The organism is Planctomicrobium stercoris (genome assembly GCF_051465655.1).
Classification (GTDB): domain Bacteria; phylum Planctomycetota; class Planctomycetia; order Planctomycetales; family Planctomycetaceae; genus Planctomicrobium.
In genome coordinates, this window is sequence record NZ_CP195791.1 from 3,690,980 (window position 1) to 4,152,352 (window position 461,373).

Sequence of the window (461,373 nt, forward strand, 5' to 3'; positions counted from 1 at the left end):
CGAGAGTGGCGATCAGCGTCGTACGCCAGTCGCGGATAAAGAGGAGAATCGTCCCGGAGACCAGAAATGCAGCCAGAATCAGGTGGAACTGCACTTCATCCATCGACTCTTTGATGAAGTGGGCCTGATCCTGAATGATTTCGATTTTGATGTCTTCAGGAACTGTTTTGCGGATCTTTTCCAGCCGCTTTTTCACCGCGTCGGAAATCGCAACTGAGTTCGTTCCGGATTGTTTGAGGATGAACAGACTCGCTGCGTTGTCGTGATCCAGCGTGCTCATTCCACGAGGGACTTCGATGGAATCTTCAGCACGGCCGACGTCCCGGATGCGGATCGGATAGCCGTCACGATTGGTAATGATCAGGTCGTTGAACTGCTCGGTCTCGCGGATTCGCCCCAGTGTTCGCAGCACGAGTTCACGTGATCCCTGATCGACAATCCCTCCGGGGAGCTCAATATTCTGCGAGACCAGTGCCTGCCGCACATCCTCCACGGACAGGTTGTAAGAGTTGAGCAGGTCGAGATTGAGGATGACGTTGACCGCTCGACTGCGGCCGCCGGTGAGGAAGATCGACCCCACTCCCGGGACGGTCTGCAGCACTTCCTGAATTTTGCGTTTGGTAATCTCGGTCACTTCGCGTTCATCGCGCCGACCTGCCACCGCGAGAGTCATGATGGGAGAGGCATCGAGGTCAAACTTGTTGACGATCGGCGGCTCAATCCCTTCGGGAAGTTGCTTCTGGATCGAAGAGACTTTGTCCCGGATCTCCTGAACCGCGACGTCGATGTCCTTTTCAAGCACGAACTGGACAACGATCGTCGCCACCCCTTCGCGGCTGGTCGACTGAATCTGGTCCAGTCCGGAAACGGTGTTGATTGCTTCTTCGAGGACCTTCGTGACGGTCGTTTCCATCTCTTCGGCGCTGGCCCCGGGGACCGTGGCGGTAATGGATGCGACCGGAAATTCGACCTTCGGAAACAGGTCCACTCCAAGTTCTGTATACGCCACCATTCCCAGCACTGCGGGAATCGCCACCAGCACCCAGGTGAAGACAGGCCGTCGAATACAGATTTCCGAGATGTTCACCGAAATTGTCCAGTGCGTGTAGAAAAGCGATTCAGTTGCAAGAGAAGAGGAGAGGGGCCGTCTGTGATCAACCAGCCGGCACGACGGCTATTTGGCTTCGTGTGTGGAGCTCTCACCCTGCGATGTCGGATCCGGCGGTGATTCCGCAGGTTGCTCTGATTCGGGGTGAAGCTGCTTGCGGACCTGGATCTTGGTTCCATTGGCAAGACTGAACTGGCCGCTGGTCACGACGAGAGCTCCTGGATCGAGAGTCGGCTTGGCGACTTCGACCCATTCACTGGTCTGGACCCCGGGAGTGAACTGAACTTCGCGGGCAATACTCTGGTCCACAACGAACAACTTGACCACTCCGGCATACCGCACCATGGCAGCCAGCGGAATGGTGCGAGCTTCGGGGTCGTTTCCAACTTCAATGACCGCTTTGGCAAATCCCCCCGGCTTCAAACCGGGCCTGTCGTTCGCAACCTGAACTTCCACCTGAAAGGTACGGGTCTGAGTCTCAACAGCCGGGTTGATCATCGTCACGATCCCTTCGTAAGGAGTCGTCGAGGATGACGTGAAGACCTGCACGTTCTGGCCATTCTGAATTTCTGCTGAATACCGTTCCGGGACGGCGAGTTTGAGTTTCAACGTGCCATCGATCACCAGCCGACAGATTTCATCACCGACTCGCACGAATGTCCCTTCCGCGATCGACCGTCGAGTCATCACATACGGCTTTTCGTGCACATGCGGGGGGGCGGCGCGCTGCGGCACAGGAGCACGCACACGAGTCTCCGCGAGTTGCTGCTGGGCGATGGCGAGGGCAGCCTGCCGAGCCTTGATCGTGGCCAGGCCGGACTTAGCCATCAGCAACTGATTTTCATATTCCGCGCCCGCCATCCGGAACTCACTGACGGCATTATCAACTCCTTCCTGGGTCGTCGCCTGCCGTTCAGCGAGACTTTGAACTCGTTCCATTTTCAACCGGGCCAGTTCCCGCTTCTCACTGGCGAGCAGCACTGTCGGCACTTTGATGAGTTCGAATTGCTCATCGGTCACTTCGTTGAGTCCCAGCCGAGCCATCTCCACGCGGAGGTTGCTTTCCGCCTGCTCAACCGCGAGTCGAAGATCGGTGGGGTCGACTTCCACCAGCAGTTCACCGGGAGCGATCCGGTCCGACACATCGTGCTCGATCTTCAGCACCCGGCCTTCCACTTTGGAACTGACCACGATCTCTTCAAAGCCGAAAAGCGTTCCGACCGCTTCGATCGTTCGCTTGATGGGGCGGATCGAAATCGGCTCTGCAGTGACGACGATTCCCTGAGGGACCTCGCTGGAAGAAAGGTTTTCCGGCGGCAGCGGCTCACGATGATCTTTGCCGAGCCAGCCTGCAGCGTACGCCCAGATCAGCACTCCTCCAACGGCCAGGCCGATGAGAGTCATCAGTTTCTGAAACAGGCTCGTCTTTCGCGGTTCCCCGGCGGGAGGGCCGGCGGGGTGGTGACCGGGCGCAACGGGCTCAGCCGGAATGGCTGCGGGCTGATGCATTTTGAACGGTGGAGTCTGAACGGGATGTGTGGACATGCAAGCCTGGAAAAGTCGGATTTCGGAGTTGGTTGTCAGACCCGTTCAGTAACGATTGGTGGCGCCGCTGATTTGGCGATTTTGTCGAAGAGTTCCAGAAAGACGGCCTGCTCGCTGGCGCTGAGAGGAAGGAGCAGCGAACGATAAAGTTCCAGCTTCGCCTCTTCAGCGGCCTTCCAGATGGCAGTCCCCGTGGCTGTCAGTTCGACCCGGATGACCCGGCGATCTGATGACGTCCGGTTTCGCACCACGAGCGACTTCTGCTCCATGCCGTCGACGAGAGTCGTCACCGAGTTCACAGCCAGCGACAGGTGCTCTGCAACGGCCCGCATGATCTGCGGCCCTTCGCCTCCCAGAAACTCGACGACTCGAAGTTCCTGCTGGTTCAACGAGACATGTGGCCCGTTCGCGGCAGAACAATGCACAGCCTGAAATTCCTTCAGGATTTTCTGGACATGTTCTCCCAGCTCGGCGGCTCGGCGATCCAATTGCGCTGTGGACTTCATTTACTTCGACCTTCGAATATTTCTTTTATAGAAGTGTCGAGCCACGCGGGTCAAGATTGAACTTTGCCGAAAACCGCGGAATTAGCCCAGAACCGGATTCCACGATGATCGGCGGTGAGAGGTACGACCAGTCTCGTAAGACTGGCGTGATGAGGGGCGAGTGCTGCGAAGTGAAGAGCAGAAGCGCGATGGCTCAACATGAAATCGTGTTGAGTCATCATTGAGGTGCAGCGGGAGCGACACCGTCAAGGTCCCACCGGAATGACTCACGGTGAGCCCCTGGCCGGTCGCATACAAGCTGCCGACGTCACAAGGATCACGAGTCGTCGGTCAGGCAAATTCGTGACTGTCCAGCACCCGGACGATCCGAGCCCCTGCGAGGTAGCAATGCAGCGAGTGCCGGCGGTGCCAGCGGACTTCAAGAAGGAGCCGAATGGTGCCGGTCCGCGGATTATCGAACTCTGCGATCAGCTGGCAGTTCGGAATCGGGGTGTCGCAACGGAATCCGATACCGCGTTCGGAGATATCCCGTGTCACCGCGATGATCGGGGAATCTCCCCCTTTGGAATATCGCTCACCGCTTTGAAACAGCACGGACAGATAGAAGGGGATTGCCATTCCTTCCCGCCCGGAGCCCCGCCGTTCGGAAAACTCCAGTTTCCGGGGATCCCGGCCGGTCAAGCGACGGCAGGCCCTCCCATATCCATCGCAGATCGCCCTGACCGCATCCGCGATTCGCAAAAACGTGAATTCTGATGTCCCATACGGTTCCGCAGCACATTCCATCATATTGACTCCCTCAAACGACTCTGCCGGGGAAACGCTACGTTGCCGGGGGGTTCTGTCAGCCCGCAAGCAATCCGTGTCGCACGAAATCTTTCGTTCCGCGCAGGAGATGAGGATGCGCAGCCTGAGGGCATCAAATCACGCTGATTTCCGGCAACAATTCATGTTGCCCATGCCGATTTCGCAACAAACGCCACAAGTTTTCAGGCCATACAACCGATGTTTTCGTTACAGATCGGACTTTCACCGACGGACTGCGCATGCAGAAATTTCGCATTTCAGCGCTGGGGGCGCTTCTGGTGGGGATGGCAGGGTGCCAATGCTGCGCACTGACCGAACACTACCAGGACACCATCGACCATATCGCGGATCGCAGTCCGCACATGGACAATCTCTATTGTCCGGGGCTCGATTTGACGCGAATCGGCTATCCCGACTGGTGCCAGTATCGCTTCAATCGCTGGCTGTATGGCGACTGCTGTTGCCGTGACACCCGTCAGCAACCGCCGTATATCCACAACCCGATGTACGACCTCTCCGCAGGGCGTCGGCCCATGGAACCAATTCCGGAAGGGCCGATGATTGCCCCTCGCCTGGATGACGGTCCTGACAGCAACGACGACGGCAGTATGCCGACGCAACTGCGAGGCGTGCCCGACCCGAATCAGCTGGAGAAGGGGGATCAGCTCACTCCGCCACCGGTCGGTGTGCCGCCACAGCCGATCTTCCCGGTTCCGGAATAACGCTGGCAGCTTCACGCGTTCTGGCGGCCGTGCCTGTCGCTCCGGGTGCAGAAATCGCGTGGCTCAACAGCTTCGCACACCATCGGATTTGGCTTGCGTCCCCCTGCCGCTAAAATGGGGGTATGAGCGACGGAGCGAACGATATTCCGGAAAGTGTTCCCGGACCGGCGGCTGAACCTGGTGTGGTCATCCCTCACGAGAAAGTGCGGACATTTCCGCGCGCTCCCGGGGTGTACCTGATGAAGGACAAGCTCGGGCGGGTGATTTATGTCGGCAAGGCGGTCAATCTCCGCAGTCGGGCAGGGAGCTATTTCCTGAGCGCGGCAGCGGTTGATCGTCGGACAGCGGATCTGGTCCCAGAGATCGCAGATCTGGACTACATTCAGACCGATTCTGAAGTGGACGCCGTCCTGCTGGAAGCTCGGTTGATCAAAGATATTCAGCCTCGCTTCAATCAGGAACTCAAAGACGACAAGACCTTCCCGTACCTGCAGATCAGCATGCGGGAAGACTTTCCCCGTGTTGAATTCACCCGCAAGCCGGCGACCAAAGGGGTCAAGCTCTACGGCCCGTTTACTTCCGCCAAGAAGCTGCGGGGCATGATCGGCGTGCTGCAGAAGATCTTCAAGTTTCGCACCTGCAGTCTGAACATTGTGGAAGAGGAAGAGAAGTGGCGCTGGTTCCGCCCCTGCCTGCTCGCCAGCATTCATCAATGCACCGCCCCCTGCAACCTGCGCATCAGCAAGGAAGAGTACCGCGAGGACATCCGGCGGCTGCGGATGTTTCTGGACGGGAAGAAGGAACGGCTGCTGCGGGAACTCGCCAAGGAGATGCAGGAGGCGGCCAAGGAGCGGAAGTTCGAAAAGGCCGCCCGATTACGCGACGAGATCAAGGCTCTGGAGACCTTGAACCTGCGGGGAAACCTGAACGACCACGTCCAGCCGGAAGTGTTCTACATCGATCCTCGCAAGGGCCTCATCGGGCTGAAAAAGATCTTCCATCTGGAGAAAGTGCCACGTGTGATCGAAGGGATGGATATCGCTCACCTGCAGGGGGGAGAGACCGTCGCCAGCATGGTCCAGTTTATCGACGGCCTGCCGTTCAAACATGGATACAAGCGGTTCAAGATCCGCACAGTCGAGGGCGTGGACGACTTCGCTTCCATGCGGGAAGTTGTCAGCCGGCGTCTGCGCCGACTCCAGCAGGAAGGGACCGCCTTTCCCGACGTTCTGCTCATCGACGGCGGCAAAGGACAGCTGAATGCGGCACTGGCAGCCATGAAAGCCATCGACGTTCCGGCGCCGTTTACCATCTCGCTCGCGAAGCGGGAAGAGGAGGTGTACGTGCCCGGTGAAGATCACCCCCGCCAACTGGGAAGACATTCGTACGCGCTTCGACTGCTGCAGTACGTGCGGGATGAAGCTCATCGCTTCGCGCAGTCCTATCATCACACGCTGCGGCGGAAATCGACATTCGGGGAATGAGAACTGGCGATTGGCCGACTTGTCGGAATCTCACTGAGCCGCGAAGATGTTCAGGCGTTCCCGGCCCCCGCCCCCGCCCGGTCGGATGGATCTGTCCGACGCCACATTCAAACTTCACAAAGCGGTCTCCATGTCTGTTCCCGGCACCCCTCCCGATCCGGCTCGCCTGTCCGAGAGGTTCATTGAACTCTGCAACGTGATCGCCAAGCTCCGGTCCCCCCAAGGATGCCCCTGGGATCGGGAGCAGACGATGAAGTCGATCAAGCCCTACACTCTCGAAGAGACCTACGAACTCCTCGAAGCCATCGACGCCGACGACAACGCGGGGATTCAGGAAGAACTCGGTGACGTGTTGCTTCAAGTGGTTCTCGATGCACAGATCGCGGCGGACGAAGACCGCTTCACCCTCATTGAGGTGATCGAGGGGATTACCCAGAAGATGATCGCCCGGCATCCGCACGTCTTCGGCGATGCACAGGCATCCACAGCTGCGGAAGTGCGTGCCCACTGGGAACGAATCAAGAATGCCGAAAAGAAACGGGAGTCGGCACTGGACGGCATCCCGCTCGAGCTTCCCGCACTCGCCCGCGCTGCGCGGATCACCAAAAAGGCGGCTGCGGTCGGCTACGATTTTCCGCACCGGGCCATGCTCTTCGACAAACTCCGGGAAGAGATTGGGGAGCTCAAAGCCGAACTCGATCCGAATTCGGAGATGCCGGAAATCTCCGCCAGCGTCTTCATGGACCCGGTCCCCGACGAGCCCGTGACCGACGAGGCCCAGCGGGACCGGATTGAAGGGGAACTGGGCGACGTCCTGTTTGTGATCGCCAATATCGCCCGGCGATGGGGAATCAATCCTGAAGAGGCGCTGCGTCGTTCCAACGCGAAGTTCAGCGGACGGTTTCAGTTCATCGAGCGCGGCCTGGCCGCTCGCGGACTTTCGATCAAAGAGGCTTCGCTGCAGGAGATGGAAGCGCTGTATCAGGAACGCAAACGGGAAGAGCAGGCCGAGAAGAAATCGACCTGATCTTCCCGCAGAATCGGTCACACTTCCTTCGGAATCCGCATGGCGTAGAACGAGCGCCACACAAAGACCAGGGCGACCACCAGCATGACTGCCCCCACGTACGGGGTGTAATCGCTGCCTGTGCCGGCGTGTGCGGCTTCCTTGACGGCGATGGCGATTTCAACCGCCAGCATCCCGAACAGTGTCGAGAATTTGATGATCGGATTGAGCGCCACCGAAGTGGTGTCTTTGAACGGATCACCGACCGTGTCGCCAATCACAGTCGCTGCATGAAGAGGAGTGTTTTTCTCTTTCAGGTCGACTTCAACGAGCTTCTTCGCGTTGTCCCAGGAGCCCCCGGCGTTGGCCATGAAGATCGCCTGGAACAGTCCGAAGACGGCAATGGAAATCAGATAGGCCACGAAGAAGTTCGGGTCAAAGAACGCAAAGGCCAGCGTAATGGTCATCAGGGCAATGAAGATGTTCCACATCCCGGACTGAGCGTACTCCGTGCAGATCCGCACGACCTCCTTGGAGTCCTCGATGTTGGCCTCCTTCTTGTTCAGGTCGAAGTTCTTTTTGATATACGCCACTGCCCGGTAGGCTCCCGTGGTGACTGCCTGAATGCTGGCGCCGCTGAACCAGAAAATCACAGCGCCGCCGCAGATGAATCCCAGCAGAACAGGGGCATCTGTCAGTGCCAGCTGCAACATGCCCGCCTTCTGCAGCAGCAGTATGATCGAGAAAATCATCGTCGTGGCCCCGACGACCGCCGTGGCAATGAGCACTGGTTTCGCCGTGGCCTTGAAGGTGTTTCCGGCGGAGTCATTGGCTTCCAGATAGTGCTTCCCACCTTCGAAATCCGGAACGAATCCGAAGTCCCGTTCGATCTCCTGGCTGATCCCCGGAAGATGTTCTGTCTGAGCCAGTTCAAACACAGACTGCGCGTTGTCGGTCACCGGGCCATAGCTGTCGACTGCAATATTGACCGGCCCCATGCAGAGGAATCCGAACGCCACCAGTCCGAATGCGAAGATTGAAGCATCGGTGCCCATCACCTGATCGAGCCCCATCTGGCTCACGAAATAAGCCATCGTCATCAGTCCGGCGATCAACATGCCGTTCCAGAACGCGCTCAGATTTCCCGCCACCAGCCCCGACAGAATGGTCAGCGAAGCCCCCCCTTCGCGGGACGCGGTCACAATTTCCTGAACATGTTTGGAATGCGAACTGGTGAAGATCTTGGTGAATTCCGGAATCAGGACGGCTCCCAGCGTCCCGCAGCTGATGATGGCAGCCAGTTGCCACCACAGATTCGGCAGTGCTTTATCCACTCCATCGGCAGTGACAGTGAGGTCGCCAATCAGCAGCCAGCTCATCAGAAATGTGGTGGAGATGCACAGAGCAGAGGCGATCCAGATCAGCCGGGTCAGCGGTTCCTCGAAGTTGAACTCTTTGAGGCTGCGGTACTTCTTTTCGGAGATCGACTGGTTGACGAAGTACGAGACCCCGGACATGAAGTCCATGAGGAACCGGCTTGCAAAGATCCAGACGATCAGCTTGGCCTGAATGTCTGTATTAGGGACCGCCAGCGTGATGAACGTGATCAGCGCCACGCCGGTCACCCCGTAGGTTTCAAAGCCATCTGCCGTCGGCCCGACGGAGTCTCCGGCGTTATCGCCGGTGCAGTCCGCGATCACCCCAGGATTTCGGGGATCATCCTCTTTCACGTTGAACACGATTTTCATCAGGTCCGACCCGATGTCGGCAATCTTCGTGAAGATCCCCCCCGCGATGCGCAGGGCCGATGCTCCCAGAGACTCACCAATCGCGAATCCCAGAAAGCAGATTCCAACGATCTGCCGGGGAACGAAGAGAAGAATGATCACCATCATGATCAGTTCGAGAGAAATCAGAAACAGGCCGATCGACATCCCGGCCCGTAACGGAATATTAACGACGTCCCACGGACTGCCGGTCAGCGAGGCGAAGGCCGTCCTGGCGTTGGCATAGGTATTTACCCGGATTCCATACCAGGCCACCCAGTAAGAGCCCCCCATGCCGACCACCGAGAAGAGCAGCACCAATAGGGTGGTCGTCAGCGATTCCCCTTGGAGCACCAGGAAGTAGTAGGCCATGGCAGCTGCGATCAGCGCAAAGAGCAGGAGCAGAAAGCGTCCCTGCTGAATCAGATAGGTCTTGCACGTCTGGTAAATGATCTCGGCGACATTCAGCATCGATTGATGGGCAGGCAACGCGGCAATCTGAGACCGCAGCGAAAGACTGATCCCCAGGGTACCCGCAATCACAAAAGACCCGATAAACAGCAGCCACCATCCGGAGATGGTCATGAAGAAGAGGTGAAACTTTCCCTCGTGCAGATCCGGGATTTTCAGGTTCGCTTCACTGGCGAGGGCTGGAGAAGAGAGACAGAAGAAAACCGCCAGCAACATCATCATCCACTGCGTGACCTTCATTGGATCATTCTCCGTCAGAGATCTCTGCACTGAAAAATGGAGGCCGGCATTCGAACCGCCGGTCGCCGATGAATGGAAATTGAATATAAACGCTTGGTGATATGATGAAAAGTAGGGGAATTTGAGATTCCCGGCAGTGAGGAATCCCGGCGAAGAATCTGGCCGGGACGCTGAGAGAAGCAGCGTCAGGCGTACCGGGATTTCCGGGGAATACCGCAGCTTGAAAAGACGGCTGAGCGAATAAGTCGCGTTGGAAGTGGAGCCACCGAAGACTCCGCAAGACGATCGATCGCTATCAGCCACAACAGATCGCGCATCGCAGCAGAGCGACCTGAGAAGCTCTCCTCACGGAGTGAATCACTCTCGTGCAGTGAACAAAGAGAACATCACAGGCAGCATGATTTCGCGCCTGTGATGTTCGCGTTTAAACGACGAAATGAAGGCCACGTGCGCTCAGACGGTCGCCCTCTTGTCGATGATGTCATGGATGACATTGCCAAAGACATCGGTGAGCCGGAAGTCGCGGCCTGCGTAACGGTAGGTCAGCTTCTCGTGGTCGAAGCCCAGAAGGTGCAGGATGGTCGCGTGGAAGTCGTGCACGCTGGTCGGTTTGTCGATCGCTTTGAAGCCAAAATCGTCCGTCGCCCCGTAGGTCGTTCCCCCCTTCACTCCGCCCCCAGCCATCCAGACGGTGAAGCCGTAGTGATTGTGGTCGCGCCCCAGTTGCGACTTTCCTTCACCGTTCAGTTCGACGGTGGGTGTCCGCCCGAATTCTCCCCCCCAGAGGACCAGGGTGTCTTCGAGCATGCCACGCTGTTTCAGATCTGACAGTAAAGCAGCAATGGGCTGGTCAATCTCGGCAGCCAGCGTCCGGTGATGAGAATTCAGATTTGCATGATCGTCCCACGGTTGCCCCGCGCCATGCCAGAGCTGGACATACCGAACTCCACGTTCCAGCAGCCGACGTGCAATCAACGTCTGTCGACCATGAACTCCCTGGCCGTACATCTCCAACATGTGCTGAGGTTCCTGCTGAAGATCAAACGCGTCCGCAGCCTCCATCTGCATCCGGAAGGCGAGTTCAAACGACTGAATACGGGACTCAAGCCGGGAATCGTTACGGGTGTGTCGATGTTCGGCATTCAGGGATTCGAGCAGGTCCAGCTGGCGACGCTGAATTTCACGCGAGGCGTGCGGACTGCGAATGTTCTCGATCAGCTTTTCGATCTGGGTATGTTGCGGATCGACATACGTCCCCTGAAACGCCCCTGGAAGGAACCCAGACTGCCAGTTTGAAGTCCCTTTGACTGGGAGGCCGCTGGGACACATCGCGATGAAGCCCGGAAGATTCTGGTTTTCCGACCCGAGTCCATACAACGTCCACGCACCGACGCTGGGCCGGGAGAGAACGGAATCCCCGCAGTTCATCAGCATCAACGACGGTTCGTGATTGGGAACCTGCGCGTACATCGAGCGAATCACCGCAATATCATCGATATGAGCGGCAGTCTTTTCGAACAGCTCACTCACTTCGATGCCGCTTTCACCGTACTTCTTGAACGAGAAAGCGCTGGGGAAGGCGGCACCGGTTTTTCGCTCCGTCGCCAGGCTGACCGGGGGAGCCTGCCCTTCATATTTCTTCAGCAGCGGCTTTGGATCGAATGTGTCCAGATGCGACGGACCACCATTCAGAAAGAAGTGCACAACGCGCTTGGCTGTCCCGGGGAAATGGGGCTGTTGAACGGTCTCTCGAGTGGCTCCCTGTACGAGCTTCCCGGGGGTGGCCAACAGGCTGGCGAGTCCCAGACTCCCCAGTCCCATTCCCGATCGCTGCAGCATCGCGCGACGGGAGAATGCGGAGAAGTCTGAAAAAGAATTCAACATGAGTACCCTCTCAACTCTGTCCAGCTGCCGTTAATCGACAAACAGGAATTCGTTCGACAGCAAAAGGACCTGAGCCAGCTGCTCCCACGGCTTCAGGAGTCCCGTCGACGGTCCGATGAAATCACGCTTGGAGTTCCAGTTCTTTCCGGCAGACACGTCATTCGCAGCACCGGCCGTGACCAGTTTCTCGTGGATCGAAACCGTCCAGAGATATTGATCGTTGTTCAGCTGACCGTTGACATCCACAACAAAGTCCAGCGTTTCCCCCGCCTGGACCTGGACCGACTCGATGGTGGTCGACTGCGAGGAATTGTGCAGCAACGACTGGTTCAATAATCCACTTCGGCTGGAAATGATCCAGCAGCGGATTCCGTTTCCGTTCGCCACCTCATGCTTGATGATCGACTCCACGGCGACCACTCCATCCTGCGGGGCAGTCCAGCGGCGAATGACCGCATGCTGGTGATCGTTCCCAGGGTGACCTCCTTCAGCGGTCAGCTGCGCCCATCCCAGAGCAGCGTCCGGGAACTGTGCTCCTCCCTGCCAGGCATGTCCGTTGAAGTAGGGCAGGGGAGTAAAGGTTTCAACGCCTGTTCCCGAACTGTTCACGGCTCCATAGCCGTACTGCCACGCCAGCTGTTCCGGGGACATGGTCGGCTGCTCTTCGAGCTCGCTGGTCGCAAGAAAACGCAATGCAGCCTCTCGCTGGGAAGCGGTCGGCCCACGCTGCAGAACCGTCTCAAAGAGTGCCGTCACTTTTTCGGTCTGATCATCGCCATTTATGGATTCGATGAGGCCTGCCAGGTGCTTGGCACGGGCCGCGACGAATGGGTGGTTGAGTGCAAACAGCGCCTGCTGAGGAACCGTCGTTTCAGACCGCTCCGGGAGATGCAGGTCGGGATTCGCAAAGTCGAAAACCCGGAACACGTCCGGCAGGTGCTCACGATCAATGAATCCATAGACGGTCCGCCGTTGAGGCCCATCCGGGGATGCAAATAGCGTGCTTCCACGTCCCCCTGCGGTAAGGTCCAGTTCGCCCGAGACCGCCAGCATCGAATCACGAACCTCTTCGAACGTGAGCCGATGGGAATTCATCTTCCAGAGCAACCGGTTTTCCGGATCGACATTCTCTGCCCGGTGCAGCACTGCAATGTCTGCCGGACCGGTCGACTGCTGCTGATAGGTCGACGAAAGCAGGATCAGCCGGTGAATCGACTTTGTACTCCAGCCGTTTTTGATCAGCTGCGTAGCGAGCCAGTCGAGCAACTCCAGATGTTCCGGACGGGGAGCCCGTGTGCCGAAGTCGCTGGGCGTGGGGACAAGTCCGGTGCCGAAATGATGCTGCCAGATGCGATTGACCCAGACGCGGGCGGTGAGCGGGTTATCAGGGTCGACAATCCCTTCCGCCAGTTCGCGTCTGCCGCTACCACCCTGAAACGGCTGGCGCTGCGAGCCTCCAATGATGAGCGGAAGCTGTCTGGGAACTTCATCCCCTTTCACAGCGGGATTCCCGCGACGGAAGATGCGCGGCTCCTCGATCAGTTTTCGATCGACCATCCGCAGTGCGAAAGGTGGCGCGTTCGGTCCATCGAGCAGATAGCTTTCGATCTCTCGCTGAAACTTCCAGATCTCTTCGAGTTCAGAACGGGTTGCGAAATACGGACCGATGGACGTGAGGTGTTCATTGGGAACCTCACACGGCGAATCGTCTCCGTAGAGCACCAATCGAAGTTGTTCGCGAGACTCGTCCTGGAACCGTTCTGGCGGGGGAGTGCCGGCTTCCTTCGCAGCCGCGAGTTCCGCCTCCCACTCCTGTCGAATTGTGCTCAGCAGGCTTCCATAGCGTTCTGCGACTTCCTGCATGGATGTCGGTGGCACTTCAAACAGCCCCAGCACCAGCGGGTTCACACGACTCTGCTCTGACGTACGCAAAGATTCTGTCACCTGAACCGCTTTGGCTGCGAAATCCTCAGCAGGCAGAGACTCGAACTGATGCCACGGCACAAAGACGGGATTCTGATTCAGCTGCGTCCTTCTCAGGTAGGCGTTCAGACTATGAACGTAGACGGGGAAGAGATCTTCTACAGCGATGATCTGTGAAAAGGGAATGTTCGGATAATCACCCAACTTCAGCTGCGCAGCGAGATAATCGGAGATTCGACTTCTCATGCGGTCCGCGACCTTTTTGCGGTACTTCGGAAGCGCTTCGTCGAACAGCTGCTGTCGTTTCTTCAACTCCGCGAGGAATTCGGGTGTGGCCGTTTCTTCCAGCGAACAGGCAGGCACAATCTGCTCCACGCTGTTACCGAGCACACCGTACATCGAATAGTAGTCCGCAGTTGGAATCGGATCGTACTTGTGATCGTGGCAACGGGCGCAGCCGATCGTCAGCCCCATCGTTGTCCGGCCAATGACGTCGATCCGGTCGTCGATGATGTCGTGGTCATTTCCCAGGAAACGACGCCCCAAAGTGAGAAATCCCATCGCGACCTGAGAGGCGGGATCGTCAGCTGCAATCTGGTCAGCAGCGATCTGCAACTTCAGGAACTGGTCATACGGAAGGTCGTCATTGAATGCCTTGATGACCCAGTCACGGTACACGCTGGAGTGCACAAACCGGTTGATTTCCCAGCCGAACATGTAGCCTTTGGTGTCGGAATACCGGGCGAGATCAAGCCACTTTCTTCCCCAGTGCTCTCCGTAACGGGGAGATTCGAGGAGTTGCTCGACCAGCTTTTGATAGGCCTGGGGATCAGAATCGTTAACGAACGCGTCGACCGCTTCCTTTGTCGGGGGAAGTCCGGTCAGGTCATAGGTCAGTCGGCGGATCAGCGTGGCGCGATCGGCCTGCGGAGACATGCTCAGCGACGCTTCCTGCAGCTTCGCCAGTATGAAGTTGTCCACCGGCGTCCGAACACGGTCGGCACGGCCAGATTCAGGAGGAGTAAACTGTCCAACGGGCTGAAACGCCCAGTGAGTCTTCAGGTGCTCTTCATGCGTAGAATGGGATCGGACTTCCTTCGGCCAGGGAGCTCCAAGCTGGACCCACTTCTCGAGAATCGCCACCTGCTCCGCACTGAGAGGTTTCTCGGGTGGCATCTCGTAATCACCGGTCCGCCGCACAGCAGAAATCAGCAGACTCTGGTCAGGCTCACCGGGAACAATCGCTGGACCGGTGTCTCCTCCGCTCAGAATGGACTGACGTGAGTCGAGACGAAGGCCGGCCCACTGCTTCTTTTCCCCGTGACATTCGCCGCAGGCACTGATCAACAGAGGACGGACAGAGGTTTCGAAGAACTCAAGCTGCTCACTCGAAAACTCCGGGGACGCCCCCTCGGACCCCGGGGTCAAATTCTCTGCGTGAAGAGATGTCAGTCGACAGTAAGTGACAATCCCGAACACCACTCGGAAAACGAGTCTACTGCCCTTGAACTTCTGGTTGATGCCGATCATTGGCTCCTCGGCGGGTGTCAGCATGCAATCCGGGTTGCCGTATCGCAGCTGCTAGTGTTTCAGGTCGGACGGGAATTCAGGGGGAGGGAGTCGACTGGGGAGTTTTTCGATTCGCTGCTTCGAGCATGAAATCCAGTGCAGCTCGCGTGTCTTCGTAGTTTGATTCATGCCCTCCTTCTTCACGATGAATGAGAAGTACAGGTCGTTCGAGTTGCTGAAGCACCGAAGCCAGTCGAATCACACTGCCGGGGGGAACAGCGGAATCTCTCCCGCCTGTCGTCAGCCCCACCGGCATGGTGAATCGTTCCGGCCAGTACTCGGCACTTCTCATTTTATATTGTTCGGGGATCTCAGACTTCTTTCCACCGAAAGATTCAGAAATCGCCTCCTGAAAGTTCTGATATTCCAGGTGATTCGCAGTTCCGTTGAGTGCCACCACTCCGCTGATGAGTTCCGGATGCAACGCGGTGAAAGTAAGAGCGGAACTTCCCCCCATCGACCCGCCGCAGATGAACACCCGCTTGATCTGATACTTCTCCTTCAGTTCCTGAATGATCTGGAGCACATCTGCTTCAGCGAGCGGTCCCATCCAGGACGTCTTTGCTCGATAATCAGGAGAGACAAACAGCATTCCGTGCTCCCGAGCAAAGTCCCTGACCCCACGACACTCATCCCGCTCTTGAGTTGCAAACTGCCACCGGTCACTGCCATGGCCATGAAGAGCGATTAACAGATCTCGCTGACGATCGGGAAAATCATCCGCAAAATCGAACAACACGTAGCTTTGGCGGCTCTGATCGATCCCCGAAACAAAACCGATATCCGCCGCATCACCGGCAGAAGCGAACTGCAGCCAGTTCGACAGAACGAACCACAAGACCGAAGTTGCAAATGAAACAACCAGTCGCATTGTCACTCCAGTCTGAAGTTCGAAGTATTAGCACCAAACTTGATCGTCACAGTTAATCCAGACGTCGATGATTCTTGAAACTTTTTAGGAATCTTCGAATCGGAAGGCACTGTCGGGGGAGCACCCGGATTTCCTGGCGGCACCACCGCCTTTGGGATGACCCGCACGGTGTAATCGCCGACAGGAAGCCTCGCGACATCATAATGACCGGACTCATCTGTGTGTGCTTGCACACCATCTCCGGTGCTTGCGCTGAAAAAGCTCAGCGTCACATCTTTCAGCGGGTCATTCCCAAGGAAAACCACACCTTCTAACGACCCGGTTTGACGGGACTCGCGATATTGGCTTCCGCACCCGACGAGAAGCAACATTCCAAACAACGAGGGAACCAGAAAACTCGAAACCATTTTTCGACAGAACATGACATGAACCCGCTTTCCTGTGACGTTGTTATATTCGAGACAACTATCAGCTGTGAGATGTCGCCATTCGCAAATATGACATTAACCAGAGATCATGTGATTCCCATTAACAATTATTGACGAGAATCACATCAGATCAAAGGAACGACTTTCGCGACTAGATTGCAACCTGGTAAAGATTAAAATTCAGAGAGAACCAATCCGTCATTCCTTGCACCAAGTCGTCGCAGGTTTTCCATGTCAATGTTTTCGCTGATGAAACGGACTGATCCATCTCCCAGCAGGCCGTGAATTCCCCCGACGTGAAAAGAATTGATAATCGTGCTGGGGTATGCTCCGTGCCCGGTCCCGTCAGCAACGGTTTGAGAGTTAATTCGGTAGTTGATATTCGTGATTCCAACGCCCCACACATTGCTTGCAGTTTCGACGTTTACCCCGTTCGCAGGGACGGGTCCGCCAAACTGGGCGCCGGTGTAGCCACCATAATATCCACTCCGTATATCGAATTTGTTCACTGTTCCGGACTGTTCGGACACCACGAGGGTGTTCGATGCCCCATCCGTCAGATCGCGAAGTCGAACATTCTCGTTATATAAAAACGTCCCATTGTTTGTCATAAATCCTTTATAACTAGGATTCTCGAATCCCACGATCTGAGACCCCGGGTACACGAGCGCACCTGACGATGTTGTTCCGTCGGCGGCCCCTGAAATCCCAACATACATGGGAACCTGAATTCCTTTCGGATAGGCTGTGGATTCGTTTATCCATCCGCCGCCAGCGGGAAACGACCCGTGCGGGATATGAGGTAAGGGGCTCGAAGGGCAAGAGTACACAGGAATCACCAAGCCCGTTAAATAGTCGAGATTTGTGCCAGCATCGCCAATGTAAGAGGCCGCCAGCGAAAGATTTAATTTGTTGTAAACGGACGACTGCTCCAACTGTGGAAAGATTCTCAGCCGCCAGTTGAAACCTGGTGCCGGACCACCGTTCGGTGGAATTGCAAGACCTCGCCCGTTCGACCCCAGAGGAAAACTGTTTGTCACATCAATGTAGTTATGAATCGCGAGTCCAATCTGTTTCAGATTGTTCTTACACTGCGATCGACGAGCCGCTTCACGTGCCTGCTGAACGGCAGGCAACAGCAATGCGATCAGCACCGCGATGATCGCGATCACCACTAGCAATTCAATTAACGTAAAACCACGAGAAATGTTTTTTCGATCGAGACTCATCTGCATCGGCTCCAATGAAGAAGAAACGAGAAATTGAACGTGAAGCAGTCATCTATTTCGTGAAATCAAAGCCAAAATTAAAAGTCAGTTGTGAATCTGTGTGGAGTTTCGCGTTGACGGAACAATCAGAAGCCAAAGCGATACCTGTCCAACACATCAATCACCAAAGGCAAAGCTCTCTAAGAAAGAACACCTACAGGGCGGGTGCTCTCGCTGCACCAGCCACCAGAAGACCCATTAACCTAAAACTTCATGCAGTAACTGGTTTGTAAAGAACCAGTTTCTCTCAGGTCATTTGGACGTTAATTCTATATTGTATTCCATATTTCTATCAACCGTGACAGCTATTTTCAACTGCGTCTTCGCATTATATCGCGAGTGAAGGTATTGCTCCGTCCCTGGCTTACCATCCGGGCCAACCAACGTTTTTGAGATTCGATAGCTATTTACGGAGATCGACTTCTCACCGGGTGAGAGCCGAACGCGATATTTTCCGTCAACAATGTCAGCTGCATATGTTCCGCCGATTCCATCTGTCGGAACGAAATCCATCATTCCGTTGGGCAATGGAGAACCATCCAGCGTCACAAGCCCGGTGACAGTCACCAGCTCAGGACCGCCTTGCTCTCCGGCACAACCTTGCAGAGAACACACACTTAACATCAATGAAAACGAAACCAGAACTGCTGAAACTCGAGACAACATGAACTTTAAACCTGCAGTGAACAAAACAGTGAGAATTAATAGCTGCCGTCGCTTTTGACAGCAGCACGTCGCCTACCGTGTGCCCGCAGACCGATTGTTTCTTATTGCTAATCTTCAGCCCGCCGCATCGCGAAATGCGGCGGACCGAAACATAAAACCTGCTTAGAACTCGCCCACAACTTCCCCACCCGCGCGGGTCCCCAGGGCATTAAACGTCCCGGTGTTCGTGTTGTTCGAAATAAACCGAACGGATCCATCCGCCAGTGTCACATGAGCGCCGCCTGTGTGCAGGCTGCGGGCGGAAAGGTTCATATGCTCTTGCTGATTTGCTGCGACAGGTGTCTGCGGTGTACGCGAGCAGGCGTTGTAGCCCAGGATGTCTGCATTCGGAGGATTGGGCGGATAAAGTGTTGAGAAGAGGGCAGTCATATGGACGCCGTTCCACATCAACCCTCGGAGGTCAATGTTCGTGGGACAGGCTGCGACAGCCTCACCGCCATTGACGGTCAGAATTTCGCCCATCAGGATGGTGTTGGAAGCGCCGTCGGTCACATCGCGCAATGCCGTCTTCGAGCGACAATGAAAGATTCCACCCGGAACTGCACCTGTCGAGTCGGTGTTGGTGTACTGGGCCCCCCAGTCGCGTGCTCCTGTGCAGCCAAGGTAGTTGGCATGAATGCCGTTCCCACCTGGATCAAGAAATCCCGCTGAAGGATCGGACGGGCAGAACATCGTTGGAATTTTCGCATCGCACAAGCCTGGAACGTACCAGGGGTAAACGGTCGACCCGCCAGACTGGGTCAGGGAGGCAAATTTCTGGTACAGGGCAGACTGGTCGATGAACGGAAGAATCATGGCCATGAAGGTCACTCGGTTCGTCGTTCCAGCCTCTCCTTCGTAAGGGGGGCCGTATCCGTTGATCACATTGAACATGCCGGGAGGGAAGACGTTATGAGTCTCGTGGTAGTTGTGCATCGCCAACCCGAGTTGCTTCAGGTTGTTTTTGCATTGCGATCGCCTTGCCGCTTCCCGTGCCTGCTGCACCGCCGGCAACAGCAGTGCGATCAGGACTGCAATAATCGCAATCACGACTAAAAGCTCAATGAGAGTAAAGCCACGCAGTTTTGGTTGCTTGCCGTAACAAGTCATGCCAAGTCTCCTGGAATTTAGAAAACAGACAGATCAAAGCCGTTGCAGAAATCGTCTTCAACGAAACATCCGTAACAAAATGCGCTCGACCGACCAGCAACTGCTGGGGCCCGAGCGCCTCAACTCAAAATTGCAACAGCCCGCGAATCAGCCCGCGATCTTTGACGTTCCCGCAAGTCAATCAATCTTCTCTTTCAGCAACTCGGTCGCTTCAGCCAGCGTGCCGGTTCGAAACGTCTCCAGCAGGAGCCGGTGCTCATCATAAAGATCCATGACGTTTGCGCAGCGGCGACGCTGTGTGCGACGGAAGTGGGAGCGAATGCGCCCCACCAGGAGTTCCCAGATCATCAGCAGGTCAGGCTCTTTGGCGCAGACGAGCAGATGATGATGAAAGGCAATGTCCATTTCGGCGATGGCATGGAAGTCTTCTGCTTCACAGGCCTGCCGCATCTGTTCCAGAATTTTTTCCCAGTGCTCAAAATCAGCAGGGGTCAGATCTTCGAAGATCTGTTCAAGAGCATGCACCTCAAGAGTCCGTCGAACCGTGAGCAGCACTCCTCGAGTCTCCTTCGGCGCGACAGGGGCGACCACCGCGCCGCAATTCGGGCGGGTCAACAACAGACCCTGAGTCGAAAGCCGCTGCACTGCCTCCCGGGCGGGACCTCTTCCGACTTGATAGCGCTTGGAAATTTCCGCTTCGGTCAGCCGGGCTCCTTCGGGAATTCGCCCCGAGAGAATCTCCAGCCTGAGTCGCCCGACGACATCGAGAGACTGATCGAAGGAACCGACCTTCAGTGCATTTGTCTTCATGTCAATCCGGTTCAAGTTCGAGTAAGCCCGGCGGGCCTACTTTGACTCATCGTCTGCAATCCCACCCAATTTTGTAATACAGAGTGAATGCATTGTCAACAATTGATCCCAGAAGCACGCACGAATGTCAATAATCGACATACGATTGTTGACAATCCATCCCAGATCACGTTCAATACAATTCCGAATCTGACATGCAAAGTGATCTACACATCCTCCAACTCTCGGAACTGCATCGATGGAACGAAAGATTGTTCGCCCCGCTCAGCTTGATCTCGACTCCCCTGGCCGACGCGATTACTGGCTGGCTCTGGAGCACGACAGCATCTGGGGAGACCACCTGATCCCTTTAACGGTGTGGGTCGGACCCGAAGCAAAGAAGGGGGAAGGGCTGGTCTCGTTCGGCTCGAATCACGGGAACGAATACGAAGGCCCCTGTGCTCTGAAAGGGCTCATGCGGGAAATTCGCGACGAAGATGTCAGAGGTCGTATCATTTTCATTCCTGTATTGAATCCGTCTGCATTCCGGGCTGGGACTCGAGAGAGCAACCGGCTGGATGATGGGGTCAATCTGAACCGGGCATTTGTCGATGGGGCGGGCACCACACCGGCGCTCAGCGGGATTACCCATCGTATTGCCGCGTTTGTCCGCGAATACATCTGGCCCCGCGTCCACATCGTCATCGACCTGCATTCCGGGGGGAACGTCGCCCGCTTCTCCTACTGTGCCAGTTTCCACCCAGTCGAAGATCCTGTCCTTTCGAAGAAGATTGAAGAGACAGCACGCTGGTTCGGCACTCCAAGTCTGATGGTGTACCAGAACGTCACGCCGGGGCTGCTCCCCAGTGAAGCCGAGCGTCTGGGCAAGATCACAGTGGGAACAGAACTCGGCTGGGGAGCCGCTGTGGACCCGGTGGGAGTCCGCTATGCCCGACAGGGCGTGCTGGCGGCACTCATTCGGAACAATCTCCTGAAAGGGGAAATTCAGCCCATTGATCATCACGCGGCCGGCACCCAGCGGAAGCTGGAAATGGTTGATCGCGAATGCTTCACGGTCGCCCCTTTCGATGGTCACTACGAGCCGATCCTGCAGTGCGGAACTCTGGTGAAGAAAGGGGATGTTGTCGGGCTGCTGCACGACTTCGACCATATCGACATGCCGCCATGGGAGGCCAAAGCAGGTGTGGATGGCGCTGTGCTGGCACAGGCCTGGGTGGCTCCCGTTCCCCGAGGCCAGCATATCGTCGTCGTGGGTCGTGTCATCGAAGACTAGAGCAGAATTGCGTCTTGAGAGCCCTGTGTTGTGGATTTTCAACTGTTGAAAATCCACCCCCTTCAGACAAAGCATTGCACGGTCAAACCTGGGACTTCGACGCCCGAGTTCACCGTCCTCTGCACCTGAATGATTCCGACCTGATCCTTATTCGAGTCCGATTTCCATGAAAATCACGCAAGTTGTCTGTCAGATCCTGCGCATCAAGAACGTCGAAAGCAAAACGGCGAGCAGCCAGGATTCCGTTCTGATCCGCATCCGCACCGACAATGGTCTTGAAGGTGTTGGTGAGGCGGATTCATCCCCGGAGATGGTCAAAGCGGTCATTGATGCGCCGTTCAGCCACAACATCGCTTCTGGACTGCGATCGCTCCTGATTGGGGAGAACCCGCTGGAGATTGATCGCATCTGGGAAAAGATGTATCGCCGCACCATGTATTGCGGACGTCGTTCAACGACGATTACCGCCATGGCAGCCATCGACATGGCGCTGTGGGATCTCAAAGGAAAGCATTTCGGAGAGCCCATTCACCGGCTGCTCGGCGGGAAGAAGCATGACCGGATTCAAGCTTACGCCTCCATTCTTTTCGGTAAGAATGGAATCGAGACGGCCCGTATCGGCGAACGCTGGCGGGAATACGGCTACAGCGCCGTCAAGTTCGGCTGGGAACCGATGGGCCAGAGTGAAGCGGTCGACATTGATCTGGTCAAGGGAGCCCGTAAAGGAGTGGGTGAAGACGGGACACTGCTGATTGACGCGGGTTGCGTCTGGGATGCCAGAACCGCCCTCGAGCGGGCGAAAGCGTTTCAGAAGCAGCGGATCGGCTGGCTGGAAGAGCCGCTGCATCCGGATGATTATGAAGGCTATCGCTGGCTCCGCGACCGCTCGCCGGTTCCCATTGCTTCCGGAGAGGAAGAATGCGGGCGCCAGTCGTTCCGCCCGTTGATTGATGGACGTTGCCTGGATGTCTATCAGGTCGACCTGTCGCGAAACGGCTTCAGCGAAGCAAACTATATCCGACAGAGAGTCGAAGAGATCGGCGCCCGGCTGTGCAATCACTGTTACACCAGCCCGGTGACCGTGGCAGCGAGCATCCATTGGCTGAGCACCTGCCGCGATGCCTTCATCTTCGAAGACTGTGTTGAAGACTCCCCGCTTCGTCATGAACTGACTCATGAGAAGATTCAAGCGGTGGACGGCTGGATTTCACCTCCCGATCGTCCGGGGCTCGGAGTGACCATCAACGAAGACTTCGTTAAGTCGACGCTGATTTCCGAATCGGTTTAACCGTCGCGTTGAAGAACATGAGCTGGTTTCATAACACTTTGTGATCGCGATTCGGGAGGGCGAAGCTCCTGCTGAGCCGCATGAAAGACCACGCGTTCACTGGCTTGAGGCTCGGCAGGAGCCTCGTCCTCCCAGTGATGAAACCGCCTCATAGGGGTGAGATGCGGAGGAATTCTGTTCCATCACGTTTCGCTGCACGCTTCAAGTGTGCAGCGAAAACGTCCGTTGTTGTGATCTTCAACGGACAGTGAGACGAACTGCAACTCGATGGGTGTCGCCAGCATTTTCGGGCTCCGTTGAGAGAAGGAGTTTCATTTGACTCAATCAGTGGAACCGGTCGATTCCGTTCTGCAGACGCCGACCTCTGTAACGGCAGAGCGTCGTCCCGCGGCAAATTACACTCTCTGGCAGTGGGTGGTCCTGGGGCTGATCTGCAGCCTGTCGATGATCACTTATCTGGATCGAGTCTGCTTTGGTGTCGCTGCGCCGTCTCTGGCGTCGGAGTTGAATCTTCGGAGCGTTGCGGAACTGAAGTGGGCCTTCACCGCGTTTGCAATTGCGTATGCGGTCTTTGAAATTCCGACGGGATGGCTGGGAGACCGCTGGGGTCCGCGATCCATGCTGATCCGGATCGTGATCTGGTGGTCGATCTGCACCGCATTGACGGGGCTGATCGGCCTGAAGATCGGAAGCTGGACCCTTGGAGGGCTGGGGACGCTGGTCTTGCTTCGCTTCTTATTCGGAGCAGGGGAGGCTGGAGCCTTTCCGAACATCTCCCGGGCCATCTACAACTGGTTCCCTTCGCACAAATGGGAGTTTGCCCAGGGACTGGTCTGGATGTCAGGGCGACTGATGGGGGGAATCACCCCGTTGATCTGGGCTCTGCTCGTGACCGGGACCACCTGGTCGCCGCCAGTCGTGAACTGGCGTGGAGCGTTTCTGCTGTTCGGGGTGCTCGGCGTCGTCTGGTGCGTCCTGTTTCGACTCTTCTTCACCGATCACCCCAGATCCGCGAATGGCGAGCCTGTTCATCCTGTCTCAGGCCAGAGTGCCGGCTCACACGCACACGGAGCCGTCCCCTGGAAGTGGCTGCTGACGAATCGTGAACTGCTTGCGCTCTGCGCAGCGTACTCGTTCGTGAACTACGGCTGGGCATTCAACATCACCTATCTGCCAGCGTACCTGAAAGAACGTTTTCCCGACCCGTCGTCGTCGACACTGATCGCGATCTACACGGGAGCCCCCCTGTGGGTGGGAGCAGCTGGTTGCGTGATGGGCGGGTATTGCGTTTCTTGGATTGACGCCCGTCTGGGGAATCGACGTCAGTCCCGCTGTGTCGTCGGGATGCTCGCGATGCTGGCGTGCGCAGGCTGGTGGGGACTGGCGAGTCAGGCAGACAATCTGCACCTCTTCTGCATCAGCGTGGCGATGGCAGCCTTCTGCGTCGACCTGACGTTAGGCGCCGCATGGGCCACCTGCCAGGACATCGGGAGAACCCATACCGCGGTTGCAGCCGCATTCATGAACACCGTGGGGACACTGGGAGCCGCCTTCGCAGGCTGGGTGACAGGTTCACTCGTCGAGAGAGCGATCCACCAGCTTGCTGCCCTCAGTAACGTTTCTTCTTCCTCGATGTCAGAAGAACTTCGACATCAGGGGACCCTGAACGGATTCCACTTTGTGTTTCTGACGTACGCTGCCGTTTATGTGCTGGCTGCGGTCTGCTGGTTCGTGGTGATGAGAAACACCTCTGAGAACGCCGACCCAGCTTCCCGTTGAGGCCGAGGCGGATCGCCCGGCCGTTCAGCCACTCCACGAATGAACCAGGCCCTCGATGTAGGGTCACTGCGATGAGTTGGCCGTCAGTCAGAAGCGGCGGCTTCCGAATTCACGCGACGCGGGCGATAGTCGCGACCGATGTTCCTGTCGGAGAGCTGTTTCCGCATTTCCCAAGCGAAGCATCTTCCCAAAGATGCTTACTTCACGCTAACCTGAATCTGTGTACAACCGCCAATCACAGCCAGGTCATGCACAAGTGCAGTTTTGCGAGACTTCCAACGGACTCGTTCCGCAGGTAGTGACAGGGAATTTCATGGGGTGAGAAACTGAGTCGCCTGCGCGCGGCAGTCCGAACTGGTCGAGAGCAGCCGGCCCCTGACGCCTTCACTCATAGGAAATGTCTTAATCATGAATCCGGGTCTGCCGCTCGCCGACGTCAACTTGGACCCCTCATTATCCGCTCCGTTCCCGGAGACGTGCAATCGCCTCCCGCTGGCTCCGATTGAGACTTTTCTGCTTCGCAATGACAGTCCTGCCCACCCGATGGTGTTCCGGGTGTTGCTGCAGTTCGACGGTCCGGTCAACAGGGATCTGTTGACCAGCACCTTCGACATGGCCATTGCACGCCAGCCTTTGCTTCGAAGTATTGTTCGGAGTGAAGGGGATTCGAAGGTCTGGACGCTGGCCGACAGCATTCCCACGCTGCAGTGGCGGACCGGAAATCAGAGTCCCGAGGAGATTGTTCAGACTCCCATTCAGCCGATTCGACTCGCCGAAGTCGCGGGAGTTCGCTGCGAAGTCTGCCCGTTTGCAGACGGAATCATCATTCTGCTCGATATCCACCATGCCTGCTGCGACGGTCAGGGAGCCCGGCAGTTTTTGTCGGAATGGCTGGCGAACTATCACACGCTGCACACTTCCGACCGTCCGAAGCTGACGCCGCTGGAGTTTGGGCAACTTGCCACCCGCGCCGGTTATCGACTTCCGACTCCCCCGATCGGAACCTGGGAAGGGCTGAGAAATCTCTTTCTCACCGTGCGGGGCAGAACGATTCGCCTGAAGGAAGTTCATCCCCAGTCGACCGCCCCTGATCATCTTTGCGAGCAATCGCTCTCCCCGGATCAGACCGCCAGGCTGCGGGAATGTCTGAAGCGAAACAGATTCAGCATCAATGACATTGGACTCTGTGCCTCGTTTCTGGCGTTTACGGAATGCCTTCCTCAGGCGTCCCGACGGGGATTCATCACGTTGATGCATCCGGTCGATCTTCGCTGGCCATCGGATCTTCGTACACCCGCCTGTAACAGAGTCGGCGTTTCGTTCCTGCGTCGAAAGCGGAGCGCATGTCGAAATCCACAGAAGCTCCTGCAAGGTCTGCGTGATGAAATGAAGTACATCAAGCAGCGTTACGTGGGGGCCGAGTTTCTCAGGGGACTCGCTGCGACCGAGAAGACTCCCGGATTGACGGACCGGATTCAGGGCTGGGGCTGGTTCGTCCCGACGCTGCAGTTCACATGCCTGGGGGACACCACCCGCGCGATGCACCATCGCTTCAACCAGGATCCGGACGGAGTCATCAACCTGGCAGGAATGAGACTGGACCGGATTTCCGGATTCATGCAACTGGGGTCGTTTCTCCCGCTGAGCATTGCAGCCTGTGAAACCAACGAGCGGCTGACATTGACCGCCCGGGCAAGTTCTCAGCATTTCGATCTGACTGAGGCACAGCAGTTCCTTTCTGTCTTTGTCGAGAAGATGATCCAGTCAGGGACGGACGAGTGACTCCCTCCCTGCAGACCGCTGTTCGACGCGAAATTGAGTCCGGCTCGGTCCTGATCTGGCTGCTGCAGGATGAAACGGACCGTTCTCTCGATTTGAGCGTACTCTCTGCAGCGGAGCAGCAGCGGGCCGCCCAATATCGGATCCCGGAGAAACGGCGGCAGTTCCAGTTTACGCGTGTCGCTGGACGATCGTTGTTCGGGTCCCTGCTGGGAACTTCGCCGGAAAGCGTTAACTGGTCGATTTCCGGGCCCCCGAAAGTCGACGCTGCCGAGCAGTTGTTTCCCATTGCGACGAGCATTTCACACTCGGGGCCGGTCACCGCAATCGCAGTGGCGAAGGCCGGAACGGGGATCGGGGTGGACATCGAGATGGAACCGGAGGCGATCAACCTCGCAGCACTTTCGACTGTGGCACTCTCGGAACGGGAAAAATGGGCGTTTGAAAAATGTCCAGAATCGCTACGGAAACAACTCCTTCTTCTGATCTGGACGATGAAAGAAGCCACCTTAAAATCGTTGCAGCGAGACGAAATTCCGGGCATGAAATCAATCGAAATCGACTTGAGAGGTCGCGAATGGAATCCGCCGTCAGACTTTTCTGAATTGAATTTCATCAGGTACTCTTCAAAGGTTTTGGACGACGTACAATCAGTCTGGGCGAAATCCTTGACTTTCCAGTTTCCGGGAGGGCCGAGCATATCAGGGGCGATTGCCTGCAGAGAAAGAGGAGCCGAGAAGATTCAATGTGCGGCAAAAAACGCCAGACAGAACTGGAAAATGGAGCCTGCTCCGGAAATTGCCGCCTTGGCAGGGAATTCGCATCAGCACATTGCTGCTTTTACCTGTCGGAATTTGGATTATTTGGCCGGCGAAACAAACTCGACTCCCCACACGTCTGAGAGACAGGATACCTTGAATTCTGATTCAGTTGGACATTCGTCGGGTTCTGGACCGGGGAGTCCCCGAGAGAATTGACTTCATCCACAAAAATCCGCTCGAATCTCTAACTTTCCGAGTTTCGAGTGAATTGATTAGACGAAAATGACATCAACCTCGAAATCGAGGCGATGTCGTGCCCCTCGATCAGGGGCAGATGGGAGATGGCTGTGAATCGTTCAGGAATTTTTATACTGGTCACCGTTCTGGCAGTTGTGGCCAGCGTCGTGATTGTCGTTGGTAAGCAGATCCCCGCAGATGAGTTGCAACTGCTGCTGACGAAAGGAGTCGTCCCGGCGACACTGATCGGCCCGGGGAAAAAAGCCCACCGTGCTCCTCGTGCAGCCTCCCCCGCGACCGGCGAGGCGAGTAAAGACGCCGAACCGGTCGTCCGCACCGATGAAGAGCTGGCCGCTGTGCTGGCCGCATTGCCGATCCTTCAGGAAATCCCCTGGCAGCCGTCAGACATTGCGTCCCTGTTTTCTCGTCAGGATTCACGCCCATGTCGCTTATTGCCACCTGACGTGCCCGTCGATCCTGCTCTGACTACCGGACTGCCCCAGGAGGGAGAGCAGATCAGCCAGCGTTCAACAGCCTTTCTGGTGGGCCTGAGCATGGACGCTAAAGCCCGGGCCAAGATGCCAAGTGTCTCGAAGGCCACAATCGAGAATTACCTTGCACAGCACCTACTCGCCATTCAGCCTGAGATCTGTCAGACCCGGAATGGAGACTTTCTCTTTACGGGAAACGTCAGTGCAGCCTTCTTTTCCAAACTGCGATACTCCTCAACAGAAGAGCCTGAACCGATGATTCGGGATGCCGTTCAGAGCTTTCGTGTTCTGGGAGTTCTGCCGCCGACCGCTTCGGGTGACCAGAAGATTCCGATGCCCAGAACGCTCGTCATGGCATTCAAATATACGCGCGATGCCCAGGACGCGGCGACACAACTCAACGGTCCGCGCGATGAGTATGAACTGATTTTCGTGCATCTTCTCCCGCAGGTGCAGGACGAGCGGCTCCTGACTCCTTCTCTGGCAGTCTTCACCACAACCAACGGTTGCAAGGAATTTCAGGAGTTGAACATCGCCAGTAACAGCCTGGGGCGCAATGAGCCGACCGTCATGGCATCAATCCGGTTTCAGAATTACAAGCTGATGGGGGTTTATCCCGCCGATCCGATTGTCACCGGTCTGTCGAACAAGATTCGTGGCAGTCTGAGTGTGGAGCAGCTTCGGAATCGTCTGGAGGGGCGCGCGGGTGAGCGTGCAACGTCGCTGGAAAGTGTCTTGGATCAACTTCATCTTCGGCCTGAAGTTGCGAATCTCTCCGCAAAGCCATAATTGCAGGCAGGCCGGTCCGGGCGTCCGCTACTGTTGCTTGGTCTCTTCGTTCGACTGCATGGAAATGGGTTCCAGTGCATCGGGCATGTCCATGGCTGTCAGGCGATTGACGATTCGCTGAAACAGTGATGAGTCGCAGGTCACATGCAGCATGGTGACAATCAGTCCTGCTGCGAGCATGGATACCGCCAGAGCGCCTTCTGTCAGCGCGGTGGCGACCTCAAGGATGAGACTTCCCAGCGTAATTAAAATGCGGAACATGCCACGGACTCCATTCGATTTTCAACATTGCACCGAAGACCAGCGTGTCTGCTCGTCGGGCAATTCTGAGCGCTGCCCTCGAACTGCTGGTCACAGTTGAGGTGATCTCTTTCCATGATCACCCCCCGTTTTCTGCAATGCCATCAGAAAATCGCAGATGACGACGAAGTTCATGGCAAATGTCGAACTCGTCTTGAACGTCCACAGTCCTCAGTTCCCATTGCATCGGTGCGGCTGCTGCCTGTTGTCGAAGTGCAATGCTCTGATCGCAGGAGGATCGCCCCGCAGAGCTGCGACGACAGCTTTCAGAAAAATTCAAAATTGCCGAACCTTCCGGAAATTGATCTTGTCCAGAAAGTCGGTTTTGCAAGAATACCAGTGTCGTTCCGAGCCCTACGCAGTTCGGAGTTACCCGAAGCCCGTGAGGCAGCCGGATGTTGGCTAAGCCGGCAGAAACGGGATGTCTGGAATTGAAAGGAGGTGGTCCTGATGCAATCTGAGAGTTGTAGCCAAACACGAGGTGGTACTGTCTAAGACAGTCGGCGGGCTGTCGTCGACAGCCACCGGGAGAGTGGTGCCGAATCTGGCTTCGGCGTTAAGTAATTCTCACTCTCCAGCTGCGATTTCTATTGCAGCACCCTCGGGATCACAGATCCTCGAGTGATATGGGGCTCGGCTTTCGAAAGAAAGCCGAGCCTTTTTTGTTGCTGGTCTCCACAGAGGTCCACATCAAGCGTAATTCGACGTTGATCCAGCGGGGTTCAAGTGTGACGAAACTCCCCCGACGGGATCTGAGTCGCCGGATCCTCATTGGTCCGTTCATCAACAGGCTGATGCCGAGCACGAGTCCCTCGCGCACCGCATCTTGCGATCCCCGTTTCGTTACTTCCCGCTGGGAGTTCTCCACGTGCGGCCTTCATCTTTCAGAAGGTCGGCAGCGGCTTTCGGTCCCCATGTCCCGGCGGGATAGAGAATCGGCTGATGGTCCGGTTCAGCCCAGCGTTTCAAAACGGGATCCAGAAATGCCCATGCTGCCTCCAGCTCATCGACGCGAGTAAACAGCGTCGAGTCCCCGCGGATGACGTCCAGCAGAAGGCGTTCATACGCTTCTGGCAGAGAAGCTTCGAATGCCTTGTGAAAGTCGAAGTCCATATCGACCGGTTGCAGTTGGTACTGCATGCCGGGGTGTTTGGCAGAGAAATGCAGTGCAATCGATTCGCGTGGCTGAATGCGGAAGATCAACGAGTTCGGACGGCTTTCCACCATCTCGCAGATGTTCCCTTCGCACTCCACTGTGTGAAACAGATTCATGGGAGGGAGTTTGAACTGGATTGCGATTTCACTCACACGCGCCGGCATCCGCTTGCCTGTGCGAAGATAGAACGGGACTCCCGCCCACCGCCAGTTGTCAATCCGCGCTTCGATGGCCACAAACGTTTCCGTGCGTGAATCGGGAGCAATGCGGTCTTCATCCACGTACGCTTTGACTTTTTCGCCGTTGATGGAAGAAGCTGCGTACTGTCCTGCAATGGCCCAGGAGTCGACCCCCTTGTCGCTGCCCGGATGAAGTGTGTTCAGGACTTTGAGCTTCTCATCCCGGAGACGCTCTGCATCGAAGAGAGCGGGAGGCTCCATCGCCACCAGACACAGCAACTGGAGAACATGGTTCTGCAGCACGTCCCGTAGTGCTCCCGACTCGTCGTAATATCCGCCTCGTCCTCCTTCGATCCCTTGCGATTCTGCCACGGTGATCTGCACGTGATCGACATGATTGCGATTGAAGAGGGGTTCGAAGATCGCATTCCCGAAACGGAACAGCAGGATGTTCTGAACCGTCTCCTTCCCGAGATAATGATCAATGCGATAAATCTGCTCTTCCTGCAGAAACGTGGAGAGGTCGGCAGCCAGTTGACGGGCCGAGTCCAGATCATGTCCGAACGGCTTTTCCACAACGACCCGCAGTTTGGACGCGTCGGGGGGAATCATCCCTGCAGCTGCCAGCCCTTTGACGGAGGGCAGGAACAGTTCGGGGGTGAGGGCGAGATAGACGATGCGTTCGCCGGGCAGCCCGAGTTCGGCTTCCAGTTCTTCGACCTTACCTTTGAGTGCCTCGAAGTCACTCCCCTGCATCAGGTCTGCCTGGATGTACCGAAGTCGATTGGAGAACGATTCCCAACCCTGTTCAATTTCGTTGGCAGGGACAAATTCCAGAAGTGTGGTTTTCAGTTCTTCCCTGAACTCTTCGTGGCTCTTGCCGCGACGAGCGACTCCAATGATCGGAGTTTTCTCGGGCAGATACCCGTTTCGAGAAAGGGAGAAGAGAGCTGGGATCAGTTTCCGGCTCGTCAGGTCTCCAGAAGCTCCAAAGATGATCAATGTTGGATTCTGCATGGCGACGCTGCGGCCTGGGGCAACCGATGCTTGCATGAGTCTCGTCCTGGCAATTCTGCCTGATGGTTCGCATTCGAAGAAAGTGGTGGACTTCAAGTCGCGTCAAGTCTCTCAACTCTCGACACTCGACGCGACTTCCGAGTATCTTGTCCATTCACAGGCCACTTGTCAGCCCTGCGGCAGGGAAGACTCGGACAGTTTCGTCAACTTGCGTCAATCACATGAAATCTCACCTTCGCGTCATTCATTGGAATCTGCTTCCATTTGCAGTATTTCTCACCGGACTGACGTTGTCAGGGTGCGGGCAGAAAACGTACGAGGAACGGTTACAGCAAAGCCGGCTGTTCTACGAATACCTGCAGACGGTGGATGAAGGGCTGGCGTCACCCGCGTGGAATCGACCAGAAATCGGGATGTCAATGCGGCTGCCGAAGCCATTTCGTGCCCCGATGCCGGGTCCGTCCACGTTCAAAGACAAGGATGGCGACCTGACGACCGGTCCCGATCCGCGTGAAAAGACTTCGTTAGGGGTTCCGTTGCCGGGGCTGGTTGAAGCGTGGGAAACCACGCTCGATTCCGATGATGGTCAACCGAACGCATGGATCTATCTCGTCTCCAATCAATCCCGTTTTCGGGATGCCGATCAGGGGGGCGAGCCTCCGGCCGAATTTCTGACGGATCTGGAAAACGAACTGATGCGGGTCTTTCAGGTGACCATTCCTGAAGGGGAGACCAGCAAGGTCGGTGACAATGTCCGCTTCCGTCAGTGGAACCCGGCACAGAACTCGGCATATGCACTCTACACCAAGCCCAAAGACTATACCGTCATTCGGTTCGTCCCGGACCCGGAATTTAACGCCGCCGACCTGATGGCCACCGTCTACGAACGAAAGATCGGGAAGCTGCAGGTGGCTCTGGTCGTCCTGACACGCAAGTCGACGAGTGCGGCCTTCCGGCAGCGGGTTGAACTGGCTCTGGGAACATTGGATATCGAGGAAGTGATTTCCAAGCAGAAGCGTCCGGGCGGCGGGGCCGGTGGAGCATCGTCCCCCTCTTCGAGTGGATTCTAGACCGGTTTGATCTATCATGTGCAGGCGATTCACGATTTCCACCGCAGGATGGTCCACGTGATCGCCGGCAAAACGTGGTCGTTCTTTCGCGAAACTGCTCTGATCGACTCCCGGTAGGTCCGCCGGACCGCACCTGGGCCGGTGTTCGCCGAATGCAGTACCGGTGCAGTCCCATTTTTTTCTTCTTTTGATACAGCAAGTGATCCGGAAACATGGAAGCAGGTATTGTCGGTCTCCCGAACGTCGGTAAAAGCACTCTTTTCAACGCCCTGACCTCGTCAAAAGCAGCCCAGAGTGCGAATTACCCCTTCTGCACAATCGATCCCAATGAAGGGGTCGTCAGCGTTCCTGACCCGCGACTGGACGTCATCGCCAAATTCTTCAATCCGCAGAAGATCATCCCGGCTGCATTGAAACTTGTTGACATCGCCGGGATTGTCAAAGGGGCCAGCGTGGGAGAAGGGCTGGGGAACAAGTTTCTCAGCCACATCCGTGAAGTGGATGCCATCATGCAGGTGGTCCGCTGCTTTGAAGATCCCGATGTGACTCACGTCTCCGGCAAGGTCAACCCCCTGACCGACATCGAAATCATTGAGACAGAGCTGATGCTGGCGGACATGCAGACGCTCGAAAACATGAAGAGCAAAGCCGAACGCGCAGCCCGGACAGGGGACAAGGAGGCGAAAGAGCGGGTCGCTGTCATCCAGAAATGCCTCGCTGAGCTCGATCAGGCTCGCCCATTGCGCAAGCTCGAATGGGAACCTGGCGAGAAGAAGATCCTTGAGAGCTTCGGCATGATGACTTCCAAGCCGATCCTCTATATCGCCAACGTTGACGAATCCGATCTGGAAGGGAATGGGCCACTCGTGCAGCAGGTGCGTGAATACGCAAAGAGCAGCGGGGCCGATGTGGTTCCGATCTGTGCCAAGCTCGAAGCAGAGATCGCGGAACTGGACGAGCCGGATCGCAAGGAGATGCTGGAATCGGTCGGCCTGCAGGAAGCATCACTGGGAGCGCTCGCCCGCGCGATCTACCACACTCTGGGACTGCAAAGTTACTTCACAGCAGGTCCGAAAGAAGTTCGGGCCTGGACGATTCCGATCGGGGCCACCGGACCGCAGGCGGCCGGCGTGATTCACTCCGATTTCGAACGGGGATTCATCCGGGCCGAAGTCTATTCAGTTGCCGATCTGGAAACGTTCCATACCGAAGCTGCCATCCGTCAGGCCGGCAAGCTGCGAGTCGAAGGGAAGGCCTACGTCGTGAAGGACGGGGATATCTGCCACTTCCTGTTCAACGTCTGAGCCGGAAAGCACCTTGTCGAATGGCATCACTTCACTGTGAGCCATTCGACTCCGGCAGGTCGAGCGATCAACGGGCTCGGTCCATTGTGGAATGAACCTTCAGTTCAACCCGAAGGTCGGAATGGAATCCCCTCGCACCCGGCTGCGATTGCAGGCGTCAATCAGCATCTGGCAGCGGAGATGCACATGCGGTTGTGCGAGCAAGGCGGTCAGATCCGGCAGAGTGAGATGCAGCGAGGCGGCCGACAGATCGCACAACGGCCCCAGAGGAAGTTCACACTCCAGCAGGAACGACATTTCGCGAATGGTCAATTCCTGGCAACGGTCCGTCAGCAGCGTCATGATCTTCCGGCGTAGACCGGCGTGATCAAGTTTGGTCAACGCTGAGTACCGGTCGGGCAAGTTTTCCACTTCAGCAAAAGTTGTCGCCGTACCGAGTGTCGTATCCGGTCGATATCGTGCGCGGGAGATCCCTTTCAACAGGACCGGACCCGGCTGGGAATTCGATTGAGGGTAAGTTTGCAGTTCCGCAATGCAGCCGATCGAAGTTTCAGTTGCCGATAGTTGTCGGCCGGAACTTTCCGGGATCACCAGCACACGACGTGGCGCAGCCTGGTGACGGTCCGTCATCAATGTCTCAGGCAGATTCCTGACCGGGAACGGAATGATCCCGTGCGGGAGAAGCACCTGATTGGACAACAGGAGGACGGGGAGCTGCTGGCATCGGGATCTCAGGGGGGTTGGTTCACAGGGGTTGATCAACATTTCAATCACACTCATTGGATATGAAGCTGCGGAATCAAAGACTCATTCAATATGACATTCTCAGGATAGCTCTGGTGTTCACCGAGCAGGGGACGAAAGCACTCATCGAACTCCATCCGGAATCTCGCCAGATCGACACCGTAATGACGGTCTTCAAAATGACTGAGATAGCGGATCGCCGAATCGTGCATCTTTCTCGCGCCTGCCAGGTTTCCTCCTTCGAAGTGAAACAGGGCCACCGAGGCATGGATGAGGCCCTGAAAGAAATCGCGGTCAACTCCCATCACCTCCGCCCAGATCTCTTCAAGGACATCATGGCAGGCAAAAAACTCCCTGGCGTTGAAGTGATCGATCGCCTGCTGAAACGAAACGCGTTGTGTGTCATCCAGCATTGGAACTTCCTGCTCTGGCCCGGTTTCTAATCGGACGTGGAGACCGATGTCTAAGGCAATTTCCTTGCATTTTGCGTGTTTTTTCCCCTATTACTGCACCTGCTCGAGACTCGCGTTTTCAGAAATCAACAGATGCCCGATATGCCCCCCAGTTTTGATGACCAAAAGCAACGTGCCCGAAAAATCATTGCCCGACTCGACAAGGCCTATCCGGATGTCGAATGCGCCCTGGACCATCGTAACCCGTTTGAATTGATTGCTGCCACGATCCTTTCGGCGCAGTGTACCGATCAGCGGGTGAACCTCGTGACGCCGGAATTGTTCGAGCGGTTTCCGACCCCCGCATCACTTGCGCAGGCAGACCTCGAAGAAGTCGAAAAGATCATCCAGTCCACCGGCTTCTTCCGCGCCAAAGCCAAAAGTCTTGTCGGAATGGCGCAGGGGGTTGTGAACGATTTTGGAGGAGAGATTCCCAGGTCGGTCGACGAGCTGACGCAGCTGCCTGGGGTGGGGCGAAAGACTGCCAACGTCGTGCTGGGGGTCGCTTACGGAATTGCCACCGGCGTTGTGGTGGACACGCATGTCCGCCGCATCTCGAACCTGCTGGGGCTGACCGTCAGCCAGAATCCGGAGATCATCGAACGGGACCTGATGCGGATTCTGCCTAAGAAATCGTGGATCAACTTTTCTCATCAGTTGATTCACCACGGTCGAAAGATCTGCATCGCCCGACGTCCGAAGTGTCTGGAATGTCCGCTGCTGCAACTTTGCCCACGTGTCGGCCTGCCGCCATTGAAATTGAAATGAAGCGAGCTGAGGATTAAACACTCCAAACGTATCCAGCGAACACCTTCGTCTCGTACTCCATCACGACATGGCCATTTACGTTGTGGGCATCGAAAATGCGATTCAACTCGTCTATGACCTGCTGATGTCGAGGATCTCCCGCTGCGGGGACGAAGGAAGAAGAGAGGGCCCGCCCCATCAGCCCGTCCCGGTCAAACAACTGCTGTGACGGGAAAACCGCCTGCTGCATCGTCCCCGGCTTGAAGAAGCCGCCCAGCCGCTGGATCACCTGCTCTGTATGCTGACCCACCTGCCGGAAGTCCGTCAGATCACTCTGCAGAAAACGTTCATAGGCTTCGAGGAATGGACTTCCGGTGGGCTTGCGATCGTTCCAGACAATCAGCACCAGCCCGGGCGGTTTGAGAATCCGGATGAACTCATCCCGCGTCCTTGAGAGATCAAACCAGTGAAATGCCTGCGCACAGGTCACAACGTCAATAGACTGATCCGGCAGAGTCGTTGCTTCGGCATTACCGTTGACGCTGCGGAAGCGTGGTGATGATCCCAGCGAGCGTTCCGCTGCGAGTCTCATCTTTTCATTCGGTTCGACAGCAAGCACTCGATTGCCGTGGGCCAACAGCAGCTCCGAGAAGATTCCTGTTCCCGAGCCGACGTCGGCCACCACGTCACTTGAGACCAGTCCCAGCTTTTCGCGTGCAAACTCAAGGACCTCAGCCGGGTAGCTCGGACGAAACTTCGCGTAGTCGCCGACACGATTTGAAAATCGTTCGCGGGATCGAAACTCTTCCGGCATGGGACTCTCCTTATTTCGTCACGGCGATCGATCTCCGGAACAGGCTGAGGCTGTAGATGAAGAATCCCAGTCCGATGGCAGCCACGGTGAGGAACTGAGGCCACACCGCCTGCAGCCCACCGCCTCGATAAATGATCACCTGAGAGAAACTCACGAAGTGTCGCGAAGGAAGCAGGAATGTCAGGTACTGCAGCCAGATGGGCTGACTTTCCACCGGTGTCGATCCCCCCGACAGCAGCTGCAGGACGATGACGATGAGAATAATCAGCAGCGAGAACTGAGCCATGGAGCGGGAGATCGTCCCGAGAAAAATTCCCAGCGCGGTCGCGAAGAACAGATACAGCAGGACACCCGCCAGCCAGAGAGGGACAGAGCCCGCAAACGGGACCTGCAGGGCCCATTTCACCACGATGAACATTGAAGCGACGGTCGCGACGAGAATCACCAGTCCGTTCGCCAGAACCTTCGCCATGGCAATCTCAAACGCATTCAGCGGCATCACGAGCAGATGCTCCAGCGTGCCATGTTCGCGTTCCCGCAAAACGGCCGCCCCTGTCAGCACCACCGTCAGCAGGGTGATCTGATTGATGATCGCCACGACGCTGGTTCGCCAGGAAGAAACGCCGTTCGGATTGAACAATTTGCGGATGACAAGATTGACCGGTGCAGGCGGAGCCTGATCGGTGCGCGACAGATAATTCGACACTCGCTCGGTGATAATATTCTTGATATACCCGGACCCGACCGCCGCCTGCTGCATGGCTGTCGCATCGATATTCAGCTGCACGCTGGCAGTCCTGCCTGCTTTCAGGTCGAGTTCGAAGCGAGGCGGAATGACTACGACGAACATGTACTTTCCGCGGTCCATCAAATCTTCCACGACATCCGCCGAGATCAGGACCGGCTGCTGAAATCGCGGAGGATAGAATGAGTTCATCAACTCCTTGGAGAGGGTGGACCCGTCTTCATCGACAAACGCCAGCGAAGCGTTGTTGACTTCGCTCGAGATCCCGGTCGCCTGAATGTAAATCGCCCCTGTGAACGCGTAGATCACAAAGAGCAGCATCACCAGGTCGCTGCACAGGCTGCGAAGTTCTTTCAGCCCGAGCCAGAGAATATTCAGCAGAGAAGTCCTGTTCATCGTTCCTGCTTTCTGAGTCCAATCATGCTGACCAGCCAGAGAATGGGAATGCAGCATGCCAGAAAAATCAGGTCAGGCATCATGAGTGCAGCACTCAGCCCCTTGGTATAGGCTCCCACACTGGAATGCATGTAATAGGTCGTGGGCCAGATGGCCCCGATCAGTCGGGCTCTTCCTTCAAGCGTGGAGACCGGTTGCAGAAGTCCGGAGAACTGGACTGACGGCATGATGGTAATGATGGCCGTGATGAAGACTGCGGCCACCTGGCTACTGGTGAATGTCGAGATCAGCATGCCAATCCCGGTCGTCACGGTCACATACAGCAGGGTGCACAGCGTGAGCATCAGGAAACTTCCCTTGATGGGAACGCCGAAGACGATCAGTGCCATCGCCGCAAGAATGAAGAAGTTCAGCATCCCGATGACGATATACGGAATCTGCTTGCCCAGCAGGTATTCAATCCGCCGCGTCGGCGTGACATAGAAGTTGATCATCGAGCCCAGTTCCTTCTCGCGGACGATGCTGACTGCCATCAGAATGGCTGGAATCAGAATGAGCAGTAACGCGGGAACGCTTGGGACGATGGAATAGATGCTGAGAAAAGACGGGTTGTACATGTACCGATCTTCAACCTGCACGGTCCCCACGGGCGATTCATACTGCAGCCCGTTGGCGGGATCCTGCAGAATGGTGTACTGCACCCCCTGCACATACTGAGCGATGTTCTCACCGCGGAACGTATCGGCACCATCGACCTGCGCCAGCACTTCGGCCGGAATTCCTTTCCGGAAGTTTCGCCCGAAGTTTGGAGGGATCTCCATCAACAGGGAGATGGAATCCGACTGCATTCGGTGCAGCCCCTGTTCCTGCGAAGTGACGTTGGGCATCCTCGTGAAGTACCGGGTCGTGCCGGCGAACTGTTCCAGATATGTCCGGCTTTCAGGGCTTTGGTCAAGATCCATCGTCGCATAGCGAATATGCTCGATGTCGGTTGTGATTCCAAATCCGAAGGCCAGCATCAGCAATGCCGAACCGACAAATGCAAACAGCAGACGGACCGGATCGCGAACAATCTGCACTGCCTCGTTCCGTGTATAGGCCAGTGTTCTTCCAACCGCGAGTTGAACGGGCGAGAGGGCAGCGTGTTCAGCGGGTTCAGATGCGACGATTGCGGCCTGTTCCTCAGCGGTCTCAACGTCCCCCCGGACGTCCTCCTCGATGGCGTCCTGCATGTAGCCGATGAATGCGTCTTCCAGACTGGATGCTCCCCGGGCATCAATCAGCTTCTGCGGTTCATCGCAGGCGAGGACGCGGCCTGCATGCATCAGCGAAATCCGGTCACAGCGCATCCCCTCGTTCATGAAGTGCGTCGTGACGAAGATGGTGACTCCCTGGTTGCGGGACATGTCGACCAGCAGTTCCCAGAAGCTGTCACGAGCCACCGGATCGACCCCCGATGTCGGTTCGTCGAGAATCAGCATTTCCGGTTCATGCAGCACAGCGACCGCAAGGGACAACCGCTGTCGGAGCCCCATCGGAAGATCACCCGCGGGGGCATCCAGATGCGATCTCAGACCGAACTTATCGACAAGTTCTTCAATGCGTGCCTTGGCTTTGTCTGGAGGAAGGTGATACAGGCGTGCATCCAGCACCAGATTCTCGCGGACGGTCAATTCCCCGTAGAGAGAGAAAGCCTGCGTCATGTAGCCCAGATTGCGACGGACTTCCAGACTTCCGGCCTCGACCGATTTTCCAAAGAGCGTGGCTGTCCCTTCCGTGGGAGGAAGCAGCCCGGTCAGCATCTTCATCGTGGTCGACTTGCCGCAGCCGTTGGAACCGAGGAACCCGAAGATCTCTCCCCGTTCAATCGACAGCGTGACATGATCAACGGCGACAAAGTCACCGAAACGCCGCGTGAGGCCATGGGCATCGATTGCGATTTCTGACTGGCCCGTCGCACGGGGAGGGATGATCAGTTCTTGATGCCCCATCCTTTTTTCTTCAGGGAGCAGTGCGATGAAGCACTTTTCCAGGTCGGAAGTGTTCGTCCGCTCCATGAGTTCTTTCGGAGTGCCGGTCGCCAGCACCTTTCCGGCATCCATTGCGACAATCCAGTCCCATTGCTGAGCCTCATCCATATATGCGGTTGAGATGAGAACGCTCATCCCCGGACGCTGGGCCCGGATGTCGTCGATGAGGGTCCAGAACTGCTGGCGTGAAAGCGGATCGACACCGGTTGTCGGTTCATCGAGAATCAGCAGGTCGGGATCATGGACCAGTGCGCCGCACAGTCCGACCTTCTGTTTCATCCCTCCGGAAAGCTTCCCGGCGGGCCGGTTCGCGAACGGCGCAAGACCGGTCGCTTCCAGAAGGGCCTTGATGCGAACAGGGCGTTCACTCGCAGACAGACCGAACAGCTGTGCCATGAAATCGACGTTGTCGTAGACGCTCAATTCCAGGTACAGGTTCTTCCCCAGCCCCTGCGGCATGTACGCGATGCGCGGACACGCATCGCGCCGGTGGATCACGCTGGCGATATCGCCGTCCAGAACGGTGACGTTTCCCTGCTGCAGCACTTTGGAACCGGCGATGATGGCCATCAACGTCGACTTGCCGACGCCGTCCGGTCCGACGATGCCGACCATCAGTCCGCGCGGAAAGTCGATCGACAGCTGATCCAGCGCGACGGTGCTGCCGTATCGATGAGTCACTTCTTTGACGGAAACAACAGGCTTGTCGTTCGACATCGTCATCTTTACTGCAAGCGAGAAACTCAGCGAATGAACGGACCGTGCGCGACGCGGGAGCAAGTCACTTCATGGTTCATGATGAAACACCCGTACGATGACAGGGCATCCGGATACCCCGGAATGCCAGGCCTCGTCAATTCGACTTGGGTTCTGCCGATGGAGTTTCTTCAGTCACAGGGGGAGCGGCTTCACTCGCTTCGCCTGCGCTGCTGCCGTCAGCGGGGGCTGGTTCGGCTCCTTTCGGAGGAGGGGTGACGAGGTTCTGCAGGAACGGCGGCCACTGGGCGTTCTCGTCGTATTTCACATAACCCACCCCGCGAACCCCGGTTTTCACACGTTCGATGTACGAGGCAACCAGTTCTTCCGGGACCTGAATCTTGACGCGGAACATCAGCTTGTCGCGTTCGTTTTTCGTTTCGACCTGCTTGGGCGTGAACTGCGCTTCGGGCGACACGAACGTGACGGAGCCTGCTGCCGCCCGCCCTGGAGCATGGTCCACCGTCACACGCGCATCGGACCCGATTTTCAACAGCGAAGCCACTCCCGCCGGCAGGAAGATTTCCATATAGACATCTTCGAGATTGACCAGCGTCAGCGCCTTGCCACCGGCACCGAGAACTTCACCCTCTTCCGCCAGCCGGTAGAGAACTCGCCCGCGTACCGGAGATTTCAATGTGGCGTCGTCGATGCGGGTCTGGATTTTATGCACCTGGGCCTGCGAGACCTCCACTTCCTGCTGCGCGGTTCGCAACTTGGCTTCATCTTCAGCCAGCGCTGCCTTCTGCACTTCCAGATTGGCTTCCCTGCGGTCGTACTCCTGCTGCGTCCCGGCATTGGATTCGAGCAGTTTCTTGTACCGATCGAATTCAACCTTCGCGAGATTCATTTCGCTTTTCGCACGGACGACCGTGGAGGTACTGGCGGCGACCCGCTCCTGATCGGAAGCGACCGTCGCTTTCGCTTCGGCAAGCTCTGCTTCGAGCGTGGAGGTGTCCATCTCCACGAGCACCTGACCCCGGCTGACGATGCTTCCCTCTTTCACGAGGATTTTCTTCACTCGCAGAGGTTCGCGTGCAGCAATATCGACGAGTTTCGCCTCGATTCGACCGTTGCCTGAAGCGATCCCCGGGGGCAGGGTGGACTGCCGGGATTGCCAGACCTGATATCCAGCGACGGAAATCACAATCGCCACCACAAGGACGGCAAAGTCTTTTTTGGCCATCGAACGCTGTTCCCGCATGAAGAAGATGATGGTGAATGAAGTGGTCTTGAGTCTGTCAAATTGCTGCTTCAAGAGCAATCACGCTGCGAGGCCCCATGAAGGGTGAACGGTCAAAAGCGACGTACAACGCATGTGAACCGAACATTCAAAAGGCCTTTCCCCTGTCTGGAAGCGACCTCGCATTGGCCTTCGTGGGAAAACTCAAGTTGAAATTTGTCTGGTGACCACGCTGATCTTAATCATTTGCCATGAATTTCGACTCGCTGCCTGGAGCAGTCACTGTGATGATTGTTTCTTCTCCAACCATCTGGAGTGACTTTCCCGGATGAGTCGAATGGCCTCTTCTCCGGTTTGCACGCATTGGGGGATTTTAACGTCCTGTGCGGAGGCCAGCGGTGGGTCGGTCGACAGCAAGGCGTCCTCCGCCCAGTGCAGTAATCCTTTCCACATCGGGCCGACAAGAATGAGCGGCGTCTCGCGAACATGCTGCACCTGCAGCAGCTGCCAGATCATCGTCATTTCCAGAAGCGTGCCGATTCCTCCCGGCGCGACGACATAGGCGTCTGACATGAGAACAAACTGGTGCAGGCGAGTGAAAAACGTGCGATGTTGAAACGCCTGAAGTACGAACGGATTCAGATGTTGTTCAAATGGCAGGTCGACACGGATTCCGACAGAGCGATCGTCATCGCCGTTGGCTGCGGCAGCCCCTTCGTTGGCAGCCTGCATCAATCCGGGCCCGCCCCCTGTGATGATGTCGCACCCCATTTCCGCAAGCGCGGTTGCGATCCGTTTTACCTCTTCATAGGCGGAGGTCCCTGGTTTGGCTCGCGCCGAACCGAAAATGGTGACCCGATACTGGTCCTGCTTCGACGGCTTCAATCGGCTCAGGTTATTGACGACATCCCACAGGCTGAACATCGTACTGACAAGAATCTCCTTGACCGCTTCTTCGTCGGCAAGGCTGACTTGCTGGTTTGCCCTGGGAGAATTTGCATCGGGCATACTCATGTTGATCCGTTCGCTAGATCTGATTCATTCTGACTGGATGTTCGGGCTGTTTTCTTACTCAGCTTCAAGGACCGACAGGACTTCACGGAACATCGTGAGATCCTCCCGCGTGTGAATGATGAGAATTCGTCCCGGTGAGGTGCTGCTGGAAATCTCAGCATCCGGTGTTGATGACGCGTTTCGATCGGGGGCCAGCATCAGTCCGAGACACTCAAGCCCCTGACACGCTGACGCCCGAATTCCCGCTGCGTGCTCTCCCACTCCCGCGGTGAAAACTAAGGCGTCCACTCCCCCCATCGTCACCGCCAGCGAACCGATCGCCTGCCGGATCCGGTACGTATAGATCTCGATCGCAAGCTGGGCCTGTTCATTTCCCTGATCGGCCGCAGCCTGAACCTGCCGGAGGTCTCCGGAGATCTGCGAAACCCCGAGGACGCCCGACTGACGATTCAACGCTGTTTCAATTTCACCCGCCAGCATGCCGTGCCTGAGCTGCATTTCCAGAATGATGCTGGGATCGATCGTTCCGCAGCGGGTTCCCATCATCAGTCCTTCCAGTGGCGTCATCCCCATGGTGGTTGCCACGCTCCGGCCGTTTTGAATTGCAGCAGCGGAACACCCATTGCCGAGATGACAGATCACCAGTCGCAACTGCTCCAGCGGGCGTCCGAGCAGCTCGGCAGCGCGATGCGAGCAGTACGCGAAACTCAGCCCATGAAATCCATACCTCCGAACACCCAGTTCGCGCGTCCAGTGGTTTGGGACGGGATAGGTATAAGCGTATCGCGGGAGAGTCGCGTGAAACGACGTGTCGAACACGGCCACGTGAGGGATGTCCGGAAGTTCGCTTTCAGCGGCACGCAGGGCCTCCAGACTCGGTGGATTGTGCAGCGGCGCAATGACTGAAAGTTCCGCAATTCTCGAGCGGACCTCTTCCGTGATGCGAACTGACGAAGTGAACGCTCCGCCATGCACGATCCGGTGACCGACCCCCTGCATTGGAATCGTCGAGTCGCTCCCCCCGATGCCAATGGCCCGGAGATCGGCGAGGAACCGGCGGACGGCATCGCCATGATTTCGACAGGGGATGTCTCCCTCAGTGATCTGATGGGTTCCGGAACTGAACTCGTAGCGGGTCGCTGTCCCTGTCCAGTCAACAAGACCTTTCGCGATCGCCGGAGCGTCCGCCGACTGCATCAGCGTCGCCTTCAGGCTGCTCGATCCGGAATTGAGAAGGAGGATGCTCACGTTGTTATTCGTCACTGTAGAATGGCCACGAATCGATGGGGCGGAACATTTCTATCAATACTTCTCCGGGACAAAGCGACGCCCCACGAGTGAGGCCTGGTCATCATACTTGCCTCGCTTCGATCTCTTCGGAAGGGAGATCTTGGGACGGGGAGCTTCCTCATAGGGAATCTGACTGAGGAGATGCGAAATGCAGTTTAAACGGGCCCTGCGTTTGTCATCCGATCGCACGAGGTGCCATGGGGCTTCTTCAGTGTCCGTGGCATCCAGCATCAGGTCACGGGCTTCGGAATACTCGTACCATTTTTCATAGGACTCCAGATCCATCGGGCTGAGCTTCCAGCGACGCATTGGATCCTTCAGCCGAGCTTCAAATCGCTCCTCCTGCTCTTCCTGACTCACTTCCAGCCAATATTTCACAAGGATGATCCCGGATTGAACGGCGAAGCTTTCAAATTTGGGACAATTGGACAGAAAAGACTGATACTCCTCTTTCGTGCAGAAGCCCATCACATATTCCACACCGGCGCGGTTGTACCAGCTGCGATCGAACACCACGACTTCCCCTGCAGCTGGAAAGTGCTGCAGATACCGCTGCGCGTAAATCTGTGTTTTCTCGCGTTCGGACGGTGCTGACAGGGCAACTTTCCGGAAGACCCGCGGGTTGACCCGTTCCATGATCGCCTTAATCGTCCCTCCTTTCCCTGCAGCATCTCTCCCTTCAAAAACGATCACGACCCGCAGACCTTTGTGAATCACCCAGTCCTGCAGTCGGCAGAGTTCCGTCTGCAGTTTCTCCAGCTGCGTCTCGTATTCTTTTCGCTTCATAGTGACCTGTTTTCGGGAAGTGAATTCGACTCGGCCAGTCCTGAACGAAACCGGTTCACGCTGCGGAGGCTGCGAGTTTGACCGGTTTGAACGGAAAGATGTCGAGATTTCCTGCACGGCATCGCACTGCGGTTGACTGGGAGATCGGTTCCCACATCTGCTGAAAAGCACCGATGGGTTCTGAAACCAGCACGCGAGTCGAATGCCCGAGAACCTGCTTTAAGTACGGATTGATGGTGAAAATGTCATCCATATCGCGACTGTGATACAGGCTCGGAGCGTCCCCATCACTGGCATACCGAACACCGTAGAGAGTCTGTCCATTACTGACGGCGACGGTCATCCACAGGCTTTCGGGAATGCCGTGTGCTTGTGCCGTCTCTTCGATGAAACCCGCCATCCTCGCCAATGCCCCCAACGGATCGGACTCCAGACCGAACGTCACCGCGAGATAAAACATGATCTCCGAGTCCGTCGTTCCCAGAATGTTTGAGAACAATTCGGGAGCGATTCCCAGCAACAGGTCGCGTCGAATTTTTTCAATCTCAAAGATTTCTCCGTTGTGAACGAACAGCCAGTTGCGATATCGGAACGGATGGCAATTTGTCTCCTGCACGGTCGCCTGGGATGTCGCCCGCACATGAGCCAGGAACAGCGGTGTTTCAATCTGGGAGGCCAGGTCACGGAGGTTGAAATCATTCCACGCTGGGCGAATGCTGCGATAGAGTCCCGCCCGCCCCTGATAGCCGTACCAGCCGATCCCGAAGCCATCCCCGTTGGTCGGTGTTTCCCGGGAGTGTGACGCCATGCTTTGGTCGATCAGCGAATGCTGCGGTTTAAAGAGCAGTTCTTCCATCAGAATCGGCGAACCGGAATAAGCCATCCAGCGACACATGGCAGAACTCCTTGACAGGTTGAATGATCGTCAATCGGCAATTCCTGAGAAAACAGTGGGTCGTGGACAGTGGGCAGTTTGAAGCCGGCGACAAAGTCGCAGCTGGTCCAGAACCTCATCGCTGCTTAGACATTGTCCCCTTCCGTGGATGTTCCGGGAGAGGCGAAGTGATCTTGAGCTCCCCATTTCCATCCGCTGATCGAAGGAAGGTCATCCCCGTGCTTCTCGATGTACTGCCGGTGTTCCACCAGCTTGTCCTGAATCGCCTGCTTGAAGTAGGCCGCCCGGGCTCCCAGTTGCGGCAGACGATCGATGACATCACCCACCAGATGAAACCGGTCGAGGTCGTTGAGCACCACCATGTCGAAAGGAGTGGTGGTCGTCCCGACTTCTTTGTATCCGCGCACGTGGAAGTTGTCGTGATTCGTGCGGCGGTAAGTCAGGCGGTGAATCAGCGACGGGTATCCGTGAAAGGCGAAAATGACAGGCTTGTTCTTGGTAAAGAGTGCATCGAAGTCGTGGTCGGAGAGTCCGTGGGGATGCTCGCGCTCCGGCTGCAGCTTCATCAGGTTGACGACGTTCACCACCCGCACCTTCAGTTCCGGAAGATGGCGTCGCAGCAGGTCGACTGCGGCCAGCGTCTCCAGAGTCGGAACGTCACCGCAGCAGGCCATCACGACATCGGGTTCGCTTCCCTGGTCGTTGCTGGCCCAGTCCCAGATTCCCAGTCCACGGGTGCAGTGCTTGACCGCCTGATCCATGGTGAGCCATTGCGGCGCATTCTGCTTCCCCGCCACCACGACGTTGACATAATTCCGGCTCCGCAGGCAGTGATCCGTCACCGACAGCAGGCAGTTGGCGTCCGGCGGCAGATAGACTCGCACCACTTCTGCCCGCTTGTTAATGACATGGTCGAGAAAGCCGGGGTCCTGATGCGAGAACCCATTGTGATCCTGACGCCAGACATGGCTGGAGAGCAGATAATTCAGCGATGCGATGTCCCGTCGCCAGGAAATGTGGTTGCAGACCTTCAGCCACTTGGCGTGCTGATTGAACATCGAATCGATGATATGAATGAACGCTTCATAGCATGAGAAGAAACCGTGACGCCCCGTCAGCAGGTAGCCCTCGAGCCACCCCTGGCACTGGTGCTCGCTGAGCACTTCCATGACGCGACCATCCGGCGAGAGATGATCATCCTCCGGGTAGATCTCCGCCATATAGCAGCGGTTGGTGACCTCGAGCACATCCTGCCAGCGGTTCGAATTGTTCTCGTCCGGGCTGAAGAGTCGAAAGTTCTTTCCGGGAAGGTTCAGCTTCATCACATCACGAAGATACCGTCCCATCTGCCGGGTCGATTCCGCCATCGTTCCGCCGGGATTCGGAACGTCGACCGCATAATCACGGAAGTCCGGAAGCCGAAGGTCACGGAGCAGCAGTCCTCCGTTGGCATGGGGATTCGCACTCATACGGCTTTCCCCAGCCGGAGCGAGTGAGGCCAGTTCCGGTCTGAAGACTCCTCCTTCATCGAAGAGTTCTTCCGGGCGATAACTCTTCATCCAGCCTTCAAGAATGCGGATGTGTTCCTTTTTGTCCATGTCCCCCATGGGAACCTGATGGCTGCGCCAGTAGTCTTCGCATTTCTTACCGTCGATCTCTGCCGGGCAGGTCCATCCTTTCGGAGTGCGGAAGACAATCATCGGCCACGCGGGCCGCTTTAAGTTCCCGTTCTCCCGGGCATCCTTCCAGATCGATTTGATCGAGGCGGTCGCGTCATCAAGAGCGGCAGCGAGTTGCTGATGGACCTTAGCAGGATCGTGACCTTCAACAAAGATCGGACGATAGCCCATCCCCTCGAAGTATTTCTGCAGCTCCTCATGAGGAATCCGTGCCAGATAGCAGGGATTGGCGATCTTGTAGCCATTCAGATGAAGAATCGGGAGAACAGCACCGTCCCGTTGCGGATTGAGGAACTTGTTCCCATGCCAGCCTGTGGCCAGCGGACCCGTCTCCGCCTCACCATCTCCCACGATGCAGGAGACAATCAGGTCAGGGTTGTCGAAGGCCGCCCCGTAAGCGTGACTCAAGGCATATCCCAGTTCGCCCCCTTCGTGAATGCTGCCGGGCGTTTCCGGGGCAACATGGCTGGGGATTCCGCCCGGAAAGCTGAACTGTTTGAACAATCGCTTCATGCCATCAGCATCGGGACTGATGTTCGGATAAACCTCGCTGTAGGTCCCTTCGAGGTAGGCATGAGCCACCAGGGACGGACCGCCATGCCCGGGACCGATGATGTAGATCATGTTCAAGCCGTCCCGCTTGATGATCCGGTTCAGATGCACATACAGCATGTTCAGACCGGGGGAAGTCCCCCAGTGTCCCAGCAGCCGTGGCTTGATGTGCTCCCGCTGGAGTGGCGTCCTCAACAGCGGGTTGTCCATTAAATAAATCTGCCCGACCGACAGATAATTCGACGCCCTCCAGTAAGCGTCCATCTTCGCCAGTTCATCAGCGTTTAATGGCTGCGAACTGGTAGAAGAATTGACATGACGTTGCGATTCCTCTGAACGAAGCAGCGTGGACGACATCGTATCATTCCTGAAGGAAAGAGGATGGTGCAGCACGGTTCCCGGTCGGGAGCTGGTCGAAATCGACAACGTCGGCAGCAGTGCGCCCGCTGGATGATAACATTAAAGAATCACTTTTGCTCCTCCCTGGGAGATGCCGACGGATCATTCAATCGCACCATCAGCCATTGCTGGGTCTGGCCGTTCGCAAAGTGAACCAGCGTCTGGACCGTATCGGTCGTCAGGTTTGCAATTCCGGTTTCCATGATGGGGCGGGATTGATCATCAACATGCCAGGCAACCCGCTGGCTGCTTTTGTCCGCCATTCCTTCAATCGCCTGCGTGGTGTCGTTCGCAGAGTTATAGAGCGTTCCACCGACAATTCCTTCCTTGCTGATCGCCAGCTGCAGAAACAGACTCGGATCGGGGCCGGTGGCCTGTCCGGCGGGGGTTAACGCAAACACGCCGAGTGGAAGCCAGTCCTCTTTCGAAACGTCGACCTGAGGAGCACTCTGGGCAATGTCCTGAGCCTGTTGTGCATACTCTTCTTCCGAAGCGACTGCGTTATCGCCATAGTAAACGGTGCCGTTGTCGTAATAAACGTTGTCACCGTAATTGTAATAAACCGGTTCTCCCCAACCGTACGCAACCCAGCCTGTCAGCGCTCCCCAGGTGGCCCAGCGATAAGGACGATTGATTCTCCAAGCAGCCCAGTTGGGATAGTCGCTCCAGAAATCCAGACGGGGATGGTTGTCACGAACCTGATCCCGAACTTCGTCGCGCCGCTGATTGCGGTCTGCACGCCCCTGTTCACGGTCGCCGATCCAGTCGGCTCGGTTGCCGGCCCCAAGACGATCACCCAGACCATCAGAAGGACGAAGACCGTCTCGATCCCCTGGTCCCACGCCGTCCCCAACTTTTCCGGGTCGCCCGTCGTTGCCGGGGAGAGTCGATGGACGTGTGTTTGTATTCCGGAGAAATTCTCCAGCAGCCCCGCCGGTGGCAGTTCCCTGGCCGGCACCCGGTTTGATGTTCAGAAAGTTGTTCAGGTCGCCCGCTGACGGGCGTGAAGCTGTTCCGGTTCCGGCGCCTGGGCGTGCCCCGGCAGCAGTGGTCGGAACGCGTGAGGGGGATGCCCCGGGCCGCACGTTGCCCGCCTGACCGACGTTCGGACGGGGCGTTGTCGGACGCGGAGCCGATGGTCTCGAAGCGGGTGAATTCATGGAGGGAGATCGGGACATCCCGCCCCCGAAGTTGGAAGGTCCCCGAGAAACTCCACGGCTGGCTCCGCCGACTGGACCTCCCCCGCGACCGCCACGTGCTTCGCATTCATGGGACGGAATGACGCACAATGCAAAAGAGAGGATCAATGCACTTTGAAGACGCTTCATGGTTGCCCCGCGAAAAGATGATTTCGAAAAATGTCAGTTCAGAAAGGGAGTCGACGATTACTCAGCACTTGGTTGCCGGACAACGATCGTCTCGTCGACATTTGGAAGAAGTTCACCGCCGGTCACCCGATTGACAGACTGCCAGCTCATGGTGTTCTGATCGATCTGTTTCATGATGTTGACCGCGGAACTCTTCCTTCCATCCGCTTCAGTTCCAGTCGCGTGGATGTACCAGGTGTCATTCTTGCGAGTCCATGTCCCCTCACCGAAACCGCCTGAGGAGTCGAAGACCCAGGAACGAATCTTCTGAGTCGTCGGATCCCAGCCCACGATCTGGAATCCCGCCATGTCGGTGCGTCCAAGGACCGAAACCTTGAACCAGCGAATGATGAAGTTCTGGTTCTTCGTCCACTGGCAGGTTGTTTCAATGCTGCTGACGTCGTCCTGATCGATCCAGCTGCCGATCATCCATTCGAGGTCTTTCAGATGGTCGTAGTTGGACGGTTCGACCAGGATTTCTTCTTCGGTGACCCGATCGAGAAGCCATTGCCCGTCATGTTTGATGAAGACGGCGGTGTACTCCGACTCTTCCGATTTCTGATCGGCTCCGGTCACTTTCGCCGTTCCCGCTTCAATGGCCACGTTGGGGGAAATGAACTCAATGGACTCCGTCTGCGCCTCCAGCTTTCCGCCGGGAACCTCTGCGAACCTCTTCACGAACAGGGCTTCGATTGCCTCTCGTCCAGCGACTTGCACTCCACTGTCGGGAATGACGTAAACGGCCGAAGGTAACCACAGCGCAGCGAGCGCCTTTCCATCACCGGCGTTATAGGCAGCCACATACGCGTCGACAGCCTGTCGAATGGCAGCTTCGTCGGCCCCTCGGTCGACGGGATCAGCACCCAACGCGGACTGGCAGATGCAGGCAATCGTGGTGATCACAATGAAGAGGTGTCTCAACGGGTGCTCCTTCTGGTTCTGATCGGATTTTGAACTGAATCCTAGCCCCAAATTCACGAACAGGACGTCGACACGACGACAAAAAATGGGCCGCGAATTTTTTCGAAGAGACCGTTTTTGACACCCTTGCTGGTCGGCCGGACAACTCCCAGAGTTCCATAGCGGACGGGACGGCTTCGACCAAACTCAAGCGAACGCCATACCAGATTCCGTTTCAGACAGAATGGCGGACTGGGAGGTGTGAGACAGCTTCGCGCGCCGACGACACGATTCAATCACGATTCTCGGGGATGCTCCTCCGGCCCCAACTCTCCGAAGCCGCGAACGGGAAAATCCAGTTCGAATGCGGAGTGAGACTCCTGCGAGACCTCCGGGAGAAGTCGGTACTCCACAAACCGCCTGCAGGATCCCGTTCGACTGCCCTCGTACACAAACGCACATGGGGTGACAGCCTCGCACAGTCTGGTCACGAAATCGGAGAAGTGAGCGCCCCGGCCATTCAGTCAGCAGCGATTCACCCTGCATTTCGGGGCTCGATGTCCCGGTGACGCGGATGCACCACGCCCGGAACCTCTTTCTGCTCTCAGTGCAGGCAGATGCAGATCAGTCCAGACGAGCGTGCTGAGATGCACGCCTGCCTCATCCCGAGCAATAAAACACATTTATTTTTTTGAAATCAAGACTTTTGCGCTTTCAATCGCTTTAAAACTGTTTTAAACTGGCTTTAATGATCACTTCCAGAACAAGCACGCAGGCGAGCAGGCTGGCGGAAACCATCCGCATCCGGATTCAGTCAGAACATCTGGATGACGGCACTTTTTTCATGACCGAGGCCGACCTTGCCGCGGAGTACGGCGTTTCACGCGCGGTCGCACGTGAGGCGGTCGGTCAGTTGCAGGCCTTGGGAATTCTCGAAGGGCGGAAACGCAAGGGGCTGATTGTTCGGCACCCGGATCCGCTCCTGCTGTTTTCGAACAGTCTTCCCTCGCTGGTCCGGGCTGAGCGGGACTGGAAAGAGCTGGAATTACTTCGGTACGTCATTGAAGTGGGCGCGATCGACCTGGCGGTCCGATCCGCGACAGAAGAGCAGATCGAACAGTTGTCAGAAATCATGGACCGCCTGGAAGCGGCATTGCGGATCGATCCCTGCTCGGAGGATTCGGTTCGACTGGATATGGAATTTCATCTGCTGGTCTTGCAGATGACAGGCTCCCGGCTGGTGGCTGGGATGCAGGAAGTGCTTGTAAAATTTTTCCAGATTGCGCCGGTGGATACGGACGTTGGTCCTCAACCTGGCGAGAGAATTATCTGGGAACATCGCGAATTGTTGAATGCGATTCGTTGCCGGGATGTCGAGCGGGCTCGCTCGATGATTCGAATGCAGTTTCTGTTTGGAGTCCCTCCTGCGGGGGCGAAGTAGAAGAGTCCGATAATTCGTCTGTCCGGTCGTGGCCTCGCGATCGAACTCTGTCTGCCATTTTATATTGGTTCAACTCATTTCTAAGGTGAGCTGCGAACCCACGCGCTCACGAATCAAGGTTTGTCTGGTTCTGCAGATTCAGTCCGTGTCGTGTTCTCACATCTCTCTTGTCGATTCATGGGAAAGGGATTGGAATGTCGTCATCAAGTCATCGTTCGAAGAGATTGCAGGGTTTCACTCTCATTGAGTTACTGGTCGTCATTGCGATCATTGCTGTCCTGATCGCGCTGCTGTTGCCGGCGGTCCAGCAGGCACGTGAAGCGGCACGACGAAGTCAGTGCAAGAACAACCTGAAGCAGCTGGGCCTCGCAATTCACAATTACCACGAAGTGTTCGGGACATTCCCGATCAATATGTATGGGGGATACGTCACGACGACCCCAGGGTACCCCGGGGACGCGGCACTCAACGGTTACACCCAGACCTCGAAATCATGGGGATTCCTTTCCCGGCTCCTGCCACAGCTGGATCAGACCCCTCTTTTCAATCGATTGCAGCCGGGCGAAGTTGCTGTTGACGCAAACGGGCTGCTGGCCACTGGAGTCTCGGTCTTCTCCTGTCCCAGTAATTCCGTCGGACTGACGAACACTGAATACACAGCATACGTGACCAACCAGCCTGTCGGCGTGACTTCCTACAAGGGAGTCATGGGGAGCGATTGGGACTGGGGAGCCTACATCAATAATGTCGTCACCGAGGGGCGGGATTCGTTCACCGACAATAACGGCCTTTTCCCGGTCGTCTCCTGTCATAAACTCCGTCGATTGAGGGATATTACGGACGGCACCAGCAATACCACCGTGATCGGTGAGGCAGTTTATGTCCCAGGATTCGTCCAGGCCGCCTCCAGCGAGCCCGGGGCCGCATGGATGCTCACTGGACCGACCGTCGCAACAGCTGCAATCCCGCTGAACACAGCGAAGGCGAGCTCAACAGCTGCGGGAGTTTCCTGGGATTCGCGTTACGGTTTCAGCAGTCCACACACAGGAGGGGCTCACTTCCTGCTCGGAGATGGAGCGGTCCGGTTCCTCTCCGACAACATCAATATGACCACTTATCGATCCCTGGCCTCCATGAATGGTGGAGAGCTCATCGGAGAATTTTAGCCCCTTCCTCGGGGGAGTGCGGTGGCGATTGAGGGGGGTTTTCACTCGAACGCTATGTCTTTCGCCGCCGGAACACACACATTCGTGAGGGTCGCTCTTGAACCCGAGTCCAGCCGGCGGGTGACACCCGCCTGAGGATCGCGGTCTGTCATCACCGTCGGGCTTAAGGTGCGCATTATCATCAGGGGAGTCGTCAGGTACTGCAGGCTCCCTTCTCTCGGAAAGAATGTTCAGGCAAATTGTCTGAGCCGTCGCTCAGGTCAGGAACGATCACACAGGTCAGTGCTGTCATCAGGCGGGTGGATTATGAAAAATTTCGTGTGCATCCTTTCGGTATATTCCGCGTCTCTGTCACTGCTGCTACTCGCTGGCTGCGGCAAGTTTGATGAACACCATCGGACGGAGCTGGCTGGACATGTCACCTTCGACGGGAAGCCTCTCCCGTTTGGGTACATCAACCTGTACCCGACCGGTGGAGTGGACATTCCAATGAGCAGCGGAAAGATCCGCGACGGCGCGTTCAAACTCGCTGAAAACGGGGGAGTCGCCTACGGAGACTATCGCGTTGAAATCCGAGGATGGGCAGCGGAACCGGTCGAAGAGAACCGGTTTCAGGCGAAACCGCCCGGACCAGCCAATGCGCAGCTGATCCCGGAGATCTACAACACGAAAACAGAATTAAAACTCAAAGTCGATGCCAGTACCGGAGCCCAGCAGGACTTCCATCTGAAATAGCATCGCAAAGGATTTGACGGGTCTTTCGTCACCGTTCCAGCCTCAGTTGCTGGAGTTTCCGATCTGTTGTCACTGCAGCGACGCCGACTGTGGGGACACTGCGCGCCCATGGCATTCCTTGCGACACGCGACGTCAGATCAACATTGTCAAAATACTCACCAGAGATGAAAAAGGACTGTGCGATGAGCAATCGAATCAAGCTGTGGATCATGACGTGCGGCTTCCTGCTGGTGTCAGCGAGTCTTGCACGTGCCGATGAGCTGAGGGTTGACCTCGCTTCGGCGAAAGCCGGTCAACAGTGGCGTTGGCCTTCACCGGACCTGGTCAACATTGCTGACGGAGAGCTGATCCTCGATGGCCGACATGAGATCAGCCCGGCCTTCTACACTCCGGTCACGATGGGCGATGGGACAATCACCGCAAAGTTTCAGGTGGAAGATCAGCCGCAAGGTGTCCTCGCCTGCGGGTTCATCCTCGGAGCGACTGACTCCCGTAATTTTCACTTTGTCCATTTCGATCGAGGCCAGGCGATCCTTTCTCGCTGGACTCCCGAGCACGAATGGATCGAAGTCCATCGCGTCGGTGGTCTTGAGAAGCCAGCAGGAAAATGGCACGCCGCCAGAATCGAGACACGCGGCAAAACGGTTGCTGTCTCACTGAACGGCAAGCCGCTTTTCGAAGTTGAAGCTAAGAGTCTGGAACGCGGCCGCATCGGCTTTTACGGAAGCGAGGGTCTGGTGCGAGTGAAGGACATCTCGATCAGCGGTGACATTCAGAAGGCAACTGGCGATTTCACGATTCAGCCGCGTCCTTATGTCATCGTCTGCAGCGATGCAGGAGCAGGGGCCTATGAGGCGTTCCCGGATGTTTGTCGATTGAACGATGGTCGATTGATGGTCGCTTTTTATGCAGGCTACAGTCACATCGCCTTTCCCAACAGCGAGCTGCCATTGGGGGGCCGACTGAGCTTCTGCACCTCGAGCGACGAAGGGGCGACGTGGTCCCCGGCAAAGACCCTCTACGACGGTCCGGAAGATGACCGGGATCCGTCGATTGTCCAACTCCCCAACGGCAGGATCCTTTGTTCGTTCTTCACCTACATCGAAAATGACCGGACGACCGGCACGTACATTGTCTACTCGGACGACCTTGGAGAGACCTGGTCGGAGCCTGTCCTGATCAGCAAAGTGGACTTCGTCAGCTCGCCCGTGCGTGTGCTCTCAAATGGCAGACTCATCATGCCGCTCTATCTCTACGGGCCGCAACCGGACGGGGGAGAGAAACACACCGGGGGCGTCACCATCAGTGACGACAACGGCACGACATGGAGCAAGGTGATTGAAATGGACAACGGCGGAGTTCGACTGGATGCAGAAACCGATCTGATCGAGCTGAAGGATGGGACTCTTTACGCCGCCTTGCGGGAAGCGATGTGCTATAGCATCTCAAAGGACCAGGGCGAGACATGGAGCGTCGCCAAGCCGATCGGGTTCGCAGGCCACTCGCCCTACCTGCATCGGACCTCCACAGGAGAGATCGTCCTGGCCTACCGTGAAGTGGGAAATCCTTCGGCCCCGCACACGACGAACCTGCGTGTCAGCCGCGATGAGTGCAAAACCTGGGGCGAAAGTGTGCTCGTCGACAACGTGACCGGCGGCTACCCGTCCATGGTCAATCTGAAAGATGGCACCACCCTGATCGTTTATTACGAAGAAGGCCCCGGCTCCAACATTCGCGCCAAACGATTCCGAGTGACCAAAGACGGCGTCGAGATGCTCGGAGTCCCGGCAGCCGAAGCGAAGTAGTTCATCCGCTCCCAGCAGGAAACTACCGAAGTCAACGAACTCTACTTCAGGACGCCCTCATGAAAGCACAAAACGATCTCGAGGATTATCGTCGGGACGGCGTGATCCATTATCGCAGCTTACTCTCCCCCGACGAATTGAGTGAAGTCCGGGAAGCGATCCGTCGTTATCAGATCGATGTGGTCCCGAACCTCTCTGCTGCCGACTTCACCCTGGAACCAGACCGGATGACGGTGCGGAATCTCTGGCGGATGGAGAAGAACGATCCGTTCTTTCTGGAATTCGCTGCTCGGGAAAAGATTCTGAACATCGTCTCGCCGCTGGTGAACGGGGAACCGGTTCTGGTGGGGGTGGAGACATTCAACAAGCCCGCGCAGGTCGGTTCGGCTGTGCCGCCGCATCAGGATAACGCGTACTTCTGCCAGTCCCCTCCGGACGTTCTGACCGTGTGGATCGCGATCGACCCTGCCACAGCGGAGAACGGTGCGGTCGAATACCTGCTCGGCTCGCACCACGAAGTCTTTCCGCACACACCTTCAGGCGTCAAAGGAAATTCCATCGGACTGGCTGACCCGTCCGTGAATGAGCGGTTCGAGTCGTTCCTGGGGACGGTCGAACCGGGGGATGCCCTGATTCATCACAGCCAGACGGTTCACTTCAGTCAGCCGAATCGATCAGACCAATCCCGGCTTTGTTTGATCCTCGTCTACCGCGGAAGTCACACCCGGACGGATCCGCAACTTCAGGACCGTTACCACCGGGCATTGGCACAGACTCCGCAGAACGCGTAGCGGCGCGCCTCCCTTGAAAAGGCTTTTTCGATGAGTTCGGGTTGCAAAGTTTTCGCAAACGTGACGTGGAGAAGTTCCTACCTTCTGGCAATGCTCTTGATGAGTTCGGGATGCAGTGGAGCTCAGGGATTGGCAGGCGGACCTGTGGCTCGACTGGACGAGACCACGCGGGAAGCATTGATCCAGGAGCTTCGGGCAGGTCTGACGTCGCAGACAGGCTGGAAGCGCATCCACGTGGCAGAGTCTTTGATCCGGCAGGGCGATTCGACAGTAGTGCGGCAGGCGTTCGTCCACCAGATTGATTCGACCGAACCAAAGCTTCGCATTGGAATCTGGCGGGTCCTGGCTCAGTCGTCGCAAAATGAAGTTGAACGAAAGGCAATGACGGGCCGCATCCGTGATGCCTTCATGGATCGAAACGGCCCCGACCGGGTCCACGCTGCGGAGAGTCTCGGAAAGCTCGGCTACGTTCCGACACCAAAGGAACGCGCCGCGTTTGAAGAAGTCATTTCAGGAGACGATCCGGATCTGTCGGCTTATGCGATTTGGGTCCTCGCGCGATCCGGTGATGCTGCCGACCGAAAGCGGCTCGTCTCATTGCTCGATTCCGACCAGTCCGGTGTCCGTCTCATCGCCGCCTTTGCCATGTCGCTCAGCGATTCGCAATGGTCGCAGGAAGATCTTGACCAATTGTTTCGAGCGACAAAAGAGGAACCGGCCGATTCCTTCGCCCGTCCGTTTCTCCTGGAGGCTTCCTGGAAATTGGCGACGTCGACTGAAGATGAGTCTGTCTATCGAGAGCAGGTCCGTGAACTTGCTCGAAGCGGCCAACCGGAATTTCGGTACCACGCGATCAGCACCCTGGCCGAGCTGGGGACGATTGAAGACATCCCGCTGCTGAAGCAGATTCGCCACGAAGAGAACGCGAATCTCACACTCGCTGCTGCGGACGCCCTGTTACGGATTGATCGCCGCATGACGCGTCGGTTTTGACTTCTCTGCTGGATCGCCATTGGAGGACGAAGCTGATTCTCCCTGCAGGCAGAGAGATCTATTCAGAACTTTCTTGGATTGAGGTGTCGAGTGAAACTGGTTCAGAAAAGCACAATCTTTCGAGGCGTCGCAGGGACTCCTCAGGCGAATTGCTGCTTCCCTTCAATCGTCGCACTTTCAAACGGTGAGTTGCTCGCGAACTGGCGTTGCGGGTCGCAAAAGGACTCGGCCGATGGCCAGATCCTGCTGTCCAGATCCTCCGACAAAGGAAAGACGTGGGAGCCGGCCACCGTCCTGGGGCTGGGAGAATTTGAAAGCCACCCGGCAGAGCCGCACTACGCACCATTGACGGTTCTGGCCCCGGATCATCTGCTGGCGGCTGCCATGTGGGTCGACCGTTCCGAACCCGGGTTACCGTTCTTCCACCCGGACACGGAAGGACTCTTACCGGTCAAAACGCTGTTCTGCGAGTCGCTGGATGGAGGCAGGTCGTGGTCGAATCATCGACTGATGGATGATGCCCCTTACCAGAGCCCCATGCCGGTCACGGGCCCCGTGCTGAAGATCAACGGGGGTCAACTGGCCTGCCAGTTCGAAGTGAACAAGAACTATCGCGACGAAGGTGAGTGGCGGCATTGTGCTGCCTGGAAAATTTCATCGGACGGCGGAGAGACGTGGCCAGACAATCTGGAAATCGCCAACGATCCCACCGGAAAACTGATGTACTGGGATGCCCACAGCGCGGTTCGTCAAGACGGAACCTGTCTGGCGGCATTCTGGACCTATGACCGACAGCAGGAAGTCGATGCTCCAATTCACCTGAGCATCTCGTTCGACTGGGGCCGCACCTGGAGTCGGCCACGGAATACACGTATCGCAGGACAGGTCGGATACCCGGTCTTTCTGGAGGATGGCCGGCTTCTCTTTGTCTATCTCGATCGTTTTCAGACCCGAAGTATTCGCGCAGCCCTAAGTGACGATCTCGGGGAAACGTTCCATAGCCACGTCGTGATCTACGAGCACCCCAATCCCGGCGCACGGGAAGAGCATCTCACGAATTCGCCCGAGTATCTCCAGCAGATGAACCTGTGGACATTTGGACGCATCGAAGCGGCTCTGATGCAGGACGGGCAGGTCGCCGTCACGTACTACGCCGGAACCTCTCAAAGTACGAGCATCTACTGCGCGATTCTGTCCCCCGGCGCCTAATGTCGATCACCTCGCGCTTCGAGCCAGCCCCAAGACATCCCCAACACAATCCGCTTCACTCGACCGATTCTGATGGTCGATCTCTTTCGAGAAGCCCGGCTGGCTTTCCTACCGGATCTCAGGCGGAAACGCCCCCATGCTGCCGGTCGTCACAGAGCACTTGGGCCGAAGTCGACTTCGCATTCGCCTCTCAGCAACCGGAGTGACCGAAGCTCGGGGCTGGTGAAAATCTGTCGCCTGACGAGTTGACGGCTGTTTTACAATCCGAACCGCTTGTACGGATTTCCCGGACGCGCGACGCGTCGGAATCTCAATCCTCCTCGTCCGGTCGGAAAACTGGCTGCGTGCGATTGAATTGAACTTCGTCCGCAGCGACAATGACAATCTTCGCATTTTTCGCCGACTCAACCGATCTTCGGGGCCGTTTGTTCGATCGCCTGCCTGCGCAGCGTGGTTTTCGACAAATGGAACACGGTTCTCCGTGGGGCGAAATACCGTATATTCCAACGAAACTGGTCCAACAGCAGCATGGCTACCGAAACCGCATTCCAGTCCGGAATTCGTCCCGATCGCTCGAAAACCTACGGCATCGACCAGGTTTTGACCGCCTGCCCGACGACTGGTGACCTACTCGATATCAAATACGACTGGAACCGGGTTCCGGTCCCCTCTTCGCTGCGGGAATTCGAATCCCGCTGGATGAACCGCCGAAATCCGCTGGATTACAGTGGAGTCTGGCGTTTTCGCGAGTTATTACCGTTCGCTCCCCCTGACCAGATTGTCACCATCGGCGAGGGACAGACTGTTCTGCAGGATTGCCCGCAGGTGGCAAAATATGTGGGGGTCAAACCGGGTGGACTGTTCCTGCAGTACGAAGGAATGAACCCGTCCGGCAGCTTCAAAGACAACGGCATGACCGCCGCATCGACCCACGCCCGAATGGTGGGAGCGAAGCTGGCCGCCTGTGCGTCGACGGGAAATACCAGTGCGTCCCTGGCCATTTATGCGGGCGTCACCGGCCTGTTCAAAGTGATTGTCTTCGTCGGCAGCGGCAAGATTGCCTACGGCAAGCTGTCTCAGGCTCTTGATTACGGGGCCGTCACGCTGCAGATTCAGGGAGACTTCGATGACGCCCTGCAACAGGTGCGGGCTGTTTGCGACTCAGCTGGCATCTACCTGTGTAACAGCGTGAATCCTTTCCGTCTGGAAGGTCAGAAAACGATCATGTATCGGGTTCTGGAAGGGCTCAACTGGGAGGTTCCTGACTGGATCGTGGTTCCGGGTGGAAACCTGGGGAACTCGAGCGCTTTCGGCAAGGCATTCATGGAGTTGAAGGAGCTGGGGCTGATCGATCGGGTTCCGCGCCTGGCAGTCATCAATGCTGCCGGGGCGAACACGCTTTACCAGCTGTATGAGAAGGATGGGCTTCGCTGGAACAATGGGAATCCGGATGAAGGGTTGATTGATTCCTTTTATCAGGAGATGGATCAGGAGAACCGACGGGCGAAGACGCTGGCCAGTGCGATTGAGATCAACCGGCCGGTCAATCTCCAGAAGTGTTTGCGAGCGTTGGACTTTTGCGACGGAGTCGTCCGGGAAGTTTCTGACCCGGAGATCCTCGACGCCAAGGCTCAGGTCGGCGCGAACGGGTTTGGTTGTGAGCCCGCAAGTGGCGCGAGCGTCGCGGGAGCGAAGCTTCTCCGGGAGCAGGGGATCATTGCACCGAGTGATCGTGTTGTCTGCATCCTGACAGGGCACCAGTTGAAGGACCCGTCGGCGACCGTGGATTATCACGCTAAGGAGTCTCGGCAAGATGCGCCAGCCCACTTCCAGAATTCTCCCATCGGAGTGGAAAACAACTTCGAAAGAATTATGGATGTAATTCAACAGATACGTTAAAGTCTGGTTCATGTCCTGAGGGATTGCGACGACGCGAGTGCGTTTTCAGCTGCAGATCATTCAGATTTCGACCTCGAATGAACTGAGCGGACTTCGCACCTGGGAACATGTGCCGGTGCGAAGGCCCATGTGAGGCAGGGACGACCGTTGGACGGAGGTGTGCAATGTTCAGCCCATTCGAAGAGCTCGAATACATCGCGGATTATCTCCCCGAAGAGGGGGAAGCAGTTCTGATCAGTCGCGAGGCGGGAGAACTCGTCTGCAAGCCGTACTCCAACGACGACCTGCGTGACGGCGTGGATGATGCGGAGCTCTACGGGTTCCTGGTTCAGGCCAACGAGCGCGTTCATTCGGCCAGCACTTTCCCCATCTGGGTGACTGTCCTTGTGTTGTTCTGGATGGCGGTTGCATTGCACGGCGTTCTGGGAGTCGCCTGGGATCGATGGTACATCGTTCCGGGACTCGCCATTCCAATGGTCATGGGGACCGCCTCATGGATTCAACACCGGCAGCGCCGCGTTTTTCAACAGGAAATTGCTCCTCAGTTGTCCCGTGAGCTTTCTCGACGAGGAATCCGGCCGTATGCACTGGTGGCCGGGGTCCGACAGCACGGCGAGCTGCGAAGCATCTTTGAAGAACTGGTCAGCTGGATTCCAGCTCGGGTCCCGTCCCGGCCCCATCGCGAGCGACTCTGACATTCAAATCGAGAACTCGCCCGCAAAAACAGCGGAATTTTCTTCAGCCACGCCAGAGCTGCGTCTACATCCCTCATCCGGGATGACCGAATCCCGGACGGGCACCGACAGGGATATCGCCATCCGGGGAAAATTCAGTATGCTTTGATGAATCGGCCGATGGCGCGGAAGATTCGCTTGATTGTATCGTGACTCCCGCAGCCACTCCGCCTGATGTCATGGATTGAAATCGAGCAGAAGAAACAGGAAAGAACTGGCGGCGATGGGGATTGATGATCGCGGGTACATGTCAAACGATTCCACATCACAGTGGTCGCCCGGCCGGCGTCGCAGCGACAGCTGGAGCATGGTCACGACCCTGATTGTGATCAACGTCGTCGTTTTCATCGCCCAGACCATCACGTGGAGAACGCAGCTTCTCGAATCCTGGCTGGCATTGAACCTCCACGATGTCCTGCATGGGCAAATCTGGCGGCTGACAACTTACGATTTTCTGCATGAAACCAGCAGCGGGCTGCCATTGCACCTTCTCTTCAACATGTGGCTGCTCTATCTGGCTGGCCGCAGAGTGGAAGACAAGTATGGGTCGGAGGAATTTCTGGCATTCTATCTGGTAGCTGGGGTGCTTTCCGGAATTGGGTTCCTCGCCTGGGGACTGTTGACGCAGACCGGCGGAGTGGCCATCGGTGCCTCAGGTGCGGCAGTCGCGGTGATGATTGTCTATGCCTTCAACTGGCCGAGCGAACGCTGGTACATCTGGGGAATCCTGCCGGTCCCCGTCATCATGCTGGCAGCCATCAGTGCGATTTTCGATGTGATGCCCATGCTCCAGCAACTGCGCGGAAACGCGGGGCCAGGCGACCGGGTCGCTCACGCCGCTCACGTTGGGGGAATGCTGTTCGGTCTGCTCTACGTCAAATTCGGCTGGCGGATCACCTCTCTCTTTTCGAACCTGAATTCCTCAACGCTCCACAAGAGTGTGAAACGACGCCCCAAACTTCGCGTGCATGTCCCGAACTCCGAAGAGATCGACGAAGACGAATCGATCCCCGAAGCGATCGAATCTCGACTGGACCGTCTGCTTGAGAAAATCTCCGTTTCCGGAGAAGCGAGCCTGACGGACGAGGAACGACGTTTCCTGACCGACGCCAGCCGGCGGTATCGAAATCGCAAGTGATGCATTTTTATGCCGGCGTCGCCTGAATCACTCTGGCTCACCGTTTGCGGGAACGCAGACGTGAATTGACGACGTTGTTTTGAAACCGCTCAACTCGAATTCCGTGAAAACTGGCGGGTGACAGCGCGGGGTGGCGGATGAGAGCGCTGTTCCCGAATGGTTTCCCCAAAGGGAGGCTCATCATGACGGCACCGCAAATTCCTGCCCCCGGACGTGATCTGGCCAACGTCCCCCCGTTTCTGAAACCCGAGACGCAGGAGATGCAGCCGCTCACGCGTCGGCTTCTGGGCAGCCTGATGATTGCCATCGGAGCGGTCGTCCTCATCAACGTCGTTTTCCGCACGACGATGATCTTCGATCTTCAGTATTCCGATCGCCGCCTCGTCTCCAATCTGCTGGCAGTCCTCTCTTCCATCTGCTTTGTGGTCTGCGGGGTCACAATCTTCTACCGAGGGGTCATCTGGTCGACAATCCTACTCATTTGCGGTCTCATTCTGGTGGGTTTCGCCAAAGCGATTGTTTAGGGACCTGCGCATGCCGAAGCATTTCAAAGCTCAGTTGATCACAGGCCTGGCGGTTTGCTGGCTGCTGGCAATCAGCTCGTTGCAATCCTTCAGTCAGGACGAAACGCAGAAAGATCTGCAGCAGGCTTCCGAGCACGGCACAATCGTCATCACGAAAGCGGAAACAGGGGAGTATCGGCCACGCTTTCAACCAAAGATCCCGGAAGCTGTCAGCACCATCATCGAGCAGACAAATGCTTTTAGAAAAGCGGAGAAGCTCGGTCCACTGGAACGAAACGATCTCCTGCAGAAGACGGCTCAGGACTTCGCCGACTACATGGCCAAGACCGGCAAGTACGGGCACAACGCAGATGACCACACTCCCAGCGAGCGGGTCGCTGCGCATGGATACGAGATCTGCTACGTGGGCGAAAACATCGCCATGCAGTTCAAGGGGAATGGATTTGCAACAGGTCCTCTGGCGAAGGCCCTGTTTCAAGGCTGGAAGAACTCCCCGCCGCACCGGGCGAACATGCTGCAGAATTCAGTTACCGAAACCGGAGTGGCGATTTCTCAAAGCCCGGAGACCGGGGCCTATTTTGCAGTTCAGCTCGTCGGCCGACCGATGTCCCAGGCGATCGATTTTCAGGTCAGCAACCCCACTCAGGCTGACGTCCTCTATCGGTTGAACGATGAAGAATTCACTATCCCCGCCCGGTACACCCGTCGGCACATTCTCTGTTCCCCCACCACCGTTCACCTCATTCAGGACGGAAAGCCGGTGACCTCTCTCCCGGCGGAACGAGGGGTGAGATTGACGATCAAGTCGACACTCGAGGGATTGACCTTCGAAAAGTCATCTCACCCGCCCGACGATTTCTCGTTCAACTGAGATTCGAAACGGCGTCATTGTCTCTCGACTTCAGAATTCCAGCTGAAAGGGGATGGTCACGGTCGTCTCAAGGATCGGAGACTCATACACAATCGTGAACGGCTCGCCGCTTTGCAGATCTTTCAGCGGAAAGTGATAGCGCACAGTGTGGTCGGACGTCGCTTCGTTTTGGATGTTGAGCGAGTCGAATGGAACTCGCTCACCGGCAGCAGACTGCAGCCACGCCTTCTGATGCAGATGCCCGTGTTGGTGCGATTCCCAGTGCAGGTTGCGGGGAAAGCGGACGAGGAACGTCGCGCCCACGCCTTCGGAGGATTTGGAGCACGAGAGCAGTTGAATCTCGGTCCCCCCGGCCACCAGCGGAATGGCTGATTTCACATCAAGCGGAAACGAGAGTTGCACCGAGCCTGCCAGGCAGCGGAGACGAACCGATCCCCGCAGCCCGTCAGGAGGACCGGCCTCGGGCCCCGGTTGAATGTAGTTGACTGCGAACTCAACGGATTGACCCAGAAAATTCACATTCCGTCTGGCTTCCGGGCTGAAGGGTTTCCAGACTTCCGTTCCTGACTGCAGTTGCAGTTCCGCATCCCGCACCTGGAGATCCAGTGGCTGTACGTTCGGTTCGACATCCAGACGCAAGTTCACTCGCGTTCTTCCCGACTCCCCCTTCTGCGCGTGACGAAGTGGAGAAGCACTTCCGCTGATGCGAACGCATTGCACCGCCTGAACTGCATTGCCCGTCAGGTTCGTCTCATTGACGATTTCGATCGACCGGTCATCACTCCAGTTCCATCCGACTCCGAAGTGTCGGCAGAGACCGTCAAGGGCGGTCCAGTACAGCTGATCGTTGACCGTATACGGAGCGTTCACATTCTTCGGCAGAATGTCGGCTGCAACCTGAATGCGAGTTCCGCTCTGCTTCTCAAAAGACTTGATCGCCGAAGTCAGGTCGTTTGCCTCCAGTGTGATCCTTCCCCCCTGGAGCAAGTCGTTGGCGAGATCCAGCTGCAGCTGGTGCTGGATTCGCTGCAATGTGAATCGGGTTCCACGCGAAGAAGCGTCGACGGCATTTCTGAGCATCGGAAGGGCGCTCGGACCCGCCTTCCGAAGCTGCGATTCCGCATTGACCCTCACCTCTCTTTGGTCCGATTCCAGATCGTGAATCAGCTTGCTGAAGTTCGGAGTTTCCGCACTGAGTTTCTGAGTCACGAAGATGATCAGCCCCGCCGCGCAGACGTATTCCAGGCTGCGCCGAGCCTGATGACCGAAGGGTCTAGAGACGATCGAGCTGAGAATTCGGGAGATCATGCTTTCACTATAACCGGAAAATCCGGCTCAGGCAGCTCACCCATCATGTTCGTTCGTTGTGCAATCATCCGAACTGCGCTGCGATTTGAGATAGAGTTGCCAAGCTTTGTCGATCCCCTCTGTGCAGATCACGACCTGAAACGGGTCGCCGTCGAGGAAGTATGTCTCAATCATTCGTCCATCGTGTTGCGACACTTGTGATCTGTGTGGCTGCTTCGATTGTCATTCCGGCAGGATTGCTGGGAGCCCCGACGGTCGAACTGAACGTCGCCGGCCAGACGCATCAGGGGCTGAACGTTGCTCACAACGATCAGATCTGCTGGCTGGCGTCGAAAGATGGCAGCTACGAACGGGTCGACCTCTCCAAGGTCACTTCGTTTCGCAAGGCAGGGGGAGAGTTTCGCAGCTCGACTCCAGCGGCACTTGCCGGTGAGCTCAGAAAAACGCTCGGACGAAAGTTCGAGGTCCTCACACGTGGAAACTATGTCATCTGTGCCCCTCCCGGTCAGGCGGGAATGTACGCGGACCTGCTCACACGGGTGGAGAAATCATTCAACGGATATTTCACCCGCCGGGGTTGGCCGCTTGCTAGTTCGGGGTTTCCGCTGGTCATCGTCGTTCATCCGAACAAACTGGAGTTCGACAGGGTGTGTCTGCAGGAGGGACTCAAACCCAGTCCCATCCTGAAGGGCTTTTACCATCCGCAGTCGAACCGGGTCATGCTTTATGATCAATCAGCATCCGTCACCGAGGCCAATCGAAACGGAGGCACAGCCAAGCCGGCGCAGCTCGATGATGCGTCACAAAATGTCGCCGTGCATGAAGCAATCCATCAGCTCGCCTTCAATTCCGGACTGCATCAGCGGATTGGTGAAAATCCCTGTTGGCTTGTGGAAGGTCTCGCCACCATGCTGGAGGCCGGAGCACTCGACTCCACTGTTCGCAGCGACACTGCCGGACGCGTGAATCCGGAGCGGATGAAAGCGTTTCAGGAGTACCGTGCGACCCGCCGGAAGGGAACAATTGCCGACTTCATTTCGAACGGCGATCAACTTTACAACGAGTCTCCGATCGACTTCTACAGCGAGGCCTGGGCCCTGACTTTCTATCTCGCCGAAGCGCGCCGTGCGGACTACGTCCGCTACCTGAAGAAGATTGCGGAACGGGATCCTCTCGATAATACCTATTCGCCGGAAGAACGGCTGGCAGACTTCCAGTCCGTGTTTGGGAAAGATGTACGCTGGATGGAAACGCAGTTCCTGCGGTTCATCGATAAACTGGAATAGTGCAGCCCGCTCAGGGTTGAGTCCGCGGGCTGGAGAGTTCAGAATCACCATTTCGTTGATTCTCCACACTTCAGTCTGAACTTCTCCATGATCACGCTGGCCATCGAAACTTCCGGAAGAGCAGGGTCCATCGCGCTGCGCAGGCACGGCGAACTTTGCGGTGAAGTGGAGCTGACAGCCAGCGGTCGACGCCATGCACGGACCGTCGTCCCGGAAATCGGGACGCTGCTTCAGAGTCATGGGCTTCGTCCGCAGGAAGTGGAACTGCTGGCAGTCAGTATTGGCCCGGGAAGTTTTACCGGTTTGCGTGTAGGGGTCGTCTGTGCGAAGACTTTCGCGTATGCAGTCGGCTGTCCGATCGTCGGCGTCGATTCATTTCTGGCCGTGGCAGCTGTGCAGCCGGATGTCGACCATGTCTGGGTCATTGAAGATGCCCTCCGGGGTGACGTCTGCGCGGGCGAATATCGCTGCGTGAATGGCAGATGGAACAACGTCACCCGGCCCCAGCTGGTGGCGTTTGATGCCTGGAAAGCCCAGTTGCCCGCCGGCGTGCTGCTTTGTGGTCCGGGTCTGGATCAATTCGGAACGGAGCTCGCCGCGTTTCCGCTGAGTCCCCCCGAACTGCGAACGCCTCGCGCCAGTGCGGTCGCGGTCCTCGGAGAACAGGCGGCTGCGGAGGGGAAACTGGATGACCCCTGGACTCTCGAACCGTTCTACATGCGACGGAGTGCCGCTGAGGAAAAAGCGGACGCCGCCAGCGCAACCGCTTGAGAACCGGTACAGAGCGGATTCCGAAGTCTTCTTTGGAACAGCATGGCCTCATCCTGCGCCGTCTCTGTGGACAGAGATGGAGTGACTCTCAACGCGTCAGACGTCACTGGAAAAAATCTCTGACAGGTTTTCCACATTCTTCCGTACTTCCCTGAGTGAGTTCTCTGTTCGCTGAGTCCGTTCAGGATGAACAATTCCGACATGGATGTCGGTCTCGGCGGCGGAGTGGCGCTTCAGTCGCCACACCGATTTATCCCCCCGTTCATCCGGAACTTGACCATGGTTCGTGAAGCCCGCTTTGCCTGGGATGAGAATCGTCCTCTCCCCATCGAACTGACCCGTCGACATTGGGACTGCGATGACCCCGACGAATCGGAACCGCGCGAACGTCGGCATCGGCTCAGACGGGAGCCGCGTCGCAGCAGGCGCACTCCCCAGCCGAAAGAGCGGCCGGAGTAGGCCCGTTCACGTATTCGAAACCGCGTTCACAACTTCGCGCGCGCTCACTCAGCCAACATTAACACTCCACTGAAAGCAGTCATGGCGCAGGCAGAAATCAAAAAGCAAATCTCCATCTTCCTTCCCATCACAGACTGGCGGGCACTGCGACTGGAAGCTGCCCGGCAGGAGGTCCCGATCACAGAGCTTTGTCGACGCTGGATCATTCCGGAAATCGGCAAGCTGACACAATCCTCTTCGCCAGGCGACAGACGAAATTAAGCCGTGCTCTGCGACGGGGCCTGTTCTTATCTCAGGCCAGTGCCTCACGGGTTCGTGCCAGAACAGGGCTCTCCCGGTCTCCGGCTCCCCGCAGATTGAAGACAGAGAGCGCGAGAAACTGATTTCGCCAGTGTTCACTGACGTGAGGGAAGTCTTCGAGGACGGCCGCGCTAAACTTGTAGTCGTGTGCGTCCCGCCCCTTGAGGAAGATCATTCTCCGGGCCGCGGTCATGAAGTCTTCCGGGCGTCCTCCAGCGGCAAGATACGCGGCGGTCTCGTTCATCGCCTGCATTTTGTCGGTCGAGACGGACGTGAAGATTTCTTCAAGAGAAGGACCGGCCCCTGTCGGGTTCTGCAGCTGCGGCAACGTGTCGATCGTTTCGGACTTCAACGCTCCTCGACCCGCTGCAGCATCGCGGAACATCGTATTGAAGGAGCAGGCCTGCAAGAGGAGTTGACGCCGAAGATCAGCCTCTCCGACGTTCCTCCAGAGATAGTTCATGGCGTTGGCGGTCGTCAGTCCATGCAGTCCGACGATGCCCGGTTGCCGCATGAGAAGCTCTCCGGAACCGACAAAGACAGCATCCCAGACAGACTGCGGTGAAACTCCGTGTTGGATCATCTCCGCTGCGGAAACACCGGCAGCCTGCGGATCTTCTGAACGGAACTGGGCGATCAGATCGCGAGTCGCATTCTGATCCAGCGAGCCGTTTTCCCAGTTCTCTGGCCAGGCCTGCTTCAGCAATTCTGCGTTCTGTTTCCACGGGCGATCTGCCGGGAGATCCTGCTCGGCGGGGTTCTTGCTACCTTCAGAATTCAGGAGTGCGAAGGCCAGCGAACGCAGGACCGGTTCCGCATGCTGCCATCCGATCACTTCGAGCGTCCGCCAGCTGTTGGCGAGATAGATCACCTTATGGCCAATTGAGCGGAAGTCTCTCGCCGCGAACTGAGCGAACAGGTTGAAGATCTCGGTTGCTCCCGCGGATCGACACAATCCGGCGACAGCGGTATCAGCCTGTTCGACATCCCAGCGTTCCATGGCGTCGATGAAAAGCTTCTTCGCTTCTGAAGCGTGCGGCACTTGAGCAGCATTGACCGGCAACATCTTCCAGCCGGTCTTCTGCAATTCTTCTGCCTGAGCCCCTTTGAAGTAGTCCAGAGCCCAGAAGATTGGAAGCCAGCGGTCTTCATCCGGCCCACTCAGGCTCGCCAGATGGCAGCTGTTCACGCAAAGCACGCAATGAAACTTGAACCCCACTGAGGGTCGCGGCTGCACATTTCGAATCCCTGCAAGCAGCAGAGCAGCGAGCACCTGCTGATAGGATGTCCCCGCGTGAATGCGGGAAGCGACCTGTTCCAGCAACTGCGAACGATCCGTCTCCTCAATGAGCCTGACCAGCGGCTCGATCTCCGGATCAAACTTGACCATCCCGGATGGCAACGCGGCTTCGGCAGCGGTCAATCGGGGCAGACGATTCAGGAACCCGAACTGTCCACTCATTGCGAGGAGGCTGCCGGTCGTGGAACGGGCCAGGAACGAACGTCTGTTGCTTTCAGTTGACATCGAATTCCCCTGTGGCCCGAATCTGGATGATGCTTCAAATCACACCTGATGATAGCAGAAAACCGACAAGAGGACGCACTTAGGCATGATCTCTTCAGCGTGCGTGCATTGCGAGGAGGAATCGCTGGGTGCAGCTCCAAGGCGAGTCGCAGCAACTACCGGCCAACGTGACTTTGCATCTTCTTGGTCAGGACCTGTTGCACGGAAAAGAAGTCTTCCCAGGGATCGGCCTTCAGTGACCTCAACCGCTGACGCAGATTGGCGACCGTGTATCCATTGGGTTGAAGCGAAGGTGTCAGCTCGTCCCATCTCAACGGCGTGGCCACTGGCGCGCCTGTTCTGGCTCGTGTTGAATAGGAGGCGATGGCGGTCGAGCCGCGGCCGTTTCTCAGGTAGTCGATAAAGATCCGGTTCTTTCGTCCGGCCTTGCTCATCACGTCGGTGTAGGACTTGGGGTCATCTTTCGCCATGGCAGACGCGATTCCATGAGCGAAGGACTTCACGTCGTCCCAGCTGGACCGCCGGGCCAGAGGCACCACCACATGCAGTCCCTTGCCGCCGGATGTGCGGAGAAAAGAGGTCAGGCCAAGATCTTCCAGCCTGCTCCGAATCTCGGCAGTGCCGTTCAGAATCTGCTTCCAGCTGGTCCCTTCTCCCGGATCGAGATCGAAGACAATTCGATCTGGACTCTCGAGCTTGTCAACACGCGAGCCCCAGGGATGGATCTCCAGCACTCCGTTCTGAATTAACGAAACGACTCCGGAGATCTCCTTTACGACCGGGTAATCGTCCGTCTTGTTCTTTTCTTTGATGGGAACAGTGGAAACCCCTTCCGGCAGGCGACCGCTGAAATGCTTCTGGTAGAAACATTCCCCGCCGAGCCCTTCAGGGCAACGGACCAGCGACAACGGTCGATCGACGACATGGGGAAGAATCCACTCCGCAATGTCGACATAGAACTGCGCGAGCTCCCCTTTTGTGATTGCAGGTTCGGGGAAGACGACCCGGTCCGGACTGGAAATCGCCACCCCCGCTACTTCAATCGAGCCGGATTTCGCTTTGGAGCTCGTCCGATTCCCGGATGCACGTCGTGCTTTTTTCTCGGTCGCCACAGCAACCTCCTTGCTCGACACCGGTTTCTCCTTTCGGATAGACGTCGGCTCTTTATCCTGCCGCAGGCCCTGAAAGGAGGCGTGACGCAGTTGATCGTCGTCGGTCCATTCAGAGAACTCGACCTCTGCCACGAGGACCGGTTCGACCCAGGCTGCGAGGTTACGAAGCGCAGGAGGACGTTTTGAAAACGGACATTCCTCCTGTTGGTGTGACCTCAGCTGTCGAGTCATTTCCTTCAGTGACGCTTCCGAGAATCCTGTTCCGACCCGGCCGCAGTAGCGCAGTTTTTGATCCTCGTAATACCCGAGCAGCAGAGCACCAAAGCCGGTGCGGCTTCCGCTCGGACGGGTGTAGCCTCCAATCACGAACTCCTGCCGGTGATGACATTTCGTCTTCACCCATGTTCGGGTCCGGCCGGATTCATACGGGGAATCGATCCGCTTTGAGATAATCCCTTCCATCTGATGGTGACACGACAAGTCCGCGAACTCCTTTCCTTTCCCCAGAACATGCTCGCTGTAGCGGACCATGCCGTCGTTGTCGGGGGAATGACGCGCGAGAAGATCCTGAAGCAGTTCCTTCCGTTCAACGAGTGACTTCTGCCGCAGGTCTTCCCCATCAAAGAAGGGCATATCGAAGACGTAGTAGGTGAAGTCCTGGTCCCCTTTGGCTTTGATCGCATTCTGCAGAAGCTGGAAATCCGGGATCCCGTCATTCCGGAGCATGACGATCTCTCCATCGAGAATCGTGCCGGAGAGGCCGAGTTCCTCAACCCCCTTTCGAACGTGCGGGAACTTCGAAGTCCAGTCGTTTCCGTTCCGGGTGATGAGGCGAACGTCATCCGTCTCCGCAAACGCCAGCAGCCTGTAGCCGTCGAACTTCATTTCGTGCAGCCACGTCTCACCACTGGGCGCTGTCGTCACGAGTGTTGCGAGCTGTGGAGGGAGGCTTTCCGGAAGTTTCGTCGTCGTGGATTTCGAACGACTGCGCGTGGCGGATTTCTTCTGGGAACCCGTGGACTCCTCGTTGGCGATCGCTTCGAGGCTGCGTGAGGTCAGGACACTTTGCGGCTTCTTCTCGAGAATATCGAGGTCCGCCTGGTCACGGGCCTGTTCATCACGTTCTTTGATCAGCAGCCAGTTCTTACCGTCCTCGCCCGCTTTTCCTCCCATTCGAACCAGCGTCCAGCCCCCTTTCAGCTTCTTGCCGTGGACGATGAACTTCAGTTTCCCTGCGTGATAGTCGCGTTCGGGGTCTCCCAGCGGCTCCCACCATCCCTGATCCCAGACCATGACGGTCCCGCCCCCATACTCTCCTTTGGGAATCGTCCCTTCAAAATCTCCGTAGGCGACGGGATGATCTTCAACATGCACTGCCAACTGCTTGCGGTGCGGATCCAGGGAGGGCCCTTTGGGCACAGCCCAGCTCTTGAGCGTCCCGTTGAGTTCAAGCCGAAAGTCATAATGCAGGTGACTGGCAGCATGCTTCTGAATCACATACAGCAGCTTCCCCCGTCGGGCCTTTCCGCGACCGCCAGAGGGCTCTTTGGTTTTGCGAAAGTTTCGCTTCTTCTGGTAGGCTGTCAGATTCATGATCGATGAGTACTCAATCACAGGGACAGAGACACTTGCTTAGCTGACCTTTTTCTTTTTGGTCGCTCGACGCTTGGGAGAAGTCTTCTTTTTCGGCTTCGGTTTCGTCTTCTCGACGCTCTGCTTCAGCACATCCATGAAGTTGATGGTCTTGGGATGGCTTTCCGGTTCGTCAGGCTCGTCAGTGTCTTCAACGACCTTGGTCTTTCCGGATTTGATCCGCTTGTCGATCAGCCCCATGAGAGCTTCGCGATATTCATCGTGATACGCTTCCGGTTCCCAGCTGGCGGTCATTCCCTGAATCAGCTGTTCCGCAAGTTCGATCTCCTTCGCGGTCACCTTGTATTTCTTCAGATCGCTCCCGGGAAATTCAAATTCGCTCGCGGGGACAACCTCCTGCGGGAATCGCATCAGATTGAGCACCAGGGCATCGCCGTCCGGCATGACGGCGGAAAGATATTGCCGGGTCCGGATGACGACTTTTGCGATTCCGACCATGCTGGACTTCCGCATCGCTTCCCGGAGTAAGAGATAGCCTTTCTCGGCTCCTTTCCCGGGGACAATGTAGTAGGGGCGGTCGAAGTAAACGCTTTCAATCTCTGTCGGATTGACGAACGCTTCAATCTCAATGATTTTTGTCATCTCGACGGCAGCAGACTCGAGATCCTTCTCAGTCAGAAGCACGTAGCTTCCTTTGTCGTACTCAAACCCTTTGACAATCGATCCCCAGGGAACTTCCTTCCCGGTTTCCTCGTTGACCCGTTCATAACGGACGCGGGCCGAATTTCTGCTGTCGATCAACTTGAAGCTGAGATCGACCCGCCGCTCGGCAGAGAAGACCGAGATCGGAATGTTCACGAGACCAAAAGAAATTTGGCCCTTCCAGATAGGACGTCCCATGGGAAGATCTTTCGTTCGAATCAGGAACTCCGTTCGAGAGATCTCTTCCGTGAAGAGCGGGAAGCGTGCGAGGACAGCAACGACACAACTTCTTCCCCGCGGTTCCCTCGCATTCTGGTCGCTGCAGGGTTCGTGCCAGCATCCAGAGATTTTTTGAATGAGACAACTTACACGCGACCGCTGTTTGAGATCGTCCGCCCAATTCAGCCGGAAGCGGATGTCGCGTCCGTCCCCAGCCTTGGAAAAAAGACTGTTCACAGGAGGCTTCGACCTGCGAGGGTCGCAGCCGGACGTCCCTTTTCATCAGGTTCAAGCCGCAGCGAGATTGCAGAAGAAGAGATTCCTGCACGCTGGGAAATCAATCGGGATCTGAAACGACCACTTCGATCTCGATCCAGCAGCAAGACCCCTGTTAAGTTTTGCGACCCTTCAAGGATGGGGTCAATCCGAATTCAGTGCGGCGCTCTCATCGTTCGCTGCATTACTGGCCACCTCATCTTGTTCCAACTGGGTGATGACCTGGCGGAATTGCAGTCGAATCAATGCCCGCGCATGCTCAACGTCCCGAGCGCGGATGGCGTTGCACAGTTCGCGGTGCTCCCAGACGATTCGTTCTGCAAGTTCAGGAGTAAACTCCTTCTTCAGAGCCAGCGGGATCGAGACAGCCTGAAAGAAACGGACCAGGACTTCCTGCATCCCCATGACCAGCTTGGCTCCGGTCATCTGCAGGATCTGCAAATGAAACTGGAGGTCCAGGGCGTAGGCGGCTTCCTGATCGACTTCCCGCAGGAGTGCCGTTTCCAGCCGATCCATTGTCGCTGTCAGTTCTTCGATCTGCTTGGCAGTGCCGAATTTCACTGCCAGCTCAATCGCTCCGACCTCGATCACGTACCGCAGGACCTCGAGCTCTCTTCCATCCTCTTCCGATCCCAGAAGAGACGGCATGCTGTGTGAAAGCAGGCGGATCAAATCAGGGTGCCGGACGATCAGCCCTTTCCTTTTTCGCCCCTCGAGGATCCCCAGAGCCTGCAGGCGGCTGACCGCTTCACGGGTGACCGTATGCGAAGCGTCGTATTCTTCCGCCAGCTGGGCTTCCGTCATAAAGAAGGAGCCATCAGAGAGTTGCTCGGACTGGATGCGGTGTCGAATGCGTTCCGCGAGTTCCCATGCCTGGGGGCTTGTGGCTGTTTTGCTCATAAAGGGTATTTTAGACGAAACTCAAAAAAACCGGAAGGCCACTATTGACAGGTTCTCGCAGAAAACAAGAATAAATACCAGTTATTCGGCAGTCGCACGGTTCCACGTTGCGCAGCCGGGTCTCGTCCCGCAACCCAACAAGACTTTGGTTTTCCACGCCTTTGCCGGATCGAAATCCGGGGCGGTTTCTATGCCTTATCGGCCAGGAGTCCTTTTATGGTGGCTTTGCGTACTTCTCGGGGCAGTCAAAAAGTCGGCTTCACGCTGATCGAACTACTGGTCGTCATTGCAATCATCGCAGTCCTGATTGCACTTCTCCTGCCCGCAGTGCAGCAGGCACGCGAGGCGGCCCGCCGGTCCCAATGCAAAAACAATCTGAAACAGCTCGGCCTGGGACTGCACAACTACCACGATACGCACAGCTCGTTTCCCATCGGTTCGCGTTTTGGCTACGAGTCGGTGAACAATGCAATCATGAGAACCGGGACCAACTGGCGGACCTCCCTGCTTCCCTTTATTGATCAGGCGACGCTGTTCAACAAACTGTCATTCGAAGCGAACTCATGGTTTCAGGACCCGTTTACGAACAATACGGCACTCGACGGCGTGCTTCTCAGCATCTACCAGTGTCCTTCGAATCCCCTTCAGCCGAAAGGGTTTGTTGAAAAGGGGACAACAGACACGCCGGGAGCGCGTCGGACACAGAAGCACGATTACGTCGGACTGGCTGGAGCCGGCCCCGATCCAGCGGGTCGCGACGCTGCAACATCACCAACGGGGTGCAAGTCCTTCGGCCGCGGAATGATGTGCAACAACGGAGCCCTGCCGATGAACGAGAACAGAAACTTCCGTAACATGACAGACGGAGCTTCCAATGTGATCGTGATCGCCGAACAGTCCGGTCAGGTGGCGCCGACTGCCGGCGCTGCCCCGGTCCCCATCCGGGCGAACTATCTGGGAGGATGGACCGGCGCTTCCACGAATCTGACCATCTCGTCCCTGCCGACCAACAGCACTCACTACTGCATGGGTCTGACGACCGCCCAGGTCGCTCCGAACACGAAGACAGCCACTCCCAATTACAGTGACATCAGCTACATGGCCAACACGATTATCAACTCCTCTCATCCTGGAATCGTGAACGTCGTGCTGGGAGATGGAAGCGTCCGCACAATGAGTGACTCCATCAATAATGATCTGTGGCTGCGTCTGTGTTCAATCGATGACAATCAGGTCGTCGGTGAATTCTGAAAACGGCCCTCGCGCTCGTCAGTCCGTCGATTCCAATGAATTGCAGGACTGCTGAGAATTGACCACTGGCTTCTCCGTCCTCTCGGGATCGGGAGGAAGGAGAGGCAGTCATGATGTTTCCGGGTGATCGTCCCGACACGTGGCTCGACCAAGGCGCTGGTCGTGTCGAAACCCCTGCAAAGAGAGATCAAATGCGTTTCAACTGGAATCGCTGTCTATCGGTCGCCCTGATCCTGGGTCTCTTCTCTGCAGGCTGCGGTTTTCAGTCCGCCCGCCCTCAGAGCAGTATTTCGGGGCAGGTCACCAAATCCAGCAAACCGGTTACCGGTGCGGTCATCGTTTTCTTTGGCGAAAACGGCGAGAGCTTCGGGGCCACACTCGAGCCGTCTGGAAGTTATGAGGTCGCGCAGTGCCCTCCCGGCAAATATCAGGTCGCAATTCAACCGGTCATCCCATCCCCGGAAGAACTGGAAAAGGGAGCCAAAGTTCCAGAGGCCGACTTTCACGCCCGATACCGCACGCCCCAGACCAGCGGCTTGACTGCAACCATTAACCCTGGAAGCAACGTCGCCAGCTTCGAACTTTAGCCCCTGCCTCAATGGCGTATGGCAGCAATTCGAGGGGATTCCCTGCTCGATAGCGGTGCTGATCGCCGCCGAAACGCCTCATGGTTTCCCACCAAAGCTTCAATGAACTGTTCAACGCCCGTTGTGGAATCGAATCGAATGCAAAAGACCGGCAGCCTGCCCACGATCGCTCTCTGTATCGCGATGATCTCATCCGCAGCGCGGGCGGAAGAACCCCTGAACATCGGTGATCGAAGAGAGTTGTTAATCGACACACACTTGATTGCAGCGAAGAAAGGGATCACTTTCCGGCAGCACGACCCCAAAGCCGGCGATGTCGTTCTGACGTGCGACGCCCCCTGGGAAGGAAACACTTCCGCATACTTCACCCTGATCGAAGATGAGGACCGATTCCGGGTCTACTATCGTGGCTCCGGCGTCAACGAAACAACCAAGCAGGGAATCCATACGGAATTCACCTGCTATGCCGAGTCACAGGATGGGATTCACTGGACAAAGCCGAACCTGGGCCTCTTCGAGTTTCAGGGATCGAAGGACAACAACATTGTCTGGTCCGCCGACATCGACGGTTTTGCAAGTCACTGCTTCGCCCCATTCAAAGATGACAATCCGGATTGCCATCCCGATGCGAAATTCAAAGCGTTCGCGGGGGAGTTCAAGAAGGGCCTGCGGGCATTTCAGTCTCCCGATGGCATTCATTGGAAGCAGCTTCATCCGGAGAATGTCATCACCGATGGTTTCTTTGACTCACAGAACACCGGGTTCTGGGATCCGGTGAGAGGTTGTTACGCCAGCTATTTCCGACATTTCCGCAATGGAGAGCTGCGGGACATTAAAACGGCCACCAGCGCTGACTTCATTCATTGGTCGAATGCGGAGTTCCTCCGATATGACGATCAACGAAAGGAGCACCTGTATACGAACGCCATCCGCCCCTATGTTCGTGCTCCCCACATCTACATCGGATTCCCGACACGCTATCAGGAAAAAACGCAGCAGGTCGAACCGATCCTCATGACCAGCCGTGACGGCCTGAATTTTCACCGGTGGAGCGAGCCCCTTATCCCGATCTCCGCTCCAATGGACCGGGACGGAAATCGCAGTAATTACATGGCCAACGGCCTGCTGCAGCTTCCCGGACAGGACCGTGAACTTTCGGTGTACGCGACCGAGGCGTACTACACCGGTCTCGGCAGCCGCCTGCGCCGGTTCGTGTTCCGGACAGACGGCTTTGTCTCTGCCAGTGCGGATCAGATGGGTGAGATCGTGACAAAGCCGTTGCGATTCTCCGGAACGACGCTGTCTCTCAACTATTGTGTCAAGCCGGGGGGAAGCGTACGGGTGGAACTCCTGGATGCCGAATCAAATCCACTTCAGGGCTTCTCACTTGAGGAATCGAAATCGATGACCGGTGATGAGATTGACGCTGTCGTTTCGTGGAACGATGGCAGCGATCTTTCAAAGCTCAAAGACCAACCAATTCGGGTTCGCCTTCACATGGACCGCGCCGATGTCTTTGCGATTCAGTTTCAGAACTGACATCGCTGATCGACAGACTTTGGCAGTCTCAAAAACATTTTCAGGAGAGAGCTGTTCCGGCAACGCTGTCTGGGCCTGTCTCTGCCAGTGACTGTTTGCCCGCTCACCGCCTGAGCGGGCGATCGGAATTCGCATTAGACCAGTTTGGTCTATCATGTGCAGGCGATCCAGGATTTTCACCTCATGAAAGTCCATATTATCGCCTGCGGAACGTAATAGATTATTGGCAAAACCACTCTAGGGTTGTGCCTGGCATGCAACGTCTTCGTACCGGTGCAACGAATGTGTATGACCCTTTCTTCCGGCGGGTCGACCGGGCAAGGAATCGATGATGACGGAAACTGAACTGCTGGAGCGATCTCTTCATTCGTTTATCCCGCAACGCACGTTTGACTTTCATGCTCATTTGTATGAACCGCAGTCGGATACGCCGGCACTTCCGCCGCTTGCCCTGCCGGGGCAGACTGCTGTCGGGTTCGATGCCTATCTCAGCAGCCTGAAGAACTGGATGGGACGTTCTGTCCCCCAAGCAGGACTGTTTTTCGCGCTGCCGACGAAGACACTCTGCCTTCCGTCCGCCAACCGGCTGATTCTTCAGGAACTGAAACAGCACCCGATGTCGCGCGGGCTTCTGCTCATCAAACCGCAGGATGATCCTGCAAAAGTCTCGACACAGGTCGCGAGCGAAGGCTGGGCCGGGTTCAAGGTTTATCATCATTACGCATCGCGCCCCGATACGTTCAACGCGGAGATTGGTGAATTCATCCCCGAATGGGCCTGGGAGACCTCACATGCTCGCGGACTGGCGATCATGCTTCATCTGGTCCGCGAACGTGCGGTCGCTGACCCCCGGAATCTGGAATACATCCGGTCACATTGCAGCCGCTATCCCAACACGCGCCTGATCCTGGCTCATGCGGCCCGCGGATTCTGCGGGTATCACACGGTTGAAGGAATCGATTCGCTCAGAGGACTCGACAATGTGTACTTTGATACCTCTGCGATCTGCGAAGCAGCGTCCTTCGAAGCAGTACTGAGAGTCTTCGGGCCGACAAGATTGCTGTTTGGAACGGACTTCCCCGTCAGCGAAATCGTCGGTCGGTGCATCAGTGTGGGGGACGGATTCCACTGGTTGAGTTCACAGCAGACCGGCGATCCCAGGACGTCTTTCGCCAGACCGGTGCGGGTCGGAGTCGAATCGCTGCTTGCTCTCCGCCAGGCCTGCCAGACATTGCGGCTCAAGGATCGCGACGTTGAGCGGATCTTCAGCCTCAATGCGATGCAGCTCTTGAGCATCGAGGAACAGCCTACCGGCCCTTCTGCGCAGGAAACGTATCGGCAGGCGAAAGCTTTGATTCCCGGGGGGACGCAGTTACTCAGCAAGCGGCCCGAGATGTACGCGCCGGACCGCTGGCCCTCGTATTATCGCGAGGCGCGAGGTTGTGAAGTGATCGATCTGGAGGAGCGTCGATTCACCGACTTCACCACGGTCGGTATCGGCAGCTGTCTCCTCGGATATGCTGACTCAGATGTGACTGATGCTGTCGTGCGTCGGGTGCAACTGGGATCGATGTGTACTCTCAACAGCCCGGAAGAAGTGGAGCTCGCTCAGACCTTGGTCGACCTGCACCCCTGGGCCGAACAGGTTCGCTACTGCCGCACCGGCGGGGAGGCAATGTCAATCGCCGTGCGGATCGCCCGTGCTTCGACCGGGCGGGACTGCCTGGCGTTCTGCGGATATCACGGCTGGTCTGACTGGTATCTCTCCGCAAATCTGCCGGGTCGAGGGGATGGCCGCAACGAGGATCGACTGGGTGGACACCTGCTGGCCGGCCTGAATGCTGCCGGGGTGCCGGCCGGTCTGCATACGACAGCATTGCCGTTCAGCTATCAACGGATTGATGAACTTCATCGTCATGTGAAAAACATGGAAGGCCGAATTGCTGCGGTCGTCATGGAACCGACCCGTTCGGTTCCACCTGCCCCCGGCTTTCTGGAGGATGTCCGGCAAATCTGCGATGACTGCGGAGCCGCGTTGATCTTCGATGAAATCACAACGGGATGGCGCCTGTCTCTGGGGGGCGTCCACCTGAAATTCGGAGTCCGCCCTGACATTGCAGTCTTCGCCAAGGCGCTGGGAAATGGTCACCCCATGGGAGCCGTCGTCGGGACCGCAAAGTTCATGCAGGCGGCCCAGGAATCGTTCATCTCCAGTACCTACTGGACAGAAGGTGTCGGCCCCACCGCAGCATTGGCCACGATTCAGAAAATGAAGTCCGTCGACGTCCCCGCACATGTCGAACGGATCGGCAGCGTCTTCCTGAAGAGGTGGAACGAACTGGGCCAGCAGACGGGAATCGCCACTGCGGCCACCGGGCATTCTGCGTTACTCAGCCTGACGTTTTCACACCCTGATGCTGCCGCAGTCGGGACTCTTTTCACCGCACGCATGCTGGATCACGGTTTTCTGACCGGGTCGGGCTTTTATCCCACCCTGACGCATACCGATTTGCATTTGGACGCGTATTTTTCTGCCGCTTCTCAGGTCTTCCAGGAGTTGGCTGATGCGATTGCAAAGAATGACGTCCGTGAACGACTGGGAAGTCCAGTCAGACATGGTGGCTTCCAACGGTTGACGTAATTCACCTCCAGATCACAGTGACAGGGGCCAGCAGATGTTCCTGTCGATGACACCACCTGCTTCGACGTTTCGATTTTGCGTCTGTACTCTGGACTCCCGGCCCTGGAGTCTCGACACTACAGGGCATGCAGCCACATTCGACATTCCGCCCCAGCTATTCCCGCGTCTGGTTGATGTTCTTCCGGAACTCGCTCGTGCGAGCCATGATGTTTCGTGGTCACTTCCTGATTGAAGTGCTGACGCAGACCTTCTGGATCGCTGCGCAGCTGATTCTGTTCGAGATCATCTATGGTCGCGTGAAGAGCATTCAGGACTGGTCGCACTATGAATATTTTGCCTTCATGGCAACCGGCATGCTGATCAACGGGCTGGTGGAAGCCTTCTTCATGCCCAATTGTGCGAACTTCAGCGAATTGATCCGCACCGGAAATCTGGACTTCGCGTTGCTGAAGCCCATCGACACCCAGTTCCTGATTTCGTTCCAGTCAGTCGATTTCGCGATGATCAATCAAATCGTCATCTCACTGGGGATTTTGCTTTACTCTTTGTGGAAACTGGGGGTGGCAATCACCCTCGGTAACGCCTTGATGTATCTGCTGCTGGTGGGAGTGGGAGTCGCGTTCTTCTACGCCCTGATGATCGCACTGGCCAGTACCAGCATCTGGATGGGACGCAATCAGAGTCTCTATGAGTTCTGGTTTTACCTTACGGTCTTTGCCCGGTATCCGCAGGATTTTTATCGGCAGTCTTCCGGCGGCGAGATTGTGTGGTTCGCGTTCTCGTTTCTGATTCCCATTCTGCTGGTCGTGACCGTTCCTGCCCGGGTGCTGCTGGAGAAGGCCCTGCAACCGAACGCTGCCGTGCTGTTCATTGCACCGGCCCTGACGGCTGTGTTCCTGCTGCTGTCTCGCTGGATCTTCACATGGTCGCTGTCTCATTACCGCAGCGCGAGCAGTTGAAGAGTCTCCCCGAAACCAGGGAGAGATCCAGTCGTCTCGATTCACCGTCCATCGGCTTTTCAAATGATGTCTCCGAGTTCAGCTGGTGATTTCAGCACTCGCCTGAAAGATCGAGCCAGAGAACTTGGGTTTTCGCTGGTCGGAATCACTCCTGCAGCCCGGCCGGAAACGCTGGAGCAGTTCCAGAGTTGGCTGAGGCAGGGGATGCACGCGACGATGGAATACATGCCGCGGCGCGAGAAGGCCTACGAGCACCCGCAGGGGGTGCAGGTCGGGGTGAAGTCCGTCATCATAGCTGCCATCAACTACGGGCCCGGTGTTTCCTCGGAGCAGGGGACTGCACCCACCGGAAAGGTCGCGGCGTACGCACAGGGGACGGCTGACTATCACGACGTTCTCAGGCAGAAACTTCAACAGCTTGCGGATGAATTGCACGCTCTCTGCCCTGAAGCCCGGACACGCATTGCCGTGGATACTGCGCCGATCCTCGAACGGGATTTTGCACGCAGGGCCGGACTGGGTTGGTTCGGAAAGAATACCATGCTGATCAACAAATGGAGCGGCAGCTACTTCTTCCTGGGAGCGATCCTCACAGACATCGAGCTCACACCGGATGCCCCACATCAGACAGACCATTGCGGGACCTGCACGCGTTGTCTTGAAGCGTGTCCGACTCAGGCATTTCCGGAGCCGTATGTGCTGGACGCGGGGCGATGTATCTCGTATCTGACGATCGAACTGCGCGACCGCCCTATTCCGCTGAACCTGAGATCGGGGATGAATGACTGGATCTTCGGGTGCGACGTCTGCCAGCAGGTGTGCCCCTGGAACCGCAAGTCGACACCTCCGATGCTCCCGGAATTTCAAACGCATCCCGACAGCGTCCCCAGTCTGGAGCAACTTCTGAACCTCTCTGATGAGGAGTTTCAAGAACGATTTGGCGATCGGCCATTCGCTCGCCCAGGCAGGATTGGCATGGCCCGTAACGCCGCCATTGTGCTGGGAAACATCGGCGGTGAAGCGGATCTTCCGATTCTCATTCGCGCCATGAGTGCCGATTCGCCTCTGATTCGAGGGGCAGCCGCATGGGGGGTGGGGAAGATCGGCGGCCTGCAGGCGCGGCATGAACTGGCACGATCGCTGCATCACGAAGCCCATGAGGACGTGCGTCGCGAGATTGAAGCCGCAATCAAGGCCCTGGACGCGGCAGATTCCAAAGAGTGAATACACCTTGCATACGGAACTGATGTGAAATGCAACAACCAGTGATTGTTGCGAATTCACACAAGTTTGATAGAGACCGCGTCAGTCATATTAATTCTCTGCATGTCGCAGTCCCAGTTCCCCAGGGAATTAGACACACCCTAAAAACTGATTAAGTCTGATGTTGTGCCCAGCAGCCTGAAATTTTCTTCCACCCGGTCGATTGGAATATCGATTTTCTGCAAATTTGCCCGCCCACATTTCGCCCCTCGAATCACTACTTGGTGATACGTCCGAATCCAGTCGAATTTCTTCCAGATAAACCACGTTTCGATGTCCGGCCCTCTATCCATCGACGAATTGACCGCGGTCTTGGATGACTCCTCAATCCAGGCGGATTTTCTGCGCCTGCTGGCTGGGAATTACCGTCACGTGTACGCCTCCGCTCTGGCGATCGTCGGCAATCGTGATGATGCCAATGATGTTTTCCAGGAAGTGTGTGTCGTTCTCTGGCAGAAGTACGACGAGTTCGACCAGATCGTGAACTTCCGCAAATGGGCCTGTGCCATCGCCTACAACGTGGCAAAGGCCCACGTCCGCAAACAGCGTCGGCATCGGGGCTCGGGGATGAGCGATCAGGCTCTCGCCAGAATCGTCCAGTTCAGATCGGCAGGGAATGAGCTCTTCGAACTCCGCCGGGAAGTCCTCAGAGGCTGTCTGCAGAAGCTTTCCAATAAGGATCGCGATTTTCTGGCGGACTGTTACCAGACATCGACGTCTCTTGTGGAGATTGCCCGGACCAAAAAACAGACTGTTTCCGCAGTGTATTCCAAGTTGAAACGCCTTCGTCGCGCGTTGACCGAGTGCGTGCAAAGGCAATTCGGGACGGGGGAGGATTGATGGCTGCCGAAGGGTCCACGGTTGACGAAGTGCGACAGCTCACCGACCAGCTGTATGACGGCGAGATTGACCCCGCCGGCGTCGCTCGCATTGAGGAATTGATCATGCAGGACCAGCAATGCCTGCAGACGTATGTCGAACGACTCGACTTCCACAGCGAGCTCCTCGAACAGGCCGACCAGAAAACAAATGAAATGGGAGCGCTGCAGATCATCCAGCAGTGTTCTGTCAGCAGAGATCGACAGGAGCGTCGCCAGCGCTGGAAGATCAACGCTGTCCTGGTGGCCTGCTCACTTCTGGGCCTGGCAGCGCTGGGGGGAGCCTATTACAGCGCGATTCTCGTCCCTGCCGCGGTGGGAACCGTGGCCAGTCTGTCGACAGACCTTGAGCTCAAGGACAGTTCCCTTGAGTTGGGGCAGATTGTCCGACGCGGCCAGACCATCTCGGTCAATCGAGGCATCGTCAGCCTGCAACTGGCCCACGTCACGGTCGACCTGATTGGCCCAGCTTCGCTGCGACTCGACGGAAAGAGTCGGGTTTCTCTGGCGAAAGGAACGCTCCTTTCCAAAGTGCAGCCGGAAGGAGTCGGGTTCACGGTGAAGACTCCCGACAGCGAAATTGTCGACCTGGGAACGGAGTTTCTTGTTCAACACGATACCGGGAACGGAACCCATTTGAGCGTTCGCCGAGGGGCCGCTCAGGGGAAACTCCTCGATTGGCGGGGCCTTCCCACAAAGGTCATGGAATTGACCGCTTCCAGGGCAGCCCAGTTTCAGAAGGAGAAGGAAGCTGTCAAAGAAGTGCGATATGCACCGGAACGATTTACTCCAGTCGACGAATCGCGAGGAGGCATCCGTCAATTGTCGGGAGCACTGCGAACGGTCACTCAGGCACCAGTCTCACTGCGAAGCAACAGGACGACCACTCCGAATCATCTGCTGGTCATGCCCGAAAAACGGGTGAAACTGACTTCCGATCTGACCGTCGAAGGACTTTCAGGTCCAGTGACCATTCCGGCAGGCTCAACCGTCGCCAGCTATCTGATTCACTATGACCCGACTGCCGTCGTCAGCTTCGCTCCCCGCGGCGCGGTGACGTTCTTTCAGGACATTGCCGCCATTGTGGTCTCGTCAACCGGATTAACAGCGACGGATTCCCTGTTCGGACTTCCTCGGACGAAGTACGAGGTCGCTGAGTTTCGGGAACTGGAGCTGGAAGAAGACGAGATTCAAGTCTCCGACGACCGGAAAACGGTCTCGTTCTACTTCGGTGTGTCGCCTCCGGAATTTCTGGATGAAGTCCGGATCCTTGTCGTTGAGTCTTCCCCCTGACGTGTCCTTTCGCATCAGTTTCGAAATGCATCCATTCTTCTCTAAGGAACTCACATGAAAAAGAAACCTGGTCGCCTTGCATCGGGCTTCACGTTAATCGAACTCCTGGTGGTGATCGCCATCATCGCGGTATTGATCGCACTCCTGCTGCCGGCTGTGCAGCAAGCCCGGGAAGCAGCCCGTCGCAGCCAGTGCAAAAACAATCAGAAGCAGTTAGGACTGGCACTGCACAACTATCACGATGTGCACCGCGTCTTTCCCTTCGGCATGATGAACAGCTTCAACGCGTATTCGACTGAAGACTCGGTCTTCCGGGGAACGGGACGCATCAGCTGGTTCCCGATGGTGCTGCCGTTCATTGATCAGGCTCCCTTGTACAACACCTGGGTGACCTATGGACAGAACGGAACCGCCCCGAATTCCTGGTGGGATTCCAATCAGGGAGCGAATTCTGTCGTCAGCACGATGCTTTGTCCTTCTGATCCGGGCACAGGAAAGCGAACTTACAATGGATTTGCAGGAAACTACCAACTTTGCGGCGGTTCTGCTGCCTGGGGAAATCAGCCGGGCACGTTCAACGAAGCAATTCTGGACGCAAATGGTGTCAAGCCACGCGGAATGTTCTATCCCCGTTCAAGCGTCTCCATGAGCCATGTGACCGATGGAACTTCCAACTCACTCATGGCCGGTGAAATTCTGGTGGCACCAGATTCGGGAACTGCGGGCACCGGATGTGAAAGCTGGCCTGACCCGGACATGCGAGGGCTTTACTGGAATGCAATTCACATGGGATCCCTGTTCGTCGCTCTCAGAACTCCAAACACGAAGTCTCCCGACATCATCGGATGGAAAGCGTATTCAACAACGACTTCGCCCGCCACCTGCGCAATGAGCGGGACAGCCATGTTCGCCCGGAGCATGCATACCGGGGGAGTGAACGCGACCATGGGAGATGGATCTGTCCGATTTATCTCAGACAACATCAATACCGGGACCTACCAGGCGATCGGCACGATTTCTGGCGGCGAAATCCCAGGAGAGTTCTAGCCCCTGTCTCAGGGGAGTGTGGCGGCGATTCTGGGTAATTCATTACTCGAAAGCTGTGTTTATCGCCGCCGGAACGCCACACTTTCGTGAGATTCGCACTAGAAACCATCCGGGCACTCGAGTTCGAAAGCAGAGGCTCGACAGGCAATGTCGGGCCTCGCGAATTCTTCCTGCAGCCCTGATCGGGGGTTCAAGATGTCGCAGGTTTCGACACTCCGAATGGCCCGAATTCGGCATTCGACCGGGCCTTACCGTAGAGCGGGATTGAAAATGTGAATTCAATCTTCGTTCAGCAATATCACGGAAACTTGTTCAGATTACGCGATCGTGGAGTGCTATAATGACGCACCTGAAATATTCACTCACTTTGGGTTTGGTCCTGAGTCTGGCCGCCTGCTCTCAATCTTCCGGCCCCAAGCTGTACCAGGTTGAAGGGACGATTTTGCTGGACGGAGAAAAACTCCCGACGGGAGTCATAACGTTTGACCCTGCCGACGGCATTGCAGGCTCGTACGGAGCGGAAATCAAGGACGGAAAATACTCGCTTCATTCGGCACCGGGTCCCAAGTTGGTGAGCATCATGTCGTCCCGCGTCTCCAACAAGCTGGGACCGAACGGAAAGCCTGCGTTGGATCAGTTTCTCCCGCCGAAGTACAACACACTTACAGAGTTGAAAGCTGAGATTCAGCCCGACCAGAAGAACCGCACCGACTTCGATCTCAAGTTGAAGTAAAGGAAACCAGCTTCACAGACGTAGTCATCAGGACCAACTGTCTCGATGTTTCTCCCACGCTCGGCCCGACGGCCACCTGTGATGTTTCGCCACGGAATGACCACCCCGCATGAACAAGCTGCTCACAGCTCTGCTGCTACCTTCCCTGTGCCTACTCTCAGCACTGTACGGAGTGAGTTCCTGCAGTCTGGCGATCGCTGACGATCAGGCAGACTTCGCTCAGGGCGTTGCAAAGATTTTCGAACAGAGATGCCTGCGGTGTCACTCGACCGATCATGCAAAGGGCGGATTCTCGTTCTCCTCAAAAGAAGAATTTTTCAAAGGAGGAGAAAGCGGCGCTGCTGTCGTTGCCCGTCGTCCGGAAGAGAGCTCACTCCTCGAACAGATCACCGGAGAGAATCCCGCGATGCCTGCGGAAGGGGCTCCGCTGACGGCCGCCGAAGTGGAACAGATTCGCAGCTGGATCGTCTCGGGAGCGGAGTGGCCCGAAGGTTTCGTCATTCAGGCGAAGATCCCCGGCGGTCTGGACTGGTGGTCATTTCAACCCGTGAAACGTCCGAGCGTTCCAGCGGTCAAACACGAAGAGTGGCCTCGCAATGACCTGGATCGATTCATTCTCGCGAAGCTGGAAGAACACGACCTGTCTCCCTCTCCGGAAGCGGACCGAAGGACGCTGATCCGCAGGCTTTCCTTCGACTTGCTGGGACTCCCTCCCACCTACGAAGAGATTGAGGCATTTGTCGCGGATCAAGACCCGCAGGCGTACGAACGGCTGGTCGACCGCATGCTCGAATCTCCGCGATACGGCGAGCGCTGGGCGCGGCACTGGCTCGATATTGCCCACTATGCGGACACGCATGGATTCGAGCGGGACATGCTCCGGGAGAATGCCTGGCGGTATCGAGACTATGTCATCGAGGCCCTCAACACCGACCGGCCGTATGATGAATTCATCCGCGAACAGATCGCCGGCGACGTGCTGCGTCCGGACGATTCACGGTCAGTGACAGCGACCGGTTTTCTCGCAGCGGGCCCTTGGGATTTTGTCGGTCAGGTCGAAACAGTCTCGCCCACGCTGAAACGGGCGGCGCGGGCGGATGATCTCGACGACATGGTCACACAGGTGATGACGACCACAATCGGTCTCACAGTGAACTGCGCCCGCTGCCACGATCACAAACTCGACCCGATCACCCAGAAGGAATACTACCAGCTCTGGAGCGTCTTCGCGGGAGTGCGTCGGGGTGATCGTGACAACGACCCGGCAGAAGCGCGCCGCGTGGAAGAGCGTCGAAAGGAGATTCTGGCCGAACAGTCCCTCATCCGTGCCCGGCAGGCGGAGCTGCGAGGACGACCGATCAAACTGGCCGATATTGTCGGCGGCGGAGACGGTCACGGTTCCGGCAAAGCTGGCTCGGGCATTGACCCGCTGAATGGTCAGTCGATCGAAGTTGCTCGCGGGTTTCTTCCGGATGTCGTGCTCAACCAGTTTGCAGCTTCTCCCCTGAAGTTCGTCGATGGCGTCGTCATTCCGGATGAGTCGGAATCCGGCACACAGATCTCATCGACTGGTCTGATGATTCGTGATGTGCCGAAGACGTCGGGGCAGGTGTGGGACGCGATCCGTTTTGGCCCGCTCAATTCCCAGTTCTCAACCAAGCTTGGCGAGATCGACTTCGCATCCAGCGAGCATACCCTGCTTTCACTGCACGCCAATGCAGCGATCACTTTCGATCTCGATGAACTTCGTCAGGCCGGCGCTCCGGCTGAGATGAAGCTGACAACGTCAGTCGGTTATTTCGGTCAGACCACGCAGGCTGGAGCTTCGCTTGGAATTTATCTCGACGGTCTCCCCAAAGTGCAGCGTGCAGGGCTGGGACGTGATGACGGTCTGGTTCAAGTCGAGATCGACATCCCGGCGTCGGCCCGTTTCCTCACGCTGATGTCAACGGACAATGGGAATGGAATCAGCCATGACCAGATCGGTTTTGGCGATGCCTGGCTGCTCCCTATGCACCCGGCCGAACTGAGTCCGGCACAGCTTGCGGAGCTGAATGCCCTCGACATGCGACTCCCCCAGACGGAAATGGAACTCAATTCGCTTCCGGCGGCAACCAAGGTCTATGGGGTCGTCAGCGACGCGGAAACGCCCGCTGTGCATCTGCTTCATCGAGGCGATCCCGAACAATCCCGGGAAGAGGTCGAGCCCAAGGGACTCGCCTGCCTGACCGGAATCTCCGACCAGCTGGAACTGAGCGGTCCAGGTGAAGGTGCCCGGCGGCTGGCGCTGGCAAACTGGATTGTCGATCCCGCGAACCCGCTCACGCGCCGGGTTCTGGTGAATCGATTGTGGCATCATCACTTCGGTGCAGGACTGGTTGAAACTCCGAGCGACTTCGGTTTTGGAGGAGGGCGGCCCAGTCATCCGGAACTTCTGGACTGGCTGGCGGACGAGTTCCTCACTCGGAACTGGTCGATCAAGAACATGCACCGGCTCCTCTGCACGAGTGCCACGTACCGGCAGCAGTCGAGTGTGCGTCGTCCTCACGAAGAAGGAGTCGACAGTGCCAATCGACTGCTGTGGCGCATGAACTCACGCAGACTCGATGCGGAGTCCCTGTGGGACGCCACGCTGATGGTCACCGGGAAACTGAATCTGCAGATGTCCGGTCCTGGCTTCCGTGATTTCCAGTACACCGAAGCCTACGCACCGATCTACGACTATGTCGTCGCAGATTCTCCGGACCAGTGGAGACGGGCGGTGTACCGGTTTATCGTCCGCACCACGCCGCAGCAGTTCATGACCACACTGGACTGCCCCAATCCCGCCAATCTCACGCCGGTTCGAAACGTCACAACCACTGCACTGCAGTCATTGGCCATGCTGAACAACGGTTTCATGCTGAAGCAGTCACGGTATTTTTCAGAGCGTGTGAAGCAGCTTGCGGGTGAATCGCCGCAGCAGCGAGTCCAGTTCGCCTTTGAACTCGCCTTCGGAAGAAACCCGAAAGAGCGTGAAGAGCAGGCTGCCATCGAATTGCTGAAAACGAATGATCTTCCACAACTGTGCCGCATGCTGTTGAACGCGAACGAGTTTGTCTCGATCGATTGATGAGAGCCCCGTGATGACAAATTCCCCCCCCAACCAAAATCCATCTTGCGCCGGCCGTGCTGCTCCGCTGTCCCGTCGAGACTTTCTCTGGCAGCTGGGAGGCGGGCTCGGGGGAGTGGCGCTGACGTCGCTGCTGGCCGATGACCATCTCCTCGCAGATCAGAAAGATGCGGCAACGAGCAAGCTGCCGCACTTCGCTCCCCGTGCAAAGGCTGTCATTCAGATCTTCTGTCCCGGCGGGCTCAGCCATCTTGATACATGGGACTACAAGCCGGTTCTCGAAGAACGGGCGGGGAAGCCGTTTGATCCCGATGGCAAGATCACCTTCTTCGCCTCAAAGCCGGGGAACTGTCAGCCTTCGTACTGGAAGTTTCGCCAGCATGGTGAATGCGGTCGCTGGATGAGCGACTTACTCCCGCACCTGGCTGAACAGGTGGATGACCTGGCATTCATCCACTCGATGCAGAGTAAGACCGCGCTGCATGGTCCAGCCATGTTCATGATGAACAGCGGGTTCATCTTTCCGGGCTTTCCGTGCATGGGTTCATGGGTGACCTATGGCCTGGGAAGTGAACGGGACAACCTTCCCGCCTTCGTCGTGCTCCCGGATCCACGCGGACTCCCTCCCGGGGGCGTCGTGAACTGGGGGGCTGGTTTCCTGCCTGCCATGTATCAAGGAACTATTCTCGAGGCAGCTTCAGATCGACCTGCGATCGCGGACCTTTTCCCGGCCGACACCCAATCATGGCCGCTCGATCGAGAACAGGCTGGGCTGGACTTCCTCAAGGAATTGAACGCGGAACACGCGTCCAATCGGGCAGGGGACTCGCAGCTGGACGCCCGCATCGCTGCTTACGAACTCGCGGCACGCCTGCAGCTGAGTGTTCCGGAAGTCAGCGATTTGAGCGGTGAAACGCCCGAGACACACAATCGCTTCCAGATCGATCACCCGGACATCGGGCCGTTTGGAAGACAATGCCTCCTTGCACGGCGACTGGTTGAACGTGGTGTGCGCTTTGTGCAGATCTACTGCGGGGCAGAGAACACGGGAGCCAAGAAGATCCGCCCCAACTGGGACAGCCATGAAGATCTCGTTCGCGATCACGGCTACTGGGGGCCGATTCTCGATCGGGGCGCGAGCGCATTGATTCAGGATCTGAAGCAGACAGGGCTGCTCGATTCAACGCTCGTCATCTGTACCTCTGAATTCGGAAGACAGCCTGCAGCTCAGGGACAGGGGCGTGATCACAATCAGGGGGCCTTCACCGCCTGGATGGCTGGAGGCGGAATCCGCGGAGGGACCGCCTACGGAACCAGCGATGAACTCGGATTCAAGGCTCAAGAGAACCCAACCTACTGCTATGACATGCACGCGACTGCTCTGCATCTCCTGGGCCTCAACCACGAGAAGCTGACCTACTACCAGAATGGAATCCAGCGTCGCCTGACCGACGTCCACGGAAAAGTCATTCAGCAGATCCTGTCGTAGACCGTGTTTTGAAAATTCAACGGAATCCAGATTCGGGAGGGCGACGCTCCTGCGGAGCCGCAAGAAAGTTCACGCGATCACACGTCCGCGGCTCGGCAGGAGCCTCGCCCTCCCACTGTTCAATCACGTTCTGAGATCAAGCCGGGTCCCCGCGGAGCAAACCCGGGATCAGCACGGCATGGCCGATTCGACGGGAGCCCGCCATAATTGGAGGTGAACTCACGAATTGAAGTGACGCTGCAGCGGCTTCAATCGATCCTTCACCCCAACATTGAAATTGCCCATGTCACTGTTTCAAGGCAAATCCACTCCGGAAGAAATCCGGCAGCGTTTCGATCAGGATGTGTCGCGGTTTTCGAATCTCGAAACGGGACAGTCAGCGGCAATCGACGCTCCATTGGCACTGGAACTGGTGACGCAGGCAGCGCTCGCGGTCAATCCTGCTCCCCGATCGGTTCTGGACCTGGGATGCGGAGCCGGGAATTTCACGCTCCGACTTCTGACCGCCTGCGACAGCGTCGAAGAAGTTGTACTCCTCGACTTGAGCGGACCGATGCTCGATCGAGCGGCCGAGAGAATTCAGGAGGGGCGGAAGATCAAAGTCACCAAGCTTCAAGGTGATCTGAGAACCCTGCCGTTCGACAGCCGTCAGTATGACGTGATCCTCGCAGGGGCGGTGCTTCATCATTTAAGAACCGATACCCAGTGGGAAGAGACGTTCCGCCGGATTGCAACGTCGACAGCACCGGGCGGTTCGTTCTGGATCTTCGACCTGATTTCCCACGGCAATCCCGCTGTTCAGGCTCTCATGTGGAAGAGATACGGCGAGTACCTGACCTCACTCAACGGACCTGAGTACCGTGACAAGGTGTTTGCGTACGCGACGTATGAAGATTCTCCGCGCCCGCTGCCATACCAGCTCAGCCTGCTTGCCCGGTCCGGGTTCGAAGACGTGGAGCTTTTACACGCCCACGCCTGTTTCGCAGCCTTTGGTGGAATCAAGTCCGCGGGCAGTCACTAAGCAGTGAAAAGAAACTCTGGTGGCCTCAAGAGGAAGCCACCAGAGTCGTCCTGGTGTCAAGATTCCGGACGTTCACGCTGGATTCAGCTCACATTGACCCGACGCAGGATCTGCAGTGAACGGGGTGCCAGCGTCCAGGTTTTCGAAGCACCGGTATCGGCATCAATTGGCAGATAGGTCTCAGCCAGTGCGACTTCGGCCTTCTGTTCTCCATAGTTCGCCAGAACCATGTAGAACTCCTGATTCGCAAACGCTGAGGCAACCACATCGCCTGGAAGTGATGCGGAGAACAGATTCGATTCGCGAATATCCAGCCACGCCCACGAACCATCTTCCGTGATCTGCTGGTATCTCTTCAGCCATTTGGCGTGCGTTTCCTGGCTGCGGGGATTGGGGGGCACCTCGTCCCAGCTGCCGTAGACGTGCGGACCATTCGGATGAGCCTGATGATACTCCCAGGCAGCCCGGCAGCGTTTCATCCACAGGTCATTGGGCGAAAGATAATTGAAGCCCGGCACCATGGCCCGTTCCCCGGTGAATGGACGTCCTCCGGGAAGGATGGGGAACTGCAGGTACGGGATGGAGAGCAGGAACGGTTCGTCGTCGCTGGCGATCTTGGCGAACATGGTATCGATGCACGGCACCACGTACGGAGGATGATCCTTGACCAGGTCCCGGAGCTTATTGGCATCGTTGACGTTTTCTCCGACCCAGAGATAGTCGTAAACCTTTAATCCGGCTGTTTCGGGCTGGTTTGCGAAGTCGGCATGCAGTTTCAGAATGCCGCCGCGCCGTTTGACTTCATCATACATCAGCGCGAGCAGGTCCGTCGCAGCCCCGTCGAAGTTCGCGGTTTCCTGAAACGCTTCAATGGCATCGGCTGCCTGCGGAGCATTCGGACCGCGCATGGCATTCGGGACATATCCCCAGTCGTTGTAAATCCCGTCGACCCCATATTCATCGAGAATGAACTGCATCTTCGGCAGCAGGTAGGCCCGCCAGTCGGGGCTCGCTGGTGAGCATCGTCCCAGTTCAAACCATCCCACATAGCAGCCATCGCCCGGTCTCATCCATTCCGGCTTGAGATTCGGATCGTGCATGTCGAAATAGCCACTGGAGCAGTACGCCAGAATCTTCATTCCGCGTTTGTGCACCATGGAGACGAAGCGGTGGAACCCTTCGGGATTGAGGGCTGTAAACTTATCACCACCGTGCAGTCGTCGGGCATCACTCCATTCATCGAATACCTGAATGAGCTGAATCCCCTGCGCCTTCAGGCGGTCGAGTTCCTGCTCGTCATATTCATCCGGGTTCCACGGCTTGACGCACGGGTATTCGCCCAGGTTGTAACAGCACTGTCCGGAGAGATAGTTCGTGACCAGATGCTTCCGCATGCAATTGCGAATGCTGTCATTCCCGATCTTGATGTTCTGAAGCCGCTTTCGCTGCTGTTCGGCAGAGTAATTGGAAGCAACTCCCGGAGGGGGTCCTGCGGTTGGGCAGCTGGTGCTGACACCCTCACTGGCAGCCATTGCTTTGGTCGTTGTTGCGACTCCCGCAACTGCGGCGGTTGAGCAGGCTCCGAGCTTCAGAAATTCACGGCGTTGCATTCTTTTATCTCCTTCAGATCAAATTCAGCGGAAGTACTGAGTCGAGTGGGGATTTCAGGCGGGCAGGTAGCAGAGGATTCTTACTTCGAAGTCACTTCAAAATTCAGGCCCGGATTCTCACCCCGCTTGATCTCCGCGGAGAGCGTGCTGGCGACGTTGTATTTCTCAGCGACCAGATTCTTCGGAACGAAAATCTGAGGGACCCCTTTCTCCATCTTCGGTTTGTCGTTGGGGTCATAAGCACAGATCTCGACCCGCCGGGTGCCCGCTTCCGCCTGCGTCGAATAGCGTCCCTCTTCGATCGTGGCTGAATCGAGAGAACCATTCGCGACATCTCGAAAGATGATGATGCCACTTTTGAGTGGCACTCCATCCAGCGAGACTGTCCCCTGCACCGGATACCGGGCGGGTCCTTTACTCCCGGAACATCCTGCTGAGAGCCCGACGAGTAAGAGGCCCAGCGACAAACTCAGAAATCGAAGGCGAGACTGCAACTTCATTCGACAAGCAGTGTCACCGTGAAAAATCTGCGACATGACAGAAGTCCTGGAGGAGGTTACGAGGAGGACAATCGGGACGCATTCATCACGTCCAGAGCGGCTCCGTACGAAATGCCGAAGTGACGAAGCATCCGGGCCACTCCGCCGCTGGGGCGGGGTGACGATCGACACTGAAAGAAACCGCGCAGCCTGGACACGCGGCCATAACAACGCTTTTAAAACTCGCCGTTGGGCTGTGCATCATCCCGCGTCGCCAGTTTTGCGAGCAGGGCGAGAGAAATGGACTGGCTGAGATTCCGGACCGAGCCGTCACCCATCGCCACGTTGACAATCCCCGTGTGGGCCGAGGAGAGAGGCAGATTGACACCCAGCTCACAGACTCCGGTCGATCCACATCCAGCTCCACCCGCCGGCCAGTCAGTCTTGCGGGTCAGCGGGTAACGGATGGTGGTGATCGACGACTGATGGCAGGAATAGCCGACGGGATCAACATATTCGGGCGGAACCTTGTCCAGGACGAGTCCCATCTGCCAACCATAGACGTTGCTGGAACGCCAGTCTTTGATGGTCCCGTCGCTGGTGTAGATCCCTTCCCCCTGTTCACTGATGACGATGGTGTTCGTCAGGCCATCCGTCAGGTCCCGGAACTTGAGCTTGCCGTTGGGAACCAACGTCCCGCTTCCACCGATGATCCCTTTGTCAGTGAGTGTGGTGAACCGCGTTTCGGTGTGAGATGGAATCAGACCATCGACCGCACCGGCAATTCCGACATAGGTCGAGGCTCTTCGGGGAATATTGCCAGCGTAGGGATTGTCAAAGTGCGATGCGAACGGACTTAACGTGGACGATGGACAGTGATAGACAGGGACGTTTGTCTGGGAATATAGCAGCATGTTTGCCGGGCTGATCCACCCCGATCCCCAGTCGAATGCCAGCTTCGAATACAGCGTCCCCTGCTCAAGATAAGGGAGAATGAAGACCATCCAGGAGCTTCCCCAGCTGCTGGTGCCCGCCGTTTGAATTACGCCAAAAGGCTGCATGTCAGTGGCGCCTCCAGGAGGGATGCGGTTGTAAGTGTCCTGAAAATTGTGGATCGCCAGTCCCATCTGCTTCAGGTTGTTCACGCACTGGGAACGGCGGGCTGCCTCTCGAGCCTGCTGGACAGCAGGGAGCAGCAGGGCGATCAGGACCGCGATGATCGCAATCACCACAAGCAGTTCAATGAGCGTGAATGCGCTGCGTCGACAGTCACGGGGCCGATTTTTCGAACAGGAAGTGGACTTGTGCATGGGACCTCCTCGACAGACATTGATTAGAAAATGACACGACTTTCATTCATTCAAAAAACTTGCGATCCACGTCGCAAAGAAATCATTTCACTGGAAAGAAACTGATGGACCTCAACTGCTGCCGCGTGCCTGGCGTTACGCGCACGTCACTTCACAAGCAGACAGCTCATCGGTGCTGATCAGCTGCTTCTCACACAATTCGCGGATATAAGGGGTCAGGGATTCCGGGCCGTTGGCGGTGATCACAAATCCTTCTTCCAGCCGATTCGATCCTGCAGGGTGTCCGAACAGACTGATGTCGGAATTGACGCACATCCCCTCGGTGAACTGGTAGGTAGCATTGATGTCAGGATAAGGGGATTCCGCTTCAGCCAGTCCGATGCCGTGCATCGGGGGATAGATGTCGTACTGCGAAAGTCCATACTCTGCGAAAACGTTCCGGACCGCCTTCACCATTTCTCCGGAAATCGCACCGTCGGTCAAATAACCCAACTGCACGTTCGCCGCTTTGAAGAGGGCTTCGAGCAGATACTTTGCCTCATCCGATGCGCAACCTGCGACAAACGGATATTCAACCGTCGCAATGTAGCCCTGATATTGAACTGCCATGGCTGCCATCACCATGTCGCCATCGCGAATGATCCGGTTGGTCGGGCGTCCGATGATCGTTCCTGAACGTGATCCAGCTCCGTAGACCATGAAGACAATCGTTTCCGCTCCAGCGGCCCGGGCCGGACCTTCACCGGCAGCAGCCGCCATCAGCTCTGTATTGCCGGGCACGGAAGCAGCAATCAGCTTTTCGTATCCCAGGCAGGCGAGGCGTCCAGCTTCCCGCAGACATGCAATTTCCGCGGGCGACTTCACCATTCGCAGTTGATGGAGAATCTTGTCGCTGGGAATGATCTCGGCCCCGCCGGCAGCAGCCTGAATGCGTTCGTAGATCGGGTGAGGGATATCCCAGGAACCAACCAGGCCCAGTCGCTTCCCACCTTTGAGCGTTTCCCCAAGGATCTCTTTAAACGAGGAGAACGTGGCGAGCGGGTAATCAATCTCTTCGGGAACGGAGACGCAGGCAAAGTCCTTGACGTTTCGAAGATCCTGCCAGATGCACATCTCGCGGGCATATTTTTCGCCTTCGGGTGCCCCCACGACAATCGGAGAACCGTGTCGCGGGATGACGCAGGCCCCCCGCTCGAAGATGGGCCAGAAGTTGCAAACGTATCGCAGCTGTTCACGACGGTATTCATCACCGTAGACCAGCAGGGTGTCCAGGTTCTCCACTTCCATGGCAGCCTGGATTTTTTCAATGCGCGCAGCAAACTCTTCCGAAGAGATACGGATCATCTGAGACTGTTCCTGAACGGTGCAGGGGATGAAAAGCGAAGTACGTCGACTCAACTCATGCGACGAGTGCTGTTTCGCATGATCAACTCGGGCTCGAGGAACATCCTCAACTCGGGAGGTTCCTGAGATTCAATACTGTCAATCAGGGCGTTGACCGCCAGATCGACCAGACGTTCACACGGTTGCCGGATGGTGGTCAGGGAGATCCGGGGAGTCCGTGAGACTTCCAGGTCGTCGATTCCGATGACCGCAAGGTCTCGCCCCACCTGAATCTGTTTATTGTCAGCTGCTTCGATGACACCGATGGCGGCCAGATCGTTCACACACAGGACGCCATCAACGCCCGGAGCCCGTTTGACCAATGTTTCGAAGCCGTATTTCCCCTGGTCGATACTCAGGCCCGCGTCGATCACAGGAATGCTTGTTGACTTGATTCCATGAGCGGCCAGTGTTTCCAAAAAACCCCGTTCGATTCGCTGAAACGCACTGAACTTTCGCATCTGTCGCCCTGCTGTCAGCAGCGCGATCTGCTTGCAGCGAACGTCGATCAGGTGTTTAGCTGCGAGTTCGCCGGCGGCGTACAGATTGTTTCCGACGACCGCTCCCTCATAGGAATCGGGCGCTGTGTCGACCACAAGGGAGGGGACCTGATGCTGCTCGAGGAGAGCAAAGCTCTTCTGTGTTTTCTCGCACGGGCAGATGAGAACTCCCTGAACACGGGAGCGGATCATGTTTTCGACGGCATTGACTTCGCGATTCGCGTTCCAGTTGCCATCCGCGAAGATGACCTGATAGCCCCGGTTCTGCGCGATGGTTTCGGCGATCCGCACCATCGTGGCGTAGAACGGATTCGTAATATCGTTGACCAGAAAGCCGATGGCGTTTGACTTTCCCATTCTCAGATTCTGGGCACTGAGATTAGGGACATAACGCAGCTGCTGGCCGATCTCCAGAATTCTCTCGCGTGTTTCTTTGCTGATGCGGGAGTTGGGTTGAAACGCGAGCGACACCGTAGTTTCCGAGACCCCCGCGACGCGGGCAATGTCACGAATGGTGGCATGACGAGCTCCGGGATTGCCGGTGGTTTCATCAAAGGCCTGGGGAGTCGCCACAGAAATGCTTTCGGTTGGTCAAAAGCGTCGGGAGGACATTCTGGAGGCGTGCGGTTTATCGTCACACCTGCTCAAAAAAGTCTAGCAACCCGAAAGTCATTGTCAATGAGACTTCATGAATTTACAAAACTCCAGAAGTCTGCCGCTAAACCCCCAGTGTTTCAGGCCCTTTTACCTGAAGAAGATTGAGGGCGGTCTCCACTCGCACCGTGGTTTCGGCATTGTTTCGCTGGAAGATTGCTTTTGGAATTGACAATGCTTGAGGATAATTTAAACTCGTTTTCAGTTTGACGCCAAACCTCGGGCCGCGCCGCCTCGACCCGGCCAGTCACTCACCCTCCTCGAACTGGAAAGTTGCCTCGCATGGCAGGCTCCCGTCCCTTTCCCTCCCCCAGCGGTGGCGCCCACACCTGGTATTTCGCGGACGGCTATCTTCCCGAAAAAGTGGCTTCCGGACCAATGGAGGCACACGAAGCTCTGATGATTCTCAACACTCAGGAGCACCCCGCGGATGTCCTGCTTGATTTCTATTTCGAGCACCGGGAGCCCGTGCTCGGCGTGCCGCTGACCGTCCCTGCACAGCGTGTCCGCGCTCTTCGTCTGGATCACCCTGATGAAATCGGTGGGCTTGCGATTCCTCCGCTGACGCAATACTCGATTCGAGTTCGTGCCAACACTCCCGTCGTGGCGTTGTTCGGCCGGCTCGACACAACACAACCCGCAATGGCCTACTACAGTCCCGCCGGCTACTTCGAGAGCCCATGATTCGTTTTGACATTCATCCGCGGTCACCGGACCATGGATGTCGATGATGGCCACGACCCTTCCAGACGAAAACCGTGACAACATCCACACTCGGGCGTGTCGCGAATCCGGATGTCCAAATTCCACAGGAGGAAGAGGGTATGAAGCGTGTACTCGTGCTGGCAGGGCACGGCGATGACTCCGTGATTGCACTGGGAGCCACACTTGCAAGCGTGGTCGAGCAGGGGGGCCATGTTGCAGTGGTCTGCTTCGGAAATGGAGACGAAGCATTCGGCCGAATGGAAGATCGCCCCGGCATCATCGAGCAGTTTCACGAACAGGCGATCGCTGCCCATCAGCAACTGGGGATCACGGATTTTCAGTGCCTGGGACTGACGGACTTCGAGATTCGCGAAGACCGAAACATCTACCGCGAATGCATCCGCGCCATCCGCCGTGTTCAGCCGGATGTCATCCTGACGCACGACTGGCTGGAGTACTTTCAGCATCGTGCGATGGCCCGGATGGCGACCGACGCATGGTGGCAGGCAGGCTGGAAGTGCAGCGCCGATTTGGGAGAGCCATGGGCTGCCCGTCGACTTTATCGCTTCGAAGTGCTGCATTCGATGCCGGAACCGACGCATCTTGTCGATGTCTCTTCGACGTTTGAAAAGAAGATTGCCGCGATTCGTGAGTTCAAAGCGGCGCAGGAGTTTTTGACGGAGCTTGTCGATCAGCTGGAAGCCCGCGCCAGGTTCCATGGCAGCAAAATCGGCGTGAAATACGCGGAAGCTCTCACGCGGTCCTACTTCATTCCTGAAGCGACCCGCAGCGTAAATGACCTGTAAACAACAGACATCGGCCTGACTCGAACCACCCACTTTCGGAAAAGTCCCATGAAACCGTTTTACTTCTGCTTTTCCGTGGATGACATCGGGATGGAAGAATGGTCGACGCCGGCTCACGTGGAGCGAATCCTCGAGGTCTGCGATGAACTGGGGATGAAGTCGACTCTCTTTACTGTCCCCCGGCCGTTCGGAAAGCCGTTCCCGATCCGCGAATATAAAAGCGTGCTGGAAGCTGCTGATCAGGGGGGACATGAAATCGGCCAGCATGGGCTGGAACACGACCGGTTCGAAATGGGAATTCCCCCTCGAATGATTCTGGATCTGCCGCACGAAGGGCCCGCACGGGAATACCTTGCAAATCATCCTGACGAAGTGGCTGCCTCGCTGGCGGTCGAGCGGATTCGTGAGCGGCTCAAAGCTGGCAGAGAACTCCTTCAACAGGACCTCGGAGTGAGCGTGGAAGGGTCTCGGTCTCCCTGTGCATCCACCTGCGACAACCTCTACACCGCGCTGAAGGCAGAAGGGTATCGCTACGACAGTTCGACGATTCTGCAACCCGCTGCCTGGGCGATGATCGTCCGAGCCCCCAATCCCCAGCGAGCCGAGATCACGCAGATTCATCATGATTCCATTCGCGACGAAGACGGCTTCTGCGTTTACCCGATCGCGGCCGAATACACCTGGTTCCCGCAGCATGATCAGTTCGACGATTATCTTTCCCTGGCGAAGGGAGATTTCGACTCCTGCCTGAAACATGACATCCCGTTTGTGCCGGTTGCCCATGTCTCTCCCATTCAGTCGGGACAGGATTCTGAACTGGGATTCGAACTTTACCGTGAGCTGGTCGGCTACGCTCGACAGGCTGCGGCCGCCAGCGGGAGAGAGCTGGTCTTTACGACACTTTCCGGATTACACGCCGCTCGCGACGCCGAGCTTGTGGGTTGATCAACTCCAGCGTTTTCACACAGAAATCATTCATTCCATCAAGGCAGAGGTCAGCATGTCCACTCAAGTCACCTCCTTCGACTCCGCACAGCAAGGCCAGTTCGGGGATATCCTCAACGATCAACGGGAAGCACCGCGCGGGCCCAAAGTCGGCCTGATCGCCTGTGGTTACTTCGAATACTGGAGAATGTATCCGGAACTGCGAGACAAGGTGGCGGGCGACCTTGCCGGGATCCATCTGCGACTCTCGGAAGAGATGGATATCGTTTACCCGGGGATGATCGACACACTCGACGCTGCGGAACGGGCTGGCCGCGAGCTGGCTGCCGCCGGGGTGGATGTCGTCGTCATTGTGGAAGGGACGTACCTTCCGGACTTCATGATCCTCAACGCTTTGGAATACGTTCCAAACGCCAAACTGGTGCTGTTCAACACGCAGACCGGGACGCACGTGAATCCGGCCGACCCGTATCCTGCCACGCTTCGGAACAGTGCCCTGATCGGAATTGCCCAGCTGACCGGAACGCTGCATAAGAGTGGTCGCCAGTATCACGTGGTGGTGGGGGATGTTCATGACGGCGAGGCCTATCGTGAAGTGGGCCAGCATGTCCGCGCCCTGGGAGTTGCAAAGCACCTTCGACAGTTCAACATCGGCATGGTCGGCCACGTCTTCCGCGGGATGTTCGACCTCGAATTCGATCGGGGGACGGTGCGAGGCAAACTCGGACCAGAGGTCATCACCATTCAGGCCGAACACCTTGTTGACATCTGGGAAACCATCAGCGACGACGAGATTCAGGCCGCGACGCGACTGCTGACCGATCGCTTCCCATTGAAGACCATCTCCTCCAACGACGTGGCCAGGTCCATGCGGCTGGGGTTGGCCATGCGTGGACTGATGGAGAAATATCGACTCGATGCTCTCTGCTTCCTCGGGCAGCACTATCTGGAGAAGATTACACACGCACCGGCCCGGCTGGGGGCATCGTTCCTGACGGAGCAGGATGGAACGATGGTCGGCTGCGAGGGTGACATCGGCGGCCTGATCATGATGCAGATGATGCATGAACTGACCGGGCTCACTCCGGTGCAGATGGAATGGGGTCAGTTCGACCTCGACAAGAATGCCCTGTTCCTGATCGGGCACGGCATCGCGACTCCCGAAGTCGCCAACCTTCAGCGGGGCGTGCATCTCACACGCGCTCCCGAGGAATGGGGATTCGAAGGCTACGGGGCGAACTGGGAAATGATCCTCAAGCCCGGGACCGTCACGATGGGTCACTTCCTGTCGACTCCGACCGGCTGGCGGATGCTGCTCTCGAGAGGAGAGTCGCTCGATCATCCGTGCCTCCCCTGCGACGAAATTCATGCCATGGTGCAGGTGAAATCGCCGGTGAAAGACTATCTGAAGACGATGCTGCAGGCGGGGATCTCCCATCACGTGATCGTGGTTCACGGGGACGTTCTGGCAGAGCTGGCCCTGATTGCGGATGCAATGGGTGTTGAGAAGCTGATCGTCGAATAGCAGTCGCGTCTGAATCAGGAGTTGGGGGCCACTGCTGCACTCAAAGTACCTCGCACTCTCCGAGTGCGAGCCCCCGAACGATCTCGACCATCAAACTTGTCACAAGTCCCTGTTCTTCCTCCCTTCCTCCTCGTGAGGTCCTTGCGAAATGACCGCAACATTCACCGTCCTGGACATGGGGGTCGTCGCGATTTACATCGCGCTGGCCGCTGCGATTGGGGCGTACTTCTCGCGGCGAGCCGGGCAGTCGCAGGAGAGCTTCTTCACGGCGGAGCAATCGCTTCCGTGGTACATCATTGCCTTAACGACCTCAACGGCCGTGATGGGCGGGCTGCCGATCGCACTGTCGGTGTACTACACGCACGGGGTCGCCTATCGGTGGATCGTGGACACGCAGTTCATGGTGTTCATCCCGTTCGTGTCGGTCTTTCTCTCGCCTCTGTGGCGGCGATTGAATTTGAAGTCGACCCCTGAGTTCTTCAAATGTCGATACGGAGATGGAGACCGGTCCAGTCGGTTGTTCCGAACCTCCTACGGCCTGTTCATGGCCTTCGGATGGGGAACTCTGCTGATGGGGTACGTGATCGGGTACACCGTGCAGTCACTCGTCCCTGTCTTTGGCGCGCCTGCCTGGGCTATCGTGATCGGCCTGATTCTGGTCACGCTGCTGGGATCGACCATCAGTGGCTTTTACGGTGTCGCATATGTCGGTGTGCTGCAATTCGCCTTCTACGCGATCGCGTTTGCAGCGAGTGTTCCCATCCTGATTTCTGCCGCCGGGGGATGGGATCAGATGTTTGCCACACTTCAGCAGAACAACCCGGAGTTTCTGAACCCGTTGCCGGGGGGAAAGGCAATCAGCTGGACAACATGGTCCGTGCTCCTGATTCAAAGTCTGTTTCTGGGAGTTCATCCCAACTATGGAGAGGGCTTTGTCGCGCAGCGGTTCCTGGCGGCGCGGAATGCTGCACACGCGAAAGTGGGCCTGATTGTCAGCTGCGTTCTCAGCTCTGTCTGCTTCCTGTTGCCGACCGGGTTACTGGCTGTGGCGATCACGTCCCTATACCCCGGCCTGAGCGGCACTGAAGCACAGGGAATCTACAGCCGTCTGCTGGCTCATCTTCCCCCGGGAGTCTTCGGGCTTCTGATTGTCGGTGAGGCAGCCATTATCATCGGGACGATTGACAGCCTGGCGAACTGGGGAGCATCGGTAATGACCAATGATGTCTATCGGTTGCAGCTTGCTCCGCACGCTTCTGATAGAAATCTGGTCTTCATGGGGAAGCTGTTCGGACTTCTCATGCTGACAGCGGGGAGCCTGATTGGTCTCCTGCTCGTGAATGAGTTCTTCAGCTGGTTCATGTTCATCAACACAGCCACAATGACGTTCCTGCTTCCGCTGGGGTTTTTCCGCTTCTTCTGGTGGAGAATGAATATCTGGGGAGAGATTGTTGCCATCGTGATCGGCATCCCGTTCTGCGTCGTCGTCTGGTTCTTTCTAGGAGGAGAACACTGGGAGTTCTGGAAGGTGTTCGTCACTCTCTTCGGGACCGGATCGGTGGTGATCACCGCAGCCGCCTTGCTGACCCCACCGACAAAGAGCGAAGTGCTCGACACCTTTTACCGGACGGCTCAGCCCCCGGGGTTCTGGGGACCATTCCGCAAAAAGCTCGAAGCGGAATCCAACGGAAGCGTCCAGATTCCAGGGATCGGTTGGAGTGATCTCCGCGAGTTCTTTGTGACAATGGCTGCATTCGGCAGTCTGTTTCTCTCCATCAACTGCTTCCTGGGTGGAAGATGGGAATGGGCGACCTTCAGCATCTGCGGATTTGTCCTCTTTGGAAGTATCGTCGTGTGGAATTCAGTGCGGGCATTATCTGGATCCGAAACGGACACGGGACTTGCGAATGCTCAGGCAGGTCTCAACTTCAGCGACGCGTCGGAAACGATCTGAAAATGTCAAAGCCAGTGAACTTCGTCTGTCGATCCGCAAACGGAATTCCGTGGACGGCGTCAGCACGCTCCCTGATCACTCCTCTTGTGATCGTGCTGCTGTACCAGCAGGCACTCACTGCTGGCGAGCCAGTCACAGGGGAAAAGCTCTGGTCCCAGCAGTGTGCCCGGTGTCACGGTCTACGAGGGGAAGGGACATCGGAATATTCCAGTCCGCTGCACGGGGACAAGTCGATTGTCGAGCTGACCAAAGTCATCTCGACCACGATGCCCGAAGACACCGAACAAAAATGTTCGGCCGAAGATGCCGGCAGGATCGCTGAATACATTCATTCAGAGTTCTATACGCAGGCGGCCCGTGAGCGGACACAGGCCGCCAAGATTGAGTTCTCGCGGCTGACGGCCACACAGATTCAAAACAGCATCAGCGATCTGCTGGGAAGTTTCTACGAAGAACTGCCCTGGCCGAACGAACGCGGTCTCACCGGCAAATACTTCAATCTGCGGACGTCCGCAGAAGACACACTGGTCGAAACTCGGATCGATCCCGGAGTGAATTTTCACTTCGGAGGAGAAAAGCCACCGGGATTTCCTGCCGGCCCCGGCCATGAAAGCCACCCGCCTGACGTCATCCATGATGAGCGAGAGTTTTCAATCCGCTGGGACGGCAGCCTGCTGGTCCCGGCAACAGGAACATACGAACTGATTGTGGAGTCCGAAAACGGATTCCGCATGTATTTCAACCAGAATCAGTTCCCCGTGATCGATGCCTGGGCCCATCCGAGTTCGGAGCGGATCTTCCGTTTTTCGACGAAGCTGCTGGGAGGGCGTGCTTATCCGCTCAGCCTGCTGTTCTTTCGATATCAGGAGCCGACCTCCTCAATCTCGCTGCGTTGGAAGCGACCCGGCCATGCTGAGGAAGTGATCCCGGCACGCTATCTCGCCCCGATCCAGAAGTATCCCGGCGGCTTTGTTCTCAATACTCCCTTTCCGCCGGATGATCGCAATAGCGGAGTCGATCGCGGAAACGGCATTTCGAAAGCGTGGCAGGAAGCGGTTTCGCTGGCGGCTCTGGAGACAGCCCGAGAGGTTGTCCGTGACATGACTCGTCTTGCAGGAATTCGGCATGAGCACTCCAACGACTTGAAGCGGGAACGGTCCGACCAGTTCTGTCGATCCTTCGTCAAGCGGGCTTTTCGCCGTCCCCTCACACCGGATGAAGAAGTTCTGCTGCTCGATCGACCGCGTCAAGGAGTCTCGTTCGATCAGGGAATGAGACGTGTCGTTCTGATGGCTCTCATGTCGCCGGGATTTCTCTATCGCGAGAGTACTCGCGCTCCATTCGACGATTTTGCGACAGCATCCTGGATGTCATTCGGACTCTGGGATTCCATTCCCGATGTCGCATTGCTCAATGCTGCAGAGCGAAATGAATTGCAGACTCGGGAACAGATTGAGGCCCAGGTGGAACGCATGCTTCCGAACGTTCGCACCCAGACGAAGTTGAGGGAATTCTTCCTGCAGTGGCTGCAGACGGACCGGACCAGCGACCTTGTCAAAAATCACGAGACGTTTCCCGGATTCGACAGCTCACTGAGTTCAGACCTGAGGAATTCACTGGAGTTTCAGATCGAAGATTTCATCAGCAACCCTGATGCGAAGTTCACCGACCTCCTGCAGGGGGACGAGTACAACATCAACGGACGGCTGGCGAAGTTCTATGGGCTCGAATTGCCGGAGGATGCAGGCTTTCAGAAAGTGACGATCCGGGACCAGGGACGTGCGGGAATCCTCACGCATCCGTTTCTGATGGCCAGTTTCGCGGACAGTTCGGAATCTTCCCCGATTCATCGCGGCGTTTTCGTGGCGCGCCGGCTCCTCGGTCGGCAGCTTAATCCGCCCCCAGACGCGGTCTCCCCCCTCGCACCCGACCTGCATGCCGGACTGAGCACCCGTGAACGCGTGCTTCTGCAAACCAGCCCGGCCAACTGCCAGAGTTGTCATGCCATGATCAACGGCCTGGGCTTCTCGCTCGAGAACTTCGACGCCACCGGGCGATTCCGAATTCTCGACCGTGAACGTTCCATCGATTCCAGCGGGGCCTACATTGACCGCGCAGGTGCGGAAACCCATTTCTCTGGTTCGCAGGATCTTGGGGAGTTTCTGAAATCGTCCCCGGAAGTTCACGAGGCGTTTGTCGAACAACTCTTTCTCTTCACGGTCCGCCAGCCCATCACAGCGTTTGGAAGTGAAATGCTGGATCACCTGGTCAGCACATTCAAAGAAAACGAGTTCCGGATTCGTCCCCTGATCCGCGAGATCATTGTCGTCTCTGCATTGAAGATGCAGGAAATCAATCCCCCGCAACCTGTTTCAACGTCTCCCCTCCCGCCTGCGACACCGTAGCGCGATTGCGTTCATCAAGCCCCGCTGAACTCCCGCCTGGAAACTTCGATCATGTCACGATTCGCATCACGACGAGAATTTCTCAAACGGTTCGGGTTCAGCGCAGCCATGTTGCCCTTCATCAGCAACCTGCCAAGCCTGGGGTTTGAGAACTCGACAGGCAGAAAAAAGCGGCTCGTGATTATCTTCTCACCCAACGGTGTGGTGAAGAAAAACTTCTGGCCGGATGAAGCCGGAAACCTGCAACACTTCAAGGAGATTCTGACTCCACTCGACGCTTATCGGGATCGCACACTGGTCCTGAACGGGATCAGCGACAAAGTCGGAGGCGACGGCGACAACCACATGCGGGGAATCGGATGCCTGCTCACCGGGATTGAGCTTTTTCCCGGCAACTTTCAGGGTGGAGGAGCCACCCCAGCCAGCTGGTCGAGAGGAATCTCGATCGATCAGGAGATCAAGAATTTCCTGCAGTCGCAGCCGAAGACTCAAACTCGTTTCGGATCGCTGGAATACGGTGTGGTCGTGCCGGAAACTGCCGTTGTCTGGAACCGCATGGTGTATGCCGGCCCGAATCAGCCGATCGCACCGATCGACAGTCCCTACCAGATGTTTCAGAAGCTGTATGGAAATGTGCAGGATCAGGAGAGTCTGAGCGGCGTGCTGGACCTTCACGTCGAAGACCTGAAGCGGATGGAAGCGTTGATCAGCCGGGAGGACCGTCAACTGCTGCAGCAGCACGCCGAGTTCGTGCGACAGATGGAACGTGAACTTCAGGCGTCAGGACCGCTGCCGGCCGGACATCTGATTCCGGAACTGGAGCCCGGGTGGGTGATTCACAATGACAATCTCCCTCAGCTGACGCAGATGCAGATCGACCTGATGGTCAGCAGCTTCGCGGCCGATTTTGCACGAGTCTCGACTTTGCAGTTCACTCAGTCAGTGGGGCAGGCCCGCATGTCGTGGCTGGGAATTCATGAGGGGCACCACCATCTGTCTCACGAACCGAATTCCAACGAAGCGGCTCAGGAACAGCTCACCAAAATCTGCCGATGGTATTGCGAGCAGGTGGCCTACCTCGTCAAGAAACTGGCGGAGACCCCTGAACCCGGCGGAGAAGGTTCATTACTGGACCATACAACCGTTGTGTGGACCAACGAACTGGCCGAGGGAAACACCCACGCCATGGACGACATCCCTTTCGTGCTGATCGGGAACGGGCTCGATTTCCAGATGGGGCGATCGCTGCAGTATGGCGGTGTTCCTCACAACCGGTTGCTGCTGTCGCTGGCCCATGGGATGGGACATGAAATTGAATCGTTTGGAAAGCCGGAGTTCTGCCAGGACGGTCCGCTGACCGATCTGAGCTGAATTTCGCGACAGTGAGCAACTGGAACGAAGTTCACGAAAGTGTGGCGTTCCGGGGGCGATGAACACAGCTTTCGAACGCAAACTGACCCGAATTCGCCGCCACACTCCCCTGAAAGAGGGTTCGGACATCTCCGTGTGGACAGATTTCGCGGAGAGCTACAATAATTGCCAGGCTCCGTTGCTGTGATGAAACAGTGGACTGTTCATCAGCGAGCGGGAGCAGGCGATTTCAGGTGCAGGAGGTTCCATGTTCGAATCCGAAGTTCACGTCAACAAGTTTCTGCTGAACTACGCACAGGGATTAATGGCAGACATCCCGGAAGAGCGAATGGCTGAACAGCCCTCAGCAGGGATCAATCACCCCGCCTGGATTCTGGGTCACCTGATTTACACCGCCGACTCCGCGAACGCATTGTTAGGGGGGAAGAAAACTCTTCCGACAGACTGGGTGAGACGTTACGGTCCAGGTTCAGAACTCTCCACGCGTCGGGAAGACTATCCCTCGAAAGAGGAATTGCTCGAGAAGTTGAAGTCCCTGTTCGAAACAGCCCATGCGCAGTCCGCCAGTGTCGATCCAGCTGCGATGCAGGCCCCGAATCCTCGGCAACAGATGTTGCCGTTTCTGCCGACAGTCGGAGATCTGGTCGCCTTCATCCTGGCGGGGCATATGGGAATTCATCTCGGACAACTGTCATCCTGGCGCCGCCAGATCGGGATCGGACGACTCTTTTAATCCGAGAGAAGCAGCGACACTGCATCAGTCGAGACAGAACCGGTAATAGATCTCACTCGCCTGGTGAAGCTGTGCGATCTCGATCCATTCATCGACGGTATGTGCCTGAGCGATCGAACCGGGGCCCAGTACGATTGCAGGGACGCCGCGCATGGAATACTGCGCGGCGTTCGTTCCGTACCATGCGCCATGCTGTCTGCGAAGGCCGGCAACATCTGCGACGTGCTCCATCAGACGGGACGCCCACTCAGAGTTGTCCTCATCAGACAGCGTCGCTCCGTCGACCCACGAGGGGGACATTTCGAAGTCCGTGTCTGTCCGGGCCGACAACCACGCAGTCAGCTTCGGAATCACCTGCTCGGGGTCTTCGCCGGGAATGACCCGGCGGTCGATTTCGATCACGCATTCATCGGGCACAATGTTGACGCTGGTCCCTCCCGAGATACAGCCGACGCTCAGCGACGGTGATCCGCACAGCGGGTGAGGGGGCATTGCAGACAGTTCATTCGCGTACACCTGCAGCAGCTGAACGATTTCCGCCATCTTGTAGATTGCATTGACCCCGTCATGCGGACGCGAGCTGTGACAGGCCCGACCGGTCGTTTTGAGTTTCCAGCGGACAGCCCCTTTGTGAGCCACGACCGCATTGAGTTCCGTCGGTTCGGCAACCAGACAGAAGTCCGGTGGGGTGGGCATCAGGGCCAGACTCTCGGCCGGCTTTTTCCAGCTTTGTGCCAGATGCCGCGCTCCGGTGGTGGCGAACTCCTCGTCACAGGTGCAGGCCAAAAGTACATTCGTTGCATTGAGAGGACGTTCGATGACCAGTCTGGCGAACGCAGCCAGCATCGATGCCATCCCTCCTTTCACATCACAACTGCCACGGCCGTAAAGCCGGCCGTTGCGGATGGTCGGAGTAAACGGCTCGACTGTCATCCCTTCCACGGGAACGGTGTCCTGATGCGCATCCAGCATGATGGTGCGTGTGGCCCCCGGGGAGTCGAACCGGGCGATGATGTTGTGACGCCCGGGAAAAACTTCCTGACGCTCGAACGGAACATCCAGCCGTTCAAAGAAATCGACCAGCCAGTCGCTGATCCGTCCTTCAAAATAGATCGGTCCCGAAACTGGCTGTCCCATCGGATTCACGCTGGGAATGGCGATCAGTTCCTGCAGAATTTTAAGTGGGTCCGTCAACTCCGCTGTCGGTCGAGCCAGTGTGGCAACGGCAACGTCTTGACTCTTGAGCGGCAATGACATGGATCTCTCGATGTTGAGCGACTGACGGGAAACGAGTCGGAATTCAGTCTGTCTGCCTGCGTGAAGCACGCTGGGAAAGGATTGGAATCAGGAGAAGATCTCGTGATGAACTTCGCCATGAACGTCGGTCAGACGGAAGTCCCGCCCAGCATGTTTGTACGTCAGACGTTTATGATCGAGCCCCAGCAGATGCAGCATCGTGGCATGCAAGTCGTGAACATGCATCTTGTTGTCCTGCGCGTAGTAGCCGTAATCATCGGTCGTGCCGTATCGCAGCCCCCCTTTGACGCCGGCTCCAGCCATCCACATGGTGAACCCTTCGGGATTGTGATCGCGTCCATCCGACCCCTGTGCCACGGGAGTCCGTCCGAATTCTCCTCCCCAGAGCACCAGGGTATCTTCGAGCAGTCCGCGCTGTTTCAGGTCCTGCAGTAAAGCGGAAATTGGCTGATCGACTTCGGCTGCGTTTTTGGTGTGACCGGCCTTGAGATCGCCGTGCTGATCCCACTGGACCTTGGTGTCGCTGTGGGTGACCTGAATGAAACGGACACCTCGTTCCGCGAATCGGCGGGCGAGCAAGCACTGTCGACCAAAGTCCTCCGTCACTTTGTTACCGAGTCCATACATCTCGAGAGTGACGGGCGTTTCCTCGCTGAAGTCCTGCGCCAAGGGCATTTCCGTCTGCATGCGGTAAGCGAGCTCGAACGATTGAATTCGCGCTTCGAGACTGGCTTCGGGCCCCGAGGTCGACAGATGCTCCTGGTTCATTTCGTTCAGCAGGTCCAGCTGCATCCGCTGGACACGATTCGACCATTTCGGGTTGTCGATGTATTTCACGCGGGCGCTCGTCGAGGGGAGGCTGGCAACCCCCAGCGGCACACCCTGATACTTCGCGGGAAGAAATGCCGATCCCCAGTTCTTGACCCCGCCATGGGCGAGCGTCGGGCAGATCGTGATGAAGCCCGGCAGATTATCGTTCTCGGTCCCGAGTCCGTAATTGATCCAGGCCCCCATGCTGGGACGGATGAAATTGTCGCTGCCTGTGTGAATCTTCAACAACGCTCCGCCGTGAGACGGGTTTGTCCCATGCAGCGAATGCAGAAAGCAGATGTCATCGACATGTCTCGCCACATGGGGAAAGAGGTCGCTGATGTACATCCCGTTTTCGCCGTACTGCTGAAATCCCCAGGGAGAACCCAGCAGATCGCCAGTGGGTGCGAACTGCACGCGGGGCTTCGCGAACGGGTACGGCTTTCCGTGGTTCTCCTGCAGGAGCGGCTTGTAGTCGAAGGTGTCGACCTGCGACGGGCCCCCCTTCATGAACAGGAAGATCACCCGTTTGGCGCGAGGAGCGAAATGAAACGGAGTCGATTGCGTTTTCGTGCTGGCGACCGCGTCACGTTCCTGCAACATCGCCGACAGGGCCAGATAGCCAAAGCCGACAGCGGAATTCTTCAGCATGCAGCGACGATTGATTCCCGTAGTTGATGTTGTCTCTTGCATGTGGTGACCTCTCAATTCTGTCCGGGCTGACCCGCCCCCATCCTTCGCACGATGACTGCTTCGATCAAGTTCAGTTCAGATAGAAGAACTCGTTGGAAGCCAGCACGCTTTGACATGCAGCCGACCACGCAGCTCGGTCAGGGGAGATGTCCTTACTGGTCTCGGAGAGCAACGCCTCCAGTCGATTCACGTAATTCAGCAGTCGATTGACCTCATGACTTTCAGGCAGACGTCCCAGCGCCAGCTCGTACAATCGGGTCGCGCGTGCCTGTTCATCCAGCGGGATTTCATCCAGCAGCCGTCCGGCCAATGCATCCGCAGACCCCAGAAACATCTGACTGTTCATCACATACAAAGCCTGGGGCGCGACGGTCGAAGTCTCGCGACTTCCGGTGGTGACGTCCGCGGACGTGTAGTCGAACAGCGAAAAGCCGTCGTACAGATTGTTGCGGATCACCGGCAGGTAAACCGATCGCCGGTTCGTGTCATATCCAGTATCGTCCTTGGACGTGTGGTCGAAGACGAGTTGCCATTTCGGAACATTGATCACCTGTTCGCTCGGCGTGTCGTCCAGAGCACCGCTCACAAACAGCAACGAGTCCCGAACCGCTTCCGCGTCCAGACGTTCCACATTGGCACGCCAGTGGAATTTGTTCTCCGGATCGATCTTCGCATTCTCAGCCTGTGAATCGCTGCTCATCTGATAGGTGCGGGAGAGCATCATCAACTTGTGCAGCGACTTCATCGACCAACCGTTGTCCATGAAGCTGACCGCCAGCAGATCAAGAAGTTCGGGATGGCTCGGAGTAGCCCCGAGCTTTCCAAAGTTGTCTGTCGTTTCGACCAGTCCTTCGCCGAAATGCCACCGCCAGACACGATTCACGGCCACGCGGGCGGTGAGCGGGTTTTCACGGCTGGTCAGCCACCGGGCCAGCTGCAGACGACCACTTTCCTGCGGCCCGATAACAAACGGTTCGCTGGACCTCAGGACTTCGGGAGTTCCGCGCTGCACCGTCTTTCCAAGAGTGAGATGACTGCCGCGAACATGGATGCGAAGGTCCGCGGGAGTCCCCTCCGCCATGGCCATGGCGGTGGGCAGTTCCTTGGTCTCCCGATCCTTGATGGCTTTCCGCAGCTCGGCAAGCTGTGATTTCACCTCCTCGGAGAACTTGGACTCCACGTCAGCTGGCGGCTGGGTTCCTTCTGGAGCGTTCGTGGACTTCAAGTATTCCGCGGAGGCTGCCTGAAGTGCCTTCTTCAACTCTTCCTGATGAGCAGCTCGTTCTTTGTCGAGCGTTTCTTTCTTCTCAATTTCTTCCGGAGTGGCCAGGACGAACTCGTTGTACTTCGCGATTGTCGCGAACGACTGCATCGACTTGGAACTCTTGAGAATCCCAGCGAGCGCGTAATAGTCGGCGGTGGAAATCGGATCGAACTTGTGATCGTGGCAGCGGGCACAGGCGAGAGTCAGGCCGAGAAACGCCTGTCCGAACACATCGATCTGTTCATCGATGATGTCCATCTCCATCTTGGCTTCATCTTTTTCCGCCAGCACTTTCGGCCCTAAAGTCCAGAAACCGGAGGCGATGATCGGCTCATACCTGTTCGCGTATCCCTCGGAGTTCAGCAGATCACCCGCCACCTGCTCGGTCAGGAAGCGATCGAACGGCTTGTCGTTGTTGAAGGCGTCGATCACGTAATTCCGGAAGCGCCAGGCATCCAGGTGAGCAAGATTTTCATCCTGTCCGTTACTGTCGGCATAGCGCACGACATCCAGCCAGTGTCGTCCCCATCGCTCGCCGTAATGCCTGGAGGCGAGCAGCCGGTCAATCACTTTCTCGAATGCCTCCGGGGACTCATCCGCCAGGAAGCCTTCAATCTCCTCGGGGGTCGGCGGAAGACCGATCAGATCAAACGTCGCCCTGCGGATCAGCGTTCGCTTGTCAGCTGCGGGATTGGGTGTGAGTCCTTGACTCTTCAGCTTGGCGAAGACCAGGGCATCAATGGGATTGGCCTCTGCAGGCGTGTTGGCATCAACCGGGATCTCCGGTTTCTGAATCGGTTGAAACGCCCAGAACTTCCTGGCTTCTTCTAGGTCAATTGCCCCACGACGCGGCGTGACAGCGGTGCTTCCGCTGTCCGGATGGGGGGCTCCGCGCTGAATCCATTCAGTGAGCAGCTGAATCTCAGCATCCGAGAGTTTACCGTCGGGCGGCATCTGCAGGTTCTCATCCTGATAGCCGATGGCTGCGATGAGCAGACTTTCTTCGAGATTGCCGGGCACAACCGCAGGCCCGGATGTTCCCCCTTCAATCATGCCGGCATACTGGTCGAGTCTGAGTCCAGACTCCTGTTCATCAGCTCCGTGACACCCCGCACATTTGTCGATCACCAGCGGGCGAATACTGGTTTCGAAGAACTTGAGATCGTCAGCACTCGGTTCTGACGCAAACGCAGATGAAGCGGGAATTCCGGCCAGCGACAATCCGAGGACACAAGGCAGGAGAATCAAGCGGAAGGATGGTGTGCTTCTGATCTTGAGACGTTCCATTTCGGTCTCTCGTTCCTGGGCGTGCTGCGGAGGATCAGGCGGAAGGATGTCGCGGAGGGAATCTGTCCAATTGTGAAAAATCGGCTCCCGGGATTCGTGACTTCACGAAACCGGGTGTTCAGGTGATTAAAAAATGGATTACGTTTCCTCTTATCTGTAGTCTATCCCTCTTTTCGCCGAAAAGCACTCTTCTTTGAGGTAATAATTTGCAATAGGAGTACAGAGAAAATGCAACGTCCCCGCCCCCTCGCTGCAAAGGAACGGTCTCCGGTGCGGAGAGGGGGCATTCACTGTATCTTGCAGGCAGCGATCACCCTCTCACACTGACACCAGATGCAAGACCCCGGGAGCAGCCCGATGAGCACAGGCCAGCCGCATCCTCCGATCTACAAAGACCTTTCGTATCCTCAATTACGCAGCTACTGCGAAATGGCCCGGTTGGGAAGCATGTCCGCAGCGGCCCGTTCCCTGCAGGTGTCACATCCGACGATCTGGAAGCAGATCCGGTCCCTCGAACAGCTTTTGAAGACCACGCTGGTCGATTCCGACGGTCGAAGAAGCGAGTTGACTGAAGCCGGGCGGATCCTGGCCGAACTCGCGACCCCCGTCATCACGGAGTTCGAATCACTGCAGGACCGGTTTCATGAAGAGTGCGGCACAGCCCCCCGGACTCTTTCCGTCGCAGCGCCACCTCGAAGCTACACGGACGATCTGCTCCCGGTGATTGAAGAATTCCGGGCGATGCATCCCGATGTCCACCTGATCATGCGAGAGGTCTTCAGAGGCCAGGGGAATGACATGCTGGAATCGGGAGAAGTGGATCTTGTCATCGGGGACAGAACGGTCTTCCCGGAGCCCGCGGAGCTCACGATCGAACTGCTGTATGAAATTGAACCGATGGTGATCATGCCGGTCGGCCATCCGCTTTCGAAGCGCCGGAAGATTGAAGCTGAAGACCTGGCGAAATACCCCGTTCTGAACCGTGCTGAATCGTATGCGGACGAGGAAGGTCGAGCACTCCTGCAGCGGGCAGGTGTCTTCGACCATCCTCAACGCGGATTCGACCTTGTGCTGGCGGCATCGATCCGCGCCTGCGTGAAAGCGGGACACGGGATCGGACTGGTTGGTCGCGTCCGCCCGGAGATCTCCGAGGACCCGGAAATCTGCGAGCGTTCCTTGAAGCACTTTCTCCGTCCACTGCAATGCTTCGGCCACAGCCTGCGCCGCATCAGGGAGAATCCGACCCAGCGTGCCTTCACGGACCTGTTAAAAAGCCGCCTGCACCACGCATCGCCCCTCCAGTGAACTGAGGAACCTATTTGGCATGCGGCTCGGGAACTGCGATCTCCTTCGCGTCCCGGGGATGAATGACGAAGGCAATCAACCGGGTACGAGTGTGGGGATCGGGATTTCTGGAGACCCGATGCAGGCAGCCGGTCGGTTCGTAGAAGGTCTCCCCCGCCTTGTAGACCTTAACCGGAAGGTCGTCGACTCCCAGTTCATAGGTCCCCTCAAGAACATAGACCAGACCCGGTCCCGGATGCCGATGGGGAAGTCCCGCCTTTCCCGGTTCGATCGTCACCTCGACCACAGTCACGCTCGAATCATGCCCATCCATCTTCTCACTGATCTCATGAGAGTTGATCACGCGGACAGCCTCACCATCTTCGTGATGATGTGCAAAGGTCAGACTCACAATGCCCAGACATCCACACACGGCCAACGTCAAACATGCACGCTTCATCGCTTTCTCCTGCTGAGGTCATTGGATCGCAGAATACTCTGTTTACTCTGAAAGCAAGGACGATTGGGCAGTGTCCCTTGTGACACCGATTTTAAAACGGCCTCAAAGATCGAAAGGGAATCCGCGGGGGGCTGTTCGCGGTTTCACCGTGTGATTTCCGCAACCCGCGTGTTGATTTCAGTGACGAGTGACGCGGGAAGCGGCCCCCTGCGTGCAACCTCCAGATTCTCAGCCAGATGACCGGGGTCACAGGTCCCCACGATCGTGGTATGGCAATGCGGATGGGAAAGCGTGTGACGAAGGATCAACTCGGCGCGTGACATCCCAGGCGGCAGAAAGTCGTCGAGACTGGCCCGGCTCCAGACGTCGTTGAGTGCGGGGCGTTTGATCTCCGCATCAGGCCCCCCGTGGGCGATTCCCCCGCGGACGATGATGCCCGCTCCGGTCGCCGCTCCCCGCGTCATCCACCCGACATGTTCAGGAGCCAGACAGGAATAAGGAATCTGGAACGTGTCGAAGACACCCAGATCGATCAACGCGGGAAGTTCAGGCAGCGAGCTGGAAACCCCGAGAAACCGGATCATTCCTTCGTCGCGAAACTGCGTCAGCAGATCGATCAGTCCGGCACGCTGAAGAGTTTCGGCATCGCCACCGTGAAACTGATAAACGTCAATGTGGTCGGTCCGGAGCCGTTTCAGGCTCGTTTCGAGATTCTTCCGGACCACGTCTGTGCTCCAGACGTGAGCAATTTCAAGACGATCGGCATGCTGCGTGTAGGCGCAGCCGCACTTGGTGGCCAACACATACTCATTGCGACGTGACCCTATGAATCGTCCGATCCGCTCTTCACTCACACCGTAGTCGGGGGCGGTGTCGATGAAGTTGATGCCGGCATCGAGCACGGCATTCAGAATTCGATCAGCATCTTCATCGCCCACAGTCCGGACGCCCCAGGTGTTTGGCCCCCGCAGCCCCATGCTCCCGTAACCCAGCTGCGTCACTTCCAAACCTGTTCGTCCCAGAGTTCTCCTGGGCAGCATGATGATTCTCCGGTGAAACAGAATGAAAGTGAGAACGAGAGATCGACTCGACCAGAACCCTCAGCCGCTTTGGGGCAGATCCATGAGGCGCGCGAATCGCTCCAGCACGCGTCGCTTCAGTGCACTGTATTCTACCTGATCAAAGTGACCCGACAACACGACCCGCAATGCTTCATCCCGTGCCATCTCCAGCAGTTTCTCTTCCTGAAGGTGTTTGTAGAAGCGGAGTGGCAATGCGCCGTGCTGCCGTGTTCCGAGGACATCCCCCGGCCCGCGCAACTCGAAATCCTGCTCGGCAACTTCAAACCCGTCATTCGATCGTTCAAGGACCGCGAGTCGCGAAAGTGCGTCCGGCGAGCTCGATTCGGAAAACAGGAAGCAGTAGCCACGGTACTTTCCACGCGCGACGCGGCCGCGCAGCTGGTGCAGCTGCGACAGACCGAACCGTTCGGCGTTGAGAATGACCATCAGCGTGGCATTAGGAACGTCGACCCCGACTTCAATCACCGTCGTGGCGACTAGAACATCGAGTTCCCGCTCGCGAAACGCTTCCATCGTCTCATCACGCTCTTCCCGCTTCATCCGGCCGTGTACCATGCCGATGCGGAATCCTGAAAGCTCCTGAGTGCTCAGCTCCTGAAAGACCTGCTCAGCAGCCCCAGGTCCTGCGGCATTTTCTTCCCCCGAGTCGACGAGCGGACAGACCACGTAGAGTTGCCTTCCGGACTTCAATTGCTCGATCAGAAACTGAAACGCTTTTCGGCGGGCGGCCGGCCCCAGAATCTTGCTGGTGATCACCGGTTGCCTTCCGGGTGGACGGTCCTTCACCAATGTGAGATCAAGATCGCCGAACTGAGTCAGGCAGAGTGTGCGGGGAATGGGAGTTGCCGTCATCACCAGCACGTGGGGAGGGGAGGCCGCATCCAGATTGGAGAAGTGCGCCCGCTGCGCGACACCGAACTTGTGCTGTTCGTCGATGACAACCACGCCGAGCTTCTGAAACTTGACGTCGGACTGAATGAGTGCCTGCGTTCCAACCACCAGCTGAATCGATCCGTCCGCGATCCCGGTAATCGCGTCACGCCGTTCTTTCGCCGAGAGATTCCCGGTCAACAGTGAACGTTGGACGCGGCTGTGCTCCAGGGCCGTTTCAATCGTCTGCCAGTGCTGGCTGGCGAGCAGTTCCGTCGGTGCCATGACCGCTGCCTGCCAGCCGTGGGCGACTGCCGTCAGCATGGCATCCAGCGCCACAACCGTTTTCCCCGCGCCCACATCCGCCTGCAGCAGCCGGTGCATGGCATATCCGGATTTCAGATCGGCAGCGATCTCGCGAACCGCCTGGTTTTGACCGGTCGTATACTCGAATGGAAAGAGACGACGGATACGGGCATCGATCTTGGCGGTTCGCTCCAGCACGGGGGCCTGACATCGTGCACGCCATGCCCGTCGCCTGAGTGCCACTCCCAGCTGAAACTCGAACAGGTCATCGAAGATCAATCGCTTCCGCGAGATTTGAAACTCTTCGGCGGTTGCCGGCTGATGGACCTTTCGGACCGCCTCCGCCAGCGGCATCAGCTTCAGGGATTGAAGTGAGGATGCCGGCATTGGATCTGCAATCAGACCTTCCGCAGCCTCCAGACCATTGGCAATGATCTTTCGCAGGTCTCCCACGAGCAGTCCATCGGTCAGGCGGTACCGGGTAAAGATCAGCTGCGCGGGTTCGGGAGTTTCATCTGCTTCCAGCCATTGCACGGTGGGATGGGAAAACTCCCAGCGCCCTTCGCGAAACTTCGGCTTTCCCGAAAAAAGGACCTGCTGGCCCCGCTGTAACCTGCGGATCATCCAGGGCTGATTGAACCAGACACCCCGGACAAAATCGGTCCCGCAGTCAAGCAGAACCTTTGTCATAGTTCGATTGTTGGGCAGCTCGCGGGCATCGAGGTCGTAGACCGTGCCGCGAACGGTGTTCAGATTTCCGGTTTCAATGTCGTGCGGAAGCCGGATGTGGCTGAAATCCAGAATGTCCCGGGGAAGATTCCACAGCAGATCCTCCAGCGTGAAGATTCCGAGTCGTTGCAATTGCAGTGCGCGCTCCGGGCCAACACCGCGGAGGAACTGAACATCACTTTCGAGGGAAACAGGAGACATTCCCCGAGTGTATTCAGTCAGGCTCTTCGGACGTAGTGACTGAGTGCCGGGAAAATCGCGAGGGAATCAGAACATCGGGCTTAAGGAGATGGTGACGCCGGGAACGCCGTCAGTTCACTTCCGGTCTCGGCATCCCAGATTCGCACCGTGCCATCTTCGCCACCACCGACCAGAACCGTGCCAGTCTCGGAAGCGACGACTGTGTGTACGAAATCCGGCAGGCCAGCAACGGAACGCACCTGTCCCCCGTCCTCGTTGACGATGCGCACGAGGGGATCACCCGACGAAGTGACGATCTGCGGAGTTGCTCCCAAAAACTGCAGGGCGGTCACTTCTTTTTGCCAGCCTTCAATCTTCTTCTTTCGTTCTCCAATGAGCAGATCCCAGATCAGAACTGCTCCATCGGCTCCAGCGGTGGCCAGTACCCGGCCATCACAGCGGTAGGCAACCCCCAGCACATGGTGCGTATGCCCTTCGTAGAGTCCCGTCTGCTTTCCGGTCGCGATGTCCGTGGTCTTCGCCAGCTTGTCCGCTCCCCCGGAAGCCAGACTGTTCCCATCGGGCGAAAACTTTACGCAAAGGATGCTGTCGGTATGACGTTCTTCCCAGTGCTGTACGACCTCTCCGTTCTCGACGTTCCAGATGGTCACATCACCGGACCGGGAAGGGACCCCTCCGCCGCTTGCGAGCAGCTTTCCATCGGGACTGAAGTCCAGAGCATTGATCCGGTCGGCCAGAGGAGACTCGGCGGTTTCCCCTCCCAGAACCCTCTCGAGTGACCATTGCGACGTCAGATTGAATTCGATGCCCGAACCGTCATGTGCCATACCCCAAAAAATGCCAGCGGAAGGCGAAATCATCTGCAATGGAATTGCCGTTCCCGGAAACTGCGCGATCGACATTCCGGAAGCAACTCCCCAGATGCGGGCTTCTCCGTTTTCGAGGAGACCGGCGATCAACTGGCCATCTGCAGAGAACGTGACGGCAATAATCTTGGTTCCCGCCGCATCGACGTTCGCCTTCTCGGCTGCCAGATCTGCGTTTGCTTTCTCCAGAGCTTTTTCGGAAGCTGCCACCTGTTCTTTCTCGGAGGTCAGCGTGGCTGCGAATGCAGTTGAGGCGGCCGTTGTCCGTTCGAGGTCGGCCTGTGCATCTTTGAGATGGTTCCGCAATTTCTGAAACGCGGACTGAGATGCGGTCGCATTGGCAGTGGCTTCTTTGAGCTTCTTTTCCAGCTCCGATTTCTGAGTCTCGAGGGCTGCATCCGGAGTCGAAGCGGCTGCGATCTGTGCGGTCAGAGCATCCAGAGACTTCTGAGCTTCATCCTGAGCAGCCTTTGCTTCTGCTGCCGCTTTCTCTTTCTCGGGTAATTCCTGATTGACGGTCTCGATCGTCTCGTTGGCTTTCTTCTGAACTTCTTCGAGCGACTTCTGCTGCCCCTCGATGCGGGTGATCTCGCCTTTATGGAAGGCAAGTTCCATCTGATGCGACGCCACGCTGCGATTGAGAGCTGCCAGATCCTGAACGTGTTTCAGGCTGTCCTTGAGCTCGATGATCTGCTTGCCGGTCTCCAGGTTCCAGATCCGGATGACACCGCCGTCACTCCCCGTCGCCAGCAATTTTCCATCTGTCGAAGCGGCCATCGATGACATGGCGGGAACACTCAACTCGTGCAGTTGCCGGGAATCGGAAAGCTGCCAGACACGCACATGCCCATCCACCGTCGCTGCGATCAGTCGATCCGGTGAACCGACGGTGAGCAGACTGGCGATGCTCCCATGCCCCGACAGAAATTCTTGCGGAGGAGCAGCTGTAACACCTGCTGCAGGTATGGCCCACACACGGATCGTTTCATCGGTTCCAGATGTGACGATCGACAGACAGTCCGAAGTGAATGTGAGATGGCTCGTCCCTTCGGGAACGGTGATCGTCGCGACTTCTGCGCCGTCCTTCACATTCCGGATCGACAGAACGGAATTCTCGAGCGTCAGTGCAATCCTCTGATTGTCGGGAGAGATGCGAAGTTGCGGACTGGCAGCTGGCTTCAAATCTGTGACTTGCGTGATCAAGTGACCATCGACTCGATTGAGTAAATGCAGTTCCCCGGAAGCGTTCAGGCAGGCGATCATCTGGCCATCAGTGCTCATTCGCGATGCAATCGTCTCCGGAACCGGAGCAGGGAGCAACTGTGAAATCGGGCTCTCGGTCTTCTTCCAAAGTTTGATTTCCCGATAGCTGCCGGAAGCCAGACGATTGCCGTCGGGGCTGAACGCCAGCGATTGAACAAGTCCGTGATGAGCGGCTGCTGGGCCGCTGGTGATGGAATCATCTTTCAGGGTGAACGCGACCTTGCGAGTGGCCAGGTCAATGATTTCCAGTTGATTGGCCCGTCCCGCTGCCCCCCAGCGGCCATCCTTTGTGACGGCCGCGCAGTACACAGGATGAACCGCTGTGGGAACCGGTTTCCATTTCACACGCTCGACTTGCTTGACCGAGGTTTTTGCACCTGCATCGATCCAGGCAGCCAGCACACTCAGTTCCGCAGCCGAAAGCGGGACAGCCCCCGTCTTATTGTCCTTCGGGGGCATGATCACGTCCCCGATCTGCCGGGCTGCCTGATAGATCAAGCTCTCTCCCGAGTTCCCAGCGACAACGCCCGGGCCGGTGTCCCCCCCTTTGAGTACGGACTCAGGAGTTTCGAGACTCAGCCCCCCTTCGGTCGTCGTCTTGTTGTGACAGGCCAGACAGTTTGACTTCAGAAAAGGAACGACATCCCGATAGAAATCGACATCCTCAGCGAAAGCTGCCGTGTGCAGCAGCCAGAATGCGATCACTAACTTCAGGCTCAGCTGAGAGCTACGCAAGCAGACGGGCAGGGGAGTCCACCGAAAATCGAAGTTCACTTGGATTCCTCAGCCTTCGGTTCGACGCGGATACGAATGGGAGTCGTGACCATGATGTCGACGATGTCCTTCGGGGCAGCAGCCTGCCTGGCCGCCTGCAGGCGGTTGTCTGCTTCCGTCCTGGTTTGCTCGGCCAGCTTGAGTGCCTTGGCTGCCTCATCCGCAGTCACCTGAGCAGCAGCCTTCTGTTCATCGGGAGCAGCCTGAGCAACATCATTTGCATTTCGAGAAGCAGAGCTGGCCGCCTCAAGAGCCTGCGAGGCCACTTGCACAGACGCTTCCGCCAGCTTCACGCGGTCGAGCCGATGCTGATGTTTTGCGACAGCTCCGCCGTAGAGGCCAATCGTGTAGTCGCCCGGAGGGGTCTTCAATTCCGCGAAATCCAGGACGAGATCGTGGGCCTCGGCCTGCAGCGGAATACTGATGTCTTTCACCTTCTCAAAGCCGGCTCCGAATGCACTCAGGCTGAAGGCGCCGGAGAATTCTTCCCGCCAGGTGAGCTTCAGAGGAATGGTGAGCTTTTCTCCCGCAGCGACGGTCCAGACCTTGTCCTCCGCCGGTGTGATCGTCAGCGGAGCGAGTTCTGCCTGTCCGATAGAGACGGGAATGTCCGCCAGCAAGCGTTGTACAGGAATCTCACCCCAGGCATCGCCAACAGGCCAGGACATGGAAGCCATCTTCCCCAAACGAGTCTCCTGCACACCGTTGATCTCCGCCTGCCCGACGAAGCGGGCGATTCCGTGACAGGGAGCCGCGTCCTCTTTCGCTGATATCAAAAGTGTCCCGGCGTTTTTTCCAGCGGGAATCGTCAATCCGGCGGCGCTGATTCCCGCGGGAAGATCTTCCAGCGAAACGCGAATCTCTCCTGCAAAATCATCTTTGCGGATTACAGCGACATCGAACGCGATCGTTGCTCCGGGACGGAGCGCGATCGGCTTGGAGAGAGCGCTGCGATCGCCGTTTCGAAGCGTCGTATGCATTGCCCAGGCGACAATCGAAAAGTCGGGACGCGCATGCCGAATCATCAACTGATAGGCACTCTGCGGGTCGCTTCGCGTTCCGCCATACAGATCGCGTAACTGCAGTCGGTACGTTCCGTCTTCGGGAATGACGAGTTTACCGAGCACGTCGGTCGACCCCGTCTGGTAGGGGGGGCCGTCATAGGAGTAGCCGTTGCTGGAGGTCCCAATCGCGTGAGGAATGTCACTGAACTCGGCGACGTCCGCAAGCACTTCACGATCGCCATCCTTGATCACCCGCTGCACCAGGACGAACGGATTCGTTGCCAGCCCGAGTCGTTCCGAGACCACTTCGATCCACCATGTCTCGGATTTCTTCGCTGTGAATTCAAAGGTATCGACATCGGCAGCGGGAAAGAACGTGCCGCCGACGACACACGGGAGCGTGATCTTCTGTGCCTGAGACTGCTTGTTGTTGGGCTCGGTGTCCGGGGTCGGCAGCAGCGCTGCCAGATCCTCGATCGGACGGGAGAAGGAGTTCACTGCCAGCGTCGCGGGATGATTCGCGATTGGGTCTGTCGGTCCCAGAGTTGTCAGTGCCAGCCGGTAGAAATGTGACGCTCCGCCCCGGAACGTGAGGTCATGGATTTTAACGACGAATGTTCCATCCGCCGGCGCGACGAAGTCGATCAGGCCAGTCAGGCGATTCACCTGCAGGTCCCGTCCCTGAGCATCAGCGACGATCACCACCGGAACCAGCTTCGAATCAATTGTCCGGGCCGCACATTCGATGATCGTCCGGGTTCCCTTCGTACTGGTGAAAGTGTAATAGTCGACCGCCTTGGCGGACGTGGTCGCGTTACAAACGCTGTTGGCGGGGAGCGCCAGCGCCGTTTCCAACGTCGTGTTGGGAGTTGACGTGACCACTTCCGGCACATGACCAATCGTGAAGGCGCGAGCTGTCGACACTCCCAAATCCGACTTCACACGGGCATCGCAGATTCCTGCGGGAGCGTCTGCAGCGATGGTGACGACAAACCTGTTCGGAACCAGCGCACCCTCAGCGGTCTTCGCTGGGACAGCACTGATGCCGGGCGATGAGAACAACAGCTCGGCATCGGTGTCATCGATATTCTCCCCCGTCACCCCGACTTCAACGGTCGTTCCGGCTTGCCCTCCCATCGGCATGATGGTCAGTAATCGAGGGGCAGGCAGGCCGACCGACTGAGCCAGGCCTGAAGAGGTCCATCCCAGAAATCCGAACGTGAGCAATCCGAAAACAGAAAGCGACCGCAGAACAGCAGGCAGGGGGCACATACAATGTCCTCGCGACTCAATGATTGAAGATGAATTCTTTGGTGTCGATCAGTGCCCAGAGCAGGTCTTCATAGGCCTGCCGCCTGGAAACTCCGACATCGAGTTCTTTGCCGTCAGCATCGAACCGCGGCTTTGCCAGATACGACTCCGCGATCTGCAGTTCTTCCTCGCGCGGTTCGCGATTGAACGCCGCCAGATACAGCTCACGGATCTTCTCCGAATCGGACTGCATCCCCTCTGCGAGCCGTTGTGCACGGCCGCCGTTGGCCGTCAACTTCTGACGAACCTCATCACTGTTCAGCAGGTGCAGACTCTGTTGCAGACTGGAACTCTGAACGCGTTCACATTCGCAAACGCTGGCGCTGTCAGGTCGCCCGAAGACCTTCAGGAAGTAAGACGACTTGTTGTAGCTGTTGTCGGGAAGTGAAATGGCGAGCGTTCCACGGGGCATGTCCGCGAAGTCGGTATGAGTCCCCGCCACCTGATCGATCGCATCCAGCAGCACCTCGGCCGGCAGACGACGCGGATAGAACCGCGAAAAGTTCTGCCGGTCGACGCCATTGAATTCATTTTCGCTCGCCGCGAACTGATAGGTCTTCGACTGCGTAATCACGCGGATGACTGCTTTGAGATCGAACCCGCTGTCCACAAAGTGTTTCGCGAGCGCTTTCAGCAGTTCCGGATTCGACGATGGATTGGAATCTCGGATGTCGTCCTCGGGCTCGATCAATCCCCGCTTCATGAAATGTTTCCAGTAGCGGTTCACCAGTGCCTGAGAGAAGAAGGGGTTATCCGGGCTCCCCATCCAGTCGGCGAGGAACAGCCGAGGATCATCATCAGGCGCGATCTCCAGTTCTCCTCCTCCCAGGATTGTGGGCTTCACCGGCTTGCGGGTTTTCTTATTCTCTGCCTGGGCGATGCCGCGCTTGTGAAAAATCAGATCCTCTCCCTGGACCGCGGTTGGACTGCGACCGATCTGGGTGAAGAAGGCAGCAAAGCCGTAATAATCCTGCTGGCTCCAGCGTTCGAAGGGATGATGGTGGCACTGGGCACACTGCATCCGCACACCCAGAAACAGCTGGGCGATGTCTTCCAGCTGCTTCTCCGGTTCCTTGACCCGTTTGTACCAGGCCACAGGGGGATTCGTAGAGATCTGACCGGTTGCTCCCAGCAGTTCACGCACCGTCTGGTCGTAAGGACGATTGGCCAGCAACCCATCCCGCAGCCATGAATAGAACGCAAAGTTGGCGATCTGGTCGCTGTTGGCTTCCCGCTTGTTCTTGAGCAGTGCAGACCATTTATTGGCAAAATAGTCAGCGTAGCTGGGACTGTTCAGAAGTGATTCAATGAGTTTGTCACGTTTCTCGGGATCGGGGTCGGCCAGAAACGTGCGTGTCTCGTCGATCGTCGGAAGATGTCCTGCAATATCCAGCGAGACGCGCCGTAAGAAGGTCGAGTCGTCGCAGACCGGTGAAGGGGGGATGCCGATCTCTTTGAGATTCGCAAAGATCAGTTCATCGACGAAGTTCTTCGGTTCCGGGAGATTGTCGACGGGTGCCCCCAGAGGAACATATGCATTGAAAACAGAGACCAGCCCTTGATAGCGAACCATCACCGCAATATTGCCGGGCAGTTCCAAGCTCTTGACGAGGCCAGTCTCGTTCGCTTCCGCCATGCTTTTGTCGTTGGGCTCGTAGACAGCAACGTCGGTCACGTCGCGAACAGAGCCATCTGAGAAATGAGCCCGGACAGTCAGTTGCTGTTCCCCCTTTGGCTGCATTGCCAGACGCGGGGGTTGAACTTCGAGCGAGACCAGATGGGGATCGGAAGCTTCCCCCATTTGCATCCCCTGTTCCATCCAGTCGACAATCCGCTGGTAACTGGGGGAACCGACTTCCAGTCTTTGACCGCCTCCATGGGGGACAGAGTTGGTCGCCTTCAGGAGCAGCAGGCTCTGTTCAGGAGACGCGGGCGAGATCCGCCTGCCGCGACCTTCCTTCACAATGTGTTCGTAATCTTCACCGGGTTCGAAGCCGTACAGCGAGAGCCTAAAACCGTTCTGGCCCATCCCTGCTTTGGCGTGACAACCTCCGCCGTTACACCCGGCCTTCGTGAGAATCGGTTCAATGTCGTTGAGAAACGTCAGCGATGTGACCGGTTCAGATGCCCCGCAATTCGAAACGGGCAGTCCCAGCAGAAAGAGCGCGATCATACCTGCGTTCAGCAGGAAGATCCCCTTCTCCATCGTGGCTGGCAGTGGTTGCTTACGAACTGGGTCACGATGGAAAAGGGAATTCAAAATGAATCCGGCGGACGACTTCATGTGGTCGCCTCCCCGCTCAGTTCGGGGATGGCCTTTCCGTCATCGACAATCGGAGTCGGACGGCCATTCAGGTCCTTAATCGCAACATGATCATACTCAATTCCGAGGTGGCGATAAATCGTGGCAAGGAAATCACCCGGTCCCAAGCCCCGCTCGGTCACATCTTCGCCCCGGCGGTCGGTGGCGCCGATCACCTGCCCGGTTCGCATCCCACCCCCGAACCAGATGTTACTGAACGCGCGAGCCCAGTGATCACGGCCCGGCTGCAGCGTTCCGGTCGGAGCACTGGCGTCTCCAGCTCCGGTGCTCCGATCGTAATTGATTTTGGGGGTTCGACCGAATTCCCCGGTCACCACAACAAGCACCCGTTTGTCGAGACCCCGCTGATAGATGTCTTCGATCAATGCCGTGACAGCCTGATCATAAGCGTGCGACCGGAATCGCAAGCCGTCGAAGACATGATGATTGACCGCGTGGTCGTCCCAGTTCTGGACACGTCCACAAAGAGGGCCGCTCAACTGGCTGGTCAGAACATCAACCCCCGCTTCAACCAGACGTCGAGCCAACAGCAGCTGCTGGCCCCAGGTGTTGCGGCCATAGCGATCGCGGGTCTCAGGATCTTCCTTCGTCAGGTCGAACGCTTCACGGGTCTGGGGATTGGTCAGCAGCGTCATGGCCTGCGATTCGAATTCATCAATCGCACCCAGTTCGCGTTCCTTGTCGAATGCTCGTTCCATCAGGTCGAGGCTCTGACGTAAGGCCACGCGATTTCCCAATCGGGTCGCTTCGGCAGCGGACGAGAGCCCGATATTGGGAACGTTGAAGTTAGGCAGGTTGGGATCTCCCGTCACAGAAAAAGGGAGATACGCGTTCCCCACGTAGGCCGGTCCGTTATATTCCAGTGGAGGATTAACACCGACGTATCGGGGCAGCGGGTTTGTGCGCGGTCCTTGCTGAGCCCGCAGATAGGTCGCAATCGACATCCAGTCCGGAAATTTGGGCTTGTCCTTATCCCGGGTATCCGGATCTCCAGAAAGCATCCGCATGCTTCCAGCGGGATGACCGGGGGAATGATGATGCATCGAACGCACGATCGTGAACTTGTCAGCGATCTTCGCATGCAGCGGGAGCAGTTCGGTCAGCTGCAGCCCGGGCACCGCCGTATCGATCGTTTCAAACGGGCCACGATACTCCGAACCGATCTCCGGCTTGGGATCATAAGTGTCCAGGTGAGACAATCCGCCCGGCAGCCAGACCATGATGACGGCGGTCTTCTGCTGAGGAGATTTGGCAGCATTCTCTGCTCGCAGCCTCGCGAGCCCCGGCCAGGTGAGGGTCGAAAACCCCGCCAGCCCCAATTGCATGAAAGAGCGTCGGTCAACGGGACCAAAGCACGGTGAAGGGGGAAACGCCGGCATGATCATGAGCCTCCTGAATACGGTGGGAGAGGAAGGCAGCGTCGTCAGTTCTGTGGGTCAGGCAAAGGCAGGCAATCGGGGAGTCTGGTGGGGAATCGAATTCAGGTTATCAAGAATTCAGCCGAATTCTATCACAATCTGGAGGTTGTCGTTTTCATTTTCGGAATTCAATTCCCGGAATCCATCAGAGATTTCTACATCAAGATCCGATGAATCACCAGCGGACTCGGTCGAGAATTGAAGGGATTTTCAAATTTTTCGAGAGATTTAAGGAATCAAATTCCTTAAACATTGTACCCCCCGAATTCGCGACGCGCGACCTCGATCGATTCAACGAACGTGGCCCACTTCCAACAGAAACGCCGCACAGTCGACATGAAAGATGGCGGATCAGAAAAGCTCTCATCGGACAGGTCGCAGCGACTCAAGGCGTGAGCGACTCTGCGCATCTTCCGGGTTCAGACGGATTGCTTCAGAGTACGCCATGATGGCCTCGGGAATGCGATTCAGACTTTCCAGCGCAGCGCCCAGGTGGAGATAGGCCGCCGCATTCTTCGGGTCAATGCTCACTCCCTTCTGCAAATGGGTGACTGCCTGCTCAGGCTTTCCCTGCGCATTCAATGCCATCCCGAGATTGATCCGGGAAAGGGCATCCTGCGGAGCGACTTTGACAGCCTCTTCAAACAACTTCGTCGCAGCCTCCAGATCCCCTTCATTCCCGTAGAGAAAGCCCAGGCGATTGAATACGTCTGGATCGGTTCGATTAATCTGCAGCGCCCGGTTCAATGCCTCCTTGGCCTTCATGAGCTCCCCTTGCTGCTGATAGACCCGACCGAGATTTTTCCATGCAAGAAAATTCTGCGGGTCGAATGAGACGAGGTGCTCGTAGGTTTCAATCGCCTTTTCACGGCGGCCTTGATGATCGTAAGTGGCCCCCAGCTTCAACCACGAAAAAATAGACTTGGGTAACGTCTCAATGGCTTTCAGAAATCGTTGCTCCGCAGCATCGAACTCCTTGGCCTCCAGGAAATGCTCGCCCACTTTGTAGTTGTAAGTTGTTACATTCGGTTCGATGTCCAGAGCATGTTGCCAGAGTGTGGCCCCATTTTTCCACGTGAAGACCTGCTGGATCGCCAACATGAAGAACAGCACCGCAGCGAGAGTGACTGCGATCGCATTCATCGTCCTTGCTGACCGAAAACGCGCGGTCCAGTCACTGAAACCCCAGACAATCATGATGCCCAGGCCGATTTGAGGAAGGTACGTATAGCGATCGGCATAGGCCTGCCCGCCGACCTGCAGGAGGCCGATGACCGGCAGCAACGAAATCACATACCAGCACCAGCCTGTCACCAGATAAGGCAGCTGGCGCCGAAAACAGAACACCGCCAGAGTAACCAGAAGCAATATGGTCGTTGAGACCCCGACGGCAATCGCGTCCCAGTTATTGACCGGATGTTCGTAAAGGATGTGCAGACGCACCGGCCAGAAGGTCTTTTCGATGTACCAGCTGTAGGCGCGAATTGCGTTCGCCAGCCGGGAAATGGGACTGATGCTGGAGTGGAGAAACGCTGCGCCGACGTGCTTCTGGGCGAATACCGTGACCAGCCCGGTTGCCAGCGAAAGGGCAAGCCAGGGAGCTTTTTCGAGAATCAATCGCTTCCACTTCGAGAAGACAAGCGGAGACTGGTCTTCACTGGTCGACTTCCAGCGTTGTAATGGCCAGTAATCCAGGCACAGCATCAGCACAGGAACGGTCACCGCCATGGACTTCGACAGCAGTGAAAGGCAGAACGCAAGCGTGGTGAACGCGTACCAGACCTTTGAATGAATCTGGGTGTACTGCCGATAGCAGAGAAACGCAATCAACGTCCAAAACAGAAACAGGACATCCCGGCGTTCGGAAATCCAGGCAACAGACTCCACGTGCAGCGGGTGGACGCCAAAGAGCAGGGCAACTGCGAAGCTGCGCCACGGGCGGTCCGTCAGCAAGAAGAGCAGCCAGAACACCATGACGGTATTGACTGCATGTAGAAGCAGATTGACAACGTGCATCGGGCCCGGAGTCATCCCCCACAGGGAGACGTCCACCTTCCAGGACATGAACGTGAGCGGCGTCCAGTTCCCTTCCGGAGCACGCGACCAGCTGGTCCAGATCCCACGTGGAGAAAGCCCTTCCTGAACATGCGGGTCGTCCACCACGAAGACGAAGTCATCGAAGTCAACGAAATCAAACCAGGCTGTCGGAAGATAAAGCACTCCCGTGACTGCAAACAGAAACAGCGAGATCCAGACCCCGCGATCTGACTGGAGCGACGTCATGCGAACTGGTGAGTGAGGGTGAACCTGTTGCGTCATACCAAGTGAAAAGTCAGGGACTCGATCCTACCAGCTTGCAAACGACGCCACTGAACGCTTCATCAACGAGGACCGAAACTTGAGAAGTCCCGTGTCGCTGTACTGACGTGGCCGACAGCATTCTGAACATCGGGTACAAAAAAACTCGCTTCTTCCGGAGAACCGAAAGAAGCGAGTTCGATACATGCAATCAGACTGAGTCCGGAATCACGGCGAATTCCCGATTCAAGTCGGCTTAGAATTCAGGCATAACCTGGCCGTCACGAATCCCGATCAGACATCCGAAGGTGTTGTTCGTGGATGAAATGGCTGTCTGAGAAGGAGTGAAGCTGATGTTTTCACTGATGAAGCGAACGGCACCGTCACCGAGCAGGAAGTGAGCCCCGCCAGTGTGGAAGCTGCTGTATGCGGTGGCATTGTTAGCATCGGTGCTGTTGATTTTGACGATCGCCCCGCCCAGGGTGTCGTTACCAGCGTTTGTTGTAATGAGGGCCAGTCCGGACAACGGAGTGGTCGTGCTTCCGACTTTCCAGGCGCGCTCACCAACCAGAACCGTGTTGCTGGTGCCGTCGGTGATGTCACGGAATCCAGTGGAAGTGTTCGTGCTGAACGCTCCGACATAACCCGTTGTTGCAGCGTTCACAGCCTGGAAACTTGCAGTTCCACCAACGGTCCCAACAGCTCCAGTTGTCCCATTGATCGTCCCTGCATTATTCGAAGCGACGTAGCTGCTGGTTGCTGGAGTTGCTGACGCAGCAGCAGCCGGAGTTGTGGCAGCAGCAGTTGTGCGGCTGGTGTTCAGTCCCGGAGCAGTATCAGAGGGGCAGAGGAAAGCCGGAAGCGGAGTCAGCAGCGCAGTCCTGCGGCTGCTGGTATTTGCGTCCGCCAGATCCTGGATCGGGGTCTGGTTACCAACGACCAAAGTGTTGAAAATGGTTGCGCCGTCAGTCTGCGGGAGGATCAACGCACCCCATGACCAAAGAGGATTGGTCGTTGCAATGGCGGTACCGTTGGTGATCAACCCCGGTGGCAGCATGTTGTAAACTTCATGGTAGTTGTGCATGGCCAACCCGATTTGCTTCAGGTTGTTCTTGCACTGCGAGCGGCGGGCAGCTTCGCGGGCCTGCTGAACGGCCGGGAGGAGCAATGCGATGAGGACTGCGATAATCGCAATCACCACCAGCAGTTCGATCAATGTAAACCCTTTACGCTGTGCCTTCATAAAAAATCTCCAATAGCCGTGAGTATGAACAGGCAGCGGACGTCACGTTCCGCTATGCCTCTCGCAAGAATCCCTAAACGCAGCTGACGCGGGAGGGTCAACACGAAAAATCGGAAGAATTTGAAACTCGCAATTTCAATCAAAATCTTCGCGAATCTGGGGTTCGGTTCAATCCTTTTCTGAATCAGCGAGATTCTGCGCGTTGCAAACCCTGTTGTCAAGGAAGTCTGGGGCAATTTCGCCTGCGCAACGAACAGCGATATCCCGTGATACGTCGCGGAAATTTGACACGATTCCAGCTGAAGCCGGCCTAATCTCGACCACCAAAGTATTGGACTTACGTCAATTTCACAGGAACAACTGCATCGTGACGCAATTCTGCAACACCGACATAAGCTGATTCCAAGACAGGAGTTGCAGTCAATATCTAACAACACGAAACGTGTCGATTATTCGCAAGTATTGTGCATTTGACACGCGAAGAATCGGTACCCGGATTCAACGATGTGAACACATCCCGAGGAATGTGGAAAAGGAGAACTGCGTCGACGCGGGTTGCGATCTCCAAATCTTCACGTCCGAGGGTCAGTCTGCAGATCGACTTTGACGCTCAATGACGTCGGTCGCGACTGGAATTCGAGATCATCGCAGGTTGTTACATCAGTGGAGACCGTCCAGCAATACGGCGCACGACGGCCCACTGACCTGCATGCATCAGCCAGTGTGACCCCTGCAACGAGAAGATCTCCGCGACAGTCGGGGCGTAGCTGACACCCGAAGGGAGCTCCAGATCTGCGGGATTCACCTGATCAAGCGCAGCGAGTGTCGCAGCCCGCTGTGCCTGAAAGGTCTGCATCAACTCCGCCTTTGAAAGGAACGCCGAAGGATCATCCGAAGCCGCATTGGCGCGGTCGTACTTCTCGACAAACCCTGCTGGCAGCGGGGGCATGGATCCAGGAAAGATCTGTTCGAGCATATGGTGTTCGCTCGAAATCAGATGTCCGAGTTGCCAGTTCACATGGTTGCATCCGGGGGCAGGCCGCAACATCATTTCAGCGTCGGTCAGGTCGTCCACGTACATTTTGCAGATCATTTCTCCGCAGTTGATTCCGATACGGAGAGCTTGAATGGCGTCCATGATTTCTTTCGATCCGGTACAGGCGACTTGAAGATGCTTGCGCAAATGAAAGCCGACGATTGTCGGGGACGACGTCCTGAAAGTCCAGCAGCTCGCACCTGTTCAATCCCCCGGAGGATGCCGCGTTGAGTCTCGTCGTCAAACTGGGAGGCAGTCTGTTTGACCTCCCTGAGTTGAAACATCGACTTCAGGAGCTGGCGGACTCGATCCCGGAGCCGATCTGGATCGTTCCCGGTGGAGGGAAGTTCGCGGACGAAATCCGTCGACTGGACGAGATTCACCGCTGGCCTCCGCAAATTTCGCATCGGCTCGCCCTGCGGTCCATGTCACTTGCCGCCCACATGCTGGCCTCGCTGTGTCCGGACTTCGAGCTGGTGGCAGACCTCAATTCACGTTTCGATTTTTCAGAAGTAAAACTGAGATCGCGTCCGCGGATCATCGATGTCGCAGGGCTCACCGGACTGGAACAGTTGCCGGCGACATGGGACCTGACGAGTGACTCCGTGGCTGCGTGGGTCGCGGGACAATTTCCAGTCGGAAAACTTCTGCTCGCCAAATCCCGGGATCTGCCATCGCCCTTTATGACCTTTGGCGACGCCGCTACGCACGAGCTGGTGGATCGTTACTTTCCGACGGCAGCAGCTGGGTTGAGTGAGGTGAGCTGGATCAACTTGCGGGCCCCTCATCTGGCGATAAAAAGATGGCCCGGTTGAGATCGAGTGCAGGGCCGCCTGAGCCGGTCGGAGCGGAATTGAGGGCTAAAACGGCGGGGGAACGCACAGAAAGAATTTGACAGGCCCGGCGATCGACGTAGCGTTTCCTCAACACCGCAATCTGCGGGACATCAGATGGGGAAGCGGCCATGTCTCTGGCAGCCAATTATCCCGGACGCTACTACGTCCGTTTCTACACGAATTATTTCGCGAACTTCTGGGAGAACATCACTCCCATGCAGTATGGCTGCCTGCTGATCTTTATTGCGATCTGCGGCTACCTACTGATGAAGAGTTCACGCTGAGAAGTCTTCATCCTGCCCGTCGTAATGATTCTCCAGGTACTCCGCCATCAGGACGTCATTGACCGCCTGCTGCTGCCGGGAGAGACGGTAGAAGGAAACGCCAAACAGCGTCGCCAGCGTTGCGGGCATCGAGAGCATAAACAGGATGCTGTACATGTACGCCTTCGGACGGGCAGCGACTGCCGGGTCTTCATTGTTCTCCAGTGCCGCTTTGCACATCGGGCAGGCTTGAACCGACGGTGCAGCAACCAGGCCGCTCAGCAGCACGATCCCCAGGCAGGCAGCTTGGAAGTTTCGACGCACCATCGGAAGTTCCCTCGAAGTTCGGAACAGGTCCACTCTTTGCCAGTTCAGTGATGTCATCATCGCTGGAAATCAATTCGCAGGCAAGAGACGAACGTCACATCCGGTACAGCATCCAGTAAATCATGACGCCCGTCACCGAAACGTAAAGCCAGATGGGAAATGTGATCCACGCCCAGCGTTTGTGAATCTTGCGTTCGTTCACCAGCTGTGCGGCATCCGCGGGGGAAATCCCGTGCGGATAGGCCTTCAGCCCATTGCGGATGGTCACGATCGCCAAGACCGGAACTGCCGTGGCCAGAATGACATGGCTGATGAGAATTGTATAGTAGATCGGTTTCATCACGCCGGTTCCGTGATACGGCTTCCCGCGCACGCCGGCATAGTGATGCAGGGCGTAGTGATAGGAAAGATAACAGGCCAGAAAGGCGATGGAGACAAAAAACGCCATGAGCATGAGTCGTTTATGGATTCGGATCTGCCCGAACTTCACGGCTGCATAGCCCTGAAGGAGCAGGACTGTGGCCATGGTGTTGAGAAGTGCGTTCGTCGCGGGGAGCCGCTGAGCCCAGGCGGGGAGCTTCGCCATCGGATCTCCCGCAGCCTGCCGGGCCAGTTCTTTTTGAGCCTCTTTCTTTTTCGCTTCCAGGGCAGCCATCATGTCCAGCGTGGCGGGTTGATATTTCAAGGGAGTCTTGATGTCCCCTTTGATCACCCGGCGGAGCGTGACCAGTTCGGAATCGACTCCGCTGTCATAGCGGCCGAGAATCCTGCCGGTGGCGTCGACGTGGATCAGGTGGTTGCTGTGGGCGAACTCCATTCCGGGGAGTCTTTCCGTGCCGACATTCTCCCAGGCGGGGACTTTGAATCCGGTGCGGATGAGCTGCATCACCTCTTCGGGCTTTCCGGTAGCGAAGCGCCAGCGGGGGACCTTGGCTCCCCAGATGCTGGCGAACTCCTTCATGATGGCGGGGGTATCGTGCTCAGGATCGACGGTGATGGTGACGAACCGGACCGGAACATCCCGAAGTTCCTGATTCAGCTCCATGATTTTCCGACTGGTCGCGGGGCACTGGTACGTGCAACGCGTGAAGACGAAATTTGCGATCCATGGTTCGCCCAGGAGAGTTTCCCGCGTAAAGGTCTCGCCATCCTGATCGATCAGCTGAAACTCTCCCACCTGCTCTGCGTCCCAGGGGACCGGAGCTTCTTTGGGACTCAGCTGTACGAACGGCGGGGGATTCTCACCCGGCTCCAAGACGATGGCGGCAGGAGCATCTTCGTCCTGGGCTTGCAGATTGAGATTGCCGCACAGACACGCACAGAGCATGACTGCGAATCGAGCAAGGAGATTCACATGACTCATTCTGCAGGCTCGATCAACATCGAGCACCTGTGAATAACTTCGCTTCATCTGCTCCGCGCTCTCTGCGAACTCCGCGTTTCAAGAAATCTTACTCGACAGATTTCCTTATCGACGAATCAGTTGATTGCCTGATCTCGTCGGGTGACCCAGATGTCGATCAACAGGCAGCCGACGGCGAATGCTGCCGTCACCACCAGACACAGCCAGAACGGAGGAAGGTGACTGACAGCAGCCGGGTTGGAACTCATGACGCGACGCAGACCTGCCACGCCGTAGGTTAGCGGGTTGAGTGCCATCAGCCATGACAGCCAGACGCTCTTGTCGCCGGGGAAGAACGCCCCGGAGATCAGCCACATCGGCAACAGTACGACGCTCATCACTCCGTGGTACCCCTGCGTGGAATCGATCTTCCATGCAAAGAAATAGCCCAGGGCACACAGGCCCAGCGAGATCAATGCAAGGAACAGCACTGCTCCAAGCATTGCTGGAATCGAAAGGTTCAGCTGCATTGCGGGAGCCAGTCCGACGAAGTGCAGCATCGGTGCAATCAGCACGAACAAAAACGCCTGCAGAAGGGCGAGGAACGTTCCGCCGAGGACTTTGCCGAGCACGATCGATGAGCGTGGAACGGGGGCGACAAGGACTCCCTGCAGGAACCCTTCATTGCGATCCTGAATCACAGAGATCGAGGAGAAGATCGAAGTGAAGAGCACAATCAGGACAGCGACGCCCGGCAGGAAGTACTCCTGAAACGACGTCACCGACTCTCCTTCGCCAGCCCCCATCTGGAACGAACCGGCCAGACCCGCGCCGAAGAGGATCCAGAAAATGATCGGCTGCCCAACGGCACTCATCACGCGGGAACGCTGGCGTAAGAATCGAACCACTTCCCGGACAGCAAGCGTATAAGACGCCCACAGCCAGGCCTGTGACGATTGCGGTGGAACAGTTGCGGCCGGACTAGTCATGTGAACCTCGCTTCTTTTTCTTCTTCCCGGTCGGTTCCGCTTCAACTGACTGCAGTCCGCGTCCCGTCAACTTGATGAATACGTCTTCCAGAGTCGGCTTGCCCAGCGTTAATGACCGGAATTCTCCAGGCATGGTTGTGGCGATGTCGCTGAGGAGTTCGTGTCCCCGCTCCCGTTCGATCCGGAGCGAATCCCCGACCCGGCTCACCTGCACGCTGTAGCGTGATTCCAGCTTGCTTCGAAGCTCATCCGGATGATCGGTCTGCAGGGTCAGACTGTCACCTCCGACCTGTGATCGCAGTTCACCCGGCTTGCCGAATGCGATGAGCTTGCCGAGATCGAGAATCGCCAGCTGGGTGCAGCGATCCGCTTCTTCCATCAGATGCGTGGTGACCAGAATCGTTACGCCGTCCGTGTCCCTCAGCGACTGCAGGATCTTCCACAATTCATGACGGGCCCCGGGATCGAGACCGGTACTCGGTTCATCCAGCAGGAGAATTCGTGGACCATGCAGCAGGCACTTGGCAATTTCCACGCGTCGTTTGAGTCCGCCGGACAGCTTTTCAGCGAAGTCGTGGGCACGATCTGCAACGCCGAGTTGTTCCAGCACGGTCTCACAGCGGGACTTGAGCACCTTTCCGGACAGGCCGTACAGATGACCTTGATGAATCAGGTTTTCTTTGACCGTCAACTTGACGTCGAGGCTTGGCGATTGAAACGTGACGCCAATCTGCCGTCGCACTCCATCGGGATCGGACGCGACGTCGTGACCGCCGATTACCGCTGAACCGTTTTGAACCGGCAGCAAGGTCGACAGAATCCGGAACAGCGTCGTCTTGCCGCTTCCGTTCGGACCGAGCAAGCCGAAGATTTCGCCCGATGCGACTTCAAAACTGACCCCTGCAAGTGCCAGTCGTTCGCCGTAGCGATACTCCAGCTGTTCGAGAACGACGGCGGCCATGGCAACTCTGTTTCAGGTGGGAAAAGGAAATAGCAGGTGATCGGGGGGGAACCTTGTCCCCGCATTTCGACAGGCGACGATTCCTGGCGACAGTGGACTATAGACCATCGCATGGCTTCATCGCCAACGAGATGAGTGGCACTTTGCGGGACGGGAGAAAGAGGCCTGAGAATTCAGACGATTGCCAAGAGCGAATCTCACGAAAGTGTGGCGCTCCGGCGGCGATCCACACAGCTTTCGAACGACAAATTTCCCTGGATCGCCGCCACATTCCCCTGAGACAGCGGCTAATGAGCGGCGTCGCCGGGGGCCATCTGCTCAGACTCTCCTTGCGGAGGGGGCGGATTGAGTCCCTCTTCAACAGCCTGAGCGGCACGCGCCTGCGGAGCTTCGTTCGTGTAGTAGTGCATCGCTACGTCCGGCGCCAGGGCCACCATCAGCCCCACAGCGAGAATAGCGGTCGGGGCCAGAATGATGAACTTCCAGCGTCCCTCGAACTTCAGGTGCATAAAATACGTCAGCACGAACAGGGCTTTCGCCATGGCAACCGCCAGCACCAGCGCCACCAGCAGAAGCGGCGTGATTTCCACAATATCGAGCGCCACGGAGATTGCGGTGCAGATACACAAGGCGATGAAAATCGCGAAGTAATTCACGCGGGGATGCGCATCCAGATGATCCTGTCCCGCCAGATGTACCATGATTCAGACTCGCAATTCAGAAAGCTGTGTTCAGGTGTCTGGGGTGTGAAAAGCGGCTGGCCGTGACCAGAAACTTTTCGCAACCCACCTTAAGCCCGTGACGTCAAATATTCCCCGGAACGATGTACAGCAAAGGAAACAGGAAGATCCACACGAGATCCACAAAGTGCCAGTAGAGACCGCTGTTTTCGACCCAGTTGCTCCACTTGTCGCTGAGCTGACTTCCCTGTGCCAGCACCATCAGGAACAGGATCATCCCCACGAGAACGTGGATGGCATGAAAGCCGGTCATCAGGAAGTAGGTGGACGCGAATAGGTTGCCGTACACAATCGGGTGGTGCAGATTGACCGAGCCCAGCAGGCCGGCATACTTGAGCTTCTGCGACTTGATTGACTTGGCTTCGACAGTCTGCCAGTGCCCATCGGCTCCTTGAATTGCAGCCTGTCCCGGCTCGAGTTTGGGGAAATGCAGATCTCCTTCGACATCAGCTGCCTGACGGCTGACTTCACGGCCCGCCTTGTCATGCTCTTCATGACCGGCGGTGTGCGTCCCTTCGGCATGCTCGTGAACGGAATGGATGATCTTCGGATTGACGAAGACCCCGGTGACCTCCTGTCCGGCAACATCGAACGTCCCGAAATGCCGCAGGTCGAAAATCGTCTTTTCCGCTGAGGCCAGTGTCACCTTGTTGGCGGATACAGCGTCGCGATATTTGGAGAATTCTGTATTCAGATCGGCCCAGGCCTGCAACTTCTCCTTGCGGGCCCCTTCAGCGGTATCAATCTCCGAAAGAAGTGTCGCTTGTTTGATATGCAGCGGCTCTTTGCCGGGGACGAGTGAGTTCAGTTCACGATCCATCCGCTTCTTCCAGTCATCCTTGAGGATGCGAACGGCCTGCAGATCGGTCTCCGGGATCAGACCGGGGAGAATACGGTGGTCGATCTTTCCATAGTACTCGATCCCCTTGATTCCAAGGAACAGGCACGAGCACAGGAACGTACAGGCGATAAAATTCCAGGCACGTTTGTATTTGCCTTGCGCCATGGCTTCATGAGCCAGCACGACGAAATAGCTGGAGGTCAGCAGGACGAAGGTGTTTGTCCCGCCCGCCCAGATCTTGATATGCGTCACGTTTGTATCGGTCGGCCACCCGGGCGAACCGAAGTACAGCACGATGTAACTGCCGATGAAGGCTGTGAAAAACATGATTTCCGTGCCGAGGAACAACCACATTCCCAGCTTGGCATTGGAAATTGGGAGTCCCATTCGCAGCGCCGGAGCGTGGGAAGCATGTCCGTGAGATGGAGCACTGTGCGACATGGATCAGGAAACCTCTCAAGCGGCCGAGGCCGGGAATGGACTGAACAGTTTCGCCTGGAATCTGGGTTTGCTGCTTTTCTGGGTTTCAGATTGATTGAGTCAGACTGCCTTCAACCCCTCAACCTTCAACCCCTCCCTCACTGCAATAATCGCAGATGGTCGACACTCAATGCTGCCAGGACGCCAGGCAGATATGCCAGCGACACCCAGACGACATGGCGTGCCCGGATGCGTGACTCCTGCCATTGAAACCGGAATGCCGACCAGACATAGGCGGCGCCCAGAAGGGTTGCAACCACTCCGTACAGATCACCAGCCAGACCCAGCTGCACCGGCAGAAGGCTGACGGGAATCAGAACCAGTGCGTAACCAGTGCTGATCGCACCAATGATCCCGGGACGACCGTTGCCCGGAACCATCTTCAGTCCCGCCTGTTCGTACTGGTCTTTGTAAATCCAGGCAATCGCCAGGAAGTGCGGAAACTGCCAGATGAAGAGAATGGCAAACAGGCTGAAGGCGGCAAGATCAAGCTGTCCACCGGCAGCGGTCCAACCCAGCACCGGAGGAAGTGCCCCGGGGATAGCGCCGATGACTGTGCACAGCGAGGTGTGTCGCTTCAGCGGCGTATAACAGGCGGCGTAAAGGATGATCGTCGACAGCGTCAACCATGCCGTCAGAGCGTTCACGAAGAACATCAGGTACGCGAACGAGGTGACTCCGCAGGCCAGGGCGAAATAGAGGACCTCGCGGGAATTCAGTCGGGCCGATGGCAATGGACGATTCTGCGTCCGGGGCATCAACCGGTCTGTCTTCCGCTCGAGATACTGATTCAATGCACTCGACGCGACGACCGCCAGCAGGATGCCGATGCTCGCATGCACGAGTGGGAGCGTCCGCCATTGACCTTCGCTGGCGAGCAGATATCCGACCGCCGACGCCAATAGCACCATCAACGCGATCCGGGGTTTGCCCAGCTGCGAGTAGGCTGCCAGTCGACTGGACTGCAGTTTAATCTCGGGATAGTCGATCGCGACCGGTTTGGAAGTTTGGGGTCTCGTCGAGACGGGGGGGGCGAGTGAGTTCATTGAGCTCCCCCGCTTTGTGCCAGTTTCCCTGTCCGTCGAATCTCAATTGCGGGGTCCGTCGTGCGCGGGGAAACCCCGGCGACGCGAAAGACCTTCACCGCATAAACCACCGCCGTCATCAGCGTGATCACTCCCCAGACCATGTGTGCAGTCCGAAACAAAATCTGTTGCTGAGAATCCGCCACAGCCACGTATCCGAGTCGAGCGAATCCAAATTTGAAAAACCAGGTCGACAATCCTAACAAAACCTGGCCCAGGGACACGACCAGCAGCACCATCGCCCCCCGGCGGATCCACACACTGTCCGAATATCGAGAGAATATCGCATTCACGAAGATGAATATCAGGGCCAGGATCCCCAGCCCCAGATGCTCATGCAGACCTGTTCCCTGATGCCGGATCAGACTCCCCAGAATATACTGTAACGCCAGCAGCACCAAGGTAGTTGCGGCCATTCCCTTGAGCGTTCCCAAGGGCCTGTGCGAGGGGTGTTCGGCGGCTGTGCGCCAGCCGGTGCCGGTCACGACTGCCAGCGTTCCCATCAGTGAGAAGACAATGGCTGCGAAGATCCCGTGCAGCATCGCCAGACCGCGGTCGTTCAGCTGAACACGGAATCCGCCGAGCAGTCCCTGGCAGATGACTCCGAGCAGAATGGAGATTGCCAGTCCCTTCACCCAGCGCCGAGACTCGGTGTTCAGCGTGACGATGACCAGGGCAATCGACCAGATTCCGATCAGCATCCCAGCGAGCCGGTGGCCGTGCTCGAGAAACTTGTTCCAGTCGACGGCAAAGTCCTTCAGCCAGGGATAGGTAACCATCAGGTAACCGTCCGAGGTGGGCCAGTCGGCAAATGCCATCCCCGCATGTTTGGTGGTCACCAGCGCCCCGAACGTGAGGGTGATGAGCGCCACGCAGAGCTCGCTGATGGCAAGCCGATGAAGCCAGATTGGGGATTTGTCATTTGTCATTTGTCGATGGTCATTTGTCATTTCGGCAAACGACTTCATTTTTTCGATTGTGTTGTGGCTAACGATTTACCGAGGATACGAACGAGTTCGTCGGATTCCTGGGTGACCTCTGTCATCCGAGACTTCGGAATCAGCCTGGCCTTTTCGATCAGTCGCAGCCAGTAACGCGATTCACGCAACTCTTTGATGGCGATCCGTAATTTGTGGATAAAGTCCCTTCGACTCTCAGCCGACCGTCCTTCTTCATAATTTGGACCAGCAGCGGTTCCGCATCGGATCAGCTGGCCGGCGATGTGCCTTCCCAGTCGCGTATCCGGCAATGCATCAACGACCTTTCCAATTCTCACCGCGAGTTCCATCAATCGATCGGAAAGTTCATCCGGAGTCATTTGCGGCCCAGTGGTGGATGAGGTCACTCAACTCCCTATCGATCTTTCGGCAATGGCCAGATGACTAATGACCATTGACAAATGACAAATACCAACCCTCTCCCTAATGACTCTGCGGATCCGCTTTCTTCCCTTTCCCGACCGGTGGTTCCCACTGGGGCCAGTAGTCGCTGTCGTGATTCGGATCGGAGTACTCGTACGGTCCCCGGTAGCAGATCGGAGGAATGTCGAAGTTGCCGTGTCCTGGAGGAGACGGGGCTGACCATTCCAGTCCGTTGGCATGCCATGGATTGCGGCTGGCGAGTTCTCCGTAGAACCAGCTGAGGACGAAATTGCCGATCAGGATGAACTGGGCAAAGCCCATGATGCAGGCGCAGATCGTCATGAACTGATTCATCGGCAGGAGATGCTCCAGGTACGGATGCAGGTACGGGTCGGCGTAGCGACGCGGCATCCCGGCGATCCCCAGCAGGTGCATCGGAAAGAATGTTCCGTTGAAGCCAATGAACGTCAGGATGAAGTGGGCCTTCCCCCAGCTTTCATTCATCATGCGGCCGAACATCTTCGGATACCAGAACACGATCGCTGCAAAGACCCCGAACAACGTCGCACCGAACAACACGTAGTGGAAGTGGGCGACGATGAAGTAAGTGTCGTGGATGTAGATGTCGACGGGGACGGCTGCCATGAAGATGCCGGAGAGTCCGCCGACGATGAACAGCGACACGAAGGCGATGCAGTTCAGGAAGACCACGTTCCAGACCGGACGCCCTCCCCAGATCGTTCCCAGCCAGTTGAACACTTTCACCGCTGAAGGGAGTGCGATCATCACGGTGGAGACCATGAAGGTCATCCCCAGCGCGGGATTCATCCCCGAGGTGAACATGTGATGGCCCCAGACGATGAAGCCCAGCCCGGCAATGGCTGCCAGCGAGTAAACCATCGGCTTGTAACCGAAAATCGGCTTGCGGCACATGCACGCCAGCATGTCCGACACCATGCCCATCGCAGGAAGGAGCATGATGTACACGGCGGGATGCGAGTAGAACCAGAACAGATGCTGCCAGAGCAGCGGCTGTCCACCACCGACCGTCGGATCGGCATTGTTCACCACCAGACCTGCCGGGATAAAGAAGCAGGTTCCGAAGGTTCGGTCAGCCACGAGCATGAAGCCAGCAGCGGTCAGCACGGGCAGGGCGAATGCCTGCAGGATGGCGGTGATGAACATCGACCAGATGGTCAGCGGCATGCGGAACAGGGTCATCCCCGGGGCACGCATGTTGATGATCGTCGTCATGTAGTTGACAGATCCCATCATGGAGGAGACCCCCACGAAGGTCACTGCCATCAGCCACCAGAACTGAGCTGCTTCCGAGCCGGGAGCAGCCTGATGCAAGGCCGAAAGGACAGGGTAGGAGGTCCAGCCTTCCGCGGCTCCCGCGTTCATCCCGCCCCGAACGCCGGTCATCTCTCCCCCCAGCCCCAGGGCCAGTGCGAAGAAGAAAATCGACGGCCACATGAACCAGTAGCTGAGGGCGTTGAGCAGGGGAAACGCCATGTCGTCCGCGCCGATCATCAGCGGGATCAGGAAGTTTCCGAATGCTCCGGCCAGCACGGGAATAATCACCAGGAAGATCATCACGGTGGCATGCATCGTGAAGAGCATGGTGTAGAACTCAGGGGTGATCTGTCCCCCCATGGCGATGTTCTTGGCGATCAGCTGTCCGAAGATGGGCATCTGTTCCCATGGAAATGCGAGCTGCCAGCGAACACCGAGCGCGAGGGCTCCCCCGACCATCAGCATCACCAGAGTGGTCAGCAGGAACTGAATCCCGATCACTTTGTGATCTGTGGAAAACTTATAGACCTGCTTGAGCAGCGCCAGCCGATCTTCCCCATGGGCGGGATGATGGCCGTGGGCACCGGCTTCATGTGTGACTGCGATCGAACTCACGGTAAAACCTTTATGGCATAAATACGAAATTCAGTTTCCGAAATCCGAATCATCCTCGCGATTCGAGTCAGGAATCTTCGCTGCCTTTATTCCTCATCCTCGGCCGACTTCGCCTGAACGCCATCGTAATTCTGCTGTCGATGAAGTTCGCGCAGGTACTCCAGGAAGCCGGCATCGGAGTCGGCCACGAACCGGGCCTTCATCTTGTAATGTCCCCAGCCGCACAGCTCCGCGCACAGCAGCGGATAACTTCGCTCCTGATCTGCTTCGAACCAGATCGGAATGGATAACCCCGGCACGGCATCCTGCTTGACTCGCAGGTCCGGCAGGAAGAAGGAATGCTGTACGTCCTGAGTTTTCAGATTGATCATTACCGGCGCGGACGCCGGCAGGTGCAGATCGTTCACGGCATAAAGATCGGTCGGCTGCGGGTCCTGCATCAGCGGGAGGAGATTTCCATCCGCATCGAACCCGGGGTATCGGATCCGCCATTCGAACTGCCGGGCGGTCACTTCCGCCAGAGCGACACTGTCGCGGGGCGTCCGCTTCTGATGCAGCCGGGCGAGGACCGCTTCCATTTCTTTCCTGGGGAAGGCATCTTTCACCCGGTATTCCGCCCAGACATTCAGCTGATACAGGGCAATGAACAGCAGCACCAGAGCCGGAACCGTACTCCAGATCACTTCCAGTTCGTGGCTCCCGTGCGAGAACCAGGCCTTCTGAGTGACATCGGGATCGGTACGGCGAGCCCCGGTGAAGAGCACATACGCCAGCCCGATCTGTGTTCCCACGAACGTGATCGTGGTGATCACAAGGATCATGTAGAACAGGTCGTCAATCCGGCGCCCCAGGGGGCTGGCTGCCTCGCCCGGAAACCACCAGCCCATCGCGGGAGCAATTGCGCAGACGAAGATCGCCAGGATCGGCCAGAACGCAAAAAACAGACACCAGAACCACTTCACGTCAATCACCTTGAAGGAGGAGTTAGGAAATAGGAGTTAGTAGTTAGCAAGATGCTGCTACGTCCTGTTTCCTGGATCTAAATCCTAATTCCTGATTCCTATCCCCTAATTTGTCGCCACTTCTTCGGCTGCAGCGGGCTGCTCTTCGGCCTTCTTCATTCCCGCCCCAGCTTCTTCAGTTTCGAATGGGACGCTGTAAATGAAGTTCACAATGTCCCAGATATCCTGATCTTTCAACTTGGCTCCGAACGCGGGCATTGGGGTCCCTTTGATCCCGGCATGCACGCGGTCATACAGGTCGATGGGACGTCGACCGCCGCGATAGATCCCGGTGTGCAGGTTTCGCGGAGCGATCGGCTGACCCCAGGCGTCATACAGACCCGGCTCGGCGTTTTCCTTGCCTGTTTCCAGATCCTTCGTGATGGAGTAGGTCTGCGGGCCGTCGCCATATCCCGCATCGCCGTGGCAGGCGACGCAGTTCAGATCCTTGGACAGGTACAGCTCGCGGCCATGAGCAATCGAACGGGCATCATACGCCACGCGGTTTTCCTGCGGGGTGATGATGGCCGACGGCTCCTGAGCTGCGATCCACCGGGAGGTCATCAGCTCGACCATGCTGGCCAGCTCGGCGGGAATTTCTTCCGGATCGTTCACTCCGTCAATGAATTCCTGACGGATGCTTGCAGTGGTTTCAAAGCCTTCTTCGCCCGCCTTCTTCTTCTCCAGTCCCGCTTTGACCCGTTCAGCGACCGACTCTTTCGAGTAGTCCTCAGCGAGGAAGCGGACCAGCTGGTATTCGGTCTCGCCCCGCATGGAAAGCCAGAGAATGTATTCGACAATCGACTCACTCTCATCGGGAGTCAACAGTTTGAAGGAGGGCATGTAGGTCCCCGGGATGCCGTCGGCTATCGTCCGTGCCAGGTCGGCGCGGCTGGCTCGTTCTGAAGCCAGTGTCGAAGTGAATTTGAAGATCCCCTTGCGGTAGTCGCGCGGCAGCGGATTCAGGTATTCGGCGGTGGGGCCGTTGCCGTCGCCGCTGACACCGTGACAATGCTGGCAATGCACGGCATACAGGTGACGCCCCCGCACCAGCACCTGACCCGGGCCGACGATGACCTGTGTCCCCGGTTCCGGCTGGGTCTTCATTTCGCTTTGCAGCGTGGCGGTATGAGTCTTTTCATCCCAGCTGTAGATCCAGGCGCTGGGCTGACCTTTGAGCGGGCCGCTGTTCCAGAGGATTTCGGTTCCCGGGGTGATTTCCTGATGCGGTTCAGAGAGTTCCAGCACCAGCTGTCGAGGATTGGAACTGGTGACAGTTCCGGTCGAAAGATTCGACTTCACGGGCAGCCGGTCCCAGACGACCATTTCCGTCGGCGTGCCGAAGTGCGTTTTCAGGACGGTGCTGACGTAATCCTGGGCATATGGTTCGAGCGTGTAGTACTCCGCGCGATGGGAGAACTCCAGCTTTCCGCAGCCGGAAAGGAACGTCAGCAATGCAAGAATTGGAAAGAAGGTTCTCACCTGAAAACCTCGACCTCGTAAGTGACAGCACCCAGAGGATGCATGGATGGCAAATGGATAGAACACAAGTCTCTTCATTGTTTCGCATCAGATGCGGGCTCGGCGGTCGCATCCCCTTTGACAGGAGTGTCCTCGGCTGCTTCCCGGGACACCTCTGCCCGCCCGGATTTATTCATCCTGATCTGCAAGGCACTGGCGGGGAGAACCACGGTCTGCTTCTGATCAGGAGCAGGGGTGCAACCGATCATTCCCAGCAGACAGGCTGCTGTGAGGCAGGAAATTCGAAATGTCGTCGGCTGCAGGTTCATGCCAGTCTCTTCACATCTCACGACTTGACGTTTGCGATCTCGGACTATTGCGCACTGAGCGCGGAGGCGTTGACTTCGAAGTTCTTCTCGACAACACCATCCGCCGGGACGTCGACGATCAGTTTTCCTTCGATCTTTCCGGCTTTCTCGTGCCAGATGACGAATTCCATCGGCCCGGCCGGGACGCCGGTGATCTCGAAGGTTCCATCATCTTTGGTGATCGCAGCCCAGGGATGATTTAGAGCAAGCTGATACGCCTGCATCCAACCGTGGAAGTCACAGGCCATCGGGATGGGGCCACGTTCAGGCCGCTGATAGGACGTCTCCACTCCGACCGTATCCCCGCCGGGGATTGTGGAATTGAAACTCATGGCCACGCCGGTCAGCTTCACATTGTGAGCAACCGGGTCGGTGTTGATCATTTTGAGCGGCTGTCCCACTCGAATCAGCGAAACATGGGGAACAAACTTGCAGCCTTTCTGGTCGATCAGAACAGGCTCGGTTGGAGCGTCGGGGATGTCGACATTCGGAACCTTGTTCAGATAGACGAAGACGTTCGCGAGTCCGCCGTCCGCGCCCACGATGACCGATTCATTTGGAACGGGCGCGATAGAACAGACGGAGTCTTTGACCTGCTGCCCCTGCGCCACCAGGGGCGGGAAGTCCGGGGCGGTTCCGGTGACCTTGATCCGCCCTTTGAATGTGCCAAATTTGTCGATCTTCGCTGAGGTCGATCCCGCGGACGCCGTCGTTGCTTCTTCCGCTGTCGCTTCCGTCAGCAGAGTCACGCTTACATGGCTGAGCGCGCCTCCCCCCAGGGCTTCGCGGCGGGGTGAATCGCTGCATCCCGACACGACCAGCAGAGTGCAACCGGCCAGGCAGGCGAGCGATATTCGAAGTGTCATTGGAGTCTTCAAGATGCACCTCCCTGAGCGACAGGGGCGGGATCGGGTTGGGTGGATGTCGTCGAGTTGGGAGCCGCTCCCGCCTCAGCTGGAGGCTCGGTCTCCGGCGTCCCCTCTGCGGGAGCCCCTTCAGCAGGTGTCTCCGGCGGATTGTAAGTGGTTGGCCCCACAGTTTCGATCAGGTGGGTGTAATTGAACAACGCATCGACAGTGGCTGCTTCCTGACGGGAATTTTCTCCGTCAAACAGTTCCGCCATCGCCGACTTTCCTCCAGGCGGAAAGTTCTGCGGCATCGAAGTATACGGCAGAATCCACTTCGGATTGTGAATCCAGATCTTGGCGTAATCGGGACGGAGTCTGCGTTCCACCCGCTGCAGGTTAGGCCCCCGTTTCACCTGTGACGGATCGGTTTCCGTCACGATGTTCCCGCCGACAGAATGGCACTTGCGGCAAAGGGGACCATTGAGCACCAGCCAGGATGCGTCCAGATAGTTCTTCGGCTCGGAATGCGGGAACTCCTTCAGGTACTCAGCCTGGGCTTCCCGCTGGTATTCCGGCTGGCGTTCGGGAATGAGCTGATACGGGTAAGCAGCCCCGTCGACCGCTGCGAAGTAATTCGCCAAGGCCTGGGCTTCTTCATCGCTCATGTTGAACTTAGGCATCCGCAGCACAGTCGTGAACCGCAGCTGCTCGGGGTTCTTCAGGAACTGATACAACCAGGGAGTCTGGACCTTGTCCCCTTCCTTGTAGAGAGGAGGAGGAGCGGCCTGCCAGGCTTCGTTGATGTCTTTGACTCCGCGTTCTTTGCCGGGCAGACGTGGAATGAGCCACTTGGCGAGATCTCCCCCTCGGCCATGTCCCTGAGACTGGATCTGCGACGCCACGACGGGAATCGGTTGTCCCGGCATCAGGGTCTTGTCGTCACCGATGTTCACTGCGTCCCAGAGAACAAAGGAATACAGCTGATCTTCCGGGTCGTCTTCCGGATCCGGGAACTGCTGCGGGTATCCGGTCGCCCGCATGATCGGTTCTCCCGAGGCGAGCTTGTGTCCGGTCAGACCGTTCTCGGGCGGCTTCATTTTCTTGAAGAGATCGAAGAGTCGCTGTTCCCCTTCTGCGAGTGGCGGCGCGACCAGATCATCCGGCTCGATTCCGAATTCCCAGACCGGGATCTCCAGCATATGGCAGCCGGCACAGTTGTATTTCTCAATCAGCCGTTCCCCTTCGATCTTCGCTCCCGCTGCCCCATCGGGCATGTACATGTACTGCGGAGAGGGTGGATCGGCGACGAGTCCCAGCACGAATGTCGAGACTGCTTCAATGTCTTCCGAATTGAAGGGGAACTTCGGCATGCGCAGCCGTTCGTCCCAGCCTTTGGTTTCGGTCTTCATGTAGTCGTAGCTGCGAGGCTCCCGCAGCTTCTGCCAGAGGAATCCGGCGCGGCCGTGACTGATGACGCTTTCGTAGAGATAGGCTTCATCCAGCTCCTGTTCGGAAACGCCCTTATTTCCGGCCTCAGCATTTTTCACGGCTCGTTCCAGGCGAGCGGCTGTGCTGCCGCCGTCCGGTTCACCGTGATGATGAAGGAATTCGTGAATGTGCTCGAACGCCAGTTTAGAGGTGTCTTTGCGGCCCCAGTCCTGCAGAGCTGTTCCGATGGGGCGGGCGGATTCGAAGTCCGGAATGTCGTGACATCCGTAGCAGCCGTAACGCGACACCGTGCGACGACCGATGTACAGCATCTTGCGTCGTTCCCACTCTTCCGGCGTGACCTGTTCGTCCAGGCTTGTCGGGACGAGTTCGATTTCATCTCCCTTGATGAAGTCGGCCGGGGATTTCCCATCAGCGTACATGTCCGGCGAGACCGGGTAACGGCGGTCGTTGAAGACATTCTCCATGCGGGTCTTCGTCAGGTTCTTCGACAGGTACAGCCGCACCAGATCGTCCAGCGGGGTGCTGACTTGCATCTGGAACGTCATCTTCTGGCCGTTGCGAACGACAGCGAGCTGGACAACATCACCGGTCTTCGACTGATTCAAAATCTCCTGGAACTGCTCCGGAGAACTGATCGCCTGACCGTTGACGGCGGTAATCTGATCGCCAGGTTCGATCGGGTTGGTGATCCAGTTCTCGCCGGACTTGCTCTCGGCACGGTCGGTCGGGCTGCCCGGCATCGTGTCGGAAACCAGCACCCCTCCGAAGTCGGCTTTGCGAATCCCCAGCTTCAGGGCCTTCGCTTCGGTGTAATTCGGATCGAGAGTGACACCCAGGTAGGGCTTCGATTCCGCCAGTGCCGGGAATTCCGTCGCCCGGGGCCCCTGCAGCAGGTAGGCCGCGATATCGGCGGCGGGGTCGATGGTAACGTCCCCTTCCTGATACGGATCGAGGAACAGATCCGGCATCTTGGTCCGCCGATGATACAGGGTCGGTTCTTTCACCCAGGAGTACAGCCAGTTGAATCCCGCCTCACCGGGCAGCAGTTTCTCGGCGATTCGAGAAAGGTCAGGACCGAAGTCGGCGTGAATGTCTTTGAACTCTTCGCCGGACTTGCTGTGACAGGCCAGACAGCCACGCTTGCTGAAGAGGTCCAGACCACGTTCTGCATTGGGCTCGTAGCCTTCCGTGGGAGCGGTCAGCTCAATCGGCTCGGACTTCGCGATCAGGAATTTTGAAATGGCAGCCAGTTCGATCGGCTGCAGCAGCTTGGCCATGTCGTCGTGCTGGTTGCTCAGACCGAAGAACTGCGGCATGCGTGTGCTGGGACGGAAGCGTTTCGGCTCGGCGGTCCAGTAGGCGATGAACTCAGGTGTCACCTTCTCTTTGATGTGACGCAGCGACGGTCCGACTTTTCGCATCAGCCCGGCGATCTGATTGGGATCTTCCGCGTACTTGGCGAACTCCTCCGGAGTCTGCGGTTCGAGACGCATGTCTGGACCGATCGGGCTGGTCCCGTCGTACCCATTGATTTCATGGCAGCCGAAGCATCCGTAATCCCGGATCAGGCTGTAACCTTTAAAGAGCTTGGGAGCCGACTCTCCGAACTTGTCGTTGACGCCCAGTTCGACCACTTTGGGATGGCATTTCAGACAGCTCGATTCGATGAACTGCTTCGGGAACATCGGGTATTCCCAGAAGTGATTCTTGTGCCAGTGGTGTTCTTCTTCCCACTTTGCAGCGACCGCCGGGTTGTTGGCAGTGTGCTCAGCGGACTGAAACGCCGTCCCTGAGCCATCGCCGTCGTGGCAGATCGTGCAGCCGAAGTTGTTGACCGGATGCGGGCTCGTCGCGGTGAGGTACAGGTCCGGGTTGGGATGCGAGCAGAACGGCTCGGCGTATTCACCGGCCGGGTAGTTCGCCACATTTCCCGCACCGAAGTCGGAGATGTTCACATGGCAGGTCCGGCAGCGGTCGACCCGGGAGACCCGCGTCATTCCGAGCGTCTGCTTCAGATCGGCAGCCCAGTCGTATTGAATCTTCAGGTGCGGGTTGAAGCCGTTGATGATCGGCAGTTCTTTGAACTTCCGTTTCCAGGCAGCAAAGGCGCTCTGCGGGCGCAGCAGTTCTTTCTGTTCTTCCAGCGCGTTCCTGTCGGCTTGCGCCCTAGCAAGCTCGGCATTGGCGTTGTCCATGTCCGCGCGAAGAGCTGTCAGCTCGCTTTTCACCGCGTTGAACTCAGTGACTTTCTGCTCGGATTCGAGAGCCTTTTCTTTGGCTTCCTCTTCTTTGGATTTGTAGGTCTCGTGGAAGATCGCCAGCTTCTCCGGAGCCACCTGATCGCGGACAGCGATGTCGTAATCCGCACGGGCCTTATCGCGGTAGGCATTGGCTGCTTTAGAATCGCGGGCGAAGATCTGCTTCTGGCCTTCGAGTTCGCTCAGGCGGCGTTCGAGTTCCGCAATCTCCGCTTTCCGGGCGTCGATCAGGGCCTGAGCTTCCAAGACCTTCTTCTCAGCTGCAGCGACCTGAGCCTGCTGGTCGCCGTCATCCAGTTTCGCGAGCGCCTTGTCGATCTTCTGGACGCGCAGATTCTCAGCCTCGGCCTGGTACACCCGCCACGACCGGGACTCGTCCTTGTACATCATCAGCAGAGTGGTCCCCAGCAGCACAATCGCACTGAATGCGAAGATCTTGTGCACACGGGGAAGGCTGCGCCAATACTCGTCTGTTGCTGGCATGAATACGGAGGAGTTAGGAGTTAGGAATTAGGGTTCAGGAGGGGGAACCAGGGTTCAGGGCGACATTTCATTCTTGATTTGCCTAAATCCTAATTCCTATCTCCTACTTCCTAGATATTAAAAAACCATTCCGGGATCGCGACGATGTACTTCAACGTGAAGAGCCAGCGGAGCACCATTTTCAGCGGCAGCGCCGCCATGAACAGCACCAGATTCGCCAGCACCATGTAACGAATGAAACCCATCCGGATGAAAAACGATCTGAAGACCGTCACTGCCATCAGCGGCGGAAGGACAAACAAGTAAACCGCCACCGCGAGCAGCCCCAGCCATTCCCGCTTGAGAATGACGAAGACCTGCGTTGCCAGACTGTCGCCATTGATGGGTCGGGGCAGCGGCATCTTCATCTGATCCAGCCAGAACCAGTCGGACAGGTTCACATTGTTCAGCACTTCCAGCTTGTGAACGTCCCAGTATTCATACAGTCCGAACATGTTCCAGTTCGGACCACGGATGAACGTTCCCAGCACGATCATCGCCACCCAGAGAGGCAGAAAACCGAACAGAAAGGTGATGACAGCAAACTTCCGCTGGTTGAACGTGTAGTAGCCGTTTCCGAAGCGGTTGAAGTCGATGTAGGGAATCGCCATCAGGCCGACGAGAATCACGCTGGGGAGCACCACCCCGGCCATCCAGGGGTCGAAGTAGACCAGCATTTCCTGAAGACCCAGGAAGTACCAGGGAGCCTTGGAAGGGTTGGGGGTCTTCACCGCGCTGGCAGGTTCTTCGAGCGGAGCAGGCAGGGCCACTCCCCAGAGGATGAGAAACGCCGAGACCAGCACCATGCAGATCATCTCGGAGTACACCAGATCGGGCCAGACGAGAACCTGCTCGCTCTGCCCTTTTTCGGTAACCGGGAGACCCTCTGCGATTCTCCTGTCGTTCTCATTGGCTTTGTAGAAATACAGCCATGTGAAGAATCCCACAAGATACAGCATCCCCACGATGGGGACGTTGTCCGGCTTACCGACAATCTGCCGGAAGTCGAAGTCGGTCATGCTGAGGGCCAGAAAGATGACGCTCAGGTTGAACAGGATCCAGGCGACGGTCGGCTGCACCCACCATCGTCGCAGCCAGATCATCGCAAAGAACACCGCCATGGAAAGCACGAAGTAGCTCACGGGATTGGCGATGATGCCGTCGACAAAGTTCTTGAAGACCACCGGAAGCCGGATCAAGAATGTGTCCGGATCGCTGCGGAAGGTAAGATGCGTTGCGGCCAGCAGAAGCAGTAACGCTGCGTAGACCGACCAGATCACCGCACGGGGAACATGTTCCATTCCCGCGAAACGATGAAAATGCCCATCCCGTTTGTAGCTGCGAACCGTCCAGCCGACGTTCAGAAAGAACATCAGCAGGTAGAGCCAGCCAAGCCCCTGGATCACTCCGATGGTCAGGTCGGGATGAGGATTCATAATACCTGTCTGATGCGATGGATATCTTGTCGACGATTGGAAATCGGCCCAAATGAAAATCTGGGTTGAAGGTTGATGCGTTTAAGGTTGAATTTCAAAAGTGTCATTTTCAACCTTCGACCTTAAACCTTCGACCGACTTACGAAACCTGGATTCAAGGACACTACCCGCAACTTCCTACAACGGCTGACTGATGCCGCCGTCTTTGCGGACCCGCCAGAAGTGAATGGCGATCAGCAACGAAACCACGATGGGAATGGCGACGCAGTGCAGAATGTAAAACCGGTTCAGAGTTTCTTCACCCACGGTGCGGGCTCCCAGCAGCAGGAAACGGGCATCGCTGGCGTTGGTGATCAGGTCGTACCCCCCGACGTTCAGGAGCTGGAATCCGGGACCTTCATGCCCCAGCACCGGTGTGGCGCGGGCCATGTTTGAACCCACGGTGATTGCCCAGATCGCCAGCTGGTCCCACGGAAGGAGATAGCCGGTGAACGAAAGCAGCAGGGTCAGCACCAGAAGCAAGACCCCAATCACCCAGTTGAATTCCCGTGGAGGCTTGTAGCTTCCAGTCAGGAAGACGCGGTACATGTGCAGCCACACGGTGATCACCATCGCGTGAGCCCCCCAGCGGTGGATTTCACGCATGATGCCCAGCGTATTCACGTCGCGGAGAGCCCGGATGTCCGTAAACGCCCACTCGAGAGTCGGGCGGTAGTAGAACATCAGAAGCACGCCGGTGAGTGTTTCGGCCAGAAACAGGAAGAAGGTGATTCCCCCCATGCACCAGGTATAGGAAAGGGCGATCCCCCCTTTTTGTGCCGAAACCGGGTGAAGATGCAGGAAGAAGTTCGTGAGCACGACCACAGCACGGTTGCGGCGGTCATAGGGGGCAGGATGTCGAAAGACGCTCCGCCAGAGCTGGGACTTGCGAATATATTCCGAAACCGACATCGCGCTGCCTTGCCCGGTGTTGTGAAACTGAAGAATGAGAAACAGAAGCAGTTGAATCAGACGCGGTCAGGAGTTCTGGTAGTAGGACTTGGTATCGCTCCACTGGCCCAGTTCTTCCTGAAACTTCAGGCTCTTGTCCACTTCCAGCATGCCGTCTTCGGACCGCCGCAGTCCCACTCGTTCCAGGGGACGGGGAGCAGGCCCTTCAAAGTTGATTCCGGTGATGTAAAACCCTGAACCGTGACAGGGACATTTGAACTTCTGTTCCCCTTCCAGCCAGTTGGGGGTACATCCCAGATGAGTGCAGATCGAGAGCAGGCCGTAGATCAGGTCCCGACCGTCGTATTGAGTGGAGTGAACAATCCACACCCCGCGGCTCGCCTTGTATTTCTCAGAGACCGTTCCCGGAGGGAAGTCGGAAGGTGGTCCCACTTTGAACTTCGAGGGAAGTTCGAGAACCATATTCGGCATCATGAAGCGGGCAATGCCCAGTCCCCAGGCGCCGGCCACGGCTGACATAGCAACCCAGGCAATCACAAAGGGGGACAGTGCGATCGCCGACAACGTCTGCAAGGCAGAGCGGCGACTGACCGGTTCCGGCTTCGCAGGGAGTTTTGGCTTGGCTGCGACTGGCGACTTCGCTGCGGCGGCTGGTTTGCCTTCATTGGCAGCTTTGACAGCAGCCACCATCTCTTTAAGGGCAGGGCGATCCCCTGCAGGTGCTGCGGGGACGGCAGATGCGGCGGGAGCCGGTTCACTTGAAGAGGTCGCAGCTGGTGCGGCCGCTGCGGCTTTGCCCGCGCGGGCTGCAGCCAGAATATCAGCGGTGCTTTTCGGTTTATCCCCTGCGGGTGCGGCAGGCGCCTTGGCGGCTCGTGCAGCAGCGAGAATGTCGGCAGTGCTTTTCGGTTTCTCAGCAGCAGGAGGAGTGCTGCCCGCTTTCGCAGCACGTGCGGCGGCCAGAATGTCGGCGGTTGACTTGGGGGCTGCCGGCTTTGGAGGTGAAACCTCTGCAGCAGGCGGAGTTTCTGTAGGGGGCGCGGCTTCGGATGCGGGGGGAGATGCCCCCTCGGCAGCAGCGGCTGCGGCATCCGCTTTCTTCTTGCGTGCCAGTGCCAGGATTTCTTCGGTCGTGAGTTTCTTTGGTTCCGCCATGATCCAGCAGCACTTTACGAACGAACGGAACCCCCGAAATGACGTCTTGGGGGCGGTATTGACCGTAGGATCATGGCGACTGCCCGATGGTGAGGCAAGTTCCACGCGCAAGTAACATTTGATTTCTCAGTTTCTGGAAGCCGGGGACCAGTTTGCGTTCAGAAATTCTCTCGCCTGCGACTCACAGACTCGCATCAACACCACCCTCATTTCGAGAATTGAGCAACTGTGTGCTCCCTCAAATTTTCGAAAATCCTCGGAATGCCTGTAACCTTTTGAGACCATTGTGGAGAACTATGTGGACGTGCATCTGCTCGCCTTGAAATGACCAACCGCAGCAACGGGATACCATTGTCTGAAATCGACCGTCATCAGGAACTCGCCCGCCTCTGGACCAGGCATCTGCCGGTCGTGGAGACGTTTGTGGCTTCCCTGTGCCTGCGACCCGGCGAGGTGGAAGAACTGCTGCAGGAAACGGTGACACAACTCTTCCAGCAGATTGACCGGTTCGATTTCTCCCGGCCGTTTCTCCCGTGGGCCATGGGGGTCGCACGGTATGTCGTGCTGCAGTACAAACGCGACTGCGCCCGGGATCGACACCTCTTCAGTCAGGAAGCTGTGGAGAACTTGAGTCGGGCTTTCGAGGCTGCCACCGGCCCGCAGGATGCGTTGCGGCAACATCTCACCGACTGCTTCCAGAAACTGTCCCGTCAGTCGCAGCGTCTTTGCCAGTTGCGGTACGAACAGAATCTGGGACGGGCGGAGATTGCAAAGACTCAGGGGGCATCGCTGGCGGCTGTCAAAATGGGACTGCATCGCCTGCGTCAGCAATTACGGACATGTGTCGAAAGGCGACTGCAGGCGGAGGGCCGTTCATGACCCAACCCCGCCCTGACCTTTCCGACTGGATGGATGGCGACCGGACCAATGAGTCCGCCCGGGAACTGGACGCCTGGCTGGCATCCGATCCTGCCAATGCGACCGAATTCGTCCGGGAGATGTTGCTTCACAGCGAACTCGAACGCGGACACTGGAGAAAATCAGGAGCGTCTCCTGCAGCTGGGCTCCGACGCCACCGATCGGTCTTGCGAAATCTGCTGGCGACCTGTGCCTGCATTGGAGTGCTGGGAACACTGATCTGGCTGTTCGCTGCTCGTGGAACCGATCCCGCGAATCCCCCGACGGTTCTGGCACGGCAAACGCATTCGAGCGGTCAAGCAGTGCCGGCATCCACTGTCGTCGGACGACTTTCGCGATCCATCAACGCTCAGTGGAAAGAATCGACGGTACGCTGGTCGGTCGGGGATTCGCTGCGGTCCGGGGAATTGCTTCAACTCGAGGCAGGGCGACTGGAACTTGAGTTCACCTCGGGGGGAAGGGTGACTCTCGTGGGCCCCGCGGTCCTCCAGATTGACTCTCCATTTTCTGTGACACTCCTGTCCGGAGTAGCGACAACCCGGGTGGAGAAACTGAACAGTGGTCTCTTTCGGGTGCTGACTCCCCATGCCGAGATCGTCGACCTGGGAACCGAGTTCGGAGTCCGGGTCGATCCCGAAAGCGAAGTCGCAGAGGTGATTGTCTTTGAAGGAGCAGTCGACCTTCTCCCCGTCAATATCCCGCAGTCGGAGACATCCCTGTTCGGGATTCTGAACGTCGGAGAAGCGGTCCGGATTTTTAAATCGGGGGGCATGGAACGTCTCGTGTCGGTCGACACCTCGGCATTTCCCTCGGGGGACAGGATCTTCTCGATCCCTCCTCGCCGAGCCCCGGTGATTACCGCAGTGAGTGACGATCGTCGCAGCCAGAACAGCCCGAAGTACTACCAGATTTTTCATTCCGGCCTGAGCGAAGATTCGAAAGCCTATGTCGATCGGGACCATGAATGGAACGGACAGACCGAAGAGGGAATTCCCTACTTCCTGCGAGGCGCCGATTACATTGCGACATTCAATGACGATAAAGGGAACAGTCCCGAAATCACCGTCGAGCTGTCGCGACCAGCGACCTTATACATCTTTCTGGATGTGCGACTGGAAGTTCCCGCATGGATTTCCGAACAGTTTGAAGACACCGGCTATCGCATCGGACTGGACGAGGGGCCGCTGCACGGACCCGGTTCGGCAACCGCGATTGGGCCGGGCGTGAGCATCGATAACGCCCACACAGTCTGGAAGCGGGTCATCCCCCAGCCGGGCCCCGTCCGACTGGGGTCGCTGGACATCCCCGGGCCTCGACGGGCAACGATGTATGGAATCGCTGCTCAGCCGCTGAATGAACACCCTTGAACCGATCACGAAGAAACGTGGACCTCACCCCTGACATGGTGATTATTCACCAGCAAGGAACTCAGATGAACATGAATCGTCGAGATTTTCTAGGAACCTCCGCTGCTGTATTCGCCGCGATGAACGCTGGTTCTTCAGTGTGGGCGAAACCCACGCAAGCAGAAACCTCCGGCCTGCAGCTGGGGCTGGTTTCGTACAACTGGGGAAAGGACTGGGACCTGCCGACGCTGATTGAAAACTGTGCTGCCACCGGTTTCAAAGGAGCCGAGCTGCGAACGGAACATCGCCATGGGGTCGAAGTCACTCTCAACCAAGCGCAGCGTGCGGAAGTTCGCAAACGCTTCGCGGACTCACCGGTGACGTTCGTCGGATCGGGGAGCACGTGCGAATACCATTCACCCGATCCTGAAGTCTTGAAGAAGAACATCGAGTCGACGAAGGAGTTTATTCTCCTCTCACACGACTGCGGTGGTACGGGAGTGAAGGTTCGTCCCAACGATCTCCCGAAGGATGTTCCCGAGGAGAAGACGATTGAGCAGATTGGTCTGGCACTGCGGGAGGTGGCGAAGTTCGCAGCGGAACACGGCCAGGAAATCCGCCTTGAAGTTCACGGACGCAAGACGGATGAGCCGAAAGTTGTCCATCAGATCATGCAGATCGCGGATCACCCGCAGGCACGGCTGTGTTGGAACTGCAACCCGACCGACCTGAAAGGGGAGGGTCTGGATGCCAACTTCCGACTTTGCGCCGACAAGATTGCGACCGTACACATTCACGACCTGCGGTCCAATTCCTATCCCTGGCCGGAGCTGTTCGAGCTGTTGACGGCACATCACTTCAACGGCTGGTTGCTGCTGGAGGAAGGAAAGGTTCCCGAGGATCCGGTCGCTGCGATGCACGAGAACAAAAAGCGCTTCCAGGAACTGGTCGCTCAGGCGAAATAGCCCCTGTCTCAGGGGAGTGTGGCGGCGATTCGGCGGGATTTTTCGCTCGAAAGCAGTGTTTATCGCCGCCGGAACGCCACACTGTCGAAAGATTCGCTCTCGTTGCGATTCACTCTACCTGTTAAACGGAACAGGCATTTCAGCCTGTTCGAAACTGCGAGTGTTCACCCGACTTTCCGACTGCCCATGACCGCGGATTGATCCCGCGGTCGTGGGCAGCTCCATGTCTGTGCATCATCGTCTCCGACTCTGGACTCTCAACTTCCCCTGGCTCCAGGCGATTCACAGCAGACGAACCACAAAACATACACCTTGACGTACAGAATTAAATCTGTACATTCTGGTGTAGTTTTAGTCGCGTTCGTTCGACGGACGTGACGTTCCGCGCTCGAACCCCCAGGAATCGCAGCATGCTCTCTGACAAAACGATTGCCATCGTCAAGCAGATCACCCCCGTCGTCGCAGCCAACGCGGAAGCGGTCACCCGGCGGTTCTATCAGCTGATGTTCGAGGGAAACCCGGAAGTCAAAGCCTATTTCAACCAGGCTCACCAGCACTCCGGGGGGCAGCAACGGGCACTCGCCGGGGCGATCTGTGCGTATTTTTCCAATATCGACAACCTGACTGCGCTGGGCCCCGCCGTCAATCTCATCGCACACAAGCACTGTTCCCTGGGGATTCAGCCGGAGCATTATCCAATCGTCGGCAAGCATCTGCTGGCTGCCATTCGTGATGTCATGGGAGCAGCGGCGACGGACGAAATCATTGACGCTGTCGCCGAGGCCTATGGCTTTCTGGCTGACGTGTGCATTCAACGTGAACGCGAAATCTATCAGCAACAGCGTGAAGTGCAGGGAGGCTGGAACGGATACCGCTCGTTTGTGGTCGACCGCAAAGTCCCGGAAAGCGACATCGTCACTTCGTTCTATCTTCGTCCGGCGGACAACGGCCCGCTGCCGTCGTACGAGCCCGGTCAGTACATCACGATCCGCGCGGATCAGAAGCGGATCCAGACCTCACCGCGAAACTACAGCCTTTCCGATTCTCCGCAGCAGGGACACTATCGGATCAGCGTGAAGCGCGAACCCGCTCTGGCTGCGGATGCTCCGGAGGGACTGATCTCGAACTATCTGCATGATGTCGTGCAGGTTGGTGATGAAATTGAGGTCGGCCCGCCATGTGGCGATTTTACACTGACTCCTGAAGCAGCGGGGGATCGTCCCGTTGTACTTCTCGCGGGAGGAATCGGCGTCACCCCGCTGCTGTCCATGGCGAAGTCACTGGTCCGGCATGGGGCTCGAACGCCGATCCATTTCATTCACGCCGCCCGCAACAGCAGTGTGCAGGCACTCGCTGGGGAAATTCAAAGCTTGAGCCGACACGACAACGTGGTGACGCACGTAATCTTCGACGCCCCCCACGCGGACGACCTGGCGCAGCAGCGGTGCCACAGTGTCGGCACCGTGAATACGGAGTTTCTGCAGAAGCATACCCCTTACCAGGAGGCTGACTTCTACTTCTGCGGTCCAAAGCCGTTCATGCGTGCGGTGTACTCCGGACTCAAGGAACTGGGAGTCGGCGATGACCGCATCCGGTTCGAGTTCTTTGGTCCTCGGCAGGAGATTATTGAGACCGTCCCTGCCGCGTGATGAAGACGGTCCCCGTCAGCGTGCGCTCAGTTCATGGACCATGTTCACCAGTGCCTTGACGTTGTCCGGATTCATATCCGGATGAACGCCATGACCGAGATTGAAGATGTGTCCAGGACGACCGCACGCTCCCTTGAGAACCTGTTGAGTCCGGGCTTTCAGTGTCGGCAGGTCACAGTAGAGTGAGACCGGGTCCAGATTTCCCTGCACGGCGCGGTCGAAGCCGATTGCCAACCGGGCAGCGGCCAGGTCGACCCGCCAGTCCACACCGATCACCTGTCCCCCCGCGGCCACCTGCAGCGGGATCAATGCCGGGTTTCCCGTCAAAAAGTTGATGACGGGAGCTTCCGAGTTGACCGACTCGATGAGTCGACGCGTGTAAGGCTGGACGTATTTCTCGTAGTCGACCGGATTCAGACAGCCGACCCAGCTGTCGAAGATCTGAACCGCCTGACACCCCGCAGCGATCTGGGCATTCAGATAGTCGGAGAGGCTGTCGACGAGCCTGTTCATCAGGACGTCCCACGCGGCGGGATCGCCGAACATCATGGATTTCGTCCGGACGTAATTCTTGGAACCTCCCCCTTCAATGGCATAGGACGCGAGCGTGAATGGGGCTCCGCAGAAGCCAAGCAGGGGAATATTCGCCGGGAGTTCCTTGCGGATGAGTCGGACTGCGTCGAAGACGTATTCCAGCTCATTCACGTCCTCGATCGCCCGGACCCGGTCCACTTCCGCCGGTGACATCAGCGGGTTATGAATGACCGGGCCTTCCCCCTTCTGGTACTCCAGGTCGAAGCCCATCGGCTCGAGGATCGGAAGCAGGTCCGCAAACAGAATCGCAGCGTCGACTCCCAGCACGTTCCGCGCTGTCACGGTCACTTCCGCAGCCAACTCCGGTCGCTTGCAGAGTTCAATGAAGGAGACCTTGCTGCGAACGGCCATGTATTCGGGCAGATAGCGGCCCGCCTGCCGCATGATCCACACCGGAGTGCAGTCGGTCGGCTCGCAGAAGGCAGCCTTCATGAAGCGTGATTCGCGGAGTTCAGGAGTCAGAGACATGCAGCTGCTTTCGGATCGGCGCGGGGAAATCCGCACTATATCGATCGGGCGGACGGGTGTCAGCCGGAAGAGTGCCGGACTCTTTCGGGATTTCTCCGGATGGGGGAGTCTCCGCAAGGTTGAGATTTCCTGCTTCAACCATCACTCTGGGGAGTGTCACAGCGTGCTTCTCGAAATTTCAACAGATTCCTTGCCGTGAAACCCAATCCGACAGCTCCCCGGCAACGTCCTACGCTCGAGCAATTGCGGCGATGGGACGGCGATCATGTCTGGCACCCCTTCACCCCGATGCAGGCGTATCGGGACGAACACGCTCCGATTATCGAGTCCGGCAGCGGCTTTGAGTTGATCGATGTGGAAGGCCGACGGTATCTCGACGGTATTTCGTCGCTGTGGTGCAACGTTCATGGTCATTGCGTTCCGGAGATCGACGAAGCGATCCGCGACCAGCTCGGCAAAATCAGCCATACCACGCTGCTCGGAATGTCATCGCCGCCGGCAATCGAACTGGCGGTTCGTCTCGTTGAGCGGGCGCCCCTGGGGCTGAACCATGTCTTCTACTCCGACAGCGGCTCGACGGCCGTTGAAGTGGCCCTGAAGATGGCCTTTCAGTTCCATCACCAGAAAGACAAACCATCCCAGCAACGCAACCTGTTCGCCACCGTGGGAGGAGCCTATCACGGCGACACCATCGGCTCGGTGAGCGTTGGAAATATCGAACTGTTTCACCGCGTTTACGGGGCGCTCCTGTTTCAGTCGCTCGCCGTTCCTTCTCCCGTCACGCTGTCCCGGCCTGCGGGGCAATCGGCAGAGGACTATCTTCAGTTCTGTTTTGCGGAAGTGGAACGGATTGTCTCCACATTTGCGGATCAACTGGCTGCGTTCATCATTGAACCTCTCGTGCAGGGAGCCGCCGGAATCCTCGTTCACCCGCCGGGGTATCTGAAGCATGTTCGCGAAGTAACTCGTCGTTACGGCGTGCCACTCATTGCGGATGAAGTGGCAGTGGGGTTCGGCCGGACCGGAACGCTCTTTGCCTGCGAGCAGGAACAGGTCTCTCCAGACTTCCTCTGTCTGGCCAAGGGGCTGACCGGAGGGTATCTGCCGCTGGCAGCAACGTTGACCACGGACGAAATCTCTCAGGCATTTCTGGGCGATCCCGCTGCCGGAAGAACGTTCTTCCACGGCCATACGTTTACGGGAAATGCCCTGGCATGTGCTGCAGGGCTGGCCTCACTCGACTTGATCGAGCAGAACGACGTTCTGGAAAACGTGGCTCGAAACGAAAAGCTGCTGGCCAGCCGTCTCGCAACATTGAAAGATCATCCCCATGTCGCGGAGATTCGCCAGAAGGGGATCATGGTCGGAATCGAACTGGTTCAGAACCGCGATCCGCTCACCTCGTTCCCGAGCCGACGCCGGACAGGACATCTGGTCACGCTGGAGGCCCGTAAAAGGGGAGTCATCCTGCGTCCGCTGGGGGATATTGTCGTGCTGATGCCCGCTCCAGCGATGTCTGCGGAGATGGTCAACCGCCTTTGCGATGTCGCGTTCGAATCGATCGACGCTGCCCTCCGCCAGGCCTGATTTCCGGTGGTGCCGGGAGCAGTTACTTGGTCGCCTGCGAAGCTTGAGGATCAGGCTGCATGACCCAGGCGGGCTCACCGACGAAAAGGAACTCGCGGTGATTCGGGTCGAATCGATCTCCCGGGCGGGCGTATTTCTGAACGATCACTTTCCGCCAGATATGCGGGCTGCCGTCATCGCCCGCACGGGTTTCATAGGCGTTGGTGAAGCCGGCGAGAATGACTTTGAAGAAATCAGTTTCCGGATCGACTCCGCGCCAGGTGGCTGCACCATAGATCCACGGCTGCTCTTCGGCATCGGATGGTGTCGGCGCGGGAACGTCCTGAATGACCTGCACAGAATTTCGGTGAGGAGCCCGTTCCGTCCGCCGCAGTTGAACCATCGCAGCAGGCAGAATTTCATCCTGCAGGATCTGGGCAGGGACTTCGGAACTGGGGTCGTCGTATGTGATCAGTGTGAATTCGGGGATGAACTGCGGTGGTCCGGGCAGCGAGTCCAGAGCATTGACAGGAGCAATCGATTCCCCTTCCCGGTGATCCACCGGCCGAACAATGGATCTCCAGGCGAGGTACCAGACCTGTTCCTGCTTCAACTCGCCGGTCTTGGGATCCGGGAGATCGACGAAGACCATCCGCATCGGCTTGAACTGGACTTCCATCATCCAGATGTCGTTCTGCCGGGTCAGCTCGACCAGCTGAACCTGTGCCGTGACGGTTTTGTCGAAACCACGCGTCACTTGTGCCTGTGCGGAACCGGACAGACCCATTGCTGCGGCAGCCGCCATCATGCAGGCAGCCGGACGGAGTAAACGCGAAGTGATGAAGGAAATCACGCCTTGTTCCTTGTGGTGTCAACGGTTCCGATGCCGACTCGCTTCGAATTCCAGCGGCCCCTCAGAACACTCTCACTCTACCAGCGGTTCTCAACGAGGGTCAATCCGCCAGTTGCGCAGCTTCTCCCCTCCGAAAGAAAGTCCTTTCCGGGCATCCATGCTTTCGTATTCTGCTTCCTGTGACGATCAGTGAACTCGACTCTTCCGGGCCATTCTTCGACTTCCTGAAAGGAGTTTGACGATTAAAGCGATTAAATGCCCCCGCTGAGCCGGGACTCCCGGCCGGGTCAACCTGTCGCAGCCAATCGTTGAAAGCGGACCCGGATGGTGCGAAGCGGGTGTAGTATTCGCTTCCAGGTCGATGAAGATGGTACAACATCCTGTTGCCGACCAGCTTGACCTCGCTCGTCCCCACCCGATTGAGGAGACCTGATGAACTCCGAAAAGCCCGCCTCGGGATCGACATATGCCCTGATGCCGGACCCGGCAACTTCACCGCCTGTCGCCGCCGTGGCTGCCTCACCACCCACCGCTGGTGACCGTTCCGCTCGTCGAAAACCGCAGCCCCCCGCCAGACTGGTCTCGCTGGACGCGTTTCGGGGGTTCATCATGCTGGTTCTCGCGGCCCACGGCTTCGGGATCGCACAACTCGCCAGAACCCCGGAAGATAGTCCGCTGTGGAAGATTCTCCATCGTCCCACCGTGGAATGGATCGCGTTTCACTTCAATCATCCCCCCTGGCAGTCGAGCTTTGTTCCGGGCATTCACGACGCCACATTGGGGAATCCGTGGCTGCATGTCGGAGTTTCGTTCTGGGATCTGATTCAGCCGGCGTTCATGTTCATCGTGGGAGCGGCCGTCCCACTCTCTGTGGCGAGACGAGTTCAGGCGGGTGAGAAACCATGGCGTCGCGGGTTACATGCGCTGCTGAGATCCATCACGCTGATCCTGATGGGAGTCTTTCTCTACTCACTCGGAAAAGATTCGACGAACTGGATCTTTCCGAACGTGCTGGCCCAGATTGGTCTGGGCTATTTCTTCGTCTATCTGCTCGCTGGCCGTCGCCTCTGGATTCAAGTTACAGCGTTCGTGGCGATACTGGTTGGAACGTGGTCTCTGGTGCATCTGACTCCCCCTCCAGCGAATTATCAGCCGGAGAACGTCAACGCCAGTCGCGAGCGCGGGGATGTCTTCGCGCCGCCGTACCGTCAATGGTCGAAGAACGGCAACGTCTTCAGCACGTTCGATCGCTGGTTCCTCAACCAGTTCCCGCGACCGACCGATCAGGGACCGTTTGAATTTAATGCCGGGGGGTATCAGACCCTGAACTTCATCCCCAGCATCGCGACCATGATTCTCGGGCTGTTCTGCGGACAGATTCTGATGACGACCATCCGTCCGGGAGAGAAGTTTCTGTCACTTCTGGTCCTGGCTGTCGTGCTGTGGGGACTGGGAGTCTTCGCCGGGGCCACCTGCTGTCCGGTGGTCAAACGGATCTGGACTCCCGCCTGGGTTCTCTTCAGCGGTGGCTATGTGGTCGGGCTGCTCGCACTGTTCTATCTGCTCTTCGACCTGTGGCCGCTTCAGTCGCTGGCGTTCCCGTTCATCGTGGTCGGAGCGAATTCACTGCTGGTGTACTTCTTCGGTGAACTGCTGACCGACTGGTTCGCCGAGAACGTTCATCGACACTTCGGCAGGCTCATCGAAATGACGCTGGGGAGAATGGCCGACTGGTTCGGGTGGCTGCGAAACATCCATCCCGCTCCTGAAAGTTCAGGAGCGGTCATGATGGAAGCGTTCGCCCCGGTCATCAATGCCGTTGGAGCGGTGACCGTCATCTGGCTGATGTGCTACTGGTTGTACCATCAGCGTATCTTCCTGAGGATCTGAAGATTGCCTCTGGAATCGTCAGTCGCTTTGCGATCATCCTCCGGTCGACTGGAACAGTTTCACGAGTTCCGGCCACTGCTTTTCGAAGAAGACCAGAGCACTCAGTCCCAGATAAAACACGGAGCAGGCGAGCACGCCCAGAATCTGGTACCAGCGCGGCCGGATTTCTTTGGGAAGGAACGTGAGATTGATCCACAGCAACTGCAATGCGGTGATCCCCAGTGCGAGGTTGTTGAGATTCGCAATCACGACCACCATCAGTTTGGGGGTCCCGTAGACGCTGAACAGATAGGCGCACACCAGCGACCACAACACGTATCCCGCAAGAATACTGTAGTAGATCCATTTCACCTGGTCCGTCTTGAAGTTTTCGCGGACGTGTCGGCTGCCGGTCCAGATGGCATCTGTCCAGCGGCGGCTGAAATCGTCAACGATTGACATCTGACTGGGGAGCATGACTGCCAGCCCGGCCCAGAGTGCTGCCAGCCAGAGAATTTTGGTAGTGACCGCGGACAGACCTGGAGCCAGTCGCATGCCGTCGGCAGTGACAATCGCCTGTGCCCAGGAGATTCCGCTTTCCTGAAGTGTGGAGAACGGTGCGAAGTGAATCGACATCAGCGCGGGTAAGGCCATGCCCATGAAACATCCGGGCGCCCAGATGAAGACCTGATCTGTCAGGATATAACGCCACCAGCCGCTCCACTTTCGCAGGTTGTCCGAAGTCAACGGAAAGATCGAGCCGGTATGACTGAGGGTAACGCTCTTGCCTCCCACAGCACTGGCGATGGCTCCCACCTGCTTCCCCATCCCCCAGCCTTTGTCCCGCACAAAGTTGCTGTATGTGGAATTCGCGAGTCCCCCTCCGCCGGCGTACCCTGCGAAAGCACCCAGGACCGCAATATTCGCCAGTTCCACAGCCGGCCACTCCCCAAACTCCCGATAATGGAAGAGGGCATTCACAAGCGTCTCTTTTCCGGTCTCGCTGGTCACCGGAAGGTTCCCGAATTTGACGAACCCGCTGAAGATGTTCCACCAGTCCGTTGCCGGAACGAACAGCACCCCGACAGTCAAACAGAACCCGAGAACGAACAGGACCTTCGCGGTCATGATCGCCTGCAGCATGTTGTAGATTTTTCCTCCGACGAGGACCGGTAGGACCACCCCGATCAGACACGCATAGGCCAGTCCGGTCACGAGGAAACGATCGGCCTCCGTCGGCGGACGGTCCAGCCACAACGACGCAATGATCGCTGCGCCATGAGTCGAGAGACCCGGGATCAGCATGTTGATGTTCAGCAGGAAGACGAACCCCATCCAGAAGCCCGGCCCCGGAAATTTCCGCATAAATCCGGTCAAAACAGGTTCCCCGCAGTACATCGCGTACCGCCCGCATTCCATGTTGTAGAAGACCTGAAGGACGATGGCGACAGTGGCCACCCACATCAGACCGCCGCCGTATCTCGCCGTGATTTCCGGACCGAACAGCCATTCACCGCCGCCGATCTGGATCCCCATCATGACGATCCCAGGACCAATGAAGCTTGCCCAGTTCTTCCACTGCAATGGCTGCGGCTCGGGCAGGTCTGCGGTGTTCCAGGGGGGAATTCTGTTAGCCATCAACTTCATCCCATCGAGCGATTGAAAGGGAAATGAATTTCAGCAGTGGGTGCGAATCTGAATTGCAGACTTCGAAGTCAGAACTGCGGTTGAACGGATGACTGCGTGCAGGGGACTTCCCCCGCGCAGCATGGAGTTCGTCTGGTGAATCCAAGCTGCGCGAGCAGTCAGTAGACCAAACTGGACTAGTAAAAGACCAGCGCACGTCCGGGAGTTCCGTGACAGTCACGAATCTTGAGCGCGGCAAACAGGAAGTATCCATTCTCCGGAACCTTCTCCAGGTTGTGAAGAAACTCCACGCCCACCATTTCGTTGCTCCCGAGGGCCCAGTAAGTCATCAGGGCGCTGGCTGGATCGACGCCCCCCAGATCCGGAGCGTCACTTGCGACGCAGCGAATTCCCCGCTTCTTCAGGGCGAAGATGGTTTCCGCATCTGGAGCAGGCCAGCCTTCACTCTTGCCGTTCAAGGGGTCCGCCCACAGCGTGGTCGACCCGGGTTTGTAGTGTTCGTCAACGAACCCCGTCTGGAAGACGACAATGTCTCCTGCCTTCAGTGGACCGTGCTCTTTCTCGTAGTCATCAATCTGCTGTGGAGTGATTTTCGGAGAAGCGGGCCAACTTCCGGATTTCGTTGTCCCGATCAGTTTGCGAACATCGATGATGCGAATGGGTCCGCAGGTCCAGTCGAGCGGAACCTGTTCGGCGGTCATCGAACTCGTGCCGCGAGGGCCGAACTTCTGTTCGTACTTTTCAAGCCATCCGCGGACCTCCGGAGAGTAATCCGGATGCTGATCTGCGGTCGGCAAAGCGTATGACGGGGGGACTAGATGAGTCCCGGTCATGGAATCCATCAGATGGGTGTGGTGCCACATGTCCAGGTAGTCGTTGTACAGGAAGTCGATCTTCAGGTAGACCTGACGATGCGTTCCGACCCCGACTCCCGGTGAAACGACCGGCATGTCCAGCCCCATGGTCGGGGTGATGTCGACCGCCCGTTTCGCTTTCGCGGATTCAATGAGCTTCCTGGGGACCTCTCCGCCGACGATCGAAAACGCACGGCTTTCGCTGTACGGACCGCCGCGGTGCTTGGGGGCCAGTATACAGTAGAACGCTCCGGTCTCCGGGATCTTGTCGAGAGCACAGGCGCCTTCGGTCCAGATCATGCCATACTTCAGACCGGCATAGTGAGTCGGTTCCGCAAGATCGGGCACCGGTCCCATGCTGGGGCTGTCGGTTCCCAGCGTGAGAACTCCCTTCTTGCCGAGATAATCCATGCAGTCCGGATCCGGGTCAGGGAATCCGGGAACTTTGCGGTCGAGCACGTCTGCGAGAAACCGGTTCCCTTCCGGCAGTGGACGGTAGTACTTGTCGGAATATCCGCTTCGAAACAGGACGACATCGCCAAACTGCACAGGCCGATGACTTTGTTCGAATCGCTTGACGTCTTCGGGAGTCACCAGCGGACTCACGCCGTTGGGAGCCTTATTCAACAGGGACCGCACATCGACAACACAGGCCTCACCGCCGAACTGCCAGGGCTCGATCACATCGGTGTAGGCCAGCCCAAATGGGCCGGATTTTTCACGGTTCAGTTCCGGCCGTGCGGCGGAATGGGGAGGGACATCCAGCTGAGTCCCGGTGTTGCCGTCGATCAACAGCACATCGATGTTGTAAGGCGACTCCTGTCCGATCGTTCGCTGATGCGAAATCTGAAAGCGTGGAAACGGAGCGGTCGGCCAGGTGCAGGGCAGCTCAGGACCGATGAGCAGTGAGTGGTCCACAAACCGCGCCTGCTCTTCGGAAGCCGGTGGGGACTCAGCGAAAAGGGAAGGCGGGTTCCATTGAGATGTCACGACCAGTGACAGCGCGAGCAAGCCGCCATTCCAAAACCTGAATTCTCTCATGCTCTCCTCCTCCTTCGAGTGCGTTGCTGGCTGAAGATGCCTGATGATCAATGAGGGTCGACTGGGATTTTTGGAAATGATGTCATGAGGGTGATCAAGAAGTCTTCGAACGTTCCGCGAAGGAGACCGTTCGAAGACTTTGACCGAATTGATCTCGACTCAGTTGCGAGACTGCATGCTCACTTTGCGTCGGGAGTAACGCCGTTCACCACATTCGGAAGCGGCTTGCCCGCCAGCGCCAGTGCAGCGATCTGGGCAGCCCCTTCTCTCAGCTTCCGCACAGCCGGAACGCTCACGGAGGCGATGTGCGACGCCACTACAACGTTGTCGAATTTCAACAGCGGATGATCCCCGGGGATCGGTTCCGGCTGAAACACGTCCAGCGCAGCACCGCCGACCTGACCACTCTGCAGGGCCTCGACCAGCGCATCCGTCTGAATCAAATCTCCCCGGGCGAGATTAATCACCCTGACCCCGGGCTTCGCCTGAGCCAGCGATTCACGATTCAACAGGCCCCGTGTGTGGGCATTAGAAGGACAATGCAGCGTAATGACGTCGGAGCTTCCCAGCAGTTCCGGCAAGGATGCGGGCACGCAGCCGCTCTGGACGATGTCCTCTGGCTTCACCACCGGATCAAAGACCAGGACTTTGGCTTTGAACGGAAGCAGCCGGCTGGCCACTTCCCGGCCGATTCGCCCGAAACCGACGACACCGACCGTCAGGTCCCGCAGGGCTGCCATCCCGCTGACTGGAGTCGCAATTCCCCATTTTCCTGAACGCATATGAGTCGTGTTGCTCACGACCTGTCGCGTCAATGAAAGGATGAACGCCAGTGTGTGGTCGGCAACCTCGTCAATGCAGTAATCCGGGATGTTGCAGACAGGAATTCGCCGTTCCCGGGCGGCATCCAGATCGACGTTGTCGACTCCAATTCCGTACCGGACAATGACTTTCGCCTTTTGCATGCTGGCGATGACTTCGGCATTCACCGGGGCAAACTGGGTAATGACGGCATCTGCATCAGCGACAAGCTGAGACAGTTCAGCCGCGGGCCGTTTCTCTTTCAAAGCCACGATTTCGTGTCCCTGAGGGCGGAGAATGGCCTCCTCCATGGCAAGGTCTGGAAACGAGTAGTCAGTGACGGCAACCTTCATGGTCGAGACGCTTTCGAGTGAAGTGGGAGGTGTGATTTCTTCCCCCGGGAACCAGAGGAGATTTTTGATCGGACGAAATTTTTGCGTTGACTGCAGTCTAATTGTCTGATAATCTACCAATCTACAATAGAGCTGACAGATCTGCAACTCTTCATTTGATCAATCAGCCCAACTTTGAAACTCAGAGATAACAAGTGAGATTCGAGACGATTTCGTGTTGCCGATTCCGGCAGCCAACCCCTCTGAAATCAAATCACCAGGAAGTTCGGTCGATGCGGCAAGAGACGAAAGTCAGCTGCGGGATCCGGTAGACCAAATCAGTTCCCATGCATTCAGCCACGCGTTCATTCCGCCATCCGGCTTGTCTGAACGTGAAACGTGGACCGCAGAGGATGCATGCACCAGAGACGAACGCTCGCGAATCACCCCGAAGGAACATGACATGATCGGCAGTCAAGTTGAAATGTCGCGGACAGCTCCTGCGACCCGAAACGGGAATGGACAGGCAATCTCCCGCGACGTGCTTTTAGGTCTGTACCGCACAATGCAGACGATTCGCCAGACAGAAGAAGAGCTGGCCCGCTGCCACCAGCGCGGACTTATTCACGGAGCCTGCCATACGTATGTCGGCCAGGAAGCGATTGCGTCGGGCGTGTGCGCCCACATGAATGCGAACGATGCGGTTTTCAGCACGCATCGGGGACACGGACACGCATTGGCCAAAGGGATGCCCCCCCGTGAACTGATCGCCGAACTGTTTGGCAGGGTCACCGGATGTTCGCGCGGCCGCGGCGGAAGCATGCACCTGTTCTCCCCGGAAATCGGCATGATGGGAACCAGCGGGATCGTCGGCCCATGCATTCTGCAGGCGTGTGGCGGCGGCTACAGCATGAAGCTCAATAAATCCGGAAATGTCTCGGCCGCTTTCTTCGGCGACGGCGCTGCCAACAACGGCGCCTTCCACGAGGGGCTGAACATGGCGAGCATCTGGAAACTTCCAGTGCTCTTCATCTGTGAAAACAACCAGTACGCAACAGAAGTTCCGTTCTCCTATTCCGCCGGAAGTCCCAATGTCGCAGACCGGAGTTCGGCATACGGAATTCCGGGATACGAAGTGGACGGTAACGATGCTGTTGCTGTGTACGAAGTGGCTCACGAAGCCATCTCACGGGCCCGTCGCGGACTCGGACCAACTCTGATCGAGTGTCGCACCTACCGGACCCGACCACATGCGGAAGGGATTGGCGACTTCACCTATCGCACCCGTGCCGAAGTGGACGAGTGGAAGCAGCGGTGCCCCATCCTCGCACTCCGCAAGCGAATGCAGCTGGAATTCGATATTCCTTCAGCGCAGCTGGACGAGATCGATGCCGAAATTGCGGAACTTGTCCGGGAAGCGAGGACCTTCGCCGAGCAGAGTCCGCCACCGGACGGTGCCGATGCTGCGACTCATATCTACAGCCAGCCTCCGCGTCAGGTGCCTGCCTCCTCCGCGGATCAGTCAGAAAAGAAAATGTCGTTCGCTCAGGCGACGCTCGATGCACTCAGCCTGGCGATGGAAGAAGATTCCCGCATCTTCGTCATGGGAGAAGGGATCGGAAAACGGGGCGGAAACTTCCAGACCACGACAGGTTTGTTTGACCGCTTTGGAGCCGAGCGCCTCTGTGATACTCCGATCTGCGAACGAGGGTTCGTTGGACTCGCGGGCGGTGCGGCTATGACCGGCACCAAGCCGGTGATCGATTTCATGTTTGCCGACTTCATCCTCGATTCCGTCGGTGAGATCGTCAATCAGATCGCCAAGATGCAGTACATGTCCAGCGGGCGATTGAAGATGCCTGTTGTCATGCGGGGCTGCATCGGCATCGGCCACTCCGCTGCGACACATCATTCCGGCAGCTATTACGGCATGTATTCACAGGTGCCTGGCCTGAAGGTTGTGGTTCCGTCCAACGCAAAGGATGCCAAGGGACTCTTCATGCACGCCCTGCGGGGAGACGACCCCGTCATGTTCCTGGAACACCGGGAACTGCTGCAGACGAAGTGCTTGGTTCCGGAAGGTCCCTACGAACTCGAATTCGGCAAGGCGGCCATTGTGCGACCGGGTGACCACATCACCGTCGTCGCACTGGCCAGAATGGTCCACTTGACGCAGTCGATCTGCGACGAACTCCAGAACGAAGGAATCTCCGTGGAGCTCATCGATCCGCGGACCGTTCTGCCGCTGGATGTGGAAACCATTCTTACATCCGTTCAGAAAACAGGACGACTGCTGATTGTGGATGAACCTCCCGCCAGCTGTGGTTTTTCAGCCGAAATCGCGGCGAGCATCGGCGACGCCGGGTTCAATTACCTGGATGCTCCGATTCGTCGTCTGACTGGCGTCTTCACTCCGACTCCCTATAGCCCGACTCTGGAAGCGGCCGTCGTCCCCAATGCGGCGGACATTGCCCAGGCCATTCGATCAATGATGAAGGAATAGCGTTCATGGCGTTTGAGATCGTCATCCCTCGGCTCGGCTGGTCGATGGAAGAAGGGACGTTTGCAGGCTGGTTGAAAAAGCCTGGTGAACTCGTCCGGGCAGGAGAACCGCTGTTCGAACTGGAGGGCGAAAAAGCCCTGCAGGAAGTGGAAGCGGTCGACACCGGAATCCTTCACCTGCACGCAGGAGCCCCGCAGGATGGGACGCTTCTTCCCGTTGGTGCCGTGCTCGGCTATCTCCTGGCAGAAGGTGAAGCCCCTCCGGGTCAGGCCCCGCAACAGCCCACCCCGGCAGCGTCACAAGACAAGGATGCGGCGTCCACGCGGAAATTCCCGGCTGCAGCGGGACCCGCTGTCCGCCGCATGGCTCGTGAAAAGGGGATCGCCCTCAACGAACTGAACGGCACCGGCCCCGGGGGCAGGGTGCTCGCTGAGGACGTGGAACGGGCGGCCCAGCCCGGCAAGCCGGCAGCGGTTCCACACTCAACTCCTCGTGTCGCTGTCGCGCAGCGGGCAACCGTCGCCAGCCCGCGGGCTCGTCGAGTCGCGGACGAACTGGGGATCGACTGGACCACTTTGAGCGGTTCCGGTGCAGGGGGAAGAGTTCGCGAAGCGGATGTTCGCAATGCAGCCTCAAACCCAGTTGCTGCTAAAGGTCCAGCGGCCTCGCGGGGAGTGACAGCATCTGCGCCGGCAACTCTCACGAAACGTCGCAAGGTCATCGCGGAAAGAATGACTGCCAGCCGGGATCAGACGGTCCCGGTCACCCTGAACAGCCGCGCCGACGCCACGAATCTGGTCAGTCTGCGAGAACAGTTCAAATCGGTCTCCGGTCTGACCTCGATCCCGAGCTATCAGGACATCATCACCAAGCTGGTGGCAGAACTGCTGGTGAAGCATCCGCTTCTGGTGACCCGCTGGGAAAGTGATGCTGTCATTGTTCCGACTGAGGAACAGCTGCATATCGGAATGGCGGTCGATACTCCCGAGGGGCTGATTGTGCCTGTGCTGGAGAATCCGCGCGGACAGACACTCGCGGAGCTCTCACAGCAGTCGAAGAAGATCATCGAGCGTGCGCGTGCAGGGCAGCTACCCGGAAACGCCCTGCAGGGGGCGGTCTTTACGATCTCCAATCTGGGAGCGTTCGGGATCGAGTCGTTTACACCGATCATCAACTACCCCGAAGCCGCCATTCTCGGGCTGGGCGCGATCCGTCGTGAACCGGTGGTCCTCGCGGATGGACAGATCGTCGCCAGACATCAGATTTCGCTGAGCCTGACGTTCGATCATCGACGCATGGACGGTGCTCCCGCAGCCCGCTTCCTCCAGGAGCTGGTCAGCGCAATCGCCAACCCGTCCGCCTGGCTGTTGACAAGTTAGCCCCGTCTCAAAGGAGTGTCAGAGCACGAAGCGGGAGCGAGTACATTCCTGGAATGATGCAGCTCAATGCACTTGCTCACGCGGCGTGCTCTGAAAAACAAACTGGAGTACCCGTTTTATTCTCAGCGAAACGGCAAGGGCTCTCAGGCAACCGTCGCACGACGACAGAATACAAACAGATGAAATCCGATCTTTTCAAATCTTGTTTTCAAACTGTCCAGTTCGAATCCTTGTAAGTTGACAAGGTCGCATTTATCAGGAGAACGCCGTCGGCGCCGGTCAAATTCGTCCGAGGACACGCGTATCGACCATCGCCGGAACGGCAAACATTTCTGCAGCGGGCCACGCTGGGCTCGGATCGAAATTGTTCGATTCCAAGATTGACAAAAAGTTGATGCATTGGTATGTTGACATGAGTCTGATTGTCTGACAATCAGATTCACCGTTTTCGCAAAATTCGCTATTCAGCGGCCTGTCGAAATCGATCCTCACTCAGGTTTTCTATCACGCTTATTTTTCAAGGAAAGCAATCATGAAATCGTCACGGAACCGTTCCGGAGGGTTTACGCTTATTGAACTGCTGGTGGTGATCGCCATCATCGCTGTGCTGATCGCACTGCTGCTGCCCGCTGTCCAGCAGGCCCGCGAAGCCGCCCGCCGCTCGACCTGCAAAAACAAGCTGAAGCAGCTTGGTCTGGCCCTCCATAACTACCACGACACTCACAACACCTTCCCGTCCGGTGCTGTGACCAATCAGCCTACGATGTGCCAGGTGACCGCCCCAATTACGAATGGAGCCCCTTGGACAGTCATGGTCTTGCCATTCATCGATCAGTCTCCCCGCTACAACTCGTTCAACACGACTACTGGGACATTTTTCGGGTACACATCCGTTCAGCCGGCAACTAACACGACTGCTCAATTGTTGCGAAATACCGTGTTTGAATGCCCCAGCGACCCCAACGCGAATGAAGAAAACGCGCTTTCCAATTATGTGGGGATCTCTGGCGGGGGAGTGTATGGGACAACTCCAAATGTCTGTCAGACGCATGCGACACGTCTTCAGTCAAGCAACGGAATTTTTTACAACGATTCAAAGATCGGAATGCGTGACATTACTGACGGAACGTCGAACACCTACATGCTGGGAGAGACCATCTATATGGCTCTGAAGGCAATTAACACTTCTTATTACGGTTCCTGGGCCAGTGGAATTTACCAGGGCGCACTGAATGACCAGAACATCGTCACGATGGCTGTCTGCACCAATCCAATTAACAGCGGAACCGCAGATCCGGGAAAAGGGCAAGCAGCTTACGAATTTTCCAGCTTTACAATGGGAAGCCGACATGTAGGCGGAGCCCATTTCTGCATGGCGGATGGCTCTGTCCATTTCCAGAATCAAAACATGGATATCGGCGTCTTTCGTCAGCTCGGACAGCGGTCTGACGGCTTCCCGACGGGTGGATTCGGAAACTGAAGTGGCATTGGATTGTTGAGCCTCTGGGCCGTACACAGTGTGTGCGGCTCAGTCCTTTTTGAAATCGAGATGATTCTGAAAACACCGCACGACCGCCTGTTTGTGCTGTAGCAGCTTCAGACAGATGAAGTGAGTGCGATCCATTGAATTTGCTTGGAATGCTGTTGTCGCCAGAACATTAGCGTCAGCCACATCGATGCAAGTTCTCATACCGGGATGAGAAGTTTCAGCGCACGAATTGTCGGCGTTTCTTTGTTGTCGATTCATGAAACGCGGTAGACGACCCGCCAAAAGTCTTGCAGTTACCGAAACGCCAGTCTTTCTTGAAAATCGCACCCCGATATGTGTGCGACCTTGCTTGAGGTGAATCCAATGAAACAGACATACATCGCAGTCGTCGTGGCAGGAGCGTTGGCATTTGCCGGATGCGGAGGAGGTGATCAGGCGGGGGCACGGCGATACGAAGTCGAAGGAACCGTCACCTACGATGGCAAGGCTGTGCCTTATGGAGATATTTCCTTTGAACCGGATACCGCCAAGGGAAGCTCGGGACCTGCTGGTGTGGGCGTGATCCAGAATGGAGTCTATAAACTCGACAAGTCCTCAGGCCCGGTTGCAGGTCCCCTTAAGGTCAGGATCATCGGATTCGATGGCATTGCCCCGCAGGGGCCAAGCACGATGCCTCACGGACAGCCCCTCTTTGAGACACGATGGGAGCAAGTCGAGCAGCCTGAGAACAAGGCGGTGCACAACTTCGACCTCACCTCCACCCAGTCAAAAAAATAGTCGCTACTTGCGGCAAACCCGTCTCGAGGGTCGAGGATTTTTGATACCGCCCCCGTCCCATCCGCTTAAAAACAAAACTGCGGAGAGCGAAGACGCGCTTCAGTCCTCGAACGAGGCAGGATTCCCAATACATCTCTCGACTTGCGGCAATCGTCGCGGAACATCTAGAATCAGCACGGTTTAAGGTGTCCCCGGAGTCGTTCTCCCTGGGGCGGATGGACGCGGTGTTGGTTCACGGACGAGATGTCAGAACCGCAGAAAAAACGTATTGCCCTCCTCGGAGCGACCGGTTCGATCGGAACCAGTTGTCAGGATGTCGTGCGCGCCCGTCGCGAAGAACTCGAATTCTTCGCACTCACTGCCCACTCTCGCTGGCAGGAACTCGCCCGGGCCTGCTGTGAGTTTCAACCGCGCTATGCTGTCCTGACCGGAGTGACTCCCCAGGACATCCCGGCCAATGCGTTTTCGGGTTCCGTACAAGTGTTGTTTGGAGAAGATCAGGTTTCACGCGTGGCGGCAGCTGCGGAAGTGGATGTCGTCGTCTCCGCAATTGTCGGGGCAGCTGGACTGCGGGGAACCTGGGCGGGGGTCGAAGCCGGGAAGACCATCGCCCTGGCGAACAAGGAAACCATGGTCGTCGCCGGTCCGCTGGTCACGCGGCTGGCTGCACAATCCGGATCAAAGCTGATCCCCGTCGACAGCGAACACTCAGCGATCTTTCAGGCCCTGCAGTGCGGACGCGAGAATGAAGTCAGCCGGCTGATCCTCACGGCCAGCGGCGGACCGTTTCGCACATGGCCGGCAGAAAAGCTGGCGGAAGTCACGATCGACAATGCCCTGGACCATCCCACCTGGGACATGGGCCCCAAGATCACCATCGATTCCGCAACGATGATGAACAAGGCGCTGGAAGTGGTGGAAGCACGCTGGCTGTTCGGATTTTCGGCCGAACAGATCGACGTGGTTGTCCACCCGCAATCGATCATTCATTCGATGGTGGAATTCATCGACGGTTCGGTACTGGCCCAGCTGTCCCCCCCGGACATGCGCCTGCCGGTGCAGTATGCGTTAACATGGCCGGATCGAAAGCCCGGAATCTCTCCTCGACTGAACATCAAGCAAATGCTCACGCTGGAGTTTGCTCCTCCCGACCGGGAGCGATTTCCGGCTTTGGAACTCGGTTTTGAAGTGGCTCGCCAGGGAGGAACCTCGGGCTCCGTGCTCAATGCCGCCAATGAAGTGGCGGTGGCGCGGTTCCTGCGTGGCGAATTGACATTTTTGGAAATCCCGCGACTCTGTCGCTCGATCCTGGACGCACACGAGTTCGATGCGGATCCGACATTCAGTGATGTCATCCGTCTCGATGAGTGGGCCCGCGAGGAGGCTCTCCGTTGGAAATCATGGACTGGACAATCGCCCTCATTAATACCGCCGCGCTGCTGAACATTCTGATCGTCGCGATCGGTCTGGGGCTGGTGATCTTCTTTCACGAGTTGGGACATTTCCTTGTCGCCAAGTGGTGCAACGTCTACGTCGAACGCTTCAGTATCGGGTTCGGCCAGCCGATCATCGCCCGCAAGTACGGAGAGACGGAGTACGTTCTCGGATGGCTCCCCTTCGGCGGCTATGTGAAGATGCTGGGGCAGGACGACATGGATCCGGCCCAGATGACGGATGAAAACGTCGCGGAAAACCCCCGGGCCTATACGGCAAAAACCGTCCCGCAGCGGATGGCGATCATCTCCGCCGGCGTGATCATGAATATCATCACGGGAACGCTGTTCTTCGTGCTGGTCTTCAGCTCGGGGATTATGAAAGTGGACCGCGTGGCAGGTTATGTGCAGGTGGGCATGCCCGCCTGGGAACATGGCATGCGCGCTGGTGACGCCATTACCGCCATCAACGGCGGAGCGGTGAATGACTTTGACGACGTCACCCGTCGCACCGCGCTTTCCCGGGGTCCCATCACCGTCAGCGGCCATCACGATAACGGCGAGAAGTTTGACCTCACGATGCGACCGGAAGTCTTCGGCATCCGGAAAATCATCGGCGTCGGACCTTCCCGCAGCCTGACCGTCATCGGCCAGAACGAAGGCTCGCTGGTCGGGCCGACGATGCCCGGATCGGCTGCTTCCGAAGCCAGCTTCCAGTACGGCGACACGATTGTCGCTGTCGATGGAGAAAAGGTCGAAGACGCGCAGCAGCTCTATTCCATCCTCAATGACCGCGCTTCCGAAACAGTGAAATTCGAAGTTGTCCGCAAAGAGAAAGATGGAAAATCAGCTGAGACGATTGTCGAACTGGCTCCCCAGCCGTTCATCGCCACCGGCATGAAGATGGGGATGGGAAAGATTGAAGCAGTGCAGGAGAATTCCGTCGCTGCCAAGGCGGGACTGCTCCCCGGAGACCGCATCGCCAAGGTGAACGACCTCGACGTTGAACGGGATATGGATCCTTTCCGACTGACAGAAGTCTTCTCCGCCAATGCCGGGAAGGAAGTCACCGTCACGGTCCGGCGTGAAGGGCCCGGTTCCCCGGAGACGCTCACGTTCCAGATCATTCCTGACGACCGGGACCCGTGGTCAGAACCCCCTGTGGCCAAGGACAGTCCGATCTCCGTTCCATCCATCGGAGTGGCGTACCATCTGGTTCCGACGGTCTTTGAAGTCCGCGAAGGAAGCCCCGCTGCCGAAGCGGGCATCAAGCCTCGCGACACTGTGGTTCGGCTCGAACTGACGAAGCTGACCGGGACAGCCAAGGATGCTCTGGACGATTACCCGAACAGTTTTGTGATCGGGGATAAAAACTGGGCACATGCGTTCTGGATGATGCAGGAACTCGGACGCAAGGGACCGGTCAAGCTGACGTTCAAACCGGCAGCGGCGGACAAAGAGCAGACCGTCGAGGTCACCCCCGCACCGGTGCCCGACTGGTATCTGCCCACGACCCGTGGACTGATCCTCTCGGTCCTGCAGACAAAGCGCCAGGCAAAGAACTTTCCTGACGCCGTCGGGATGGGAGTTCGATACACGATCAACTCCATGGAGGACATTTACCTGACGCTGCGAGGCCTGTTCACCCGCGACATCTCCCCCAAGGGGCTGAGTGGTCCGATCGGCATTGCGAAGCTGGCCTACAGCTTTGCCAGCGTGGGGCTGGTGCACTTCCTGCTCTTCCTGGGAATCATCAGCATCAATCTGGCAGTGATCAACTTCCTGCCGATTCCGGTGCTCGACGGCGGACACATGGTGTTCCTGCTCTGGGAAGGAATCTTCCGGAAAAAGCCGAGCGAGAAAGTGGTGGCGACAGCCACATACTTCGGACTGGCCTTCGTGCTGGGACTGTTTGTCTTCGTGATCTATCTGGATCTGTTCGTCTCGAAGACATAGCCCCCGTCACAGGGGATCGCAGCGGCGATTCAGGGAATTTTTTGTGGCGTTGAGCGCGGTTGTGAGACCGCGTTCAACGCCGCTTGCATTTCCATCGTTCGCCACAGCTGAGGCTACACGCGAATGCTGATTCCGCCATCGACGAGGATCGTCTGGCCCTGAATCATGTCACTCAACGGGCTGGCGAGAAACGCCACGACGTCCGCAACGCGTTCGGGAGTCAGCTCACGGTTCTTGACCAGCATCAGTTCCTGTGAGCTTTGAAGCATGCCGCTGCTGTTGGGCATTGTTCGGACTGCTTCTGTCGCGACCATGCCGGCCAGAACACAGTTGAAGTTGATTCCAGTCGGCCCCAGTTCAAAAGCCAGATGCCGGGTCAGGCTTTCCAGTGCAGCCTTGGACGCTCCAATCGCGCCATAGTTGGGAAACGCCCGAATCGATCCGTGACTGGAGATGGCGACAATCTTTCCTCCCCCTGCCGCCTGCATGCGAGGCGCGGCGGCCTGGGCCAGCCATAACAGTGGCGCAGCGTTGTTACGAAGGACGCCGTCAAAGTTCGCCGGACTCACCTCCATCAGCGGTTTGAAACCGCCGGCAGCAGCGTTACTGACAATAATATCCAGCCGACCAAATCGTTCATGAACGAAGTCGACTGCAGCCTGAATTTCTTCGGCGTCCGAAACGTCCGCGCGGAGGGCGACTCCCTGCACGCCATGGGACTGAACGAGCCGGACCGTTTCCGCCGCTCCATCGCGTGAAGACAGAAAATTCACCGCGACATTTGCTCCACACGCAGCCAGCGTTTTCGCGCACGCCCTGCCAATCCCGCGCGATGCTCCCGTGACCAGTGCTGTTTTTCCTCGAAGATCAATCATGTCGTTCGTTCATCGCCTGATGAGGGCTGAGTGTTCACCCGGCAGGACGCTCCCCCGGAACACGTCTCCACGACAGGCGACTGAGTCCGCTGTTCCCAGGCGTCGATTTTCTGTCGGACGTATTTCTGAGATTCAAACAGACGCTCCTCACAGCGTCCCAGCAGTCCCGCTTTTCCAGCACCTGCTGAACCGGCCTGAACCAGTGGATAGACCGAGATGTCTTCCGTCACGATCGTCCGGGTCAGCGCTCCGGTGAATTTGCCCCAGGCATAACTGACCATGCGCGGCAGGAAGCTGAGATTTGAATCTCCCAGACCGTACTGCCAGACCAGAGAAAAGGAAGACGCTGCCCCGGCCGGAAACACCATCTGCACGAAGCTGGTGGTGTCGGTATGCGAGATCAGCAGATTCGGGAAAATGTGGTGATGGTGGTAAATGCCTGTCGGAGTCTGCCCCAGAAACCTCAGCACTCCGACTTCCGCACGGTCGAGCACCCAGTCGATCAGCCGGGGAGGGTGAAACGGGGAAGTGAAGCATGTGCCGGTGTCATAGAACAGATGCGTGCTGTTCGCTTCGGCAGGATCTTCATGAAACGTGTTCGGATGCACGAACGGAATATGGTAACTCTCCAGCGAGTTCTCGACAGGGATCTTCCAGTTGGCGGGATAGTCGAATCGCCGGTGCATCGCCAGATGGTGCGATCGCGTGGAGAACCATTGCTCGAGTGTCTCGAACCGTTCTCCGATCCACTCCCGCAGCGTGGGACCTTCGGAACTCAAACGCACGAACACCAAATCTCCGCATTTCTCCAGAGGAAACTTGTCGAGACAGTAGTGTGCGTGGTCAAACTTCGGAAAGTTGGAGGCCCCGGGGAGCTTGCGGGTCCGGCCGTCAGCACCGTATTCCCAGCCGTGGTAAGGACACTTCAGTGTCGGGCTGCAGCCTGACGGCTTGGTGGCAAGAAGCGATTGGCGATGCGCGCACACGTTACGCAGTGCGACCAGTTCGCCATCGAAGTTCCGAACGACAACAGGGATCCCGAGCAATTCGACCGCAACGAATTCGCCGTGCCGCTGCAGCTGGCTTCCCGTCGCCACCAGATGCCAGGAGTCTGCGAAGACGGCCTGACGTTCACGCTGCCACGACGACTCCGAGACGAAGTCGACCGGCTGCAGCGGAGGGATCTGGGATACGGGGGTGAGGTACATATGTTCGCAGAATCGAAATCGGAATCGTCAACTGTGGGAAAGTTCCGTCGTCACCGTATGACGCGGAACCAGCCCCGGGGAGTCTCAAGCAAGTTCTAGGGTCACGATAACCATCCGATGTGATAGCCTTCAACATCCAGTAGCAGCTCTTCATTCAGTCCGATCAGCTGGAAGGCGAGCTCCACCCCCTCTGCGGATTCCTGAATCAGTTGAATCGCGACCAGACAGGGTTCTCCCGGGTCAGGCAATCTGCCAAAGCGGATACGGTCGAATTTGACAGGAAGACTCGCGCGGCCGAATCGTTTGCCCGCGAACAAGGCTGCCGCGTACAGACAGGCGTCCATCGCTGCACAGTGCACGGACCATCCGAAGGTCGGCCGGTGACCGCCTCCCAGCTGAACGGTGGAAGAGGCAGAGATCTGCCCGAACGCCTGATTTCCGTCGATGGCAATGGACTGCAGGCACTGCATGTCCGGGCCGTGATAGATCGGAGCGGTCGGCTCGAGATATTGAATGGGAGCCCACTGCACATGGGACAGGTCCGGGCGGATCGCGGTGGACTTCGGTGACGAATTGCCGGGGACCAGCATTCCCTGAAAGTAGGTCCGGTCTTTGGCGACGATCCGACCGTCGCGTCGACGCACGTCCGCGATGAGTGCACACTGGACTTCGCCGCCCGCAGCCTCAGCGCGGACATGAATCGTCATGGGCGAAGGGGTTGACCACTTGATCGCCTGCAGCGCTTCGATGTCGCGGGCTTCCAGGACCAACGGTTGATTCGTCACTGTTCTAGCAGCTTCCGCCATCATCTCCAGTGCGACGACGAATGGGAGTGTCGGCTTTCCCTGCACGAGATGCTGATTGAGGAAACGTTCCTTCTCCGGGTTCAGTTCAATGGCGAACTGACCATCTCGGGGGGTCGGGAGATCTCCTTCCGGATCCAGCAGCGGATAGCTTGTCGGCGGGACAGCATCATGTTCAGCAGGCAGCACATTCCGGTCGATCGGGAAGAACTTCCGGTAGTAAGCCCGATCCGTGATGAGCACTTCCGGTTCATCGCCACCCGCTTCCAGTTCATTGAGGAAGTGGGCGATCCCTTCCCGGGCCGGCATGAATTCCAGATTGATCATCTCCAAAGCCAGCTTCGTTTCCGGCTTGGTTGCCATACCGATGTCGCCCCAGGCATGCCAGTGGAAAGTGACGCTGGCAACTTCCGGCCGCTCACGTCGATAACGCCCGACAAGTTTGGCCAGGGAATCGTTGGCAAACGAGTAGTCGGTGTGGCCGTTCGCTCCGAACCGTCCGCTGATCGACCCGAAGGCGACGAAGGAATCCAGCGGATCCTGACGGGTTGCGTCCATCAGGTTGATGCAGCCGTCGATCTTCGCGCGCAGACACTGGTCCACTTTGTCCGGGCGTTTGCGGTCAAAGCGGGCGTCCTGCCCGATGCCTGCACCGTGAATCACTCCGACGATCGGGCCGTCCTGCTCTCGAATCCGCTGCAGCGTGCTTTGAAGCCGATCGAGGTCCGACACGTCACAGCAATGGTAACTGGCGGTGATGCCTTCCGACTGACACAGACGTAGCGTGGCATCAATTTCGAGTCCCTTTTCGACATTTCTCCACGCTTCCATGCCGTTTTCGTTGCGTTCGGCAGCCGCTGCCATGACAGCTCGGCGGACCTGCAATCGATCTTTCTCCGCAGCGATTCTGAGCTCTGCGGTCACCGCAGGTGCTGGAGCGGTTCCCAGCAGATGCAGCTTGAGTCCATGACGTTTGGCGAGTTCGCGAACGACCACAGAGGTGATCCCGCGTGCCCCGCCCGTCACGACCCAGGTTCCTCCGGGCCGAACTTTGGAATTCCCGTTCCTCAGCTCATCAGGCCGTGTTTCAAGCGGTTGGAAGACAGGCTGCACGGCGTAACGTTCATTCCCGTGAAGCGCGACTTCCATGTCGTAACTGGGAATGGCGAGTTCGCGCCAGATTCCCTCGACAGCGACAGCAGCGGGAGTGACCGGAGCAACGTCGATCACTTTCATCGGTGTCGCACGGAACCCACGCATCCACGCTTCAATCAGCATCGCTTTGATCAATCCGCCCAGTCCCCCCTCGGGACTGATGCAGGTTTTTCCGCTGAAGCCGAAATCCCCTCCCAGATTCAGAACCGCGACGACACTGGCGCCGTCCATCTTGCCTGCATCGATCATCCGCTGCATCCACAGCTGACAGACCCGATAAGGGACTTCAACCGCGGAGAACCGCCGCGACTTCCAGGCCTGGGAATCAATCCCGCGCAATGCGTCTGCATCGTGCGAGGTCGTGATGAAGAGATGCGGAGTCAGCTCCCGAATCCACAGATCGCCCAGCCAGGCATTCAATGACTCGATCGAATCCACCTTCGGGACGATGTGACAGGCTCTCCCGTGAGATTCGAAGCGGTGGCGGATCGCCTGAGAGATTTCGTTGTCACCGACGATCAGGGCAGGGCCGGAGAACTGGGGAGTGGTCGGCATGCCGGGCCGCTGGGGTGCCCGGGAGATTCGCATTCCAAACCGCATCGACTGCTCTGACTTGAGCGGCAGGTGATGCTCTGAGTTGCCGGTGTGACGGCCCGGTGTGGGCAATGGTTCTGGAGCACACTTTGCAACGGTGGGAGATGCTTCACAGCGTTGACGAGCAAAGATGGAATGTGCGTGAAGGACAGACGGGAACGAGACCCCGGCACCGGCGGCCAGCCCTTGCAGTTCAAGCGTGACAGGTTCAGGCAGGTCGATCGTTGCGGTCGACGATTCCTGCAGGTCGATCAGCAGTCGCAATGTGCCCCGGATTTCCCGTGCTGACGCCTTCCCCCGTTCGATCCCCCGGGTCCAGCTGTCGCCGTTCGACTCAGCGGCTTCGACCGTGAAGAGCTGCTTCGCTTCAGGAGAAATTTCGTCTGACAGCTCCAGCCCAATGACTTCCTCAGAAACAGCGGAGAACACTCCATTGTTCAGCGGGGACTCTGTCTGAATTCCTGCCGAACCGTTGGAGCCTGAGTGGAGGGAATCGGGATCATTTTTTTTTAAGGGGAAGGAGAAGTCCGACGGCGGCGTCTGGGTCGGAGCCTCTTCCGGGACAGCCATGCGGAACGCTGCTGTGCCGTTCACAGGTAACGTTTCCGCCAGGAAATTGAGAATCGAACGCAGCGTGGAGAAGCTGGTAAGCGATCGACCTTCGGCCGCCACGACGGGCAGTTCGAACTGCTGCTGCACCTCACCCAGTAATTGAGCCTGCTTGATGCTGTCGATCCCCAGTTCACCTTCCATGTCGGCATCCAGATCGACGACTTCAGGCGAGTATCCCGTTTGATCTACAACAAGATCGATCAGGAAGCGTTCGATGGAGGCAAGATCCAGTCCTGCTTCAGGCTGCTTGCTGGTCGATGTGGCAACAACCGTTGGTGACGGGGTCGCTTCGGGAGGAGCTGCAGGTGCGGCAGAGGTTTTCCCGCTGGTTCCGTACTGCACGCCGATAGCAGCAATGTCTCCCAACGTTCGCAGGTCCGACATCGTCACGCCGGAGGGAGCGACCGAGAGTTCGAAGCACTCCGCCAGCTCGCCCACCACCTGGGCCTTTTTGATACTGTCCACCCCCAGATCGGCTTCGAGGTCAGCATCAAAATCGATGACGTCCGGTGAATATCCGGTCAGGTCCACGACAACCGTCAGCAGGAACTTCTTCACGTCGTCAAGTGAGGGACCTTGCCGATCCGCGACAGGCTGCGATTTGACAACCGGCGCCGGGGAATTCGGGAGATGACCGTTCGACAGTTCAACTGCGGAGGAGGACGAGTCGTGATGATGACCGTTCAGGGAGGGACTGGCGGTCGTGGTCTCTTTCTCTTTCCGTCGGGACTTGCGGAGGTCCACGATTTCAACATCGTCCTGAGCGGCAGCCGCGATGACAGGGGGTGCAGAAGCAACTGGCGAACGGACGGCCGACGTCGACACTGTCACCCCCTGTTCAGACCATGCACGGTGATGTGTTGAAGTCATTTCGAGGGCGGCCTGAACGAGCAGCAACCGTTCCTCGTGACTTCGCCCCGGCACATCGAGACTCAGACAGATCGCCCTGCTGCCGGCGATTTCTGTGTTCAGCCGACTGAGGATCTGGTTGGGGCCCACTTCCAGAAACAGGTTGAAGCCGTCAGCGATGAGCCGTTCGATCGCCGGAACATACAAGACCGGCAGCGTGAGGTGACTGATGAGCATCTGACGCAGGTCATCCGGCTCCGACAGATAGCGGACGCTGGTTGTCGACAGGAATCCCGAAGTCGGCGGGAGGAACCGTTCGTGCGAAAACGTTCTTCGCAGGACATCTTCCGCGCTGCGCAGCCGGTCGGTGTGATACGCGACAGGTACAGGCACAGCCAGCGACGCCAGATTGACGGACGAGAGGGCTTTGCGGACCGCATCCACCTGCGAACAGGCTGTGGCGATAACAGTCTGTTGAGGAGCGTTGAAGTGCGTGATGGTGGCCGGCAGGTCCGCGCTGCGAATTGCGGACTCCACGGTGTTGGGGGTTCCACGAACCGAGATCAACTGACCCGGTTCTCGCACGGTCATGGCCACCGCATCGGCGCGTGACTTCACCATCCGCAATGCCTGAGCTGGTGTCAGACACCCACCCGCGACCAGCGCGGAATATTCACCGAAGCTGTGCCCGAGCACCAGATCCGGTCGCAGTCCCAGTCCTTTCAACTCTTCGGTGAGGGCCAGGCTGATTCCCAGCACCCAGAGCTGATTCCACCAGATGTCCGTCAGCGGGGGTTGTGTCCCTGCCTGTAATCGGGGAGTGAGCGGCTCCAGCCCCGAGCTGACCAGTTCATGATCCAGGTCTTTGAGTTTCCCTGCTGCGCTGGGACTGGCTGCGATAGCCGCCGGTGAGCCTGCGTACTGCGAGCCCTGTCCGGGATAAACCCAGGCGACTCGGTTTGCATTCGGCCGCGCCTGCCAGAGAATCGCACGTTCAGTCTCAAAGACCCCCGCCGTGCGACCTTTGCTCCAGTTCTTTCGAATGGCGGAGAGACGTTCTTTCAACTGAGCGGGCGATTCGGCCAGGACCGCGAGGCGCGATGCGCAATCCGGGTGAAACGCTTCCAACGGGGTTAAGAATGTTGCCTGTGCACTCTCTTCTGCAACCTGGATGGCGCTCAGCAGCGATTCCTGAGAAGGAGCCTGAAACCGGAAAAGTTTGAGTGCGGTCGAGCCGGCAGGGGCCGCATTGAAAGTCGCCGGTTCAGTCGGTCGTGTCACGTTGAAGGTTCCTGATTGATCGCCCATATGAACGGCTGTGGTCTGCAGTGAAGTCAAAGGGAAACTGGTCGTTTCCATTCGAGGAGAACTCTTCCGTTCCGCACTCCACCGTGGGCGGCATTTCATCCGATAAACGATTCCATCCTCAGTCTGGCTGAGGATGGTTTTTGATGTCTCAGCTGCAGCCTCTCCAACGGGAGCCGATTCCCATTGGACAGTCGCCTTCAGCAATTGTGCCAGAGAATGGGCGCCTGTCAGGTAGCCAATTTGTCGCACGAGGTCACGGTCCCGGTCCCAGGCCTCGGGAGTGACACCGCTGTTGTCTTCGCGGGTATTGTGATTCCGGTGTGAACTGCGGAATCCGAACGTCGAAGTCGTGTTGGATGGAAAGTTCTCAACGTCGTCGATGATCCCCAAAATCGGATGACCGGCAGCCTCCGCTGTGCTGAGCCGTTCCAGCAGCATGACGACGGCACCTTCCCCGGGGAGGATTTGTCGGCAGTCTTCGGGAATGTCATTGATGCGGCCTGAACGCAGCAGCTTTCCGGTCAGGTCGAGCTGTTCAAACTTGCTGAGATCCATCGCCCGTTCTGCCGCTCCGCAAACGGCGACATCCCAGGTCCCGAGCCGCAGCTGGTCGACTGCATGGTGGACAGCTGCAAGTCCGGAGGCATCGTCGACATCAATCGCGCACGCCCCACCCATCAGGTCGAACGTTTTCGCGATGCGTGAAGCGAGCGTGCTGGCAGTGAAGCTTCCTGTTTCATCGAGCAATGCCGGACGCGATTCCAAGACCAGCTTCCGATACTCCGCGAGAATGGCCTCGATCCGCTCCGGTGGAACTCCGTGTCTTTCAAATTGTTCCCGCAGCTTCCGGCTGATTTCTGGAAGTCGCAGTCCAAGCTGCAGCTGGCTTCCGAAATCACCGCTGAAGATCGTTCCGATGACCACACCGGTCTTCTGCCGATCGAACTTCCACGCACCCCGATCCATCTCCTGGACCGCCTGTGTGACCGCATCCAGCAGCATCATCTGCAGTGGATTGGCCTGTTTCACCTGCTTGGGTGGAATGCGGTACGGCTGACCATCGAAGTTGTAATCACGGATGAATCCCCCCTGCGCAGTCGGGGTCCGGAATGAACCTCGTTCCGCTCCGGGCTGAACGCCGATCCCGCTGCGCCAGCGGTTAACGGGAGGAGCCCCGATCATCGACCGGCCGCTGTTCAACAATGTCTTGAACTGTTGCAGATGGTGCGAACCGGGGAGCACAACGCCGCGTCCGACAATCGCAATCGGTTCGCGGGAATGAGTCTGATTGCGAACGACGGATGCCTTAACCGACATCCCATTCGCAGCGGGATCCGGAGCGTGCTGCACAAACAGATGTGCGTTCAATCCGCCGATTCCAAAGGCACTCACTGCGGACCGTCGGACCGGACCGCGCGGATTCCAGGGCCGTCGTTGACTCACGACTTCAATCGTTCCCGCCGACCATTCAAAGCGTTCATTGGGAGTTCGATAGTTCAGTGAAGCGGGAATCTCGCCACGCTTCATCGAGAGCAGAATCTTGATCAACCCAGCGACACCGGCCGTCTCCAGCGTGTGCCCGAGATTGGATTTCAGACTGCCAATCAAAAGCGGAGCGCCAGATTCCCGCGACGAAGACGCACGTCGCAGGGCATCAACCGCCTGTAGTTCAGTCGCGTCCCCGAGCTGAGTGCTGGTGGCATGAGCTTCGAGGTAGTCGATCGTCAGTGGCTGATTTTCCGGATAGGCCCGACGAATGGCGAGCTGCTGTCCTTCGGCACGCGGGGCCCACAGCGATTTCCCTCGACCATCGGACGCAGTCCCCAGACCAGCAATCACCCCCAGAATCGGCAGCTGCAGCTTCAAAGCGGTTCTCTGCGGAACGATCACGACCGCAGCGTAACCTTCGGAGCTGATCAGACCGCTGGCGGAATGATCAAACGGACTCGATCCACGATCGCTGCAAGCCTGAGACTGCGAAAAGAGAATGAGGTTATCGACCCCATTGGTTGTCGCGCCACCGACGATCGCGGCATCGATCCGCCCCAGACGGATGGCTGTGATCGCCTGCTGCATGGCAAACAACGACGAAGCGCACGCGGCATCACAGACGATCCGCGGGCCGGACAGCCCGAGGACATGCGCGGGCAGAGCCGCGGCAGTATACGCCTGATAGTTCGGAACGTGGTCGGGAGTTCTTTGAGGACGTGATTTCCGGATCTCTTCCGCGACCCTTCGCAGAATAGAGTCGCGTGCAGACTGGGGAACTGCCTGAAACTCGGGAACGTCGTTAAGAAAGTCGAGTCCTTCTTCGATCTGAGTGGCGAGGTTGAGACCTCCCCCATTCAGGGTCGCTCCGGAATGACCGACGAAGACACCAGCCCGGCTCCAGGCTGGGTCGTGTGCCTGAAAACCGGCGTTCCTCCAGGCTCTGACCGCCACTTCACAAAAGCGGAGGTGCACGGGGTCGATGAGTTTTGCCGTTTCAGCCGGGATCCCGGCCGCCTGTAAATCGACCGGCCGATCTGGGACGGTTCCTCCCAGCGTGGTGTACGTTTTTCCTGGCTGTCCCCGGCGGGCATCGAAATACAGGTCGCAGTCGATCCTGTGCGGCGGCAGCTCCGAGACGCCGCTGCGTCCGGAGAACAGGAGCTCTTCAAATTCATTCAGATGCGCAGCACCGGGAAGGCAACAATCCATTCCCACAACTGCGATCGGCTCGAGGACCAGACCGTCAGCGTCCATGGAGGCTCAACTTCCGTTCACTGACCTGAGCCCCCGCCTGCTCGATCATGATTTGCAGAACGCGCTCCATCTCTTCATCCGCAGGCAGCCTCGCTGCTGCTGTCTCCAGTAAAATTTTGCCTTGCGTGCCGGCATCTTTCCAGCTGAGTTTCTTTTGGAGAAGCTGATTCCAGGTCTGAGTGGACGTATAGATCGTGAAGTCCACCTGGGAATCGTGCCGCATGTCGCATCCCAGACGCCCTCCACGAGTGAGGGACAGTTGCCAGATTCCACCATCTGGCCCGGTCAGCTGCAGTCCGATCTCCATGATCGATTCAATATCATGGGGGTGAACTGAGTTCCATTCGTCTCGACGTGGACTCAACGCCTGCAGGCGGTCCCAGACGGACGTGGGGCGAGGCGACACATCCGGGTCATGAACAGCGGCACGCCGCATCTGCTGCCGCGAAACTTCCTGCAGCATCTCCCGATTGACGTCCGGACAATTCGACTCGTTGCAGATGTTTGCAGCCCGAAGAAGCTGAGTCTGGTCGAATCGGGGATCGTCGCGGAAATAAGGGGTGAATGTTCCCAGAAATTGTTCGACGAGGTTGGCCAGCTCTCCGAAGTCGGAGTCGGAAACCTGACGTTTCAACGAAGAGTAACCGGCATTTGCCAGAACGTCGTGAAACGCTGTGAGCAGATCCAGCAGCGATGTTCCGGTCGGGTGTGTCAGATGATAGGTCTGGCCATGCAGCACTCGCCTGCGCAAGATCTGCACGATCATCCTCGAAACCCAGTTCACGGGGACGATGTTCTTTCGTTCCGCGCCACTGAGCCCCAGTTGCTGAAGAAGAACTTTGGGATCGGGGAGTCCCACCCGCTGGGAGAGCAGTTGGTACACACTGAACGCGAGATAGATGGTGCGGTCCCCCAGCGACAGCGAGCCCGGGGTCGGGTCGATCACAATCGAAGGACGATAGATTGTCAGCGAGCTGAAACCCTGCATCTTTTTCAGGAGTTCTTCCGCCTGACATTTGCTGTCTTCGTAATCATTTGAAAACCGCTGTCCGAGCCATCCTTCCGATTCGAGCACGGTCCCGGTTCTCTGCCCGCAGGCAAATGCCGACGAGATGTGATGGAACTCGCGAACCTTGTTCTCAAGGCAAAACTCCGCCAGCCGTCTCGTGCCGTCGACGTTCGTGGTAAACGGTTCATTCTGGGGATGAGATGCAGCCGGCTTGAATGAGAGATAGGCAGCCGAATGCAGGACGCGAGTGCAATTTCGCCCGAACCAGTCACGTGCAGCCTGACTGAGTCCGAGACCAGGACTGGTCAATTCTCCTTCGAGAATCACGGGACGGGGGAAGGTCCGTCGCAATCCCTTTTCGAGTGAACTGAGCTGCAGTTCGATGCGGTCCTTCGCTGAACGCTCCCGCCCTGGCCGCACGACGACCGCCACCGGGAGGCCGGCGCGCATCAGGTCGACCAGCAGGATCCGACCGAGCAAACCGGTCCCACCTGTGAGGAGCGTATATCGTTCGGGCCCCATACTTCCGGCATACCCCTGGGATTGACTCGAATTCTGGAAACATTTTGCCCGGTCTACAGGTCACCGTGAACACGTCCAGTCCTTGAAAACGGAACCCTCACGGTCACCTCGGGTGAAGTCTAGATTGTCGATATACCATTTGCACGAACAAGTTCCGATGAACTTCCGAAAAACTCTGGAAGAAGTCTTCTCCCGGTGCGGGAAGACATTCGAGAAATTGAGAAATACCTACTTGCGTACTGTACTCAGGCGCTTTATGTTCGCGGCCGAGAACTCCACATGCGGATGACAGTAAGTTCAATCAGAAATGACTGATTCGAACAGTCAGGCGGGCAGCCGCTGTCAGTCCTTCCGGGCCTGGATCGGCCTGGGCAACTCACCACGAGAGCGGGTTGGCGACCGGTGCCGAGAATCCGGCCCTGCCTCATTTCAACTTCGTACAGAGACGTTGTTGAGTGCATTGGAGTCTCAAAATGTTCGGAAGCGATAAGGTCAATCTGCGCAGATGGGCCCGGCAGGTTTACGAATCCGGGGTGTTTCGCTGGTATGGAACTGGACTGAACGGTCCTGGTCGAGAGATTGTCACACAGGGCCGGGAACGATTCGTGCGGCTTGAGATTCACCCTTGGAATCTTCCCACCGCGGCGCAATGCAGCGCTTTGCAGCAGTGATTCAAAAAAAATGCAACACCCGAAGTTGCTGCGATTTTGTGCAGCTCTTTGCCAGTGCCGAAGGCATTCAGATTGACCTTGAGGGTTCCAAGAAACCGGTTTTCGTTTCAGATACAAAAATCGGCACATTCGGGCAAGTTGATCCCATTGATGTTCGATGCAACAAATATGGCAGGAAAATTACTCCCGACACTAAATCGGCAAATTGATTCAAGTTTGGATAAGTGAATTGAAATGCTGACCAATCATGAGCATGATGGGAAATGGGCGCAATCTGCAGGAGGTGGAGCAAATGGGATGGAACGAAAAATGCGTGCTCTTGCCCCTAAATCGCCTCGATTTTTTGGGTCTTCACGGCATCCGCGAGAGCTTTTTTGCGGATCGCCAGTAAACAGCGACCGGACTTGAATCTGAAACAGAAGCGAGCTCGAGAGCAGCCCTTGGAGATTGAGGGATTCATGAAGACACAACTGTCGAGTCATCAACGGGTGCATCGAGAGGCACGTTTGGAAGCCGCACACCATCAGCCTGCGTTTTCTGATGCCTCTGCAGTACACCTCGATGCGAGGACGTCGACCGGCACAACCTATGTGCCCTATCATGAGCAGGCATCGACAGTCTCCGGAACTCGCATTGCAACCCGGATTCTCCAGATCGCCAAAACCGCGATTCCACTACTGGTTCTTGATTACTGCGGATTGAGCCTGGGAATCCTGATTGCTTCGATGAGCGTGACAGCGCTCTTTTCTCAGGTTCCTGCCTCACTGGCGATGACGCCGCAGCTCTTTTCGAACGGGCTTGTTTTCATTTTGATTTACGCCTTGCTTGGACTGTATCCGGGCGCAGGTGTGAACCCCATCGTTGAGCTGAAAAGCATGATCCTGGGGACGTTGACGGCAGGGCTGATCCTCGCTGTTTTCAGTCTGGCTTTCGACCACGAATCGGTTCCGCATCTGGCCTTTGTCGGCGCTTTGACTGGATTTGCACTTGTCTTCGCGCCTTTGTTCCGCTGCAGCGCGCGAGCGTTACTTGCGAATTGCCCATGGTGGGGGCAACCGGTGCTGCTGATCGGGAACCGGGAGTCGACAGAAAAACTGCTGAAAGTGTTGAACCAGAAGTCGACGCTGGGGCTTCGCCCCGTGGGAATCGTGCCGGACCAGTATCAGATTCACTCGCGAGACTTTGACAACAGTCACGTGCTGGGAACTCTGGCTGATATCCCGGCACTGGCGAATGAACATCGGGTCTTCTGGGCTCTGATTTCACCCAGTGATCGGCGTACGGACTCCTTTACGCAGTCGGTCAACTACTGCCACTCGATTCCCAATGTGGTCGTCATCCCTGGCCTAGAAGAGTTTCCGAGCCTGTGGAATCGAACTCAGGATTTCGGTGGCGTACTCGGAATTTCCTACCGTGCGCGGCTCCTCGACCCGTGGTCTCAAATTTTCAAACGGGCCTTTGACCTGATCGCAGTGATTCTGGGTGTCTTGCTTCTGTCTCCTTTTTTACTGCCTCTGTTAGCCTTCACCTGGGCCTGCATGAAGGTCTACTCGCCTGGTCCGATTTTTTATGGTCAGGAACGAGTCGGAAAAAATGGAGCCATTTTCAAGGCGTGGAAGTTCAGAACCATGGTTCTGAATGCGGATGCTGCTTTGACCGACTATCTGCAGAAACATCCTGAAAAGCGGCTGGAATGGGATGTGAATCAGAAGCTGCGACAGGACCCACGTGTGATTCCCGGCATCGGAACACTGCTTCGCAAGTCGAGTCTGGATGAACTGCCGCAACTCTGGAACGTCCTGTGCGGCGAAATGAGCCTTGTTGGGCCTCGACCGTTCATGACCGAGCAGACTCAGATTTATGGCGATCGCCTGGCGTTGTATGGGAAAGTCCGGCCTGGAATCACCGGCTTGTGGCAGATTTCCGGACGCAATCACACAACTTTTGAAGAGCGAGGGAAATTCGACGCCTACTATGTGAGGAACTGGTCGTTCTGGCTGGATCTCTTCATCCTCGGTCGAACTGTGAAAACAGTCCTCTTCCGCGAAGGCGCGTTCTAACTGCAGGCTGTCACTTCCGGCCGAGTTTGTTTGCGTCTTGATACCGGGACCAAATTAATGAGGAGAAAGCGGGACGCAGGTGATCGTTGCTCCTGCAGGGATCAAGTGGGCTTGTGAAGTGTTTTTTTCAGCTCTCCCGACTTGGATCGACCAGATCGGAGTTCTGGCCCCCGTTGCCTTTATCGTCCGGAGACTATGGCGAATCGCACACGACTACGCAGCAAACGTCTCGTCATCTCCGATGCGAGACTTTCTGGCTACGTGTGAACTGTCACTGCACACGTGCTCAAGTCGTCCCGAATGGCCAAACAGGCAGATGCACAGCAATTTATTTTGCCGAGGCAAACAATCCTTCAGCATGTGCCGCGAAATTCGATCGTTCCAATAGTAATTCTTGCAACGAATGCAAGGTCCAATTAAGCTTTGGATTTGGACAGAATCAATCATTATTGATTTGTCAAGGAATCTGGAACGGCCATCCCGACCTGAGGTTCATTAGTACTCACTGATTTTACAATATGAACGACCCAGTCACAAAAGCGGAACCGTTTCAGTTTGGGAAGAACGCAGCGACATCGGCGTCCCAGGCCACAGTGGACATTCTTGAAGTCCTCAAGCGTCGCGCTGCCCTGATCCTGTGCTGTGGGGCGCTGGGACTTCTCCTGGGGGTCACTTACTGGTCGAATGCCCAGGTCTGGTACGAGTCCAATGCGAAGATGCTGGTGACGCTCAAGGACGTTCGTTCCACAGACGCACAGGGGACGACCTCCTGGAGCGAAGATCGGCTACAGGCGTCGACGCTCGCCAACCATATGGAAATCGTTCAAAGCCAGAACATCATCCAGAAAGCTCTCGAACGAGTCCATTGGCAGGAAATGCCGTTCTTCCAGGAAATGATGGAAGAAGATTCGGAAGCTGACCCTGTCAAATATGTCAGGGAACACCTCACGATGACCAAGGGAGGGACTGGAACCGCCCGCGACGCTCGCAGCTTGAACATCAAGTTCCGACATGTCGATCCAGTGGCCGGCCTGGAAATTCTGCAAGCCATCGTCATGGAATATGAAGCCTTCCTGGACGATCAGGTGAACCGGACGATGTCTGCAGCCAATGATCTGATCCGCGATGCGCAGAACAAAGTGGAAGCAGAATTAAAAAGCGTTGAAGATGCTTACGTCGCGGCCCGCCGCGCCGCGCCCATTCTGTTTTCCGGTGAAGGCTCGAGCAACGTGTATCTCGACAAGTTCCGTCGGTTGCAGGATGAGCTGGTCTCCGTGGAAATCGAACGTTCCTCGGTGGCGACGCGACTGAGGAAGGTTGAGGAAAGTCTCCAGCAGATTGAAGCCAATCAGGGCGACACGCTGGAAATGCTCGCCTTGATCGACAGTGCCAGCCTGGAACGTCTCGGCTCCTTTGCCGGACTTCAAAGCGGCCAGACGGCTGGATTCGTGAAGGATATGCCAACCCGAACTGCCGCGGTGACAGCCAAACTCAACACGCTGACGACGCTGAAAGCAAAGCTTAACGAGCTCCTCTCGAACTTCGGTCCTGCACATCCGCAGGTGGAAATTCTGAGGCAGGAAATCGCTTTGGTTGAAGATGTGGTCCGAAATGCCGAAAAGCAGACGGAATTCACGAGCATGTTCGACGAATTAACGCCACAAAAGCTGCTGAAGGCATACACGGGATTTCTGCGACATGACCTTGCAGCTTCGGATGAACGCCGAGCAGAGTTGCTCTCGCTTGCAAGCTCCGCGGAGATGCAGTCCAAACAACTCATCGAATTCGAACTGCGCGACAGAATGATGCGTGCAGAGATCGACCGCAAACAGGCTCTGTTTGACGGAATTGTGGACCAGCTGCGGAGTCTGGACACCGCCACGGGGTTAAGCGGATATATTCACGAAGTGCTGGATGCCCCGAAAGAGGGCGAAGTGGTCTGGCCGAAGCTTGCAATCTGTGGAGCAGGTGGGGTTTTTCTTGGCCTGATGATTGGAGTTTCTCTGGCGGTCATGACGGATCAGCTGGACAACCGCTTCCGCAGCCCGGCTGAAATTGATTCCATGCTATCGTTGCCGGTGATCGGACAGGTCGGTCGAATCCGGATCGTTCGAAACAAAGAGTCTTCTGGTCGCATGATCGTGGATGCTCAGGCCCCTGAAGCAGAAGCGTTCCGTCTCCTCAGAACGTACCTGCTTCGCGAGGTCAAATCCGGGAACCTGCGCACTGCCATGGTCACCAGCTGTCAGGCCAAAGACGGGAAGTCGACCATTATGGCCAATCTGGGGGCTTCGTTCTCCGAACTTGGGATTCGCACGCTCATCATCGATGGTGACATGCGGGCGCCGACTCAGAATCGCTTCTTCAACCTGCAGATCAACAAGGGACTTTCGGAAGTTCTCCGCGGTGAAGTTCAGCTTGATGAAGCAGTCCAGTGGACCGGACTGGAAGGACTTTCGCTGCTCTCAGCCGGTGGGCCGGTCCGCAACCCCGCGGAATTGCTGCAGTCCGAAAGCTTCGACAAGGTGATTGAACTGGTGAAGGAGCAATACGACCTGATTCTGGTCGACAGCGGTCCGGTCCTCCTGGTTTCCGATCCGGCCATTGTCTCGCAGAAATGTGACATCGCTCTTCTGGTCGTTCGTGCAGCGACGGATACGAAGCGCAAGGTCGCAGAGGCCGTACGTCGCCTCCGGGCAGCCTCAACAAATCTGCGAGGTTGCATCGTCAATACGTTCGGAAGCAGCAAAGAGTTCACACGGGAATCCGGGGATTCGTCCGGCGGCTACTACTACGGCTACGGATATGGTTACGGCTATGGGAACCGTGCCTATGGAAACCGGATGCGGGAACTCTCAAATGGAACTCCGAAGTCCGATTCGAACAATGCTCAGGAGAATGGGCATCACGTTTAAGTCAGCGTGAGCAAGCACGGATCAAAATGGAGCTGCACACTGACGTGTGCAGCTCCATTTTTTGGCCAGACTATTTTTGCGGAAAGAGCTCAATTAAAGAGTCGGCGAAGATCTGCAATCCACGGGGATCCGGATGGTTGATGCAGTTCATCATCAGGCTGTTGTAAGGGATCCCCTGACGCCAGAGCCGACCATATCGCTTCGCAGCATCAGCCAGCGCGACGTCATGCTTTTTGCTGAATTCCCGTAACCCGTGCACGTACGGGCGTGGGTCCTCATCGATGTCACGTTCGCGATCCAGCCCCATCCAGTCGGGGCGAACATAATGAGGAGCGAGGATGATCCACTCGGCTCCAATCCCCTGAAAGTCCCCAAGAAGCCGGCTGTAGCGATCTTCTACTTGAGCGGGATTCAGTCCAGCGTCGTTGACGAACTCGCTGATGATCAGGTCCGGCTTCACGGCGAGTACGGTCTCTTTGTAGTTGTGTGGTTCACCCGGAGGAACTCCCAGGTAGGTGGAAGTGCTCCGACCTCCCCAGGCCTCCGTGACCAGTTCAATCTTCGCATCAGGGTACAACTGCTGAAGTCGTGCAACAAACTGAGCCTGCCAACCTTCCTGATCGCGGTTCGCCAGATAAGCACCTTCGGTGACGCTGTCCCCCCAGGCCAGAATCTTGACAGGCCCCCCAGACTGCAACTTCTGCATCGTCTTCGGGATCAACCGCTCTGCGACCGAGGGAGAGCTCCTTTCCGGTTCCGGGTATTTGGCCTCCAGAATCGGGAACAGCATGTTTTCATTCAGTTTGTCAGTGGTGCGGGTGAACCAGATGTTCGCCAGTCGTTCTTCACCGGGAAGCGTGTCCGGTGGCGTCGCATTGGTCGGTCTGGCAACTCCCTGGCGATAGATGATCTCTTTCTGGGGAGTGAGAATAATCGAGTCCAGACGCTGCAGGGTGTGGCGATAGCTGATGTAGACAGGAGTCTGCTCGGGAATTCGCCCCTCAGGCAGACGTCCGATTCCGCCCCAGCGAGGCTCAAAATCGTAGTCCTTCCCTTTCATGAAAGCCTCTCCGCTCTCCTCGGGGACCAGTCGCACGACCACGCTATCCGGGTCCAGCAGGTCCGGAGCGGTGAGAGCTTCAGCCAGGATTCCATTGAGTCTGGCCCCCCGGGCATACTGGGGGCCGGCCGGATTATAAAGCGGAAGTGCATCGTGCTTCTCCGCGACCACAGATTGCAGGGTAGGGAACTCGACATCGATCGTTTTTGTCTGCGCAGGACGATCGGTGGCAGCGGGCAGGGTCACTGCAATCTGACGCTCCCCCACGATCTTGAGTTCGGGCGGCTCAGCTGCGTTTCCGCGTGCTGCAACGGACAGCAATACACTGGTCAGTAAAGCAAACTGGAGTGGTCTCAGCATGAATGAGGCATCCTTCAGGGATTGAGGCAGGTTCACCGGATGATGGTATCACCCTCCATTCGTTCCGAGTAGGAGAGCACCCCGCAAGACCTGACAGCTCACCACGACTGTCCGGCTCAAGAAGCCAAGGATTCAGCGCGAGTTCGAGCAACGGTGAATCGCCTGCCGTCGACGCAAGATCACGACGGAGATCAGCGGCGGGAAGTCCCATGCAGTCAGGAGCGATCCTGCCTGAATGCGATTTATGAGCTGGCCAGTCACCATGCTGCAGGCCTTGGTGCGAAGCAGACTGGACCGGAGGGAGAACGCCTCCAACTGCATCGGAATCTATTCAAAATCGTCCGAGAGATCGTCTTTCTCGTCGGCAGCATCGGTCTCGGGCGCTTCCGCCGGAAGGGCTGCCTCTGTGGACTTGGATCGACGTCGCTCGGCCGGAACGAGTCTGTCGAGAATCCCGTTCACAAACTGCGAAGACTGCCTGGCTCCGAATTTCTTGGCCAGTTCCACCGCTTCGTCAATCACCACGCCAACCGGAGTGCTGGTATGAAGCAGCTCAAACGCACCCAGTCGCAGAACGGCACGGTCGGTCCCGGCCATGCGGCTCAGCTTCCAGTTCTCGGCGACCTGCTGAATTCTCTCATCCAGAGCAGGACGATGCTCCATGCACCCTGCAAACAGCCCCCAGGCGAATTCCTGAATATTCGGTTCGTTCAGTCGCTCACAGATCATTTCGCGGACCATCCGACCGGTGACATCCGGATTCAGATCCACCTGAAACAACATCTGCACTGCGATCTGACGTGCCTTACTCCGTTTCGACATACGTGGGTCTCATTGGCGAGCTGGAAAGACCTGCGGGAATTTCGGGACTCGCCCCTTCTATGGAATATCACCTGGGGCAGGTGTGAATCAGGAACGGGGTGTCAGGGAAAAGTCGGTTACCGGGATGGCTGGCATCACATGACGGTCAGGGTGCACCAGTCGGGGGGCTGCATCCGGAACGGACGCCTGTCCGGTGTCAACGTCCCCATGGGGTGAGGTCGTTTTGCAGTGTTCCGAGGGAAGGCAAGAACTCTTCAGGGTCTCAATTGCTCGAGGACGCTGACAGTTTCGATTGCCGCCAAAGCTGCTTCCGCCCCCTTGTTTCCCACTGCGCCGCCAGCTCTGGCCATGGCCTGCTCCATGTTACGGCAGGTGAGGACTCCAAACAAGACGGGGACTCCGCTCTTTCTGGAACTGACCGCCAGTCCCTGGGCAACGGCGTGGTTGATGTAGTCGTGATGGTCCGTATCTCCCTGGACGACCGCCCCCAGAGCAATGACAGCCACAAACTTGCCGGAATTGGCCATGGCGTCCGCGACAACGGGAATTTCGAACGAACCAGGAACCCACGCAATGGTGATGGACTCGGAATCCAGACCGTGACGCTCCAGCGTTCCGACCGCTCCCTCCAGCAGCCGCCGGGTCACTTCCTCATGGTACCGCGAAACCACAATTCCATACCGGTGATGGGGTTGCGTATCAAGCTTGCCGATGATCTGGGTGGCCATGGATGCTGCCAAGCAAAAGGGACTGCCGAAAAATCAGTCAAACAGTGTACGGGCCACGAATCGAGTTGTCAGTTTTCTCTGAGCTGAATTTCGAATTCGGTCGAAAGTTTGCCGACGACGCCCGATGCGAACGCACGCCGCATCATTTTCAACGTCCTCACATTGACAGAACCGACAGCCTCCTGCCATGCTCTCAGTCCGACTTCCAAGCCACGACTTCGCCACAAGAACAGATATTAACGGCAGTTATGAAAGCTCTCGCAGTTCATCCCGGAGTTCGGAACAGCGTCCATCTCGCCGATATCGCTGAGCCGCAACTTTCATCCGTCCCCAATGGTCGCGGAGTCCTGGTGCAGACGCTGCAAGTCGGTCTGGACGCCACGGATGCGGAAATCAACGAAGCTCTCTACGGTCGCGCTCCAGAGGGGGATCAGCATCTCGTTCTCGGACACGAGGTGTTCGGAAAAGTTCTCGAAGTTGGACCGGCGGTCACTCATCTGAAGCCGGGCGATTATTGCACCTGCACTGTCCGGCGTCCCGGTCCCACGCTGTACGATCTGATCGGCCGCAACGATATCACAAGTCATGAGACGTACTACGAGCGCGGTATCAACCTTCTGCACGGGTACATGACGCAGCGTTTCGTGGACGATGCGGAATACATGGTCAAGGTGCCAGTGGGCCTCAAGCACCTGGGAGTTCTCTCCGAACCTGCAAGCGTCTGTGCGAAGGCAATCGAACAGGCGTACCTCGCGCAGCAGCGGTTGCAGGTGTGGGAACCGAAGCTGGCCTTTGTGATGGGGGCAGGGCAGATTGGTCTATTGACCACCATGATGCTGCGACTGAAAGGGATTCAGGTTTACACACTGGCCCGTACACCCGAGCCGGGACTGAAAGAAGAGATTCTTCAGGGATACGGGGCAAGCTACGTCAGTACGAAGACAACCCCGATTGGCGATCTCGTCAAACAGGTCGGCCGACCGGACCTGATTATCGAAGCGACCGGATCATCGCACGTCGCCTTTTCCGCCATGGAGCATCTCAATCTCAATGGTGCGCTCGTCTGGACCAGCGTCACCGGGGGAAAGAAAACTCTGAGCGACTTCCCGTCAGACCGGGTCAATCTGGAATGGGTGCTGGGCAACAAGCTACTGCTCGGTTCCGTGAACGGGAACCGTCACCATTTCGCACAGGGTCTGTCAGATCTGGCACTGGGTGAAGTGATGTTCCCCGGAGTGACATCCCGCATCCTGACCACACCGATCGACGGCTACGACGACCCGCAGGGACTGATGCGAGAACTGACCGAAAACAACGACGCCCTCAAAGTGTTCGTGAATGTTTCGGAAGGGTGAGCGGAGTCCGACCCCAGGTCATGCAAACAGCCACGGGAGTCGGGCGGTCGACTGAAACAGCTCGCGGCTGATGTGGGGAGAGACTGCAACACGCGGAAGGTCGAAGTGATCGGAGTGGCCGGTCGAACCGAATCCGCCAGAGAAGCTGAACGCCCAGCGATAACCCGCCTCGCTGAGAATCTGTTTGGTTTCCGCCGTAAATGACGTCGGTTGTCCAACCGGATAGCTGAAGGCGGTGATCGGATGACCGATCTCCGCTTCGATCCGTTGCTTTGACCCCAGGATTTCTGCTCGCTGAGTCTGAGCATCCGTGTTCGCCAGAACAGGGTGATTGACGGTGTGGCCCCCCAGGTCCATCCCGCTTCGGTCCATTTCGCGAATCATGTCCCAGTTCATCCAGAGTTCCCGCGCCAGCGATGCCGGACAGCGACCGCTCCCCGTCGCCTCAGCCAGTTGGTTCATGAACTCCGCGGTCTGAGTGTCCGAGAGGTTTTTATAGAATCGCAGGATCGCCTTAATGGTACCTTCCTTCTCCTCTGCCGAACCGAGCGGGTATTCGATCGCTGGCGTGAGTGAAGGGAGTTTGGATTTCGAGCTGGACCGCACCATCCAGGCAATTTCGTCCCACCATGCCACGAGTGCGCGATCGATAAAGCCGCTGGTGATGAAGAAGGTGGCAGGGACGCGGTGTTGCGTCAGAACCGGGAGCGCGAAATCGAAGTTGTCCCGATACCCGTCGTCGAAGGTGATCATCACAGAACGCCCCGGGCGTCGCAGGGCCTGTTCCAGATCGTCCACCCTGACGACATCGTAATTCTGCTTGAGGAAACGGACCTGCCGGTCGAAGTCCTCCTGATCAGCACTGTACAGCGCCCGGTCGAACTGAGCCTGCGCGGGGTCGCCAATCCGGTGGTAATTGAAAACGACGAGCCCATTCCAGCGACCGACGGTCCGGGACAGCAACGAGCCCAGCCCCGTCCGCTCCAAAGTTCGCGCCAGAAGTTCCCGTTTACTCATGATGATCTGTTGCTGCTGATATTTTGAAGGCCGGCCTTCGGGACAGAGTCGTCATTACAAAAATGGAGTTGATCGATGCCCGGGGAGGGACGGACTCGTCTTTCCGGAGTGATCTGTTCGTCCTAGAATTCGGCCATGACGATTATTCCGATCATTCCGAGGGGGCTACCGGCTGAAAAGCCGGATTCCCGAACGATTCTGCATCTCTCCCGTCCGACGTGGAGCCATTGGTCGTTGATCGCTGCCGGGCTCCTCCTGCTGGTCAGTGCTCCTGCTTCTGCTGACGTTCCGGTCGCGGAGCGGCGCCTGCAACTATTGCAGCAGCGATACCAGAAACTGCAGGAGCAGTTCGCCAAAGACATGAACGCCCTGGCGCAGGACTGCGAGTCGCAAAGTTACTTCAAAGATGCCGAAGAGATTCGCAAGCGGGCGCTGCCACCCGAGTCGGGGGCGTATGACGTCGATCTCCTCCCGACCGAACCGTTGCCCTCCATCCCGTTGAACCTGCCGGATGAAGAACGTCAATGGCGGCTGAAGTTGCGGAAGCTCGAAACGGATTATTCCACCAATCTGTACCTCGTGGCTCGGGATGCCCTGAACAAAGGATTCCCCAGCCTGGCCTTTCAGCTGATCCGTGAGGTGGCGTTTCACAATCCTGACAACCGCAATGCACGCGGCATGCTGGGCTACGTTCAGGATCAGGGGAAGTGGACCACCTCGTTCCGGAAGCTGATGGCATCGAAAAAGATGGTCGACCATCCCCGCTTCGGATGGATTGAGGAGAAACTCGTCTCGCGCTACGAGAACGGAGAACGACTGCTCGACACGCAATGGATGAGCGCTGAAAAAGAAGCGGCCATCCGCAGCGATTTCAAGTACGCCTGGGAAGTCGGGTCCGAGCATTTTCTGGTCAGAACCAATCACAGCCTGGAGAAAGGTGTCGAGATCTCCCGGGCTCTGGAGAGCTTCCACGATTTCTTCCTGCGGGAATACACCGCGTTCTTCAACTCCCCCCAGCAGATGCAGCGTCTGCTGGACCGTGGATCCAGTACGCAATGGAACCCGAAAGAGCGGTATCACGTTAATTACTACCGTAACAAAGACGAGTTTGTGGCGGCGTTGAAAGCCCGGCAGCCGCAGATCGAAAAGGCTAACGGTCTGTATATGCCGCATGACCGCATCGCGTACTTCTATTTCGATGAACAGCCTGACGACACCGACGAACAACGGGCCGACAAACGTGAGACGATGTATCACGAGGTGACGCATCAACTGCTGGGCGAAAGCCGTCAGCGGACGGTCGATGTCGGCGAGCGGGCGAACTTTTGGGTGATTGAAGGCTTCCCCTGTTACCTGGAGTCGTATCGGGAGAGCTCGCATGAGCCGCATGTCGGCAACCCAAGACATATCCGCATTTACTGGGCGCGGCGGCGGGCGCTGGAAGAGAACATTTACTGGCCCATGCGTCAGTTCACCCGACTGGGAAAGGCCGACTTCCCGCTGGAACCGGACGCCTACAATCAGGCTGCCGGGATGGCCCATTTCTTCCTGAATTATGAAGACGGGATGTACCGGGACGGGTTCATCCAATACCTCTCAAACGTGTACGATCCCGTGGATCGCCTGCGGAACTCCACCACCAGTCTGGAGCAGATCCTGGGCGTGAAGTATGAAATCCTGGATGAGCAGTACCGGGACTACTTGAAGTCGCTTCCATCGGACCCGCCGTCCGGGTTGCAGGTCATCGAAGTCCGGGAATAGAGATCACTGCTTCCCAGACATGATCGCAGCCGGCTGAATCCACGACCGATCTCTGAACTCATCACTCCACCAGAACCCGGCAAAGAAAACCGTATGACCAGTCACGCTTCAAAAATCCTGCCGACTGTGCTGGCTCTTTTTCTCACGACCACTTTGCAAGCGGAATCTCCCATGACCAGGCGCATCGAGCATCATGATGATTACTTCGGAACGAAGGTTCCCGATCCTTACCGGTGGTTGGAAGCGGACGTCCGGGAAAACCCTGAAGTCGCCCAATGGGTGGCCGAGGAAAACAAGCTGACCGCTGCCTTCCTCGAGAAAATTCCCCAGCGGGCGAAGATTCAAAAGCGTTTGACCGAGCTGTGGAACTTCGAAAAACTCGGAACACCCTTCAAGGCGGGAGGACGGTATTACTTCTTCAAGAATGATGGCCTACAGAATCAGTACGTCCTGTACACGCAGAAGACGTTGAAAGATCCTCCCGAGGTGTTGATCGATCCCAACACATGGTCCGAAGACGGGACGGTCGCGCTCGCGGGACAAGTCTTCAGCGACGATGGCCGCTATGTGGCGTACGCAGTGCAGGATGGCGGTTCCGACTGGAAGATCTGGAAGGTGATGGAGATCGCCAGCCGCCGCGTGCTGGAGGACGAACTTCGCTGGATCAAATTCAACTCTCCCGCGTGGACACCTGACGGAGCCGGGTTCTTCTACGCCCGCTTCCCTGAGCCGCAGACGGGAGCCGAATTCCAGAATCTGAACGTCAATCAGGCGATCTATTATCACCGCATCGGCGATCCTCAGGAGCGGGATACACTCGTCTTTCATCGACCGGATCACGCGGAATGGGGCTACAGCTGTACGGTCACCGAAGACGGCAACTACCTGATCATCACCGTGCATGTCGGAACCGATGACAAATACCGCGTCTTCTATCGTGACCTGCGTGATCCGTTCTCAATGCCGGTGGCGCTGATCGATCACTTTGACAATGAGTACAGCTTCATCGGCAACGACGGGCCAGTCTTCTACTTCCAGACGGACCTCGACGCCCCACGTCGACGGGTGATTCAGATCGACGTACGAAACGTTCCGCCAGCCATTGAAATCGCGGAAGAGAAGGACCGGAAGAAGCGGGAGATCCCTTATCAGGAACTCATTCCTCAGGGGGATGACACCATGACCGGTGTCTCGTTCATCGGCAACCTGTTCTTCGTCGAGACATTGAAAGACGCGAAGACTCAGGTCGCACTCTACGAGAAAGACGGAACATTCCTGCGAAACATCGAGTTCCCGGGGATCGGCTCCGCCAGCGGATTTGCGGGCAGACAGAACGACATCGAGACCTTCTATTCCTTCTCGAGCTTCGACACTCCCCCCAGCAGCTTCCGGTATGACATCTTTACCGGAAAGAGTGAGCTTCTGCAGCAGGCCAAGGTTGACTTCAATCCAGACGACTACGAAGTCAAACAGGTTTTCTGCAGCAGCAAGGACGGTACGAAAGTCCCGCTATTCGTCGCTCACAGGAAAGGGATCAAGCTCGACGGCAACAATCCCACGCTGCTTTACGGGTATGGCGGCTTCAGCATTCCGCTAACACCTTCATTCTCCATCAGTCGTCTGGCGTGGATGGAGATGGGAGGGGTCTTTGTAATGGCAAACCTGCGAGGTGGTGGAGAGTACGGTGAAGACTGGCATCGCGCGGGAACTAAGCTGAACAAGCAGAACGTGTTCGACGATTTCATCGCGGCCGCCGAGTGGTTGATTGAGAACAAATACACGCAGCCGAAGAAGTTGGCGATTCAGGGAGGAAGCAACGGCGGCTTGCTGGTGGGGGCCTGCGAGACTCAGCGACCCGACCTGTTTGGAGCCTGCCTTCCGTCTGTCGGCGTGATGGACATGCTGCGGTTTCAGAAGTTCACCGCAGGTCGATACTGGGTGGATGATTATGGATCATCGGATCACCCGGAAGAGTTTGCCGCACTCCTGGCGTACTCGCCGTACCACAACATTAAACCGGGAACCTGCTACCCCGCGACAATGGTGATGACGGCCGATACGGATGACCGCGTGGTTCCCGGACACAGCTTCAAGTTCGCTGCCGCCCTGCAGCACGCGCAGTCCTGCGACAACCCGGTCCTGATTCGCATCGAGACGCGTGCCGGGCATGGTGCCGGAACTCCGACCACCAAGCTCATCGAGGAGATCACCGATCAGTGGTCGTTCCTCGTGAAGGTCCTCGACATGAAGGTCGGGGAGTGAAGCTGACCGAGGATCTGTTCAGGATGCCTGCACATGCAAGCAGGCATTCTGAATTTCAGGGCTGCGTCACGCCGGCGGGATCGGACTTCAGCCCGACGCCGTTGACGGAGATCACTTGATAAGTAGACGCTTCGCCAGCGGAAGATGACTCATCCAGAAACTCCATTTTCGGCCACGGTCGAATCGGGGTGTCGTGATACGAATTGGTCTGAAAAAGGGGACGGCCGTATTTCCCGACGGGCGTCTCCGGGACCTGTCCGATCACTTCACCGTTCCGCAGCACCAGAAACTGCCGGCATCCGCTCTCCATGTCCGCGTCCGCGTTCCAGGTGATCAACCTGGATTGCAGTGAGTCGCTGTGCGATGTGACCTGCACATCAAACGGGGCGGGCGGCGGAGTGTCGTCGGAGACTTCTCCAGTCTGCACATATTCCATCCAGGCCTTGGCAAACGCAGCATTGGGAAGCCATGTGGCAGAATCAGTATCGCCCTGAAAGTCCTTGGCAGAGACGGCGATGGTTTCGTTCTTCCTTGCCAGCCAGGCGGCCTGCCAGTCGACCGGATTGAGCTTCTGGCTGCCGCTGTCAACATCCGGCAATCGCATTTCCATACAGGCATCGAAGAATCGAATGGCGACTTCGCGGGAGTTACCGCATTCGTGATTCGTCCTCGGATCGGGGGCGAATCCAACAGGGGCGCCCTGTTCACGGTATGAACGGAACATCGTGCTCAGACCGAACCACGATTTGCGAAATGTGACGTGTTCCTTTTCATGCTGCCCGGGATTGCACATCAACGGAACTTCGTACACCTGGGGAGACATTCTGGGCATGCGGATCCGCGCCGTCTCCCAGAAGGCGAACGCTGTCCCTGATCGACACCAGACCGCGATGACGCGTTCAGGATGAATGGTCTGCATCAGGCTGACCCAGGACCCGCCTCCGGAATGTCCCCACAGGCACCAAGGAACAGTGCTGATTTCGGGATGACCGGACTCTTTCGCAAAGTCATCCAGGGCCGTCAGGAAGCGGACGCGCGATCCACTGCGAGGGTCGGCCCAGATCCAGCAGTCCTGCTCGGGGGCCAGACGATAAGACGGTCCCAGGAGAGCACAGTTCCACTTTCGTGCCAGCGCCTGCCATTGCAGATCATCCGCAAAGTCCAATCCGGATGCCGATGCCTCTGCGCCGCATCCATGCTGATGGACGATGATGCCGCGTAATGTTTTGGCATCGCCAGGAATCCAGATGCGATACGTGACTTCCACCGGCAATTGCAACTCTTCCTCAGAGCCCTCGTAGGTGATCGACAAGGCCTGATCTTCACCAGCTCCGGCAGTGACTCCTGAAAGTGCGATGCTGAGTGTCAACAGGATTCGCCGCAGTTGGATTCGAGGTATCATGCCGCCCATATTTGTCCAGATTCAGTTGATGCTGCAAGCAACCGGCTCAACGAGACCAGTTTGGTCTATCATGTGCAGGCGATTCAGGATTTTCACCGCATGAAAGCCCATATTATCGCCTGCGGAACGTGATAGATCTTTTGCAAAACCGCTCTAGTACTACAGTTTGATTTCTTGAAAAACTCAATGAATTGTCCGCCAGAGCTCGAAGCGTGAGCGAGTGCATTCTTGACACAAATGCGACTCAATGCACTTGCTTACGCGGCGTGCTCTGAAAAAATCAAACTGTAGAACTAGAACGAATGTCACGACAGTGTGGCGTTCCGGCGGCGATAAAGACAGCTTTCGAGCGAGAAATTCCCCCGAATCGCCGCCACACTCCCCTGAGACAGGGGCTATTTTTTGACGTCCCAGTAGTGCAACTGCCCGGTGCTGTCTCCGATGATCATCGTTTGTCCGTCAGCAGCAACGGCCACCTGCGTCGGCAAGGACTTGGGAACATCCATCTGTCTGAGATTTCCGCCGTCCGCACTCCACAACCGTGCCTGTCGGTCACGGCCGCAGCTGACGAGGTTGCCGTCGGCCAGGAAGGCCACCGACAAGACTCCGTTAGGCAGTTTGCCGAAGACTCCCGCGGGACGCGGCGGATTGTGTGCGTTGGGCTTGGAAGCTGCGGGCCAGCCGTCAACGGGATCCCACCAGACGATCAGTCCATCTTCGCCGCCGGATGCCAGCATCCTGCCGTCCGACCGCCATGCTAAGGAATTCACGCTTCCTTTGTGTTCGGAAAGTGAAAGCAGAATCCCGCCGCTTTTCGCATCCCAGAGATGAATCCCCCCGACGCGGTCACCTGTGGCAAGTTTGGTCCCATCGGGACTGAACGCGATCGACGTAATCCAGTCGGTATGCTTGTCGAGCTTGTACAACAGGCTCTTATCAGTGGTCGAATAGACTTTGACGGCTTTGTTCGATCCGCCCAGAGCCAGCTGTTGCTGATCGGGGCTCAGATCGGATGCCAGAATTTCGTCAATTTCATCTCCAAGGTCGACCAGCCGCTTCCCACTTTGCACATCGTAGAGAACGGCCACGCCGTTTTGCACAGGGCGTCCTCCGGCTGCCATCAGCACTCGGCCGTCGGCGCTGAACCGCAACACGTGCGGTTCACCTTCGGGGAATGAAAGAGCCCCCATCGGTTTACGGGTTTCCAGATTCACCAGCCGGATCTGCTCCTGACCGGACACTGCCAGAAGAGGTGCCCAGGGGCTGGCTGCCATCGTGAGGACCGGCATGGGGCGGGCTGTTTTGGGGACCGGAAATCGCGGTAATTTTCCAGGCATCGGCGGGGGACCGTCCGGTTTTCCGGCGGAACCCGGGGCAGGGGTGAATGTCAGGTCCCGGGCCTTGGACATCGATGCACTTCCGGCCTTCTCCAGCAGCCCGTTCTGAATCCACAACCGGATGATTTCGATTTTATCATCGGGAAGGGGAGGGCTGTTCGGAGGCATGCGGGCCTCCGGGTCTGTCTGGGTGATCGCTTCGAACAGCAGGCTGTTGCTGGCCCGCCCGGCAACGACGATCTTTCCGGCACTGCCTCCATTGATGAGGGAACCAAACTCGGAAAGATTGATCCCGGCTTCCTGCTTCCCTTCACCATGACACTTGAAGCAGTATTGCCGCAGGATTGGCCGAACGTCAGCTTCATAGTTGACGGCTTTGGCGTCCTCGGCATAGGCCAGGCCAGCCAAAAATATCAGCGCGCTTACAATACAGAATTGACGCAACATAGGAAATCACCGTCAGTGATTGAATGCAAATTCGGTCGAGTTCAACAGGCTCCAGAAGATGTCGACGTAAACGTCAGGACTCTCACCGGCAGAGACGACAACTTCCATCATCTGCTGCATTTCTTCTGGCGAGGGTTTACGCGACAACGCACGCAGATAAAGCACGTCAATGATCTCTGCAGGCGATTTCTTCTCTTCAAGCAGCCGGGGAATGACACGCCCCTTCACGATCTGTGCCTGGACGGTTTCATTCCCGATCAGATGCAGAGCCTGAGACAAAGTCGGTTCCGGTTTGGCCTCACAGGTGCAGATACTGGAGCGGGCGGAACGTCCGAACGTCTCGAAGAACGGATCTCCGACATGAGGTCCCGTGGTATCGCCTGTCGTGCGGGGATAGTACTGAATGGCTCTCGTTCCGGCCGGAAAGGCAGCGAAAGGACGGTCGCCATCAGTCGCCCTCACAATCGAATCGAGCAGCACATCGGCCCGCAGGCGACGCAGACGCTGACGTGAAAACTGGCGGGTATCTCCAGCATTGGTTTGATTCGGTGTCACTTCCAGCTGGTAGACTCGGGAATTGCAGATGTCCCGAACCAGTTGACGGAGATCGAATCCGGAATCCACCAGATGTTTCGAGAGGCTGTCGAGCAGTGGACCGTTTGTGGGCGGATTACTGATCCGCATGTCATCGAGCGGCTCGACGAGTCCCCGTCCCATGTAATGGGCCCAGATACGGTTGGCCATATTCCTGGAGAACAGCTCGTTCTCCGGAGAGGTCAGCCACTCTGCAAGGGCCACGCGTGGATCCCCATCACCTGCAACGGGGGCTTCACCTCCCAGCACAGTCGGGGGAACCGGACGGTCATCCAGCAGGTGTTTGGCGGGCGGGGCTGTCGGATCCTGATAGATGTAATATTCTCGAGCTTCTGCCCCGGGCTTTCGCTTCATGCCGCTGAAGATACTCACGAACCCGTAATAGTCGTTCATCGTCCAGCGATCGAACGGATGGTTATGGCATTCCGCACATTGAATCTGCACTCCGGTGAAGAGCTGCGAGAAGTCCGCTGCAAAACTCTTCGGATCGAACTTCACCTTGTGCGGAAGCATGGTGTAAAGATTTGTCGGACCGTTGTTGACGTTACTGCCTGTCGCCACGATCTGATCCGCCACGAACTCGTTCAGGGGCCGGTTTCGACCAAACTGGTCACGAATCCACTGGTAGTAGATATCGGCCGCTTTCACGCTGGTCCCGACTGGCGCATATTCCCCCCCGATGATGCGGACTGATTCGGCCCAGAGCCCGGCCCAGAGATCAGCAAATTCAGGTGACTCCAGCAGTTCATCGATGAGAACTTTCCGCTTCTCAGGGGAAGCATCATCCATGAACTTCTGATACTGCTCCTGCGTGGGGGGCAGGCCCGTCAAGTCCAGATACAGGCGACGCACAAAGACTTCATCGCTTGCCAGGTTCGATGGCAGAAGCTGCAGCTTCTGCAGACGGTCGTAGACAATCTCGTCGATATAGTTATTGGCTGGGGGATTCGACCACTGGTAAGTGGAGTTCTCCGGAAGAACGATGACTTCCGTACCGATTGTAAATCGACTGTAGCGGGCAAAGACGTTGGTGTCGCCGGACTGCAACGGCGATACCTTGCCGTCCTGGTCGATTGCCGCAATCGAAGGATTATTCGACTGGAAGAGTGCCAGGGCAGTGACGTCACGGGTTTTGCCGTCAGAGAAGCGGGCGGTGACCTTGGTCTGCACCGGCTTGTCAGCCCCGTTGAAGACGAGCCGCTCGGGGGTCAACTTGATTTCCACCGGCTCCGCGACATCTCCTTTATCGTTCGGAGCCCCCGCTTTGATCCAGGCCAGCAACGTCCGGTAGTAAGAACTGTTCGTGTCGAAGCGACGGCCGCCAGTGTGAGGGACTTTTCCAATCGCCTTCAGCAGCAACAGGCTCTGGTCCGGGGCGGCCACGTTCACCCGACGACCGACCATCTCTTCGGTGATTCGAAAATAATCGCCCGCGGGGTCGTATCCGAACAGGGAAAGCATGAAGCCGTCCTTGCCACGTGCAGAACCGTGACACGATCCCGCATTGCAGCCGGCGCGAAACAGGATCGGCATAATATCCTGTCGGAAGCTGGGCACGTCCGCAGCATAACCGACCGCGGTGAACAGACAGGACGACAGCAGGAGTGCCAGAATCCAAGGTTTGCCGTTTGGTGCGCACTTCATCGTGAAACTCCTCCCGCGTCACTCGTTAAGGCTGGGTCGACTCTCAGGATCCCTTTGCCGATCAGCAGACGGGTCGTCTGGTCACCATCATGAATCTGAATGTCACAGCCCAGTTCTTTATATTGTCCCAGCAGGGCTTCATCCGTCGCAGCGACCGTGAAGACCAGTTGCGAATCTCCTGACTTGATGCGTGGAGGTGAACCGACCATGGTCACCCCTTTGGGTAATCCGGTCAGCTTGACTTCCGCCTCACCGGGAAAGTCTCTCTTGTGTTCCAGGTCCCAGACGATGTCCGTCTGCTGTCCTCGTCGAACTGAAGCGGGCTGGCTTTTGAGATCGAAATACTGCTCGGCGACCTGCAGGTCAAACACTTGAGAAGATGTCCGGATGTGGCCGATCCCCAGGTAGGACGACTCTGTGATCAGGCCCGGGCTTCCCTCGGTAGGAGCCATTGTCGCGATGACGGCCATGGGTGTGATTCCGACTTTTGCTGTCGGGGCGCAGCTCAGATTCAGTGTTGCTTCGGTTTGACCTGGAGGTACGGTGACTGCCGTTCCAGTCCGGACACCATCAGGCAAGGAGCCGAACTGGAGATCCACCGGGTTATTGCAGTTCGGTTGCCGCTTCACTCGAACCTGAATGGACAATTCCCCGTTCTTCGGCAGGGCAATCGCGGGGGGAATGACCTCGATTTCATAAGGAGCAGGATCCGTGACCGCGAGGACATAACTGTTCACAGACGTGACATGATAGGCGGCCCCACCGGGGTGATTGATAAACACGCATGACTGGTGCGATCCTGTTTCCCATTGGTTGGTCTTTCCGACGGGGCGAACATTGATTTCAACATTGGCTGCCTGCGGTTCGGTTCCCGGCTCAGCGATGAACTGCAAGGGAGCACTCTTTGCCGTCGCGGGAACACGAGAGGAAATCATCTTCACTCCCGGCGGAAGACCGACTGCTTCAAATTCAATGTCCCCTGTGTATTGGTTCCCCTGAATCGGCGCGAGCATGAAATTGAGCGTCCAGCGATTCCCCGGCTGGATCACGAGGTGCGTATCGCGCGGGCATTGAACTCCGTGGTGAGCCGTGGAATACAGATAAGTATGAACGCCGTCACGAACGGGCTCCACTTCGATGCGATAAATCGACAACGGGCTCCCCAGGCTTCTCGCATCGCTGATCTGGAGAATGTAGTCACCATCTTTTTTGGGACTCCACAGCTTCGAAGGGTCCAGATAATCCTTGAGTCGGACTCCTCTCTGAAGCCAAAAAAGATCGCGTTCTTCAAGTGTTCCATCATCCGCATCGAGTTCGACAGCGTCGGCATCAACCGGTCGCAGACTGATCTGTGGATCCAGAGGAGATCCGATGGAGCGAGCGTACACTCGAATCCGATAAGTCTCCCCCTGCTTGACCTGCAGGCGGAACTTGTCGTTTTCGCCGGGCTTTTCGATGATCCCATTGAGTGCGGCCGGAAGCTGTGGAACACGGGTTTCTTTTCCGGAACGATCTTCCAGGACATTGGGAAAGTTCGAGACTCGCAACTCAAGTGGAGTCACGAGCCCATCGATGAATTCAAATTTCCCCTCCTTGGCAGGGAGATTGACCACGGCTTCATACGGCCCTCGGGCGTCCCCCAGAAAGGTTGTCTTCAACGGCTGCCCTGCAGGACCTCCGGCCGGATAGGCTGCCTGTGGTCTCCGTTTCGCACTGATGTGTGCCAGATAATAGACGCGTTGGTGATAGTCCGGCTTGTAGACGCTCTGCCGGATCTCGATGAAATAATCGCCGTCGCGCGGCAGTACGGTCGAGACCACAGGATCCTGCAGGTATTGCGGACTATCGTCATTCTCAGCTACGACCTTCCCGGCGTCATCGAGAATGCGCACCTTGAGATCGAACTCGGACTGCGCGAAGGTCTTATCTCCAAGCCGCACGCACACCACTTCCACTGCGAGCGGGTCGCCTGCTTTGCCCGTCACCCGGTAAATGTCGATATCCTTCTGATTATCAGCATGCGGAACGAAGATACGGCCGTAGGCAGTCGACTCCATCTGCACCGGCGTGGCTGTCTCCAGCGTGTCGTTCCTGGGCTCCTTGTCATTTTCACCATCGACTTCGTTCACGATGGGAAGCGGGGTGACCCAGAACACGCTGATCGTCGACAACTGAGTCCCGGTTCTCAAACGGAAGGGGTGTTCCCCTACCGGGCAATCGGGAGCAATCACAAATTTGCAGCGGACCCGTTCTTCCACACGTCCGCCATGGCCCAGATTTCGGCTGGACGGAGGATTTTCCAGCTGCTCGACCTCGATCGCCTTGATGCCCGGCCGGTAGAAAATCACCTCTCTGGGATCGGAGAGATAGACCCCTTCGAGCGTGACTTCAACGGTGCTTCCCTGCTGGCCACAGCGAGGCGTGACAAATTCCACATTCTGTGGAAGGATCGCCAGGGCGACCGAATTCCATGCGATTGCGAACGAGATCCCGAGAACCGCACTAAACACAGTTCCACATCGATTCCGGATCAAACGAACTGAGGACCGAGAAAGAGACATCGATTTCCTTGATGTTTTCAAGTCGCGGATGACTGAAATTTTGCGGCGCAGTTCGGCGCGACCTATGTCACGATTTCCTTGATCACCCGGCCGGAATTGATGATTTCAATCGGCCGTGTCCCGAAGGCGAGCAGTTCTTCGTTCGAATCAATCCCGAGCTGGTGATAGACCGTGCTGAGGACGTCTTCAATCGTGGCAGCGTCGCGAGCCGGCTCGGAACAGGTGGCGTCGGAAGCGCCGTACATCTGCCCGCGGGTGATTCCCCCTCCGGCCAGCAGAGTCGAATAGACCCGCGCCCAGTGGTCCCGGCCACCAGCGGCATTCACGAGTGGAGTCCGCCCGAATTCTGAAACCACCATGACCAGTGTTGAATCGAGCAGGCCTCGCTGGTCCAGGTCCGTGATCAACCCGGCCAATGCATGGTCGAGGGCTGGCGTTTGACCCAGTGTTGTCTTCTGCAACTCTGCATGACAGTCCCAGTCACCGTAGGTCACGGTGACGAGTCGGACTCCGGCCTCCACAAGGCGACGGGCGAGAATCAAACGCTGGCCAATCCCGGCGATGGCTGGCGTCCCGACCTTGAGGTTCTTGGTTCCGTACAGGTCCAGCATCTCCTGCGACTCACCAGTCAGACTGAACGCCTGCTGGGCTGACGTGGACGTCAGCAGCGAATACGCGCTCCGGTAAAACTCATCCATCGTATTGAGGACATCCGGGTCCGCTTCCATCTTGCGGATATGACCTTGAACAACGTCACGCAGCGCACGACGGCGCTCGAAGCTCTCCGTCGAAACGCCTTCGGGGATCGAGAAATCCCGGACCTTGAAAGGGGCGTACCCGCCCGGGTCCGAGTAGACCTGAAACGCGCCATACTTGCTGCTGAGGAAGCCCGTCCCTCCTGACCCCGAAGGAGTCACGGGAACGGTGACATACGGGGGAATTCCGTTGCGGGACCCCAGTTGATGTGAAACGACAGCTCCCATCTGAGGATAGTCAATCACCGTGGTAGGAGAGTATCCGGTGAAGAGATGGTAAGTGGCCTGGTTGTGATCGGGGATTTTTCCGACGGTTGAGCGAACGATGGTGAACTTGTCGGCAACCTTCGCGATCATCGGCATCCGATCGCTGACGACTTCCCCTGTCGACGTCTTCGCAACACCGAACGGTCCACGGTAATCGACGGGGGCCTCAGGCTTGGGATCGAAGCTTTCCTGCTGAGCGAAACCTCCGGGCAGAAAGATCTGAATAACGCTTTGAGCTTTGGGCTGAATTTTCCCTCGCGATTCTGCGTTTGCCTGACCTTTCAGAAGGTCTCCCAGAGACAGCCCCAAAGCTCCACAGCTCCCGACCTGGATCGCCTGGCGACGGTTCAGCAATCGTCGAAACCCGTCACAACCGGAACTCTTTCGCTGAGACATTATGCAATCTCCACAGCAGGGATCTGCCACGAAACTCGACCAACCGGAAATTCCGATCGCACATATGCACTGAACGCGTTCTTAGTCTGACATTGGCGCAGATCGATTACAATGTTCCTTTGATGTAATAATATGAAACCTTAGTTCAGCCAAAAGAGAACCTGGATATTCATCATTTAACATGATGAAGGCGTCGTGCCGAACCACCCAATAGCCGTCGAGTTTGAAATTGGCTGCAGCGCAAGGTGCAGGGCGGTTGAGAGGGGAAGTCCGCGACGCGCTGTTTTCGAGGCGCGCGACTTCTCGCCACTCGTACGAATCGCCGCCTTGGAGGAAAGAATCTACTGCGAATTGTTATTTCGAGCGTTCGGATTGCCAGGCCTCGACAATCCGCTGATGTCCTTGCGCCAGAATACCCAGATCAGAACCAACCGCGAGCCAGCTGTAGCCGAAGTCGAGATGACGTCGCAGATCTTCAGGGCCCTTCAACAGAATCCCGCACGGCTTGTCCGCAGCCTTCGCAGCGGCAGCCACATGCTTCAAACAGCCTTCATAGTCCAGCGAAGTGACTCCAGGCCAGGCCCGCAGACTGGTTTGAAGATCGGCCGGTCCGATAAAGAGGACGCTCACGCCATCGACGGCAGCAATCGAGGCGGCATTCATGACCGCCTGGGGTGTTTCAATCTGCGCGATGAAAATTGGATCCGATGGGGCCTGCTCTCCCATCGGAGGGGACTGACGGCCATAACCGAATGCCCGCACATAACGGGCCACTCCCCGCTTCCCCCGGGGCGGATAGAGCATCGCTTCCACGCACTGTTTCGCAGCCTCGGCCGATTCCACATGGGGCACCATGATCCCATCGGCTCCCCAGTCAAGCAGCCGCGCGATCAACTCCGGATGAGGGGCTCCGACACGGACGATCGCCTTGACGGACCCGCCATGCATCGCACGAAACTGGTGCAGAACGTCGCTTTCGCTCCCGCTTCCATGTTCAAGATCGATCAGCAGCCAGTCAAAGCCACTCCGTGCAGAGAGCTCGGCGACTGTCGGGGATCCGGCCGATAACCATGTTCCGAGTTGAGCATCAAGAGAGTTTGATGGAGTCATCGTTTCCGCTTCAAATGTGAACCCCAGTCACAGCGAAGTGTGACAGGGGATGAGGTCAAAATCGTTCAGGCACTGTGTTGATCGCCGCTGGCAGGGTGCACTTCCGCCAGATTCATAGCGGGACTGGCCAATTGGGCCGACTGCGCCCAAGGCAATGCAACATTCCCGCCGATCAGGAAGATGCAGGCAAGCACTCCGAGTCCACAGAACAACGAGGCGACGCCAAATGCCATCGAGTAACTGTCGGTTGACCGGACCAGCCAGCCGGTCAGGGCCGGTGCGAGGGCGCCGCCGACGTTGCCCACCGAGTTCTGAAGACCAGTCCAGCGCCCCGCTGCTGCGGGCCCCGCTAACGTCTGTGTGAGTGCCCAGCCATTCGAGGAGTACAAACCCAGTCCCCCACAGGCGATGGTCAGACTGGTGATGCAAAGGGGGGCACTGTCGGTCAACATCGCCAGCGACATGAATGTTCCGCAGAGCAGCAGCCCGCAAATCAGAAATGATCTGCGGACAAGAAGAACATTCGAACCACGCTGAATGGACCAGTCTGCCAGCCAGCCTCCACAGATGGCGGTCCCGGCCATTGTCCAGAACGGCAGCGAACCGAATACGGCCATCGCCCACTTGCTCAGTCCTCGTGTTTCTTCCAGGTATGCCGGAAGCCAGAAAAGCAGAAATGCCCACACATAGCCCATGCTGAAGTAGGCAAGTGAAGTTCCCCACACATTGCGGCATAGCAGGAGGTCCATGAACCCAACCTGTTGCTGAGGATCGGCCGACTGCCGATGTTCCTGCTTCGCGGGGGTGCTGAAACCAAACCACAGCCAGGCCGGCAGCCACAGCAGACTTCCCAGTCCGACCGTCAGGAACAGACTTCGCCAGCCCCACTGGGCAACGACCAGTCCTCCCAGAAGCAGGCTGATCGCTGGTCCAAGTTTCGAAGCGGCTGCGACCAGCGCGTTCGCGAGTCCGAGCCGTTGAACCGGAAAGTTTGCGGCCAGGAGCTTCGACGTCGCAGGAAATGCGACGCTTTCCCCCGCTCCCAGGAGGAGTCGCAGAATGAGCATGACGGAGAACGATCCCGCGAACCCCATCGCCATCGTGGCCAGGGACCAGATCAGAAATCCAATCGCATAGACCCACTTCACGTCATAGCGATCTACCAGCCAGCCCGCAGCCAGCTGCGCTGTCGCATAGGTCCAGAAGAACGCCGAGAAAAGCAGCCCCATCTGGGCAGGATCCAGGCCAAATTCTCTCGACAGGTCCGTTTTGACCACCGAGAGACTCCCGCGGTCCACATAGCTGATGCCGACTGCAAGAATGAGCAGGAGCAGCAGGATTGCGGGAGAATTTTGACGCATAGCAACCTGGGAAACTGAAGCGAATCAAACTGGTCTGCAACCGTCCTGAAGTTCGAGCGAGAACTGTCGACCCGTGTCTGTGTCAAAGAGCATATGTTGAATGACGCTCACCGGGTACAGAATCGATAATAAATCTCGCTGGCAAGATAAAGCTGTTCGGTTTCGATCCACTCATCCACCGTATGGGCCTGGGCGATGGATCCTGGGCCGCAGACGATCGCCGGAACTCCGGGAGCGGAAAATCGGGAAGCATTCGTTCCGTACCATGCTCCCTGCTTTTGCCTTGGACCTGCAACGGCCTCAATGTGCTGCAGGAGTCGGTCGGCCCACGGACCGTTGTTCTTGTCGGAAAGCGTCGCGCCATCCAGCCACGACGGGGACATTTCGAATTCAATGTCGAGCCGTTCCTGCAGGTAAGCGGTGACGTGGGGAATGACCTGAGAAGGATCTTCACCGGGAATGACCCTGCGTTCGATTTCGATCAGGCATTCATCAGGAACAATGTTGATGCTCGTTCCCCCCATGATGCGGCCGACGCTGAAGGTCGGGCCGCCGCAGAGTGGATGCCGCTGGCTCGCTGTCGAAATTTCATCCGCGTAGTCTTCCAGACACTTGAGAACCCGCCCCATTTTGTAGATGGCGTTAACGCCCTCTTCGGGACGCGAACTGTGACAGGCGGTCCCGGTCACTTTCAACTTCCAGCGAACCACCCCGCGATGGGCGACAATCACATTCAGATCAGTCGGCTCTGCGACAAGACAAATATCAGGTCGACGGGACGTGAGCGAACCGGCAACTTCCGGCTGCCTCCATTGATTCGCCAGATGGCGCACTCCCGATGCGGCAAATTCTTCGTCACACGTGCAGACCATCAGGATATTGGCCGCTCCTTTCGGACGTTCCTGCACGATTCGGGCGAACGCTGCCAGCATGGCCGCCAGTCCTCCCTTCACATCGCAGGCTCCCCGGCCATAGACACGTCCATCCTGACGCACTGCCCGGAAGGGGTCGATGGTCATCCCTTCGGTCGGCACCGTGTCCTGATGAGCATCCATCAGAATCGTGTGCTTCGCCCCGGGAGAATCGAACCGGGCAACGACATTGCAACGCCCCGGAAGAACCTCCTGGCATTCGTACGGGACATTCAACGCTTCAAAATAGCGTGCCAGCCATTGAGTCATCTCCCCTTCGAAGTACGTCGGCCCGGATACCCCCTGCCCCATGGGGTTCACGCTGGGAACTTCAATCAGTTCGCACAGGATTTCGATGGGGTCGACGGGGAAGCTGCCCACCCTTTTCACAGGGGCTTTCAGATGTCCTTCAAGCTGCGTCGTCATGCTTTTTCCGAATTGAAAATGATTGGAACCGCGAAATCTCCAGGAGTTCCCGTCTGCCCGCGACTCTGGAGAGGTGTGGTTAAAAATGTTTTCTCAGTCGATCTCCGCCTGCCGCTGCACCCACTCAAGCTCGCATGAGACCAGGTTCGATCTGCTGCATGGACGTTAAAAAACGATCGATCTCCGCTGCCGAATTGTGCCAGTGAATTGCCGCTCGTACCCGGCCATCATGGGCGTGCACATAGACTCCCTGCTCGGCCAGCTTCTGCTTGAGCCAGGAAGCATCCGGAGAACTGACCGACACGATCCCCGCCCGGTGGTGCAGTGATTCGGGAGTGAGAACATCGAGGCCAAGTTCGCTGAGCGTTTGCCAGACCCGGCTTACCAGCGGCTCCATTTTGTCCCGTCGCTGGGAAACCTGCTCCGGCGTATGAAAATCCAAAGCTGCCGACAATGCGTAGACAGATGCGAAATTCGGCATGCCTGCCTGGAACCGTTGAGCATCCTCACGCGGGTGGAATCGCTCCAGCCGATCCGGGGCAAACTGGTTCTTCGCAGACAGCCATCCCACCGGGCCCATCAGCGCGCTTTGAAGCACACGATCACCGACAGAGAGCAGAGCGGCGCCATGAATGGAATTCATCCATTTAAACGCGCTCGCCACGGTGAAATCGGCCTGATCTCCGTAAACGGGAACGCGGGCGGCCGCCTGGGTCGCATCGACACAAAGCAACGACCGCGTCTTCGACACTGCTTTCCAGATCGGACGCGGATCGAGGTATTGACCCGTCGCATAACTGACCTGGCTGAGCGTGACCAGCCGCGTCCTGGGAGTAATCTGATCCAGAATATCTTCCATGCGAACCAGACCGTCACGCGGAGCGACAACACGGGTTCGAACGCCGCGCCGCTGCAGCGCGACCCAAGGGAACAGGTTGGACGGAAATTCAACGGAGGTAAAAACAACCTCATCGCCCGGTTTCCAGTCGATCGCATTGGAGATCGAATTCAGTGCTTCGGTCGTACTGCCGACAAGGGCCATCTGGTCTGGTCGAACAGCAAAAAGTCGAGCCCCCTTCTGCCGCGCCGCTTCGTATTCTTTCCACAGTGCCACACGACCCGGTTCCCCCTGAGACTTGTCCCGAAGATAACGCGAGACCGCCTGGGCCGAAGCAGACAGCAATCGCCCCTCGGCCGCAGTATTTAAATAAACTTGATCGCGATCCTCTGCAGGAAGCAGCAAGTCCGATGGTTCATCCTCAGGCACAACAGCCTCTCAGTATCACGAGTCACTCCAAAGCTGAAATGGAAGAACGACGAACAGAATCAGATGTGCGAGGATCCGAATCCTCACACTTTGATCGAAGCTGGCACCGAAGCTAAATTCAGTCTGACAGCGGGGGTGATTGCTCACAAGATTCTTCTGATGTAATAATATGAAACCTGATTGCAGACAAAAGAGAATCTCAGTCCTCCAGTCCCCCTGGGAGTTGATCATGGCCCGGAAGTCCCAACCAGCATTGCTCTACAAGGATATTTCGTACTCCCAGCTGCGGAGTTATTGCGAAACAGCCCGACTGGGAAACATGGCTGCGGCAGCCAGATCGTTGAACATTTCGAATTCAACCGTCTGGAAACAGATCCGTTCGCTTGAGCTGCTGTTCGACCAGAAACTTGTGGAATCCGACGGTCGCCGCAGCGAATTGACCGAGCAAGGGCTGCTTCTGGCAGCCATTGCCTCGCCGATGGTCAAGGAGTTCGAATCGCTGCAGGATCGCTTTCTGCAGATGTGCGGCGCGGCCCCGAAGACGTTAACCGTCGCGGTACTGCCTCGCAGTTTCATCGACGGCCTGATGCCCGTGCTTGACGAGTTCCAGAAGAAGTATCCCGAGATTCAATTGAAGATTAAGGAGGTCCTGAGCCTGCAGGGGAACGACCTTCTGGAATCCGGCGAAGTCGATCTGGTCATCGGAAACCGCGGGGTCTGCCCACGAACCGAAGACCTCGTGGTGGAGCCCGTTTACGAGATTGAACCGATGGTGATCATGCCCCTGGGACACCCGCTGTTCAAGCAGCGGCGGATCATGCCTAAGGATCTGGCCAAATATCCCGTTCTGAACCGTCGTGGAAGTTATATCTATTCTGACGATGAAGCAGGGGCGATCCTTGAAGCGGCCGGTGTTTTTGAGAATCCCGAACGAAGACTGGACCTGTCGCTGGCCTCGTCGGTTCATCGCTGTGTCAAGCTGGGGTACGGGATCGGCCTGGGGGGACGGGTTGGCAACAATCCGCTGCCCGATCCGGATCTCTGTCAACGATCTCTCAAGCACTGTCTGCCGTCGGTGATGTGCTACAGCTTCAGTCTGCGACGCGTCACAGAGAACCCCACGCAGCGAGCGTTTATCGACCTGCTCAAGGAGACGCTGAAGTAGCGGTCGACCGCGGAAAATACTGGTTCCGCCTTCAATTGCCATGAGGCTCAGACGGCGCAGCGCGCATCGCCCTGGTCGCGTTTTCTTCACCCCATCGCGACTGAATTTCGGCTCGAAACCGACCTTGATTTCCAAATCGCATGTTTCTCTTTTGTCTGCACTCAGGTTTCAAATTTACTACGTCAAACGAATCTTGCATTCACTATATGTCGGAGTCACAATGAACACCGCCTCGTCCAGATTTTCTATCAATATTTGACGCCGCATTCGCGGAAAGTCGTTCTGATCTCCTCGTTTTGATTCTTTCAAGCTTTCAGGAGTCGTTCTATGGCTATGAGGTGCAGTCTCGATCTTGTGCCCGGTCGCTTCCCTCTCTCTCTCTCTTTCAAAATAGCTCCTCAGCCGAAGAAACGTTCCTTACCGCCCGCACGTTCAACGGGCTTCACGCTGATCGAACTCCTGGTGGTGATCGCAATCATTGCTGTGCTGATCGCCCTGCTTCTTCCGGCCGTACAGCAGGCCCGCGAAGCTGCCCGTCGCTCGGAATGCAAGAACAAGCTCAAGCAACTGGGACTGGCTCTGCACAATTACCATGAGGTCCACTCCAGATTTCCTTACGGGACCATCACCCCGGCGCCGGCCAACAATCACAATATCAATGAATTGATTCTGCCGTTTGTCGAGCAGCAGGCACTTTACAACCAGCTCAACTTCTCCTACTCGAATTCAAACACGACTGCTGCCGGGAACAACCGGGCATTGCTTCAGAATCGGCAAATGCCTTTTCAGAAATGCCCGAGTAATCCGCAAGCCGGGATCCTCGGCTCATACGATCCATTCACGCTTCAGCACGGCGCATCGTACATCGTCTGTGCGGGTCCCAAGGCGTACATGGAAGTCAATACAGACTGCACCATTGCAGCAAACCCGAGTTATTGCACTGGATCCGGCGTCACGACTAAGTCAGGGATGTTCGGTATGGGAAATCTGGATAGCGGTTACAGCTGCAAAGTCCGTGACGTTACCGATGGATTGAGCAATACATTAATGATCGGAGAAGTTCTCCCCCAGCAAAACTGGTACTACGGAATGTGGGGCGTCAATGCTCTCGCTTTTGTCACCAGCAATAAAATCAACAGCCCGCGGCGCTACATGCTGAATGCAATCGATACACCCTGGTACACAGGCTGTGGCACTGCATACGAGTGTCTTGCAAAGAATATTGGCATGTCCAGCGAGCATACCGGGGGATCGCACGCTCTCCGCGGTGACGGAAGTGTCGTGTTTGTGAGCGAGAACATCGACTTCGCCACGTTCAACTACCTTGGAAACAAGTCTGATGGGCAGGTCGTGGGAGCCTACTGACAGCGAACGGCGGATACGGAGAGCCTCTGACACTCATTTGGGAAGGCTCTTTTGAACCTGGACGCCGGGATCACCAAACTCCCAAGCATTTTTCGTTTTCTTCCTGACTCCTCAAAGTCGACAAACTCGAGACTCAACATGAACTCCAGCCATGCGATTTTCAGACGCCGCGCGGGCTTTACGCTGATTGAACTCCTGGTCGTGATCGCGATCATTGCTGTGCTGGTAGCTTTGTTGCTCCCTGCCGTGCAACAGGCTCGCGAGGCGGCCAGGCGTTCAGATTGCAAGAACAAGCTCAAGCAGCTGGGCCTGGCCCTGCACAATTACCACGAGGCTCATGCCACCTTTCCGTTCGGGAGCATGATCTCGGACAGTCCCGTCACAAACTACCACAACATCAACGAACTGCTCCTCCCGTTTGTCGATCAGGCGGGGCTATACAACAAGCTGAGCTTCTCGGTGACAAACAGCGTGTCGCCCAACCGCAGCGAACTTGAGCGAATTCAGATGGCATTCCAGAAATGCCCCAGCAATCCCGACTCAGGAAAGATTGGCGTCTATAATCAGATGCCATCACACGGGGCTTCTTACGTTGTGTGCGCCGGCCCGGCGGTTTACTCGAACACGGATTCGGATTGCGAACTCGCGGGCACCTCATTCGCCATCTACTGCAACCCGGCAGCCACTTCGGCGAAGGTCAACAAATTCTCCGGGATGTTCGGACTTGGAAACTGGGCTTCCGCATACTGCTGCAAAGTCGCCGATGTGTTAGACGGGACCAGCAATACACTGATGGTGTGCGAAGTGACGCCTCAGCAGAACTACTACTACGGACTCTGGGATGTCAATGCTTATGGCGTTGCAACGGGGAACAAAATCAACAGCCCTCGACGCGATGTTACGGCTGCCGGCGGTGTTCCGTACTGCGTGAATGCGACCACCTGCCTGCAGCGGAATCTGGGAATGTCCAGTTCTCACACTGGTGGTGCCCATGCTGTGCGGGCTGACGGCAGTGTTGTTTTTCTGAATGAGAACATTGATTTTCTGACGTTCAATCTGCTCGGAAACAAGGCCGACCGACAACCCATTGGGGAATACTGAGATCGTGATGAAACATCAAATTTGCTCCCTGCTGTTTTTCGCCTGCATCGTGGGATGCGGGGGAGGCTCCGTGACGTCGCTGCCGGATATGGTTCCGGTGACGGGGACGGTCTCGTACAAAGGCCAGCCGCTCACTCACGGTGAAGTCTTTTTCACTCCTGTCGATGCCATGAAAGGACATGCCTCTTTTGGCAAGATCAAGGACGGTAAATTCACCATGACGACCACATCCTCCTCGCCGGGGGCGAAGGCCGGGAAGTATCAGGTTGCCATTGTCAGCCGTGAAATCGCTCCCCAGACCGAGGCAGATGTCTCTGCCGCTCCAGTCCCGAATGCGGAAGTTGTCCTCCCGAAGAGCCTCATCCCCGAGAAGTACAGCAAGCCTCAAACCTCTGGGTTTGAGGTCGACGTCGCTCCGGGAATGGCACCGCTCAGCTATGAGCTGAAAGACTGAATCAGACACGACCGCGGCCCGGAGTTTCAAACATTCCGGGCCGCTTTGTGCTGAATCCGCTTCAAACGTGCTTACGGTCCTCATTCCGAAGGCGCTTCAGGAGAATCCTCTCAACGCGCTCTCCTTAGAACGGTCTGTTTCCGTACGCGGCACGGGGAGGGTCTTCGGTTTCCCGAAACTCGACTCGCAGCCGATCGAGCTCCTTTCGCAGCTCCTCGACAGTCTGGGCGGAGTCGGGATCCGTGTAGAAATTTTTCAATTCCAACGGGTCCTGCTGACGGTCGAGCAATTCCCATTCTTCTTCCTGCCCCGGGAGATAGTACCGGACCAGTTTGTAGCGGTCGGTGACCACTCCGTAATGGGGGCGCACATAATGCGGGACAGGGTATTCGTAGTAGTGATAGTAGAAGCTCTTTCGCCAGTCGGCAGGCGTCTGACCACTCAGAATCGGAACAAGGCTTCGCCCCTGCATGTCGTCCGGCACCGGGACCTGAGCAGCTTCCAGTAACGTTTCCGCGACATCGATCAACGAGACCATCTGACTGTTGACGCTGCCGGGCTGAACCACCTTTGGCCAGCGGACCAGCATCGGCGTCCGCAACGATTCTTCAAAGATCCAGCGCTTGTCGAACCAGCCATGTTCGCCGAGATAGAAACCCTGGTCAGATGCACAGATCACGATGGTGTTGTCGGACAGATTCTCCTGATCAAGCAGATCCAGCAGGCGGCCGACGCTTTCATCCACCCCTTTCACACACCCCAGGTAGTCGTGCATGTACCGGTTGTAGCGCCAGCGGACGAGATCACGTCCTGACAGATTCGCCTCACGGTAGGCGGCATTTCTGGGTTCATAGTATTTGTTCCATTCCGCCCGCTGCTCGTCTGTCATCCCCGGGACTGGAGCGAGCTTGACGTCGAGATCCAGAATCGTCCGTTCCAGACCCATGTCGTGGTTGCGAACCGCCTCAGCGCGACCGGACAGGTCATCGAAGAGTGTCTCGGGTTCCGGATAGACACCGTCGTTATCCCAGCCCAGATGACGCAGCGCCGGTGACCATTCCCGGTGAGGAGCCTTGTGCTGGCACATCAGCAGAAACGGCTTCGACTTGTCTCGGTTCTTCAGCCAGTCGATGGACATGTCTGTAATGATGTCGGTCACATATCCGGGCTGCTTCTCTTTGTTCCCCATCTTGATCATGTCAGGGTTGTAGTAAATCCCCTGCCCTGGGAGGATGTGCCAGTGATCGAAGCCGGTTGGATCGGATCCCAGGTGCCATTTGCCGATCAATGCTGTCGAGTAACCGGCTTGCTGTAACAGTTTGGGAAACGTCTGCTGCGATCCGTCAAACCGGGAATTGACGTTGTTATAAAATCCATTGAGATGGGAATACTTCCCGGTCAGCACAATGGCCCGACTCGGTCCGCAGATCGAGTTGGGCACCAGACAGCGGTCGAATCGCATCCCTTCCTTCGCGATTCGGTCCATGTGCGGGGTATCGAGCAGTTTTCTCTGGTCCCCATAAGCACTGATGGCCTGCCAGGCGAGATCGTCTGAAAAGATGAAGACGATATTCGGTCTTTGGCGTTCATCAGCCACGACAGTTTCCGGGACTGAAGACCACACAAGCTGCAGTGCAGCGACGAGTGCCAGAGTTGATCTTTTCACGACGATTTCCTGTTGACGTCTTGATTCTACTTGATGAGCTTCAGTGTGACCCGCCGGACGTCCATGACGGACTTTCCGGGAATATGGAGTGCTTTCAGGACGAGAGGTCCTTGTCCAGCATCCAGATCAATTTCCCCAAGTGTCAGGGTACGGAATTCTTTCATTTGTGATTCCCCGGCGGGACGGGGAAGCGTGTCCTGATTGGAATACAGAGGCGGGTCCCAGCCCGGTTCCACTTTTCCTGTCAGACGGCGTTTACCGTGCGAGAGTTCGATGGTCGCCCCGGCATCCTGCAATGGACAGGTGTAATCAACACTGGCAGCGTACCGTCCCGGCGTCCGCACATCGATCAGCCACACCATTTCATCATCGAGCCGGGTCCAGTTGACGAAGTACGAACAGTTTGGCGCCGGACTGCTCCGCTGAATCTCTCCCCGGGGCTCCCCGTCACGCGCCGGAAGGATCGTCACTGGGAACTCGGGATACCCGACGGCAATGGGACGCGGGTCCGGAATGTTCTTCTTTCCTCTCGGAGCTGCAATCGCCGATCGAGACGCAGCCAGAACATCCGCCGTCCAGTCAGCGACCGCGTTCTTCAGGCGGGCCGTAATATCCGGCTCCTGCTCGTTCAATGGTGTTGTCTGCCCGGGATCGTTCCGCATGTCGAAGAGTTGGCCCTCACGGTCGAGACGGTGAGTTTGTGATCGAACACTCACTCCTCCACCCCATGTCGAAAAGAGAAGTCGGTCGGGCGACGACGTGTGCGGATTCTTGAGAAGAGAGGAGAGATCGACTCCGTCCAGCGGCTTCTCACAGACAAGCGGAATGCCTGCCAGGGAGGTCAATGTCGGCAGCAGGTCGATCGCGCCGGCGATGGGGGATACCGCTTCACCCGCAGGCAAATGACCGGGCCAGCGGAGGTAACAGACGGCTCGAACTCCCCCTTCGTCGATGCTCCCTTTTCGTCCCTTCATGCCCCCGTTCCATCGCCAGCTGTTGGGACCATTGTCCGAAAAGTAGACCACGATCGTGTTGTCCGTCAGTTGCCACTTCTCCAGTTCCGCAAGCACGCGGCCCACGTTGGCATCCTGATTCTCCAGCATCGCGAGGACGCAACGCGTGACATCGACATCCTCTTCCTCCGGCAACGTGGCTCGTTGGGTGATCGGCTTGTGGCGAAACCGCTGCCAGTCTTCCTCAGGGACGGCCCATGGCGAATGAGGAGTCGTGAAGGGGATATAGCATAAGAAAGGGCGTGATCTGTTCGATTCAATGAAGCGGACCGCCTCATCCGTGCAGACGTCAACAATATAACCCTCGGGGCGAACGAACTCTCCGTGATCATTCTCCAGCGGGGCATCGAAGTACTCACCCCAGTGGCCGGCGGTATGTCCGAAATAGCGGTCGAAGCCACGGGCGCGGGGATGGTATGGCCACTGGCTGCCGTTGTGCCATTTGCCGAACGCTCCAGTCGCATAGCCGGCCGCGTGGAAGACGTCAGCGATTGTCCGTTCGTCCAGGTTCATTCGCTCCCGGCCTGTGGAGACACCTGTAACTCCGGTCCGTGGGTGATACCGGCCGGTCAGAAACTCGGCACGTGTCGGTGAACAGAGAGAAGAGACAAAGAACTGTTCCAGCGAGACTCCCTGCTGAGCGATCGAACTGATGTGAGGTAAGTCGACGTCCCGGTTGCCGGAAAGTGGATAATCTCCCCACCCCGCATCATCCGCGAGAAAGACAACAACATTCGGATGAGTGGTCGCTGCAGTCGGTTCGTCCCCGAAAACGACGCCCGAAAGGTGAACAGTCACGATCACAGAGGCTGCGCGAAGAATCACGGAGGCGATATCAAAGAGTTGCATCCGGTTGCTGTGTCGCTGCAGCATGGCTTGACTGCGTCCCCTCAACTTCGATCTGCGTGTGTTGTCTGAACGGGCCCGTCGATCACAGTTCAGCCCCCCGTCGAGAACAATCAAAGTGACATTGTTCTATCCTGGATTCGTCGACGCCTGGATCACTTCATAAAGAGTGGCCCCCTGATACGGTCCGTCCGAACTCGTCTTCTGTCGAGTGGCGTCCCAGGCATCGAAGAGGATGGGGTAAACGAACGTGAACCCGTGTTCCTTCTCGGCCGGCCGAATCGTCTTGGTGATGACATCCGCCTGCTGATCGACGCTCAACTGCATGAAATTGTTCATCTGCCCGGGATAGTCGATGTAGAGATAATACTGGTTGATGTGCGGATCGTTCTTCAGCTTCTCCAGGGTGCTCAGCCGGATTTCCCACGTCTGGCTGTTGATGAGGAAATCCGCGAACGAAAAGTATCCATAGCCTTCCCGGTACCCCCCAGCCATATTGACTCCGATCTGCTCGTAGCCAATGTCCTTGAGCCGCTGGAGGAGTTTCCTGGCTGCGTCCTCGCCATGCTTGTTGAGATAGTCCAGCCAGTTGTCAAGATTGACAATCCGGATCGGGCGATCCAGGGGCAGGTCAAAATTGTTCTGGGCCGCCTCCCAGAAATACGCTTCGCGTCCCCAGGTGATCCATGTCAGATTCAGCTTCGGAATGATCACGCAATCAGGCGCGCCGGCTTCAGTCGCTGCGTTGAGAAACTGTCCCACCGTCATTGGGGGAGACCCTTCGCGAACCGGCACAGGCGCATCATAATTCTGCTTGCCGGTGATGAAGCGTTCAAGGACGGTCGGCTTCAGTCCCGCGATCAACTCGAGGATGTCTTGAGCCGTGTATTGATCGGGGTACATCCACTGTGCGAAACCGTTTTGGTCATTCAGCGGCTTCGCCAGGGGAATGATGCGAATGTTCACACCCTCGGGAACTGCTGACTGTGTCTTTGTTCCTGCTGACTGACCAATCAGGTCAATTGCTGCCTGGGCGAACCGGCGCCCCATCTCCGCGTAGCCCTCGGGCGGACAATGAACTTCATTGTTCGGTCCGTTCAGATCGTCGGTATCGATCCAGCTTGCCAGTGGATGCTCTTCTGCGACATCCACCTGAATCTGGCGGATCGTATCCCAGTTCGGTGTTCCGAGTCGGGCGTCACTGAGTCGGCCGATGACCCAGTGGATGTCTTCGCGTCCGAGGTCTTCGGTCAGTTGCTGGTACAGAGTCTTGAGGTTGTCTCGGTAAGTGCGGGTCGTGTCATCTTCCTGATGATCACGCTCCCCCTGCATCCAGACGAAAGTGACTGAGTCAACTTTTTTTCCTTCGATGGCCTGCTTCGTCTTTTCGAGGAGCTCTGAATAGATCTTGCCGCGCGGGACCCAGCGGGCAATCGGACGGCCCCCGTAGGCAACCTTCACCATGATCAGTTCGTCATCTGGAAACGCTTTGCGGAGTTCCGGCATGAAGGACACGTCCGGGTCCATATTCGCCATGTTGGACTGACCAGAGAGCAGAAACAGGCGTGTTTTGTCTGCCGGTGCGGCCGGAACTGCGGTGGCGACTTTTGTCGGCATCGTTGCCGGGGCGGCTGCCGCTGGTGTCGTTGCGGACGTAGCGTCCTCGTAGTCCTTGCCGACCCGACTCTTTTCCACGGAGTCGACCCACTCCTTCAGTTCCGCTTTCATCGACTGGACAACATCGGGATGCTGAGCGGAGAGGTCCTGCGATTCACCCGGATCGGTGCTCAGGTCGAACAGCTCGAATCGCTTATTTTCGAAGTCAGTCGCTGCATCCGTCTGACCTCGACCTTGCTCAGCAGCGATTAATTTAAACCGTTCGCCTGACCAGGCCAGGGCGTCGCGAAAGTGGAATCCAATCGAGCGTCCGCGTTCCTGTTGTTTGCCTGTCAGGAGCGGCAGAATGTTGATGCCGTCGTAGGGACGGTCCGGCAACTTGATCCCCAGCAGACTGGCGATCGTCGGCAGGTAATCCAGCGTTGAACAGGGGGCTGTGATCACGGTGTCAGGCTGAATCTTCCCCGGCCATTCCACAAGGCCCGGTACCCTCACTCCTCCTTCATAGAGAGAAGCCTTTCGCTCGCGAAACGGACCGGTCGACCCCTGCAGTCGCGCGTCCGGATTTCTGTCTCGACCGACCGGTGGACCCGGCCCGTTGTCACTGGCGAATGTCACCAGCGTGTTGTCGGCAATCCCCAGTTCACGCAGTGTTTCTCGCAGACGCCCCATTTGAGCGTCAACCGCGGTCACGACGCTGTAGTAGTGCTGCAGATTCTCCGGCAGATGCGAGTAGTACTCCGCCATGTACTTCGGGTGTCCCACAACGGGAGTGTGCGGAGGGTTGAACCAGACCACCGCAAGGAACGGCTGATCGCCAGACGCATTCTTGCGAATGAACGAGAGCGCACGGTCCATCACGATCTCAGCGGGGCAGCCTTCCAGCGGCTCTTCCAACGGCTTGCCGTTATGGATATATCCCGCCCGGAGATCAATCGGTTGGGGATCCGACCGCCCACCAACGGCATTCCCGATGGGGCCCGGGTGGATATAAGGATGATGAGTCGCAACAGCGGAGGGGCTCGAGAACCACTCGTCAAAGCCGGACATGCCGGGGGTCATCAGGACCGACTTTTCACCCCGGTAATCCGGAGTCAGCATTCCGAGGTGCCACTTGCCGAAATGTCCTGTGGCATACCCTTGGGCTTTCACCAGTTCAGCAATGGTCACTTCCTCGGACCGGAGATGGGTGATCGCCCCTCGCTCGTTCCCCATGCCGCATCGGACAGCGTTTCGGCCCGTCAGAAACGCGGCCCGCGAAGGAATGCACAACGGAGCGCCAACGTAGAATCGGTCCAGCCGTGCGCCTGCCTTGGCCATGGCATCCAAGTTCGGCGTCTTGATTTCCGGGTGACCATGAAAACCCAGATCTCCCCAGCCAAGATCGTCCGCCATGCAGAGGATGATATTGGGACGCTGCACAGCGGGCTCAGCAGCCTCAGCCTGAGCCAGGACCGCGACAACACTGGCGACTCCCAGCAACGTCCGAGTCAGATGCTGCACTGACTTATTGGTTCTGAAAACAGAAGTCATCATGTCCGTTTCAATCTGGTTCTGACACAGCACGACGCCACGATTGTGCCACGTCGTCTGATTGAGATTTGCGAGGAGAACTTCGTGAGGAAGACGATGCGTTCGCCAATTCAGCGCGACGCACTCCGAACCTGTTCAGCGAGATCGAAATCGTGCACGTTCGATCCCTTCTTGACCTCTCGCTCAAATGTCCCCTTCAAACGCGTGCGCTGGCCTTTGGAAGCTGCCGAACGCTTGCCGGACTTCGGCTCTGGTTCGCTGTCATCGTCCGGAGAAGTTGTAATGCTCACCTCATGCCTCCCGATCATCGCACCGTCACGCGTCCGGCTGAATCGCAGCACATAGGTTCCATCTTTGTCCGTGTAAGCGGATCCATAGGTTCCGGGAGGATCGATCGGTTGAAAGACGACATACGCGGACGGAACCGGCTCGCCATCGAGCGTCACTTTCCCGGAGACCGCTCCGAGTTTCGGTCCGTCCTCAGCACAGCCGCACAATGTCAACGCCAGCATCGTTCCCAGTGCCAGCAGTGTGGCTGGAGATGAAACCGTTGACGACAATCTGATCACTCCACGCATCTCAAATCTTCTCCTCGATCACTCTCCGGACACACATTGCTCCGGAAACCTCAATTTCACCGGGTCCTGACAGGGAAGCCGGGAGGATGTGCCCCCGGCTTCCCGTGCCTGTTCTTTCACCCGAAACTCAGAACTCGCCGTTCACCAGACCGTCATTGCGACGTCCCAGCTTCTGAAACAGCGCCAGCGTGGTGGGGTTCGCCTGATTCAACCCTGTGTCTGAATACTCAATGTTTTCGCTGATGAACCGGACAGATCCATCGCCCAGAAGGAAGTGTGCCCCACCCGTGTGCATGCTGCTGAAAGCGCGACTGGTGCGTGGGGTGACGTTATCCGGCTGCATCAACGGGTCGTTGATCTTCGTGTTCATGATGCCCAGGTTCTGGCGAGCTCCCACGACCTGATTGGTGGTGTAATTCATGTGACCCACCCAGTTACCCGCCCAGCCCAGACCGTCTCGCTCTCCAACAAAAACGGTATTGGTCAGGCCGTCGGTAACGTCATGGAACCGCACTTTGCTGTTTCCCCAGAAGACTCCCCAGGGATCTTCCCTGTTGGTGGACCACCCGTTGGGAGTCGTCCATCTCGTTCCGGTCACCCCGATGTAATTCGAGGTCGCCAGATGCACTGGCTGGTTGTTGAAGAAGGGAGAATACGTGCTGCTCCAGTCCCGGTTGACGTTCAGGTCAGGAGCAGTGTCTGACGGGCAGCGATAGAACGACAGTGAGGTTTTCGGAAGCCGTTGCAGCTCAGGGTTCGCTGAGTCCCGCAGCAGCTGGTCCAGGTCAACTTCATTCACTCGCATGGAATTGAACAGGGCCGTCTGCTCGAGCTGGGGAAGAATGAATGCTCCCCAGCCGTAACCTGCCAACCCGCCCACGTTGAGGTTTCCTGCTTTGTGCACGACTCCGGGGGGAAGAGTGTTGAAGATGTCGTGGTAGTTGTGAAGCGCCAGACCAATCTGCTTGAGGTGGTTCTTGCACTGAGACCGGCGTGCGGCCTCGCGGGCCTGCTGCACAGCTGGCAGCAGCAACGCGATGAGCACAGCGATAATCGCAATGACCACCAGTAATTCAATAAGCGTGAACGCGGGACGAGGCCGCTGGGTGAGACGCTTCACGAGAAACTCCTTCAGATTGAATCAAAACGTTGGGGTGGGGCGTTCAGGACGCCGCCATGGAGGCAGGTGATTTCAATTTTGTTGACACCGGTGGCGGGGCTTAGGGACTTCTCGCCGATGGGCACCAGCGGAAGGCGTTCTCCCCGAAACTCAAATGGGCAGCGACGAGCGGTCGACAAAGTCAACCCCGGCCAGCCTGAGGGACTTCGAACCTCGGGCAACCAATTCACTACCAATCGGGTCGTGGATTTATCGATCCTTCGCATGCGATTGTAAAGTGAGATTTCGCATTTTTATCCTGAAAATGCGGATTATTCCGGATAACAGGCAATCCGAGATTCCGTAAATAGCTACAAATATGGCAGTTACAGAATGCACCACTTCCAGAAAGATGTTTGCCATTTGTCACGACGATGCCGGAACATTTGCACTTTATGTCGTTGGCGATGTACTTTGGCTGAAGACGATCAACCAAAATCGATGAAATCCGGTTTCGTAATGGGATCATCGAGACAACCGCGAACAAGGATTTCGCAGCCATGTTGACCATTCTGATTCCGCTGTCCCGTTCATTCGGTCCCCGACGTCGACTGAGAATCTGCCTCACTCGCCTGATGCTGTTAACGGTGGGGGGGATCGCCTCCCTGGGGACGTCGGCGAAGGGGGAAGACACCGCACCCAGGCCAAATATCGTCTACTTTCTGGCGGATGACCTCGGCGCTGCCGACGTTGGCTGGCGTGGATCCGAGATCAAGACGCCCCACCTCGACCGACTGGCGAAGAACGGGGCACAGCTGGAACAGTTTTATGCTCAACCCCTCTGCACCCCGACGCGGGCTGCGCTCCTGACCGGCCGTTATCCGTTTCGTTACGGCCTGCAGATGGGTGTCATCTCCCCCTGGGCGGACTACGGTCTTCCGCTGGAAGAAAGACTTCTCCCCCAGGCGCTGAAGTCAGTCGGGTACGAGACGGCGATTGTCGGCAAGTGGCATCTGGGAATTGTCAACCGCGACTACCTTCCCACCCGTCGGGGCTTCGACCATCAATACGGCCTCTATAACGGAGCGGTCAACTACTTCACCCATGTGATGAATGGCGGGTTCGACTGGCACAAGAACGATCAGGTCAATCACGATGAAGGGTATTCCACCCACCTGATCGCGAAAGAAGCAGTGCGAATCGTGCAGGAAAGAGATCGGGAGAAGCCTCTGTTTCTGTACGTTCCGTTCAACGCTGTCCATGGACCGCTGGATGTCCCGAAGAATTACTCCGAGCCTTATTCGCATTTCCGTAAGCAACGACAAACCTACGCCGGAATGCTGGCAGCCATGGATGAAGCGGTCGGACAGATCGTTGCTGCCGTTGAGGCCCAGGGAGAACTGGAGAACACACTGTTCCTCTTCTCCAGCGACAACGGCGGCGTCAACCCCGGAGAGGTCTCTGACAACGGACCGCTGCGTGCCGGGAAAGCCACGGTGTACGAAGGGGGCGTAAGAGTCTGCGCCTTCGCGTTCTGGCAAGGAAAAATTCAACCGGGCACTGTCGTCAACGAACCCTTGCACGTCGTGGACTGGTATCCAACGCTGCTGAAGCTGGCGGGCGCTTCACTTGAGCAACCTCTTCCGCTCGATGGAAAAGATGTCTGGCCGACGATCACGCAGGGAGCCCCCTCTCCCCATGAAGAGATCATTCTCAACATCGGTCCCAATGGCGGTGCAATTCGTGTCGGTGACTGGAAACTGGTCAAAAGCAGCGGAAACAAACCTCGTGATGGAGAAGCCCGGCAGCCCGGTTTTGAACTCTTCAATCTCCGGGAAGACTCAGGAGAGAAGAATGATCTGGCAGAGAACCAGCCTTCAAAGTTGGAAGAGTTACAGTCAAGATACCAGGAACTCGAGAAACAAGCGGTCCCTGCAAAGCGGAGCGGCCCCAAGCCGGACAACTTTCAGCCCCCCCGCGTCTGGGGTGAATGAAGAGCAGCCCACAGGTAGATGGACAGACTGTCCACCGAGTCAACGACAATCCGCCTTCACTGTAATCCAGGTGCAAGTTCAACATGCAGACATCTCCGAAACGTCACACGTCGCTTCGCTGGTTCGGCCTCTTTTTGCTGTCGGGAACGTTTCTTCTCGGCTCGAGCCCTGCTTCAGCGTCTGATGAACTGCAGGTTGGCGTGGCACAGGTGGAGATCACGCCGCAGGCAGAGTTTCCCATTGCCGGGTACTATTACGTTCGTCTCTCCAAGGGAACACTGGACCCGCTCTGGGCCAAGGCCGTTTACTTTCGCAACGGCGATACACAGGCAGCGTGGGTGAGTTGTGATCTGACGGGAGTCTCCTCAGACCTGTCGACACTCGCGCGCGAGCGTGCCAGTCGAGCCACCGGGATCCCAGTTGAAAACATGGTGATCTCGGCCACTCATTCGCATACCGCACCTGACTACACTCGTTCGCTGTATCGATCGTTGGATGCTGACCGTCCGATGAAAACAGAAATGGATCAGGTCGGGGCAGCGTATATCGAAAAGCTGATTGGCGGGATCAGTGAAGCGATCGTGCAGGCCAAGTCGGCAGCTCAACCTGCTCAGCTGCTGAGCGGTTCCACACAGCAGGAAACGCAGGTTTCCTACTGCCGCCGCACCGTGATGCAGGACGGCAGCGTGGTGACATGGATTGGACTGAACGATCCGCGCTCAATACGCTCTGCCGCTGCAATCGATCCAGAGCTGGGGATGATCAAAATTCAGCGTGCCAGCGACGAGGTCTGCACCGGTCTGATCTCCAACTTTGCATTACATACGGATACCACCGGCGGAGAAAAGTGGAGTGCCGATTACCCCTATGCCATTGAACAACAGATTCAGAAAGCGCTTGGCAGCGATGTCGTTTCCCTCTTCGGAAACGGCTGCTGCGGGGACGTCAACCACGCCGATCCCACTGGGAAAGTGAGGCGAAGGGCGCCTGAGATTGGCGAGTCGCTGGGAGAGACGATCACCACTGCGATCCCAACGCTGACCGCGGTCCCCAACCCTCAGCTGCAGGTCCGATCTGCGATTGTTCCACTGCTTCTCGAAGAAGTGACATCTGCCGACATGCAACATAGCCTCGATCTCTTGAAGACCGTGGCGGCGGGACGTGAGATCCCCTTTCTCGAGCATGTTGTGGCCTATAAGCGGCTCATGCTGTCCCACCTCACAGACCGAGATGCAACTCCCAATATCGATGAATATCTCTCGCCAGGTCTTTCGCGACTTCGGAAATCGCCCGAGGGGATCCTTCCTGTGAAGGTGACGGTTTTCACATTCGGTCCTGATCTGGCCATGGTCTTTCTCCCGGGCGAAATATTTACCGAGCTGGGTCAGTCCATCAAAAAAGCATCACCGTATCGCAACACACTGGTGATCGAATTGGCGGACTGTGTCGAAACGTTTTACATCCCGAATCGACACGCCTACGCCGGAGGCGGTTACGAAGTGGCCAACTCACTGGTACAGCCCGGTTCCGGAGAACGCCTTGTGGAAGCGGCTGTCACCTTACTTCGAGCTGCTGCGACGGAAGAAACACGTAACGCAGCTGCAGCCGGAAACTGACCAGAGAGATTCCACCACGCGCATCGTGAAGATTGTCCAAATTGATGGGAGATCACTGCGCGGTACCAGAATTCCGATTCGCAGCTTCGGTTCCGGGCCACCCGCCCCCGAGAATGAAACTCGCCGTAGTCAGTGCAAATTCAGGTGGAGGCTGGGGAGGAGTCAGCCATTGCGTCCCGATTCATTCGGATTTCAACGGCGAACTGAGAGCAGACTTCATGACGAAGCCACAACGGTTCGTCATCGGCCACGCAGCCTGATCTGTACATCGAATCTCAACACCCATCCCTGCGATGGCATCCCCATTCTCATTTCATACGGGTGGGGCTCATGGCTTGCAGGGGTGACAGATCTGAGCAATCCTTTCGGAAATGTTCATTTCGACAGGTTGCCTCGAGTTTGCGCCATGATCGACGGTGACGTCCCCGGCAAATTCTGAGTTCCACCTGAAGCCAGCTTTGGTGATTTCGGAAGGGCGCTCCCATTCGCCCGAACGTTTCAGGTCAACAAGAAGAGCCCTTAAATTTTCAGTATCTGAACCACGTTGTTCGCGATCACTTGTGCCGTGGCGGTTTCGGTTCACCAGGTCGAAAGTCCGGGACCGTCGACGGGAGCGTTCGTTTTGCCGATCATCGGCGTAGCAGCACGAGTGATCGTAGAAGCGAGAATTCCAGAAGGGCGACAGGGTTTCCCAGCGATCACGATGTGGAGCGAATCTCACGAATGCGTGGAGTTCCAGCGGCGATAAACACAGACTTTGCGAGAAGACTCCCACCGATTCGCTTCCACGCCCCCGGAGACAGCAGCTAAGGGGAGCGTCTGGAACTCAGATGTCACTGGAGCAGTGCCTGCAGTTCTGCAGCCCCCGCAATATCACGGGTCCATAGAGACGACCATGAAATATGACGTCGGTCGATCAGCCATGGATATTGCCTCACGTCTCTGGGCATCGCGGAACAAGAAAACCCAGTAAACGACGGAGGTTGCCACTTGAGTTGCCACTCGCCAAATCTGGCGAGTTTTTTCATTTTGGCATTTCGACATAACTCAATGGCCGAGGCGGGGATCGAACCCGCACGCCCCATCAGGGGCACAGGATTTTAAGTCCTGTGCGTCTGCCTATTCCGCCACTCGGCCTCATCGCGTAGAACACGCGTTTCCTGAGTATTTCTGGTTGCTTTTCTCAGGTGTTTGACACCCGAGCTGACACCCAGTTACCTAAAAATGTCACACAAGCACACCCGGAATGTCGCATCCGGGGTGTCAATTTCACCAACTGAAACCTGAACCTCAGTGTGATGGAGGTGGCCCAGTCTACAAAACCTTCCAATGCCGAGAAACCCTACCCTGAGTTCCCTCTTTCCCGGCCCCGAGGAACCGCTGGACGATAACGAATCTTGGCAGGCGGCACTGCTTCGGCAGCACCAACGAGGGTCCATCGGGGTTCAATGCTCTCAAGCAATTTAACAAGGAACGGCTTTACCTCCGCTGTCGCAATTCCCCAGTCGGGATGAGCAAAAGAAAAGGTCAGAAAAAGCTGGTCATCAACACAATCCAATCGAATCGAGGAATACTTGAGGTGACCGGAAGCCTTTTGTCCTGTTGAATTATGCTCTTGAATTTCGCTTCGAACGTGGCGAGGAGAATCTCTCAAGGAACGGTCCCTATCATCAGAGTGGTGTTCGTCCCTGTCTCCAGGGAGCATGGCGACGATTCGGGGAGATCTGTCGTTCGAAAGCTCTGTTTATCGCCGCTGGAACACCACACTGTCGTGAGATTCGCTCCAGAATCGCGGGACAAACGTTCCTGTGGACTTGGGCAGATCTTTGCTGAGGGCATGCCCGGTCCACATTTTTCCGATGACTTGTCTAGACCAGTTTGGTCTATCATGTGCAGGCGATTCAGGATTTTCACCGCATGAAAGTCCATATGATCGCCTGCGGAACGTAATAGATTATTGGCAAAACCGCTCTAGCCCCTGCCTCAGGGGAGTGTGGCGGCGATTCGGGGGGATTTTTCGCTCGAAAGCTGTGTTTATCGCCGCCGGAACGCCACAATGTCGTGAGATTCGCTTTAGAATTTCCCTGACGATGCCAGTCGCCCGAGAGTCCAGTCGCGAAACTCAATTTCGAATGAGGACATATGATAACTCTGAACCGGATCCTGACGACGTGTTTGACACTCCTGGCTGTGGGAACTTCAGCACGACTTGCGTCCGCCGATGACTGGCCACAGTGGATGGGACCGCAGCGGGATAACATCTGGCGTGAAACCGGACTGCTGGAGAAATTCCCGGACGGGGGACCGAAGGTTCTCTGGCGGACTCCGCTCGCGGGTGGGTACGCAGGCCCTGCGGTCTCGAATGGACGTCTCTTCATCACGGATTACGTGACAGGAGAGAATGTCAAAGTCGACAACTTTGACCGGGCAACGAATCAGGGGACCGAACGGGTCCTCTGTCTGGATGAGAAGACAGGCAAGGTTCTCTGGAAACACGAGTCTCCGGTCACTTATGGAATTTCGTATCCGTCGGGGCCTCGCTGCACACCGACGGTTGATGGCGAGCGGGTCTACACGCTGGGGGCCGAAGGAAGTCTGATCTGCTTCAACGTCGCCGACGGCAAAGTGATCTGGTCCAAGGAGCTCAAGGAAGAATACAAAACCAAGTCCGCTCTGTGGGGCTACGCCAGCCATCCGCTCATCGACGGTGACAAGTTGATCTGCGTCGTCGGAACGGATCTCGGGCATGCAGCGGCATTCGACAAGATGACCGGGAAAGAGCTGTGGCGGACCGGTCCCGCACCCGAGCAGGGATACACTCCCCCGTCAATCCAGCAGGTGGCCGGGGAACGCCAATTGATCTTCATGAAGCCGGACGCGCTCTATGCCGTCGATCCGGAGTCGGGCAAACTGCTCTGGGAGACCCCTTACAGTGCGGATAACGGTTCGATCATCATGACCCCGGTCCGCGTGGACGACCATCTGTATGTCGGGGGATTTCAGGAGAAGAATCTGCTGGTCAAGCTGGCAAAAGTTCAGCCTGGCGTGGAAGTGATCTGGAAGGACAAACCCAAGCACGGCATTTCGCCGGTGAATGTGCAGCCCTTCGTTGCGGACGGTCTAATCTACGGGTTTCATGAGAAAGGTGAGCTGCGGGCAGTGCAGATTCCCAGCGGTGAAATCCTGTGGAAGTCGAATGGGCCTTTCAAGGGTCGGGCACAGGGATCAGCCACAGCATTCCTCGTTCGACAGGGAGACCGTTTCTGGATGTTCACAGAAACAGGAGACCTCGTCATTGCGAAGCTCACACCAGAAGGGTACGAGGAACTGGATCGCACTCACCTGATCAAGCCGACCAACTTTGCGTTTGGACGTGAAGTCGTCTGGTGTCCGCCGGCATTTGCCAACCGCTGCATCTACGTCCGCAACGACGAAGAGATCATTGCCGTTTCGCTGGCGGGGGATCAGGGGGACTGACAGCCCTCAGTTCGAAGCCAGTGGCTGTTCCGGGGGCGTCTCTGTGTGATGGAAGATTCCTTTGCGGGGATCGACGAATAACCAGAAGACGGCCCCCGTGAGGTACAGCAGGGCGAAGAGGACGAGCACCAGGTTCCAGTTGGCTGTCCGTTCGAAGATTTCGCCGACGATGATCGGACAGACGGCCACTGCGAGATTTCCGGTCATATTGACAGCTCCCAGCACCTGTGGAACGCGGGTGCCGCTGATGTCAATGACAGCTGCAAACATGGCTGGCCCTGCGAACGTCGCAAACAGGACGCCTGTCGCAATGAGCGCCATGGCGATCGTTGCGCTTTCCACTCCCCAGCTGGCGAGAATCAAGATCCCTGAGGCTCCCAGCGAGAAGCTTCCGACGCCGCTGCGACTCAGCCAAAGATTGCCGGTCTTCTTCCAGATCCAGTCTGTCACGATCCCGCCAAGAAAACCGCCGGCGAGCGCGCCTGCGAAGACGATTCCCTGCATGTAGCCGGAATGTTCGATGGAGACGCCTCGGGTCTTCTGGAGGAACGTGGGGAACCAGCTGGCGAAAAAAATATAAGCAGCGGAGCGGCACATCTGCTGACCATAGATCATCCAGATGCCGAAGTGCCGGAACATCGCTCCCCAGTCCGTGGGGCCAGCATCGTCCGCTTCCGTTTCGGTCTGCTCGGGAGGCCGGCCGCTGGCGATCAAGCGACATTCTTCGATGTTCGTCTTGGAAGAGAGTTCGGGGCGATCACGGAACTGGATCAGGAACAGAATCGCCCACACAATCCCCGGCACTGAGAGCAAAGCAAATGTCCATCGCCAGCCCAGTTCGCCAATGAAAGCGCCGGTGAGCACAGCTGCACCAATCGCCCCCACCTGCATTCCCACAGCCAGCATACCGCAGCCGAACGACCGCTGGGACATCGGCATCCAGTGGTTCACCGACGCAGTCGATGCGGGAAAAATTCCTGCCTGGGCAATTCCCATCACCAGCTGTGCAATGATCAAGAGCCAGAGTCCGGGTGAAATCGCAGTGGCGAACATTGCAACGGACCACGAGAACGCAAACAGCGAAAGCGCGATGCGGACTCCGTACTTGTGCGAGAACGATCCGGCCGGAACCTGGAGCAAGGCATACGACCAGAAAAACGCCGCCATCATCCATCCGGAAGTCCGGATACTCAGCCCGAGGTCACTGCGAATCTGACTTTCGGCCACGCTGATGGAATTCCGGCACAGATAGGCCAGAGCTGCCGCCAGCGTGAGCCACGCCACGACGCGGTAACGGATTTTCGTGGGCGCATTGGGGGATGACGATGCCGTAACCAGGTTGTCCTGTGAAGTGTGCGTCATCCGGGGCAATCAAGTTTCTGCGAAAAGGTCGGAGGAGGCGTTGACCGAGATGTGATCATTCGAGAGTCGAACGTCGGATCCGGGAACCTCGTAAAGTCTCGAAAGCGTGCTGTGCAGGAACATCGCGAAGGGGGTGAGAGCATGTCCCCGTTCGTGATGTGAGAGGGGCGACGGAGAGGCGCCCCTCTCTGCAGGCAAGTCTATTCAACATCCATGTTCAGCCTGATGTTCAACTCAGGAATCTGTGGATGGTTGGTCTTAATAGAAATTTTCCCTTCTCGACCGGGTCCCCAGATCCCTTTGGGACTGCCGGGGGGAATCGTCACGAACATCGTATAACGTTCGCGAGAGAGTTCCTTGCCGGTCTTTTCCGGCTGAAGGCGAAGAGTCACGAATCCCGGGTCATTGACGACTTCCGTGAATTTGAATTCCTCTTCTCCCGGGGGAACCATGACTGTGAATTTGAACTCTTTCCCTTTTTCCGCGGAGACTTTCCCCAGGTCCATCATCGGACCTCCCGCGAACCAGTGCGGTCCGATGATGGTGATCGCTCCGATTCGTGTGGCGGTGACAGGCAATTCGAATTTGGGATAGTCCGGCAGATCGGTGTAGATCGTGACGGTCTCGTCCACTTTCCCGGGCTCGCTGATGCCGGCAAGTTCACCGTTCAACATGAAACCGCTCAGGCTGTTGTAGTTGGGCCCTCGCAACTCCTCTTCAGTCATCGGTGCAAATTCCACTTTCACCCGATCAGAGGACGTTTCGATTTTGGTGATCTCAAACTTCTCGAACACTGGTGACTTAATCGCGCCGCGAAACGTCGTAGGCTCGGAGGTGGTCAGATTGTTGAGTTTCCAGCCTTCGGAAGGCTGCACGTCAATCTCGTGAAACATCTCCCCTTCGACCCCGATTGTCAGTTCAGGATGTTCCGGGTCGTTGGTCCAGATGGTGGCATTCTGAGCGAAGGGACCGTCGCTCTTGGGTTCCCAAGCGAGGTGAATCGAAGCTTCCCCTCCCGGCGGGACTTCCTGATCCTTCAGACCAGTGACAGTGCATTTGCACTGCGTCGGTCCGCGCGCGATTTTTAACGGAGCTGTTCCGGTGTTCTTGACGATGAAATCGTGCTTGCCGACTTTGCCCAACCCCATGCGTCCGAACTGGTATTTGGTTTCCACGAGTTCCGCGTGAGGCTGTTCTCCCCCCTTGCTGATCTTGAACGGGTTCTTGGTGTAATGGTCCTTATCCGGGTTTTCCGGTTCCTGTTCCGGGTCTTCAGCGGCCTCGGTGGGGGCAGTGACCTGGGGAGGAGCGTTCTCCGGAGACATGACTCGAAAGAGCCAGGCCAGTCCGGCAAGGCAAAGAAAAAACGTTGTCAGAATAGCCAGCAGCTGCAACGGTTTCACGGCGGAATCTCTCTCTTGGACTACAACAGAAGACCTGCATCGAGACTGCCCATCATAAATGGAATCCGGGTGACCAGCCAGTCAGCAGGAAAGCGCCGCCCGGGGGATTTCGAATGTTTCAGCAGCCGCGGCTCACGGTTTTCATCGGGCTTGCAAGTGAATTTCGCCAGAACCCTCGAACCAAAACACTTCATCGGTGTCGTCTGCAGTTTCGGGAACCGCAAGATCGTCCTGACTGAATCCCGCCCGAAGACGAATTGCCCCGGATCGACAGCCGAAATCATGCGGACTCACTGGACAGAACGTCGTGAAAAATCGACACTCTCCCCTTCGAATTTTCCGCACAGAGAATTGAGAACCCCATGCATTTCCAGACCCGTTGCGTTCATACCGGAGTCAACAAGGACACCGCGTACAACAGCTGCATCACTCCAATCTATCCGTCATCCACATTCTACTGGGACGACCTGAACACACACCGCGGATACGACTACACCCGTAGCGGCAATCCGACACGTGCAGCACTCGAAGAAAATCTGGCGTCGCTGGAAGGGGGAATCTCCTGCCGGGCCACCTGTACCGGCATGTCGGCCATTACCACCGCGCTGCACCTCTTCAAACCGGGCGACCACATCATCGCCGGTCACGACATCTACGGCGGAACCTACCGGCTGTTCGCGAACGTCTTCACCGAGCAGGGCTACAAATTCAGCTTCGTCGACATGGGGAATGTCGAGAATGTGAAGAACGCGATCACCCCGGAAACCAAGGGAATCTGGATCGAGACCCCCAGCAACCCGCTCCTGAACATCGTCGACATGGCGACGATTGCAGAAATCGCCAAAAAGGCGAACTGCATTTCCATTGCCGACAATACCTTTCTTTCGCCGTACCTGCAGCGTCCCTTTGATCACGGTGTGGACGTCGTCGTGCATTCCACGACCAAATATCTGAACGGGCATTCCGACGTTGTCGGGGGATGCGTCATCACCCGCCATCAGGCCCATGCCGATCGGATCGCTTATATTGTCAACGCACTCGGACTGGGCTGCAGCCCGTTCGATGCGTGGCTGGTTCTGCGTGGCGTGAAAACTCTGGGCCCGCGGATGGAAGCTCATCAGCGTGGAGCCATGGCACTGGCCCGCATGCTGGACGAGCACCCGCAAGTCGAACATGTCTACTTCCCCGGTCTGGAATCGCATCCGCAACACGCCCTGGCCAAGAAGCAGCAGGCCGGATTCGGCGCGATGCTCAGCTTCGACCTCAAAGGGGGCCGACCCGAAGTCGAGAAGATGCTGGCCAAGCTGAAGATGTTCCAGCTCGCAGAATCGCTGGGTGGCGTGGAATCACTGGTCGAATATCCTGACACGATGAGCCATGCTTCGATGACTCAGGAAGCCCGCCGTGCTGCTGGTATTTCCGAGAAGACCATCCGGGTTTCCGTGGGGATCGAGCATCCCGACGACCTGATCGCCGACATGAAGCAGGCGATCGGCTAAATTCGGTGGCTGGGCGAAGTGCCCACGCACCCCAGCTGAGATGTTTGAACTTGATCCCGCCGCGTCGCTGCACACGGCGGGATCAATCTTTTCAGTCATCTCACTCTTCAAGGCTCCCACCGAACTGCCGGACCGCCTCGTACATGATGGTATTTGCGGTGCTTGCCAGATTCAGGCTGCGGACGGCGCCTCGCATCGGGAGCTTGATGCAGGTGTCGATGTTTTCAGTACGCAGCGACTCCGGGAGGCCTTTCGACTCGGCGCCAAAGACCAGTACGTCTCCGGGATGAAACTCCGCATCCCAGACCAGCTTTTGGGCGAACTTCGTTAAAAACCAGAACCGCCGCGTCGGAACGGCGGTCTCCGCCAGACGCGTCAGCAACTGCTCCCAGTCGTCCACCACTTCGCAGTCGACCAGATGCCAATAGTCCATGCCGGCCCGTTTCAGATGCCGGTCCTCCATCTGGAATCCCAGCGGACGGATCAGCCACAGCTTGGCCCCCACCGCCACACAGCTGCGGCCGATGTTTCCTGTATTCTGCGGAATCTCCGGCTGATAGAGAACGACGTTCAGCAAGGGGCTTGAGTTCAGCTGCATGGGAGGGGTGAAAAGTTCGAGCCAGTCAGAAAATCAAAACGGCCAGAGCATACCGCCAGGCAAAGCGGGTTTCCTCCCCACTGCATCGATTCGGTGAAGCCTGTAGACCCCGATGGTCCCGATCATTCGTCCCGCAGGACGTCCACGGGAACCGGCAACGGCGGCGGAAGCTCCAATTCCTCCCCGTCGAGTGACCGGAACAGAGTCGGACTCCCTTCCTGGCCCGGTTTGACTTTCGTCGGTTCCACCGAAGAGGGAGGAACCTGCGGCAACGTAAACACAGCGCTGACAGGCGCCATCGGCCGCCAGCGAGTTCTTTCACCCCCGAGCGGCGGACAGGCAGGATCCCAGAATGTGGGAGCCCAGAACCAGTTCGGTTTCGTGATTCCGATCAGATCGACATCAGGGTGGAACAGGAAATCGCGGCAGTGGTCGTCAGACATCTCACGCACGACGCTCGCGGACGGATCCGGAATTGCGGTGCAGCCGACCGTGCCCAGCCCGAGGATGAGCTGCGCGGTCATCAGCCGGCTTCCAAGTAGAGTTCGCTGATGCGTCAAGTTGACCGGTTCTCGCATCCTTGCTCCCCCTCGCACATCGTCACTTGCCGTTCACAGGTCCACATCCGGCGGTGGCTGAATACGCCGAATGCGCTCCCTCGAACCGGCCGGTTTTGCCGGACCGAACCCCGATCAGTGGCATGTCCAGGCCCCTGCAACTCCCATCGGCATCCCCGGCAGGCGAAATGAACCACAACTTTTTTCCAGTCAAAACTCAATTTATTGAGCACTGCAGAATGGCATTCGAAAATTTTGATCACTCGACAAGAGCAAATATTACGGTTTTATTACAGAAGCACTTTCGCTAGAAACGGAGGACGCCGATTGAGGAAGAAGCCACCAGCCCGAGCCATTGAACGACGTTCCGGACCGGCTGTGCTGATGTCGAATTCCCATCGCGTCATCGATGACCGGGAAAAAGACTGACCTCTGTGAAGATATGGCAGCGAAATGATCGCTCATCCACCTCAGTCCGAGAATGATCACCCCACAGCAGCGGCTGCGGTCATTCTCGAAGCCTTCGCGCTTGAATCCGGGCGACCTGCGGACCGTGGCAAGTTTCGGCGGGCTCTCGAGGAGGCGGTCGAGATCTGGCCCGGTGACGAATCCACCCAGTGGTGGAAATGGATCATCGAGGCCAGCGTGACCCTGGAGCTGAAAAGCAAAGTCATCGACTGCACGTTTCCTCAACTCGTCGAAATCGTGCGGGACGGCGGTCGAGTCATCCTGCACAACAACGAGGAGTATGAGGGCTGGTATGCGGTGATGTCCGCCCCGCGTCAACGTTTTCGACTCCTGACTCCTCTGGGAGATCCGTCTGATACCCAGTTGAGCAAATCGGAACTGCGCAGGAAGCTCGAAAAGTTTGAGGAGGATCAGGTTCTGCGTGTGGTGGTGATTGAACCCCAGCCGGAATTTTACTCGACCGAAGACGCTCATGCGGGTGAACAGCCGCCGTTTTCACGTCTGCTCAGTCTGCTGCATGCGGAACGTGGTGACATCTGGGTGGTGTTCGTATTCGCGATGGTCACAGGTCTGCTGGCGATGGCGACTCCGCTCGCCGTGGAATCACTGGTCAACACCGTGGCGTTCGGTCGCTTCATGCAGCCGGTTGTCGTTCTCTCGCTGATCCTCTTTGCCTTTCTGGCTTTCATGGCCGCGCTGCGAGCGTTGCAGACGTATGTGGTCGAAATCATCCAGCGGCGGATTTTCGCGAGAGTTGCCGCGGACCTTGCCTATCGCCTTCCCCGTGTCCGCATCGATGCCTATGAAGGGCATAATGGACGTGAACTGGTCAACCGGTTTTTTGATGTGGTGACGGTCCAGAAGGTCACGGCACAAATGCTTCTGGACGCCCTCTCACTCGTGCTGATCACGCTGATCGGGATGTGTGTTCTGGCCTTTTACCATCCCTGGCTCCTGGGGTTTGACGTCATCCTGCTGTGCCTGATTGCGATTGCAATCTTCGTGCTGGGACGCGGAGCGGTCACGACGAGCATCAAGGAATCAAAGAAGAAATATAACATCGCGGCTTTTCTGGAAGATCTGGCAGCCTGTCCGCTGGCATTCAAATGCTCCGGAGCCACGGAGTTCGCCATGGAGCGGGCCGACCGCCTGACCTTCGAATATCTGGAAGCCCGACGGAAGCACTTCAACATCCTGATGAGGCAGATCATTTTCGCCCTGTTTCTGCAGGCGGTCTCAAGCACGGTCCTGTTGGGAATGGGGGGATGGCTGGTGATTTCCGGTCAGTTGACGCTGGGACAACTCGTCGCGGCAGAGTTGATTGTCAGTATCGTGGTGGCGTCCTTTGCAAAGATGGGAAAACACCTCGAAGGGTTCTATGACCTGCTGGCCTCAGTCGACAAGCTGGGGGTGCTGTTCGATCTTCCAACTGAGAAAAGCGATGGTCTGGGAGTCATCCGGCATGACGGTCCGGTGCATGTCACCGTCCACGATGTCAGCTACGGCCCTCTCAAGCCCATTTCCCTCGACATTCGCCCGGGAGAGAGGATTGCGATCTGCGGAGCGACAGGACACGGCAAGAGCCTGCTGCTGGACCTTCTGTACGGCCTGCGACTCCCCGCATCCGGTTACGTGGCGATCAACGACATTGATGTCCGGAACCTGCGACCGGACCTCCTGCGACGGGTCGCCGCCATGGCCGCCGACGTCGAAATCTTTCAGGGGACCGTGTCGGAGAACGTACATCTGGAACGTCCCGAAGTCTCCAGCAGCCACATCCGCGAGGCACTCGACAAGGTCGGACTGCTGGACGTGATTCTCGCCTACCCGGACGGGCTGGAGACGGAACTTTCGGCTGACGGTTATCCGCTCACCCTGCCACAGGCCCGCAAACTCGTTCTGGCAAGAGCGATTGCCAACGATCCGAAGCTGCTGCTCATCGATGGCACACTCGACACCTTCCCCGACGCGGAAGGAGAGTGCCTGATGGAAATGCTCTGCGATCGGTCACAGCCGTGGACTCTCCTTTGCGTTTCCGGTCGCGAGTCTCTGCAGCGGATGGCAGACCGCATCGTCAAGATCGGCACCGGAGAAATCTATGTGAATCGGTCAGCGGGAAATCTGGTCGGTCCGTTCCAGAAGAAGCTCATTGAGCCTCCCAGAGGAAGCAAGCATGGCGATCACCCATAGAGAAAAACAGACCATCAGGCTGGGAGCCGAAGTCCGACGACACTCCATGCTCTCACCCACCGCATACAGTGAAACGGCAATGCCCTCATTGCGGCTGGCCCGGTCATCACGTGCCGCCTGGGTCATTGCACAAGTCCTGTTCGTGGGCTTTCTTCTCACGCTGATGATTGTGGCAATCGCTCCCTGGCAGCAGTCGGTCACGGGCAGCGGGAACGTCATTGCATTTGCACCATTCGAACGGCAGCAGGTTCTGGAGGCTCCGACCAAAGGTCGGATCTCCCGATGGGGTGAGGGAATCTTCGAGAATGCCAGAGTCAAAAAGGGCCAGCTCATCGCTGAGCTTCAGGACCTCGACACAGGCTACATCGAGCGGCTGCGGGATCAATTACGAAATACTGAGCAATCCGTAGAGGCTTCCAAGCAGCAGCTCGATGCCTACCAGAACGCCATGGCAGCGGCCCAGACGGTTGTCACAACCTATGAAGCGCAGATCGAGTCGTACACCAAAGTCCAGCACGAGACGGTCGCGGCCGCGGACGATTATGTCGAGATGGCGCATCGCAAAGTGGACGCCGAACATCAGCAGCTGGAAGAGTACCTCGCTGCGATTTCGCAGCTTCAACTGGATTACCAGCGTCATAAGACGTTGTATGAGGAAGGGAATATAGCGGGGCTGAAATTCCAGGAGGTCGAACGGAAGCTTCGGGAAGCGGAGGCCAAGGTCGCACGCGGAAAAGCGTATGTGGCTGCGGCGAAGGAAGAACTCTCTGCCAAGAAGAGAGAGCGGGAAGCGAAGCTGCAGAAGGCTCAGGTGGATATCGAAGAGTCCTATGCCAAACTTCGCAAAGCCCATAGCGACGTCAGCAAGGCTCAGTCGGAAGTGGCAAAGGCCTGGTCGGATTTCCAGAAAGCGGAGAAAGAGCTTCTGGAAATGCAGATCAAGATTGCGCGCCAGCAGACACAGACGGTCACCGCCCCGTTTGACGGCATTATTGTGAGTATCACCCCAAACCAGGGGACGCAGGTCATCAAAGAAGGAGATGCGATCTGCACGATTGTTCCTGATACCAAGGATCGCGCCGTCCAGATCTGGCTGTACGGGAATGATGCCCCGCTGGTGCAGACGGGACGCCATGTTCGACTGCAGTTTGAAGGTTGGCCGGCCATTCAGTTTTCAGGATGGCCCTCCGTCGCGGTCGGTACGTTTGGTGGAACGGTTGTGTCTGTCGATGCCATCGATGACGGCAAAGGGAAGTTTCGAGCGTTGATCCGTCCCGACCCGGAGAGTCCCGCATGGCCCAACGACAGATTTCTCCGACAGGGGGTCCGCGCGAATGCATGGGTGCTGCTGGACACCGTTCCGCTGTGGTTCGAAGTCTGGCGGAATCTCAATGCGTTTCCCCCCGTCGTTGACGTGAACGAGGGACAAGACAACGACGGCAAGAAGGCCAAGCCACCGAAGCTTCCTAAATAGCCACATCCTTGTCAGCCTTCCGTTCCCTTCAGCCAAAAGGGATTCGAAGTTCTGTTCTGTAGAGAAAATGGAAAGATAGCGACACTTTATCGAAAATCAGCTTTCACTGTATCGATGAAATCGATTAGCGATGGCTTCGATTACACAAAGCTTACGACAAGCGACTGCCGATGCCAATAACGGGCAGTCACTCCGGAATGGGATTCCGGAGCTAAAGGGAATTGCCAGGAGAAGGATGCCAGGAAAGCAATGCATGTGGAGGTCGTTCGCACTCCTCGGATTCGCGATGGTCATGGAAGGATGCACCAGCATTCCCTTCCAGCCGAAGCTTCGCGCTTCGGCAGCAGCCACCGGGGCTCCCGCTGACCCGCCGGTCTCAGGCGAAGAAAATGCAGGCGAAAAAATTGTCGTCACTGCGCAGAAGTCTTCCATTCAACTGGGAAGCAGCAGCGGGGAACAGTCATCCGATCCGCAGCTCTCCGACTTTTCACTTCAGGATCCAGCCGCGATCGATGCGGACGATACCTTTGGGATCACGCTGACCAGTTTCCTGCAACCGCCGGAAGAAGCGAATCCGATTGCCGGTGAAATCATGGACGCTGAAGCAATCCCGTTTCCACCGACAGGAATTCCGGTTCCCGATGGCGACGTTCCGCTCCCACTCACCGAAAGCCCGGAACAGCAATCGGTCAAGCAACCGAAAGCCTTCAGCGATCCAGAACATCCCGAATCCGGCGACTTCATACATCTGGATGATGTGATCGGATCGGTCTACACCAGCTATCCGCTTCTGGCTTCCGCATTGCAGGAACGTCAGATCGCTGCAGGTCAGCAACTCTCAGCAGCAGGGGCGTATGACCTGAAACTGAAGGCTGCCTCAGAAGCGGGAGAGCTTGGCTTCTATCAGACGTATCGACAGAGTGTCGGTTTCGCGCAGCCCATGTACAACGGCGGTGAAGTGTTTGCGGGATACCGCATCGGCCGTGGCGATTTTCAGCCGTGGTACACAGAACGTCAGACCAACGACGGAGGCGAGTTCAAGGCGGGTGTCGCATTCCCGCTGGTTCGAAACCGGAACATCGATCCACGTCGTGCGGAACTCTGGCGATCCACCTACGAACGGCAGATTGTTGAACCGGAAATTCAGGCCCTGCTGATTGATTATGTGCTGGAAGCCAGTTACGCCTACTGGGGCTGGGTCGCGGCCGGACAGTATTATCTCGTGGATGCTCGAATCCTCAAAATTGCCGAAGACCGCACCAACCGCATCAAACGGCAAGTCGAGGTCGGACTGATTGACCCTCCGCAGCTGACAGACAACTACCGACTGATCGCGGTGAGAAAAGCAGCTGTCGCGGAATCCGCGAAGAAGTTTCGAGAGAATGGCGTCAAGCTTTCATTGTTCTACCGCGATGCGAACGGACAGCCTGTGATTCCCTCGCCGGACGTTCTCCCAAACTTCCCGGACCCGAGGCTGATCGAAATCGGCATGATGCACGCCGACATTCAGGTCGCACTGGCTCAGCGTCCTGAACTGAAAACCTATGACGTGCTGCGACGCCAGCTGGATGTCGACCTGGCAGAGGCGAACAACGAGTTTCGCCCGTCCCTGGACTTGATGGTGTCCGGGTCACAGGATGTTGGTGCACCGACCAGCTACAAACGTGACAAGTCGCCGTTTGAACTGGAGACCGGGATCTTCGCTGATGTGTCTGTTCAAAGACGCAAGGCCCGTGGAAAAATGCTGGCTGTCGAAGCGAAGCTTGCTCAGGTCAACGCCAAGCAGCGGATGACCGAAGACAAGATTGTCGCGGACGTACAGTCGGCGTATGCCTCACTGGTCGCGACATATGAAGCGGTCAAACAGACGATCATCGCAGTGCAGCTGGCTGAGGAACTTGCGGAACGCGAACGACGGAACTTTGAGAACGGCCTGTCCGACCTTTTGACCGTGACTTTGCGTGAACAGTTCGCCGCGGAGTCCGCACTCCGACAGGTGGAAGCGTTGCGGCAACACTACAACGCCATGGCGAAATATCGAGCAGCACTGGCCCAGGATCAGGTTCCTCCTGAGATGCTGCCGATCGACTGAAAGCGACTCCGTTCTAGGCTGTCGCTGGCGTTTACGGACGTCTGCCCGCCTGAATCCACGACTCGATCGTCTCAATGGCGGTTGGGAGCTCAGCAACAGAGTCGATTGCCAGATGGGCCCCCCCTTCCAGAAAGTGAGCCCTGATCTTCTCCGAACGTCCGACGCGTTCCTCGGCAGGAAGTCTGTCGAAATCCTGTAGCGAGAGTGCCATCTCATTTCCCGTCGCGACAACGGCAATTGTCCAGCATCCGGCATTCAGACCCGCATCGATCCCCAACAAGGTATCGTCGACAGCGACGACCGAGGCCATGGGAAAGACGTTCAACCGTTGAGATGCCAGAAACAGCATCCAGGGGGCCGGTCGTCCTTGAGGGACTTCATCCGAACAGACGACTGCTTCAGGTGAGTAACCGGCCTTTGCAGCAGCCGGCACAACGACCTCCATCAACGATCGCGTATAACCGGTCGTCGACCCCACTTTGATTCCGCGCTCGCGCATCCACTGCTGCGATTCGACAGCACCAGGAATCACTTGCGAGTGAGCCTGCAGCACTTCTCGCTGAAGCGGGAGAAAGCGTTCGTAAAGATCGTCGATATCGGATTCGGTGGACTCGCGACCTTTGGCCTTCTTCCACATCGCTGCCACTTCGGGAATGGCGAGCACGGTGGCGATATGTTCCCGTTTGGCTAACCCCATCGGTCCGCGTGCCTGAGCTTCCGTGACGTCGATCCCTTCCCGCACGAAGATCTCTCGAAAGACCTGTGCCGGAGCACAACTCCCGAAATCGACGGTCGTCCCGGCCCAGTCGAGGATGACAGCCTGGACCTTCCCGGCACGAAGACGCTGTTGTTGAAAGTCAGTCACTCGGAATTCCCTGGTATCTGATTGATAGAAGCAGTTGATTTTTTTCGCGGGTGTCGCTGGGAGATTTCAGAAATCTGAAACCCCCAGTCGACACAACGGCGATGGCCCGTCCGTTCTCATGTGAGGGCCTGCAGAATTTTGACGAGCTGTGCGTGAGTTAAGTGGCGGGGGTTATTGCGAAGGCGTTCCAGATTGACCTTGTCGGCAATGGAGCGGAAAGCGATTTCTCCCTGAATTCCCAGTCTGCTCAGCCGGGTTTCACATCCGATCGATTCCATCAGCTGCCGGATGGACCGGTCCCCTTCGTCGGGCGTTTTGCAACCAATCAGCATGAGGATCTTATGGATGGATTCCTGCACGTGAGCCACTCCGCGCGGGTCGTTACAGTCGTCTTCCCGCACTTCGACGTTGTGCATCAGCATGGCCCCTAAGGTGAGTGAGACTGCGTGACCATGTGGAATTCCGTAGTCACTCGTGAGCGTGTAGGAGATGGCATGGGAGGCAGTGGTGCGGGTCTGGTTGATCGCTCGTCCCGCCAGGTGTGCCGCTCTGAGCATGGCTGCCCGTGATGTCCGGTCGGGCCGCTGGACCACATTGACCAGATGTTCAAACGCGAGCTGAACAGCTTCGCTGGCATCACGCACAGAAGTCTGTGTCGAGCCGACACTCCAGATCGATTCAATCGCCTGACAGAACGCATCCAATCCTGTCTGGGCAGTGATCGCGGAGGGCAGATTGTGAGTCAATTCCGCATCCAGAACGCAGTAGTTGGGGAGGAGCTTCGGATGATCGACCGAATGCTTTTCGCCCTCGACATACACGACTGCGAACTGGGTCGCTTCGCTGCCGGTCCCGGCTGTGGTGGGAATCGCGATCAATGGAATTTCGGGATTTTCGAAACGAGACTGCTTGAGGATCAATGAGAGCGGTTCGCAGCATTCGTTCGAAAATGAAGAGATCAGTTTCGCAACGTCAATTGCTGAGCCCCCGCCGATCGCCAGGACCGCACTCGCTCCCGAACTTCGATAGCGTGCGATTCCCTGAAGAACGTCGGGGTATTTCGGATTCGGCTCGAATTCATCAAAGACCGTGACGCGGCGCTTCGCGAGCAGGGGAACAAGTTTCTCCCGAGCCCCCGAATGCTGATAAGCACCGCGGTCGACGACCAGAAACAGCGATTCAATTCTCAGATCGTTGAGCAGATGATGCAGTTCATTGAAGCTGTCGAGGCAACGGTCGTCCGTCATCGCATCCCGAATGTGCCCGACGCCAAAACTTGCTGGGGCAGACTGCGGGTGTTTCGCCGGAGCATCCGGGGACGATGTTCGATCTCTCCTCATCACGGGGAGATCAACAGATTTCGAAGTGGGTTTCACAGACAACCTTTGTTCTTCACCGGTCAGGGCAGAAATGGCACAGATCCTGGAAAGCCGGACTACCGGGCGGGCTTCAACCCGACAGCCTGCCCATCGAGAAGCCAGTCTTTGTCGATCGAGCCCTTCAAATGCGTCAAAGCCGTGGCAGCGACATCGACGAGATAAACCTGATTCTGAAACCGTCCAACTTCAGCAGCGTCGCCGCTGACGATCAGAAACACCTGACGGATCTCGGGTTTATCATGTCCCCCGCCATGCTCCGTCCCCAGACCGCCGTGGTCCGTACAGACAATCACCAGCCAGTCCTCATCTGAATAACCCGGTCTGGAGCGAAGTCCTTCGAGGACCGTTCCAATATGCCTGTCGACATTCTCAATCGCACGAACATATTCTGGAATGTCTGGACTGAACCCCACGCCGTGGCCTGTGGCATCCACCTGATGAAAATAGACGAACATCGCATCCGGATCGTCCTCGCGAAGGATGCGGGCCGCTTTCTCCGCGACGGTGTGATCCCGTTCATCTTCCAGCCGTAATCTTCGGGCGGTTGCATCCTCGGAAGGCCTGGCATCACCTCCGTTCGGGAGCGGCTCCACGTGATTCACATCCGCCTCAGCCACGACCATGTCACGAATGGGGGCCCAGGAGACGAGAGAAACCGTGTACGCATCAGGCCGAAACTTCTTCAGATGTTTGAAGAAATGCGGGAAGAGTTCGAAGTTCCTGCCTTTGAATTCGTTGTCCTGAACTCCGTGCTTGTCAGCCCAGACTCCCGTCAGAATGCTTGACCAGCTGGGTCCGCTGAGCGTGTTATTCTTCTGATAACGTTCCCCCAGAATCTGGGCCGTCTCCGTGAACGCCCCAGACTGGATCAAGCCGTCAATGTTCGGCGTGTCTCCCTTTTTGAGCGCATCCGGGCGGGTCCCGTCGATTCCGATCACCAGCACGCGTGACTCTCGAGGGGCCGAGGCGGGCTGAGCTCGCACGTCGGAAATGGCGTGACACATCAGGCTGACTGCGAACAGTGCTGCAAAACAACGTTTCAAGTTGTGGGGGTTCTGACTCATCTTTAACTCCATAACCGTGCTGAGCACGCGATTCGAATCGGCGATCTCAGGTTCACCTTGAATGTCCTTAGTGAACTGAGGACCGAAGTGCGCCGAAGACCGACAAAAGACATCCATTTCTTTCTGTTGCAATTCCTGTCTTAGCCCCTGTCTCAGGGGAGTGTGGCGGCGATTCCGGGAGATTTGTCGTTCGAAAGCTGTGTTGATCGCCGCCGGAACGCCACACGTTCGTGAGATTCGCTCTAGAGCGGTTTTGCAAATAATCTATTACGTTCCGCAGGCGATCATATGGACTTTGATGCGGTGAAAATCCTGGATCGCCTGCACATGATAGACCAAACTGGTCTAGTTCAGATCGAACTGAAAATTGTTTGGGGTGCGCTGCTTCACGACGACCGCGCTTAAGCCGCTGGTTTCCGGGGATCCATATTTTTCCGGAATGCGCGAGACTGGTTTCGCGGGGTTCAGATCCTCGCTGCCTGCTGCACTCGGCTTGTTACCTGGAGACGGAGTGACAGGTTTAAAGGCAGTGATGGAAATCCGATGCTCCCCCAGGACGGCTCCTGGGGTTCCTCTGATTGAAAGCGAGAATTTTCCCTCGGCGTCCGTCAGACCGCTGGCGATCGGTCCCGACTCAGGAACGAAAGAAATGTTCGCATCGGAGAGCGGCTTGCCCTGGTAGGTGACGACGCCCGAGACCTTGGCCATGGCGGGAGCCCCTGATCCTCCACACCCGAGGAACGTCATGATCAGGCTGACTGCTGCGCAGCATCTCCATCGAAGCGGCATCGTTGCCATCGTGTTGGTTGCTCCCGGGGTGAAGGAATGGATCCGAGCAATCTGCCGGCGTGACTTAGAATTCACCGATCACCTTGCCGTCGTCTCGGCCCCCCAGGGCCTGATAGACCTTGGCGTGGTCAATGTTTTCGCCGAGAAATCGAACAGAGCCGTCGGCCAGCAGGAAGTGGGCACCTCCGACATGATGCGAACGGAACCCGTAAAAGAAGTGCCAGCTATCGACGGCCGTGGCACAGTGCTGGTACGAGGTGTTATACCGTCGATTTGGTCCGAGATGGACGCACGTCGTGAAGTCGTTCATCGGCAGGACTGTCTGCCCTTCTGCATTGTTCACCGACGTTGCGTGACTCCAGCAAGAACGTTCATTGTAGTTGGGGTCGTCCTGTGAAACGCATCTCGGAATAATCTCCCCGACGTGAATCGTGTTTGACGTTCCGTCCGTCACGTCTGCGATCCGGATTGTCATAGCATTTCGACAGAACATTCCAGAGAGTTGTGATTTATCGGACGTGTTGCCGTAGACGGCGGTCTTCAGAGCAATGTTGTTGTAGGGAGTGCAGTTCGCCACACCGGACTCAACCCACTGCGAACCCATTGATCCCGCGTAACTTCCGGTCGCCCACGGCCCGCGCGGGGATGTACTGGGATCGCTCGGGCAGGTCACGACCGGTAAAGAGATCGAACGAAACTGCTTTCCGTTGGAGAGCGTCTGATATCCAGCCTCGGTGCCGTTGCTCAGATTCAACTGATTGAACAGCGGGGCCTGATCCAGATACGGAAGAATTCGCGTTTGCCAGCTGATCCGCGGGAGCTGGTCGCGCCCAGTTGTTGCCGGCCCCGTCGCAGCAATCGGGAACATCCCGTAGGTCTCGTGATAGTTGTGGAGAGCCAAACCGTACTGCTTCAGATTGTTCTTGCACTGGCTGCGACGTGCCGCTTCCCTCGCCTGCTGCACAGCCGGAAGCAGGAGAGCGACCAGCACGGCGATGATGGCAATGACCACCAGCAATTCAATGAGCGTAAACGCCTGATGCCGGGCCGATGCAGAGTGCCTGGTAACCATTGTCAAATCTCCACGAGAAGGCGAAGAGGGGTCGAAGACGGCATAGATGAGATGTGATCCGCGAGATTGCGAGAGAGCGGTGACTGACAGTCACATTTTGTGAAAATATATTATTCAGGAGGAATTGTGAAGTGCGGGATTGATAATTCTGCGAGAATTGCAACAAATATTTCCATCAAATAGCACCAACTTGTATAAACCTAACTGTCAGTGTGCCATTAGTCACTGAAATGTGACTTCCACTCACATTCAACTTTCCAAATATGACGAGCTCCTCTACGGTCAGACAATCGCGAACCAGTCTCGATTCCCCTCTCCCGGACGCCGCTTCATGATTGACAGTTCTGCCCAACTGACCGGTGATTCCGATCTGGATGCCCGGAGCCTTCGCCGCGCCCAGTGGCGGATCCTGCTCGCGACCATGTTCTGCTATCTCTTCTATTACACCGGCAGGCAATCGTTCGGCTTTGCCATCCCGGGGATTGAGAAGGAACTGGGACTCAGCAAGTCGCAGCTGGGATGGATCAGCACGACGATGCTCTGGTCTTACGCGATTGGACAGTCACTCAACGGGAATCTGGGGGATCAATATGGCGGCCGCATCATGGTCAGCCTCGGGGCGTGGCTGTCGTGCGGACTGAACTGGATGATGAGCTTTGGGACAGGGGTTGTCTCGTTGGCGGTCCCCTGGGGACTCAACGGGCTGGTCCAGTCGATGGGGTGGGCGCCGGGCAGCAGAGTGCTGGCCAACTGGTGGGGACCAGCCGAACGCGGCCGAGTGTACGGGGCTTACGTATTCGCAGCAGGATCGGCCTCCATGATCACGTACCTGACTTCGAATCTGATTCTCGCTTTTCAACTGGATTGGCGCTGGATTTTTCGCATTCCGGTCCTCTCCCTCCTTGCAGGAGGAACGGTGTATTACCTGCTGGTGAGGAATCAGCCGGAGGACCTGGGATTTGAACCGGTGAATCATCCTGAGAGGGTGGATCCGGAAGCGGGGTCCACAGAGTCTCTCAAAATCCAGCCTGAAGAAACTGCCGGACAACGCTACCTGGCGGTTCTGGGAAACTGGAGATTTCTTGTCGCGAGTATTGCGATCGGCTTTCAGAGCATGGCCCGGTACGGACTGCTGATCTGGGTGCCGGTGCACTTTCTGGGTGAAAGCTGGAAGTCGAACCCATATGGCAGCTGGATCAGCGTTGCTCTCCCCGTGGGAATGGCATTAGGGGCACTGGCCAGCGGCTGGATCTCGGACCGGCTTTTTCACTCCAACCGTTCGATCCCGATCTTCCTGTTTATGATGCTCGCAGCGACTTCCGCATTGGCAATGTATCTGCTGCCGCAGCAGTTGGTGACAAGCATTGGTCTGCTGTTCTTATGCGGTTTCTTCGCGTATGGTCCGCAGTCCGCGTTCTGGGCGCTCTGCCCGGACCTGCTGGGAACGCGCCGTGCCGGAACCGGGACCGGGGTGATGAATACATTTGCGTATGCATTTGCCGGGCTGGGAGAACCGTTGATCGGCTGGTTGATCGAGTCGAACGGCAATCGGACGGAACTGGTGTTTGCGACGGTGGCAGCGGCATCGCTGGCGAGCGCCCTGTGCGCCGTCTTCATTCGTCGATAATTCCACTGGAAGAGAATACGATCGTGGTACATCGAGACGAATCTGCTCGTTCCTTTTGAACTGACAAAATATACTGACCATCATGAACCTCGTGGAACTTGCACAACGGATCAAAGAACTCCGTCTGGATCGCCGGATGACGCTCGAACAGGTCGCTGCCAAGACCAGTCAGACGCGAAGCTGGCTCTCCAAGGTTGAGAACTTTCGCGTCACCCCCTCGCTGGCGGCTCTGGGAGAAATTGCAGCTGCGCTGGGGGTTCCGGTCTCTCAGCTGGTGGAAGGTCTGGATGCCAAGCCGGAACTCGTCATCGTGCGGAAAAACGACCGTCTGCTCGTCGACCGTGACGGGGATCGCTCCAACATCAGCTATGAATCACTGGCACACAGACGGGCCAACCGGGCCATGGATCCGTTTCTTCTGACGATCCGCGCCTGGGACACCAGTCGTGAGCCGCTGCCCCACGAGGGGGAAGAGTTTCTAATGGTGATCTGCGGTCAGATCGACCTGAAGTTTGGAGACGATCTGATCCAGCTGGAACACGGTGACTGCCTGTACTTCGACGGCAATACTCCGCATTGTCTGCTCAATCCCTATCCCGCCCCGGCACAGGTTCTGTGTGTGTTCTATTCGCGTCCTCGCGTTGGCGAATAGAGTGCTCGAGGTCTCTGTCAGGGGGTGAATGATTCGCGAACAAATTCCCGGATGACCTGCCACAGCGTCACCGGAGCAACACGAATCGCTGCCTGACCCGTCGAGCGTAACGGGAGAGAGACGTCGCTGGCCGGGAGCTGCACGACGACACGGTACATCGGTTCCTTGGGCTCCCGTTTTCCTGAAGCGGAAACCGGGCTTATGGGAATGACGTTGCTGCTCACGAACTCGGCCGGAATCTCCTCCACCGGAGCGGGCGACACTTCAACGACTTTCGCCGTCAGCCCCTCGTCCGGAAGACCCGGGAGCCACAGCCGCGCGGTCTGTCCGGGACGCACCCGCTGGACGCGTCTCTGACTGAGATAAATCACGGCCTGCTTTTCCGCGTCATCAGTGATGGAACAAAGCAGTGTCCCTTGCGGCAAGTAGCAGTCGCGATTTCGCGGGTCGAGCGGGGAGCCTGTCCAGTTCGTCACGACCTCGGACTCGAGGGGAGGGGCCTGAACGAACGGCGGGTCATGAACGACACCGCCCCGCGAAGAGAGAATCACCAGCTCCTGCTTCTGCCTGGCCAGAACGGACAGCTTTTTTTCCAGACCTGCGATGGATTCCACAAGAGCAGGACGTTCATCTGCACTGGCGAGCAACCCTCTACGGGCGTCGAGACTCTTCAGGCGGCTCCGCTGCGAGGCCAGTTCCAGTTCAATCTTCTGCAGTTCCAGTTCGACAGCGGGATTGCGAAGTTCCGCGATTCGATCCCCCGACCGCACGGACTGTCCCGATTCGACCGCCCAAACCAGATCTCCCGCCACCGAAACAAAAACGTCGCGGGACTGTCGGGATTCTATCCGGAAGGGAGCATCGAGCCGTCTGGGGATCGGGATCAACAGAACTCCCATCAACATGGCAGCCAGGCATCCCAGCACCGCGAGCGGGCGTCCAAAACGACTGTGCTGTGGCGATCGCATTGAAGCTGGGGGACGCAAAAGATTCACTGCCGTTTTCGTGAACAGGGTTGCCACGGTGATCGCTGCGAAGCCGCCGCCCAGCAGCCCGAGTCCGCGATCATCGAGGAACCGGAAGATAGCAACCAGAATCGCACTCATGAGGACGAGACGATACCCCGTGCTCAGCAGACCGTAAATCCACAGGATGCATTGATCCCGAAATGTCTCCTCCCGCAAGGCGAACGCGTGCTCGCCCCAGATCCACGACCGCAGCGTCGAGGTGATGCGGGTGGCCGATTCCGCTGCCAGATTCGGCATTCCCAGCAGGTCACTCAAGATGAAATAACCGTCGTATCTCATCAGAGGATTTCCGTTGAAGAGCAGCGTGTTGGCTGAACAGACTGTCATGACCGTCAACAGTACGGCGCGGGTCGGCTCGTCCCGGGACACCATCCACAACAATGTTGCAATCGATGCAAGAACCAGCTCCGCAATCATCCCCGCAGCTGAGATCGCAATCCGGGCACGGCGGGACGTTAACAGCCAGGCATCGGAGACGTCGCAGTACAGACAGGGGGTGAAGATCAGCAGCAACACTCCCATAGACTCGCAGCGAGCTCCGAAATGCCGGGCTGTGAGTGCATGGGCCAGTTCGTGGACCAGCTTCGTCACGATCAGAACCGCTCCCGTTGTCAGCAGAACCTGCGACGTCTTCCACGCCTGAAGTTGCGGAAATGAGGCGATGATATCGTCAAAGCGGACAATCGCACTGGCGAGAGCGGTCAGGATTAACAGGGCGAATGTCCAGAGCGTGCTTCTCCAGAACAGCCACTCGCACCACGGGGCCAGCACGTCAAGAAACCGGGTTGGATTCACGCCCGGCAGGCGAATGGCGAGAGGATTGCTGACCATCCCTCCCAGCCGATGTCCTAGTTCGGAGTGATCCGCGTTTCGGTCTGATCCGAGTCTTCCCTTCAGAAGATTGGCCTTGGCCAGCTGCGAAAGAAACTGTGACAGCTGATTCAGCGAAAGGTGCCGCGGCGCGAACTTCCTGCAGAAGCGGGAAACGATCTCCTGGGTAGAACAGGTCCCGTCGAGCCAGGAGAGAATCGCATGCTCCTGCTCATTGAAGTAGTAGAACTTTCGTGAGACGGGATCCTTCACGACCCAGCATGTCTGGTCACCCTGCCGGATCGGCCGGATCACCAGATCGTTGCGGACAGTGAAGACCTGCAGACTGAACATAAACGCCAATCAGGATTCCGGAAAGGAGGCACCTTCAACGACTGAATGAAGTTTTACGGTGCCGGAATGTCGATGGTCAGAGAACCGTGCATCCCCGGCCGAAACTTCTGCTGGGCATTGTCGATCTCGACCCAGATGCGGACTTCATGATTGACGGGATCAATCTCGGGACTGATGAACGTGACGGTTCCCTCGCATTCGACCGGCTGTGCCCCTTCGATCTGAACCGTCACCAGTACCTTCGCACCAGGTGAAATCTTCAAGGCGTAACGGGCGGAGAGAAATCCTTCCACACGCAGCCGATCGAGTCGGACGATGCGGAAACAGGGTTCACCCGGCTCGATCCACTCACCCATGTGCCGCTCGACCCGGACGACGATTCCTTCAATGGGCGAGCGAATCTCACGGCGTTCGAGGGCCTCGGCCGCGGTCTCGAGTTGATTCTCTTTCAGTTTCACCTGCAGGGCAGCCACTTCCTGTTTGGCGGTGGCATCGTCCACCTGAAGTCGGGCCTGCTCGACCGAGAGCACCTGTGTTCGCGTCGAAACGTCTTCTGCTTCCGCGAGCAGGACTTCAATTTCCTGCTCGAACCGCATCTGCCGGGCATTCAGATCGGCATGCTCATAGGTCAGTCGACGTCCATCAATCTCGGATGCGGAGATACTTCCCTTGAATTCCTTCTGGGCCGCCAGCCCCCGATCCAGCTCATTCTTCGCCAGATCCATCTGCTTCTGGGCGGCATCCACTTTGAGCGGATTTTCCGCTTTCTTATGCGCGATGCGTGATGTCAGCTCCTGTTCGACTCCCTTCTGCTCTTCGAGTTCCACCGTCTTGGCAGCCAGCTCCAGCTGAGCGCGGTTCTCCAGTTCCCGGCGGGCGATGGCAAGTTCGACCTCTGCACGGTTGCTAAGCAGTTTTTGGAGTTGATTGTCGATCCGGGCGATCAACTGTCCAGAGGTGACGGAATCCCCTTCCCGCCCCAGAATCTCGACGAGTGCCCCTGCTTCACGGGCGGGAACTTCGACTTCGTCAATCAGACGGATCAGGGCGTTCTCAACGACGACCTTCTCCCCGGCACCGACAAAGGACATTGAGCCCATCAGCACCGTGCATCCGGCCAGGGACCAAAATCCGCACCATCTCTGCCGACGTGGTGAATCGGAATAGGACATGAACGTTTCCTGCCTCTCAAAACCAGAATGTGCGTCTGAAGAACTCGATCATTTCCCGGAGATAGACGTAACCAATGCTGCGCTTTCCACAATCGATCCGGGCCATCACACCGGCTCCGACCCGAAACTGCGAGCCGTCCGCCGCTGCAGCGGGGACTCGCGCCAGAACGACCGGTTTTCCGTCGCGGTCCAGTTGGGCCGAATTGGAAATGCTCACGATCTGTGATTCATATTGATGATCGGCGTTGGTGCGGAAGAGATAGGAGACCGGGCACGGGGCTTTCTCCTGTGCTTGCAGCACGTAGCCGACCACGTCGTCCGGGATGCTGAGTTCGATCATCCAGTCTCCATCCACATCCAGCACGTCACAGAGATACTGTCCGTGTCCCACTGGCCGGTCCGCCAACGCCTGATTCAAATCCCACCGGTCGATCTGACCCGCCAGAGGGGACTTTACGACCAGGAGATTCAGTTGCTCATGCACAAGTGCCAGCTGGCCGGTGAGCCCTTTGAGCTGTGCTTCCAGATCCGATTCTTCTGCGGAAAGGTCAGCGTCGTTGCCTGGTCGAGTTCCCGTATCACGATTGCGGATACGGGCCGCTTTGAGACTGTCGAGTCGGCTGCGAAGCGTGGCGGCCTCCCCGCTGATCCGTCGTTCTTCAATCGAAAGTTCCGGTGATCGCAGCACCATCAGGGTTTCGCCGGGCTCGACATGTGCCCCGTGTTTCACTGAGATCTGATCGACGATCCCCTGCATCGGTGCGAAGACCGCAGCTCGCCGCACCGGCCTGAGAACGCCGTCGACCGGGATTTCGAGATTCTTCTGAACCGTGAACAGCAGGATGGCTGCAAGTGCCATGGCAGCGGACGCGCCCGCGAGCCACCTCCCCCTGCCGGCAAAGGCCAACCGCAAGCGGGACCATAGGGAACTGCGTGACGCGGATAACACACGCCGCGCAGAGTCGACAACGTGAGGCTCGGCAAGTGTCAGCAACTGTTGCTGATGGTCGTCTGGCCAGTCTGCTGAAAAATGTTCCAGCAGCAGGAATCCCAGCGGAGCTGTCTGCGCCGAATCGCTAGACCGAATGGGGATCCACTTCAGACAGCGTACGTTGGTCTCTTCAACGTAAGCATCAATTCCTTTTCGCAGTGATGATGAGAGCGGAGAAGCGACCCCGCCGATCGTCACTTCGAGTCGCTCACCCTGCTGACCGACCTGAGCGGTCACTTCTTCAATGAGCCGCACAGCCGTACTATTTCTGGCAATCTCCGAGTTCGCTGACGTGCCGAGCAATCGGGAAGTGGCCGAAGTACTCCACAGCAATGAAACGCGGTCGACCCCGAGAGTCGATTGAATGACCCGGCAGATTTCACTTTCAGGATGCGATCGAGTCTCCGCCTCTGCCAGTTGCGAGATCATGGCGACCACACGCTGGCGGTCTGTCAATTGTGTTCGCAATTCCCGGCCGGAGCTTCGGATCAGGAAGTTGCCCCCCAGTACCGCACATGTCCCGAGCAGTTCCTGCAGCGAGCGCTGTGAAAGACCAGACTCAGCCTGAACGCTGACGGCGATTCGAAGAATTTCATCTTCAGTGAAGCAATGATCGATGGCGACGCGGATGGTGCCATCGGCGTGATCATCACGATGAAAATGACTTTCGCCCGGCTGAAACAAGGTAAAATCCGGCGACGCTGAAGACGCGAGTGGAGGAGTGTTTGCGCCCGCCAGTCGCTGCATCCCGTCCGCGGTGAACAACAGCAGCTGGACGTCATCGAGGGGCAACCGGCGACTGAGCCCCTCAGCGAGCCGCGAGAAGAAGTCGGTGCGGCTGGTCAGTCCGTAGGAAAGCTGCTCAATGCTGGCGACAAATGCTTCGATTTCTTCCCAGGCCATGGCAGGCTGGGAAGCAGGTTGGGCCGAAAATTTGTCGCCGAAGGTCATCGATTGCTTTTATCAGACAGTTGACCGGTTCAGTCGTGTGAACGTTGTGGTCGCGGAACCACAACGGTTCAGCGAGGAATTATGACATGTTGAGGTTGGAGGGGAAACGGCTGGTCGGTCGGTTTTGCGTTTGCGATGGAGAACGCTCAGGAAATCATGAACGGCTACAAGTCCGGGATGGGATTCAGCACCGGGTCGAGTCCGAGTGACTGCAGAAGCTTGACCCGCTGAGCTTGTTGTTCACAGAGCTGGGCACGCCGGGCAGCAGCAAACTTTTCGATTCTCCGCTGTGCTGCGAACAGGTGCTTCTCGATTGAACTGGCCGAGCGACATCGCTGGCGGATGCGGTCGACCTGCTGCGGCTCCCAGGCTTCCGACAGGTTCGCATCTTCCAGTGAAAGGAACTGGCGGAAACTTCCGGGATCACCCTGACGACCGCAGCGGCCCATCAGCTGTCGGTCAATGCGACGGGCGGAATGCAGTTCACTTCCGATCACATGCAGTCCGCCGCGTGCTGCAGAGTCTCCCTGCAGGCGAATGTCTGTCCCGCGCCCCGCCATGTTGGTGGCAACGGTGATTCGTCCGGGCTCTCCCGCCTGAGCGATGATCGGACTTTCCAGTTCGGGGTTGAGTGCGTTCAGGACCTGATGCGGCAGGCCCCGTTCGGAGAGACGCCCGGAGAGTTCATGCGACGCCTGTACGGTCGGAGTCCCGATCAGGGCTGGTCTGCCAGCGCGGTGCATCTGGTCGACTTCATCCACCAGCAGGCCAAGTTTTTCTGACTTGGTGAAACAAGCAATGTTCGGCAAGTGAACCCGGCGGGACGGCTGATTCAGCGGGATCTGGATCACCTTCAGGCCGAAGACGTTTTGAAACTCCCGTCGGACTTCCGTCCCCGTCCCTGTCATGCCGCTGATATGCCGGAAGCGGAGGACGTATTCCTGAATGGTCAACAGAGCACGTGCATCCTGCGCCGGAGTGACCGTCACTCCTTCGCGAGCCTCAATCGCCTGATGAATTCCGTTCGACCACTGTCGTCCTTCTGAAATCCGGCCGGTCGATTCGTCGACAATCACGACTTCTCCATCACGAAGAACATAATCGACCTCGCGGCGAAAACGTCGACAGGCATGCAGCGAGAGCTCCAGCCAGTGGAACAGTTCTCCCAGAGTGAGGGACGCGAGTTCTGACGGGAGAGGGAGTGCGCCGATTCTCGCCCGCCCGACCGGGGTCGTGATCGTCCCCCGGCCGGGAACGTCGACATAATCGATTCCTTCGGTCAGCTGTCCGCCGATCCCGGCTGCCCATGCCAGACAACTCACCACCGCTGGGTCGTACTCACGGGCGTCACCCGAGACGATGCATGGCGTTGCTGCTTCATCGATGAGAATGCTGTCAGCTTCATCAATCAGAAGACGATCCGCCAGCGGTTGAATCGCAGCTCTTGGGTGACCGGTGCTGTCCGCCACCGCCAGCCGATCGCGCAGGTGATCGAAGACAAACTCCTTGATCGTTCCGTAGACGACCTGCGCGCGATAGGCAGCCTGTCGTTCTTCGAATCCCGCTCCGGCATGCAGGCAGCCGACTGTTCCGTGAAAGTCCGCGATCACCGGAGCTGCGAACTCAGCATCGCGATGGGCAAGGTAATCATTGGCTGTGGCGACGAAGACCCGCTGGCCGGATGCGGCGGCCAGGGCAATGGTCAGCAGGGACGAAGCAGTCTTCCCTTCGCCGGTTGCCATTTCAGCGATCACCCGTGACAGCATCATCCGGCCCGCCTGCAACTGGCCCGGATGCAGAGTCAAACCATGATGACGTCGAATGGACTCGACAATCCGGTCAAACTCAGCAGGGGTGTCGTTCATGCTGACGGTGACGCCCCACATCGGTTATCGACATGTCCGCTGGAACTGATAGCACGACGGGCAGTCCCCGGGGGTCTGCACCATGGATCGGGGAGGAGTGGCAAACAGGTAGTACGGCAGCGTGATGGTGTTCTTCACGAACGCAGCGGACGAAAACAGTGGCTGCAGACAGCCATGGCCAACGCCACAACGTTCGAGATTAATCTCTTCATAGTAAAGCGGCTGATAGGCAAATGGCACCGGGTACCTGTTGATGGGCTGTTCGAACCAGCCATCCTCGCCGCCCAGCAGAATCGGAGGCGTTCCAGCTTCATGTACAGCGGCGATATCGACCGGCTGTACTCCGGGATCCTTCGGCAGGGAGAGATCAATACTGTTCATGGAGCGATTGAGAATGTCGTACCGCTTCTGAAACAGCGGATCGGGGTGAATGATGGTGTTGTCCGAAGTCACTTCCTCGATCGGGGAGGGCGGGACTGCCCGGGCTGGTGTCGGTTCCGGGAGAGGCTCAGCCGCGAGAAGGAGCCCGTCGAATGTGGGCTCGGAGGTTCCATTCACCAGGAGCTCCTCCGGATCAGCGGGAATGTCATCCGGGAACGGGGGAGCGGGTGTCTCCTCCAGCTTCGTGGCAGCGTCTTCCACCTGAACAGATGTTTCCCCAGCGGGAACGGGCTCGTCCCCAGTCTGCACCGGGAGAGCAACTTTGGCTGATTCTTCGTCGAGAGTGCGAGGCTCTTCCGTCCCGGCAGCTGCATCATCAATCGGAGGAAGGCGAATCGAAGTCGACGAGAGCGATTCCGCTTCGATCACAGATGCGGAGGCCTGCCACACCCCGGAATCGACCTCCAGCGAGTTCCAGAACGCGACGTCTGCAGAGTTTGTGGCTGATTTGGGCTTCTGCAGCGTGTCGGTGAAGTCGAGTGGATCTTCCTGTTTCTGAACCGGCCAGGGGGCTGACGACTTCTTCAGTTCGACCGAATTTTGAAAACTGAGCTGTTGGATGGGGGGAGATGGCCTGGGTGCGGCAACAGACTTGGGAACATACCAGGTCCGGTCCGCCTCCCATTGGAATTCAGAATCGGTGGCGGGGGGGACGGGAGAACCGGCGAGCACGGTCCAGTGGAGCCCGCCGAGGATGACCGTCGTCACCCCGATCACGATTCCGGGATATGCAAATTTGCCAACCATGACAGCCCCGCAAGACGTACCGCTCGGTCTTTCAGACATTATCGGTCCAGACACGCAGCATCATCGAACCCGCAAGGACGAAATACGAAGAACTTTTCATTACAGCCGGTAGAGTCGAAGCAACCGGCAAAGTTTCGCCGGATAGTACGCACGTTCTTTGTGGAACAACGCAAATTTTCCGCAACGTGCTTCCTTGGAGGCCGATTATGGCAAACAATGGAAGCGATCAGTTAGAATTTGCGGTCAACTGGGCAAGAGTGGCAGAGTTTTCTGGTCCGGGTGAGAATGTTCACTCGAATCAATGCGATACGTTCGCTTTATTGGATTTGCAGAGGAAACCTGGCTTTTCAGGTTGAAGCCCGAACCCCAACCCTGAACAGGGTATCAGGATTCATTCTTTATGGATCTCTTTCACAAGATCTGGGCACTTCTCAGAAACTGGTTTTCTGGATCTGGCCAATCCCGACCGCTTTCCAGCCGGCACCGACATCAAGCGCAAATCGGGGTCCGCCGCCTGGAAGAGCGGATCGTCCTCGACGCCAGTTTCGCCATGACCGGCGGCGAACTCGTCCTGAACCAGTTTGATGGATCGAGCACTTCCGTCAACGTCAGCGAAGCGAAGTACGACGTCGATGCCGGGTCAGCGGGGGCTGAAGACGTTTACGCGTTCAAATTGAACGGGGGCAAATGGCTTGGAAGCGACATTGCCGGAGTCTCCACGAACGCTGGGGACACCCTTTACATCCTCAAAAGCGCCCTGAACGACCAGTTACAGATTGTCGACAGCGCGAACAACAACCTGCAGGTGGTCCTGCAGGCCCTGGGTGTCGGGGCAAGCGGGGCAGTCAACGCTGACCTCTCTGTCGAAGCCAGCGCAATCAACCTCAACGGCAATCTGACCACCAATGGCAAAGATGTGGAGCTGAACGGGGCTGTCACGCTCTCCAGCACTCAGAATATCGTCGTAACCACGACTAATGCGGATCCCACTTTGGATGCTGGGGACGTCACATTCGGGGGAACGGTCAATGGCGCGATCAACCGATCCTTGACGGTCAACGCCGGTTCTGCCGGAACAGGCGCCGCGGGAAACGTCACTTTTCAGGACGCCATTGGCGGCACGACCAATCTTCTGGGACTGAACGTCACCGGAAACGATGTCCAGCTGGACTCCAGTGTCACCGTGCGGGGAGGCGGAGTGACCATCGACAGCGCTGGGTCCACCCACGTCGTCGGGGCGATCACCACGACGAACGGCGCCGTCTCGATCACCAGTGCTAAAAGCATCAAGATCGAGGGAACCGTCAACACGGGGAATCAGTCGATTCTCCTGAAAGCCAATGAAGACGTCACGATCGCACTCCTGACGACAACGAATACCACTGCCAATGCGGTGTCGATCACAAGTCAGACCGGCGCGATCATCGACGGCAACGGGGACGATCTGAACATTGTCACGTCCAATGCCAATGCGGTGACGACGCTGCGTGCTGCAACAGGCATCGGCGCGGGAAATGCGCTGGAAGTGAATCTCTCCAAGCTGGACGCCGTCAACTCCACCAGCGGCGATATTCAGTTGACGGAAACCAACGCGATCACCGTTCTGAACCTCAAGCAGGCGGCGGCCGGAAATATCAGCCTGATCGCAAGCGGCACCGTCACGGTGAATGACGGAAATTCGATCGTCATCCAGACGGGTGGCACCGGGCAGATCACCATCGACGCTCAGGGGGCGTCTTCGGACCTGACTCTGCAGAGCGGTGTGGCATCGAATGGGGGGGCCATCTCTCTGTCCGCTGGCCGGGACGTTGTGCAGAACGCTTTTGGCAATATCACCAGCTCCGGAGGAGATGTCACGGTCACTTCAGGCCGCGCCCTCAACATGGCGAACGGTCTCACGATCGATTCGGGAACCGGGAAGATCGAGATTCTGGCGACCGGAAACGCAACGCTTGGCCTTCTCAAAAGCCTCAAGGGGAATGGGGAAGCGATCAAAGTGGTCAGCGTGACCGGGGGGATCCTCGACGCCAATGACACCGCCTTGAACATCGAAGCCAACGGCAAAGATGCGTTAACAACACTCAGTGCGGCAACCGGAATCGGCGCTTCCAACCGGCTGGAAGTCAGCACCATCCGGCTGCACATCACGAACTCGACGAGTGGAAACGTCCTGATTACCGAAACCGATTCCGTTCGGATCGAAGCTTTGAAGCAGCTGGCGGGGTCCGGCAACCTGTCGCTGATTGCGACCAACGGCACCATCACCGTCGATAACGGACTTGCCCCTCCTGATTCCACAGCGGTCTCCGCTCAGGGATCCGGCTCGGTTCTTCTCGACGCGCAGGGGACTGGTTCGCAGCTGGTTGTGAACAGCGGGATTTCTGCAGTGAACGGGGCAGTCACGCTGACTGCAGACGACAAGGTCACGCTCGGCGAACGTGGTGACATCACGACGAGCGCCGCAGGCATTTCTGCGCATGTTACGGTCACCTCGACGAATAGCTCCGTGGAGATGCACGACAACGCCGAGATCAATGCTGGTGGAAACATCACCGTGAATGCCGCGGGAGACATCGACCTGGGGCTGCTGAAGAGTTCAGGTCGCTCGATCAATGTGGAATCGACAACCGGGGACATCAACATCGATAACGGCTTGGCCCTGTCCATCGAAACGACCGGGACTGGGACAGTGTCGCTGCGAGCCCAGGGAACTGGTGGGCAGATTCTCGTCGAAGGGGGAATTCAAACTGCCACAGGCACGATCACGATCGCGGCCGACGACAATATCAAGTTCGGCAAAGACGGCGATCTGACAACCAGCAGCACCGGCACAGCGGCGCATGTCTCGGTGACATCATCCCATGGAGCTGTGGGGATGCACGATGAGGCAGCGATCAATGCCGGTGGGAATATCACCGTGAAAGCGGCCGGGAATGTCGAAGTCGGTCTGCTGAAGAGTTCAGGACGTTCCATCAACGTGGAATCGACTGGCGGCAATATCTATCTGGATAACGGGGCAGCCCTCGGAATCGAAACCTCGAGCAGCGGGACAGTCACACTGCTCGCGCAGGGGAGCGGCGGGCAGATCCTTGTCGATGCCGGAATTCAGGCAGGCGTGGGAGCAGTCACCCTGACAGCCGATGACGATATCAAGTTTGGCGAGAAGGGAGATGTGACAACCACCAGTACAGGCACGACGGCCCACGTCCAGGTGACGTCAGTGAACGGCGAGATCGTGATGCACGATGGGACCGAAATCAACGCCGGCGGGGCCATCACCCTGAAGGCTGACGGTGACATTGAAGTAGGGCTGCTCAAGAGTTCCGGCCGCAACATCAATGTCGAATCGACGGCAGGCAAAATTCGCGTCGACAACGGGACCGCCACTGGCATCGAGACCGCTGGCAACGGCACGATCACGCTCAGTGCCCTCGACCCGACCGGAATCATTTTCGTGAACAGCGGAATCAAGTCGAGCAGCGGTGCCATCACGCTGACGACCGTCGACGACATTCACTTCGGCGCGGACGGAGATATTACCAGCACGTCCGGGGCAGTGTCCGTCACATCAAACGCCGGCGTTGTGAACATGAACAGCGCCACGGAGATCAATGCCGGCAGCGGTACGATCGCGGTGAAAGCGGCCGGCGATGTCACGCTGGGGAAGCTCTCCTCCTCCAATCCCACCGCAAGTGCGATCTCGGTGACGAGCGAATACGGATCTCTGGTGGACGGGAATGGCGACGCTCTGAACATTGTTTCCACAAACGCAAGTGGCGTGACGACCCTGCGGGCCGTGCACGGAATCGGAAACGGAAACGCACTGGAAGTCGATCTGACGAAACTCGATGCCGTCAACTCGAGTTCCGGGAATATCGAGCTGATCGAGTCCAATGCAATCACCCTGCTGAATCTGAAACAATCGGCCGCCGGCAATATCAGTCTCGTGGGGAACGGGACGATCACCGTGAACAACGGGAATACCGTTGTTGTCCAGACAGGGAATGGCAGTGTCACGATCACGGCCCAGGGAGGCACGTCCAATCTGGTTGTCCAAAGCGGAATTGAAACGACCAATGGAAAGATCGACCTCGAAGCAGGGCAGAATGTCAGTTTCGGTGCTGACGGAGACGTGACAACCCAAGGAGGAGAGATTGAGGTCTACGCCGAAGGGGCCGTGACCATGGCCAACGGCACTGTAGTCCACTCCGTCAATCAAACGGTTCAGATTCAGGCCCAAGGAGATGTGACGCTCGGATTACTCAAAAGCGGAAAGGCGACTGCGGAAGCGGTCTGGGTCTACAGTCATCAGGGCGCCATCCTCGATGCCAACGGAGCGGATCTCAATATCGACGCCAATGGAGCCAACGCCGGGACACTTCTCCGGGCCGCCAACGGGATTGGCGCGGCGAACATGCTGGAAGTGAATTCCAGCTATCTCGACGTCCTCAATTCGACCACTGGAAACGTTCGGATCGCTGAGAGCGACGATGTCACCATCGTTCAGGTCAAACAGACAGCAGGCTCCGGAAACATCGAGTTGACTGCCCTGAACGGTTCCATCACAGCAGGGAAAGCGACTGCGGCCGTTGAAGCGCAGACCAGCACGATCTCGATTCTGGCCTCACAAAACGTCACGCTGGGGGAAGTCAAAACCGGCAACAACACTGCCGGTGCCGTCACCATCACCAGTCAGTCCGGCAGTATTGTGGGGCTTGCGGGGGCATCGCCGAACATCTCTGCAACGGAAGCTTCCGCCGTGACGACACTCAGTGCAGCCACCGGGATTGGCAGTTCCGGTCAATCGGTCCGCACGGACGTCTCGCGACTGATCGCGACGAACTCCACCAGCGGGGAGATCTCGATTGCTGAATCGAATGACGTGACGATCCTCATCCTGCGTCAAACCGGAGTAACCGCCACCGGGAACATTGCTCTGACCGCTGCCGGGACGATCATCATCGCAAATACGAGCCCTAATGCCGTTCAGACTCAAGGGAGTGGAACGGTTCAACTGACAGCGACGGGCAGCACTTCAGATCTTATCGTTCAAGGAAAGATCATCGCCGTCGATGGGAACGTCACCCTCGAGGCTGAGGACAACCTTGAGTTCACCTCAACCGGACAGGCCTCGACCGCGGGCGATGTCCACCTCACCGCCGGGAAGGAAATCAAAGGGGCAGCCGGTGGAGTGCATGTTGTCGCTGATGATCTTGTCGCTCAGGCGTCGACAGGCATTACACTGCTCAACACGACTGTGGGGACGATCTCCGCGGTCAACTCGACCAGCGGGGACATCCAGATCAAGGAAACGGACAACGTCACTGTCAAAGCGATGAAGCAGACGACCGGGTCCGGCAACATCACTCTGACCACCGTCAACGGGTCCATTACTGTGGATGCCGGGAGCCCGGCAGCGGTGGCTGTCCAAAGCCACGGAACTGGCACCATCTTTCTGGAGGCCAATCAATCGGCTCTCTCCACCAGCAATCTCCATGTGCTGAGCGGTGTCGCTTCCGAGGCAGGTTCGATTTCGCTCCATGCGGACAACAACGTTACCTTTGGCAATGGAGCTGCCATCGCCAGCCAAAGCGGCGCTGTGATCGCCACCGCCCTGAACGGCGCGCTGGACATGCAGGGAACCAGCTCCATCAAAGCCGGCACAGGCTCGATTGCCCTGCGGGCGGCCGGGAACGTCACCCTGGGGCATCTGGCCACATCGAACGACACCTCGAGTGCAGTCCGGGTCACCAGCCAGAACGGCTCGATTCTGGATGACGGTAACAACGCACTCTTAAACATCCTCGCCGATTCGGCGAATGCCGTCACCACGCTCAGCGCTGCCACCGGAATTGGTGCTCTGAATGACCCGCTGCGGGTCGACCTCGCCAATCTTGTCGCCACGAATTCAGGAACGTCTGGTGACATCTGGATCGAAGAGGCCAATGACCTCACGGTTCAGACTCTGCGTCAGACCAGCACCGCCGGAAACGGAAGCATCAATCTGAAGACTCTCGACGGATCGCTCACCGTCAACAACGGCAGCAATACCGTCGTTGCCGTCCAGACGTACGGGACAGGAACGGTCAACCTGGAGGCTCAAGGGACCGGTTCGGATCTCAGCGTGCAGAGCAAAATCTCAACGGTGAATGGCGCTGTGACGCTGATCGCAAGCGGAGATGCTCTGTTCGGACCGCATGGCGATTTGACCAGCACCACTGGCGACCTCTCTGTCACCGCGACGAACGGTGAGATTCAGATGGCTAACGGGACTGTCTTCAACGCCGGGACCGGGACGGTCACTGTATCGGCCGCAGATCAGGTGACACTCGGTGAAGTGCGAACGACCAATGCCACCGCCAACGCGGTTTCCATCACCAGCCAGAACGGCGCGATCGTCGACGGCAATGACGCCGCGGTCAACATCGTTGCAGCCAGTTCCAGTGCCGTCACAAAACTCCGGGCTGCGACCGGCATCGGTTCGACAGACACACTCGAAGTTGATCTGAGCCAGCTCGATGCAGCGAACTCCACCAGCGGTGATATTCGTCTGCAGGAAGTCAATGCGATCACCATTCTGAATCTTCAGCAGACCAACGCGGCCGGCAACGGATCGATCGAGCTGACTTCCCTGGCTGGAACGATCACCGTCGATTCTCCGACTGACGCCACTGCAGTGCAGACGCATGGAACGGGGAGTATCAAACTCCAGTCGACCGGCGCACTCTCCGATCTTTTCGTCCAGGACCGGATCAAGACCGAGAACGGGACGATCACACTTCAGGCGGGGCGGCATCTCACGCTCGACGCCAATGGCAGTGTGACCACGGCTCAGAACGCAATTTTCCAGGCTGCAGGGGCCATCAGCGCCGCGGGCTCGCAGCTGGTCACCGCCGCCGGGCTGACCGCGACAGCCGGTTCCGGAATCCTTCTCAATACCGCAGTCGATACGATCTCTGCGACGAACGGATCTTCCGGGAACATTCAGATTACCGAAGCCGATGGGATTCTCGTAACGGCCCTGAAGCAGTCCGGCGGGAGCGGGAACATTTCGCTCGTGACCCAGAACGGTTCAATCACCGTCGACAACGGGCAGGTTCCACCCGCGGGGACCACTGCTGTCGAAGCAAAGTTCAACGGCAATGTCTTACTTCAGGCTCAGGGAACCAATTCCAAAGTCACTCTGAACAGCGGAGTGGCCACCTCGAACGGAACGATCACCCTCCTTGCCGACGGCGATGTCATTCTGGGGGATCAGGGGGACCTCACGACGGCAGGTTCCACCGGCGCCATCTCGGTTACATCCACCACGGGTGACATCGAGATGAGCAATGGAACGGAGGTTCGGTCCGGTTCCGAAATCACTCTGAATGCAACTCAAGGCGACGTCACTCTCGGGTATCTGCGCAGCTCGCGGGGCAACGGATCTGCAGTGACGATCACTGCGGGCGGCGCCATCCTCGATGGCAACGGCTCCGCACTCAACATCGAAGCGACCACATCTAACTCCCTGACAACTCTTTCTGCCGGTTCAGGAATCGGCGCCGCCAGTCCGTCAGATCCTTCGGACACCGCGCTCGAAATCAACGTCAATCGCCTCTCCGTCACAAACGGCCAGACCGGGGACATTCGACTCAAAGAGACTGACAGCGTCTCTGTCGTGAAGCTTGTCCAGGAAACTTCCACGGGCCAGATCGAACTCCTCGCAAACGGAACGATCACCGTCGAAAACACAACTCCCGGCGTTGCTTCAGTACAGTCCCGTGGCACCGGAAGGATCACGCTCGGAGCTTCGGGATCGACGACCGATCTCAATGTCCAAGGCGCGGTTTCCTCCGAAGGGGGACAGATCGATCTGTCAGCTGCACGAAACGTGACGTTCGGAGCGGACGGAGATGTGGCCAGCCTGGGAGGTAACGTCAATGTCACCGCCACAGCAGGCACTCTGCAGATGGCCGACGGGACCAAAATCAACGCTGGGGCGGGTCAAATCACACTCCAGGCGCAGGGAACCGTCACGCTGGGAGAACTGGTTTCTACACGAAGTGATGCCGTCAATCCCATCGCAGCAGTCACCGTTACCAGCACTGCGGGGTCAATTCAGGATGCCAATGGGGACGCTCTGAATATCAACGCAGGTGGTCAAAATGCAATCACCACTCTGCGATCTGCAACCGGCATCGCGACAACCGCTGGGAACCCCCTCGAGATTCAGTCCACCATTCTGGACGTCATCAACTCCACCAGCGGAAACGTTCAACTTCTGGAAACCGACGACGTCCTCGTCGTGAATCTTTGGCAACTGGCCGGAAATGGAAACGTCTCGCTGACAACTGTCGATGGCGATATTACCGTCGACAACGGAAACACAGTCGTTGTTCAAACAACCGGAGTGGGAACAGTCACCCTGAACGCTCAGGGGACCGGATCCGATCTGCTAATCCGCAGCCAGGTGCAATCCGCGTCCGGGGGGATCTCGCTGCAGGCAGCAGACAGCGTGACTCTGGACAAGTATGGAGACGTCACCAGTCAGGCTGGGAACATCGGCATCACCGCACTGGCTGGCAGCGTCAAAGTGCTGGATGGACGCACCGTCCGGACTGAAAGCAGTGGTCACATCACCGTTGAGGCAGTTGATGGCGTTCAACTCAACGGGCTGCTCGAAACGACCGGAAACGGAAACATCTCCGTCACCACATCCGCCGGAGGCATCACCGTCGACAACGGAAACGCCGTCGCGATCAAGTCGGCCGGCGTCGGAACGGTCACTCTCAATGCTCAGGGGACGGGGTCCGATCTTCTGGTCCGCAGCCAGGTGCAATCCGCGTTACGCGGGATCTCGCTGCAGGCAGCGGACAACGTGACTCTGGACAAGTATGGAGATGTGACCAGTCAGGCTGGGAACATCGACATCACTGCACAAGCGGGCAGCGTCAAAGTGCTCGACGGCCGCACCGTCCAAACCGGAAGCAACGGAAAGATTACCGTTCAGGCGGTGGACGGCGTTCAACTGAACGGACTCCTCGAAACAACCGGGAACGGAAACATTTCCGTCACTACCACCGCAGGGGGTATCACGGTCGACAATGGAAACGCTGCCGCGATTAAATCGGCCGGCGTCGGGTCAGTCACCCTGAATGCTCAGGGAACAGGATCCGATCTGCTGGTCCGCAGCCAGGTGCAGTCTGCGTCCCGGGAGATCTCGCTGCAGGCAGCGGACAACGTGACTCTGGACAAGTATGGAGATGTGACCAGTCAGGCTGGGAACATCGACATCACTGCACAAGCGGGCAGCGTGAAAGTGCTGGACGGCCGCACCATCAAATCTGGAAGCAGTGGAAAAATCACCGTTCAGGCGGTGGACGGCGTTCAACTCAACGGGCTGCTCGAAACGACCGGAAACGGAAACATCTCCGTCACCACATCCGCCGGAGGCATCACCGTCGACAACGGGAACGCTATCGCGATCAGTGCGGCCGGCGTGGGGACAGTCACCCTCAATGCACAGGGAACAGGGTCCGATGTTCTGGTGCGAAGTCAAGTACAGTCTGCGTTCCGGGGGATCTCGCTGCAGGCAGCAGACAGCGTCATTCTGGACAAGTATGGAGATGTCACCAGTCAGGCTGGGAACATCGACATCACCGCACAGGCGGGCAGCGTGAAAGTGCTGGACGGCCGCACCATCAAATCTGGAAGCAGTGGAAAAATCACCGTTCAGGCGGTGGACGGCGTTCAACTCAACGGACTGCTCGAAACGACCGGAAACGGGAACATCTCCGTCACTACCACCGCAGGGGACATCACCGTCGACAACGGGAACGCTGTCGCGATCAGTGCGGCCGGCGTGGGGACAGTCACCCTCAATGCACAGGGAACAGGGTCCGATCTTCTGGTGCGAAGTCAAGTACAGTCTGCGTTCCGGGAGATCTCGCTTCAGGCGGCAGACAGCGTCACTCTGGACAAGTATGGAGATGTGACCAGTCAGGCTGGGAACATCGACATCACCGCACAGGCGGGCAGCGTGAAAGTGCTGGACGGCCGCACCATCAAATCTGGAAGCAGTGGAAAAATCACCGTTCAGGCGGTGGACGGCGTTCAACTCAACGGACTGCTCGAAACGACCGGAAACGGAAACATCTCCGTCACCACCACGGCCGGGGATATCACCGTCGACAACGGCAATTCCACCGCGATTCACGCCGGCGGGGTCGGTACTGTCGTTCTGACTGCTCAAGGAACCGGCGCAGATCTGAACATCCGCAGCGAGGTTCGTTCAACGCTGAACCGGATCGAATTGACGGCTGATCAGAACGTGCTGGTGAACGGACATGGAGACTTACTTTCGCAGTCCGGGAACATTTCAATCATCGCCAAGGATGGAACCCTCCACATTCACGATGGGGGCATTGTGGAGACAGGCGGGGCCGGAGAGATCACTCTCGATGCGAAGACCGGAATCGAATTGAAGGGCCTGCTGCAGACGACAGGCGACGGAAATATCGCGGTTGCCACAACGTCAGGGGATCTTCTCGTCGATCATGGAAATGCAATCGCGGTCAAGGCAGCAGGCGTCGGGACCGTCACCCTGGATGCCCAGGGAGCCACCTCCAATCTCTCCATTCAGAGTCAGATTCAATCTGACGAAGGAGACATCACACTCGATGCAGGCAATGACGTCACCTTCGGTGCTGATGGCGATGTGACAACCACCTCAGGAAATGTCACCATCAATGCGGATCAGGGATCCCTGTTGATGGCCGACGGGGCCGAAATACTTTCCGATTCGGGCACCATCCAACTGAAAGCTCAAGGGGATATTACGCTGGGACTGCTGAGCACGAACAGCCAGAGCAATACTCCTGCCGACGCTGCGGTCATGGTGACCAGCCAAAACGGCGCCATTATCGACGGAAATGGCCCGTCGATGAACATCCAGTCGCCCCACGTCGATTCACTGGTTGTTCTCAAAGCTGCCACCGGCATTGGTGAAGGCGATGCTCTGGAGATGAACCTCGCCAATCTGGCAGCAGAAATTACCGGTACCGGTGGGATTCAGATTTCCGTTTCGGATGACATCACCCTCACCGACGTCAAGACCGCCAACGGCAGTATCGGAGTGATCGCTGGGGGCAACATCACCGCCACCAGCGTCGTCTCACAGACCGATGCGGATGCCAACGACATCACCCTCACCAGCCAGACGGGGAACATCGCGGTTCAGAGCGTCAATGCGGGAACGTTGAACGGAGATGTGATCCTGAACGCTGCCGGCACGATCAGCTCGATCGGGGGCGGTCCGCATCTGATTGCAGATGACCTGAGTGCCACCGCCGGCTCGGGGATCAACCTGGGGACGACGATCAACACCCTCACCGCACATGTGAACGGAACAGGCCCCATCCAGATCACCGAGACCAACGCCATCACCCTCACCGACGTCAAGACCGCCAATGGCAGGATCGGGGTGATCGCTGGGGGGAACATCACCGCGACGAGCGTCGTCTCCCAGACCGATGCGGATGCCAACGACATCACCCTCACCAGCCAGACCGGCAACATCGCGGTTCAGAGCGTCAACGCAGGAACTGTGAATGGCGATGTGATCCTCAAGGCTGCCGGGACGATCAGCTCGATCGGGGGCGGGCCTCATCTGATTGCAGATGATCTCAACGCCACTTCCGGTTCGGGGATCAACCTGGGGACGACGATCAACACCCTCACCGCACATGTGAACGGAACAGGCCCCATCCAGATCACCGAGACCAACGCCATCACCCTCACCGACGTCAAGACCGCCAATGGCAGGATCGGGGTGATCGCTGGGGGGAACATCACCGCGACGAGCGTCGTCTCCCAGACCGATGCGGATGCCAACGACATCACCCTCACCAGCCAGACCGGCAACATCGCGGTTCAGAGCGTCAACGCAGGAACTGTGAATGGCGATGTGATCCTCAAGGCTGCCGGGACGATCAGCTCGATCGGGGGCGGTCCTCATCTGATTGCAGATGATCTCAACGCCACTTCCGGTTCGGGGATCAACCTGGGGACGACGATCAACACCCTCACCGCACATGTGAACGGAACAGGCCCCATCCAGATCACCGAGACCAACGCCATCACCCTCACCGACGTCAAGACCGCCAATGGCAGGATCGGGGTGATCGCTGGGGGGAACATCACCGCGACGAGCGTCGTCTCCCAGACCGATGCGGATGCCAACGACATCACCCTCACCAGCCAGACCGGCAACATCGCGGTTCAGAGCGTCAATGCAGGAACTGTGAATGGCGATGTGATCCTCAAGGCTGCCGGGACGATCAGCTCGATCGGGGGCGGTCCTCATCTGATTGCAGATGATCTCAACGCCACTTCCGGTTCGGGGATCAACCTGGGGACGACGATCAACACCCTCACCGCACAGGTCACCGGGGCTGGGGCGATCCAGATCACCGAGACCAATGCGGTCACGCTGACTGACGTCAAGACCGCGAACGGCAGCATCGGGGTGATCGCTGGGGGGAACATTACCGCCACCAGCGTGGTCTCCCAGACCGATGCCGACGCCAACGACATCACCCTCACCAGCCAGACCGGCAACATCGCGGTTCAGAGCGTCAATGCTGGAACGGTGAATGGAGACGTGATCCTGAACGCTGCCGGGACGATCAGCTCGATCGGGGTCGGACCTCATCTGATTGCGGATGACCTCAACGCCACTTCCGGCTCAGGGATCAACTTGGGAACGACGATCAACACCCTCACCGCGCAGATCACCGGGGCTGGGGCGATCCAGATCACCGAGACCAATGCCATCACGCTGACCGACGTCAAGACCGCCAATGGCAGCATCGGGGTGATCGCTGGGGGGAACATTACCGCCACCAGCGTGGTCTCCCAGACCGATGCCGACGCCAACGACATCACCCTCACCAGCCAGACCGGCAACATCGCGGTTCAGAGCGTCAATGCTGGAACGGTGAATGGAGACGTGATCCTGAACGCTGCCGGGACGATCAGCTCGATCGGGGTCGGACCTCATCTGATTGCGGATGACCTCAACGCCACTTCCGGCTCAGGGATCAACTTGGGAACGACGATCAACACCCTCACCGCGCAGATCACCGGGGCTGGGGCGATCCAGATCACCGAGACCAATGCCATCACGCTGACTGACGTCAAGACCGCCAATGGCAGCATCGGGGTGATCGCTGGGGGGAACATCACCGCCACCAGCGTCGTCTCCCAGACCGATGCCGATGTCAACGACATCACCCTCACCAGCCAGACGGGGAACATCGCAGTTCAGAGCGTCAACGCAGGAACCACCAATGGAGACGTGATCCTGAACGCTGCCGGCACGATCAGCTCGATCGGGGGCGGGCCTCATCTGATTGCAGATGATCTCAACGCCACTTCCGGCTCGGGGATCAACCTGGGGACGACGATCAACACCCTCACCGCACAGGTGAACGGAACAGGCCCCATCCAGATCACCGAGACCAACGCGGTGACCCTCACCGACGTCAAGACCGCCAACGGCAGTATCGGGGTGATCGCTGGCGGGAACATCACCGCGACGAGCGTCGTCTCCCAGACCGATGCGGATGCCAACGACATCACCCTCACCAGCCAGACGGGGAACATCGCAGTTCAGAGCGTCAACGCAGGAACCACCAATGGAGACGTGATCCTGAACGCTGCCGGCACGATCAGCTCGATCGGGGGCGGGCCTCATCTGATTGCAGATGATCTCAACGCCACTTCCGGCTCGGGGATCAACCTGGGGACGACGATCAACACCCTCACCGCACAGGTGAACGGAACAGGCCCCATCCAGATCACCGAGACCAACGCGGTGACCCTCACCGACGTCAAGACCGCCAACGGCAGTATCGGGGTGATCGCTGGCGGGAACATCACCGCGACGAGCGTCGTCTCCCAGACCGATGCGGATGCCAACGACATCACCCTCACCAGCCAGACGGGGAACATCGCAGTTCAGAGCGTCAACGCAGGAACCACCAATGGAGACGTGATCCTGAACGCTGCCGGCACGATCAGCTCGATCGGGGGCGGGCCTCATCTGATTGCAGATGATCTCAACGCCACTTCCGGCTCGGGGATCAACCTGGGGACGACGATCAACACCCTCACCGCACAGGTGAACGGAACAGGCCCCATCCAGATCACCGAGACCAACGCGGTGACCCTCACCGACGTCAAGACCGCCAACGGCAGTATCGGGGTGATCGCTGGCGGGAACATCACCGCGACGAGCGTCGTCTCCCAGACCGATGCCGATGTCAACGACATCACCCTCACCAGCCAGACGGGGAACATCGCAGTTCAGAGCGTCAACGCAGGAACCACCAATGGAGACGTGATCCTGAACGCTGCCGGCACGATCAGCTCGATCGGGGGCGGGCCTCATCTGATTGCAGATGATCTCAACGCCACTTCCGGCTCGGGGATCAACCTGGGGACGACGATCAACACCCTCACCGCACAGGTGAACGGAACAGGCCCCATCCAGATCACCGAGACCAACGCGGTGACCCTCACCGACGTCAAGACCGCCAATGGCAGCATCGGGGTGATCGCTGGGGGGAACATCACCGCCACCAGCGTCGTCTCCCAGACCGATGCCGATGTCAACGACATCACCCTCACCAGCCAGACGGGGAACATCGCAGTTCAGAGCGTCAACGCAGGAACCACCAATGGAGACGTGATCCTGAACGCTGCCGGCACGATCAGCTCGATCGGGGGCGGGCCTCATCTGATTGCAGATGATCTCAACGCCACTTCCGGCTCGGGGATCAACCTGGGGACGACGATCAACACCCTCACCGCACAGGTGAACGGAACAGGCCCCATCCAGATCACCGAGACCAACGCGGTGACCCTCACCGACGTCAAGACCGCCAATGGCAGCATCGGGGTGATCGCTGGGGGGAACATCACCGCGACGAGCGTCGTCTCCCAGACCGATGCGGATGCCAACGACATCACCCTCACCAGCCAGACGGGGAACATCGCAGTTCAGACGGTCAATGCGGGGGCCCTTCACGGAGACGTCATTCTCATTTCCCAGACGGGAGCAATCACGCGCGTCGGCCCGACAACGCAGGTGAATATCACTGCCGACGACCTGCTGACGATCTCCGCTTCGGGAGTCAATTTGTATACGTCGGTCAACGATCTGTCGGCCTTCGTCAGTGGGAAAGGAGACATCCTGATCGAGGAGTCGGACGATATTCGACTGGCTTCCTCAGACGCGGCCACTGATGATGAACGGATCGAAACGACCGACGGGCGAATTCAGATTCGAGCTGTCGGCAACATCACGATCGTCGATACCAATCCGGCCAATGACGGCCCTGATCGTCGCGGAGATGAAGAGATTATCGCCGGCGGTGCAGCGAGCAGTTCTTCGACCAGTGCTGGCCGGATTCTGCTTCAGGCTGGCAACATCAACGGGGGTAGCCCTGCGGATCTCATCTTCCAGCCGCATGCCCAGATCTCAGCTGTCGGGGCAGCCGGTGACCGCGGGGCCATTGTGCTGATTGCAACCGGCAATTTTGAATTCGACAGTGCCACGTCGCAGATCACCACCTACAACGGCACGGACGGAGGAACAGTCCGGACCCCAATTCCCACGATCGATAACCTCACCGGAGGAAACCCGGATCTGGTCGCAGCCGGAAACGATTATCGCGGATCTTTTCAGGTCAAACTCGGATCGGGGACAGCGGGTGAGAACGGACTCGAAATTCATATCGACTGGGGCGATCTGGGAAGCAAGCGATATGAAGGCTCAGACTACAACAACCAGACCGCTGCAAACGGAAGTCTGGAAGGGCTCGACGGGGAATCCCAGCTCAATCTGAGCCATATTTACACGATTTCCGATGTGCAGACTGCCAACGGGAATGGCCGTGTCAACTCCACGGATCCGCTGCAGGTGCGATTCACGGTATCCCACGACCCGTCGATTGTGATCCTCGCGAATACGCTTAACGGAGCAGCGACCGGGAAGCTCGATGGAGAACTCAGCCTGCTGACCAGCAGCAATCACCTGCAGGGCCCCAACGACGACGTCCCCATCGATCCCGCTTCGCTGCTGGGGGCGACACTGGCGAACATCCAGTCAGGTGGAACGGTAGATCCCGTGCAGTTCACGGATACCGTGGACGCGATTAACACCATGCAGTCGGCAGAGATGCTGGACTCCGGTATTCAGTCGTTCCGGGTGCCTCCGATCATCCCTCCCCGCGAATTGTTCGTGATTCGGGACGAAGTCTTTCCGACAGATGCCCCGCCCGCTCCGGCGACTGCTCCGATCTCGTTTGTTTCTCCTGCTCAGCAGGTGGTCCACTCGATTCCGGTTTCGTCGACGAACCTTTACTTCCGGGATGAGTATTTCCAGATCAAAGCCATCTCGCCGGACCCGAATGCCACCGCACCACTGGCTCCGCCCGAGCGGCTGCCGGACGACATTCTCTCCGGAGACCGGTTGAATCAGCTGTTCCGCCAGCTGCCGGATGGGCAGTACGGAATCGACTACGTGCTCGGAGAGGGAAATGAACGCTCGATTCTGAAGTTCGACATCCGTCAGGGTCAGCCGGTCGTGCCCGGAGGCGAGATCCTGGACGGTGGTCAGTTGAAGCTTGAGGACATCACCGAACAACTTAAGAACGCTGCGGAAGCAACAACCAGCGAACCTGCAACAACAGACGCCAGCCCAGCCGCAGACGTGAATCTCTCTTCGGTCCCGACAACTTCCTCAGAGTTGGAAGTTGCTCAGCAGAAGAACGGAGGAGAACTTGCCGTTCAGGGCGACGTCGAGGCTGCAAGCCGCAGTCTCGAAGAACAGAGTGAGGAACTTGAAGAGCCGGTGCCACTCAGTGCTGCAGCTGTCCCCGGGTTCCTGGGCATCACCGGGTTCCTGCGTCGAATTCGCCGCCAACAGCAGGAGCCTTCCAGTTTCTCAGCGACAGGACGTTTGATGCGGCGTTTGAAGCGTGGTGCGGACGAATAAGAACGCAGTCAAATCAATTGAGGAATCAGGGCGGCGGCCAAAAGAGAAATTTCGATCAGTGTGTGGAGCGGGTGAGGGGCATGGCATCTGAGAAAGACGAGAAATCGCCAAACGAGTCGTCGGACGACTTCAGCGGAACGGTCTTCATTCCTCATGAAGAAGAGTCCGATGCTGACGCTGCGCCGCTGTCCTCCTCAGTGGACAACAGCCGCACCTACGTGAACGAGAGTGAACTCATTGACGAGGAGAATGAAGAAGACGGTTCAAACACGGCCGATTCTCAGGTCATCGGACAGGCGTCTGCGGAGATCGACGACCACGACAACAGCGGGACGGTCTTCATTCCCAATGAAAACGCGGCGGAGTCTGCGCCGCCGTCCTCCTCCGTGGATAACAGCCGCACCTACGTGAACGAGAGTGAACTCATTGACGAGGAGGATGGAGAAGACGGCTCAAACACGGCCGATTCTCAGGTCATCGAACAGGCTTCTGCGGAGATCGACAACCACGACAATGGCGGGACTGTCGTTCTGGAAAGCCAGATCTTCGATGATCCAGACAACATCAGAACCGCTGATTCTCAGCTGATTGAAGTCGGTCCAGCGAAGGCGCCTTCCGAGGATGTCAATGATCGCACGTTCGTTATGGACAGCGAGATCATCGACGATCCGTTGAATTTGCGGACGGTGCAGTCCGACACTTTTGGAGATCCGTCTTCCGGCCGATCCCCCAGTGATGAGAATGACCGCACCTACGTGGTCGACAGTCATCCCGACGTGCGTCCCGGGTCGCAGACAGTCGATTCACGCACGATCAACATGGACGTCCTGGATGAACAGGAACGGAAGATCTGGGAACAGGTTTCTGCAAAGAGTCAGGAACAGTCCCGGACGAGGATGTCTGACGTCGACGATTCCGTCCAGGTCGGCGGGCCCGCCATGGAAAGCAACCTGCTGCTTCTCAGCAGGCGTCTGCATGAGCGTTCGGATAAGTTCGAAGAGTCCGGTCTGCATCCCGACTACGAAATTCTGCGAGTCCTCGGACGGGGCGGAATGGGAGTGGTCTATGAGGCGCGACAGGCGTCTCTGGATCGAACTGTTGCCATCAAGGTCATTCAGACGATTGCCCCATCGGATCGAGAGCGGTATCGATCGACTGGTCGGTTTGGAGCAGCTCAGAAGCTCAAACGGGAACAATTTCTCTCTGAAGCGGTCGTCACCGGCGATCTGGATCACCCGAACATCGTTCCCATTTACGACGTCGCGAAGACGCATGAAGGGGACCTGTTCTATTCGATGAAGCGAGTCGAAGGGACCCCCTGGGATAAGGTCATCGATTCGAAGTCACTGGACGACAACCTCGACATCCTGTTGAAAGTCATGGACGCCGTGGCGTTCGCACACTCCCGCGGAGTCGTTCACCGGGACATCAAGCCTGAAAACGTCATGCTGGGCGAGTTCGGCGCGGTGATGTTGATGGACTGGGGACTGGCGGTTCCGACTGCCGAGTTTCGCAAGCTGGGGACCGTGCGGCAGGTCACCAGCCTGGGTGGATCTCCTGCATACATGGCGCCGGAACTGGCAATCGGTCCCATTTCCCGGATCGGCCGGGCCAGCGACATCTATCTTCTGGGAGCCGTGCTGTACCAGATGATCTCGGGACACCCGCCTCATTCAGGCAAGGGGGTCAGCCAGTGCCTGCGGGCTGCTGTTGAGAACATCATCGATCCGGTTCCTGCGGAGAAGCAGGGAGAGCTGTACAACATCGCCATGAAGTCGATGGCGAAGCAGCCGTCGGATCGGTATCAGTCCGTTCAGGAGATGCAGGCGGCCATCCGCAGCTACCGTTCGCATACCGAAAGTATCAATCTCTCGAAGCGGGCTGCCGAGGATGTCGAGCGCGCGCGGGAAACGGACGAATACGGGGATTACGCCCGTGCCGTCTTCGGATACGAACAGGCGCTTGAGCTCTGGGAAGAAAACTCGACTGCCCGGCAGGGAGCCATTCAGGCCCGGCTGGCGTATGCGGAATCGGCCTGCCGCAAAGAAGATTTTGATCTGGGACTCTCGCTGCTGAACGAGAACGAGTCCGAGTTCCAGCCGATGCTGGCCCAGTTGAAGCACGGACAGACGGAACGCAGTCTCCGTCGTTCACGTCTGGCTGCCTTTCGACGGGTGGCGGCGGGATTACTGCTGATCATCTTCATCGGTGGGGGCGGGATGTCCTGGACCATTTTCCAGACCAACCAGCAACTCACTGAAGCCGTCGGCACGATCGATAAAGCGAACCAGACAATCAAGGCGGCAAAGGCAACCGTCCAGACGTTGGAAAGCAATGTCGCTGTCAAGCAGCAGGAGCTCCACGCTGCACAGGAGAAAGTCGTTCTGGCTCAGAAAGAAGCTGGAGCGAAGATCAAACAGGCCCAGGAAACCGCGGATCTGAAGATCGCCGAGGCGGCCTCTCAAGTCGAAATGGTGAACAGCACCCTCAAGCTGGCGCAGACGAAGTTGAACGATACCGTCGCCAAGGTCGAAGTGGCTCAGGCAGCCGCCATCAAAGCCGCTGCCGACGCTGCACGGGCAGAAGCGGACGCGGCTTATGTGAACTACGCATCCGCCATCAGTCAAGCTCGAAGTTATCTCGATCAGAACCAGCACGGACAGGCATATCAGATCCTGAATTCCATTCGGGAAGCCCGTGCGCCAGACCAGCCGCTGGCCTGGGAATGGCAGCGACTCTGGTACGAAGCCAATCGCGCCCGTCGACACTCCTCCACGGCAGAAGTCCCGGTTGATGGAAGACACATTCGATTCAGTTCATCCGGGCAACTGGCACTGGCCACTTACGACGATGGGGCTCTCGAACTCGTTTCGATTCAGCCTCAGGGGGATCACGTCTCCCGCCGCCTGGCTCTCCCCGTCGCCACGGTGGCAGCAGCGTTCTCGCCAGACGAACGGCAGATCGCCGCAGCCGGGGCCGATGGAGCCATCCGTCTGGTCGACCGGCAGTCCGGACAGATTCGGGGAACATTGCAGCGAAAGGACCTTTACGGCGCATCCGGCCCTGCGATTCATGTCGTTCAGTTTCTCACCGGCAACCTTCTGCTGTCAGGTTCACAGGACTCCACGATCCGAATGTGGGATGTGACCTCCGGCCAGGAAGTGGGAGTCTGCTGGAATCTGGCTTCTATTCTCGATCTGGATGCCGTCGAACTTCCGCGCGGGCAAGGGTGGCTTGTCGCGGCGGCAGTTTCGGATCTTCGTAACGGTCGGGTCGTTGTCTGGCGGATTGCCCCGGAAGCAGGCCAGGAACAATTCACGCGGGTGGCAGATCTGCTCGCCCATGGGGCACCGGTCCTTTCGGTGGCGTTCCATCCGGATGGGCAGACGGTCGCTTCCGCCGACCAGTCCGGACGCATCCTCGTCTGGAACTGGCAACAGATCGGGCAGCTCGATTATCACGACCGGATTTCCAGCGCGGTCGCAAAGCTGCGAACGGGGCAGTCCACTCAACCTGTTGCCACAGACCCGAAAGTCCGGGAACTCAGCGACCCTGCACTCAGCCACGATCTTCGTCGCGATACGGCTTCTGGACAGAGTCATCTGGGCCATCGGGATGCGGTTCAGAAAATCCGATTCAGCCCCGATGGACGCTGGCTCGTCTCCGCATCGAATGATCTAACGCTGAAGGTCTGGAATGTGGAAACGGGACGGCTGGCACAGACGCTTCGCGGACAGGGGGGACCCGTTCGCAGTGTCGACTTCTCTCCCGCACGTCCGCGAACTCTGATGTCCGCCGGCAGCGGCGGTCTGCTCTCCTGGGACCTCGCGACCTCTAATGAAGTCATGGTCTACCGTGAAGAATCCACTTCCGCGGAGAATCAGTTCACCGCTCATAACGATGAGATTCTATCAGCCTCCTTCGACCGGACTGGGACGCGCATCGTCACTTCCAGTCGCGACCACACAGCACGCGTCCTCGAGATCGATCCCGTGCGTCAGGAGATTCGACAGATCGCCGACCTGCGGGATGAACCCGCTGCGGAAGGGGCACCCCATTCTCCCGGCGCTCTCGTGGAAGGGGGAGAATTCATTTCTCTTTCAATGCAGACGACCGCTGACAACTCACGACTGTTTGTCGGCGGGGCAGATGGCATTATCCGGATCTGGAATGTCCCTCGAGCGATTGAAATCAGTTCGATTGTCGGGACCGGTCTGAATACATCATTCGCCATCTCTCCCAATGGTCAACTCGTCCTCACCGGCAGCAGTCAGCCGGACGCCCGGGCACTCGTCTGGGCACTCAATGAACAAGGACACCCGGAACGGAATCCTCGCTGGAAACTGAATGGCCATCAGGACACCGTTACCGCATTCGCCATCTCTGCCGACGGCCGACGACTGTTCACCGGCGACCGTCAGGGAATGGGGATTCTCTGGGATGCGGAATCGGGACAGCAGATCGGGTCGACCCTCCGTCAGCACGCCGGCTCGCGCCTGAATGCTGCAGCGTTCACCGGTGATGGGACGGAACTCTTCATCGCCGGCGATAATCGCAGCGTCTCGCGGGTGAAGGTCGCGACTAGAGAAGTGCTCGAAAACTTGAAGCATGACGGGTTTGTCACCGATCTCTCACTCGCTCCCAACGGACGACAGCTGATGACGGTCACTCAGATCCCCGGAGAATCGGAAACGCGCACACGCCTGCTGCTGTGGAATCTGGCGATTGGAAGTGGGCAGTCGACGTCAATCACCGTGGACGAAGAAAGCAATCAGCGAAACGCATCCGGGGATCAGCCGGAACGCAAACGGGAAATCCGTTCGATCCGGTTTGCAGGGAATTCTCTGGCCTACAGCACACTCGTCGACACACAGCAACGACGCAGCTTCCTGAAGGTCTGGAAGATTCTTCCCGAGGTGGGCCCCGAACTGGTTCGAGGGGTTGCCTTCCCAGCGAAGCTCGCGGCGGCAGAAGTCGCCTTGCAAGGTCCCCCCGGCCAGATCTTCACATTAAACGGCGATGCTGTCTTCCTGTGGGACCTGCAGACTCTCGGACATCTGCGAAGTTATCGCCCTCATTCCGCTGTGACGCAAGCAAGCTTTTCCTCAGACGGCCGATACGTCGCCACCTCGAGCAGGACGGTGAAGATCTGGGACGTGACCTCCCAGAAGACGATGGCACAGATGGAATTTCCACACGAAGGACCGGTTCGTTCCGTGGCGTTCTCTCCTGTCCCGGGAAGTTACCTTCTGCTGACCGCCGGTGATGACGGAAAAATCAAGCTCTGGGACTGGCACCCGGAGACCGCCACAGTCGAAGAAGTTCGAAACTTTGCCGAAGGGCCTCGCATTCAACGGGTCTGCTTCTCTGAAGATGGTGAACTGATCCTGGCGGTGGGAGAAGGAGGATTCGCGAAAGTCTGGAGGACCGATGGACAGGGAACCCCGCTCGTCCTGACAGATGGCGAGAACACTTCCGATGCGCTGTGCGGTGCGATCAGCGATGACAAGAAGTGGGTGGTTGTCGGATCGAAAGACCGAGTGGCCCGCCTGTGGCGCCTGGCTGACGACCAGTCATCCGCCCGACTGGTTCGCAAATTCAGCGGACATGCGGATGAGATTTCCGATATCGATTTCATCTCTTCCCCGAACCCGGCAAACCTGCGAATCGTTTCCGCCAGTCGCGACATGCTTGTGCGGATTTGGGATCCCCGCATCGAGAATCTGGAAGAAGCGGTCGCGCCGCGCGAACTGCTGGTCCTGCGCAGCCACACCCTCGGGGTCACCGCTGTCGATATGACGGATGACAACCGGTTGCTGATGTCCGCTGGACTGGACGGGGACGTCATCCTCTGGCCGACGGTGTTGAATCCATAGCCGCCGGTGGCGGACGGACCGCAACTTGTTTAGTGAATTTGATGAGTCGCGAGAGCACTTCTCAACGGCCGAAACGGCCTGCACTCCTGGCTTTCCGAACTTGACCAGACGCCCGCGGCCTCAGCGGGTTCAATCCCTCTCAGTTTCGCTGGCACTTCCAGTTTTGCCAGCCTTCCACTCTTCCCAAACCACCCAGTCTCCATTTTCGGAATAACCGGAGCAATCTGCAGACTGGGGGCATCTCCTACTCATCATCCCCCCCGACTTTGTTCGATACATGCAGTGATACGATGAAATCGGTCAGGGGGACTGTATGGATTATTCCGTCACTGCGGCAGAGTTGGCCGCTCCAAGGGTTTCGGGCTGAATCGCATGTTTCTGGTGTGGTCACCTTCCTCGGAAAGCATGAGACCCGGATGGCGTTTGGCCATCGGGGCGATCGCGCTGTTGGGTGGGGCCATGATTCCCGGCTGCTCAACCGCTCCCAATTACGCGGAAACCATCGGGAATAATACCGACCAGGTGAACGCGATCATGTGCCGGGTCGACGAGCGCATGGAGCCCGCCCTGATCGAAGATCCCCTGCTGGAACCCCACACGCTGCTGGATGTTTCACAGGATCGCCCGCAGTCGTATCGGGATCTGACGCTCTCGGAAGCGGTCATGATCGCCATGACGAACTCACAGGTGCTGCGTGACCTGGGGGCCACGGTTCTGCGGGCACCGGAGACGGTTTCCACGACGTATCAGCTCGCCCTGCAGGAAACCGATCCCCGTTTCGGAATTGAAGCCGCTCTGAGCGCCTTCGACGCCCAGTTCGACGCGAATGCGAACGTCCGTGACAACCACCAGATGTTCAACAACGAATTCTTCGGCGGCGGCACGAACTTCTTTAATCAGGATGCGAACGACTATCTGACTCAGATCAGCAAACCGACTGCGACCGGTGCCGTGCTCTCGCTGCGGAACATGATCGACTACGACTCCAACAACGCCCCGGCAAACCTGTACTCCAGCATCTGGCAGAATCAGATCGAAGCCGAAATCCGGCAGCCGCTGCTGCAGGGGGCGGGATTGACCTTCAACCGCATTGCCGGTCCCGGTGCGATCCCCGGTGTCTATAACGGGGTTCTGATCGCCAAGGTCAACAACGACATCAATGCAGCTGATTTCGAAAAGAACGTCCGTAACTTCATCAGCGAAGTGATCAATTCCTACTGGGACCTGTACTACGCCTACCGCGATCTGGATGCCAAGCAGATTGCCTTCGAAAAGAGCCGTGAAACCTGGCAGGCCTTTCAGGCCATGCAGACCGCCAGCCTGCAGGGGGGAGTTTCCGAAGCACTCGCCCGCGAGCAGTTCTATCGCTTTCAGGCTGAACTGAAAGATTCCATCACCGGCCGCGCCGGGCAGCGGACACAGGTGGGGAACGGGGCTGGAGGAGGCGTTTTCCGCGGGACCAACGGGGTTCAGCTGGCCGAGCGTCGACTGCGGCTGATGATCGGCCTTCCGATCACCGAACACGAACTGCTTCGTCCCATCGAAGAACCCGAGACAGCTCCCGTCGTCTTCGACTGGCACACGATCGTCGGTGAGTCGCTGCGGCGACGTCCTGAGCTGAACGAACAGAGACTCGTGGTGAAACGCCGTGAACTGGAACTGATCGCTGCCCGTAACTTCCTCAGCCCCCAGCTGGACATGGTCGCCAAATACCGGGTTCGCGGCATGGGACACAAGTACGCGGGCGGCAGCACTCCCAGTGCTGCCGGAGATCTGGGATCGGCTCTGGAACAGATGTCCGAATTCACCAACCGCGAGTGGATTGTGGGGATGGAGTTCTCGCTGCCGGTCGGATTCCGTCAGGCACATGCTGCCGTTGAGAACGCTGAGTTCATGATTGCCCGGGCCCGCGCGATTTTGAAGGAACAGGAACGACAGGTGGTGCACGACCTGGGAGTGATGGTCGCGGAAACGACTCGGGCCTACGAGCAGATGGAAACGAATCTGAATCGCTATCTGGCAGCCCGGGATGCGGTCGATGCCCTCGAAGCCAGCCGGAATGCAGGACTGCCAGTCAACCTGGATCAGGTGTTCGACGCCCAGCGGCGGATGACGGAAGCTCAGACCCACTACTTCCAGGCGCGGGTCGAATACGCGATCGCGCTGAAGAACATTCACTACGAAAAGGGCTCGCTGCTGGAAGCCAACAACGTCGCTCTTTCCAGTTCCGGCATGTCCGTCTCGCTTCCGTCCGCCCAGACGGCTCAGGCCGAAGTCCAGCCGACTCAGGCCACGGTCGTGACTGTGGCCGATAAGACGGAAGTGGTGGATCCCGACCCAGTGCTCGATGAGACCTCCCTCGATCCGAACAACCCCAGCTGGATGGAAACCTGGAGCGACTCCCGGTTTGAGTTCATCGAGAAATGATGTTCGCTTGACCAGTTTGGTCTATCATGTGCAGGCGATTCAGGATTTTCACCGCATGAAAGTCCATATGATCGTCTGCGGAACGTAATAGATCATTTACAAAACCGCTCCAGCACGGGCCTGCATTCAGGACCCAGTTCGACTTCTGAAAAGCTCGGTGAATGATCTGTCAGAGCACGAAGCGTGAGCGAGTGCATACTCAACAGGATGCGACTGAATGCACTTGCTCACGCGACGTGCTCTGAAAAGTCAAGCTGCAGTGCTCAAGCGAATCTCATGAAAGGGTTGTCCGCCCGGCTCACATTCGCCACCTCCGCGCAGTTCTCTCCCGGAGAGGAGGAAGGTGGAAAAACTCAGTTAAAGCAGGCCAGGAACAGCGGGGTGTCTCCTGGTCTTCTTCAATGAGTCTCTCCTCGGGCGAGTCCCATGCCTGCTACATTTGCCATCAGTACGAAGCTTCCCGGCTGGGGCTTGATGTGGGGGCTGTCGATTCTCGTCTATTTGGCATTGAAGTGGCTTTCATGGTGTTAGCGAAAGCCGGGACATTCGCCGGTCTGGCAACATGCTGCGTATCTGGTTGCCTGGCCGGGGATGGACGTCGACACCTTCCTGCACCCGCGTGGAGCAGTCCCGGTCCCACGTTCAGAAGAATGGACCTTTGCAGCATTCAAAGCCGCAGTTGGTCTATGCATCTTTACCGCAGCCGCTCAGCTGCCCGAGAGCGTCGATCCTCGAATCACCGGATGGATCGCAATGGTCGGGATTACCTTCATCCTTCACTTCGGCTCATTTCACATCCTTTCCTGCGTCTGGCGCAGAGCCGGACTTCAGGCGACTCCGCTGATGCAGTGGCCGATCGCCTCGCGAAGCGTAGCAGACTTCTGGGGTCGTCGCTGGAACCTGGCCTTTCGAGACCTGACTCACCGGTTCCTGTTCCTTCCGCTGGTGGGAGAAGTGGGAGGAACCGCAGCCCTGATGACGGGATTTCTCGTGAGCGGACTGATTCACGATCTGGTCATCTCATGGCCCGCGCAAGGTGGTTACGGCAGTCCGACTGCATACTTCCTGATTCAAGGGGTGGCGATCCTCGCTGAGCGTTCACAACCGGGTCGCCGGCTGGGTCTGCGAGGCGGATGGACCGGCTTCCTTTTCTGCCTGCTGGTGGTCCTGATCCCCATCCCACTCCTGTTCCATCAGGCGTTCATCAACAATGTGATCATTCCCTTCCTGCAAGCAACAAGGGCCGTTCGATGTTATTAAACCTGACCACCATCTTGTTCTACACGGGGATTGCACAACTCTGCGTGCTGATTGCCTCCGCACTGGTCCCGATCCGACTTCAGTGGAGTCAGACCCTGTCCGGCCTGCCTGTGCTCGTGCGACAGCTCTTCTGGGTGTATGGAAGTTACGTCGTACTCTCCATCGTGAGCCTGGGATTGATCACAGCGACGTGTGCTGCCGAGCTTGCAGGCGGAAGTGGACTGGCCCGGGCATTCTGTGCGTATGCCGCATGCTTCTGGGGAATTCGTCTCTCACTTCAGCCTTTTCTTGAAGCGAAACCGTTTCTGACGACCTGGTGGCTCCGGTGCGGGTACCCTCTGCTCAGCGTACTCTTCGCCTGCTTCACGTTGATCTTCATCTGGGGAGCGATTCACTCCTGATGAACGATTAATGATGATTCGCGGGCGATGACGCGGCGGGTCATGCGGTCACAATTCCGGAATCTGCAAAGCGAAGCTGATTAAAACTCACCGAGGACTTCTCCGCCATGTCGAGTGGAGATCGCTCTCCAGGTGGTCAGGTTGATATTGTCCGAAACGAAGCGGACGCTGCCGTCGCAGAACGACAATTGAACTCCACCTGTGTGGGCGCTTCGGGCAGCGGTGAGGGCGTAGTTATGGCTTCCATTCTGGCAATCGGGCGTCGGCGAATTCGGAATGTAAAAATGGTTGTACAGGGTGTCGCCGGTGTGACCGTTGATCCACTTGGCACCCCGGTTTCCTTTCCATTGTCCCGCGGTTCCTGCTGCTGCCTCGCAGGCTGACGGGGTCGTTTGAGTTCCCCCCGTGAGTTCAATGACGCGTCGTTTCGGGTCGTTGCCCTGAGGGATCGCGCCGGACACGCCATCCCCCAGCAAGTGTTCGCCGAAGAGAACGGTATTGCTCATTCCGTCGACAATGTCTCGAAACCGTGTAGCCGACCGCGAGTAGATCACGCCGTCCGCGTTTCGCGAGGAGGCGAAGTTGGAGTCTGCTTCAGTGGAGGTCCCATTGATGGCAGAGCCTGCATTGGCCGGATAGCTGATCCCCCCATAGGTCTCGCCCGGTACCCTGTTTCCGTCACTGGGACAGACCATCAGCGGCAACACCTGCCGGGCGGCTGCATCATTGGATTCCACTTCGGGACCGGTGCCGAAGATGGTCATCGGGGGGAATGAGAAATTCAGCAGGTTCTGCAAGCCCGCCTGATCCACATACGGAAGAAGTTGAGCGTGTGCCGAGAAGACTTTCGGATACCCCAGCGTTCCCGGCGGAAGGACAGAGTGAGAGGACTCGTAGTTATGAACTGCCAGCCCCAGCTGTTTCAGATTGTTTTTGCACTGCGACCGGCGTGCAGCCTCTCGCGCCTGTTGAACTGCAGGAAGCAGCAGGGCGACGAGGACCGCAATAATCGCGATGACAACAAGCAGTTCGATCAACGTGAATCCGCGCGGTCGTGTTCGGCGCAGAGAAGAGTCTAAGTAGTGCATTGTGATCAGCCTCGAGTTTCGGAGGATGAACGTCGAAAGTTCATCCTCCCGCAGCGTCAGTGCGACACAGGTTCAACCTGGATTCGAATTCACTCTTCCCGACTAGCCAATCGTGCGGCAAATGATCGCGCGCCCGGCACAGCAATCCGTACCGTTTTGGGAGCGGGCCGATCAGCCGCGCGGGCGCGCGACCACGCACCGCACAGTTCGGCAATCAGCACGCCAGCTGAACCTGCAATGGCAGTACCGTCTGACGACTTCGGGAACAGCGCACAGGGGCTTCCTCAATCACGCACAGCGTGGAGGGGGAACCGGCGGAGAGATCGAAACTTCCCGCAAGAGTGTCTCAGCGACGACAGCAGTTTCGAAGCAGATATTTGTGGGCAATGCGATCTGAACAGGTTCTGGCAAGAGAGTCCAGGGCAGTGAATTGAAGGCCAGCCCTTCACCCTGACATTGCTGCGCGAGTGTCCCAATCACCGTCTTCATGCGAGACTTGGGCGACGAAGTGGATCGAGGCGACTCGCACGCAGCCGTCTTGACTCCCGAACGCTGCGAACAGCACGTTTTCGCAGGACGCCGGGCCAGTAACGACTCAAACGTGAAGGCTGCGGTGCTCGATTTCTTCGCCTGAGAAATCACAAGCTCCGGGACTTTCACACGATTCTTCCGGGCCCATGCCAGCTTCTGCTCATGCGTGAAACAGCAGCATTTCTTCCAGCATTGCTGGGCGGACCGGCATCCGCACGGACGGTCAGCACAGGGGAAAGGTTCGGACCGATCTTTCTCGCCGGGCGAAACGACAGCGACCCCGACAGGCAACGGAACGAAAGAGGCAACAATGGAAAGCAGAACGCTCAGGCAGACAAGCCTGTGCATCCACGCTGAAGTCCAAAGTCTTTGCCTCCGGGAGAACATACAACTTTTCCAAACTGACGTTTCAAGTCAGAGTTCTCGACCGGCTCGCTCCCAACGAGGACTTTAATGGGAATCCGGGCGGTCCGCTACTCCGCAGCAGGTCCTGAGCAAATTTCCGGTTCTCGGGAAGATGCGTTTCCACCTCACTTGAAAACCCTGAATGAAGATTCGGCCGTTCACCCTGCCGCCAGAGCGGTTTTGCCAATAATCTATTACGTTCCGCAGGCGATCATATGGACTTTCATGCGGTGAAAATCCTGAATCGCCTGCACATGATAGACCAAACTGGTCTAAAGCAAGCTGCGATGTTGTGCCCGCAGCTCGGCAGCCATCAGATCTTCGAGGAACCGTAAGCGACGTTCCGGAAGGGGCGCCGGGATCTGAAGTTTCACCAGCAGCGCACTCACAAGCTTATCGAGCAGTTCTTCCCGTTGCTTTTCCGGAATCTTCTGCCAGCGTTCAAGCAGCCTTTCAACCGCATCGAAATCACCCGGCCCTAACCGTCCGAGCGTTCGGGAATCAAAACGGAACTCGGCATCGGCAGCTGATTTCTCAGAAAGGACTGAGCGCAGATCGCTCATTTCCGATTCCCCGTCCGAAACGACTGTGGTCCCGGCAACCATGTCCCCGGTCCGCTGGGAACGCTTTGACAGGAATGGGACGATCCACAGACAAGGAATGTTATCGGCCACACGAAACAGGTTCCGGATCAGGATGCTCCCGGGATCGAGTGAAAATCCATCCACCTTGATCACTCGAATCTGACACATCCGTTTGCCTGGAGTCTGTCCTCCCATCAGCAGTTCGCAGGCAGCGAAGTACACGAAACTTCCCAGCCCCATGAGAATCACCGCGACCGCGATCACAAAGCCGATCACCTCATGTGGCTGAAAATGCTCCGTATCGATTCGGTCAATCACGGTAAAGAACGACATTCCCGAGAGAGTGAGCACGATTAGCAGAACGAACATCAGCAACGAAACGAAAACCTGATCGATGACCCACGCGACAAAGCGGGTCCCCAGCCCCGCTGGGGTGTAACGAACCTGCACGTTCTCCGGAGTTTCGAACTTCAGCTGATCCGCCATCGAGTGTCCGTCCCCTGTGAAAAGCGATATACTTCAAGCGTCGGCAAGACAGATCGCCGACCAAGCGAATGACGATCACGAATTCCGCCTGGGGCCAGATTCAGTATGAGTAGTTTTGTCGGCCGCTACAAGAAGGACTGGGACGAGCTGGAAGCCCTCATTCACCGGGCCCGCAGAAAGATCCGCCGTCTTTCCGCACAGGACCGCGAGCGGCTGGATCTCCTTTACCGCCGGGTGACAGTCCAGCTTTCACGTGCTTCGACCTCCACCCGGGACACTCGTCTGATCACCTATCTGAATGATCTGACTGCCAAGGCTCACAGCCTGATTTATCTGCCCCCTCGCAGCTCTTTGTTTTCCGGAGGACTTCGGTTTATTTCGGAAGGATTTGCCCGGGCCATCGCGAGGAACTGGCCTGCACACCTGATGTCGTTCGCACTGGTGATCGGCGGAGCACTGCTGGGATACGCAGCTGCAATGTCCGATCCGCTGCTGGCGCACGCTCTGTGGCCCGCGGAGGATTCGCGGCAGCCGGGCTCAACTCAAGAACAGTTGCTGGAACATCTTCGAGGGGGACGTGACGATGGCGGAGGAATGAAGTTTCTCTTCGCCTCGTTCCTCTTTCAGCACAACTTCAAAGTGGGACTGCTGGCAATGGCCACCGGCATTCTGGCTTCGATTCCGACCGTCTTTCTGATGCTGTTCAACGGCATGCTGTTAGGCGTGTTTACAGCCATTCACGCTCAGGCAGGAATTCACTCCGAGATGTGGGCCTGGATCCTTCCACATGGGATTACCGAACTGGGAGCCATTATTTTATGCGGCGGGATCGGACTGATGCTCGGTCAGGCGGTGACTCGTCCGGGCCTGAACTCCCGGAAGCAGGCATTGGTTCTTGCGGGGAAGGAAGCGGCACGCATCGCTGCCGGAGTCGGATTGATGCTGATCGCTGCGGCAGCCTTCGAAAGCTATGTGCGGCAAAGCCACCTCTCCACGTCGTCACGTCTGGTCTTCGCGGCAGCAACTGCAGTCTTCTGGACCGGGTATCTCATTCATGGATTCAAACGGGAAAGAGCGGCACAGCAGGCGGAAGCCGAACAATTCCAGGCCAGGCTGATGCCCGCGAAAGAGACCTCACTGTCATAAGGCTGCAATCTCTTACAGCAGGTTTCGCTGTCGCAGTTCAATGAACCGGTTAATCAGCGGCAGCGTCAACTGCCGGGGTTCGACATCCAGAATCTGCACGCCTCCGTGTTTCAATGCGTGCAGGGATTCCGAGCGATCGCGGACCAGCCCCATCGCGACGGCCTGACGGGCACCGGCCTCAATCGACGTGGCTTCCTGATGAATCACCTGATTCAGCAGCGGTGTCCGCAAGGCTGCAAAGAGCAGCAGGTGCCGACGACTGAGACGGGCGAGAGCAGCGCAGTGCATGCGCGACGTTTCCGCATCGCCCAGATCCGAGAGCACGATCAGGAAGCTGCGTTTGGACTGTCGTCTTTGAACTTCGGCGAACAACCGGGTGAAATCGGTCTCCTGCCAGCGGGTCTGCAGGTTATAGAGAGAATCGACGATCCCCCCCAGCGCCTTTCGTCCAGCGGTCGGTGCCAGATAGCCCCGCAGTTCACTATCGAAGATGCCAATTCCGCATCGATCTCCGCTGTGCAGTGCCACCTGTGCCAGATTCAAAGCGGCATCGACAGCGCAATCCAGCTTCGAGCCACGTTCAGTCATAGTCCCCATGAGGCGTCCGGAGTCGATCAGGATCAGGACATCGCGATGGCGCTCGACCTGATATCTTCTGACGATCGGAATTCCCTGACGCGCGGTGGACCGCCAGTCGATCCGGCGGGGATCGTCCCCAGTCCGGTAGGCGTCGAGTGAGACGAATTCCGTACCGGCCCCCTGTTGTCTCTCCCGGACAATCTTGTCCAGCATCAGCAGTTGAGCCCCCATCTCTTTCTGCAACTCTTCCCGCGAGGCAAACGTTTCCGGAAGGATTTTGATGTCGCCATGACAAGAGAATTCTTGCTGCGTCTCCGTCAGTTGCCAGGGTCCCACGACACGCACCCAGACCGGGCCAAAATGCTGCTCTCCCCGCTGTGGGATGCGACACCGGGTTGTGAATGTCAGCACTTCACCGGCACGGATGTGGAAAGGAAAATTCGTCCAGGCCGGGGTGCATTCGACCGGGACGACATCTCGGAGCGTCCCGCTGACTTCCTGTGGACCGGAATTCCGGATCGTGACGATGCTGTCAAAGAACAGATCCCGACCGGCAATCCTGGGCAACGTGCGACTGACCTGAATCTGCTTGAGAAGTGCGCGCGCAGCCAGACTGTCCCGCCACGCGCTGAATGCGACGAGAATCATCAGTCCGCCAAGCATCCACAGGACTGCTCCCCAGAGAAAGGCGAGCGATCCCAGCAGCGTCAGGATGGCCACGACGATCAGGAGTATTCGGCCGGGACGCACGATCACCGAGGCACCTCGACCGATTCCAGCAGCTGCAGCAACACTTCGTCAGCCGACGTCCCTTCAAGTTCCACAGTCGGACTCAGGACAACGCGATGACGCAGCGCAGGCAGAAAGGCCTCTTTGATGTCATCCGGAGTGACATAGTCGCGGCCACGAAATCTCGCCAGGCTCTTGGCTCCGACCAGCAGCATCAGCCCCGAACGAGGACTCGCCCCGACCTCAAGGGCATCGTCGTCTCGAGTCGCCTGCAACAGCTTCTGTACGTAGTTGATGACTTCATCACGCACGAAGGTTTCACGGATCAGCTGGCGTGCCGCAAGAATCTCATCCGCGCCGAGGACCGGCTGCACCCGTAACCGTTCGGGTGAAGCGAGTCCCGAGGTCGCATGATGTTCCGCCAGCACCCGTTTTTCATCGTCTGCGGACGGATAGTTCACCTGCACCTTGAACATGAAACGGTCCAGCTGGGCCAGCGGCAAAGGGTACGTTCCCTCCTGTTCAATCGGATTCTGCGTGGCGAAAATCATAAACGGCTCAGGCAGCTGGTAGGTCTGCCCGTCATAGGTCACCTGCTGTTCCTGCATCGCTTCCAGCAGGGCCGACTGCGTGCGGGCAGAGGCGCGATTGATTTCATCAGCGAGAACAAAATTGGCAAAGACCGGTCCGCGACGGAATTCAAACGTCCGATGATCCTCACGATAAATGGAAGACCCGGTGATGTCGTTCGGGAGCAGGTCCGGGGTCATCTGGATTCGACGATAATCCAGGTTGAGCGCAGCTGCGATCGTCCTGACCAGCAGGGTTTTGGCGACACCCGGCGGACCTTCCAGAAGGACATTGCCGCAGCTGAATAACGCCGCCAGTGAAAAGTCGATGACCTCATCCTGGCCAAAGACCACTTTCGCCAGCTCCTGACGAATTCGATTTACGTGTTCTTCGATAGACAAGCCGTTAACCTCCGCATTGCGTCTAAAGTTTCCGTTCGGGACCAGCGTCCCTGCTGTTCAAGGGCAGCATCCACTTCACGAAATGTGTTTCGAATCTGATCGCCGCGACCAGCGTTTCTGCGTGAGACAATCCCTGCCACGAGTTCGACGTCCTGCGTTCCCTCGGGCAGCGAAAATTCTTTGGAGATTTCCCGCAACACTCCGGAACGCAGCTGTCCGACAAGGAACGGTCGACTTCCATTCCCGCCCGAGAAGAAGCGTCCCATGGCGTTAATGTATTCACTCAGATCGCGCCGCTGTGGGATGCGGTCCTGCAATGGCGGTCCGAGAAACCGGGCATTTCGCCATGCCATCAGACAGGCAAACGCCAGCAATCCCACGGCAACCGCCGCATATCCGGGACGTGTCAGCAGGTAGAGAGTATTCCCTCGAACAGACAGCCCATGATAGAACTCATCGACGACAACCTTTTGTCCTTCGGGAGCAAGCAGCTGCATCGCCAGAACGCTGTTGTCTCCTCGAGCGAGCAGGACATTGCTGAAGATTCTCGGTTCCGAAACCAGGACGATCTTTCCCAGACCGCGTGGAAACTCGGCCGCGAGAATCCCTTTCGATTCTCCGTCAGCGAACAGCTCAATCGTCCCAGCGGGCGACGAATCATACAGTTTCAGAACGCTCAGGCTGTCCCCCGGGACGAACAGGGTTTCTGATCCGGAAGCTGCCAGGTTGAGCGTCCCGGTTCCTTGCATCTGGAGCTGTCGCGGGGGGGCCGGTCGTTTTTTGAACGATTCGGTAATGGCCTTTTCAAATCGCTGCCGCTCCTCCATCGGGTCCATGTTGTCAGATTCGAATTGGATTCGCTCCGCAAGGTCTTTTTCACCTTCGGCGACCGAGATTTCTACTCCGAGTTCGAGACTCTGTGTCACCGAGGGCATGGAGACCCCGGCGAGCTTCGATTTACTTCGACGCTCCTGATCTTTTGCACTCACTCCCGCCGCCACGACAAGGCGGCCTCCCTTTTCTACCCAAGGGAGAAGTGATTTCAGGTACGCCGGTTCGGTTCCTGCAATGAGCGGATCTGGTTGGAGAAAGACCAGCGTGGTCGATGTGTCGACAGGGACCGGTGGAGCGTGGCGCCGCTGCGCCGGGACGTTCAGTTCGTTCAGCAGTTCCACAGCGGCGCGATATCCGTCGGCATGGGTGCCGTAGGAATTACGTCCCCTCCCTCCGGAATCCGGAGTGCGCAGCAGCGAGAGCGTGGCCAGCACAATGCTCGTCACAAAAATGAACACTGCCAGAAGAATGCTGCTACGAACCAGCGACATGAGTCGGCCTTTCGACGTAGCTGCAGATCATGGCGTACTGGGACCTGCAAAGTTCGAAATCGGACTCAAAGCAGTCCTCCCGGCCGTACCATTTGGTGTCGATCACGTCTACGAAGTACTGCAACGGCTGACTCAGCGGGGACGACTGATAACGTCGCAGAAGTTCCCGGTTGGTAATTCCTTTTCGAATCCGCTTTTTCTCGGCACGCTGAATTCTCAGGAGGCACGCCACGAACAGGCAGCGGATCGCCCCGATGTAGTTTCCCCCCAGCCGTTCCGCTTCCGCAGCTTTCTCCATCTCTTCAGGAGTCGCTTCTCTCTCGGAGGCGACGCTCGTAAATCGGGTTCGATCCGACGGACGAATCGCACTCAGAAACGTCCAGACGATGTGTGCAATCAATGCCAGGCAGACAAGCACCAGCACGATGACAATCGGCCAGCGAAACACTTCAGGCAAACCGTCCAGCAGGTGATACAGCCAACGAAGCGGGACGAAAATCCAGGAGAGAAGTCGTCCCCACAGTTCCAGTGCGGCAGTGCTCGTTTCGTCGTCGAGATGGTATTCGGGCCGGGCAACAATCTCAGCGGCTTTACGTTGCACCTCATCTGGCGGCGGCATCCTGTACGATCCTCAGATCTCACTGGCCCAGAAAACATCGGTCCTTGAGACCAGTTTGGTCGATCATGTGCAGGCGATTCAGGATTTTCACCGCATGAACGTCCATATTATCGCCTGCGGAACGTAATAGATTATTGGCAAAACCGCTTTAGGTCACGCAAACATGGACCTCGTTCAAGTGCCGAACAGATTAAAACTGCGGCGCGATGTCACGTTGATCGGCATCGCCTGCTGGATTCTGACTTGCCACCAACACTGCCAGATGTTCGATGTCAAAATTCTCCAGTGCGCAGCGGCAGGAGAAATAGAAGACCACCATGGCTGCCGTGGAAAACATGGTCGTCACTGCCTGGATGAGAATAATGACCACCGTCTGCAGATGGATCTGAGGAATCAATGCTGCTCCGGTCCCCAGCAACCAGCTCGCGATGGCCACTATGATCCCCACCATCAGAAAGGTTCCCATGTAAGGTCGGACGAGCTGCTTGCTGCGAGAGAGAGCTTTGCTGCCGCTGAGGTTCTCCAGCACGACAACGTTCTGTGACAGGCCGAACCAGATCGCAAACAGAATTCCTGGGATGATGAGCAGAATCAATCCCCCCAATATAGCGAGCCCCATCAGTATGGAGGTCCAGATGAGTGGACCGATCTTTCCAAGGCCCACGCGGATCGCCTGCCCGGCGGAGACCGTACGACCGAGGTATCGTTCCGCGACCGCGTAAGTCACTGCTGCGTTCGCCAGCGGAACAACAACCACCGCCCCGATCATCGACAAGAGACCTGTGACCGGCAGATATTTGAGCTGATCAGCCGTCAGCCGGGCCATTTCTTCGTCTGTCAGGTCAGAACCCACCTCCGGCATCACAGCCAGTTGAAAGCCGCTAGTGAGCACCTGATACGGAATCCAGGTATAAAGCATAATTCCGAACAGAAGCCCGAGATTATCACGCACGACTGCAATGGACTGATCAAGAATGCCTCCCAGCTTCAGATGCTGAATCTTGTAAGACATGGCCCTCTCCTGTCGGCGTTGAGTTATCGTTTCAAAGCACGCTGAGCATCAGCATACCGTGATACGTCTCTCCACTCCAGCCAGACGTACCGGAAGTCGACGTTGTGAAGTTCGCAGCCCGAGACGAAGCTCGCCGATCCTCATTCCGATTCCGCGAGATTGTCAGTCGCGCGGGTTGATGACGGGAAGACATAGAACACGAGCTGAGTGCCCCCGCCTCCTCCCCTGAAGCGTCTTTTAGCTAACGGAAACCTCTCTCCTAACACCCGTTCCAGCCGACGAAGAACCGCTCGACCAACCCGTCCGACAGTCCCGGAAGTGGAGCTCAGATCGTGTTTGAAAAGTGGGAGGGCGAGGCTCCTGCCGAGCCGGGGACGTCAGTTCGCGCGAACTTTTTGCGAGTCCGTAGGAGCGCCCCCTCCCGAATCCGGGTTCCGTTGAAATTTCAAAACACGCTTTGAGATGAAACGAACTGCAGCGGCGCGGCCGTTCAGTTTTTCTATCCGTCACAACCGGAATAGAAGGGTGCGCAAACTTTGCGGCTCGAATCAAGCTGTTACTGTGAAATCATCAAGTTATTTGTACAGCCCACAACCCGACATAATTCGTTCCGCCGCGGACAGGGCGTCCGTCGATTCCATTTTTAGATTTCACTCAAGAATCCGCACGGCCATGGTCTGATCGTTTTTCGGCCGGAGATCGGATGTATTCAAAGTGTTGCCTGCCGGCGGTCGCATCGACTCTTTCACAGGTCTCGATGTGCCAACGGATTGCCCGTCGGGTGAGATCCACCGAGTCGACCGGAGTGTCGACAGTCGCGAATTTCTCAGGGAGGAGACAGATGGTCCGCTTTGCGAGATCCTCAAAGAGCCGCGCTGCTCATGCTGCCGTTGCGACCGCGCTTCTTGGCAGCAGCCTGTTTGCGTTGCCAGGTTGTCATATTCCCGATCTTCGACCGGCCCGCGCGGCTCGAGACATCCCGGATACGTTCAATGGTGAATTCCCCGCCGAAAACTCGGCGCACGTCGGGATCGATGACTTCTTCAAAGATCCGATCCTGACGAGCCTCATTTACGAGTCGCTCGACGGGAACCAGGAACTCCGGATCCTGGGCGAGGAAATTCAGATTGCCAATAATGAAATCCTGGCTCGCAGGGGGGCGATCTTCCCATTCGTGACCTTCGGAGGTACAGCGGGAATGGATAAGCCCAGCTTGTTCACTCCGCAGGGGGCCGTTGAAGACCAACTCGATTATAGCCCGGGGCGTGGCTTCCCCGAACCACTTCCGAACTTCATGTTCGGTGCGAACGTCTCCTGGGAAGTGGATATCTGGCGTCAGTTAAGAAACAGTCGGGATGCCGCTGCATTACGTTATCTGGGGACGATTGACGGCCGTAACTACGTTGTCACATCACTGATCGCGGAGATCGCGGACAACTACTACACGCTGCTCGCGCTCGATCAGCGACTCGAAAACCTTGACCGCACCATCGCACTGCAGGAACGCAGCCTGGAAATTGCCGAAGCCAGTAAGGAAGGGGCACGCGGAACAGAGCTGGCAGTGCAGCGATTCCGTGCGGAAGTGAAGAAAAATCAAAGTCAGAAGCTGATCATCAAGCAACAGATTATCGAAGTCGAAAACCGGATCAACTTCCTGTGCGGACGTTATCCGCAGCCGGTCAGCCGATTCACCCCGGACTTCTTCGAACTCAGTCTGCACACGCTCAGCCTGGGAGTCCCCTGCCAGCTCCTGATGAACCGCCCCGACATCCGTCAGGCGGAGCGCGAGCTGCAGGCAGCGGGTCTGGATGTTCGCATCGCCAAAGCGAACTTCTATCCCAAACTCAACATCCGCGCAGGTGTGGGGTACGAAGCGTTCAATCCCAAGTATCTGGTGGTCACGCCGGAATCGCTGATCTATGGCGTGGCATCGGACCTCGTCGCCCCTGTCGTGAACCGAAGTGCCGTTAAAGCGGAATACATGAGTGCCAATGCAGCCCAGCTGCAGGCCGTCTACAAATATCAGCAGGTGATTCTGAACGCCTTCACCGAAGTGATGAACAATATCAATAAAGTGGAGAACTACACCCAGAGCATCGCCTTCAAGCGTGAGCAGCTCAGTTCACTCGAAGCATCCGTTGACGCGGCCGGAAAGCTGTTCAATGCCACCCGCATTGAATATCTCGACGTCCTGTACGCCCAGCGTGACCTCATGGACGGCCGCATGGAGCTGATCGAGGCGAAGAAGGAACAGCTCTCCGCGATCGTCAATACCTATCAGGCTCTCGGGGGAGGACTTGTGGCTGCCGAGTACCGTGAATGGCCGGTCTACACACCTGACACCGTTGTTCCCACCCCGGCTGTTCCCAAGGACGGGATTCCACCGTTCCTTCCACCCCCGCCAGCCACGGTACCGCCAGAAGCTCCCAAGGCCCTGGAGATTCCCAAAGCCCCTGAGTAGTTCACGACTCGCCGAAGCTGTGGCAATCACGACAGCGAATCGCCCTGTTGACGGGAAGCAGTTCAGGTCGAAAAGCCCGGCAGGATGTTCGATTCGGGGCGGTTCAAGAAGGTTTTCAATCAGCTGTCGCTTCGCGATTTCCTTCCACCGCCCGGTTTGCGGATTCGCGAATTTTCCTGCAAGTAGTTCTCTGCTTCACCGCTCTGGATTTCATGAATAGCCCGCTTGATGGTATTGGGCGAAATCCGCAGGGCTCGACTGATGATCGTCAGTCCCCCGCGTCCCAGTTTCATAGATTCCCGGGCAGCCCAGTGCCTGCGTTGCACTTCGGAAACCGGCGACTGCAGCTCACGGAACCGGGCCTGAATATCGCGGATCAATTCATCTCGGTGCATACGGTGTTCAATCCTCCTGCCATCTCATGATCAGTCAGCGCACGAAGCGTGAGCGAGTGCATTCCCAACATGATGAATCAATCATCCGCTATGAGTGATGATGTGTGTGTTCCAGGGTTTCACTGAGCGGCTCACTGGTGGCATCCTGAATCAGCTTTCCGGAGCCGGCGAGTTTGGCGAACAGATAATACAGTCCGGGTATCACCAGCACGCCGAACACCGTCCCGATCAGCATCCCTCCCACCGCCGTTGTTCCGATGGTTCGGTTTCCAATGGCTCCAGGACCTGTCGCGCGGACCAGCGGAATCAGACCGGCAATAAACGCGAAAGAGGTCATCAGAATCGGGCGGAAACGGAGACGGCCCCCTTCGATCCCGGAATTTTTGATGCTCTCTCCTTCGTGATTTCGCTGAACCGCGAATTCGATAATCAGAATCGCGTTCTTCCCCAGAAGTCCCACCAGCATCACCAGACCGATCTGGGCATACACGTCATTGGCCAGCCCCATCGATTGGAGAAACAGAAAAGAACCGAAGAGTCCCACCGGAAGTGAAAGCACCACTGCCAGCGGCAGAATGAAGCTTTCGTACTGAGCCACCAGCACCAGGTAAACGAAGGTCACCACGATCGTGAAAATGTAGATGGCGAGGTTTCCCTTGTTTGCTTCATCATAAGACAACCCTTGCCAGCCGATCCCGAAACCGCGAGGAAGGGTCTGTGCGGCCACTTCCTGAATCGCAGCAATGGCCTGACCCGTGCTGTAACCGCTGGCGGGGGCTCCCTGAATGATCGCTGTCGGGTAAAGATTGAAGCGGTTGATTTCATTCAGCCCCTGCTTCTTTTCGATCTTCATGAATGAGGAGTAGGGGACCATTTCCCCGGACTCGTTCTTCACGAACATGTTCTCGAGATCTTCCGGGAAGCGGCGAAACTCCGGAGCGGCCTGCACGTACACCTTGAAGAACTGGCCGAATCGCACAAACCCCTGTTCCCATGTGCTTCCGACGACGATCGACAGGTTGTCGAGGGCAGCTTTGATGGAAACCCCTTTCTGCATCGCCACGTCATTGTCGATGACCAGTTCATACTGGGGGTAGTTCGATGCGAAGAACGTGAAGAGTCCTTTCAGCTCTTTGCGTTTTGCCAGTTCATGCAGGAAGGAGTCTGTGACTTCCCCCAGTTGCTGATAGTTTCCGGAGTTCGTCTTATCGAGCAGACAGAGTGAAAATCCCCCTGCCGCACCGAATCCCGGAACCGCAGGCGGTTCGAAGAACTCGAGCTTCACGTTGGGGATGGAACGCCCTTTCTTCTCCAGTTCTTCGATCAGTTGTTTAGAGGTCAGCTTGCGCTCTTCCCAGGGTTTCAAATTGATAATACAGGTCCCTGCGTTGGAACCGCGACCTTCCGTCAACACCTCATACCCTGCCAGCGAAGAGACAGACGTGATCTCTTCAAACTCTTTGCAGATCGCCTGAAGTTCGTGGGATTTCGAGTTTGTGTATTCGAGCGTCGAGCCCGGCGGGGTCTGAATAATCCCGTAGATAATCCCCTGATCTTCGAGCGGGATAAATCCAGACGGAAGAACCTTGTTCACCAGCAGAATGCCGAAAGAAAACGCGCCGATCACCAGCAGGGTCACCAGACGCTGGGTGATGATCCCCTTGAGCAGCCACGCATAGCCGCCGGTCACTTTTTCAATGAAACGGTCGAAGAGGTACAGCGCCCATCCCAGCGGGCCGCGTCGCTTCTTCACGTTCGGCTGATGCGGTTTAAGAATCAGGGCGCAGAGCACCGGAGTCAGGGTCAGGGCGACGACCCCGGAAAGGATGATGGACATCGCCATCGTGAGCCCGAACTGGCGATAAAAGACCCCCACAGGACCGGTCATGAAGGTCACCGGAACGAACACAGCGGTCATCACCAGCGTGATCGCGACGATGGCCCCGCTGATTTCGTGCATCACCTCCTGAGTGGCTCGATAGGGCGAAAGATGTTTCTCATGCATCTTCGCATGGACCGCTTCCACCACCACAATCGCATCGTCCACCACCACCCCGATGGCGAGCACCAGTGCGAACAGGGTGATCAGATTGATCGACATCCCGAACATCAGCATGAAGAAGAAGGTTCCGATCAACGACACCGGCACAGCCAGCGTCGGAATCAAAGTCGAACGCCAGTCCCCCAGGAACAGGTAAACGACCAGCGAAACCAGCACAAACGCTTCGAATAGGGTATGCAGCACTTTCTCAATCGAGGCATCCAGAAATCGCGAAACGTCGTAACTGACTTCGAAATCCATCCCTGGAGGAAACGACGCTTCTTTGATCTCCTCGATCGTTTCCTTAACCTTTTCAATCACGACCGCCGCATTGGAGCCCGGCGTCTGTTTCAGCACGATCGCCGCTGAGGGCTTGCCGTCGATATCCGAATAGAGATCGTAGAACGATGACCCCAGTTCGATATGAGCGACATCCTTCAACCGCAGAATTTCGCCGTTCGACTTCGCCTTGAGAATGATGTTTTCGTATTGATCCGGTTTGTTATACCGACCGGTCCACGTGAGCACGTATTCGACAGTCTGTGACGTTTTCCCGGTGGCCTGTCCCAGTCGACCGGGCGAGCCGATCATGCTCTGCTCTTCGATCGCCTTCATGATGTCTTCGGAGGACAGGTTGTAGGCCCGCATGCGCTCCAGATCGAGTTCAACCCGCATGGCATACGCCCGGTTCCCCAGGATGTTTGCGGTCCCCACCCCCTGAATACGCTTGATTTCCGGCAGCACATTCACGGTGACATAGTTGTACAGAAAGTTCTGATCGACATTCTTGTCGGTGCTGTAAACGTTCACGTACATCAGCATGCTGGTCATATTCTGCAGCACGATGATCCCTTCCCGCTCGACGATCGGGGGGAGCCGGTTTTTCACCGTCTGGATACGATTGTTGACGTTCAGCACCGCGACGTTGGGGTCCGTTCCCGGTTCGAAAATAATCTGAATCGTCGCTTCACCGGCGCTGGTGGCAGCGGAGGTCATGTAGCGCATGTCCTGCACGCCGTTGATCGCCTGTTCCAGAATCACCAGCACGGAGTCGACCAGAACGTTCGCGCTGGCCCCGGGGTAGGAGACCGCGACGATCACGCTGGGAGGAGCGACCGAAGGAAACTGGGAAATCGGCAGCGTCTTGATCGCCAGCCCCCCCAGGAACAGGATGAGGAGCGAGATCACAATCGCCAGTGCTGGCCGATGAAGAATTCGTGCGAACATGATGTCTCAGTGAAGTGGCAGGCGGCACGTGCTCGGAGAACCTGCGATCAGGGCACGAACGTCATCGCGCCGGATCTGTCATTCCCGGAGAGTGCAGCGGAGTGTTGGAAATGTTGCGATGTCGATGAATGAATCGGCCGCTGGAAGACATGGCTTTCCGCTGGGATGTTTCGACAGTTTCAGAGTGACTTCGAGATGAGCGAGTCGATTGACAATCGCTTCAGCGTGGCCCGACTTACTCGGCGGCATACTTCAAATGGCCCAGAACAATCTTCGGTTCGAGATATTCGAACTCAACTTTCTCACCGTCGTGAACCTGTCGCACCCCTTCGAGAATGATCTTGTCATTCACTTCGAGCCCGCTTTTGATGACGTACAGGTCATCCAGTTCATTCTCGACAACGATATCCCGTTGATGCACGACGTCGTGTTCATCAACGACGTACACATATTGCTTGTCGAGAGTTTCGAAGGTCGCACGCTGGGGAATGACAAGAGCGTTCTCCGAGACACGTTTCAGAAGCACGGTGCCGGTCTGTCCGTGTCGCAGCAGGCCATCCGGATTTGGAAAGTCTGCCCGAAAGGCGATATTTCCTGTTTCGTTATTGAAGTCTGCTTCGATCGCACCGATCTTCCCGGTGAACGGAAAGATCTTTCCATTGGCCAGCTTGAGCTCGATCTGCAGGTCTTCCGAGTGCTGTTCCAGATTCGCCTTGTATTCGAGATAGCGAGATTCGGGAACGTTGAAGTACACCCACATGGTGCTGTTGTCCGACAGCGTCGTGAGAATCTCCCCTTCTTCGATCAGACTCCCCTGCTGGTGCATGAGACGATCGACGATTCCGTCATAGGGAGCTTTGATGAATGTGAAGTTGAGTTCAGCTTGAGCCTGCTTCACCTTGGCCTGTGCCTTTTTCAATTTGGCATCCAGCAGGAGAACTTCGTTCTGTGAAACGACATTGTCGTCTCCCAGTTTCTTTGTGTAGTTGTATTCGAGCTGGGCGAGCTGGGCCTCTGCCAGTTCTGCATCCAGGTTTGCCTCATAAAGGATCGGAAGGATCTGGAAGAGGACCTCCCCTTGCTTGACGGTCTGCCCTTCCTTGATGGCGATCGGTTCGAGATAACCGCGTTCCAGAGCACGCAGTTCGATATGCCGCTGCGAGCGGATCTGACAGACGTATTGCTGGGTTAACGTCACCGCTTCCGAGACCGGATTCGTCACGACAATTTTATGCTTGGCGTGCTCCTGATGGTGCTCTTCGTCGTGGTGATTGCAGGCTGACAAGGTGAGGGAGATGAATGCCAGCAGAACGGGAGAGATGAACGAGGCTTTCATGTTGCTTTCAGACGTTATCGTGTCAACGGGGAGCGCTGTCGGCCTGGCGTGGTGGATTTTGTCACTGCAGCCGGGTGGGTGAAGCCTTGAACTGCACGCGCCGGGCCAAATTTCATTTTTCGTTGAGAATCCGTGCCAAATCGTCTCTCACACGTCGCGACTGAAAGATTCCCGTCAGCAACGGAACTCAGTCACGTCAAGAACCAACGCCCCCAGCCCCGAGACACCAAATGTTCCTGCACTGACAATCACGCCGAAGAAACCGGCAGATGACGAAAGAAATTCGGGACTTTGCTGTGGATGTCGTCACAAAACCGACAGCTCCGAGCTTGCTGAACCCCTTCCTGATGGTGAGGTGAGGAAAAGGCAGTGCGCCGAAGGTGCGATGCAGGCAGAATGTTCAGACCTTTGACGCGCAGGTTCTCAACATTGAAAATGCCTGCTGAAGATTACGATGACGTTAACGTGCCATCGTTTTAGACAGACTGCTGACCAGGATATAGACAGCCGTTGAAGGCCCCCGTGTGGTCAGAAGTTTGAATCAGAACGTTACGAACAGGTGACAGTAAGGGTTACTGCTTCCAACGCTGCGGCATTACGAAGGCGTTTCCCGCACAAAATCAGAGATGAAGAATTCTTCATCCTGGGCTCAGCGAGGGTTCATGTCACTCATCCACAATGAAGGCGTTCAATCGAAAGTAGACCGCCTCAGTGGAGATCAGCATGTACCAGCTTCTGAATCAACAACTCGTTCCGGGCATGTTGTCCGACTTTCTGGCCGGCATGGACGTCAGGAGCCTGATCCCGTTTCTTCTGGTCAGTGTCCCCTGCCTCATCCTGTTGCTGGGGGTGACAGTCGATGCCGTTGGCCAGATTGCAGGACGACAGTTTCGCGTTGCGAAGCGAGCAGCGCGGGTCGACCAGAGACGTCCGCTCGCACGGTCCGGATCGATCCCCCGAAAATCGGCGTCGTCCTGCTGATCAGACCGCATTGCGGTTCGCTTCAGGCCAACGCGTATCCGGGAAACGACCATCGAGACGGTGAATGGACTCACGCTGGCGGAGTGAAGTTGAACCGTTCGCACTGGCTGAAAAACTCCAGCGGATTGTCGTAAACAATCTTCCGAATCTTCGCTTCCGTGTGACCCCGGCGTTTCATCTCCTGAATGAAGTCCGGCACAGCCAGCGGATTACTCGGGCCCCAGTCCCCGGCCGAGTTCACCATAATCCGTTCATCGCCGTAACGCTCGATGATGTCCGCAGCCCGGGCGGGGGTGCACTTTGTCGTCGGGTATAACGTCATCCCGCACCAGAATCCGTTCTCGATTGCCAAGCGGACGGTATGCTCTTCGACGTGATCAATACAGACACGCTGAGGAAGAATGTCATTTCGTTCCCGAAGCATATCCACGATCATCCGCGTCCCCTTGAACTTGTCCTGCAGATGTGGCGTATGAATGAGGACCAATTCATTGGTTTTGGCAGCCAGATCCAGATGTTCACGGAAGATGGTCGACTCGTTCGGCGTATTCTTATTCAGTCCGATTTCACCAATCCCCAGCACGCCGGGACGATTGAGATATTCGGGAATCATGGCAATGACTTCGCGTGAGAGAGGAATGTTCTCCGCTTCTTTGGCATTGATGCACAGCCACGTGAAATGCTGAATGCCGGACCACCCCGCCCGTTTGGGTTCGAAGTCGGTCAGCTGGTGGAAGTAGTCCCGAAAGCCATCCACAGTTCCCCGATCGAATCCTGCCCAGAACGCAGGTTCGCTGACGGCGACGCAGCCCATCCGGGCCATCCGCTCGTAGTCGTCGGTGGTGCGGGAAACCATGTGAACATGCGGGTCGATGTAATGCATGGAACTGTGGCGTCTCATCTGAAGGAAAATCAATGATTCGTACGACCTGAAATTTTCCGAATTGCAGGCGGGAGTGTCTACTCTGTTGAACGAAGAATCTCCCGGGGAACCGAATTGTCGGCAGGCAGAAAGCAGTGCAGTCGGCCGTCAGAGTCGTCCACGTACAGCCGGCCGCACTCTCGACACTGGTACATGGTCCGTGCCGGCTTCCCGATCAATTCCCGAGTTTTCATGCTGGCAGCCTCTTCCCGGATCTTTCCTCGCTCCAGCGGAACAAGGACCTGCTCGTCGATCCCGTCGAAGAGTGCCAGCCAGTTCTGATCCGGAATGAAATACGCTTTGTGCGGATGGCCGTCGGTACTGTCAACGAGCAGATGCCCGCAGTGGCAGGTGACTTTCATGTGAGTTCCATCTTATGAAGTGATTCCGGAAGTGGCTGACATTCACCCAGCATTCAATCTGGTCTCAATCCTCGAAAGTACCCGGCTGCAGCCCAGTCTCGAAACCAGTTTCCCAGCTCACGTGCCAGTTCTTCAAAGGTGATCGAACTCAGCATGAGTGATTGCTCGATGGCTGCTCCCAGGGTGTCGCCAGACTGAAGTCGCTGCAGCAGAATCCACTGTGGCTGCGAAAGGGTTCTGCGCCTCACAATGAAGTCACGCCGGTTCACTGCCAGCCAGGATTCGCGTAATTTCAGCGAGGGAAGGGGCAACTGCTGTCGAACCGCTGTGATGTATTCATGAACCGGAAACTGGAACTGCACCAGCCGCAGCGACGGCGACGTTTCAAGTCGTATCTCTTCCCACTCCTCCGCAGGAACCGATTGAAGCGTCTCCGCAGCAAGAAGTGGGAGCGATTCTTCGCCGGGACCGTCAAAGACTTCTGAGTAAAGCCGCTCCAGCCGGGCGAGTTCAATCACGAAATCAATCCACTCCGGTTGTCCGTGTTCCACTTTGCCATTGGGCCGAGTGTCGGCGAGATAATCCGGAAACCGGCTTCCAAGAGTGTTCAGCGTGTAACTCGCTGGAGGATGTTCTTTCAGATAACCCGCAGCGAACGCTCGAAATGCCTCGTCTCCGACAGCCTGACGAACTGCGGGAAATTCCGCTTCCAGACACTCGATCAAGCGGGCGAAGTAGGCGTGGCTGTAAATTGCCAGACGTTCTTCACTCGTGCAGGCCAAGGACCTGTCGATGACCGATTCCAGCTGATCCGCGTGCAGGTCGATCTGTTCTCGCGCCAGCGGGCTCGCCATCCCGGTGGCAATCCCGTGAGGATGCGTAATGACCGACAGCATCCAGCGCTGCACGACATCCAGAGAATACGGAGGCGGTGTCTTCATTCGACCTCCGCCAGAACCATGACGGCCGGTTGAGGCACCACGCGGGATCCCGATTCTTCAGTGGAGGAAGACGCGGCGAACGTACGGGGCAGCCCCGCCTGCATATGTTCTTTCGCCTTGAGGATCTCTGCGTGGACGACGGGAAATTCGGGAATGGCAGCGTCCCATTCCAGCAGGCTCGAAACGCCTCCCGTCCACTGATGAGCCTGACGGTACAGTTCCCAGACGGGATCAATCACGGGACCATCGTGAGTATCAATGCAGTGAGTCCCCATGTTCGTATGGCCCGCCAGATGCATCTGGACGATCCGCTCATGTGGAAGCCCGGCGATGTACTCGCACGGATCGAAATCATGGTTGACGCTGGAGACATACACGTTGTTCACATCCAGCAGCAGGCCGCAGTCCGCTTCTTCAGACATCCGGGTGAGGAACTCCCATTCGGACATCGTTGAACTGACAAAAGTGACGTAGCTGCTCGGATTTTCCAGGACAAGCGGACGCTCGAGAAAGTCCTGCACAATCCTGATCCTCTCGACGACATGCCGAAGCGTCAACTCGTTGAGAGGAATGGGGAGCAGGTCATGTGAGTTGCGGCCAGCCACTCCGGTCCAGCAAAGATGATCCGAGATCCATTTCGGTCCCACGGCCTGGGCGAGCTGCTTCAGCTTGTACAGATAGTCGAAGTTGAGCGGATCTGTGCTGCCGATCGACAGCGACACCCCGTGCATGACAATCGGATACTGCTCGGCAATCTGCTCGAGCACATAGCGGGGTCGCCCCTGCGAGTCGATGTAGTTCTCGGAAATGATCTCGAACCAGTCGACCGGGGGACGGTGTTTGAGAAGATACGGATAGTGCTGCGTCCGGAGTCCGACGCCCAGTCCCAGCTGAGGGTGTCCAAGTCTGGCTGTGGGCATGGCGTCTTCCCGACTCGATCGCCTTACAATGCGAAACTTTAACCACCGAAAGCACGGAAGAGACGGAAAGTCAGGCGAACTCAGCGAATCGAAACCAGCGACCGGCGCAAACTTCGAATGCACTTCTGCAGGACGAAAGCCAAGTCAGACTGTAATCATCAGGTTTTTCCGTGCGTTCCGAGTCTTCCGTGGTTCAACTAGAGATGGCCCTCCGCAAGAGGGTTCGCATCTGACACGTGAATGTCCATCTCGCTTCTGCCCGACTTCAAGTCTTCGCAGGCGCGGGACCAACTTCCTTGCCCGCGTTTTTCATCGCGGCTTCGAAGTTCTTGCGGGCGGAATCCCAGGCGTGGTCCATCAACGGAATGTGGCATCCGCCCATTCCCTTGCAGGCGTTCTCGCCGGGGTTGGCTCCGCAGCCACCCTGTCCCTTGCACTCGTTCTGCTGGGCGCATCCGTGATCAGCGACGCTGGCACAGGTCCCTTGCCCTGCACAGGCGTTTTCCTTGCTCTTCCCTTGATTCTTGCACATGTTGAGGCCGCGGCACACATGCGGTTCCTGAAGTAACAGACTGACCGATTCCCCGGCAGCCTCAGGATGAGCAGCTGAACCGCCGGGTTCATTCTTCGTGCTTCCAGCCTCGGGTGTCCCACCGGGACATCCAGCCAGAGACCCGCTGATGAGTCCTCCGAAGGCAGCGGCGGCGAGCTGATGAAAATTGCGGCGGTTCAAATTGGTCATGGCGTTGAGCCTGATTGGTGAGTTTGAAGTGATGCGAAGCCCGGCGATCGCATCGCCGAGGAATCGATGTTAACGAACAGTGAAGTTTGAATCCGAACGTTTACACAGGGACAGCATGTTGTCGAACGATTTCTCTCGCGCTCCGCAGGCCATCTACCGCAGCGCTGATGATTCCCCCAGCATAGCCTGCACCTTCGCCCACGGGAAAGAGACCAGCCAGTCCCGGGGCCTGCCGGGTCGAGACATCACGGTCCATCCGCAGCGGAGCACTCCCCCGCATCTCCGGACCGACGAGCGTGGCGTCTTTCAAAAACTTCCCTTTCCACTTCTCATCCATGATCGGCAGCCCTTCCTGCACAGCCCGGACGACAATGGGGGGAAGCACTTCCCGCAGGTCACAGCTGACTGTTCCGCGCTGATACGAGCTGGGATAACTTCGTTCCCCTGCAATCACGCGTCCGCTGAGAAAGTGATGGGCGAACTGGATCGGCGAATGATACTCCCGATCGCCAATTTCGTAAGCAGCCGCTTCGAAGCGTCTCTGGAGCTCGACCCCTGCCAGGGGATGATCGCTTCCAAAATGTTCCGGTTCGAGGGTGACCATCAACCCGCTGTTGGCAAATGCGGTGTCGTGCCGGGAGTTACTCATTCCGTTAGTGCAGAACCGACCCGGTTCGGACACGCTGGGAATCACATATCCGCCAGCACACATGCAGAAGGAATACAGATCGCGATTGGCCTTCGCGACGAGCGTATAGTCGGCAGCCCCCAGCAGATCGACGTACTCGTCACGGCCGTATTTCCATTTGTTGACGTTCACCTGAGGGTGTTCGATCCGCAAGCCAAGCTGAAACGCCTTGGCCCGCATCGGCACCCCCATCCGGTGAAGTTCTTCGTACGTGTCTCGGGCACTGTGTCCGATTGCCAGAATCAGATGATTGGTAGGAATGAAGCCAGTCGAGGTCCCGATCCCGGTGACCTGACCATCCTGCTGCTGGATACTTTCCATGCGGCAGGCGAAACGGTATTCCCCTCCCAGCGCTTCGATCTTTCGCCGGTAGTTCCGGCAGATCATCGGGAGTTTGTTGCTCCCCAGGTGAGGTCGGTGTTCGTAGCGGATCGATTCCCGTCCGCCGCAGGTGATGAACGATTCCAGCACCCAGTCCACGTCGGGACCGGTCATCCTGCAGGTGAGTTTGCCGTCGGAGAAGCACCCCGCTCCCCCTTCGCCAAAGAGATAATTGTTTTCCGGATCATGCGGAGCGTGCTGAAAGTCGAACGCACGAATCGCCGGGACCCGCTCCTTCACCGGATATCCGCGGTCGATGATGATGGGCCGATAGCCCCGCACCGCCAGATAATATCCCGCGAGCAGTCCTGCGGGGCCTGCCCCCACCACAACAGGACGCAGCGGCAATGGCCGTTCGCCGGCGGGAGGATCATCAAACGGCTCGGGGACAAAAGTATCGACATCCTTTTTTCGCGTGAGCTTCTGAGCCAGGCGGGGATCGTCCGGCACATTCGCAGCGATGGTGTAGACAAATCGCAGGTCGTGCTTGGATCTCGCGTCGAGGCTCTTACGAAGAATCCGCCATGAATTCAGGTCGTCCACCCGCACACCGAGCCGCTGACTCACCTGGCGAACCAGTTCTGTTTCCGCTGCCTCCACGGGCAGCCGTAAATTTGTCAGTCGGACCTGCATATCGGAATCAATTTCAAAGGACGAATTCTGGAATCAACTGGGACGGAGGAACGACCCGCGCGAAACCGGTTTGAACCGCTGATGAGACGGTCTACTTCCCGGCAGCGGGCTTCCCGGCATGTGAGACTGCTTCGCGGTACAGGCTGATGGTCGACGTCACCATATTCTCAAGGTGAAAATGCTCGAGAACCCGCTGGCGTGCGGCATTGCCGAGTTCACGGGCCTTCTCCGGATTGTCCAGGAGAAACCGCATGCGTTCCGCCAGTGCGTGGTCATCCGAAGGGGGAACGAGCAATCCGGTTGCCCCTTCTCCCACGACGCTGAAGACGCCCCCCGACTCTGTTGCGATCACGGGAAGTCCGCGTCCCATCGCCTCCAGCATGATCGATCCCAGACCCTGCTTCAATGCTGGCAGGACAAACACATCCATCGCCCGCAAGGCAGCGTCGAAATCCAGCAGATTGGGGAGGATCGAAACAGCGTGAGCCACTCCCAGCTCCGAAGCCATCCGCCTGAGTGTCCGTTCTTCCGGTCCCGAGCCGGCAATCAGGAACAGCGTCTGCGGGTGTGTCTTCAGAACTTCCGCAGCCGCCTTCAGAAAGTGCTTGAGGCCTTTCCCGGCCTCCAGCGGACCGGCAGTGCCGATCACCGGTGAACGGTCTGCTTCCAGAATTTTCTGCAACTCTGATTCGGCGGGGGGCAGCACACCGGTCGGAATCACAATCACCTGGTCTTCCTGCAGCTGCGTCTTCGACAGAAGTTCCGACCGTACGGACTCACTGACCGCGATCACCCGGTAGCACCAGTCGCGATCGACGACGAAACGTTCCCGGTCTCGCAGATAATCGTGCACTGTGACGATATAAGGACGCTTCAACTGCCGGGCCAGCCAGCTGCCGGCGGGATGCAGGCTGCGATGCTGAATATCGATCAGGTCCGGGGGAGAGGTCCGCAAATCGGCCGCCAGGTAACGACGGGCCAGGGCACCAATCAGCGGATGAGTCAGATGCCTTGGATTGCGGACTTCCGCCTTCTTCAAGGACTGATAGGTCCCCTTGAGCGGTTCGGTCGTCACCAGCTTGATGGTGACGCGTTGCCCGAGTAGCCGATCCGCGAGAGCCATCGCGCGGTTGGAACTGCCACGCAGCTGCATGGGTCCCAGCAGGAGCAGAACTTCCAATCGATCGAAGGAATCGGGCTGCATGAAACGACTGGATTTTCAGATCTGATGAGAGTGTCGGGGGGAGGGACCTGTCGGCTGGAACCGGATCTGATGAGCGACTGTGGCCAGCCACGCCCGGTGAAACTATTGAGAATTTCGGCGAAGAGCTCGGGGTTTCGACAGAATTTCGCTCAAGAGGATGGCATCCCGCATTCCATGCCGCGATTTGATGAGTTGTCCCAATTTTGCCGCCGGTGTCTCCGATTTTGCAGTCGTCGCTGCGATTCCGGATTCGCCAAACGAGGTCGTCGAGATCGCCTGGAATGATCCCAGATGGGCGGTGACATTGGTGCCGATCTGAGGTGCGAGATCCTTGGAGACAGCACTTGAAATGCGGCTGTCTTTGGGACTGCCGACAGAACGCGACGTCTCCGCGGGAAACGTTGTCGGCGCCTTCCGATTCGTGATTTGCCCTCCCGGTCGGGACGAGCCACTGGCCGGGGCTGGCTTGGGAGCCTCTGCTTTGCGTGAAGGTGCCGGCTGTTTCCGGGGAGCGGGAGGAACCGGCGGCTCAGGAGCGGATTTGCCGATCTGCTCTTCCCAGATTTCCCGCTGGGTCCGGCGACGCTGCTGCGTCGGAGGGGGTCGGCGGGTCGGTGCGTTCCGGGGCCGCTCAATCACTTCCACGCCGTCGGAGCTGAGTCGCTCATCGCGAGAAGGATTGGGGGGACTCACTTCACGAGCCTGATTCAAAAACTTGTCGATCTCGCTCTGAACGGATTTCTGGCCGGGGGCTGGGCGGCCCTGCGGCGGGCGGCGCTGCTGAGGTGCACCTGCCTTGCTCTGGTTGATCAGGTTGCCAACCCATCCCGCAAACGCAATCAACATGAATACCGCCGCGATGACGGACTGGAGGTCTGCCAGAATCCAGGGGAATTGTGGAAGAAACATGGCGTATGTGCCATTCTTTTGATCTGGAGAACTCTTTGGATCAACTACCGCTTGGCATTGGGAGAGACCTCGTCACCCACTCCTGCAATGGCAGCCCGCATGCTGGTATCCGCCTGCACGTTCTTCAATTCATAATAGTCCAGCAGTCCCAGCTTGCGGTTGCGGAACGACGCCGAGATGGCGAGCGGAACTTCCGCTTCTGACAGCACCACCCGTGCCCGGTTTTCTGTCGTGCGGGCGACCATTTCCTGCTCTCTGGCGGCTGCAGCTGCCCGACGCTGTTCTGCTCGAGCCTGAGCCACGCGGACATCCGCCTCAGCCTGATCCGCCTGCAAACGTGCTCCGATGTTGTCGCCGACATCGATATCCGCGATGTCAATCGAAACGATCTCGAACGCCGTTTCCGCTTCCAGCCCCTGGTTGAGCACCGTCTGCGAGATTCGATCCGGATTTTCCAGCACGATCTTATAAGACGGTGTGGAACCAATGGCCTGGACGATCCCCTGACCGACACGGGCGATCACGGTTTCTTCCGTCGCTCCCCCGATCAGCTGCTTGAGATTGGTGCGGACGGTCACGCGGGCACGAGCTTTCAGCTGAATCCCGTCTCCCGCCACGGCATCCAGGGTCCCTGCACTTTTCCGGGGATCAGGACAGTCAATCACCTTGGGATAAACACTCGTACGGACAGCGTCCAGCACATCCCGGCCAGCCAGGTCAATTGCCTGAGCGACTTGCCAGTCCAGATCGATGCCGGCGCGATGGGCCGCCACCAGTGCCCGAATGACGTTCGGAACATTTCCACCCGCCATGTAGTGAGCCTGAAGTGCTCGATTGGTGACGTTGTACTGGTCGGTCAGTCCCGATTGCACCGCCATGATCTTGCAGCGGACGATCACCGCGGGATTCACTTTCTTCACCGACATCAGGAACAGGTCGATCAGACCAATTCCCGTGCGTGTCATCTTGCACTGAATCCAGAGCCCGAAGTACCGGGCAAAGACCGCCATCGCGACGAGAATGGCAATCACGCCCACCATCATGATGATGATCCAGAAACCATTAGGACTGTTCATCGTTCCGCCGTGTCACAGGGGGTGTTGTCAGAGTTTCGTTGAAATTCTCAACGTGCGATGTCATTTGTACTTGCGCAGATTTTTGAAGTCAAGGTTGGGAAGGGTCTTTCGGCCGTCAGCTTCCAGCAGACAGAAGTTCCAAGGCCAGCGGGAGACATCATTTCCCACACCTGACTGCCCTTCACTGTCCGTTGCAAACTCTGCCGCGAAAAACGTCTCGATCCACTGGCGGGATTCTGATATTTTCCCGGCCTCCCTTCGCTGCGAAAAGAATTTCGTCGTGAAAGCGGTCTTCGTAAACAGTGGCTCTGCAGGCAAGGATGCCCCATGTCCGTGTTTCATCAGACTTCGAATCGTCCCTGCGGTCTGAGCGTTTTCACCCTCGCCGTGGCACTGTGGAATCTCGTCGGAATTTCAGACCTGCCGACAGCGCAGGCCGATGACGCTGGCAAGGTGCTGCTTCGATACAGGTTTCAGCCGGAACAGACCGTCCGCTACGACGTCTCTCTCAAAGACGACTACAAAATTCAGGTCGGAAACGACAAGGACGAGCCGTATTCGCATCAGAAATCGGTGAAAAACTATGTCGTCAAGACAGTTGAGCCGGACGGGACAGCGATCCTTGAATTGACAATCGAGTCGGTCGATCTGGAAATTTTCCAGAATGGGGAAACCTTCAAATTCAACAGCGCCGAAGACACCGACACACAAGGCCAGCCTGTTTTTGAAGCGATGGGATCATTGGTGGGCAGACCGCACCTGCAGCTCAAGATGTCCAGTCGCGGGGAGGTCTCAGCTTTTGTCCCGCTCGTGCCGGGAGATCAAGTCCCTGACAACCCTGGCCAGGTCGCTTTCGATGTACTGCTCAGGCTTCCTGAGGAGCCGATTGCCGTTGGCGGAATCTGGAAAGAGGATTTCGAGGTTCACCTCCCAATTCCGGAATCGAAGCTACGCAAGACAGTGAAAATGCAGCGGCACTACACGTTGAAATCGCTGGAAAACTCAATGGCGACCATCGAGCTCCAGACGAAAATCCTGACGATTCTCGATGATCCCACCCACCAGATGCAGCTGCTCCGAAGAACCCCTCGCGGAACGATCGTGATCGATCTGGAGCGAGGCCTGCTCGTCAGCAAGGAATTCAGGCAGGACAATGAAGTGTCCGGCTTCGAAATGGGGCCGTCTTTCATGGGATTCAAACAGCACTCCATTGAGAAGCTGCATGAACACCAGACTGCAGAGGGTCCCAAGAGTGCCGAACGCTGAGAGATCGCGGCGGATTGCGGCCTCAGCGGGAATGATGCGGTCCTCCAGCATGAGAACCGTCAAAAAAGCCATTTCCTGAGCAATCGATGCAATCGGATTCAGGCGATGCAATCGGATTCAGGCGATGCAATCGGATTCAGGAATCAAGTGCCCAAGACAGGGGTCGAACCTGCAAGGAGTATTACCTCCACTAGGCCCTCAACCTAGCGCGTCTGCCAATTTCGCCACTTGGGCAGTGGTTCGCTCACTTTAACCCGACGAGCGTGAGTCGGCAACCGAACGAATGACAATTTCGCGGAGCGATTTTCTGTCGTCGCTGCGCCCCGTTACATCCGTCCCAGACGGTGTTTCTGGTGAACTCGCGGGATCTGGACCTGTGACTTCTGCCTGCGTCAGGACTTCGACGTCCCGACTTTGACTCCGATTCCTGAATAGACGAACCCCAGCTGCTCCATACGTTTCAGATCGTAGATGTTTCGCCCATCGAAAATGACCGGCTTGACCATCTTATGAAGAAGGTAGTCGAAATCCGGATTCCGGTATTCATTCCACTCCGTGACGATGGCAAGAGCCTCCGCACCGTCGAGCGTGTCGTACTGATGCTGGTGATAGTGCAGGTCGCTGCCGAAAATTTTGCGGACGTTGTCCATCGCTACTGGATCGTGAACGTGAATCTCAGCTCCAGCCTGCAACAAAGCACGAATCAGTTCGAGCGACGGAGCTTCGCGGATGTCATCGGTACGGGGTTTGAAAGCAAGCCCCCAGATGGCGATCTTCCGCCCCCGCAAATTGCCATCAAAATGATTGTGTAACTTGCTGAACAGAACAGACTTCTGGCGATAATTGACATTCTCAACCGCTTCGAGCAGAGACGCCGTGAAGTCGTGCTTGCGGGCTGTTGCTGTGAGTGCTTTCACGTCCTTGGGGAAGCAGGATCCACCGTAGCCGACCCCCGGGAACAGGAACTGAAAGCCGATTCTCTGATCGTGGCCGATCCCGCGTCGAACATCGTTAATGTCGGCATGAACGAGTTCACACAGGTTCGCCATCTCGTTGATAAAACTGATCTTCGTGGCGAGCATGCAGTTGGCCACGTATTTGGTCATCTCCGCACTCTCCAGCCCCATGACCAGGAAGGGATTCTCAGTCCGGAGGAACGGCTGGTAGAGTTCTTTGAGTACCTCCGCGACTTCCGGCTTTGTCACGCCAACCACGACGCGGTCCGGCTTCAGGAAGTCTTCAATTGCACAGCCTTCCTTCAGGAATTCCGGATTTGATGCAATGTTCACATCGCGGCCGGTCAATTCGTCCAGGCGGCGTTTCAATGCGCGGTTAGTGCCGACCGGGACCGTGCTCTTCACGATCACGATGGCTTCCGGAGAGAGTTTGCGAGCAACGGACTCGGCGGCCTTGAATACGTAGCTGAGGTCGGCGGATCCGTCTTCACCCTCGGGTGTTCCCACAGCGATAAAGACACAGTCTGCGTGTGGAACGGATTCATCGCCGTTCGTGGAGAATCGCAGTCGGCGCGCCAGCACGTTCCTGCGAACCATGTCTTCCAGACCCGGCTCATAGATGGGGATTTCTCCCTGAGTCAGCCGTTCCACTTTCTTCGCATCAATATCGATGCAGACGACATCGTTTCCACTGTCCGCCAGACAGGTGCCAGTGACGAGTCCGACGTACCCTGTTCCGATGATAACAATATTCATGTGTTCACGCTAAAAATGGCCGATTCAGTCAGTCGTAGCGGCGCTTCTCGGGGGACTTACATGTCAGATTGGAGAGCAGCTTTGCGGATCCGCTTCCCGCAGGTTCGCGGATGTCGGGGGTTTTATCAATTGAAAACGGTGCGCCCATCTGCCGGATTCATTCAGAATCTAGCGATGGGACGAACTCTAAATAGCTCCACATCTTTTCCGGAGTGTCGTTTCCGATTGGTGTAGGAACAAAAACAGGCTTGGTCTACGTTGGGGAGGTGTACCAGCACTTCCCTTTCGAGGAGCCAAGCCATGGATGGCAGTATCCAGCTCACAGCTCAGGAACGCAAGATGCTTTTGCAGGCGTATCGCTCTGGAGCCGATCTCTCCACTTCTCGACGGGCTCATCTTGTTCTGCTCCGGGCCCAAGGCCTGACCTGGCAGCAGATCAAAACCGTGCTGTTTTGCAGCTTCGACCTGATTTCGACCACGTTGAAATTGTTCACGCAAGGGGGAGTCGCTGCTGTTCTGCAACAACCGTCTCCGCAGTGTTCCTTTCCCGTCTGGATGACACAGGTCCTGCGCTGGGTGTCGCAACACACGCCCCGTGACTTTGGATATTTTCGCTCCCGGTGGTCGTGCGAGACGCTCGCCCACCTGCTGGCGTTTGAAACCGGACTGCGGCTCAGCGGAGAAACGATCCGCCGGGGACTGCATCGGCTGGGCTTGGTCTGGCGTCGACCTCGTCCGGTGGTCGGCCCGGTTGATCCTGAACACGCTGAGAAATTTCAGGCAATCCAACACCTTCTGAAGAACCTTTCCCTCAACGAAGTCGCCGTCTTTCAGGATGAAGTCGACCTGAACCTGAACCCGAAGATCGGCAGCATGTGGATGAAGAAAGGTCAGCAGGCGGAGGTGGTCACGCCGGGGAACAACAGGAAGTGTCATGTGGCAGGCTCACTGATCTGGGGGACGGGAACACTGCTGGTGAGTCGTCCCCGCTGGCGACGAAACACGGTCCAGTTCCTGGATCATCTGGACGACCTGCGTTTCCGACTCAGGGGCTTCCGGAAGATCCATGTCATCTGTGACAACGCCAAATTTCATGACTCGAAAGCGGTGAAAGCCTATCTGCAGAAATGGAGTCACCGGATCGAAGTCCACTTTCTTCCCAAGTATGCTCCTCAGACGAATCCCATTGAACGAGTCTGGTGGCACCTGCACGAGACGATCACGAGAAACCACAAATGCCAGACTTTGGAAGAGCTCATCGACCAGGCGTATGAATGGTTCGAGGTGAATAATAATCACTACCTCGACATGCGACACTCCTTCGCCAAAGCCGCTTAAAACTCACTCCGAGGACGTGGAGGTCCTATTTAGAAAGATCATTTCAGTCCGCTGCAGCGATTTCCAGCACAATCTCGAAGAAATTGAGTCCTTTCAATCCACTGTCGCGGTTCTCGACTCTTCCTCTTACACTGCGAATCTCGCAGCTGCGTTATTCTGGACGCCAAACTTCCTGACGGAGCGAAATGAAATGAGCCACTTCAGTCCAGCCTACAGCATCACGATCCGCCTCAAATACAAGGACGTCCCTGGAGCATTGGGAAAGATGACTTCCGCAATTGGAGATGCGGGGGGATCAATCGGCGCGGTGGATATTGTCGACAGTCGAGACGGAGTCATCACCCGTGACTTCTCCGTGCAGGCGACCGATGTTGCTCACGGTGAGAGAATCGCATCTGCGGTCAACTCGCTCAAAGATGTGGATGTCGTCAACGTTTCCGACCGCACGTTTCTGATGCATCTGGGAGGGAAGATCGAAGTGACGTCCCGGGTCCCTCTCAAGACACGGGACGACCTGTCGATGGCGTACACACCGGGAGTCGCCCGCATCTGCAAGGCGATCGCCGACGATCCGGACGCGTCATTCAATCTCACGATTCGCCGCAATACGGTTGCTGTTGTCAGTGACGGTACGGCTGTCCTCGGACTGGGAAATATCGGCCCCCGCGCTGCCATGCCCGTGATGGAAGGGAAAGCCCTCCTCTTCAAGGAATTCGGAAAAGTCGATGCCTTTCCGATCTGCCTGGAAACACAGGACGTCGAAGAGATCATCAAAGTGGTGAAGGCGATCGCGCCGACTTTTGGCGGAATCAATCTCGAGGATATTTCTTCTCCCCGGTGCGTGGAAATCGAAGATCGCCTGAGCGCCGAGCTGGAGATCCCGGTGTTCCATGATGATCAGCACGGGACCGCGGTCGTGGTGCTGGCAGCGTTGAAGAACTCGCTAAAGGTCGTCGGAAAATCGATCGACCAGATTCGCGTGGTGATCAACGGAGCGGGAGCAGCGGGTGTCGCCATTGCCAAGTTGCTCCTGTCTGTCGGCGTCAGCTCGATGATTGTCTGTGACACAGGCGGGGCCATTCATAAGGGCCGGCAGGACAAAATGAATTCTCTGAAGGTCTGGCTGGCGGACCACACCAATCACGAACAGATGCAGGGGACGCTCTCGGATGTCATCGTCGGCGCGGACGTGTTCATCGGGGTCTCGGTCGCGGGGGCATTGAAAAAAGAAGATGTGCAGAAAATGGCGAAGGACGCCATCGTCTTCGCATTGGCCAATCCCGACCCGGAAATCACTCCGGAAGATGCAGGTGATGCAGTCCGCGTGATGGCAACAGGACGTTCGGACTATCCCAACCAGATCAACAACGTGCTCTGCTTCCCCGGCCTGTTCCGGGGACTTCTGGATGTCAGAGCCCGCGACGTCAACGAAGAGATCAAGGTCGCGGCTGCAGACGCCATCGCCGGAATCATCACGGATTCGGAACTGCACGAAGATTATGTGGTTCCCAGCGTCTTCGACCGCCGTGTTGCCACCGCAGTGGCGGAGACTGTCGCGCGGGTGGCTGTGGAAACCGGAGTCGCCCGAAAGGGACTTCCGCCGAAACAATAGCGGACGCCGACACGTTCGACCGCGTCCAACGGCTCCAATCGGCAAGACCGTTGCTCGGGCAGATTTTAACCCGAGCCCGGTCTTGCCGAGGGCCGGATGGTTGTGGGTCCGGTCGCGTCGAAATATGCTGGTTTCGGGGACGACTCTTTGAAACAGAAACTGTTTCGCAGATTGATCAGAGGGAGTTTGAAGAATGACAGAATCTTCATCCAAAGGCGACAAACCACAAATCGAGATCCACACGGACGAAGACTGGAAGTCGCGTGTCAAAGCGGAAGACGCCAAGCTCGATGCGGAATTAAAAGGGGAAGCGACCTCAGAAACGGCTGACGAACTCGCGGAAGCCGACGATGACGACTCGCCGAATCCGGCACAGCTCCCCGCAGCTTCGCTCCTGACTTTGTTCCAGATGCTCTCGACACAGTCCATCGTGGCGCTGGGGCTGATCCCCGGCCTCAACGGGAAGACGACAGTTCAGATCCCCCTGGCAAAGCACTTCATCGATCTGCTCAGCGTGCTGGAAACGAAATGCAAAGGGAACCTCACCGCGGAAGAGCAACGATTTCTCGACGGAACGCTGCATGAACTTCGCATGGCCTATGTCGGCGTGTCCAAGCAGTCGAAGAGCTGACGCTACGGAACCGAGTCTCCGGCTACGTCGGGGCGGGTGGTCAATCGAACATCCCCCCGGCAGTCGAACCCCATGAAAGCACGCTCCGCTTGTCTGAGTCCGCACCTGATCACTGGCTGTTGTTGGCGGGACCGGCGAACTGGTTTCGTCTTCGGCATCCTCCTCGCTGGCAGGCGGATGAACGGGAAGGATCCTTCGCACTCCGCCCCCCGGAAACCGATGCCCTGATCGCCATCAACACGATCTGGGTGAAAGACACCGGGTCCGGAGTCTTTCCCAGCCTTCAGGACATCGTGAACCAGTTCCCCCGGGTTCGTCATGTCAGAAGCTCTCAAGAGACTCAGATTGAAGATGTCAGCGACTGCATGGAGGGAGAAGCGGTCCTGGATGCGGGTGAGTCGTGGTGGGGCCGCATCTTCAAAGGAGAACGCTGGCGGGCCTGGAAGATCTGGGCCTTTCGGCGTCCACATCTGATGGTCGTCGTGACCCTGCTGCACGCGGAAGTGCGAGATCCTGAACTGGAATCGATGACCCGGTTGATGCTCCGCTGCCTCGAACTTCCCGAGGAGCCTGCGGACCCTCCCGAAGTGTTTGCCGAGCGTGCCCTGTCACTCGCCCGCAGCAAGTTCCCGCTTTTGAAAGTGGAGCTAGTCGAGGAATTTCAACTTCAGATTGAAACCTCTCGTCTGAACCTGACCAACTTCTATCGGTCCTACCTGCGCGATCCGAACCGCTTTGAGCAGGTACTCCTCCCCGCCATGACAACGGCTGTGCAGGTTCAAGGCTGGGGCGAACAGGAAACCGCGCCGCCGCTGGAAATCGTCCGTGACCGCCTGATGCCGATGTTGTACCCGGAAGAAGTGTGGCGAGAGAAATACCCGGACATCGTGGGAGAGCCCTGGGTCGCAGGCCTGGTGATCGTGTACGTCGTTGATGAATCCAACTCTTATTGGTACGTCCGACGTGATCTGATCGCCAACTGGGGCCTGACGTCGGGCGATCTGAACGAGATCGCCATCGACAATCTGCAGAGTTATTTCGAGCGGAATCCCATGGAAATGGCAGTGGCGGCTTCGGAACAGGGGTTTCCGTCGATGCTGATGCCCGGGAAGCCTGACACGTATAATACTGCCAGACTGCTGTGCCATTCGTTTCTCTCGCAGTTGCGGGAAGTGGCAGAAGGAGATCTTGTCATCGGAGTTCCGGGGCGTGATTTCTTTGTCGCTGTCACGACAAAACTTCCTGAAATGGTGGAACGGGTCCGGCACCGCGTTCTGCAGGATTTCAAGCAGACAGATCATCCGCTCACCAGCCGCATGCTCCTGATGACCGCGGATGGAGTTTCAGAACTGATCGACGACCATGGCCACTGAAGACCTGATCGAGGATCTCGCAGGGCTCGATTGCAGCCTGACGCTCACCGGAACGGGAACCAGCATGGGGGTTCCTATGATCGCCTGTGACTGCGCGGTCTGCACGTCCAACGACTCCCGCGACAACCGGCTGCGTTCAGGGGTGTATGTCCGAAACGGAGATTCGGGGTTTCTGATCGACACCGGCCCCGAATTGCGGCAGCAGATGGTGCGGACACGGGTCAAAACGATCTCAGGCGTTGTCTACACCCATGCCCACGCCGATCACATCATGGGGCTCGATGACCTGCGCATCTTCTGCTTTCGACAGAAGCAGTCCATTCCTCTGTTTTGCGAAGAACGTGTTGAACTCGCGCTGCGGAAGACGTTCGCCTACGTCTTCGAAGAAGGAGAAACGCTGCATTCCCGACCGCAGCTCAATTTTCGCAGAATCTCCGAAGAGCCGTTCGAACTGTGCGGCCTCCCGGTTCAGCCCATCCGACTGATGCATGGTCATCTCCCGGTGTTCGGGTATCGCATCCGGGACGTCGCGTTCTGCACGGATGTCAGCGAGATCCCTGAATCGAGCTGGAAGCATCTGGAGAACCTGCGGGTTCTCATTCTCGGAGCGATTCGTGATGAACCTCACCCGACGCACTTCACCGTCGGGCAGGCGCTGGAAGTGGTCGATCGATGCGGGCCCCTGCAGACGTATCTGACTCACATTTCGCATTCGCTTCCTCATGAAGCGACGAACGCCCGTCTCCCCAAACACGTCCAACTGGCCCACGACGGACTGACGATCAGCCTGGAGTAAACGTCGCCAGACACTGCAGGCAAGCTACAGGCCCAGTGTTTCGTGAACTCCCATTTCACTGACGGCTGCGCACGCGGAGGCGGCCACCTGAGACGCGTGAGCCAGTGTCTTCTGCGGAATGAAATCCAAAGTCAGTGTCGATTCACTGGGTGCCGGTGGCTGAGATCGTCCCAGCAGCAGCCGCTTGAGCGTCCGGCGGATTGATTGCGGCAGACAGAGCCGTACCAGCTGTCGCCAGGCAGGCATGTTCGTATGGTCCCGCTGCAGCGCCTCCAGCAGGTGGTGAAACGCGTCTCCACGCTGACCGGCAGAAAGGAGTTCCGTTCCCAGCCACCCGTGGGCTTCCGAAAGAACAGCATTCAATTGTTTTTTCGTCAGTGGAAGATCCTTGCCGACCGCTTTGACTTCGTCGGTGATTGTCCGCAGAAACGCTTCCGCCAGACTGATCTGGAATCGGCGGTGAGTCAGCTGGTCCTCAGCCCCGATGCGGTACAGCGTTGTGGATTCATCCAGCAGTGCCACAGATCCGAGTCGGCACGTCCGAAGATGAAACCCAAAATCCTCCCCCGCCCGCCGATAGCTTTCATCGAACAGCCCCGCGGCCATCGCCCAGCTTTTCCGAAGCAGGACCGTCGAAGTATGAACGAGGTTCCCTCGCAGCATCTGCGGATAGATCTCTCCGTACCCCACCGTCAGTTCCCGCTGCGCGAGTTCCGCAGCCTGTGGGGTTTCCAGGCAGACTGATTTTTGAAACAGGGGCCCGCTCAATTTCTGGTAAGAGCCGTACATACGGCGGAGGTACCGGTCGTGCAGTTGCATCCCCTGTTCGTTGATGGTCGCCATGTCGGTCCAGATCATGCCGACTTCGGGTAGCGATTTCAGGGCTGCCACCTGAGCTTCGAGCTTCCACGGAAGCCACGCATCGTCGGAATCGAGTAAAGCGATCAGCTCGCCGCGAGCTGCCCGGATCCCGACGTTTCGCGCGGAAGAAACTCCGCCGTTCGGCTTGCAGATGTACTTGATCCGCTCATCCTGCTCCTGCATGCGGGCCATGAGTTCTGAAGTGGAGTCGGTCGAGCCGTCATCAACGACGATGACTTCGAAATCGCGGTATGTCTGCGCAAGGACACTCTGCAGGCACTGAGGGAGATGCCGCTCGCGATTGTAGGTCGGGATGATGACGGAAATGTGAGGAGTCGCGCAAGCCATTGAGCGTCGTCCAAGGGAGTTTTTGATTGTCTGAGCAGACTCATCCGAAATTGCGTTCAGACTGCCTGCATGGATGACAGAATTCGCATTTCGACAGACGGATGACAATGGGAACTCAGTGTGATTTTTGCAAAAAAACCAATGTTTGAGAGGCAAAATGAAACTGCTTCGAAACGCTGCGTTGCATTTGGGAATCAAACCCTACAAACCTGTAAGAAAGCGTGGATTCGCGGAATCGTTACGGACTTTTGCGACAGACGCTGAAGGAGCCAGACCCGGAGAATTCCGAGAGCTGAGAGCTGAGAGCTGAGAGCTGAGAGCTGAGAGCTGAGAGCTGAGAGCTGGGTGTCCCTCGACTTCCCGTTCTCCGATCCCGTAGAGTTCTCACTTCAACACCTGCCGATGTCAGAAACGGCAATTGATCCCCTCTTGAGGTACCGTCATGAGACACGCTCGACGCTTGCTGGCTGGCTTTTTGATTCTCGGGTTGGCAGGCACCGCCTGGGCGCAGCATCCCACCGAGTTGACAGCCGACTCAAAACCGCAGGCCGATGTCCCGAAGGGCGACGTTCTCGGGCCCTTCGAATGGAAGAGCAAAATCTTCCCTGGAACTGTCCGCAATTACTGGCTGTACGTTCCTCAGCAATACGACGCCGCCAAGCCAGCTTGCGTTTTCGTAGTCCAGGATGGACTAGGTCGGGCCAACGCCTGGCATCTCCCCGTCGTGCTGGACAACCTGATTCACCAAAAAGAGATTCCGGTTCAGATTGGAATCTTCATCGATCCCGGAGTCGTGCCGGCTGCCAACGACAAAGCCTTGCCACGTTTCAATCGCAGCTACGAATACGATGCACTGGGGGATCGTTATGCCCGGTTTTTACTCGAAGAGATCCTGCCCGAGGTGTCGAAGAAGTACAACCTGAGCACGGACGGCAATGACCGAGCGATCACCGGGGCGAGCTCCGGAGCGATCTGTGCATTCAACGTTGCGTGGGAGCGACCGGAAGAGTTTCACCGGGTGATCAGCTCGATTGGAACGTTTGTCGGACTGCGGGGAGCGGATGAATTTCCTACGTTGATCCGGAAGTACGAAGGAAAACCGATTCGGGTCTTTCTCGAAGACGGAACCAACGACCTCAACATTTATGCCGGGGACTGGTTCAACGCCAACGAGGGAATGCTGTCGGCGTTGAAGTTCTCCAACTACGACGTCAAACATGCCTGGGGCGAAGGGGGGCATGATGCCAAGCTCAGCAGCATCATCATACCCGATGCACTCCGGTTCATCTGGCACGATTACCCGGAACCGGTCGCTGTGCGTCCTCAGCCGAACGCCTCCATCAAGCTGCAGATCCCCGGTGAAGACTGGCAGGTCGTCAGCAGCGGACACAAGTTCACCGAAGGACCGGCCGTGAACGAAGCGGGAGAAGTTTTCTTCAGCGATATCCCCAACGGCACGATTCACAAGATCGCGCTGGATGGGACCGTGTCGGTCTTCGCCGAGAACTCTCCGCGGATCAACGGTCTGATGTTCGGCCCCGACGGAAAGCTGTACGGCTGTGAAACCGGCAGCAAGCAGATTGTTCGTTTCGCAGCGGATGGGACGAAGGAAACTGTGGTCGAAGATGTGCAGGGCAACGATCTCGTCCTGCTGGCGGACGGTTCCGGCTATTTTACAGAGCCTTCAAACAAACAGATCTGGAGGTTCACCGCCGACGGCCAGAAGAAGGTCGTGGATACCGGGATCGACGTTCCGAACGGGATCATCGTTTCCCCCGACCAGACGCTCCTGACCGTTGCGGATTCAGCAGGACGATTCACGTATTCCTTCCAGATTCAGCCGGATGGTGATCTGGCGTTCAAGCAGACCTACGGGTGGCTGCACCTGCCGGATCAGGCAACTCGCAGCGGCGCGGACGGCATGGCGGTCGACGCCGCCGGCAATCTCTATGTGTGTACACCAATCGGCTTGCAGGTGCTGGATCAGCCGGGTCGCGTCAATGTCATTCTGAACAAACCCCAGCCGGGACCGCTGGCGAATGTGGTCTTCGGCGGACCGGAGCTGGATACGCTCTTCGTGACTGCGGGGGACAAAGTCTTCAAGCGGAAAGTGAACGCCAAAGGAGTGCTCCCGTTCAAAGCTCCTGTCACGCCACCCAAGCCGCGATTGTAAGTGGAGTGCAGTGCGGTGAATTTGAGAGTTAATGGAGTCACTTCTCTTCAAGTTGCGGCTAAACAGGGGGGTGATCGGCTGGTCCCGTTTCAGAAAATTTCGTAGGATCAGAGAACCGCAGTGTGTCGCGGGGCGGTCGACTCCCGATTCGCGGGAGCTGCCGATTCACCTGGGTGAGACGGGCGTTCAGAAGGACCTCAACAAATGCAGACGACAATGCTGGACCGACGGGTCACCTGGCTGGTGGCGGGGACGTTGCTGGGAATGGCGATCGCCTACTATTGCCCGAGTGAACCGGCGTATGCTGAAACCGCTGCCATGGGCGACAAATTCGCCATGTGCACCTGTAACACCATTGCTCTGAACAGCGAAGCAGTCTTCGTACTGGACATGGTCACCGGTCGATTGATCGGCGCGGGATACAGTACAACGGCCGGCGGCATCATCCACAGCTGGGCCCGCAATCTGGCTGCCGACTTCAAAACCGGGACCAAAGCCCAGTATGTGATGGTTTCCGGACAGGCCAACCTGCAGCAAGCCGGAGCATCCGTCGGCGCTCAGCCGGCCAGCGGAGTGATCTACGTCGGCGAACTGACCTCCGGACTCGTCAACATGTACGGCTTCTATTATCCCCAGGCGAACGTGAAACTGCCGACCCAGGAACTCGTCCCGATCGGCTCGTTCCCGTGGCGTCAGTCGATCAACTAAAACAGCTCGGGTTGAGCGAGGTTGATGTCCGCTTCAAGATGAAATGACTTTTGAAAGCCGCACAGCACACCTGTGCGGCTTGCTTTTTCCTATGGACGATGAATTCGAAGTTCTCCAGCGACTGGTTGAAACGCCGGAGCTGTTTCAGGAAATCTCACAGGTCACCGGAACCGAGTTCCAGCGACAGGCCGCGCTGCGTGAGCAGTACGACGCTGCTCTGGTCCGTGGGGCGATGCTTCTCAGCGAGCTGCGAGCCAAAGCCCGGCAGAAGTTCTCGCGTGCGGATCAGATGTGGTTCGACCGCACCGGACTGGAACAGTCGACCGCTGAGCTGATCGCCAGACACAAGGCACAGCGATTCACCCGTACGGCTGAACCGGTGTATGACCTGTGCTGCGGGATCGGCTCCGATTCAATCGCACTGGCTGCGATGGGAAATCAGGTCACCAGTGTGGACCTCTCGCCGATGTCGTGCCTGCGAACCCAGCTGAACGCGGCGGTCTATGGAGTGGCAGAGCGGATCACCACACAGGTCGCCAGCGCCGAGAGAGTCAAATTGCAGTCGGCGTATGTGCACATCGATCCCGATCGGCGGACCGGCCGTCAGCGGGCTGTCAAACTCGAAGATTACGCCCCTCCTCTCGAATTTCTGCAGCGGCTCACCGAACAGACTCCCGGGGGAGGGATCAAGTTATCGCCCGCGAGTAACTTCGGCGGGAAGTTCGGACCGTGTGAGATTGAACTGATTTCCCTGGATGGCGAATGCAAGGAGGCGACCGTCTGGTATGGAGAGCTGTCCGGTCCGCAGGCGATGCGGGCCAGCATTCTCCCGGCCGGGTACTCCATTGCCGGAAACCCCTGGGAGCTCAGACCGCATGTCGGCCGCATCTCGCGGTACGTGTACGATCCAGATCCAGCCATCGTCCGGGCCGGGCTGCTGGATCTGCTTGTGGAAGAATCCGGTTTTCGACGACTGGATGCTTCAGAAGAATACCTGACGAGTGAAGAACTGATCGATTCTCCGGCAGCTGCTCCGTTCGAAGTCCTGTTCAATCTGCCGAACAATGAAACGGAAATCCGGAAAACAATCCGTCAGGGAAACTGGGGAGAAGTCGAAATCAAATCCCGGCATGTCCCGACGAATGCCGACGCGATGCGGAAGAAAATGTCGTTGACCGGCAAGGGACCGGTCACGCTGATCATTGCCAGGGTCGATGGCCGGACCCGGGCCCTGGTCTGTCGGCGGGTGAAAGCGGCACAGGATTCCGAGATCTCAGAATGACGTGGCAGTTCTGCGGGCGACCTGCGAAAATGCCGCCAGCAGCCACCAGTCTCCCCTTAACCGGAAAGTTCTTCAGTGAACGCGCCAGTCAGGACGGGTGCGACACGAATTCGCACCGTCGCCGTCATCGATGTCGGGGCCACATCCATCCGGATGGCCATCGCGGAAATCCAGCCGGAAGGGTCCATCCGCCGGCTGGAGTCGCTCACGCAGGCGGTGCAGCTGGGAAAAGACGCGTTCACGACCGGTGAAATCTCACGCACGACCATCGAAGAGTGCGTTTCGGTCTTCCGCAGCTACCGTCGCAAGCTCGATGAATACGGCATCAACCGGCAGGAAGACATTCGAGTCGTGGCGACCAGTGCCGTTCGAGAGGCCGCCAACCGCATCACGTTCGTCGACCGACTGCTGGTGGCCACGGGGCTGTTCGTCGAGACTCTCGATGAAGCAGAGGTGCATCGCATCACTTATCGGGGGGTGCAGCCGCTGCTGAGAGCTCAGCCAGCCTTGTTCAAATCCCGATCCATGGTCATTGAAGTGGGCGGAGGGAGTACCGAACTGCTCACACTCGTGCAGGGGAATGTCGATCACACGCACGCCTTCCGGCTGGGGTCGTTACGTCTGGCACAGACACTCAGTTCCTATCGCGTCCCCCGCAGCAAGGCCCGAAAGATCATTGAAGGGGAAATTCACAGCCAGCTCGAACCATTCGCGGAACTGCTCCACTGCAACACCGAAGTGAACATGGTCGCCATGGGGGGCGACATCCGTTTCGCAGCGGAAGAGATTCTGAACGATGCCGTTTCCGATTCGAAGCTCATTGAATTGAAGCTGGAGGATCTGGCCGAGTTCGTGAATTACGTCTTCTCCCGGACAGAAGAGCAGCTGGTCAACGAATTCCACCTGACTTACCCGGAGGCGGAAACAGTCGGGCCGGCCCTGGTCGCCAATCTGAAAATGGCCGAGATGCTGGGGGTGGACCGCGTGTTCGTATGCAACGTGAACCTGCGGGACGGCCTGATTCGGGACATGTCGGAAGTCCGTGGTTCGTGGACTGACGACTTTCAGAAGCAGATCATCCGGGCCACCTGGGAACTTGCCAGCAAGTACGACGTTGATGAAGAACACGCCCGCAACGTTGCAGATCTGTGCAGGCAACTGTTCCGCCAGCTGCGGAAAGAACATGAGCTGGAGGACCGGTACGAAACCCTGTTGTACGTCGCGGCGGCCCTGCATGAGACCGGCAGCTACATCAACACGTCGAGTATGCACAAACACTCGATGTATCTGATCATGCACAGCACCCTGTTCGGCCTCACTGCGGATGACTTGCAATTGGTGGCGATGGTCGCACGGTATCATCGCCGATCGATGCCCAAGACGACGCATCAGCCGTATGCCTCCATGGACCGGTTCCGACGGGTGATCATTTCCAAGTTGGCGGCCATTCTCCGAATTGCCATCGCACTGGATGCCTCGCGCAGCCAGCGGATCAAACAGATCGAATGCCGACGCGTACGAAATCGACTCGTGATCACCGTGCCGTCGGTGGATGACTTATCCATCGAACAAATTGCCGTTCGGAGAAACCGGCTGTTTTTTGAAACCATCTTCGGGCTGGAAGCGCTCCTGCGAACACAGGTGAAGTCCAGCACCACCGAAGAAAGTACACAGCTTTAAACAGAAGCGAAGTATCCCAATAGAATTCAATCTGGCCGAAGTGTCGAACAGGTTGAGCAAACGCGAACGCCAGCAAGTTGAAGAAGGACCGTCACACGGATGAATGCGCTGCCAGAAGCTTACAATACTCTCGTCGAACGACTGAAATCACTCGCCCTGATGCGATCCTGCGGCGCTGTTCTGGGATGGGATGAACAGACTTATCTGCCGACACAGGGGGCGGAACTGCGAGCCAACCAGCTGGCGTTGCTGGCAGGTCTGGCACACGACCAGGCGACGTCACCGGAAGTGGGCGACCTCCTTGCACGACTCGGCGACGAAGGCGAACTCGGCGGCCCGGGATCCATCGCCTCTGCGAACGTGCGGGAAGCCCGCCGCAATTATGAGCGGTCGACACGACTTTCGAAAAAGCTCGTCGAAGAAATGACACGTGTCACAACGCTGGCCCAGCAGAACTGGATCGAAGCCCGCAAGAAAAACGAATTCAGCCGGTTTCAACCCTGGTTGAAGCAGATCATCGCACTGAAACGGGAAGAGGCCGATGCACTTCAAAGTCCCACGGGGGTCCGGTACGACGCCCTTCTGGAGGACTATGAGCCCGGTGCGACCGTCCAGCAGATTCAACAGGTCTTCGCACCGCTGCGGGATGAACTCGTGAAGCTGGTGGCTGGCATTCTGGATTCCGGCATTCAGGCCGATATTTCCATCCTCGAGCGTCAATATCCGATCGAAGCCCAAAAGCAGTTCAGTCTGGAGGCAGCCCGTGCGATCGGCTTCGACTTCGAATCAGGTCGACTGGACATCGCCGCTCACCCATTCTGCACCGGAATCGGGCCGGGAGACTGTCGACTGACGACGCGCTATGACGAGCACCATTTCCCCGGAGCGTTTTTCGGCACGCTGCACGAAGCGGGGCATGGTCTGTATGAACAAGGGCTGCGTCGCGACGACTTCGGACTGGGGAGCGGGGAAGCATGCTCGCTGGGAATTCATGAATCCCAGTCACGCATGTGGGAGAATCTGGTTGGTCGCAGCCGGGCCTTCTGGGATCACTTCTATCCCAAAGCTCAGGCCCATTTCCCTGCAGCTCTCTCGAACGTCAGTCAGAAAGAGTTCTACGCGGTCATTAATGACCTACGCCCCAGCTGGATCCGGGTTGAAGCGGATGAAGTCACTTACAATCTGCATATCATGCTGCGGTTTGAGATCGAGCAGTCGCTGATCAGTGGTGAACTTGATGTGGAAGATGTTCCGACGGTCTGGAACGAGACATTCACCCGGTATTTCCAGATGACTCCCCCCACAGACACGCTTGGTTGCCTGCAGGATGTCCACTGGGGAGCAGGTCTGCTCGGTTATTTCCCGACGTATTCGCTGGGCAATATGTACGCGAGTCAGTTTTACGAAAAGGCTCAGGCCGACCTGGGGGACCTGTCGGAACTGTTCCGCAAAGGAGAGTTCCAACCGCTGCGGGAATGGCTGCGAAAGAACATCCACGAGAACGGCAAAGTCGATCACGCCCCGCAGCTTGTTGAGAAAGTGACCGGAAAGCCGCTCTCCGCTGAGCCGCTGTTGCGACACCTGCGAACGAAGTTTGGAGAACTCTACCGGTTATAATCCGCCTGCGAGCAATCGTGTTGATCAAATCCATCCGAGAGGACACGGAGTACGCAAATCATGGCCCGCCTGTTGGTCATTGATGATGAGCCGAACATCATTTTCTCGATCAAGGAATGCCTTTCGAGCGACACTCTGGAAGTCATCTCGGCCGGTTCGGCGCGGGAAGGGATCGGTCTTGCGGGATCGGCACGGCCCGATGCAGTCATTCTGGACGTCCGACTGCCGGACCTGTCCGGACTCGATGCGTATTCCCGCATCGCTCAGGTGGATCCGCGACTTCCCGTCATCATCATGACAGCCTATTCGTCCACGGAAACCGCCATTGAAGCCATGCGGCGGGGCGCGTTCGAATATCTCGTCAAACCGGTCGACTTCGAAAAGCTGGAAAACGTGGTCAGCAAGGCCTTGGAAGTCAGCCGGCTGAGCCGTGTCCCTGCCGTCCTTTCCGAGGATCTGGAGGACCTCGCTGCCGATCGCATCGTCGGGCAGTCTCAGGCGATGCAGGAGGTCTATAAAGCGATCGGCCGGATTGCCTCATACGACGCCCCGGTGCTCATCCTCGGAGAAAGCGGCACCGGGAAAGAACTGGTCGCCCGGGCAGTCTATCACTACAGCCATCGCAGCCAGAAACCGTTTCTGGCAATCAACTGCGCAGCTCTTCCGGAGACCTTGCTGGAGAGCGAGCTGTTCGGTCATGAGGCCGGAGCGTTCACAGGGGCGGACCAGCGACGGATCGGAAAGTTCGAACAGGTCAACGGCGGGACCATCTTTCTGGATGAGATCGGTGACATGAGTCTGGCCACCCAGGCCAAAGCCCTGCGGCTGATTCAGGATCAGACATTCCAGAGACTTGGAGGAACCCAGACCGTTCAGACGAATGTCCGCATCATCGCAGCCACCAATCAGGACCTGCGTAAGCGGATCGACCACGGGGAGTTTCGGCTCGACCTGTTTTATCGACTGAACGTCTTCACCATCAATCTGCCTCCGCTGCGGGAACGAGTTGAAGATATCCCCATTCTCATTGACCACTTCATCAAGAAGTTTAACCGCGACACCGGCAAACGGGTCCGGAGAATGACCCCCGATGCCGTGAGCACGTGTCAGGCCTATGGCTGGCCGGGGAACGTCCGCGAGCTCGAAAGTGCCATCCGCTTCGCCATGGCCCGTTCGGCTGGCGACATTTTGACGCGAGATTCCCTGCCCGTCGCCTGCCTGCAATCGACTGCAACAACGGTTTCAGTACCAGCCCGCGTCTCGCCGACGACGACCCGCTTCGATCTGCATCAAATGGTCCAAAAACTTCTCGAAAGCGACTCAACGGAAATCTATCGTGAAGTCTCTGAAGCGGTGGACCGGATTGTCATCGAGGAAGTGATGAAGGACGTTCACGGAAATCAGGTGCAAGCCTGTAAGAAGTTGGGAATCGCCCGGATGACGCTGAGAAACAAGCTGCGAACGCTGGGAATCCAAGGGGACTCCCAGTCGGATGGCCATGAAAGCGACGGTTGATTGAAAGTGGGCTCCAGCATGGGTACGCACATCATTTACAACGGTTATGGGATGGCGGTGGACCGTGCCCGCAGGAAGCATCAAAGGCAGCTCCGGCATCGCTTCTTCCGGTATCAGGAGTTTCAACGCCGGACGCTGACCGGTTTCCAACGGGCGTGGATCGCCCTCATTATTCAGCGTCGCGTGCGACGTCTCGAACTGACGGCCTCAGGACGCAAGCCCTCCCAGTGGATCCTGGGCTGATCCGTCCCCCTCGACTCCAGCAGCAACCCGGGTTGGCCCCTTTCTGGAACCAGTATCGTTATGAAACACCCCGGGGGTTTCACCCGGACGGGCGACTGCGTGTCTGAGACGCCAGTGGCGGTTCACCATGCAGGCTGAATCGGTTTCGAACATCAAGCTGCGAGAGCGGATCTGCCAATCGGTGTGGCCAGCGATCACCCCTCAGGATGTTCCGATTTCGCCGAACGTGCGTGACGATCGGACTGAGAGGCCCAGACCCGTCGCTTCCCGGGTGCTTCGATGCGGAAAACTTCCGAATTCGCCCCAGTCACCCAGACTTCGTCATGGAACGAATCCTCTCGGCATTGGAATTGCTTTTCCGCCCCTGTGTCAACATTCACCATCGGAGAAGACCCCTTCTCAGTGCGGGCGGAAGTTCATCGCAGAGCGTGTTGCCCTCTGCTGAATGACTGGAAGCTGTGAACAGGGGAGTTCGGAAATGCAATCTCGCCGGATCGTCCTGCTCGACGACGACCTCGACGCTGCTGCAGCCCTCCGGGATTCCCTGAGCGCCGAATCCGGGAAGACGTTCCGCCTGCAGCGGATGCCCCGGAGTACCTCCTCGATTGGCGAACTTGCTTCTTCCACAGAGAGAACAGACCTCGTTTTTGTTCCGTGGGAGCCGCGGGGAGCATTCGCCCTGCAGGTGATCCAGCGTTTGACGAGTCAGGGTCATCTGCCGTCATCCCCGGTCCTGATCACTACAGAGACCGACTCACACCTTCCCGCTCTTCCCGACGGGATATTCCCGTACCCGCGTGCGGATTTGAACTCATCGAAAGTGCTCCTTCCCTTCCTTGATCACTGCATCGAAAGTCATCGGCTCACACAGCGCGTCGTTGAGCTGGAAGCCTTGATCGAAAAAGCCCGGAAGGAGGCTCGTTCCGCGAGGTGTGCCAGATCGACATTCCTGAGAAGCGTCAGTCATGAGCTCAAAACGCCGTTGTCTGCTGTGATCGGTTTGTCAGAGTCGTTGATGGAACAGACCCAGGATTCGGAACAGGTGGAGATGCTCACCCTGATTCGAAGCAGCGGACAGAAACTCTCCGAAATGCTCACTCAACTTTTAGAGCTCGCGAGAACGGAAAGGACAACGCTCCAAACGGATCCTGTCCCATTCGATCCCCGCGCATTGCTGGAGGATGTCTGCGCCAGCATGGGAAGCCTTGCCGCTTCACAGGGAGTGACGATTCACTACAACTCTCAGTCAGACATTCAGAAAGTTCTCGCTGATCCTCGAAAGTTGCGACAGATTCTCGTGAATCTCCTCAGCATCGCCATCCAGCATACCGAACGGGGAACAATTCAGGTTCATCTCGGTGATTCACGCGACTCGCAAAAGCAATCCCTTGTGATCAAGGTCTCGTTCGGCCCTCCGGGAGTTCCGCGAGACGCGCTGGACAGGGTGATCAGACGCCCACAGCGGCTTGACCCCGCCCGCATCGGGATTGAACTGGGATTGGCGTCAAGTCGATGTCTGGCTCGGGTGATGGGCGGAGACCTGACGTTGGCGCCGCGGACTGGCTGGGGAAATTGTTTCGTCCTGGAGATCGAAGCCCCCCGATGCGGCCCCATAGCGACAACGTCACCTGACATGACAGATGATCACCCGCAGAGAGAGACGACGACGACACCGGACTGGAAAGGGCGTCGCATCCTGGTCGTCGACGATACCCGGGCAAATCAGTTCGTGATGAAGAACCTCCTGAAGCCGACCGGTGCGGTTGTGGAATGCGTTGACAATGGGCAGTTGGCCCTTCAACACATTGCAGCCAGCGAGAGCGATCCAGCCCCGTTCGATGTCGTGCTGATGGACCTGCACATGCCCGTCATGGGGGGCATCGAAGCCATCCGTCAGCTGCGGAAAATGGGATTCCCGAAGCCGATCATCGCCATGTCCGCGGCTGCAGCCCCCGATGATCCGGACAAGTGTCTTCAGGCAGGCAGCCAGGCATTCCTGGCCCGCCCGTTTGACAGAGATCATTTTCTGGCGGTCGTCGGCAAAGCGATTTCTCTTCAAACGAATTCGCAGGCCCAAGTGCGAGAAGCCACTGCCGATACTTCAGTTTCCGCATGATCAGGCCGCAGATACGGCAGAAACTGCGGGCGACCAAATCAGTCGACACTCTTGAAAACTGCCTGCTTTTCAGGGTTCTCGAGGGAGTCAGGCACCATCGAAGGGCCAGAAACCGTTGCCGATGCCGGGGCGATTCGCTATGACGTGAATTCGATTTCTGACCACTGAACTCCGAGAGTTGAAGTTTCACCAATGACCGGGAACGGAACCCCGAATAACGGGCAGGATGCTGGCGATCAGCTGCAGTATGTCTCCATCAGCGATGAGACGCGTCGGCGCTATCTGAACTACGCCATGTCCGTCATCATGTCGCGTGCGCTGCCGGATGTGCGGGACGGACTCAAGCCGGTGCAGCGCCGCATTCTGTACGTGATGTACAACGAGTTGCGGCTGAGCGCAGACGCCAAATCCGTGAAGTGCTCCCGAATCGTCGGGGACACGACCGGTAAGTTCCACCCTCATGGAAATCTTGCGGTCTACGATGCGCTCGTGCGACTCGCCCAGGACTTTACGCTGCGGGAGCGTCTGGTCGACGGGCAGGGAAACTTCGGCAGCATCATGGGTCTCCCCGCTGCGGCCGAGCGATATACCGAAGCGAAGCTGACTCGCATTTCCGAACGTCTGATGGAAGAGTTGAAGTTCGAGACCGTCGAAATGCGGCCGAACTACGATGCCACTCGTGATGAACCGGTCGTGCTCCCGGCCCAGTTCCCGAATCTGCTCGTGAACGGGACACAGGGGATCGCAGTCGGCATGGCCACGAACATGCCCCCGCATCATCTGGGAGAAGTGATCAAGGGGTGCATTACCCTGATCGAAGACCCCAACGCCACCGTCGCGCAGGTGATGAAGCACATCAAGGGCCCCGACTTCCCCCTCGGCGGACGCATTGTCACGGATCGAAAAGAGCTGCGGGAAGCCTACGAAGAGGGACGCGGCACCTTCAAAGTCCGGGCGGAATGGCGATTCGATAAAGAAGGTCGAAAAGAAGTCACCAACCGCCTCGTGATCTACTCCATCCCTTACGGAGTCGAAACCGGGTCGCTCGTGAATTCTCTGGGTGACATCCGGGATTCGCGTCGATTGCCGCAGCTGCTCGATGTGACCGACGAGTCTGACGGCGAATTCGGATTGCGGATCGTCCTGCATATCAAGCCAGGATCCGACCCGAACACGGTCATGTCCTACCTGTACAAGCACACGCGGCTGGAAGACAACTTCTCTTACAACGCCACCTGTCTGGTCCCCGGCGACCACGGGGTTCTGGTCCCCCGACGCTGCAGCCTGGTCGAAATTCTTCGCCACTTCCTCGACTTCCGGCTGGTGACAGTCCGTAAGCGCTTCGAGTTTCAGCTGGCGCAGCTTGAGAAGCGAATCCATATTCTGCGCGGCTTCGCCATTATCTTCGACGGCCTGGACAAAGCTTTGAAGATCATTCGGGCAAGCACCGGCAAACAGGATGCCTGCGAGAAGCTCGTGAAGGCCTTTCCGCTGGATGAAGTTCAGGCCAACGCGATTCTCGAGTTGATGCTGTATCGAATCTCGTCTCTGGAAATTGGCCGGATTCGGGAAGAGCTGCAGGAGAAAGAAACGGAAGCGACCCGCATCCGCAAGATTCTGGGTTCGGAAAAGAAGCTGTGGGGAGAGATCCGTTCGGAACTGGAAGCACTTGGCCAGGCATTCGAATCGAAGCGACGAACGATGCTGGGATCCTCGGAAGAGATTTCGGAATTCGACCCGCTGGCGTACATCGTTCGGGAAAACACGAACGTCGTCATCACCTCGGAAGCGTGGATTCGTCGGGTCGGCAAAATCTCCACCGTGGACAAACTGCGCGTCCGCGAAGGGGAAGAAGTTCTTGGAATTTACCCCGGCTCGACGCTCGATTCCGTCGTCATCTTCACCAGCGACGGAGTGGCCTATACGCTCCCGATCGATCAGATTCCTCCGTCCACCGGATATGGGGAACCGCTCTCGAAGCATGTCAAACTGAGCGATGGTGCCAACGTCGTCTCTGCGATCACGACCGATGCCCGTTTCACTCCGGCAGATATCGAATGGGAAGGCTTCCCGCCGGGGCCGTATCTCTTCGTTGCGACGGCTCATGGGCAGGTGATGCGTATTTCGCTGAGCACGTTCCGGACTCCGTCCACTCGCAGCGGGCGCAAGTATTGTCGCCTGGCGAACGGGGACCGCGTCATTCACGTCGAACTGATGAATGACGAAGATACGGTCTTCCTGATTTCCCGGGCCGCTCGCCTGATTCATTTCTCCGTTTCCGAAGTGATGATTCTGAACGGGGCGGGCAAAGGAGTGCGCGGCCTGAAGCTCGTCGAGAAAGACGATGTCGTCATTGCAGCCAAACGGCTCTCGCGACCGAGCGATGTCCTGAAGGTCATCAATGACCATGACAAGACGCTGAGCTTCGGACAGATGAAATACGCTGTCACCGCCCGCGGTGGGAAAGGGGTCAAGACGAGTCAGCGGACCGGGATCAAGAGTGTCATCAAGGATGAGATTCAGCCTGTCGACTGGTCAGCAATTGAAGCTGGCGAGAAGAGCTGAAAGAAAGCGGGCAGTCTCAGCCATTCATGAAGACTTCCTGTCGGCCGTCACCTGTTCCGTCTGGGGATCCAGCGAATTCATCATTCAGCGAAAAGTCGAGATTTTGACGGTCGGGCTGTTGTCTCACACGTCTGAATCTCGACAATAAGTCTATGTGAATATGAAATCGGGCCGCTGCCGTTGTGTGCTTTCGCACTCTCCCATTCTGCCAGCCGAAGGAACGCCCAGATGAAGCGTCTGTCCCGCCCCGCTTGCCCCGAATGCTACACACAGGTCAACCGCCGTCAGTTTCTGCAGCAGGCCGGTGCGGCTGCTGCGGGAGCCGCTTTGCTGTCGACTCCGCTACATGGAGCGTTCGCTGCACCGACGATGCAAAGCCCTGCGGAAACAGCGGCTCAGAAGCTCTATGAAACGCTGACCCCGGCCCAGAAGTCGGAGATCTGCCTGCCGTTCGACCACGCTTCCCGCACTCGCATTAACGCAAACTGGGCCGTTACGAAGCCGGCCATTCACGAAGATTTCTTCAACAACGAACAGCGCGCCCTGATCGCTGAAACCTTCAAGGGGATCACAAGTCCCGAAGGACACGCGCGATTTCTGGAACAGATGGAGTTCGATGACGGCGGTTTCGATCGCTATCACGTCGCCCTGTTCGGAGAGCCGCAGTCAGGCAAATTCGAATGGGTTTTAACAGGTCGCCACATCACCCTGCGGGCCGATGGGGACTGCGTTGCCGGATCTGCATTCGGGGGACCGATTGTTTACGGTCACGGTGAGGAAGAAGCCAAAGACAACATTTTTTATTACCAGACCCAGCAGGCGAATGAAGTCTTCAAGGCGCTGGATGCGAAGCAGGCGGTCAAGGCACTGGTCAACACAGCTCCCAACGAGACTCAGGTCCAGCTGCAGGGGAATCGGGGAAGCTTCGCAGGGATTTCACTGAAGGAACTTTCACAGGACCAGCAGGAACTCGTGGGATCTGTCGTCAAGGTTCTCTTAGCTCCGTTCCGCGAAGAAGATGTGCAGGAGTCCCTTGCGAATCTCGAACAGGGAGGCGGCATCCCCGGCTTGCACATGGCGTTCTACAAGCAGGGAGACCTGAACAGCGATGGTGAGTGGGACATCTGGCGGCTGGAAGGCCCGTCGTTTGTCTGTCATTTCCGCGGCGCCCCGCATGTGCACGCCTATATGAACATCGGCACCAGCAAACTCGCAAACAGCTAGACCAGTTTGGTCTATCATGTGCAGGCGATTCAGGGTTTTCACCGCATGAAAGTCCATATGATCGCCTGCGGAACGTAACAGATTATTTGCAAAACCGCTCTAACGTCTCAACCGATCTGGCGAGACCGTTCACACACAGCACTTCAATCGTTGTGTGCCCGATATTCCTCGCCGGTCCGCACTGTCATCAAAACGTCCCGAATGCGCCGTGTGGGGTGATTTCCCGCTGCGGCCGACGGGACGTTTTTCATTGATGACACCTGGTTCGACTTGCAGCCACGATCTCCTCTCTTCTCGTGACGTGGGCCTCCGTGCATTTCCCGCAAACGCCCGGAAATCATCAGCGTTGATGGCGTAAATCCATCCGATCTGAAATAATTCTATCCGAACATTCTGAATCAAATTGAATCGCCGAGTCGGCTGGTTCAGAACCTGCACTTCCAGATTTCGAAAACCCGTTCGGGTGAATCAGGGCCTTTCATGCAATCAGGAGCCTCTGAGATGCGTGTCGTATTCGTTCGAAACGTCAGCTGTGCATTCTCTCAATTTCACAGCCCCAGCGACCTCCGCCAATCGCGGGTAAGACGAACGCTGCTCAGTCTCATTGTCCTGTTGGGAACCGGCATCTTCGAGGCGAGCCCCGTGCGTGCGGAGGAGGCTCGCCCGATCATCGTCTTCGAAAAAAACTCCAGCGGAGCGGTCCCCTATCGGCTGCTCAGTCAGGAACTGGTTCGTCAGGGGCTGCTGCTCACGGCCCGTGAAGATTTCGGCGCGATCACGCGCGATGAATACCTCAACGAAACCTCGTCGCTGAAAGACCGGAAGGTTCATCGAGTCACCGGTGATTTTCAATTCGCCAGAGATCCGGAGTTGAAGTTCACGCTGACTTACACCACTCCAGGTGCGAGCATTCCGTCATTGGAGTTCCTGTTTCCCCGGGAGAACAACCGGTACTTCGAAGGGATCCTCTCCAAGGCACATCAGTTGACGCTTCATGAATATCCTGACTATCTGAAGTCGCTGGGGATGACGGCGCCGGACCGGTCCCAATTTAAGGAAGTCGATGTCGGCAACTTTGTCGAAACGCTTCCTCCACTCGAATTCGTTTCGATCTTTCATCGATTAAGAAAGCTGCACGCAGCCTTGCTCCGGGAACCAGATCGGGTCGATCTCCTCAGCTCGATTGCGATTCACTATGCACTGCTTTCCAGCGTCTGCGAAATTCACTGGGGGCCGGAAGCACGCATCTATTCCGCTCGCGCGCTGCTGTATTCGGATCGCGCCTGCGATCGTGCTGCAGACGACATCAAAGCAGCCTGGGCCCGGGCGCTGGTCAGGACATTTACCGGCCTCGACTGGCTCGCGCTGAAGGAACTGGAGCGAATCGAATCTCTTCAGGCCGTCGCTGATCCGGCATCCCGCCCGGACTGGGCGGATACCATCATCGCCGCCGTCCACTGGGATAACGGTCAGCTCAATAAACTCGCGGAAGACGATGTTCCGCTTGCGGCCTATTTGCGAGTCCTTCACTGGGAATACACGTCGCACTCCTATGAATTCGTCACTCCGATGGTGACCTCACTGATGGTGAAATCCCCCGAATGCCTGCGGGTCGCGTCAATCCTTGGAAACGGAAGTCAACTGGGCATGCGTCGCAGGGTCGGCGAAAGTCAGTTCGAAACGTTTCTGAGTGAATTCCCCGAATGGGTCAAGGAAATTGATCCTCTTCCGAAAACCGTTCTGACCGCTGCTGACAAAGCCATCAAAGCCAAAAGTGAGCGCAGCAAGATGGCAGCCACCGTGAAGCTGCATGACGCATTGCGCCAGGTTCCGTTGCAGGAAGATGGAGCAGAGCCGTCGCTGGCTTCCGTGGCGACACTCGCGGAGAATCTCCAGTTCCAGTTCATCACCGGCCTGCTGGAGACCGACACCGCCTATCTGGGGGTCGAGCCCGGTGATGTGATCGAGCGGGTCACACCGCTGCTCAAGAAGTACCCGGCCAAAGACTACATTTATTCGTACCGACATGATCCGACGTTTTCTCATGCTGCCCTTGAGAAAACGATCGATTCCGTGATCGCGCTGCCGCCGCCGGAAGAGAGCCGAAAGATGTCCCGCCACTGGAGAAGCCACTCTCCGGAAGCCTGCGAGAAGCTCAGAAAAGCGGTTCTCTCGTTACGGGACTCGACCGTGCGGGACGTAATCTTTCATATGCAGGTCAGCACGACCGATGAATATCGCCAGAAGCTGCTCGATGGTTTGCTTCAGGTGAGCCCTTACACCCCGATCGGTCGCAGCTTCGAGGTCAAGTACCGTTGGGACAAAGTCAAAGACAAGGCTCCGGAATGGCTGGAGACGACCGACTTTCCGGCCCTGCTGGAGAGCATCGGCGAAAAATATTCCGAAGAGTCATTGTTGTCCCCGGAATCGGCTGCCATGGCGGAAAAGGCCTACAAACGTCTGATCGAAATTGCCCCTTCGTACGACGCATACGAGCAGATCGAGAAGTTTTACGCGATGCATGGCAGGATTGAAGATGCTCTGCAGGCCCGAATTGCTTCCCTTCAAGTCCCCTCATATGGACTGGAATCAGCCGGAGTCAACCAGCGCGTGGCCGAACATTATCTTCTGGAAGACAAGCCGGAACTGGCCCGCCCCTACGCGATGGAAGCCGCCGAGTCCTATTCGCACTGGGGACTTGAAATTGGAATCGCGACGCTCGAAGCACTGGGCGAAAACGCGCTCGCCGAGAGACTGACTGTCGGAATGGTGCAGCGGTACGGGCCCTGGGAAGACTGGTATCTGCACTGCGTGCGGACGGGGGAAGGGAACATCGATGCTGCCCGGACATTGTTCACACAACAGCTCCAGCAGATGGACGCATCCCAGCTTGCTACCGATCTTCGAGTCGCCTCCTTCTACGAGCTGGAAGGGAATCTGGACATGGCGCTCTCGACGCGAATCACCCATTGCAAGGAAGTTCCCAACTGGATTACAGGAAAATTCCTGACGGCTTATCTGCTGTATGAGACCGGAAATCGTGAGGAGGCCCGCCCGTACCTTGTGGAACTGATCAACGTGGATTCGGGAGAGTGCTATTCCTGGCTGGCCGAACAGCTTCTCCGGGCCGAGCGGGAGGACGCTGCGTTTTCTCCCGAGTTCCTCGAGTTCGTCTGGTTGAGCCATCTGGAGAACCGTGCCACTTCCAAAGCCTCATCAGCAATCGCGTGCGCTCTGGAGATGGTGGATGAAGCAGAACAGGCCCTGGAATGGTATGAACGAGGCGCCCACTTCGGTGTGGAAGGAAAATTCACGCGGGCCAAGGCGATCCAGAAATTGAGAGATGCTGGAATCAAGATCCCGCCGGTTCGACGCTTCCCCATTCCCGTCGAAATCAGGGAGACGATGGCCGCTTCCTGGAATCTCCACACTCTTTGGAATACTCCAAAAGCATGGCAGATTCAGGCCAGTGACGAAATCGTGCGACGTGCCGGCCATTATCCGTCAGTCCTTCTGCTTCAGGCACATGTGAATCACTTTTACAAAGAACGAGACCGGGCTATCGATTACTACACCCGTGTTCTGGAGAAATTCCCGGAGCATCCTTTTGTCCTCTGCTATCGCGCAGCTGCATACGAAGGAAAGGGTGATTACGCGGCTGCTGTCGCTGATTATCACGCCGCCATGAAGCAGGCTCCTGACCTGCTCATCGCGGAAAACAACCTGGGATGGCTGCGAATCATGTGTCCCGATGAGAAGTTCGTCGATCCGAAGGAAGCTCTCGAACGAGCCCTGAAAGTACGCCAGGCCAGCGAATCGATGAAATCCGCCCATGAGCTGTACGAGGCATCGACGCTCCTCGCGATCATGGCTTACGAGAAACTCGGTCAGACGGACGAAGCCGAGAAGCTGATCAAAGCCGCTTCGAAGGAGAATTTCTTCGTCTCCCCCAACACGAAAGAGGCCTACGAGAGTATCCTGAAGAAAGAACGGCCCAAACGCTGGCCGGACGGTCGGGACTACGCCACCATGATCACCAAAGGCTGACCAGGCACCGGGAGCACAGAAAGCAACATCACTTCCGCTGCTTCACCGTTTCTGAAATGCACTGGAGCAACGAGTTCTCGCCGGTCCGGTCCTGTCCGACTTCCCAGATCATCACGCCGCCGATTCCGGAATCCAACGCTGCGTTTGTCTTCCTGCGGATGGTGGAAGGCCCGTTAAAGTAGATCTCTTCCACTTCGTCCACGTCCGCTGCAGGTCCGAACCGATCGACGATGCGGGAGTAGGTCATCGCCTTACGATCGTTGACGTTGCGTCCGTAGAATGGCACCCCCAGCACGATCTTCCCGGCGGGAATCTTCTGGTTCAAGAAGCTCTGAATGTCCTGCTCTGCCTGATGCGGAGTGGAATGCCGCTGCCCGTAGTCGTACGACATCAGCTGTACGGTATCGACCGCGTTCCAGGCTTTTTCCGGCAGTGTTCGCCACGGGGCCACGGTCATCGACAGCGTATACCCATGCGGCTTGAACGCCGTCTGAAGCTGGGCCAGCAGACTGCAGTACCCCTCCCATTCTTCAGCGGTCTGCGGGTGTTCCCAGTCGATATCCAGTCCGTCCAGCTTGTGCCGCTGCAGAACATCGACCAGCGATTTCACCAGGCGGTTGCGGGACTTCACCTGCGTCACCGCGCGCGTGAAGTTGTCCGATTTTCCCCATCCACCCAGGCACAGAATCAGCCGGGTCTTGTGTTTCTCGCGAAGGCTGTGAAGTTTTCCCCAGGGAGCGTTTGCCACGTTCCCCATCAGCACTTCACCGGACTCAGAGGGTTCGGCAGCAAAGAGAATCAGGTCCGTGAGCATGCCGGCGTGTTCCAGATCGACCCGGTTGAATCGATAATCGGGCAGGTACCCGACGATCCGAAAAGAACTTGCCGGCTCTGCCGCGCGAGCACCGTGACGAACCGAAATGTCCAGACACAGCATGAGCAGCAGCACTGCGGGAACGATTCCGGACAGGCAGAGTCGATATCCCCGGATCACAACAGACTTCGTCATCGATTCTGGTCCGCGCACACCGGGCCGTAAAAGGTAAAGTCAGGTTCGTTTCGAGCCAGCCGCTGCACGTACAGCGCCGTTTCGCGCAGATGATAATCACCCCACATGCAGGCTTCTCCTCTTGGAATCTTCGATCCCGGAGGAATGTAATCCCAGTTTCGTGGACGATGATAGATCGAATGCAGCAGCAGTCCCTGATGTGCCGGATCCAGATTCAGATAGGGCTCGCTCAGCAGCGATTTGAGCATCACCAGCCCCGCCTGGGTGTATCGATCCCCACCCATTCCCCGCTTGTCCAGGAATCGTCCCAGCCGGATGAAACCCTGCGCGGCAATGGCCGCTGCTGAACTGTCGACCGGTTCGTAGTCATTGAAGGGGTCTGCGGGTCGATTGCGGTAATCCCCCAGATGCACAAGGCCAGGGGCCCCGGTGTCCCAGTAGGGAACGCCATCGCTGGGGCTTTCCGAGATGTAGTAATCACAGGTCGCTCGGGCCGCCCGCAGCATCCAGCCTTCGATCTCCGCCCGACCGCCAAACGGGATCAATTCTTCATCGGATAGCACATTCAGGAATTCGAGTTGTTCCGCGAGGCCCGTAATGATCCAGGCGGCCCCACGGGTCCAGGTCGTGAACGGACAATACCCCTGCTGGGAACTGGGACAGCGATAACGTCCATCATTCGGGTTGAAGATGCTTTCATGAACCACGCGGCCGGAGACATCGTAGAGATCCCGCCCCTCACCGAAGTAGACGTTGTAGTCGACTGTCGTCTTCGCATGTTCGAGCAGTCTCTGCAGTAGCGAAATCGGCTGGTCGTTTTCGCCCATCAGACGGTGGCCCAGCAGGTGGGCGACCGCCAGCGAACGCAATGATCGAAATGTGTCAGCGAACAGGGAATGCGGACCGTTGAAGGAGTAGATGTATCCCCCGTTCTCATGCGTCCGGCTCCAGCGGGCAGCCTGCACGGCGCCACTCGTCTTCAACGCCAGCTCATAGAAGTGAAGTTCCGCGGAATCCCGGGGCAGCTTCCCTTCAAGCATCAGCCTGCGGAGTGCTCCGTATGTGCTGATGTTATTGAAGCCGTGATCGTGAACGCCGATATGACTGACGTGCGGTGCCATCAGCTCCCAGGTTCGCTGACGCCCCGAGGTCAGAAACCGTTCCTCGCCGGTGCCGTCAAACTGCAACAATGCCGATCCAAACTGAAAGCCCTGCGTCCACTCCGTCCAGCCCTGGGCGGTGTACTTACCCTGAATCGTAAAGACGGGCGATCCCTGTTCGGGAGTCCAGCTCGCCTCAAGTGAGTCGAGGGTTCTGGCGGATGCTTCCCACATGCGGTCAATCGCTGGGAGCAGATCCTGGAATGTCAGCGCCGGATCAAGTTGCATCATGGGAGCAGCCCGTTCAATTCACAGTCAAGTCTGAGTTGCCGTCAGTGAAAGCCTGATCCACGTTGACCGCAATGATTCAGTCGAACCATTCCAATACCATGAGAGTCGCCAGGTTCGGACTATGAATCCAGATGACGCTTGTCCTGATCGCCCTCTTCTTCACCTTCCTGCATCCCTTTCTTGAAGGAATGGAATGAACCGCCCAGCGACTTCATTGCGGAAGGGAGCCGGCTGCCGAACAGCACGAGAATAATGATCCCCAGGATGATCAGTTCAGGAAGGCCGAGGCCAAACATGCGGATTCTTTCAGCAGGTGAGGGAACAATCAGTCCCGGAGGGAAAAAACGCGGACATCTTCATTCTATCGATCTTCGCGGCTCGTCACAAATCGAAGATGACGCGGAGTTCGCGGTTTGAAAGTTTCCAACAGTTCCGGAAAGAAATGGTCTGCCTGTCATCTTCGGCTTGGAAGCTGATCAACCAGTTTCGCTTTGCAACGGAACAAAACTGGCTGGGATGGAGTCTCATCGAGCAGTCCCGGGCGCGAGAATGGGCTGGCAACCCAGTTCTGAGAGTTTTCGCAAGCTTTTCACTTGCTATTCGACCGCAGCCAGACCGTTCGACGACATTTCCCGACCACTCGTGCAGCTGGTTTTTCAGTACCGAACGGTCCAGAAGTGCTCTCTTTGGCACGGTGATTGCCCCACTCTCTTTCGGTGCGGGAAACGGATTCAAGAACGGGCATGATCGATAATTGAGGAGAGTGGGAAATGAAACGCTTAGTTCTGGCACTGATGGCAGTGGGAATGATTTCACTGGGGTTCGCAGCCAATACGGCTGATGCCCGGCCACGGGGACGGGTGGTCATCCGCGGCGGCGGATATGGCGGCTGGGGTGGTTATCGCGGGTACAACCGCGGGTACTATCGTGGCTACTACGGCAACGGTTATCGCGGCTACAACAACTGGAACCGTGGCTATTACGGCAATCCCGGCTACTACAACGGTGGCTATTACAACGGGTATCGCGGCTATGGGTACGGTCCCTATGGCGGCAGCGGAATTTACTTCCGGTTCTGACAGTAGCGACATGATCAAGCCCGACAGGGCATCGTGCGTCTGCCATCGTGATGGTGCGAGAGCATCCTTAACGCGATGGAACAGAAATGCCGCAGACGGTAAAAGGTCTGCGGCATTTTTCGTTGAGTATTCTCAGTGAGCTTCTGAGACGTCTTCGGGAGGAGGCTCAGGCAGGAAGAATGTCAGAATACATCCCACGAGTGCCAGTCCTCCTGTCACGCACGCTGCGCTGAAAGCGATCTTTGAATATCCAGCCGCGCCGGGAATCCACGCCTGCTTGGCGAGCACAGCCGTCACCCACGCGAAGCTGGTTCCGATCAGTCGTCCGCCGATATTCGCAGCCATACTTTCTCCTGTCCCTCGCAGATGCAACGGGAAGACACGAGGCAGATAATTCCCCCAGAAACTCATCTGCCCGATCACCATCGCCCCGGCAGCAAAAGCCAGCAGCGAGAGCAGATTGACGTCGACCCTTCCCCCCAGACTGAAGTAGTGGACATTCTGCCCTTGGGAAAAGGTCCAGAAGATGGAAGGGAGGAAGAAGAGTGCGGGAACCAGGAACATCGCCAGCAGCTTTCTGCGCCCCGCAATCCGCATGGCGAGAAACGCCAGCAGGAATCGTCCCGCGAGACCTCCCACTTCCTGAAACTCGCTGACTTTGGCGGCCTCAACCTGACGTACGGCCCCAGCCTTGGGGGGCGGAAGATCCTTCACCTTCTCTTCGACTTCAGGCAGTCCGCGGACAATCTGAGTGAACTGCTGAAGCCCACCAAAGGCCATGCCGTAGCTGCAGCCGACGAGCAGAGTCGAGACGACCGTCGTTCTTCGCAGAGCCGGAGTGAAGAGTTCCAGCAGTGACGGACGCTTGAGTAGCCCCGCCTTCTTCTTTTCGGCCCACTTGGGCGATTCCGGCAGGAACGGACGGACGAGGATCAGAGGAATTGCCGGGAAGAGACCCGACATCAGGGTGTAGCGCCAGACAACGTCCGGATTTTCCAACGGGCCGATCAGTTGTGCTGCCCAGTCGGGCATCACGATCATCGGAAGACTTCCCTTCTGGCTGAGGGCAGCAAACTCGTGATTCACAAATGCGACCATCAGGCCACCCAGGGAGGCGAACGCCTGCGTATACCCAATCACGCGTTCCCGTTGTTTCGGGTCATCGAAGAGTTCCGCCAGCCACGCCACAGCCGCAACGAATTCCACGCACACGCCGACAAAGACGAAGCAGCGGCAGATCAGCAGCATCGTCATCGACGTCGAATAACCGGAGATGAACGCTGCCCCGGCGTACAGCAGAATACTTCCCGTCAGAACACGGCGACGGCCCAGTCGATCGGTCAACCATCCTCCCAGCAGTCCGAAGATCGCCCCGAAGACCGCAGGGACAAAAAACAGTGCGGCGATCCAGTTCTGAAAGATCGGCGTGCCGGGAGCGGCGCCAGTGAATTCCCGAATCGCCCCGGGAGCAATGAGCGGCAGCATCAGCAACTCGTAAGTATCGAATGCAAATCCGATCGCAGCAGTGAGGCACACGAGCGACTGAATGACGGTCCAGCGGGGAGCTGGCTTCGTTGCTGGGATGTTGTCCATGGGATTGGGGTATCCGGGGTGGGAGCGAGTCAGTTGGTCACGTAGCAGAGTACATCAATGTCTCCTGCTGTGAAACCGAACGATTCGTCTGATCGACCTGCGAGCGGATCCCGGAAGTATTTTTCAACCTCGACGAATCCGGAAAATCGCGCGACCAACCTCTCTCGCGACGACTTTCAACCCACCCGGTTCCTCTCCGGGCGCCAGAAGATAGAATTCGTAGAGTGACAGGAGTGAAACGAAAATCGGGTGTGCCACTCGACTGCGCCTCATTTCACTCTCCGTCCACAACGCCTGAAACGCAGGAGATCGACATGTCGGCAGAGTACATTCCCGGTTCCTGCAACATCGGACAGTCGGAAGTGCGGAGGCGTTGGATCCTGGGCTGGGCTGGACTGATCACCACTGTCGTGGCCGCAGCGATCCTGATCGTCACAAAGGCTGACCCGCTGCTTCGACTGCTGCTCCTCTTTCCGGCTGAACTCTCAGCACTCGGGTTTCTCCAGGCTGCGTGGCACTTTTGCGTGGCCTATGGACTGCTGGGAGTGTTCAACGTCGGCCCCGATCTGGGCAAGACAGACACCATCGAACAGGCTCAGGCCCGGGCCCAGGACAGATTGCGTGCGACACAGATCATCCTGCTATCGACGATCATTGGAGTCGCTGTCGGAGTCGGCGCTTATCTTCTGCCGATGTAGACGAAAGTCGATTTCGGTGCTGCAGGAGAATCTCATCACATCATCACGATCAAAAACCCGGAGGGTCAGATGCGAGTTCGCGGCACAGCGTGGTTGATCATCGGTGTGCTATGCGCTGTCTGCTCAACGGCTCTTGCGCAGCAGCCACAAGTCGCAACGGGGACCCGCGGCATGGTGGCGTCGGTCTCCGCACCGGCGACTGCCGTGGGAGTTGAGATCCTCCAACAGGGCGGAACAGCTGTGGATGCCAGCGTTGCTGTCGCATTCGCACTGCAGGTCACTTGGCCGGAGGCGGGCAACATTGGAGGCGGGGGCTTTATGATGGTGCAGCCCGGCCCGGGAAAAACTCCCGTCTGCATTGAATATCGTGAGACTGCTCCGGCAGCATCAACTCCGGACATGTTTACAATCGGGGAGACTGCCCTGAGCGCCAAGGCCGTCGGCGTCCCGGGGACCGTGCGTGGCCTCGAACTCGCACACCGGCAGTACGGCCGGCTTCCATGGAAGCAGCTGGTCGAACCCTCTGTCAAACTTGCACGCGACGGTTTCACGGTCGACGACGGTCTGGCCAGCAGCTTGAACGCCGTTCTCCGACTCGAAACGACCACTCCGGAATTCGCTGAGTTTCTCCGAATCTACCGCAAAGCGGACGGCACCGACTGGGAGTCCGGCGACCGCATTGTTCAACCGGAATTGGCCGAGACTCTGCAACGGATCGCTGATGGCGGTGCGGACGCGTTTTACTCCGGCCCGATTGCGAATCTGATTGTCGAGGAGATGCGCCGCGGCAATGGAATTATTTCATTGCAGGACCTGGAGAGCCATCAGGCGAAACTGCGCGAGCCGATACACGTTCGCTTCAACGGCCACGATGTCTACGGTCCGCCGCTTCCCAGCTCCGGCGGTCTCTGTCTCGCGGAGATGCTGCAGGTGCTCGACCAGTTCGACCTGAAGAAGGAACCACGCTGGTCGGCCCGCAATCTCCATCTGCAGATCGAAACATCGCGACGCGTCTTCTACGACCGGGCGAAGTACTTCGGAGATGCCGATTTCGTTGCGATTCCCGAATCCTTAACGACACCGGAACACGCTCGTGAACTTGCAGCGAGCATCGACCTGCAACGTGCCACACCCAGCCGCGAACTGGCTGAGGAAATGCAGATCATCGAAGAGCCCCCTTCGACGACGCACTTCTCCATCGTCGATAAAACTGGCATGGCGGTCTCGAACACTTATACGCTCGAAGCGAGTTACGGGTCGCGAATTGTCGTTCGAGGAGCAGGATTTCTGCTGAACAACGAGATGGGAGACTTCAACTGGAAGGCGGGACACACCGATACTCGCGGCCGCATCGGAACCGATGCGAATCTGATTGCTCCCGGCAAGCGCATGCTCAGTTCGCAAACCCCGGTGATCGTCCTGAAAGATGGCGAACCGGTGCTGGTGACGGGGAGCCCCGGCGGGAGAACGATCATCAACACGTTGCTGTGCGTGTTGTTGAATGTGCTGGAGTTCGAGATGGATCTCCCGACTGCAGTGGCCCAGCCCCGCCTTCATCATCCATGGTTTCCCGATGAAGCTCAGTTTGAAAAGTCGGCCCGGCAGGTCTTTCCCGAAGCGTTGAAGGAACTGGAGTCGATGGGGCACCGAATCGGGTTCTCGACGTCACAGGGTGACGCCCATTCGATTCGACGGAATCCTGCAACCGGAGAACTGCAGGGTGTCGCTGACCGGCGGCGCAGCGGAAGTGCCATGGGGGACTGACCACGCGGACGAGTTTCCGTGCAGCCCGTTCGACGTACTTTTTCCGAGGAGAATGCTCTTCCAGAACTTCAGGGAGTCCGGATATTCTCCCCGCTCGTGGAATTGAGGTGATCTGCACTCTTAGCGGGAGTCAGGGCATGGATGCCGGCTGCGTGGTTCCTCGAACGTTACTTCCCACCTTTTTTAGCGGTGGACCGCCGGGGGTCTCAACGGTTCCGCTTCCCCGATGCAGAACTCGCTTCGAACGGGAAAAGGTGCAGGATCTCCCACAGCAAGGCCCCGGCAAAGTCCGCAAGCGCCGCGACTGAAACCCGGACGGGATCAACAGTATTCGCAGCCGACTTGCGACTTCATTCAGCAGCGTCGTTCTCAACGGTGATCGCAGGGCGATTCGGCCAGAGAAGTCGTTTCACCGAGCGAATGGTTTTTTGCACGCCGCTGAAGAGTACCGCGCGATGGGACTGGGTCAGAACGACATTTCCCATCGCGATTCGCTGTGGCCACAGACGATCGAGATACGAACCGGCAGTGGCACAGCTGTTCAGCAGCCGAATCTCAGGACAGTTCATGGCGATGTACCGGGCCAGTTCGATTTCGGCCCAGACTCCTGGGCTCCCCTCGCGGCTTTCCGGATCCCAGCCAATCTTGTAAGCAAACAATGTGTTGCCGCTGATGAGATTGCAGGTCGAGGCGACGACGTCTTTCCCTGTCAGCAACTCGCCAAACATCACCTGACGGTCTTCCGCCATCCGTGTGATCGCCGCTGTGAAGAAATTCTTATGTGCCGGGTCACAGGCCAGTGCGGTCCCGGAAGTGTTTTTCCATCCGCGCTTTTCCAGATCGAGAAACTGGTCAATTGCCCGGGGGACATCGCAGGGGTCTTCAACGGCACGGAAGCTGACCGGCCCCTGGTTATCGAGGCGGGAAAGCGCCTTCCTCAGTGACTTTCGACGATTCTTCGACAGTGACGTCTCCAGCAGCGTCGCCCCGTCGGTCACCGTGAGGTCCAGGCAGGCACGCGACCAGGAGTGTCGCAACTGGACCTGGAATCCCGTCAGGATGGAGGATGTGTAAAACTGCTCTGAGAACGACGAATCAATGCACATGGAATTCAGCACCAGCCCGTGACGAAATCGAGTCGTCTTCAGATGCTGAAGAAAGGTCGACATTGCGACCCGGGGGTAATGACGATGCAGCAGCATCCCCCCCTGAAATTTGAATGCCGGATCATCGTCGCTGAGGTGCGGAAACGGAATCTGTTTCGATGCCCAGACATCTCGAAAGACCGCCAGCAGAAGCAACTCACCTTGAGCCGACTCGACCGTCCAGATCGAAACGGCTTCGGCCCCCGGGAGGTGGGCAAGTTGTGCGAGTACAAACTGCGGATGGAGAAACGGATTGGGTTCAATCGCATTCCGACTGAGCCGCTCCCACTCACAGATGAAGGCGGGCGTGAGCTCATCGACGGAGCGAACCTGCGCGGAAAGCAGGTGCGGAGTGTGCTCGCTCATGTCTCGTGACGATCCCTCACCGTGCGTACCCGTGCTGGAACGAGAGCACTCTCGCGCGGAGATTGAGGTCAGATGTCGTGTGGGTAGTCGAGTCACAGCTTCGAATGATCAACGAGGGTTCGGAATGACGACCTCCCGGCGATTTGCCCGCGGAATGTCGAAGATGAACAATCTGACTGTTTCGTTATCTTCACGTTATCTGCCAATACGACCCCGGTGGGTGTCGTCTTCCGAAATTGCTTGCGGCTCCCGCACACCGGGGTTCCGGTCCTGTCGATCGCGCCGTCTGGCGCGAATAAAAGAGGCAATGCGTTCTTAACCGAACCGCGTCGGATCACCAGAACGCAGTCTCCTGACAGGAGGCGTTACTGGAAATTCTGGGGTGACTGACACGGGAACTATTGCCCCGATACTTCGACAAGTCGATTTGAAGGGCCCTGGTCGCTGGCTGCAGGATTCATTTTTACGATAGAATCCCTCATCCCCACCCCGAGCCCCAGCCCTGGAATCGACAATGTCTCCACTCGACAGACGCCAGTTCCTGACAACCTGCGGTCTGGGGGGCGTGACACTGTTGTCCAGCCCGCAGTTCGCCTTCAGCTCGGAGACCAGCATGCCTGCAAAAGTTCGCTTCTGCCTGAACACCAGCACCGTGCGAGGGCAGAAACTGACGCTCGAAGAGGAAGTGGAGCTGGCAGGCAGCGTCGGTTACGACGGGATCGAACCCTGGATCAACGAGATTGAAACCTACCGTGACTCCGGAAAGTCACTCTCGGATCTGAAGAAGAAAATCGCCGACAGCGGCCTGCAGGTTTCCAGCGCAATCGGCTTCGCCCCCTGGATCGTCGATGATGCAACTGAGCGCGCCAAGGGACTGGAAAAACTGAAGCGGGACATGGAACTTCTGCACTCGATCGGTGGAGACCTGATCGCAGCTCCTCCGATCGGGATGCACACCAAGGAAGCTCCTGCTGTCGATCTGTTTGCAGCTGCGGACCGGTATCGGGCAGCACTGGAAGTGGGGAGTCAGATCGGAGTGGTTCCACAGATTGAGGTCTGGGGGTTTTCCAGAAATCTGTCCCGCCTGGGTGAGTCTGTGTTCGTCGCGGTCGAGAGCAATCATCCCGACGCCTGCATCCTGCCGGACGTCTATCACATCTATAAAGGGGGAAGCGGCTTCGAAGGCCTGAAGATGATCGCGGGTTCAGCCATCCGCTGTTTCCACTTCAACGATTATCCGGCAACACCTCCTCGGGCGGAGATCAACGACGCCATGCGGGTCTACCCGGGAGATGGCGTGGCTCCTTTGAACCGGATTGTCGCCATCCTGAATGAAATCGGTTTCGCAGGCACCGTCTCTCTGGAACTGTTCAATCCGGAATACTGGAAGCAGGACCCACGCATTGTCGCGGAGACGGGACTGAAGAAACTCCAAGCTGTCTTTTCAGCGTCGTGAGCCCCGTTCCCCCGGACGCGGAGAACGATAGGCCGACACCGGCCGGTCATTCAGACTCAGGATCTCCAGAAGTTTGGCCAGAGTCTGAATGGCGTCGCAGGCGGGAGTCCCGTCGAAAAGCCAGTAGCGCGAGGCAGCGTCCGCCACAACAGGGATCTTCAAGGTTCGCTGATGCCGGATCAGATCCGCCTGGTGCATTCCGCTGGTCTGCCGAAGGATCTCTTCCGCATCCTGGATTTCGATCTGCGACAGCAGTGCCAGCACTTCGGCGGTTTTCAGTTCGAATCCCCCCTCATCAAAGAGGCGAAACGACCGGCCATCTGCTCCCAGATAGACTCCGAAGTCGAGTCGCCGATCACACAGTATATCCACCATCGAACGGCACGCCCGCTGGGTCCCGTCCGCCGTCGACAATCCACCGTTCATGTAATGGACGCTGCAGGGAGTCTGATCGAGCAACTGTCTGAGCAATCCACGTTGAAGAGGATCTATACTGCTCACCGTCAGGCGGAACGGCCTGATGGCGTGAAACTGATCCGCCAGACGGGCTTCGTAATCCCCCTGCAGGTTAATGGCTTCATAACACCCGTCAGCACGACTGGTGCGGTTTCCGGTTTCGTCCAGCTTCTGCTCCAGCTGTGCGAGCAGGCCGGGCGAACACCACGGGAGCCCGTTCTCGTCGACCAGATCCAGTCCGCTCCAGGCGTTGGGAGAATTTCCGCCCGTCAGGTAGATGCCGACATGCGGACGCAGCCTCTCGATGGCATCATCGAACGCGGGCCGGGTGATCAGTCCCAGGTCCGCAATCGTGCAGCCACACTGCTTCATCATCGAGACCATCCCGATGGCAAGATCCGGGGACGAAGGGCGAGAGTCATACCCCGTCACCACCCGCAGTCCGCCTCGCACCTGTCCCGGCGCATTGAGCACACGGGTTTCATCCGCGATTTCGAGAACGTGCTGAACGATCTGCGACATCACTTCGCGAGTCAGCTGATTGACGTACAGGCCACGAAGTCCGTCCGGGGTGAAGAGTGAATGAGACTGTCGCTTCAGTCGGGAAACGGTCCGGGCAACGACCTGTTTGGGGAGCAGTCCGGTTTCCTCACGGTGAATGCAGGTCCGGCAACCACGGTGTCCGTTCGCCAGTCGGGCCAGGTGCAGAGACCGGCTGATGGGACGGCTCTCCCCGGGGCAGGTGAAAGCAGCATCTTCCGTGGCAAGGATCGGGAGTTCCGTGGAAGGGTTCATGGAAGTTTCTGCCTGATGTTCCCGACCGCAGTTTGTCTCACCAGACACTTCAAGTACGAGGTCAAACGTTGTAGCGTATCACTTTCTGCTGTCATTACCGCCTCCGGCATTTTGACGGGCGGAAATGTACGCCTAATCGCCCCCAGGGGTCAATCTGAGACCATGCACGCCACCGAATTTGCCCGGAAAGCCAAAGCCGTCCAGAACGCGGCGCTGGTCGTGCTGCATGGAAACGAGCGGCACCTGAAGAGCACAGCCATGGAGGCTCTCGCCCGGGAATTCCTGGGGAGCGAGCCGCAGGAGGGGCTCGGACTGATCCGTCTCCCGTCGAAAGACCTGGAATTCAGAACTGTCCGCGACGAACTGCAACTCGTGTCGATGTTCTCTGATCGGAAGATTGTCCTCGTCGAAGACGCCGATGACTTCGTCACCGAATTCCGCCCTCAGCTGGAAAACTACGCCGACAAACCGAGCCGTCGGGCGCTGCTGGTTCTCGAAGTGAAAACCTGGCGCAAGAACACCCGGCTCTCCAAGAAAGTCGATTCGGACGGGCTGGGAATTGACTGTTCTGAACTGGATGGGGCTCGGCTGGTCACCTGGCTCGTCCAGCGAATGGAAGAAGAATACGGCAAGCAGATCAGTCGCGAGGCTGCCAGCCTGATGGTCGAACTGGCCGGCACAGCCATGGGACTGCTGGAACAGGAGCTGAGCAAACTCGCCTCCTACGCCGGCGATCGGCCGCGAATCACTCCCGATGACGTCCGCACACTCGTCGGTGGTTGGAAAGCGGAAACCACCTGGGCCATGATCGACGCGATCCGGGACGGTTCCCCGGGGGTTGCCTTGAACTGCCTGAGTAAGTTGCTGTACGCGGGCGAGCCGGCCCCGAAGATTCTGGGGGGAATCAATTACGTCTTCCGGAAGCTGGCAGTCGCAGTCGAAGCATCGAGAAAGACGGGTGCCATTCAGCCTGCCCTGAAGGATGCCGGCGTCTTCCCTCGCGACATCGCGAATGCAGAACGCTACCTGCGTCGAATCAAACGCCAGCGGGCGGAATCTCTGCTCGAGACACTCGCGCAGGCCGATTACGGTCTCAAAGGAGGAAGTCGACTTCCAGAGCAACTTCAGCTGGAGCAACTCATTCTCTGGTTGAGCGGTGCAGCGGTGGAACTCTGAACAGGAAAAATCGCGTCGCCATTCACCGTCGGCGGCCACCTTCAATCGAAGCTGGTGTCAGCGACACGCGAACATCAGGTACACGATGGCGTGCCCCTCGATGACAAACGGGTGAACCATTTTCAATTTTCGAGTCGATCAAAATGACTGATCAAAGCGATCCCCCTGAGCCCCGAAAATCGGCTTTGGATGCGACAACCGCACTCGCGGCCGAACGGACCTTGCTGGCATGGATCCGCACGGGACTGGCACTCATGGGCTTCGGGTTTGTGATTGCCAGATTCGGATTGTTTCTGCGGGAGCTGATTGCTGCGGATCACCTGCGTGTCACGACGAAAGTCGGAATCTCCAACTGGTTCGGCAGCATCATGATGCTCTTGGGAATTGCCGTCCTGGGATTCTCGGGGTTGCATCACATGCAGCTCATCCGGAGACTGTCCGCCGGCGAGCATTACCGCGTGAACGTTTTTTCGTTCGGAGTACTGCTCGCTTTCCTGCTTGCCGCAATCGGGCTCGCGATGACGGCGTCCCTGATTTACACCTTCGATTGAGTGCTCATCAAGAGACGGCGTGAACAGGAGCCAGCTGGCGATCTTCAACCTTCCTCTTCAAACAATTCCTCTGAAGCTTCGTTCGCCAGATGGTCTCTCCATTCTGACCAGTAGTTCCGCGAGAAGAATTGCTGCTGCGTGGTTCGCAGGGCTGTCGCCGCTTCGGCACACCAGGCCCGGAAGTCCGGCCCCTGCTCGATGCTGTTCTTCAGCTCGGTGATCAACTCCTGCATCTCTTCCGTGCTGGAGGGAATCAATCGCAGCTTTTCCGGCTTGCGAATCTCAATCTCCAGACTCTCCAGCATGGTGCGGGCGTCATGATCATTGACGGCAATTGCTTCCGGATCGTTCACCCACTCGAAGTGTTCGATCAGGAAGGTGAAGAGGCCAGGAATGAGAAAGTCAACGGCAGCCCCCGTCTCCTCGACCATCCCCGCCAGATGCTGACAGACATCCGAGACCTCAATCGGCTTGTACAGGTCCTCGGTCCCTGCCTCTCCGGCTTCTTCAGCGTCGATGCGTTCGGGTTCTTTACCCAGCGCGTAATAGCACAGATCAAGGACTTCGAGACGAATCTCTTCAGAGAGCGCATTCAGCGCCCGGTCAAATCGATCGATGGGATATTCCACAGTGAGCCCTTGCACTGAATGGAGGAGGTGAGACGGAAATGGAACACCGCAACAGTATCGCGATCCCTCGCCTTCTCTGCCACCGGGTCTGGCATCGATCCGGGTGAGAAGTCGAGGTTTCGCAATTTCACGCCCTGATCACTCCTGTGTCTTGCCCAGGTCCTGAAAGACAATGCTGCTGGGATTTCCAACGGGAATGAACTGCCCGGTGAACTTCAGGAGACCGGACTTCTGATCCACTTCAAAGGCGGCAAGATTGTCGCTTCTCTGGTTGCAGACATACAAGAACCGTCCGGACGGATCAAAATTGAAACTGCGTGGATAGTTTCCTTGAGTCCACACTTCCGTCACGTAAGTCAGCTCGCCGTTCTCGCCGATCGAAAAAATGGCAATGCTGTCATGCAGCCGATTTCCCGCGTAAACAAACCGTCCGTCCGGAGAAACCAGGATCCCCGAACAGAAGTTACTCCCGGCAAACCCTTCAGGCAGTGTGGAGATGGTCTGCCGCTCGACCAGCTTTCCTGTCGCAGGATCGTAGTCGAACAGCACCACGGTCGAGCCTTCTTCCTGAATGGAATAGAACCATCGGCCGTTGTGATGAAAGTGAAAATGGCGGGGACCGTCACCGGGGGGGAAGCTCACGAACGGAGGATCATTCGGGGTCAGAGTCCCCCGGGTTTGATCGAACTTCGAGACAAAAATCTGATCCAGACCAAGATCCACATGCAGGACGTACTTGCCTGCAGGATCGGCCTGGATCATATGGGCGTGCGTCCGGTCATGTCCGCTGATTGCGAAACTCCCCGGAGGAGCGTTCTGAGCGCGGGTCGGCCCGATCTTCCCCTCGTCGACAAAGATGCTGGTCGCTGGCCCCAGTTGACCATCTTCCAGCACCGGCAGCACCGCCACCGATCCGCCGAAATAGTTCGCCACGAGCAGATATTTCCCGGACGGATGCAGGCTCACATAGGTCGGTCCGGCTCCGCCGCTCTCTACGCTGTTTAACGCCTTCAGACTTCCATCCTGCCGGTTGATGGCATAGCTGGTCACGGTGCCTGATTTCTTCTCACCGACATGATCCGTCTCATTTGCGGAATACAGACGGTTGCCAGCAGCATTGATCACCAGCGCGCTGGGACTCGTCCCCAGTTGATGAACCCCCAGCAGGCTGAAGGCTCCTGTCTTTCGATCGACTTGAAAAATGTGAATCCCCTCTCCGGTTCCGGGCGGGAGATCCACTTGAGTCGGCAGTACGTCTCGCAGCGGAGAACTGAAGGTCCCCACATAGGCAATCAGCGGAGAATCTGTTTCGTTGTCTTCAGCAAAGAGACTTCCACAGTTCAGCCAGAACCCGGCTGTCAGAATCAGAGACAAACTCCACAGCGAGCAGCGAACAGAAAAAACGGAGGGGGATACACGAGTCATTGATCAGCCTTTTCATTGTGCTCAGGGACCATGCATGAGGATAACGTGATCTCATTCTCGCATCGACCCGGCGGCGCGAATTTCTCCCGCAGCCCGCACAGTCCATCACACTTCCGGCGTCTTCATGAACTCGCGCAGCACCACGGTGGCGTAAGCTCCACTCGGAATGGAAAAGCTGATCCGGATTCCGGACTCGATCTTTGAAATCTGGAAGTCCGACGGAAAGAGGAGCAGCGGGCGACGGGTCCCGGGGGTCAGTTTCTTGTGGGCGCGAAACACATCCCGTGAAAGCCCCGCACTTTTCAGGACATCCTGCTCCAGTTCGAAGGGAGCCCCCAATGGCGACTTCATCTTCGGGCCGAAAATCGGACCGGTGATCAACGTTTCGCCTTGTGTGCAGCGTGGCTGTTCAGCCTCCACATCTTCAGCAACAAACAGTCCGCCCGAGAGCGCCACCTGCATGACGTCGCCTATCTGAACCTTTTGCAGAGTCCCCGTTTCGAGACGCTGCCGCACGACTTCGTTGAAAAGAGACGACTGCGCTGCGGAGAGAGCCAGTCGCGTTAAAAACTTTCGGCGCTTGAACGGGATCTCCCGGGGACTCACTTTCCCGGTGAGCAGCGACATCCCCAGCTCCAGAGTTTCCCCGTCGATCCCGAATCGCTGGTCCCCGAAGTAATTCGGCACTCCCCGAACTTCAATGAGCGCGCGAATCTCTTCCGCAATCTGAAGTGCATCCGCAGTCACTTCGCGGACAACGATCTCAAAACGGTTCGCCCGCAAATGGCCCGTCTTCAGCTTATTTCCATGCAACGCAGATCGCAGGACCTGAATCGATTCATCGTCGACATCTCCAACCTTCGACGAAACCGCAGCGGGAACAGAGACCCATTGCCGGGTGACCGCCCGTCGATCTTTCAGCCCCGCCATGCCGATCTCTTCCCGAGGGATTCCCAGCCTGCGGGCCAGATGCCCCAGCAGATGCTCCGCGCTCACATCCCGTTTCTGCACCCAAAGGAAACGATGCTCACCCGCCCCGGACGGTTCGTACGCCGGGATCTCCTCGACCACAAAATCCTCCGGCTCCACTTTGAGCTTCCCCCCAATGGCAAGCTCCAGGGGCGTCGTGAAAGGAAGGGATGGGGAGTCGGGTGATGGTGATGGCATTAAGACGGCTGATCCGGAATATGTGAAGGAGTCGAGAGCCCGCGAAGTTTTCCGAATCGGTATCTGAGCGGAGTGCAAACAAAAAAGCCACTGCCGAACCCGGCAGTGGCCTCGAGAGATTGAACTCGTCCCGTCGGCGGGATTACTCGCCGTAGAACTTCGTCATTTCTTCAGCAGTGAGCGGCTCGGAGACCGACTCGCTGGAGAGATGAGCCCGGAACCGCAGGCTGCCCGGGGCACTGGCTTTCACTTTCACCTTGAAGAGCACCGTCTGGCCGGCTCCCACTTCGGGCAACGATCGGAACACCACCGTATTTCCTTCTGACAGGAAGTCGGTCGGCCCTTCGGCACTGATCAGTGTCATGCCGTCTGCCAGTTCACAGGTGAGCGTGGCTCCCTTGGCAGCTGCCGACCCTTCATTGCGAACCCGGATTTCGTAGGCCATTTCTGAACCGACTTCCACTGGATCTTCCAGGTCTTTGACCTGCACTGCCAGCGAAGAGGTCCCTTCAATCGTGGTCATGAATTCTGCATCGGCGATCGCACCATGCTCCGAAGAAGCGCGGGCGAGATGCTTGAATTCTCCGCTCTGGCGTGCCAGCAGCGTGACTTTGATTTCCGACTTCTGACCTCGCTCCAGACGACCGACGAACCAGGTGACCAGTCCGCTGGCTGGATCAAACTGAGCCCCGCGATCGGCACTCACGAAGTCGAATCCGCTGGGCATCTTGTAACGCATCTGCACATTGTCAGTCGCTGCTTCACCGTCATTCGAGACGCTCATGACGAAGTTCGCCTGTCGACCCAGATAACGCAGCCCCGGCCCCTGAATATTCGCCGTCAGGCTGGGAGCGATGACCATGACTTCACTGGTGGCAGCTCGAGCCAGACCGGATTCAGCCCGGGCGTTCACCGTCAGGTGATGATGTCCACCCTTGGCAGCTGCCAGAGCCAGCCGGACGCTGCGGGATTCTCCAGGGTTCAGGCTTCCCAGGTCCATCTGCAGACGCTGACCGCGTGCATGCTCGAGACCTTCAGGAACGACCGCTTCAATCTGCACACGGCTCGCGATTCCGGTTCCAGGATTGGAAACGGTCACAATCTGTGCTGCGGATTCGCCAATCAGGACCTGCTTGGGACCTTCCACATTGATTTCAAGCATCGGTTCAGCGACAGCGAAGCTTCCGTTCGCAGTCCCCGAAAATCGCACGTCCGCTCGGGTGTTGATGTCCCCACGCTGCAGCGGAATCATGGTGATTTCGATAGTTCGCTCTTCGCCAGCTTTCAGTTCGTCGACCTTCCAGCCGAGGAAGCGATCGCTGTTGGCCGGAGCCGGTTTTGCATTGACCAGCCGAACGCTTTCCGGGAAGTGAGCGTGCACTTCCAGGTCTTTGGCAGCGGTCTGACCCGCGTTCTTCACAATCAGATGGCAGATGCATTCCTGACCGACATTCAGGTCAGACTGCTTTCGCCATTCCACGGTGACAGCGGGGGCTGCTGTGATCGCACTGCTGGCCGATTCCATCTTGGTGGCACTGCCAGCGGAATTCCGGGTCTGTGCTGAAGGAGTATTGCGGCTGAAGGAGACAGAACCACGGCCGCCCGCAGTCGGGCTGACAGCTGCAGTTGTGGTCGGTGTGACACTGGCCTGAACAGAAGGCGGTGTCGCTTCCGCGGTCATGAACGTAGCGGTGTCCGAACCGGGCATTGCCGGAGCACCCCCGTTTCCTTTGGCTCCGGGGAACGGGCGTGCGGAGAACCGTTCAGCATGAATCTGCTGAATTGTCTGCTCACCAGCAGCGGTGTCATCCTGAAACTCGGCGTGGACGACCTTGCTCTGCTCCGACTCCGCAACAGCTGCGGAAGCGGGCATCACCGTGCGTCCGCTGGCAGCGGGCATGTTGAAGCTGCTTGTCGGCTGCGCTGGCTGCGCGGGAGGAGTGGCAGCCGCAGCGGTCCGGGCCGACATGTTCAGGCGGCCATCCGACTCTGCGGTCGGAGGATTGCTGCCGAAGAGTTCTTTGTAGTAGTTCCGCAACTCGTCGTTAGGAACGTCTGCCTGTGCAGATCGCGTGAACTTCTGCGGAGCGGCGGTTGCTTTTCCGACAGCAGCACCGGCCGGAGCAGTCGCAGCAGGGGTTGCCGCTGCTTTGGCTGGCTGCATCCGTGCAGTGCCTGCGCTGAAGTAATCATCAGCGACGGCAGTTTGAACCGTCATCCCTAACAGAGCTAACAGGCATGCACCGCGTCGCATCGTGGTCTCCTTACCGCTCATCATCAATTCCATTTTCTGATTCGGACGACTGCGTGAAGCCGCATCGATCTGGTCCGTCCTCTCGGTAATCGGCTGAATCGATAGTGCCGCAAGAGAGGATTATTCCATTTCTTTGGAGATTACCGATTATTTTCGAAATTCCGGCCCTTTTGATTTCAGTTGCAATCACATGCTGGCGGTTGCAGCATTTTAGAACGAGACCAACCGACCCCCGGGCGCCGTCCTAGCGAAAAACAGCGGCAATTTCAGCCGAAAAGATCGCCCCGCTCTGCGAGTTCACCGGGATGCAGAAACATGAGCCGAGTGCCACTGCTCTGCGAGCAGTGCAAACGAATGCAAACCGACATTGCTCGCAGGTGTCCAACTGATATTCCGACCATCTCCTAAACGGAGTGATCCCGAGGACGACAGGATTGTCAACTGAACAAAATACCGGTCCACCGAGACACATCCCAAATGAACCGCCATTCACTTTCGACACTGCTCGCAGAGCAGTGGCACCCCGAATCAAACACCCTCAACCAGGGCACCCGGGACCGTCTGACGGCTGGGTTCGACTCCCCCGCTCTCCAATTACATGGGCCACGCCTTAATGGCAAGGTCGGAAAGTTTCTCCTGCCTTTTGTCGATATCGGCCCTTTCCCACTTTGTTGAAGGCTTCGTGTCTTCAAACACTTGCTTTGTCAGCATAAGTGGTGAATCCTTGAATAAGTTCCTTTTTTTCTGAAATCCAGCATTTCCGACTACTGAGTTTTTTGTCGCCTGCAATAAAACCATATTGCCAATTCTCTTGTAATAAGCAGATGCAACCTCTGGTTCGACGTGCATCCAGTCTTCCTTCTCGGGATTTTCTGGAAGAATATGTTCCAAGTTCAAAATGTTTGTGTCCTCGACCGGTTTCAATTCGGGACAGTTGGACTCGTTTCTTTCCACCGCTTCCATTGCACGAAGGTAATAACGTGCAAGATACGCTTTTGAGACAGTTGCTCTCGAAAAATCACTTCTGAATCTCGCATCATTTGGAACCACCTGAATCATTTTTGCTCTTAAACCAGAGGCAGATGACACCTCGCCGTTCATGATTTCATGAGACCGCTCAGCGTATGCATCTTCCAGTCTTTGACCTCGCATTCCTCCAGAGATTAAGAATCTCACGGTCCAACAGACAAACGCACGGAATGCGAGGTTTGCGTTTTTCGCGTCAAATTTTTCGGCAACTGCCAGCATTAACGGTCTGATTTGCGATACTCCAAAATCTCGCATGACTGTTAGCGATTGCCTGATTGTTGGAGGATAAGTGTTCCACTTTCTGTGTGTTGGAGTCAGTATCGCCGCGTAGGTGTCGGCCAGATTGGCAAGAGTGTCTAGGAACTGAATTGCTTTTGTGGGGCCCTTAATGTGAGATTGAATTGCTGAATAGAATCCTCCCTTGCTGACAGGTCCGTATGTCGCAAGTGCGACATGCCTCAAATAAGTTAGAGTGAGATCGGATTCATCGAGAGACTCCAAGGAAACTCGCATTGCGGACCATTTTTGCTGCGCTTCTTTGAGTCGCTTTTCTCCGGCCTGCTGAAACAAATAGTTTTTCAGAATGTCCGCCTGAGTTGTCTTTAGACCTCTGTCATTGAGGGTCTCGAACATTCCAAATGCATCCATTTCGTCTGGGGCTCGGAGCGATATGACAACAGCCTTTTTCTCTAGGAAATTGATCCATTGTGAGATTCTCGATACGGGATCTTTTGAGCCTGCTACGATCTGCTGAACTCGCTCTGCTGCAAGCAAAGAGGCGGCATGAATACGCTTGTGTGAATGCGACAAAGGATCTTTTGCGAACCCCTTTCTCTCGTCGCTGTTCGGCCTGTGAAGTACCCGATTTCGAAAATACTCGTTGTCATCAACATTTAGTGTTAGCCGAGAGACTCGATCCCTCTGGGTTGGGTCATATTCGCTGAGATATTTGTTTTCTAAATAGGTCCACAACAGAACCGGAGTGAAATTCGCATGTACACTGAACCGCCGCCAGCACGTCCTTGTGGCCTGATTTTCAGGTTCAGGCCACGAAATCGGCTGTTTTCCAGGGAATAATGGTCACTCCGGTTCTGTGGAGGTTCTATTTAGAGACATGGCATACTCATCATCCACACCAATTAGAAAATCTCTCATCGCTGCAATCAGCATGGCCGTGGTCGCAAGTCGCTGCTGCCCGTCTACCACTTCCGGAATGTCTTTTGAAACGTTCAAGACAATTGTGCCGAGAAAATATGCTGATCTTGATTCTGCCAGAGCGTCCGATATGTCGCTGAACAGGTCTCCAACATGCTGTTCTTCCCACGAGTATTCTCGCTGATTGAGTGGCACTTGTAGCGGTTCTTTTCGCAACACATTGCCAAGGCCAATCGGCTCGAATTTGAGTTCGGAAATACCAGCCATTAGATACCTTTCAGAAAATCAGGAGTTGCACCAACCTCTTCAAGATCCTTGATAGCTGCTCGCCGAAGCCGCTCTCTAACCCACGCTGACAATGGAATTCCTGACACCTCCGCAGCCCTCCGAAAGGCTTCCTTCTCTGTGGTGTCAACTCGCACATCTAGGGAAACAGTTAATGTAGGCTGGGTCTTGACCCAGCTTTATTCGACGTTCTCAAACTCGTCACCGTACCATTGCTGAGAACTCCTCCAGTTCAGCGGGTAAATCCCTTCCGCGACATAACGAGGAAGGATGACCACGGCCAGTCCATGACGCGACTTACCAATCGGTGCTTCACCGGATTCGCATGGATATATTCAATGCAGCGTGTGGCATCAGCTTCGTCCCGACACGTATGTTCGTAATAACGACGTTGCCCAATCGCTTGCTCTCCGCTGCGGCGACGTGAAGAAGTCATCACTCCGTTTTCTCCTCCCCACTGAAGCCATTTCCGGGTGAAGATCGATTTGATGAGCCGCCAGCGACGGGAATAGTCATTGTCTTCCGCTGGGAGATCCCAGATGGTATGCAGATGATTGGGAAGCAGAACGATCGCACGAATGGCGAACGGATGCCGAGATTTTACCGTCTGGATTGCTTCTCGCAGCGTCGTTCGAGCCACCTCAGTGGCCAGAAATCCCCGACGCTGGTTGGTGACCAGCGTAAAGAAAAATAGCCGCCCCTCACGGTTTCGCAGATATTGACGCATGAAAACTTGGCCCTTTGAGATTTGATCGCATTTATTTGATCAAATGGAATCATATGTGAAAAGGGAGCGGAGAGTCGGTTTGATGCGATGTCCGGTTCGGGCTGGGTTTCGCATTCGCTCTACCCAGCCTACACATGAACAAAAATAGCCCCGGGGGATGATCCCGGGGCTATCTGCTTTACTCTCGACTCTAGTCACTCGTCTCTCGACGATTCCTAGTACATGTCGCCGTCGTGGCTGTGGCCGCCGCTGGCTTTCTTCTTCTCCGGCTTCTCAGCGATGAGGGCATCGCTGGTCAGCAGCAGGGTGGCGACGCTGGCACTGTTCTGCAGTGCGGTGCGGGTCACCTTGACCGGATCGATCACGCCAGCCTTCACCATGTCTTCGTAGGTGTCGGTCGCTGCGTTGTAGCCTTCGTTCCCCTTCTTGTCGGAAACGCGGTCGCAGATGACAGCCCCGTCGACGCCGGCGTTGTTGGCGATCTGGGTCAGCGGAGCCCGGCAGGCACGCTTGATGATGTTGAAGCCGACTTCTTCGTCGTGGGTCAGCTTGCCGGTTTCGACCGAAGTCGAAGCACGCAGCAATGCGACACCACCGCCGGGGAGAATGCCTTCTTCGACAGCTGCACGGGTGGCGTGCAGAGCGTCTTCAACGCGGGCCTTCTTCTCTTTCATTTCGGACTCGGTGGCAGCCCCGACGTTCACCTGGGCCACACCGCCGGAGAGCTTGGCGATCCGCTCTTCCAGCTTTTCCTTGTCGTAGTCGCTGGAAGAGGCTTCGAGTTCACGCTTGATCTGCTCGATGCGGGACTTGATGTCGGCAGTCTTGCCGGCCCCTTCGATCAGCGTGCAGTTGTCCTTGTCGATGACCACTTTCTTGACGCGGCCGAGGTCGGAGAGCTGCAGGTTGTCCAGCTTGATGCCGAGGTCTTCAAACACAGCCTGTCCGCCGCACATAATGGCAACGTCCTGGAGCATGGCCTTGCGGCGATCGCCGTAGCCAGGAGCCTTGACGGCAGCAATCTTGAAAGTGCCACGGAGCTTGTTGATCACGAGAGTCGCGAGGGCTTCCCCTTCAACGTCTTCAGCGATGATCAGCAGCGGCTTGCCGGCGTTGACCACTTTTTCGAGGACTGGAACCAGTTCCTTGATGTTGGTGATCTTCTTTTCGTGGATCAGAACGTAAGCGTCTTCGAGGAGACACTCCATGCTCTGAGGATCGGTGACGAAGTACGGGGAGAGGTACCCGCGATCGAACTGCATCCCTTCGACCACTTCGAAGTCAGTCTGCAGGGACTTCCCTTCTTCGACGGTGATGACCCCGTCCTTGCCGACAGCTTCCATCGCATCGGCCAGAATCTTGCCGATGGTTTCTTCGCCGTTGGCAGCGACGGTCCCGACCTGAGCGATCGACTTCTTGTCGCGGCAGGGAATCGCCATTTCCTTGAGTTTTTCGGTGATGGCAGCGACGGCTTTGTCCATACCGCGCTTCATCTCGAGGGGGCTGACACCAGCGACGACAGCCTTCAGACCTTCGATATAGATCGCTTCGGCCATGATGGTGGCGGTGGTGGTTCCGTCACCGGCGATGTCGCTGGTCTTGCTGGCGACTTCGCGAACCATGCGTGCGCCCATGTCTTCGAACTTATCGGAGAGTTCGATTTCGCGGGCGACGGTCACGCCGTCCTTGGTGACGGTGGGAGAGCCGAAGCTCTTCTCGAGAATGACGTTGCGGCCTTTGGGTCCGAGGGTCACGCGGACTGCTTTGGCGAGCTTGCTGACGCCGCGCCGCATCGCTTCCTGTGCTTCCTGGTCGAAAGCAATCATCTTGGCCATGGGAGAATCTCCGTAGGTTGTGTGTGAGATGTATGAACGCGGTAACCGCGATTGTTGTTATGCCTTCAGCGGTCAGCTTTCAGCAGTCAGCAAAAGGGGCTGAAAGCTGATGGCTGCAAGCTCTGCGATTAGTAGGTGCAGAGAATGTCGCTTTCTCGGAGGAGGAGGTATTCCTCGTCGCCGACTTTGATTTCGTCGCCAGCGTAAGAAGAGAAGATCACGCGATCCCCTTCTTTGACGGTCAGCGGCAGCTTGGTGCCGTCATCTTTGGTGTGCCCGTCGCCGATAGCAATGACTTCCCCACGCTGGGGCTTATCCTTGGCGGAATCCGGCAGGACGATGCCTCCGGCTGTTGTGGATTCAGCTGCCTGCCGCTTGAGAACAACTTTGTCTCCGAGCGGAACGATTTTGGAACCGCCTTTGGCCTTCTTCGCCATGAATAATGACTCCTCACCCCGATAGATTGTCAGATCCAGCCTCGGGAGTTCTCCAAGTGCGGACGCACTCCGGCCGGAAAGATTTTTCGGACAACACTACAAACTCTGTGCCAACTCCACACCGATCCTGTAAGTCACTGTTAACTCGAACGTTATGCCTATCGACACTCTATCAGAGTGACCGATTTGGCGGTCTTCGCACAAAGTCGGCGAGCCCGACCCGCCAATGTGGCAGGTGTCAGAGTCACTCAGAATCCCTTCTCCAGATCCCATTGAAAGCGGCAAATTTCGACACACTGGCTGCAGTTTGTTCGAGTCCCCAGGCCCCGTCCACACAACTCCTCTTGACCGGACCCCGGGGATTTATGGTATCTCCCGCGTGCGCAAGAAGTTGAATCCTGCCAGGATTGCCTCAAAGCCAGCCGCCGACCGACTTTTCCCGGAACGAACGCCTGATTTTGTCAGTCGAACCTCTCAGGTACCCCCAGCCTGAGTCCCGCCAGCGGAACTCGAATTCGAATCATCCGAATTCTTGATCCATCGCGGACTCGAAGGCGTTTTAGATGAGAGAAAGTCAGGGAAGTTGGACGGAGAGCTGAGGATGAAGCAGCTGGCAAATGACAATCTGTATCGCAGAGGGCGAAGGAATTTCCTTGCTCAGCCATGCGAGGCGTTTTGTCGGACGCTGTTGGGGTGGATCGCGTTCCTGCCGCTGTCTGGATTGCTGGTGAAATGCGGAGTCGCGGGCGATCCGATTCTTCCCACGCCAGCGTTGTCGGTCATCACCCGCTCAATTCCGGAAATCCCCGACGAAATCAAAGAGAGCGCAACGGTGCTCTGTGAAACTCCGGGCAGTTCCATCGCCGATCAGCTCGCGGCCCGCTGCCAGACAGGAACGCTCCTGTTCAGCCGGGGGGACTGCATGGCGGTTCGCATTTACACCGGGAGCCGGTACACGCACGTGGCAACGATCGTTTTCAACGACGGTATTCCCTGGGCCTATGACAGCACCAGCGGCACGGGCGTGCGGAAACTCTCGCTGGATGAATTCCTGAAACTTCAGGCTCCCGACGCCCTGACTCTGTGCCATCCTGTTCGGCCATTGAGTGAAGAGGAGAAGGTCGTTTTTCAGCAACGGCTGGACCGCGAGCTGGGCCGACAGTATTCCGTGACCCATTTCATCAGAGGTCAACGCGGAGTCGGCTTGCACTGTGCTGAGTATCTGACAGATGCCCTGATGTCGATCGACTGGGTGCATGCGGAAAACCCGGCCCAGGTCTCACCAGGAAGCTTGCTGGCGGGCGTCACCGGGAGCGGAGTGCACGTGATGGGGGAAGAGATCATCGTTCCTCATCGACTCGAACCGATTCCAGAAACGACCAACTGGCGGGAGTCGCTGTGGCGGGAGACGAAGTCCTGCTACGAAGGTGGGTGCCGGCAGATGTCCCGTTGGGTGCTCTGCCGTTAGCCAAAGTCTTAGCGCGAGTGTGATGCCGATTCGGCGGGGATTTTCGCTCGAAGGCTGTGTTTATCGGGGCCGGAGCCCTTTCTCGAGCCACCGATTCTCGCGGCGTCACAGAGTTTCCTGTCAGACCGCAATTCACAACGAACGGTCAAGACTGTCGTTGAGATGACCGCACCGGCAGCGGGAAGGTGAACACGGGACATCAGCGTAAATCACGTCGAATGCACGACGCGCAGCGTGTTATTGGTGAGTTCGTGGTCGAGCTGCTCTGGTGGGCTGGAATATTGCTCCACCATGTTCTTTGCCCGTTTGATCACCAGTTCAACGAGTTCCGCCGGCTGGAGCACCTTGGCCTGATCGCCGTAGGAGAGAATCCACCAGGACATCTCGTGAATACCGTCGACCTGCACCGTGTAATCGAGCGTGCCGTCGTCGTTCCATTCGATCTGTTGCGTCGGGTGCCAGCAGACTTCGGCCACGTTCTGAGCGACCATCGGCTGGAACCGGACCTTGACGATCGTTCTGGCATTGGGCTCACGGATGAAATTCCAGGCGTTCCCAAAGTATTTCTTGAGTGAGAACCGCGGAGGAATCGTGTAGGAGTCTTCGGTCAGTTCCGATTCCTCGACCCGCCCCAGATGAAACGTCCGTACGCTTCTGTGCAGTGAGCTGCGTCCAATCGCATACCAGGTGTGTCGCCGGAAAAGCAGCCGGTAGGGGCTGAGCAGGGTCTGGATGACGGCCTGTTCCGCGAGGCTGTGGTATTTCAAGCGGATTTTCTTCCGATTGGTCAACCCGCGCAGGATTCTTTCATAGTGAACCTGACCATCTTTGAGGTCTGCCTGCGGTTCCGTCTGAATTTTGACGGAATGGGCAAGATCACTCGCATAGGGAACCAGATGGCTGGGCAGGTTACTTTGAAGTTTGAGAGCGGCGTCCCGGGCCGCTTCCTGAAATGGCACGCCCCGGTCCTGAGTCCCCGCATCCTGTGCCAGCACCAGCAGCGACAACGTCTCGCCCAGCGTGAGATTCGCGGGAGGAAGATACGAATGCGTGGAGATCCAGTAACCTTGCTGGGGAGCGTCGTAGAGGATCTGGATGCCGGCATCCTGGAGGGTCTTGATATCACGAAAAACCGTCCGCTTGCTGACTCCACACGAACTGGCCAGCTCCGCTGTGGAGTGTGTTCGTCCTGACTGAAGTCGCTCCAGCAGCTGCAGCAGGCGACGGATTTTCCCAATCGAGCTCATAGAGAAGCTGACCGCGACAGAGTTAAAGCTCTCCCGGCGATTCGATAACGACAAATAACCCTAACTTCATCTGACAGTCGCAAACGACCCTTCGCGTCTGCCGTTTTTTCATAAAAAGTTTTTCCAGAAGCCGTTTGGTGAGCAGCAATTGGGATAACTTTGTAATCTGCGGTGAATCCACTCGGGTGATCCCCTAGACGTCCTCCTCCTCAGGCGAGAGCCGGAACCCAGGAAGCCAGTTCCTGTTTTGTTTCGCAACAGGCTCTGACCGCACTCCCATTCCGCATCCCACTCCACTCTTCGCAGACACTCTATTCGACGCATTATTCTCATTCTTCCACGCAATCCGTTCGTATCGTCTATGACGTCGCTTCCTGCCGGCAGGTCCTCGCAGGACCGCTACAACCCGGTCAGACTGCGTCTCTTCAGCCTGTTTCCAGATCCGACCGGCCGTAATTTCCCCTGCCGGGCGACCTAAAAAAACTCCAGATCCAAAGGCTTCTTTCAGCACCCCGTTTTTCCAGTGCTAGAGTTGCTGCGATTCAAACAATTCATGACTGCTCTCGAGCCCCGAGAGTCAGTGGAAGTCACCTGGAGTCGACGATGGGCAACCTCAAAGGCCATACACGAAATACATTCCGCGACGGCGTCGCCACCCGGGGTTCCAGCAGCTTCATCGGACTTTCAGAATCCCAGCTGGAAGAGCATCTGAATGTTGCACGCTACGGCAGCTTCATGCTGACCGATGCCGTGCGGCCTGCCTTCGATCTGGCGGTCGTCCCCAGTGCGGGCTGGCGTCGAGATACCTACCGGGACAAAGAGACCGGGATTGACGTGCCTGTCATCATGGCTGCACAGACGCGTAACAAACTGTTCGATCTTTTTATCGAACTGCTCGATCCTCTCGGGGACGAAGTGGATGTCGTGCTGGAGACCAGCCACGGTTCCGAGCATGGGGGACACAGCGACCTGTACCGCGAACAGATCGACATGCCCATCCTGAAAAGCCTGCTTTACGACTACGAAGACACCATTCTCAACGACGGCTGCGTCGGAATTGCCGTGCTCAATCCCCGGATTCCGATGGAAGTCCAGTTCGATGAGCACAAGCTCCTGATCATGTACGGACATGACCTTGAGCCGTTCGAAGAAATCCTGAACCAGAACAAGCTCTTCCAAAGCGATACCCTGAAGTTCATCACCGAAGCCGAACACATCCATTCCTCGACCGACGAGATGGGAGAGAGCTTCGAAGAACTGCGTTACCGCCTGGGCGTGGAAGGCGAATAAGACCTTCCACAGACTGGGGCACATTCAGGTTCAACTACGGAGAACAGAGTTCGGCGAGTCCGAAGGACAAGTGAAAAGGACGCACTTCCGCAGTCCTTATCTGTCTCGCTGATCACATCCTCGACCTGCACACCTTCATTTCAGTTTGTCGGCTCGTCTTCGGACTGCGCGACACCCCCGATCCCCCTCGACCGGCGTTTTCCCAATGCGACAGTGGCCCTTCCATCGACAACTGCTCCTGACAGCACTCTGCTGCAGCTGCGCGGTACTGTCGATGCAGGCGTCGGCCGCTGCCCAGTCGCTGTGGGCGAGCACTGCCAAGAGTTCGGGAAACTACCCGATTGAGGTCGCTCGATTCGGCAAGGGAAACCAGTTCGTGCTGATCGTCGGTTCGCTTCTCGGAAACGAACCGGAAAGCCTGGAACTGATGGATGCCGCCTGCAAACTGGCAAGCACCGTTCCGCCGCCGGAACCCGTGACGCTGCTGTTTGTCCGCACGATGAATCCCGACGGCGTGCACGAACTTGTTCACACGAACTCCCGCGGAGTCGAACTGAATCGGAACTTCCCGTCCCCGCATTTCACACTGATTCCCAACCGCCTGACGGGACCTGCACCTGCCAGTGAAGTCGAGACGCAGTACATGCTGCGAGTTCTTCAGGAATACAAGCCCTCCCGGGTCATTCATGTTCGCAGCGGTCACGGAGATCGACCGCTGGTGCTGGTCAACGATCTCTGGGTCGCCAACGGTCAGGCTCCAGTCCTGCCCAAGCATGTCAATCACGGTTACTTCGAACAGGCCTTCAAGGTGGGATCTCTGGAAGAATATGTCGCCCGGCAGATGAAGACCCCTGTTTCGACAGTCACCCTGGCGGCAAACGGTGCCCAGCAGCTCAAGGCCGCCGAATTGCTGCGGTTCGCGACGAGCAACGTCGCGGGCACATCGGCAGCTCCAGCGGGGATCGCGGAACAAACGGCTCCGCCTAAGGAGATGACGTCTTCACCCGCGTCAGCACCTGAAGAAGCTGTGGCCAAGGCACTGGAAGTCGAGTTCCTTCCGCCTCCTCCTGAATACGCTTCGACGCAGCGTCCCGATCAAGGGGCAGCGGCCGGCGACACCCGGTATTTCGAGTTGCCCCCCCCGCCGCGATAGGCCTTTCAAACGTCACCGGTTGAGTCCCTGCAGGGATTCCCGGAAAATCGATCGGGCGATCCCGATCCATCTTTCCACGCGGTCACCGGCCACGCGTACAATTTCTTGCTGGCAGACAAACGAGCAGTGCGTCTGGTCTACAGCCGCCTCTATCAGACCCGCGATGGAGGACTATCCGCCAATTTCAGGCAATTCCTCGGCATTTCCTCTGATTTTCCACATTCCTGCGCACGGGGAGATTTTCATGGCACATACATTGCCTAGCTCGAAACAGCCCCCCTTCGGCTTTCCTCGAACTCGGAACGTTGTGATGCGTCTGGTCGTGATTGGCAGTCTGATCTTTCTGGGATACGCGTGCTGGCAGCGTCAGCCCGCTGTCGTCGACAATCCCAGCGCTCCCACTTCTGTCGACAGGCTTGCAAGCGCGACGGACTCCTCTCGACAGGATGAATGGATCGACTTACCGGTCCCCGATGTCGCAATGGGTGAAAGCGACTCCGAAGAAGCTCCCGCGATTGAAGAAGTGGTGGTCGTAGACACCTTCAAAGTTCCTGAATCCACCGGAGCAGGGACGGTCGGCCGGACGGCTGAACCTGTCTCCTCCGTGAAATCACTTGTAAAACTGGAAGCGGCCCTCGCACGGTCCCTCCGGGTCATCGAAAGCATTCCCGGGTATACAGCCACTCTGGAGCAGCAGGTTTACAAAGGAGACCGCCTGCTGGAGCCGGCACTGATCGATATGAAGTTACGACGCTCCCCATTCAGCGTGTACCTGAAGTGGCAGGCTGACCAGCAGGAGGTCCTGTATGTGGACGGCTTACACGACGGACGTCTCCTGGCCCATCCCACTCGGGGGATCACCAGTTTCCGCCCGCTGTGGAAGCTGAATCCTCAGAGTAAGCAGGCGATGCGGGACTGCCGTTATCCGGTGACGGAAATCGGGATTGAAAAGTTGACCGCGATGGCTCTGAACTTCTACCGGAGTCACAACCTGCAGGAGCCGGACTTCGTGTGCACCGAATCTGAAGGGCTCGCAAACGGCAGGTTGGCCCGCACCTTTCTGGTGACCTTTGCCAGCGATGCGATCTCTCCTGAGTACGGCAGTTCACAGCTGACCTTTGACGAAGAAACGGGACTGCTGGTCTCTCTTGAGAATCACGCCTGGGGTCCGGACGGCCGCGTGCGCGGGCTGCTGGAGCGCTACCGCTACCACGAGTTCGCTCCGAATTACGAACTTGATGACACCCATTTCGATTACAAAAACCCGGATTATCACTTTTCGAAGTAGCAGACCGAGCGGAGAGACTTCAATGACGTTGCAATCTCGAAATTCTCATCACGGTTTAATTCGACGCGCGATGATCAACGGTTCGCTTCTGGCGATGCTGGCAGCAGCCGTCGGCGGGTGTGCAAAACGTGAAAAAGTGCTCGACGTGAAGACCCCCGGCGGAAGCGTTGAAGTGGAGAAATCCACGTATCCCAACGGTGACGTCGAGATCAAAGTCGACACAGAGAAATAAGTCCAACCTGGATTTATGAGGGTCTGAGCGTTCCGACCTTCACTTTTCCCCCTTCGCTTGAACTAAAGACGTTGTCGACCGGTTCAAGCCCCAGCAGGAGTTTCACTATGTTATCCTGGGCAATCACCTTTCTGATTATCGCATTGATCGCTGCGGTTCTGGGATTCGGCGGTCTGGCAGGGACAGCCGCATGGGCAGCGAAGATCTGTTTCGTTGTTTTCCTGATCCTGTTTGTGGTTTCGGCACTCACAGGACGACGAACCCCGTCTGCGTAAACGCATACATTAAAGTTGAAGAACCGTTCCGGCACCCCCTTTCCCGGGAGACAATTTCGTGCGTGCCCTCCTCATCGTGATTGCGATCATCATCGTGCTGCTGTTGATTGGCTGGATCACAATCCAGACCAACGGCCGAAATCAGGCCACCGTCACAGTTGATACCGTGAAGATGGAGAAAGACACACACGAAATTGTCGAAAAGGGGAGCGAAGCCCTTGAAGAAACTGGAAAAACTCTTCAGAACGCTGTGGAGAGGGAGCGGGCAGAAGAGACCGCACCCTGAAAACCACAGAGCGGGCCCGCAGAACGATCGGGCATTTCACAGCACTGGCAACATTTCGAGAACGGGTCGGGAGGGGACATCTGGACGCGGGAAGCTGCGTGCCGAATGTCCCGGAATCACCATGGCAGTAGAACGGCGACCCGGAGAACCTGACCTTGTTATCAATCTGTCCCCTGCGATGGCAAGGCTGGGACAGGACGAAGGACTCCTCCGCGAGCTAGCGACCTTCTACATCGAAGATGTCCCGCCGCTGATGCAAAATCTCGAAGAGGGCATCCAGGCTCGCGATTTCGAACTGATCACACGGTCCGCCCACAGCCTCAAGGGGTTGTCGGCGAACTTTGAGGCGCTGAGTACCGTTGCAGCGGCCCAGGCGATGGAAAGCCACGGACGTCACCAGAATCTGGAGTCCGCAAAGGAACTTCTGCCCACACTGCGCGATCACGTTCAACGGGTTTTCGCAGCCCTGCAGAGCGACGTCTTGAAGAACGGCGCGTAGATGCGGTTAAGAATCACAACTCATCGCGATTTGGCGGAATCGTACGGAGCTCAGTTCGCGCTACCGATTCCGCTCAGTCGTGGTGAAAGGCGGGGTCGTCCAGTCGAACTTCTGCTGCCGTTTCCCGGCTCTTCTGGGTCCCTCTGCGGATTTCATGTGACTTCATCAGGTCGCTGATTTCGGGGATCGGTACAATCCCCCCCACCAGTCGGCGCCCGAACAGGTCGAACATGACGTCACTTGCGGATCGGTCCGAAGCCAGCGAGTCGCTCACCCGTCGACGATCGATTTCCCAGTCCAGCTTCTCTTCGCCCGTCAGATCGACACGACCATGTCGGCATTCGATCTTGGCGGTCAGAGTCGGACAGCCGTTCTCGCCCGCTGCAGGGTTGGACTGGATTCGGGCTGTGACGGAGTTTCCGTGTCGATCCGGTCGGCGGAACTTCAGCAAGACCGTGTCTTCTTCAGTATCTGCGATCACAGATCTGCATTCCGACTGCATGACATTACAGCACCAGTCAAAAGCCATCAGTTCCGCGTGACTCCCCGGTTCTCCCCGATACGTCAGTTCCAGACGTTCGATGGCTCCGGCCTGTGTCGCGGTCAGCTCCCGCAGCCGCAAGGTCGATCGAGCCCAGCGGAAGGAGAGTTCCGGCATGATCATCGTCCGGGAGTCGAACGACATCTTCTGAAGCCGTTCCAGATCAGACTGGCTGAGCTGTGCCAGGACCGATTGAAGAATCAGGCTGGGTCTCTGGAGTTCACAGGCCCGGGACACCGGCTCGAGCCCCATCCATTTCACGTCGCCAATCACGACTCCCTGGCACCGACGGAGCATTCCGTCCAGGCTGGGAGAGAAGGTGGCGTCCAGATGCTGGGCATTCTCCTGCGCCTTCGCCAGACAGGGGTCGTAGACGTCGGTTAGCTGCAGCCGGGACTGACGCAACAGCGCATTGAGAACGTTCATCGCCGTATCAGCAATGGCGCCGACTAGTCCCAATTTAATGACAGGTACACCCATCCGGGCCAGAAAACCTTGATTTGAATGCGATCGCAACTGACCATCAGCGGCACTTTCGGGCTGACGGGTGTAAAAACTTCCCCGATGGGAATCAAAGATGCTACAGGTTCGAGTGGGGAATTCAAACGTAACGGGATCAGACGAGTCGGTCGGGCTGATCCGGATCCGTAAAACCTGCCGATCACAAGGAGCGGATGGAGCTGGATGCCGGGAATGAAATCTTCCAATTTCCTTCACAGAAATCAGACTTTCGTTTCCGGCAGACGTACGGCAGAATGCGGCAGGACAACTTGAGGAATCCAGCAGGGAGTAGGACCGCCATGGACAATGTGATCAGTTTTATTCTGGGCGGCGGCAAAGGTTCCCGGCTCATGCCCCTGACAGCCGAACGCTCCAAACCGGCGGTCCCGCTGGGGGGAAAATACCGGCTGATCGACATCCCGATCTCCAATTGCATCAATAGCGACCTCCGCCGGATCTACCTGCTCACCCAGTTCAACTCGGTGAGCCTGCATCGACACATCCGTCAGACCTACAATTTCGATCCGTTCAGCGGCGGTTTCGTCGAAATTCTGGCTGCCGAACAGACCAACGAGTCCATGGACTGGTATCAGGGGACCGCGGACGCCGTCCGCAAGCAGCTCCGGTACCTGCTTCAGCCGGGAATCGAGTATGTCCTCATCCTGTCCGGTGATCAGCTGTACCGGATGGATTACCGGAAGATGCTGGAGACCCATCTCAAGCATCAGGCCGAAGTGACCATTGCAGCGCTTCCCATTGACGCGGAACTTGCCTCGTCTTTCGGAATCATGCGGCTGGACGACACCGGTCGGGTGAAAGGCTTCCTCGAAAAGCCGCAGACCGAAAGTGAGCTAAGTCAGTTCAAAACCGATCCTGCGTGGATCGAGGCACAGGGAGTTCCGTGCGGCGGTCGTCAGTATCTGGCCAGCATGGGCATTTACCTGTTCAACGCGAACGTGCTGGTGGACGCTCTGGAGAAGACAACTTACCACGACTTCGGGAAAGAAGTGTTCCCCGCCTCCATCCGCAGCAAGCGGGTGCAGACCCATCTGTTCGATGGTTACTGGGAAGATATCGGAACGATCAAGGCGTTCTACGAATGCAACCTGGCCCTGGCGTCGCGTGAACCGCCGTTTGACATGAATACCCCGGGCCTGCCGATTTTCACCCGCCCCCGATACCTGCCCCCCACCCGCGTGGAAGGGGGACGAATCTCGTCCAGCCTCATTTCCGACGGATGCATCATTGATGAAGATGCCATCGTTGAAGAGTGTTCGATCGGTCTGCGGAGCGTTCTGGGGCGGAAAACGACCATCCGTCGTTCCGTGATGATGGGAGCCGACTTCTATCAGAACGATCGTCGGGCCGTTTCCAGCGACCCTTCAACGCCGCCACTGGGAATTGGAGCGGGGTCCATTGTCGAAGGTGCGATCATCGACAAGAACTGCCGGATCGGCCAGAACGTGATCGTCCGCTCTCCGGTGCCGAACCCGCCGGATGGCCGATGCGGGCCGGTCATCGTTCGCGACGGCGTGATCGTCATTCCCAAGAACACCGTCCTTCCGGACGGATGGAAAATGGACCGGATCGAGCCCTGTAAGTTTTAGCCCGTCTCAGAGCAATTTTTCAGAGCACGCCGCGTGAGCAAGTGCATTGAGTTGCAACTTGTCAAGAATGCACTCGCTCACGCTTCGTGCTCTGACAGAACATGTGATTTCAGCGGACTGCTAGACAAGTTTGAGCAGTTGAATTCGTCCGGCGGGATAACGCGGGATCAGAAGTTCGAAGTGGTGGCGGATTGCCGATCGGCACTCGAACCGCTCTTTGGGGAGCAGGTCGACTCGATCCAGCCGGACCTGCATGTCGTCCTCGCTCGAGAACAGATTCGCACTGATATTCAGCACCTCATGCAGGTTGTCGACCAGCGTTCCGTCGATGGTTTTGGCCTTCACAGCCTGGGCGACTACTGCCGGGAGAATCAGCGAGAGCGCGGCTCCGGCCGAATTCGCGAACGCGTGATCACAGATCAGCACGTGACGGGGAATCTGATTGGAATCGACGTAGTAGGCCACAACGGCCTGGACCATCGTTCCGTCATGGCCCGTGTCTTCACGAATGACCGTGTCTCCCCCAAAGAGGAGCGAAAAGATCTCGTGAACGTGAACAGACTTTGCGAACAAGGGTGCGTGCATGGGAAAGGTTCTTTCATTCAGTCGCGGTGGTCGGGCAGATGGAAGGCGATCCCGGATTTTCATCACATGAAAATCGGTGGCTTCCCCTGTCATTTGTCAAAATGATGTTCCGCAGCTGCTCTACGCCACAGCCAGAAACGGTTTCAGCGCATCTTCAAAGGACTGGGCTGTAAACGGCTTGGTGACGATGAAAGCAGCCCCGGCGGCAAGTGCTTCTTCGCGAACCGCAGATCCGCTTTCGGAAGTGACGAATCCGAAACGGACCGTCTGCCCGGACTGCCGTAATGAATTGAGCAGTTCAATCCCTTTCATTTCCGGCATGTTCCAGTCCGAGATCACAAGGTCAGGGCTATGGCTGGCGATCACTTCGAGTGCTTCACGGCCGTTACTGGCTTCCAGAGCTTTGCAGCCGGTCAGTCCAGCCTGCTTCAAGGATCGCATGATGATCATGCGCATGGCTTTGCTGTCATCCACAATCAGAATCTGCATGGGGTCTCCATTTCGGGTCAGTGTCAGTGATCGGTGAGTCGATTAACGGGTGGCTGCCAGTGAGACTTCCTGGTGCAGCCGGAGAGAGAGTCTTTCATTGCCGAAGCGCAGGTGGAGTTCACGGAAGTCCTGGCTGGAATCGGTTTGATCGTCGAGGGCCGCGGGACCGACGCACGGGAGCGAAAGCCTCGTTTCCCCCTGGCTGAGTCCCTTCAGATTCCCGCCGATCATGTTGGCAATTTCCCCCAGGGCATCCGCAATCTCTGCTTCGGCGAGATCGTCCGGGGATGTTCCGAACATCTGCTCGGCGATGCGCCGCGCGCTGCTCATGGGGGTGACGACGTCCAGCCCCGCGTGCCAGTCTCCGCAGATACGGATACTGGCCATCAGACCTGCGGGATCGTCTTCGGGATCCTGGGACGGATGGAATTCCAGCCCCAGCATACCGTTGAGAACGTCTGTCGCAATTTGTTCCAAAAGTGTGTTGTCCACTTCCATTGATCTATTCCTGAAGTCATAAGGGGCGAAAGCAAACAGTTTGACCGACGGACTCGCGGGCAAAGGGGACATTGAGATTCACCATTGTTTCCCCGCCGCCGAGAAAGAGAGTTCCATGAGGTGACATCACCCGATGAATCCGGCTGAGAATCGATTCCTTGCCCGCCTGATTGAAGTAAATCAGCACGTTCCGCAGAAAGACGACGTCGAATTCCGGCATGCCCGTAAACGGCATGGTCAGATTCAGTTTTCGACAGACGATCCAGTCGCGCAGCTCGGGCTTGGCCTGCCACTGCGTTCCTTGTCGTTCGAAGTATTTGACCAGCAGTCGCGCCGGGAGGCCTCGATTCACTTCAAACTGACTGTAGGAACCCGACTTCGTACGGCGGAGCATTTCGTCGGAAAGATCCGTCGCCAGAATCTGGACCTGCCAGTCGTGACATTGTGGAAAATGTTCTCTCAGCAGCATCGCAATGCTGTAAGGTTCCTGTCCGCTGGAGCTGGCGGCTGACCAGATGTTCAATCGGCGTTCGGAAGCTTTTCTGGCCAGGATCGCAGGAAGGACGTCATTCCTGAGCGCATCAAACGGCTGCAGATCGCGAAAGAAACTGGTCTCGTTAATCGTCATTGCCTCAGCGACTTTGTCATGCAGCGTCGATGCGGGCGCTCGCTGCAGTTCAGCGACCAATGCTTCGACGTTTGCCAGCCCCAGGCTTTCAGCCATCGGCTGCAAGCGGGACTCCACCAGATAACTTTGCGTGACGGAGACGACGTTTCCGGAACGTCGTGCAACCACCTCGCGGAGATAATCAAAGTTGGCTGTGGCTAGGGGCATGATAGATTCAGACGATCGTTGTGTTTTGAACTTCGAGACTGCGGTGCGTTGGAATCGCCGCAGGCTTGAAGAGTTGGTCGGGGTGCTTCATCGCGCGAATCGCGATCAAATCCTGACCGATCTAAGTCGAGACCAGACGCGGCACAACGGGACGTGCTGCCTGGAGTATTTCAGGGCCGATGGCATTCAGGGGGAGGATCAGATCCGCGAGCCCTGCTTCGGCGACAGCTCTCGGCATGCCCCAGACCACACTCGATTCCTGGTCCTGGGCAATCACCCGGCCGCCGCGCCGTTTGACTTCACGTGCCCCTTCCAACCCATCTTTTCCCATCCCCGTCAGCACAACCGCCAGTAACCCTTTCCCGTAGAGTTCGGCAGCCGACCGGAAGAGCAGATCGACAGCGGGTCTGCAGGAATTGATCAAGGGGCCATCATTCAATCTCACGCACATCTGTTTCTCATGAAAGCAGACCTGCATGTGCTGGTTTCCCGGGGCAATCAAAATCGTTCCCGGTGTCAGCGGCTCTTCATCCACAGCCTCGCGCACCGGACATGGACACGTTTGCTGCAGGCGATTGGCCAGCAGTTGAGTGAAGACCGGAGGCATGTGCTGGACCACCAGCACCGGAACCGGAAAGGAACGTGGGATCGTCGGGAGGACATCCGCCAGCGCGTTCGGACCGCCGGTGGAAACTCCGATCACCACCAGTTCGACTGCCCCCGGACGAAGTGCCGGCCGCGAGACGACATGAGGAGCCGCGACAGGAACCGGAGGGGAAACCTTCGCCGGCTCCTGTTGCTTGAGACGCTTCTCGCCCCAGAATCGAATTTTCGTGACCAGCTCGGAATCGATCAGGTCGAGTGATTCGGCAATGTTGACGATGTTACGTGGCTTGGCGACATAGTCGTTCGCTCCACGGGCCATCGCTTCAAAGGTGGCATTCCCCCCCTGCACTGTCAGGGAGCTGAACATGATGATCGGCAGCGTTCTGTCCAGGCTGCGGATCTTCTCCGCAGCCTCAACCCCGTTCATCCCGGGCATCTCCACATCCAGCAGCACGACATCCGGCTGTGCCGAATCGAGCAGCTCGATTGCTTCTCCCCCCCAACGAGCCACGCCGGTGATCGTGAGATCCACATGCCGGGAGAGCGCCTGCACCAGAATGCGGCGAATCACCATCGAATCATCAGCGAGCAGAATACGCAGCGGACGCAGCACGTCACGAACCTTGTTGGTGGAGGAAACGACTTCGAGAGCAGGAAGAGGAATCGGATACAAGTCTTTCAGAATGACGCTTCTGCCGGGGCCATCGCACCGATGAGCCGCAGCTTTTCGAGCAGGATCTGGGGAGTGAACGGTTTCATGACGAACTCATCCACTCCGGCCATGAGAGCCCGCGCCATCTGGGCCGGCTCGGTCTCGGTCGTGACCATCATCAGCTTAAGGCGGTCGTATCCGGAGTCGGCCCGAACTGCTTTGACAAACTCCAGCCCGTTCATGACCGGCATATTCCAGTCCACAAGGGCCAACGTGATGTCTGCAGAATCCCGCAGTTGTTCCAGCCCTTCACCACCGTGTCCGGCATGCAGCACCTGAAAGCCCAGCGGCTCGATGATCTGCTGCAGGATGCGCCGCATGGCGCGGGAATCATCGACAATTAACGCATGCATTGATCTGTCCTGAGATCGGTATGAAAAGTTGAGAGAGAGTTGAGCGATACACCCGGCGTGTATCGCTCAACCGACCTGTCCGCATCGAACCGCGTTTCATCAGTCGAAAACCGTGCTGCGCGGGCACGCGGCAGAGCAAACTGCTCTAGATCCGGAATCGGCCCACCAGATTCTGGAGTGCCACGGCCATACGAGAGAGTTCGTCAGCAGCCTGCTGGGTGTTGCCGGCTCCCTGCATGGTGCCGTCCGCAGCCTTGGCCACTCCGACCACGCGTCGCACGATATCCGTGCTTCCCTGGGCGGCTTCCTGAATGCTGCGGCCAATCTCAGCTGTGGTTGCCGTCTGTTCTTCCACAGCACTGGCAATCGTGCCGGAGACATCGCTGATCTGATTGATGATGTCGGTGATCGTCTTGATCGCCTGCACGGCGCCCTGGGTGTCGTTCTGAATTGCTTCGATCCGCAGGCTGATATCTTCCGTTGCCTTGGCGGTTTCTTTAGCCAGCTCTTTGACCTCATTGGCCACAACGGCAAACCCCTTGCCTGCTTCACCGGCCCGAGCGGCTTCGATCGTCGCATTCAAAGCGAGCAGATTCGTCTGTTCAGCGATGGAGTTAATGACTTTCACCACTTTTCCGATCTCGACGCTGCTGGCGCCCAGCTTGGAAACTGTGGTGTTCGTCGACTCTGCCACCTTCACGGCACTGCCGGCGATGGTCGCTGCTTCGGTGGCACTGCGTGCGATTTCACGGATGGACGAGTTCATCTGTTCGACACTGGCAGCCACGCACTGGACGTTCTGACTCACCTGCTCGGAAGTCGATGAAACGACGTTTGCCTGCTCGGCGGTGCTGCTGGCGGTCGAACGCATTTCGTTACTGACAGCAGCCAGCTCGCTGGATGCGGTCGCCAGCGTCTGGGCATTCTCGGTGATTCCCGAGATGCTGCCGCGAAGATCCTTCAGGAATTTCTCCAGACCGGCGCCGATCTTGCCGACCGCATCCGCGCCGGAGACTTCGATCTGCCGGGTCAGGTCCCCTTGAGCTGCCGCGTCGACGACAGCCAGCAGGAGTTCCACCTTGCGTGCCTCTTCAGCTCGTTCCCGTTCTCTCTGCTCGCTGTTGGCGAGTTGCTGCAGCAACTGCTTCTGCGGGGTGATGTCGGATGCGTACTTCACGACTTTGAACGGTTGACCGTTCAGATCAAGAATCGGGTTGTAGGAGGCCTGCAGCCAGATCTCCTGTCCCCCTTTTCCACGACGCTTGAATTCTCCGGCAGCGAACTCACCCCGATTCAGACCTGCCCAGAATTCGCGGTACTCCGGGCTGCAGACGTACGCCTCATCTGCAAACAGGCTGTGGTGCTTGCCGCGAATTTCTTCCAGCTGATAGCCGACGGTCTTACAGAAGTTGGGGTTGGCGTCGATGATCGTTCCGTCCATGCGGAACTCGATCACCGCCTGCGATTTTTTAATGGCCTCGATCTGACCAGCATAGTCTGCATTCCGGATCTTCTGCTGGGTGATGTCGGTCGCGTACTTCACGACTTTGAACGGAATCCCCTTGTCGTCAAAGATGGGGTTATAAGAAGCCTGAATCCAGATCTCCTTTCCATTCTTGCCGACACGTTTGTATTCCGCAGCCTGGTACTCGCCTCGACCCAGCCGGGTCCAGAACTCTTTGTATTCGGGGCTGCGGCGAGTCTGTTCATCGACAAACATCCCATGATGTTTCCCCTGAATTTCTTCCAGCGAGTACCCGACGGTGGCCAGGAAGTTGGAATTGGCGTGACGGATCGTGCCATCGACTTCAAATTCGATCACTGCCTGTGACTTGTTGATGGCCTCCACCTGACCAGCGTGGTCGGCATGCCGTCGACTCTCTTCCACCGAGAGCTTACGGGCGACAGGGACTGTCTGCCGCGGCTTCGCTTTTGATTGAGAGCGGACCGCGGTCTCCGCGCGACGGGGAGACGTCTTCTTCTTGTTCAACGCAACCATGTTCAAACTCCAGGAATTCACTTTTGAGGGGATCGTGTCGGGGGACTTCAACATCAACAGAAACTTGCCACGGGGCGATGCGGCTCATGCCGCGCATCCAGACTGTCCGGATTCAGCACCAGCATCAGGCGACCGCTCAGCTTGTAGACCCCTTGCACGGCTGCGCGAATATGCTCGGGCAACGTGTCCGGAGTCGATTCGAACTGACTGGATTCCACCTCCATGACGTCGCCGATCTCATCAACGAGGAGACTGACCGGCCCGTCGCTGGAACGAAGGACGACGTTCATCGGAAGGCGGTCGTGATTTGCCGCGTACAGGTCCAGGCTCTTCCGCAGATCGAGGGCTGTGACGATCTGTCCACGCAGATTCATCAGGCCGTGGACCATGTTCTGCGCGAGCGGAACGGGTGTCGTCCGCTGATGCCGCAGGACTTCCTGAACATGACGGACTTCAACTCCAAAGAGCAGATGGCCGACGTGAAAGGTGCAATAGGCGGATGTGTTGTGCATGTCAGATGACTCCCTGTCCCTGACGCAGGGGAGAGACCCCGGCGAAGTTGGAAAAACCGGTGTGCGGTCCGGTCATGATGGAAGCTGGATCGATGAGCCGGGTCACACGCCCCGCGACGACATGAGCGGCCTGTGTTCGCTCGGAAACCGTACTCTCGACGATGTCCACCACCTTCTCGACCACCACTCCCAGGCTGCGCTGGAGATCGGAGAAGACCACCACCTGTAATTTGGATTCATCCGACGAGTAGAAGCGTTCGTGATGCGGAACCAATCGGATCAGCGGCATGATGCGGCCTCGGTACTGCACGACTTCCTGACGACCGTCGAACTCGACCGAACGCGATTCGATTTCTTCAAGTCGGGAGACGCTGGCCAGCGGAATCGCAGCCCGACTGCCGTCCCCGGGATCGACGACCAGCCAGGCCTGTTGATCGTGTTGACGCTCCGAAGAAGTTGCGTTGATGTCCGCAATGGAAGCATCACGATGGGCAGCGAGGATGTTTGCCTGTTGGGCCAGACCGGTCACATCGAGAATCAATGAGACCGCACCGTCTCCCATGATCGTCGCACCGGCGTAGGCGGGAATCCATTTCAGATGCGGCCCCAGCGGCTTGACGACGATTTCCTGCGTGTCGCGAATCTGATCGACAATCAGACCGAACTGATGGTCTTCCGCCTGCAGAACAATGATGTTCACTGCTTCACCGGAGCGGAGTTCATCGACAGAACGACGTGGTCGAAGCTTGAGCTGTTCGTCCAGAAAGACGATCGGCAGCAGCTTGCCTCGCAGTCGGTAGACCGGAGAGTCGTGAATTAACTCGATATCGCGGCGGGCGCGGTCCCCTTCCAGACGGACCAGTTCCAGCAGACTGACTTGCGGGATGGCGAACCGTTCACTCAGGCAGGTGACGATCAATGCCGGGACGATCGCCAGTGTGAGAGGGATTTTGATTCTCAGAACCGTTCCCTGATGCAGGACGCTGGAGATATCCAGAGTCCCGCCGATCTTCTCAACGTTGGTCTTCACCACGTCCATGCCGACGCCGCGTCCGGAGACGTTGGTCACCTTGGCTGCGGTGGAGAATCCGGGGAGCAGAATGAGCTGCGTCAGCTCACGTTCGCTCATCGTCGCAGCCTGTTCAGCGGTGATCATCCGCTGGCTGATCGCTTTGGCGCGAACCCGTTCCAGATCGATGCCGCCGCCATCGTCACTGATCTCGATATTGACCTGACCACCTTCATGAAACGCACGCAGGAGCAACGTTCCCTCGGGGTTCTTGCCTTTGGCTTCGCGGACTTCCGGAGCTTCAATCCCGTGGTCCACACTGTTGCGAACAATGTGTGTGAGCGGATCTTTAATGGCTTCCAGAATCGTTTTGTCGAGTTCCGCCTCCGCCCCTTCCATCTTGATCTGCACCCGCTTTCCGCAAGCGGCGGAAAGATCACGCACGACGCGGGGCAGTTTGCTCCACGCATTGCTGATGGGCTGCATGCGGGTTTTCATCACGCCGGCCTGCAGCTCGGTCGTGATGTGATTGAGTCGCTGTGATGCGGCAGCGATCGTGGAGTCTTCGCTGGACCGGCTGAATTGGAGAACCTGGTTGCGGGCGAGGACCAGTTCTCCGACCAGATTCATCAGCCGGTCCAGTAATTGTACATCGATGCGGATCGTCGAATCCGTGATGGAACCCGACCGTTCAGTGGTTTCATGTTCGACTTCGACCGGGGAGTCGTTCGAAGGGGATGGAACAGGCTGGCGGGATGCGGGGATCTCTGTGATGATCGTTTCGGCGTGCCCGGTTCCTGGATCCTGTCCGAACTTCGAAAGAACCGGCTGCGAAATGGATTCGATGTGACTCTCACAACGAAGTTCTTCCTCCTGCCTGGAAGTGGTCAGCCCTTCCAGGCTTTCCAGCAGCTGCGTGTATTCCGCGTCCCCTTCCGTCCCGAGGGTTTCGATATTCGCGAGGATGTTGCGGATCGCATCGACCATCGACAGCAGGCCGTCGGCAATCTGGGCGTTCAGTCGCAGGTCGCCATCCCGCAGCGGGACAAGCAGGTTCTCCCCGACATGTGCCACGTGCTCCAGTTTGGGATAGGCCAGGAAGCCGGATGTTCCCTTGATGGTATGAATCGTACGAAAGACGCTGGAGAGCCGCTCACGGTCATCCGGAATGGATTCCAGTGCCACCAGATCACGGTCCAGACGATCCAGGTTCTCGTAACTTTCAACGAGAAATTCTTTGACGATATCGTCCAGCTGTTCCATGGCCCGACCTGTGAAGAAGCAAGATGACAATGCAGCGGGAACACGATGTCTGAGAGACGAAATCTGTCGTCCGAATGCTCAGCGCGAAGCACGGAAGTCTTCGTGATTCCCTGTGCTCATATATCGTTCAGGTTCCAGCTGCTGTTGCGATTTTTCATCATGGGAACCAGCGAAATTTGCCGTTGATGAGGCCCGCAGACAGAGTCTTATGAACATAGGGATGTTCGCAGTCATCACCAGTATGCATGTGGCAGCGGCGCATACGGGGGCTTCCTGCTCACATCCGCGTGGAGGCACCACCACTTCGTTGCTGAAACAGGCTTCCGCGAGCAGTGAATACCTGCACCCGCGTATTTCCAGTTCAAAGCGTGAAAACCTGCCCCGCGCTCTGAGTGTTGCAGTAGATCACCATCAGCTTCCCCCGATTCTTTATACCGACACCAGTAACACTGGATGTGCGTGTCTACTTTGCTTCGGAGGATGTTTCACTCATCCCGAAGCTGCGGGGCGGAATCTTGCAGAAGGGAGGCTGCGATGGGATTGACCATTGCCAACAACGTCTCGTCGTTGACGGCTCAGAATCAGTTGAACAGGGCATCTTCGCGGCTGTCCCGTTCGATCGAACGTCTGTCATCCGGCTTTCGTGTGAACCGTGGAGCGGATGATCCTTCGGGTCTGGTCATCTCCGAACGGCAGCGTGCCCAGATCGCAGGACTGCAGAAAGCCATTGAGAACGCCGACAAAGCTGTCTCACTCGTCCAGACAGCAGAAGGTGCTCTCAGTGAAATCAACACGCTGTTGCTGAAAGTTCGCGGGCTCGCCATCGACTCCGCTAACTCCGGTGTGAACGATGCCGATGCGCAGGCTGCGAATCAGGCAGAGATTCAGAATGCCCTCGCGACCATCGACCGCATTGCAAATAACACGCAGTTCGGAACGAAAAACCTGCTCGACGGCAGTTCCGGCGTCTCCGGCATCTCGAATGACGATGATGTCACATTCCTGAAAGCAGGAAGTGAAACGACCGCCGGGGTGTATCTGGTGAGTGTCACGTCCGCAGCCACACGCGCCGTGGCTGAAGCGGGCACAGACCAGGCGTCCCCGCTGGCCAACGATGAAATTCTGACGATTAATGGCGTCAGCATTTCGTTGAATGCAGGACTGACACAGTCGCAGGTCGTTGACCGCATCAATAGTTTCACAACAACCACCGGGGTGACAGCAGACGTCAACTCTGGAGCCACCCGTCTTTACACCCGGGAGTTTGGAACGGATGCCAAAATCTCGGTGACCTCCAATCAGGCTGCTGCGGCGACGAGTTCGGGATTCGGTTCCTCGGAAATCGCTTCATCGGGAACGGATGTCGTCGGAACCATCGGCGGCACCAGCTTCATTGGAAGCGGCAACATCCTGAAGGCGACGACCGGAGCGGCCAAAGGACTGGTCATTCAGATCGGAGCCAGCGGAAGCGATCCAACCAGCACCGTGTCCGGTGCTCAGGGGAACGTGGCGGTCACCGACAATTCCCTGGTCTTTCAAATCGGCCCGAATCCCAATCAGTCAACCCGCATTTCGATTCCGCAGATCTATGCGAAGTCGCTGGGGGTCGGGGTCGGATCCAATCAGTTCAAGAATCTCGCGGAAATCGATGTCACATCCGCATCGAAAGCACAGGATGCCATCAGCATTATCGACGCAGCGATTTCGGATGTGACCAATCTGCGAGGAGAACTGGGATCGTTCCAGGGGAACACTCTGGAGTCGACCGCAAACAACCTGCGGACCACGCTTGAGAACACCGTCAGCGCGGAGTCAACCATCCGTGACACTGACTTCGCTTCGGAAATTGCCAACTTCACCAAGGAACAGATTCTGGTTCAGGCAGGAACTTCAGTTCTCTCTTCTGCAAACCAGATCCCGCGACAGGTCCTGTCTCTTCTCAACAATCAGTAGTGGCAGTAGTTCCAAGTTCTCCGAGCAATCATCGTGAGAGGTCAGAGGTCGGGGAACAGAGGTCAGAAAACCGCTTGTTTTCCAGTGTTTTTCTGACCTCCGACCTCTGTCCCCTGACCTCTTGTTTCAATTCGATCAGACTTGGCACTACTGAGTGAAGAATTAACAGTCCGGTCTGCCTACTGCTTTCCTTCTGAACCACGTCTTCTTCAATGCAAGGACGCCCGATGTCTACCGTCGAATCACCTCAGTCCGGATGGTCGGCCTCCGCTGAAACGGTCGTTGAGATCTTCATGGAGGAGTTTGGAGTCTCCCTGACCTACGACGCTGTCGGGGTTGAACAGGTGTCGATCTACCTGGAGCTTGCACGCGACATGCTCCTGCAAGCAGAAAGTTCGTCGGCCATCGACTGTTTGGGAGCCTTTCTGGGCGAAGCGTTGATCAGAACCTGCGGCGGCGAGTGGTCCGACGCAAGCGGCTGGTGGGGTGTCCAGCTGACGGAAGGAATCGTGGCCTGCCCCTTCGTTCAGGTCCGCCAGCAACTCATCGCTGGGGAAGAACAGTCCATCATTCGCTACTTCACCTGCCTGCAGAACCTGGCCACTCAACTCGATCTTTCGCCGTCCCGAAGGGTCCAGGCGGAAAATCAGATTCTGATGGAGAAATTGAAGATGGAACTCGCCCTCTGGGCCGAGATTGAACACCGCGAAGCGGTCTGAGCAGCCCCCTTCCCGGCAGAGAGACGGAACGGAGCAGGAAATTCCGATCCCTGGAATTCTGCGAATTCCCATGGTTGATCGCCCCCCGTCACGTCTTTGCGGACAGAGTTCCGCGTTTTTCCCGCCTTTTCAGTGCTTCTTGGGGACTCACGAGAGTTCTTTTGCCCCCTTGAGATCGGGAAACCTTCGTTTTCTCGCCGATTGGAACGTTTCTCGACACGACATTCGGTCCTCCGCGGTCGATCACATCGACTTTCATGCGGAAAAACGCCCGAATCCCCTTCACCCGCTCGAGCAAGCTGCTCTGGAACGCGTACGCCTGTTTTGATGCAGGCCGAGACCCCTTTGCCGTCCGCGTTCGCTTGGCTATCATCCCGACAACGGCGCTCATGCCGTTCCCGAACGTATTAGCTATGGTTATTTCGTCCACACTTGATCGTGGCCGGGGTCCTTGACTGAGATCGCACCGCAAATGAGCTTTGAACTGAGATTGCCCAACATCGGCGAAGGGGTCACCGAGGCGGATATCGCGGAAATTCTCGTTTCCGTAGGAGACGAAGTTGCCGTCAACCAGACCGTCATGGAACTCGAGACCGAAAAAGCGGTTGTCGAACTCCCGTGCCCCCAGGCTGGCCGCGTTGAGAAAATCGTGGTCTCCCCGGGCGACACCGTCAGCGTCGACGCTCTTCTCATGTTGATCGCCACCGGAGAAGGGGGCGCGAAATCAGAATCCAAACCGGAGTCGAAGGACGAAGCCCCGGAGAAAAAGCCAGCTCCCCAGCCTGAAACCAAAGCCGCTCCCGCTCAAAAGGAAGAAAAGCCCGCTCCCCAGACCGAGATCGTCGAAGGGACGATTGAATTCGCCGTTCCTCCGCTGGGAGAAGGGGTCTCTTCAGCCGACATCGCGGAAATCCTCGTCCGCGAGGGTGATGTCATCACGGCCGAACAGGCTGTGATGGAACTGGAAACCGAAAAGGCTGTGGTGGAACTCCCCTGCCCGCATCCGGGCAAGATCAAGAAGATTCACGTCTCCCCCGGCGATACCGTCAACGTGGGGGCCGTCGTCCTGACCATCGAGACGACCAGCAAAGTCGGCTCTTCGGACAAGAAGAAGGAAAATCCCAAGCCCGCAGCACCGGCTCCCAAGCCAGCGGAAGCAAAAGTCGAAAAGGCCCCTGCTCCGCAGGTTCCCGCCAAGTCTTCCCCGGCTCCCCTGGCACAGGAAAAGCCGACCGCAGAATCCGGAAGCCCTGTCCCGGCAGCTCCATCAACACGTCGGCTCGCCCGCCAGCTCGGCGTCGACCTGCAGCAGGTTCGCGGCAGTGGTCGGGGTGGTCGAATCGTTCAGGAAGACGTGCAGAATTACGTCAAAGAGAAGCTGCAGAAGTCGAATCTTCCTGCGAAGGCAGAGACGACCGGCGGCCTGATGGCGGGATCGCTGGCACCTCCTCCGCTCCCGGACTTCTCACGCTACGGCGTGATCGAGCGGGAGAAGATGAGCAAGATCGCCCGCACCGCAGCCGAAAACCTGACGGTCTCCTGGAACGTCATCCCGCACGTCACCCAGCATGACCGCGTCGACATTACCGATCTGGAAGAAGCCCGTAAGCGGTTCGTCTCCGGTGTCGGTAAGAACGGTCCGAAGATCACCATGACCGCCATTGTGATCAAAGCTCTGGCGAAGTGCCTGCAGGCGTATCCGAAGTTCAACAGCAGCCTCGATCCCGAAACCAACGAGATCGTCTACAAGAAGTTCTACAACATCGGTTGTGCCGTCGATACCCCTCACGGTCTGCTTGTGCCGGTCGTCAAGGATTGCGACAAGAAGAGCATTCTCGAAATCGCGATGTCGATTTCTGAACTGGCGGAGAAGGCGCGGGATCGCAAGTTGCCGGTCGCCGACATGCAGGGAGCCACCTGCACGGTGACGAATCTGGGTGGGATCGGCGGAATCGCATTCACCCCCATCGTCAACTACCCGGAAGTCTGCATTCTGGGGATGTGCCGCGGCCAGCAGGAACTCAAGCTGGTTGAGGGGAAAGTGGTCGAACGACTGATGCTGCCACTGAGCCTCTCCTACGACCATCGGGTCATCAACGGTGCTGACGCCGCCCGCTTTATGGTGGCACTCACCAATCTGCTGGGCGATCCGTTTCAGTTAATGGCAATGGTCTGATCCAAATCGGGTCAGGACATCGGGGATAAACACTGTTGTCCCCAAGAAGACAAATGCGTCGGTCGGTCCGAACATCAATCCGGGCCTGCCGACGCATTTTCGTTTCAGTCAGGGTCTTCTTCGGCGAAATCATCAGACTTCAAGAACGTGATCGTCCGCGACGACATAAATGCGGTCCGCCGGCTGCCGTTTGATCAGACCATGATCGACGAAATTGCTGAAGGCGGGCAGCACCAGCGTCTGCTTTCTCTCCAGAAAGCAGGGAAGGTGCAATCGCTCGGGGCCGCACTGCAGCCGGAACTTCGGATGCAGATGGCCAGCGAGCACCGGTGTCTGCCAATCGAAGCAGGGAAAATGAGCCAGTGACAGATGCCGGAAGCGGAAGGGCTCATCGTGGACCTCCATCTCCCATTCCCTGAGCGGAGCACCAGCGTGCAGATCATGATTCCCGCGAATCAGTGTGATGTGCAGCTGTGAATGGGATCGACGCCAGAGAGAAAGCTGTTCGGTCACCCGCTTCGATCGCCCCGGCGAGGCGTGATAAAAGTCGCCCAGAATGACCAGTCTGGTGCATCCTGTCCGGGCGATGGCGGAATTGAGTCGGCTCAGATCAGCCGGCAACACATCCGGCACCGGAAGACCCGCTCGACGAAACGTCTCCTCCTTCCCGATATGCAGGTCGGTCACGAACAGAGTGGATTCCTCACTCCAGAACGCGGCGCGTTCGGGCAGCAATTCCAGTCGACAATCATTGAACTCCAGACTCAAACTTCCTGAAGAAATCCCTGGCATTCCATTGTCCTTCGACGCGACTTCCTGACATTCATGACGCTCAGACATTCCGGTCCTGGGCCTTCGCAACTTTCTCGAGCTGCTCCTGGATACGTCGCACACGGTCGGAGAGCTTTTCGGAGGAAAGCCGCTCGCGCAGCCGGTCGACCATCAATGGAAAACTGAACGGACTGAACCTGGGGAGCGTTCTCCAGACAATCTCCTGGGTCTGCATCGAATTCAGAGTCGCGATCAATCGCGTTTGCTCCAGCTGACGCTCCATCACTTCACGCTCTGCCTGCTTGAGCAGAAGATTCTCCGGATCGTAGTTCTTGAAGACGTCATAGATCAGACCGGTCGAAGCCTGAAGTTGCCGCGCCGACTTTCTCTGATGCGGATACCCTCCGAAGACCAGCCCGGAGATGTGTGCGATCTCCCGGAACTGCCGCTTGGCCATCTCCACCGCGTTCATCGAGTGGAAGATGTCGTCGACAAGATTGTCCGTGGAAAACAGTCCTTCATTCACAGCCTCTTCCACCTGTGCTGGGGAACTGGAGAGAAGCTCGAAACCATAGTCGTTCGCCGAAATGCTGAACGTATTCGCGTTTCTCCGGGCAAGTCGATATGCGAACAGAGTGGCGAGCCCCTCATGCACCAGTCGGCCCGCAAACGGATAGAAATACAGGTGCGAACCTTCCCGGGAGGTCACCCGCTCAATCAGCAACTGATCAAGCTGTGGAACCGCCGACCAGTGTGACTGCAGTCGCAGGAGTGACTCGACCGCCTGCATTTCCGGACCTTCAAATTCGCCCCGTGAAGCCGCATCAAGTCGATGCCGGATGGCACTGGAGAGTTCTGAGGAGAGCGGCATCCGTCCCCCCATCCAGCGAGGAATTCTCGCACCGCTGTTCGACTTCGCCAGACGGACATAGACCCGCGAGTCTTCAATCAACACAACGTCAACAACTCTTCCCCCGAAGAGGAACTGATCTCCCGGCTGCAGCTTGGCGACAAACGATTCTTCCACCGTTCCGATCCGTGGCCCTTTGAGAAACTGCACGGTCATGGATGTCTCACTGACAATCGTGCCGATGGACATGCGGTGTTGCCGGGCCAGTCGCTGATTGTCCAGATGGAACCGGCCGTCATGATCAATGCGGACTTTATGATAGTCCGGATACGCCTGTAACGCGGCTCCCCCCGTGGTGACATAGTCAAGAACCCAGTCCCACTCCTCCGCATTCAGAAACCGATAACTCCAGGTCGACCGGACTTCTTCGAACAGCTCGTCGGGGTCGAAACCTTCTCCCATGGCAAGAGTCACGACATGCTGTGAAAGCACATCCAGCGGACCGGAGGGAGGCATCCGCGATTCGAGGTGACCAGCGATGACAGCATCGCGCGTTGCTGCGAACTCGACCAGTTCCAATGCATTGGTGGGAACGCAGGTGATCCGGCTTAAGAGACCGGGGGAATGCCCGCTTCGCCCGGCTCGCTGCAGCAGCCGGGCCACTCCCTTGGGACTGCCGATCTGAAACACACGTTCAACAGGACTGAAGTCGACCCCCAGATCGAGCGAGGACGTACAGACCACGCACTTCAGACTCCCCTTCCTTAATCCCTGTTCCACCCAGCTGCGAGTCTCGCCGTCGAGCGAGCCGTGATGCAGCGCCATGCGGCCAGCCCAGTCAGGACGCTGTCGCAGAATCGCGTGATACCAGGATTCACAATGCGACCGCGTGTTGGTGAAGATCAAAGAAGAGGCCACCTGATCGATCTGCTCGACGACATCTTTGATCAGCCGCAGTCCCAGATGTCCCGACCAGGGAAATCGCTCCATCGTCTCGGGGATGATGGAATCGATGGCTAATTTCTTGTGCTGCCGCCCTTCGATCAGGCAATGCTTTCCCTCGGTCAGCTGGTTCCCCAGCAGCGATTCCATGGCCAGATCCAGATTGCCGAGAGTCGCGGAAAGTCCCCAGATCTGCAGCTGCGGATTCCATCGTCGCAATCGTGCCAATGCCAATTCCGTCTGGACTCCACGCTTCGTCCCCAGCAACTCATGCCACTCATCGACGATCACATGCGTCAGTCCGTCAAACTGAGCCCGCGATTCCTTTCGAGACAGGAACAACGACAACGACTCCGGGGTCGTCAGCAGAGCGGTCGGAAGGCGGGTTCGTTGGCGATTGCGGGTGGACGTCGAAGTGTCGCTCGTCCGCGTCTCCATGGTCCAGTCAATCTGTAGATCGCTCAATGGACGCTGCAGGGCCTGCTGGGTATCAGCAACCAGCGCCCGCAACGGAGTGATCCAGACAACCCGGCACGGGGGAGAGGTCGTCCGCTGGCGAGGTCCACCGGTCGCCTGCTCCGCCAGCCAGTGAGCCAGCACACCCATCCAGACGGCGTACGTTTTGCCTGTTCCGGTCGTCGCGTGGACCAGACCGCTTTCCCCCCGGGACATCGCACTCCAGCACTGTTTCTGAAACGGAAACGGCTTCCAGTTCCGTTGCTTGAACCAGCTGTTGATCTGCTGCTTCGCGATGGCCCATCCTCGTTGTGAGATTTTCCGGGGCAATGGTTTTGAGGAAGATGCCAGCGTGCTCATGTCTTCACCTCCCCGGACATCAGCGATTTGATTCCCTGCAGCGTGTCTGCCTGATCGGGCTTCTTATCCTGCCTCCATCGCGACATCCGAGGAAAACGGACCGCAATCCCGGACTTGTGTCGTTTCGAAAACTGAATGTTTTCAAACGCCAGTTCGAAGACCAGCTCCGGCTTCACCGAGCGTACGGGACCGAATTTTTCCTGGGTATTCTGCCTCACATAACGATCCACTTCCCGAATCTCGGCATCCGTCAAACCTGAGTAGGCTTTTGCAAACGGGATGAGTTGGCCTTCGTCCCAGACTCCAAAAGTGTAATCCGTATACAGACTCGCCCGCCGTCCGTGTCCCCGCTGTGCGTACATGAGAACCGCATCACAGGTGAACGGATTCACTTTCCATTTCCACCAGATTCCGGTGACGCGTCCAACCGGATACGGGGAGTCCAGTCTCTTCAGCATCACCCCTTCGACATTGGAATCGCGACTCAGGCTGCGCTGCTCCTGCAGCTCGTCCCAGGTTAATCCCGCAACGAGTGGGGACGGGATCACCAGCGAGTCCGTGTTGTTCTCGGCAAGCAGTTGTTCCAGGAGTTCACGCCGTTCTGCGAGCGGGGCAGATCGCCGGTCCTGACCTTCGAATTCCAACAGATCGAATGCCACGAAACGGACGGGCACATCCGTCAGGAGTTTCTTCCCGACCGTTTTTCGACCGATGCGCCGCTGCAGGTCGGCAAAGGGCAACGGGCGATCCCCCTTCCATCCGAGCACCTCTCCGTCGAGCACCGTCCCCTCGGGAAGTGAATCAATCGCAGGCCGGAGTTCCGGAAAGCGATCCAGAATCAATTCTTCCCCGCGCGACCAGAGATAAGACTGGCCGCCGCGACGGATTGCCTGCCCCCGGATGCCGTCCCACTTCCATTCCACCAGCCATAGGGAACGGTCTCCCAGAGATTCCTCACCGGCCTGCAGCGGATGAGCAAGTGCGAACGGATAGGGCTGACTCAAATCCGTTTCGCCCGTGTCGGGAGACATCAGCCGCTCGAAAAATTGCGGAGTTGGTTCCCACTGTCCCATCAGTCGATGGGCGATGATCGGTTGCGGCAATCCACTCGCCAGCGCCAGGGCGCGAATGACCAGCCCGTGCGAGACTCCCACCCGAAAACTCCCAGTCACCAGCTTGTTGAAGACGAATCGCTCATGGACAGCCAGATCATTCCAGGCGGCGTTCAAAGCGTGTCTACGATCCTCTTCGTCCATGCGTGCCAGTGGGCGGATCCGATGTTCGATCCATTCCGAGAGAGTCAAATTCGTCGACCCGGTCGGCTCGGGCAGGAGCAGCGCCATCGTTTCCGCCAGATCACCGACAGATCCGTAGCACTCTTCGAACATCCAGTCGGGAACACCGGCGAGCTCCGCAGCCCACTTCCGTAACAGCCCGGTTGGAATCAGTCGGTTCAATCGCCGCCCGCTCAGAAAGTAGACGGCCCACGCACCGTCAGCGTGGCTGCAGTGGGTGAAATACTGCTGCATCGCCGCCACTTTGACGGTCGTCTTGGTTGTCTCATCGAGAGTCCGATAGAGGTCGGCAAACGATTTCATTCGGACGCCTCCTCTTCCGGGGCAGTGTCGATCTCTGCTGCGGTGTACGAGGGTGTTGATGAAACTTCGTCCGAAGCTTCTTCAGGATCATCGACATCGGCATCGTCCCGCTCGCCAACGTATTCAGTACGAAGCGGAGCAGCGTCGTAGCCAGCGTCGTTCAACCACCGCACCATCGGGGCGGTTCGACCGTGAGTCGCGAGGATCCGTGTGGCTCCCGTCGCCTGAATTGCGGAAAGGAGGCCGGGCCAGTCTGCATGGTCCGACAATACGAATCCGCGGTCGACAGCTCTTCGACGACGCGTTCCGCGAATCTGCATCCATCCCGAGACGAACGCCCGTGAGGCATCACCGAACTTCCGCATCCAGACGCTTCCGTTCGCCGAGGGAGGAGCCACGATCAATGCCCCTTCCCAGTCCTTTGTCCGCTCAAATCGTCCTGCATAGTTCGTTTCCGGCAACGGAATCCCGGTCTCACGGTAATCCTGATTGACCCGTTCGACAGCTCCATGACACAGGATCGGACCGATCGATGGATCAACACCCGCCAGGACTCGCTGGGCCTTCCCCAGTGCGTAAGCGAACACCACAGAGAGCCTGCCCGCTTCGCGACTCGCCCGCCACCAGCGATTGATTTCTGAAAATGTTTCGCTCTGCGGCTGCCAGCGATAGATCGGAAGCCCGAAGGTGCATTCCGTGATGAAGGTGTCACACGGAACCGGTTCGAAAGTGCGGCAGGTGATATCGGGAGCCACTTTGTAGTCGCCCGAGACGGTCCAGACCTCGCCCCGATGTTCCACTCGAATCTGCGCCGACCCCAGCACGTGCCCGGCCGGATGAAACGACACGTGGACGCCGTTCACTGAAATCGTTTCCCCGTACTCGACGGTATCGACCACAGCCTCTGGTCCCATACGGGTCTGCAGCACGTGACGCCCTTCGGTCGTTGTCAGATAGCGGCCACTGCCGCGACGGGCATGGTCGCCGTGCGCATGAGTGATCATGGCCCGAGGCACAGGTCGCCACGGGTCGATATGAAAATCGCCGGCGCTGCAGTAGAGCCCCTCGCGGGTGTTCTGAATCAGATCCGCCATCCCATCTCCCATCGAGGCGAAGTCGGTTGCTGTTTTTGTTTTTGATGCAACCGGAAGCCGTTAATGACCTCCGCGAAATTCGGTTCTGCAGAAGCAGATACAGGGTGAAGAAAAGCTCCCCTGATCCTATGCCTGTCAAAGTCGTTCGACAGGAGGTTTTTCGAAATTTTTTCGACATGGTGATTCAGGCCGGACACGGTGAAATCTCATGGGAATTTCTCTGTGCAAACGTCTCCCATCGACTACAAAAAAAGAACGCCGCAGGAGTGCTGTCTGAATGGATGTCCGTGAGAAACTTGCCATCCTGGCCGATGCTGCCAAGTACGACGCGTCCTGTGCCAGCAGCGGTTCTAAATCCACCCGCTCCGGGAGTCAGATCGGCTCGACCGAGGGGATGGGGATCTGTCACAGCTATACCCCGGACGGACGCTGCGTTTCGCTGCTGAAGATTCTGCTGACGAATTACTGCATCTATGACTGCCAGTACTGCGTGAATCGAATTTCGAGCGACACTCCGCGTGCCCGCTTCACTGTCGAAGAGGTCGTGCGAACCACGCTGCAGTTCTATCAGCGAAACTACATCGAAGGACTGTTTCTCAGCTCGGGGATCATTCAGAACCCGGACTACACGATGGAGCAGCTGGTGCAGGTGGCCCGGCAGCTGCGCGAGGTGCATCGTTTCGGCGGGTACATCCATCTCAAAACGATCCCCGGTGCAGCGGAAGAGTTAATCGCTGCTGCCGGTCGCTGGGCCGACCGTCTCAGCGTGAATATCGAACTTCCGACTCCTGCCGATCTGGTTCAGCTGGCCCCCGAGAAGAAGTCCGACGAAATTCATTCCGCCATGGCAACGGTGAAAGTGCGGATTGACGACCATCAAACCGAAAAGAAGGCTGGCTTCAAAATCCCGCCGTTCACTCCGGCCGGGCAGAGCACTCAAATGATCGTCGGGGCAACTCCCACTCCAGATCGCGAGATCCTCGACACCGCTTCTTCCCTCTATGAGACGCACCGACTTCGACGCGTTTACTACTCGGCCTACAGCCCCATTCCTCACGCGGACGCACGGCTCCCCGGCAAGAGTCCGCCGCTTGTTCGCGAACACCGTCTGTATCAGGCCGACTGGCTGCTGAGATTTTACGGCTTTCGTGCTGAGGAAATCGTTGTCGAGTCAGATCAGAATCTAGCCCTCGATGTCGATCCGAAACTCGCCTGGGCACTGACGCACCGGGAGTTTTTCCCAGTAAACGTGAATACGGCGGATCGTGAGTTGCTGTTGCGCATTCCCGGAATCGGAGTCCGGAATGTAGGTCGGATTCTGAAGATCCGCCGTCATCGCGCCCTGCGCGTGGAAGACCTGAAGAAGCTGCGAATCTCCTGGAAGAAAGCGGGCCCCTTCGTCATCACCGCGAACAGTAATCCGGACCTGCTCCTTCTCGATCAACAGCATCTGCGAAGACGTTTCATCCCGAAACAGAAGCAGCTCCTGCTCTTTGATCCCGACATCACTCTTCCGGGGGAACTGTGATGCAGCTCATCAGCGTCGACAACTTTGACAATTGGCGAAATGCAGCCAGAGCCGCATTGCTTCTATCACTCTCCCCCGCGGAAATTCAATTCGTCGATGGCCGTCAGAGCCCGACGTTATTTGCGACGACCGCAGAAACGTTTATTGAAACTGCCGGCGTATCCAACAACCGACAACCGTTTCGTGTCCCCCCTGAATTTCTTGAACGGGCGAAGATGGCTGCGTGTCATCGAGACGGACAACGCTTTCAACTCCTGTACCGTCTGCTGTGGCGACTGACGCACGACGAGCCCGCGTTACTCGAAGTCACCACGGATGATGACGTTTATCGTCTGACCATGCTGGAAAAGGCCGTTCGTCGTGATGCTCATAAAATGAAGGCGTTTGTCCGATTCAGAAAAGTTCAGGAAGACCAAAAGGAACAGTTCATCGCGTGGCATCGACCAGACCATGACATCGTCCAACTGGTCGCCCCTTTCTTCTCACGACGATTTCCAAAAATGAACTGGGCGATTCTGACCCCCGACCGCTCAGTCTTCTGGGATCAGGAAAAACTAACCTACGGGCCCGGCGTCCCCGCCAGCGAAGCACCGCAGGGAGACGAGCTTGAGGACCTGTGGCGAGTCTATTACGCCAACATCTTCAACCCGGCCCGCATCAACCTGAAGATGATGACCCAGGAGATGCCGCGACGGCATTGGAAGACGTTGCCTGAAGCGGACATCATTCACAATCTGATCGCGGAATCGTCAGTCAGGGTGGAAACCATGATCCAGCATCAGGAGGGTTCGAACAGAAGTGCTGCCGATTTTCTGCCCGACCGATTGAACTATTCAGCCCTCCGCAGAGCGGCTGCCCATTGCGAAGGATGCGATCTCTTTAAAGATGCGACACACACGGTGTTTGGAGAGGGTCCGGTGAAGGCCGGGCTTGTGTTCGTCGGGGAACAGCCGGGGGATCAGGAGGACCTCGCCGGCAAACCGTTCGTTGGCCCGGCGGGAGAAGTGCTCGATCGGATTCTGGACTCGGTGGGGATCGACCGTTCGAAAATCTATGTGACCAATTCGGTCAAGCATTTCAAATTCACGATGTCCGGAACACGACGCCTGCACGCGAAACCCTCCGCTCGCGAGATGTCCGCCTGCCGACCGTGGCTGACCAGCGAACTGAAACTGATTCGCCCTGACGTGCTTGTCTGCCTGGGGGCGACGGCCGCTCAGTCGGTCATCGGACGAAGCTTCAAGCTCACGGAAAATCTCGGCCAGATCGTCAGCACCGATTTCTGTGCGAACACCCTGGCCACATTCCATCCCTCTGCGATCCTCCGCATGCCGGACAAGGTTCGCAGGGAAGAACTGACACAGCAGCTGACGCGGGATTTGAAGCTCGCTGCTCAGATGCTGACGCGAGAAACTCGCAGCGATGAAGCCACTTGAACGGGTCTGTTCAGGTCACCAGCACCCCGGACGTTCTGCCTTATCCGGATTCTGCTCTTCCACCGAAAGATCCAATTCACTGGATATGATGCGTTTCCGCCCTTGTGAGCGGGAAATGGGCTTGCGGTCAACGCGGCTTGACATCAGATTGTGTCATGCGCTTCCGGACAGCTTTCTGACAGACAACAGCGATTGATCCATGACTGAGAAGACCTTCGATGTGGTTGTAATCGGGACCGGCCCTGGCGGAGAAGGGGCAGCCATGCAGGCCACGAAGCTTGGCAAATCCGTGGCGGTCATCGAACGGCACGGCTCCATCGGCGGGGGATGCACGCACTGGGGAACCATCCCCAGCAAGGCCCTGCGATTCGCCATCTTTCAGGCGACTCAGTTCTTCCACAGCAAGATGTTTCGCGAGTCGGCAACGACTGCCAGCATCCCTGACTTCCCCGCACTGCGCCGCAGCGCCAGTTCGGTGATCGAGAAGCAGGTCGACATGCGGAACAGTTTCTACGAACGCAACGACGTCCCCATCATTTTCGGGCACGCTGTGTTTGTTGATCCACACACCATCGAAGTGCGTGATGAATACGGCGGCAAGCGCCGCCTCAACGCGAGTATGTTCGTCATCGCGACCGGATCCCGTCCGTACCGCCCGGCGGATATCGATTTCAGCCATCCGCTCGTGTGCGACAGTGATACCATTCTGAATCTGAATCACACTCCCAAGTCGATCACCATTTACGGTGCCGGAGTGATCGGATGTGAATACGCATCGATGTTTCGCAACCTCGGCGTGAAGGTCAACCTGATCAACACACGTGGGAAGCTGCTGGAATTTCTGGATGACGAAATCATCGATGCACTCAGCTATCACCTGCGCGAGCGCGGCTGCCTGATTCGCCACAACGAATCCTATGAGAAAGTTCAGACCGCGGACGACGGTGTGATCCTGCACCTCAAGTCCGGGAAGCAGATCAAAACAGACATCCTGTTCTGGGCCGCCGGACGAACAGGGAATACCGAAAACATCGGGCTGGAGGCGCTGAATATCCCGATTGATAACCGGGGGTATATTCAGACCAACGAAGACTTCCAGACACCTGTGCCGCACATCTATGCCGTTGGCGATGTAGTCGGAATCCCGTCACTGGCGAGCGCCGCGTACGTTCAGGGCCGATACGCTGCGCATCACGGAATCAACGGCAGCTGCGAACGGGCAATGATCCGTGACATTCCCACCGGGATTTACACTTCCCCGGAAATCAGTTCGATCGGAAGGACAGAGCGAGAACTGACAGCGGAAGGGGTCCCTTACGAAGTCGGACATTCGATGTTCAAAAGCATGGCCCGCGCCCAGATCACCGGACAGACGACCGGCATGCTTAAGATTCTGTTTCACCGTGAGACGCTGCAGATTCTGGGAATTCACTGCTTCGGATCGACAGCTTCCGAGATCATCCACATTGGGCAGGCGATCATGTCGCAGCCGGGAGAGAACAACTCTCTGATGTACTTTGTGAACTCAACGTTCAACTATCCGACCATGGCGGAAGCGTACCGCGTCGCTGCACTCAACGGATTGAATCGACTGTTCTAGAACAGTTTGGTCTATCATGTGCAGGCGATTCAGGATTTTCACCGCATGAAAGTCCATATTATCGCCTGCGGAACGGAATAGATTATTGTCAAAACCGCTCTAATGCAGAGAGCCGCGAAGAACTGACACTCCGAATACGAAGCGTGAACGACTGCATTCTTTACGCGCGGACGTCCGGAGACACGGTTCTTGTCATCTCTTCCAGTCGCTGAACAATGCTGGTGAAGAGCTGTGACGTTCCGTCCAGAATTCCTTCCATCTCGGCCAGCCAGAGCCCGTCTGTCGCCAGTTGGACGATCGCCAGCGAGATGGGATCTGCTCCACCGGGCTGCGTGGAATGAATCAGATTCGTCAGGAAGTTCCGCCACAGACTGCGCATTGTCGCGTTCTGTCGATCTTCCACAGCGATGATCTTGCACAGACGGGACGAGGGCTCTTCGCTGCGTTGAGTCGCCACCCGCAGATAGGCACGCGTGAGTCGACCGGCCTCCACCGGATCCTCACTGACCGCACGGCGCCAGTGTTCGAGAAACTGTTCGTGCAGGTCGATCACCAGGGCATCGATGAGATGCTGCTTGCTGGGAAAATGATGCAGCAGGCCCCCTTTGCTGACCCCGGCCGCCTTGGCCACCAGATCCAGCGTGAACCCAGCCATCCCCTTTTCCACGAGAATTGTCGCAGAAACTTCGAGGAGCTTGTGACGAGTCTCGGCTGGCTGGCGTTTTGTTGAATCTGTGGTTGTCATGCGGAAAGGTCTCCTCCTGAAGCCATTCTCTCGACCGGACACTCTCGTGATGCAGCCTCGGTCCTGTCCCTGCTCAGTCGCTGCCAAACGGACCGCTGTCGCTGCAGTTGAATCGGCTGATCGCGATCAGTATGCGTTCCCATGACGTTCCCTTCAATGGGTCGCGAGCTTGACGGACGGATGGCCGTGTCCGTGGCCTCCATTCAAAGCAGGTTTGTCCCCTGACATCTCTTCGTCCTGATCCTCCTCCTGCGATCGGCGGGACTTGTGTCCGTACAGCTTCTCGCTCAGTGTCTGCATCACCAGATAGAAGACCGGAACAAAGAAAACAGCCAGAAGCGTCGCTGCAATCATACCACCAAACACGGCGGTTCCCAGAGAACGACGGCTGGCCGCTCCGGCACCGTTCGCAATCACCAGCGGAAAGATCCCAAGAATGAAAGCGAACGATGTCATGAGAATCGGACGGAACCGCATCCGTGCCGCTTCCACAGCCGCATCACGGATACTCAATCCCTGATCGCGGAGATCCCTCGCGAACTCCACGATCAGAATCGCGTTCTTACTGGCAAGTGCGATGATCAACACGATTCCAATCTGCGTGTAGATGTTGTTGTCCATTCCGCGAACCGCGACAGCAGCCACAGTCCCCAGCAACGCCAGCGGCACCACGAGAATCACCGCTGCCGGCAGGAACCAGTTTTCGTACTGGGCTGCCAGCACCAGATACACCATCAGCACGGCCATGCCGAAGACGTAAAACGCCTGTCCGCTGACCCGTTTTTCTTGATACGACATTCCACTCCATTCGTATCCCATCCCCGGCGGAAGATTGTCATCGGCAATCTTCTCCATGATCTCCATGGCCTGACCGGAACTGAAACCGGGAGAGGCATTGCCGTTGATGGTCACGCTGGGGTACAGGTTGTAGCGGGGAATCATCTGCGGGCCGGTGGTCTGTTTCACCTTGACGAAGGCCCCCAGCGGAATCATCTCCCCTTTTTCGTTTCGAACTTCCAGTCGCCGGATATCTTCGGGCCGACGACGATACTGTTGATCAGCCTGCACCTGCACCTGCCACGTGCGGCCGAACTTGTTGAAGTCATTCACATACGCGGACCCCAGTGATGCCTGCAGCGTTGAAAAGACAGTCGACAGCGGGATTCCCAGGCTCATCGCCTTCTCGCGATCGATGTCGACATACAGCTGCGGGACGCCCGCCCGGAAGGACGTCTGAAGACTTGAAAGCGAAGACTGCTTCATTCCCTGCGCGATGATTTCATCCGCCACAAACTGCATCGATTCCAGTCCCAGGTTGCTGCGATCCTGCAGACGGAATTCGAATCCACCCGTCTGTCCGAGACCTTCGATGGCCGGAGGGGGAAACGCAAAGACAATCGCTTCGGGAATCTGAGAGATCCGCCCGTAAAGCCCGCCAATGATGGCATCCATCGACTGTGCGGGATCCTTCAGCCGTTCATGTCGCGGCTCGAACGTCATGAACATGGTCACTGCATTGGGGAAGTTGGTTCCGTCCAGCAATGACATCCCGCCGATCGTGAACCAGTCTTTCACCCCGGGAGTTTCCGACAGAATCTGATTGAGCTGCTTGATGACTTCTTCCGTTCGCTCCAGTGAAGCGGAGTCATCCAGCATCCCCGCCAGAATGGCGTAGCCCTGATCTTCCGGCGGCACAAAGCTGGAGGGGAGTTTGGTGAACCAATACCCGGTCCCCACGGCAATCACGACGAACAAGACCATCATGGCTGTGGCGTGAGGGAGAATGGCCTTCACGATTCGGGTATAGATGCGTTCACAAAAGTCATACGCGTAGTTGAAGGCCCTGAAGAAAATGTTCTTCCGAGCGGGAGTCGGCCGCAGGTAGACCGCACACTGGGCCGGCTTCAATGTCACAGCGTTGATCGCACTGATAACCGCAGTCGCAGCGATCGTCAGAGCGAACTGCTGATACAGTTTCCCCGTGATCCCGGACATGAAGATAGTCGGGACGAACACTGCCATCAGCACCAACGTAATCCCGATGACCGGACCGATCACTTCTCCCATCGCCTTGATGGTGGCAGGTCGCGGGGCCAGTTGATTCCGGTCAATGTGATGGACCGCGTTTTCGACGATCACGATCGCATCGTCCACCACGATCCCGATAGCGAGCACCAGACCGAACAGCGTCAGCATGTTGATCGAGAAGCCCAGAGCAGCCATCGCTGCAAACGCACCGATGATCGTCACCGGAACAGTCGTCGCGGGAATGAGCACCGCCCGCCAGTCCTGCAGAAACACGAGGATCACCACCAGCACGAGTACGCCCGCTTCAAACAGCGTGTGATACACCTCGTGAATCGACTCTTCAACGAACTCCGTCGGGTTGAAAGCGATATTGTAGGCCACTCCCTGCGGCAACGTGTGGGCGATTTCCTCCATCTGCTTCTCGACAGCCTTTGCCACGCTCAGCGAGTTGGCTCCCGGCAACTGGAACACAGCGACCCCTGCGGACGGCCTGCCGCTCACTTCCATCCATGTGGCGTACGACTGGGCTCCCAGTTCGATCGTGGCGACATCCTTCACCCGGGTCAGTCGGACGCCGGTTTCCCCTTCCGGGACCGACTTCACGATGATCTCCCCGAACTCCTCGGGATTGCTGAACCGTCCTTGAGTCGACACCGTGAACTGATTGTTCTGATCGCTCTTTGCGGGACGTTGACCGACCTGTCCGGCAGCCACCTGAACGTTCTGCGAACTGATTGCAGCGATGACGTCATCGGTTGTCAGTTCGCGGGCCTTCAGTTTCTCCGTATCCAGCCAGACCCGCATCCCGTAGACGCTGCTGCCGAACACCTGAGTGTTCCCGACCCCCGGAACGCGGCTGAGAATATCCTTGACCTGAATTTCGGCGAAATTGCTCAGATACAGACCATCATGTTCGTCATTCGGCGACGTCAGACCAATGACGATCACCATGTTGGTCGACTGTTTAACGGTGGTCACCCCCAGTCGCTGGACTTCCTGCGGCAGTCGCGGCAAGGCGGTCGCGACCCGGTTCTGCACCAGCACCTGAGACTGGTCGAGATTGGAACCGACTTCGAACGTCACCGTCAGCGTATACGTCCCGTTGTCGGAACAGACCGAGTTCATGTAGATCATGTTCTCGACGCCGTTGACCGCCTGTTCGAGCGGACCGGCAACGGTGTCTGCCAGCACCTTGGCGTTGGCTCCGGGGTAATTCGCCACCACCTGCACCGTCGGCGGAGTCAGCTTGGGATACTGCTCCACCGGCAAGGTGTACAGCGAGATCCCCCCAATGATCATCGTGACAATCGCGATCACGTTCGCGAAGATCGGACGATCAATAAAGAATCGGTAAAGCATGGAAAGCAGAGACTGTTAAAGACACATGGAATTCGAAAGCACCCATTCGAATTCCGGAGTTTGACATGAACTCATCCGTCGGTGAGTGCTGACATCACTACTGCCCGGCGACTTTCTCCGCTGGAGACTCCGTCTCTTCCCGAAGTTTTGGCTTCACTTTCATTCCCGGACGCACTTTCAGCAGACCATCGGCCATGACTTGCTCGCCCATCTTGATGTCTCCGGAGACGACACGCTTCCCGTCGATCGCATCTCCAGGGACAACACTTCGACGTTCAATCTTTTCTTCGTGATTGACGACATAGACGTAGGTCCCTGCCTGGTCGTATCCCAGCGAGCGTTCTGAAACCAGAATCGCATCGGGAATCTCTTCAGCCGGCACCCGTATGCGGATGAACATTCCGGGCATCACCATCCCTGCGTGGGTGAACTCTCCCCGGATCTGCACCGTGCCGGTCGCTGCCTGAACCGAAGGGGCGACGTAATCAATCACCCCCTGATAAGGAAACTCCCTGTTCTCACCGATCCCCATCAGCACGGGGACGACCGCATCACCCCTGAGGTCCGGATATCTCTTTTTCAGACGAATCAGTTCGTCTTCGCTGATGGCAGCATAGGCGTAGATGGGATCGATACTGACGATCGTCGCCAGAATGGTCGAATTGTCCGCGGAGATATAGTTCCCGACGTCCACTGAGCGGCGATCGATGACTCCCGAAATCGGTGCGGTGATCCGGCAATAACCCAGGTCAATCTCAGCCGCTCGAACTTCGGAGTCCGCCAGGGCCAAAGCCGCTTCGGCACTCAGAAGATTCGTGTCGTAGGTGACTTTGGACTGTTCAACTTCAGCCTCATTCTCCTGAATCGTTGCATCCGCAGCCCGCAGCGCTGCTTCCGTCTTATCGTACTCCTGTCGAGACAGCGCGTTCTGTCCAAGCAGACCGATGTTTCGTTCATGGTTGATCAGTGCCAGCTGACGCTCGGATTGAGCCAGTGTCAGCTTGGCCTGTGCAATTTCACGCGCCTTGGACTGCTTGGCTCGCAGCAGATTCGACTTTGCCTCATTCTCCCGGGCACGTGCGTAATCGAGTTTCACCCGAAACGGCTCTTCATCAATCACAAAGAGCAATTGACCTGCCTCCACGAAGTCTCCGTCCGAGAACTTCCTTTCGTGAAGATAACCAGCGACGCGCGGACGCAGCTCAACCCGCTCCGTGGCCTGAGCAGTTCCGGTCTGCTCGACGTAGCTGACGATCGGCTGCTGCACGGGAAACGCAACAATGACTTCCGGTGGAGGAGCTTCAAACGACTGGTTCTGAGCAGTGCATCCACAAAGAACGACAGTGAAACCAGCCAGCCACACCGATGAAAACGATCGAATACTCATTGAAAACCGGCAATTCGAACTTGGAAACTGAGACGACCCGCTCTGCATGAAGAAAGCTCGCAACGAAACACCGCTCGATGACGCGGACACGACTGGCGAACTTTGGTGCGCGCCTTTTGGACTCCTGGACACGAAATCCACCAGCCGTTTCCATCAACTCGCCTGCGATGAAATATTGTGGACGAAGTGAACGCTACCGTCTGGCCGGTCGGTAGTCAACAACTTTCTCAATAAGACGACTTTTGCTTTGACTTTTGGAAAACGGAGCTCTCTTCGACCGCCCCCTCCCGACTGACGGGGCGACATGTCCGAGGAAGCCAATCACGCCCCCAACGGCCCACCCCTGGATTTCTCGGGTTCGGTGAGCAAATGACCCCGAAAACACGGATCCGTGCCTACCTGCATCCGTTCCATCCGAATAAAATGCTCCCGCTCATGAATTTTGGCCGGCCGATTCAATCAACTCGTCATCCATGGAAAATCCTTTCGCGATTCTTTCGCTGATCGTGGCGCCGGCGATTCTCACCAACGCCTCTTCAGTCCTGATCATGAGCACCAGCAACCGCCTGGCTCGGGCGGTGGATCGCGCCCGCGAGCTCTCAAAACAGCTGGAAGCAGAGACCAACCTCCGTTCCAGCGAAGCCGAACGCCGCCTGCGGGAACTCTCCGCAGCGGAACGACGAACCATCCTGCTTCTGCGAGGACTTCGCAGCTTTTATGTCGCACTGGGGGCGTTTGCCTGCTCCGTGCTGATCTCGCTGCTGGGGGCGGTCCTGGTCCCGTTCGAGACGACATTCTTCGTGCAGATGATGGAAGTTGGCGGGGTCGCAGCTGGGGTTGTCGCAGTGGCGGCTCTCGTTCACGGTTCGTCCATCCTGCTGACGGAGACCCGCATCGCGGTGAAAGTTCTCAGCGACCGGGCCGCTAATGTCAGAGCCCGCGTCGAAGATTAGCCTCAACCATTTCCAGGCGATTGCGATGCATCTCGCATGAAGATGGCTGATCCGCCTCGCCTGCAGAGGCGAGTTTTGTACACAAAAATCGCCGTAGCATTTTCGCACGAAGCGACATCTTTCTAGGTGAACTCTAGACCGACCCCCACAAAATAAGGCCGAAAACGAGGCAAATGACCGACCTTCGAACGGAGCCTTTCCGACCCTGGCATAGAATTTAAACATTTTACAGTTGACTTTGTACACATTTCTGGAGACACTCATGTCCATGATCATACAGGCTTCCCAGAATGGCGAACACGCGATCCGCAGCAGCGAGCGGTGTTACCAGATTCTCCGAAGAATGCTGATCTGTGCTCAGGTCGCCCCTGGGACCCGGCTTCGCGAAGTCGAATGGTCCGAGAAACTTCAGGTCCAGCGGGCGGCACTTCGTGAGGCCATGGTCCTCCTGGTCCACGACGGCCTGCTCCTTCGTCGTGACAGCGGCGGGTTCTTCACACCTCGGCTGGATGAAATTGACATCGACGCGATCGTCGATGTGCGTGTGGTTCTCGAGACCGGCGGGGTGAAGCTCACTTGTGAGCGACGTTTACCGAAGTCAGCATTTCAGCCGGTGGAGGCTGTCTGCGAAATGTTGGAGAAGTGCCACGAGGCTGGCATGGCGACGGGGTTCGCCGAAGCGGATTTCCTGTTTCACCAGAAACTGCTGGAACTGTCTGGAAATCCCCCATTGATACAAATGTTTTCGCACTCTGCCCAAATGATTTTCGTGGCGACCCCGGTGACGGATGCCGCCCAGCGTGCGAACGAGATTGCCACCATTCGCGATCATCGCGAGATCCTTTCTCTCGTCCAGGAGGGTCAGGCGGATGAAGCGATTTCGCGCATTCAAAATCATTTACTGAAGACAAAAATCGGACTGAAAGCAGCCCGATAGGGCGGTTTGTCATCGAAATTCGAGTGGGGGAGAAACGCTTCCCTCACGGGTTGCTGTGTTCCTGATCAATCATGGACTCGCATCGCTGTCCGTGCGAGTCGTCTTTTTATGCACGCAGTTCGCATGCACAGATCAATTTGCAGTTTGTGTCCGTCGTTCTCTGGGGTGAGCTTCAGCTGACCGCGCCGCTTCAGATTCATTTAATCAGTAGCATTTCTGCAATCTCAATCGAGGAGTATGTCCGATGGCATTAGTCTCTCCCGGGTCGAAACGCTCAGTGAAAGGGTTCACCCTGATCGAGCTGCTGGTGGTCATTGCCATCATCGCAGTTCTGATCGCCCTGCTGCTTCCCGCGGTTCAACAAGCACGAGAAGCCGCCCGGCGGTCTGCGTGCAAAAACAACTTCAAGCAGGTGGCGCTGGCTCTACACAATTATCACGAAACGCACAGTACGCTTCCCATTGGGCAAGCTGCATCGACGGGAGCCGCAACGAATTGTTACGGCACTCCAAGCTGGCTGCCGCCCGGCGGTGTTTCCTCGATCTTTTCGTGGGGTGTTCACATTCTCCCGTTCATTGATCAGGCAAATCGATATCAAAACCTGAACATGACAGTCCCATCCCCTCTCCAGTTGCCTGCGAATTTCGACTTTTCGAAAACGATCGGGCGGGTCGATACGTACCTTTGTCCAACTGATCCGCAGCCGTGGCTTGTGGGTTCACTCGCAGGATCAATTCTGAACGGTATGCCGAAAACGAATATGGGGGGAGTCTTAGGTTCGACAGACTGGCGCTGCTCCCAACTGACTCCCAGGACCAATGGCGAAGGGGTGCTGTTCGCGATCTCACGCGTAAGATTCCGTGACATTACGGATGGGCTGAGTAACACACTCCTGACCGGCGAAGTGACAGGAAATCCAAATGCATCGTTTAATCCCAGTTCGCCCACAACCCTCACTGGCAACACTTACGCTGCCTATGATGTCTTCGACACCAGCTGGGGGGTGAATGGAAGCACCACGGTCCCGGGAAAAGGGACGTTCAACTTTCGTCCGCAAGGATTTTCGAGCTTCCATACTGGAGGTGCACACTTCGCACTCTGTGACGGCTCGGTCCGATTCATCTCCGAGAACATCCACCAAGGGACCCTCACCGCACTTTCCACCCGATCCGGTGGAGAAACGCTCGGTGAGTACTGATCACACTGTTCGGTCATTAAACTTACCGTACTTAAGATCGAGCCCCGAAACTGATCCGAGGAACGGCAGCCTGACACCAGGGGCGACAACGACGTCGTTGAGCCCCTGAGATCTTCACGAGATGGCCATTCCGCGCCGACTCGGCCTCTTATTTCAATCAAGCGAGTGCATATTGTGTTCAAGTATCTGGCCCACGTGTGTCTGACATTTTCCCTTCTGGCCAGCCCGGGGTGCCCCGGGAGGTCGGACGCACCTCAACGTCGTGCTGTCTCCGGGACCGTCACCTACGATGGAACTGCAGTTGCTTACGGAACCATCCGGTTCATTCCAGAACCTACAGGACCCGTCGCGACAGCAGTAATTACCGAGGGCAAATATCTCTGCAACGGAAAAGGAGGGATCCCTGTCGGCAAAGTCCGGGTCGAAATCGAATCCATGCCGGATACTCGAGGGATGTCTGATGACCAGCTCTTGGCAGGAGGAGTCCCGAAGTTCACTCCGATTCCTGCAAAATATCATCAGAACTCTGATCTCATTGAGACCATCCAATCAGGAAACGGCGAACTCACGCTGGACTTTCATCTCACGAAATAGCATTTCGTTCTTTCGACATGCATTATGAACCAACAACTGATCGCAAAAACATGAAGTTCTGCTGTCAACCGCTGATTCCCCGGGACTCTTTACAAGTGAGCTTCAATCGACTTCTCCTCCTGGCCGCGTTTGTCCATGTCACGCTCTTCACCACAATTCCCGTCCACGCAGAGCATGACGGCAAGGTGCAGGTGTTGCTGCTGGGGGATAGCACGACAGAGGGGTCGATTCCCCGGGCGTCCAAGCCGGCGGGGCCGCATCTGGAGCGGGTGATTGAACAGCTTGTCGCTGCTGAAGGAGGCTTGCCGCCGCTGCACGTCATCAACACCGGCCTGAGCGGCGACACCATTCATCGACTCATGACCTCCGGACGGTATGACACGGTGGCCTCCAAACTGCCGGGAGTCGATTACGTCTTCATCCGGTATGGCATCAACGATCTGACCCGTCGCGAAGATTTCCCGAAGAATTTCCCTGAGGACTATCACGGACTGATTGCCCGACTGCGGAAGGATCATCCGAATGCGAAGATCGTCCCCATGACCATCATTCCCTATCTGAACCCCGATGCCAGCAAAGTGGTCAACGACATTGTGTTCCAGGTGGCAACAGAAGAACAGCTGCCGGTCTTCGACATCTATCCTCCTTACGCGGAAGCATTGAAGATTCAGGGGCCAAACGCACTGAACTATCGCCGATATCCGGTCAATCAGGTCCCGGAAAAGTACCTCCCCATGTTGAAGCCGTATATTCAGGGGGAGCGGGTCGTAGCAATGGATAACGAGCTGGACGGAATTCTCGGCCACCTTCCCGGCTGGTACGACGACCGTCATCCAAACCTGGCCGGGTACAACGTGATTGCGGTCGAAACAGCCAAATATCTGGTTGACGATCTGCGAAAAAACGCAGGCGACAGTAACGCTTCGCCTGCTGCTCAATAACGGCAGTTCCTGATCACCATTACCCATGAACTGATCGGTCAGACTTGCTCCTGCAAAGCGACCGAAGTGTCAGCGCGCTGATGGTGCGTGCCTGCGCAGGTGGCATCCCTTTTTCCATGGGCCTATCCGCACCGTTCACAATCCATCGAAACTCAAAGCGATCATCGTGTCTCCAGCCCATCAAGTTCTGATCATCGGCGCCGGCTCAATTGGCGAACGCCATCTGCGTTGCTTTCTGGCAACGGGACGTGCTGATGTCGGCTTCGTCGAGACGCGTCCTGACCTTGCAGAACAGATCGCTCAGCGATACCCGAACGCTTCGTCATTCCCCACACTCGAATCTGCCTTGAGCCGCAGCTGGAATGCAGCTGTCATCGCGACTCCGGCGCCACTGCACATTCCACAGGCGATCGAACTGCTGCAGCGGGACATCAGTGTCCTGATCGAAAAGCCGCTGAGTGTCACGCTGGATGGCGTGGATCAACTTCTGGCAGCCGCGAAAGCCAGTCGGGGAGTTGCGGGCGTCGCTTACATTCATCGGGCGAATCCGATCACGACGGAGATGCGGCAGGCATTGCTGTCGAAGAGATTCGGAAAGCCGGTGGAGCTGGTGGCCGTCTGCGGGCAGCATTTCCCGACATATCGTCCTGCTTACGACAAGATCTATTACACCGACCGCAAGCTGGGGGGCGGGGCCGTTCAGGACGCGTTGACGCACATCGTCAATCTCGGTGAATGGCTGGTGGGACCGGTCGACCGTGTGGTCGCGGATCTGGAACATCTGGTGCTTCCTCGCGTGAAGGTCGAAGACACCGTTCATGTGCTCGCCCGTCATGGAGACGTGATGGCCAGCTACGCATTGAATCAGCATCAGGCACCGAACGAGTTGACCGTCACCGTTCTCTGCGAGCGAGGAGCTGTGCGGTTCGAGAATCATCGAACTCGCTGGCGCTGGATGGAAGAACCGGAGTCCCCGTGGACAGACTCCGCTCCGCTGTTACTGGAGCGCGACACCCTTTTCACGCGGCAGGCGAATGCGTTTCTGGACGCCGTTGAAGGGAAAACTGAGCCGTTATGCCAGCTGGAAGAAGGAGTTTCGACACTCCGTGCGAACCTGGCGATTCTGGAAAGTGCGCAGTCGCAGGCATGGCGTTCCACAACAGCACGGGGAGCGTAACTCATGTCAAACCCAACGGTGCAGGAGCTGTTCAGTCTCAAAGGGAAGGTGGCGTTGATCACCGGCGCCACCGGCTATCTGGGGACTGCCATGGCACAGGCGCTCGCTGAGGCAGGGGCTCAGGTCATCGTCAGCAGTCGAAACCTTGAGAAGAGTCAGGCACTGTTGAAGTTGTTACCTGCGATCGAAGGAAAATCGCACGGCGCTGTCCAGATCGACCAGATGGATGAAGCCTCTCTCACTCAGGGTTTTCAGGATGCGGTGAGCTTCGCCGGGCAGATCGACATCCTGATCAACAACGGAAATGAACCGCAGCCCTATGACTGGACGAACGTCACAGCTGAGGCATTTCGTCGGCAGCTCGACAACCTGACCGGCTATTTTCTGCTCTCGAGACTGTTTCACACTCACATCGTTGCACGGAAGTCGACCGGAAGTCTTGTCCTCCTGGGATCGATGTACGGCCTCGTCGGTTCCTATCCCGAGACCTATGAGGGGATCTGTGCGGCCAGTCCCGTCAGTTACCACGCGATGAAAGGGGGCGTGATTCAGATGAACCGCCACCTGGCTGTGTACTGGGCAAAGGACGGAATTCGCGTGAACTGCCTCTCGCCTGGCCCGTTTCCCCCGGACTGGGTCTCGCCCGACCTCAAGGGAAGACTGACTGAGAAGTCCCCCATGAAACGGATGGGGAAGCCTGAAGAACTCAAAGGGGCCATCGTGTTTCTGGCCAGCGACGCTTCCAGCTACATGACCGGTCAAAACCTCGTGATTGATGGAGGCTGGACCGCTTGGTGACGGCCCGGAAAGTTCACTCCCCGACGCCTTGACTGTTCGCCTTTCGACTTGAAGAACCGATGACAATTTTCTCCCAAACGATCGCTGGAAACCAGACAGGCCCACGCCTGCTGATACTGGCGGGTGTTCATGGTGACGAGTTCGAACCGATGGCTGCGGTCCGGAAGCTCGCCACGCTCATCGACCCGCAGCGTCTGCGGGGCCAGGTGACGCTCGTACCGATCGTGAACCTCCCGGCCTTTCGCAATGCCCGCCGCACGGGGCCTGATGAACTGGACCTTGCCCGCACCATGCCGGGCCGATCAGACGGCTCGATCACAGAACAGATTGCGGCTGCGACCACAGTCCTGATTCGCCAGAACGACTTCCTCATCGATCTGCATACCGGCGGCGTCGCCATGGAGATTTCTCCGCTGGCAGGCTACATGCTTCATGATGATGAACGTGTTCTCACCCAGCAGAGAAAAATGGCGCATGCCTTCAATCTGCCAATCATCTGGGGGACCAGCTCCAAGCTCAACGGCCGCACTCTTTCAGTCGCCCGGGACTGCAACATCCCAGCGATCTATGCGGAGTGGGGAGGAGGAAGCGGCTGCGACGCGCGTGGCGTTCAGGATTATGTCGACGGCTGCCTGAATGTGATGCACGCTCTCCAGATGTGGGAACAGCCGACACCCTCCAATCGTGTCCGCTACGTGGTTGAAGATGCCCGTGAGCAAAGCGGCGTGCTGCAGATCAACTCCCCTGCACCGCAGGCCGGCTTCTTTGAACCCGCCTGCAATCTCAACGATCACCTTCGGGCTGGCGATCTATTAGGCCGAATCCATTCGATGTGCGAAGAACCGTCGGTGGAGATTCGTGCTGAACATTCAGGTCTGGTCATCCTCCTGCGAGCCATCCCTTCTGTCATGCCGGGGGATTGCCTGGCGACAATTCTGGAAGCACCAGCACCCGGGGAGTATCGCTATGTCTGATCGCCCTGTGGCTATTGTGACCGGCGCCTCTCGGGGGATCGGTGCTGCGACTGTCAAAGCGTTCGCGCAGGGCGGTTACGACTGCGTTCTGGTCGCCCATGATGAGCATCAACTGAATCAGGTGGCGAGTGACTGTGAAGCAAACGGAGCGGCCACTCTTGTCTGTGCCGGGGATCTCTGTGATCTCGAATTCGCCCGAACGACTGTAGATCGCGCGCGTGATCGATGGGGCTGCATCGATGTGCTGGTCAACAACGCCGCATGGAGAGACATCGTCACCATGCGGCAGATCGAGCTCTCTTCCTGGGAGAAGACGCTGCGGATCTGCTTGACCGTTCCTGCATTTCTCTCGCGGTGGTGTGCGGAATCAATGGAGCCCGCGGGGCGGGGAGTGATCCTCAACATCTCCAGCATTCAGTCGAAGTTTGTCGCTGGTATCAGTCCCGCCTATACCGCTGCGAAGGGGGGACTCGATGCGCTGACGTATGAACTGGCGACGCTGTACGGGCCTTCGGGAATTCGCGTCCTCGGGGCGAACCTGGGGGCGATCGATACCGAACTGAGTCGCGGGTACGGCACTTCGGATCTCGATCAGAAAATTCGCGATCACGTCGAAGGAATGATTCCCTTGCAGCGATTCGGTCAACCGGAAGAGATTGCCCGCACTCTGGTCATGTTGGCGAGTGACGCAGCCACCTACCTGACCGGCACCTGCATTGAAATCGACGGGGGGTGGTTCCATCAGTGCTCCCCCTATGCGATTAAAAACCTGCAGTTTCCGACAGAGTTCAAGGCTCCAGCAGGGGGAACACAGTGATGCTGGAATCATGGACACTTGGTGAAGGAAACACACCGCTGGTTCGATCACGTCAAATCGGCCCCGCCGCTGGTTTGAAGCACCTCTACTTCAAGCTGGAGTCGTTGAATCCGACCGGTTCCTACAAAGATCGCTTCGCAGTCGCTGCGGTGCGTGACATGCTCCAGCGTGGCGTGCAGCGAGTAGTCGCCTCCTCGAGCGGAAACGCGGGGGCAGCACTGGCCGCGTATTGTGCTGCTGCCGGCATCACCTGCCAGATTGCCGTCGTGGATGATGCTCCCGAAGGCAAACTGAAACAGATGCTCGCCTACGGTGCGCAGCTGTGGAAGATCCGGAATTTCGGCCTTGATCCCACGTTGACTGGCGACGTCCTGCAGTACCTGCATGAGCTGGGAAAACAACCTGGCAGCTGCCTGCAGATCTCCGCATTTCGACACAGTCCCGTCGGAATGGCGGGAGTGGAATCCATCAGCCATGAACTTTCGCAGCAGACTTCGAACTTCGAAAATCCGCTGAAGCATGTCTTCGTCTGTGCGGGAGGAGGGGGTCTGATTCTCGCGGTCGCGCGTGGGTTTCATTCGCTCGGCCACGCGGCCCGTGTGCACTGCGTGCAGCCGGCGGGCAATGACACCATTGCCGGACCGCTGCGTCGCGGATCTCCAACGGCCCAGAAATGCGACCGTTCGACCACCCGCCTGACGGGCCTGCAGGTTCCCAACGTCATCGACGGCAATGAATCTCTCTTGGCATGCCGAGCCAGTGGTGGAACCGGATTTCTCGTTGAAGATGACGAAGTGACTGAACTGCAGGCGCGTCTGGCCCGGGAAGAAGGAATCTTCTGCGAACCGGCCGCTGCAGCCCCATTGGCAGGAGCCTTGCAGGCAGCTCGTGAAGGTCTCATCTCTTCCGATGACGTCACGGTCTGTCTCGTCACAGGGGCAGGCTTCAAAGACCCAGCCGCGATTGACCGCATGGTGTCGGGGCAAAGCTGTCCCCTTGTCACCTTCGACGAATTTCAAAAGCAAACGACACGACACTCACCCATAGCGCAGGAAACTCACCAGGAAAGCTGCCCGCCATGACTTCTCCCTACTTCATTACCGCACTGTGTACTCCCCTGACAGATGATGAACAACTGCATCGCGAAGGGTTGGATGCGCACATTCACGACCAGCTGGAGCATGGGATCGACGGTCTGCTCGTCGGCGGCACGATGGGTGCGATGCAGCTTCTGAGCGACCCGACTTATCTGGATCTGGTGCAGCAGAGCATCCAGTTCAACGCCGGTCGGGCCGAACTGCTCGTCGGGGTCGGAGACACCAGTTACGTCCGCACCCGTGATCGGATCCGGCTTGTGGAAGACCTGGAGATTGACGGGGTCGTCATCATCACCCCTTACTTCTTCAAATTCCGACAGATCGAACTGATCCAGTACTGCACATCACTGGCGGATGTCAGCCGGAAACCGGTGTACCTCTACGACCTGCCGGGGCTGACAGGTTCCAAACTGGAAGTCGACACCGTTCTGAAAGTGCTGGAGCACCCGAATATCCACGGCATTAAATGCTCGGATCACTTTGTGAATACGCGGCCGTTGATTGATCAGCTGGGTGACCGGGCCCGCGTGATCGTCGCGCAGCCGCTCCTGATGGATGTGTTGCTCAAGTCGGGTGTGCGTGAACATCTGGACGGCATCTTCGGACTGGTCCCGCAGTGGATGCAGGAGATGAAGAAGGCGACCGTCGCTGATGACTGGGCACAGGTGACTCGCATCCAGAACGATCTTTCCGAACTGCTCAAGTTCCTTTTAGCCTTTCCCGCTCCGATTCTATCCTCAGCCAGTGAAGTACTGCGTCAACGTGGCATTCCCGGGAACATCGCTCCTGCTCCGATGCCGCGACTGACCCCGCCCCAGCAGGAGATTTTTGCGAATACACCGATCGTCCAGAAAGCAATTCAAGGATTCACAGCGCCATTCGTGTCAAGTTGAAGATGAAAGTCGCTGCGATTCGTGTGCATTGATTGCACATTTTCTCCCTGCTAATTGACGCACCTATCCGGCCCGTTTGAGCTGCTTTCCTCAAAAAAGGTAGAACCATGCCCCACATTCGTAAGGCAATTCAACTCATGCTCCTTTGCAGCGCCCCACTCACCTCGTGCCCGACTGCGTTTGCACTCCCACCTCACGCGACAGCCATCACACTGGATGCTGAAACCGAAGCGCGATGCCTGGAGATTCTCCGCAATGCGCTCGTCGGCGATGAATTCTGGCCGGCAATGCATGCTGCTGAAACGCTGTCGCAGAATGGATACGGAGCGGAAGTCCGCAAACGGTTGACCCCTCGACTTCCTCTGGAGACGAACCTTCGTCAACGTTGCGGACTCGCCAGGGAACTGATCCGTGCCGGCGATGACGGACAAGCGACTGTGTTGCTGGAGGTCCTTGCCAACCCGGATGCGTATGGGCACGTCCACGCCTGCGAATCGATGTACAAGGTCGACGTCACTGGCGATGGTCAACTCCTCAAAACCGCGATGTCTGACCAGTCGAATCCGGTCAAAGCACTCATGGCAGCTGCTGCTCTGGCAAAGCATGGGGATCAGAACGCGCTGAAATTCATTCGCGCCAACGTGTCCCATCCGGAAACGGGCTGGGTTTCCGCATGGATCCTGGGGAGCATCGGAAGTAAAGAGGACGTTGCGTCCCTCAAGCAGACCCTCGAGAAAACGAAGGATGCGCGACAGCGCGCTTACTATGAGCATGCCCTGGCACTCCAAGGGGACTCTGACGGGCGGGCAGCGTTGCTGAAGAATCTCGCTCATGAAGATCCGGTTGTTCAGGCGGATGCCGCCTACATGGCGGGCGATGCGGGAATCGAGTCGGCAGAGGACGAGCTCATCCAATTGCTGAATGATGCCCATCTCGACGTTCGTATTCGGGCCGCACAGGGGCTTCTGACACTGGCACGCGGCCCCGAGGCTCCTCAAGAAGTCGAAGATTCGAAAAAAGTGGTCGCCCCCGAAGTCGTGCTTGATCTCCCTCCCGGTCCGAACAACTCCCGCAACAGCGAAGGGGACTTCATCCAAACACGGGATGGCCGTCTGCTATTCATCTACACCTACTTCGGAAAGGGAACCGGCGACGATTATGACGTTGCTGAGCTGCGCGAACGGGTGTCTCTGGATCAGGGCAAAACCTGGCTGCCGGATGAACGCACGATTGTGAAGCCGGAATCTGGCCTGAACGTGATGTCCGTCTCGTTGCTGCGACTCCAATCGGGGGAGATCGCATTGATTTACCTGAGCAAGATTTCGCCCTCCGACTGCCGCCCCGACATGCGGATCTCCACCGACGAAGGAAAAACCTGGGGCGAGCCGGTGAAATGCATCACCGACGAAGTTGACTACTACGTGCTCAACAATGGTCGCGCAGTTCAGACCCGGGAAGGTCGCCTCGTACTGCCGGTCTGCCTGCATCGCACCCTGGCCGACAAGAAAAACGATTGGGCCGGCGAGCTCATGTGCTATTTCTCCGACGACAAGGGGAAGACCTGGAAGCGCAGCAAGTCCGTGTTCAAGGGATTCGTCAACGGCAATCGGGCCACCGTACAGGAACCGGGTGTGATCGAACTGGCTGACGGTCGGCTGATGATGTTCATCCGCGCCAGCGTCGGCAGCCAGATGCTCTCGTACTCCGAAGATGGCGGGAACACGTGGTCGGATCCGGTGCCATCGAACATCATTTCGCCACTCTCCCCAGCCAGCATCAAACGCATTCCCAAAACAGGCGACTTGCTGCTGGTCTGGAACAATCACGCAGGCATCGCTCCCGAACTGAAGGACTTTCGAACTCCGCTGACCGTGGCGATTTCGAAGGATGACGGAAAAACCTGGGAAGCGGTGAAAAACGTCCACGAAGATCCGTTTGGCTGGTACTGCTACACTGCGATCGACTTCGTGGGAGACGATGTTCTGCTGGGACACTGTGCCGGCGACCGTCGCGGCAACGGTCTGACCGACACGAAAGTCACCCGCTTCAACCTGAACTGGCTGTACGACGACAAGAAGTAGTCGCCCGCCGGAAAACCTGAACCTCGCTGCGATTGGTCTTCTGCGATCGCGGTCTGTCTCTGCCATCTCCCCGGATGCCGCACGCGCTCTGTGTGCGCATCAGCGGGAAAGATGCGAAAAGAATTTCAAGAGAGCTGCAATGCCTGAAGCTGAAATCTCGATGGAGTCCGGACTGAAGTTCCTGGACTTTGTCGCCATTGCCTTTTACCTGCTGCTGACGTTTGGGATCGCTGTCTGGTTCGGCCGCAGACAGAAGTCCTCGGACGATTTCTTTGTTGGTGGACGGCATGTTCCCTGGTTTGCGGTGGGGCTCAGCATTCTGGCCACACTCTTTTCCACGCTCACATATCTGGGAACGCCGGGTGAAGTGATCAAACATGGCTTCGGCTTTTACTGTGGTTACCTCGCGCTCCCGCTCTCAATGCTCGTCGTCACGCGATTCTGGATTCCGTTCTACATGCGGCTGGGTCTGACCAGTGCCTATGAATATCTGGAACTCCGCTTCAACTACGGACTGCGGTGTGTGGGGGCAGGTTTATTCATCCTGTTGCGGCTGGGCTGGATGAGCATGGTGGTCTTCGCAGCTGCCATGGCGCTGGACCGTGTCAAAGGCCCGGACCTCGCATTTCTGCCGGGCGCGGACCTGTACTGGTGGATGGCAGGCATCGGAATCATCGCTGCCGTGTATACAGCGGTCGGCGGAATTCAGGCTCAGATCTGGACCGACGTACTGCAGTGCGTCTTGCTGCTCGCGGGGACGGTGATGGTCATCGGAGCCGTTGTCATGGCGAATCACACCGGCCCTGCCAGCTGGTGGGCAACCGCTGCCGAACAGAACACGCAGCATCTCTCTCCCCCGCTGTTCAGCTGGGATCTGACGATCCGCGTCACCATCGTCACAGCGATGATCAACCAGTTCTTCTGGTCGATCTGCACCCACGGTTCCGATCAGGTCGTGCTGCAACGCTACTTCTCCACCGCCTCACTGCAATCCGCACGTCGCAGCTACTACATCAACATTGCTACCGAACTGACAATGGTCGGACTGCTGACCTTGTGCGGGTTCGCATTGCTGGCGTTCTATCTTCAGCACCCCGAAGCTCTCCCAGCCGGCTGGACCCCCGCGAACTCGGCGGACAAGTTGTTTCCCCATTTCTTGAGCAGCCAGCTCCCTGCAGGCTGTGCGGGGCTGGTGATCTCGGCCTTCCTGTGTGATGCCATTCAGACGCTGGAAGCGGGCGTGAACTCGATCACAGCAGTGGTCACGACCGACTTCATGACTCATTCCCGCCGCAAAGAGAAGGCGAGTGCGTCACTTCTCTTTGTCCGCGTCCTCAGTATCGTTCTGACCCTGCTTGTCTCAATCAATGCGTTCTTCGTCGCTCAGCTGGCCCTGCATGGCGGGATGACGATCATTGATATGATGCCGAAGTTTTTCAACATGTTCATCGGGCCGCTGGCTGCCATGTTCTTCATCGGGATGTTCCTTCCTCGCTGCACCGGGAAGTCGGTCGCGATTGCTGTTGGACTGGGCCTGCTGGCTGCCATTATCTGGAACTGGGGACGTGAACTTTCCCTGTTCGGATCGACTCCGACGATGTTACTGGCGATTGCCGTCCCCTGCCTGACGACGATGCTCTCCGCTGGACTTTTGAGCTTGTTTATCGAAAATGGCAAGCCACATCCGGGACTCGATTTCACCTGGGCAGCCATCGTGCGCAAACCAACTCGGACAACGACCAACAGCACAGCCCCGCTAACCGAAAGCCGACATCCAGATGAGCCAGGAGTCTGTCTCGCTGAGTCCGAAGTTTTGCCGTGAACGGCAACTGCGACTGGCAACCTTCCTCGCACAGAATCAGATTCAGGCGGCCTGCCTGACTCGCCCCGAACATGTGCAGTACCTGACCACTTACCGTCCAGCCCCGGTGCTGCAGGCGGTGGTGATCATTACTGCAGACTCCAAGACGTTTCTCTGCGCTCCCAACAGTATCCCTGACGATGCCGTGTGTGATGATGCTGTCGCATTCGAGGCTCAGTGGCGATGCACACTTCGACAGGAACAGCTGCAGGCCGCGTTGTCCGCGATTCCTTCACATTGGACTCCCCGCGCAGGGTCGACTCGATGGGGCGTTGAAGGATCGTTGAATCTGGCTGTCCATCCAGCATGGTCCAGCAGCAGCGGGCTTGAACTGGTGGACATCGAACCGGAGTTGTGGCGACTTCGCCGCCGTAAAGACCCGGATGAACTGGCGATGATTCGGAAGGCGATCGACTGCACAACCGCCATGTACCGCCGGGCCCGCGAAATCATTGCGCCCGGCGTGACCGAACTGGAGGTCTACAACCAGCTGCAGGCAGCCGCTGTGCTTTGCGCAGGCGAGACGCTCACTGGCTTTGGCAATGACTTTCAGTGCAACTCACCCGGGGGATCGCCACGCAATCGCAAGGCACAGGCAGGCGAGCTGTTCATTCTGGACCTCGGACCTGCATATCGCGGCTACTACGCCGACAACTGCCGGACATTCGCAGTTCAAGGACCCGCCAGCGACGAACAGCTGCGTGCATGGCGAGCAATCGTGGATGTGCTTGAACTGGTTGAGAAGACCGTTCGCCCCGGAGTTTCAACACGAGAGCTGTTCACGGAGGCGAAGGTCCGTCTCGACGCTGTCCTCCCCGAGGGCTTCTTTCATCATCTCGGTCACGGAATCGGGCTTTGGCCCCATGAAGCTCCGCATTTGAACGATCGCTGGGACGACACGTTCGAAGTGGGCGATGTTTTCACAGCGGAGCCGGGACTCTATGCCCCTGAGCTGAAAGCGGGCATCCGGCTCGAGCAGAACTACCTCGTCACGGAGTCCGGTGTTGAACGCCTGACAGACTTCCCGCTGGACCTGTGAAGTCCATCTGACATAACACTGTCATTCCGGGTACCCCAGACAAAGTCTGGGTTTCGAAGAAACAAGAGGCCTGTCTGACCCCGGCCAAATGTTGTTGAAGCGTCACTGTTAAGCCGATTTCAACAACAACCTGCGTTGTCGATAGGGAAGGTTCTCGGGATGCCTCTTGTGGCTGTGCCACCCAGACTTTGTCTGGGGCACCCGGGGCGGGTTATTCCTGATACGCGATCACATCGACTTCGTACTTCAGATTCGTACCGTCCAGGCACCCGACCAGTGTGGTTCTGGCAGGAAACGGAGCACTGAAGATCTCCCGGTACAGTCGATTGTATTCCGCGAGATTGCCCGCGTGATCGACGTAGGAATTCACCTTCACCACATCCTTCAGGCTGAGTCCGGCGTTCTGCAGAATCCGTTCGATATTCCGGAACGAACGTCGGAACTCCCCTTCGAAGCTGTCGCTGACAATCGCTCCTTCGTCATCGACAGAAGCCTGTCCCGAAACGAAGAAAAACGGGCCAGCTTGCACTGCTGGGCTGAAAGGGAGATGGCTGCGGGGCGAATCCCCGAGAATTGGCTGAAAGGGCATATGAATCGACTTTGTCGCAGAACTTGCATTTTGTCACATGAAACTCTATGTTCCATTATACGGAACGCAAATCAGGTGTCAACCTTCACCATCGACGCTCGGAGACTCATCCATGTCCCAGAATTCCCAGGAAGTTCAACTCTACTCCGCCGTCGTCAGCGATGCTCTGGATGCTCTGGGCTGCCGGAATCAATGCGTGTTGCCGGGACTTTCTCCCATCACCGTTCCGCGACTCCTCATCGGGCGGTGCCGCACGACTTTGTGGGGCGACCTGTTCCACACCGACCCGGAGCCGTACGCAAAGGAGTTGATCGCGGTGGATTCACTCACCGCGGGGGATGTGATGATCGCGGCCGCTCACGGTTCCATGCGGTCAGGAATCTGGGGCGAACTGCTCACCACAGCTGCCCGCAATCGCGGGTGCGTGGGAGTTGTCGTCGATGGAGCTGTCCGTGACGTCGCGAAGATGCGGAGTTACGACTTCCCGGTTTACGCCCGTGGTGTCTGTCCGCTCGACAGTCAGCATCGCCAGCGTGTCTGCGACTACGACGTCCCGGTCCAGATTCTGGGAGTGACGATTCACCCGGGAGATCTGGTCGTCGCCGATGAAGACGGGATCGTCTTCGTTCCCTCAAAGCTGGAAGAAGAAGTTCTGGAGTACGCTCGAAAGAAAGTGGGCGAAGAGAACAAAGTCCGTGATGCCATCCGGGCGGGAATGCTGGCGACGGAAGCGTACCAGAAGTTCGGCGTTCTCTAGCCCCTGACTCAGGGGAGTGTGGCCGCGATTGAAGGGGATTTCTCTCTCAAGCTGTATTGATCACCGCCGGAACGCCTCACTTTCTTAAGAACCGTTCTCGAGTCCGATCATTCCACTTGCCGCCAGAGCACGAAGCGTGCTCCGAGAATCGCGCGCTGCAGCTTCAGAACTCTCCGGGCACGTTCCCGTCGCTGCGGTTTGCCAGATTCTGCAACGTCTGCATGTTGACGTTCTGGCTGATGAAGTGGACGGAGGCGTCGACGAAGGTGAAGTGACATCCACCCACATGGAAGCTGCTGAAGGCCCGTCCCTGCAGGCATTGTTTGGCAGCCGGAGTGGCACTGCCGGTGTTAATGGTTCCCCGCATGTTCGCTTCATTTTCCGTGAATGCCGTGTCCGCTTCGTTGCCATCACCATTCCAGGAGTTGATGGGAACATCAGTCACAGCTGCCAATGTTCCGGGAACAGTATTGGGGTCTCCCCGCAGCGTGGATGCCCACCCGAATCGAGCTGCCCCGGCGGGACTGGGAGCCTTTGGACCAAGCTGATACTTCGTTTCCCCGACGATCAGAGTGTTGCTGCTGCCGTCGGTCACATCCCGGATGGCGACCTTGGAATTTCTGAAGAGAACACCGGTCTCCCAGAACGCACGGCCAATTGAAGTGGCGTGCGACCAGGCTGCAACTCCGCTTCCCATCACGCCAAAATAGTTCGTCCGCAGCAGGTCATTGGGTGCATTGAACGACGGGCAATGATACGCGGACACCGGTGTCAGCGAGGCATCGTGATTTTTTCCACTGGTCGGCGTTTCGTTGTAAGCCCCTTTAAACCGATCGGAAAAATCGAACTGAGAGTAGAGATTCGCCTGATCGAGGTACGGAAGGATGAGGACTGTCCAGGGAGCCCGGCGGGGAGCATTGTTGGTCCCCGAGAAATCCTGATTATAAGTCTGCACTCCGTAGCCGGCCCCGATCGGGAAAGTGGCGTGCGCGTCATGATAGTTCTGAAGCGCCAGGCCGATCTGCTTCATCGCGTTCTTGCACTGCGTCCGCCGGGCCGCCTCCCGCGCCTGCTGAACCGCGGGCAACAGTAATGCCAGTAGAACCGCAACGATCGCGATGACCACGAGAAGTTCGATTAACGTGAATCCACTCCGAGAGCGATTCATGATGCACTCCTGCAAATGAAGAAACGACTTCAGCGAAGAACGTAGTACAACTATTCAATCTCTGCGGGCTGGACTGATGTCAGGTCGATGACCGCAGGCTCAAGCCCCTGCGACGTCACTTCGACCTCGAGTCCCGAGGATTCCGGTTTGGAGAATTTGCGTGGGGTAATCCACTTGTATCTCAGGGGCATCTGTTGAATCTGATCAGCATTCGCCCCCGCGGGCGGTGTCCCGACCATTTCTTTCTTGATCACAGCCACGCGGTATTTTCCGACACGCAGACCGTCGCCATTCGAGTAGGTCTCCGGGCTGAACTCTCCAGCTTCGTCAGTGAACGCCGATGAAGGACGCTGAAATTTCTCTTTGGGATCCGTGAGTACGGGCTGCAATGCGACCTGCGCCCCGCTGAGGGGTTTCCCGTCCAGGGTGACTTTCCCAGACACCTTGACCAGGGACGGACGATCCGAACCACATCCACACAAGCAAATCGAAGCAAGCAAAATCAGACTGATGTACCGCATACGAGAGACCATTGTGAGTCGGAGACGATTGCGATGAAAACAGCGAAGAGGAAAGAGACCAGGGCCTTTTTCGAATTGGTGTTCAGTATTCCGCAGGCGATAAGATGGACTTCATTTGTAAACACGCCTGAATCGCCTGCAGACGGTAGAGCAAACTGCTCTAGAACTCGCCGATGACGTTTTTGTCGTTGATGTTGAACAGGTTCTGCCAGAGATAATTGGCGTTCACACTATTCACTCCGACGACAGGATTCGACTGGACGTTTTCGCTGACAAATCGCACGGATCCATCACAAAGCAGAACGTGGGCCCCTCCCACATGCGCGCTCGCGACCGTGTTGCGTGTTCCGATGGACGTGTCTGTCTCCTGGAAGCAGTTCTGTGCCTGCTGCCACGTCCCAGCGAACGGCGTGTTGATTTTGGTCGCCGCCGAGACGCTGTTGATCCGCAAGAATCCTCCATTGGAGTCCGCACAGGCAATTTGTGCGATCCAGTTGTTGCCGATCGCGAGAAATGGGGCCTCCATCAAGGCCTTTTCCCCCATCAGGATCGTGTTTGAAGTGCCGTCCTTGATGTCAGTCAATGATGCGGCTGCCGCCCCGGCATAACCACCGGTCGGGGCGACGTCCGGAATCGCGAACAGAAAATTGTTGGCCCCGTACATCATCGTCCCGAGATTCGCCTGAAACTTGTTGACGGCCCCCCCAGTCGCGCTCGGACACAGCAGAACTGGAAGCCGTGTCGTCAACAGTTTCTCGACCGAGCCAGCAGCAGCTGTGGTGTAATCATTGGTGTTCGAGAGATTTGCGTTCGGCACCAGGTTGGTACTTCCCACACCGATCGCGTTGTAGAGAGTCGACTGCTCGAGGAACGGGAAGATCATCCCCTGATATCCCCAGGACCGCAGCACATACTGATTTCCGGTCGCACCCTGCCCGCCAGCCACGCACGAGGGAGGCAGCCGGTTATGCTGCTCGTGATAATTGTGAAACGCCAGCCCGATCTGCTTGAGATTGTTTTTACACTGCGATCGACGAGCCGCTTCGCGAGCCTGCTGGACTGCCGGGAGCAACAACGCCACCAGCACTGCAATAATCGCAATCACCACCAGCAACTCGATCAGCGTGAACCCGCGAACGCGAAGTGATTTCATCAGTCGTTCCTAGACCAGTTTGGTCTATCATGTGCAGGCGATTCAGGGTTTTCACCGCATGAAAGTCCATATTATCGCCTGCGGACCGTAATAGATTATTTGCAAAACCGCTCTAGTGAGAGCACATCCAACAGGGAGAAACGGGATCCGACAAAAATCAGAATCAAACAATTTCCACACAATGTCGTTATGTCCAAGACGGATCAACATTGGTTTTCTCGACAATTTTTCCGGAATCTCCAGGGATAACGCCGAATCCGGCCTGACGAACTGAACACAGGTTGCAGCAGTGCAGCTTGTTACGACCATCTCCCCATGCCGAGCTTGACCTCGTTCACTGGATCAGCAGACATCCGCCCATCGCCGTTGGGGGCTCATTCCCCGCTTCTTGAACACCGCGCATCGCGGAGATCATTTTGCGGGATTGGATGAGAGGCTGAAATCAAATTCGTTCCCACCAGTAGGTTTGACGGTGGCAGACAACTCGGAATCCAACTTTCCGTAGCGATCGGGAATGAGATCAACCGTTTCAACTTCCGAAGGAGGATCGTAGATTGTGACACGGCATTCACCGGGAACGACTCCCCGACTCGATCCCGATGTTTTTAAGCCAACAATCTCTCCATCGACGATTTGGCCGCTCGCTGCGGGTCCGGGCTCCAGGGGGCTGAATGTAATCAAGGCAAATTTGACCGGCTTCCCGTCCAGCGTCACCTTTCCACTCACTGTGACAGTCGAGGGCAAGCTCCGGTGCGGGCCTGTTCCGCAACTACTGGCAAGGAGGAGATGGCAGATCATCAAAAATTCAGCATAGCGCATCAGCAGCAAACCTCTCCCCCATGAAGCTGGTTTCAACACCCAAGGACACTTTTGTCACGGCAAACGTTCAAAAGGCCTGGGCGACCTCACCACCGCTACGAGTTCCGATGAACTGGTAGGTCGCACGATCGATGTTGTCTGAAATGAAGACGACGGATCCGTCGGCCATGCCATGCTGCGCTCCCCCAACATGCTGGCTTCGGGCATGAATGACGGCATTGTCCGTCCCCTCCCCGTTACATGGAGTCCAGATTTCAGAGACGCATCTGCTCAAGCGATCCCCGACAGAAGTGTTCGGGGGGTTGAGTGTGCTGAACAAGACGGTTCCACGCTTGGCGAAGTAATACGCCCCCCGCAGATCCGGCTCTGCAGGAACACTCTCCCGCACCTGCAGACACTCTCCCAACAGGATGGTATTGCTGGTTCCATCCGTAACATCTCGAATTCGTGTTCGTGACAAACCATAGAACATTCCATCTCTCGCGAGCATGTTTACATCGGCGATGTCGGCTTCATTTTCCCGGGTCGCCGTGTTGTCACTCACGGCAGCTGATGGTGTGAAGACTTTGGATCCTGCACATACCAGATAGTTTCCAGAGAACCCAAGCTCCCTGGCCAAAGCAGTACTGTAAGTTTTTGGACGAGGTGAGTTGGGGTCCGACGGACAGACGAACGTCCCGACGATTCTTGTTCGCCCATTGTAGTTATACGAAGGAACGTTAGTGCTCATTTGAATAGCGAACTGGTTATAAAGATTGACCTGATCCACCATGGGAAGCACAAACTGGAACCAGCAAGGTGCATTCGTTTCATAGTTCGATCCCGAAGTGGGATTGATTTTCCCGCTCACACCCGGAGGGAATGTGTTGTGGACATCGTGATAGTTCTGAAGTGCCAGCCCGATCTGCTTGAGATTGTTTTTGCACTGCGATCGACGGGCCGCTTCCCGGGCCTGCTGAACCGCCGGGAGCAGCAATGACACCAGCACCGCAATAATCGCAATCACCACCAGCAACTCGATCAGCGTGAACCCGCGAACGCGAAGTGATTTCATCAGTCGTTCCTAAAAAAGAACCGTTCCAACAGGAAAATGGAGACCAGGCAAAGATCAGAATCGGACAATCTCAATGCAATGTTGATATGCCCAAGACGGATCAACATTGGTTTTCTCGACATTTTTTTTCAAAACTCCGCCAATTTCTCCGTTTCCCGCTTCCTGACAGGAATCAAGTGAGGGCGAAACGGACTCAAAAAGAGCTCCAAAGCAGACCGGGCCAAACACTTCGACAATACGCACCGATTCGACAACCAGCACCAGTCCTGCAAAAAATTGTCGAGAACATCAGCAGTCATACGTCCTTTTATTGACGTCCCTGGGAGAACTTCAATCCGATGCTCAGCAGAGAAGAAGCGACGGCAATACTCCTTGAAGAGCGACTTTCGCTCACGGCATATGTCATCACCATCGTCCGCAGCTTTCATCTGGCTGAAGACATCTATCAGGATATCTGTGTGAAATCGCTGCTGCGGGAGGAACTGTTCGAAGCAAGGCCGCAGCTGATGAAGTGGGCGAGAGTCGCCTGCAGGAACCGGGCGATCGACGTGATCCGGTCCCGGGATGGACGGTATGAAGGAATTTCGGAGGAAGCTCTGGACGCGTTACTCGCCGTCTGGGCAGAAGAGGATGAAGGCGAAAACCGCGAAACACGTGATGCGTTGGCCCTCTGTCTGGGCGAACTCACCTCGAACAACCGGAGGATCCTCCAATTGAGGTACTTTGAAGGCCGTTCCGGAATCGATGTCGCGCAGCTCCTGGGGAGAAAGCCTGCCACCGTTTACCAGGCGCTGGCTCGAATTCACAGCTTGCTGGAACGGTGCATCCAGATGCGGATGGAACTGGCCAGCGGGAGAACATCATGAATCCGTCTGATGACAACCAGCACGATGTCTCCATTCCGGATCCTGCTTTCCTGGAACTGGTCGTCCGTTATCAGGATGGCACTCTGAATCCGGCAGAAGTGGAACAGCTGGCCGAGTTGCTTTGCCGTGATCCTGAACGGCAAAGGATGTTCCGGCGGATTCAGATCCGGACAGCTGCCATTCACGACCTGTTAAGAATGGACGCGTTTGGTCAGGTGAACACGCTGCTGAATGAGGGTGATCAACCAGACTCACGGGCCCCGATGGCAACGAGCCAGGAATCGCATACACGTTCCGCCCGAAGCGTTTGGTCCATTCGAAGAAGATTGTTATGGACAGGAGCGGCGGCCCTGTCGCTCATCGCAGGAGTATCGCTCCTGCCCTGGGTCGGCCCGGATCATCCACCCGCTACGCCCCCAAAGATTGCCACCGTCAGCAATGAGGATGTCATTCTCGTTGATGAAGATCGCGCGAAGTTCTTCGGACAGCAGTTGCTGCTTGCCGGAGATGTGGTCACACCTCTTCAGGATTACCTGCTGCAGAGCGGGCTGGTCAGGCTGAAGTTCCCGTCCGGTGCCGAAACAATTGTCGAGGCTCCAGCGATCTTTCGCGTGGCGTCGAAGGATCAATTGATCCTCAACTCCGGGGCCTGTTCTGTCCATGCTCCTCCGGGTGCGGAAGGCTTTGAAGTCATCACTCCTGTCACCAAGGTCATCGATCGCGGAACACGATTCTTTGTGCGAGTGCAGGAAAATAATGAAACGGAAGTTCACGTCATCGAAGGGGCAGCGGATCTGCTTTCCAACGCCCGCTCGGCAGGGGGAACGCAGGTCTTCCAGCAGCCTGTCCCTTCAGAACTGGAAACATCCGCCGAGCCTGTCCGCCTGACTCACGGAGAGGCGATGCGCATGGGCGGTTTTGCTGACAAAGACGGGAAGCGGACCAAATTCAGGTCTGAAGGATATCGGGCGCAGCTTCCGGACCGGCTCGTGAAGTACGAAGCATCATCAACATCACAAGAGACGGCGGATGAGCTGCAATCCATCACGGTCCAGCGGAATGGTCACCTCTGCCATTACCCGGTGACAGACTTGATCCCGATCTCTGTGACATGGTTCCAGGGAGATCCCAAACCGGAGCAGAATGGATATCTCTGCGGGTTCTTTGAAAAGCCGACGCGTCCCGAAGATTGGCTGGAGGACCGCAGATTGACGACCGGTTTGATCAACTTCGGCGGACAGCCATTGCCCCTGAATCACACGCCTGTCATCAGCTCGGAGTCGAACACCGAGGGGACTCCCGGCCTGGGAATTCGCTTCTCAACGCCGGTGGTCAATCACCCCGGGCCCGATGTCGTTTTGCTGGAGATTCAACCGTTTTCAAGTCGTCCGGAAGGAGATTCCTTCCACGTTTATCCCATGTCAGACCGCCCCGGCCTGAAACCTCACACGGTCGTGAAATACGACGTGACAATGGAATCGCCTGCGGTCCGCAGGGTGGCTCCTCTCTGGTCGCATCGGTACCCGGAGGCCATGCAGTCGCTGGAACAGCTGGCCAGCATCGATGCACCGCTGAAACTGGAAGTCAGTTCAATGCACTTCTTTGTAGTGGGGGTGGGGATTGACCTATCCAGCCTTGGGTACGCAGAGGGCGAGGAAGTTCAGGAGCTGTTCTTCCAGCACGCGAGCGATGAGAAGGGAGCAAAAGTGGACCCGGTCTTCATCGCTGGCCTTCCTCCTCTGATTCCCGAGGAATAAGCCGCTGCCAGTTCCTTCCGTTTCTTCACACAGCCGTGCGGACTCTTTCGCAGAGCTGTGTCCCGCCCAGATTGCGCATCGACAGATGCAAGAGTTCCGACTGTCCGGAGAAGATGATGACGCTGATCCTGCAACGTTCCTGGTTTCTGCCCTGCCTCTGCATCCTTGCGCTTTCACCTGCCATCGCAGCAGCGGACGAATTCAAACCGGTCGCTTACTGGGGCTTCGGCCAGGAGGAATCCACTCCGCTGGAACCGCACGGCGGCGTTCATCGAGATATCCCCGGCCCGCGGCCCGTCACTTACCCGGACTTTCCTGAAGACAACACCGCCGTTCGGCTGGACGGCAAGGGAGCCCGATTCACCTTCGCCGACCCCGGAGTCGGGAGCCCGTTTGACTTCACAAATCAGGATGAGATCACCATCGAAGCCTGGGTCAGAATCGGGGAGATCGGTGAAGGAGACAATGCCTATGTGATCGGCAAGGGACGCACCGGAAATCTCAGCTCCGAATCGAAATATCAGAACTGGTCTCTGCGCGTGACCAGGCTGGAGGGCAGAATCCGGACGAGCTTTCTGTTTTCTTCCCAGCCGGCCCCAGACGGTGGAGACAAACAGCCGGCCCAGTGGCACCGCTGGACGTCACATCAGGGATTCAAGAACGGCACGGACTGGCATCACATCGCCATCGCGTATCGTTTTGGGGAACCCGACAGCATGGTCAGTGTGATCGACGGTAAAGAGGTGACCGGGGAATGGGACGCGGACGGCGCGACGCAGAACCCTCCGACCGTCGACAATGGAGCCATCTGGATCGGATCGGCATTAGCAGGGAGTCCCCCCAACAGCTTCCGCGGGGACCTGGATGAAATTGCGATCTATCGTCACAAACTTCCCGTCGCGCTGCTGAAGGAGCGTTATCGCGGTCCGGAACTCCCCTTGAGCACCGGAAGCGCACCGCAGGTGATGCCTCAGCTGGGTGAACTCGCAGGCGACTCCGTGCAGATCACCCTGCACGAAGGAATGCCCGTCCATTTCCGCTGGCTGGCTGACGACGAAACTCTCCCTGATGAAACCATGCGGTTTCAGACTGACACATTCCTTCTCGACCGTCTGCCGGTGCGGTACGACAATTGGGGAATTCGTGAATCGTGGAAAGCCCCGGTTCTGGTCCGAATGGCTGCGGACGTCGAACTTCCGGCCGGGAAACATCGGTTCCTGATGCGGGTGCGTGGTCTGAGTCGTCTGTGGATCGATGGAAATCAGGTCGCGCAGACAGGTCCCATGAAGGCCGGGCAGGATGGCTTTGAAGCGATGACTCCCCCTGCCCCTCCACCGAAGCCGGGACTGAGAATTGCCGAGCACCGTCAGAAGGAAGTCTCCGCAGACTGCGACCTGGATGACCGCGGCAAACATCGGGTCGTCCTCGAAATGCTGGTCGGCGGTCGGGATCTCCGCGCGGATCCCGGTGAGACTTGTGTAGCCATCGAAACACCCGACGGCACCTCCTTCGTCCTGCTTCAACCCGGAAGCGAGATGCCGCATCCTCTCAACGATTCAACCGTCAAGCAGTTGCTGGCAGAGCAGAACCGGCAGTTGCAGATGTTGGATGATCAAAATCGCAGGTCAGCCTCTCAGAACATGGCCCCCTTCTGGGACAAACGACACGACTTCGCACGGGAGTTTCTCAAGCAGTCCTCTCCCGTGCCGGTCCCTGCAAGCCAGCCGAATATCAATCCGATCGACGCATTTCTGGACGAAAAGATTCAGAAGGCATTGACCGCATCGTCTCAGACTCCATTGGAAGAGGCGCAGCGGTTTCATCGAGATGTTCTTCCAATCCTGCGGGAGAACTGCTTTCGATGCCATGGAGACAAGGCACAGGGGGGCCTCAGGCTCAACACTCTCGAGGCTGCGAAAGCCGGCGGCGATTCCGGCCTGCCGGCGATTCATCCCGGAGACGCCGACAAAAGCGAGATCCTGCATCGCATCCGTTCCGAATCGACTGAAGAACGAATGCCGCCCGGACCCACCGGTCTGAGTCCTCAACAGGTCAAAACTCTCGAAGACTGGATCACAGCGGGCGCGAAATGGCCAGCCCTGCCGTTAACGCCGTCGGATGTCGCACTTCCTCCACTCACGCGTGATGACGCCTTCCTGCGGCGGATTTATCTCGACACCGTGGGCGTCATTCCGACAGAAACAGAAGTCCGCGAGTTCCTTCAGGATTCATCGCCCGACAAACGAGTAAGAGTCATTGACCGCCTGCTCAAGGATGATCGCTGGGCCGATCACTGGACCAGCTACTGGATGGATGTTCTTGCGGAGAATCCGACTCTCATTAACGCGAGTCTCAATACCACCGGACCATTCCGCTGGTTCATCTACGACTCGCTGCGGGATAACAAATCCATGGATCGGTTTGCCACCGAGCTGATCCTGATGCGGGGCAGCACTCATGAAGGGGGAAGCGCCGGGTTCGGCATCGCATCCAACAACGACGCCCCGTTCGCCGCCAAAGGACAGATACTCGCCACCGCCTTTCTGGCGATCGAGCTGCAGTGTGCGCGCTGTCACGATTCGCCCTATCACAGCACGAAGCAGCAGGATCTATACGCACTCGCTGCCATGCTTGAACGAAAGCCGGTGACCGTTCCCAAGACCAGTCGGGTCCCTGCCGGGTTTTTCGAAAACAAGTTACGGGAGTCACTCATTCGCGTGACATTGAAGCCGGGGGTCCCGGTCTCGCCGGAGTGGCCGTTCGCCGAATTGACTGGATGTTCCGATCAGGAGACCATCGCGCAGCTGATGCAGAATCCGGAAGACCTTCGGGAGAAGCTCGCCGTTCTGATCACCGCTCCAGCAAACCATCGATTCGCGGAGGTGATGGTCAATCGTGTCTGGCGTCGACTGATCGGCACGGGGATTGTCGAACCGCCCAGCGACTGGGAAGGAAAATCTCCCAGCCACCCGGAACTGCTCAAGTGGCTCGCCCGTGAATTCGTAGAACATGACTACGACCTCAAACACATCACCCGCCTGATCCTGACGTCTCAGCTTTATGCGAGGGAAGCAATCCGGCGGTCCCTGCCCGTGAATCCCGATGAGCAGTTTTTCATCGCGCCGGATCGGAGACGTATGACGGCAGAACAGGTCGTTGATTCCCTGTGCGTCGCAGTCGGTCAACCGATGGACGTGGAAGAGATGACGTTCGCACCGGAAGCGGGTCGGCCCTCCAGCCAACGGCTCTCCCTGGGAACGCCCAACCGGGCCTGGATGTTTTCCAGCCTGGGGAACGAACGTGACCGGCCAAGCTTAAGTCTTCCACGCGCCCGGGCTGTCGCCGACATCCTGGAAGCTTTCGGGTGGGACGGCGCCCGGCAAAGTCCCCGTACCGATCGAGAACTCGCCATCAACCTGCTCCAACCCGGCATATTGCAGAACAGCGATGCCATCGTCCTGTTCACGCGGGCCTCACATGGAAGCGGCCTCGCCGACGCTGGCGTGAATGCCCAATCCCCGGAACAACTGGTCGAAAGCATCTATCTCAAGGTCCTGGGGAGATTCCCGACACGGGAAGAACGCGAGTTGCTCGTTCCCCAACTCGCGGGCGGATTCGAAAATCGCCTCGTCCCTGCTTCAGAATGGGATCCCATTCCGGAGCTGCCGCATCTGCCCGTGGTCACCTGGTCGAATCACGTGCAGCCCGAGGCCAACTCGATCGCTGTGGAGATGGAACGCCGGGCAAGAGCAGGCACTCCCCCCGACCCTCGACTTCGTCCGGAGTGGAGAGAGGCTTACGAAGATCTGGTCTGGGGAGTCGTCAATCTCAGCGAATTCGTCTGGATCCCATAACCCTCCTGTTGAGACCTCATCCCGACTTAGAGCGGTTTTGCAAATCATCTATTACGTTCCGCAGGCGATCATATGGACTTTCATGCGGTGAAAATCCTGAATCGCCTGCACATGATAGACCAAACTGGTCTAGCCCCCCATGAATTCAACTTGTGACAGTCAGTGCTTCGGAGATCGTCATGCATCGTCGTCAATTTCTCAGTGCCTCAGCTGCTGCCGTTGCGGGCTCATCACTTCTGCTCCCACGCCCGGCAAGCGCCAGCCCCCTGATCAAGGGACAGGCTGAACATGTCATCTCCATCTGGCTGGGTGGCGGCATGGCAGCCATGGATACCTTTGACCCGAAGCGGCAAGGTGATCCTGCACAAAAAATCCCGGGCGCCTACTACAGCGACATCGAAACAGCCGTTCCCGGCGTCCGATTGTGCGAACACCTGAAGGCGATGGCTCCCCTGATGGACCGCGTGACAGCAGTCCGCACAGTGCATCATGACATCATTGATGAACACGCTGCAGCGACGAACTTCATGCATACCGGTCGCCAGATCAGCGGGACTGTGGTCTACCCCTCACTGGGATCGATCGTGGCCCATGAACGTGGAGCCGCCGGCGAGAATGCCCTTCCGTATGTGCTCATCGGGTATCCGAATGTCACTCGTGGTCCCGGCTTCCTCGGAGCCCGCTACAACTATCTCTACCTGACCGACACCAGCCGGGGGCCCGCCGGACTCTCCCGTCCCTCATCGGTCTCCTCCCGGCAACACGAACGACGCCAGTCCATCCTCTCTTCACTCAGACAGCTTCAGGACCCGCGTCAGGCCCAGTCGCTTCAGGACTACGAAGAAGCCATTGATCTCAGCCTGAAGCTCAGCGGACCAGCATTCAATCGAAGCTTCAATCTCGATGAAGAACCAGGGGATCTGCGGAACCGGTACGGCGGTGAATTCGGTCAGCGCTGTCTGCTGGCGAGACGACTAGTCGAACGGGGAGTCCGCTTCATCGAAGTCTCTCACAACATGAACTTTCTCAACGGCACAGGCTGGGACACACACAATTCGGGAATCCTGCAGCAGCATGCCCTGATCGAAGAGCTCGACATGGCCGTCAGTTCGCTGATGATTGATCTCGAGCAGAAACGGCTCCTCGACAAAACGCTCATCGTCATCACCACAGAGTTCGGCCGCCCGCCGGAGTTCGATGGAGGAGGGGGACGCGGGCACCAGGGGAGTGCCTTCACGTGCGTCCTCGCGGGGGGAGGACTGAACCATCAGGGGGCTTACGGCGAGACAGACGAACTCGCGAAGAAGATTGTCGACAGGCCGGTGAGTGTCCCTGATTTCTTTGCGACCATTCACGCGGCGCTGGGAATTGACTACTCCAAGTATCTGTACGATGGAGACCGTCCCGTCCCGGTGACGGACGGCGGGCAACCGATCGCTCCCCTCTTCAGCTGATGATGAACGCTTGCAAATTCCGAAGTCGTGAAATGAGTCCGCCCGAAGTGAGGTTCTCCGGGCGGACGATAACACCAGCTTCAGCATCTACTTCGCTGCGGTCGGTGCAACATGCAATGAATACACCTGAGCATTCTTGAGCATCAAACGGAGTTTGACCGGCTGTCCAGCTGTCGCCGGAAGTTCCGCTTGATTCTTCCACGCGACCGGAGCGTTCAGATGGTCGCCCTTGAGTGGATTGGAATCGGCCAGCGTGAACCCCTTGATCGGCTCTCCCTTGTCGTTCAGAAGTTCTGCACGGATCTCTCCCCCCGCCTGAACATGTGCATTCAGCTGCAGCTGTTTCCCATCCGGCAGGAGTGCACGCGTGACAATCTCGCCCGCCTCCTCACCCGCCTGCAAGGACGCGAATCCGTCGGCACGCAAGGTCGCCAGTCCAATGTCCCAGGTGTGTCCCGCCACGTGCGCGTGAGGAGACCCCGAGTAGAGCAGCAGCACCCGGTCCGGCAGGAGTGTCAGGGACGAGGCCGGCCGAATCTGTCGGTGATCAAACTGGTCAGCATCCCCCAGGGGAAGGAACGCTTCACCGGGAAACGGTCGTTCCCAGTTCTCGCCGTCGCGGCTGACCACCAGCTCCGGCCAGGTCACCGCCGAATGCGACTGCATATTCCCAGACTCCGGAACACTCGGAAACACCCAGACCAGTCCGATGTACTGCTCTCCAATCTGAGTGACAGAGAGCCCGTAGAATTCCCACTTGCGGGCTGCATCGAAGTGTGTCGGGATATAGATCGTACGAGGCTCGCTCCAGTGGATGAAATCCGGGCTTTCTGTGATGGCGACGGACCGGCCGACGTTGCAGCGAATGCGGACGTACGCCCGATAGACATTCTTCTTCGCATCCCAGATCACGCAGTTGCCGGTATCCGAGTTGAACCCGGGGATCACGGGATTGCCGGCTGCGGGCGTCCACTGAACTCCATCGGGCGAGAACGCAACGTCAATTCCTTTTGGACCGGTCTTGGCATTTTCATTCGCCGGATCGACAGGTGCAGCTGTCAGGAACAGTTTGTAGCGACGGTTTGCATCGGGATCATGAGGGTCAAACAGCACGCACGGACCATGTGACCAGTACCGTCCCGGCCAGACAATGTTCGAAGGCTTCCCTTCCCAGGGAAAAACATCCAGTTCAGGGCGAGACCACGTCATCCCCTCGTCGCTTGAGTAGGCCACAGCCAGTTTGGCGTCATACGGTCGCTTCGTCGCCGAGTAATACAATTCGATCCGGTCCTTCGCCGGATTCCAGATGGCACTCCCATAAAGTTCACAGCGAGCGTCTTCCCAGGGCATCTCCCGTTTCAGGACCGGGTTACTGGCGAGCTTCTCAGGGTGCCCCTGCACCCGGGTCACGTTGGAGCGACTCTCAATCAGAAAGTCGTCAATGAACATCTGCGGCTCTGCCCCGACGGCAACCGCAGGCTTCTTCACGTTCTCCGTAGACTGCGTGCGGCCAGAATTTTCAACCTTCAAGTTCACGTTCCGCCACTGGGCATCAGCGATCCCCGGCGTGGCTGGGTGTCCGAAGAGGATGCTGGAGTTCGCTGGTCGAACAGATGTCTGAAACCGGGCCAGTTCCAGTGAAGCAAGTTCTTTTCCTACTTCCAGCGAAAGAATGAGACGGTCATCTGCCGGTCCCGGCGCTCCACGCTGAATCTGCAGTTTGAAATCCTGCAGCTGATCCAATGGAATGGAAATGCGTTCGAGGATCCCTTCATCGACGGGCCGATTCGGATCGATCAGCAGCACTTCGTCACGTTGATGGTCCTTGCCATCACTCAGAAAACCGAGCGCGATCATGCGGCTGGCGGCCAGCACATCCTGATATCCTTCCCCGTGCCCTCCGGTTCGAAACGGTCCCAGCGAGAATGACTCAGAAGGAATCAGCAGCTCGATCGCCGTCGCAGTGCGACTCCCTTCCGATCGGGCGACGCGAATTCCGAACGTCAGCGTGAGGTCCGTCTCGCTGTCGATGGACAGAATGCCCGAGGGAAGCGAAAAGAATCGCCCGTCGCCAGCTGCGTCGGTATCCGTGGTCCGCAGAAGTCCATTGAGAAGTTCCGCGGTTCCTGTTGTGGACGAGGCATATTCCAGACCGCTCACTTCCGAGGGAATCTTCCCGGAAGAGGCCGAGTAATTCCGTTCGACTGCGACCTCGGAGTCAGCTGCGAAGACCGTCGCTGGAATCAGAAATGCCGCCAGCTTCAGCGGCAGACCAAACTTCAATCGGAGTGAGCGCATGAAAGTCTTTCGAATGGGACAGAAGGACAAAGTAGAAAGGCTCTATTCGATGCACGGAACGGCCCTGAGACCAAACTGCTTTCTCAGCAAGTCCGCCTCAGCGAGAATCTCTTTGAACTCCGAGTCGTACTGAGATCCCAGCGGTTGGTTCGGCAGACGGCACTCTCCCGTCTCGCACCCCAGAAGGGTCAGACAACGTTTGATGGACCGGATCGGACCGTGGGTCTGCAGCCTCGCATGGACCTGATTGACTCGTTGTTGAAGTGTCAGTGCCCGATCGAGATCTCCCACGCGAAACGCGGCTGTCAGTTCGCAGAAGATATCCCCCAAGAGCTGAAACGTGCTGCCGATCGCCCCGTCCGCCCCCATGGCCAGACAGCCCAGGTAATACGCGTCGCGTCCGCTCCAGACCCGCAGCCGGCCTTCATCAATCTGTTTCCACTTTGTCAGCAGGCGGGTGTCTTCACTGGAATGCTTCACTCCGATGAACTTTGGATCAGCCGCCAGCTTTTCGACGATCTGCTCATCCAGCGCCCGCTGGGCCAGTTGGGGAATGTTGTACACGGTGACCGGCAGGCGACTGTGTTTCAGGACGTGCTGAAAGTAGGCGAGCAGTTCCGCATTGGAGATCGAAGTGTAGATCGGGGGGAGGGTCGAAACCGCGCCCACCCCCACTTCCGCAGCATGATCCCCCAGTCGCTGCAGCTGACGAATTTCCATGTGGCTGATGTTGGCGATGACATCGCCACGATCACCCACTTCATCAACGACAATTTCCAGGCATCGCATCCGCTCTTCCAGCGACAGCGAAAACCCTTCTCCGGTCGAACCGCAGACGTAGTAACCGGAGACTCCCAGCCGCATCGAATGCCGGATGATTCGCCGCATCGACTCTTCATGGACATCCCCCTGTGATGTGAACGGAGTCACCAGGGCCGCGAGAATCCCTCGAGAGTGTTTCAGTACCTGCATGGGTCGAACTTCTGAATGGGGAATCAAGAAGAACTGAAGCGAGGCTTCGCCGCGCGAACCGAACTCAAAGCAATACTGAAATCACTTCGCAGACCGCCGATACCACTCCACGAGACTGCAAACGTCCCGGTCGCCATACATGTTTGACGCCCTGGCGAAGACTTCTTCCGCCTGATGCAAAATGGGGGACTGTTGTTGAAGTTCATCCGCCAGAGTGCGGGCCAGTCGCAGATCCTTCGCAGCCAGTTGGAGAGCGAAGTCGGGAGACCAGTCTTCCCGCAGGATCTTCGGCCCTTTTCCTTCCGAGAACGCGCTCCGTCCGCCGCTGTGGGAGACTGCTTCCAGGAATCTGGCAGGGTCCAGACCGAAGCGTGAAGTCAGCTCCAGTGCTTCCGCAATTCCGCAAAGGTTGATGAAGCCCATCAGGTTATTCCCGAGCTTCGCGCAGGCTCCCGACCCGACAGGACCCAGGTGGATCTGCCCTTTCCCCATGGCGGCAAACAACGGAAGCGCAGCCTGAAACGCCGATTCAGGACCGCCGACCAGAAAGTAGAGCTGCCCGGACTCCGCCTGAGGTCGACTCCCTGTGACAGGCGCATCCAGCAGCGTTATTTCCCGTTCCGCGAACCTGGCAGCGAGCTTTTGATTGGTGGCAGGCAGAACCGTGCTCGAGTTCATCACGATCAGGCCACTGCGTCCCCCAGCCAGGAGTCCCTGATCACCGGAACAGACCTGCCCCACCGCCGCATCATCGGACAGCATGACAATGACAAAGTCTGACATCTCAGCCAGCTGTGCAGGTGTCTCGAAGACCGCAGCCCCACGTTGCTGAAGGGGAAGGCATTTTTCCGGATTGCGGTTGTAGACTCCGACAGAGAACCCGGCATTGAGCAGCGAGCCTGCCATCCCGTGTCCCATGAGACCAATTCCGACAACGCCAACCCGTGTCCGGGAGTTTTCCACGCTGGTCATTTCGTGCATGCTGTCTCCTTTACCGTGCAGTTCTCGTCCGCAGCTTCACATTCGCGGGAACTTCTCGACGATAACATACGGATGATCTCGTCCGTGTGTTCGCCCACCCGCGGAGCCCCCTGTGGATGCCTCAGAATCTCACCGTCGATCCGCACAGGACAACGGGTCGTGAGCAGTTCACGCGACGTCGATTCTCCAACCATCTGGGTCATCTGCAGCGAGCGGAACGCTTCGTGTTCCACCAGCCGTCGCCAGTCCAGAACTTCGGCACACCACACGTCGGCCGGTTCGAGAATCGCCAGCCATTCCGCTGTCGAGCGTGACTGCAGACGTTCTGCGAGAATCGACTTGATTTCATCCCGGGCATCGAACCAGCTCGGCGTCGTTTCGTATTTCAGCAGTTCCGGAAGCTCCAGCAGTTCCCCGAGCCTGGGGATCGGAGTCATGGCGATGGCAAGATACCCGTCGCGGGTCTGATAGAGACCATACGGAGCAGCCAGGTAAGCATTGGCATTGTTCGAAGTGCTGCGACAGGGGAGCTGACCGCCATCATTAAGGAAGGTGGTCAGCAGTTCGAACTGCATGTCGAGTGCGGATTCGAGCAGGCTCACCTCGACGAGTCCTCCTCGCCCTGTGATCCCTCTGCGGACCAGACAGGCGAGAATCCCCTGTGTCAGATGAGCCCCTGCGAACATATCGATGACGGAGAGCCCAAAGGGAGTGGGAGGATCATCCCGATCTCCGCTGAGCCACGCCAGACCGGAAACCGACTGGGCCAGCAGATCCTGCCCGGGCTTGTTCTTCCACGGCCCCTCACAGCCATACCCCGTCACCGATCCATAGATGAGCGATGGGTACTCCTTGGAAACGTCATCATACCCCAGCCCCAGCCGATCGATGACCCCGGGGCGGAAGTTCTGAATCATCACATCGGCCTGCCCTAACAACCTCTTCACGAGCCGCAGGTCTTCAGGATTTTTGAGATCCACCGCGAGGCTGCGCTTGTTGCGATTGATCGTGTGAAAGAGCGTGCTGTCTCCATCCATACTGAGATTGGAGATGTAGATCTGCCGTCCCAGATCGCCGGTCTCCGGACGTTCCACTTTCACGACGGTTGCCCCCAGGTCCGCGAGCCGCAGCGAGCAGGAAGGGCCCGCCAGAAACTGGCTGAAATCAAGGACGAACAGACCGTCCAGCGGTAATGGACTCATTTCGAGATCCTGCAGAGAACGCTAAAAGAGCTGAGAACGAAGCCTCGGTTCACGGGAAACTTCTGAGGTTCACCGAGGGAAAGTGGATCGAGACCTGCTTGAGACCTGCAGACATAATTTCACTTACGAAATACGATTTTATATCTAATTCGAACAACTCTGCAATCGAAGATTGCTGTTTTCTCAAAGAACACAGCCGGAAATGCCGTGAATCACCTCGGAAGAGACCCGCGATAAAGTCGATTCAGGTCTTGCAGCAGTGCAGCATGACCAGTCCGCTCCCGCAGGCATTCGACGATCATCTCGCCTGCCCGATATTGAAAATCGATGTACCCGTTGTAGCGAGGCCGGAGAAACGCCTGCTCGATCGTCCGACGCGTGTTGCGAAAGAAGTTGTTGCTCGCCTTGTTGACAGCGTCATCATCCCAGGCGGCCGCATGTGCCGGCTGTCCACCCGCTTCAAAGTACAGGGATCTCTGCCATGGGCCATTGGCAACTCTGAGTGCGAATGCGGCAGCCGCTTCCGGGTGCTGACAGCGGCTCGAAACCCCGATTCCGGTTCCTCCGATATGCGATCCGCGCGGGCCATTCTCTTCAAAACTGGGCAGATCCGCATACAGGCACAGATGTGGCCGGTAGCCCGCCCGGGAGTAATTGCTGTAGCTATAGGCGAGCGGACAGTAAACAAGATCGTCCGTTGTACTCATCCACTCCATTAACGTAATGGGAGTCAGTTCAAACGTCCGGGGAGGACAGGCATTCAAAATCTCCTGAAGCGTTTCCAGAACTCGCTCCCCCACGTCCTTTTCAACAACCTGCCCGTCCAGCTCAAACGGTTGCTGACCGAAGTTGGCCGCGAGCGACAGGAATGCTGTAATGGCGTCGACAGGCCCAAACGGCATTGCGATCCACTTGCCTGAACTTCGGCACCGGGCAGCAAGCTCCAGAACACCGGCCCAGTCCGACGGGATTTCAGACTCCAGTTCGAACAGCAGGTCCGGCCGGTACGAAGCACTGGGAGTCGCAGCATCGATGGCAAGTCCCCACTGATGTCCCTCCCAGGCGTAACTGCGATGAGAGGGCCCAACCGAGTTCTCCTCCAGGTCACGCAAGTCGTCCGCTGCAATCCACTCATCCATAGGCAGGAACCACCCCGTCTCCGCCATGAATCCGACCCACGGGTGATCGAGGACAATCAGGTCATAGCGAGCCGCCAGCTGATCGACCGGAGTATGTCCAAACTCATGCAGCGAGCGTGCCTGCCAGTCGATCCGCACCTCGGGAAACTCGCGCGAAAACTCGCTTGAGGCGGCCTGCACGGGCGGGAGCCCTCGGGTGTGATTCCAGCTGATCCCAGTGAGAGTCACCATGCGAAAATCCACCGAAAAGGAGGGTTTGAGCAGCGAACCAATGCCTATCGAACTTGGCCATCCCTATTTCACTTTTAAAATACAATTTTATATGCAATCGAAAAAAGATTCAATCTTCGCGTAAATAACAACCGAGAATCACGACTTTCCCTGTGAAAATGCGGGCAAAAACGATTTCGAGCGTGGAGCACCGGTTGTCAGCAAATGGCTCATCTCTCGTTCGAAAAACGCAGAAACGTTGACTTGTCCGTTGACACCCGACACCAGATTCTATAAATTCCATATCAGAAATTCTATTTCACATGCGAAACATCACGAGCGAACTTCGCTCGCAGCTATCTGCTCCGACGGTCAATCGAAGTCGAATCTGCTGTTCAGCAGTTCTTGAGTCCGTTTCATTTTTTTTCGCTGAGGGAGTTCGCAAGATGAATCTGTTTTTCCACCAACGACATCACCGCTTACGATCCGGTTTCACGCTCATCGAACTGCTGGTTGTCATCGCCATCATCGCGGTGCTCATTGCCCTGCTGTTGCCGGCCGTGCAACAGGCCCGCGAAGCGGCTCGTCGCAGCCAGTGCAAAAACAATCTCAAGCAGCTGGGTCTGGCGTTGCATAACTACCATGACACGCACCGCCGTTTTCCCTACAGCACAGTGAATCCGCCGATCATGGCGACCAGCCATGTCAACTATCAGGCGACAACTCCAAGTGCGACGTCGCACGTCTGGGCAGAATTTCTGTTCCCTTTCATTGAGCAGAGCGCGCTCTATAACCAGATCAATTTCTCCATCAACAACTGGACCGGTACGAATCTCACGTTGCTGGACAACCAGAGCTATCCCGCCTTTGTCTGTCCGTCGAATCCATTTGGCAACATTCGACTCTCGAATGATGGCGGCCACATGTATGAGTCGATTGACGATTACCAGTGGAAGACAACTCCGAACTGCTATGCGCCCGTCATCGGAGCCAGCCCGAACATCGCAGGGACACTGGACTCGGCAGACTGTACTGACGTCGGTGGGGCCGCATATTGTGCCGGACCTGGGATCGACTTCTGCACGAACAACCCCACCAAGACTTCGGGGATCTTCGCAGGTGCCGGGGTCGTATCTCTTCCAATCTCGACGATCACCGACGGTGCCAGCAACACATTCCTGCTGGGAGAACGCAAAGGGGAACTCGAAAGCCAGATCGGCCTGTTTTCTCACATGCAGGGGCTGCCGACCAGCTGGAAGCCGAATACCCGCAAGACGGACCACACGTACGCAAATGCCGCCTCGAGTTATCACGTTGGTGGAGTCCACTTCGTGCTCGCGGACGGTTCAGTGCGGTTCGTGAATGACAACGTGAACTTCGTCACCTACAACGCGCTCGGAGGACGAAGCGATGGCGTAATCGTCGGCGAGTACTGAACGTCGTTTCGAAAATACTCGTCGCTTCGTCATCACGAATTCTTCTCGACTCGGACCGGGTCACACTTCTTCAGGAATCCGGAGAAGTGTGGCCTTCCTTGGATCATCACTGCGAATCAACTCTGTTGCTGGTCAGTTTTTGAGGACGTCTCTGATGAATCATCCATCGCGACTCACATTTTCTGTGGTTCTCGCTGCAGTGCTTCTACTGGGGTGCGGAGGTTCACCTCCCAGTCTTCGCGGTACTGTGACTTGGAATGGTCAGCCGATAGAATCGGGTTCCATCCGATTTCTGAGTGAACCGAAGGAGAATCAGCCTCAATCGGAAGTTGTCTGCACCATCAACAAGGGTGTGTACCGGTCCGAATCCGGGCTTCACGCCGGATTGGGAAAGAATCGAGTGGAGGTGCGAGGCCAGATGAAGACCGGAAAGACCATCGACGTGCAACAGGTTGATGGCCCCGGGAAGGATGTTCGGACGGAGAAGGTCGAACTCACCCGGCAGTTCATTCCACCCGAGTTCAACGAGGAATCGACTCTCACCAGGGAATTGAAATCGGGCGTCAATGAAATCAACCTCGAACTGACAGGGACTGAGCTGAAGCCCTGAACTGACATTCCATACAACCTCAGCAAGCATTGATGGCGGGCCAAATCAAGTTCCTCCGATCATCAAGCCCACAGGATCTCACAACGAAAGACGGGGAACATGACGACGAACAAATCCAATGACCGATACGCAGCACCGGCCCTGGACAAGGGGCTGGATATCCTCGAGCTGCTGGCGGGTCGCCCGGAGGGTTTAAGTCTCAAACAGATCGCCGATGCTCTGGGGCGGAATTCCACCGAGATTTTCCGCATGCTCAACCAGCTTCGCGAACGGGCCTACATCCACCGCTTCGAACCGGGCGGCGTGTACCGCCTCAGCCTGAAGCTGTTCGAACTGGCACATCGTTTTCCGCCGACGGCGCGGCTGCTGGAAGTCGCGGTCCCTGCCATCCGTCAACTGGCGGACCGCACCGGACAGTCGTGTCATCTTTCCGTTCTGCATGGCAGCGGCATTCTGGTTCTGGCACAGACAACCAGTTCCGCGAACTGGCATTTCTCCGTGCGACTGGGTGCCACCTTCTCGGTGACGGAAACGGCTTCAGGCCGGGTTCTCCTGGCATTCTCCAATCCAGATGTGCGGGAAGAGATCCTCGCGAGGGCAGGTGAAAACCAGGCACCTGCTCTCGTCACAGATGAATTTCATCGCGAGCTCGAGAAGATTCGTTCCCGGGGCTACGAACAAGTGGTCCATGAGACCTTCCGCGGTGTAAATGACATCAGTGCTCCCATCTTCGGACACGGACAGCACGGAGAAGAAATTCTGGCCGCGTTGACAATCCCTGTGCTGCTGGTGCAGAAAGAAAAAGCCCCCCTCACGTTCATTCGAGAACAGCTTCTGGAGACCGCCGGGCACATCTCCAGCCAGCTCGGAGCACCCCAGATGGACCAGAACGATACTGAAGGGATCTGATGCAGCCTCGTTATTACGAAGATCTCGAAGCCGGAGCAGTCCGCGAGACCCCAGGCCGGACGATTACCGAAACGGACATCGTCGTGCATGCCGGGCACACGGGCGATTTCTATCCGCACCACATGGATGCCGAGTTCGCTGCCCGGACACCCTTCGGCCAGCGGATCGCTCATGGAACCATGACGTTTGCTATCGCGATCGGCATGAAAGCGTCCTCAGTGAATCCCGTTTCGTTCACCTATGGTTTTGAACGCCTCCGGTTTCCCAAGCCCGTCTTCATCGGCGACACCATCCGGGTGCGGGTGACGCTGGCTGAGAAGGCTCCCGACCCGAAACGACCGCAGTATGGCCGTTGCATTGAACACGTGGAAGTTTTCAACCAGCGGGATGAAGTGGTGCTGGCATGCGATCACGTGGCACTTGTCGAAAAGCGCCCTGTGACTTGACCAGCCTCATGCCGACCGCATCTCGCCACTGGCCATTCTTCACCTGAGCTGCGTCGGACTGGCAGCAGTCAATCCCGCGATACTCCCTCATCGACCTGCACTCTGGGTATCCCCCTCAATTCCAACGGGACAAGTTTCCCCATGCAGACAATTGACTGGCTGTTTCTGGTGATCTATCTCGGCGGGCTGACCGGGATCGGAGTCTATTTTTCCCGCCGCCAGAAGTCCGTGGGCGACTTCCTGAAAGGTGACGAACAGGTCAGCTGGCTGGCAGTCGGTCTCTCGCTGATGGCCGCCCTCAACAGCGGAATGGACTACATCCAGACTCCAGCCATCGTCTTTGCCTTCGGAATGGTCTACGTGGCGCTGGTCTTCACCTGGTTTCCACTCTACCCCTGGGTCATGTATGTGACAGTGCCGTTTTACCGCCGGCTGGGAGTCATCTCTGCATACGAATACCTCGAGCAGCGATTCAGTCTGGGAGTCCGACTGATCGCGTCCGGAATCTTCATTCTGTGGCGGATCAGCTGGATGGGGATGGCACTTTACATTCCTTGTCTGGCGATTCAGGGAACGACCGGGCAGCAGGTCTCCATCTCGACGATGGCAGTGATTCTCGGGCTCGTCGTCACCGTGTACACCATGCTGGGAGGCATGCAGGCGGTGATCTGGACGGACACCATTCAGTCTCTGGTCATGTTTGCGGGACTGGCGGTGACACTCGGGAGCATCGCTGCCAACGTTCCCGGCGGGATGGAAGCGGTCTTTGCAAAGGCGATCGAATCCGGACGATGGCGGCTCGTCGCGGACGTCCCGGGCTGGGAATCGCTCAGCTGGCCGGAAGCAATCATTCGCACAATGACAACCGAAATCACGCTGTGGGGCACGCTGATCTTTATCATGATCGGTCGCATGGCGATGTATACCGCAGATCAGGTTGCTGTTCAGCGGTTTCAGACAATCGACTCTCTGAAGAAAGCCCGGAACGCCTTCATCGTCAGCGGAATCGCGGACGTCATCTGGATGACCGTCCTGGGATTCGTCGGCCTGGCACTCTTTGCGTACGCGCAGGTCCATCCTCTTCCTGAAGGGATGAAGAACGACGCAATTCTCCCTTACTTCATGTCGAAACACTTTATCGCGGGCCTGACGGGACTGGTCGTCGCCTCCATTCTCGCAGCCTCCCTCTCCAGCGTGGACGCCGCATTGAACTCCACGACATCGATTCTCGTGGTCGACTTCTATCACCGCTGGTGGAAGGGGAATACCGGGCCGATTGAAACCGGGACAGGCGAAACTCAACGACAACTGGTGCGGGTCTCTCGCGGATTCAACCTGTTGCTGGGAGTGCTGATGATTGGTGTCGCCTCCAGCGTGGAGCAGCTGGGCGAGGTTTATACCGTCGGCAACAAGCTGTTTGGTGCGTTTTTCGGCGTCATCTTTGGCATCTTCTTTCTGGGGATGTTCACGCGTCGTGCCACCAGTCTGGGGGTCCTCGTCGGTGCGGTCGCCGGACTGGCCACCAGTTCATTCTTCTCGTTCTTCAGCGAGCTGAAATTCCTGCACCAGTTTGTTGAATCGACCGCAGGCACTCCTGCAGTGCGATTCATGCAGCAGATCAGCTGGCAGTGGCCCCCCTTGTTTGGAATCGGTGTGACGCTGCTGATCGGCTTTCTCTGCAGCTGCCTGCTCCCCAGAATCGGCAGCGGCGCCCCGTTCACGTATTGGGAAGTGATGAAGCTTCCGGAGCGCAACGGAACGGCATCCTGATTCCGACCAGATTGCAATCAACATCTCAGAACATCACGCTCGACGGGCATCACAATTCTTCCCGTGGAGTTTGCACAACGATGTGCTGTGCATGAAAATGGATGGACCCCGGCAACTGACCGACAGATGACCGAAGTCCGGGGCCCCTCAGCACAGGAAGAGTGTGTGGGCATGACTGCATCTGTTCGCGTGTTGACGACCCGCCGTTCGTTCCTGACCCGTGCGATCAACAGTGTGATCGCGAGTGCCGGCGCCGTTCTTCAGTGCAGGGCTGACGAAGCACGTCCCCGCGCGAATGGAAATCGTGCTTCTGCGTCAAAGGCTTTTGACGAACTGATGACTGCGTTCATCGAGCAGAATCAGGTCCCCGGCGCGGCCCTGGCAATCTCTCAGCAGGGAGAATTGATCTATACCCGTGGCTTCGGCTTTGCGGATCGCGAAACCCGTCAGCCGGTTCAGGCCGAATCTCTGTTCCGGATCGCCAGCGTTTCAAAACCCATCACTGCGGTCGCCGTCCTCCAACTGGTCGAGCGGGGCATTCTGGGACTGGATGATCCGATCCTCGGTCGAATGAAATTTCAGATCTCAAAAAGTGATGCCGGAAAGCTTGACCCTCGGTGGAGGCGAATCACCATCCGGCACTGCCTGCAGCACACTGGAGGATGGGATCGGACGGAGAGTTTCGATCCCATCGCGACCCCCCACAGAATTTCGGAATCACTGGGCATCCCGTATCCGATTCACCCTGATGACATCATCCGCTTCATGATGGGTCGACCGCTGGACTTTGAACCGGGGGATCATGAAGTTTATTCGAACTTCGGATATCTGATTCTGGGACGGATTATCGAAAAGAATTCCGGGCAGACCTACGAGCAGTATGTTCAGGAACATGTCTTCCGACCGATCGGGGTGGTCGGCCCGCAGCTCGGTCGAGTTTTCTACAGAGACCGCGCCCCCGGCGAGGTCCGATATTACGATTCGAAGCAACGGACTGTGCCATCGGTGAATCCTCCCAGCGTCGGGAAGAACGTCCCTATTCAATATGGAGGGGAAAACTTCGAAGCCTTCGGGGCTCATGGGGGCTGGATTGCTTCCGCAGTCGACCTGGTCAAATTCGCATCTGCTTTCGATCGTCCCGGGCAGTCTCCTCTGCTGAAGGAACAAACAATCGCAGACATGTGGTCCCGCCCTCCCGGCCGCGCTGGCGAAGATCGATCGGGAATGCCCAGAGACGTTTACTACGGCATGGGATGGCAGGTCCGGGAGAACGCCCGTGGCAGCTTCAACCAGTGGCATAACGGACTGATCGCCGGGAGCGGAGCCCTGCTCGTCCGCCGCCACGACAACATCAACTGGAGTGTTCTGTTCAACACGCAGGCAAACCCCGCAGGCGAGATCCTCACCAACCTGATCGATCCTCTGTTACATCAGACCGCGAATAGATCGTTGCTACCTCATTGATGACATGCTGCCGGATCTCCCGATTGCTGCTCAGACGTTTTCCCTCTCAATCTGGTTCAGAATGCCGTCCCAGAGATGAATTCTCAGTCGAATCGCCCGCTCGCCAGCCGTCGCAGCGGCGTTCGCCCGGTCCGGAATTTCCCCGACCAACGCTTGAACCAGCCGCTGAGAAAGGGGGCCATGTTCGTTACCGTCCAGCTCGATGTGTCGCTGCAGGTAGTACTCGAACCGCTGTGACCCCAGATTCGCCTGAGCCAGTGGCATCAACAGTCGTTCAAACATCGCAGGGATGACATCTTCCCGGCCGTAGCAAAACACAGCAGCCACTTCCCAGGGAGCCCCCTCCCGGGCTATTCGCAGGTTGAATTTCACAAATTCCCGGGTCTCATCACGGATCGAAATTTCGTCCAGCAGGTCTTCCGGGCTTTTCCCGGCCAGAATTCCCTCGATGAATTGGCGGATAGGAGCGGTATCCGACCCGACGTCAGCCATCGCGGAGAGATACAGTTCAAAATGGCTGGCGAACCCGCCCAGATCATTGGTGTCTGACTCCTCACCCAGCACGATTTCGTTGATAAACCTTGCCAGCTGGGGATGTTCCGGCGGAGTCCAGGGGATTCTCGGGCCGCAGAATTCCAGCTGCAACCGCTTGAGCAAGGTCATGAAATCCCAGACAGCAAAGGCATGTTCCCGCATAAAAATGCGGAGACGTGGGACAGACTGCACATGCGTATAAAGTGGATGAGCCAGCAGTTGATCGACGGCCGGCTGGAGTTTTCCAGCCATGGCTTCCGAGGGGGACAGATTCGAAGTCACTCTCAATTTCCAGTTCGTCAGGGGTGGTTGCGACAGGGGGATTCTATCCGATCGGAAAATTCTGCCGCTGCCAGAAGGGGTGCTGGGACTCCTTCGTCTCAAAATCCGGACGAACTGAATCTCGCCTCCGACCGGATCTGTCGATAAAATCAGAAAACTGCCCGGTGGCAGTGCCAGAGTCTCACATTTTGCGGTGATTGCATGCGCAGCGAATCAGAAGTCCCATTTGCCGACAGCCCGTTTCAAGTTCCCGTTGCGGAGCGTATGAAACGCTTGCCCCCCTACCTGTTCGGCAAGATCAATAAACTGAAGTACCAGAAACGGGTCGCGGGAATCGACGTCATCGACCTGGGAATGGGAAATCCGACCGATCCTCCCGAGGGGATCGTCCAGGAGAAACTGGCCGAGGCGCTCAAGGATCCCAAGAATCACCGCTATTCCGTTTCGAACGGGATCGGCAATCTGCGACGGGAAGTCGCCAAACGGTACGAACGCCGTTACGGGGCGAAGCTGAATCCGGATGATGAAATCATCGCCTGCATCGGCTCGAAAGAGGGATTCAGTCACATGTGTCTGGCGCTGATGGGCCCCGGCGACACTGCGATTGTCCCGTCGCCGACATTCCCGATTCACATGTATTCGGTCGTGCTGGCCTCCGGAAACGTGATCGCTCTGGACGTTCGCGAGCCCCACCTGTTTCTGCAGAACGTTGCCTACACCTGCGAGCACCTGTATCCCAAGCCGAAAGTGGTGATTGTCAACTTCCCGCACAATCCGTCTTCCACCGTCGTGGAACAGGATTTCTATGTCGAGCTCGTGAAGCTCGCCAAGAAGTACGGCTTCCTCGTCATCAGCGACTTCGCCTATGCGGACATCTGCTATGACGGCTATGTCGCTCCCAGTTTCCTGGCCGTCCCGGGAGCTCTGGATGTCGGTGTGGAACTGACAACCATGAGCAAGAGCTACAGCATGGCTGGCTGGCGCATCGGCTTCTGCAGCGGAAATCGGGAGATGATCCGCGCCCTCGCCACGATCAAAGGGTACTACGACTATGGAATCTTCCAGGCGATCCAGATTGCCGCCATCGTCGCGATGCGACACGGTGACGCTGCAATTCAGTCTCTGTCTGAAGAATATCAGGGGCGTCGGGATGTCCTGTGTGACGGCTTGACCCGTCTCGGCTGGGAAGTGGAAAAGCCGAAGGCCGGCATGTTCGTCTGGGCGAAGATCCCCGAACCGTATGCTGCCATGGGCTCGATCGACTTCTCCATGAAACTCCTCGACGAAGGGGGAGTGGCTGTCAGCCCCGGTCGCGGTTTCGGCGAAGACGGCGAAGGCTACCTGCGTCTGGCAATTGTCGAAAACAGCCAGCGACTGCGACAGGCTGTCAGGGAAATCGGACGCTGCACCCATGCCAAGGCTGCAAAAGCATCGTAGGCACTGCGATCGAGAAGTTTGCACAGACAGAAATCAGTAGTTCCAAGTCTGATCGAATCGAAGCAAGAGGTCAGGAAACAGAGGTCGGAGGTCAGGAAAAACACTGAAAAACAAGCAATTTTCTGACCTCTGTTCCCCGACCTCTGACCTCTCACGATGATTGCTCGGAGAACTTGGAAGCACTGAGAAATGCCTGTGCAGCGTGAACATCATTGATGAATTCCCTTCTTTGAGCCGGACACATCAAGTGTGCGGCTAAAAGTTTTTCTCTATGATGCGAATTTCCCCCCAGCGACCGATGAATGCCCTTTCCATGGACGATCGTCAACTTCAAGACCTGAAACTTCCCATCGCAGAGCGGCTGGCTGTCAACGCTTGCTCGGATGTCTCAGCGGTCAAAATCCTCTGCAAGACCGTCGGACGCGGACAATGTGCGGCCAGTCTGGCGGAACGGCTCCCCGAAGCCGAAGTCACCTGTCACTTCCTCGATGTCTATCCTGCCGAAGATTCCATGGAGCTGACACAGTCGCTCCCGAACCTGCAGGTCATCTGCACGCCCGATTTCCCTCGCGAGCAGATTGACCTGTTCGTCCTCCCGGTGAGTCGCGCGGGTGAAGCAGAACTGACCCGCGAATGGCTGCAGCAGGGCTACGAGCTGCTGGTCGATGGCGGTCAGCTGATTGCCACCGTGGACAACCCCAGCGATGTGTGGCTGCATCACGAGATCGAAAAGTTTGGCAGGAACATCGACCGGACCCCGAAGCGGCATGGCGTGGTGTATCGACTCAAGAAGTTGAAACCGCTCAAAAGAAAACGGGACCTCTCCTGTCAGTTCGCGTTTCGCGATGGCGAACAACTCGTGGAAGCGGCCAGCCGCCCGGGCGTGTTCAGTCATCGTCGTCTGGATGTCGGCGCACGCGTCCTGATCGAGGCCCTGGAAGTCAAGGACGGAGACTCAGTGCTGGATGTGGGGTGTGGATGCGGTGCGGTCGGTCTGGCAGCGGCTCTGCGAGCAGAAGGGGTCCGCGTTCACGCCATCGACTCCAATGCCCGAGCTGTTCAATGCGCGCAGATCGGTGCTCAGCTCAACGGCATCACGACACTGACAGCCGCTCTGACGGCGGACGGGGATCTGAACTTCGAACGGCGCGATCTGGCTGGAACCTTCGACATCGTGGCAGGGAACCCTCCCTACTTTTCACATCATCAGATTGCCGAAATTTTCCTGCAGGCAGCTCGCAGGGCACTTCGTCCGGGGGGCAAGATCTACATCGTCACCAAGCATACGGAATGGCTGGTGGCCCGCATGCAGCAGCTGTTCGACAACGTGACCCCCGTAGAAAACCGCGGGTATACGGTCGTCAGCGGTGTTCAGTTCAAGAGATAATCGCTACGACGTCACCGCTGGCGAGTGTCCGTTATCTGTCGAATAACTTCAGCGATTCCAAGAGAGAGTTGAAGTCCATTTGTCATGATTCAGAAGTCTCGCGCGGAGGCGCAGGGACGCAGAGTTTTTTGAGATCGATCACTGCATCTCCGCGCCACTGCGTCTCT

The 461,373-nt window shown here is 57.3% G+C and carries 333 protein-coding genes and 2 tRNA genes (1 of these 335 running past the window's edge); 156 read left to right on the plus strand and 179 right to left on the minus strand.

What is annotated here, in order from left to right:
• From SH661x_RS14995 to SH661x_RS15010, 4 genes are all read right to left on the minus strand, one after another.
• A protein-coding gene (locus SH661x_RS14995; protein WP_437222916.1) for an efflux RND transporter permease subunit crosses the window boundary here: on the minus strand, positions 1-1,087 show its 5' portion. It extends 1,988 nt beyond the left edge of the window; 1,087 of the gene's 3,075 nt are visible here — the first part of the coding sequence; its start codon is at positions 1,085-1,087; its stop codon lies off the left edge, out of view.
• Between the two features lie 87 nt (positions 1,088-1,174).
• Positions 1,175-2,653, minus strand: a complete 1,479-nt coding sequence (locus SH661x_RS15000) for an efflux RND transporter periplasmic adaptor subunit (RefSeq protein ID WP_437222919.1) — start codon at positions 2,651-2,653, stop codon at positions 1,175-1,177.
• 35 nt (positions 2,654-2,688) lie between these two features.
• Entirely contained in the window at positions 2,689-3,159 is a 471-nt protein-coding gene (locus tag SH661x_RS15005; RefSeq protein ID WP_437222922.1) for a MarR family winged helix-turn-helix transcriptional regulator, read from the minus strand.
• Between the two features lie 330 nt (positions 3,160-3,489).
• The gene (locus SH661x_RS15010; protein ID WP_437222924.1) at positions 3,490-3,948 is read right to left on the minus strand and encodes a hypothetical protein; all 459 of its coding nucleotides are present in this window, start codon (positions 3,946-3,948) and stop codon (positions 3,490-3,492) included.
• 257 nt (positions 3,949-4,205) lie between these two features.
• On the opposite strand from SH661x_RS15010, the gene SH661x_RS15015 reads away from it, so the two are divergent.
• From SH661x_RS15015 to mazG, 3 genes are all read left to right on the plus strand, one after another.
• Complete coding sequence (locus SH661x_RS15015) at positions 4,206-4,688, plus strand: hypothetical protein (protein WP_437222927.1); 483 nt, start codon at positions 4,206-4,208, stop codon at positions 4,686-4,688.
• A gap of 122 nt (positions 4,689-4,810) precedes the next feature.
• The gene (locus SH661x_RS15020) at positions 4,811-6,172 is read left to right on the plus strand and encodes an excinuclease ABC subunit UvrC (protein ID WP_437222929.1); all 1,362 of its coding nucleotides are present in this window, start codon (positions 4,811-4,813) and stop codon (positions 6,170-6,172) included.
• Between the two features lie 46 nt (positions 6,173-6,218).
• Positions 6,219-7,199 carry a nucleoside triphosphate pyrophosphohydrolase gene (mazG, locus tag SH661x_RS15025; RefSeq protein WP_437222931.1) on the plus strand — a complete coding sequence of 327 codons (981 nt, stop codon included), beginning with the start codon at positions 6,219-6,221 and terminating at the stop codon, positions 7,197-7,199.
• Positions 7,200-7,216: 17 nt separating this feature from the next.
• On the opposite strand, the gene SH661x_RS15030 is transcribed toward mazG, so the two are convergent.
• The 9 genes from SH661x_RS15030 to SH661x_RS15070 form a co-directional block, all read right to left on the minus strand.
• Positions 7,217-9,637 carry a sodium-translocating pyrophosphatase gene (locus SH661x_RS15030; RefSeq protein WP_437231210.1) on the minus strand — a complete coding sequence of 807 codons (2,421 nt, stop codon included), beginning with the start codon at positions 9,635-9,637 and terminating at the stop codon, positions 7,217-7,219.
• Between the two features lie 471 nt (positions 9,638-10,108).
• Positions 10,109-11,539 carry a DUF1501 domain-containing protein gene (locus tag SH661x_RS15035; RefSeq protein ID WP_437222933.1) on the minus strand — a complete coding sequence of 477 codons (1,431 nt, stop codon included), beginning with the start codon at positions 11,537-11,539 and terminating at the stop codon, positions 10,109-10,111.
• Positions 11,540-11,569: 30 nt separating this feature from the next.
• The gene (locus SH661x_RS15040) at positions 11,570-15,016 is read right to left on the minus strand and encodes a PSD1 and planctomycete cytochrome C domain-containing protein (protein WP_437222936.1); all 3,447 of its coding nucleotides are present in this window, start codon (positions 15,014-15,016) and stop codon (positions 11,570-11,572) included.
• Between the two features lie 52 nt (positions 15,017-15,068).
• Complete coding sequence (locus tag SH661x_RS15045; protein WP_437222939.1) at positions 15,069-15,902, minus strand: alpha/beta hydrolase family protein; 834 nt, start codon at positions 15,900-15,902, stop codon at positions 15,069-15,071.
• Between the two features lie 2 nt (positions 15,903-15,904).
• Entirely contained in the window at positions 15,905-16,324 is a 420-nt protein-coding gene (locus SH661x_RS15050; RefSeq protein WP_437222941.1) for a hypothetical protein, read from the minus strand.
• Between the two features lie 179 nt (positions 16,325-16,503).
• On the minus strand, positions 16,504-17,559 hold the full coding sequence (locus SH661x_RS15055; RefSeq protein ID WP_437222943.1) for a DUF1559 family PulG-like putative transporter: 1,056 nt from the start codon (positions 17,557-17,559) through the stop codon (positions 16,504-16,506).
• A 291-nt stretch (positions 17,560-17,850) separates the two neighbouring features.
• Positions 17,851-18,264 (minus strand): hypothetical protein, encoded by a 414-nt coding sequence (locus SH661x_RS15060; RefSeq protein WP_437222946.1) that lies wholly within the window; start codon positions 18,262-18,264, stop codon positions 17,851-17,853.
• Between the two features lie 162 nt (positions 18,265-18,426).
• On the minus strand, positions 18,427-19,413 hold the full coding sequence (locus SH661x_RS15065) for a DUF1559 family PulG-like putative transporter (RefSeq protein WP_437222948.1): 987 nt from the start codon (positions 19,411-19,413) through the stop codon (positions 18,427-18,429).
• Positions 19,414-19,590: 177 nt separating this feature from the next.
• Positions 19,591-20,223 carry a GntR family transcriptional regulator gene (locus SH661x_RS15070; protein WP_437222951.1) on the minus strand — a complete coding sequence of 211 codons (633 nt, stop codon included), beginning with the start codon at positions 20,221-20,223 and terminating at the stop codon, positions 19,591-19,593.
• A 238-nt stretch (positions 20,224-20,461) separates the two neighbouring features.
• Between SH661x_RS15070 and SH661x_RS15075 the strand changes: the two genes are divergently transcribed.
• From SH661x_RS15075 to SH661x_RS15100, 6 genes are all read left to right on the plus strand, one after another.
• Complete coding sequence (locus SH661x_RS15075) at positions 20,462-21,496, plus strand: succinylglutamate desuccinylase/aspartoacylase family protein (protein ID WP_437222954.1); 1,035 nt, start codon at positions 20,462-20,464, stop codon at positions 21,494-21,496.
• A gap of 166 nt (positions 21,497-21,662) precedes the next feature.
• Positions 21,663-22,784, plus strand: a complete 1,122-nt coding sequence (locus tag SH661x_RS15080; RefSeq protein WP_437222956.1) for a mandelate racemase/muconate lactonizing enzyme family protein — start codon at positions 21,663-21,665, stop codon at positions 22,782-22,784.
• Positions 22,785-23,099: 315 nt separating this feature from the next.
• Positions 23,100-24,563: an MFS transporter gene (locus tag SH661x_RS15085; protein ID WP_437222958.1), complete on the plus strand. Its 1,464-nt coding sequence runs from the start codon at positions 23,100-23,102 to the stop codon at positions 24,561-24,563.
• A gap of 408 nt (positions 24,564-24,971) precedes the next feature.
• Entirely contained in the window at positions 24,972-26,345 is a 1,374-nt protein-coding gene (locus SH661x_RS15090) for a hypothetical protein (RefSeq protein WP_437222960.1), read from the plus strand.
• 329 nt (positions 26,346-26,674) lie between these two features.
• Entirely contained in the window at positions 26,675-27,319 is a 645-nt protein-coding gene (locus SH661x_RS15095) for a 4'-phosphopantetheinyl transferase superfamily protein (RefSeq protein WP_437222962.1), read from the plus strand.
• A gap of 131 nt (positions 27,320-27,450) precedes the next feature.
• Entirely contained in the window at positions 27,451-28,620 is a 1,170-nt protein-coding gene (locus SH661x_RS15100; protein ID WP_437222964.1) for a hypothetical protein, read from the plus strand.
• A 27-nt stretch (positions 28,621-28,647) separates the two neighbouring features.
• Here SH661x_RS15100 and SH661x_RS15105 read toward each other — a convergent pair whose 3' ends face one another.
• Together SH661x_RS15105 and zwf are read right to left on the minus strand one after the other, a co-directional pair.
• Positions 28,648-28,881 carry a hypothetical protein gene (locus tag SH661x_RS15105; RefSeq protein WP_437222966.1) on the minus strand — a complete coding sequence of 78 codons (234 nt, stop codon included), beginning with the start codon at positions 28,879-28,881 and terminating at the stop codon, positions 28,648-28,650.
• Between the two features lie 882 nt (positions 28,882-29,763).
• The gene (zwf, locus tag SH661x_RS15110) at positions 29,764-31,308 is read right to left on the minus strand and encodes a glucose-6-phosphate dehydrogenase (protein WP_437222969.1); all 1,545 of its coding nucleotides are present in this window, start codon (positions 31,306-31,308) and stop codon (positions 29,764-29,766) included.
• A gap of 185 nt (positions 31,309-31,493) precedes the next feature.
• Between zwf and SH661x_RS15115 the strand changes: the two genes are divergently transcribed.
• Positions 31,494-32,342, plus strand: a complete 849-nt coding sequence (locus SH661x_RS15115) for a hypothetical protein (protein ID WP_437222971.1) — start codon at positions 31,494-31,496, stop codon at positions 32,340-32,342.
• Between the two features lie 212 nt (positions 32,343-32,554).
• Positions 32,555-33,646, plus strand: coding sequence for a redox-regulated ATPase YchF (ychF, locus tag SH661x_RS15120; RefSeq protein WP_437222974.1), 1,092 nt, complete (start codon positions 32,555-32,557; stop codon positions 33,644-33,646).
• 99 nt (positions 33,647-33,745) lie between these two features.
• On the opposite strand, the gene SH661x_RS15125 is transcribed toward ychF, so the two are convergent.
• The gene (locus SH661x_RS15125) at positions 33,746-34,426 is read right to left on the minus strand and encodes an LON peptidase substrate-binding domain-containing protein (RefSeq protein WP_437222976.1); all 681 of its coding nucleotides are present in this window, start codon (positions 34,424-34,426) and stop codon (positions 33,746-33,748) included.
• Complete coding sequence (locus SH661x_RS15130; RefSeq protein WP_437222979.1) at positions 34,423-34,803, minus strand: DUF309 domain-containing protein; 381 nt, start codon at positions 34,801-34,803, stop codon at positions 34,423-34,425. The genes SH661x_RS15125 and SH661x_RS15130 overlap by 4 nt, the downstream gene beginning before the upstream one ends.
• Positions 34,804-34,935: 132 nt before the next feature.
• Here SH661x_RS15130 and nth point away from each other — a divergent pair, with 132 nt between their 5' ends.
• Complete coding sequence (gene nth / locus SH661x_RS15135; RefSeq protein WP_437222982.1) at positions 34,936-35,610, plus strand: endonuclease III; 675 nt, start codon at positions 34,936-34,938, stop codon at positions 35,608-35,610.
• Between the two features lie 13 nt (positions 35,611-35,623).
• Here the strand turns inward: nth and SH661x_RS15140 are convergent, their stop codons facing one another.
• The 11 genes from SH661x_RS15140 to SH661x_RS15190 form a co-directional block, all read right to left on the minus strand.
• Positions 35,624-36,403, minus strand: coding sequence for a class I SAM-dependent methyltransferase (locus SH661x_RS15140; RefSeq protein WP_437222985.1), 780 nt, complete (start codon positions 36,401-36,403; stop codon positions 35,624-35,626).
• Between the two features lie 10 nt (positions 36,404-36,413).
• A complete protein-coding gene (locus SH661x_RS15145; protein WP_437222987.1) occupies positions 36,414-37,544 on the minus strand; it encodes an ABC transporter permease in 1,131 nt (376 codons plus the stop codon).
• Positions 37,541-40,297 (minus strand): ribosome-associated ATPase/putative transporter RbbA, encoded by a 2,757-nt coding sequence (gene rbbA / locus SH661x_RS15150; RefSeq protein WP_437222990.1) that lies wholly within the window; start codon positions 40,295-40,297, stop codon positions 37,541-37,543. Before rbbA ends, SH661x_RS15145 begins: the two co-directional genes overlap by 4 nt.
• A 130-nt stretch (positions 40,298-40,427) precedes the next feature.
• Positions 40,428-41,588 carry an HlyD family secretion protein gene (locus SH661x_RS15155; RefSeq protein WP_437222993.1) on the minus strand — a complete coding sequence of 387 codons (1,161 nt, stop codon included), beginning with the start codon at positions 41,586-41,588 and terminating at the stop codon, positions 40,428-40,430.
• Positions 41,589-41,792: 204 nt separating this feature from the next.
• The gene (locus tag SH661x_RS15160) at positions 41,793-42,521 is read right to left on the minus strand and encodes an LOG family protein (RefSeq protein ID WP_437222996.1); all 729 of its coding nucleotides are present in this window, start codon (positions 42,519-42,521) and stop codon (positions 41,793-41,795) included.
• Between the two features lie 60 nt (positions 42,522-42,581).
• Positions 42,582-43,775, minus strand: a complete 1,194-nt coding sequence (locus tag SH661x_RS15165; protein ID WP_437222999.1) for an acetate/propionate family kinase — start codon at positions 43,773-43,775, stop codon at positions 42,582-42,584.
• A gap of 54 nt (positions 43,776-43,829) precedes the next feature.
• Positions 43,830-44,603, minus strand: a complete 774-nt coding sequence (gene ppk2, locus SH661x_RS15170) for a polyphosphate kinase 2 (protein ID WP_437223002.1) — start codon at positions 44,601-44,603, stop codon at positions 43,830-43,832.
• 55 nt (positions 44,604-44,658) lie between these two features.
• On the minus strand, positions 44,659-45,498 hold the full coding sequence (locus SH661x_RS15175) for a class II glutamine amidotransferase (protein WP_437223004.1): 840 nt from the start codon (positions 45,496-45,498) through the stop codon (positions 44,659-44,661).
• 125 nt (positions 45,499-45,623) lie between these two features.
• On the minus strand, positions 45,624-48,086 hold the full coding sequence (locus tag SH661x_RS15180) for a phosphoketolase family protein (protein ID WP_437223007.1): 2,463 nt from the start codon (positions 48,084-48,086) through the stop codon (positions 45,624-45,626).
• 110 nt (positions 48,087-48,196) lie between these two features.
• A complete protein-coding gene (locus tag SH661x_RS15185; protein WP_437223009.1) occupies positions 48,197-49,456 on the minus strand; it encodes a hypothetical protein in 1,260 nt (419 codons plus the stop codon).
• A gap of 57 nt (positions 49,457-49,513) precedes the next feature.
• Positions 49,514-50,416 carry a YybH family protein gene (locus tag SH661x_RS15190; RefSeq protein WP_437223011.1) on the minus strand — a complete coding sequence of 301 codons (903 nt, stop codon included), beginning with the start codon at positions 50,414-50,416 and terminating at the stop codon, positions 49,514-49,516.
• A gap of 727 nt (positions 50,417-51,143) precedes the next feature.
• On the opposite strand from SH661x_RS15190, the gene SH661x_RS15195 reads away from it, so the two are divergent.
• From SH661x_RS15195 to SH661x_RS15250, 12 genes are all read left to right on the plus strand, one after another.
• Positions 51,144-51,836 carry a FadR/GntR family transcriptional regulator gene (locus SH661x_RS15195; protein ID WP_437223013.1) on the plus strand — a complete coding sequence of 231 codons (693 nt, stop codon included), beginning with the start codon at positions 51,144-51,146 and terminating at the stop codon, positions 51,834-51,836.
• A gap of 194 nt (positions 51,837-52,030) precedes the next feature.
• Positions 52,031-53,002 (plus strand): DUF1559 family PulG-like putative transporter, encoded by a 972-nt coding sequence (locus SH661x_RS15200; RefSeq protein ID WP_437223016.1) that lies wholly within the window; start codon positions 52,031-52,033, stop codon positions 53,000-53,002.
• 306 nt (positions 53,003-53,308) lie between these two features.
• A complete protein-coding gene (locus SH661x_RS15205) occupies positions 53,309-53,737 on the plus strand; it encodes a hypothetical protein (protein WP_437223019.1) in 429 nt (142 codons plus the stop codon).
• A gap of 183 nt (positions 53,738-53,920) precedes the next feature.
• Entirely contained in the window at positions 53,921-55,543 is a 1,623-nt protein-coding gene (locus SH661x_RS15210) for an exo-alpha-sialidase (protein WP_437223021.1), read from the plus strand.
• Positions 55,544-55,602: 59 nt separating this feature from the next.
• Positions 55,603-56,334, plus strand: coding sequence for a phytanoyl-CoA dioxygenase family protein (locus SH661x_RS15215; RefSeq protein ID WP_437223024.1), 732 nt, complete (start codon positions 55,603-55,605; stop codon positions 56,332-56,334).
• Positions 56,335-56,463: 129 nt separating this feature from the next.
• Positions 56,464-57,327, plus strand: a complete 864-nt coding sequence (locus tag SH661x_RS15220) for a HEAT repeat domain-containing protein (protein WP_437223027.1) — start codon at positions 56,464-56,466, stop codon at positions 57,325-57,327.
• A 90-nt stretch (positions 57,328-57,417) separates the two neighbouring features.
• Positions 57,418-58,536, plus strand: a complete 1,119-nt coding sequence (locus tag SH661x_RS15225; protein ID WP_437223030.1) for a sialidase family protein — start codon at positions 57,418-57,420, stop codon at positions 58,534-58,536.
• 528 nt (positions 58,537-59,064) lie between these two features.
• Positions 59,065-60,435, plus strand: coding sequence for a threonine synthase (gene thrC / locus SH661x_RS15230; RefSeq protein WP_437223032.1), 1,371 nt, complete (start codon positions 59,065-59,067; stop codon positions 60,433-60,435).
• Between the two features lie 164 nt (positions 60,436-60,599).
• A complete protein-coding gene (locus tag SH661x_RS15235) occupies positions 60,600-61,130 on the plus strand; it encodes a hypothetical protein (RefSeq protein ID WP_437223035.1) in 531 nt (176 codons plus the stop codon).
• Positions 61,131-61,392: 262 nt separating this feature from the next.
• Positions 61,393-62,307 (plus strand): rhomboid family intramembrane serine protease, encoded by a 915-nt coding sequence (locus SH661x_RS15240; protein ID WP_437223037.1) that lies wholly within the window; start codon positions 61,393-61,395, stop codon positions 62,305-62,307.
• Between the two features lie 182 nt (positions 62,308-62,489).
• Positions 62,490-62,831: a hypothetical protein gene (locus SH661x_RS15245; RefSeq protein ID WP_437223040.1), complete on the plus strand. Its 342-nt coding sequence runs from the start codon at positions 62,490-62,492 to the stop codon at positions 62,829-62,831.
• Between the two features lie 10 nt (positions 62,832-62,841).
• A complete protein-coding gene (locus tag SH661x_RS15250) occupies positions 62,842-63,702 on the plus strand; it encodes a CAP domain-containing protein (RefSeq protein WP_437223042.1) in 861 nt (286 codons plus the stop codon).
• Between the two features lie 30 nt (positions 63,703-63,732).
• Here SH661x_RS15250 and SH661x_RS15255 read toward each other — a convergent pair whose 3' ends face one another.
• On the minus strand, positions 63,733-65,010 hold the full coding sequence (locus SH661x_RS15255; RefSeq protein WP_437223044.1) for a hypothetical protein: 1,278 nt from the start codon (positions 65,008-65,010) through the stop codon (positions 63,733-63,735).
• Between the two features lie 161 nt (positions 65,011-65,171).
• Between SH661x_RS15255 and SH661x_RS15260 the strand changes: the two genes are divergently transcribed.
• The 4 genes from SH661x_RS15260 (at position 65,172) to SH661x_RS15275 (ending at position 67,787) form a co-directional block, all read left to right on the plus strand.
• Positions 65,172-66,296, plus strand: coding sequence for a DUF1570 domain-containing protein (locus tag SH661x_RS15260; RefSeq protein ID WP_437223046.1), 1,125 nt, complete (start codon positions 65,172-65,174; stop codon positions 66,294-66,296).
• An 87-nt stretch (positions 66,297-66,383) separates the two neighbouring features.
• Positions 66,384-67,067: a tRNA (adenosine(37)-N6)-threonylcarbamoyltransferase complex dimerization subunit type 1 TsaB gene (gene tsaB, locus SH661x_RS15265; protein ID WP_437223048.1), complete on the plus strand. Its 684-nt coding sequence runs from the start codon at positions 66,384-66,386 to the stop codon at positions 67,065-67,067.
• A gap of 186 nt (positions 67,068-67,253) precedes the next feature.
• A complete protein-coding gene (locus SH661x_RS15270; protein ID WP_437223050.1) occupies positions 67,254-67,526 on the plus strand; it encodes a hypothetical protein in 273 nt (90 codons plus the stop codon).
• 81 nt (positions 67,527-67,607) lie between these two features.
• On the plus strand, positions 67,608-67,787 hold the full coding sequence (locus SH661x_RS15275) for a hypothetical protein (RefSeq protein ID WP_437223052.1): 180 nt from the start codon (positions 67,608-67,610) through the stop codon (positions 67,785-67,787).
• Between the two features lie 31 nt (positions 67,788-67,818).
• On the opposite strand, the gene SH661x_RS15280 is transcribed toward SH661x_RS15275, so the two are convergent.
• The 4 genes from SH661x_RS15280 to SH661x_RS15295 form a co-directional block, all read right to left on the minus strand.
• Positions 67,819-69,351: a hypothetical protein gene (locus tag SH661x_RS15280; protein WP_437223055.1), complete on the minus strand. Its 1,533-nt coding sequence runs from the start codon at positions 69,349-69,351 to the stop codon at positions 67,819-67,821.
• A 155-nt stretch (positions 69,352-69,506) separates the two neighbouring features.
• Entirely contained in the window at positions 69,507-72,056 is a 2,550-nt protein-coding gene (gene ligD, locus SH661x_RS15285) for a DNA ligase D (protein ID WP_437223058.1), read from the minus strand.
• A gap of 39 nt (positions 72,057-72,095) precedes the next feature.
• Positions 72,096-72,956 (minus strand): Ku protein, encoded by an 861-nt coding sequence (locus SH661x_RS15290; protein ID WP_437223060.1) that lies wholly within the window; start codon positions 72,954-72,956, stop codon positions 72,096-72,098.
• A 441-nt stretch (positions 72,957-73,397) separates the two neighbouring features.
• Complete coding sequence (locus SH661x_RS15295) at positions 73,398-74,153, minus strand: FadR/GntR family transcriptional regulator (RefSeq protein ID WP_437223063.1); 756 nt, start codon at positions 74,151-74,153, stop codon at positions 73,398-73,400.
• A 216-nt stretch (positions 74,154-74,369) separates the two neighbouring features.
• Here SH661x_RS15295 and SH661x_RS15300 point away from each other — a divergent pair, with 216 nt between their 5' ends.
• The 13 genes from SH661x_RS15300 to SH661x_RS15360 all read left to right on the plus strand — a co-directional run bounded on the left by SH661x_RS15300 (position 74,370) and on the right by SH661x_RS15360 (position 91,966).
• A complete protein-coding gene (locus SH661x_RS15300) occupies positions 74,370-75,404 on the plus strand; it encodes a DUF1559 domain-containing protein (protein WP_437223066.1) in 1,035 nt (344 codons plus the stop codon).
• Between the two features lie 110 nt (positions 75,405-75,514).
• Positions 75,515-75,991 (plus strand): carboxypeptidase-like regulatory domain-containing protein, encoded by a 477-nt coding sequence (locus SH661x_RS15305; protein ID WP_437223068.1) that lies wholly within the window; start codon positions 75,515-75,517, stop codon positions 75,989-75,991.
• A 138-nt stretch (positions 75,992-76,129) separates the two neighbouring features.
• Positions 76,130-77,530 carry a hypothetical protein gene (locus SH661x_RS15310; RefSeq protein ID WP_437223070.1) on the plus strand — a complete coding sequence of 467 codons (1,401 nt, stop codon included), beginning with the start codon at positions 76,130-76,132 and terminating at the stop codon, positions 77,528-77,530.
• Between the two features lie 328 nt (positions 77,531-77,858).
• Positions 77,859-80,171: an aminotransferase class III-fold pyridoxal phosphate-dependent enzyme gene (locus SH661x_RS15315; RefSeq protein ID WP_437223073.1), complete on the plus strand. Its 2,313-nt coding sequence runs from the start codon at positions 77,859-77,861 to the stop codon at positions 80,169-80,171.
• A gap of 125 nt (positions 80,172-80,296) precedes the next feature.
• Positions 80,297-81,130, plus strand: a complete 834-nt coding sequence (locus SH661x_RS15320; RefSeq protein ID WP_437223076.1) for an ABC transporter permease — start codon at positions 80,297-80,299, stop codon at positions 81,128-81,130.
• Between the two features lie 63 nt (positions 81,131-81,193).
• Entirely contained in the window at positions 81,194-82,354 is a 1,161-nt protein-coding gene (gene queG / locus SH661x_RS15325; protein ID WP_437223079.1) for a tRNA epoxyqueuosine(34) reductase QueG, read from the plus strand.
• A gap of 312 nt (positions 82,355-82,666) precedes the next feature.
• On the plus strand, positions 82,667-83,233 hold the full coding sequence (locus SH661x_RS15330; protein ID WP_437223082.1) for a sigma-70 family RNA polymerase sigma factor: 567 nt from the start codon (positions 82,667-82,669) through the stop codon (positions 83,231-83,233).
• Entirely contained in the window at positions 83,233-84,564 is a 1,332-nt protein-coding gene (locus tag SH661x_RS15335) for a FecR domain-containing protein (protein WP_437223084.1), read from the plus strand. Before SH661x_RS15330 ends, SH661x_RS15335 begins: the two co-directional genes overlap by 1 nt.
• Positions 84,565-84,618: 54 nt before the next feature.
• Positions 84,619-85,611 (plus strand): DUF1559 domain-containing protein, encoded by a 993-nt coding sequence (locus SH661x_RS15340; RefSeq protein ID WP_437223087.1) that lies wholly within the window; start codon positions 84,619-84,621, stop codon positions 85,609-85,611.
• 340 nt (positions 85,612-85,951) lie between these two features.
• Positions 85,952-86,344 (plus strand): hypothetical protein, encoded by a 393-nt coding sequence (locus SH661x_RS15345; protein WP_437223090.1) that lies wholly within the window; start codon positions 85,952-85,954, stop codon positions 86,342-86,344.
• Between the two features lie 109 nt (positions 86,345-86,453).
• Positions 86,454-89,456, plus strand: a complete 3,003-nt coding sequence (locus SH661x_RS15350; RefSeq protein WP_437223092.1) for a DUF1553 domain-containing protein — start codon at positions 86,454-86,456, stop codon at positions 89,454-89,456.
• Positions 89,457-89,469: 13 nt separating this feature from the next.
• Positions 89,470-90,945 (plus strand): DUF1501 domain-containing protein, encoded by a 1,476-nt coding sequence (locus tag SH661x_RS15355; RefSeq protein WP_437223095.1) that lies wholly within the window; start codon positions 89,470-89,472, stop codon positions 90,943-90,945.
• 283 nt (positions 90,946-91,228) lie between these two features.
• Positions 91,229-91,966, plus strand: a complete 738-nt coding sequence (locus SH661x_RS15360) for a class I SAM-dependent methyltransferase (protein WP_437223097.1) — start codon at positions 91,229-91,231, stop codon at positions 91,964-91,966.
• An 83-nt stretch (positions 91,967-92,049) separates the two neighbouring features.
• Here the strand turns inward: SH661x_RS15360 and SH661x_RS15365 are convergent, their stop codons facing one another.
• The 5 genes from SH661x_RS15365 to SH661x_RS15385 form a co-directional block, all read right to left on the minus strand.
• On the minus strand, positions 92,050-93,576 hold the full coding sequence (locus SH661x_RS15365) for a hypothetical protein (protein WP_437223100.1): 1,527 nt from the start codon (positions 93,574-93,576) through the stop codon (positions 92,050-92,052).
• Between the two features lie 80 nt (positions 93,577-93,656).
• Positions 93,657-94,043: a hypothetical protein gene (locus tag SH661x_RS15370; RefSeq protein WP_437223101.1), complete on the minus strand. Its 387-nt coding sequence runs from the start codon at positions 94,041-94,043 to the stop codon at positions 93,657-93,659.
• 248 nt (positions 94,044-94,291) lie between these two features.
• Positions 94,292-95,365, minus strand: coding sequence for a DUF1559 family PulG-like putative transporter (locus tag SH661x_RS15375; RefSeq protein WP_437223103.1), 1,074 nt, complete (start codon positions 95,363-95,365; stop codon positions 94,292-94,294).
• A gap of 135 nt (positions 95,366-95,500) precedes the next feature.
• A complete protein-coding gene (locus SH661x_RS15380) occupies positions 95,501-96,709 on the minus strand; it encodes a M24 family metallopeptidase (RefSeq protein ID WP_437223105.1) in 1,209 nt (402 codons plus the stop codon).
• Between the two features lie 50 nt (positions 96,710-96,759).
• Positions 96,760-97,821: a LacI family DNA-binding transcriptional regulator gene (locus SH661x_RS15385; protein WP_437223106.1), complete on the minus strand. Its 1,062-nt coding sequence runs from the start codon at positions 97,819-97,821 to the stop codon at positions 96,760-96,762.
• Between the two features lie 363 nt (positions 97,822-98,184).
• On the opposite strand from SH661x_RS15385, the gene SH661x_RS15390 reads away from it, so the two are divergent.
• The 8 genes from SH661x_RS15390 to SH661x_RS15425 all read left to right on the plus strand — a co-directional run bounded on the left by SH661x_RS15390 (position 98,185) and on the right by SH661x_RS15425 (position 108,346).
• Positions 98,185-98,586 (plus strand): sensory rhodopsin transducer, encoded by a 402-nt coding sequence (locus SH661x_RS15390; RefSeq protein WP_437223108.1) that lies wholly within the window; start codon positions 98,185-98,187, stop codon positions 98,584-98,586.
• 140 nt (positions 98,587-98,726) lie between these two features.
• On the plus strand, positions 98,727-99,413 hold the full coding sequence (locus tag SH661x_RS15395; protein WP_437223109.1) for a PIG-L deacetylase family protein: 687 nt from the start codon (positions 98,727-98,729) through the stop codon (positions 99,411-99,413).
• 48 nt (positions 99,414-99,461) lie between these two features.
• Positions 99,462-100,358: a polysaccharide deacetylase family protein gene (locus SH661x_RS15400; protein ID WP_437223110.1), complete on the plus strand. Its 897-nt coding sequence runs from the start codon at positions 99,462-99,464 to the stop codon at positions 100,356-100,358.
• Positions 100,359-100,413: 55 nt separating this feature from the next.
• Positions 100,414-101,883 carry a hypothetical protein gene (locus SH661x_RS15405; RefSeq protein WP_437223113.1) on the plus strand — a complete coding sequence of 490 codons (1,470 nt, stop codon included), beginning with the start codon at positions 100,414-100,416 and terminating at the stop codon, positions 101,881-101,883.
• A gap of 148 nt (positions 101,884-102,031) precedes the next feature.
• Positions 102,032-103,837 (plus strand): hypothetical protein, encoded by a 1,806-nt coding sequence (locus SH661x_RS15410; protein WP_437223115.1) that lies wholly within the window; start codon positions 102,032-102,034, stop codon positions 103,835-103,837.
• 2 nt (positions 103,838-103,839) lie between these two features.
• Positions 103,840-106,242, plus strand: a complete 2,403-nt coding sequence (locus tag SH661x_RS15415; protein ID WP_437223118.1) for a DUF1592 domain-containing protein — start codon at positions 103,840-103,842, stop codon at positions 106,240-106,242.
• A 51-nt stretch (positions 106,243-106,293) separates the two neighbouring features.
• A complete protein-coding gene (locus SH661x_RS15420; protein ID WP_437223121.1) occupies positions 106,294-107,613 on the plus strand; it encodes a DUF1552 domain-containing protein in 1,320 nt (439 codons plus the stop codon).
• A 247-nt stretch (positions 107,614-107,860) separates the two neighbouring features.
• Positions 107,861-108,346: a DinB family protein gene (locus SH661x_RS15425; RefSeq protein WP_437223123.1), complete on the plus strand. Its 486-nt coding sequence runs from the start codon at positions 107,861-107,863 to the stop codon at positions 108,344-108,346.
• Between the two features lie 24 nt (positions 108,347-108,370).
• On the opposite strand, the gene SH661x_RS15430 is transcribed toward SH661x_RS15425, so the two are convergent.
• From SH661x_RS15430 to SH661x_RS15440, 3 genes are all read right to left on the minus strand, one after another.
• Positions 108,371-109,603, minus strand: a complete 1,233-nt coding sequence (locus tag SH661x_RS15430; RefSeq protein ID WP_437223126.1) for a M20 family metallopeptidase — start codon at positions 109,601-109,603, stop codon at positions 108,371-108,373.
• 87 nt (positions 109,604-109,690) lie between these two features.
• Entirely contained in the window at positions 109,691-111,106 is a 1,416-nt protein-coding gene (locus tag SH661x_RS15435) for a DUF1501 domain-containing protein (protein ID WP_437223128.1), read from the minus strand.
• 70 nt (positions 111,107-111,176) lie between these two features.
• On the minus strand, positions 111,177-113,657 hold the full coding sequence (locus SH661x_RS15440) for a PSD1 and planctomycete cytochrome C domain-containing protein (RefSeq protein WP_437223130.1): 2,481 nt from the start codon (positions 113,655-113,657) through the stop codon (positions 111,177-111,179).
• A 357-nt stretch (positions 113,658-114,014) separates the two neighbouring features.
• On the opposite strand from SH661x_RS15440, the gene SH661x_RS15445 reads away from it, so the two are divergent.
• A complete protein-coding gene (locus tag SH661x_RS15445; protein WP_437223132.1) occupies positions 114,015-114,962 on the plus strand; it encodes a LysR family transcriptional regulator in 948 nt (315 codons plus the stop codon).
• Positions 114,963-114,972: 10 nt separating this feature from the next.
• On the opposite strand, the gene SH661x_RS15450 is transcribed toward SH661x_RS15445, so the two are convergent.
• The 10 genes from SH661x_RS15450 to SH661x_RS15495 form a co-directional block, all read right to left on the minus strand.
• Entirely contained in the window at positions 114,973-115,401 is a 429-nt protein-coding gene (locus tag SH661x_RS15450; protein ID WP_437223135.1) for a cupin domain-containing protein, read from the minus strand.
• A gap of 143 nt (positions 115,402-115,544) precedes the next feature.
• On the minus strand, positions 115,545-116,441 hold the full coding sequence (locus SH661x_RS15455; RefSeq protein WP_437223138.1) for an aldo/keto reductase: 897 nt from the start codon (positions 116,439-116,441) through the stop codon (positions 115,545-115,547).
• 60 nt (positions 116,442-116,501) lie between these two features.
• Entirely contained in the window at positions 116,502-118,589 is a 2,088-nt protein-coding gene (recG, locus tag SH661x_RS15460) for an ATP-dependent DNA helicase RecG (protein WP_437223140.1), read from the minus strand.
• A gap of 80 nt (positions 118,590-118,669) precedes the next feature.
• Positions 118,670-121,423 (minus strand): c-type cytochrome domain-containing protein, encoded by a 2,754-nt coding sequence (locus SH661x_RS15465; protein WP_437223142.1) that lies wholly within the window; start codon positions 121,421-121,423, stop codon positions 118,670-118,672.
• Positions 121,424-121,488: 65 nt separating this feature from the next.
• Positions 121,489-123,768 carry a serine protease gene (locus SH661x_RS15470; protein ID WP_437223145.1) on the minus strand — a complete coding sequence of 760 codons (2,280 nt, stop codon included), beginning with the start codon at positions 123,766-123,768 and terminating at the stop codon, positions 121,489-121,491.
• Between the two features lie 16 nt (positions 123,769-123,784).
• Positions 123,785-126,091, minus strand: coding sequence for a DUF1549 and DUF1553 domain-containing protein (locus tag SH661x_RS15475; RefSeq protein WP_437223148.1), 2,307 nt, complete (start codon positions 126,089-126,091; stop codon positions 123,785-123,787).
• On the minus strand, positions 126,088-127,455 hold the full coding sequence (locus tag SH661x_RS15480; RefSeq protein ID WP_437223150.1) for a DUF1501 domain-containing protein: 1,368 nt from the start codon (positions 127,453-127,455) through the stop codon (positions 126,088-126,090). Before SH661x_RS15480 ends, SH661x_RS15475 begins: the two co-directional genes overlap by 4 nt.
• Positions 127,456-127,911: 456 nt before the next feature.
• Positions 127,912-129,831, minus strand: a complete 1,920-nt coding sequence (locus SH661x_RS15485) for a tetratricopeptide repeat protein (RefSeq protein WP_437223153.1) — start codon at positions 129,829-129,831, stop codon at positions 127,912-127,914.
• Positions 129,832-130,102: 271 nt separating this feature from the next.
• Complete coding sequence (locus SH661x_RS15490; protein ID WP_437223155.1) at positions 130,103-131,089, minus strand: DUF1559 family PulG-like putative transporter; 987 nt, start codon at positions 131,087-131,089, stop codon at positions 130,103-130,105.
• A gap of 655 nt (positions 131,090-131,744) precedes the next feature.
• Entirely contained in the window at positions 131,745-132,227 is a 483-nt protein-coding gene (locus SH661x_RS15495) for a DinB family protein (RefSeq protein ID WP_437223158.1), read from the minus strand.
• Positions 132,228-132,352: 125 nt separating this feature from the next.
• Between SH661x_RS15495 and SH661x_RS15500 the strand changes: the two genes are divergently transcribed.
• Together SH661x_RS15500 and SH661x_RS15505 are read left to right on the plus strand one after the other, a co-directional pair.
• Positions 132,353-132,940, plus strand: a complete 588-nt coding sequence (locus SH661x_RS15500; RefSeq protein ID WP_437223160.1) for an amino acid kinase family protein — start codon at positions 132,353-132,355, stop codon at positions 132,938-132,940.
• Positions 132,941-133,089: 149 nt separating this feature from the next.
• Positions 133,090-133,245 (plus strand): hypothetical protein, encoded by a 156-nt coding sequence (locus SH661x_RS15505; RefSeq protein ID WP_437223162.1) that lies wholly within the window; start codon positions 133,090-133,092, stop codon positions 133,243-133,245.
• On the opposite strand, the gene SH661x_RS15510 is transcribed toward SH661x_RS15505, so the two are convergent.
• The 18 genes from SH661x_RS15510 to SH661x_RS15595 all read right to left on the minus strand — a co-directional run bounded on the left by SH661x_RS15510 (position 133,237) and on the right by SH661x_RS15595 (position 154,713).
• Positions 133,237-133,611, minus strand: coding sequence for a hypothetical protein (locus SH661x_RS15510; RefSeq protein ID WP_437223164.1), 375 nt, complete (start codon positions 133,609-133,611; stop codon positions 133,237-133,239). The two genes, SH661x_RS15505 and SH661x_RS15510, sit on opposite strands and share 9 nt — an antisense overlap.
• Positions 133,612-133,645: 34 nt before the next feature.
• Complete coding sequence (locus SH661x_RS15515) at positions 133,646-134,914, minus strand: DUF420 domain-containing protein (RefSeq protein WP_437223167.1); 1,269 nt, start codon at positions 134,912-134,914, stop codon at positions 133,646-133,648.
• A gap of 116 nt (positions 134,915-135,030) precedes the next feature.
• Positions 135,031-135,882 carry an ABC transporter permease gene (locus SH661x_RS15520; RefSeq protein ID WP_437223170.1) on the minus strand — a complete coding sequence of 284 codons (852 nt, stop codon included), beginning with the start codon at positions 135,880-135,882 and terminating at the stop codon, positions 135,031-135,033.
• Positions 135,875-136,843: an ATP-binding cassette domain-containing protein gene (locus SH661x_RS15525; RefSeq protein WP_437223172.1), complete on the minus strand. Its 969-nt coding sequence runs from the start codon at positions 136,841-136,843 to the stop codon at positions 135,875-135,877. The genes SH661x_RS15520 and SH661x_RS15525 overlap by 8 nt, the downstream gene beginning before the upstream one ends.
• A gap of 287 nt (positions 136,844-137,130) precedes the next feature.
• Positions 137,131-137,544 (minus strand): cytochrome C oxidase subunit IV family protein, encoded by a 414-nt coding sequence (locus tag SH661x_RS15530; RefSeq protein WP_437223174.1) that lies wholly within the window; start codon positions 137,542-137,544, stop codon positions 137,131-137,133.
• A 103-nt stretch (positions 137,545-137,647) separates the two neighbouring features.
• The gene (locus SH661x_RS15535; RefSeq protein ID WP_437223176.1) at positions 137,648-138,865 is read right to left on the minus strand and encodes a cytochrome c oxidase subunit 3; all 1,218 of its coding nucleotides are present in this window, start codon (positions 138,863-138,865) and stop codon (positions 137,648-137,650) included.
• 137 nt (positions 138,866-139,002) lie between these two features.
• Positions 139,003-139,950 (minus strand): heme o synthase, encoded by a 948-nt coding sequence (gene cyoE / locus SH661x_RS15540; protein WP_437223179.1) that lies wholly within the window; start codon positions 139,948-139,950, stop codon positions 139,003-139,005.
• Complete coding sequence (locus SH661x_RS15545) at positions 139,947-140,918, minus strand: COX15/CtaA family protein (protein WP_437223181.1); 972 nt, start codon at positions 140,916-140,918, stop codon at positions 139,947-139,949. Before SH661x_RS15545 ends, cyoE begins: the two co-directional genes overlap by 4 nt.
• Positions 140,919-140,953: 35 nt before the next feature.
• Positions 140,954-141,307 carry a four helix bundle protein gene (locus SH661x_RS15550; protein WP_437223184.1) on the minus strand — a complete coding sequence of 118 codons (354 nt, stop codon included), beginning with the start codon at positions 141,305-141,307 and terminating at the stop codon, positions 140,954-140,956.
• A gap of 103 nt (positions 141,308-141,410) precedes the next feature.
• On the minus strand, positions 141,411-143,252 hold the full coding sequence (locus SH661x_RS15555; RefSeq protein WP_437231211.1) for a cytochrome c oxidase subunit I: 1,842 nt from the start codon (positions 143,250-143,252) through the stop codon (positions 141,411-141,413).
• 95 nt (positions 143,253-143,347) lie between these two features.
• Positions 143,348-144,223 (minus strand): cytochrome c oxidase subunit II, encoded by an 876-nt coding sequence (locus tag SH661x_RS15560; protein WP_437223187.1) that lies wholly within the window; start codon positions 144,221-144,223, stop codon positions 143,348-143,350.
• Positions 144,224-144,328: 105 nt separating this feature from the next.
• A complete protein-coding gene (locus SH661x_RS15565; protein ID WP_437223190.1) occupies positions 144,329-145,744 on the minus strand; it encodes a cytochrome c in 1,416 nt (471 codons plus the stop codon).
• Between the two features lie 74 nt (positions 145,745-145,818).
• Positions 145,819-146,052, minus strand: coding sequence for a hypothetical protein (locus SH661x_RS15570; RefSeq protein ID WP_437223193.1), 234 nt, complete (start codon positions 146,050-146,052; stop codon positions 145,819-145,821).
• A 44-nt stretch (positions 146,053-146,096) separates the two neighbouring features.
• The gene (locus SH661x_RS15575) at positions 146,097-146,957 is read right to left on the minus strand and encodes a hypothetical protein (protein ID WP_437223195.1); all 861 of its coding nucleotides are present in this window, start codon (positions 146,955-146,957) and stop codon (positions 146,097-146,099) included.
• An 8-nt stretch (positions 146,958-146,965) separates the two neighbouring features.
• Positions 146,966-151,132 (minus strand): c-type cytochrome, encoded by a 4,167-nt coding sequence (locus tag SH661x_RS15580; RefSeq protein WP_437223198.1) that lies wholly within the window; start codon positions 151,130-151,132, stop codon positions 146,966-146,968.
• A 110-nt stretch (positions 151,133-151,242) separates the two neighbouring features.
• Positions 151,243-152,607 carry a hypothetical protein gene (locus SH661x_RS15585; RefSeq protein ID WP_437223200.1) on the minus strand — a complete coding sequence of 455 codons (1,365 nt, stop codon included), beginning with the start codon at positions 152,605-152,607 and terminating at the stop codon, positions 151,243-151,245.
• A gap of 177 nt (positions 152,608-152,784) precedes the next feature.
• A complete protein-coding gene (locus SH661x_RS15590) occupies positions 152,785-153,558 on the minus strand; it encodes a cytochrome b N-terminal domain-containing protein (RefSeq protein WP_437223202.1) in 774 nt (257 codons plus the stop codon).
• 66 nt (positions 153,559-153,624) lie between these two features.
• Positions 153,625-154,713 (minus strand): ubiquinol-cytochrome c reductase iron-sulfur subunit, encoded by a 1,089-nt coding sequence (locus tag SH661x_RS15595; protein WP_437223204.1) that lies wholly within the window; start codon positions 154,711-154,713, stop codon positions 153,625-153,627.
• A 351-nt stretch (positions 154,714-155,064) separates the two neighbouring features.
• On the opposite strand from SH661x_RS15595, the gene SH661x_RS15600 reads away from it, so the two are divergent.
• From SH661x_RS15600 to hmpA, 4 genes are all read left to right on the plus strand, one after another.
• The gene (locus SH661x_RS15600) at positions 155,065-155,592 is read left to right on the plus strand and encodes a sigma-70 family RNA polymerase sigma factor (RefSeq protein WP_437223207.1); all 528 of its coding nucleotides are present in this window, start codon (positions 155,065-155,067) and stop codon (positions 155,590-155,592) included.
• Positions 155,589-156,998, plus strand: coding sequence for a FecR domain-containing protein (locus SH661x_RS15605; RefSeq protein ID WP_437223210.1), 1,410 nt, complete (start codon positions 155,589-155,591; stop codon positions 156,996-156,998). The genes SH661x_RS15600 and SH661x_RS15605 overlap by 4 nt, the downstream gene beginning before the upstream one ends.
• A 71-nt stretch (positions 156,999-157,069) precedes the next feature.
• On the plus strand, positions 157,070-157,942 hold the full coding sequence (locus SH661x_RS15610; RefSeq protein ID WP_437223212.1) for a TIM barrel protein: 873 nt from the start codon (positions 157,070-157,072) through the stop codon (positions 157,940-157,942).
• A gap of 410 nt (positions 157,943-158,352) precedes the next feature.
• Positions 158,353-159,591, plus strand: a complete 1,239-nt coding sequence (gene hmpA / locus SH661x_RS15615) for an NO-inducible flavohemoprotein (RefSeq protein WP_437223215.1) — start codon at positions 158,353-158,355, stop codon at positions 159,589-159,591.
• 15 nt (positions 159,592-159,606) lie between these two features.
• Here the strand turns inward: hmpA and hemE are convergent, their stop codons facing one another.
• Positions 159,607-160,653 (minus strand): uroporphyrinogen decarboxylase, encoded by a 1,047-nt coding sequence (hemE, locus tag SH661x_RS15620; protein ID WP_437223217.1) that lies wholly within the window; start codon positions 160,651-160,653, stop codon positions 159,607-159,609.
• A 195-nt stretch (positions 160,654-160,848) separates the two neighbouring features.
• Between hemE and bioA the strand changes: the two genes are divergently transcribed.
• Positions 160,849-162,240, plus strand: a complete 1,392-nt coding sequence (bioA, locus tag SH661x_RS15625; protein ID WP_437223219.1) for an adenosylmethionine--8-amino-7-oxononanoate transaminase — start codon at positions 160,849-160,851, stop codon at positions 162,238-162,240.
• 22 nt (positions 162,241-162,262) lie between these two features.
• On the opposite strand, the gene SH661x_RS15630 is transcribed toward bioA, so the two are convergent.
• Positions 162,263-163,072, minus strand: coding sequence for a hypothetical protein (locus tag SH661x_RS15630; RefSeq protein ID WP_437223222.1), 810 nt, complete (start codon positions 163,070-163,072; stop codon positions 162,263-162,265).
• Between the two features lie 432 nt (positions 163,073-163,504).
• Between SH661x_RS15630 and SH661x_RS15635 the strand changes: the two genes are divergently transcribed.
• The gene (locus SH661x_RS15635) at positions 163,505-164,962 is read left to right on the plus strand and encodes an acyltransferase family protein (protein ID WP_437223224.1); all 1,458 of its coding nucleotides are present in this window, start codon (positions 163,505-163,507) and stop codon (positions 164,960-164,962) included.
• A 33-nt stretch (positions 164,963-164,995) separates the two neighbouring features.
• Here the strand turns inward: SH661x_RS15635 and SH661x_RS15640 are convergent, their stop codons facing one another.
• The 3 genes from SH661x_RS15640 to SH661x_RS15650 form a co-directional block, all read right to left on the minus strand.
• Positions 164,996-166,579 carry an Nramp family divalent metal transporter gene (locus tag SH661x_RS15640; RefSeq protein WP_437223226.1) on the minus strand — a complete coding sequence of 528 codons (1,584 nt, stop codon included), beginning with the start codon at positions 166,577-166,579 and terminating at the stop codon, positions 164,996-164,998.
• 185 nt (positions 166,580-166,764) lie between these two features.
• Entirely contained in the window at positions 166,765-168,453 is a 1,689-nt protein-coding gene (locus SH661x_RS15645; protein ID WP_437223229.1) for a cyclase family protein, read from the minus strand.
• 209 nt (positions 168,454-168,662) lie between these two features.
• Entirely contained in the window at positions 168,663-169,637 is a 975-nt protein-coding gene (locus SH661x_RS15650; RefSeq protein ID WP_437223231.1) for a C-terminal binding protein, read from the minus strand.
• Positions 169,638-170,079: 442 nt separating this feature from the next.
• Here SH661x_RS15650 and SH661x_RS15655 point away from each other — a divergent pair, with 442 nt between their 5' ends.
• From SH661x_RS15655 to rseP, 6 genes are all read left to right on the plus strand, one after another.
• Positions 170,080-172,119 (plus strand): alpha-ketoacid dehydrogenase subunit alpha/beta, encoded by a 2,040-nt coding sequence (locus SH661x_RS15655; protein ID WP_437223233.1) that lies wholly within the window; start codon positions 170,080-170,082, stop codon positions 172,117-172,119.
• A gap of 5 nt (positions 172,120-172,124) precedes the next feature.
• Positions 172,125-173,498: a 2-oxo acid dehydrogenase subunit E2 gene (locus tag SH661x_RS15660; protein WP_437223236.1), complete on the plus strand. Its 1,374-nt coding sequence runs from the start codon at positions 172,125-172,127 to the stop codon at positions 173,496-173,498.
• Positions 173,499-174,030: 532 nt separating this feature from the next.
• Positions 174,031-174,978 (plus strand): DUF1559 family PulG-like putative transporter, encoded by a 948-nt coding sequence (locus tag SH661x_RS15665; protein WP_437223238.1) that lies wholly within the window; start codon positions 174,031-174,033, stop codon positions 174,976-174,978.
• A 372-nt stretch (positions 174,979-175,350) separates the two neighbouring features.
• Positions 175,351-175,764 (plus strand): hypothetical protein, encoded by a 414-nt coding sequence (locus SH661x_RS15670; RefSeq protein WP_437223241.1) that lies wholly within the window; start codon positions 175,351-175,353, stop codon positions 175,762-175,764.
• A 243-nt stretch (positions 175,765-176,007) separates the two neighbouring features.
• Positions 176,008-177,207, plus strand: coding sequence for a 1-deoxy-D-xylulose-5-phosphate reductoisomerase (dxr, locus tag SH661x_RS15675; RefSeq protein ID WP_437223242.1), 1,200 nt, complete (start codon positions 176,008-176,010; stop codon positions 177,205-177,207).
• Positions 177,165-179,153 (plus strand): RIP metalloprotease RseP, encoded by a 1,989-nt coding sequence (gene rseP, locus SH661x_RS15680; protein ID WP_437223245.1) that lies wholly within the window; start codon positions 177,165-177,167, stop codon positions 179,151-179,153. The genes dxr and rseP overlap by 43 nt, the downstream gene beginning before the upstream one ends.
• 113 nt (positions 179,154-179,266) lie before the next feature.
• Here the strand turns inward: rseP and SH661x_RS15685 are convergent, their stop codons facing one another.
• The 4 genes from SH661x_RS15685 to SH661x_RS15700 all read right to left on the minus strand — a co-directional run bounded on the left by SH661x_RS15685 (position 179,267) and on the right by SH661x_RS15700 (position 190,833).
• Entirely contained in the window at positions 179,267-180,028 is a 762-nt protein-coding gene (locus tag SH661x_RS15685) for an SDR family oxidoreductase (RefSeq protein WP_437223248.1), read from the minus strand.
• Positions 180,025-181,236, minus strand: a complete 1,212-nt coding sequence (locus SH661x_RS15690; RefSeq protein ID WP_437223250.1) for an SRPBCC family protein — start codon at positions 181,234-181,236, stop codon at positions 180,025-180,027. The genes SH661x_RS15685 and SH661x_RS15690 overlap by 4 nt, the downstream gene beginning before the upstream one ends.
• A 101-nt stretch (positions 181,237-181,337) precedes the next feature.
• Positions 181,338-189,302, minus strand: a complete 7,965-nt coding sequence (locus SH661x_RS15695; RefSeq protein ID WP_437223253.1) for an SDR family NAD(P)-dependent oxidoreductase — start codon at positions 189,300-189,302, stop codon at positions 181,338-181,340.
• Positions 189,292-190,833: an SDR family oxidoreductase gene (locus SH661x_RS15700; RefSeq protein WP_437223255.1), complete on the minus strand. Its 1,542-nt coding sequence runs from the start codon at positions 190,831-190,833 to the stop codon at positions 189,292-189,294. Before SH661x_RS15700 ends, SH661x_RS15695 begins: the two co-directional genes overlap by 11 nt.
• Before the next feature lie 625 nt (positions 190,834-191,458).
• On the opposite strand from SH661x_RS15700, the gene SH661x_RS15705 reads away from it, so the two are divergent.
• The 3 genes from SH661x_RS15705 (at position 191,459) to SH661x_RS15715 (ending at position 196,479) form a co-directional block, all read left to right on the plus strand.
• The gene (locus tag SH661x_RS15705) at positions 191,459-191,713 is read left to right on the plus strand and encodes a hypothetical protein (protein ID WP_437223257.1); all 255 of its coding nucleotides are present in this window, start codon (positions 191,459-191,461) and stop codon (positions 191,711-191,713) included.
• 249 nt (positions 191,714-191,962) lie between these two features.
• Positions 191,963-193,564, plus strand: coding sequence for an undecaprenyl-phosphate galactose phosphotransferase WbaP (gene wbaP, locus SH661x_RS15710; protein ID WP_437223259.1), 1,602 nt, complete (start codon positions 191,963-191,965; stop codon positions 193,562-193,564).
• A gap of 518 nt (positions 193,565-194,082) precedes the next feature.
• On the plus strand, positions 194,083-196,479 hold the full coding sequence (locus SH661x_RS15715; protein ID WP_437223261.1) for a polysaccharide biosynthesis tyrosine autokinase: 2,397 nt from the start codon (positions 194,083-194,085) through the stop codon (positions 196,477-196,479).
• Between the two features lie 70 nt (positions 196,480-196,549).
• On the opposite strand, the gene SH661x_RS15720 is transcribed toward SH661x_RS15715, so the two are convergent.
• From SH661x_RS15720 to ribH, 3 genes are all read right to left on the minus strand, one after another.
• Positions 196,550-197,899 (minus strand): SGNH/GDSL hydrolase family protein, encoded by a 1,350-nt coding sequence (locus tag SH661x_RS15720; protein WP_437223264.1) that lies wholly within the window; start codon positions 197,897-197,899, stop codon positions 196,550-196,552.
• A 327-nt stretch (positions 197,900-198,226) separates the two neighbouring features.
• On the minus strand, positions 198,227-198,721 hold the full coding sequence (gene nusB / locus SH661x_RS15725; protein WP_437223266.1) for a transcription antitermination factor NusB: 495 nt from the start codon (positions 198,719-198,721) through the stop codon (positions 198,227-198,229).
• Between the two features lie 254 nt (positions 198,722-198,975).
• Positions 198,976-199,449, minus strand: coding sequence for a 6,7-dimethyl-8-ribityllumazine synthase (gene ribH / locus SH661x_RS15730; protein WP_437223269.1), 474 nt, complete (start codon positions 199,447-199,449; stop codon positions 198,976-198,978).
• 248 nt (positions 199,450-199,697) lie between these two features.
• On the opposite strand from ribH, the gene SH661x_RS15735 reads away from it, so the two are divergent.
• Complete coding sequence (locus SH661x_RS15735; protein ID WP_437223272.1) at positions 199,698-200,804, plus strand: glucose 1-dehydrogenase; 1,107 nt, start codon at positions 199,698-199,700, stop codon at positions 200,802-200,804.
• 18 nt (positions 200,805-200,822) lie between these two features.
• Here the strand turns inward: SH661x_RS15735 and SH661x_RS15740 are convergent, their stop codons facing one another.
• On the minus strand, positions 200,823-201,821 hold the full coding sequence (locus tag SH661x_RS15740; RefSeq protein ID WP_437223275.1) for a polysaccharide deacetylase family protein: 999 nt from the start codon (positions 201,819-201,821) through the stop codon (positions 200,823-200,825).
• Positions 201,822-201,956: 135 nt separating this feature from the next.
• Between SH661x_RS15740 and SH661x_RS15745 the strand changes: the two genes are divergently transcribed.
• Entirely contained in the window at positions 201,957-203,582 is a 1,626-nt protein-coding gene (locus SH661x_RS15745; protein WP_437223278.1) for a hypothetical protein, read from the plus strand.
• A 171-nt stretch (positions 203,583-203,753) separates the two neighbouring features.
• On the plus strand, positions 203,754-205,844 hold the full coding sequence (locus tag SH661x_RS15750) for a prolyl oligopeptidase family serine peptidase (RefSeq protein WP_437223280.1): 2,091 nt from the start codon (positions 203,754-203,756) through the stop codon (positions 205,842-205,844).
• A 55-nt stretch (positions 205,845-205,899) separates the two neighbouring features.
• On the opposite strand, the gene SH661x_RS15755 is transcribed toward SH661x_RS15750, so the two are convergent.
• From SH661x_RS15755 to SH661x_RS15795, 9 genes are all read right to left on the minus strand, one after another.
• Entirely contained in the window at positions 205,900-207,246 is a 1,347-nt protein-coding gene (locus tag SH661x_RS15755) for a hypothetical protein (RefSeq protein WP_437223282.1), read from the minus strand.
• A gap of 395 nt (positions 207,247-207,641) precedes the next feature.
• Positions 207,642-209,030, minus strand: a complete 1,389-nt coding sequence (locus SH661x_RS15760) for a c-type cytochrome domain-containing protein (RefSeq protein WP_437223285.1) — start codon at positions 209,028-209,030, stop codon at positions 207,642-207,644.
• Positions 209,031-209,042: 12 nt separating this feature from the next.
• Complete coding sequence (locus SH661x_RS15765; RefSeq protein ID WP_437223287.1) at positions 209,043-211,268, minus strand: DUF1549 domain-containing protein; 2,226 nt, start codon at positions 211,266-211,268, stop codon at positions 209,043-209,045.
• Positions 211,265-213,778 (minus strand): hypothetical protein, encoded by a 2,514-nt coding sequence (locus SH661x_RS15770; RefSeq protein WP_437223289.1) that lies wholly within the window; start codon positions 213,776-213,778, stop codon positions 211,265-211,267. Before SH661x_RS15770 ends, SH661x_RS15765 begins: the two co-directional genes overlap by 4 nt.
• Positions 213,779-213,891: 113 nt before the next feature.
• Positions 213,892-215,247 (minus strand): DUF1501 domain-containing protein, encoded by a 1,356-nt coding sequence (locus SH661x_RS15775; RefSeq protein ID WP_437223291.1) that lies wholly within the window; start codon positions 215,245-215,247, stop codon positions 213,892-213,894.
• Positions 215,248-215,601: 354 nt separating this feature from the next.
• Positions 215,602-216,357 carry an HpcH/HpaI aldolase family protein gene (locus tag SH661x_RS15780; RefSeq protein ID WP_437223293.1) on the minus strand — a complete coding sequence of 252 codons (756 nt, stop codon included), beginning with the start codon at positions 216,355-216,357 and terminating at the stop codon, positions 215,602-215,604.
• A 65-nt stretch (positions 216,358-216,422) separates the two neighbouring features.
• Positions 216,423-217,718: an MFS transporter gene (locus SH661x_RS15785; protein WP_437223295.1), complete on the minus strand. Its 1,296-nt coding sequence runs from the start codon at positions 217,716-217,718 to the stop codon at positions 216,423-216,425.
• Positions 217,719-217,825: 107 nt separating this feature from the next.
• Complete coding sequence (locus SH661x_RS15790; protein WP_437223297.1) at positions 217,826-219,055, minus strand: M20 family metallopeptidase; 1,230 nt, start codon at positions 219,053-219,055, stop codon at positions 217,826-217,828.
• 124 nt (positions 219,056-219,179) lie between these two features.
• Positions 219,180-220,238, minus strand: coding sequence for an aminotransferase class V-fold PLP-dependent enzyme (locus SH661x_RS15795; RefSeq protein WP_437223299.1), 1,059 nt, complete (start codon positions 220,236-220,238; stop codon positions 219,180-219,182).
• Positions 220,239-220,551: 313 nt separating this feature from the next.
• Between SH661x_RS15795 and SH661x_RS15800 the strand changes: the two genes are divergently transcribed.
• The 4 genes from SH661x_RS15800 (at position 220,552) to SH661x_RS15815 (ending at position 224,407) form a co-directional block, all read left to right on the plus strand.
• Complete coding sequence (locus SH661x_RS15800; protein WP_437223302.1) at positions 220,552-221,487, plus strand: LysR family transcriptional regulator; 936 nt, start codon at positions 220,552-220,554, stop codon at positions 221,485-221,487.
• 327 nt (positions 221,488-221,814) lie between these two features.
• Positions 221,815-222,852 carry a DUF1559 family PulG-like putative transporter gene (locus SH661x_RS15805; RefSeq protein WP_437223305.1) on the plus strand — a complete coding sequence of 346 codons (1,038 nt, stop codon included), beginning with the start codon at positions 221,815-221,817 and terminating at the stop codon, positions 222,850-222,852.
• Positions 222,853-222,990: 138 nt separating this feature from the next.
• The gene (locus tag SH661x_RS15810) at positions 222,991-223,953 is read left to right on the plus strand and encodes a DUF1559 domain-containing protein (RefSeq protein ID WP_437223307.1); all 963 of its coding nucleotides are present in this window, start codon (positions 222,991-222,993) and stop codon (positions 223,951-223,953) included.
• Between the two features lie 7 nt (positions 223,954-223,960).
• Entirely contained in the window at positions 223,961-224,407 is a 447-nt protein-coding gene (locus SH661x_RS15815) for a hypothetical protein (RefSeq protein ID WP_437223310.1), read from the plus strand.
• A gap of 124 nt (positions 224,408-224,531) precedes the next feature.
• Here SH661x_RS15815 and SH661x_RS15820 read toward each other — a convergent pair whose 3' ends face one another.
• From SH661x_RS15820 to SH661x_RS15840, 5 genes are all read right to left on the minus strand, one after another.
• Complete coding sequence (locus SH661x_RS15820; RefSeq protein ID WP_437223313.1) at positions 224,532-226,073, minus strand: sulfatase family protein; 1,542 nt, start codon at positions 226,071-226,073, stop codon at positions 224,532-224,534.
• Between the two features lie 26 nt (positions 226,074-226,099).
• Entirely contained in the window at positions 226,100-227,959 is a 1,860-nt protein-coding gene (locus SH661x_RS15825) for an arylsulfatase (protein WP_437223315.1), read from the minus strand.
• 102 nt (positions 227,960-228,061) lie between these two features.
• The gene (locus tag SH661x_RS15830; protein ID WP_437223317.1) at positions 228,062-231,085 is read right to left on the minus strand and encodes a sulfatase-like hydrolase/transferase; all 3,024 of its coding nucleotides are present in this window, start codon (positions 231,083-231,085) and stop codon (positions 228,062-228,064) included.
• A gap of 107 nt (positions 231,086-231,192) precedes the next feature.
• Positions 231,193-231,642, minus strand: a complete 450-nt coding sequence (locus tag SH661x_RS15835; RefSeq protein ID WP_437223320.1) for a carboxypeptidase-like regulatory domain-containing protein — start codon at positions 231,640-231,642, stop codon at positions 231,193-231,195.
• Positions 231,643-231,787: 145 nt separating this feature from the next.
• Positions 231,788-232,780, minus strand: coding sequence for a DUF1559 family PulG-like putative transporter (locus SH661x_RS15840; RefSeq protein WP_437223323.1), 993 nt, complete (start codon positions 232,778-232,780; stop codon positions 231,788-231,790).
• A 539-nt stretch (positions 232,781-233,319) separates the two neighbouring features.
• On the opposite strand from SH661x_RS15840, the gene SH661x_RS15845 reads away from it, so the two are divergent.
• The gene (locus SH661x_RS15845; RefSeq protein ID WP_437223326.1) at positions 233,320-234,753 is read left to right on the plus strand and encodes an arylsulfatase B; all 1,434 of its coding nucleotides are present in this window, start codon (positions 233,320-233,322) and stop codon (positions 234,751-234,753) included.
• A gap of 83 nt (positions 234,754-234,836) precedes the next feature.
• Positions 234,837-236,369, plus strand: a complete 1,533-nt coding sequence (locus tag SH661x_RS15850; protein ID WP_437223328.1) for a neutral/alkaline non-lysosomal ceramidase N-terminal domain-containing protein — start codon at positions 234,837-234,839, stop codon at positions 236,367-236,369.
• 1,051 nt (positions 236,370-237,420) lie between these two features.
• On the opposite strand, the gene SH661x_RS15855 is transcribed toward SH661x_RS15850, so the two are convergent.
• Positions 237,421-237,506 (minus strand) — tRNA-Leu (locus SH661x_RS15855).
• A gap of 1,005 nt (positions 237,507-238,511) precedes the next feature.
• On the opposite strand from SH661x_RS15855, the gene SH661x_RS15860 reads away from it, so the two are divergent.
• On the plus strand, positions 238,512-239,846 hold the full coding sequence (locus SH661x_RS15860; protein ID WP_437223330.1) for an outer membrane protein assembly factor BamB family protein: 1,335 nt from the start codon (positions 238,512-238,514) through the stop codon (positions 239,844-239,846).
• A gap of 6 nt (positions 239,847-239,852) precedes the next feature.
• Here SH661x_RS15860 and SH661x_RS15865 read toward each other — a convergent pair whose 3' ends face one another.
• Together SH661x_RS15865 and SH661x_RS15870 are read right to left on the minus strand one after the other, a co-directional pair.
• Positions 239,853-241,208, minus strand: a complete 1,356-nt coding sequence (locus tag SH661x_RS15865; RefSeq protein WP_437223333.1) for an MFS transporter — start codon at positions 241,206-241,208, stop codon at positions 239,853-239,855.
• Positions 241,209-241,408: 200 nt separating this feature from the next.
• Positions 241,409-242,611 (minus strand): DUF1573 domain-containing protein, encoded by a 1,203-nt coding sequence (locus SH661x_RS15870; RefSeq protein WP_437223334.1) that lies wholly within the window; start codon positions 242,609-242,611, stop codon positions 241,409-241,411.
• Positions 242,612-242,973: 362 nt separating this feature from the next.
• Here SH661x_RS15870 and SH661x_RS15875 point away from each other — a divergent pair, with 362 nt between their 5' ends.
• A complete protein-coding gene (locus SH661x_RS15875) occupies positions 242,974-244,110 on the plus strand; it encodes a trans-sulfuration enzyme family protein (RefSeq protein ID WP_437223336.1) in 1,137 nt (378 codons plus the stop codon).
• Between the two features lie 100 nt (positions 244,111-244,210).
• On the opposite strand, the gene SH661x_RS15880 is transcribed toward SH661x_RS15875, so the two are convergent.
• Positions 244,211-244,708 carry a tRNA (cytidine(34)-2'-O)-methyltransferase gene (locus SH661x_RS15880; RefSeq protein WP_437223339.1) on the minus strand — a complete coding sequence of 166 codons (498 nt, stop codon included), beginning with the start codon at positions 244,706-244,708 and terminating at the stop codon, positions 244,211-244,213.
• Between the two features lie 122 nt (positions 244,709-244,830).
• Positions 244,831-245,232: a hypothetical protein gene (locus SH661x_RS15885; protein WP_437223342.1), complete on the minus strand. Its 402-nt coding sequence runs from the start codon at positions 245,230-245,232 to the stop codon at positions 244,831-244,833.
• 486 nt (positions 245,233-245,718) lie between these two features.
• On the opposite strand from SH661x_RS15885, the gene SH661x_RS15890 reads away from it, so the two are divergent.
• The 3 genes from SH661x_RS15890 (at position 245,719) to SH661x_RS15900 (ending at position 251,489) form a co-directional block, all read left to right on the plus strand.
• Positions 245,719-247,923, plus strand: coding sequence for a peptidase domain-containing ABC transporter (locus SH661x_RS15890; protein WP_437223344.1), 2,205 nt, complete (start codon positions 245,719-245,721; stop codon positions 247,921-247,923).
• Positions 247,907-249,397: an HlyD family secretion protein gene (locus tag SH661x_RS15895; protein ID WP_437223346.1), complete on the plus strand. Its 1,491-nt coding sequence runs from the start codon at positions 247,907-247,909 to the stop codon at positions 249,395-249,397. The genes SH661x_RS15890 and SH661x_RS15895 overlap by 17 nt, the downstream gene beginning before the upstream one ends.
• A gap of 253 nt (positions 249,398-249,650) precedes the next feature.
• Positions 249,651-251,489 (plus strand): TolC family protein, encoded by a 1,839-nt coding sequence (locus tag SH661x_RS15900; RefSeq protein ID WP_437223348.1) that lies wholly within the window; start codon positions 249,651-249,653, stop codon positions 251,487-251,489.
• 31 nt (positions 251,490-251,520) lie between these two features.
• Here the strand turns inward: SH661x_RS15900 and phnX are convergent, their stop codons facing one another.
• The 5 genes from phnX to SH661x_RS15925 form a co-directional block, all read right to left on the minus strand.
• Positions 251,521-252,354 (minus strand): phosphonoacetaldehyde hydrolase, encoded by an 834-nt coding sequence (gene phnX / locus SH661x_RS15905; RefSeq protein ID WP_437223350.1) that lies wholly within the window; start codon positions 252,352-252,354, stop codon positions 251,521-251,523.
• 116 nt (positions 252,355-252,470) lie between these two features.
• Complete coding sequence (locus SH661x_RS15910) at positions 252,471-253,601, minus strand: phosphonoacetaldehyde reductase (protein ID WP_437223352.1); 1,131 nt, start codon at positions 253,599-253,601, stop codon at positions 252,471-252,473.
• Between the two features lie 188 nt (positions 253,602-253,789).
• Complete coding sequence (locus SH661x_RS15915) at positions 253,790-254,797, minus strand: alkaline phosphatase family protein (RefSeq protein WP_437223354.1); 1,008 nt, start codon at positions 254,795-254,797, stop codon at positions 253,790-253,792.
• A 345-nt stretch (positions 254,798-255,142) separates the two neighbouring features.
• Complete coding sequence (locus SH661x_RS15920) at positions 255,143-255,595, minus strand: carboxypeptidase regulatory-like domain-containing protein (RefSeq protein WP_437223356.1); 453 nt, start codon at positions 255,593-255,595, stop codon at positions 255,143-255,145.
• Positions 255,596-255,650: 55 nt separating this feature from the next.
• On the minus strand, positions 255,651-256,658 hold the full coding sequence (locus SH661x_RS15925; RefSeq protein ID WP_437223358.1) for a DUF1559 family PulG-like putative transporter: 1,008 nt from the start codon (positions 256,656-256,658) through the stop codon (positions 255,651-255,653).
• 331 nt (positions 256,659-256,989) lie between these two features.
• Here SH661x_RS15925 and SH661x_RS15930 point away from each other — a divergent pair, with 331 nt between their 5' ends.
• On the plus strand, positions 256,990-258,285 hold the full coding sequence (locus SH661x_RS15930; RefSeq protein ID WP_437223360.1) for an MFS transporter: 1,296 nt from the start codon (positions 256,990-256,992) through the stop codon (positions 258,283-258,285).
• 82 nt (positions 258,286-258,367) lie between these two features.
• Positions 258,368-258,937, plus strand: a complete 570-nt coding sequence (locus tag SH661x_RS15935; protein WP_437223362.1) for a helix-turn-helix domain-containing protein — start codon at positions 258,368-258,370, stop codon at positions 258,935-258,937.
• Between the two features lie 17 nt (positions 258,938-258,954).
• Here SH661x_RS15935 and SH661x_RS15940 read toward each other — a convergent pair whose 3' ends face one another.
• The 5 genes from SH661x_RS15940 to SH661x_RS15960 form a co-directional block, all read right to left on the minus strand.
• Entirely contained in the window at positions 258,955-261,129 is a 2,175-nt protein-coding gene (locus SH661x_RS15940; protein ID WP_437231212.1) for a site-2 protease family protein, read from the minus strand.
• A 53-nt stretch (positions 261,130-261,182) separates the two neighbouring features.
• On the minus strand, positions 261,183-262,301 hold the full coding sequence (locus SH661x_RS15945) for an HlyD family secretion protein (protein ID WP_437223365.1): 1,119 nt from the start codon (positions 262,299-262,301) through the stop codon (positions 261,183-261,185).
• Positions 262,302-262,317: 16 nt separating this feature from the next.
• Positions 262,318-264,243, minus strand: coding sequence for a hypothetical protein (locus SH661x_RS15950; protein ID WP_437223368.1), 1,926 nt, complete (start codon positions 264,241-264,243; stop codon positions 262,318-262,320).
• 164 nt (positions 264,244-264,407) lie between these two features.
• A complete protein-coding gene (locus SH661x_RS15955) occupies positions 264,408-266,129 on the minus strand; it encodes a hypothetical protein (RefSeq protein ID WP_437223370.1) in 1,722 nt (573 codons plus the stop codon).
• Positions 266,130-266,132: 3 nt separating this feature from the next.
• Positions 266,133-267,296, minus strand: a complete 1,164-nt coding sequence (locus tag SH661x_RS15960; protein WP_437223372.1) for a hypothetical protein — start codon at positions 267,294-267,296, stop codon at positions 266,133-266,135.
• A 400-nt stretch (positions 267,297-267,696) separates the two neighbouring features.
• Between SH661x_RS15960 and SH661x_RS15965 the strand changes: the two genes are divergently transcribed.
• From SH661x_RS15965 to SH661x_RS15985, 5 genes are all read left to right on the plus strand, one after another.
• Positions 267,697-284,340, plus strand: coding sequence for a hypothetical protein (locus tag SH661x_RS15965; protein ID WP_437223375.1), 16,644 nt, complete (start codon positions 267,697-267,699; stop codon positions 284,338-284,340).
• Between the two features lie 80 nt (positions 284,341-284,420).
• On the plus strand, positions 284,421-290,216 hold the full coding sequence (locus SH661x_RS15970) for a protein kinase domain-containing protein (RefSeq protein ID WP_437223378.1): 5,796 nt from the start codon (positions 284,421-284,423) through the stop codon (positions 290,214-290,216).
• Positions 290,217-290,621: 405 nt separating this feature from the next.
• Positions 290,622-292,643 (plus strand): TolC family protein, encoded by a 2,022-nt coding sequence (locus SH661x_RS15975; RefSeq protein ID WP_437223380.1) that lies wholly within the window; start codon positions 290,622-290,624, stop codon positions 292,641-292,643.
• Positions 292,644-293,234: 591 nt separating this feature from the next.
• Positions 293,235-293,903: an MBOAT family protein gene (locus SH661x_RS15980; protein WP_437223383.1), complete on the plus strand. Its 669-nt coding sequence runs from the start codon at positions 293,235-293,237 to the stop codon at positions 293,901-293,903.
• On the plus strand, positions 293,894-294,304 hold the full coding sequence (locus SH661x_RS15985) for a hypothetical protein (protein WP_437223385.1): 411 nt from the start codon (positions 293,894-293,896) through the stop codon (positions 294,302-294,304). Before SH661x_RS15980 ends, SH661x_RS15985 begins: the two co-directional genes overlap by 10 nt.
• An 80-nt stretch (positions 294,305-294,384) precedes the next feature.
• On the opposite strand, the gene SH661x_RS15990 is transcribed toward SH661x_RS15985, so the two are convergent.
• From SH661x_RS15990 to SH661x_RS16000, 3 genes are all read right to left on the minus strand, one after another.
• A complete protein-coding gene (locus SH661x_RS15990; RefSeq protein ID WP_437223387.1) occupies positions 294,385-295,392 on the minus strand; it encodes a DUF1559 family PulG-like putative transporter in 1,008 nt (335 codons plus the stop codon).
• A 288-nt stretch (positions 295,393-295,680) separates the two neighbouring features.
• Positions 295,681-296,271: a hypothetical protein gene (locus SH661x_RS15995; protein ID WP_437223390.1), complete on the minus strand. Its 591-nt coding sequence runs from the start codon at positions 296,269-296,271 to the stop codon at positions 295,681-295,683.
• A 329-nt stretch (positions 296,272-296,600) separates the two neighbouring features.
• The gene (locus SH661x_RS16000; RefSeq protein ID WP_437223392.1) at positions 296,601-297,398 is read right to left on the minus strand and encodes an RDD family protein; all 798 of its coding nucleotides are present in this window, start codon (positions 297,396-297,398) and stop codon (positions 296,601-296,603) included.
• A 105-nt stretch (positions 297,399-297,503) separates the two neighbouring features.
• Between SH661x_RS16000 and SH661x_RS16005 the strand changes: the two genes are divergently transcribed.
• The gene (locus tag SH661x_RS16005; RefSeq protein WP_437223394.1) at positions 297,504-298,544 is read left to right on the plus strand and encodes a stage II sporulation protein M; all 1,041 of its coding nucleotides are present in this window, start codon (positions 297,504-297,506) and stop codon (positions 298,542-298,544) included.
• 12 nt (positions 298,545-298,556) lie between these two features.
• Here the strand turns inward: SH661x_RS16005 and SH661x_RS16010 are convergent, their stop codons facing one another.
• The 5 genes from SH661x_RS16010 to SH661x_RS16030 all read right to left on the minus strand — a co-directional run bounded on the left by SH661x_RS16010 (position 298,557) and on the right by SH661x_RS16030 (position 303,779).
• Entirely contained in the window at positions 298,557-299,879 is a 1,323-nt protein-coding gene (locus SH661x_RS16010) for a DUF58 domain-containing protein (RefSeq protein WP_437223396.1), read from the minus strand.
• Positions 299,876-300,823 (minus strand): AAA family ATPase, encoded by a 948-nt coding sequence (locus SH661x_RS16015; RefSeq protein ID WP_437223399.1) that lies wholly within the window; start codon positions 300,821-300,823, stop codon positions 299,876-299,878. The genes SH661x_RS16010 and SH661x_RS16015 overlap by 4 nt, the downstream gene beginning before the upstream one ends.
• Positions 300,802-302,148 (minus strand): DUF4350 domain-containing protein, encoded by a 1,347-nt coding sequence (locus tag SH661x_RS16020; protein WP_437223402.1) that lies wholly within the window; start codon positions 302,146-302,148, stop codon positions 300,802-300,804. Before SH661x_RS16020 ends, SH661x_RS16015 begins: the two co-directional genes overlap by 22 nt.
• The gene (locus SH661x_RS16025; protein WP_437223405.1) at positions 302,132-302,767 is read right to left on the minus strand and encodes a hypothetical protein; all 636 of its coding nucleotides are present in this window, start codon (positions 302,765-302,767) and stop codon (positions 302,132-302,134) included. The genes SH661x_RS16020 and SH661x_RS16025 overlap by 17 nt, the downstream gene beginning before the upstream one ends.
• Positions 302,768-302,957: 190 nt before the next feature.
• Complete coding sequence (locus tag SH661x_RS16030; protein ID WP_437223407.1) at positions 302,958-303,779, minus strand: hypothetical protein; 822 nt, start codon at positions 303,777-303,779, stop codon at positions 302,958-302,960.
• Positions 303,780-304,620: 841 nt separating this feature from the next.
• Between SH661x_RS16030 and SH661x_RS16035 the strand changes: the two genes are divergently transcribed.
• Positions 304,621-306,240, plus strand: coding sequence for a TolC family protein (locus SH661x_RS16035; RefSeq protein ID WP_437223409.1), 1,620 nt, complete (start codon positions 304,621-304,623; stop codon positions 306,238-306,240).
• A gap of 119 nt (positions 306,241-306,359) precedes the next feature.
• On the opposite strand, the gene SH661x_RS16040 is transcribed toward SH661x_RS16035, so the two are convergent.
• From SH661x_RS16040 to SH661x_RS16050, 3 genes are all read right to left on the minus strand, one after another.
• Positions 306,360-306,635, minus strand: a complete 276-nt coding sequence (locus SH661x_RS16040; RefSeq protein WP_437223412.1) for a hypothetical protein — start codon at positions 306,633-306,635, stop codon at positions 306,360-306,362.
• A gap of 88 nt (positions 306,636-306,723) precedes the next feature.
• Positions 306,724-309,903: an efflux RND transporter permease subunit gene (locus SH661x_RS16045; protein WP_437223415.1), complete on the minus strand. Its 3,180-nt coding sequence runs from the start codon at positions 309,901-309,903 to the stop codon at positions 306,724-306,726.
• 235 nt (positions 309,904-310,138) lie between these two features.
• Entirely contained in the window at positions 310,139-311,239 is a 1,101-nt protein-coding gene (locus SH661x_RS16050; RefSeq protein WP_437223417.1) for an efflux RND transporter periplasmic adaptor subunit, read from the minus strand.
• Positions 311,240-311,962: 723 nt separating this feature from the next.
• Here SH661x_RS16050 and SH661x_RS16055 point away from each other — a divergent pair.
• The gene (locus tag SH661x_RS16055) at positions 311,963-312,220 is read left to right on the plus strand and encodes a hypothetical protein (RefSeq protein WP_437223419.1); all 258 of its coding nucleotides are present in this window, start codon (positions 311,963-311,965) and stop codon (positions 312,218-312,220) included.
• 70 nt (positions 312,221-312,290) lie between these two features.
• Here SH661x_RS16055 and SH661x_RS16060 read toward each other — a convergent pair whose 3' ends face one another.
• From SH661x_RS16060 to floA, 9 genes are all read right to left on the minus strand, one after another.
• Positions 312,291-313,103, minus strand: a complete 813-nt coding sequence (locus tag SH661x_RS16060; protein WP_437231213.1) for a TatD family hydrolase — start codon at positions 313,101-313,103, stop codon at positions 312,291-312,293.
• Between the two features lie 77 nt (positions 313,104-313,180).
• A complete protein-coding gene (locus SH661x_RS16065) occupies positions 313,181-313,504 on the minus strand; it encodes a hypothetical protein (protein ID WP_437223422.1) in 324 nt (107 codons plus the stop codon).
• 53 nt (positions 313,505-313,557) lie between these two features.
• Positions 313,558-314,445 carry an HvfC/BufC family peptide modification chaperone gene (locus SH661x_RS16070; RefSeq protein WP_437223424.1) on the minus strand — a complete coding sequence of 296 codons (888 nt, stop codon included), beginning with the start codon at positions 314,443-314,445 and terminating at the stop codon, positions 313,558-313,560.
• Positions 314,442-315,365: an MNIO family bufferin maturase gene (gene bufB, locus SH661x_RS16075; RefSeq protein WP_437223427.1), complete on the minus strand. Its 924-nt coding sequence runs from the start codon at positions 315,363-315,365 to the stop codon at positions 314,442-314,444. The genes SH661x_RS16070 and bufB overlap by 4 nt, the downstream gene beginning before the upstream one ends.
• A 265-nt stretch (positions 315,366-315,630) precedes the next feature.
• On the minus strand, positions 315,631-316,107 hold the full coding sequence (locus tag SH661x_RS16080) for a hypothetical protein (protein ID WP_437223429.1): 477 nt from the start codon (positions 316,105-316,107) through the stop codon (positions 315,631-315,633).
• 100 nt (positions 316,108-316,207) lie between these two features.
• Positions 316,208-317,809, minus strand: a complete 1,602-nt coding sequence (locus SH661x_RS16085) for an NAD(P)/FAD-dependent oxidoreductase (protein ID WP_437223432.1) — start codon at positions 317,807-317,809, stop codon at positions 316,208-316,210.
• A 91-nt stretch (positions 317,810-317,900) separates the two neighbouring features.
• Positions 317,901-319,013 (minus strand): glycosyltransferase family 4 protein, encoded by a 1,113-nt coding sequence (locus tag SH661x_RS16090; protein ID WP_437223435.1) that lies wholly within the window; start codon positions 319,011-319,013, stop codon positions 317,901-317,903.
• 102 nt (positions 319,014-319,115) lie between these two features.
• Positions 319,116-319,922, minus strand: a complete 807-nt coding sequence (locus SH661x_RS16095; protein WP_437223438.1) for a hypothetical protein — start codon at positions 319,920-319,922, stop codon at positions 319,116-319,118.
• Between the two features lie 44 nt (positions 319,923-319,966).
• On the minus strand, positions 319,967-320,998 hold the full coding sequence (gene floA / locus SH661x_RS16100; protein ID WP_437223441.1) for a flotillin-like protein FloA: 1,032 nt from the start codon (positions 320,996-320,998) through the stop codon (positions 319,967-319,969).
• A 327-nt stretch (positions 320,999-321,325) separates the two neighbouring features.
• Between floA and SH661x_RS16105 the strand changes: the two genes are divergently transcribed.
• Positions 321,326-322,264, plus strand: coding sequence for a hypothetical protein (locus SH661x_RS16105; protein ID WP_437223444.1), 939 nt, complete (start codon positions 321,326-321,328; stop codon positions 322,262-322,264).
• Positions 322,265-322,412: 148 nt separating this feature from the next.
• On the opposite strand, the gene SH661x_RS16110 is transcribed toward SH661x_RS16105, so the two are convergent.
• Both SH661x_RS16110 and SH661x_RS16115 read right to left on the minus strand, forming a co-directional pair.
• Positions 322,413-322,498, minus strand: a tRNA-Leu gene (locus SH661x_RS16110).
• A 158-nt stretch (positions 322,499-322,656) separates the two neighbouring features.
• Positions 322,657-323,976 (minus strand): UDP-glucose dehydrogenase family protein, encoded by a 1,320-nt coding sequence (locus SH661x_RS16115; RefSeq protein WP_437223447.1) that lies wholly within the window; start codon positions 323,974-323,976, stop codon positions 322,657-322,659.
• A 300-nt stretch (positions 323,977-324,276) separates the two neighbouring features.
• Between SH661x_RS16115 and SH661x_RS16120 the strand changes: the two genes are divergently transcribed.
• From SH661x_RS16120 to SH661x_RS16140, 5 genes are all read left to right on the plus strand, one after another.
• The gene (locus SH661x_RS16120) at positions 324,277-325,314 is read left to right on the plus strand and encodes an IS630 family transposase (protein WP_437223450.1); all 1,038 of its coding nucleotides are present in this window, start codon (positions 324,277-324,279) and stop codon (positions 325,312-325,314) included.
• A 190-nt stretch (positions 325,315-325,504) separates the two neighbouring features.
• A complete protein-coding gene (locus tag SH661x_RS16125) occupies positions 325,505-326,926 on the plus strand; it encodes an NAD-dependent malic enzyme (protein ID WP_437223453.1) in 1,422 nt (473 codons plus the stop codon).
• Positions 326,927-327,119: 193 nt separating this feature from the next.
• Positions 327,120-327,557: a DUF1844 domain-containing protein gene (locus SH661x_RS16130; RefSeq protein ID WP_437223456.1), complete on the plus strand. Its 438-nt coding sequence runs from the start codon at positions 327,120-327,122 to the stop codon at positions 327,555-327,557.
• An 89-nt stretch (positions 327,558-327,646) separates the two neighbouring features.
• Positions 327,647-328,930 (plus strand): DUF1444 family protein, encoded by a 1,284-nt coding sequence (locus tag SH661x_RS16135; protein WP_437223459.1) that lies wholly within the window; start codon positions 327,647-327,649, stop codon positions 328,928-328,930.
• Complete coding sequence (locus tag SH661x_RS16140) at positions 328,920-329,726, plus strand: MBL fold metallo-hydrolase (RefSeq protein WP_437223462.1); 807 nt, start codon at positions 328,920-328,922, stop codon at positions 329,724-329,726. The genes SH661x_RS16135 and SH661x_RS16140 overlap by 11 nt, the downstream gene beginning before the upstream one ends.
• Before the next feature lie 24 nt (positions 329,727-329,750).
• Here SH661x_RS16140 and SH661x_RS16145 read toward each other — a convergent pair whose 3' ends face one another.
• A complete protein-coding gene (locus SH661x_RS16145; RefSeq protein ID WP_437223464.1) occupies positions 329,751-330,935 on the minus strand; it encodes a glycosyltransferase family 2 protein in 1,185 nt (394 codons plus the stop codon).
• Positions 330,936-331,377: 442 nt separating this feature from the next.
• Here SH661x_RS16145 and SH661x_RS16150 point away from each other — a divergent pair, with 442 nt between their 5' ends.
• The 11 genes from SH661x_RS16150 (at position 331,378) to SH661x_RS16200 (ending at position 350,105) form a co-directional block, all read left to right on the plus strand.
• Positions 331,378-333,108 (plus strand): SMP-30/gluconolactonase/LRE family protein, encoded by a 1,731-nt coding sequence (locus SH661x_RS16150; protein WP_437223467.1) that lies wholly within the window; start codon positions 331,378-331,380, stop codon positions 333,106-333,108.
• A gap of 204 nt (positions 333,109-333,312) precedes the next feature.
• The gene (locus SH661x_RS16155; protein WP_437223470.1) at positions 333,313-333,816 is read left to right on the plus strand and encodes a hypothetical protein; all 504 of its coding nucleotides are present in this window, start codon (positions 333,313-333,315) and stop codon (positions 333,814-333,816) included.
• A 43-nt stretch (positions 333,817-333,859) separates the two neighbouring features.
• Entirely contained in the window at positions 333,860-335,098 is a 1,239-nt protein-coding gene (locus SH661x_RS16160) for a THUMP-like domain-containing protein (RefSeq protein WP_437223472.1), read from the plus strand.
• 75 nt (positions 335,099-335,173) lie between these two features.
• A complete protein-coding gene (locus SH661x_RS16165) occupies positions 335,174-336,778 on the plus strand; it encodes a Ppx/GppA phosphatase family protein (RefSeq protein WP_437223475.1) in 1,605 nt (534 codons plus the stop codon).
• A gap of 99 nt (positions 336,779-336,877) precedes the next feature.
• Entirely contained in the window at positions 336,878-338,395 is a 1,518-nt protein-coding gene (locus tag SH661x_RS16170) for a carboxypeptidase M32 (protein WP_437223478.1), read from the plus strand.
• Positions 338,396-338,455: 60 nt separating this feature from the next.
• Complete coding sequence (locus SH661x_RS16175; protein WP_437223480.1) at positions 338,456-339,910, plus strand: sigma-54-dependent transcriptional regulator; 1,455 nt, start codon at positions 338,456-338,458, stop codon at positions 339,908-339,910.
• Positions 339,911-339,928: 18 nt separating this feature from the next.
• A complete protein-coding gene (locus SH661x_RS16180) occupies positions 339,929-340,153 on the plus strand; it encodes a hypothetical protein (protein WP_437223483.1) in 225 nt (74 codons plus the stop codon).
• A gap of 478 nt (positions 340,154-340,631) precedes the next feature.
• Entirely contained in the window at positions 340,632-342,269 is a 1,638-nt protein-coding gene (locus SH661x_RS16185) for an ATP-binding response regulator (RefSeq protein WP_437223486.1), read from the plus strand.
• Positions 342,270-342,461: 192 nt separating this feature from the next.
• The gene (locus SH661x_RS16190) at positions 342,462-344,834 is read left to right on the plus strand and encodes a DNA gyrase/topoisomerase IV subunit A (protein WP_437223489.1); all 2,373 of its coding nucleotides are present in this window, start codon (positions 342,462-342,464) and stop codon (positions 344,832-344,834) included.
• A 228-nt stretch (positions 344,835-345,062) separates the two neighbouring features.
• A complete protein-coding gene (locus SH661x_RS16195; protein ID WP_437223492.1) occupies positions 345,063-346,058 on the plus strand; it encodes a DUF3500 domain-containing protein in 996 nt (331 codons plus the stop codon).
• A 501-nt stretch (positions 346,059-346,559) separates the two neighbouring features.
• Complete coding sequence (locus tag SH661x_RS16200) at positions 346,560-350,105, plus strand: hypothetical protein (RefSeq protein WP_437223494.1); 3,546 nt, start codon at positions 346,560-346,562, stop codon at positions 350,103-350,105.
• A gap of 28 nt (positions 350,106-350,133) precedes the next feature.
• Here SH661x_RS16200 and SH661x_RS16205 read toward each other — a convergent pair whose 3' ends face one another.
• The 3 genes from SH661x_RS16205 to SH661x_RS16215 form a co-directional block, all read right to left on the minus strand.
• On the minus strand, positions 350,134-351,114 hold the full coding sequence (locus SH661x_RS16205) for a glycoside hydrolase family 18 protein (RefSeq protein WP_437223497.1): 981 nt from the start codon (positions 351,112-351,114) through the stop codon (positions 350,134-350,136).
• Positions 351,111-352,502, minus strand: a complete 1,392-nt coding sequence (locus SH661x_RS16210; RefSeq protein WP_437231214.1) for a glycosyl hydrolase — start codon at positions 352,500-352,502, stop codon at positions 351,111-351,113. Before SH661x_RS16210 ends, SH661x_RS16205 begins: the two co-directional genes overlap by 4 nt.
• Positions 352,503-352,624: 122 nt before the next feature.
• Positions 352,625-352,801, minus strand: coding sequence for a Sec-independent protein translocase subunit TatA/TatB (locus SH661x_RS16215; protein WP_437223500.1), 177 nt, complete (start codon positions 352,799-352,801; stop codon positions 352,625-352,627).
• A 474-nt stretch (positions 352,802-353,275) separates the two neighbouring features.
• On the opposite strand from SH661x_RS16215, the gene SH661x_RS16220 reads away from it, so the two are divergent.
• Positions 353,276-353,584: a hypothetical protein gene (locus tag SH661x_RS16220; protein ID WP_437223504.1), complete on the plus strand. Its 309-nt coding sequence runs from the start codon at positions 353,276-353,278 to the stop codon at positions 353,582-353,584.
• Between the two features lie 132 nt (positions 353,585-353,716).
• Here SH661x_RS16220 and SH661x_RS16225 read toward each other — a convergent pair whose 3' ends face one another.
• A complete protein-coding gene (locus SH661x_RS16225) occupies positions 353,717-355,177 on the minus strand; it encodes an MFS transporter (RefSeq protein ID WP_437223506.1) in 1,461 nt (486 codons plus the stop codon).
• A gap of 314 nt (positions 355,178-355,491) precedes the next feature.
• Here SH661x_RS16225 and SH661x_RS16230 point away from each other — a divergent pair, with 314 nt between their 5' ends.
• Together SH661x_RS16230 and ggt are read left to right on the plus strand one after the other, a co-directional pair.
• Positions 355,492-355,875, plus strand: a complete 384-nt coding sequence (locus tag SH661x_RS16230) for a hypothetical protein (RefSeq protein ID WP_437223509.1) — start codon at positions 355,492-355,494, stop codon at positions 355,873-355,875.
• 69 nt (positions 355,876-355,944) lie between these two features.
• Positions 355,945-357,639, plus strand: coding sequence for a gamma-glutamyltransferase (ggt, locus tag SH661x_RS16235; RefSeq protein ID WP_437223512.1), 1,695 nt, complete (start codon positions 355,945-355,947; stop codon positions 357,637-357,639).
• A gap of 350 nt (positions 357,640-357,989) precedes the next feature.
• On the opposite strand, the gene SH661x_RS16240 is transcribed toward ggt, so the two are convergent.
• Positions 357,990-359,150, minus strand: coding sequence for a GNAT family N-acetyltransferase (locus tag SH661x_RS16240; protein WP_437223515.1), 1,161 nt, complete (start codon positions 359,148-359,150; stop codon positions 357,990-357,992).
• 514 nt (positions 359,151-359,664) lie between these two features.
• On the opposite strand from SH661x_RS16240, the gene SH661x_RS16245 reads away from it, so the two are divergent.
• Positions 359,665-360,606, plus strand: a complete 942-nt coding sequence (locus SH661x_RS16245) for a sugar phosphate isomerase/epimerase family protein (protein ID WP_437223517.1) — start codon at positions 359,665-359,667, stop codon at positions 360,604-360,606.
• Here the strand turns inward: SH661x_RS16245 and SH661x_RS16250 are convergent.
• Positions 360,595-361,857, minus strand: a complete 1,263-nt coding sequence (locus tag SH661x_RS16250) for a hypothetical protein (protein ID WP_437223520.1) — start codon at positions 361,855-361,857, stop codon at positions 360,595-360,597. The two genes, SH661x_RS16245 and SH661x_RS16250, sit on opposite strands and share 12 nt — an antisense overlap.
• Positions 361,858-362,019: 162 nt before the next feature.
• Between SH661x_RS16250 and holA the strand changes: the two genes are divergently transcribed.
• Positions 362,020-363,033 (plus strand): DNA polymerase III subunit delta, encoded by a 1,014-nt coding sequence (gene holA, locus SH661x_RS16255; protein WP_437223523.1) that lies wholly within the window; start codon positions 362,020-362,022, stop codon positions 363,031-363,033.
• Positions 363,034-363,176: 143 nt separating this feature from the next.
• Entirely contained in the window at positions 363,177-363,584 is a 408-nt protein-coding gene (locus SH661x_RS16260) for a YidH family protein (RefSeq protein ID WP_437223526.1), read from the plus strand.
• A 44-nt stretch (positions 363,585-363,628) separates the two neighbouring features.
• Here the strand turns inward: SH661x_RS16260 and SH661x_RS16265 are convergent, their stop codons facing one another.
• The 10 genes from SH661x_RS16265 to groES all read right to left on the minus strand — a co-directional run bounded on the left by SH661x_RS16265 (position 363,629) and on the right by groES (position 374,527).
• Complete coding sequence (locus tag SH661x_RS16265) at positions 363,629-364,213, minus strand: hypothetical protein (protein ID WP_437223529.1); 585 nt, start codon at positions 364,211-364,213, stop codon at positions 363,629-363,631.
• 138 nt (positions 364,214-364,351) lie between these two features.
• The gene (locus tag SH661x_RS16270; RefSeq protein ID WP_437223531.1) at positions 364,352-365,638 is read right to left on the minus strand and encodes a lactonase family protein; all 1,287 of its coding nucleotides are present in this window, start codon (positions 365,636-365,638) and stop codon (positions 364,352-364,354) included.
• 105 nt (positions 365,639-365,743) lie between these two features.
• Complete coding sequence (gene truD / locus SH661x_RS16275; protein WP_437223534.1) at positions 365,744-366,805, minus strand: tRNA pseudouridine(13) synthase TruD; 1,062 nt, start codon at positions 366,803-366,805, stop codon at positions 365,744-365,746.
• Between the two features lie 142 nt (positions 366,806-366,947).
• Positions 366,948-369,059, minus strand: coding sequence for a hypothetical protein (locus SH661x_RS16280; protein ID WP_437223536.1), 2,112 nt, complete (start codon positions 369,057-369,059; stop codon positions 366,948-366,950).
• 594 nt (positions 369,060-369,653) lie between these two features.
• Positions 369,654-371,060, minus strand: coding sequence for a DUF262 domain-containing protein (locus SH661x_RS16285; protein ID WP_437223539.1), 1,407 nt, complete (start codon positions 371,058-371,060; stop codon positions 369,654-369,656).
• Positions 371,061-371,168: 108 nt separating this feature from the next.
• Positions 371,169-371,510, minus strand: coding sequence for a DUF262 domain-containing protein (locus tag SH661x_RS16290; protein ID WP_437223542.1), 342 nt, complete (start codon positions 371,508-371,510; stop codon positions 371,169-371,171).
• Positions 371,510-371,665 (minus strand): hypothetical protein, encoded by a 156-nt coding sequence (locus tag SH661x_RS16295; RefSeq protein WP_437223544.1) that lies wholly within the window; start codon positions 371,663-371,665, stop codon positions 371,510-371,512. The genes SH661x_RS16290 and SH661x_RS16295 overlap by 1 nt, the downstream gene beginning before the upstream one ends.
• Before the next feature lie 95 nt (positions 371,666-371,760).
• Positions 371,761-372,255 carry an REP-associated tyrosine transposase gene (locus SH661x_RS16300; RefSeq protein WP_437223547.1) on the minus strand — a complete coding sequence of 165 codons (495 nt, stop codon included), beginning with the start codon at positions 372,253-372,255 and terminating at the stop codon, positions 371,761-371,763.
• Positions 372,256-372,470: 215 nt separating this feature from the next.
• Positions 372,471-374,090: a chaperonin GroEL gene (gene groL / locus SH661x_RS16305; RefSeq protein ID WP_437223549.1), complete on the minus strand. Its 1,620-nt coding sequence runs from the start codon at positions 374,088-374,090 to the stop codon at positions 372,471-372,473.
• A 128-nt stretch (positions 374,091-374,218) separates the two neighbouring features.
• A complete protein-coding gene (gene groES, locus SH661x_RS16310; RefSeq protein WP_437223551.1) occupies positions 374,219-374,527 on the minus strand; it encodes a co-chaperone GroES in 309 nt (102 codons plus the stop codon).
• A 601-nt stretch (positions 374,528-375,128) separates the two neighbouring features.
• Between groES and SH661x_RS16315 the strand changes: the two genes are divergently transcribed.
• The gene (locus SH661x_RS16315) at positions 375,129-375,995 is read left to right on the plus strand and encodes a hypothetical protein (protein ID WP_437223554.1); all 867 of its coding nucleotides are present in this window, start codon (positions 375,129-375,131) and stop codon (positions 375,993-375,995) included.
• Between the two features lie 209 nt (positions 375,996-376,204).
• Here the strand turns inward: SH661x_RS16315 and SH661x_RS16320 are convergent, their stop codons facing one another.
• Positions 376,205-377,242, minus strand: a complete 1,038-nt coding sequence (locus tag SH661x_RS16320; protein WP_437223557.1) for a helix-turn-helix transcriptional regulator — start codon at positions 377,240-377,242, stop codon at positions 376,205-376,207.
• Positions 377,243-377,845: 603 nt separating this feature from the next.
• On the opposite strand from SH661x_RS16320, the gene SH661x_RS16325 reads away from it, so the two are divergent.
• The 7 genes from SH661x_RS16325 (at position 377,846) to SH661x_RS16355 (ending at position 382,265) form a co-directional block, all read left to right on the plus strand.
• Entirely contained in the window at positions 377,846-378,532 is a 687-nt protein-coding gene (locus tag SH661x_RS16325; RefSeq protein ID WP_437223560.1) for a hypothetical protein, read from the plus strand.
• A 205-nt stretch (positions 378,533-378,737) separates the two neighbouring features.
• Positions 378,738-379,685, plus strand: a complete 948-nt coding sequence (locus SH661x_RS16330; protein ID WP_437223563.1) for a M14 family zinc carboxypeptidase — start codon at positions 378,738-378,740, stop codon at positions 379,683-379,685.
• 310 nt (positions 379,686-379,995) lie between these two features.
• On the plus strand, positions 379,996-380,973 hold the full coding sequence (locus tag SH661x_RS16335) for a DUF1571 domain-containing protein (protein ID WP_437223565.1): 978 nt from the start codon (positions 379,996-379,998) through the stop codon (positions 380,971-380,973).
• A gap of 22 nt (positions 380,974-380,995) precedes the next feature.
• Positions 380,996-381,205: a hypothetical protein gene (locus SH661x_RS16340; RefSeq protein WP_437223567.1), complete on the plus strand. Its 210-nt coding sequence runs from the start codon at positions 380,996-380,998 to the stop codon at positions 381,203-381,205.
• Positions 381,206-381,312: 107 nt separating this feature from the next.
• Positions 381,313-381,480 (plus strand): DUF1328 domain-containing protein, encoded by a 168-nt coding sequence (locus SH661x_RS16345; protein WP_437223569.1) that lies wholly within the window; start codon positions 381,313-381,315, stop codon positions 381,478-381,480.
• A 58-nt stretch (positions 381,481-381,538) separates the two neighbouring features.
• Complete coding sequence (locus tag SH661x_RS16350; RefSeq protein ID WP_437223571.1) at positions 381,539-381,766, plus strand: hypothetical protein; 228 nt, start codon at positions 381,539-381,541, stop codon at positions 381,764-381,766.
• A 121-nt stretch (positions 381,767-381,887) separates the two neighbouring features.
• A complete protein-coding gene (locus SH661x_RS16355; protein WP_437223573.1) occupies positions 381,888-382,265 on the plus strand; it encodes an Hpt domain-containing protein in 378 nt (125 codons plus the stop codon).
• A gap of 73 nt (positions 382,266-382,338) precedes the next feature.
• On the opposite strand, the gene SH661x_RS16360 is transcribed toward SH661x_RS16355, so the two are convergent.
• The gene (locus SH661x_RS16360) at positions 382,339-383,232 is read right to left on the minus strand and encodes a hypothetical protein (protein ID WP_437223576.1); all 894 of its coding nucleotides are present in this window, start codon (positions 383,230-383,232) and stop codon (positions 382,339-382,341) included.
• Between the two features lie 374 nt (positions 383,233-383,606).
• On the opposite strand from SH661x_RS16360, the gene SH661x_RS16365 reads away from it, so the two are divergent.
• The gene (locus tag SH661x_RS16365) at positions 383,607-384,914 is read left to right on the plus strand and encodes a glucose-1-phosphate adenylyltransferase (protein ID WP_437223578.1); all 1,308 of its coding nucleotides are present in this window, start codon (positions 383,607-383,609) and stop codon (positions 384,912-384,914) included.
• A 120-nt stretch (positions 384,915-385,034) separates the two neighbouring features.
• On the opposite strand, the gene SH661x_RS16370 is transcribed toward SH661x_RS16365, so the two are convergent.
• The 9 genes from SH661x_RS16370 to SH661x_RS16410 all read right to left on the minus strand — a co-directional run bounded on the left by SH661x_RS16370 (position 385,035) and on the right by SH661x_RS16410 (position 393,775).
• The gene (locus tag SH661x_RS16370) at positions 385,035-385,499 is read right to left on the minus strand and encodes a hypothetical protein (RefSeq protein WP_437223581.1); all 465 of its coding nucleotides are present in this window, start codon (positions 385,497-385,499) and stop codon (positions 385,035-385,037) included.
• A 120-nt stretch (positions 385,500-385,619) separates the two neighbouring features.
• Complete coding sequence (locus SH661x_RS16375; protein WP_437223583.1) at positions 385,620-385,988, minus strand: response regulator; 369 nt, start codon at positions 385,986-385,988, stop codon at positions 385,620-385,622.
• A 42-nt stretch (positions 385,989-386,030) separates the two neighbouring features.
• Positions 386,031-386,486, minus strand: a complete 456-nt coding sequence (locus SH661x_RS16380) for a chemotaxis protein CheX (RefSeq protein WP_437223586.1) — start codon at positions 386,484-386,486, stop codon at positions 386,031-386,033.
• A 16-nt stretch (positions 386,487-386,502) separates the two neighbouring features.
• Positions 386,503-387,321, minus strand: a complete 819-nt coding sequence (locus SH661x_RS16385; RefSeq protein ID WP_437223589.1) for a CheR family methyltransferase — start codon at positions 387,319-387,321, stop codon at positions 386,503-386,505.
• Between the two features lie 121 nt (positions 387,322-387,442).
• Positions 387,443-388,600, minus strand: a complete 1,158-nt coding sequence (locus SH661x_RS16390) for a protein-glutamate methylesterase/protein-glutamine glutaminase (RefSeq protein WP_437223592.1) — start codon at positions 388,598-388,600, stop codon at positions 387,443-387,445.
• A 5-nt stretch (positions 388,601-388,605) separates the two neighbouring features.
• The gene (locus SH661x_RS16395) at positions 388,606-388,992 is read right to left on the minus strand and encodes a response regulator (protein WP_437223595.1); all 387 of its coding nucleotides are present in this window, start codon (positions 388,990-388,992) and stop codon (positions 388,606-388,608) included.
• A 145-nt stretch (positions 388,993-389,137) separates the two neighbouring features.
• A complete protein-coding gene (locus SH661x_RS16400; RefSeq protein ID WP_437223597.1) occupies positions 389,138-390,991 on the minus strand; it encodes a methyl-accepting chemotaxis protein in 1,854 nt (617 codons plus the stop codon).
• Positions 390,992-391,044: 53 nt separating this feature from the next.
• Positions 391,045-391,503: a chemotaxis protein CheW gene (locus SH661x_RS16405; RefSeq protein ID WP_437223600.1), complete on the minus strand. Its 459-nt coding sequence runs from the start codon at positions 391,501-391,503 to the stop codon at positions 391,045-391,047.
• A 1-nt stretch (position 391,504) separates the two neighbouring features.
• On the minus strand, positions 391,505-393,775 hold the full coding sequence (locus SH661x_RS16410) for a chemotaxis protein CheA (RefSeq protein WP_437223602.1): 2,271 nt from the start codon (positions 393,773-393,775) through the stop codon (positions 391,505-391,507).
• A 534-nt stretch (positions 393,776-394,309) separates the two neighbouring features.
• Here SH661x_RS16410 and SH661x_RS16415 point away from each other — a divergent pair.
• The 3 genes from SH661x_RS16415 to SH661x_RS16425 all read left to right on the plus strand — a co-directional run bounded on the left by SH661x_RS16415 (position 394,310) and on the right by SH661x_RS16425 (position 398,623).
• Positions 394,310-395,728, plus strand: a complete 1,419-nt coding sequence (locus SH661x_RS16415) for a flagellin (RefSeq protein ID WP_437223605.1) — start codon at positions 394,310-394,312, stop codon at positions 395,726-395,728.
• A 227-nt stretch (positions 395,729-395,955) separates the two neighbouring features.
• Complete coding sequence (locus SH661x_RS16420; protein WP_437223608.1) at positions 395,956-396,447, plus strand: hypothetical protein; 492 nt, start codon at positions 395,956-395,958, stop codon at positions 396,445-396,447.
• A 472-nt stretch (positions 396,448-396,919) separates the two neighbouring features.
• Entirely contained in the window at positions 396,920-398,623 is a 1,704-nt protein-coding gene (locus SH661x_RS16425; protein ID WP_437223610.1) for a 2-oxo acid dehydrogenase subunit E2, read from the plus strand.
• A 132-nt stretch (positions 398,624-398,755) separates the two neighbouring features.
• Here the strand turns inward: SH661x_RS16425 and pdeM are convergent, their stop codons facing one another.
• Genes pdeM through SH661x_RS16445 form a run of 4 tightly spaced genes read right to left on the minus strand, consistent with a single transcriptional unit; the run spans position 398,756 to position 404,694 of the window.
• Positions 398,756-399,415, minus strand: a complete 660-nt coding sequence (pdeM, locus tag SH661x_RS16430) for a ligase-associated DNA damage response endonuclease PdeM (RefSeq protein ID WP_437223613.1) — start codon at positions 399,413-399,415, stop codon at positions 398,756-398,758.
• A gap of 40 nt (positions 399,416-399,455) precedes the next feature.
• Positions 399,456-402,002 (minus strand): ligase-associated DNA damage response DEXH box helicase, encoded by a 2,547-nt coding sequence (locus tag SH661x_RS16435; RefSeq protein WP_437223615.1) that lies wholly within the window; start codon positions 402,000-402,002, stop codon positions 399,456-399,458.
• A complete protein-coding gene (locus tag SH661x_RS16440; RefSeq protein WP_437223618.1) occupies positions 401,999-403,600 on the minus strand; it encodes an ATP-dependent DNA ligase in 1,602 nt (533 codons plus the stop codon). Before SH661x_RS16440 ends, SH661x_RS16435 begins: the two co-directional genes overlap by 4 nt.
• The gene (locus SH661x_RS16445) at positions 403,597-404,694 is read right to left on the minus strand and encodes a ligase-associated DNA damage response exonuclease (RefSeq protein ID WP_437223620.1); all 1,098 of its coding nucleotides are present in this window, start codon (positions 404,692-404,694) and stop codon (positions 403,597-403,599) included. The genes SH661x_RS16440 and SH661x_RS16445 overlap by 4 nt, the downstream gene beginning before the upstream one ends.
• A 277-nt stretch (positions 404,695-404,971) precedes the next feature.
• On the opposite strand from SH661x_RS16445, the gene SH661x_RS16450 reads away from it, so the two are divergent.
• The 3 genes from SH661x_RS16450 (at position 404,972) to sthA (ending at position 409,258) form a co-directional block, all read left to right on the plus strand.
• A complete protein-coding gene (locus SH661x_RS16450) occupies positions 404,972-406,222 on the plus strand; it encodes a putative DNA modification/repair radical SAM protein (RefSeq protein WP_437223623.1) in 1,251 nt (416 codons plus the stop codon).
• Entirely contained in the window at positions 406,222-407,658 is a 1,437-nt protein-coding gene (locus SH661x_RS16455; protein WP_437223625.1) for a UdgX family uracil-DNA binding protein, read from the plus strand. The genes SH661x_RS16450 and SH661x_RS16455 overlap by 1 nt, the downstream gene beginning before the upstream one ends.
• A 199-nt stretch (positions 407,659-407,857) precedes the next feature.
• Complete coding sequence (gene sthA / locus SH661x_RS16460; protein ID WP_437223628.1) at positions 407,858-409,258, plus strand: Si-specific NAD(P)(+) transhydrogenase; 1,401 nt, start codon at positions 407,858-407,860, stop codon at positions 409,256-409,258.
• Positions 409,259-409,418: 160 nt separating this feature from the next.
• On the opposite strand, the gene SH661x_RS16465 is transcribed toward sthA, so the two are convergent.
• The 3 genes from SH661x_RS16465 to SH661x_RS16475 all read right to left on the minus strand — a co-directional run bounded on the left by SH661x_RS16465 (position 409,419) and on the right by SH661x_RS16475 (position 414,777).
• A complete protein-coding gene (locus tag SH661x_RS16465) occupies positions 409,419-410,003 on the minus strand; it encodes a TetR/AcrR family transcriptional regulator (RefSeq protein ID WP_437223631.1) in 585 nt (194 codons plus the stop codon).
• Positions 410,004-410,156: 153 nt separating this feature from the next.
• Entirely contained in the window at positions 410,157-413,390 is a 3,234-nt protein-coding gene (locus tag SH661x_RS16470; protein WP_437223634.1) for an efflux RND transporter permease subunit, read from the minus strand.
• 97 nt (positions 413,391-413,487) lie between these two features.
• Complete coding sequence (locus tag SH661x_RS16475; RefSeq protein WP_437223636.1) at positions 413,488-414,777, minus strand: efflux RND transporter periplasmic adaptor subunit; 1,290 nt, start codon at positions 414,775-414,777, stop codon at positions 413,488-413,490.
• Between the two features lie 473 nt (positions 414,778-415,250).
• On the opposite strand from SH661x_RS16475, the gene SH661x_RS16480 reads away from it, so the two are divergent.
• From SH661x_RS16480 to SH661x_RS16545, 14 genes are all read left to right on the plus strand, one after another.
• Positions 415,251-415,730 (plus strand): DUF2721 domain-containing protein, encoded by a 480-nt coding sequence (locus SH661x_RS16480; protein WP_437223638.1) that lies wholly within the window; start codon positions 415,251-415,253, stop codon positions 415,728-415,730.
• A 262-nt stretch (positions 415,731-415,992) separates the two neighbouring features.
• A complete protein-coding gene (locus SH661x_RS16485) occupies positions 415,993-416,667 on the plus strand; it encodes a GntR family transcriptional regulator (RefSeq protein ID WP_437223640.1) in 675 nt (224 codons plus the stop codon).
• Between the two features lie 244 nt (positions 416,668-416,911).
• Complete coding sequence (locus tag SH661x_RS16490; protein ID WP_437223642.1) at positions 416,912-417,865, plus strand: DUF1559 family PulG-like putative transporter; 954 nt, start codon at positions 416,912-416,914, stop codon at positions 417,863-417,865.
• Between the two features lie 165 nt (positions 417,866-418,030).
• Complete coding sequence (locus SH661x_RS16495) at positions 418,031-418,459, plus strand: hypothetical protein (RefSeq protein ID WP_437223645.1); 429 nt, start codon at positions 418,031-418,033, stop codon at positions 418,457-418,459.
• Positions 418,460-418,554: 95 nt separating this feature from the next.
• On the plus strand, positions 418,555-419,400 hold the full coding sequence (locus SH661x_RS16500) for an SGNH/GDSL hydrolase family protein (RefSeq protein ID WP_437223648.1): 846 nt from the start codon (positions 418,555-418,557) through the stop codon (positions 419,398-419,400).
• A 166-nt stretch (positions 419,401-419,566) separates the two neighbouring features.
• Positions 419,567-420,577 (plus strand): Gfo/Idh/MocA family protein, encoded by a 1,011-nt coding sequence (locus SH661x_RS16505; RefSeq protein WP_437223650.1) that lies wholly within the window; start codon positions 419,567-419,569, stop codon positions 420,575-420,577.
• A 3-nt stretch (positions 420,578-420,580) separates the two neighbouring features.
• The gene (locus tag SH661x_RS16510; protein WP_437223653.1) at positions 420,581-421,375 is read left to right on the plus strand and encodes an SDR family oxidoreductase; all 795 of its coding nucleotides are present in this window, start codon (positions 420,581-420,583) and stop codon (positions 421,373-421,375) included.
• Positions 421,376-421,434: 59 nt separating this feature from the next.
• On the plus strand, positions 421,435-422,349 hold the full coding sequence (locus SH661x_RS16515; protein WP_437223655.1) for a succinylglutamate desuccinylase/aspartoacylase family protein: 915 nt from the start codon (positions 421,435-421,437) through the stop codon (positions 422,347-422,349).
• Entirely contained in the window at positions 422,342-423,166 is an 825-nt protein-coding gene (locus tag SH661x_RS16520) for an SDR family NAD(P)-dependent oxidoreductase (protein ID WP_437223658.1), read from the plus strand. Before SH661x_RS16515 ends, SH661x_RS16520 begins: the two co-directional genes overlap by 8 nt.
• Positions 423,166-424,248, plus strand: coding sequence for a pyridoxal-phosphate dependent enzyme (locus tag SH661x_RS16525; RefSeq protein ID WP_437223660.1), 1,083 nt, complete (start codon positions 423,166-423,168; stop codon positions 424,246-424,248). Before SH661x_RS16520 ends, SH661x_RS16525 begins: the two co-directional genes overlap by 1 nt.
• On the plus strand, positions 424,245-425,156 hold the full coding sequence (locus tag SH661x_RS16530) for a dihydrodipicolinate synthase family protein (RefSeq protein ID WP_437223662.1): 912 nt from the start codon (positions 424,245-424,247) through the stop codon (positions 425,154-425,156). The genes SH661x_RS16525 and SH661x_RS16530 overlap by 4 nt, the downstream gene beginning before the upstream one ends.
• Positions 425,157-425,263: 107 nt before the next feature.
• On the plus strand, positions 425,264-427,237 hold the full coding sequence (locus tag SH661x_RS16535; protein ID WP_437223665.1) for an exo-alpha-sialidase: 1,974 nt from the start codon (positions 425,264-425,266) through the stop codon (positions 427,235-427,237).
• Between the two features lie 139 nt (positions 427,238-427,376).
• Positions 427,377-429,059 carry a sodium:solute symporter family transporter gene (locus SH661x_RS16540; protein ID WP_437223667.1) on the plus strand — a complete coding sequence of 561 codons (1,683 nt, stop codon included), beginning with the start codon at positions 427,377-427,379 and terminating at the stop codon, positions 429,057-429,059.
• Positions 429,016-430,137, plus strand: coding sequence for a M24 family metallopeptidase (locus SH661x_RS16545; protein WP_437223670.1), 1,122 nt, complete (start codon positions 429,016-429,018; stop codon positions 430,135-430,137). Before SH661x_RS16540 ends, SH661x_RS16545 begins: the two co-directional genes overlap by 44 nt.
• Before the next feature lie 211 nt (positions 430,138-430,348).
• Here SH661x_RS16545 and SH661x_RS16550 read toward each other — a convergent pair whose 3' ends face one another.
• Positions 430,349-430,726, minus strand: coding sequence for a RidA family protein (locus tag SH661x_RS16550; protein WP_437223673.1), 378 nt, complete (start codon positions 430,724-430,726; stop codon positions 430,349-430,351).
• Positions 430,727-430,838: 112 nt separating this feature from the next.
• Here SH661x_RS16550 and SH661x_RS16555 point away from each other — a divergent pair, with 112 nt between their 5' ends.
• Complete coding sequence (locus SH661x_RS16555) at positions 430,839-431,483, plus strand: RraA family protein (protein ID WP_437223676.1); 645 nt, start codon at positions 430,839-430,841, stop codon at positions 431,481-431,483.
• A 163-nt stretch (positions 431,484-431,646) separates the two neighbouring features.
• On the opposite strand, the gene SH661x_RS16560 is transcribed toward SH661x_RS16555, so the two are convergent.
• The 4 genes from SH661x_RS16560 to SH661x_RS16575 form a co-directional block, all read right to left on the minus strand.
• The gene (locus SH661x_RS16560; RefSeq protein WP_437223679.1) at positions 431,647-432,651 is read right to left on the minus strand and encodes a DUF1559 domain-containing protein; all 1,005 of its coding nucleotides are present in this window, start codon (positions 432,649-432,651) and stop codon (positions 431,647-431,649) included.
• Positions 432,652-432,701: 50 nt separating this feature from the next.
• Complete coding sequence (locus SH661x_RS16565; RefSeq protein ID WP_437223681.1) at positions 432,702-433,094, minus strand: hypothetical protein; 393 nt, start codon at positions 433,092-433,094, stop codon at positions 432,702-432,704.
• 238 nt (positions 433,095-433,332) lie between these two features.
• Entirely contained in the window at positions 433,333-434,325 is a 993-nt protein-coding gene (locus SH661x_RS16570; RefSeq protein ID WP_437223684.1) for a DUF1559 family PulG-like putative transporter, read from the minus strand.
• 886 nt (positions 434,326-435,211) lie between these two features.
• On the minus strand, positions 435,212-436,198 hold the full coding sequence (locus SH661x_RS16575) for a DUF1559 family PulG-like putative transporter (protein WP_437223687.1): 987 nt from the start codon (positions 436,196-436,198) through the stop codon (positions 435,212-435,214).
• Between the two features lie 338 nt (positions 436,199-436,536).
• Here SH661x_RS16575 and SH661x_RS16580 point away from each other — a divergent pair, with 338 nt between their 5' ends.
• The 4 genes from SH661x_RS16580 (at position 436,537) to SH661x_RS16595 (ending at position 444,129) form a co-directional block, all read left to right on the plus strand.
• Entirely contained in the window at positions 436,537-437,064 is a 528-nt protein-coding gene (locus tag SH661x_RS16580) for a sigma-70 family RNA polymerase sigma factor (RefSeq protein WP_437223690.1), read from the plus strand.
• On the plus strand, positions 437,061-438,821 hold the full coding sequence (locus SH661x_RS16585) for a FecR domain-containing protein (RefSeq protein ID WP_437223692.1): 1,761 nt from the start codon (positions 437,061-437,063) through the stop codon (positions 438,819-438,821). Before SH661x_RS16580 ends, SH661x_RS16585 begins: the two co-directional genes overlap by 4 nt.
• A gap of 113 nt (positions 438,822-438,934) precedes the next feature.
• Entirely contained in the window at positions 438,935-442,675 is a 3,741-nt protein-coding gene (locus SH661x_RS16590; protein ID WP_437223694.1) for a DUF1553 domain-containing protein, read from the plus strand.
• Positions 442,676-442,854: 179 nt separating this feature from the next.
• Positions 442,855-444,129, plus strand: coding sequence for a DUF1501 domain-containing protein (locus SH661x_RS16595; RefSeq protein WP_437223697.1), 1,275 nt, complete (start codon positions 442,855-442,857; stop codon positions 444,127-444,129).
• A gap of 87 nt (positions 444,130-444,216) precedes the next feature.
• Here SH661x_RS16595 and SH661x_RS16600 read toward each other — a convergent pair whose 3' ends face one another.
• The 5 genes from SH661x_RS16600 to SH661x_RS16620 form a co-directional block, all read right to left on the minus strand.
• Positions 444,217-446,427 carry a hypothetical protein gene (locus tag SH661x_RS16600; protein WP_437223699.1) on the minus strand — a complete coding sequence of 737 codons (2,211 nt, stop codon included), beginning with the start codon at positions 446,425-446,427 and terminating at the stop codon, positions 444,217-444,219.
• Between the two features lie 42 nt (positions 446,428-446,469).
• Positions 446,470-447,399 (minus strand): dihydrodipicolinate synthase family protein, encoded by a 930-nt coding sequence (locus SH661x_RS16605; RefSeq protein WP_437223701.1) that lies wholly within the window; start codon positions 447,397-447,399, stop codon positions 446,470-446,472.
• 81 nt (positions 447,400-447,480) lie between these two features.
• A complete protein-coding gene (locus SH661x_RS16610; protein ID WP_437223703.1) occupies positions 447,481-448,380 on the minus strand; it encodes an NAD(P)-dependent oxidoreductase in 900 nt (299 codons plus the stop codon).
• Positions 448,368-449,582, minus strand: coding sequence for a CaiB/BaiF CoA transferase family protein (locus SH661x_RS16615; RefSeq protein ID WP_437223705.1), 1,215 nt, complete (start codon positions 449,580-449,582; stop codon positions 448,368-448,370). Before SH661x_RS16615 ends, SH661x_RS16610 begins: the two co-directional genes overlap by 13 nt.
• 212 nt (positions 449,583-449,794) lie before the next feature.
• Positions 449,795-450,952, minus strand: a complete 1,158-nt coding sequence (locus tag SH661x_RS16620; RefSeq protein ID WP_437223707.1) for an ABC transporter substrate-binding protein — start codon at positions 450,950-450,952, stop codon at positions 449,795-449,797.
• A 425-nt stretch (positions 450,953-451,377) separates the two neighbouring features.
• Here SH661x_RS16620 and SH661x_RS16625 point away from each other — a divergent pair, with 425 nt between their 5' ends.
• From SH661x_RS16625 to SH661x_RS16650, 6 genes are all read left to right on the plus strand, one after another.
• The gene (locus SH661x_RS16625) at positions 451,378-452,367 is read left to right on the plus strand and encodes a DUF1559 family PulG-like putative transporter (RefSeq protein WP_437223710.1); all 990 of its coding nucleotides are present in this window, start codon (positions 451,378-451,380) and stop codon (positions 452,365-452,367) included.
• A 154-nt stretch (positions 452,368-452,521) separates the two neighbouring features.
• Positions 452,522-452,977, plus strand: a complete 456-nt coding sequence (locus SH661x_RS16630; protein WP_437223712.1) for a hypothetical protein — start codon at positions 452,522-452,524, stop codon at positions 452,975-452,977.
• 99 nt (positions 452,978-453,076) lie between these two features.
• Entirely contained in the window at positions 453,077-453,886 is an 810-nt protein-coding gene (locus tag SH661x_RS16635; protein ID WP_437223714.1) for an IclR family transcriptional regulator, read from the plus strand.
• The gene (locus tag SH661x_RS16640) at positions 453,886-454,332 is read left to right on the plus strand and encodes a MaoC family dehydratase (protein ID WP_437223716.1); all 447 of its coding nucleotides are present in this window, start codon (positions 453,886-453,888) and stop codon (positions 454,330-454,332) included. The genes SH661x_RS16635 and SH661x_RS16640 overlap by 1 nt, the downstream gene beginning before the upstream one ends.
• Before the next feature lie 141 nt (positions 454,333-454,473).
• A complete protein-coding gene (locus SH661x_RS16645; RefSeq protein WP_437223718.1) occupies positions 454,474-456,102 on the plus strand; it encodes a sodium:solute symporter family transporter in 1,629 nt (542 codons plus the stop codon).
• 171 nt (positions 456,103-456,273) lie between these two features.
• Positions 456,274-457,566 (plus strand): serine hydrolase domain-containing protein, encoded by a 1,293-nt coding sequence (locus tag SH661x_RS16650; RefSeq protein ID WP_437223721.1) that lies wholly within the window; start codon positions 456,274-456,276, stop codon positions 457,564-457,566.
• A 30-nt stretch (positions 457,567-457,596) separates the two neighbouring features.
• Here SH661x_RS16650 and SH661x_RS16655 read toward each other — a convergent pair whose 3' ends face one another.
• Entirely contained in the window at positions 457,597-458,382 is a 786-nt protein-coding gene (locus SH661x_RS16655; protein ID WP_437223724.1) for a DUF3050 domain-containing protein, read from the minus strand.
• A 201-nt stretch (positions 458,383-458,583) separates the two neighbouring features.
• Here SH661x_RS16655 and SH661x_RS16660 point away from each other — a divergent pair, with 201 nt between their 5' ends.
• Together SH661x_RS16660 and SH661x_RS16665 are read left to right on the plus strand one after the other, a co-directional pair.
• Positions 458,584-459,819, plus strand: coding sequence for an aminotransferase class I/II-fold pyridoxal phosphate-dependent enzyme (locus SH661x_RS16660; protein WP_437223727.1), 1,236 nt, complete (start codon positions 458,584-458,586; stop codon positions 459,817-459,819).
• Between the two features lie 271 nt (positions 459,820-460,090).
• Positions 460,091-461,206, plus strand: coding sequence for a class I SAM-dependent methyltransferase (locus SH661x_RS16665; RefSeq protein ID WP_437223729.1), 1,116 nt, complete (start codon positions 460,091-460,093; stop codon positions 461,204-461,206).
• Positions 461,207-461,373: the final 167 nt, after the last annotated feature.

What these genes read in the sequence shown, in the direction of transcription:
- SH661x_RS15000 (WP_437222919.1), bottom strand. Translation starts at nt 2,653, where the DNA reads ATGTCCACACATCCCGTTCAGACTCCACCGTTCAAAATGCATCAGCCC.
- SH661x_RS15005 (WP_437222922.1), bottom strand. Translation starts at nt 3,159, where the DNA reads ATGAAGTCCACAGCGCAATTGGATCGCCGAGCCGCCGAGCTGGGAGAA.
- SH661x_RS15010 (WP_437222924.1), bottom strand. Translation starts at nt 3,948, where the DNA reads ATGATGGAATGTGCTGCGGAACCGTATGGGACATCAGAATTCACGTTT.
- SH661x_RS15015 (WP_437222927.1), top strand. Translation starts at nt 4,206, where the DNA reads ATGCAGAAATTTCGCATTTCAGCGCTGGGGGCGCTTCTGGTGGGGATG.
- SH661x_RS15020 (WP_437222929.1), top strand. Translation starts at nt 4,811, where the DNA reads ATGAGCGACGGAGCGAACGATATTCCGGAAAGTGTTCCCGGACCGGCG.
- mazG (WP_437222931.1), top strand. Translation starts at nt 6,219, where the DNA reads ATGTTCAGGCGTTCCCGGCCCCCGCCCCCGCCCGGTCGGATGGATCTG.
- SH661x_RS15030 (WP_437231210.1), bottom strand. Translation starts at nt 9,637, where the DNA reads ATGATGATGTTGCTGGCGGTTTTCTTCTGTCTCTCTTCTCCAGCCCTC.
- SH661x_RS15035 (WP_437222933.1), bottom strand. Translation starts at nt 11,539, where the DNA reads ATGTTGAATTCTTTTTCAGACTTCTCCGCATTCTCCCGTCGCGCGATG.
- SH661x_RS15040 (WP_437222936.1), bottom strand. Translation starts at nt 15,016, where the DNA reads ATGCTGACACCCGCCGAGGAGCCAATGATCGGCATCAACCAGAAGTTC.
- SH661x_RS15045 (WP_437222939.1), bottom strand. Translation starts at nt 15,902, where the DNA reads ATGCGACTGGTTGTTTCATTTGCAACTTCGGTCTTGTGGTTCGTTCTG.
- SH661x_RS15050 (WP_437222941.1), bottom strand. Translation starts at nt 16,324, where the DNA reads ATGTTCTGTCGAAAAATGGTTTCGAGTTTTCTGGTTCCCTCGTTGTTT.
- SH661x_RS15055 (WP_437222943.1), bottom strand. Translation starts at nt 17,559, where the DNA reads ATGAGTCTCGATCGAAAAAACATTTCTCGTGGTTTTACGTTAATTGAA.
- SH661x_RS15060 (WP_437222946.1), bottom strand. Translation starts at nt 18,264, where the DNA reads ATGTTGTCTCGAGTTTCAGCAGTTCTGGTTTCGTTTTCATTGATGTTA.
- SH661x_RS15065 (WP_437222948.1), bottom strand. Translation starts at nt 19,413, where the DNA reads ATGACTTGTTACGGCAAGCAACCAAAACTGCGTGGCTTTACTCTCATT.
- SH661x_RS15070 (WP_437222951.1), bottom strand. Translation starts at nt 20,223, where the DNA reads ATGAAGACAAATGCACTGAAGGTCGGTTCCTTCGATCAGTCTCTCGAT.
- SH661x_RS15075 (WP_437222954.1), top strand. Translation starts at nt 20,462, where the DNA reads ATGGAACGAAAGATTGTTCGCCCCGCTCAGCTTGATCTCGACTCCCCT.
- SH661x_RS15080 (WP_437222956.1), top strand. Translation starts at nt 21,663, where the DNA reads ATGAAAATCACGCAAGTTGTCTGTCAGATCCTGCGCATCAAGAACGTC.
- SH661x_RS15090 (WP_437222960.1), top strand. Translation starts at nt 24,972, where the DNA reads ATGAATCCGGGTCTGCCGCTCGCCGACGTCAACTTGGACCCCTCATTA.
- SH661x_RS15105 (WP_437222966.1), bottom strand. Translation starts at nt 28,881, where the DNA reads ATGTTCCGCATTTTAATTACGCTGGGAAGTCTCATCCTTGAGGTCGCC.
- zwf (WP_437222969.1), bottom strand. Translation starts at nt 31,308, where the DNA reads ATGCAAGCATCGGTTGCCCCAGGCCGCAGCGTCGCCATGCAGAATCCA.
- SH661x_RS15115 (WP_437222971.1), top strand. Translation starts at nt 31,494, where the DNA reads ATGAAATCTCACCTTCGCGTCATTCATTGGAATCTGCTTCCATTTGCA.
- ychF (WP_437222974.1), top strand. Translation starts at nt 32,555, where the DNA reads ATGGAAGCAGGTATTGTCGGTCTCCCGAACGTCGGTAAAAGCACTCTT.
- SH661x_RS15125 (WP_437222976.1), bottom strand. Translation starts at nt 34,426, where the DNA reads ATGAGTGTGATTGAAATGTTGATCAACCCCTGTGAACCAACCCCCCTG.
- SH661x_RS15130 (WP_437222979.1), bottom strand. Translation starts at nt 34,803, where the DNA reads ATGCTGGATGACACACAACGCGTTTCGTTTCAGCAGGCGATCGATCAC.
- nth (WP_437222982.1), top strand. Translation starts at nt 34,936, where the DNA reads ATGCCCGATATGCCCCCCAGTTTTGATGACCAAAAGCAACGTGCCCGA.
- SH661x_RS15140 (WP_437222985.1), bottom strand. Translation starts at nt 36,403, where the DNA reads ATGCCGGAAGAGTTTCGATCCCGCGAACGATTTTCAAATCGTGTCGGC.
- SH661x_RS15145 (WP_437222987.1), bottom strand. Translation starts at nt 37,544, where the DNA reads ATGAACAGGACTTCTCTGCTGAATATTCTCTGGCTCGGGCTGAAAGAA.
- rbbA (WP_437222990.1), bottom strand. Translation starts at nt 40,297, where the DNA reads ATGACGATGTCGAACGACAAGCCTGTTGTTTCCGTCAAAGAAGTGACT.
- SH661x_RS15160 (WP_437222996.1), bottom strand. Translation starts at nt 42,521, where the DNA reads ATGCCCGATGCAAATTCTCCCAGGGCAAACCAGCAAGTCAGCCTTGCC.
- ppk2 (WP_437223002.1), bottom strand. Translation starts at nt 44,603, where the DNA reads ATGAAGCGAAAAGAATACGAGACGCAGCTGGAGAAACTGCAGACGGAA.
- SH661x_RS15175 (WP_437223004.1), bottom strand. Translation starts at nt 45,498, where the DNA reads ATGTGTCGCTGGATGGCTTATTCCGGTTCGCCGATTCTGATGGAAGAA.
- SH661x_RS15180 (WP_437223007.1), bottom strand. Translation starts at nt 48,086, where the DNA reads ATGTCGTCCACGCTGCTTCGTTCAGAGGAATCGCAACGTCATGTCAAT.
- SH661x_RS15185 (WP_437223009.1), bottom strand. Translation starts at nt 49,456, where the DNA reads ATGAAGCGTCTTCAAAGTGCATTGATCCTCTCTTTTGCATTGTGCGTC.
- SH661x_RS15195 (WP_437223013.1), top strand. Translation starts at nt 51,144, where the DNA reads ATGATCACTTCCAGAACAAGCACGCAGGCGAGCAGGCTGGCGGAAACC.
- SH661x_RS15200 (WP_437223016.1), top strand. Translation starts at nt 52,031, where the DNA reads ATGTCGTCATCAAGTCATCGTTCGAAGAGATTGCAGGGTTTCACTCTC.
- SH661x_RS15205 (WP_437223019.1), top strand. Translation starts at nt 53,309, where the DNA reads ATGAAAAATTTCGTGTGCATCCTTTCGGTATATTCCGCGTCTCTGTCA.
- SH661x_RS15210 (WP_437223021.1), top strand. Translation starts at nt 53,921, where the DNA reads ATGAGCAATCGAATCAAGCTGTGGATCATGACGTGCGGCTTCCTGCTG.
- SH661x_RS15215 (WP_437223024.1), top strand. Translation starts at nt 55,603, where the DNA reads ATGAAAGCACAAAACGATCTCGAGGATTATCGTCGGGACGGCGTGATC.
- thrC (WP_437223032.1), top strand. Translation starts at nt 59,065, where the DNA reads ATGGCTACCGAAACCGCATTCCAGTCCGGAATTCGTCCCGATCGCTCG.
- SH661x_RS15235 (WP_437223035.1), top strand. Translation starts at nt 60,600, where the DNA reads ATGTTCAGCCCATTCGAAGAGCTCGAATACATCGCGGATTATCTCCCC.
- SH661x_RS15240 (WP_437223037.1), top strand. Translation starts at nt 61,393, where the DNA reads ATGGGGATTGATGATCGCGGGTACATGTCAAACGATTCCACATCACAG.
- SH661x_RS15245 (WP_437223040.1), top strand. Translation starts at nt 62,490, where the DNA reads ATGACGGCACCGCAAATTCCTGCCCCCGGACGTGATCTGGCCAACGTC.
- SH661x_RS15250 (WP_437223042.1), top strand. Translation starts at nt 62,842, where the DNA reads ATGCCGAAGCATTTCAAAGCTCAGTTGATCACAGGCCTGGCGGTTTGC.
- SH661x_RS15255 (WP_437223044.1), bottom strand. Translation starts at nt 65,010, where the DNA reads ATGATCTCCCGAATTCTCAGCTCGATCGTCTCTAGACCCTTCGGTCAT.
- SH661x_RS15260 (WP_437223046.1), top strand. Translation starts at nt 65,172, where the DNA reads ATGTCTCAATCATTCGTCCATCGTGTTGCGACACTTGTGATCTGTGTG.
- tsaB (WP_437223048.1), top strand. Translation starts at nt 66,384, where the DNA reads ATGATCACGCTGGCCATCGAAACTTCCGGAAGAGCAGGGTCCATCGCG.
- SH661x_RS15270 (WP_437223050.1), top strand. Translation starts at nt 67,254, where the DNA reads ATGAACAATTCCGACATGGATGTCGGTCTCGGCGGCGGAGTGGCGCTT.
- SH661x_RS15275 (WP_437223052.1), top strand. Translation starts at nt 67,608, where the DNA reads ATGGCGCAGGCAGAAATCAAAAAGCAAATCTCCATCTTCCTTCCCATC.
- SH661x_RS15280 (WP_437223055.1), bottom strand. Translation starts at nt 69,351, where the DNA reads ATGTCAACTGAAAGCAACAGACGTTCGTTCCTGGCCCGTTCCACGACC.
- ligD (WP_437223058.1), bottom strand. Translation starts at nt 72,056, where the DNA reads ATGAATCTGACAGCCTACCAGAAGAAGCGAAACTTTCGCAAAACCAAA.
- SH661x_RS15290 (WP_437223060.1), bottom strand. Translation starts at nt 72,956, where the DNA reads ATGGGACGTCCTATCTGGAAGGGCCAAATTTCTTTTGGTCTCGTGAAC.
- SH661x_RS15295 (WP_437223063.1), bottom strand. Translation starts at nt 74,153, where the DNA reads ATGAGCAAAACAGCCACAAGCCCCCAGGCATGGGAACTCGCGGAACGC.
- SH661x_RS15300 (WP_437223066.1), top strand. Translation starts at nt 74,370, where the DNA reads ATGGTGGCTTTGCGTACTTCTCGGGGCAGTCAAAAAGTCGGCTTCACG.
- SH661x_RS15305 (WP_437223068.1), top strand. Translation starts at nt 75,515, where the DNA reads ATGATGTTTCCGGGTGATCGTCCCGACACGTGGCTCGACCAAGGCGCT.
- SH661x_RS15310 (WP_437223070.1), top strand. Translation starts at nt 76,130, where the DNA reads ATGCAAAAGACCGGCAGCCTGCCCACGATCGCTCTCTGTATCGCGATG.
- SH661x_RS15315 (WP_437223073.1), top strand. Translation starts at nt 77,859, where the DNA reads ATGATGACGGAAACTGAACTGCTGGAGCGATCTCTTCATTCGTTTATC.
- SH661x_RS15320 (WP_437223076.1), top strand. Translation starts at nt 80,297, where the DNA reads ATGCAGCCACATTCGACATTCCGCCCCAGCTATTCCCGCGTCTGGTTG.
- queG (WP_437223079.1), top strand. Translation starts at nt 81,194, where the DNA reads ATGATGTCTCCGAGTTCAGCTGGTGATTTCAGCACTCGCCTGAAAGAT.
- SH661x_RS15330 (WP_437223082.1), top strand. Translation starts at nt 82,667, where the DNA reads ATGTCCGGCCCTCTATCCATCGACGAATTGACCGCGGTCTTGGATGAC.
- SH661x_RS15335 (WP_437223084.1), top strand. Translation starts at nt 83,233, where the DNA reads ATGGCTGCCGAAGGGTCCACGGTTGACGAAGTGCGACAGCTCACCGAC.
- SH661x_RS15340 (WP_437223087.1), top strand. Translation starts at nt 84,619, where the DNA reads ATGAAAAAGAAACCTGGTCGCCTTGCATCGGGCTTCACGTTAATCGAA.
- SH661x_RS15345 (WP_437223090.1), top strand. Translation starts at nt 85,952, where the DNA reads ATGACGCACCTGAAATATTCACTCACTTTGGGTTTGGTCCTGAGTCTG.
- SH661x_RS15350 (WP_437223092.1), top strand. Translation starts at nt 86,454, where the DNA reads ATGAACAAGCTGCTCACAGCTCTGCTGCTACCTTCCCTGTGCCTACTC.
- SH661x_RS15355 (WP_437223095.1), top strand. Translation starts at nt 89,470, where the DNA reads ATGACAAATTCCCCCCCCAACCAAAATCCATCTTGCGCCGGCCGTGCT.
- SH661x_RS15360 (WP_437223097.1), top strand. Translation starts at nt 91,229, where the DNA reads ATGTCACTGTTTCAAGGCAAATCCACTCCGGAAGAAATCCGGCAGCGT.
- SH661x_RS15365 (WP_437223100.1), bottom strand. Translation starts at nt 93,576, where the DNA reads ATGCAACGCCGTGAATTTCTGAAGCTCGGAGCCTGCTCAACCGCCGCA.
- SH661x_RS15375 (WP_437223103.1), bottom strand. Translation starts at nt 95,365, where the DNA reads ATGCACAAGTCCACTTCCTGTTCGAAAAATCGGCCCCGTGACTGTCGA.
- SH661x_RS15380 (WP_437223105.1), bottom strand. Translation starts at nt 96,709, where the DNA reads ATGATCCGTATCTCTTCGGAAGAGTTTGCTGCGCGCATTGAAAAAATC.
- SH661x_RS15390 (WP_437223108.1), top strand. Translation starts at nt 98,185, where the DNA reads ATGGCAGGCTCCCGTCCCTTTCCCTCCCCCAGCGGTGGCGCCCACACC.
- SH661x_RS15395 (WP_437223109.1), top strand. Translation starts at nt 98,727, where the DNA reads ATGAAGCGTGTACTCGTGCTGGCAGGGCACGGCGATGACTCCGTGATT.
- SH661x_RS15400 (WP_437223110.1), top strand. Translation starts at nt 99,462, where the DNA reads ATGAAACCGTTTTACTTCTGCTTTTCCGTGGATGACATCGGGATGGAA.
- SH661x_RS15405 (WP_437223113.1), top strand. Translation starts at nt 100,414, where the DNA reads ATGTCCACTCAAGTCACCTCCTTCGACTCCGCACAGCAAGGCCAGTTC.
- SH661x_RS15410 (WP_437223115.1), top strand. Translation starts at nt 102,032, where the DNA reads ATGACCGCAACATTCACCGTCCTGGACATGGGGGTCGTCGCGATTTAC.
- SH661x_RS15415 (WP_437223118.1), top strand. Translation starts at nt 103,840, where the DNA reads ATGTCAAAGCCAGTGAACTTCGTCTGTCGATCCGCAAACGGAATTCCG.
- SH661x_RS15420 (WP_437223121.1), top strand. Translation starts at nt 106,294, where the DNA reads ATGTCACGATTCGCATCACGACGAGAATTTCTCAAACGGTTCGGGTTC.
- SH661x_RS15425 (WP_437223123.1), top strand. Translation starts at nt 107,861, where the DNA reads ATGTTCGAATCCGAAGTTCACGTCAACAAGTTTCTGCTGAACTACGCA.
- SH661x_RS15430 (WP_437223126.1), bottom strand. Translation starts at nt 109,603, where the DNA reads ATGTCATTGCCGCTCAAGAGTCAAGACGTTGCCGTTGCCACACTGGCT.
- SH661x_RS15435 (WP_437223128.1), bottom strand. Translation starts at nt 111,106, where the DNA reads ATGCAAGAGACAACATCAACTACGGGAATCAATCGTCGCTGCATGCTG.
- SH661x_RS15440 (WP_437223130.1), bottom strand. Translation starts at nt 113,657, where the DNA reads ATGGAACGTCTCAAGATCAGAAGCACACCATCCTTCCGCTTGATTCTC.
- SH661x_RS15445 (WP_437223132.1), top strand. Translation starts at nt 114,015, where the DNA reads ATGAGCACAGGCCAGCCGCATCCTCCGATCTACAAAGACCTTTCGTAT.
- SH661x_RS15450 (WP_437223135.1), bottom strand. Translation starts at nt 115,401, where the DNA reads ATGAAGCGTGCATGTTTGACGTTGGCCGTGTGTGGATGTCTGGGCATT.
- SH661x_RS15455 (WP_437223138.1), bottom strand. Translation starts at nt 116,441, where the DNA reads ATGCTGCCCAGGAGAACTCTGGGACGAACAGGTTTGGAAGTGACGCAG.
- recG (WP_437223140.1), bottom strand. Translation starts at nt 118,589, where the DNA reads ATGTCTCCTGTTTCCCTCGAAAGTGATGTTCAGTTCCTCCGCGGTGTT.
- SH661x_RS15470 (WP_437223145.1), bottom strand. Translation starts at nt 123,768, where the DNA reads ATGTGCCCCCTGCCTGCTGTTCTGCGGTCGCTTTCTGTTTTCGGATTG.
- SH661x_RS15475 (WP_437223148.1), bottom strand. Translation starts at nt 126,091, where the DNA reads ATGAAGTCGTCCGCCGGATTCATTTTGAATTCCCTTTTCCATCGTGAC.
- SH661x_RS15480 (WP_437223150.1), bottom strand. Translation starts at nt 127,455, where the DNA reads ATGCAATTGGGGCTGGCGGGGTTTTCGACCCTCACCTGGCCGGGGCTC.
- SH661x_RS15485 (WP_437223153.1), bottom strand. Translation starts at nt 129,831, where the DNA reads ATGACGTCGCTCCAGTCAGATCGCGGGGTCTGGATCTCGCTGTTTCTG.
- SH661x_RS15490 (WP_437223155.1), bottom strand. Translation starts at nt 131,089, where the DNA reads ATGAAGGCACAGCGTAAAGGGTTTACATTGATCGAACTGCTGGTGGTG.
- SH661x_RS15495 (WP_437223158.1), bottom strand. Translation starts at nt 132,227, where the DNA reads ATGGACGCCATTCAAGCTCTCCGTATCGGAATCAACTGCGGAGAAATG.
- SH661x_RS15505 (WP_437223162.1), top strand. Translation starts at nt 133,090, where the DNA reads ATGTCTCTGGCAGCCAATTATCCCGGACGCTACTACGTCCGTTTCTAC.
- SH661x_RS15510 (WP_437223164.1), bottom strand. Translation starts at nt 133,611, where the DNA reads ATGATGACATCACTGAACTGGCAAAGAGTGGACCTGTTCCGAACTTCG.
- SH661x_RS15515 (WP_437223167.1), bottom strand. Translation starts at nt 134,914, where the DNA reads ATGAGTCATGTGAATCTCCTTGCTCGATTCGCAGTCATGCTCTGTGCG.
- SH661x_RS15520 (WP_437223170.1), bottom strand. Translation starts at nt 135,882, where the DNA reads ATGACTAGTCCGGCCGCAACTGTTCCACCGCAATCGTCACAGGCCTGG.
- SH661x_RS15525 (WP_437223172.1), bottom strand. Translation starts at nt 136,843, where the DNA reads ATGGCCGCCGTCGTTCTCGAACAGCTGGAGTATCGCTACGGCGAACGA.
- SH661x_RS15530 (WP_437223174.1), bottom strand. Translation starts at nt 137,544, where the DNA reads ATGGTACATCTGGCGGGACAGGATCATCTGGATGCGCATCCCCGCGTG.
- SH661x_RS15535 (WP_437223176.1), bottom strand. Translation starts at nt 138,865, where the DNA reads ATGTCGCACAGTGCTCCATCTCACGGACATGCTTCCCACGCTCCGGCG.
- cyoE (WP_437223179.1), bottom strand. Translation starts at nt 139,950, where the DNA reads ATGAACTCACTCGCCCCCCCCGTCTCGACGAGACCCCAAACTTCCAAA.
- SH661x_RS15545 (WP_437223181.1), bottom strand. Translation starts at nt 140,918, where the DNA reads ATGACAAATGACAAATCCCCAATCTGGCTTCATCGGCTTGCCATCAGC.
- SH661x_RS15550 (WP_437223184.1), bottom strand. Translation starts at nt 141,307, where the DNA reads ATGACTCCGGATGAACTTTCCGATCGATTGATGGAACTCGCGGTGAGA.
- SH661x_RS15570 (WP_437223193.1), bottom strand. Translation starts at nt 146,052, where the DNA reads ATGAACCTGCAGCCGACGACATTTCGAATTTCCTGCCTCACAGCAGCC.
- SH661x_RS15575 (WP_437223195.1), bottom strand. Translation starts at nt 146,957, where the DNA reads ATGACACTTCGAATATCGCTCGCCTGCCTGGCCGGTTGCACTCTGCTG.
- SH661x_RS15580 (WP_437223198.1), bottom strand. Translation starts at nt 151,132, where the DNA reads ATGCCAGCAACAGACGAGTATTGGCGCAGCCTTCCCCGTGTGCACAAG.
- SH661x_RS15585 (WP_437223200.1), bottom strand. Translation starts at nt 152,607, where the DNA reads ATGAATCCTCATCCCGACCTGACCATCGGAGTGATCCAGGGGCTTGGC.
- SH661x_RS15590 (WP_437223202.1), bottom strand. Translation starts at nt 153,558, where the DNA reads ATGTCGGTTTCGGAATATATTCGCAAGTCCCAGCTCTGGCGGAGCGTC.
- SH661x_RS15595 (WP_437223204.1), bottom strand. Translation starts at nt 154,713, where the DNA reads ATGGCGGAACCAAAGAAACTCACGACCGAAGAAATCCTGGCACTGGCA.
- SH661x_RS15605 (WP_437223210.1), top strand. Translation starts at nt 155,589, where the DNA reads ATGACCCAACCCCGCCCTGACCTTTCCGACTGGATGGATGGCGACCGG.
- SH661x_RS15610 (WP_437223212.1), top strand. Translation starts at nt 157,070, where the DNA reads ATGAATCGTCGAGATTTTCTAGGAACCTCCGCTGCTGTATTCGCCGCG.
- hmpA (WP_437223215.1), top strand. Translation starts at nt 158,353, where the DNA reads ATGCTCTCTGACAAAACGATTGCCATCGTCAAGCAGATCACCCCCGTC.
- hemE (WP_437223217.1), bottom strand. Translation starts at nt 160,653, where the DNA reads ATGTCTCTGACTCCTGAACTCCGCGAATCACGCTTCATGAAGGCTGCC.
- SH661x_RS15635 (WP_437223224.1), top strand. Translation starts at nt 163,505, where the DNA reads ATGAACTCCGAAAAGCCCGCCTCGGGATCGACATATGCCCTGATGCCG.
- SH661x_RS15640 (WP_437223226.1), bottom strand. Translation starts at nt 166,579, where the DNA reads ATGGCTAACAGAATTCCCCCCTGGAACACCGCAGACCTGCCCGAGCCG.
- SH661x_RS15650 (WP_437223231.1), bottom strand. Translation starts at nt 169,637, where the DNA reads ATGAAGGTTGCCGTCACTGACTACTCGTTTCCAGACCTTGCCATGGAG.
- SH661x_RS15655 (WP_437223233.1), top strand. Translation starts at nt 170,080, where the DNA reads ATGATCGGCAGTCAAGTTGAAATGTCGCGGACAGCTCCTGCGACCCGA.
- SH661x_RS15660 (WP_437223236.1), top strand. Translation starts at nt 172,125, where the DNA reads ATGGCGTTTGAGATCGTCATCCCTCGGCTCGGCTGGTCGATGGAAGAA.
- SH661x_RS15665 (WP_437223238.1), top strand. Translation starts at nt 174,031, where the DNA reads ATGAAATCGTCACGGAACCGTTCCGGAGGGTTTACGCTTATTGAACTG.
- SH661x_RS15670 (WP_437223241.1), top strand. Translation starts at nt 175,351, where the DNA reads ATGAAACAGACATACATCGCAGTCGTCGTGGCAGGAGCGTTGGCATTT.
- dxr (WP_437223242.1), top strand. Translation starts at nt 176,008, where the DNA reads ATGTCAGAACCGCAGAAAAAACGTATTGCCCTCCTCGGAGCGACCGGT.
- rseP (WP_437223245.1), top strand. Translation starts at nt 177,165, where the DNA reads ATGGACTGGACAATCGCCCTCATTAATACCGCCGCGCTGCTGAACATT.
- SH661x_RS15685 (WP_437223248.1), bottom strand. Translation starts at nt 180,028, where the DNA reads ATGATTGATCTTCGAGGAAAAACAGCACTGGTCACGGGAGCATCGCGC.
- SH661x_RS15690 (WP_437223250.1), bottom strand. Translation starts at nt 181,236, where the DNA reads ATGTACCTCACCCCCGTATCCCAGATCCCTCCGCTGCAGCCGGTCGAC.
- SH661x_RS15695 (WP_437223253.1), bottom strand. Translation starts at nt 189,302, where the DNA reads ATGGACGCTGACGGTCTGGTCCTCGAGCCGATCGCAGTTGTGGGAATG.
- SH661x_RS15700 (WP_437223255.1), bottom strand. Translation starts at nt 190,833, where the DNA reads ATGGGGCCCGAACGATATACGCTCCTCACAGGTGGGACCGGTTTGCTC.
- wbaP (WP_437223259.1), top strand. Translation starts at nt 191,963, where the DNA reads ATGAAGACACAACTGTCGAGTCATCAACGGGTGCATCGAGAGGCACGT.
- SH661x_RS15715 (WP_437223261.1), top strand. Translation starts at nt 194,083, where the DNA reads ATGAACGACCCAGTCACAAAAGCGGAACCGTTTCAGTTTGGGAAGAAC.
- SH661x_RS15720 (WP_437223264.1), bottom strand. Translation starts at nt 197,899, where the DNA reads ATGCTGAGACCACTCCAGTTTGCTTTACTGACCAGTGTATTGCTGTCC.
- nusB (WP_437223266.1), bottom strand. Translation starts at nt 198,721, where the DNA reads ATGTCGAAACGGAGTAAGGCACGTCAGATCGCAGTGCAGATGTTGTTT.
- ribH (WP_437223269.1), bottom strand. Translation starts at nt 199,449, where the DNA reads ATGGCCACCCAGATCATCGGCAAGCTTGATACGCAACCCCATCACCGG.
- SH661x_RS15735 (WP_437223272.1), top strand. Translation starts at nt 199,698, where the DNA reads ATGAAAGCTCTCGCAGTTCATCCCGGAGTTCGGAACAGCGTCCATCTC.
- SH661x_RS15740 (WP_437223275.1), bottom strand. Translation starts at nt 201,821, where the DNA reads ATGAGTAAACGGGAACTTCTGGCGCGAACTTTGGAGCGGACGGGGCTG.
- SH661x_RS15745 (WP_437223278.1), top strand. Translation starts at nt 201,957, where the DNA reads ATGACGATTATTCCGATCATTCCGAGGGGGCTACCGGCTGAAAAGCCG.
- SH661x_RS15750 (WP_437223280.1), top strand. Translation starts at nt 203,754, where the DNA reads ATGACCAGGCGCATCGAGCATCATGATGATTACTTCGGAACGAAGGTT.
- SH661x_RS15755 (WP_437223282.1), bottom strand. Translation starts at nt 207,246, where the DNA reads ATGATACCTCGAATCCAACTGCGGCGAATCCTGTTGACACTCAGCATC.
- SH661x_RS15760 (WP_437223285.1), bottom strand. Translation starts at nt 209,030, where the DNA reads ATGTTGCGTCAATTCTGTATTGTAAGCGCGCTGATATTTTTGGCTGGC.
- SH661x_RS15765 (WP_437223287.1), bottom strand. Translation starts at nt 211,268, where the DNA reads ATGAAGTGCGCACCAAACGGCAAACCTTGGATTCTGGCACTCCTGCTG.
- SH661x_RS15775 (WP_437223291.1), bottom strand. Translation starts at nt 215,247, where the DNA reads ATGTCTCAGCGAAAGAGTTCCGGTTGTGACGGGTTTCGACGATTGCTG.
- SH661x_RS15780 (WP_437223293.1), bottom strand. Translation starts at nt 216,357, where the DNA reads ATGACTCCATCAAACTCTCTTGATGCTCAACTCGGAACATGGTTATCG.
- SH661x_RS15785 (WP_437223295.1), bottom strand. Translation starts at nt 217,718, where the DNA reads ATGCGTCAAAATTCTCCCGCAATCCTGCTGCTCCTGCTCATTCTTGCA.
- SH661x_RS15790 (WP_437223297.1), bottom strand. Translation starts at nt 219,055, where the DNA reads ATGACGACGCAGCTTGAAGGACATCTGAAAGCCCCTGTGAAAAGGGTG.
- SH661x_RS15800 (WP_437223302.1), top strand. Translation starts at nt 220,552, where the DNA reads ATGGCCCGGAAGTCCCAACCAGCATTGCTCTACAAGGATATTTCGTAC.
- SH661x_RS15805 (WP_437223305.1), top strand. Translation starts at nt 221,815, where the DNA reads ATGGCTATGAGGTGCAGTCTCGATCTTGTGCCCGGTCGCTTCCCTCTC.
- SH661x_RS15810 (WP_437223307.1), top strand. Translation starts at nt 222,991, where the DNA reads ATGAACTCCAGCCATGCGATTTTCAGACGCCGCGCGGGCTTTACGCTG.
- SH661x_RS15815 (WP_437223310.1), top strand. Translation starts at nt 223,961, where the DNA reads ATGAAACATCAAATTTGCTCCCTGCTGTTTTTCGCCTGCATCGTGGGA.
- SH661x_RS15825 (WP_437223315.1), bottom strand. Translation starts at nt 227,959, where the DNA reads ATGCTGCAGCGACACAGCAACCGGATGCAACTCTTTGATATCGCCTCC.
- SH661x_RS15830 (WP_437223317.1), bottom strand. Translation starts at nt 231,085, where the DNA reads ATGATGACTTCTGTTTTCAGAACCAATAAGTCAGTGCAGCATCTGACT.
- SH661x_RS15845 (WP_437223326.1), top strand. Translation starts at nt 233,320, where the DNA reads ATGTTGACCATTCTGATTCCGCTGTCCCGTTCATTCGGTCCCCGACGT.
- SH661x_RS15850 (WP_437223328.1), top strand. Translation starts at nt 234,837, where the DNA reads ATGCAGACATCTCCGAAACGTCACACGTCGCTTCGCTGGTTCGGCCTC.
- SH661x_RS15860 (WP_437223330.1), top strand. Translation starts at nt 238,512, where the DNA reads ATGATAACTCTGAACCGGATCCTGACGACGTGTTTGACACTCCTGGCT.
- SH661x_RS15865 (WP_437223333.1), bottom strand. Translation starts at nt 241,208, where the DNA reads ATGACGCACACTTCACAGGACAACCTGGTTACGGCATCGTCATCCCCC.
- SH661x_RS15875 (WP_437223336.1), top strand. Translation starts at nt 242,974, where the DNA reads ATGCATTTCCAGACCCGTTGCGTTCATACCGGAGTCAACAAGGACACC.
- SH661x_RS15880 (WP_437223339.1), bottom strand. Translation starts at nt 244,708, where the DNA reads ATGCAGCTGAACTCAAGCCCCTTGCTGAACGTCGTTCTCTATCAGCCG.
- SH661x_RS15885 (WP_437223342.1), bottom strand. Translation starts at nt 245,232, where the DNA reads ATGACCGCGCAGCTCATCCTCGGGCTGGGCACGGTCGGCTGCACCGCA.
- SH661x_RS15890 (WP_437223344.1), top strand. Translation starts at nt 245,719, where the DNA reads ATGATCGCTCATCCACCTCAGTCCGAGAATGATCACCCCACAGCAGCG.
- SH661x_RS15895 (WP_437223346.1), top strand. Translation starts at nt 247,907, where the DNA reads ATGGCGATCACCCATAGAGAAAAACAGACCATCAGGCTGGGAGCCGAA.
- SH661x_RS15900 (WP_437223348.1), top strand. Translation starts at nt 249,651, where the DNA reads ATGTGGAGGTCGTTCGCACTCCTCGGATTCGCGATGGTCATGGAAGGA.
- SH661x_RS15910 (WP_437223352.1), bottom strand. Translation starts at nt 253,601, where the DNA reads ATGACGGACGACCGTTGCCTCGACAGCTTCAATGAACTGCATCATCTG.
- SH661x_RS15915 (WP_437223354.1), bottom strand. Translation starts at nt 254,797, where the DNA reads ATGAGTCAGAACCCCCACAACTTGAAACGTTGTTTTGCAGCACTGTTC.
- SH661x_RS15920 (WP_437223356.1), bottom strand. Translation starts at nt 255,595, where the DNA reads ATGGCAACGATGCCGCTTCGATGGAGATGCTGCGCAGCAGTCAGCCTG.
- SH661x_RS15925 (WP_437223358.1), bottom strand. Translation starts at nt 256,658, where the DNA reads ATGGTTACCAGGCACTCTGCATCGGCCCGGCATCAGGCGTTTACGCTC.
- SH661x_RS15930 (WP_437223360.1), top strand. Translation starts at nt 256,990, where the DNA reads ATGATTGACAGTTCTGCCCAACTGACCGGTGATTCCGATCTGGATGCC.
- SH661x_RS15935 (WP_437223362.1), top strand. Translation starts at nt 258,368, where the DNA reads ATGAACCTCGTGGAACTTGCACAACGGATCAAAGAACTCCGTCTGGAT.
- SH661x_RS15940 (WP_437231212.1), bottom strand. Translation starts at nt 261,129, where the DNA reads ATGTTCAGTCTGCAGGTCTTCACTGTCCGCAACGATCTGGTGATCCGG.
- SH661x_RS15945 (WP_437223365.1), bottom strand. Translation starts at nt 262,301, where the DNA reads ATGTCCTATTCCGATTCACCACGTCGGCAGAGATGGTGCGGATTTTGG.
- SH661x_RS15950 (WP_437223368.1), bottom strand. Translation starts at nt 264,243, where the DNA reads ATGACCTTCGGCGACAAATTTTCGGCCCAACCTGCTTCCCAGCCTGCC.
- SH661x_RS15955 (WP_437223370.1), bottom strand. Translation starts at nt 266,129, where the DNA reads ATGTGGGGCGTCACCGTCAGCATGAACGACACCCCTGCTGAGTTTGAC.
- SH661x_RS15960 (WP_437223372.1), bottom strand. Translation starts at nt 267,296, where the DNA reads ATGGTTGGCAAATTTGCATATCCCGGAATCGTGATCGGGGTGACGACG.
- SH661x_RS15965 (WP_437223375.1), top strand. Translation starts at nt 267,697, where the DNA reads ATGGATCTCTTTCACAAGATCTGGGCACTTCTCAGAAACTGGTTTTCT.
- SH661x_RS15970 (WP_437223378.1), top strand. Translation starts at nt 284,421, where the DNA reads ATGGCATCTGAGAAAGACGAGAAATCGCCAAACGAGTCGTCGGACGAC.
- SH661x_RS15975 (WP_437223380.1), top strand. Translation starts at nt 290,622, where the DNA reads ATGAGACCCGGATGGCGTTTGGCCATCGGGGCGATCGCGCTGTTGGGT.
- SH661x_RS15980 (WP_437223383.1), top strand. Translation starts at nt 293,235, where the DNA reads ATGGACGTCGACACCTTCCTGCACCCGCGTGGAGCAGTCCCGGTCCCA.
- SH661x_RS15985 (WP_437223385.1), top strand. Translation starts at nt 293,894, where the DNA reads ATGTTATTAAACCTGACCACCATCTTGTTCTACACGGGGATTGCACAA.
- SH661x_RS15990 (WP_437223387.1), bottom strand. Translation starts at nt 295,392, where the DNA reads ATGCACTACTTAGACTCTTCTCTGCGCCGAACACGACCGCGCGGATTC.
- SH661x_RS15995 (WP_437223390.1), bottom strand. Translation starts at nt 296,271, where the DNA reads ATGCACAGGCTTGTCTGCCTGAGCGTTCTGCTTTCCATTGTTGCCTCT.
- SH661x_RS16000 (WP_437223392.1), bottom strand. Translation starts at nt 297,398, where the DNA reads ATGGCGGATCAGCTGAAGTTCGAAACTCCGGAGAACGTGCAGGTTCGT.
- SH661x_RS16005 (WP_437223394.1), top strand. Translation starts at nt 297,504, where the DNA reads ATGAGTAGTTTTGTCGGCCGCTACAAGAAGGACTGGGACGAGCTGGAA.
- SH661x_RS16020 (WP_437223402.1), bottom strand. Translation starts at nt 302,148, where the DNA reads ATGTCGCTGGTTCGTAGCAGCATTCTTCTGGCAGTGTTCATTTTTGTG.
- SH661x_RS16025 (WP_437223405.1), bottom strand. Translation starts at nt 302,767, where the DNA reads ATGCCGCCGCCAGATGAGGTGCAACGTAAAGCCGCTGAGATTGTTGCC.
- SH661x_RS16030 (WP_437223407.1), bottom strand. Translation starts at nt 303,779, where the DNA reads ATGTCTTACAAGATTCAGCATCTGAAGCTGGGAGGCATTCTTGATCAG.
- SH661x_RS16035 (WP_437223409.1), top strand. Translation starts at nt 304,621, where the DNA reads ATGGTCCGCTTTGCGAGATCCTCAAAGAGCCGCGCTGCTCATGCTGCC.
- SH661x_RS16040 (WP_437223412.1), bottom strand. Translation starts at nt 306,635, where the DNA reads ATGCACCGAGATGAATTGATCCGCGATATTCAGGCCCGGTTCCGTGAG.
- SH661x_RS16045 (WP_437223415.1), bottom strand. Translation starts at nt 309,903, where the DNA reads ATGTTCGCACGAATTCTTCATCGGCCAGCACTGGCGATTGTGATCTCG.
- SH661x_RS16050 (WP_437223417.1), bottom strand. Translation starts at nt 311,239, where the DNA reads ATGAAAGCCTCGTTCATCTCTCCCGTTCTGCTGGCATTCATCTCCCTC.
- SH661x_RS16055 (WP_437223419.1), top strand. Translation starts at nt 311,963, where the DNA reads ATGTACCAGCTTCTGAATCAACAACTCGTTCCGGGCATGTTGTCCGAC.
- SH661x_RS16060 (WP_437231213.1), bottom strand. Translation starts at nt 313,103, where the DNA reads ATGCATTACATCGACCCGCATGTTCACATGGTTTCCCGCACCACCGAC.
- SH661x_RS16065 (WP_437223422.1), bottom strand. Translation starts at nt 313,504, where the DNA reads ATGAAAGTCACCTGCCACTGCGGGCATCTGCTCGTTGACAGTACCGAC.
- SH661x_RS16070 (WP_437223424.1), bottom strand. Translation starts at nt 314,445, where the DNA reads ATGAAGACACCGCCTCCGTATTCTCTGGATGTCGTGCAGCGCTGGATG.
- bufB (WP_437223427.1), bottom strand. Translation starts at nt 315,365, where the DNA reads ATGCCCACAGCCAGACTTGGACACCCTCAGCTGGGACTGGGCGTCGGA.
- SH661x_RS16080 (WP_437223429.1), bottom strand. Translation starts at nt 316,107, where the DNA reads ATGACCAATTTGAACCGCCGCAATTTTCATCAGCTCGCCGCCGCTGCC.
- SH661x_RS16085 (WP_437223432.1), bottom strand. Translation starts at nt 317,809, where the DNA reads ATGCAGGTCCGACTGACAAATTTACGGCTGCCCGTGGAGGCAGCGGAA.
- SH661x_RS16090 (WP_437223435.1), bottom strand. Translation starts at nt 319,013, where the DNA reads ATGCAGCCCGATTCCTTCGATCGATTGGAAGTTCTGCTCCTGCTGGGA.
- SH661x_RS16095 (WP_437223438.1), bottom strand. Translation starts at nt 319,922, where the DNA reads ATGTTTCTTCCACAATTCCCCTGGATTCTGGCAGACCTCCAGTCCGTC.
- floA (WP_437223441.1), bottom strand. Translation starts at nt 320,998, where the DNA reads ATGAACAGTCCTAATGGTTTCTGGATCATCATCATGATGGTGGGCGTG.
- SH661x_RS16105 (WP_437223444.1), top strand. Translation starts at nt 321,326, where the DNA reads ATGTCCGTGTTTCATCAGACTTCGAATCGTCCCTGCGGTCTGAGCGTT.
- SH661x_RS16115 (WP_437223447.1), bottom strand. Translation starts at nt 323,976, where the DNA reads ATGAATATTGTTATCATCGGAACAGGGTACGTCGGACTCGTCACTGGC.
- SH661x_RS16120 (WP_437223450.1), top strand. Translation starts at nt 324,277, where the DNA reads ATGGATGGCAGTATCCAGCTCACAGCTCAGGAACGCAAGATGCTTTTG.
- SH661x_RS16125 (WP_437223453.1), top strand. Translation starts at nt 325,505, where the DNA reads ATGAGCCACTTCAGTCCAGCCTACAGCATCACGATCCGCCTCAAATAC.
- SH661x_RS16130 (WP_437223456.1), top strand. Translation starts at nt 327,120, where the DNA reads ATGACAGAATCTTCATCCAAAGGCGACAAACCACAAATCGAGATCCAC.
- SH661x_RS16140 (WP_437223462.1), top strand. Translation starts at nt 328,920, where the DNA reads ATGGCCACTGAAGACCTGATCGAGGATCTCGCAGGGCTCGATTGCAGC.
- SH661x_RS16145 (WP_437223464.1), bottom strand. Translation starts at nt 330,935, where the DNA reads ATGGCTTGCGCGACTCCTCACATTTCCGTCATCATCCCGACCTACAAT.
- SH661x_RS16150 (WP_437223467.1), top strand. Translation starts at nt 331,378, where the DNA reads ATGAGACACGCTCGACGCTTGCTGGCTGGCTTTTTGATTCTCGGGTTG.
- SH661x_RS16155 (WP_437223470.1), top strand. Translation starts at nt 333,313, where the DNA reads ATGCAGACGACAATGCTGGACCGACGGGTCACCTGGCTGGTGGCGGGG.
- SH661x_RS16160 (WP_437223472.1), top strand. Translation starts at nt 333,860, where the DNA reads ATGACTTTTGAAAGCCGCACAGCACACCTGTGCGGCTTGCTTTTTCCT.
- SH661x_RS16170 (WP_437223478.1), top strand. Translation starts at nt 336,878, where the DNA reads ATGAATGCGCTGCCAGAAGCTTACAATACTCTCGTCGAACGACTGAAA.
- SH661x_RS16175 (WP_437223480.1), top strand. Translation starts at nt 338,456, where the DNA reads ATGGCCCGCCTGTTGGTCATTGATGATGAGCCGAACATCATTTTCTCG.
- SH661x_RS16180 (WP_437223483.1), top strand. Translation starts at nt 339,929, where the DNA reads ATGGGTACGCACATCATTTACAACGGTTATGGGATGGCGGTGGACCGT.
- SH661x_RS16185 (WP_437223486.1), top strand. Translation starts at nt 340,632, where the DNA reads ATGCAATCTCGCCGGATCGTCCTGCTCGACGACGACCTCGACGCTGCT.
- SH661x_RS16190 (WP_437223489.1), top strand. Translation starts at nt 342,462, where the DNA reads ATGACCGGGAACGGAACCCCGAATAACGGGCAGGATGCTGGCGATCAG.
- SH661x_RS16195 (WP_437223492.1), top strand. Translation starts at nt 345,063, where the DNA reads ATGAAGCGTCTGTCCCGCCCCGCTTGCCCCGAATGCTACACACAGGTC.
- SH661x_RS16200 (WP_437223494.1), top strand. Translation starts at nt 346,560, where the DNA reads ATGCGTGTCGTATTCGTTCGAAACGTCAGCTGTGCATTCTCTCAATTT.
- SH661x_RS16205 (WP_437223497.1), bottom strand. Translation starts at nt 351,114, where the DNA reads ATGACGAAGTCTGTTGTGATCCGGGGATATCGACTCTGCCTGTCCGGA.
- SH661x_RS16210 (WP_437231214.1), bottom strand. Translation starts at nt 352,502, where the DNA reads ATGCAACTTGATCCGGCGCTGACATTCCAGGATCTGCTCCCAGCGATT.
- SH661x_RS16215 (WP_437223500.1), bottom strand. Translation starts at nt 352,801, where the DNA reads ATGTTTGGCCTCGGCCTTCCTGAACTGATCATCCTGGGGATCATTATT.
- SH661x_RS16220 (WP_437223504.1), top strand. Translation starts at nt 353,276, where the DNA reads ATGAAACGCTTAGTTCTGGCACTGATGGCAGTGGGAATGATTTCACTG.
- SH661x_RS16225 (WP_437223506.1), bottom strand. Translation starts at nt 355,177, where the DNA reads ATGGACAACATCCCAGCAACGAAGCCAGCTCCCCGCTGGACCGTCATT.
- SH661x_RS16230 (WP_437223509.1), top strand. Translation starts at nt 355,492, where the DNA reads ATGTCGGCAGAGTACATTCCCGGTTCCTGCAACATCGGACAGTCGGAA.
- ggt (WP_437223512.1), top strand. Translation starts at nt 355,945, where the DNA reads ATGCGAGTTCGCGGCACAGCGTGGTTGATCATCGGTGTGCTATGCGCT.
- SH661x_RS16240 (WP_437223515.1), bottom strand. Translation starts at nt 359,150, where the DNA reads ATGAGCGAGCACACTCCGCACCTGCTTTCCGCGCAGGTTCGCTCCGTC.
- SH661x_RS16245 (WP_437223517.1), top strand. Translation starts at nt 359,665, where the DNA reads ATGTCTCCACTCGACAGACGCCAGTTCCTGACAACCTGCGGTCTGGGG.
- SH661x_RS16250 (WP_437223520.1), bottom strand. Translation starts at nt 361,857, where the DNA reads ATGAACCCTTCCACGGAACTCCCGATCCTTGCCACGGAAGATGCTGCT.
- holA (WP_437223523.1), top strand. Translation starts at nt 362,020, where the DNA reads ATGCACGCCACCGAATTTGCCCGGAAAGCCAAAGCCGTCCAGAACGCG.
- SH661x_RS16260 (WP_437223526.1), top strand. Translation starts at nt 363,177, where the DNA reads ATGACTGATCAAAGCGATCCCCCTGAGCCCCGAAAATCGGCTTTGGAT.
- SH661x_RS16270 (WP_437223531.1), bottom strand. Translation starts at nt 365,638, where the DNA reads ATGACTCGTGTATCCCCCTCCGTTTTTTCTGTTCGCTGCTCGCTGTGG.
- truD (WP_437223534.1), bottom strand. Translation starts at nt 366,805, where the DNA reads ATGCCATCACCATCACCCGACTCCCCATCCCTTCCTTTCACGACGCCC.
- SH661x_RS16280 (WP_437223536.1), bottom strand. Translation starts at nt 369,059, where the DNA reads ATGCGACGCGGTGCATGCCTGTTAGCTCTGTTAGGGATGACGGTTCAA.
- SH661x_RS16290 (WP_437223542.1), bottom strand. Translation starts at nt 371,510, where the DNA reads ATGGCTGGTATTTCCGAACTCAAATTCGAGCCGATTGGCCTTGGCAAT.
- SH661x_RS16300 (WP_437223547.1), bottom strand. Translation starts at nt 372,255, where the DNA reads ATGCGTCAATATCTGCGAAACCGTGAGGGGCGGCTATTTTTCTTTACG.
- groL (WP_437223549.1), bottom strand. Translation starts at nt 374,090, where the DNA reads ATGGCCAAGATGATTGCTTTCGACCAGGAAGCACAGGAAGCGATGCGG.
- groES (WP_437223551.1), bottom strand. Translation starts at nt 374,527, where the DNA reads ATGGCGAAGAAGGCCAAAGGCGGTTCCAAAATCGTTCCGCTCGGAGAC.
- SH661x_RS16315 (WP_437223554.1), top strand. Translation starts at nt 375,129, where the DNA reads ATGAAGCAGCTGGCAAATGACAATCTGTATCGCAGAGGGCGAAGGAAT.
- SH661x_RS16320 (WP_437223557.1), bottom strand. Translation starts at nt 377,242, where the DNA reads ATGAGCTCGATTGGGAAAATCCGTCGCCTGCTGCAGCTGCTGGAGCGA.
- SH661x_RS16325 (WP_437223560.1), top strand. Translation starts at nt 377,846, where the DNA reads ATGGGCAACCTCAAAGGCCATACACGAAATACATTCCGCGACGGCGTC.
- SH661x_RS16330 (WP_437223563.1), top strand. Translation starts at nt 378,738, where the DNA reads ATGCGACAGTGGCCCTTCCATCGACAACTGCTCCTGACAGCACTCTGC.
- SH661x_RS16335 (WP_437223565.1), top strand. Translation starts at nt 379,996, where the DNA reads ATGCGTCTGGTCGTGATTGGCAGTCTGATCTTTCTGGGATACGCGTGC.
- SH661x_RS16340 (WP_437223567.1), top strand. Translation starts at nt 380,996, where the DNA reads ATGACGTTGCAATCTCGAAATTCTCATCACGGTTTAATTCGACGCGCG.
- SH661x_RS16345 (WP_437223569.1), top strand. Translation starts at nt 381,313, where the DNA reads ATGTTATCCTGGGCAATCACCTTTCTGATTATCGCATTGATCGCTGCG.
- SH661x_RS16355 (WP_437223573.1), top strand. Translation starts at nt 381,888, where the DNA reads ATGGCAGTAGAACGGCGACCCGGAGAACCTGACCTTGTTATCAATCTG.
- SH661x_RS16360 (WP_437223576.1), bottom strand. Translation starts at nt 383,232, where the DNA reads ATGAACGTTCTCAATGCGCTGTTGCGTCAGTCCCGGCTGCAGCTAACC.
- SH661x_RS16365 (WP_437223578.1), top strand. Translation starts at nt 383,607, where the DNA reads ATGGACAATGTGATCAGTTTTATTCTGGGCGGCGGCAAAGGTTCCCGG.
- SH661x_RS16370 (WP_437223581.1), bottom strand. Translation starts at nt 385,499, where the DNA reads ATGCACGCACCCTTGTTCGCAAAGTCTGTTCACGTTCACGAGATCTTT.
- SH661x_RS16375 (WP_437223583.1), bottom strand. Translation starts at nt 385,988, where the DNA reads ATGCAGATTCTGATTGTGGATGACAGCAAAGCCATGCGCATGATCATC.
- SH661x_RS16380 (WP_437223586.1), bottom strand. Translation starts at nt 386,486, where the DNA reads ATGGAAGTGGACAACACACTTTTGGAACAAATTGCGACAGACGTTCTC.
- SH661x_RS16385 (WP_437223589.1), bottom strand. Translation starts at nt 387,321, where the DNA reads ATGCCCCTAGCCACAGCCAACTTTGATTATCTCCGCGAGGTGGTTGCA.
- SH661x_RS16395 (WP_437223595.1), bottom strand. Translation starts at nt 388,992, where the DNA reads ATGCATGCGTTAATTGTCGATGATTCCCGCGCCATGCGGCGCATCCTG.
- SH661x_RS16400 (WP_437223597.1), bottom strand. Translation starts at nt 390,991, where the DNA reads ATGGTTGCGTTGAACAAGAAGAAGACGTCTCCCCGTCGCGCGGAGACC.
- SH661x_RS16405 (WP_437223600.1), bottom strand. Translation starts at nt 391,503, where the DNA reads ATGCACAACACATCCGCCTATTGCACCTTTCACGTCGGCCATCTGCTC.
- SH661x_RS16410 (WP_437223602.1), bottom strand. Translation starts at nt 393,775, where the DNA reads ATGGAACAGCTGGACGATATCGTCAAAGAATTTCTCGTTGAAAGTTAC.
- SH661x_RS16415 (WP_437223605.1), top strand. Translation starts at nt 394,310, where the DNA reads ATGGGATTGACCATTGCCAACAACGTCTCGTCGTTGACGGCTCAGAAT.
- SH661x_RS16420 (WP_437223608.1), top strand. Translation starts at nt 395,956, where the DNA reads ATGTCTACCGTCGAATCACCTCAGTCCGGATGGTCGGCCTCCGCTGAA.
- SH661x_RS16425 (WP_437223610.1), top strand. Translation starts at nt 396,920, where the DNA reads ATGAGCTTTGAACTGAGATTGCCCAACATCGGCGAAGGGGTCACCGAG.
- pdeM (WP_437223613.1), bottom strand. Translation starts at nt 399,415, where the DNA reads ATGCCAGGGATTTCTTCAGGAAGTTTGAGTCTGGAGTTCAATGATTGT.
- SH661x_RS16435 (WP_437223615.1), bottom strand. Translation starts at nt 402,002, where the DNA reads ATGAGCACGCTGGCATCTTCCTCAAAACCATTGCCCCGGAAAATCTCA.
- SH661x_RS16440 (WP_437223618.1), bottom strand. Translation starts at nt 403,600, where the DNA reads ATGAAATCGTTTGCCGACCTCTATCGGACTCTCGATGAGACAACCAAG.
- SH661x_RS16445 (WP_437223620.1), bottom strand. Translation starts at nt 404,694, where the DNA reads ATGGCGGATCTGATTCAGAACACCCGCGAGGGGCTCTACTGCAGCGCC.
- SH661x_RS16450 (WP_437223623.1), top strand. Translation starts at nt 404,972, where the DNA reads ATGGATGTCCGTGAGAAACTTGCCATCCTGGCCGATGCTGCCAAGTAC.
- SH661x_RS16455 (WP_437223625.1), top strand. Translation starts at nt 406,222, where the DNA reads ATGCAGCTCATCAGCGTCGACAACTTTGACAATTGGCGAAATGCAGCC.
- sthA (WP_437223628.1), top strand. Translation starts at nt 407,858, where the DNA reads ATGACTGAGAAGACCTTCGATGTGGTTGTAATCGGGACCGGCCCTGGC.
- SH661x_RS16465 (WP_437223631.1), bottom strand. Translation starts at nt 410,003, where the DNA reads ATGACAACCACAGATTCAACAAAACGCCAGCCAGCCGAGACTCGTCAC.
- SH661x_RS16470 (WP_437223634.1), bottom strand. Translation starts at nt 413,390, where the DNA reads ATGCTTTACCGATTCTTTATTGATCGTCCGATCTTCGCGAACGTGATC.
- SH661x_RS16475 (WP_437223636.1), bottom strand. Translation starts at nt 414,777, where the DNA reads ATGAGTATTCGATCGTTTTCATCGGTGTGGCTGGCTGGTTTCACTGTC.
- SH661x_RS16480 (WP_437223638.1), top strand. Translation starts at nt 415,251, where the DNA reads ATGGAAAATCCTTTCGCGATTCTTTCGCTGATCGTGGCGCCGGCGATT.
- SH661x_RS16485 (WP_437223640.1), top strand. Translation starts at nt 415,993, where the DNA reads ATGTCCATGATCATACAGGCTTCCCAGAATGGCGAACACGCGATCCGC.
- SH661x_RS16490 (WP_437223642.1), top strand. Translation starts at nt 416,912, where the DNA reads ATGGCATTAGTCTCTCCCGGGTCGAAACGCTCAGTGAAAGGGTTCACC.
- SH661x_RS16510 (WP_437223653.1), top strand. Translation starts at nt 420,581, where the DNA reads ATGTCAAACCCAACGGTGCAGGAGCTGTTCAGTCTCAAAGGGAAGGTG.
- SH661x_RS16515 (WP_437223655.1), top strand. Translation starts at nt 421,435, where the DNA reads ATGACAATTTTCTCCCAAACGATCGCTGGAAACCAGACAGGCCCACGC.
- SH661x_RS16520 (WP_437223658.1), top strand. Translation starts at nt 422,342, where the DNA reads ATGTCTGATCGCCCTGTGGCTATTGTGACCGGCGCCTCTCGGGGGATC.
- SH661x_RS16525 (WP_437223660.1), top strand. Translation starts at nt 423,166, where the DNA reads ATGCTGGAATCATGGACACTTGGTGAAGGAAACACACCGCTGGTTCGA.
- SH661x_RS16530 (WP_437223662.1), top strand. Translation starts at nt 424,245, where the DNA reads ATGACTTCTCCCTACTTCATTACCGCACTGTGTACTCCCCTGACAGAT.
- SH661x_RS16535 (WP_437223665.1), top strand. Translation starts at nt 425,264, where the DNA reads ATGCCCCACATTCGTAAGGCAATTCAACTCATGCTCCTTTGCAGCGCC.
- SH661x_RS16540 (WP_437223667.1), top strand. Translation starts at nt 427,377, where the DNA reads ATGCCTGAAGCTGAAATCTCGATGGAGTCCGGACTGAAGTTCCTGGAC.
- SH661x_RS16545 (WP_437223670.1), top strand. Translation starts at nt 429,016, where the DNA reads ATGAGCCAGGAGTCTGTCTCGCTGAGTCCGAAGTTTTGCCGTGAACGG.
- SH661x_RS16550 (WP_437223673.1), bottom strand. Translation starts at nt 430,726, where the DNA reads ATGCCCTTTCAGCCAATTCTCGGGGATTCGCCCCGCAGCCATCTCCCT.
- SH661x_RS16555 (WP_437223676.1), top strand. Translation starts at nt 430,839, where the DNA reads ATGTCCCAGAATTCCCAGGAAGTTCAACTCTACTCCGCCGTCGTCAGC.
- SH661x_RS16560 (WP_437223679.1), bottom strand. Translation starts at nt 432,651, where the DNA reads ATGAATCGCTCTCGGAGTGGATTCACGTTAATCGAACTTCTCGTGGTC.
- SH661x_RS16570 (WP_437223684.1), bottom strand. Translation starts at nt 434,325, where the DNA reads ATGAAATCACTTCGCGTTCGCGGGTTCACGCTGATCGAGTTGCTGGTG.
- SH661x_RS16575 (WP_437223687.1), bottom strand. Translation starts at nt 436,198, where the DNA reads ATGAAATCACTTCGCGTTCGCGGGTTCACGCTGATCGAGTTGCTGGTG.
- SH661x_RS16580 (WP_437223690.1), top strand. Translation starts at nt 436,537, where the DNA reads ATGCTCAGCAGAGAAGAAGCGACGGCAATACTCCTTGAAGAGCGACTT.
- SH661x_RS16585 (WP_437223692.1), top strand. Translation starts at nt 437,061, where the DNA reads ATGAATCCGTCTGATGACAACCAGCACGATGTCTCCATTCCGGATCCT.
- SH661x_RS16590 (WP_437223694.1), top strand. Translation starts at nt 438,935, where the DNA reads ATGATGACGCTGATCCTGCAACGTTCCTGGTTTCTGCCCTGCCTCTGC.
- SH661x_RS16595 (WP_437223697.1), top strand. Translation starts at nt 442,855, where the DNA reads ATGCATCGTCGTCAATTTCTCAGTGCCTCAGCTGCTGCCGTTGCGGGC.
- SH661x_RS16600 (WP_437223699.1), bottom strand. Translation starts at nt 446,427, where the DNA reads ATGCGCTCACTCCGATTGAAGTTTGGTCTGCCGCTGAAGCTGGCGGCA.
- SH661x_RS16605 (WP_437223701.1), bottom strand. Translation starts at nt 447,399, where the DNA reads ATGCAGGTACTGAAACACTCTCGAGGGATTCTCGCGGCCCTGGTGACT.
- SH661x_RS16610 (WP_437223703.1), bottom strand. Translation starts at nt 448,380, where the DNA reads ATGCACGAAATGACCAGCGTGGAAAACTCCCGGACACGGGTTGGCGTT.
- SH661x_RS16615 (WP_437223705.1), bottom strand. Translation starts at nt 449,582, where the DNA reads ATGAGTCCATTACCGCTGGACGGTCTGTTCGTCCTTGATTTCAGCCAG.
- SH661x_RS16620 (WP_437223707.1), bottom strand. Translation starts at nt 450,952, where the DNA reads ATGGTGACTCTCACTGGGATCAGCTGGAATCACACCCGAGGGCTCCCG.
- SH661x_RS16625 (WP_437223710.1), top strand. Translation starts at nt 451,378, where the DNA reads ATGAATCTGTTTTTCCACCAACGACATCACCGCTTACGATCCGGTTTC.
- SH661x_RS16630 (WP_437223712.1), top strand. Translation starts at nt 452,522, where the DNA reads ATGAATCATCCATCGCGACTCACATTTTCTGTGGTTCTCGCTGCAGTG.
- SH661x_RS16635 (WP_437223714.1), top strand. Translation starts at nt 453,077, where the DNA reads ATGACGACGAACAAATCCAATGACCGATACGCAGCACCGGCCCTGGAC.
- SH661x_RS16640 (WP_437223716.1), top strand. Translation starts at nt 453,886, where the DNA reads ATGCAGCCTCGTTATTACGAAGATCTCGAAGCCGGAGCAGTCCGCGAG.
- SH661x_RS16645 (WP_437223718.1), top strand. Translation starts at nt 454,474, where the DNA reads ATGCAGACAATTGACTGGCTGTTTCTGGTGATCTATCTCGGCGGGCTG.
- SH661x_RS16650 (WP_437223721.1), top strand. Translation starts at nt 456,274, where the DNA reads ATGACTGCATCTGTTCGCGTGTTGACGACCCGCCGTTCGTTCCTGACC.
- SH661x_RS16660 (WP_437223727.1), top strand. Translation starts at nt 458,584, where the DNA reads ATGCGCAGCGAATCAGAAGTCCCATTTGCCGACAGCCCGTTTCAAGTT.
- SH661x_RS16665 (WP_437223729.1), top strand. Translation starts at nt 460,091, where the DNA reads ATGATGCGAATTTCCCCCCAGCGACCGATGAATGCCCTTTCCATGGAC.